Below are 364,826 nucleotides of genomic sequence, written 5' to 3'. Positions count from 1 at the left end.
TTAGGTACCGTCAAGGTACCGCCCTATTTGAACGGTACTTGTTCTTCCCTAACAACAGAGCTTTACAATCCGAAGACCTTCTTCGCTCACGCGGCGTTGCTCCGTCAGACTTTCGTCCATTGCGGAAGATTCCCTACTGCTGCCTCCCGTAGGAGTCTGGGCCGTGTCTCAGTCCCAGTGTGGCCGATCACCCTCTCAGGTCGGCTACGCATCGTCGCCTTGGTGAGCCATTACCTCACCAACTAGCTAATGCGCCGCGGGCCCATCTATAAGTGATAGCTAAAAGCCATCTTTTAATATGAGATCATGTGGTCTCATATGTTATCCGGTATTAGCTCCGGTTTCCCGAAGTTATCCCAGTCTTATAGGCAGGTTGCCCACGTGTTACTCACCCGTCCGCCGCTAACTTTTGGGAGCAAGCTCCCAAAAGTTCGCTCGACTTGCATGTATTAGGCACGCCGCCAGCGTTCATCCTGAGCCAGGATCAAACTCTCCAATAAGAGTATTGATTGCTCAATAATTTGTTACTTTAGAATTAAACGTTGACGCTTGTATTGTGTTCAGTTTTCAAAGAACTTTTTACTGCCGCTCAAAAGCGACTTTGTTAATATATCATGCTTCTTCTTATTAAGTCAACACTTATTTTAAAGTGTTAATTTCATAGATTCGAAGAACATAAAAATTATATTAACATAACATATTTAAAAAATCAAGATTGCAATATGTCGTTTTATTTATTTGAATCGGAACGACAAAATTAATAATATCATTTTAAATAAATCTTATCAACAACCAATTTATTACAAATATTATCTCATTTAATTATTTGGATATAACACCTACAAATATTCACAAATACAGAAAAGTATAAAACAGACGGAAATACATTCCGTCTGTTTTAACACCTCAACCATTTCTTAGATAAATTTACTTAAATCAGGATATCCACTTACTGCCCACGCACCATCCACAATCAAGCTTGCGCCATTTATATAGGAAGCATCATCACTGACTAAGAATAAAGCAGGTCCTGCCATTTCATCTGGTGCACCAGCACGTCTCATTGGGATACGCTCCATATATGCATCATTAATAGCATCAACATCTGTTAATCCTTTAGTTAGTGGAGTCGAAACTAATCCTGGTAGAATGGCATTTACACGGATATTATGCTGTGCTAACTCTAAAGCTGCATTCTTCGTTAACATTTCTACTCCCGCTTTTGCAGATGAATAAGCTGCTCCATAGAACATTGGAACATGAGCATTCAATGAAGCAACGTTAACAATCGCTCCACCTCCATTATCCTTCATGAATTTCGCTTCATGTTTTACAGATAAAAATACACCTTTTAAACAGAGATCAACCGTGAAATCCCAATCTTCTTCACTTTGGTCTACAATTGCACCTGCCTTGGAGGCACCAGCTACATTAAAGGCGTAATCAAGTCCACCAAATGTTTCAACTGTTTGATTTACTAGAGCCTCGATATCACTCTCTTTTGTCACATTGGTAACGCAACCGATTAGATTCCCTTTATAAGTTTCTTCAAGTTCTTTAAGCTTATCTGCATTCAAATCTGCAACTGCTACTTTTACGTTGGATTCTATTAAACGTTGAACAATTGCATATCCAATTCCAGAAGCTCCCCCAGTTACAATTGCGACTTTTCCTGATAAGTTTGTCATCAAATACACTCTCCCTTATGTAAAATAATTTTATTATTTCCTTTACGGTCTTACTAAAATTTTAGCTTGCTTTTTATCATTGATTAATTGATTAAAGCCTTCTTCAACAATGTCTTTCAATTCAATTTTCTTGGTGATTACAGATTTTATGTCTAATCTACCAGTTGCAATCATCTCAATAACTTCTGGAAATACATGTCTGTATGCAAGTGTAGATGTAATATCAGCAGCCTTAAACATAACTTGTCCCATATCAATTGCAACAGGTTTTGAATACACAGCTATTGCCATAACTTGTCCACCTTGTTTTACAGAAGCAACAGCACTTGTCATCGTTGGTTGAGCTCCAGCACACTCAAAGGCAACACTAACTCCACCGTTTGATAATTCAAGAATTGTTTCAACAATATCATCACGCATTCCATCAATAACCGTAGTTGCACCTAGTTCTTTTGCTTTTTCTAAGCGTTCTGTTGACAAATCAACTACAATTATTTGTGTTGCACCAGCTGCTTTAACAGAAAGTAATGTTAATAATCCGATTGGTCCAGCACCAAAAATAGCGACAGCATCACCCGGTTTTAATTTACTTTCTCTTACTGCATAGAAAGAAACCGCCGTTGGTTCAACCAATGCTCCTTCCTCAAATGAAACATTTTCAGGAAGAACATGCACCATGTTTTCATTAACGATTACATATTCAGCAAAACCGCCATCTTGGTTTAATCCAACAAAGCCAACCTTGCTACATTGGTTATAGTAACCTCTTTTACACGCATAGCATTCTCCACAGTATAGGAGAGGCTCGATTGCAACTCTTTCCCCAACTTGATAATGTGTTACATCATCCGCAACCTCTACAATTGTTCCAGAAAATTCATGTCCTAGTGTGATCGGTGGCTTTTGACCACTAATTGGGTGCGCTTCCATTGATAAGCCATGTAAATACGCATGTAGATCGCTTCCGCAAATACCTGCCCACTCTACTCTCACCTTCATTTTCCCAGATGAAATGACTGGCTCTGTTATCTCTTCAACACGTAGGTCCTTCACATCATGCCAAACTGCTGCTTGCATGGTATCCCCTCCATATTCTATAAATCTAGTACTCTTTAAGTATAACTCTTTGATTACTTTCGCAAAAGTTAATATAATTTATCATGTGTTAAGTATTACTTAAGGAAGTGAAATTATGAATATAGAACAGTTATCTTATATTTCAGAAGTTGCAAAGGTAAAATCGTTGGCAGAAGCCTCGAGAACATTAAACATTAGTCAATCCGCACTAAGTCAAGCCATTACGAAATTAGAAGCAGAACTCAACCTTAAACTGTTTCATCGTAATCGAACTGGCGCTATCCCAACAAAAGAGGGTAGTTTCATTGTTGAAAGAGCACAAGAAGCATTACATGCTATTTACCAAGTTAAAGAGGAAGCGAGAAATCAACTTAACAATAGTAATGATTTACTAAGGATTTCCGTAATACCAGGTTTAACAGGCCCTATCGTTGACACTTATTTATCTTTAAAAAGGGGCGGTTCTACTTTAAAAATAGAAGTCAATGAGAGAGCGAGCTTTGAAATAGTAGATGATGTAAGGAAGAATAAAATTGATATTGGTTTCATTGCCATTAATAAATCAAATTTAGACTCGATAGCTGATCTTCATTTCAATCCGATAATCCGGGGAAAAATTTTAGCTTATGTTTCTAAACAATCTCCCTTGGCTAACACAGAAGTAACAACTCCCGAATTATTAAGACAACAAACATTTGTCATTTATAAGGATGAGTATGTAGAAAATTTTATTACAAACTTCCAAAGATTATATGGTCCAATTGATATTTTCTTTAAAACAACTAATCTAGATGTAATATATAAAGCTGTTATAGAATTAGGTGCAGTTACCATTGGACATGATATATCTACTAAATTTAATGTGAACCACCCTCCTGACCAAATTATAGCGATCAATATGGTTGATTCGATTGATACCTCCTTTCGATTTGGATGGATTACGAAAAATGATAATATCCTTTCAAAGGAAGCGAATCGGTATATTGATGAGGTTAATCATGTAATAAGATAACGTTAAATCGTTTTTCTAGTAATTTGTTATACACTGCCTCTCTATGTTTCAATATTGCTTTCGTACCCAATATCCCTTGAAGTACCTAGAAATACAAAGGACAGGTTTATTGAATATCTTTCCAATAGAACCTGTCCAATCAACTCATGTCAACTGTTGCTCTGCAAAACTTCTATAAAGTTCGTGCCCTTCAATTAATTCCTGATGTGTCCCTTTACCTGTGACTGTCCCTTTTTCAATAAATATGATTTGATCGGCGTCCACGATGGTTGACAATCGATGAGCAATGACAAAGGTGGTGCGACCTTCCATGAGTCGTGATAAAGCTTCCTGAACAATACTCTCGGATTGACTATCGAGGCTTGCCGTTGCCTCGTCCATCATTAGAATTTTTGGATCCCGTAAAAAGGCTCGGGCAATCGCGATTCGTTGCTTCTGTCCACCTGACAGTTTCACACCGCGCTCGCCTACTTCGGTATCTAATCCATGTGAGAAAGCACGAATGAATTCATCCGCATAAGCCATTTTTGCGACTTCCCATAAACGATCGTCTGATATCTGAACTGCATTTTTCAAACCATAGCATAAATTTTCACGGATGGTTCCTGCCATCATCGCACTTTCCTGTGAGACATAGCCGATTTGACTTCGCCAAGATTCTAGTGATAGTTCGTGAATCGGAATGTCACCTATTCGAATTTCACCAGTTGTTGGCTCATAATAACGTTCCAGCAAACCGAACATCGTCGTTTTACCGCCACCACTTGGTCCTGCAAATGCAATCATTTGGCCAGGCTTTGCTACAAAGGATACATCTTGAATAACTGGCTCCTCCTCACTATAGGCGAAGGATACATGTTCAACATGTATTGGTAAATTCGAAATATCAAGGTCTTTTCCTTGTTGACCTTCTTCCAATGGAAGGTCGATGATATCAATAATCCGTTCTGTTGCACCTTTTGCTTTTTGCAGTTGCGTGAAAAACATCGCAAATGATGTAATCGGAAAAATAATTTGAAACAGATAAAGAAGGAATGCAACAAGTGATCCTGTTGTCATTGATCCGTTAGCAACACGGATTCCTCCATACCCAATAATGATTACAATTACAATCATGACGATGGTGTACATAATCGGACCGATTAGAGCGAAAATCTTCGCCTCTCTTAATCCATATGTAAGTAAGTTTCGAACTCCGTTGACTCCTTTTTCCTCTTCAAAACCTTCCGCTGTCGAGGACTTCATTAATCGAATCTCACTGATTGTTTGTTGAATCTTACCAGAAAATGTGGCGGTTTCATCCTGCAACCCTCGTGAGATTTTCGCCATCTTACTTCCAAGTGGCATCATGATGACCATTGTAAGCGGAACGGAAACGAGCATCAGAAGTGTCATTTTCCAATCCATAATTAACAAAATGATGATGGCCCCAATAATTGAAATAACACCAGTGATAAATTGCGGGAAATGCTGTGAAATTAAGTCCTTTACTATTCCAGTGTCATTGACTACTCGACTAACCGACTCCCCACTTTGTTGCTTATCGAAATAGCTGACAGGTAATCGGATGAGCTTTTCCCACATTTTCTCGCGCAATCGTGCAACAATCCGTTGACCAACTGCAGCAAGCATATAAGTGGATACACCATCAATCACCGCTTGTAAAAGAAACACAGCTGCAATGATCGCGATCAGCGTACCATTAATCGATATCCCGGAAAATCCATCCACAAGCTCTCGCGTTAATAACGGAATCGACAGCCCCACAAATGTTGTAATAATACTCCCAACTAAACCAAGCGTCAGCGCTGCCTTCGGAATATTCGTCGACAAAATCAACCGAAAAAACGGCCGCAACCCATTATCCTCTTTCTTCATACCTATTTACTCCTTCCTGGAAAAATGCACACCCGTCCTGGGACAGAGGGACAGGTCCATCGTCCCCATCCTACATTAATCCAAACATAGCACTCCTTTACCTACGAATCAAACGAGATAAAGTTACAACTATTGGACAGATATTTTGTGTCGGTTCCACCAACTGGGACACGGGACCTGTCCCTGCGACCCACGTGAAACCCGCCCCCTCCCATAGCAAGATAATCCATGTAAGTTGATAGGGAAATCCATGTTACCTTTGTGAGTTATGCGGTAATCTTACTTTACGACATTTTTTAGAAGGTGATGGATTTGGATGTGAAACCTATTTTTCGTGAGCATTTGATTCAAAATAGATGGGGATATATTATTGGTAGCATTTTGGTTACGATTTCCCTCATATTGCAACTAGTTGTACCGATGTTGCTTGAAGTCTTCACAGATGGTCTACAAACCTTTTCTACAAATAGCGATGAACTGATCCGGATTGCCTTTTGGATGGTCATAGTGGGAATTGGAGTATTTGCCTTCAGGTCTACAGGTAGAATTTATATTTTTCGTTTATCAAGATTGTTAGAACGTAATATTCGTGAACGATTATTTTCTCATTGGGAGACTCTGCAAACAGAGTACTATCAAAAGCAACGGATCGGAAACTTAATGGCACATGCTGTTAATGATGTAAATGTCTTAAGACAAATCGGTATGCAAGGTGTGTTCCAAACATTAGAAGCAGCCGTACTTATAACCGTGACAGTCATCATGATGGCGACGACCATTGATTTGTATTTAACATTATTAGTCCTTTTACCACTCCCTGGTTTAACCTACTTGGCCTATCGATTTCGCATAAAAATTAGGATGCACTCAAATCTTGTCCAAGAAGCGATTGGCAGCTTAACGAGCCGAGTCCAAGAGTATTGCTCTGGTATAAGAATCATTAAAACGTATGTCCAAGAAAAATCCGAACTAAAAAAATTCGAGCAGGACAATCAAACCAATGTAGCGGCAAATCAACAATTAATTCGTTCTAACTCCCTTTTCAACTCACTTAGTCAAGGAATCGTTGGGCTTAGCTACCTTACCTCGATTGTGTTTGGTTCCATTTTAGTTATGCAAAACACCATTTCTCTTGGTGAATTTGTCGCCTTTAATACGTATTTATCACTTTTAGTTGGTCCTATTGAAAATTTAGGTAAGGTTATCAATTTACTTCAACAGGGATCCGCGGCCGATTTACGCTTACGAGATGTACTTTCTACAAAACCTTCTATAAAAGACGAAGACGGAGTTGTACACATGCCATCTATTCAAGGCGACATTATGATTAAAGGGCTAACTTTTTTGTATCAAAATAAACAAGATCATGCACTTTCTTCTATTGATTTACACATACCAAAAGGCTCAACCTTAGCTATTGTTGGAAAAATCGGTAGCGGTAAATCGAGCCTTGTTCATCTACTTCTACGAATCTACAATCCACCTCGAAAAACCATCTTTATCGACCATACAGACATTCGGGATATACCGCTTAAAACATTGCGACAATCGATTGGGTTTGTGCCACAAGATCATTTTCTTTTTTCTACATCCATCAAGGAAAATATCGGATTTGATCCAAAGGGATATGCTGATCATCAAGTGGAACTTGCTGCAAAACAAGCCCATATTTTCCAAGATATTAAAGAGTTGCCACAAGGGTTTGAAACGACTTTAGGGGAACGCGGCTTGTCATTATCAGGAGGCCAAAGACAACGGGTTAGCATTGCTCGCGCCTTGGTGAAAGAAGCACCCATCATGATTTTTGATGATAGCTTGTCTGCTGTTGATTCAAAAACAGAAAAAAATATTTTACACACACTCAAAACGAAAATGAAAGATACCACGACAATCCTAATCAGTCACCGAATTTCTACGATTCAGCATGCTGACCAGATCATTGTACTTGACCGAGGAAAAATTATTGAGAGAGGAACACATCAGACCCTTTTAAAAAGCGACGGGGTATATAAAAAAATGCATAACCAGCAGTTGACCGGACAAAATGTACATCCGCCCCACTCCCACGGGAAACCAATTGCGATTAAGAGGAGGAATCGATGATCGAAAAGAATGAAACAAACCAACTCAAAAAATATAGCGATCAACAATTATTACGGAACATTCTTGCTTTTGCTAAACCGTATTGGAAGCTCTTTGTATTCTCTCTCCTGTTGACAACCTTGATTGTTATCGCAAGTCTGGCCCAGCCCTATTTAATTAAAGTCGCGATTGACAATCATATTAATGGAATCTATGCACCCATGGTTTTTGTCGACCAATCCGACAAAGACCAAGCATTACATATACTCGAAGAACAAGGTATTAAAGGGAAAGAAGTTACTACTTTTGAGGATCATACGTATTTTCGTATAACAGAATCTAGTGGTGATCTACCTGCTGGTGTGCAAAAAGCTAGCATTGTTTCGATCGAGGGAACACACTACCTCATTCATGGTTGGAATACTGGATTAAAGAATCCAAATAACTATGAGATTACAAACAATCAGATTACCATTAACGAAAATGCCTACCCGGTTATTTCCTTGCAAGGAGAGGCGGAGCAATTATTTCGCGGCCAAGATTATTCCGGAATGATTTGGCTTGGAGTTCTTTATTTTGTGTTGATTATTGGTTCATCCGTGCTTACGTATTTTCAAAATAACTCCTTACAATTTACAGGTCAATCCGTCATTTACGATATCCGGCAAACGATTATGAAGCACTTATCTCGTATGCAGGTTTCATTTTATGATAAAAATCCAATTGGTCGACTTGTCACAAGAATTACACATGATGTCGAAGCATTGAACCAACTTTATTCGCAAGTCATTGTAAATCTCATACGTGAAATCTTATTGCTACTCGGGATTATCGTGATTATGTTACAAATGAGCGTTAAACTTACATTGATTAGTTTTACAGTGATTCCATTCATCGCCCTACTCACGTTTTATTTTAAAAAGGTCATTCGAAACGCTCAACGCTATGTCCGTTTTGTCTTGAGTAAATTGAACGCCTATTTAGCTGAAAATCTATCAGGAATGAGTATCATACAGATCTTTGTTCGTGAAGAAAAGCAATTAGAGCAATTTAATGAATTGAACCAAGAACATTACCGGGCCGGGATGCGCCAAACCGTTTTAAATTCGATTTTTAACCCTTCCATTGGCTTCTTTGGTAATATTTCGATGGCTTTACTAATTTGGTATGGAGGCAGAAATGTATTAGACGGTGCCATTACGTTTGGCGTTGTGTATGCGTTCACCCACTATGTACGGCAATTTTTCGAACCGTTACGAGGTCTTGCCGACAGGTTTAATCAAATTCAAGCTGCTCTTGCATCTGCAGAACGGATCTTTGATACATTGGAGACGAAGCCTACGATTGTGAATAAAGTAGACCCTATTAAGCTCCCAAACAAGGTGAACGGAAAAATTGAGTTTAAGAATGTATGGTTTGCCTATCAGTCAGAAGATTGGGTGTTAAAAGATGTCAGTTTCACCATCGCACCTGGAGAAACCATTGGGATTGTGGGCGCAACGGGTGCAGGGAAAAGCTCTATCATACAATTAATCAATCGTTTTTATGATATTCAAAAAGGAAGTATCACATTAGATGGGGTATCGATAAAGGATGTTGAAGTAAGTGAGTTGCGAAAGCATGTGGGGATTATCCAACAGGACAGTTTTGTATTTTCAGGAACGGTATTTGATAATATTCGCCTAAATAATAAAACAATCGGTGATGAAGAAATAAGAAGAGCAGCCAAATCTGTTGGGATTGACCCCTTCTTTAAAAACCTACCACAGCAATACGAAACTTTACTAGGAGAACAAGGAACGGTGTTATCAACCGGGCAACGACAGCTTCTGTCCTTTTTACGGGCGATGATGGCAAACCCTGATGTCTTAATTTTAGATGAAGCCACTGCCAATATTGATACAGAAACTGAAATCGTTGTACAGGATACCCTTAAACGAATTTCGAAAAACCGAACAACGATTATCATAGCGCATCGCCTCTCCACCATCCAGCATGCAGATAATATCATTGTGTTAGATAAAGGGAGAATTATAGAAATGGGTACCCACGCCCGCCTTCTTCAACAAAAAGGCGCTTATTATCGCTTATGTATGAGCCAAAACAAACAACAAATGACGAAAAAACAAAAAACGAGACTATATCACTAATAGGTAAATGACTACCATTATTTCTGTTTTTCATCAGAAATGTGGTAGTCATTATTTGTTGATCTTACAAATGTCTTGTGATTATCACTAAATTGAGTCGGTGAAACACCTACGATTCTTTTAAAAATGCGGCTAAAATATAATTCATCCTGATACCCTACACTTTGGCTGATCTCTTTAATTCGGAAATCGGAAATCGCCAATAGTTCTTTTGCGCGGTCTATCCGAACATGGGTTAAGTAATCGATCGGGCTATAGCCCACATATTCTTTGAATAGACGTGCATAATGACTCGTACTCAATCCAGCCATTTTGGCTAAATCCGATAGATTCATATGTTCATGGTAATGATTCACAATATAATCGATAGTGGTATCGATGGCCATTGTCGAGTTTCCTGTAATCTTTTGTGAGCGAAAATCCTGAATAATCATCAGCAATAATTCGTGAAAATGCAATTTTCGTTGCATCGCCACTGTCGGACCTCTTCGTTTGGAGAGTTGATGGATTTGATCTAACACATGAATCATATTTCCCGTATTTGTAATTGGAAACACTCCCTGTAAAGGAAAGGATGTTGCTTCGGGACGTTCAAAATTCCAATGCCCTTTTTCCTCAAAAGCGACTGCATATGTAAAACGAACGAAATAAAATTCAAGTGGGTTTGATGAGGATGTCTTTTTTTCACAGACCATCCCCGGCCTAAAAATAACAAGTTTACCAGGTTTCAACTTATACTTTGTGCCGTCGATTGTTACTTCACCACTTCCTTTTGTAATAAACCAAAGGGAGTGGTGTGGCTGCTCACGGAACGGCTTATACCAGTCAGGCTTACACCTTTTGTAACCGGACAGTAATAATGAAAAGACAAGCCGATTTAAATGCTTCGCTATTTTCCCCGTATTCACCCAAGCACCACCTCACAAAAGAATCCCCATATCCTATTCACCAACATTTATTAATATTCCAATGAGACAGTGCTCCCTCGTCTCAAACGGACACCAAACCTTGTCTCTCAAGACACCATTTCCAATAACCTCCCATACATTGTAGTAAATGGGGTGATAATGTGAAACGTTGGTTGAAGTTTTTTATTTTATTTTACCTCTCAGTTTTATTTTTTGGCAGTTTTTTAGCGATAGGTGTATTGTGGGTTGGTGCACTTGATGAAACACTCCACATCCAGGAAAACATTAAAATGTTCCTATATTATTTCTTCGCTGGAGCCATTGGCGGTTCACTTCGGCATCTGTATATGTTCTGTTCCCATTATATGAACGATAGTTTAATTGATCCCCGTCATTGGGTCATGTATATTTTCTTCCCACTATTTGCTACAGGAACAGCAGTCATCGCTGTCACACTCATTCAAAGTGGGATTTTAATGATTGATTTCACCGATAATATTGACGGTCCATTCGCACAGGTTAGTGTCGCCTTCTTTGTCGGATTTGGCTTTAACCGATTTCTCAATAAACTCAATGAGATTTCAACAGGTTTGTTTGATATGAGAAAACAAGATCAAAAAAAGGGCTGAGTTTCTCAGTCCCTTTCAGATAGGAAGTGGTCCGGAGTCGGACCACTTTTTTAAATTAGATTGGCAAATACATATAAAATCACGATACTCACCAAGATTGTGATATTAGTAACCGTTGCAATTAACCGTATACTTTCATTACTATACTTGAATTCAACCGCAAATGGGATGACCGATGAAGCAACCGGAAGCAGCAGACCAATTAATACGGTGTATCGAAACATATCCTCGTATGGAAGCAGAAAAAACAAGGTGACTCCAATCAGTAAGCCCACGCCATACCGGAACGTTAAAAATTTAAACATCGGCTTCAAAAATTGCTTTTCAAATTTAAAATTTAAATAAAGCCCCAAAAGTAATAAGCACAATGGCATATTGGCTTGTGAAATGGTACTTGCCACATTAATGAGTATTTCCGGTAATTTGATATGACTTAAATTTAAAGTACTTGCAATCAAATACGTCATTAAGGGAATAGATTTCGTAAGTTTTTTTACAATCGAAATCGGTTTGAGACTTAAACCTTCTTCAGAAAAATAGCTACCTAAAATATAGCTAATCCCAAAGACAATTAAGGATGTTCCCACATCAAATATACTAAAATACGTCAATCCATCGATTCCCCAAATTGCAAAAACAAGTGGAAACGCAAATAAACCAACATTAAAACCGGACGACATCATTAAAAACGAACCCTTAAGCTCTTTTTCCTCATTTTTATAAATAACCATGCCCAATACAGATATGATGATTCCATAAACAAGGACAATAATCGGAATTAAAATAAGGTTCAGCTCAATTTCAACCGTATCAAACGTCACAAGCACTAACGCAGGGAGCGTAATTTTAAAAATAATCTTGGAGATCGTCTCTCCATCCTTCTCCTGCAAAATACCAATGCGCTTCAACACATACCCCAGCGCAATAATCAAAACAATATACAAAAACTCCTCATTCATAAAAACACTACTCCTCTGTTAGACAAAGTTGCTTGCTGGGTCAGAGGGACAGGTCCCGTGTCCCACCAATAATTCACATTCACTATATCAATCTACCTTTCAATTCTAATCAAAAATTATTAGAATTGATAGGAAAAAAATATCGAGAGCCCGCAAATGTTATGCTAAGCTCTCGATATCCAAATTACAGGTTTTATTGTATTTATTGGGTCAAAGGCCCCGTCCCTTGTCCCATATTAATGGGGAGATAGATTTTAAGAATGAACCAATTCGCATTGAGTTCCGCTTCCATCTTGCCGTTCATTTTTTCAATTAACTTTTTAGATAGATAAAGCCCCAACCCGCTTGCCTCGGTATTTGTTCGACTCGTAACTTCTGTATAGAATCGGGTAAATACCTTTTCGATAGCAACTTTGCTGTCGGGTTTGATATCATTATTAACGCTTAAAATAAGATAATTTCCCTCGTTCCTATAGCTGATTATCACTTTACTTTTGGCATAACGAAGGATGTTTTGAACAATATTCTGGATAACTCGTATGAGCATTAATTTATCAGCAATAATTTGTCTATCATTTATCTGTTCAGGAAATTGGAGCTCAATGTTCTTTTCCTCGAGTTGTTCATAAAAGGACAAAAAAATTTCTTCAACTAAGTTAGAGAGAAGAATCGGTGATAACTCTATTTCTCTTTGGTTCGTTTCAATTCGCGCCAAATCATAAAATTGATCGGTCATATCTATCAGACGTTTAACAGATTGTTCGATAATCTTTAAATAGTGCGCCCTTTTTGTTTCATCTGTAGTCGTATGTAAGAGTTCAACATACCCCTTAATCGACGTAAGTGGTGTACGTAAATCATGAGAGAGCCCAGCAATTGATAACTTCACATTCTCTTCCATCTGCTTTGCCTTGCGATTTTTTTCTTCAAAAGTATCAATTAATTGATTCCATTCATCGATTACGTTCATCAATGTCTTCTCACGAAAATCAAGTGAAAGCCTACCCCCAAAGCCAGAACGGGTCGGTAGTTCCTTAATCTCTTGTTTTAATTTACGGAGTTCTCGTTTTAAGAAGTAAATATAAAGAAGAAGCGCCAATGCAAGTGTGACAAATATCCATCCCCACATATCACTCACGCTCCTTCCTTAATCAAATTTAAAGCCAATTCCCCAAACCGTTTTGATGTAGGCTGTGCCCTCAAGGTTGAGTTTGTTTCGTAAATTACTGATATGCATATTAATCGTTTTTTCACTATCAAAAAATGGTTCATTCCAAACACTTTCATAGATATTAGCACGACTGAACACCTTTTGGGGATTCTCTAAAAACAGGAGAAGAATTGCGTATTCGCGACCAGTCAAATGAAGCTGTTTGCCGTTGATTTCGACTTCACGCGTGTCTAAATTCACACTGATATTTTTATAATGAATTTCTTTCAATTGACTAACCGAAGTACTTGCTGCATGACGCAATTGAATGTGAATCCGTGCAAGAAGTTCCTTCACATCAAAAGGTTTTATGATGTAATCATCTGCCCCATTTGTTAAAAGTTGCAATTTCGAATCCTGATCATTTTTTGCCGAAATCACAATTACGGGAACAGTAGAGTTTTGCCGGATCTGCTGAAGAAATTCTTCACCATTCATTCCAGGAAGCATCAAATCTAAAAGAACTAAATCGACCTGATTTTGTTCAAATAACAATTTCCCTTCAGTCCCTGAGAATGCGCTGAGTGTTTGAAAATCCTGTAACTCCAATGCTTCTTTAATAAGCGAGTGAATCGCCATATCGTCCTCAATAATTAAAATTGTTCCCATTTTGATCGACCTACTTAATATCAGTTCGGTTAAAAAATAGAATTCCTAAACCTGATGTTAACACAATTGTAATGATACTTACCAATACCATCTCTGGATACCTCGCAATATCAACTGGACTAGCGAAATCTGAATAAAACAAGAATGATTCCGTAAACCAGAATGTGACCTGCTTAAAATGTTCGGTTTGTTGGAAAATACCCGCACCAAAACCCGTCCCAATCGTATATATAAAACTCCAAACAAGGGAGATAGCGCTATTCTTGGTTAAAAAGCTAATCGCTACATAGATTGAAACATTCGCTAAAATTAATAAATAGAGGGTGCTAAAGGCTTTGAAAGTGAAGTTAAAATAATCACCTATCTCTGCAAATTCTCCAAAACCAAATACCACTGTGTAACTGATCATACCAATTGCAGTCAGTATAATGACACTAAATAAAGTTAGGAGTGCGGCTGTCACAAATTTCGAGAGATAATAATGTGTACGGCTACGCCCTAATGAAAGTGCATTTCGAATCGTTCCATTTTGAAATTCTTCTCCAACAAAAAAACTGACAAAAGCGCTTATGACAAGTAAAATGGTTAATGCATTTTTCTCCATCATTAAAATACCTGTTGCTCCATTAATAACTGTATCAACGGCTTGAACGAGTTTTGTTCCATAATGCACGGCTATTCTGCTATTAATTGCTTGATAAATAGGAAGTAACGAAAAAATACTTAAAACAATCCATAGTTTTTTACTTCGAAATAATTTAATTCTCTCTGCTGTTAAAAGATTAAGCATGAGTGTTTCCCCCTGTTAATTGTAAGAAATAATCTTCGAGTTTTTGTCTAGTTGTTCCAATTCGCGAAACGTCCACATCAGCTAACACTAACGAACGATTGATTGCAGCAACATTATCTAATTTTTCGTATATATTAATTTCAGAGCTATTTACGACCGCGTAATCCTTTATTCCTAATTCATCTAGTACGACAACTGCTTTTTGAACCTCAGTTGTTTCTATTTCAATGTATTGACGAGTTTCACGAGCCAGTTCTTCCTTTGAAAGTTCACTAATGATTTTTCCATTATGAAGAATACCGTAATGTGTAGCGATTTGCGAAAGTTCATCAAGTATGTGACTTGATAGTAAAACGGTAATTCCCCGTTCTGTAACCAATCGTTGAATAATTTCACGCATTTCTACTATTCCCGATGGATCTAGACCATTTATCGGCTCATCTAAAATTAAGAACTCAGGGTTTGTAATAAGTGTTGAGGCAATCGCTAAACGTTGGCGCATCCCTAACGAGAAGTTTTTCGTTTTCTTCTTACCAGTATGACTAAGGTTCATTAAGCGAAGTAAATCATCAATCTCTCGGTTGCTCACACCACCGTTTGCTGCTTGTACTTTTAGATTCTCTCGGGCCGTTAATTCCGGATAAAGGGCTGGCGTTTCAATCGATTGACCCATTTTTCGACGCGCCTGTTGCAATCCCCTCGAACTTGTTTCCCCAAACAACTCGATGTTACCTTCATCGATTTTGATTAATCCCATAACGATGCGCATGAAGGTTGATTTTCCAGCACCGTTCTCTCCGATTAAGCCGTAAATCATACCTCGTTTGATTTCGATCGATACCTTATCCAGTGCTTTATGTTTACCATATATTTTTGAAACATTGGTTGCTTTAAGAATCGTTTCTGACATAGCTATCATCCTTTCGATGTTGTACATTTAGAATAAGTTGTATGTATAAATAAATAGACTAGAAAAGTATAAAGAAAGTGTAAAGAATGGTTTATCCATTTAGCGTTTTAGTCGTATATGGTGTTTTCTTCCAGGATATTTTCCAATGATATCCAAAAGTCCTAGTATACCTGGTGTTTATGTTATTACATTTTCCATATATGTCCAACACCCTTGCTATATATGGTGTTTATGTTACGTCTTTTTCCACGATTATCCAAAAATCCTAGCATATACGATGTTTTCGTTGCATTTTTTCCGTTTTTAACCAAAATTTCTGTCATATTTAGTGTTTTAATTACAAAAAAAGAGCATCGATCCATTTGTGGATCGACACCCTCTTTATCAACCTAAAATTTTCATATCTCATCTGGGACACTGGACCTGTCCCTCTGTCCCATTTTCGTTAATGCCATTTATGATGTCGTTTAGGGTTACGTTTGCTAAAATTTTTTCCATGGCAAATTGGGCCTGTGTAAATAAGGGTTCAATTGCATTTTGAATATTTCTACCGACGGGGCATTCTGGATTTGGGTTGTCATGAACGCTAAAAAGCTCTCCTTCTCTTACCACATCAACGGCCTTATACACATCTAGCATTGTAATTTCTGCTGGCTTTCTGATTAGTTTTGCACCAGCAACTCCTGGGTGTACTTCAATTAAATTTGCTTTTTTAAGCATTCCCATAATTTTTCTAATAACTACTGGGTTTGTATTCACACTTGATGCTAAAAATCCTGATGAACATTCCCCCTCTTTCGTTATCTCTATGAGGGAAAGTATATGAATTCCAACAGAAAATCTGCTACTGATGGACATCGATTGTCACCTTTCTTTCATTCCTAGTCATACGTTTATTATACCTTAAAAGTTGAATGTATTGACATTTACAACACATGTAACTATAATCATTACATGTAATCAATTAAATTACAAGTTAAATCACATAGGAGGAATAGATCATGAAAGTTGGAATTATTGGTGCAAGCGGTAAAGCAGGAAGCCTTATTTTAAAAGAGGCTGTTGAAAGAGGACATGAAGTTACAGCAATCGTTAGGGATGCATCTAAAGTGCAAAACGATCAGGTGTCTGTCATAGAAAAAAATGTATTAGAGTTAAAATCAGCCGATGTTGAACATCTCGATGTAGTGGTCAACGCATTTGGTGCGCCACTTGGTGAAGAACAAGCCCATGTTGATGCTGGCCATGCATTAATTGAGGCTGTTAAAGGAACAGATACAAGAATCATTGTTGTTGGTGGTGCAGGAAGTCTTTATGTTGATGAGGCTAAAACTCTACAACTCATCGACACACCAGAATTTCCAGACTTTGTTAAACCAACTGCGAAAGGTCAGGCAAGAAACTTTCAAGAATTAATAGAAACAGCAGATATCACTTGGACATTCATCAGTCCTTCTGCAGTATTCAATCCAGAGGGAAAAAGAACTGGTGCTTATCAAACTGGTAAAGACAATTTACTAGTCAACTCTAAAGGAGAAAGCTACATTAGCTACGCTGACTTCGCTATTGCAGTAGTCGACGAAATCGAAAACCCAAAACACCTTAACCAAAGATTCACAGTCGTCGGCGAAGCTTAATGGGACACAGGGACAGATCCCTTGTCCCAGAACAGATGAATTATTACAGGCATACGGTTCACTATACCATCGTATGCCTGTTATTCTATTATTTTTATGAGGTCAACATATGAAAAACATAAAGAACTTGATTTGGCTAACTACTATTTTATTGATTGTCTTAGCTATCCCACTTCTAGTATTCAAACCTTGGGAAAAAAATCATGAAAAATTATTAAATTATACCGGTGAAATGGAGCCAAGACTTGGCTACGTTGAACTACAAGTTTCTAACTTAGATAACTCACTAAAATTTTATCAAGATATCATAGGTTTAAAATTATTAGAAAAGAACGGAAATACCGCGAAATTAGCAACTGATGGAGAAACTCCTCTTTTAACATTAATTGAGGAAAGCTCATTTGTTGAAAGACCAATGAGAACCACAGGTTTGTTTCATTTCGCCATATTAGTGCCAAACAGAGAAGAACTGGCCTTAACGTTACAACATTTAATAGATTCAGAGTACCCGCTCCAGGGTGTGTCTGATCATCAGTATAGTGAAGCAATTTACCTTGCGGACCCTGATCTTAACGGAATTGAAATCTATGTAGACAGAAATCCAGACCTTTGGCTTGAGGATAACGAAGGCGGATATGTAGGCGGAACGTACGAGTTAGATGTCAAAGGTTTACTTTCTGAAATTAACGGTAAAGAATGGAAAGGTTTATCCAGTAATACGAGATTAGGACATATGCACTTACAAGTGTCCAGTATCGAGGAATCACATAAATTCTATGTGGATGCTTTAGGATTCAATGTCGTATCTCAAGATTCCCAAATGTTATTCGTGTCAAAAGATGATTATCACCATCACATCGGAATGAACACTTGGGCTGGCGAGGGTTTACCTACACCTCCTAATAACGCTCTAGGATTGCGTTATTAGGAGGTTCATTTTACGAAAGAAGAATATATGCAAGCAAAATCAGATTTAACACGGTTTGGGTTTACATTCACAGAAGAAAATGAGGTCATTGCGACAGAGGACCCTTCTGGTAATCAACTAAAAATCATATTATGGGATTGAGAGACATGGTTCATTAGCCTAGTAAGGTTATGAACCATGTCTCTTTTTTCCATTTAATAGTGATTTTATATTAATAGTTATTACCATCGTTTTTATTACGGATTCATTACATTTTGCACTCCACTTTAAATACAAGTAGACACATATGAATAATAAGTTTAAACTGTATATAAGGTGTTTCAATTGTAAAAATTAATAAAACTTATCAAGAGAGGTGGAGGGGCTGGCCCTGAGAAACCTCAGCAACAGATTCGTTGAATACTGTGCTAAATCCTGCAAGCTAACAAGCTTGAAAGATAAGTGAGGTTATCCTAATCATAAAAAAGCCTCTTCTTATCTTGTTATTGGGTCTTCTAAAAAGCCAATTACGAAAGGAGAGTTATGATGATGGCCTTATTAAAAGATGCTGATGAGAAACGTAAAAATGAGATCATTCGGAAACTAATTGAGTGTAATCAATATAAAAAGGATGGAAAACATCTATTTGAATTATCCCTGCCCGAATTAGAACATGAATATTTTAAAGTACAATCTAAAGGACACCCACATACTGGTTATGGTTCGATACGTTGGAAAAACTTTTAAATCTTATCTATTTTCTCCAGGACCTAATCTTGAGTTAAATTATTAAATATGCAAAAAAGCTTGGATCACCATATGTGGCCCAAGCTTTTTGCATTTCTTAATACGCGGTCCAACCTGCATCTCCGGTGATAACTGTTCCGTTGACAAAACTTGCGTCATCTGAAGCAAGGAATAGTGCGATACTAGCGATTTCTTCTGGTTTTCCTGTACGTGGATTGAGGGCCAATCCTGGCATGATACGGCCCATTCCAAAATCACTTCTGCCAGTCATTGAGGCACTGATGTTTGTCTCAACACCTCCTGGTGCGATCGCGTTACAACGAATCCCACTTTGCGCATACATGAATCCTGTGTTTTTCGTGAATCCAACAACCGCATGCTTAGAAGCTGTATAGGCAGCACCCGCTCTTGCCCCTTGAAGTCCGCCTGCAGAAGCAACGTTGATAATAACCCCAGCCTTTTTCTCTAAAAAGATTGGCAGTACTTTACGTGTTGCACGCATCACGCTCGTTGTATTGACTGCAAAAATTCTTTCCCATTTCTCGTCTTCAATTTCCCCAGCTGGTTCAAAGTTGTCCATAATTCCTGCATTATTTACTAAAATATCTACTGTTCCATACTTCGTTACAGCAGAATTAATTAAGTGTTGAATGTCTTCTTCTTTTGCAACATTGGTCATAACAGCGATAGCTTCTCCGCCAATTGCCTTAATTTCATCAACAGTTGCTTTAGCAGCTTCAATATTAATATCAGAAACCACTACTTTTGCCCCTTCATTTGCGTACAGGATTGCAATCGATTTTCCCATACCAGAAGCGGCACCAGTAACAACAGCTACTTTATTCTCTAGTCTCATGTTCATTCCTCCACATATGATAGAATGCATTTTAATAAACAGTTGTTCACTAATCAACAACTACCTATAGTATAATAAGATGAATAATACGCTTACAATCAGCAAAACCATGACTAAGTGTTCACTAATGAACAAAAATATATGATTTTGTCTAGTATTTTTGTTTTATAAAACATGGGAGGATGTTTATGTCTAGTAATAATGACTATCTTGACCGAAGAATTGTGAAGTCAAAACGAGCAATGAAAGATGCTTTACTATCTTTAATGAATGAAAAAGATTTAAAGGAGATCTCGATATCAGATATTGTACGAGTTGCGGATCTAAATCGGGGTACATTTTATAAGCATTTTCAATATAAGGAAGATATTCTGCATGAGATTATGGATGAAGTGATCACCGATTTGATTGAATCTTATCGTGAACCATATAAAGGCGTTGAAGTTTTAGAAATTAAAAAACTATCTACGTCCGCGGTAAAAATATTTGACCATGTCTATAAATACGCAAAGTTTTATTCGCATATCGTCAAGACAAACACTTTAACAGGCTTTCAAAATAAGTTCTGTACTGTCTTAAAGGATCTCGTCTTAACTGACTTGCATGACGCACTCACCAATTCTAAAATTGATAGAGAGATTCACGCAAATTACCAAGCATATGCAATATTAGGGATGGTCGTTGAATGGATTAATGGCGGGTTTAAATACAGTCCGCAATTCATGGCAGAACAACTCCTCGAAATAATCAAATACAATCGGGCTGATTCTGTTGTGAAACCAGTGATAAAAAAATAGATGGGACAGAGGGTCCCACCTATTTACTTAATAAGTTCTTCCTTCCCTCTTCGCTTAACGAATTTATAAAATTGCTCCCGCTTTTTACCCTGTTCTGCATATGTAGAAATGATTTTTTCGATAGAATCATAGAGCTCGTCTGGTGTGAGGTTCTCCTGCAATAAGGTACCTACCTCAGCATCCTTTCCTTTTGCTTTCCCACCAACATATAAATCATAGTGGTCTTTCATTTTCATAATCCCGATATCGTTAACCAACGGCTCACCGCAACCAACCGGGCACCCCGTATATGCCACCTTAAGAGTAAATGGGACAGGCTTCCCAGCAATACGACGATTGATCTCTTTTGCAACCGGCATGCCTTCTTCCTCTTCCCCCTTGCAAAAATTGCACGTTCTTAAACTCTTAACGAAATTTCCGACTGGAAAACAAGTTAACCCCACCCGCTCGAATTCTTCCATGATTTCTTCCTTTTGATCTTCAGGGATTTCGATGTAGAGCTGTTGAAATGTCGTCAATTCAAGCTCCTCATCTTCATTCATATATTTAGAAATGGCCACAAGTTGCTTCGTTTTCAGTTTTGCACCAAAGCCAATGCCTCCATTTATGGCAATCTTAATTTTTTTCACATCGTCTCCCATCATAAACACACCCCTATTTAATACACCCGGCAGGTATATATCACTTTATATTTATAGACTATTTGTATCCCTAGTTTACTATACCCCCCTAATGTATGTAAACTGATTTTAACACCTGAACAAACCAAAAAAGCAACCACTAGGGGCTGCTTTACAAAAATCACCTAATAAAAGTGGCGTCACCAACATCCACATACATCGCTTTCCCACTGGTTGCGTCAATGGCACGGACGTGACCAACTGTATCTGGAAAATCTGCTACATAAGCAAGAGTATAAATGGACTGCCCGTCTTCATCATACTCACGGATAAACATTCGTTCCATTTTCAAATGCCTTTTATAGATTTCTTTTGCCTCATCAACTGAAATATCGGGTTTGATCGGTAGATTGTTATATAGTTCGAGGGATGGTACGTCCAAGTTGAAATGAGTTATATTTCCTGTATATCTACCAACCTGGATTATTGTCACATGGTTAGTAACTCGCAGACCTTGATGGAATAAATGAACATAGAAGGTGTAGGTTTCTTCAACTTCAATGTATACCTCATCCCAATCATGTAACTCCTCATCAAAAATTCCATCCTCATCAACATCTTCTTCAAGCTCAAATGCTTCTTCTCCCTCAATCTCTTCAATATCATCCTCAAACACATCATCGAATTTATCATTTTCCGTTTCAAAGACCTCCAGTCTAAATCGTTCATGAGCATCAGGAAACTGTTTAAACAACAAACTCATTGCCCGCTCTTGCGCATTCTCTAAGCCAATTTCTTCCCCACTATTATCATGTTCTTCTCCATTTTTAACGTGTAAAAGGCACCCTGTTTTCTCATCAAAACAAAGCCTGACCACATGATTGGACTCTTCTTCCATATCAAAAGAATACGAATCTACAGAGACTTGCTTGGACCAGACTTCAATCCGTTTCCCATCCACTACCTGCTTATCTAAAAGTGTATAATCAGATGTTAGACCGACTAGTTCATATACATCCTGATCAGGTGACTCTCGTTTTACTATGGTCAAATCCGTTGGATACTCTTCTCTTATACTTGGTGACACAGACCCGTCAACAGGGATTTCCATAACCTGCTCAATCACACTGTAAGATAGGTGGTAATTGTTATCTCCATTTTTATAAACTTCATGATCAAATTGTTGAATATTCAACTCGAAGTCTAGACCTTCGATGTATGTTTCCAAAGCTTCCTCTTCAGAGACAACGATATCAGCATAACGAATCTCATAGTCTTCATCTGTACTGTAAAAACTCATGATTTGACCTGAAGTCGAAATAGTTATTGTAAAACCAGTGCTATGTATAAACAAACCATACTTCTCATCTCTTTTTTCATACGTCACCATGTAGGGATTATCTAAATCTAGGATTCCCGAAAACTCGTATTCTTGCTGCCCTGGGAAAAAGGTGTCAACGAATTTTTTCGCAATCTCCGTTAATTCTTCTTTCTTGAGTGTTCCCTCAGGTGCATCATCCACTAACGAATAGCTCACTAACTCTCCCTTTTCATTCAGTGAATAGCTTCCGATAACTTCATCTGTACTTGTATCATAAATATCAAAAATTTCGTCTTCATACTCCGAAACTTGATCATACGCTCTTACAGGCAAAAATCCCTGCAACTTCTCCATCAATTTGTTCATTATATTCCTCCTTTCGTACAGTAGGACAGGTACATTGTTCCAAGCTGGGACGATGTACCTGTCCCCTTGTCCCAAAAAGGGAGTTCATGTCTAACCACGAACTCCCTTACTGTGTAATGTAATTTTATGCTACAACATCATAGCCTTCTTCTTCAATTGCTTCTTTCATAGCATCTACGCTTACTTTAGATTCATCGTAAGTAACATCTACTTTACCTGTTTCTAAGTGAACTTCAGCAACTGATACGCCATCTAAGTTTTTCAATGCGCCCTCGACTGCTGCTTTGCAGTGACCGCATGACATGCCTTGTACGTCTAATGTTTTCTTTTCCATGATGTTTTCACCTCCTTTAAATGGAAGAGTGTCTAGTACTATCTCAATCGGCTCGAGACAAAAATCGTCTGCTGAAGCCAAGCACTATTCTTATAATTTCACTCGTTTTAAACGAAGTGAGTTTGAAACAACACTTACTGAGCTCAATGCCATTGCAGCACCGGCAATCCATGGTGCAAGTAATCCAATCGCAGCGACCGGAATACCAGCTACATTGTATCCGAAAGCCCAGAATAGGTTTTGACGGATATTTTTAATTGTTTCGTGACTAATTTTAATGGCTTTCGGAATCAGCAATAGCTCCCCACCAAGAATTGTTAAGTCAGCAGCTTCGATTGCAACTTCTGTACCTGTGCCAATGGCAATCCCGATATCTGCTGTGACAAGAGCAGGTGCATCATTTACACCATCCCCAACCATGGCAACCTTTTTGCCTTTAGCCTGAAGCTCTTTCACTTTGTCAGCTTTTTCTTCAGGTAACACTTGTGCGATTACCTGATCGATTCCAACTTGTTTCGCAATCGCTTGTGCAGTTCTTTCGTTATCACCCGTTAGCATAATGACTTCAATACCCATCTCTTTTAATTGCTTAATCGCATCTGGCGCTGTTTCCTTGATCGTATCAGCCACGGCAATCATTCCGCGATATTCGCCATCAATTGCAATCAACATGGCTGTTTTTCCCTGTGTTTCATATTGAACTAGTTGCTCTTCAGAACCAGTAGTAATAATGAGATGATCCATCATTAATTTTCGATTTCCCACCAGAATGTGTTTTCCAGAAATTCTTGCTTCGATACCATGGCCGGGTATGGCTCTAAAATCGTCAACCTCTAAAAATTCGATATCATTCTCTGTTGCATAGGCAACAATTGCCTCTGCAAGTGGATGCTCTGAACCTTTTTCTGCACTAGCTAATAATTGCAATGCTTCATCGTCACCCGTAAAATCAGTAACTTCTGGTTTACCTTTTGTGATTGTTCCGGTTTTATCTAAAACAATTGCTTCAATTTGATGTGTACGTTCTAAGTGTTCTCCACCTTTGAATAAGATCCCGCTCTCAGCCGCTCTACCTGTTCCAACCATAATGGATGTTGGAGTGGCAAGACCTAAGGCACACGGACATGCAATCACAAGTACGGCAATCGCTGCGACTAATGCAGGCTCAAATTGACCTGGCTCCACAAAAGCAATCCAAATCACAAAGGTTAAAATTGCTATACCGATAACAATTGGAACGAAATAACCTGAAATCACATCAGCTAGACGTTGAATTGGCGCCTTTGAGCCCTGCGCTTCCTCCACTACTTTAATGATAGATGCAAGAGCTGTATCTTTCCCAACTTTTGTTGCTTCCATTTCAATAGCGCCGTTTTTATTAATTGTAGATCCAATTAGTTTTGCACCTGGATCTTTTTCAATTGGAATCGATTCACCTGTAAGCATTGATTCATCAACTGACGTTCTTCCTTTTACAACGATACCGTCTACAGGTATTTTTTCACCTGGTTTTACAAGGACACGATCTCCAACAACAACATCCTCAACAGGAATCATGACTTCTTTTCCATCTCGTATCACACGTGCTTCTTTCGCTTGCAGATTCAACAATTCGGAAATCGCATTTGTTGTATGGCTCTTTGCTCTTGCCTCTAAAAACTTACCGAATAAAATCAATGTAATTAAAACTGCACTCGTTTCAAAGTATAAATGTGGCATATAATGCGGATGTCCAATTGTTTTTATTGCTTCATATAAACTGTAGAAATACGCTGCACTCGTACCTAATGCGACAAGCACATCCATATTGGCTCCACCATTTCGAAGGTTCTTATAGGCACCCTCATAAAATTGCCAGCCGATAATAAATTGAACCGGTGTTGCTAATGCAAATTGAAACCATGGGTTCATAAAAATAGCCGGTACGTTCATTCCAAATAAATGAACAAGCATCGTTACTAATAACGGCGCTGAAAGCAGGGCCGATATAATTAATTTCGTTTTTTTAGATTGAAGCTCTTTTTCTTTGTAGGTTTGTTTTTCCTCAGCTTCTGCCTTTGGTTTCGCGTCATAGCCTAACTTCTGTATTTTCTCAATCAGGTCTTTGACATCAATCATCCCTGGGTTGTATTCAATTGCAGCACTTTCAGTTGTTAAGTTGACCGTTGCCAGCTTTACACCCTGTTGTTTATTTAAAACCTTCTCAATCCGATTAGAACAGGCAGCACATGTCATCCCAAAAACATCGAGTTCTGTTTTTTCCATGACAACGCCATATCCGATATTTTCAATTTTCTTAGTAATATCCTCGAGCGAAATCTTTCCTGGGTCAAAATTAACGGTTGCTTTTTCCGTTGTTAAATTAACCTGCGCTTCCACCCCGTCCATTTTATTTAACTGTTTTTCAATACGGTTGGAACAGGCAGCACACGTCATTCCCGTTACACCAAGTGTTGTATGTTGCATTGCACGCTGTGCCTCACTCATCATCAATACCCCCTTATTTCGAGAACTGTTTTAAAACAGTCATTAACTCGTCAATCGCTTCTTGGCCTTCCCCATTCTTAATTGAATCACTGACACAATGTTTCATATGGCGTTCTGTGATTGTAAACCCAGTTTGCTTTAATGCAGATTGGATGGCACTTATTTGTACTAAAATATCTACACAATAACGATCTTCTTCAACCATTTTCTGAATGCCGCGAACCTGACCTTCGATTCGTTTTAAACGGTTAACAATAGCTTGCTTTTCGTCTTTTGTTCTTGGTTGACTCGGGTGCTCATGTAAAAATTTATCCAAATCAATCACTTCCTTTACTTTATATCCTTACTATACCCCCCTATAGTATTCAAGTCAATAAAAAAGATTTATAAAAATTAGCAAATTAACTTTTTATTTACGTGAATAGACATAGTAGGTTTTAATTTTTGAAAAAAGCAGGTTAAGTAAGCCCATTATTAATATTGTCATGAATTTATCAATTTCGTTTTTTCTTTATAAGTAGAGTGTACGATACCCCCCTATTGTATGCAAATGTATATTTTGTGACTTTTTAAAAAGGTCATTCCTATCTTGTTCGGTAAATTCAACCCTTGAAATTTTCGTGATCCTACATATGATTTATTAGTAATATAGATAAGTTAGCAAAGGGAGAAACAATGAAGAATTTAGTAAAAACATTATTAGTATTAATTAGTATATCGATCCTATCCGCTTGTTCAGATACCGTTGATATAAAAGGAATCCAAGAACTAGCCGACAAGGTTGAGCAAGCTAACGAAATTGTCGGTTCAAAGGAATTAGATGAGTTGAGCGATGCAGTTGGTAATGCCGCTGAGTTCGCTGGAGAAATCAAAAATCTAACTGAAGTCCTTACGAAGCTACCCGCTGAAGTTAACAAAGACAAAGTTGTAACAGCTCATGTAGAATCTTGTTATGACGGAGATACTTGTAAGGCGATGGTTAATGGTAAAAAAGAATCGCTCAGATTTTTACTTGTAGATTCTAGCGAAATTAAAGGCGGACCAATGCCATACGCAGAAGAAGCGCGTGACTATTTAAATGATTTAGTGGAAGGAAAAGAAATTGTTCTTGAGTTAGGTAAAGGTGATAGTCGCGATAAATACGATCGCCTTCTCGTCTATGGGTTCTTGCCAACAGGAGAAAATATTCAAGAGACAATGTTAAAAGAAGGTCTTCATACAGTAAGATATATTTATGAAGACAAAAAGTATCTCGATGATTATATTGCCGCGATGGAGCAAGCGAAAAATGCAAAAATCGGCGTATGGTCCATTCCTGGATATGCAGGTTATGATCAGCCGTACAATTTAGACGCTGTAACACATTAAAGAAAATAAAGCAAAAAGCCTATCCTAAGACAACTATTATTTCGTATATTCTTTAGCAAAGATGATAAATCTACCATTAGAGGTGATTTAATGAACATACTTTGGGGGATATTTGGAATCTTGGTTGTACTTGGGATAGGCTTTTTAATATCACGTAACAGGCGTAGTATTAATCCTCGAACAATCCTGATTGGTTTACTAATCCAATTGAGTTTTGCTTTTATTGTTTTAAAATGGGAGACAGGAAGAGCCGCGCTTAAATGGATATCAATGAGAGTTCAAGATATTGTTAACTACGCTAATGAAGGAATTTCTTTTCTATTTGGATCGCTTTCAAATACAGATGAATTTGGTGTTATTTTTGCAATACACGTGTTAACGATTATTATCTTCTTTTCTTCTTTAATCTCAATCCTCTATTATCTTGGGATTATGCAATGGTTCATCAAGATCATCGGAGGGGCATTATCTAAGTTATTAGGAACTTCCATGACTGAATCTATGTCTGCAGCTGCAAATATCTTCGTTGGCCAGACAGAAGCACCTTTGGTCATTCGTCCTTACTTAGCAAAAATGACCAACTCGGAACTCTTTGCTGTTATGACAGGTGGACTTGCTTCAGTTGCAGGTTCTGTCCTTGTAGGGTATGCCCTCTTAGGTGTCCCCTTAGAATACCTTTTAGCTGCAAGTTTCATGGCTGCACCAGCAGGCCTGATATTAGCAAAGATTATTATGCCTGAGACCGAGCATTCCAACATAAAGGATTATGAAATGCAAAAAGATTCTGAATCTACTAACGTAATTGATGCTGCAGCCCGAGGGGCAAGTGATGGTTTACAACTAGCTTTGAATGTAGGGGCCATGTTACTCGCCTTTATTGCACTCATTGCGTTAATAAACGGGATTTTAAGTGGACTTGGGGGTATATTTGGTTATAATGCTTTGAGTCTTGAAAGCATCTTAGGAATCATTTTTTCACCGATTGCATTTGCCGTGGGTGTACCATGGGCAGAAGCAATCACAGCCGGAAGCTTTATAGGTCAGAAGCTTGTACTAAATGAATTTGTGGCTTATTCTTATTTCGCCCCTCAAATTCCGGAACTTTCTGAAAAAACAGTCATCGTTGTCAGTTTTGCATTATGCGGTTTTGCAAATTTAAGTTCGATGGCCATTCTGCTTGGTGGATTAGGTGGACTAGCACCCTCACGACGATCGGATATTGCAAAATTGGGATTACGATCAGTTGCTGCTGGAATGCTTGCTTCCTTACTAAGCGCTGCTATTGCAGGGATGTTTATATAAAATATTAGGAAAAGGATAAGGGGTTACCTTATCCTTTTTGCGTTAATCATATGTCTAAAATGCATCAAGTTTTACTTCATCTGCTATGATCAATTCAGCTTCAGTAGTTTCAACTATCTCTTGAACACTATAGCCTTTCGCTACCTCAACCAATTTTAAGCCATTCTCTGTGACATCCATAACGGCTTGATCTGTGATAATACGATCTACTACTTTTTGACCAGTAAGTGGTAGGCTGCATTTCTTCAATATTTTTGGCTGACCATGCTTATTCACATGCTCCATAATGACAATCGTCTTTTTGGCACCGTGAACTAAGTCCATGGCACCACCCATGCCTTTAATCATCTTGCCAGGAATCATCCAGTTGGCTAAATCTCCATTCTCAGCCACTTCCATTCCGCCCAAAATTGCAATATCAATATGTCCACCGCGAATCATCGCAAAAGATTCGGCACTGCTAAAAAAGCTAGCACCCTTCATCGCCGTGACTGTTTCTTTTCCTGCGTTGATAAGGTCAGGATCAACCCCTTCCTCTGAAGGATAAGGCCCAATTCCTAATAATCCGTTTTCTGATTGTAAAACCACATGTTTATTGTCCGCAATATAATTTGCCACCATTGTTGGCATACCAATTCCCAGATTCACATAATTGCCGTCCTGAATTTCCTGCTCAGCCCTTTGCGCAATCTTCACTCTCACGTAATTCGACATCGTTCTACCTCCCCTAATCTCTTACTGTTAAACGTTCAATTCGTTTTTCATGCTTACCTACAATAAGTCCTTGAACATAAATGCTCGGTGTGTGAATTTCGTTAGGATCGAGTTCGCCAACCTCTACGATCTCCTCTACCTCTGCAATCGTGTATTTCCCAGCTGCAGCCATGATTGGATTAAAGTTCTGTGCTGTTTGTCGATAGACTAGATTTCCTAATTTATCTGCTTTCCATGCTTTAACTAAACTAAAATCAGCGGTTAATCCTTCTTCTAATAAGTATTCTTTTCCATTAAACTCTCTTGTTTCGCGTCCCTCAGCAATTGGCGTACCAACTCCTGCTGGGGTATAAAATGCTGGAATCCCCGCACCACCAGCCCGAATTTTCTCTGCTAATGATCCTTGTGGCACTAGCTGAACCTCCAATTCGCCACTTAACACCTGTCTTTCAAACTCCTTGTTTTCCCCCACATAAGAGGAAATCATCTTTTTGATTTGTTTATTTTGCAAAAGGATTCCAAGTCCCCAATCATCTACTCCACAGTTATTCGAAATCACTGTTAAATCCTTTACATTCGCCTGCCGTAGGCCAATGATTAGATTTTCAGGAATTCCAACAAGGCCAAATCCACCTACCATTAAGGTCATCCCATCCTTGATAGCGCTTACAGCATCTTCAAAACTATTAAATATAGTTTTCATTTATTTACCCTCCTAAAATACGAAATTTGAGCTGCATCCTTTATTTCTTAATTTTCAATATCTTCTTAATAAAATTTTACAACAATCCAATTTATCCGTAAAATGAATAATAAGAATAAACTTTATTCCAAAACGAAATAAAAGGAGGCATCTATGGAGCTAAAAGATTTACGCTATTTTATGGAAGTTGTTGATTACGGTAGTTTTACAAAAGCAGCAGTTAACACCTACATTTCTCAACCAACCTTAAGTAAATCCATCAAAAAATTAGAAACAGATCTTAACGTTGAACTATTCGAACGCTCCACTCGAAAATTAGTATTGACTGATGCTGGTAAACTTGTCTATAAGCAAGCGACTAAAATTCTAGGTGCCACAAATGAACTTCATACCTTATTAGACGACCTTATTAATCTACCTACCGGAAATATTAAAATTGGGATCCCCCCCTTAATTGGGACACTCTTCTTTCCAACCATTGCGCAGAAATTTGGAAAGCAGCATTCGCAAGTGTCGTTAGAATTAATCGAACTTGGTGCTAAACGTATTGAACATTTGGTAGATGAGGGGCAAGTTGACGTGGGAATTGTAGTAAATCCAACTGACCACAGTAAATTTTTGGTTGACCCCTTTATCAAAGAAGAATTTATGCTTTTCACTCATCCCACACACCAATTAGCTAATGAGAATTCTGTAAAACTAGAACAACTAGAAAATGAATCTTTTATTCTTTTTAATCAAGAATTTGCTTTACATAATTTGATTATTCAACAATGTCAAAATGCTGGTTTCACTCCTAAAATTGCTTATGTGAGTTCACAATGGGACTTGATAACGGAACTTGTGATTGCGCAACTGGGGGTTACTCTTTTACCGAAATCCATATATTCAAAAATGGATGAAACTCAAATAAACAGGATTCCACTCAAATCACCACCAATGTGGGAGCTTGTTGTCATTACAAAAAAAGACAGGTACCAATCTTTCGCAGTAAGGGCTCTGCTCAAGTTTCTTGTTGATGAGTTTCATAATCATTAATTAGGCATCCTTTTAACCCAAACAAAAAAACCTACAAACATTTATATTTCAGTGTTTGTAGGTTTCTTTTTTTCACTACTTCGTTACCTCTGTCCCGAACGTTTCAGCCTTCAATAAAATAGCATCCTTCTTCACTTCATAAAGCCCATATGGTACCAAGCGTAATCCTGGAAGGAAGTCGCAGGTTAAGAACAATAAAGTATAAAGTATATCATGGAATGGGAATCCTCGTTCCTGCAAGGTTTGAAGCAACTCATCATGGTATTGGACTGCTTTATCGAATGACGGGCTCGTAGTCATCATACCTGTAAGTGGTAAAGGAATTTCAAGGATAATGTCATCACCATCTACGATGACAATACCCCCTCCAATTTCATGAGCCCTTGATGCTGCTTTTGCCATCGCTTGAGGGTTTCTTCCAACAACAAGTAATTCCGTTGTCGTATTGTACGTTGAAGCCATCCCATCAAGGGTAACAGCAAATCTTTCTAGGACTGCTCTACTGACCCAATTTCCTCTACGATCAATCAATGCTGAATACATTAGACCTTCATGACCTGAAAGATCCACAAAACCATTCACAGATGGAAGGATGGTATCCTTCCTAGTGGTAATGACATTACTTTTAAAATATGAAACAGGTAATGGTTCATTTTCATCTGGATGTGGATATTGATAGAGTTCTAGATTTTCAAGAACAGATTTCGGAAATTCAAATGCTTCTCTTACCACATATTTTGTCCAGTCTACTTCCGGCATCGGTGCCAATAATTGGCCATTTTCTGCAACAACCTCACCGCTCGCAACGACTAAGTCAGGGCGGAAGTCAACTAGGTCAGGAAGTAGGAGTATGTCTGCTTTTCTTCCCGGAGCAATGCCCCCAATGTAATCTTCCAGGCGAAGGTAGGTCGCTGCATTGATTGTCACCATTTGAATCGCATCCATCACTGGAACACCAAGTTCAACTGCTTGACGAACAAGTCCATCAACAAATCCTTCTCTTTCAATAAAGCCAGGATGAGGCCCATCTGTTGTCATCACAATTCTACTTGTATTAACCTTACTTTCCGTTATCATTTTAATCACTTCTTCTAAATCTGGCCGAAGCGAACTGTTTCGTAATGTCGTCCACATGCCTAATCGAAGACGGTCTAATGCCTCTTTCGCCGTGATTGCTTCATGGCATGCTGTCACACCTGACGCGACAATCGCATTTAATTTTTCATATGAACAACCAGACGTATGTCCGTCAGATACTTTTCCGATTTCTTTCACATATTCCATTGTTTCTAGTAAAAACGGATCGCCATTATAAAGGAGCGGCCAGCGTGTTACTTCAGCTGAACCTACCACTTCGTCCAATGCAAGTAACTCTTGAATATCTCGATGGTTATACCACTCACGTTCCCCCGGATAGTCCGCCTGTGAAACAAGTCTTACAAGCCAAAGGAAATTTCCTGGCAAGGATTTTAAGTCATAAACCATGTCCTTAAAGCCTTTCGCTCCCATATGTAAATAGAAAAATAGATTATCATTGACCGATGTGGTTGTACCAAGTGGCAACACCTTGCTTGTTATGCTAATAGGGTTATAGACGACCCATGGATGAGAATGTGCTTCAATGAACCCAGGAGCCACATACTTTCCTTCAGCATCAATGACCTTCGTATGTTCTCCAACCATCGCTTCACTTTCTCCAACATACGCGATACTATCCTTATATACAGCCACGTTTAGCTTTAAAAATTCACCAGAATACACATTAATGACTGTCCCGCCTTTTATATACAAATCAGCAGGTATATTCCCCTTTGCTATTTCCACTAGCTCACTTCTTTTTGCCCTAAGCTTCAAACTCCCCACTCCTCTACACAATATCAATTCCATTACGTTTTATCTACTATCGTCTATATAACATAATATTAATAAGAGTAGAGCGGAACTGTCAATCCTATTGCTCGAATTTATCAAAAATTTAGATTTTGAGACACAGGGACAGGTCCCTTGTCCCAAAACTAATACAAAAAGCAGCCGCATAGGACTGCTTTTTAACGTTCACCAACCATCGCTTATTTATCAAATCGTTTAATCGAAAAAGGACGAATATCAAACTTGGTTTTACGGTCTCCAGTTACTAATTCACTTAAAATTTCTCCTACTACACTACTAAATTTAAAGCCATGCCCTGAGAATCCACAAGCAATCGCTACATGATCATAACTTGGATGTTTATCAATAACGAAATCTTCATCTGATGTGTTCGTGTATGTACATACCTTCCCCATCTTGTGATGTTCAACCTTATGTAAAAAGTGTTCAGCAAAACGACTTACATCCTGTGTATCATCTTCATAAGTTCCAAATTCTTCAATAGGTTTCCCCATGTTTCTAGGATGACCCCCATCGTGTCGCCCAATTTTAACACCTGCTTCTTTTATACTAGGAAAACCATAGAACGTTTCTGTAGGTAATTCGAACGCGAAGGCTGGAAACATGTCAGAATGATAGATACCCTCATCTGTATCAAACCACGAAAAGGTTTTTCTTACTTCTTGTAACGGCAATTCTAATCCAATAAGTTTAAGAACTTTTCTAGCACCCGCTCCCGGAGTGACAATGAGTGACTCAGCTGTAAAACTGTCATCTTCTGTTTTTACCTCAACACGATTCTCAAATATGTTTATGGATGTAACAGGTGAACTAGGCTTAAGTACTGCTCCATGTTTTAACGCCTCTGTTTTATAAGCGCTAATGCAGTTCTCACTCATTAAAACACCTGAATCCAATTCATAACAGCCTATATACCCCTCAGGCACACTAAAACCATTCCATCTTTTATTAATTTCCGCAGCGGATAGCTGTTCCACTTTTAATGAGAATTTTTTCGCACTACTCATTACATTTTGAATAAATGGAGAATCGGGTAGACCAACATTAATAACCCCTGTATTTACAAAAATTTCTTGTTCTGACATCTCTTGAAGCTCATTCCATAACGTCTGTGCTCTAAGCGCCATCTCTACATAACTCTCCCCTTCTCCATAGGCATGGCGAATAATTCTTGTTTCCCCATGATGTGATCCTTCTGTATGAGGAGGATTATGAGAATCTATTAATAATACACGTTTCCCTTGCTTCGCTAAGTAGTAACCAGCTGCCATTCCCATCGACCCGGCACCAACTATAATAACTTCAAATTCCATATGATAGATACCCCCCACTCGTTTACTGCCTAAAATCCTTATTGTTGAAATCAGATACACATAGCTTTATTTCTCATTCAAATCCATCGCAGCCTTAATGAATTCATTAAAAACATCTGGCTGGATCTCTTCTATTTTTTTAAGCCTAATATGCCTCATCCCTTTGCCTGACCCTTGTAATAATTGATTTGTATCCTTTTCTTGTAGCTCAACACCCCTATGGAATCCAAGATTCACATGTTTTTTAGAGGCCTGTAGATAGCATACCAATCCATTGTAGGAGTAATTCGGCATCGACCACTTATATTCCTCAACCAAGTTTTGAGATGCATCTAGTATGATTTTTCTTAAGGCAGTTGTGATGTTCTGAATATCCTCTGGTAGATCCGAAATATATTGGTCTACCTCTTCAATTGTTCTTACCTGTCCCATCTTTGACACCTTCAATCATGTAATATTGTAATTAACAAATACAAGTCTTCCGCTTCAGACCGACTCTATTTTTCTCTTCTAATTTCTTAATATAATCAGACGCAAGAGGGACTTTACATGCTGTATTCCCCACATCCACATGTACCTTTCCGATATGTACTGCGACTTGCTTCGCTTCATCATTTAGTTCCGCTACATAGGTTCCGACAGACAAAACAAAGCTATTCATCACATAGCGAACCCGATTTCGCTCTTCATGAATCGTACTTTTCACTTGATTTAATAGCTTTCTTACTTCTTCGATATCTAGTTTTTCATCGGGTGTGATTGATAAATAGTTTGAGTATGTACTCCATCCACAAACCGCAATCATTTCTTCCTCAGAGTTCATCCATTCTCTTGCCAATTCGAGTGCAAACTCACTTTCAGCAGCCACTTGTGCAACTGTATATTCTGCAGCCATATACCAATATGCTTTAGTTGCCCAATCTTGCAACGTTTCCTTCGTAATTAGCTTTGGATTCACCGAGAGACCCGCTAAATACATAGCGTCATGATTACCAGAATTATATAATTTTAGCGCCAATTCATGGTCCTTCTTTACAAACTTGACAAGCTTTTTTAAATCCCCTATTTTAACTCCAAAATGCGGCTCTTTTACCCCATGATTCTTATAAATTTGCTTTATTTGCTCGGAACCTAATTCCTCAAGTTTTTCCATAATTTCTTCATACGTCACTTTGTTCATCCTTTCATTAAGTCCTAGAACTATCTTCCAAAATCGACAAATAGATGCCCTTGTCTATTAATTTAGTTTGTAACCCACTGTGAATCTTGTGAATTTTAATTTACTGCTTTATAGTTAAATTAAACCATAATTAGGAGGAAAAAAATGAAACTTGGTGCATTTTCTGTCAGTTTAAATGTAAAAGACATTCACAAATCAAAGGAATTTTACGAAAATCTAGGTTTTCAGACTTTAGGTGGGGACATCAATCAAAATTGGCTTATCTTGAAAAATGGAGATACTGTAATCGGTTTATTCCAAGGGATGTTTGATAAGAACATTCTCACCTTTAATCCTGGATGGGATCAAAACGCACAAAATCTCGATTCTTTTACAGACGTTCGTGATATCCAAAAGCAGCTAAAAGAAAAAGGAATGACAATGCTGACTGAAGCAGATGAATCAAGTGAAGGACCAGCTCATTTTGTCATAGAAGATCCCGACGGCAATCAAATTCTATTCGATCAGCATCGCTAAACACATACATATTACACTAATAAGCCTTTCACCCATTACTATTACTGGGCAAAAGGCTTTATTAATTGAGGGACTTGTTAAAATCTACTTTGCATTTTCATCAGGTTGATGAATCCCAAATATATTTCCTTCTGTGTCAATATAGTATCCCTGCCAAGCCATACCTGGAAGTGCATATTTAGGCAATGCAACCTTCCCACCACTAGCTATAATTTTCTGTTCAGTAGAATCATAATCAGCCACACCCATTGTACAGGCATAGCCATTCAAAGGCTGGTTTGCTCCAGGAGGAGGACCTTGTCTTTGCATCAGAGCACCATTAATACCAAGTTCATTAGCATCCCCTGTTACAGCCCCAAAATATGGCATCCCCGCATATTCCGTCCAATCTTCAAATTTCCAATCAAATACTTCACCATAAAACTTTTTTGCTCGATCCATGTCATCCACATGTACTTCAAAATGAACGATTCTTCCCATGTTATTCACCCACATTTTCATTATTTTCCCAACATTATGTACTTCTATCTAAGATGCAGTTACACCTTCATCATTATCGGAAAAAATAAAAAATGTTATTCAGGTTATTTCCGACTTATCTCTCTAAGTAGTTTTTTAATGCATCTAAATCTTTGGCGCTTGCTTTTTTAAAGACTCCTGCCATTAACTTACCAAAAAACTTTGCAAAACCCGTCAATCCCTTGATTTCTCCATGCAATGTAACGATTGTCTGATTTTCAGATGATTCAAGTAGGTATGTAAAAATATATTCTCCTTTTCCAGTTGTTCCTTTTGTTCCATCACAGCAGAGCACTATTTTAGTTGGTTCTTTAAGCTCAACCACTTCAAAATGTTCAGTAGCTTCGCTTCCAAACATTCTTCTTGTTTCCCTCCACTGACTTCCCTCACGCATTTGCCCCTCATCTATACGCTCTATTTTCACTAACCCTTGCATCCAATGTTGAGCTGCATCAAGATCCAGTAATCCTCTGTATGTAACTGGTCGAGGTACATGGATGGTTCTTATCACTTCAAAAGATATACCCAAGCGACTATCTCTCCTTATCGAGCTTTTTTAAAAGTATATCATTTGAGTTCCAATAATTGACACCGTTTTATTCAAAACATATAATTTTTAAAAAAGGATGATTAACATGAGTGCTGAACAGGAAATTACAACAACTTCCACCCTGAAGGAAAAAGCATTGTCCTTTCTAAATTTAATAGTATCTGGGAATGTTCGGGAAGCATACGAACGATACATCGGCCCTGATTTTTGTCACCACAATCCCTATTTTCGTGGCGATGCAGAAAGTCTCATGCTCGCTATGAAAGAAAATGCGGTCCAGAACCCTCAGAAAATTTTCGAGGTGAAACTTGCCATAGAAGAAGGAGATAAGGTTTCTGTCTACTCCCACATCAGGCAAAAACCTGACGATCCTGGTGCAGCAGTTGTACATATCTTTCGTTTCGAAAATGACAAGGTCGTTGAATTATGGGATATCGGACAACCTCTACCAGAAAACTCCCCAAATGAAAATGGTATGTTTTAAACAAAAATAGCAGTCCTTAAAGGACTGCTATTTTTAGTACACATACTGAATCACAAAATTACTTATAAACAATATCGCAATCATATAAAGTGCCGGATGGATTTCTTTTCCTTTCCCCATCAATAGCTTCATGACTGGGTACATAATAAAACCGATTGCCATTCCATCCGCGATGCTATACGTTAATGGAATTAACACGATAATTAAAAGTGCTGGAAAGCTCTCAGTAAAATCATCCATTGAAATGTTCACAATGTTTTGCAGCATCAGAACCCCGATTAAGATTAGAATTGGCGAAACCGCGCTTGCTGGAACTATTTTTATCACTGGAATAAATAAAATCGAAACTAAAAACATAACCCCTGTTACAATACTTGTTAGTCCTGTTCTTCCTCCAGCTGTAATTCCAGCAGCTGATTCCACTGAAGCAACCGTTGGGCTCGTTCCAAAAACTCCAGAAGATAATACAGAAACGGCTGTAGCCTGAAGTGATTTTTTACTACTCTCAGGACGTTTTAACATGTTCGTATGTCCATGTATTAATCCAATATTTTCAAATACTAGCACCATTGCAAGTGAAATTGAAGTTAGCCAAAAAATGATATTCCCTGCTTGGGCCCAAGATAATTGACCAAACACACCAAAGTATTCACTGAAATCTGGTGTGGATAAGGATATCCCCTCTACTTTTGATCCTCCAAACAAAATCGCTAACACCGATGTAATCAAAATACTTAATAATAGATTACCAGGTACATTTTTAACAAATAATAAGACCGTGATGATCAAACCAATAAAAGTTATAATCACTGTTGGGCTACTTAAATCACCGATAGCAAGCAGAGTGTGTTCTGAGCTCGTAATTATCCCTGCATTGTCAAACCCAATTAATATCAACAGAATACCGATCCCAATCGTAATTGCTTCTTTCAAGGAAGCCGGGATCGAGGAAGTAATTACTTTCGCTAATGGTGTAAAAGCAATAACCACAAAAATGAGTCCCGCTACAAATACCATAGCTAATGCTTCCTGCCATGTAAATCCGCCGGATTGCACAATGGTATAGGTAAACATCGCGTTAAGTCCCATTCCAGGAATGAGGAGAATTGGTGTATTACTCCATAACCCAATCACTACACATCCTATGAAACTAGTTAAAATGGTAGCAATGATTCCCGCTTCCATCGGAATTCCCGCCACAGCGAGGATTGTTGCATTGACAATAATAATGTAGACAACTGTTATATATGAAATGAATCCTGCAGAAAATTCCTTTCCAATTGTCGTACCATGCTGTTTTAATTTAAAAAACCGTTCCATTTTAATCACCTTCCTAACGTCCACTAAAAACGATATTCATCATAACATAGACTTCTACCATTCGGAAAATATATAATATATATAGAAACTATATATTTTTTATATAGAAGGAGAAATTTGATGGATATTAAGCAATTACGTTATTTTATTGCAATCGCTGAAGAAAAAAATATTACAGCAGCTGCCAATCGGCTTCATATGTCTCAACCACCTCTAAGCATGCTACTAAAGCAGATGGAAGAAGAACTTGGAGTTAAATTATTTGAGCGCAATGGCAAAAGTATGGCGTTAACGGATAAAGGTGAAGTTCTCTATCAACGTGCACTACATCTTGTGAACAGTGTTGAGGAAATTAAAAATGAAATCAAAGAAACAGAAGAAGGTACTAAGGGTGTGCTAGCATTGGGTTTAAACACGTTGTCTGTCTCTGGGTTTTCAGAGATGCTTCGCGCCTTCCACCAAAAATACCCACTCGTCTCGATAAAAGTTGTTCAAAACGACTCTTTTTATTTAGCAGAAATGGTCAAATCGCGCGCGATTGAAATGGCATTTGTACGACTACCGCTTGAACATCGTGGTTTTATATATGAACACCTTCTTAGTGAGCCCTTTGTTTTTGTGAGTAAGCAGAAAACGGATATGGTTTCGCTAGAAATGATCTCAAAATTGCCACTCATTATTCCAAGTACTGAAGGTTTGGGGAGTTATAATATCATTCATGAAGCCTTCTCAAAACAAAAACTTCAATTTACGAGTATTGCGGAGTGCTCAGATATGCATGTATTAATGGAAATGGTGAAAGGAGGAATGGGTGCAACGATCGTGCCAAAATCCGTATTGGATGTGTACGGCGACAACACTCTTTACTCCGCACCGATTAAAGATGCTAACCTGATTTCTTCCTTAGGAGTCATCTGGCTTGAGCACCACTATGTCTCAACTCCTGCTAAAAATTTCATTGAGTTGGTTAAAGAGGAATTATCTTAATAATTACACCAGGATCAGGAAGATTAACCATTATTCATACCCTCAGGCGTTTGCATAGCTTCTAGTGAGGGTACGATTAGGCGTTATTCGTACCCTCAGGCATTTACATAAGTTCCAGTGAGGGTACGATTCGCTCTTATTCGTACCCTCAGATGTTTGCATAACTTCCAATGAGGGCACGATTAGCCATTATTCGTACCCTCAGGTGTTTGCATAACTTCCAGTGAGGGTACGATTCGCTCTTATTCGTACCATCAGGCGTTTGCATAACTTCCAGTGAGGGTACGATAAAGCTTAATTCCGAGGAAAGACTTTATCATATATGCTAAATACTTTTCTAGCACACTAGCATGTTTCGCTATACCTGTCTCACAGATTATCATCTTTCTCCACCTAGCTTGTACCTCTAAACCTCTCTTGCGGTACACGCTCAACTCTTTTTCAACCTAGCTTGTACCGCGAAACCCTTCTTACGGCACACGCTCATAACTTTTTCAACCCAGCATATACCGCTAAGCCCGTTTTGCAGTACTCCCTCAAATCCTCCATCCAACCACGAACCCAAGTGGGACAAGTGACCTGTCCCCCTGACCCACATCCGGCAAAATCAAACCATAAAAAAAACAGCCCTACATCAGTAGGACTGTTTTTGAAATCTTATTTATAGGTTAGATTATAATTTAACTACGTTAGATGCTTGAGGTCCACGGTTACCTTCAACGATTTCGAAAGAAACTTCTTGACCTTCTTCTAAAGTTTTGAAACCATCGCCTTGGATTGCTGAGAAGTGTACGAAAACATCGTCTCCACCTTGTACTTCGATGAATCCGAATCCTTTTTCGCTGTTAAACCATTTTACTTTACCATTTTGCATGAAATATGCCTCCTAAAATGAACACACAAACCATTTGTGCATTGAAAAATTAACCATTGTACACTTACATAAATCTAAAACAAATTGACATATAACTTCAGAAGAATATCCTGATTCTAAAATGAAATTATCGTTCTTTCTTTCTTTAAACTTATATAACGCAACAAAATGGTCTATTTCATCATATCATCGCAGATTACCAGAGTCAACCAGCAAATATGAAAATAGTCATTTTCTCACATATGCTGTATAGACATGCATTCTCTCGATTTAGTTAAAGAGTTTCGCGTACTCCCCATAGCCTTCTTTTTCAAGATCTTCCTTCGCAATGAAACGAAGTGCTGCGGAGTTTATACAATAACGCATACGAGTTGGACCTGGTCCATCATAGAATAAATGGCCAAGATGGGAATCAGCTGTATTGCTTCTAACTTCAGTACGGATCATACCATGTGATGTATCAAGCTCCTCAACGATTTCTTTCGCATCAATCGCCTTTGTAAAGCTTGGCCAGCCGCAACCTGCATCATATTGATCCAATGAACTGAACAATGGCTTACCAGACACAATATCAACATAAATGCCTTCTTTTGTGTTATTCCAGAATTCATTTCGAAACGGCGGCTCTGTCCCTTGTTCCTGTGTCACGTAATGCTGCATATCGGTCAGACTTTTCTTAGCTTCTTCAAATTCCTTCGCAGACCAATGGGTTCTAATAAATTTGTCCCTGCCCGAACCTTTGCGATATCGATTATAGTGCTCAGGCTTCTTTTTATAATAATCCTGATGATATTCTTCTGCTCTGTAGAATTCCTTTGCAGGAAGAATTGGTGTCACGATTGGTTTTGTGAAAATTCCACTATCAGCAAGTTTTTGTTTTGATGCTTCTGCAATCATTTTCTGTTCGTCCGTATGGTAAAAAATTGCTGTGCGGTAGGAATCACCCCGATCAAAAAATTGACCACCTGCATCTGTTGGATCAATTTGCTGCCAAAAGAGCTCGACTATTTTCTCATAAGGAAAAATGTCTGGGTTAAATGTAATTTGAACGGCCTCATAATGTCCTGTCGTATCCGAACAAACCTCTTCATAGGTAGGATTTTCTTTCGTTCCACCTGTATAGCCTGAGACAACTTCAATGATTCCTGGCTGTGTATCAAATGGCTTAACCATACACCAGAAGCAGCCACCGGCAAATGTTGCTTTTTCCACTTTTTCATGTGTATTTTCCATGTACCCTCTTCCTTTCTCCTTTTGCTTTATTTCATTATATCATTTCTACCGTCTGTTCAAAAAAATACGCTCATAGTATTTCCTTAATTGGAAACAGTAAAAAATAGGAGGTGTAAGAATGAGTAGTCCTTATTTATGTCCTAATTGTAAAACCAATCGTTCAAGATTCAATATTATTGAACAAGTACCTAAATCCATTAAAATGGATCCACAAAGTGGTGAAGTAATGGAAGAATACACAGAAAACCTGGACCCCTTCCATGTCCCATACCGTGGACCAGAAATCAGGGTACAATGTGGAGTCTGTGGCCTGATCGAAGACGAACAATCCTTTATTAAAAGAGCCGAAAATTACAAAGGGTAAAAAAACATCAAACGGGACCACGGGGACGGTTCTAGTGGTTCTCCATTTATGTCCAAACAAAAAGGGACTGCTCTCAAACTCCGGTATCTACCGGACCAAGAGAACCGTCCCTATGGTTCAATGAATTAGTAGCCTTCTTGTTTGACATTAAAGAACCTTTTGATGATGGAGATTCGAAGTTCAATTAACGGCTGAGTAATCGCTCGAATTGTTTTCGTTGATAACAACAATGTTAAGATGAGTGAGGCGATTACTAATATTGCAATATTTCCGGTATCGTTGATTACGTCAAGCCAATCGCTACTTCTGAAATATTTAATGACAAAGCCATGCAACAAATAAACATATAATGTATGTGTGCCCCAGCTTGTGAAGAAAAATTGTTTTTTCGGTAAAAGTGAGAAAAAGGCAACCGTCATAACAATTGAAACCAAGTAGACTGCTAATCGAATGAGTCCGCCAAGATTCTCCTGAGATAACGTTTCGTACGACTTCGAGCCAAGCAACCAACCGGTGTTGAAATCTGGCACGAAATAATAGCCGATTAAAATAGCTAAAAGCACAATTCCTGATCCCACTTGCACTGCCGGGCTTTTCAAAGCTGTGAAATGCTCTCTTTTACAATAAAAACCCAATAAAAATAATGGGAAAAAGACGAATGTCCTTGATAAACTTAGGTAATTTTCCACAAAAGGAATATAGCCTACACCTATCCCCACTAAAACTGCGATAGCCACCGACCATTTCATCGGTAGTTTCGTGTACCCATACAGCATCACATTCCAGCAAAATAAACTAATTAAAAACCAAAGCGACCACTGTGGATTAAATGGCTCAAATAATAGTGATTGACCATTATATAGGTAGTAATAATAGATCGTATAGATTAGCTGAAAAATCAAATAGGGAATCAACAGTTTTTTTGCCGTCTTTTTAATATATCCTTCCTTCTTAAATCCCTTTGCAAAATACCCCGAAACTAATATAAAAGCAGGCATATGAAATGAATATACGAAGTGATAAATTGTCATGATGATTTTATGATCATCAATAAAGGGCTGAATAAAATGCCCAAAGACAACAAGGAATATTAGGATGAACTTTGCGTTATCAAAATAATACTCTCGCTTACTTGCCATCATAAAACCTCCAAACTATTGTTATCGTATTATAGCATCGTAAGGAGGGTGTTTATGCAAATGTCTTTGATTTGTAAATGTCTTTTTACTATTAATGGCCAGTTTGTAATTATACTGAAAAATCTTAATCAAAATGAAACAAACCTTCTGGGCCTTTTTTCATGTGAAAAATATCATCCTCTCGTTTATTTACAGGCTCTATAATAAAGTTGAGGTGATCGTAGATATGTTTTTCGCGTCTAAAAAAAATAATGAAGTGCTACATAAACTCATGGAGTACACAAATCAACAGGTAGTTATGAATTGGTATGAGGATGAACAATTAATTGAACGTAATGGGTTCTTTTTTTCTTACTTACAAGTCGAGGATAATACTCTCCATTTCATAAAAGACAATGAAGTGAAACAAACGATATCATTAAAAAACTATCAAACAATTGAGATCCTCCGCGATTTTCGTGACTTTTTTCAATTAACAAATGGAGCACACATCTTACAAATTTATTTTCCTCACTAAAAAATACTCAGGGGCTCTGGGTATTTTTTTAGCTATAAAATTATTTCACAAACCGAAAGTTTCGTTAATGAAAATATTCTACAGTTGTGGTACTATAAATCTATTAAAAAAACAAGTTATTTTTAGGAGATGGAAAAAATCATGCCGAATTGGCAACGAAATTTGTGGGTTCTTTGGATTGGTGTCTTTTTTACCGCTTCAGGGTTTTCAATGGTTATCCCGTTTTTACCTATCTTTTTATTAGAAATCGGGGTACACGACCACACTGAATTATGGTCAGGACTAATCTATGGGGCTGCCTTTTTTGCAGGTGCATTTGCGACACCGTTTTGGGGAAGAGTTGCCGACAAATACGGACGTAAACCAATGATTGTAAGGGCTGGCTTTGCCCTTTTTCTCGTTTATACGTTAATGGCATTTGTTACAAATCCTTATCAAATCTTAGGCCTACGTATCATGCAAGGTTTATTAAGTGGATTTATCCCAGGCTCGATTGCACTCGTCGGGACAAACACTCCAACAAAAAATGTTGGGTATGCGCTCTCCATGATTTCATCTGCGGCTGCAACCGGGATGATTATAGGGCCTCTCTTAGGTGGCGGTTTAGCTGAACTCTGGGGTAATCGCTGGGCCTTTGCAAGCGCGGGAATCATTGTCTTATTGGCAACCATGTTAATTATCTTTTTCGTAAAAGAAGAGAACTTCAAAGCGAACAAAGAAAAAGGTTCCGTTATCAAGGATTTTAAAATCGCAATTGACAATCGTCCATTCTTCCTTGTATTGATTCTGACCTTGATGGTCAGTTGCTCTACAATGATTATTGACCCGATTCTTCCACTATACATTGCTGATATCGCAAGTCACTCAAGTTATACAACATTACTAACCGGTTTTATAATCGCATTACCTGGTCTTGCGAGTGCATTATTTGCACCTGTGTGGGGAAAATGGGCGGATAAAGTAGGTTTCAATAGAATATTATTTATTGGGCTACTAGGAGCTGGAATTGGCACATTAGCTCAGATTGTCTTTACTCAAATTTGGGGCTTCTCAATTATTCGTTTCATCTATGGAGTCTTCTTCTGTGCGATCTTCCCTGCTTTAAATGGGCTTATTGTCAAAGTTACACCAGACGATTTCCGCGGCCGAGCGTTCAGCCTAAGTCAAACTGCAAATCAAATTGGAGGTATGATTGGCCCGCTTATCGGAGGGGTTTTAGGTGGTCTATTTCCTACACAAATGCTTTTTACAGTGACAGGAATTTTGCTCTTAATTGCACTGGCTACAGCTTACTTAAATGGCGATCAACGGAAAAGTGTCTTGAAACGAGGGGTACTGGCTAAGAAATAAAATAGATTTATATAGACAAACGCTCAGAAGTCTCTGAGCGTTTCTTTTACCTTTATTGCTCGTGTAGCAACAAATGTTTTAATATACTTATCTAATATTCTTTTTCCACCAAAATCATCTTCATAAAAACCTGAAATAACAAACCCAGCATCAATTTGCCCTTGAATTTGCTCTTCCAACGTGTGGGCGAATTCGATTGTTTGATTTGAATTGATATAATCTTGTACATCATCCTTAGGTAAATAATCCAGGGTTGAAGATGGTATAGGATGCTTTACATCTAAAATCCCTTTATTTTCTTGATTTTCATCAAAAATCCAGAGTAAAGGATTCGTAAACCCAGCAATCAAAATACCATTGTTTTTTAAAACTCTAGATGCTTCATTCCAGACAGGGCGTACATCTTTAACAAATAAATTAGAAACAGGGTGAACGATTAAATCAAAGTATTCATCTTCAAATTCACTAAGGTCAGACATGTCACCTTGTACTGTTTTTAACGTTAATCCTTCACGTTTTGCTACCTTTTCATCTTGTTCTAATTGTTTTTTAGACAGATCAAAAACGGTTACATCTGCTCCAGCTGCGGCTAAGACTGGGCCTTGTTGTCCCCCACCTGAAGCTAAGCAAAGAATTTTCAAACCATCTAACGATTTCGGAAACCAGTGTCTAGGGACTGATTTTTCAGTTGTAACAATGATTTCCCACTCGCCCGTTTTACTCTTTTTGATGACTTCACTATCCACAGATTGAGTATATCTAGAACCCTCTTCTACTTTCTTATCCCAAGCATGTTTGTTATGCCGAGTAATGTCCATTGTAATTCCTCCTTCCCTCCAACAAATATGAAGTAAAAAGTGCTTACTCCTACGAAAAAATCAAACTAGGAATAAGCACTACAATAAATTTATCTCACTAAGCAAATACTTGGCTTGCCTTCAATAATTTTTCTCTTGCCTCTATATATTCCTGATGGAGTTTATCAACAAATTTTCCTGCACTTGTCACTTCATTAATCACTCCGATGCCTTGTCCGCTTCCCCAAATATCCTTCCAAGCCTTTGATTTACCATCACCACCAAAATTCATTGTTGATGGATCACTTTCAGGAAGATTTTCAGGATCTAAGCCTGCTGCACGAATGGATGGTGCTAGATAGTTTCCATGAACTCCCGTAAATAAATTACTGTACACAACGTCATCCGAATTACAATCAACGATGGCTTGCTTATAGTCTTCTGCTGCTCGTGCCTCATGTGTTGCAATAAATGGTGAACCGATATAGGCAAAATCTGCTCCCATAGCTTGAACCGCTAATATGGATTTCCCAGTGGCAATGGATCCTGCTAAAGCTAATGGACCATCAAACCACTCTCGTATTTCCTGAACTAAAGCAAATGGACTCTTGCTTCCTGCATGCCCGCCAGCACCTGAAGCGACGGCAATTAGGCCATCTGCCCCCTTATCAATTGCCTTATGGGCAAACTTATTATTGATGATGTCATGTAAAACAACTCCCCCATAGCTGTGAGCTGCTACATTCACCTCTTCACGGGCCCCTAAAGAAGTGATTATAATTGGAACCTTGTATTTCACACATAGCTCCATGTCCTGTTCAAGCCGATTGTTTGACCTATGTACGATTTGATTAATAGCAAATGGAGCTGCCGGGCGGTCAGGATTTTTCGCATTGTAATCAGCTAGTGTCTCAGTTATCTCTGCCAACCATTCATCCAGTTGTGAGGCTGGTCTAGCGTTAAGTGCAGGCATCGACCCTACAATCCCTGCCTTACACTGTTCAATCACAAGCTTCGGATTACTAATGATGAACATTGGTGAACCGATAACAGGTATCCTTAAGGATTTCAGGATAGATGGAATATTCGACATATTTACTTCCTCCAATTTCAAAACATATTTACTTGCATTGAAAATAAATCATTCTGAATAAGAGAAGGACAGGCTGTCTGTATTTAAATTTTGGAAATCGCTTTCAATCATCCTTCTATTTAGTAATACTATATTGATAGGGTTATAGTCAAATAATTCTCTAAAAATTTAAAATATCCTTTTCACACTAACCAATACCTTCGTTTTGGAATAATTTATCCTAAAAGGGATTTGATATGTTGAAGGTGAAAAAATGGATCTCAATTTAAAATTTTATATCCGGCAAGATGCGTTTATTTTAATACCTGTTCTTTATTTCATTGGGCTTATCCTTAAAGATACTCCTTTCATTCCACAGTGGACCCACAGGTGGATTCAATTAGGCTTCGCCACCATCGCCTGTCTACTTTACTATGGCTTCATTATTCAATCCGTTGTGCAAGCTATCCTTGTCACAGGCGCTACTATGATCTCTGAAGACCTCATCAAAAACACACTCCACGGGATCTCCTCTGTTAAGGATAAAAAGGATGAGTAATTAGCCAACCAAGGGGACTTTTTTGGGTCCCCAAAGGACGATTTCCCTTGACATCTTCCTATTTTATCCAAAACCTATGCCTTATTTAGTCTTTATGCTATAACTTTTTCCAGTTCCATCCAATACTCATACCATATTTCATCTTTACGCTATAGCTTCTTTCATTTTTATCCAAAACCTATACCTTATTTAGTCTTTATGCTACAACTTTTTCCAGATTCATCCAATACTCAAACCATATTTCATCTTTATGACACGACCTCTTCCAGTTTCATCCAAAACACACATCTTATCCGCCCATTATACTATAACTTTTTCCTGTTTTATCCATAACCCTTTCCATAAACACGTTCTCCATTCTACATAAAAAAGCGCTGATCCATGACCAACGCTCCATAACTATTTTACTTCACATAATGCTTTTTGAAATCCGGGTGGATTGAAAATTTATGACGTAGGTCAATCAGGTTTTTGCCGAAGCTTTCTTCTAGAATATCACGATGCTTGTTTAACAGCTCCATCAAATATAAATCATGAATGATGACCTCCGTTATTGGCATGACTAGTCCAACATGCATCGTCCACGCTGCGCGACTATCTTTACCTAGAGACACGATTCCAGCTACGACTTCTGAATCATCACCACTGTATACGAGCCATCTACCCCCATATTCGTCCGTAATATCAAGGCTCATATCATATAAGTACACATTGGCAAAATCAGATTCAACCTCCCCGTATGCAATAATCGTTACATTTACACCCCTTTGGGCAGCTGTTCTTAAATCATCTGCTAATAACTCATACTCCTCTTTCCACACTTCTAACAAAATTCGTTTGTTAGCCGATTCGATACATGTCCGCACTTTATCCAGAATTTCTGTATCCCCTGTGATATTCCAAATATTTTCACGGTCATGAACCGAGCGCTCAAAGTTTTCGAAAAACTTCTCTGCCCTATCAAAATTTTCCTCTGCCTTCGTACGTCGGTGTCGAATCAGTTCCTTCGCAGGTACCGGTGTGTATTGCGGAGTATTACCTGGACTAACCAATATATCCCCACGCATAACTAGATTGTCCAATACCTCATAAATTTTCGAACGAGGTACACCAGAATTTTTTGCAACCGCATAGCCTGTTAATGGTGATTCTTCCAATAAGCTCAAATATGCCTTCGCCTCATACTCGGTAAAATGCAAATTTTTTAATGTATCAAAAATATTATTCAATTTCGTTCCTCCAAAATAGTCGCTACCTTTGTAACTAATATATTAACAAAAAGTATTGATGCATTCCAATCATATCTGCTACAATATTTTTGAAAGTAGTTACTGTAGTAGTCACTAAAACCAACATGGAGGTCTACAGATAATGGATAACCTAATTGCCTACTTACCAATCGCAGCTATGATGGTTATAATTCCCGGAGTGGACACGATGTTAATCATCAAAAACACACTTACATACGGTCCAAAAGCTGGTCGCTATACCCTCCTTGGAACGTCTATGGGACTTGCATTTTGGACACTTATTGCCGTTCTTGGGTTATCCGTTGTAATTGCGAAGTCAGTGTTTTTGTTTAGTTTTATTAAATATGCAGGTGCTGCCTTCTTAATCTATCTAGGAATCAAAAGCTTCTTCACAAAAAGCTCCTTGTCATTGAATGAGCTTCAAGAACAAGCAAAGAATCAAGTTACACCTACCAAAAAACATCATAAGGACTCATTTTTGCAAGGGTTGCTTAGTAACATACTTAATCCAAAGACCGTTCTCGTATACATCACAATCATGCCCCAGTTTATTGATTTGAACGAGAACATCAACCAACAATTAATCATAATGGGCCTTATTATGTCCATCCTTGCCATTGTCTGGTTTTTACTCCTCGTATCAATCCTTGATTACGCAAAAAAATGGTTCAACAATCCCAAATTCAATAAAGTATTCCAAAAGTCAACCGGTTTAATCCTTGTCGGCTTTGGCATTAAAACCGGAATCTAATACCCAACTTAAATCCGTTCATCCATTGAACGGATTTTTTTCCTACTCAGGCATAACATGGTAACATAGATTAGTAATTAATTAGATTTAAAAGGTGATTATATTGATTTTATTATGGATACTGCTCATATTAGTCGGATTTATCTACATAAAATACACCAATCTTTTAGTTAAAACTTCAACTTTAGCCGCGGTAATGGCGATTGGGATTATGACACGTGGGGTTTTATCCAACTATTTCACAACAGGCTTTGATGTTTATGGTGGGATTATAGTGATGATCAATATTACACTATGGTTGTCATTTCTTTTTTCTTTAGGAATGACCATTTGGAAGGGAAAATTCAGGGAGCTCCATCTCAAAAATCCTATCAATCGATTTGGGATTGGAACATGGGTGGCCGCTTCCTCCATTTGTGGAATTTTACTTTACATTTATAACGATTGGTTTATTCCCGCGATGCTCATCTCACTTGTGAACTTCGGATTCTGGCTATTTTATATAATTATATCGATAGTATCCTTTTTCGAAATCCATAAAACCAGTTCCTACCATAAGGTTCACGGGATTGTATTATTAACCACTGTTAGTACACAGTCTATAATACTTTTATTAAACACCATATATCCTGAGGTTCCAACCTACTTGAACACAAGCTTGCTTATGATCGGGTTCCTTTTCTATTGTGTTGGGGTTTATTTTATCGGTAAAAGATACATCCGAAAAAGCTGGTCCATCAAGAATGACTGGAATAACACAAACTGTATTCTCCACGGGGCCTTGTCCATTTCTGGAATTGCCTGCATTGTATCCGGAAATGTCGATCCTACTATCATCGTCATGGTCTGGATGATCGTCTTTGCTATTTACTTACTTGTTGAGACAATTGAGATCATTAGGCTTTATTCACGACTTAAACATTTTGGAATTAAAAAAGGAATTTTTATTTACGATGTCACCCAGTGGAGCCGGATATTTACCTTTGCCATGTTTGATACATTTACATTCCGCCTCCAAACAGATATCACGATTATTTTACATATCCGGCATTTTGTCCTATCTTTTGGGATTTGGCTCATTTTAACGCTAATCGTGTTTGAGGTTTTTCTAAGTATGAGGTATATAATGCAGCTTCACCAAGCTACGTATAAGAGCTCCGTATCGGACATCTCGATTTAAGTTCCAACATTCCAAGCCCACACCGCACACTGTCACCTGACATATATATAAAAGGTGACAAAGGTGAGGTGATAAAATGACAGAGAAAGGATTTAATATACTCATATCCGTAATCATCGGGTTCCTTTTAAGCTGTGCGGTGTTTTTCTATGTAACTGAGGATAAAGCAAAGCCCGTAACATCGAACCCAACGACCGAAACACCGATAACTCCCCCTCCTTCCAATACAGATAAGAAAAAACCACCACCGGCTGATAACCAGGAACAACAAAATCAAGAAAAGAATAATGAACCTGAAAAGAAAACAGATTCAGAAAAACAAAGTGAAAAAGATAAGCAAAAAGAAGATGAAAAACAAAATAAAGAAGAACAAAACAACAATGATAAAGCAAAACCAAGTGATGAACTCCCAGAGATTGTTTGGGGAATTGATTCTGCAAGTGAAACGACAAAAGATTTTTATGCTTGCGTAAAAGAGAATTTTGGTGACCTAGTTGTATTTGGTCGTTATCTTGGCGATCGCGAAGGAATCTCAGTAGGTCTTTCAGCTGAACAAGTGGAGATTATCCATGCTGAAGGCGATTTTATTCTACCAATCTACAATCATTTTAATGAGGCAACAGGTTATGACAATGGGGTTGCACATGCTAAGGAAGCACTTAAACTAGCTGGTGAAATTGGTATCCCAGAGAGAGTTGCTATATTTGCTGATATAGAACCAACCTACCCAGTTGATTCAGAGTTTATTAAAGGATGGTTTGAAACCATTGAAGGCTCACCGTATAAATCTGGGATTTATGGCGTATTTGACCCTGAACAAGCTTTGTTTAAAGCCTATCAAGAGGCCGGAAAAAGCAACGCCGCCATCCTTGAACAGAACTATATTTGGACAGCTGCCCCTAGTGTAGGAATAACAGCAGAAACCAAAGCACCAAAATATAATCCGAGTGCTCCAGAAGGCTCACTTGCATGGGGCTGGCAATATGGCTTAGACTCCGAAACTTGTAACATCGACACAAACCTTTTCAAACGTGAACTCGTCGATGTCTTGTGGAGACCTTAAGAAAATGGGAAACATGAAAAAGAAGCATGAGTTTACCTCTTATGCTTCTTTTCAATTATCAGCTATTCGATTGCTGCATATAAACCTCTTCATACGGCTGAACGATGACAAAGCCATCACCTTCAAATCTCATTTGAATCGATTCTCCACTTCCACGGCCTACAAATGTTTTAAACGAAATATCCGTTTGGAACTCAGGGTGGAGATTTCCAGACCAAGCAACTGTTGCATTCGGATCTGTGATAACTGGTTTTCCTGGCGTTACCCGCAATGTAAGTGGCTCATAATGAGTCGTAATCGCAAGCATTCCACTCCCCTCACATCGAACATTGAATAATCCACCAGCCATCATACCCGCAACCCGCTTCATAAGCTTTATTTCATGCTTCAAGGATGGTTCAAAGGCAAGAAGATCATTCCCATTTACATAGATTGATTCGTTCTGTAGTTGCAGAATGATAATTTTTTTCCCGCTGTCGGCCAAGTACAGTTTCCCTTGCCCATTTGCTTTCATTAACGATGCCCCTTCTCCTGTTAACGCTTTCTTAAACATGCTCCCAAGGCCATGCTCCAGGATTCCTTCTCTTTCATACTTGATTTTTCCATTATAGGCCACCATTGACCCTGCTTTTGCCCAAATCATCCCATTCAAATTGACTTCAAGCATTCTAGGAGTCTCTAATTCAAACAATCCCTCACCTTTGTCTTCTTGCTCTGTGTTTTTTATAAATTCCGAAATTGAATATTTACTCATATCCCCCACATCCTTTCGTTAGTTTGTTATACGTATAGCCTAGTAAAAAGGTTTCAGATTGTTAAGGTTTTGTAAATTTCCATTTTTGACTTTAGGTATCCTCTTTTACATGCTATAATTTCGATATCGATTTCCGATATTGGTTTTCTATATCAACGTGATTGGTGGTAACTATAGTGGAAGATAAAATATTGAGGAAGCTTTTTCTTGGGTTCATCCAGATTCATATTTTACACCATGCAAAAGAACACCCTATTTTTGGGGCATGGATGCTCGAAGAACTTAGAGAGCATGGATATGTCATAAGTTCAGGTACACTCTACCCGATCCTCCACAGCATGGAGTCAGATGGTCTATTAGAAAAAGAAGAAAAAAATGTAGAAGGAAAAATTAGAAAATATTATACCACAACCGATAAAGGAAATTCCGTTCTTATCGAAGCTCGAAACAAGGCTTATGAGCTTTTCAAAGAAATTAAGGATTAGTTGAAGGGGGAAAACATGAAAAATTTACTTGAAATTCTTGTTGTATCAACAAGACTCGGTTTGACATCTTTTGGGGGACCTGTGGCACACTTAGGTTATTTTCACGAAGAATATATCCGTCGGCGTAAATGGATGGATGAAAAGACCTATGCAGACCTAGTTGCTTTGTGTCAGTTTTTGCCTGGCCCTGCTAGTAGCCAAGTCGGAATTGGTATTGGTGTGATGCGTGCAGGAGTACTCGGTGGAATTGTTTCATTCCTAGGGTTCACTCTCCCGTCTGTCATTGCACTCATTCTATTTGCGGTAATCCTACAAGGGTTGGATATCGGAACTGCTGGCTGGATTCATGGATTAAAATTGGTGGCCGTAGCCGTTGTGGCACATGCAATTCTTGGAATGGCACAAAAACTCACGCCAGATTTAAAGAGAAAATCACTTGCACTTTTTGCTTTAGTTGGAACTTTACTATGGCAGACTGCCTTTACACAGGTAGGCGTTATTCTCATAGCAGCCATTTTAGGATTTATCTTATTTAAAAATCAAACAGATAGCGAGACTACCAATTTACAGTTCCCAATATCTCGTAAATTCGCAGCTTTCTGTTTGATATTGTTTTTCGGTTTGCTCATTGTTTTACCGATTTTAAGAGAAGTTACTTCTTTGGAATGGATTGCAATGTTTGATAGCTTTTACCGATCAGGTTCGCTTGTTTTCGGTGGCGGGCATGTTGTATTACCATTGTTAGAACGTGAATTTGTTCCAACAGGATGGTTAAGTGAAGAAGCGTTCCTTGCTGGGTATGGAGCAGCACAAGCCGTTCCCGGACCACTGTTTACATTTGCTGCCTATCTTGGTGCTGTGATAAATGGATGGCAAGGTGGACTACTTGCAACGGTGGCTATTTTTCTACCTGCGTTTCTACTCATTTTAGGAACATTACCGTTCTGGGATTCTTTACGCCGCAACCCTAAAATTAAAGGAGCACTTATGGGGGTTAACGCAGCTGTGGTTGGAATATTGATTTCTGCTTTCTATCACCCAATTTGGACCAGCACTGTGTTTGCACACATCGATTTTGCATTCGCAGCCATTTTGTTCAGCATGCTTGTCTATTGGAAACTACCACCTTGGATTGTAGTGGTGACAGGTGCAATTGGCGGTGCGATTATTAGTTTGTTTTAGACTACCAATTGGGTAGTCTTTTTTTAATCTCATTCGGCTTGTAACGTGAACAGGTTGATTATCCTATTCCTCCTCATCTTCTCTAAACAACTCGTCCAAGTATCGTTCTCTCCGATTTAAAAAACCCATCGTGATCTGATAATGCTCAGTTTCTTCATATTCGATCTGCTCAATTGGTGATGCATCAAAATTATAAATCTGAGCCCCCGGATATCCCAGTAATATCGGTGAATGGGTTGCAATTATGAATTGTGCATTTCCCCCTTTAGCTAGGTCACGTATCACACGTAAAAAGGCAAGCTGCCGCGCTGGAGATAACGCCGCCTCAGGCTCGTCCAAAAGATAAATACTTTGATCACCAAATCGATTCAAAAATAGAGACAAAAACGACTCACCATGGGATTGCTCATGCAAGGACTTTCCCCCATACCCTTCATAGTTAAAAGTTGGATCCTCCTCGGCCAATTGATCCAAATAAGAGGCAAAGTGGAAAAAGCTTTCTGCTCGTAAAAAGAAGCCTTGATTGATCTTTGGCATCCATGAGAGTCGAATTGACTTACTTAAGGCTGGGGGCGCCTCTTCAAAATTGTAGGAATTGTTTCTACCCCCTCCCCCACTATTAAACCCACACTGGTGGGCAATTGCCTCAAGCAAAGTGGACTTTCCCGACCCATTTTCACCTACAAAAAACGTAACAGGTTCATAAAAATCAAGTTGTTCGAGACCTCTAATACTTGGTATCGAATAAGGATATTCCCGCTCATTATGTATTTTTTCCGATATTAATTTTACACTCCTTAAAAACAAAACAAATCACCACACTCACGTAATACAACCATTTTAACACTTTCGCTTTGCTCTTCCACCCATTACGAATCAAATTGGATGTTTCTCTCTTGATAATATCTTTCATACATGATAAGATTCAAAAAATTTATCTTTTTTGGGAGGCCTGAAAATGAGATATGTTACGTTAACGGAAGTTTATAATCATAGGATTGCACAAAAATACCTGTCTCGTTCTGGTAAGGCTCACGCGATTGCTTGTGCTTACCATGCATTCAAAATGGCCAAGCAGCAAGATGTTTCTGTCGATCTTGCTACAAAGGCAGCTTTGCTACATGATATGGGGCATTATACATGGTATAAGAATGGAAAATGGGATTATAGCATGTACAAGGAAAATGACATTCATGCCATTAAAGGGGCAGAACGTGCTCATAAATTATTGATTCGATTAGGAGAAAATCCTAAGTATGCCAAAGAAATTGCGTATGCGATACTATTCCACACGGACTCCTATATCGAAGAAGGTTTCATCAAGCGTACGCCACTCCAAGCCATAACAAAGCTTGCAGATGAACTGGATGAAGAAGAAGGTGGTCTTCACCACTATCGTGAAATTGATGAGGACAAAGCGAAGAAAATGATTGAGAGATTAGATGCCTTAGTAGAAGAAGAAATGGACAAACACCAATAAATTCAAGCCAAATTAAAAAGCCCAAGAGAAAATGCTTTTTTCAACTTTCTCCTGGACTTCGTTACATTCTTATATAGCCCAATCACCTTTTCGGAAAATCGGAACGACTGTACCATCTTGTTTAATGCCATCTATATCCATATCACTTGAACCAATCATAAAATCGACGTGCACAGTTGACACGTTTAAGCCACTTTCTTTTAGTTCGTCTTCATTCATTTTCGTGCCACCTTGAAGATTTGTAGGGTATGCTGCACCAATCGCAAGGTGATTTGACGCGTTTTCATCGAATAACGTATTAAAGAAAGTAATACCTGATTGAGAAATTGGTGATGGATCTGGTACTAATGCAATCTCCCCCAGACCTGTTCCACCCTCATTATCAAATACAAGTTTCTTCATAATTTCATCTCCCGTTTCTGCGGAGATGTCGACGATTTTACCATCTTTAAAATGAACCACAATACCTTCAATTAAAGTGCCTGCATAGCTTAATGGCTTTGTGCTTCGAACTACACCGTCCATACGGCGTGTATCTGGAGCCGTGTACACCTCTTCAGTCGGCATATTTGCGATAAATTCTTCTTCTTTTGGATTATAGCTCCTAGCGCTTTCCCAAATATGGTTCTTTGGCAAACCAAGTTTTAAATCCGTACCTGGTGCTCGATAGTGCAACGAATCAAATTGGATTTCATTTAACTTGGCTGCCTTTTCATTCAAGACTTTTGTATGCTCATCCCATGCAGCAACAGGGTCTTCCTCATACACTCGGCATGTTTTGAAAATTTGATCCCAAAGTGCATCCACCTGCTCTTCAGTTGTTGCAAGGTCCGGGAATACTTTAGCCGCCCAACCTGCTCCAGCAGCAGCTGCAACTGTCCATTTTAAATCATTGTTTTGGGTCGCAACCCGTTGTACTTTGAAAGCCTTTGCAGCTTTGTTTTGATAAGCAGAGATTTTTGCAGGATCAACCCCACTTAGAAAGCCTGGATCACTTGATACGATCGAAAGTCGGCATACCTTATGATTGAGAACATGATCATCTGATTCTTGAATTTCGTATTCAGGAATATCAGTCAAAACCTCTTGTGGCTGATATAGATAGTGTTCTTTTGTAATTTCATCGTCAGACCACTTTACAATAACCTTTTCAGCCCCTAATGTGTATGCCTCTTTTGTCACAAGGCGAGCAAGTGGAGCCTGATCAACCGTAATAGTCATCTTAACCCAATCACCTTTTTGTACATTAAGTCCGTTAGCTACTAAAAGCTTCGCATACTTTTTTAAATTCTCCTCAAAATGTGGAAGAGCCATCTCATTACCCCCAATAAATTATGTATATCATTATACTAGCATAACACAAATTGAATTTCCTAATGAATCAAAGAACCTCTAAGCGTAGAAATACCATTTTCCAAATATCCCTTCAAACAGGTGAGCATATACATCCACCCCTCTTTTTGACCTAATAGAATGTTTACGATTTCAGGGTCGTTGGCGTTAAAACCTGATTCTGTTACCTCTAACACTGTGCTTCCATTTTGCTCTTTTCGCAAGTAAAAAGTTACTGTCGTTTCATGCTCACCTTCTCCCCATTTGTACACAATTCTTTTATCCTGTTCTACCTCTACTACTTTAATTGTTAATTCTGCATTATATTCCTGATAAAGCCACGTAATTTTCTTTCCTTCTTCCAATCGACCCGAACTATTTGAAAACCAATAGTTTCCGATTTTTTCTGGGTCTACTAAAGCTTCAAATACTTCACTTGTCGACTTATCAATTCGCATTTTTGATGTTATCTCAGAAATCATGTTACAACTCACCCTTCAGAAGAATAATAATCAGCCTATTGAATCTTCAAAATATATCTTTACGCTTTTTCACTTCCCAACCAAAGAACGATGCTCCATTAAAAGCCGTAGCCATTGTGCTGGTCTTGCTGCAAATTCAGTTTTATTTTTGCAATATGGTGTCAAATATAAATGCCAACTGAGTGCACGCTGTACACATGCCAACTCATCTGACACTCGTAATGCTCTGTCTAATTCATTCATGGATGCAAATTTTGTCCATGGCTCTAGATAGTATGGGCGAAATTCCTCAACAACTCCAAGCCAATCGGTTTCTTCCTTGACGAAATCATCAAGCGCATGCCAGAAAATACGAGTACTAAAAAATGGATGGGAAACAGATGCATCGCCCCAATCAAAAAACACGATATTCTCGTTAACTAGTCTAATATTATTTGAATGAAGGTCCCCATGCTCTATTGAAGCTGACAATATCGACCCCAAATAATCACACATCTCGAGAAATTCTGGTTGGAGGGACATGACTTTTTTCGTTTCTTCCTCTGAGAGTCCTGTTCCACACATCTCCAATAAATGTTGTTCAATTTCTTGTTTTAGTATAGGGATTCTACGATCGGGTACACCCATTGAAATAAGGCTTTCTACATGATCCATTTGGGCAACCTGTAACTCTGCATACTCTTGTATGGCTCGCTGCCAAAGCTGTTTATCCTTTAAATTCCGTAGTGGTTGCCCCTTAATATCCTTCATCAGGAACCACCCCTCTGATTCATTAGATGCTACGATACGGGCAGTTTTACCTTGTAATGTCCCATCTAAATACTTAGACAATGATGCTTCATGCTTGGTGGCGGACCCATTTTCTTTCAAAAAAAGATCTCCATTCATCGTTGGAATTCGTACAATCAAACAAAAATCAGACTCTTTAACCTTTTCTATATGCCCATTGATTTTATATCCAACTCTTTCAGCTACAGTAAGGAACCATTTTTCCGAGTGCATTTCCATGAATATACCCCTCTTACGATTATTATATCCATACTATTTCCACAACAAAATGCTCCACTCCTTTATTAAAGTAAAAAAAGAGCAAATCAACATCGATTTGCTCTTACCTGTTACAACGTTATTTACTTCTTTAGTAAACTCGATTCAAATAAATCAATGATTTCTAAAAACCTTTCCGCTTCTCTAAATGTGTGATCAGCCAACAAAGGATGAATATTACTTTTTATGCGACAAGCCTCAATTAGCTCCCTCGCTGTTTTCTTAAAATCTCTTAATGAGGCAACTGATACCCTATTTTGATCTAAAAACTGAGTTAAAATTGGTTTTGTTTCCGACTGTGGTCGCATTGAATCTAAATCAGTTGCTTGAAATAACAATTGATCGAAGTCATGGCTGAACTCTCTAGCCTGGTCAACAAGCTTTCTTTCCGAAGGATCCAACAAATGTCCAATAAATTTTGCATGATCAGCCATGATTCGAAGGAAGAAAACATTTTCCTGAATAATGGCTTCTGGTTTTGGTGCGAGAATTCCTTGATTAAGTTCCTTTAATCGATTAGCAAAATAGGCTGCTTCCCTACTAATATGGTCAACTAGCAAAGGGTAATTGTTTGATCTAATCTCACAACGTAAAGTTAACCCTAATACCTTTCTTTTATATGCCCATATTGACGCAGCAGCTTGATACACTTCATTATTAAACGCTTGGACTTGACGTAATTCCGAATTAACCGAAAACCGAGCTAGCTTTTCCTCAATTCTTTCAAACACTGTAATAAAATTCTTTGCTTCATTAATTAATTGTTGTTGTTCATACGTAAAACCCAAACTCAAAAACAAAGCGTGTTCCTTCATGATTCTAGACCAAAAGCGTATTTCATCTAATGACCTCGTAACAATTGGATCGGCCATCTCCCACCCTCCCTTGTTCATACCCTTCCTTTTACATAGATATGAAGTTACGGATTGTACTCATTCATAGATTAAAATATATAAAAAAAAGCAAACCAATCATTGGTTTGCTCACTAGTCTATTGGAACTTGCAACTTGAATCGTAACTCGTCCTTGCTTAGATCAAACGTTTCGACTGCTACCTTCATATCGCTCTTCATTTTCATTTCGGACAAATAGACATAAATATCTTGTTTTTTCGAATCAATTTGAACCCACTCTGGAAGATTATAATAGTCGTTAATATACCTAAGCACAAAGGAAACAGGTAAACTCACTTGACCCACGGTAAAGGCCTCCTGTTGTAGTAGTAAATCCCCATTTTCAATGACCTCAGGCTTAAATGTCATAACCATATCAATTTCTTTCCCGAATACAGTAATCGTTCCAAGGAGCATCACCCGCTCCGTTAACAAAACCTTATAATTTAGAGGATTATCCTTTGCTTCTTTTTTCAAAAAGTTATTGATTACTCTCGTTAAGTCCTCTTTATTCGTTTCGACTGACAGATTTACATGATCCGTGGATACGACATTTTCCTTCGGGGCCACTTCTTTATTCGGTGCGAAAAGCAACCCGAAAAAGATAAGCACACACACGAGATTAAGCGCAAGCAGTGTGAGAAAAAGAAACTTCCATATATTTTTTACCTTCATCAAAGACCCCCTCTACGAAGGAAATCACTCATTTATGATTGCTTCAAAAATCCTCTCACTCATTATTTCATACCCTTTTGCGTTTGGATGAAACTCATCTTCTGATAAAAGATTGTCACTCGTTTGACTGAAAACATCGTCTACGACTACAAATTTAGTATGGTCAAATGTTGAAAGAATTCTTTCACTACCTTCGTTCCAATTGTCTACAATTGTATTAATTTCCGTAGAAAGGTCAATAAACCAACCAAACGGATTGTACAGCCCAACCAGTACGATTTCGGCTTCATTATTATGGTTTCTAATATTTTCGAGGACTTTTTGTAAACGTACCTCATATTTAGCCTGTTCTTTTTCAAACACATGTAATGATAAATCAAAAAGGTTCTCTTTCACAATTTTCATTATATCATTTCCACCTATGGTAATGATAATGATGTCAGCATCCGCAATTCCTTCTTGTACTTCCTCATTCTGCAATCGATTTAGAAGGTCAGTTGTTTTATGACCTTTCACACCAAAATTCTGAAGAGTAACCGATTTTACATCTTTTTCATTAAGAAGCTTCTCCTCCAGCAACGAAGTATAGCCCCCCTGCTTCGTTTCATCACCAACACCCTTTGTTAATGAATCGCCAATTGATGCAATACGAAGTTCTCTAGGGATAAAATCATCCGGTACTTCACTCTTTGGAGTTAGACCTGTATCATGTTCGCTGGTGGCTGTACCTGTCGTTGTTGCAGCTATTCCACCTGAACAACCACTTAATAATAAACTAGTGATAATAATGGATAATATCGGATTATTCAACTTGCTCACCACATTTCTTTCCAGACTGTTGTCTACAAGTTTAGTATTATAGCATACGTAAAAAAACCTTTAAGGATTCATATTTCGTAGAAATAACTTCGATTCAAGTAATAATTCCAATCTTCATAAAAGTTTGGCCAATTCATTAAAAGATGATGAAAAAAGACGTCTATTTGGACGTCTTTGCTTTATATTGCTTGTTGTTCCGCTACATCTTTTGTTCCAAGCGTTAGCGAGTGAATGGTAATTTCAGGGTTACTTCGAACGCGTATATTAACCCCTGTTTGTCCTAATCCCTCGTTTATATAAAACGGTTTTCCATCATGTGTATGAAAACCTTTTATCATTTTCATTCTAACAAGTTTCCCCATTTTCACCAAGTGATACGGCTTCGGGTAACAAATTTGTCCACCATGAAAATGGCCAGATAAGAGATAATCAAAATGATAATCCTGCATCTTCAAAACAAGGTTTGGGTCGTGAGTTAACACAAGATTATACCCCGCTTTTAATGATGAATAAGACTCTACTAGATTGCTCCGTTTCGAACTAAAATCATCGATCCCAATCAAATTCAATCGATGACCATGAATCAGTAGTGACTCATTTTCATTTTGAAACGTTCTCACCCCTTGTTCCTCTAACAACTGTTTTAGATTTTCGAAGTTTTTCTTTCGTAAAAAATAATCATGATTTCCAAACACAGCATAAATACCATGTGAAGGTGCAATCTTATTTAGTATGTCTAGATACGGGATGAGTTTTGGAATACTTCGTTGACGATCCAAGAAGTCACCAGTTATGGCTATTAGGTCAATTTTTTCATGTTTCACTTGTCGGTATAATTCATTAGGAGTAATCGATAGATTTTCAAGATGTAAGTCTGATAGGTGGAGAACATTTACTTGTGTCGGGTTGACATATTGTTGTTCTGGGTTTACAGAAATTTTGTTAACAATCACTTTATACGTATTTTTATTAGCTTTTCTAAGAAAATAGAAAACTACTATGATAGCGATAAGAGCGATAAAAATTTTCACAAAAAACACCACCTTTTCTCCTTCCATTATAGATAATAGAATTCGAAAAAAGCAGTGGTAATGAATGGATAACTATTGATACATCTTCAATAATGTATTTTTTGACATAAATAAATACATCGGGTGTCTACGGATACTTTGCGCTGACATATTTGAAACTGCCATACCATACATGGGAAGAAATACAATTAATTTAAACCACAGATAGACTTTATTTGATATCGCTACGGTTTCAAAGCCAAGTCGTTTACTACCTTTGTTTAGTGCTGTAATACCAATGAGTCCTTTTATTTCATCCCTTTTTGGGTGGTTTTGTAAATACCCGGCAACTCCAGGCAGTGCTTGCTTCACTTGCTTGTATATCATTCTAGCCTTTGAAGTTTCTCCCTGAAGTCCAATCAACTCTCTGAGTAAAATCACATTATGCAAATGAATCTTGATTAATAAATCATTTTTCTTTATCTCGGTTCCATCAGCAAGAACGCATGAACGTCCTTTATATTTTGTTACTTTAACCCGCAAAATCTCCCTATCCTCTACATATGTAAGTCTTGTAAGTCCATAATAAATCGGATCAAGAATTGTCCAAATGGTAATCACACACAACTTCATTTTTGCGAGCATGGATGCATCCCCTTAACAATCATTTACAGTTTCATTTTCTCTATTTTCTTTAAAAATTATTTTGGAAAAGTAAGGCAAGATAAAAGTAGGCCATTTAAAAAAAACTATGTACATTCAAATATATTTGAAAGGAAGTCTTTTAGATGGAAAAAGATAATGAAAAACAACAAGATTCAATACAAGAATTCCCTGAACACATCTCAAGTGGCTGTATGACCTTCACTAGTCACGAACTGTTCTGGAAAGAGCTAGAAACCATCGTTGTTGACGGGGTCGAATCTGCAGAGGATTGAGGGGGTAAGCAAAAAGGACTCCGAGTCAGGAGTCCTTGTTCAATCAAACTATTGTACTTTTTTGATGTCTGCAATAATTTCTTCATATGGTGTATCTGAAACTCCATCGTAATCCTTTAACACTGTTCCATTTTGGTCTACTAAATAGAACTTAGTCATATGCACCACCTGGTCTTCACCTTCTGGTTTTGCAACTAAGGCTGCAAAGCTGTCTTTTGCAAATACTGTGATTTCATTCAACGTATATCCAGTTAACAAATGCCAGTTTGATAAATCATCTGAATAGCCTTCTGCATATTCCTTCAGCATTTCAGGCGTATCAACTTCTGGGTCAACTGAAAAAGAAACAAATTCAACATCTAGCCCTTCTTCTTTAACCATTCCTTGAAGTTTTGCCATATGTGCAGTCATTGGTGGACAAACCGTGTCACACTGTGTAAAGATCATATCCGCTATCCATACTTTTCCTTCTAAATCTTTTAGGCTAAAATCTTCGCCGTTCTGATTTACATAGGAGAAATCGGAAACCTCATAATTCAAGGGATTTGCGATACCACTATTTCCACACGCAGCTAAAATAAAAATAAGGGCGATCATAACAAAAAATTTTATTCTTTTCACGTTTTCACCTACATTCGTCATTTTTCCATTCAATATCTCATTTTAAAGAATATGTGACAAACTTACAACAAAATAGCTGTGAACAATTTTCGAACATATCAAACAGCTTGTCATCATAAAATGGACAAGGAGAGTGAGTTTTGGGAGGTTAACGGGTATGAGGTTCTATTTTACTGGTTGGAGAGGTTTTTATTCAAATGCCTAAAATCATTATTACCTATATATGTATTGTAATCGGCGCATTTCTACAAGGGCTCGGTATGTCCTTATTTTTATTTCCTCATAATATTCCTTCCGGTGGTGCTGCGGGGCTTGCGATACTAATGAATCATTGGGTCGATTTGCCTCTTGGCATATCCCTTTGGATTGTAAATTTTTCCTTTTTAATTCTTGCTTTAAAATACTTTGGGTTTTCATGGACGGTAAAAACGATGATTGCCGTGACGATTACTTCGGTGACAGTGAGTTATGTATCTACTCTTGGGTCATTCTTAACCCCTTTCTTCTGGCTTGACCTATTAAGTGGGGCAGTGATTTTTGGTATTGGTGTCGGACTTTTAATCCGAAGTGGTTCATCCAGTGGCGGAATGGTGATCCCAACATTAATGATTGCACAATACAATGATTGGTCTCCTGGTAAAGTCATGCTTTGGTTAAATTTTTTCATTTTCTTATTAACAGCAACAGTAATCGATATCCCAATCGTTTTTTATGCGATTATTTGCCAAACAGTATCAACAAATATCATTGACGTAATCTATCATCTTAGAGCACCTTCTTTTATCCATACACCATCACTGGGTTGGCGAAAAAAATGAAGTAAGAAAGCCAAATGTACTTTCTTACTTCAACAGTATTTCCCTATCTTTTAAATAGTTAATAATCGTTCCAACTGATTGTGAAATGGTTAATTTATCTGTCTCTATAATCAACTCTGGATGATTGGGTTCTTCGTATGGAGAGCTTATTCCGGTAAATTCGGATATCTCTCCATTCCTTGCTTTTTGATATAAACCCTTTGGATCACGATTTTCACAAATAGTAATTGGACATTTCACATAAACCTCGATAAATTCCCCGTCAGGAAACAAGGCTCTCACCTGATCGCGATCCTCTCGAAACGGTGAAATGAACGCTGTAGAAACGATTTGCCCACTATCAACAAATAGCTTTGATACCTCACCTATCCTGCGTATATTTTCTTTTCTATCCTCTTTGCTAAATCCCAGTCCGGCATTTAATCCATGACGAATATTGTCACCATCAAGGACGTAGCTTTGTACATTTAGTGAGAAAAGCTCTTTGTCAAGGGCATTTGCTAATGATGATTTACCAGAACCTGATAGACCAGTAAACCAAATTACACAGCTTTTATGTTGATTTTGTTGTTGTCGCTCATTCTTCGTGATCGTTGATTGATGCCATATAATATATTGTTCTTCGCCCATATTCCCCACCTTATATCTTTGTGTATTGTTCTACCAATCCTCGAATGAGGACCTCGACTACTTCTGGTCTACTAAATTCCTTTGGTGGTTTTTTACCCGCTTTTAGCATTTCACGTACCTTTGTGCCCGATAAAATGACATGGTCTTCTTTACTATGAGGACATGTTTTTGCGGAGGCCATATTCCCACATTTTCTACAGAAAAAACTATGCTCAAAAAACAATGGCAAAATTCCTAATTCATCTTCTGTAAAATGACTAAAAATAGTTTGTGAATCATATGTTCCGTAGTAATTTCCAACTCCTGCATGATCCCGACCGACTATAAAGTGAGTGCAGCCATAATTTTTCCGAACTAAAGCATGGAAAATCGCTTCTCTTGGACCTGCATAACGCATCGCAGCCGGAAACACTGATAAAAACACTCTGTTTTTCGGATAATATTTTTCTAGGAGAACCATATAACTTTCCATTCTGATATCACTTGGAATATCGTCCGACTTCGTTTCCCCTACTAAGGGATTTAAGAATAATCCGTCTACAACTTCTAATGCGGATTTTTGAATATATTCATGTGCCCGGTGTACTGGATTACGTGTTTGAAATCCGACTACTTTCTTCCAACCAAGATGTTCAAACACCGCTCTTGTTTCGATTGGGTCCAAGTAAAATGTTTCAAACTTTTCCTTTTTTGGACGCTTAATCATATGAATCGGACCGGCAATATATACACTTGGTCTTTCATACAAACGTTTAACACCCGGATGCGCATTTTCCGTCGTTCGATACACCTTAAAAGCTTCAACTTCTTTATTTGCCACATATTTTTCGGTCACTTCTATGACCCCATAAACCTCATCATTTTGTACTAATCGAACCTTTTCTCCGATTGATATCTTTTTTGCCGTTGCCTTATCAACCGCCAATGTGATAGGAATTGACCAAGGCAAACCGTTTGCAAGTCTCATTGAGTGTAGAATCGATTCATAGTCTTCTTTACCTACAAATCCCTCAAGCGGACTATATGCCCCAACCGCTATTAATTCCAAATCACTTAACTCCATGTTACTCAGTTCAATTTGTTTATCGATTTCTTCAACGTTTAAAGTTGGATTGAAACGATTTACCAGCGAACCGCCATGCGGCGTACTTAATGACACGTTAAAAACCTCCATTACCTATATCGTTATTTCACATGTAAACCGCATTCTGTTTTATCAGAATTGGCCCATCTTCCTGAACGCAAATCTCCATTCAATGCTTGATTTGTACAAGGTGCACACCCAATACTTGGATAATCTTTGTCATGTAACTCATTGTAGGGAAGATTGTTCAGCTTGATATAAGTCCAAACATCGTCCCAAGTCCAATAAATAAGCGGACAGATTTTTATGTTCTTAAATTTTTCATCCTTGTTCAGGTATTCCGTATTTTTGCGGGTTGGCCCCTGCTCCCTCCGCAGTCCTGAAATCCAAGCCTTTGTAGATGTTAAAACCTCATGTAGAGGTTCAATTTTTCGAATCTGACAGCATAAATTAGGATTCGTTTTCCATAGCTCATCCCCGTGCTTTTTTGCCTGCTCCGCTAAATTTAAGGCCGTTTTTTTTAGTTCAATAGTGAGAGTTGGATACTTTTCTTTGATCTTATCAATGAGTTCGTAGGTTTCTTTAAAATGAAGTCCTGTATCTAAAAAGACAATTCTTGCCTCCTTGTTAACCTTAGAAATCAAGTCAATGAGGACCATACCCTCAGCTCCAAAGCTACATGCATAGACAATGTCTTCTGCTGAATATGTTCGATACGCCCATTTTAAAATGTCGTAATAATCTTTGTTGTTGTTTACAACGTCCTTTACACTTTCCTCATTCCAATTTTCATATGTGATGTCGCCCAATCTTGTGTTCCTCCTCCCGGACCTTGATCGTTAGCAACTGATTGTTTTTTATCTCTAGCTGATTCATATTATTGATGGTTCCGAATTTTTGATAAGAAACACATGCTCGTATCCAGGAACCATGACCAAATACTAAAATCGACTCAAAATCCTTGTATTTTTGTAAAAATGAGTGCACCCTTTTCTCCAAGTTCGAAATCTTTTCCCCAAGCATAATTTCACCTGGACGTGTAAACCACTCATTTTTATGCGTTTCGATGAGAAGCTTCTTTTCTTTCCCTTCGAATTCTCCAAAATGAAGCTCATTTAATAGTGGCTCTATTTCAAAACTCTCATACCCATAGCCCTTTGCTGTTTGTTGGGTGCGAGTTAATTCACTCGTTAAAATCAATGAGTATGTTGGTTTTAACAATTCTTTATTGGTTTCAATTGCCTTTTTTGTTGCGTCAGTTAGCTCTAAAATAGGAATATCCTTGCTCCCTTGGAGAACTCCTTTTTCGTTCCATTCAGTTGGAAGATGCCTGATTAAGGTAAGTTCCATGTCTTCTCCCCCAGGAAAAAGGTTTCGCTTCGTAGTCCGAGTCTTTGTGATTCTAAAACGAGTACATCTTGTAATTTCACATTTCCGAGGTTGACATTCGCTCCAAACTGATTAATAAAAAACATTTGTTGCTTAGGAGTCGGCGCTTCAAATATCACCTTATTTACGTCAATATTTTGGGAAATTTGATTAATTAAATCCATGTTGACGTTGCCTGAACGATTGTAAATACCTGCTGTCCCTGAGTCTCTCCCCTCAGTTATGACATATTTACAACCTGTTGCCAGCAGTAAATTAATCTCATGTTCCCACTCAGATAAAGGCATTTCTTTATCTTGATCTTTTGAACCAACCTCTGCAATGACATTAAAATGTTGTTTTAGTTTTTTGATTAATGAAATTCTCTTATGAAGTGGGATGTCAATTGTTCCATTTGAGATCTCAATCCATTCAATCCCTAGCGTTTGTAGGCTTTTTGCATATTCGTCAAGTTTCTCTTGTACAAAGCATTTTTCAAAAAGGGTTCCGCCACAATAAGGAATGACATTGTATTTTTTATAGAGGTTGATTTTTTCTTGTAGGTTTGGGGTCACATAAGCGGAGCCAATCCCAATTTTCGCGATATCGATATAGGCATGATAATCCTGTAAATAAGCCTCTAATTGACCTAATGGCGTACCAAAATCAGCGATTGACGTAAGTCCATAGCTTCGTTCTCCCTGTGTTCGTAAAGGAACATCTAAAAAATTCATAGGAATAACTCCTCCTTAGTCCAGCGTAAGGATAAAATCCTCACTACATTTGCCCAATTCTTCTTAGGCTTCTGTTCTATTTTTGTTACATATACCCATCTTCTTACAGTTGATATGTTATTCAAAAATAGGTAAAGGGTGTATAGATTGGGCTTTTCTGGGCACTATTCATTTGGAAACTACTTACAGAATAGGTTTCGTGAGATATTGAAAAAATAGTAAGGCAATAATTGATTTTAACGACAATGACAAGAGAGGAACGGATGAAGTTCATCCAGCCTTTTACATACCGTAAAAGAAGGAGATGCAAAAACTTGTCAAATCAAAAAAATTCAGCAATGACAATTGTTGCGATTAGTTCTATTCCACTAATCCTGGTACTTGGTAATTCGATGCTCATCCCTGTTTTACCACAAATGCAAAAAGAGCTAGATATCAGCCAATTTCAGGTGAGTCTTGTAATCACAACATTCTCAGTTGCAGCGGCGATTTCAATCCCATTACTTGGCTATTTCTCGGATCGTTTTTCTAGGAAAGCGGTCATTATACCTGCATTAATTCTTTACGGTACAGGTGGATTGCTTGCTGGTGCAGCAGCCGCATGGTTTTCTAGTCCTTATTTTTGGATCATGGCTGGTAGACTTATGCAGGGTGTCGGTGCGGCAGGAACAGCACCTATCGCAATGGCGCTTACTGGAGATTTATTTAAAGGGGGAAAACAAAGCCGAGTTCTAGGACTCGTGGAGGCATCAAATGGCTTTGGGAAGGTTATCTCACCCATTATCGGTTCCCTTCTAGCGTTACTATTTTGGTATGCTGCCTTTTTTGCTTTCCCAATTTTTTGCTTAATTTCCGTACTTCTCACGATATTCTTTGTTAAAGAGAAAAAGCAAAAGAAAGAACCACCCCCACTTAAAAAATATGTGCGCGGATTGTTTTCGGTGTTTAAACATGAAGGTAGATGGTTATTCACAGCATATTTAGCTGGAGCAACCTGCTTATTCACCCTTTTTGGGATTCTCTTTTACTTATCTGATGTATTAGAAAAAACGTATGATACAGACGGTGTACTTAAAGGGGCTATATTAGCAATTCCATTATTATGTATGACAACAACATCGTATATAACAGGTAGTAAAATCGGAAAAAAGATGCCTTTGATGAAAAAGCTTATCATCATTGGCCTTATACTCATGACTGTTTCGTTTGCCTTATTAGTCTTTTTTGAGAGCTTGATTCCGTTTATTGCCGTTTTGGCAATCAGCAGTATTGGAACTGGGCTTGTATTACCTTGTATAAACAGCTTTATAACAGGCTCTGTATCATCCGAAAAGCGCGGATTTGTTACTTCTCTTTATGGCTCTGTTCGCTTCTTGGGAGTGGCCATTGGTCCACCTATATATGGTTGGTTAATGAATTGGTCAAGAGCCGGTATGTTTTTAACAACTGCATCACTAACACTTGTAGTTGGGCTTTTATGTATGCTCCTAATTCATGTTAAAAAGAAAAATCCTAATAAAGAAACAAATGATTCTCTGTTCAAAAAACTTCAGTTTACCTAATATGATAAAGGAGAGGTTGAGCTTTGCAAATTTTTGTTTCTCCAGAGGTTATCAAGGAAGAATGTCAGATACTAAACATAGTCAATCAAGATAAAAAAGCACTTGGCTATATCTCGTTTTTCTTTGATGATAAAAAAATGTATGTCTATGGACACTGTGAGGAATTGGGTGTAAGTAAGGATTTTAAAGACACGATCACGCCGTACATTCAAGGTATGGCAAAAGCAAAGCCAGATTTAGATATTTTCTCTTACATCTCGATTGGTGGAGAAAAATTAGACTTATCAGAAGAAGAATCAGAAGAAAAGTAAGGATATCAATTTCGATATCCTTTTTTCTTTGTCTAGCTCCAGACGCCATCGGCTCGAGGTCACAAGCCAATCGCTTCTGAAGGCAAAAAGCGCCTTCTGTCAGCGCTTTTCTTGTGCTTGTCGCCGATATTCGGGCGTCTTGCGCATTTCGTATTTTGACAAAACGGTGAACAGATATTTTAAGGACATGGATTATGTTAAAATGGGCTTACATAGACATTGGAAAGGTTGTTTGTAATGAAAAAATTATCTGTCCTTCTCATGCTTATCCTCATGTTTGGAATGGTTGGTTGCTCCCAAAATGGAGATAGTCATGAGTCCCAAGGTGAAGACCATGTAATCGGTGATATCCGTGAGGAAACAGCCTCAATTGATGTAATGCCATCCTTTTTAGATGATAAGTCAGAGGAATTAGTGACAATATATAAAGCTGCAGCAATGCACAAAGATTTACTTGAAACAATGCCTTGCTATTGTGGTTGTGCTGATTCTGTTGGACATCGTGATAATTACGATTGCTTTGTCCATGAGAATAAAGGCGATGCAGTTGTTTGGGATGACCACGGTACAAAATGTAACGTTTGCCTAGAAATCGCCGCTACTGCCGTGCTTGAATATTCAAACGGAAAATCACCAAGTGAAATTCGAGCTATGATTGATGAAACATATAAAGAAGGCTATGCTAACCCAACACCAACTCCACAGCCCGAAATCTAAAAAAGACGTGTGAAATTCACACGTCTTCTTTGTACTATTCCGCGTAATACATAAACCCAATTGCACCAGGGCCAGTGTGAGTGCTGATCACTGGAGTGGTTTCGACGATATCAACATTTTCATACCCAGTCAGCTTCTTAATGGCCTCTTTTAAATTGGTTGCAAGTTCTATTGCATCAACTTGAGCAATCGCTACACCTTTTATCGTTTTATTACTTACATCTTCAGCGAATTTTTTACTTAAGTATTTCACGATTTGAGCATGGCTTCTTACCTTTGAAACTGGAGTATAGACCCCGTCCTGTAAAGACGCAATTGGTTTAATGTTCAGTAAAGAACCAATAAATGCCTTGCCTTTTCCAATCCGGCCACCTTTTACAAGGTTTTCTAACGTATCAACGGTTACAAACAAAGTTGAGTTTTCCCTAATTTCATTGATTCGTTTCACGATCTGCTCTTTCGTTTCTCCCGCTTTTGCCATTTTTGCAGCTTCAATAACTTGAAATGCTAAAGCCCTAGAAATGTACATGGAATCAATCACGGTTACATTCGATTCACTTATATTAGCAGCATTCTCAGCAGAAGTAACTGTACCGCTCATCCCACCAGTCATGTGGATGGAGATAATTTCGCTGCCATCACTTCCTAATTGATCATAAAGCTCGACGAAATGCCCCACTGCCGGCTGAGAGCTCTTTGGCAATTCGACAGAGTGCTTCATTTTCGCTAAAAATTCTTGTTGAGTGATGTCCACCTTGTCTAGAAACGTTTCTCCATCAATCGTGATTGATAAGGGAACAACTTCGATTCCTAGTTCTTTTACTAGTTCCTCTGATAAATCTGCTGTAGAATCTGTTACGATTTTTACCTTTGTCATACGTTCACTTCCTACGTCTGGTACAGCTATTTTAAAAATAGTTTATCCAAATTTTAACGGGGAGTTGCTTACAAATTATTCCTAACCAGAAAAAAAGAGCCGATTTTATTCAACTTTATTCAAAAGAAGACCCCACTTTGAAAGTGGGGACGTATGCATGTTTAATATTCAATTTTGTAAGTAATCATTGAATAAAGTTGAGCCTCCGGCGGATGCCACAGATTTTCAAAGGAAGCTTTTCGAGCATGCTCGAAAAAATCTGGGCGCAAATACGCCAAGGCGTATTTGATCTTTAATCAGCTCATTCTAAAACTATGCATTATGTTTTAAAATATCTAGTTTAAAAATCCGTTCATAATCAGTCCATTTTAGCACTGTCTTCAAATATTCCCGAAACGAATAGATTTGACTTGGACCTGATTTCGTCATGATTTTCGACAAAAATGCTTGTAAGCGAAAATCGAGCATAAAGCGATATGTGTTGCCTTCCTCTAATACTGGAATTTCAATTACTTTTACCTTATGTCCATAACTATTTTTGAACTCTAGGCTTTTGAATAGCAAACTATCAGTCCTTTTTCACCCGTTTCTTATATTATACATGAAAACAAGCATTTCGTCTTTGTCTAAAAATGTAGAATTATTGAATTTAAATCAACAAATTAAATAATGTATTTTCTTTATTTAACTCACGGAATGGGAACCCTTTTTTCTCCATTCGGTTTACTAGTGCTTGGTAGTCATCCTTAGCTTTTAATTCAATCCCAACTAATGCAGGTCCATTATCCTTGTTATTTTTCTTGGTGTATTCAAAACGAGTAATGTCATCAGTTGGTCCAAGTACATCAAGCAAGAACTCCCGCAATGCACCTGCTCTTTGTGGAAAGTTCACAATGAAATAGCATTGTAGGCCTTCATAGAGCATCGAACGTTCTTTAATTTCCTGCATTCTGCTGATATCATTGTTACCACCACTTAGTACACAGACTACTGTTTTTCCTTTAATCTGATCCTTGTACATATCAAGTGCTGCAATTGATAATGCTCCTGCTGGTTCAGCGACGATGGCATTTTCATTGTATAGGTCCAAAATAGTTGTACATACCTTTCCTTCAGGCACAGGAATGATATCGTCAACAAGCTTTTTACTGATTTCGAATGTATTTTCACCCACCGTTTTAACGGCGGCACCATCAACAAATTTATCAATTTTAGGCAAAGTGGTAACCGCCCCGTTGGCAATTGATGTCTTCATACTTGTTGCACCTTCAGGCTCAACACCAATAATCTTTGTTTCAGGAGAGATGCTCTTCATATAGGTTGAAATTCCTGAAATAAGTCCGCCCCCACCAATCGCAGCAAATACATAATCAACTGGTTCTGCACAATCATTTAGAATTTCTACAGCTACTGTTCCTTGACCTGCCATGACATCAGCATCATTAAATGGATGGATAAATGTACGGTTTTCTCTTTCACAGCATGCTACGGCTTCTTCATAAGAATCGTCGAATGTATCACCTGTTAAAATAATCTCTACATAATCCCGACCAAAAGCCTCTACTTGAGAAACTTTTTGTCTTGGTGTCGTGGAAGGCATAAAGATTTTACCTTGAATCTTTAACGCAAAGCATGAAAAAGCCACGCCTTGTGCATGGTTTCCAGCACTCGCACAAACAACTCCATTTTTCAACTCCAGCTCGGTAAGATTTTTAATCCGATTATAGGCTCCTCTAATTTTAAAAGAACGGACAATTTGTAAATCCTCTCGTTTTATCAATAAGTTACATTCGTAACGTTCAGATAGCAATTCATTTCTTTGTAAAGGTGTATGGATTATTACATCCTTCAATGTTTGATTCGCTTTTATGATATCCTCTACATGGATCCCATCTAGTTTTTGTTTTACCTCGTGTGCCACGTGTCCCATATCCCCTTTCACTTCGCTATTTCTACAACAACACTGTACAGTAATGCAGATTTAATTTGTTCATTATAACATGAATTAGCCTATCTGGAGTAAAATTTTCTAAATATTGTATTACTTTTTAAAATGAAACCGCCACCATTGGTTTTCAATAATTTTTTTCTAAAATAACGGGGTAATATATTACGAATGTCATTTGTATTCTTTTTTTATTAGCAGTATGATTGGAGAAAGAAATGTAACAAGAGGTGATAAATATGACATTTCGACAAGAAACATTAAAAGAAGAAATTGCAAATGCCATCACACATGGTCTCGGGGTTTTATTAAGTATTCCTGCCCTCGTCATGCTAATCATATTTGCGGTGAAGTATGGGGACGTCTGGCATGTTGTTAGCTTCTCTATTTTCGGAGCATCCATGATACTGCTGTATTTATTCTCAACGCTTTTACACAGCATCACACACCCGAAAGCGAAAAAGGTGTTCGCGATACTAGATCACTCAGCGATTTATTTATTAATAGCTGGAACATATACCCCCTTCGTTCTTGTTTCGATTGGAGGCTGGTTAGGCTGGACCCTTTTCGGAATTGTATGGGGACTAGCGATTGTTGGGGTCGTGTTTAAAGTCTTCTTTGTTGAAAAGTTTATGATCCTCTCAACGGTTTTTTATGTTCTGATGGGGTGGTTGATCATCGTTGGAATTAAGCCTTTATATGAAAGCATCGGTTTTAACGGCTTTATGTTGTTATTAACTGGTGGAATCCTGTATACAGTTGGAGCTGTCTTCTATGTCTGGAGAAAGCTACCATTTAACCATGCAATTTGGCATTTGTTTGTGTTAGCAGGAAGTGCCGCGATGTTTTTTAGCATACTATTTTATGTCGTAGATGTACCGTTTATCTCATAAAAAAATCCCGCAAATTTAATTCTGCGGGATTTTTTCATATACTAAAAACGTATAATCATATGGATTTTTCTCGTTCTTAATGCCTTTTTCTTCTGAAATAACCTTCCATTCTACTTTATCAAACGCTGAGAAATAGGTATCTCCTTTAAATTCCTCATTGATTTCAGTTATGTACAGACGGTCTGAATGTGGTAGGATTTCTTTGAAAATTTCCGCCCCGCCGATAACGAATAGCTCCTGGTCAGTTTGTTCATTCATTTTAACAATTTCCTCGATGGAATGAATCACTTTACAGCCTTCAGCCTCGTACGAAGTGTCACGTGTAACGATGATATTTTCACGTCCTGGCAGGGGTCGTCCGATTGAATCGTATGTTTTACGTCCCATGATAATGGGGTGCCCCATCGTTACTCTTTTAAAATAAGCTAAATCTGCAGGTAAACGCCATGGTAGATCATTGTCCTTACCGATTAATTGGTTTTTATCCATTGCAACTAGTAATGAAATCATATTAATTCTCCTTACTAAAAAGTCCTAGGATAAATTATACCCTAGGAACTTTAAAATAGAAATGCTTTATAGCCTTATACGGCAACAGGTGCCTTAATGGATGGAAGTGGTTCATATCCCACGATTTCGATGTCATCCATTTCAAAGTCAAAGACAGATTTAACTGCAGGATTTAATTTTACTGTCGGAAACGGACGTGGGTCACGACTTAACTGTAAGTTTACCTGCTCGATATGGTTTGTGTAAATATGGGCATCCCCAATCGTATGGATGAAATCCCCTACCTCTAATCCACATTCAAATGCAATTAGATGCGTTAATAGTGCATAACTTGCGATATTGAAGGGAATTCCGAGAAAAAGGTCGCCTGACATGATCTTCAACTAGGTTCGCTACACCTAGCCCGTTCACTTATGAACTGCTGTATGTCGCCATACAGATGAGACTATATCACGATCCAATGATGGACCCCTACCATTTCCACCTGCTTAGGTGTACTCCCAATTGGGATAGTCGTTCGGCATTTATGTTTCAACAAAGAAACAATTTAGCACGGGATTGTCTTTTGCAAGAGTTTCCCCGTTTAGGTAGGTTTTCTATAGAGATTTCTCCCTAAAGGCGCTCATTTACAAACGCTGATACAACTGACAACTCAATTTCCCATCGGCCACATAAAATTGAAACAGACTGTGACAAGGCGGTAATGCCATGAATTCAACATCACCCGGATTATATCCGACGACAAGATGACGTCTGCTATCTGGGTTATTTTTAATTTGGTTGATGACATTTTTCAACTGGTCAATGGTTTCACCACGTGATGATTCCCATGCTCTCCATTGTTTCCCATAAACTGGACCAAGTTCGCCATATTTAGCAGCAAACTCATCATCCTCTAAAATACGAGTTTTAAACTTGTCCATTTCAGCTTGATACAACTCATTAAACTCAGGGTCTACCAGACTTCTGTTACCGAAATCCGTCATATCTGGACCTGTGTATTCATCGCTCTCAATCCAATTTTTAAACGCCCACTCATTCCAGATATTATTGTTATTTTTTAATAGATATCTGATATTCGTGTCACCTTTAATAAACCAAAGCAGTTCACTCGCGATTAAGCGAAATGGAACTCTCTTCGTTGTAAGCAAAGGAAAGCCCTCACTTAAATTAAAACGCATTTGATAGCCAAACACAGATACCGTTCCTGTCCCTGTTCGGTCCATTTTTTTCGTACCTTTTTCAAGAACATGCTTTAATAGATCTAGGTACGCATTTTCACCATGTTTCAATACATTCACTCCTTGCATGAACTTCATTCTACTATATTACTACAAATAGCAGTCAAATTCATTGCTGAGTTTTGCTTAATTCATTAAAAAGCTGGTGCGTCATTGGTGCTGCTAGTTTTAATTGTTCTCTTGTCTGATCGGAAAAATAGTACATCGCAAAGCTTTCCGCGAAATATTCTTCAGGATAGTTACTAAAATAGGGACGATCCGGGAATAATTGATTAACTTCATTTTTCCAAACGGATAAAAAAGAAGGATCTTCGCTAACCGAACCAAATACAAATTTGTCAATCGAATGGGCCAATTCATGCAACTCTAAATTAATGGACCCGTGCCCCTTTCCTTTTTCACTCGATCCGATTTTGGCTAGTACAACTTCTGAGCCACCAATTCCCGGCACATCGTCCCAAGTCGGTCCATTTTCACTATAACCACGCGGCTTTTCCCCTTTCAAATAGGCTGCCGTAGGCTCGTCCGTTAAATTCCCTGTAAACAGCTTTAGCACAACACCTTTGTCAACCAATCCTTGCAAAATAAGTTCGTCAATTTGGTTTACACGCTCAATCATTTTTGCTGCAGCAGACTCATTAAATCTAGTTTCAGGTAATAAGATAATATTTTTTAATGTTTCATAGTTATTAAGATTCGATGTTTCAATATATAGTGTGAGAGATTGATAATCTTTTAGTGGGACCCCATGAGGAGACGCTTCACCAGGATGATAGGTAAAGCCTACTAGGACAAATAGAAGCGTAAGAATAAGCGTTTTTTGCATAAGAATGCTCTCCTTAATCTATGAATAAAATCGTGATGCTAAAGCGCACTCTTCTTTTAGATGGTAATAATAGTATATCAGATTTGGAAATATGAGTCTGCTAGACTAGGAGTGGTAAGTTTTTCAAGAAGAAAAAATACGGACAAAAAAAGCAATCCATAAGAGCGAATCGTCACTCTTGGATTGCCTTTCCTCTTTTATTAACTTAGCCATTTTGGCGGAGTATTTTTATTCCAATAAATATCACCTAATGCATGATGTGTTTGGAATCCATCATGATGTGTATGATAGTGGAAGTTAAACCAATAGCCATCCTGTGGTGGATGATCCTTTCTTACATGGAAACGGATAATATCCTTTCCTGACGTTTTATCGAAAATATGGAAAATCTTTTCCCCATTTCCTCCAGACGGTTGCTCTGAAATCTCAAGATGGTCAAGTTGTTCAGTTGGATATTGCTCGGCTAATAATTCAATTACACTTTCAATTTTAGGCAAAATTGCACTACGGAATTCATCTTCAATAACAGGCCCTATTTTACTCCCAAATTTCTCGAAGGATTTTGTTTCAGCCTGTGACATCGCATATGTAACAAAGTTTCTACTGTCATATCCATAATCAGATTCAAAATTGGAATATAGCTTCGACTCAGCATTTAGATCATTAATTGAATTTAACTTACTTGGCTTATCGGCATCCGCCTGCTGCATAGTGAGAGCCGGTGGTGGCGCTACCAAACCAAGAGTTAAAACGGAAAATGAAACGACTAATGCTTTTCGCAACCATTTTTTCATAACGAAAACGCCCTTTCAACACATTTACCCTTAACGCCATTTTAACACAATCTAGCAAAAATTTTTACTATGAAATTAAGAAAATGCAAAAAAATAAGGATAAATGCCCAGTAAGGAAATTCATCAAAATCACCACATTTTAAGAAGTTAAAATCCTTCGTAAAATTAAAGTTCATAAAATCCTCAATATTTGATAAAATAGGGATAACTTTATTCAGCAGAAGTTCTCACTTCTGTAATTAGGGATGAATGCAAAAGAGTATATTAAATTCAACAAGGTTAATACTTGGCTGAATAAAGTTAAGCCTCTGGCGGATGCCACGATTTTTCGAAGGAAATTTTTCGAGCGGGCTCGAAAAAAATCGGGCAGAAATACGCCAAGGCGTATTTGATTATACATAATTGAAAGGTGGATTCGTTAGGATGGACTGGATTTTTGGTATTGCAAGTGTTGTTACATTACTATATTTTATAACTTGTTGTGTGACTGAATAGTGAAACCCGCTTTTTAAGCGGGCTTTATTTTTGCAGTAATATGTAATACAACGTTTTGGTTACATTTTCTTTTTCTTACGTCTAGACGAATCCATTTCCATTCGTCCCGTTTCTTTATTGGTAGTACCTTGTCCCTCTACATCTGCAGAACCTAATCCGATTGTTGAAGGGTCCTTTTTACGTTTTGCCATGTTCATCACCTCCGTACGTTATTTAAAGTATCCAAAGGTGTGGCAAAATATCCTGCAACCACGGGCAGTAACTCTTTCTTAAACCTCAATCACTCCGAAATGGAATTTTGCTGTTTTTCGTTTATATACGGTAAATCCATTCTTTTCAAATTGTTCACTTTTCCAATGATCCTTTAGTACTACTTTTTTCTTTGCAACTCGTTTTGCTGCTTCAATCGCTTCAGTACTTAATGAAGAGTATATCGCAAAATGGCGGAGGCCCTTAATCCCTTCTGATTCTTCAATTGTCTCCTCAAACATTGGGTCAAAATAAACGATATCAAAGCTATTCGGGGGACATGCAGATAAAAAGCTTTCATAAGTATCGTGCATCACATCAATTCGAGTCATCGCTTCGTTCATTTTAGGATTTCCGGTGTCCCAGCTCTTTAACCCGCCCTTTAAAAGATAATACAAATACTTGTTTCCTTCTATGGAGGTTACTTTTCCTGTTTCACCTACAACGAAACTCGCTACAATGCTGTCCGACCCCAAGCCTAGTGTACAGTCCAAAATTGAGTTACCTTGAGAAAGACCAGATGCTTGGATAAATGGATCATGCTCACCCTTCATTATTCTTTTCATTCGAAACATAGCAGAGTTGGGATGGAAGAAAAGTGGCTCTTCACCATGTAAAGGATAGATTTCAATCCGATTTTTTCCTACAACAAGAACATCTTCGTTGGTTTGTTCTTGTAACTTTGAGATAGAACGCTTTTTCCTCTCGATAAAAGTAACGTTGAGTTCCAGTGCAGTTTTTTTAGCCAACTCAACCATCTCATCATTTGTTCTCCCTGCTGTCGTTACAATCATATAATCACCTATTTGAACAAAAAAGGATGTCGTAGTGACATCCTTTTTGTACTCCTATTTTAGCAATGCTTATTTAATGCGGAAGTAATGTTTTCCATGATTGCTTCCATTGAATTTGATTCAATTTCATGTCTTGGAATGAAGTGAACAACTTCCTTGCCTTTTAATACAGCCATGGATGGAGATGATGGCTCGATGCCTTCGAAATACTCTCTCATCTTTGCTGTTGCGTCTTTATCTTGACCTGCAAATACTGTAACAAGATGGTCTGGTTTCTTCTCGTTATTAAGAACTGCTTGAGTAACAGCAGGTCTTGCAAGTCCAGCAGCACAACCACATACAGAATTTACGACCACTAGTGTGGTGCCTTCTGTTTTTTCCATGAAGTTTTCTACTTCTTCTTCTGTTTGAAGCTCTTGAAAGCCTGCAACAACAAGTTCTTGACGCATCGGCTTCACAATTTGCTTCATATATTCATCATATGCCATTGACATAAAAATCCCTCCCAATTCAAATTCGATAAACTTAGCATACTATAGATGACCAAGCAAAATCAATTTTCAAACATCCAATCTATACCAAAGTTTTTTTATATTCAGGAGTTAAACCCCCACAATATTTGATAAAAAGCGGATGTAACTCCGATTAGTTATTACGGCTTTCAGTCATTTGCTTCCATACAGAGCCTTTTGCCTCTTCTCCACCTTCAATTCGTTCGATGGCTAAATTGATTTGCATTTTCACTTCGAATTCCGGATCGTTTTCAGCGGCTTTTAGAGCATCTAATGCAGACTCGTCTCCAACCTCGAATAAAAACATCGCTGCGCGCCATCTTACAAGCTTACTCGAATCCTTCAATGCCTCGCACATCGCTTCCATTGCAGCTGGGTCACCGATATCTGACAAACAATCTCCTGCTGTTCTTCTAACAGTAACCGACTTATCCTTTAAAGCCTCATACAAATAAGGTAACACTGAAGGCTTTTCAATCATGCCTAAATACACAGTCGCTAAACGACGAATAGATGGTTTTTCATCTTTCAATGCTTTAGCAAGGACAGGAATATCCTCCTCTTCTGGATCAATTTGTTCGAGACTTGCATAGCGTTTTGTCCATTCAGGGTCATCCAACATCTCCAAAGTAACTTTATAGGATTGTCTTTTTTGGACAGTTGGAGCAGAAGTTTGCTCTGAAATTTGTTTAACAATGCGGTCAAATCTTTCTTTGGGATAAGCCGCAGATAGTTCATCGACAACTTCTTTCCCTATTTCTTCATGATTGCCATATCGAACACCTTGTTCCTTCCATTCTCTTTCTAACACAACATTACCTGAAATCTCTTGTGCACGCAGCAATGCTTCCCGAAACACATCAGGTAATCCAAATCGGAATTCCTGTTCACCGTCATGAAGCTTAACCTGCATCGGTAGACCTTTGTACATTTGAACAAAAACCTTTACTTCTCCAAAATGCTCATCCAGCTTTGGAGCTTCGTTTTCGCCTTCTGTGACAACTTCCCCAAATACCTTTCGAACCTTTGGTAGTAGTTCCTGCCAGTCATACCTCGCATTTCGTTCAACCGCTAGAAAATCTGCTACATGATAGACTCCTTTAATACCTTCAATTGTTAAGATTTCTTTAATAAGTGGTGGTGCTTGATCTATGTTTTCTTTCTTATAATTATTGCTTTTCCCCTTTGGTAGTTCCTCGTCTAAAATAATTTTCATTGTATTCGGACTAGGTGTTGGTTCAATTGATTTAATTTTCACATCTACCGCTCCTTCTCCTACTAAGTATACTAACGTAATTGTAGCACACGAATTAACCATATATCCATTGTGAGAACTTATACTTCTACTGATTAGTCCTTGTCTTATTTTAGCGCTTAAGTACTAATTATCCGAACTTTTGTCATAATGGCTTATTTCACTCAATATCATAAATGTGTGTTCATTAAGAGTTGTTTTCGCTTTTGTTGTACTAAGGATTGGAAACAGGAATACATTTTTTACGTGAGTTATAGTACTACATCAAATCCATAGCCTTTCTCTACAACAAACCTTTCGAAAACTATACTACTTTGCTTTTGCAAACAACAAGGAGGTCTTCAATGAAAAAACGCTATGGAACACGCGAAGCTATTGTCGTGACATCTTTAGCTGCTGGATTTTTTTTCGGCGCCCCACTTGCAGCTGATGCAACTGAAAAGCAGAATTTGGATCCATTACTAGACAAAAACTATCAATTCGATACAAAACAGGAATTACGCTATGGTCATACCGGATACCCAGTCCGTTTTCTTCAATTCGAATTACATAAGTTAAATTTTTATTATGAAACAATCGATGGTCACTATGGAGAAACTACTCAAGAAGCTGTAAAGAGGTTCCAAGAATTATATGATTTGAAGGTTGATGGAATTGCTGGTGAAACAACATTAGAAAAATTAAATGAAGTCATCATACAGCCAAGGCCCCCCTTTTACTCAGTCGGGGACGAGGGACCAGAGGTCAAACAGCTACAATCCAAATTAAACAAATTAAACTATTATAGTGGTTTAATAGACGGGAAGTTTGAATCCGTCACGGAGGCAAGTGTGAAGGCATATCAAAAGAAGTTCAACCTTGAAGAAAATGGGCTTGCCACCGACGAAACAATTGATCACATCATGAAAAACAAAAATGTCAGGGGGCTAACCATTAAAAAAGTAACTGTGGTTACAGCTCGGACACAGACACAGACAAATTCAACTACCGAAACGGAAGAAAGCACAGTTGAACCAATCGAAACTCCACCTGTTGATGGCAGTGTGATATCGATCGCAATGAATTACATGGGGGTTCCTTATGTCTGGGGTGGAACGTCACCAAGTGGATTTGATTGTAGTGGTTTTTTACAATATGTGTTTGCGGAAAAAGGAGTTAACGTCCCGCGAACTGTTTCTGGCATATGGAATCAAGGTGCGAGCGTATCGGCACCAAGTGTTGGGGACTTGGTCTTTTTCCAAACCTATAAACCTGGTCCATCCCATGCTGGGATTTATCTTGGCGACAATAAATTTATCCATGCCGATTCCACTGACGGTGTGAGTATTGATGATATGACGATCAACTACTGGCAATCACGATATTTAGGCGCAAAAAGATTATAGATTTATCAGTTGGGGTTAACCCCCAGCTGATAAATCTATAGCCTCCGGCGGATGCCACGATTTTTCAAAGGGAGTTTTTCGAGCAAGCTCGAAAAAAATCGGGCACAAATACGCCAATGGGCGCATTTGATTATGTGCCCGGCATTAAGCCGAGCCTTTTTTTAGTCATTCACTAGTTCAGATAGTTCTGCCCATCTTTCAAGTAAGTGGTCTAGTACTTCTGATTCCTTCGCATGATCATCCATTGCCTGCTGTGCCTTTTGATAATCACTTCCGGCTGCTTCAATTTCTTTAACAAGAGCTGCAACCTTCTCCTCTTGGGCTTCAATTTTCCCCTCAATTTCATCCCATTCAAGCTGATCCTTGTAGGAAAGCTTTTTTTTCTTTGGTTTTTGCGCCTCTTGTGCAGGTGTTTTTTCGATTTTTTCTTTTTGTACCGACTTCGCAGCCTCAACTGAATTTTTCTCGAGGTAATCTGTGTAATCTCCAAAATACGTTGAAATTTTGTGCCCCTCTTCAAAAATTAACAATTGGTCTGTTACTTTATCTAAGAAGTATCGGTCATGCGAAACAGTAATTACAACGCCTGGGAAGTCCTCTAAATAATCCTCTAATACTGTTAACGTATGGGTATCCAAATCATTCGTAGGCTCATCCAGTAACAACACATTCGGCTCACCCATGATAATCTTCAACAAATACAAACGTCTTCGTTCCCCACCAGAAAGCTTGCGAATCGGTGTACCATGGGTATGCATTGGGAATAAAAACCGCTCTAGCATTTGCGCTGCTGATATCATTTTACCGTCAAGGGTATGAATCATTTCCGCCGTTTCTTTAATATACTCAATCATTCGTTTGTTAAGGTCCATATCTATGCTTTCCTGAGTATAATAGCTGAGCTTAACTGTTTGTCCAATCTCGATTTCGCCCGTATCTACAGGAACTTGACCTGCAATGATATTTAATAATGTGGATTTCCCGCTTCCATTACGTCCAACAATTCCGATTCGGTCACCTGGTTTTACAAGTACATTTACATCCTCTAGAATCTTCGTTCCACCAAAACTCTTTGAAACATTTTTCAATTCTATTACTTTTTTACCTAGTCGGCTACCACCAACTGAAATATCAAGCGAATCCGTATTTACTGTCTTCTTTGCATTCTCAATTTCTTCAAAACGTTGAATACGTGCTTTTTGCTTTGTCGTTCTCGCCTTAGCACCACGACGAATCCAAGCAAGTTCACGTCGGTATAGGTTTTGTCGCTTAAGTTCAGATGCTTGCTCCTGTTCCATTCGAAGCGCTTTTGCCTCTAAGAAGCTACTATAGTTTCCGGTATAGGTGTAAAGCCGTCCTTCATCAAGCTCAATAATTCGGTTCGTAACACGATCTAAGAAATAACGATCATGCGTGACAACTAGTAGTGCTCCATTGTATTTTGCAAGGTAGTCTTCCAGCCACTTAATCGTATCGTAGTCTAAATGGTTAGTAGGCTCATCCAAAATCAGTAGGTCCGGAACTTCAATTAAGCTTTGGGCCAATGCCACGCGCTTCTTCTGTCCACCTGATAGTTCCATCACGTCCTGAGAAAAGTCATTAATTCCGAGCTTTGATAACACAGCTTTTGCGTTTGAGTTTGCCTCCCACGCATTTGCAGCATCCATTTTTTGTTGCAGGTCATATAATTTCTCCTGATTCACTGTGTTCATCGAATCTTTTTCAATCTGAATCATCGCTTCTTCATATTCCTTTAATAACCGGAGGAGTGGTGTACTTCCTTGGAATACTTGGTCAAGAACCGTATTCCCTTCAGTAAATTCAGGTTGTTGCGGTAAATAGCTAATTGTATATCCCTTTGAATGAGTAATCTCACCGCGGTCCGCTTCTTCTACACCAGCAATGATTTTTAATAACGTCGATTTTCCAGTTCCATTCACACCGATTATACCGATTCGCTCATTATCTGTAATGCTGAATGAGATATCCTCAAACAATGTTTTTTCGGCATAGCTTTTTGCTAAATCTTCAACCGTTAAAAGCCTCATAACTGTCCATTCCATTCTTTATATAATTGATCAAGGAACGCTGTCATGAAATCATGACGTTCCTGGGCTGCTTTTTTTGCTGCATTTGTATTAAGTGTGTCTTTTAATTTTAATAATTTTTCATAAAAGTGATTGACTGCCGTTGATTTACCATTTCGGTACTCATGCTTTGTCATGCTTTCACGAAAAGGAAGTTCTGGGTCATAGATTAAATCACCGTGTGCCCCCGCATAAGCAAAGGTTCTTGCAATACCGATTGCACCAATCGCATCTAACCGGTCAGCATCTTGAACGACCTGTCCTTCAATTGTTTTCATAGGTGGTCGACTGCCGCCCTTAAAGGACATTGTTGAGATGATTTCAATGACTTCCTCTTGTTCAGATTCCGTTATTTGTAAAGATGAAAGCCAGCTCCGTACTTTCATAAGGCCTTCCTCTTCTGATTTATTTAATTTCTCGTCTGCCACGTCATGCAACAATGCGGCCATTTCTACGACAAATAAATTGGCATTTTCTTTTTCACCAATTTGCAACGCTGCTTTTCTAACGCGTTCTATATGCCACCAGTCATGACCACTGCTATCATGTTGCAAAATATTTTTCACAAAAGTAGTTGTTGCTTCAATTATTTTTTGCTGCTCCATCGTATCCTCCACTACCATCAATATCGTAACCATTGTATCATATTCTAGCTCCAACTAAACTGTCGCGCACTACAAAACACATGCATAAACTAAAAAAACCAGAGTAAACTCTGGCAAAGTGAAAGGTGGTAAAAATATATGTATCATCCAAAAGGGTTAAATCGGGAAATTGGAACTGCATGGTATGGACGTCATGTTGTATTGATTACGTGTAATCCCACTACAAATCAATTTTTACAACTCCATAAGAGCCTTCATGCTCCCACTGAACCGCCACATCCAAATTGTGCGGAAACAATCTCCCAATTTTTAAGTATTGGGTACAATATCGCAGCTATTGCCCCCCTATCTCATAACAAAGTACAATACATCCTACTTAAATAGATTATTTATTCATCCAACTAACCCCAATTGTATTTTCACCAGCATGTACCCCAATCGCAACACCAAGAGGGTACGCATTAATCGTAATATGGTCTGGTGCAAATTCTCGAATAAGTTGCTCCCATTCCTTCGTCTTAGAATCGTCCAAGCCATATAAAATATAGACCTCTTCCACATGATTTTTCGCGATGGCATCCTTCAGATAACCTAGTATTTTACTTGTTGCTTTATTTTCAGAGCGTACTTTTTCTTTTACTGAAAGCGCACCATCGTTTATTTGGATGACTGGCTTTATTTGAAGCATGCTCCCAAGGAAATATTGGGCCGTGTTCATTCGTCCACTTCGGTGCAATTGCTCTAAACTGCCGATAATAACGTAGGTTTCAAATCTCTCAGCTAAATCTACGATATGTTTTTCAACGTCTGCTACTGCCCCACCATCCTGTATAAGCTTCATCCCTTCCTTCATTAATTTTGTCATCGGATAGGTAAGGATTTTTGAATCAATGACTGTTACTGGAATATCCACTAATTCTGCAGCTTGTCTTGCTGACGAAACGGTTCCACTTAATTTTTCCGAGATATGCAACGAGATAATCTCATCATATTTTTCTTCGAGACTATTATATAATTCTACAAAGCTTCCAATGGAAGGCTGTGATGTTTTTGGGATGGTCTTTGCCGTTTTCAATCGTTCAAAAAATTGTGCTGGTGTAATTGTAACTCCATCAAGATATTCTTCCTCATCAAAAAAGACTGTCATTGGAATCACATAAATATCCTCATGGTTCAAAAGTTCCTCATCTAAAAATCCTGTACTATCTGTAACCCATGCAATTTTCCCCATAAAATCGCCCCCTTAACAAATAACCATTATCACTATATTACTATATATGCTCTTACTATATCATAATAAACATTAAATTATCAGAAAATTTAATCCTTTAGTCGTAAAAAAAAGAGGCGAGATTGCCCCTAAGTTATAGCAGTATGTAGTTGATGAATCGTCTCAATGATATAATCAATCATTTCAAGTAAATCATCAATATGGTCTTCTTGTATTAATCGATGAAAAGTAATTTTACTATTATTCATATATTGATTTCTCGTACCATATTGAAAAGAAATTTCCTGTTGGATTTCCCTTTCGTCACCCCAGATGGTGGTTAATACTCGTTCAATACTAGGGCATACATCCAGAGATTCGAGTTTAAAGTTAAACCCTATTTCCAGATGACACCCTGGTTTATTCTCATCAAGGCTTCGTAGTTCAGTAACAAGATTATCAAGGTCAACTTTCAAGTTAATATAGGCTTGAATTTCATCAATAGCTTTATCCCTAAAGGTAATGCGATATTGCCTACCCATTTTCGCCATTTCCACTTGATCCTGACGATCTGTAATCAAGAGCTGTCCTTCTAGATCTAAATCATAAAGAGCTCCCTCAATTACAACCTTTAAGTTATCAAATACGGTTGGATCAAACATAAAATATACCTTCCTTTTTGGTAAAAAGGGGGAGATCCCCCTATCACTGTCTAAAATAATCCTACAGCTTTTCCGTCTTCAGTCACATCCATATTTAGTGCCGATGGCTTCTTCGGTAGCCCGGGCATCGTCATGACATCACCCGTTAGAGCTACGATGAATCCAGCGCCTATAGATGGACGGAACTCACGTATTGTAATTGTAAAATCCGTTGGTCTTCCGAGCAATGTTGGATCATCTGAAAGTGAGTATTGAGTTTTCGCCATACAAACTGGAAGATTGCTCCACCCGAATTTTTCAAAATCAATCATTTGTTTTTTCGCTTTACTCGAGAACTCAACATCTTTTGCACCATAAACAGTTTTAGCAATTGCCCTTACTTTCTCGTCAATAGTGGCTGATAATTCGTAAATAGGTGCATAGTGATTCTCACTATTTTCAATCGTCTCGAGTACCTTCTTAGCAAGCTCCACTCCACCTTCGCCGCCTTTTTCCCATACTTCTGTAAGAGCAACAGGATAAGAATGTTCCGCACACCAAGATTCAATTTTTTCAACTTCTTTTTCTGTATCTGTAACAAATCGGTTAATCGCCACTACAAATGGCAGTCCGAATGCTTGAATGGTTTCAATATGTTTTTGAAGGTTCTCTAAACCTTTCGCTAAAGCTTCCACATTCTCTTCAGTTAAATTTTCCTTTTTAACGCCACCATGCATTTTTAAAGCTCGGTTAGTTGCAACAATGACAACTGCTTCTGGCTTAATATCTGCATATCTTGCTTTAATGTCGAGGAATTTCTCAGCTCCAAGATCAGCACCAAAACCACCCTCTGTTAACACATAATCAGCTAATTTTGCTGCCATTTTTGTGGCAATTACACTATTACAGCCATGAGCTATATTAGCAAATGGTCCACCGTGAATAAGAGCTGGTGTGTGTTCAAGTGTTTGAACTAAGTTCGGTTTAAGAGCATCCTTTAATAAAAGGGTAAGCGCGCCCTCTGCTCCTAGGTCTGCTGCTGTGACCGGTTGTTTATGTATATTATAAGCTACTACTATTTTTGATAGTCTTCGCTTCAAGTCCTGTATGTCGGTCGCAAGACAGAAAATCGCCATAATTTCTGATGCAACGGTAATATCAAAACCGTCCTCACGAGGTACGCCTTGAGTCGGTCCTCCCAACCCAACGACAACATTTCGTAGCGCACGGTCATTTAAATCAACAACCCGCTTCCATGTGACACGTCTGACATCAATTTGAAGTTCATTTCCTTGATGGATATGGTTATCAAGTAATGCAGATAGTGTATTATTTGCTGTTGTTATCGCATGAAAATCTCCTGTAAAATGCAGGTTTATGTCCTCCATTGGGATCACCTGTGAATATCCGCCACCCGTTGCACCGCCTTTGATTCCCATAGTTGGTCCTAGGGATGGTTCTCTCATCGCAACCATTGCTCTTTTTCCAAGCTTAGCAAGTCCTTGTCCAAGTCCAACAGTGACTGTCGATTTCCCTTCCCCCGCCGGCGTAGGGTTAATGGACGTTACAAGGATGACTTTACCGTCCTTTTTTTGTTCTAGACGCTTCATCACGTCTAAGGAAATTTTCGCTTTGTAATGACCATAGGGTTCTAGTTCTTCTTCAAGTAAATCTAACTGTTCTGCAATCTCCTTGATCGGCTTTAACTCAGCCTCTTGAGCAATTTCAATATCAGACTTATACTTTGTTGATAAACCCATGCACAATACCCCCAAGACTATTTTAATGAACAAACTTCCTTTACCTCTTTATCTTACCTTATTTGACACATAGGTATAAAGTGAAACTTCTATTTATTCCCTTCCTTCACCACATAAAACAAGTAAAGATTTTTTATTTGATATTCCTGTGTGAATTGTTGTAAAATTTCAATTATAAGAAACTAGGAGATGATAGGATTGCCAATTAATATCCCTCATGATTTACCGGCAAAAGAAGTATTAGAATCTGAAAATATATTTGTAATGGATGAAGAGCGCGCGTATAGTCAGGACATTCGTCCACTTAATATAGTAATCTTAAACATTATGCCAGAAAAAGAACGAACTGAAACTCAGCTCCTTAGACTACTTGGAAACTCCCCATTGCAGCTGAATATTACACTACTATTCCCAGAAACGCATGTCGCAAAAAACACGGGAAAGAATCATCTTGATAAATTTTACACTTCCTTTTCTGCCATTAAGCACAGAAGGTTTGATGGAATGATCATTACAGGTGCACCGATTGAGCATCTTTCATTTGAGGATGTAAACTATTGGGAAGAACTAAAAGAAATTATGGATTGGACGAAAACCAACGTAACCTCGACCTTACATATTTGCTGGGGTGCACAAGCCGGACTTTATTATCATTATGGGGTTAAAAAATACCCTCTACCTGAAAAATGTACGGGTGTGTTTCACCACCATTTAGTCAATAAGGATGTGAATTTGGTTCGCGGCTTTGATGATTTGTATTTTGTACCTCATTCCCGGTTTACTGAGGTAAAACTTGAGGAAATTAAAAATACTGAAGAATTAACACTTTTATCTTTTTCAGATGATGCAGGTGTGTGCCTAGTAGCTTCAAACGACGGAAAGCAAATTTTTCTTACTGGCCATCCTGAATATGATGTTAATACGTTAAAAGAGGAATATGAACGTGACCTCGCTAAAGGAAAGGTCATTATTCCTGTTAATTATTTTCCAAACAATGACCCAGCCAATCCACCGGTTCACAGCTGGAGATCACACTCTTATCTATTGTTTGCAAATTGGCTTAATTATTATGTTTATCAAGAAACTCCATATGACTGGGAATGATAGAAGGTATCTCGGGTTCGAGATACCTTTTTTTCTTACGCCTTTTTTAAAATAAACACCCACATAAACGATAATGCTTGTTTTAGTTCCTTGGGTAATCCCTTCGTTGCTTCTACTTTCACAGCATCCTTATAAACAGGATGACCATCAACTACTCGCCAGCCATTTTCCGATACCAATTGCTCAAATTCCCAGGGCATCATCGTATTTTGGATGACGGTCTCCCCATACAAGCGTCGATATGCATGTTGCCTTGGTCCTGCCGTAGGACCTAATAACCCAACACAAAAGATACCTCCTGGTTTCGTCACACGCCTAATTTCATTGACTGCTTGGAGCGGTATCTCAGTCCACTCAATTGAGTTAATCGCCATGATACCTGAAAACGTTTCATCCTCAAAAGGAAGACCTGTCAAATCGCCTTGTGTAAATGAAAGGTTTTCTGATTGACTCCTTTTATTGGCTTTTTCAATCATTTCAGCTGAAATGTCGACCCCAACTACTTGAAACCCACGCTCAGAAAGTATAAATGAGCCATAACCGTCACCACAGCCTGCATCCAAAATATGAGCTTTATCCTCTAAGTGCTTTGAAAAAAACGGAATGATGGTGGATCGGCTTCCGGAATTCCACATTGCTTGGCTTTGCATACTCCAAAAGTCAGCACGACCATCCCATTGCTTCTCAGCTTCTTTATGCCAACTGAAATCGGACATCCTAATCACCTCTCTATCTTATAGATGTTCTTTTAGATTATATTCGCGTAATAGTCCTTCTAATTTAATTGCTTTGCCAATATCACCTTTCATTTTTAATTTCCCTGTCATAAAAGCAGCTGTTCCACCTAGCTTTCCAACTAAAAACTGCCTAAAGTTTGCAAGTGAAAGAATTAATATACAATTTGCTCCTTCAGAAACCTCTAATACCTTTGCCTGACCATCCGCAAGCTGAAGTTGATAATTTGCTTCTTCATCTCCTGTAATGTTGAATTGATAGATGACATTAAAGCCTTCAATTGGTCCTGGGTTCTGGTTAATCACTTCTTCAATTCTTTGCATCATTTCAGATAACGTGTAATTCTCGATACCATTTGTCATGTTAGCATCCTCCCAATTATTAAATGTATTTGCAAAACAATGAGTACGAAATCGTATTCTTCATACAGAAAAAGATTATTCCTGCATTCCAAGATTCACAAAGGCAGAAATAACGATTCGGTTTAATAATCTAGAGATTCCCTCAAAATCAAATGTCTCGTCTTCATTGTTAAAAAAATTTTGCATAATAACTTCATTAATTGCACCAACCATTGCTTGAGCCACGATTCGCATTTCCGTCTTTGAAACAGTTTTGGGTAACTCTGTCTGAACTGTTTGCAGAATAATAGATGCAAACACTTGGTGAGACCTTTGGCGTACCAATTCAACATTACGCGACACCCCAACTGATTCAACCAATAATATTTGAGCAACATTTTTATTTTCAAAACAAATTTGGATATACCGATTGATCCCAGCAAACGCTTTATATGACATGCTTTCTTCTAGTGAGATTGCTAGTTTAACTTCCTCAGACATTTCGTTGCCGAGCTGTTCAAACAAGGCAACCATGATATCTTCCTTGCTTTTAAAATGCTGATAGAAGGTTGTCTTTGAAACTCTCGCCATTTCGACAATTTCAAGCACAGATGTCTTTTGATACCCCAGTTCTGTAAACAACTTAAGTCCAGCAAATAAAAGTTTTTCTCTTGCCTCTATCGGCATCTCTGTTACAAATAACAAGTCAATCCATCCATTCTCTTAGTACGTGTACGTATCAGTAATCTTTTTCTATTATACAACCTGGTTTTATTTGGTTCAATGTAGTTTTTCGAAAATTTTAAAATGAGAGAAAAGACTTTTCGTCTTTTCTCTTACATTTTAATTATTATTTAGTACTTTTGCCGGAAACTCAAATTCTATTTTCCCTGTTTGGTCATTCCATTTAAGGTAAGCATCAAACATTTTACTGTCTTTTTTGAAGCCTTTTATTAAGTTTGTCTTATTTGCTGAAAGTAACTTTTGAACATTTGTTTTTGTAATTGTTTTTCCTAAGATCTTCCCTGAGATAGTGAATTGGCAGCCTTTTGTTTTATAGTTTGCACAACCATAAAATTTGCCTTTATTGATGACCTCTCCACCACATTTTTTACAGGTTCCTACGACTGTACCGATTTCTTTTTTATTATAAGAGCTTTTTTGAGAACTAACATTTTCAATATTGATACTTGAAATATCCCAAGTATCACTTTGTACCTTAGCATCATCCACAATTTTTTGGGAAAGCTTTTTCGTCTGAATCATAAATGAGGCTGGTGAAGCTTTGCCTTGTCCTATTTCATGAAGACGCTGTTCCCATTTCGCTGTCATTTCAGGAGATGCAAGAATTTTTTCACCAATCACATCGATTAATAGAATTCCTTTTTCTGTTGCAAATACTTGGTTTTTCTCGACGTTTATATAGTTCCGTTGTTTTAACATTGTGATAATACCTGCGCGTGTTGCTTCGGTGCCAAGTCCTTCCGTTTTGGCAAGTATTTTCTCTAGCTCATCATTGTCAATATGCTTACCTGCCGTCTTCATTAAGGTAATCAACTGTCCTTCAGTGTAGCGTTTCGGTGGCTGTGTTTTTCCCTCTTTTGTGTAACTGTTTTCGACAACTCCAGCTTCCCCCTTTTCAAGGGCAGGCAGGATTACATCCTCATCCTTTGAATTCTCCTCGAAGAGCACTTTTCTCCACCCTTCCTGAAGCTTTACCTTGCCCTTTGTTACAAATTCAGCGCGCTTATCTACTAATGTTTTTACGGTTGTATAGTTAAAAATAGCAGGCTTGTAGTGCGCGGCAATCAAGCGTTTTACGATTAGATCATAAATCTTCTTCTCATCACCAGATAGCTTTGCAGGATGTGGAACCTGCTCAGTTGGAATAATTGCATAGTGATCAGTCACTTTTTTCTCATTGACGTAACGAGAATTATTCATGATCGACACATTAGGCGTTGGAAAATAAGCCTTATAGTCTTCCAGTTTTTCAAGCTTTGAAAAAACTTCTGGGATTGTCTGTGCTTCCCCTTTTGTTATATAGCTTGAATCTGAACGGGGATAGGAAATAATCCCCTTCGTATATAGGCTTTGTGCGACATCCAATGTCTTTTTTGGTGAGAATTTAAATGCTTTGTTTGCCGTTGCTTGTAGACTCGACAAATTAAATAGTAAAGGTGGCTGATATTCTTTCTTCTCCGTTTCCACTTCAGCAATTTCCGCAGGCTTATCTTGACAAAATGCCGCGATCCTTTCCGCCATGTCTTGTGAAGAAAGCCGTGATTCATTATCCTTCATCCATTTCCCTTCATACTGTTTACCATTTATTTGGAAGTTGGCAAAAACCTCCCAAAATGGCTCAGATTTGAAATTCGCAATTTCTTTTTCACGTTTTACAATCAAGGCCAAAGTAGGCGTTTGAACTCTTCCTGCTGAAAATACATCAGATACTCCTTTTTGCTTAAGTAGTAATGTGTAGACTCTAGACGCATTCATCCCAACGATCCAATCGGCACAAGCCCGTGCCTTCGCTTCAAAGTATAGGTTTCTAGTATCCTCCTCCATTAATAGATTTTGAAATCCATCCTTGACTGCTTTTTCCGTTAAAGATGAAATCCATAATCGTTTTAACGGTTTACTGACCTTGGCCATTTCAATAATATTACGAATGATTAGTTCTCCCTCACGACCAGCATCACCTGCATGAATGATTTCTGTTACCTCTGGTTTACGAAGGAGATTTTTTATAATGGTAAACTGTTTCCATTTTGATTTCATGACCCGATATGAGAAATGATCGGGAATGAGAGGGAGTGTTTCGATTCGCCACTTTTTCCAGGCAGGATTATATTCTTCGGGGGGAAGCAACTCACAAATATGGCCGACTGCCCATGTAAAGTAAGCACCCTTCGGAAATAATGGATTGGGCGAAACCTCGATAAACCCTTGAGATTTCTTACTCCTAAATGGAGCCGCAAGCTTCATCGCTTGGTCTGGTTTTTCCGCGATAATAACCTTCATCTTATTCCTCTTTTCAATTACACTACTAAGATTATTCTATCAAAACTTTATGATTCATAGAAATACAGATTTTGGTGGGAGAATGAGAGGACAGATAGGAGAGATAGGAGAGATAATAAAAGTTAAAAAACCATTCAAGATGGTTTTTTAACTTCATGTCTTTGGAGATACATATGGGATTGTTCGACAATATGATGGATAGAGATGACAGTTAAATCACCATGTTGCACCGTGCCAACGGCTAGACGCCCTTGATCATCCTCAACTATGAATGGCGTTTCATGATCTGCAGTCATTATACTCTCACATATGGAAACTATTTTTTTATACAAATAATCCTTACTAACCTTGGTGCTTCTTAAATTCGAGGTAAACCTAATGATGATTTCTTTCCCGTTGTAATTATGTCTATACATAATAGTAGCCTCCATCCAACAGTAATAGTAAAGCGCTTTCAACTTCATATTTTTTGAAAGATGAATCGATAATCGTATTGGACACCTCAAACTTCTCTTTTTATCATTATATCAAATATTGGAATTTCTTCAATAATTATTCGAATATATAAAAATATTTAACAATTTTCACATTTATCCTCTTCTTTGTCACAAATATTTTCCAATAATACGTAAAAAACCCTTTATTCCCTTGACTTAACACGATTTAGGTTGTATATTAAAATCATCATTTAGCTAGTAGTTTAGTATTTTTTTTACAATATTATTATTTTTAAAGATACATAATTAGGTAGCTAATTGATAAAAATTTTTACGATGCACGGTTGTGCCGAAGGTTTAGGAGGAAAAGCATAATGCAAAACGGTAAAGTAAAATGGTTTAACAATGAAAAAGGATTTGGCTTCATCGAAGTTGAAGGCGGAGACGATGTATTCGTACACTTCACAGCTATCCAAGGTGATGGCTACAAATCTTTAGAAGAAGGCCAAGAAGTTTCTTTCGAAGTTGTTGAAGGAAATCGTGGACCTCAAGCTGCAAACGTTGTAAAGCTATAATTCTTACATTTTAACTTAACAATGTGAAACCAAGGCTGATTTTTTTATCAGCCTTTTCTTTGAGCTCTTTCTACCCGAAAAGAGCCCTTTTTACATATATTAAGATAGCTTCTCTCCATACTCTTTCAGCTTTTGACCAACGGTGCAATTTTTAATACAAAAGTTTTGGGCATAGCGTTTGCCATGTTCTTTGCGAAAATATTCTTTTACAAAACAATCTTGGCAATAGGTGTCAAGTATTTCACCAACTTCCAAAATAAGTTCCTTGCGTTTCATGAAAAAAATCAGCTCCTATTTTCATCGGTATCACCCACTCGAACGAACAATGATCCATCCTCATCAAATTCACCTACTTTATGAGTATGATGAGTAGGCTTAATTACTTACCCTTTTATTTCAATTTTACTGGAAACATTTGTTCCTTCGAGCGCCTGAGTAGCAAGTCTATCTGCTTCTGCGTTCTGTTTCCTGCCAATCGGATCATAGATTGGATGAATCCCTAACTTTTTAATTCTCTCCTCTATCCTGTCCAGCCACCTATTCAGGTTCTCCTCAAAACACGGCCACTCCCCTGACAATTGTTTTAATACAACATGGGAATCCCCTTTAAATGTGACAGTTGCATGCTGTACACCTATTTCCTCTAGTGTATTTAAAAGCAACCAGAATGCTGCGTATTCTGCCTCGTTATTTGATTCCATTTCTTCAAATACTTCATTTACTCTTACCCGATAAGGCTTTTTATTTTGGGAATAGTATATAGCAACACCTAAGCCGGCCTTACCTGATTGTATATCAAACCCACCATCAAAATAAGCAATAATATCCTGAGGTTCAGTTTCGACTACTTTAATCAATTTAATGATTTCTTTTTTTGTCCATTTTGTATGACGCTCATCATAAAATACAAGGTCCTTTGTGCGTCCAGTTCGTTCAAAGTCATCTGCTAAGAGCAATGCCTCTTCCACAGATACTTCATCTGACATTAAGGTGATCACTTGGTTTTTTGGCGTTTTATAAGTCCATTCCAGCTTAAGTTTCATCATGCTCATCCTCTCTAGTGGAACGTATCTTCATTTTTCCTAATTTTTTACTCATTATACACTTTTTCCATTAGGTTATGTACTTCCACTTTTATTCATATCGTACTATAATTAATCTTTGACAATTAAATGAGGTCCTTTCGCGGTTCGTAAACTCCCGCGTTATCAAAACTACAGGAGGTAATAGTATGTATAACGAAATTCTTTGGTTCGTTTTTGCAATTGTCAATTTTATTTTAGTCTTAACGATTTACCGCATCTTCGGAAAATCCGGGTTATTTGTTTGGATTGGTTTTTCAACGGTTATAGCAAATCTTCAGGTAGTAAAAACGGTTGAGCTATTTGGATTAACCGCTACCCTCGGAAATATTATGTATGGAACAACCTTCTTAATCACTGATATTCTGAATGAAAAGTATGGAAAAGAGGAAGCGAAAAAAGGTGTTTGGCTTGGCTTTTTCACACTGCTTTCAATGATTATAATCATGCAGTTTGTTCTTGCGTTTAAACCTCATGAGGTGGACTTTGCTCAGGGCTCATTGGAAACAATTTTTGGACTTCTTCCACGGATTGCCTTAGGAAGCCTACTTGCGTTTTTGATTAGTCAGTATGCAGACGTGATTATTTATTCGAAAATTAAAGCACGCTTTCCTAAGGATAACCAGCTATGGTTACGGAATAATGGTAGCACAATGATAAGCCAGCTACTTGATACATTAATCTTTACCAGTGTTGCATTCTTAGGCGCATATCCGTTTGACGTATGGATTGAAATTTTCATAACGACATACTTTATTAAATGGTTGGTTGCATTAATCGATACACCATTTATTTATATGGCTAGAAGATTTCATAAAAATGCATAACCAACGGGATGGAAAAGGATGTCTGTGAACAGACATCCTTTTCTTATTATCTTCACAACTTTACATGATTAATGATAAAATAGGCATTATTTAGTATATTTTGGAGGCAATAGATGATCGAAGTGTATATAGATGGTGCAAGCGCTGGTGACCCTGGTCCTTCTGGTGCTGGGGTTTTTATTAAAGGAAATGGTGTCGTGGAAAAACATTCGATTCCTCTTGGGATTATGACGAACCACGAAGCTGAATACTATGCTCTTCTAAAAGGTCTTGAAATTTGCATCAAGAATGACTACAGAGTCGTATCGTTTCGAACGGATTCACAACTGGTTGACCGAGCGATAGCAAAGGAATACGTTAAAAATAAAAAATTCGCTCCTTTGCTTGAAAAAGCATTGCAGCTCTCCAATGAACTTGACCTCTTTTTTCTTAAATGGATCCCAAGCACACAAAATAAAGTGGCTGATGAATTAGCAAGACAAGCCATTCGAAAAAATGAAGCTTGAAGAAACCCTTGGACTAACTTGTCCAAGGGTTTTATGCCATTATATTTCGTTCTTCTACAAAACGATACGCTTGTTTTCGACTTTGTATTTGATTTTCCTTAAGCATCTCTAATAAAGATATGAAGAAGCTTCCATCAAATTCCTTTTGGGCCTTTAAAGTGATTTCAATTGCAACATTGACAATTTCGTCTGTTGCATTGGTATATTGCTGACCAAATGTAATGAAACCAACTGCGTCCTCTCCAAAATTAAAACCCTTTTGCGCCAAGAATTGTAAATATTCATTTACTTTATTTTCTAATTTAAACAATAGACCCCAACCCCAACAAAAAATTCTACCCTAATAATATCGCATTTTTTGTCGAAATACTACGATTTTTTTGTTAAAAAATGGGCTATTGTACCTGCAATCATTCCAAATATTGCTCCACCAAGCACTTCTTCTGGCTGATGGCCAAGTCTTTCTTTTAATTTCTGTTCCTTGTTATCATGGTAGTGATGGTCCTTTTGTCCTGCTAATCGCTCTATTTCTTCATCAAGCTCGTTCACCTTAATGGTGAGTTCCCCTGATTGGCGACGGATCCCTTGTGCATCATACATAACGATTAAACCGAATACGGTGGATAGTGCAAAATCTATCGTGGGAACGCCTCTTCTTAACGCAATAAAAGTAGCAAGTGAGGATACGCCAGCTGAGTGCGAGCTTGGCATCCCACCCGTTTCAAAGAAAGTGCCCCAATCCCATTTTCCTGTTTTGACTTTTTTGATTGGAATTTTTAAAAATTGAGCAAGCCCAATTGTAAGTAGCGCAGTATAGATTCCTTTGTTCACGATTCTCACCTCATGGTTAGTTTCATGTATCACCTCATTTTCTATTCAAGACATATTCCAAATTAGGATGGAAATAATACGAAATGGAGGTGACATATCATGGCACAAAAAGGAAACAACCGCGGAAAAGCACCAAAAGGCGTAAACCCACAAGGACATAATGAAGATACAGAATTTTCAATGGAACCAAAAAGTGAGCTTGAGAACAGAGCAAAGAAATCAAATACAAAAAGATAAGATTTTTATGAGATGCCCTGTGGTTGGTTGAATCGCGGGGCATCCAAAAAAAGAGCACTCAAATTGAGTACTCCATTAACTAATAAATTGATCCAAGCCTTTAAATTCAAGCTCTGAGAACTTTTCATGCACTTTTTCACGGTTAATTTGGATTAATGCATCATCAAGTGAGCAATTAATCGGAACTTCGCAATGAATTCTCGCCAATTTCCGTGATAAATGCAGCATGTCTAAATCTTCTTTGATTTTAGTCTTTTGTCCTTTTGTAAGAGTTTCTACATTTTCAAGAATACCTTCAATTGACCCGAACTGTTGGAGTAGTTTAAGTGCTGTTTTCTCACCGATCCCTCTAACACCTGGATAATTGTCACTTGTATCACCCATTAACGCTTTTAGGTCTACCATTTGCTGAGGAGTAATTCCTTTTTCTTCAAGAAAACTTTCACTCGTATACTCCGCGTAATTACCTATTCCTTTTTTCATAATTAGAACCGTAATACTTTCATCAAGCAATTGCAAAATATCTTGGTCACCAGTCAGAATGATCACATCAGAGTCTTGGCTATATAGTTTTGCAAGCGTACCTATACAGTCATCTGCCTCATATCCAGAAAGTCCAACATTCGGGATATCAAAGGATTCAACTACATCCTTAACTAAATCAAATTGTGGAATTAACTCTTCAGGTGGTGCGCCACGATTTGCTTTATAACCATCATACATTTCTGTACGAAATGTGGAGCTCCCCATATCCCAACAGCAAATGACATGTGAAGGCTTGTACTTATTGACGGCAGTCATCATATGTTTTATAAATCCGTGAATCCCATTTGTTGGAACCCCTTTACTATTTACCATAAAATATCCACTCATTGCTGTTGCATAAAAAGAGCGAAACAATAATGCCATCCCATCTATTAACATAATCTGATTTTTCATCAGCATATCCTCCCCTTTTAGCAAAATCTTCATAAATAGAATTATAACATATATCTACAGTGCATTTGTTTGTATCTTCCTTCCAAGCGCACAAAAAGGCCCTCTTACACAAGAGGGCTCACATTTATTTACTCTTCATTTTTTCTGCTTCAATTTCTGCATAGGAAGCAAAATGATAAGGGGTAGTCCTTTTTCCTTCTTGCTTTTTCTCCTTTTTCGAAACAGATTGTTTTTCTTTTTTCACATGCATGTCTCCTTTACGAGAGATTGTAGTTAGTATTAACCCAACATGCATGTATTATTTATTTGCGGAATGCGTACTCATTCACCATTTCAACTGTTACAAGCTTTCTCAAAGGAACAATTCCTTTTTTTGCTAGTTTGTTCATTTCGTTTGTCACTTTATTAATTTTATCAACGGTGAATTCTTTGTTTTGTTTGGCTAAAGAAACTGCCTCATCAATAAAAAGTTCCCTCTGTTGCTCAAGTCCCACGAATGTTTTTACAATTTCGTGCTGTGATTTTGAATGTTTTGTGATTGCTTCATGGACGTTTGTCATTATTTCTCCTCCGTTGTTTCAGTCTTCATTAGTTTAACAATATGGGGTTTAGGCGTCCAACAATTGAATTTGTAAGCTGGCTTTGTATCATAGCCTAAACGTGCACAACTGTAAATCATCTTGCCACCTTTTCGTTCTGCTACGAAATGAACACAAGTGGCACATGCATGATACTTTGATTTCGAGTAAGCCAAAATCAATTCACCCCATATGCTCCATATAGTATCCGCTTAGCTTTTCGTGTACCTGTTCTAGGTTGTCGATATCGATATCCTCAGATAGAATTTTGGTTACACCATCGAAATACTCATGGATTTCTTGCAATGCATCTTTTTGAAGTACTTGTAGCCCTTTATTAAATTCCTGTTTGTAGAAATTAACAAGGTATGCTTGGTTTTCTTCAAGGTATGAGCTAACTGGAGCATCTAGCAATACTTCTATTTCATCCTGCATTTGTTTTTTCTCATTTTTCTCGAAAAATGATTTAGGATTTTTGAACAGAGCTAGTGCCTTTTTGTAACGTGTGTGCTCTTCCTGCTCAAGCCCATTCTTAAATTCAATCGCTTCAAAATCTAGTTCAAAGGACTCTGATATACTCATATTTGAATTGATCGACTTAATTTGCTCATTAAAAGTTCCGATTTGTCCATGTAGTCGCTTTGAAATAAATGTTTCGATCCGCAATGAAGTGGCGCGCAATTCCTGGGCTAAATCAAAGCCGACTGACTCTAAAAATTCAGCTAAACATGATTGTAACGCTTTTTTCAAATCTCGGCCATCATCTCTCAGTGATGATGGGTTGAATGCTTCCTTAAACATATCTGATATACGTAGGAAAACCCTTTGCTTAATGTAGTAACTAAGCTCCTTGATTTCTTGCTCAACCACTCCAAACGCTTCCTGTTGATCAACAGTTTCAATAACAGACTTCATCTTCTCATGCTGGTCTTTAGCATCTTGAAGTTTAGCACGCTTAATATCCTTATCTTCCTTTGCAGATTGAATATACGAGTCAATGATTGACGCAGCACGCTGAATATCAACGTATCCTTCATTAACTGCTACTTCTGTCAACTCATCAATAACAAATGAATGAAAATCAGCTTCAAAACATTCTATACCAGAAGTTGCAAGGATTCCACGATCTTTCTGACTGTCTTCGTTAAGCTTCTCAAGTAAGGCAGCACGACTTGATACGGGATAGAGTCGTGGAAAACGAATTCCATAGCTTATAAGCTGTGACTCGACATAATCTTTTACATCTGATAACTCTTCAGTTGAGTTTGCCAAATCTGCCGCATTAATGATGAAGAACATCTTATCCATACTGAAGGTGTCTTTAACACGGCCAAGTTGAATTAAAAACTCACGGTCTGCTTTTGAGAAAGCATGATTATAATACGTTACAAATAGAATGGCATCGGCATTTTTAATATATTCAAAGGCAACCCCTGTATGGCGAGCATTGATTGAATCTGCTCCTGGCGTATCTACCAATGTAATCCCTTGCTTTGTTAATGGACAATCATAATAAAGCTCAATCCATTCTACAAAACATGCCTTTTCTTCCTTCGCGACATACTCATTAAAACCATCCATATCAGTTGTTAAAACGTGATCTAAATCTGAAGCGATGCTCTCAAACCCTGCCAACACTGCTTTTAAGAATGAAAAATGAGGCTTTTCTTTCGCTTCGATTTTTTCGATATTGCTAATTTTCGATTTTATGATTTCTATACTGGCATCAAGACTTCCCGCTTTTTCGCCAAATATGTGTAATGAATGGTTGATATCGTCTACTAATTGATTGGTTGATTTTATTTTTACCAGTACTGTTCCATGTTGATGTTCATCCGTTGGAAATGTAATTTTATTTATTGTTGCTGTTGTTGGATTTGGTGAAACTGGTAGTGCATGTTTCCCCATTAATGCATTAGCAAAGGAAGATTTCCCTGCACTAAACGCTCCAAATAATGCAACCGTAAAATGTTTATGTTTTAAGCGATAAGCTTTTTCCTGTATATCTTTAGAAAGCGTAGAAAGACCTGTAATCGGCTTAATTAATTCATGCGCTTTTTCTAATCGATCGATCGCTTGCTCAGATGATCCTTTGTTTTCTTTTTGCTGTTGTGTTGGTTTTTCATCAGATTTTTGAGTGGATATCTTTTGATTCTTCAAATCCTGCAGTATTTCTTCAGTGGAAGATATTTCAACATTTTCAGCAAATCTTGATAGTAGGTCTTCAGAAGATTCCACACGATTTATTTCAGAATTTCCATTCATGATGTCGTCAAGCTTCGAACGAATTTCAGTTCGTTTCAATTCAAATTTCTTCAAACTGGCAAACGCTTCTTGATAAACCTCATATTTGTCTAATTCCGCTTTTATCCCTTGCTCTTCTTTTACAGTACTTGACTTAACCTGCTCAAGAATGTCATTTAATAACGCTACTGCTTTTTGTTTATATTTTCTCTTAATATAATTTCCTACATCATCTGTATAAGTTAAAATGTATTCCCCAGTAACACCCGCACCAGGCTTAACTAAATCTTGTAACTCATTAGCACTCAATTCCGTTGCAAGCTCGTTTCCAGTCGGTTGTTTCGACAGACGTAAGTTCCCTGCAAATTTCCCGACAAAGTCCTTTAAATGCCATTCCAATTGAGTGGACATTCTTTCTTTCACATCTGCTAGGAAAGCTTGCTTTCGATCTTCACGTTCTTTTTCTGTTTTATTTTTGGAGAATAACAATCCAACCTTAAAATCAGGCTGCATACATTCAACAAAATTTTTCGCTAAATCACGTGTTTGGAACGGCATCAGAATTGCATTTGATAAAATCGTGTCAATTTCATCCATAAATTCTACTTCGATTTTTTCCCTGTTTTTTGCAAAGCTAGTTAATTGATTGTTCAATTTTTCAATTTGAGTGGGAATTGTCTCCCGCTCCGCTTCTGATAATGACCTGAGCTTTTCTTTTGTATCTTCGAGCTCTACAGCATTTTTATCGTCTAAAAATGCAATATGCTCTAAAATAATTTGTTTTGCAGAATGGAATACACCTTCTAATAAAAGCTGTTCCTTGTTCGCAATTTTATCATGGAGCAGCTGCTGAACCTGCTTAAACTGATTATGCTCGTGATCGGGTTCCTTTAATGTCGTGAAAAAAATATCTGAATAAGCTACATTCCAATTCTGAAACGCTTCTTCGACACCTTGTTTAAAGGAAGCAAAACTTAGCTCTGATTCTTTATGTTTATCAACTTGGTTTACGATTAAATAAACCGTCTTGTTTCGATCCGTAAGTTCCTTTGTAAATTGGAAATTCAGCTCTGAAAGGACATGGTTGTAGTCCATCACATAAAACAGCAAATCTGCTAAATGGAGAGCAGATTCAGTTGATACACGATGGGCGTCATCAGTAGAATCAATCCCTGGCGTATCCATCACAATTACTTGCTCAGGGAGTTTCATATGATCATGACTAATTTCAATGGACTCAATTGCTTCCCCGTCTTTAGCATATGATTTGATTACATCATAATCATAGGGTGCTGGGTATTCAATGATTTTTCCGTCACGGTAATAGACACGTGCGTATTCTCGTCCTGACTTTACTTTTACTAAATTTGCACTTGTTGGAATCGGGCTTGATGGTAGAAGACTCTCCCCTATGAGTTCATTAATCATGCTCGACTTTCCAGCTGAAAAGTGTCCAGAAAAACCAATCATATATTCAGAGTTATATAGCTTTTTTAGCAACTGAATAGTTTTGGAACTGCTTTCTTTATCATTGTTTTTTTCAAAAATGTCATACAGATAAGAAAGTCTTTTTTCTAAATCTCCCTTTGTGATGTGTTTAATTTGATCTGTTTGTATCATGTCTAATCCCCTTATTGTACATTGCATAAAAATTCAATATATATGTATTTTACTCTACACCTATGCTTTTGACAAAGCAGAATATTAGGAATCCATTTTTTCATAAAAAAAACCAGGTATTTACCTGGTTACATGGATGGCATTATGATGTTTTTTCTGGTTTTGTTTTGAGTTTAGAACGTTATGTAGGACGTGATACATGATAAAGCTGTATATTCCAATTGTTAGAGTTATAAATAAAGTTAGCAATCTAATCACCAGCTTTCAAATGATAGTGATAATTATTTTCATCTATAAATAGTGTATCAGCAGTTTTCGCCCTTTTCAATCTTTTTTTAACGTTTTCATTCTATTTGGAATGAATCGATTGCGGACCAAGCCGACATTCTGATATTCAACATGAACTGCTAAAGCTCGTTCTTCGATTGGAATCCGAACAGCCATTACCATCAGGTTCAATAATGTGAAAATAATAGCCGTTATATACGCCTGGAATAACACCGGGATTAGGATTAACTCTAACGCTACAACAAGGTAATTAGGGTGCTTTAGATATTTATATGGACCTTTTGCCTGCACTTGTTTTGTCGGGAGGATCATAATTTTCGTATTCCAAAACATCCCCAATGATTGAAGTGCCCACAATCTCCCTAACTGTGTTAACGCAAATAAGAAAAAAAGAACAGGATAAAATATTGATAACTCTTTGCTAAAATAGACAACTTCAACCATGAGCGACACAAAAAACAGGATATGCATGAGTACAATGTATTTGTAATGCCCATGCCCTACCTCGTAGCCACCTTGAGTCAGAATCCACTTTTCATTTCTTTTTGCAATTCGCATTTCAATTAATCTTTGGGCGATTACCAACGTAATAAATATCCAAAATATCATCCTATTTCCTCCATTGTAAAAGGACTAACTCTGAACTAAACCCAGGTCCTAAGGCTGTAACAAGTCCATAGTCGCCCTCATTACTTAGCTGCTTTTCCATAAATTCCTTCAGTACATAAAGCACCGTTACAGATGACATATTCCCCTGCTTTCGTAAAACGTCTCTAGCGATTTCTGTCATCGAGCGTGGTATTTCAAGCGCTACCTCATATGCGTCCAATACCTTTTTTCCACCTGGATGTGCGATAAAATGCTTTATTTTGTTCATATCCAGCTGATTTGCATGTAAATATTCATCTACATTTCCTTTTAACCACGATTTCACGATACTTGGGATATCCTTTGAAAAGATGACGTGGAGACCTGTATTTCTTATATCCCAGCCCATGACATCCTCTGAATCTGCCATTAAGGTCGATTGCGCTGAAATAAATTCGGGTAAAACATCCGATACTGACCATTCCTGATACTCTACTTCATCTCCCACAATACACGCACAGGCTGTTCCATCCGCAAATAACGAAGTGCCTATTAAATTGCTTTTAGTAAAATCATTTTTTTGAAATGTTAAGCTACAAAGCTCAACTGCAACTACAAGCACCTTTGCATCAGGGTATGCTTTACAGTAATCAAATGCCCTCGCCAATCCAGATGCCCCTCCCGCACAACCAAGTCCCCAGATTGGTATCCGCTTTGTATGTGTTCCGAAATCCATTTGATTCATGATCCTTGCTTCAATACTTGGCGTAGAAATTCCAGAACTCGATATAAAAATGATGGCATCAATTTCTTTCGGCGTGATCTTTTTTTTAAGCAGGTTGGTATTATGTAAGCAGTTCTGAATGGATTTCACTCCAAATGAAATTGCTTTTTCAATATATGTATTATTTTTTTCTTCAAAGCTATGGTCTTTGCTATACCACTCTAATGATTCGCTGAAATAGCGTTCCTCGATTTCACTATTAGCGAATACTCGGATGAGACGGTCAATGTCTGGAAAATGTTCTTGGAATAAGTCCTTGATAAATTCAGTTGTTTTGGATTGATTAATCTTATGTGGTGGATTACAAATACCAACTGAAATGATTTTAGGCATGGGAGCCCCCCTCACTTTAAAGGCAATCTCTTAAGGTTACTTTTTCCAGTTTTAAAATTAGTATGCAAACAATTAAAAAAGGGCACAAAAAAAAGCCTTCCCAACACGGGAAAGCTCACGTTTCAAAGGAGTTGTTTTGTTGTTGTGCATTTATAGTATAACTCAAACTTTTCAAACATTCACTAGTTAAATTTTGGATTCATAGGAGAGAAAATTCTTTTCTTTCTATAGTAATGTCTTTACGATTTCTTCTCGCTTTTTGTCGATTGCATTAAAGTCCATAGCAGCCTTATAGTAATCTTCAAGTTTGTCATGAAGTCTTTTTGCTTCGCTTAAATAGTTCGTACCAATCGCCATTTTATTCTTGTATTCTAGGTTAAGCTCTTCAATTTCTTTTTTAAACGTGTTTTCAATTTTGGCGTCCATGCATAAAGCAAACATATCTACGATTTCATCACCCTCACGGAATGGGTCGACAACATGTGGTGCCGTTCCATCTACAATCGAGACACCCAACTTTGGAATGATGATCATATCTATGCTTTTCGGGTCAAAGGCACAATGGAAATATTCAACTGATAATCCCTGTTGTTCAGCATGCTTGGCGACCTTCTTCATCAACGTCGACTTTCCACTCCCTGGTCTACCCTTTATAATATAGCGCTTCTCATAATCTTCTGTAAGATTATCAATGAAATTAACTGCACCCTTCGGTGTAGCCGCTCCAAAGAAACGCCTTCTTTTTGTTGGATGTTCCTCGGCTGTAAATGGTTTATTAAATATTGCATCGATCAAGTTTTGAAGGACAGCATCTGCCTTTTTAAAGCTCATGGATGAAACATAAATATCCTCGCGCTTTAGATGTACCTTCTTAGCTTCCGCAAAGGTTTTATAAGCATCTTCAAAGTTCTTTGAAATATCATCTGTTAGTTCGATGATTTCATCCTTAAATTGAGCTAAGTATTGATCATTGCGGTATTGACCGAGATCAATCACCTTTTCAATGACTCCAGGGTATTTAGGCTCGATCACATGTGGTGCTGTTCCGTCTACAAATCCTAATTTTCGTTCAGGAATAATGATTCCATCTATAGAGTGATTATCTGAAGAACAGTGTAAGTATTCGAGATCGAAGCCTTTCTCCATAAACACAAGACCGATTTTCCTCATGAAGGTGGACTTCCCTGTTCCAGGTCCCCCTTTTAAAATATAGAGAGTTTCTAGCCCTTTTAATGCCTCATCATAAAACGAGTAAAAACCTACACTTGAATTTGTACCTGCATAATAATTTTTTACTTTTGCCATATAAACTACATACCTCCTTGTAGACATTCGCCTACATTAGAGTATGGCAGGTATAGGTTGTGTGTGAATAAAAATAATATTGTTTTCGAACTGTAACATTTTATTTTTTCTATTTTAATAAACCTTTTACTTTCATATTCACAAAAAGATCACTATAAAAAATAGTGATTAAGAGGACTTTTGATCGTTCTTTTGTACATTAATATCAATTTGACTAATTGTACCATTCCCACATTTAAAACATCTTTCTTTATTATTTAACAAGAGCGTATGACATCTAGAACAATAATACCTAATCATTTACACACCACTCCCTTTTTTATTATCTTATGTTGAAGTTTGAATTGCTGTTATAACGTATGTCACAAATTAGTCAAATGTTTTCTTTTCCAAATGTGATAAAAATCACTGTTTTATTAAGTTTTCACTATTAATATAGTGATTAGATTAGGAATGAACAATTTGTGAAATAGTCAAAACCGACTAGTTTTTATCAAATTGTTTTGTATGATGATTATGTAAAAACCTTTGAATTTACGCTTGAAGGGGGTCGTGAGGAATGGCGAAGACACAGCTTACAAAAACAAACCAAAAGACAAAAATTGAAGATGAAAGAACTTCCTTAAAAGGAACATTAGCATCTGTATTTTTACTTGGACTTTTCTTAATTTTATCTTGGCTTGGTGTCTATTTCTTGTTCTTAGACAGATTGTAAAAGTACTCTCTACTTAAGAAAACAAGGGGAACTCATAAAAAATGGCTTATAATATTTTATGAGAAAACAAACAGAAAAAGAATGTGAAAATTTGAAAGGGGAAAAAGCCATGCATCTGCATAAATTTGAAAAAATATGGCTCACTTTTGGTATCGGAATACTTTTCGTATTTCTAGCAGTTGTTGGTGTTGGCGCATTTGCGATGGGTCATCAGCCAGCAAGTAGTATTAAAACAATAGATCCAGAAAAGGTTGCTGAAACAGCACCATTTGATAATCCTGGACTTGTTCATATTGAGGGTAACAAATATGAATTAAACCTTGTTGCAGAAGCCTTTGCGTATACACCAAGTACGATCCAAATTCCAAAGGACGCTGAGGTAACAATTAACGTAGCAACAAAAGACGTTGTTCACGGATTTTCGATTGCCGGTACGAACGTCAATATGATGGTTGAACCTGGATATGTTAGCACTTATACTCAAACATTTTCTAAAACAGGCGAATTTTTAGTATTATGTAATGAATATTGTGGAGCTGGACACCACTTAATGATGGCAAAAGTTGAGGTGACCGAATAATGACAAATTCAAATTTTAAAGTAGACAGAAACGATGGGAAATTAGCAATGGCACACTTTTATGTTGCCTTCGCTGCTTTACTTCTTGGAGGAACTGCAGGTTTACTCCAAACTCTAGTTCGTTCAGGGAAATTTACATTACCAGCTGGAATCGGTTACTATCAACTATTAACCGTTCACGGAGTATTATTGGGACTTGTACTTACTACATTTTTTATCATAGGATTTTTATTTGCAAGTTTAAGTAAAACAGCAGGAACCCTTTCACCGAAAATTCGTTTAACGGGTTGGATTGGTTTCTGGACAATGACAATTGGAACTGCTTCTACAGCAACTACAATTCTTTTAGGTGAAGCATCTGTTCTATACACGTTTTACGCACCTCTACAAGCACACCCGTTCTTTTATATTGGGTTAGCACTAGTTGTGGTTGGTAGCTGGATCAGTGGCTTTGCAATGTTCACTCATTTTGGCAAGTGGAAGAAAGCAAACCCTGGTCAAGTAACACCATTATTAAGTTTTATGGCTGTAATGACAATGATTTTATGGTTAGTTGCAACACTGGGTGTAGCTGCATCTGTTCTTATTCAATTTATTCCATGGTCTTTTGGTTGGGTTGAAACAATTGATGTTCTCATCAGTCGAACCTTATTCTGGTATTTTGGTCACCCACTTGTGTATTTCTGGTTATTACCTGCATACATGGCATGGTATGTTGTGATTCCAAAGGTAATCGGAGCAAAGATCTTCTCAGATGCCCTTGCAAGATTATCATTTATTTTGTTCTTGTTATTCTCAATTCCAGTAGGATTCCACCATCAGTTAACAGAACCAGGTATTGATCCAAACTGGAAATATTTACAAGTTGTTTTGACATTTATGGTTGTAATTCCATCTTTAATGACGGCATTCTCATTGTTTGCGTCTTTCGAGTCATACGGAAGATCAAAGGGAGCGACAGGCCTGTTCGGCTGGTTTAAAAAGCTTCCATGGGGAGATGCTCGTTTCTTCGCACCATTCATTGGTATGTTATTCTTTATTCCAGCAGGTGCGGGCGGAATTATCAATGCAAGTCACCAAATGAACCAAGTTATTCATAATACAATTTGGGTAACCGGACACTTTCACTTAACCGTAGCAACAACTGTTTTACTAACATTCTTTGGTATCGCCTACTGGTTAATCCCGCATTTAACTGGTCGGGTCATGACAAAAGCGATGAACAAACTTGCCATTATTCAAACAATCGTATGGACAATTGGTATGACGTTTATGTCAACTTCCATGCACTTTGCTGGCTTATTAGGAGCACCAAGACGTTCTGCTTTCTCCACATACGGAGATTCAGCACAAGCAATGGATTGGATACCTTATCAAATTGCTCAAGCGATTGGCGGCTCTATTCTATTTATTGGGATCATCTTAGTTCTAGTCATTTTTGTTAATCTTGCCTTCTTTGCTCCAAAAGGTGAAACAGAGTTCCCTGTAGGTGAAGTTTCTGAGGAAGCAGAAAAAACACCTATGATTCTAGAAAACTGGAAGCTTTGGGTCGGTGTACTAGCAGTATTAATCTTAATTGCTTATACAATTCCGTTTGTCGATATGATTCAAAACGCACCACCAGGGGCAAAACCATTTAAACATTTACTATAGAATCATAAAAGCTACGCAATGTCTGGATTGCGTAGCTTTCTTTTTTATAACTTATAAATAGCACTATATTTAGTTTCTAAATATTGGATTAAATAGTTAGCATTTAACCCCTCACCTGTTACATCTTTGATGATTTCTAAAGGCTTTTTCATTTTTCCATGCTTATGGATATGTTCAGTTAGCCATTCTTTTATTGGGAGTAAGTTCCCCTCTTCAAGCAACTCGTCAAAGTTAGGAATATCCTTTACCATTGCATTCTTGAATTGAGCCGCATACATATATCCAAGCGCGTAGGAAGGGAAATATCCAAAGCTACCGCCTGCCCAATGGACATCCTGTAGGACTCCTTTTGCATCATTTTCAGGACGAATACCTAGATACTCTTCATACTTAGCATTCCATATTTCAGGTAGGTCTTTTACTTCAATCTCATCATTAAACAAACCTTTTTCAATTTCATAACGCACCATGATATGCAATGGATATGTTAATTCATCTGCTTCGATTCGAATGAATGATGGCTTTGATTCATTTATTGCTCGATAATAGTCTTCTATTGATACCCCATCAAATTGACCACTTGCATATTCTTTTAATAGCTCAAAATTATTTTTCCAAAATGACAGGCTGCGCCCGAGTATATTTTCATAAAAAAGTGATTGTGATTCATGTATCCCCATTGAAGTTCCTTGTGCAAGGTTCGTTCCAACTAAATCTGCAGAAATGTTTTGCTCATAGAGAGCATGTCCACCTTCATGGATCGTTCCAAAAACCGCAGTTCTAAAGTCATTTTCAACATAATTTGTTGTAACACGTACGTCCCCTGGATTTAAGCCAGTAGCAAATGGGTGAACAGTTTCATCAAGACGTCCTGCTTCAAAGTCATACCCCATTTTTCTTAGAATCTCTAAACTTAATGCACGCTGTTTTTCCTTAGGAAATTCATTAAATAAAAATGAAGTTTCTGGTTTGTTTTGTGATTCTGTTACTGCTTTTACAAGTGGTACGATTTTATTACGTAATTGAGCAAACACTTGATCAACTACCTCAACCGTAACACCTGGCTCGTACATATCTAGTAATGTGTTATACTTGTTCCCTTCATAGCCCCAATAGTTTATAAATTTCTTCGTGAAATCGACAAGCTTTTCCAAATAGGGGCGGAACAATTCAAAATCAGATTTTTCTTTTGCATCCTCCCATACAGATTCAGCTTTTGATTGAAGAATCACAAACTCACGAAATTCATCTGCAGGAATTTTTTTGTTACGTTCAAAATCCTTTTGACATTCCTCAACTACTTTTTTTGTGATTTCACTAAGTTGTTGTTGAGCTTCAGGACTCGTTAATTCTTTTAAATAGGTTTCCATTTGGACGGAAGTAGATATCGCAAATACTTCAGAAGACAGCATTCCAATAACTTCTGAGCGCTGTTCTACTCCTTTTTTAGGAGCTCCAGTTCGCAAGTCCCAATACATAACTCCAATTGCTTCATTGTAGCTTGTCATTTTCTTTACTAATTCAAAAAACGCTCGTTCAGTTTTTGTTAGTTGCTCTGACATCATTAGTCCCCCCATTAATTTGTTTCTGTTGGCAGTACATTTTTTACTTTATTTAAAACCTCGTTAGAAACTTTGTCATCAACAAAAATACTAACCGTACCTGTATCTTCACTTGACCGAATGAGTCGACCAATTCCTTGTCTTAATCTTAGAAGCATATATGGTAAATCAACTTGCTCAAAGGAATGTTCTGTTCCTTTTCGTTTTGCCTGAAAAACCGGATCATTTGGTGGAAATGGTAATGACCAAATGATGACATTGGATAACGAAGGACCTGGAATATCGAGACCTTCCCATAAGGAAACTGAGCAAAGGATACTTTGTTCACTATTTTGGAACCTAGAAACCAACCCACTGATTTCTTGATCTCCTTCAAAAAGAAACTCATATTTTTCATTCTTACAGCTCTCTTTAAATCTCTGGAGCTCTTCCTTTGAATTAAATAAGAGCAAAGCCCTACCCGCTGATTTTTCGATTTCATTCCATGCAAAATCCAGTTTCGATTGGAAAACATCCTCGTCAGTATTGAACATAGGTATTTGGATCTTCATCTGAGTGTCGTAGTCAAATGGTGATTCTACCGAAAATGATTGATAGTTATTGATTCCCAGACTGTTAGCAATATAGTCAAAGGATTTATTTTCAGATAATGTTGCAGAAGAAAAGATAAATGGAACTTGTTTCGAAAATACGTTCTCTGCTAAGATGGTTTCAACTGCTTGGGGCATTATGACAAGCGTGTAACTCTCACTGTCTGCTTCAACCCACGTAATCGCATCATTTTCTTCACCAAAAAGCTTTAATGAATATTCCAATTGGTCCAAGTATTCATCTACAATATGTAATTCGTATTGGTCAATTGTATAAGTTTCTGCCTCAAAAACAAGGTTATTGCCTATCTCAACAATCATTTGATGCAGTTTCTTAGCGGTGGCAACTAGTTGTACTGTCCGCTCAATATCCATTCGCTCAGAGCCCTCAACTGCTTGACTATTTTTCTGGAGACTTCTGTAAAACTGCTCATTTTGATCGATTGTATCCTCAATTAATTGTGCAAATTCTTCACGAATATCATTTCCTAACAACCTTGTTAACAGTGATTCCAAAGTTGATTCTTGGATACGATAAGTTAATGCTTTTTGTGCAGAGTATTCAAGTAAGTGGCCCTCATCAAAAACCACACAGCTGCTATCCGGTAAAAACGGAAGCTGTCCTTCTCTTTTCCGTGCTTCCATTGTCCACACATGCTCCATATAAAAGTCATGTGAGCAGACGATTAAATCAACGGCCTTTCGGTAATGTTCTCTAGAAAGTGTAAGCCCACATCGGTGTCTTAACTCGCAAGAAAAGCAGTCCTGAAAACTATCCCATGCAACACTTTTCCATTCTTCATCTGCAAGATCAGGGTATGTTTTTCTGTCTCCATAATGATGGAATGCTTGCATGGTAGTATGATTATGAACAAAATCCGGTAGTTCGTTATAAATTCTTGCAATTTTTTCATTGGTTGTCCTACGAGTAGCATGATCTAATTTTCGAATGCATAGATACTGATCCTGTGCCTTTGCAAGTCGAACATCAATATTCAAATCTAATGCGTCAGCTATTTTCGCAATATCCCCTTCAGGCTTAACAAGCTGTTCAATTAAGGACTCATCTGCACATGAGATAATCGCTGGCTTTCTCGTATATCGGGCATAACAAATAGCGTATAACAGATAAACAATTGTTTTTCCAGTGCCTACACCGGCTTCTGCAAACACAATAGATTTATCCTTAAACGCCCTCTCTAGTTGAAATGCCATAAAAATTTGCTCATCACGGAGCTCAAAACCTTTTTCAGGAAGGATGTCATAAAAAACATCGCCAATCCACTCATTTAATTTATCAAAGAAATTTTCATTTCTGGAAATTTGAAAGGGTAACCCTTCTCCAATCATATGTAAAAACCCCCAATACCAAGGTACGCGCCAATTTTTAATTATCTACTAGTAAATGTGGGAAGTCAATATTTTAAATAGTACATGACGTCTAGAACTAGCAAAATTAACAAAATAAAAACCCGCCGTAGCGAGTTTATTTTAGTTCTTTATTCATTCTTATATCGTAAATAATCAACGTCAATGGAAGTTGAATGAGACATGGCATGAAGAAGGTCGTTTTTTGCTTTGGCAATGGATTTAAGTGGATCCATCTCTTCACCGACTTCATTCTGAAGTGCCCGATATGTATCATTCAGCGCATCTTGAATTTTCTTAAAGTCTATATAATTCATCTTTCATTCACTCCTGGTAATTTTGTAGACACCAATAGAGTATATGTCCTTCAGAATAGAACTATTCATGAATTACTAGAAAAAAACGAAAATTTTTATTGATTTCTTGGTGGTCTTTTACCCCAATACTGATAATAATCTGTGCGTATAAACCCGTTAAACAATTTACGTTTTTTGGTAGCAGGCTTACCATATAATTGCTCAAACTCTGGATGCGACGTTAACATATAGACTGACCATGTATCATAAGTGCGAAGTACTTCTCCCATACTGCGATACATTTCTTCAACAGCTTTCTTTTCACCAAGTCTTTCTCCATATGGTGGATTACCGACAATCACACCGTATTCTTTAGTTGTTGTAAAATCCTTAACCTGCATTTGTTTAAAGTTGATGATATCTCCGAAACCAGCCTCATCTGAGTTATCCTTAGCAATCTGAATCATTCGATGGTCGATATCAAATCCACTAATATCCAGAGGCTGATCATATTTTGCTAAGTCCTCAACCTCTTGTCGTGCTTCATCCCATTTCTTTTTTCCAATCCAATCCCACTTCTCAGATACAAAATCTCGGTTAAAACCAGGGGCAATGTTTTGGCCGATTAAGGCAGCCTCAATCGGAATCGTTCCTGAGCCGCAAAATGGATCAACAAAAGGCTTATCTGGTGTCCAATTTGTTAGCTTGACTAATGTCGCTGCGAGCGTTTCTTTTAATGGCGCTTCCCCTTGTCCAGCTCGGTAACCGCGTTTATGGAGTCCGACTCCACTACAATCGATTGTTAAAGTCGCAACATCTTTCAGTAAAGCGACTTCAATCCGAAATAATGGTCCAGTTTCCTCAAACCAGCCAGATGTTTTGCGATAATGCTTTTTAAGACTGTCAACAACTGCTTTTTTAACAATGCTTTGGCAATCAGAGACACTAAAGAGTTTTGACTTTACTGATTTTCCTATAACAGGAAACTCTGCATTTTCTGGAATAATGTCCCCCCAATTAAGGGCTTTTGTCTTTTCAAATAATTCATCAAAGGTTGTGGCTTTAAATTCTCCAACCTTTAGCTTAATACGGTCTGCTGTTCTAAGCCATAAATTACTTCGACATATGGCTTGTTCATCTGCGACGAATGTAATTTTGCCGTTTTCAACGGTACATTCATAGCCTAAATCCCGCACTTCATTGGCAACAATTGATTCAATTCCCATTGCCGCCGTAGCAATAAGTGTTACTTTTCCCATTACGTTCACCCTAACTATGTACATTATGTATAGTAAAAGAATAAAGAAACTCACAGAGTAAAGCAAGAAATGCTATTAAATATCCTCAAAAAAACGTAAGCATACAAAAAGCTCTTCAATTATGAAGAGCTTTGCTTCTTTATTCATATTGGTCGTTTAATTAATAACGTTCTGTAAGCCATGTTTTGTTCCTTCGTACTTCAGTCGGCAAAACGAATGCCTCGTACTCCGGTGGTAATCATCTATCTACAGACGTTAGGACGCCTGTCCTTCTCCTCGTTCATTTCCAAAAGAGAAAGTGCCCCTACCATAATTTGGGTTTCTCGCTCGTGGGGTTTACCTCGTTCCACTCCTGTAATTTCTTACAGGACTTCGTCACTGTGGCACTTTAAAGGTAGTCAAACCATATCCTAATGGACTTAGGTTTTTTCCCTGCCGTTAGCAAAGTTCAACACTTTAGCTACCCTAGCTTATTTTTTCGCTAGGCACGAACACTACGGACATCTCAGTCCGTGCGAGCATGGACTTTCCTCTGCAGGTTACCCTGCAGCGATTACCCGAACGTTATTAATGTGTGTAAAAAATAGTATAGTGGAAAAACATTAAGATTGCAAGTAATTACGCACTAGTAAATTTTTCCTCGTTTATCTGGTCAGAAAACTTTCATCAGTCGTATAACTTACTACCAAAAACATGTTTTTCAAGGTTAGATAACCGTTTTAAAATATCAAAATTAGTTGTTCCTGTTTGTGCTTGTGGCTGTTTCTTATAAGAATCCTCTAACTGACGTTTTAAGCGGAGATTCTCTTGTTGAAGTTCCTCAATTTCTTGGTAAAACATTTCATAGTCCTTAATAATTACATCTAAAAATTTATCAACTTCTTCTTGTTTATAGCCTTTCATGCCTGTTTTAAATTCTTTTTCAAGTATTTGTGTGGCACTTAGTTTTATTTTATCTGATATCATATCATTCACCTCGATACACTTTCCCCATTATTCCTACACCTATTTTTTCAAATAATTCGTGTATTGTCAATTTAAATGGTGAAACCATTAGTAATCATTATTCGCGAATTGTTCTTCTTCAACGATTGCCTGAAGGTCATACGCATTTATTGTAATAAGCTGATAGTCTTCATTTTCAGCTTTCTTTTTTGCATCTGCATAGATATAACGAGGACTTCCATCCTTTTCCTCGTCATAGAAAATTAATAACGCATCACTTTTATCAAGGAAAAAAGCATTCTTCAAGCGGAATTGTGATGGATTATCATATTTTCGATTTGTGATGCTGTTTACATAGTCGGCTTGCGACAAAATAAGCTGATAGAATTCTTTGTTTGTTTCATTCCATTTTTCTTCTTGTTCTAGAAATGGAGTAATGACAGCAAGCCTTAGTTCAGGATATTCCTCTTGAAGTTCGAATGTAATTTCTGCTGCCCAAAGCTCAACACCAAGTTGTCCGCTTATAATGACCCATTCTAATCCGTCTTCAATTAAAGAGATCAGTTGCTTCTTAAGGGCTAGTTTAATATATTTGATTCCCGGATGATCCTGTCCAAAAATTCCAAGTTCAAATGGTTTATAGCCTGTAATTGCAACAACCTTTACCATGTCAACACTCCTTTACATCGAATAAAATTTCTCCTTAAAGTATGTAAAACAGGAACCATGACAGTTCCTGTTAGATCGTCTTATTATACGTTACATTTTTAGATTACGTTTTATTATTGAATTATCTTCCCATAAATGGTCTTGGTGGTCTTGGTCCACAATTAAAGTGTTGATTCGTTACCTCATTCGCAACAGATTCTGTGTGTGGGTAATAATGCATATGTTGATACATATGATGATTTACATGTTGCGTATGTGAAGGATGAATATGTGGAACAATTGTTTTACAGCAATGATGTTGGACACAACATTTAGTTGGGTGAACAATAGGTTGCATTACGTTTGTTGGACAATACATTTTATTTATCTCCTTTCCTTCATCTGTCTTACATTAATAGCCTATGAAGGAATGGGTAGTCATGTACTAATCAAAACACCTATTTTATTGTAAAAGTTTAGAAAAAGGCATAGGAGCCTTCTTTTATTCCAGTTAATACAATTACAGTTATTAAAAGTACAAAAAAGTACAGAAATAAAATTTTCTTATACATACATTTCTCTCTCCATCTAAAATAATATTTCCTTTACACAAAACACTATTTTACATGGTATTACAAAGTTCTACAATGACAAATGAAGGAAGTTTGCAAATCTTCATAAAATCGACAAACAAAGCGCGAAAAACCACTAATTATGCGCTTGCCTGGGTAATATTTTCTAACTTTTTTGAAGTTTCCTGGTTATTCTTGCAAGTCGCTTTTGAAACTCACTTTCAATCTTTTCATTTTTTGTCTTATTGCCTGGATCCTTGATTTCTTTCCATTTCACATATCCACTCTTTGCAATATCCAATGCGATATTATAATCCTTTGTGTAATGTTCATAATATTTCGCCAACTCCACACTTGCTAGAACAGCATCATGGTCTGCCCCATTTTCATGTACCTCACCAAATAGCTTTATTGCTTCCTCATGCTTTTTATCCTTCTTAGATAAAAACGCTAATGCAAGCTTTGCCTTCATTTCTTTGTCTGAGTCCACAGCAACAACCTGCTCATATAGTTCCTGAGCCTTTGAGGTTTCCCCAAGTGCCTCTAACCATCTCGCAATTTCGTATTTATCAGTCGTATATTTATTCTTTTCGTCAAGAATAACTGCACCTGATAAGTGAATATAAAGGGTTAGGAGCGATAGAATATCGATTTCATTATGGCGCATCACACCAAAAATCCCATCTGGCACCTGATTTTCGACATAATCAAAATAAAGAATCGGTGCTAAATAACCTGGTACGTCCCCATCACGCTGGATTTCAAGAATTTCTTTTTCAACATTTGAAAGTCTTACAGAATCGAGTTTGTTCTTCCATAATCTTCTTGCGGCATGGTATAAATCGAAATGCCTAAATTCTGGAAGTTTAGGTAACTCATCTCGAATTAATGTATGCCTTGTTTTCACTTGTGGCCAATCGAATGACTTTCCGTTATAAGTCACAAGGGTCGTGTAGTCAACACTTGAAAGAAAACTTTGGTAAAGGGCAACCTCGCTGCCGGGGTTAGGTAAAAAATGTTGCGTGAGAACAACGCGATCTTCTTGAACTCTTGCGTGTCCTAATAAAAAGATAGTGTTGCCAGTCCCCCCGCCTAATCCCGTTGTTTCAGTGTCAAAGAAAAACAAATCAGAAACTTGATGTCCTTTTGCAGACAGAGGATGGTTCAATACAGAATTATTCCACAGCTTAATTACATCATTTAATTTAGAAAAAGAATACAAGCCATGCTGAAAATCCAGTGGATACTCTACTTTACGAACCATACAATAGGTACCATCAAAATAAAAAGGTTCCGCTCCAAACTCTTTCCACTTATCTAAATAAGGAATTTCCTCCAAATGAACAGACTGCTCTAATGGCTTTTGCTTTACCTCTTCTTCATTCACAATATGATTTTTTAATCGATTTAATTTCCCTCTAATCGACATAACGGTGTCCCCTTTTAATATTTTGAAGGTTGTTTCAACTTTGTAATTAACGTAAGTGCATCACCTTTTGCTCGTTCATTTAGCACATCCGTACCAATACAAGAAGGACAGCCTGATTCACATGAACATCTACCAATTAATTCTTCAGATTCATTGAGGAGGTTTTCCATAACCTCATAAACTTTTTCACTCAAGCCTATTCCGCCTGGATATCTGTCATATAAAAAGATTGTCGGCTGCTCATTGTGAACAGCTTTCACCTGAGGAACAACATGTAAGTCTGATGGGTCACACATGGTCATTAATGGGGCAACATGTCTTAAGACATTGGCGACACCAACTAATCCTTCTTCGATCCTTTGATCACTTATCCCCTCAAGCTCTGATTTTTTCAAGCTAATCCATGCTGAAGACGTATGCAGTTCCTCTTCGGGTAAATGAATCGGTCCAGAACCGATATTTTCATGCGTTTCAAATTTTATTTTCTTAAAAATCGTCGCCATAGCCTGGACAGAAACATCCCCATAGCCGATTTCTACAGATTCCTCTGAGCGTTCCTTATCAACCTCAAGAACGCGAAGACTTACCGCTAGGTTGGCATCTGTAAAATAATCAACATCTACTTCTCTTACAAATGCTTTCTTTTCTTCCCAATCCAGCTTTTCAACTTGATATTGAATACCTTGATGTAAATAAATCGCTTCATCATGAAGTAATGTCATTGCACTAAACCGGTCCATTTCACCAATGACCTTGACAGCAGCAATATCCGTTTGATCAATAATGACAACATTCTCTTGAGAAGCAGAACGAAGGCTAATATTGTGGGCAGGAAACGAATCGTTCATCCAATACCATTTCTCACCATTCTGATGAAGAACTCTTTCTTCGGTTAAAAATTCTAGGATATCTTCCAGATCAAGTTCACCGAATGTATCGCCTGCTTTAAACGGCAATTCATAAGCAGCGCACTTAATATGATCAATTAAAATAACAAGGTTATTAGGATTAATTCGGGCTGTTTCAGGATTTCTACTAAAAAAGTATTCTGGGTTTTGAATCATGTATTGGTCCAGTGGATTGGAGCTAGCCACCATAAATATCACTGCTTCCCCTTGTCGACGACCAGCACGACCTGCTTGTTGCCACGCACTTGCGATTGTTCCAGGGTAGCCTGTCATAATACAAACTTGAAGCTGTCCAATATCCACACCTAATTCGAGCGCATTTGTACTGATAACTCCATAAATATCTCCATTACGTAGACCTTGTTCAATTTCACGCCGTTGCTTCGGTAAATAGCCACCACGATAGCCACGGATTGATTTCGGTCCAAGCTTATGTTTAACGAGTTCCTGTAAATACGTTAGGATGATTTCTACCCTTACCCTACTTCGTGCAAAAACGATGGTTTGAATTTTATTTTGTAAAAATTCACTGGCTAATTTTCGTACCTCAAGTGTCGCACTTCTCCGGATATTGAGTGGCTTATTGACAATTGGTGGGTTGTAAAAAACAAAATGCTTTCTTCCAGTTGGGGCACCATTGTTTTCTATTAACTCCATCTGGGTACCAGTTAAATCTTCGGCGAGTTCTTTTGGATTGGCAATAGTCGCTGAAGTACACATAAAGATTGGATTGCTGCCGTAAAATTCACAGATTCTCTTTAACCGTCTGATTACATTTGCAACATGGCTTCCGAAAACTCCCCGGTATGTATGTAGTTCATCAATAACGACATATTTCAGGTTTTCAAACAATGAAACCCATTTTGTGTGATGTGGGAGAATCGCAGAATGCAGCATATCCGGATTTGTGATGACAATATGACCGGCTTTTCTTACCTTTTGGCGGATGTTTGCCGGTGTGTCACCATCATATGTATAACTGTTAATTGCAACTCCCATTTCCTCAATGATTTCATTTAATTCGCTTTTTTGATCCTGTGCTAAAGCTTTAGTAGGAAATAAATAAAGTGCACGTGCCTGATCGTTTTCAATGATCGTTTGTAATACGGGAAGATTATAGCAAAGTGTTTTTCCTGATGCTGTTGGAGTTACAGCGACAAAATTTTCACCTCTTCGTGTTGTTTCGAAGGCGGAATGTTGATGGGTATATAGCTGATGTATGCCTCTTTTGTCCAATGCTTCTCGTAATCTATTATCTATGGATTTCGGCATGTCCATTGTTTTAGCAGATGTAGCCTCAATGGTATGCCAGTGTACAATATTTTTCGCGTATTGCGGGTTTTCTTTTATTATATCGATTATTTCATGGATATTTTTTCGAAACTTCATAATCAATCACCTCAGGATTCCTATCTCCTATTGTACAGAATAAACGTTCGTTTTTGAAGTTATTCCTACTGGTATATTTAAGCATACAAAAAAGCACACCTAAATAGGGGTGCTTTTTATTTCAGGTTCCACAAAATGTTTGATATGGCCTGTTTGTTGGCTCAGCTGGTTTTGCGTATTCAGCCTGGTCCGGGGAGTGCGTAAATGGATTTTTTAATACCTTTAACAGTTTACCCATGACATGATAATCACCTTCTGCAGCTGCTTCCAACGCTTCTTCAACACGGTGGTTTCTTGGTATGACAGCAGGATTCGATGTTTTCATTAATTCTTTTATCTCAACCTCTGATTTCCCTTGTCTAGATTGTCTTTCCTTCCATTTTTGCTGCCAGCTTTTAAATTTCTCTGTGTTACATATCTCAATGCTATCAAGTTTATCGAAGGTTAAAGCTACAAATGTATTCGTGTAATCTAGTTGGTTTGAATTCATCAGTTCCAATAGGTTTTCAATAAGACCCTTATCTTCGACTTCTTCATTGAACAAGCCAAGCTTTGCTCTCATCCCATTCAACCAATTTCCTTCATAAATCCCGATGTATTTTGACATTTCATCTTGTGCTAATTGAAGTGCCTTTTCTTCATTTTCATCTAATATAGGTAATAAGCTTTCCGCAAATCTGGCTAAATTCCAACCACCGATATATGGCTGTTTACCAAATGCATAACGACCACCCGTGTCGATTGAACTAAAAACAGTGGCTGGATCATAGGTGTCCATAAATGCACATGGTCCATAATCGATGCTTTCCCCACTTATCGTCATATTATCAGTGTTCATAACCCCATGAATAAAACCGACCAATTGCCATTTTGAAATCAAGGCAGCTTGGCGATTAATCATCTCTCGTAATAAAGCAAGGTACCGGTTTTCCTCATCTTTAATCTCAGGATAGTGTCGTTCTATCGTATAATCTGCTAACAATCGCAGTTCTTCGATTTTTCCAAGTCCTGCAATAAATTGAAACGTACCAACACGTATATGGCTTGCGGCCACGCGTGTAAGAATCGCACCAGGTAGAACTGTCTCTCGATAAACCGGTTCACCTGTCGTAACTACAGCTAAGCTTCGGGTAGTGGGGATCCCTAATCCATGCATCGCTTCACTTATAATATATTCACGAAGCATTGGACCAATTGCAGCACGACCATCACCACCGCGTGAATAAGGTGTACGACCTGCACCTTTTAACTGAATATCAAATCGTTTCCCATCTGGAGTCATCTGTTCACCGAGCAACACAGCACGGCCATCTCCAAGCATTGTAAAATGACCAAATTGATGACCAGCATAGCCTTGCGCAATAGGTTCAGCCCCCTCGGGAATCTTATTCCCAGCAAAGACCTCAACCCCATCTTTCTGCAAAGCCTCTACATCTAACCCAAGGAAGTCGGCTAAATACTTGTTTAAGATAACTAGTTCTGGTTCATTTACAGGAATAGGATCTGTTTTTGAATACAAATCCTTTGGTAAATGTACATAACTATTGTCAAAATTCCAGCCCATTTTATTTTTTGTAATCTCGAACACCCCTTTGTGTTTTTATTAATGCATCCTTAAGTAATACCAAAGAAAATTTGTAAAAGTATTTACTTCATGTTCAATTTCCGTTTGTAGAAAAGACAATTGAAATGGTTTTATCAATGGCTGAAGCACACTTTTTCGAATCCGCTCCCGCTGTAATTCTGACACAATCGTATCATATAAATCTCGCTGGTCGGTTGTAAAAGTTGCGTCCTTCTCTATATTCTTTGCTAAATCTAAAAGTTCCTGTAAGTTTAGTACCTTTCGATCAATTCTCGCTTGCAAAAAATGAAGTGACGACGAGTCAAGCAAAGTACTACCATTTTTGACCATAATTGGGATGATTGCCTCCAAATAGGTTAACAGCACCTCTACCGTCGTGTGCATTGGTTGTGTACTATTCGTCATCTTCATTGTAAATGAGATATAATGCATCATCCCATAAAAAAGAATCGAAAGTTCAAACCCATATGGCCTTATTTCATACCCATATACTTCTACAAATCGTCCTGCTAGCCATTCCAATTCATGAATCCGGTGATGCATCACAAGTTTTTTTAGTTCTACTTCATTTGAATTTAAAATCGCCTCAAAAATGGTATTGAGGTTACGCTCTCTATTTAATTTGGTTAGGATTGATATTTGTTCAACTAAAACAATGCGGTCCGTTTCATCTTTGCCAACCTGTAATTCCATACGAATTTGGCTAGCGTCGTAACGCAACCCTTCTAATATTTCTGCAATACAGTCATTTTTATTCGAGAAATAATTATAAAATGTACCTTTTGAAATATTGGCTTGTTCAATGATATCTTGTATCGAGGTTTGTTGAAATCCTTTCTCTACAAATAATTTCAAAGCAACGTCAGCCACTTTTCTCCTACGTTTATTCATACATCCTCCAACCGTTTCCTGTATATTCCAAGTAAACATTTTATTTACTATTACTAACATATTATACCTTAAGTATAAATATATTGCACAAATTGAACTGATGGTATAAAATCATCAAGTAAATATTTTACGAACGAATCGAGGGGAAGATGAATGGAGTCTACTTTACAACAAAAAAAACCACCATATTTAATGTTAGCTGTATTATTTATTGGGGCGTTTGTTTCTTTTTTAAATAATTCATTATTAAATGTTGCATTACCATCCATTATGATTGATTTAAATATCGAAAATTATTCTACTGTACAATGGCTTGCAACTGGATATATGTTGGTTAGCGGTGTTTTAATTCCTGCATCAGCATATCTAATCACACGTTTTTCAAATCGCAGCTTATTTATTACATCAATGGTCATTTTCGCACTTGGTACGGCTATGGCAGCATTTGCACCTAATTTTGGAGTATTACTTGCTGGTCGTATGGTTCAAGCAGCTGGATCTTCAGTTATGGGACCATTGTTAATGAACATCATGCTTGTTAGTTTTCCAGTAGAAAAGCGCGGTACGGCAATGGGCGTTTTTGGATTGGTTATGATAACTGCACCTGCAATCGGACCTACATTATCAGGATATATTGTAGAGCATTACGATTGGCGCGTATTGTTTGAAATGATTTTACCTCTTGCAGTAATCAGCTTAGTGCTTGCTGTTTGGAAATCAAAGAACGTGATGGAAGTAAACAAAAATGCAACAATCGACTATCTCTCCGTTATTCTTTCAACAATTGGTTTTGGTGGCTTACTATATGGATTCAGCTCTGCAAGCAGTGACGGATGGAGCGATACCCTTGTTGTTGCATCATTAGTTATTGGCGGGATTGCACTTATTGTCTTTATCTTACGCCAACTAAAAATAGATGAACCTATTCTTGATTTACGAGCATATAAATATCCAATGTTCGCACTAGCTTCAATCATCTCCATTGTAAACGCGGTAGCGATGTTCTCTGGAATGATTTTAACACCGGCATATGTACAAAGTGTTCGTGGAATTTCTCCATTTGAATCTGGTTTAATGATGTTACCCGGAGCAATTGTTATGGGAATTATGTCCCCGATTACAGGAAAATTATTTGACAAGTTCGGCCCACGTCTTCTTTCAATATGTGGGTTAGTAGTTACAGCAGTATCAACCTATTTATTATCACAACTGCAAATTGATTCTTCATACACCTATATCATAACAACATACACTCTTCGTATGTTTGGAATGTCAATGGTCATGATGCCGATTATGACAAATGGATTAAATCAATTACCTGCACGTTTTTATCCACACGGAACAGCTATCAATAATACAGCACAACAAGTATCTGGTTCAATTGGTACAGCCGTACTGGTAACTATAATGAATAGCGTGGCCAAATCAGAAGGCGAGAGTCTCATAGCTAATGTCGATCCAACCACATTAACTGAAAGCACTCAAGCTCTAATTGGTCAACAAGCTTTACTTGCAGGAATTAATTATTCCTTCCTAGTAGCGTTGGGTATTAATATAGTTGCTTTAATCTTAGCCATGTTTATCAAACGAGTAGATGTTAGTGACAAGGCTGTTCATGGGGCTGAAACTGCAAAACCAGTTAAAGCCGCTACAAATTAATTTTTCTCCCCTAACATTAGTTAGGGGTTTTTTCAATTCAACAAAAAAAAACAGATTCTATAATAGAATCTGTTTTGAACGGTTTATGATTGGTTCATTATGCTTTTTGAACATTAGCAGCTTGTGGTCCACGGCTACCTTCTTCGATATCGAACGTAACATCTTGACCTTCTTCTAACGTTTTGAACCCGTCACCTTGGATTGCTGAAAAATGTACGAATACATCGTCTCCACCTTCAACTTCGATAAATCCAAAGCCTTTTTCACTGTTAAACCATTTTACTTTTCCTTGTGCCATTATTGTTTCCTCCTATGTAATGCAACAAAAGTTGTTGCAAGGTAATGCATGAATTATTATGTCCATAGAAAAAACATTTTATAACTAAAAAATTATTTTCTATTTTTTGGTGGAGGAAATAGATAAAATTTTTATGCTAAAAAGCTTTTATTATGGTTGTTGACAACCTGTAATAATCTTGTATTGGTCTCCATCTCTGCTCCACATAATGGACAAGTTGGCTCTTGTGTGCTCTTAAAATTATCTCGTACCCATCCATTACATTCCTCAGCTGTGCATTCCCACACCTTTGTTTCCTCAGTAACAATTTCTTCGACTGGTCTTCTTCCAAAAGCCATTCAAATCATCTCCTTTGTTTTGGTTGGCACGAAACTTATTGCAAAGTATTGTTAAAAAAAGAAAAGCACATGGCGCCCGCCTATCGGTGACAAGCATAAGACTAGCGCTGACAGAAGGCGTTTTTTGCCTTCCGAAGCGATTGGCTTAGACCAGAGAGCCGATGGCGCCAGGAGCTAGACAATAAAAAAACTTATTATAAAAAGTGTTCTTTGTGCGCTTTTAAACTGGATAGCGCCACTACGGCTAACTTTGGCTTTAGGGCTTTTTGTTAACGCGAAGCTTCCTTGAGAAACTCCTTATAATAAGCATTACTATTAATTTAACTTAGTTAGTAAATATTATACCACTTTCTACCTATATTTGTAAAACGTACGTATTAATCATAAAGATGACAGGCTGTGAAATGAGATGGCTTTACTTCCTTCCACTGTGGAACCTCAATTGAACATCTTTCCATTGCATATTGACATCTTGTTCGAAACACACAACCAGATGGTGGAGATAATGGACTGGGTACTTCTCCTTCAAGCACAATTCGTTCACGTTTCACTACCGGATCAGGAATCGGCACAGCGGATAACAAAGCTTTTGTGTATGGATGGAGTGGTTCGTCATAAAGGGACTCACTATCCGTAAACTCAACCATATTTCCTAAATACATCACAAGAATGCGATCTGAAATATATTTAACCATTGATAAATCATGGGCAATAAATAAATAGGTTAAATCCATTTTTTCCTGTAAACTCTTTAACAGATTAACTATTTGCGCCTGAATTGATACATCTAATGCTGAAATTGGTTCATCACACACAATAAATTTTGGATTTAGAGCCAGGGCCCTGGCAATTCCAATTCGCTGTCTTTGTCCCCCGCTAAACTCATGGGGAAATCGATTAGCATGCTCTGGACGAAGACCTACCAATTCTAAAAGTTCCTTCACACGTTCTTTTCTTTTTTTACCTCTAGCAAGACCGTGGATATCAAGTGGTTCCGCAATAATATCCTCAATTTTCATTCTTGGATTTAAGGAAGCATAGGGGTCCTGAAAAATAATTTGAACATCTTTGCGAAACTCCTTCATTTGTCTTGGATTAAACTGATAAATGTTTTTTCCTTCAAACAGGACTTCACCTGCTGTTGGTTCAAATAATCGAATAATCGTTTTTCCTGCTGTTGATTTTCCACAGCCACTTTCCCCTACTAGTCCAACTGTTTCCCCTTTATTTATGATTAAATTCAAATCATTAACCGCCATTAACGGCTTCTTTTGGATAGAAAAGTATTTCTTTACATTTTTTATTTCTAGTAATGCTTCTAATTTCTCTACCACTTTCTTACCTCCCCCCTAAACGTGATTTAGACGATTTTTAGCCATCGGATGATTTAACCAGCATGAACTGTACTGTGTTCGGCTAACGCCTTCGAAAACTGGTTTATGTTCAGCACAAACTTTCATTGCCATTTCACACCTTGGATAAAATGAGCAGCCCTTTGGTGGGTCGAGTAAATCTGGAGGAGTTCCAGTTATGGTCGATAGTTTTTCATGCTTATCCATATCGAGACGAGGTACTGATTTTAACAATCCTTTCGTATAAGGATGAGTCGGATTTGAAAAGATTTCCTCGACACTACCTGTTTCAACAATTTCCCCTGCATACATCACAACGACCTTACTGCACATTTCCGCTACAACACCAAGGTCATGGGTAATTAAAATAATCGAAGTATTGGTTTGCTCTTGCAATTTCTTCATTAGCCTTAAAATTTGTGCTTGTATGGTCACATCCAATGCAGTTGTAGGTTCATCAGCAATTAGAAGTTTGGGCTGGCAGGCAAGGGCAATGGCAATCATCACCCGCTGTCTCATCCCACCTGAAAATTCATGTGGATATTGATGAATGCGCTTTTCAGGTTGAGGAATGCCCACCACCTCAAGCATGTTTACGGCATACTCAAGTGCTTCCTTTTTTGAAACCTTTCTATGACGAATGATACCCTCCGCAATTTGAACCCCAATCCTAGTCGTAGGGTTTAACGATGTCATAGGATCCTGAAAAATCATCCCTACTTCATTTCCTCTAATTTTCTCCATTGCTTTTTCTGATTTTCGTACTAAATTATCTCCATTTAAAAGAATAGAGCCCTTTTCGATTTTTGCTTGTGGGCTTGGAAGAAGCTTCATGATTGATTTAGCCGTCACACTTTTACCACAGCCCGATTCACCAACAATGGCAATTGCTTCCCCTTTTTCTACTGAAAATGAAACTCCTCTAACTGCCTTTACTTTTCCTGCACTTGTATCAAACGAAACATGCAAATCATTGATTTCTAGTATGTTTTCCATCTACTTTCCCCCTCTTCTAATCAATGCAGATAATCTATTTCCGCAATTTTGGATCGAGTGCATCTCTTAATCCATCTCCGAACACATTAAACGCGAACATTGTCAGTGAGATGAGAAAAGCTGGGAAAAATAATTGATAGAAATTCCCGATTAAAATACTACCTAATGCATCATTCGCCATCGTACCCCAACTAGCCTTCGGAGCAGGAATCCCAAGTCCTAAAAAGCTAAGTGTTGCTTCAGCAAATATTGCAGTTGGGACGGTCAATGTCACATTTACTAATATTGGCCCCATCGTATTTGGAATCATATGTCTTCTTAATATCCATGAGGTTTTTGCTCCCATCGCATTTGCTGCTTGGACATATTCATATTCCTTGAGTTGAAGCACTTGCCCACGGACCAGCCTTGCCATCGGTATCCAACCCGTTATGGACATTGCAATAATAATTGCCCATAAGCCTCTTTCAAGGACAATCATGACTAAAATAACCATTAGGAGATAGGGAATGGCATAAAGCACTTCCGCGATTCTCATCATCATATTATCGACTCTGCCACCGCGAATACCTGAGATACCTCCGTAAATAATCCCCGCTACAAAATCAATTAGAGCAGCCATTAGTCCGATAAATAAAGATATTCGCGCGCCATACCATGCTCGTGTAAACAAATCACGTCCAGATGCATCTGTTCCGAACCAATGCTCAGCATTCGGACGTAGGTTCTTTTTGGTAAAATCCTGCTCATAATACGTATATCCGTTTAAATGGGGTCCGATGATGGCCATGACTCCGATGATGATAATGATTATGAGCCCTATCATCGCTAATTTATTTTCCTTTAGACGATTCCAAACATCTCCCCAATAGGAAATACTGGGCCTTGCGATTTTCTCTGCTTCCGCATATTTCTGTTCAACTGGTGTAAACATATCTTCTGTTAGATTTGGTTGATTTTTCATTTACTCTCCCCCGTTACCTTAATTCTCGGATCAATCCACGTATAGGCAATGTCAACAATCAGAATGAAAAGAATCAGGATGGCTGAATAAAAAATCGTCGAGCCAAGAATAACAGGGTAATCTCGATTAAAAATACTTGTTACAAACATTTCTCCCATGCCCGGGATACCAAATATTTTTTCAATAATAAAACTTCCAGTTACAATATTGGCAATCAAGATTCCAACAATTGTAACGACTGGCAAAATCGCATTTCGAATCGCATGCTTTAAAATGATCGACCCTTTTTTAAGTCCTTTTGCTTTAGCTGTTAAAATGAAGTCCTGACTCATTACTTCGAGCATGCTTGACCTCATTAACCGTGCAATAAAAGCCATTGGCATCATCGCAAGTGACAGGGACGGCAAAACGGTATGTGACCATGATTTCCAGGTTGCAACAGGGAACCATCTTAATTCAACCGCCAAATAATTGATGAGAAAGGTTGCAAGAATAAAGTTTGGTACAGAAATTCCAATGATTGCGAGAATCATAGAGGAGTAATCAGGCCACCTATTCCGATAAAGGGCAGCAATGATTCCGAAAAGCAAGCCAAGTGGAATCGCAATTAGCAAGGCCTGAATTCCTAAATGTAAGGAAACTGGGAAGCCATTCACGATTAAGTCATTCACTGTTAAGGTTGAAGATTTATAAGAAGGTCCGAAATCAAACTGCAAGATAGAAAGTAAATAAAGACCATATTGAACATGTAAAGGTTTGTCCAAATTATAATAGCTTTGTAGATTATTATAGACTGCCTCAGGCATGGTTCCCTCTTGGGCAAATGGATTTCCTGGAATACTGTGCATGAGAATAAAAGTTAGTGTGACAATCACCCAAAGGGTTACAACCGCTAGGACAATTCGTTTTCCAATATACTTAAGCATGTTATCCCCCTCTAAAACCTTGATTGCTAGCGTTTTAAGTAGAACTTCTTCTACTATAGAAAAATCGGGGTATGCTACATTTCTAGCATACCTCGATTTTACCTGTTACCTAGTTTTTAATATCCGCATAGATGAACTGAGGATAACTATTAATTGGTGTATAGATACCAGTTACATGTGGCTTCACAGTAAATGGCTTTGTATAGAAATAAATTGGGATAATCGGCATTTCATCCATTAGGATTTTTTCAGCATCATGCATTGCCTTCATCCGTTCTTCTTGATCCATCGTTGTTTTCGCAAGATTGACAAACTTGTCATACTCAGAATTACTCCAGTTTGCGTCATTATATGGTCCATCTGTCACCCAAAGATCCATAAATGTCATTGGGTCTACATAGTCACCAACCCAACCCGCTCTAGAAATTTCATAGTCTCCTGCTTTTTCACGGTCAAGCTTAACCTGGAATTCAACATTCTCTAATGTAATCTCTACACCAAGATTTTTACGCCACATTTCTTGAACAGCTTCAGCTATCATCTTATGCCCTTCAGACGTGTTGTAAGTTAATGTTACGGCCGGGAACTTATCTAGCCCCTCTTCAGCTAATCCCTCTTCCATTAACTTTTTCGCCTCTTCAATATTTGCTTCAAATAGCTTACCTGTATTCTCTTGGAAATCCCCTGAAACATCAGGAATTCCTGGTGGCACTACTGAATATGCTGGTGATTGACCACCTTGAGCAACGTGCTCCACGATTGTTTCACGATCTACTGCCATAGATAAAGCTTTTCTAATCTTTGCATTATTAAACGGCTTCTTCTCTGTATTTAAATTGTAATAATACACAGCGAGGTCAGAGCCAATTTCGAATTCAGGATTATTTTCAGCTTTTAACTGACCAATTACATCCTGTGGAAGTGGGTAGACTAAATCCAATTCGCCTGATTGATACATTTGCCAAGACGTGTTTTCATCATCAATAATGACAAAATGAACTTCATCTAAATTGATTTTATCTTTCTCATAATAATTTTCGTTTTTCGCAAGCTTCATGCTTTCTTTATGCTTCCACTCTGTTAATTTGAATGCACCATTTGAAACATAGGATTCTGCTTCCTGGTACCAGTTTGGATTTGCTTCTTGAACAGCTTTATTAATCGGATAATACGTATAGAAAGAAGTTAAGTCTAAGAAATATGGTGTTGGTTGTGCAAGCTTGACTTCTAATGTCGTATCGTCCACTGCTTTTACACCAACTGCAGCTTCAAGCGCCGCTAAATCAGCACCGTCCTCTGCTGAGTTATATGCTTCTCCACCCTCTAAATAATAGAGTTGATATGCATATGTAGACGCTGTTTCTGGGTTTAAAGCATATTTCCACGCATATTCAAAATCATGAGCAGTAACAGGGTCACCATTTGACCATTTTGCATCACTTCTAAGTTTGAAAGTCCAAGTTAATCCATCCTCACTTGGTTCCCAGGATTCTGCCATACCGGCTACAATTTCACCTTCTGGCGTTTTCTTTGTCAACCCTTCAAATGCATGCTCAAGAATCCATGAATCATGAGTTCCTTGTGCAGTACCTGGATGCAATGAACCAGGCTCCTCATTATTATTTAGGCGAAGGATCTTTGGTCCAGATGATTCCTGTTCGTTTTCTTTACCTTCCTCACTAGGAGTTGATGGCTTTTCTGGTTCATTTGTCGTCGTTTCACCACTAAAGCAACCAGACAAAGCTAAAAAGATAGAAAGCAATAATACCAATCCAACTGAAAGCTTCCTTTTCAAAAAATTGACCCCCTATACTATTTTTTGAAATCATATGATTTCTACATTAAATCTATAAAAAAAATCATCAAAATATGACACTAGCGATGAATTTCTTTTCATTTTAAGTGATAAGTACTAGTTTTCCTTTCATACTTTAATACAACGACCTTTTAAGCCGATAAATAAATCGCAAGTGCTTTACCTGTAATCTAGTAGTTTGGTACACTTAAAGTAACAGTAGAGACTTGGAGTGATACAAATGAATCGAATCGAGATAACTGAGGTGTTACAAACCGTACCACTTTTTAAAGAACTAACAAGTAATGAATTAAATGAAATCGTGAACATTGCCCAATACCGTCAGTATAAAAAGGGCTCCCATGTCTTTATGCAGGACGACCCTTTAGAAAATGTTTATTTTATCTACCAAGGAAAAGTAAAAATATATAAAAATGATGTGAATGGGAAAGAACAAATTGTGACTGTCCAAAAGGATGGAGATATGTTCCCACATGTTGGTTTTTTCAGAAAAGGAAACTATCCTGCTTATGCTTTGGTGCTAGAGAATACAAAGGCTGTGGTTATTTCTATTTCTCATTTTGAAAACGTATTGCTACAGCAGCCGCAAGTTAGCATCAAGCTGTTTAGGGTGATGGGTGAGAAAATAGTAGACCTTCAAAATCGATTAGAAGCTCAAATTTTAAATAATACATACGAACAAATCATTAAATTAATCATGCGCCTTTGTAATACAGATGGCCAGGAGATATCTAATGGCAAAATCATGATTACAACTCAATTTACAAATAAGGATTTAGCCAATATGATTGGTACTACCCGTGAAACCGTTAGTAGAACTTTAACAAAACTAAAGAAAAAAGAAATCGTTGAGGTTGATGAAAAAGGAAACATCATGGTTGATTTTGAAAGCCTAGAGGAAGAACTATTCATTTAGAACTGAGGCCATTGCACTCAGTTCTTTTTTCATGCCCAAAATAAAAACATTTTGATATGAAATGAATATAGTGACAATAGATAATACGTCTAGGGAGGAGTATACGTATGAAAGATGAAAAGTCAGATAAACCAAACCCAAAAGATGAAAATGATGCATTCGGTCCACTTATGAAATCAATGAATGAGTTCTTTACCCAGCAACCTGTCAAACGACTATTAGATACAATAGACGAATTCTTCGAAAAACCATTCCCGTTTTCAACTATTCCCATTGATATGTATGAAACAGACACAGAGCTTATTGTTTCAGCAGACTTACCAGGAGTCAAAAAAGAACAAATTGATATCGAATACTCGGAAAGGTATATTACGATCACCGTTAACCATGTTGAAGAAGTGGAAGAAACCAATGAGAAAAAACATTATTATGTAAAAAAGAATTCTTTCAACAAAGCCAGTCGGACAATTTCGTTACCATACCCCATACACACAAACCACATTAAAGCATCTTATGTAAATGGTGTCTTAAAAATTCGGATACCTAAACCAAGAAAACGAAAAATCTCGATCGATGAGAGCATGTGAAATTACATGCTCTTTTTTACATACTTTCTTTCGAAGATTAGCATGATATGGCTAGGAGGTGTAATTATGGACAAAAAGGCAGGCAACCAAAATTTACCCGATTTTAAGGAATTAAATGATCGAATCATTGCAGATGCCAGTGATGAACCGATGCTTGTGATTAAAACGAATCTTGATCCTAAAGATGCAACTGAGGAAAACCCGTATTATAAAGAAATTGAATCAGATAATAGAGAGGAATTTACCTCTTTTTTTGAGGAATCCTAATAGAGGATGTTCAAATAATGATGAAATGGTGATCAATCGTGGATAAAACGCTAGGCTATTTAATAGAATCAATCTCAAATTATGGTGATGAGAATAAGACAAGCCGTGCTATTCTGACTAAGATGATAAATAATCAATACGCTTCAGAAGAAGCATTTGTAAGGGATTTAGATGAGGAAGAAATCGAATTTCTAAACAAAGTTTTACCTGAAGAAATTAATTATGCAATGGATGAAAAAGATTTTACACGTGTTCATCAACTTAATGAAGTATATGAATTGCTTTAGAAAAGGTGGATAAAATGGCAAACGGATTTAGTACGAAGCAGTATTCGAATACAAATGTCGAAGAAGTAAAACGATTGAATGCAAATTCTGGATTATCCTATAATGAAGCATTACAGCTTTTGGCAAAGCAGTACAATGAACAGAAGAAACCTAAATAAACCTATGTAAAAAGAAAGCTGAATATGTGACAGCTTTCTTTTATTTGTTCGGTGCTACACTTTAAACGTTTTTGTTAAGCCTTTCACAATTGAATTAACTTGGTTTACTGCCCCTACCATTTGCCCTGCTGTGTCCATCATTTTATTGATATCATAGGTCCCATCCTTTTTCTTAAATTGATTAAGGATGCCCCCCGCCCCTTTTGCTTTCATTTGATCCGAACCAATTGGGTTAGGGGTTGGATAAGGATTTGAATATGGAGTCTGATGTCCATATGGAGCATAACCAGGATAACTGTTCATGTTATAGTGCATATAGGTTGGAGGATTGTATTGATTCCAATTCGATTGGTACCCTCCTCCGTAAAATTGCTGATAAGTAGGTTGCCCATAATATGGCCAAGAATTACCATAAGGTCTAGCAGCATATTTGTTCCTGCGAAAATTTTGATACATGTGGAACAAACCTCCCGTGATGTTCTTTTACTATAGATTATGTAAAAGTTGGGTTAGGTGTTCAAAAAAAAGATACCCTTCTATCAAGGTATCTTTTACGGAGGGTTTATTGTGTTGGTTTTGTAGCCCTTTCAAGGATGTTATCAAGTACATATTGAACAGATTCATACATATTTTTAAAACGTTTGACTTTTGTATCTTGATAAAAACCTTGGATGGAGATGTGTTGGATATTTTCATGTGTAGCATCAATCTGATTAGGATGAAGATTTTTAGGAAACTCTTTTTTAATCCAATTAATCGCCAAATCTCTCCAACTATCTGCTATTTTCATTGTAGAATCTACAAAAGGTTTTACTTCTTTATAAAAATCCACTTCATAGGATTCACTCGTTTTAACATCCTCTAATCGTTTAAGGGATTGGTCACAGAGATCCTTTAAAATATTCGTCTTCGCCAATAGTTCGGTATACATTTTCTCACCTCAACATCTATCTTACCGCTTTAATAGCTTAATGTTAAGTGATAAGAATGCTCCTTATCGGTTTGCGATGATTGTCCAGGTTTTTGACTATGATATGTTTTTTGTAAAGAAATGAGATCATTTTCAAGCTTCTTAATATGAATCATTTTCTTTTCTTCCCCTTCATTAATACACAAATCTACTTCGGTCTGGATTTGCCTATCAATCGTGTTTAATGAATTAAGCAATTGATCAATATCCCCAAGAACATGTACTTTCGTCGTAAGTTCACCCTTCAACATATCCATCCTCCTATTCGGTCTTTTTTAGTTAATTCGATGCCGAAATTTTTCCTCCTGCACGCTTGACAAAACTAGTTTTTATTCGTCAAAGAAAGTGGTATTCCTCCAACAACTTTTCCTATTTTCGACAATGGTTTCCCGCATTTTAAGAATGTTATCTATGAAAGATGCTCACACTACTGGTAGGAGGTGAAGATTCCATGGCAAAGCAAAATAAGAAGAAAAATAAGCAAGAACGTAATGAAGAGAAAGCACCTGGTTATGGAGATAAAAAACTTGAAGGACCAGATAGACCATCAACATAATATACATACAAAGGCTGACTCTCAGCCTTTGTTTTTTAATAGCAGTTCTTCTAGTAGGATGCCTGCTTGTACTTGCTTTTGTTTTTTCAGGAACCATTTTGTAAGATCAAATTGGTCTCCTAGCTCCACTTCTTCAAACCATTTATCTTTTCTCTCCCCTTTATACCAATCTAATGTCTTGCCTTTATGGTGTTGGATAATCGGATAGGTAGTTCGTAAAAATGGTGTATTGCGAAATCTTCGTTCATCTATATACCTTTCATAATCATATCTTGAGCCAGTATGCTCTACGACGTTGGAAAATTGAATAAAAAATTTATAATAGTCCTTATGAAATAAAAGGGATGCAAGCTTTTTACCAAGTTCAATTCTATTATCTAGTTTTGTAAATTTATGAACGGAAAATCCAAATAATCTGCCATCCAATGTTGGAAAAAGGACTGAACTAAAGTGCAGAGTGTCCTGAAGATTATAGAAGAAACTTTGAAAGACCTTCCTATTTAATAATGGATGTTCGATTACAGGCATTTGAATGAGATTCTGTTCATTAATGATTTGGGCTGTTACCAAACGACCCCCATTCCCATATCGCCAAAAAAGCTCCCATTCTGCCTCGATAAATTGAGATACCGAAAACATTTTTAGCATGTAAAACAAAGGCTTCCCTATTTTTTTCGAGTACTCGTAAATCAAGAGTTGTGGAAATGCATCTGAAAAAATGAGCCAGTTTGCGCGTTCATATGTGTCGAATAAAATTTTTCTCTCTTTTTTTGTTAGAATTTTCGGGAACCATTCTCCTTCTAAATCCGTCATATTCCAACCTGCATTCCGTGAAACTTGACTTGCTAAAAATGACCATCGTATCTCTTTATTTCTTTTATAGTAAGTTGCATAACGCTTCGTACGCGAAATATTATCAATATTTCCTTTGGCTGTTTTTGATTGAATATCCAAAAGTAATTCTCTTTCTTCTATTGTTAGATGCAGTTCCTGGTTTCTACGAATATCTACCATTGTCTCTATTTGTAAAATATCGGTTTGTTTTTTTCTCATTCTTGGCACACCTCTTACCCATAGTGTGTCCATCCTTTAGAGCAACACGCCCCCAAAAGTATATTTTCAGCCGAATAGTATGTTATAGTGAAAAGTAATCCTTCTAGACCTGACCCTAATTGTTACAATTTCTTTAAACTAATTCTAAGAAATTTTTGGTATAATAGGTGTCTTAAGGGGGATGAGAGTATGGAGTTTCGTTATCCAAATGGGAAAGTATATAAGCCCCAACAGGTAAAAAATATACCACACCTCAAGCAAAGAATTTATGGGAATCGTGGGATGACACTTGAAGAAGATCTCAACGAAACAAATCAATTTTATTTGGAACAGGAAATTGCAGTTATTCATAAAAAACCAACACCTGTACAAATCGTAAATGTCGATTATCCGAAAAGAAGTGCAGCAGTCATAAAAGAAGCCTATTTTAAGCAAGCATCAACCACGGACTATAATGGTATTTACAAAGGTCGTTATATTGATTTTGAAGCAAAGGAAACGAAAAATAAAACCTCTTTTCCGCTTCAAAACTTTCACGAGCACCAAATAAAGCATATGTCTGATTGTGTAAAGCAAAACGGGATTTGCTTTGTAATTCTTCGTTTTACAACATTAGATGAAATGTATTTCCTTGAGGCCAAACACCTATTAACCTTCTGGAATCGAAAAATGGCTGATGGAAGAAAATCAATTACAAAAAAAGAAGTTGAAACATACGGACATCCATTATCTATTGGATTTAGGCCAAGAATTGATTATATTAAAGTTATTAATCAACTCTATTTTGAATCGTAAAAGGCTAGGAATGAAACATTTTGTTATTCAAAAACGTCAATAGGTATGAATGCAATTGAAAGGCAGGAAATAGTATGTCTGAAAAATATAAAACACGTGAAGAACGCCGACATGCGAATCAAAAGAAAAAGAAACCAAAAAAAGCGAAGGGATCGTTATTTAAACGAATCATACTCATTATCCTACTAATAGGAATAATAGGAATGGTAGCTGGGGCTACCACATTCTTCGTAATGGCAAGTGGAGCACCACCATTAGATGAATCCTTACTAAAGGATCCACTTTCGTCAAAAGTTTATGATATGGATGGCAACAAAATTTATGAATTTGGCGCAGAAAAACGGACCTACGTCCCTCTGGATCAAATACCTGAGGATTTAAAGAATGCGGTAATAGCGGTCGAAGATGCTCGTTTCTATGAGCACCATGGATTAGATGTTATTCGTCTTGGTGGCGCCGTTGTTGCAAATATTACTGATGGATTTGGTTCTGAAGGAGCGAGTACCATTTCACAACAGGTAATAAAAAATTCCTTCTTCGAAGAAGGACAAAAAAAGCTTACGAGAAAATCACAGGAGTTATGGCTTGCATTTCAATTAGAACGTAAGTACTCAAAAGACGAAATTCTTGAAATGTACCTTAACAAAATCTACTACGGGGTCGGTAACACATATGGTGTATCCAAGGCTGCCGAAATATATTTTAATAAGCCACTTGACGAACTAGAGCTTCATGAATCTGCTTTTATTGCTGGATTAGGGCAAAATCCAGGGATTTATAACCCTTTTGTTCATCCAGAAGCAGCAGAAAAGCGTCGTAATATTGTATTAAACCTAATGGTTAGACATGAATTTATTTCGAAAGAAGAAGCAGAAGCTGCTAAAAAGGTTCCGATTGAATCTTCTATAGTAGAATCAAAACAACAATCATCACCAATAGATTCTTTCATGGACCAAGTAAAACTCGAACTTAAAGAATATGATGATATCGATGTTTATAATGCAGGTGTGAAAATCTATACAACCTTTGACCCTAAAGCACAAGCACACATAGATTCATTATTAGCAAATGAAAATCCTGATGTTCAATTTCCAAATGACGAGTTCCAAGCTGGAATCGCGGTAGTGGATACGAAAACAGGTGAAATTAGAGCATTAGGTGGCGGAAGAAACCAGGCCCAAAATAACCGCAGAAACTTTGCGCTTGAATCCGAAAACCAACCTGGTTCAACGATTAAACCAATTTTAGACTATGGCCCTGCTATTGAATATTTAAAATGGTCAACCTACCATCAAATTAAAGATGAACCATACACTTATTCAAATGGCGTGCCCATTAATAACTTTGACCGAAAGCATATGGGGCAAATAACTGCAAGAGTTGCATTAGCCCACTCAAGAAATATTCCAGCACTAAAGGCATTCCAGGAAGTTGGCGTAACCAAAGTAACGGAATTTGCTGAACGTCTCGGAATTACATTTGATGAAAGAATTAATGAGGCCTATTCAATCGGTGGAATGTCAGGAGGTATCTCTCCTCTTGAAATGGCTGGTGCCTATGCAGCATTCGGAAACCAAGGAAACTTTATTAAACCACATGCGGTCGACAAGATTGTTTTCCCGGATGGAAGAGAAGTAACTCTTGCTCCAGAGCCTGAAGAAGCAATGTCTGAAGCAACAGCATTTATGATTACAGACATGCTAAAATCTGTAATGGATTTTGGTTCTGGGAGAAAATATGATGTTTCTGGTTTACAAATTGCTGGAAAAACAGGAACAACAAACTATTCCGCAGAGGATATAAAGAAATATAATATATCTTCTGGTGTACCAGATGTTTGGTTCAGTGGCTACACACCTAGCCATACTGTCGCAATTTGGACGGGATATAAAAATAATCGAGAACCTATTAAGCCTGCTGAACAGAACCTAGCATTAAAATTGTTTAGGAACATCATTACGAATCTTTCTGAAGGAAAAGAATCAGAGGATTTCGTTATGCCTAAGACTGTCGTTAAAGTTGGTGTAGAAAAAGGATCAAATCCTGCAAAACTTCCAAGTGATTTTACGCCGAAAGATGAAATTGTTTACGAATATTTCATTAAAGGCACAGAACCAACGCAAGTATCAGATAAATATGACAAACTCACCCCACCATCAAACCTTGATGTGCAGTATGATCAAGTGACAAATCAAATCAATCTATCTTGGGCATATACTGAAGGTGAGCTCGATGGTAATAGCTTTGAGATTGGTGTTTCAATTGATGAAGGACCGGCTAAAGTTCTTACAACTACGAAGGAATTAACCTATACAATTCCAGATGCTATTCCTGGAGCTATCTACAAATTTACAGTTACAGTTGTAAATGATGATAATCCTGAAAAACGCAGTGATCCTGCGTCAAACACAATCAATGTTCCGGAACCGGAGGAAGAAGAAATTGAAATTCCACTCCCTCCTGTAACTCCACCAGGTAATGGAAATGGTGGAAACGATGGTGACAATGGTGGTGGCGATGGCAATGGAGAAGGTAACGGTGAAGGCGAAGGTACTGGTGAAGGAGCGATCTTCCCACCTCTCCCACCTGTTAACGAAGACCGTGAATAAGAAAAAAAATAACGCACAAATTGTGCGTTATTTTTTTTGAGTTCTAATTTTCATGATTGCATGAAGCTTTAGAAGTTCGTGATAAAGTTCATTTAATTGTACAAATGAATGGTATTGATGAGGCTTTTTCAAAATAAAAGAAATACGCTCCTCAAAATTAATCGGCTTATAATCGAATTCCTGAGAGCTTTCAAGTATGGTTTCGGTTTCTGCACTCGAAAATTGCTTTTCATTTATTAAACATAAAAAGGTTAAAAAATCATCTATTGCTTCATTCATCGGCTCAACAACTGCTACTTTTTCTCTATTTCGATAGCAGCGAGTTAGATGTTCTTTTCTTATATCCCATTTTTCAATAATATCAGATATACCCTTTTCATTATCCAACCTTTTCTTTCCCCTTCATTCGCTTTTTCCCTTCCCTACAAACCTCTAAAAGCGGACATATTTCACATTGTGGATTTTGAGCCTTGCAATGGTATCTTCCGAAAAAAATCATCCGATGATGGGTCACAGACCATTCTTCTTTAGGAACCTTTTTCATTAATGTTTTTTCAACTTCTAATACAGAGTCTTTCCATCTGCAAAATCCTAGTCGCTTACTTACTCTTTCTACATGAGTATCAACCGCAATTGCTGGAATATCAAAGGCTACAGACACAACAACATTAGCGGTTTTTCTACCTACCCCAGGTAATTTTATTAATTCATCGCGGTCTTGTGGAAGGATGCCTCCATATTCTTCAATTAACATCTGGCATAATTTACGAATGTTTTTTGCCTTGTTTCGAAAAAGACCAATGGAACGAATATCATTTTGAAGCTCTTCAAGAGAAACAGCTAAGTAATCCTCTGGTGTTTTATATTTTTCAAAAAGAGAAGCTGTTACTTTATTCACCAATGCATCTGTACATTGAGCAGATAATGAAACAGCAATCACCAGTTCAAATGGATTCTTATGATTCAACTCACAATGAGCCTCCGGGAACATCTCTCCCATTGTGTCTAGACAAAATTGAATTTGTTGTTTGTTTAGCATTTTTTATCACCTATTTTTTATCTTTAGCTCTCTAACCAATTATAAAAAGGAATGGTTCGTTTGTAATCTCCCTGCTGAGGTTGCTCAGATTGTTTTTGTTTATGTTGGTGTTGCCGGAATTTTTGAGAATGGTTTTGAGCCTGTGCAATCGTACGGATACCGTTCTTTTTCCATTCAAAGAGGATTCGATCAATATATCGGAAATTGAGCTTTCCTGACATAACTGCTTCTCGTAATGCTGCTTTTATAATGGATGGATCATGATGGTCTTGATCTAGCCACATTGCTAAGGATTCACACTCAAATGGTGAGAGAGGTCGTCCGAATTCTTGTTCAAAAATACTATATAAATCCTTTTCGTGTTGTTGTTCGATTTCTTTCTCTTCGTGTATATTTTGTTGAACAAGATATTGGAGCATTTTCTCCCATAATGGTCGTAAAGAGTATTTTTCGTAGATGATACGATTTTCATCATTTCCTTCATTTATTTCTAAATAACCACGTTGAATGAGCTGGCGTAGAATTTCCATACATTTTTCTTCTGTAATTGTCATGCGATTTGAGATTTCAATTGGTGTAGGAAAGAAATTTCCACCATCCATAAAAGTTAAGATATGGAATAGGACCATCATTTCCTCTTCATTAAGCTGTAGATGTCGATACGAGGACATTAACATTTTCGGAATTGAAATACTGCCTTGTTCGAATAAATCAACTAATTTATCCATTTTCATGTATAAACACCTCTTCATACCCTAGTATAACATGAGATTACGGTTAGCAATAAGAAAGAAATATTTGGCTTCAAATTGTTGAAAAAATAAAAAAGAAACCTTCTCCTTCAAGAAGGTCTCTACTATTGTTAATTATGGATATAGACGGTTTAATAAGCGTGGGAATGGTATTGTTTCACGTACATGTTCAACGCCACTAATCCATGCTACAGTTCGCTCTAAGCCTAATCCGAAGCCTGAGTGTGGTACTGAACCATATTTACGTAATTCAAGATACCATTGGTACGCATCACTTGTTAATCCATGTTTTTCAAGCTGTTGTTTCATAAGGTCATAATCGTGAATTCTCTCTGATCCACCAATGATTTCACCATAGCCTTCAGGAGCAATTAAGTCCGCACATAACACCACATCATCACGATCAGGTGCTGGCTGCATGTAAAAAGGTTTAATTCCCTTTGGATAATTTGTAATAAATACTGGTTTTTCATAACTTTCAGCAATTGCAGTTTCATGTGGAGCACCAAAGTCATCGCCCCACTGTATGTCATTAAAACCTTTTTCATGTAAAAACTCAATCGCCTCATCATAAGAGATACGTGGGAATGGTGCTTGAATTTTTTCAAGCTTTGAAACATCACGACCTAATGTTTTCAGCTCTAATTGACAGTTTTTCAAGACAGACTGAACAATATGCGCAACATATTCTTCTTGTACTTTTAAGCTATCTTCATGTTCATAGAAGGCCATTTCTGGCTCAATCATCCAAAATTCGATTAAATGGCGTCGTGTCTTCGATTTTTCCGCACGGAATGTCGGTCCGAAGGAGAATACTTTTCCTAAAGCCATCGCTGCAGCTTCCATATATAATTGTCCACTTTGTGATAAATATGCATCTTCATCAAAGTATTTTGTTTGGAAGAGTTCAGTTGTACCTTCAGGTGCACTTCCAGTTAGTATCGGTGGATCAACCTTTGAGAATCCATTGTCATTGAAAAATTCGTAAGTTGCACGAATAATTTCATTACGGATTTTCATGACAGAATGCTGTCTCTTTGAACGAAGCCACAAGTGACGATTATCCATTAAGAATTCTGTTCCATGTTCCTTTGGTGTAATTGGGTAATCGACTGCTTCATGTATAACTTGAATATTTGTAACCGTAAGTTCATAACCAAAAGTTGATCTTTCATCTTCCCTAACAACACCGGTTACATATAAAGAAGATTCTTGTGTAATTGATTTCGCCGTTTTAAAAACGTCCTCATCCACTTCCGCCTTCACAACGACACCTTGTATAAAGCCTGTCCCATCACGAAGTTGTAAAAAGGCAATCTTTCCACTTGAGCGTTTATTCGCTAACCAAGCACCGATTGTTACCTCTTCTCCAACAAATTTATTAACTTCTGAAATAGTTGTTTTCACAATTGTCCCTCCAAAAATCAATCAAATGCGCATTGGCGTTATTTGCGCCACTTATGTATAAATTCCTACTTTATTATACATATCTTGTCATAATGAAGCAAGAAATACCATGGGGATGGTTCATGAGTGAATAAAACCCAAACGAACCATCCCCATATGAATCCATTAATTACATCTTTTCCTCGACAAATTTTCGAATACGATCAATCGCAATTTCAAGCTGTTCTAATGATGTAGCATAAGATAGACGAATGTTGTTTGGTGCACCAAAGCCCGACCCAGGTACAACAGCAACAAGTGCTTCTTCTAATAGAGCTTTAACAAAGTCATCTACATTTTCATATCCTGTCAATTCCGCACACTTTTTAGCATTCGGAAATAGATAGAAAGCCCCTTGTGGCTTTTTGCATGAAATACCAGGAATGCTTACTAATTTATCATATATAACATCTAATCTTTGTTCAAACGCCTGTCTCATTGTTTCAACAGGTTCTTGTGGCCCTTCATAAGCAGCAATCGATGCATATTGTGCGATCGATGTTGGGTTAGAAACACTATGGCTTGAGAGGTCTGTCATGCTTTTAATGATATCAACAGGACCGGCCGCATAACCGATTCTCCAACCTGTCATTGAATGTGATTTAGAAAGTCCATTGATAAGAACGGTTTTTGATTTCACTTCTTCACTTACCTGAGCAATTGAATAGTGAGTAGCACCAAAATACACAAGTTTTTCATAAATTTCATCAGAAACAATCAAAATATTATGCTTCACACATAGTTCACCAATTGCTTTTAATTCTTCTTTTGAATAAAGCATACCCGTTGGATTACTTGGTGAATTTAATACTAAAGCAACTGTTTTATTTGTAATGGCTGCTTCCAGCTGTTCTACTGAAACTTTAAAATTATTTTCTTCTTTTCCTTCAACATACACTGGTACACCTTCTGCAAGCTTCACTTGCTCAGGATAGCTAACCCAGTATGGAGTAGGAATAATAACTTCATCATCTTTATTTAAGAGTACTTGGAATAAAGCATATAATACAAATTTTGCGCCAGTTCCAACAATCACTTCATTTGGCTTATATTCTAATTGTTGGTCTTTTAAAAGCTTATTACAAATCGCTTGTTTTAACGAAGGTAATCCAGCAGAAGGTGTATATTTTGTATGTCCCTCTTTCATTGCTTTTATTGCGGCCTCGATTATGTGATCAGGTGTATTAAAATCCGGTTCACCTGCACCAAGTCCAATTACATCATGCCCCGCTGCCTTCAATTCTTTTGCTTTTGCGGTAATAGCAAGTGTAGATGAAGGTGTTAATGCTGCTACTCTGTTTGCTAATTTCATGGTTTTCCCCCCACGTATTATGGTTTGATTGAATTGCGGTATTTGCCAGTTTCAAAATACAATTTATGGTAGGTTAATCGATTATCACTACCTATATAAATAATTTCCCAAATGGGGATATTATCTTCAATTCCAAGTTTGACGGAACGAATTTCTTGTGGATCCCGTTCCCTCTTTAGTATAGCAATTGCTTCTTTTTCTGTGATTCCATCACGTTCACTGCGCGTTACTATTTCACCATCTTTTTCTGGAATCCAAGCCATCATTTTTTCACCCTTATCATTTTTACCGATGACGACTTGATACGCTTTCGTTCCAAAATATGTATAACTTTCTTCAATTGTTTCAATTGCTGTCTTCTCGAGCGCAATTTCATTTCCTTTTGATTGAGCATTATTAAATGGCTTTAATGCCGATTGATAAATGCTGATTCCTGTCCAAATGATTATAATAAGGAGAAGGACGAGTATCCATATGATCCATTTTTTCATTTTAATCAACTTCTTTACGTACGATAAATTGTAAAAACTGCATTATTTTGATCATCTTTATCGAGTGCCAATCCAAACATAAGATCTTCATGCTTTAAACTTCGATTTAACAAATCAACAATTTTATATAAATCAGGAGTATTTTGAATCTTAACAGTCGATAGAACTTCTATCTTACTTTCCAAGCAAGAGCTCTCCCTTCATTCATCACAAATTTTACTACTCATACGATATCTTACTAACGGCAACAATAGAAGTACTACAACATTACAGTTGAAGTTGTCTTCACTAAGTTGCCTTACATCATTATAACAGTTGTATAACCATTCACAATATACTTTTGAATAAAAAAATCAACTCCTAATCCCATGCCTTTACCTGTCTTTTGACAGGTCTTTTTTATTCTTGGTCACTCTTTGGTTTGTCACTTTTTAACGAAATCGGAAAGACTTCATAATCTGTTTGTGAACATTTGATGGTGACACTGCCAAATTGTTTCGTATAGTAAATGTCAATCCAACTACTATTTAGTCTTTCTAACACATCTGAACTAGGAAGTGATCCTTTTTTATGAAAAATAATCGCAATTTGAGGATTTACATGATTCACAAATTTTTCTCCTGAACCCTTTGCATGGCCAAACTCTGCGACCTTTAATATATTTGTTATGGGCAGCTCTTTATTTGAAAGCATTTGGTGCTCTAATTTTGAATTAGCACTGGTCATAAAAAGAACCTGATGATTACCAAATCGCAATAATATATCCATGCCGAGAGACTTCTCGTTATCATGTTCTTCATGAATGACTTCAGCAGCTAGTAAAGAGCTTAATTGATAGGTCTTTTGGTGTTCCCACTTAACGATATTGATATTGGAATATTCCTGCTTATTTTGCGCTCCTTGGATGATTTGTACATCGGAGAATTGCTGTATTAGCCAGTCTATATTAGAAGTATATAATGTATCTTGTTTTGTGATAATAATGCCTTTTAATTTTTTCACTTCATAGACTTCAAGGTACTCCTTAAGTTCCTTTTGGGTTCCGTTCCCACCGGTATTCACAAGGTAAAATTCTCCATTTGGTAAATGAATCAAACTTGCTTCACCGTTTGAGAGGTCCAAAAATGTAATTGCAATCTCATCCTCGGATAATTTAACATTTATTTTCTCTATATTAGTCCGCACATTTTCACTTGTCCAGTCTGAATTAAATAATGTTAAAAAAATTAATAAGATCAGATTAAAATGCTTCACAAATCAGCCTCCAGAATTTAAAAATCTATAGCCATTCTTCTACGTGTTCCAATAGCTCATTAAGAGGTTTTTGAATAAATTTCATTTGTGGAATTGATGAAATGAACTTCTTTCCATACCATGTTGTTATAATTCGACGATCTAAAATAAAGATTACCCCTTTATCTTTTTCTGATCGAATTAACCTTCCAATTCCTTGTTTAAATCGAAGGATTGCTTCAGGTAAAGAAAGGTCCTTAAAGGAATCTCCGCCCTTTCCTTCAATTTCCTTCGAACGTACAGCGAAAATTGGATCGTTTGGAGGAGTAAACGGCAACCTGACGATAACAAGTGCGGTTAAATCTTCGCCTGGGATATCTACACCCTCCCAAAAACTGCTCGTACCTAAAAGAATTGACTTATTAAACGCCTGAAAATTCTTTGTTAATTTTGCCCGACTGCCACCACTTATACTCTGAGCAATTAACACAAATTCTTCTAGTTGCTGCATATTTTTTAAATTCATATAAGTTTTTTGCAGCATATCATAAGAAGTAAAAAGAACAAGCATACGTCCATTCGTTTTTTTTGCAATTTCAGCAATATGAACTGAAATCGAATCAACAAATTCATCCTGTGATACAGAATTGATGAGTGGAACAGTTGATGGTACCATCATCGCTGCTTGACGTTCATAATCAAAAGGTGACGGTATTGACAATGTAATTGGTTGAAAATCTGTCAAGCCAAGCTTCTTAATCATATAGGAAAATGAATCATCCACTGTTAATGTTGCAGAAGTCATAATCACACTTTTCTTAAATGTAAAAAAGTGATCAGCTAAATAATCAGAAACATCTGTGGGCTCCACAAATAAAGTTGCTGAATTTACAGGCCCTTTTGGATCGATTTCAATCCAAACCATTTGATTTTCCAACACACCATAAAAACTTTCAATAATAGCACATTTCTCAAATAACAAATTGAAACATAATACATAATCATTAAATAAGCCTAATTGCAAAGGTGTTAGTAATGATTTATTTTGTATAATAAGCTCGTTCTGGTATTGAACCATTGTAGAAAGCTCTTTTTTTGAAATACTAAGCTTTGTCATTTGTTCAATCGCTTCTTGCCAATGCTCACCAGATTCATTTTTTCGATCTACTACATATTGAATCCGATTAGTTTGGTTTTCGAATGATTGTTTTGATAATGCATGACTACGTATCATCCGGAAAAATTCATTAACAGATGCCCTCATATCCTTTAAGAGTTGATTCACACGTTCAAATGAATCTGAATTGTATCCAATCCGCTCCATTATTTTTGATGATTTCCTAAGTAAATCATTTGTTTCGAGTTGACCAATCCTCGTTAGAACAGAGTGAATCATTAAGTAATGAATATGTAATCCTACCTGACGCTTCGCTAGTGCTTCAAAATGATGTGCTTCATCCATAATTAAATAGTCATAAGAAGGGAGAATTTCAAAATCATGTCTCAAATCCTGTAATAACAAAGCATGATTTGTAATTAATATATCCGCTTTTTCTGCTGCTTCCCTTGCTTTTTTATAAAAACTTCTTGACTCCCAGATCGTATCTTCAAATCCGGGATTTTCATATGTGCTTTTCACACGATCCCATAAAAGCTTACCACCTGAAGGTAAATTAATTTCGTCAATGTCTCCTGTTTCTGTCTCAGTTAACCATACTAGTATTTGAGCCTTCGTTAAAACCTCATCATAATTGTCACTGTCCTCATAAAGAATTTGTTCAAACCTTCTTAACGAGAGATAATTTCCTCTTCCTTTTAAAAGAGCAACGTCAAAATCAAACGAAAGGATTTCTCGTAATTTCGCGATATCCCGCTCTACTAATTGTTGCTGAAGTTGAAGGGTATTTGTACTGATCATACAACGTCCCTTCTTTTTTGAGATATAGATTCCTGGAAGCAAGTAGGCTAATGATTTCCCAATACCTGTACCCGCTTCGACGATTGCATGTTGGTTTGTTTCAAGCGCATGGTGAATGGTTTGCACCATTTCTAACTGTCCCTGCCGAAAAGGAAAATCGTGAATCACTGAGTGAAAAACCTCAGTATATGTATTACTTTTTGGGGTTGGTTTAGCTTTTCGCTTCTTCTTTTTACGCAGAGCGAGTCCACGATAGATATCAAATTTCGATTCGCGTTGTGCATGATTAGATTTATCATCCATAATCTCTCGCAAAATTTCACGGATATCGCTTTTAAAATGATTTGAAAGGGTATATAGCTTTTGAATCGTTACTAACGGCAGTTTCTCTATTTTACGTACTATTTTTAAGAGTATTTCTGCTGTTACTTCAGCATCACTATCTGCTTGATGTGGATTTTCATGTGTTAATGAAAGAGATTCAGCAAGCTGTCCAAGTTTATAGCTATCTGCCAATGGAATCATCACTCTTGAAAGTTCAACCGTATCAATAGTAAGACATTGAAAATTCGTAAAACCGCACTGGGCTAGCTCCTCCTGTAAAAAGGAATAGTCAAAAGGAACATTATGAGCAACAAAATAGGAATCCTTAAACATTGAAATAATCTCGGGAGCCACAATTGAAAAATCAGGAGCATTCGCAACGACTTCATTTGAAATACCCGTAAATTGCTCGATAAAAACAGGAATGTCTTGTTTCGGGTTTACAAAAGTTGCAAATCTTTCAATGATTTCTCCATCTTCAATGACTACAGCTGCAAACTGAATAATCTTATCACCCTTATTTGGAGAATTCCCTGTTGTTTCCAAGTCTACAACGACAAAGCGTTTATTCATTTAGTGCCACCTCCTAACACAAACGCCCCCAATGTGGGGGCGTTGTTCTTATTAAATTTTTCTTATAAAACAGTTGCAGCTGGTTCTTGAAAAAGTAATTCTTTAATTTGATTGTCTTCGTTCATGATCGCTACCCTAGGCTTATGTTCAGCCAGTTTTTCTTCAGGTACAATCGCATATGAAATCACAATAATGACATCTCCCTCTTGTACAAGACGAGCAGCAGCTCCATTTAAACAAAAAACTCCGCTTCCTCTTTCACCAGGGATAATATATGTTTCAAGTCGAGCCCCATTGTTATTATTTACAATTTGAACTTTTTCATTAGCAACCATTCCGACTGCATCTAATATATCTTCATCAATAGTAATACTACCTACATAGTTTAAGTTTGCTTCTGTGACACGTGCTCTGTGTATTTTTGCGTTCATCATTGTACGGAACATGATGCTCCCCCTTGAATCAAAAAATTTCTTTCACATCAAAAGTTATATTATCAATAAGTCTGACTTTTGTAAACTTGACAGCTATGGCAATAATGATTTTACCAGTTAGCTCAGAAAGTTCGTCAAGCGCAGGGTAACTGTATATTTCTACATAATCGATTGCACCGGATGTATGTTTTGTAATATGGTTCATGATTAGTTCTTCAACCACTCTTGGGTTTCGTTGTCCATCCTCGATGGCCGTTTTAGCCATTTGAAGGCTTTCATATAATCTTGGAGCTTCTGCTCTCTCTTTGTCAGTTAAATTTACATTACGCGAGCTTTTCGCTAGCCCATCCTCTTCTCGGACAATTTCCACCGGAACAAGCTTGATTGGGAAATTAAAATCAGAAATTAAACCATCCACCACCGCTACCTGTTGAGCATCCTTTAACCCAAAGTACGCTCGGTCTGGCTGTACAATATTAAATAATTTGATTAATACTGTAGCCACTCCGTCAAAATGTCCATTCCGTTGTCTACCACATAACACATCTATTCTTGAATGAACATTTGCAGTCAGTGACATTTTGGTCGGGTACATGTCTTCGGTACTTGGGTGAAATAGAATATCAACCCCATTGTTTTCTGCGAGTTTGCTATCTCTTTCAAAATCACGCGGATAGGAATCAAAATCTTCATTTGGACCAAATTGTAGCGGGTTTACAAATATACTTACTGCTAATACATCATTTTCGCTTCTTGCCTTATTCATTAATGTTAAATGACCTTCATGAAGAAACCCCATTGTTGGTACAAACCCAACCGTTTTTCCTTCTAGCTTTAAAGTCTTGATATGTTGCTGCATTTCCTTGATCGATGTTACAACTTTCATGTTCATTTTCCCCCATAAAGGCTTGCAAGCTCTTCTTCTTTCATTGTGTACGAATGTTTTTCATTAGGGAATGACTTTGCTTTAACCTCAGTAATGTAATCTTGGATTCCTTGTTTAATCGGTTCATTTACAGAAGCATATTGTTTCACGAACTTTGGAACACGATCGACTCCATATGAAACCACATCATGGAAAACAAGAACTTGACCATCTGTACCGTTTCCAGCCCCAATCCCAATAGTCGGAATTGAAATGCTATTTGTAATTTCTTCCCCTAATTGCTTCGGAACACATTCTAATACTAAAGCGATCGCACCTGCTTTTTCCACTTTTTTGGCATCCTCAATGAGCTGCCTAGCACTTTCTGCATCTTTTCCTTGTACCTTATATCCACCTAATACACCCACTGCCTGTGGTGTTAATCCTAAATGCGCGACTACAGGAATTCCTGCTTCAGTTAAAGCTGAAATCGTATAAATGACATCCTTTGACCCTTCGATTTTAACTGCATGTGCACCCGATTCTTGAATAATTCGTGCGGCATTTTTCAAGGCATCAGATCGTGAGACATGATAGGACATGAATGGCATATCCGTTACAATATACGTATCTTTTGCACCACGTTTTACGGCCTTCGTATGATGAATCATATCATCTACTGTTACTGGAATAGTAGAATCATAGCCTAATACAACCATACCCAATGAATCACCGACAAGGATCATATCGACCCCTGCTTCTTCTGCAAGCTTTGCAGATGGATAATCATAAGCTGTTAACATGACAATTGGCTCTTTCTTCTGCTTCATTTTCAAAAATTCTGTTGTTTGTTTCATCATTTTTCCTCCTTTTGGCTTTTAAAGCTCGCCTTGCTTAAGGCTGTCCTCGAGTCCTTAAAAGAGGAGATGAATAACCGATTCGTGGACGTTTTTTGTAAATTCAGTAAAAAATCCTTCTTTCTAAAAAGAGAAAGAAGGATTAAACATTAATGTGTTCGGTAAATTTCATCCCTCTGTCCCAGTCCAATGGATCAAGGCAGAATATAATTGTAAATGACATTGGTAAAACGTAAGTGACTGGTGTAGTTCCGAAAGGATACCACCCATTACTTTGAATTATATAAAAGATTCAATATTATTTCTACACTTTATTTATCAGGAAACTCAATATCTGCTGAATAGATATGGTGCAATTTACCAGATGCATCCTCAAGAAGTAATACACCTTCGTCATTGATTCCAATTGCTTTACCTTCAATTGAACCTGAAAGTGTTCTTGCAACGATTCTCTTGCCGATACTTGTTGCATAGCTCTCCCATAATAACTTCACAACCTTGAAGCCATGTTGTAAATATTCCTTATATAGTTTTTCAACTTTAAATAAAATTACTTGAACTAGCTTCGAGCGATCAATTTTTTCTCCTTTTTCGATTGCAAGTGAGCTTGCAATTGAATGTAAGCTTTCAGGGAAATGGTTCAATTCTTGATTCACATTAATACCAATTCCAATGATAACTGAATTAATCCGGTCAGTTTCTGCCTGAAGTTCTGTTAGAATACCAACAATCTTTTTTTGATTGATTAAAATGTCATTTGGCCATTTTATATCAGGCTCTAACCCTGTCACTTCTTGTATTGCTTGGACTACACCTACTGCCGCCAAAAGTGTTAATTGCGGAGCTTGTGAAGGTGGAATTTGCGGTCTTAATATCATGCTCATCCAGATTCCTGTATGCTTGGGTGAATACCAGGCCCTGTCTAGTCTTCCACGACCTGTTGTTTGTTCTTCAGCCACAACAAGTGTGCCCTCAACAACACCATCATACGATAGACGGTGTGCTATTTTTTGGGTTGAGGTGAGTGATTCTTCAAAATGAATATTTCTTCCGAGAAATTCGGTTTCAAGACCCAATTGAATTTCGTTGCCGCTAATTTTATCTGGCTTCGTGATTATTCGATAACCAAGTTTTCTAACTGCCTCCAACTCATACCCTTCGTTTCGCAAATCTTCAATATGCTTCCAAACGGCAGTACGTGAGCACCCAAGTTGCTCACTAATTTTTTGACCAGAAATAAATTCTCCGTTAGCATTAGAGAAGACCTCTAACAATCTTTTTCTTATTTCTGATTGCACGATAGAAGCCACTCCTTTATTTTTCCCTTGTTATTTTCCACTTCGTTTTCAAGTATTCCATCTTCAACTTTATTATAGAGATCTGAAACCCATTTTCCTGGTTTTTGATTAAACCAATTTAATAAATCCTCACCCGAAATATCTAAATCTGATCGATGCTTAATGGGCAATTTTTCATATTCTTCATATGGTGATATTTCTTGTTTAAATCCAAGCACACATAAAATTCTCTCAACCTGTTGGACACAATTAGCTCCACAATCATATAACAGTCGATTGTTCCAACCACTTTGAATAACATTTTGTATACACGCTATATTTTGCACAACTTGTTCTACAACTTTATTCGGGAGCTTCCATTGCCTTAAAAAAGACTTGATATCCTCTTTAGACAACAAATAACAAACAAGTGTCCAATATTCAGCTCTGTCTTGCAATTGATTCCATTTATATGTAGGGAAGTTTTCCAACCCTTTTATTTCATTTTCTAATCCAGGTATGTACTGATATAATTTTGTCTCAATTAAGATTGGAAAAGCCGCCTGGCAACTCGGACCCGAAAGTAACTTTTCAAATTCGATTGTAATCCGTTCAACTGAAATCTTATTTAATAAATACGCATTTTCCATGATAGCAGATTGCGTTTTTTCACAAAGTAAAAAGGACAATTGACTTAAAAATCGAACAGCCCTCATCATCCTGAGCGCATCTTCACGAAAACGTTCAGTTGGATTACCAACTGTTTGGATTACTTTCTTTTCAATCGCTTTCCTTCCATCAAAAGGGTCAATAATATCGCCATTAATCGTCATCGCAATCGCGTTCATCGTAAAGTCTCTTCTTTTTAAATCTTCATGAAGGGAAGTAACAAACTCCACATGTGATGGTCGACGGTAATCCTCATAACCTTCTTCCGTTCTAAAGGTTGTCACCTCAAATTGTTCACCCTCATGTAAAACGATTACGGTTCCATGAACGGCTCCGACATCAATCGTTTTAGGAAATAAATCGATGATCTGCTTTGGTAATGCCGAGGTAGCAATATCGATATCACCGATTGAACGATTAAGGAGATAATCACGAACAGAACCACCAACAAAATAAGCTTCGTAGCCATTATTATGTAATGTTGTAAGAATTGCTTTTGCATTTACAAAAGATTCATCCATCGTCGTGATCCCCTATCAACGTTTTTTCGAAAGTATTGAATAATATAAATCCTCATAGTTATTGACAATTCGTTCAGAATTAAATTTCTGTTGGACAGATTTAATTGCCTGATTTGACATCTTTTGATGTAACTCAATATCAGATAGCAGGTTAATTGCCTTATTTGCAATATCTTTAATATCACCTAGTTCACAAATATAGCCATCTATACCATCTTCAATGACCTCTGGAATTCCACCAACATTTGTACCGATTGTCGGAACTCCACATGCCATAGCTTCAATGAGAACGAGACCAAAGCTTTCTTTTTCAGATAATAAAAGCTTTAAGTCACTGATCGAATACAGTTCAGCAAGGTTCTCCTGCTTTCCTAAAAGAAGGACTTTATCATCTAGGCCTAATTCATTCATTAATTTACAGGCAGTTGTTAACTCCGGCCCATCACCAACTAATAACAACTTTGATTTCACTTCTTTTTGAACGAGGTCAAATGCGCGGATAACATCGGGTACACGTTTTACCTTACGGAAGTTGGAAACGTGGATAATCACTCGCTCATCCTCTTCAATCCCATATTGACTTCGCAAATCATTTACATTTCGTTTGTAATAAATTTTCTCGTCTACAAAATTATAAATCGTCTTAATCTCTTTTTTGGGCTCGATTAACTCATACGTTTGTTCCACAAGTGATTGTGAAACAGCCGTCACCGCATCAGATTGTTCAATTCCAAAGCGTATAAGTTCTGTTAAAGAGGGATCATACCCGAGAACTGTAATATCTGTTCCGTGAAGGGTCGTTACAATCTTCACATCACCGCCCACCATTTGCTTTGCTAAAAATGCACATGCTGCATGTGGAATCGCATAGTGCACATGAAGAAGGTCTAGATTTTCCCTCTTTGTCACTTCTGCCATTTTACTAGCTAATGCAAGGTCATAAGGTGGATATTTAAAAACTGAATATTGATTGACTTCCACCTCATGAAAGTATATGTTTGTATAAATTTTGTTGAGACGAAATGGAAGACTTGAAGAAATAAAATGAATTTCATGTCCTTTTTCTGCAAGTAGCTTCCCTAACTCTGTTGCTACAATACCTGAACCGCCAACAGATGGGTAACAGGTAATCCCAATTTTAAGTTTCATTTACGAATCTCCCACTTCTTCGTCAAATACACGTATGCGTATCTAATAACTTACAAATTATTTCCTTCTTGTCTATCACGGATTATTTCACGCCAGGAGAAAAATCCTTGTTCAAGTCCATGAATAAGCACCTCAGCCGTTCCCATGTTTGTCGCTAAAGGTACAGCATATACATCGCATAATCTTATAAGTGCTGTTACATCTGGCTCATGTGGCTGTGCAGTAAGTGGGTCTCTAAAAAAGATCACCATATCCATTTGATTGTTTGCGATCATCGCACCAATCTCCTGATCGCCACCTAATGGTCCGGATTGGAATCTGTGGATTTTTAACCCTGTAGCTTCAGAAACACGTGAACCTGTTGTACCTGTCGCAAACAATTCATGATCTTCTAAAATAGATTTATAAGCTGTAGAAAATTGAACGAGATCTGTTTTCTTTTTATCGTGAGCAATTAATGCAATTTTCATAGTTATGTATCCCCTTATTCGATAATATTTTCCAATCCATACACTAATACATCAAGGTTCATTACAGTGTCAACGGATAATTTAACACCTGACATGAAAGAAGCCCGGTTGAAAGAATCATGGCGAATGGAAAGCATTTGTCCATTTCCACCGAACAGTACCTCTTGATGTGCGACAAGTCCAGGTAAGCGGACACTATGTATACGAATTCCGTCATATTCAGCACCTCGAGCACCTTGAATGGTTTCTTTTTCATCAGGGTGTCCTTGTTTCTTTGATTCTCTAACAGTTGTTAATAGTTCTGCTGTTTTCGCAGCTGTTCCAGATGGAGCATCGAGTTTTTGGTCATGGTGAAGCTCGATAATTTCCACATCCTGAAAATACTTGGCTGCCATTTGTGAAAATTTCATCATTAAAACCGCACCAACCGCAAAATTTGGAGCAATAATTGCACCTACTTTACGTTCCTCTGCTAGCACTGACAATCTTTCTAATTCATCTTTTGTGAACCCTGTAGTGCCAACGACTGGTCGTACTCCATGTTCAATAGCAATCTCTGTATGATATTTACCCGTTTCAGGTGTTGTTAAATCAATCAACACATCGGGGTTTGTTTCTTCAAACGCTTCTTTAATATCAGTAAAGATAGGTACGTTAACATTTGAAAATCCATCAATCTCACTTAAGGACAGCCCGTTGTATTTATGATCGATTACCCCGACTAGAGAAAAATTCTCAGTGTCCTGTACTAGTGCTACCGCTTCTTTTCCCATTCTGCCTCTTGGTCCAGCAATTACGATTTTAATTGTTTCCATTCTTTTATCTCCCTTATTCGTTAGTGTCAATACGAGTCCATCTATCTTTATCTCTTGAATTAAATTTATTCATAACAGTATTATGTGCGTCTTCAAGGTCAATGTTCAAGGAATTTGCAAGACAAATCAAAACAAACAACATGTCGCCTGTTTCTTCTGCCATGCTTTTTTCAGTTTCTGTATCCTTTTTAGGTTTTTCACCGTAATAGTGATTAACTTCTCTAGCAAGTTCACCTAATTCCTCTGTCAATCTTGCTAGTAATGCAAGAGGGCTGAAATATCCTTCTTTAAATTGGCTTATGTACTCATCTACTTCTTCTTGTAGCTGTTTCATTGTTTTATCTGCCATCTCTATCACCTCATGAAGTTTCTCTTCTTATGTTAGCTTAAAATATAGAGTTTTGACAAACTTTTCTTTTATATAACATGATTTGTCAGATATTTACCCATACTTTATAATAAAGTGGCAAAATATTACTATCTCGGGGGTAAATCATTTTGAAGTTATCGTTCAAAAGTATCTTTTTTATATTATTAGGCTCTGCCATCTTTTCGTTTGGAATTGTACATTTCAATATGCAAAATAATCTTGCGGAAGGTGGTTTTACTGGAATCACACTTTTGCTCTATTTTCTATTTGAATTCGACCCATCTTATACGAATCTAATATTAAATATTCCACTGTTTATACTCGGGTGGAAGCTGCTAGGCCGTGTTGCATTTTACTATACAATGATCGGTACTATTAGTGTTTCAATATTTTTGTGGTTATTTCAACGCTACCAGCTTGATATTCCACTTGATGGGGATTTAATGCTTGCAGCCCTATTTGCGGGTGTTTTTATTGGGGTTGGACTCGGGATTATATTCCGCTATGGAGGAACCACTGGCGGGGTAGATATCATTGCAAGGCTAGTTCGCAAATACGTGGGTTGGCCCATGGGACGGACAATGTTTTTATTTGATGCTGTTGTTATCACGATTTCGCTTATTTTCTATCTATCTCCTCGAGAGGCAATGTATACGTTACTAGCTGTGTTTATTGGGGCAAGAGTGATTGATTTTATGCAGGAAGGTGCGTATGCCGCTAGAGGTGCGATGATTATTTCAGAACAGAACGAGAAAATTGCAGAAAAGATTTTAAATGAGATGGAACGTGGTGTTACGATTTTGAAGGGAATGGGGTCGTATACGAAACAAGAGAAACATATCTTATATTGTGTTGTGGGTAGAAGTGAGGTTGGTCGCTTAAAACAAGTCATTATCTCTGTTGATCCACATGCTTTTGTTTCAGTTAGTGATGTTCATGATGTACTAGGTGAAGGTTTTACGCTAGATGAGAATAAAAAGCCAATAGAGCGATGAATAAGAAAGCCAGTTATCAGCTTGATAACCGGCTTTTACCTTTTATTATTCTTCTGAACGAGTCATCCCTGTGTACATTAAAATCAATCTCAATAGTTCGAGTACCGCTACTGCAGCTGCTGCAACGTAAGTTAATGCCGCTGCATTCAGAACCTTTTTAGTTTCACGCTCTTCATCATTTCGGATAACGCCTGCTGATACGATTTCATTCATCGCTCTTGATGAAGCATTGAATTCAACTGGTAGAGTTACAAGCTGGAATAATACGGCTGCTGCCATAAAGATAATTCCATATAGCATTAAGCTTGGTATTGTAAAAATCATACCTGCAATAATTAAAATCCATGAAAAGTTTGAGCCAATGTTCGCTACCGGTACTAGTGCATGGCGGAAGCGAAGGAAAGCGTAATTTTGTTGATCTTGAATCGCGTGTCCAACCTCATGGGCTGCAACTGCAGCACCTGCGATTGAATTCCCGTAGTAATTGTTTGTTGATAGTCGAACGACTTTTGACCTTGGGTCATAATGGTCTGATAGTACACCAGGTGTTTCTTCAATTCTCACATCATATAGTCCATTTTGATCGAGTATTCTTCTCGCTACGTCCGCACCTGTCATACCAGATGAAGATGGGATTTGTGAATACTTCTTATATGCGCTCTTTACTTTAATTTGCGCATAAATTGGAATGATAATGATTAAAGCAAAATAAACAAAAATCATTTTTTTTCCTCCATACTTATAGTATAGTTTAATTTTAATTTGAGTAGGACACAAAGTCAATTGACTTGCTTACAAAATTTAATCGCCTAAAAAACAAACAGTGGGTTAAATCCCACTGTTATCGTTGATCATAATCTCTTTGTTTTTGTCGCTTTTGTTTATCACCTTTATATTTTCTCCATCCGACATAAATTAATGTGAGAATAATGGCACCACCTGTTGATATCATCACCCAGATAAGTGATGGATCGGCTTCATCCTCTTTCATGCGTTCAAATAAGTTCTTCAGATCCATTTCCATTTGTTCAAGTTGCTGGATTCTTGTAGTCGACTTTAGGTCTTCATTTCGGTACGTATCTAAAAATGCGATATGAGAATCAATTTTTTGAACATCCTCTGGTGTAATATCAACCGCAATACTCGGATGGATCATATCATATTTTGATAGAAAGACTGTTAGTTGATGATTAAAGCTTTCAGTATCTCCCTCTTCAACAGTATCCTTCATTTGCCCAAATGTCGTCATAATGGAATCTTCCATTTCAGTCCACATCGGCTGATGCTCTGATCTCATCGCATCCATTACCAAACGGAATTTTGTAACACGATTGATCCTTTCTTCAAAACTGAGTGAAGTGGAATTTACAGCTTCAAATGCTGAATTATGGGTCATTGTAATAATTCGAAGGTCATCCATTGAAAATGATTGTTCTCGCTGATTCATACGTAAAAATTCATTTGAAAAATGTGTTAATAATTGCTTGGCATCCTTGTATCTTTCTTGCTTCACCATTTGTAGTGCCTGATCAGAGATTTGATCGAGCTTTTCCCAATTTTCTTCGTTGGAGGTGGCGTTTATGGATATAGGATGAATCATAACTATAAAGCAAATAATACATATAATTCTAGAAATTTTCATACTTGTCCCTCCTCAAACATCTAGTAAAATGTATGATAGATTGGACAAGAGTAGACCACTAATTTTACCTTAACTCTAATTTAAATCGATCTTTTTTTATACAAAGAAGATAGGTAATTAACATTGACACCATACTTAACCAAAATGTGAAGTAGCCGATCTGAGGGATATATTGATCCAGCACACTATACCTTGGCATCATAAAGAAAACGTAATCAATTACATCATTATGTAGGGTCCAAATAGCTGCAATTACTAAATGGATCGACTTTATTCGATAATATGGAGCATATAATAGACCTTGAATTGCCATTCCTAGATGAGAAAAAATAAGCATATACCCGTATATATTTAGGCCGTCCACAAAATAAGTAAGAATATTCATAACTACTGCCCAGATCCCGTATTTAAATAGGGTAACAATCGCCAGCGCTTCAATAAGCGGCCAATTCTTTCTCAGTAAAAAAGCGATTAACACAAAACAAAAAAATAAACTTGCCGTTGGGCTATCTGGAACAAAAATTAAAAATTTAGGAGGTGTGATGTTTAGTTGACTCTCATACCAAATATACCCATATATCGTACCAGGTATGTTAATGAGTAAGAGAATCCAAAGCACCCAGCGTTGCCCCATTAAATATGTAATCCACTTCATCTATGTACCAACTTTCCTTTTTTCTTACCTCAAGATTCTCTTATAAATAGTCTCTTTGTCAAGTTAAAAAAGGGTATATTCCTAATAAAAAAAGCTGACTGTATAAGTCAGCTTTTTGTTTGATTATTTAGAAGTTACACCTGAAATAAATTCAGCTAGCTTCTGCAATTCTTCATCAGTACCCTCGAACATACCTGGAGGCATTGCACCTTGACCATTTTTCGCAATGTTAGAGATTTCTTCAGGAGATAATCCGTTATCAACTAACGCCTTACCTGCTGGTCCACCTTCAAGGTTACCACCGTGACATCCGATACAACCCTTGTCTTGGTATAGTAAGTATCCTTCAGATTCTTTATCTACCTCAACTTCTGCTACGATTTTCGCAGATTCTGCTCTTGCTTCCCAGTCTACTTGAGAAGCTGATTCCCATGTTAAGTAAGCAGTAGCAGCAAATGCTAAAAGCATCATACCTGTAGCAATTGGGCGTTTAGAAGGTCTACGTTCAGGACCACGATCTAAGAATGGTGCTAGTAGAAGTGCTCCAAACGCAAGTCCCGGAATAATAAGTGTACCAATTATGTTATAATCACCTGATGCATACGTGTACTTAATCAATTGATACATGAATAAGAAATACCAGTCTGGCAATGGAATATATCCCGCCGCAGTTGGATCAGCGACTTTTTCCAATGGTGATGGGTGTGCTGCTGTTAAGCATAAAAAAGCTACTAAGAAAACAGAACCAACTAACCATTCTTTTAAGAGGAAGTTTGGCCAGAATGCTTCTGTTTTCCCTGGATACTCGGAGTAATCCTTAGGAATATGCTTTTTATTACTTACAGGAACACGTGAGTCCCCAACAAATTTCATTCCTTTTCCGCGATGCATAATCAGTCCCCCTCCTTTTTAGAGAATTTACATTACACTCAAAAGAGTTTGTACATATTTTTCATTATACAATCGAGCAAGCTCGAAAATTATTAGTCCATATCAATCCATTGTGAATAGTGCACACTTTACACTTCATAAAATGAAGGTGAATTCCATCCTACAATGGACCAGAAATACCTTGACGACGAATCATGATAAAGTGAGCAGCTAGTAATCCAAATAATGCTGCTGGTAAGAAGAATACATGAATAGCAAAGAAACGTGTCAAAGTCTGTGCCCCAACAATTTCAGGGTGTCCTGCAATTAGAGTCTTTAAGTAAGGCCCTATGAGTGGAACAGATTCAACAATTTGGATTGTAACTTTTGTTGCGAATAACGCTTTCATATCCCAAGGTAATAGGTAACCTGTTAAACCAAGCGCTAACATGACAAAGAAAATTAAAACTCCCACTATCCAGTTAAGCTCACGAGGTTTTTTATAAGCACCTTGGAAGAAAACACGTAGGGTATGTAGGAACATCATGACGATAACCAAACTAGCTCCCCAGTGATGCATTCCGCGAACAATCTGTCCAAATGCTACTTCATTTTGTAAGTAATAAACAGAATTCCATGCATTAATGATATCTGGTACATAGTACATTGTTAAAAACATACCAGATAGTACTTGGATGACGACGATAAAGAATGTTAGTCCTCCAAAGCAATAAACAAACGCACTAAAATGATGCGCTGGGTTTACATGCTCAGGAACTTCATGGTCTGCAATATCTGCCCAGAGAGGAGTAATATCAAGACGTTCGTCAACCCAATCAAAAATCTTATTTAACATTGATTACTTGCCTCCTCTAGGATTAGGTTTTGCTTTTCCTAAATATAAATAACCATCTTTTACTTCACTTTCAAATACATCTAATGGGCCCATTGGTGGTGTGCCTGGCACGTTCATACCATCCTTTTCATATAAACCATAATGACAAGGACAGAAGAAACGATCTGGGTTAGCTGGATCTTCACCCCAAGAAACTGCACAGCCAAGGTGCTTACATACCGGTGACAATGCAATGATGTCGCCGTTATCGTTTTTATAAACCCATGCTGAATTTGGAACCTCTGATTCATACCATCCATCAACTTGATTTATTTTAAAATCAAATTTTTGAGGATCATTTGAAATCTTATCAACACTTACCACTTGTACCATGTCTTGTTCAGCATCATGCTGAAGTAATGGGTCAATTGCAAAGCGAACCATTGGCATTAACATCCCAGCTGCCATGAATCCACCTACACCTGTTAGAGTATAGTTTAAAAATTGACGTCTTGAAACCCGTTGTTTATTCTCGCTCATTTTTTTCCCCCCTCTATGCTAAGCTAAGTCCACTCCGGACATAATTGTACACATTTAAAACTAGGACATTCTCATGATATATCAATATTTGGTACAGGTCAATAATAGGATTTACCGAAACAATGGCAACTATGTGACTTTCTTAGGAAAAGTAAGGAATTTTTCAATATTATTGCTAAATAATGATGGATTATCTTTGCCAGATGTTCGTAAATAATGTGACAAGTTGTTTCATTTGATCTTGAAGCATCGTTTGCTTATATTTTTCCTCAACATATTCAAGTGGTAAAGTAGGAAGCCAGATTAGGGATCCATTTAAATCGGATTCCACCTGTTTCCAGCTGCTATCAGACGTGATAAATATCGTATGTTTCATACCACCACTATTTAGATCGCTTGTCCACTGATTTAATCGAACTTTCGCCATTTCAAGTTCTTCACCATTTGAATACGTGAACGCAGGAAATAAGATAATTCTTCCTTTAAATTGACGTTCCACTTCATTGGAAAGTATGGCAATGAACTCCCCCATCGAAACCGTGTTTTTTAAGTTTCCTTCAAGCGAAACTGGAATGAGTGGAATAACAGCTGTATCAACATATTCCTTAGCTTGAATATACACATCCATATCCTTGGTTACCCATTTCATTATGTATGCTTCCTTTCTCAATCGCGTTATGTAGTAATGGTAAACTCCTAAACTACCATACCATATTCTGGACAAATAAAAAAGACTGACACACTTTGTCAGCCCCAATGTTTACACAACCCTCTATAATTGTTTAAGTTGTTCAGTTAGCCTTTTAAACGCTGTCTCATCCTGTTTGTCAAGCGCCTCATCAATCCTCTTCAACAGGTGTTCTTTTTGAAACATATGAATGGATTCCTCAAGAAACTTTTTCGCCAGCTCTTTATCCTGTTCGTTCACTTGAAGGTGTTTTGGCATATATGGATTCTCTTCAAGTACAGCCACATAATTCGGAGAATGGAAGGAGGATCTGAAATTTAGTTGAATATAAATTTCTTCTTCCCTATTTAGTCGAATATCATGAAATGACTTTTCAGCATCAGTGGTCATGACATTTTCCTTATAAAAACGGAAAGGTACATCATCAACACAATGAGTCGACATAATGATTCCTCGAGGGCAGTATTGGGCTTGCTCGACAAAGTGGACATTTTTCATGAGTTGGTCATGGCTCATTAAGTAGTTTAAAATCCAAACACACTCTCTTCTCTTTAGCTGATAATTATTCAGAAACCAGCGAATGAAGTCTTTTTTCTCGTTGACAGATACAGGGGTAGTCATCGCATGCTTCCCTCCTCTGCTAGTATGGAGTAATTTAATGTTATACTTCAACATTGACATCAAAATATCCTTCAAAAGGATGTTAAAAACAACAGAACTTTAAGCTTATTCCAGTTCAGATATTAATTCTTCAATCTCGTACTTCATCGGGTCAAGCTTAAGAAGTTCCTTAAATACTTCGATTGCCTCTTCCCGCTTACCGTCCTCCAATAGGAAATATCCAAACTCTTCTAAAAACTCTGGAGTTTCTTTAAAAGAAGTATATGCATGACGGTAATGGTTTAATGCATCCGAATATTGTTCTAGTTTATTTTTTGCAAACCCCAGGTCCCACTCAAATTGTTCATCATATTCGCCGTAACTCATGACATTATCGAGGCATTCCACAACATCCTCGAATCTTTCTTCTTGCAATAGAAACTTTGAAAGTTGTAAAGTTGCTTCCACATATCCTGGATCAATTCCAACTGCAGCCCGAAGGAACTTCTCAGCATTTTCCTTATCGCCAAGCAGCATTGATATTTTGCCTGCATAAAATGTGAGTTCTTTATTTAATGACTCCACTTCAAGGCCCTCTATGAGAACCTGAAGGCTTTCCGTGAGACTTCCTTCTTCTTCATATGCTTTAGCAAGGTATAAATAAAGTGAACCATAATCCGGGTCTAGCTCTTTTAGTCTAGAAAGAATCTGGATTGCCTTTTTATAGTATTTTGCCTGAAAAGCAGTAACGCCGAAACCAAACAATGTATTACTATCTTCTTGTTTTTTGATTGCTTCTTCATAATACGGAAGAGCCTCTTCAAATTTACCTGTTGTACTAAAGCTTTCCGCGATTCTGGCATTAACATTTACTCCTGCAATTTCGTCATTATCCTGTAAAACCTTCACATAATAAGGAATACTTTTGCTGTATTCGCCGTGAGTTGAATACAATTCGGCTAAAGCAAAATCAATGATTGGCTCATCCCCTGATTTTTCCTTAGCTAACAAAAGCTTTTGCTCACTCACTTCGTGTAAACCCTGCATCTGAAATAAGTCAGCTTGCAAAACAAGGGATTCCAAATAGACTGGGTCATCTTCTGAAATTTGCTCGAGAATATCAATTGATTCCTCTTCCATATCTAGATCGATCATGATTTCTGCCAGAAATACAAAGAGCTCACCTTCATCAGGGTATCTCGCGATTAATTCCTCAACGATTTCTTTGGCTTCTTCGACAAAGCCCCATTTATAGTAACTTTCTGCAATGGTGTATTTTTCATCATCATTGGAGTATTCTCTTAGCTTCTTTAAAGCCTTGAGGCCTTCTTCAACATTACCATCTTCAACTAATTGAATTGCATTCTCTAATCTATTCATAAAATCATTAACTCCTCTTACCTATCTCTCTTTCACCAATACGTCCGTATCATACGAAGATGCAAAAAAGCCAGGTTTTTTTACTATACATTCATTACCATAGCCGGAACGAAAGTATACATTAGCATCTACTTTTGTAAAATTACCTTTATGCATGGTGATTGTGGGTATAAGATTATGATAATCGAGAGTTGGCTTTTCATCAACTGAATAGCCTATAGAATTATGCTCATATAAATTATAATCCAGTTCTCCACCTACGCGTATATCCCCTTTGTCTGGGTAAATCCCAATCTTTTTTAACATATCAAAGGACAATGGTTCATTCTCAGTCGGACAAACCGGTATCGTTGGGATTCGATTCTGTTCAGTCATCACTCTCCACATCTCGTCTTTTCGATTATTATTAAAAATCGCCTTCTCCTTCATTTTCCACTCGGGAATGATTGGAATTTGAAAGGAATGGTAGGATTCCCTAATCCAACCCCATGGCACCTTGTATAGATCGTCCAGTTTTTCAATTGTAACAATAATGACCGGGATTTTTTTTCGCCTGCAGGCTACAATGATAGATGGCGTTAAGGATTCAAGGGGAATACGAATGCCTAAATAATAATCAATTGGACTATTTAATAGGTAATGCCTAGTATTCTTTAGAGAATCGGCCAGTTCGCGTTCGCTCTTTACGTCACTTATGACTAGTAAGGTTGTACACCCTTTTTTTAAGTATTTTTCGGTCACTTCCATTTTAAAGGATTGAAATGAATGCCCTTTCGAAAAGGAGTAGTTAATCATAACATGACCGGGTGTTAATAAGTATTGTGATAGGTTTGTCTTCATAAAAGAGAGTCTTTTGAGGTTTTCTTTCATATAATCAACTCGTTGATTTTTTATAAGAATGGAGCATGTTATGACCCTATTATCCTTTAACACATTCGCTTTTTCTAATATATATGGCATCAAACCTCCCCTTTCGCAAAACTTAGTCTTAAGACAAGCTATGCAAAAAGTGGTGGATATATGTTAGTTTTTGTTCTTTATAAAACAGAAAACCCATGGAAATTCAGTTTTCCACGGGTTTTCATTCTTAATCTTCCTTTATTAATAAATCAAGATGTTCAAAAAAGCTTGGGTACGAAACTTTAATGGAATCATAATCTTCAAGAGAAACATCATCACCCGCAATACATGCTGCAACAGCTAGCATCATGCCAATTCTGTGGTCTCCATGACTATGAACATGTCCACCCGTTAATTGTTTCTTCTCACCTGATATAATCATTCCATCTTCTGTCGGTTCAATTGAAGCTCCAAGTTTAGATAGTTCGCCGACAACTGTGTCAATTCGGTTTGTTTCCTTTACCTTAAGCTCCTCGGCATCTTTAATAATTGTTTTACCTTCAGCCTGTGTTGCCAAAAGCGCGATGACGGGAATCTCATCAATTAAACGCGGAATGAGGTCACCACCAATTTCAATCCCTCTTAATTCAGATGTTTGGATTGTTAAATCAGCAATAGGTTCGTTATTTTCCACTCTCTCGTTCTCGATTTCTAGACGTGCTCCCATACTAACCAGCACATCAATAATTCCTGTCCTTGTTGGATTCATTCCAACGTTTTTCAGTGTAATTCGACTGTTTGGTACAATCGCCCCTGCAACAAGGAAAAACGCTGCAGACGAAATATCTCCAGGAACCTGAATATTTGTCCCTATGAGCTTCTGACCGCCTTTTACTTTAACAGTCAGTCCTTCCTCTTCAACATCACAGCCATAGGCACGCAGCATGCGTTCAGTATGGTCTCTTGATTTATGCGGCTCTGTAACAGATGTTGTCCCTTTCGCATTTAAACCCGCTAAAAGAATAGACGATTTTACTTGTGCACTTGCTACAGGAGAAACATAGTCAATTCCCTGTAATTCGCCACCTCGAATTGAGAGCGGAGTAAAATTTCCATCTTCTCTTCCATCAATTTTTGCTCCCATTTGACGCAATGGTGCTGTTACCCTCTTCATTGGCCTCTTTGCAATTGACTCGTCACCAATCATGCAAGTATGAATTGGTATACCAGAGAGAAGTCCGACCATTAGTCTTGTGGTTGTTCCAGAATTACCTGTATCTAATACTACATCTGGTTCACGTAGTCCTTCAAAACCTACTCCTTCAATTACAACATGGTCCTTATCCTGTGTAATTTTCACACCAAGTTTTTGAAAACAGCTAATCGTACTTAAGCAGTCATCCCCAGGTAGAAAATTGTCCACAACTGTTTTCCCTTCTGCAATCGCCCCAAGCATAATAGAGCGATGGGAGATGGATTTATCACCAGGAATATCAATCGAACCATTGAGGCCTGTAATATTTGTACGTAACTTTATTGAATCCATATTACCACTCCTAATCAAATACCCCTTTGTGTATTTTACAAGCTATCCATTAAATGTTTCATAATTTGTCTTGCTTTCAATACATAACTTAGCTTTGGCTCGATCCTCGTCACTTTGGAAGCTGATACGTAACGCACCGTAGATTTCTTCTCTTGTCTCAATAATTCTGATATTCGTAATACTAATTCTTTCTTGGGCGAGAAGACCAGTGATTTCCGAAACGACACCAGGATAATCCGGAATATCAACATATAAATCATAGAATGAAGGTATAGCACCTTTTGTACGAGTAGGAAGTCCATCGCGAAAATTTTTGGCATCCATAAAATAATTATAAATATCATCGCCATTTCCACTTGCTACAAAGTTTCGGATTTGTTCCATTTCGTCAATCCAATTTTCAAAAAGATCTAGTAATACATTTCGATTATGTAATAATATATCACGCCACATGGACGGATTACTAGATGCGATTCTAGTAATATCGCGAAAACCTCCTGCTGCTAATGGACGAACCAGTTCATTTTTCTGATCATATTTTAGCGCTTGATGAACTAGACTAGCTGCAACAATATGTGGAAAATGACTAATTACACCAGCAACACGGTCATGCTCCTCAGGAGTCATACTAACAAAATTTGCTTTTGTTCCCTTTAATAGTGTTTTAAGTTGCTCTACACCAAGCTTACTAGAAGGAGATTCATTATGGGGTGTAAAAATATAAAAAGCATTCTCAAACAAATGTTCCTTCGCAGCAACAACACCACTTTTATGAGAACCAGCCATTGGATGGCCGCCGATAAAGGTTACACCAATTTCCCCAAGAATCGAATTTGCTGTATGAACAATTTCCTGTTTAGTACTCCCTACATCAGAAACGATGACGTCTTCTTTTAGCTCATATAAGCTGAGCTCCTGAATAATGTCAATGGTCTGCTTTACTGGAACCGATATAAAAATATAGTCACAAGTATGTACGACATCCTCTAGCTTAAATACCACTTCATCAATCACTTGTAACGTTTTTGCCAACAGTGATGATTCTGTATGGCTATCAAAACCATAAATTGTAGCATGAGGATGTTCCTTCTTTATCGCAAGTGCAATTGAACCCCCTATTAAACCAAGTCCAATTACTAATATGTTTTTTCCCATCTCATCACCACCGATAATAGAAACACTAATGGGGGTTACATTGAACCCCCACAGTTTTACTTCTGTTGATTTTCTAGCATCTCTGAAAGTATCGCTATAAGTTCACTATTTTGTTCTTCTGTTCCAACAGTAATTCGAAGGCTAGTTGGAAAGCCTAGAGCATTTCCTGAGCGAACAATGAAGCCACGCTCCAATAAATAGTGGAACACATCATCACCTGGTTGTTTAAAATCAATCAAAATAAAATTTCCAAACGATGGATAATAAGATAATTGATTTTCCTCACAGAAACTATAATACTGCTGCAAGCCTTGTTTGTTTTTCTTAACATAAGAAGCGATGAATTCTTGATCATCTATTGCAGCTGCTGCTGCTATTTGACCCACTCGATTTGAATTGAACGGCTGACGGACAGGTTCAATTTTATTAATGAAATCACTATTTCCAATTGCATAGCCAACGCGAAGCCCACCTAGGCCATAAGCCTTTGAAAAAGTCCTTAATACAAGTAGGTTAGGATAGTCATTTAGAAGTGCAACTGTATTGGGATAATCCTTTTCATTTGCCGCAAATTCATAATAAGCTTCATCCATTACAATTAGGACATGTTTTGGAACTTGCTTCAAGAAATGATGAAGTTTTTCCGAGTTCACATACACTCCTGATGGGTTGTTTGGAGAACAAACCCAAACAATTTCCGTATTCTCATCGATTTGCTTGAGCATACCATCAAGGTCATGATGACCATCAATTAGCTCAACCTCACGCACTTCTGCCCCTTCAATAATGGCATTATGCTTATACTGCGAAAATGATGGATTAGCCATAACTGTATTTTTGTCGGGTGCAAGCAATGCAGCCGTAATAATGTGAATGACATCGTCAGACCCATTCCCAAAAAGAAGTTGTGAACCATCTACACCTAAGTGCTTTGCAAGCTTTTCTCTAAGCTCTGTTGCATAGCCATCAGGGTAAATCGCAAATGAGTCCAAGCTATTTTTAACTGCTTCTTTTACTTTTTCTGAGCAACCATATGGATTTTCATTTGAAGCTAATTTCACAATCTTTTCTAAACCGTATTCTCTTTTTACCTCTTCAATTGGTTTTCCTGGTTGATATGGTTTTAAATCTAATAACTGTTCCTTGATATTCATCTGAAGCTACACCTCTTATCATATTCAAATGCGCCCTTGACGTATTTGCGCCCGATTTTTAGGCCCACAGGAAGTGGGTCATAAAGACGTTGCCACATGAAGTGGCGTTTTTAGTCTTTAATCTTACTGCTCGAAAAATTTCCTTTGAAAAATCGTGGCATCCGCCGGAGGCTTTAACTTTATTCAGTCTTCTGCTGAATAAAGTTAATTGGATGCAATACATCATCTACAAAATTTTTAAAATGGGATAAGGCGGTAGCTCTTGTTTCTTCATTTACTAATTCTGGTAGATACTCTTCGATCTTTTGGATAAGGGCACTTCCCATGATCACCCCATCACAATGGTCTTTAAGTGCTTCTACTTGAGAAGAATTAGAAATACCAAACCCAACCGCTACAGGAATAGTACTATAGCGTTTTACCTCTTGTAAAAATGAGTATACCTCATTATTAAGCGAATTTCGAACACCCGTTACACCAAGGGATGAAACACAATATAAAAACCCTTGTGCATTCGAAGCGATCTTTTCAATTCGATTTGAAGAAGTTGGTGCAACTAGAGAGATAAATTTTAATCCCTCATTTTCACATTTTTTTCTGAGGTCTTCACTTTCTTCAAAAGGAAGGTCGGGAACAAGTAGCCCGTCAATACCATTTTGTCGCGCTAAAGCGAAAAAGTTTTCTTCTCCTAATTGTAGCACAGGATTGTAATAGGTAAAGATAATTACTGGAATTTTTAGACCTTTTTTTCTCATTACCGAAACAAGTTTCATTGAGTTTTCTAGTGTAACCCCATTTTTTAGCGCACGCCCAGAAGCTCTTTGAATAGTAGGACCATCTGCTAATGGATCTGAATATGGAATCCCTAATTCTATGATTGAAGCACCAGACTCCTGTAATGTTAGTGCGATTTCAACTGTCACATCAGGATGAGGATCCCCTGCCACGATAAATGGGATAAATAATTTTTCAGCCTTGGGTAATCGGTTCGTAAAGGTTGTGTTCATTTTTAGCTCCCCCTTCTTCTAGATATGTCATTAGTGAGTGAACGTCTTTGTCTCCTCGTCCGGATAAACAAACTAAGATTGATTCTTCTGGTGACATTTCTTTTGCCAACTGGATTGCTTTAGCCATCGCATGTGCGGATTCGATAGCTGGGATAATTCCTTCAACACGAGTAAGTAATTGCAATGCATCGAGAGCTTCCTGATCGGTTACACTTTCATATTTCACTCTTCCACTGCTTGCAAGATATGCATGTTCAGGGCCGACACCAGGGTAATCCAATCCAGCAGAAATGGAATATGGCTCTGTAATTTGGCCGTGCTCGTCTTGAAGAAGATACGTAAGCGAACCGTGAATAATACCTTTTGTACCTTTTGTAATTGTTGCTGCGTGTAACATTGTATCGACACCTTTTCCCGCTGCTTCAGCACCGACCAAACGCACGTCATCATTTAAAAACGGATAGAACATACCAATCGCATTACTTCCGCCACCTACACAGGCAACTACTGTTGAAGGCAATTGATTTTCGCGTTTTAAAAACTGTTCTCTTGCTTCATCACCGATAATTCGTTGGAAATCACGGACCATTTTCGGATAAGGATGTGGACCTACTACCGAGCCAATCATATAGTAGTGATCGTCACAATTTTGTACCCAGTAACGGATTGCTTCATTCGTTGCATCCTTTAATGTTTGATTTCCACTGGTGGCTGGAATTACTTCAGCACCTAAAAGTCTCATTCGAAACACATTTAGCTTTTGTCTCTCAATATCCTCTACACCCATAAAAACCTTACATTCCAATCCAAATTTAGCGGCCACTGTAGCAGCTGCAACACCATGTTGACCCGCTCCTGTTTCAGCAATTATTTTTTTCTTACCCATTCTTTTTGCTAAGAGAGCTTGACCAATCGCATTGTTGATTTTGTGTGCGCCAGTATGATTTAAATCCTCACGCTTTAAATAGATCTTCGCCCCACCTAATACTTTCGTTAATTGATCAGCATATGTAAGTGCTGTAGGTCGACCTGAATATTCTTTTAAAATACGAGTATATTCGTTACGGAACTCTTCATCTTGATATGCTTCGTCTAATGCCTTTTCGATTTCCTCTAATGGCATCATCAGTGTTTCCGGTACAAATTTTCCACCAAAATCTCCGAATCTACCATTTTCATTTGGTACGTTCTTCAAATTTATCCACCCATTTCTCAATAGTTTGTATGATATTGTGATCTTTCTTTCCTTCATATTCAATCCCGCTTGAGATATCAAACCCGTCGATCTTATAGCTTAGTAGGTTTTCAATATTTTCAGGGCCTATTCCGCCTGCAATGAAACAAGGAACCCCTTGTCGATTTGCTTCTTGTTGATAGACTGGAATTGACTTCCAATCAAATGTAATACCAGAGCCACCCCAAACATTTGTAATCTTTGTATCAACAACATAACCATCTGCTACATCAGCAAACTCCTCCATCGTTCTTAGAGCTTGTTCATCATGATGGATAACCTTCCAAACAATAGTCCCGGTTTTCTTTTTTAGTTGTTTAATAAAATCAACTGACTCTGATCCATGACATTGGATAACAGATAATGGGACATTGGCTAATACAGTTTCTATCTCTTCCAGGTTTGCATTAACAAAGATCCCAACAGTTTGTTTATCCTGCAGGTCAATTTCTTGTAACCATCGTTTCACATCAACAGGATTTACTTTTCGCTTACTGGTTGCAAAAATAAATCCGATATAATCCGCATTGCTTTCTGCAACCACTTGTAAGTCCTCGTATGTTTTATTTCCACAATATTTAATGAGAGGACGTTGCATGAGGCACCTCTCCAAACATTTGCTTAATTCCAATTCCTGGAGACTCAGCTCGCATAAATGCTTCGCCGATAAGCGCTGCCTTTGCTCCATATTTAATGATGGACTTAATATCCTGTGAAGTGTGAATTCCACTTTCACTCACGACCAGACTATCTACTGGAGCATCTTTTGCAATTTCTTCTGTATGTGTTATCGAAGTTTCAAACACTTTCAAATTCCGATTATTAATACCAAGGATTTTAGGTGTAAAAATGCTACACACCTGTTCTAGCGTTTCCCTAGAATGGACTTCAACAAGACACTCTAAGCCTTTTTCATACGCCTCGCAATAGTATTCATGTAATTGGTTGGGCTCCAGTGCTTCTCCAATTAATAAAATCGCATCTGCACCGATTTTTTCGCTTTGTTTAATCTGCTTTGCATCAACGATAAAATCCTTCCGAAGAACAGGGATGTTTACATTTTTCTTAATATCCATTAAATATTCAATTGACCCCTGAAAAAACGGTTCATCTGTTAAAACTGAAATAGCATCCGCTTTTGCTTCTTCATATTCTGTTGCAACCTCGACTGGATGAAAATCCTCTCGTATTACACCCTTAGAAGGTGATGCCTTTTTCACCTCAGCAATGATACCAAGGGAACGATTAGGATTAGATAGTGCTTCATATAAAGAGATTCGCTTTACAACACTGTCAATCTCAGGATACTTAATGTTTGTAACTTCAATTTTCTTCTGTTCAAGAATTTTGTTTAGCATAATACTCCACCTCACGATTTCTTAGTTGTTCAAATTGGTTTCTTGCTATCCCCATTACAAGTGCCTCTCTTGCCATTTCAACACCTTCACGAATACTGTTCGCTTTTCCCGAGATGTAAATAGCAGCTCCAGCATTTAATAGTACAATATTCGTTGCACTTTGATTGGCACTTCCATATAAAACATCCCGCAACAGGTTTGCGCTCTCAACCACGGAAGATACTTGAATGTCCTTCATATTTCCACGGGGTAGGTCGACATCTTCAGGTGAGAGGACAAATCTTGTAATCTCTCCATCTTTTAATTCCACAATATCTGTTTCAGTTGTGATACTGCATTCATCTAGCCCATCACGTCCTGAAACAAATAAAATATGCTCAGAACCGAGTTTTTGAAGGGCATATGCCATCTTTTCAGCGTACTCAGTTGAGTACACACCTAAAACTTGCCTTTTACATCTAGCTGGGTTTGCCATTGGCCCTAATAGGTTAAAAATGGTTCGAAATCCAATTTCCTGTCTCGGCGTGACTGCATGCTTCATCGCAGCATGGTAGATAGGGGCAAATAAAAAGCTCATATTTCGTTTATTTAATGCAGCTTTCGCTTCTTCTTTGGTTGATTGAATTTCAACACCTAAATATTCTAAGACATCCGCACTACCACTTTTTGATGACACAGCCCGATTACCATGCTTTGCAACTTTTATTCCTAAGGAAGAGACAATAATTGCAGATGCAGTTGAAATATTAAAGGTAGAAGCACCATCCCCACCTGTCCCACATGTATCAATTACGTGATCACTTTCATAATCTAGCTGCATCATATGCTCCCTCATCGCTCTTGCAAAGCCAGTAATTTCGTCAACTGTTTCCCCACGAAAACGAAGGATAGAAAGTAAACTTGCAATCTGGCTTGCCGTTGCATGACCAGACATAATCACGTCCATCACTCGATAGCTTTCTTCTTCAGTTAGTACCTCACCAGTGATACATTTATTTAAAAGTTGTTTAAACATGAATATCCTCCTTATCGAATGCTTCTTCTGCTAACTGGATTGTTTGAATTAAGGCACTTGCTTTATTTACGGTTTCCATCCACTCATGTTCAGGAACTGAATCGGCAACGATACCTGCTCCCGCCTGGACGTAAGCAACGCCATCTTTTATAATCGCCGTCCGAATTGTAATACAGGAATCGATATTTCCATCAAAGCCTATATAAGCAATGGTGCCAGCATATAAGTTTCGAGCGGTTGGTTCCAGCTCTGAGATAATTTGCATTGCTCGAATTTTAGGTGCTCCGGATACAGTTCCTGCTGGGAAAGCTGCTTGTAACGCATCTAATGGATCAATTTTTTCATCTAATTCACCAGTGACCTTCGAGATAATGTGCATCACATGTGAAAATCGACCAATTTCCATTAATACAGGCGTTTTAACGGAGCCAAATGTAGATACCCTGCCAATATCATTACGAGCTAAATCGACTAGCATATAATGCTCCGCCATCTCTTTTTCATCCTGAAGCAATTCCGATGCAAGTGCATCATCTTCTTCTTTCGTCTTCCCTCTCCGTCTTGTACCTGCAATCGGGTGAATCTCAAGATGTTTGTTATGAACTTTGATTAAGCGCTCTGGTGAGCTACCTACGATTTCGATATCATTGATCTTGATATAAAACAAATAAGGTGAAGGATTTACCATCCGTAAGACACGGTAAAGCTGAAATCCACTTACTGAGACCGGAATTTCAAAGCGTTGTGATAAGACCGCCTGAAAAATATCCCCATCCGTGATATAGTCCTTTATTTTACTAACAGCATCTAAGAAATCTTGTTTTTCGAAGTTCGTTTTTATATCTTTTACATTCGGTATTTCATGTAATTTTGGAAGTAGTAACATTTCACTTTGTTCTTTATTTTGAATGATTCGGGACAAATACATATTGATTTTTGAGTGGGCATGATCGAAAACAGCCTTTTGAATCCGATCATCTTCACCGCCGTTTAATCGAACAAAATGAACGACAATCAACTCGCGTGAATGATGGTCTAACGCTAAAATGGTTTCACAAAAGAAAAATTGATAGCGTTCCATGTTTAAATCATTGTTTGAGTGCTCATCTACCTTTTCAAATGTTGAGATTGCATCATACCCAATATATCCAACTGCCCCTCCATAAAAAGGGATTTCAATATCAAGGGGCTTTAAGGCAAGGTAATCCTTAATCCAGTTAAATGCATCCTTCATTGTTGGCTTCTTTACCAAGCTTTGCTGGTTTTCATTTTTCACGTAGTAGTGACCTTTATTTTCATCCATAAACAGGAATGGCTTTAAGCCAATAAATGAATACCGAGACCACTCGGATTCATGATCCTTACTTTCAAGCAGAAAGGATGCTTCATTTTCTAGGTTTTGAAAAATTTGAATGGGTGTCAACGTATCAACTAAGAAACGTTTGACAATCGGAATTGTCCGATATTGTTTTGCATCGGACGCAAACGAGGAAAAATCATACGTATTCATTTAGCTCACTCCTCCATATAATATGGAGAATGAGGATTTAGGAGGTATTTGAAGATAGGAATCGCTTTTTGAAATAAAAAACGATAAAAATAAACAACCCAAAGACACATTCGTATCTTTGGGTAGAAGTAACATAACTAAACTCTGCTAACCTCGGCTAAACTCTCTCATTCTCATCTACCCTAAACTCAACTCTAAACTTCACAGAAAACTTACTAAACTCTAACTTTATCAAATATTGTAACTAAATTTATCATATACATCTTCCATTTGTCAATGTATAGTTTATTTACCTTGAACGGTTGAAAGGTCCGGTCTTAGGACGATCGCTCCATTTTGATAAACATGATTGATTTCTTCTTGTTTTACCGTAGTATTCACAGTCATCAATATACGAATACACATTGGCAATGAACCTGGTACAGGAATTTCTCTCATACTCATTACTGGAACAAATGTCCACCCATCAATTTGTCTTGCTGCTGCAGCAGGAAAAGCTGCATCAATATCATCGGTAACTGAAAATACAACTTGTGCAACATCAGCAGCTTCAATGTGATTTTCAGTGATCATGTCACGCAATAGCTGCTCAGTAGCTGTTAATATTTCTTGTCTATTATTATCTTTAATAGTTGTAGCGCCACGTATTCCCCTTATCATTTACACTCCTCCTTTTTTAGCATGAAGACATCTTATCTTAAATAAAATCCTTTAAGAAACGGAGTAGATGCTCATCTTCTATATCTTGAATAACAGTTTCCCCAATATTTTTTAATAAGACCATTTTTACTTTACCAGAGGTAGCTTTTTTATCATGCTTCATTCGTTCAAGTAATTTTTCAGCTTCTAATTGTTCTGGTATGCTTGTTGGGAACCCAAACAAGCTGAACCATTCTTTAATATTTTCAGATGATAGATTATGATTAAAGATTTTTTCACTCAGCTTTAATGCAAAAATCATCCCAATCGCAACGCCATCTCCATGGGTAATCTTTCCATAACCAGATTCAGCTTCAATAGCATGACCTAAGGTATGCCCAAAGTTTAAGATAGCACGTAGTCCTTTTTCTTGTTCGTCCTCGGAAACAACCTTTGCCTTTACGGCTACACCTTTTAATACAGCATATTGAAGCTTTTCACCTTTTAAATCGTCCAAAGACGTAATGTTTTCAGTTAACCACTCATAAAACTCCGGATCCCAAATTAATCCATGCTTTATGACCTCGGCAAAGCCCGAACGAAGCTCGATTTTTGGCAATGTCTTCATTAAATCAATATCATATAACACCGCATTCGGTTGATGAAAAGCACCAATCATATTTTTTCCAAGTTCATGATTAATGGCGACCTTCCCTCCAACTGCACTGTCATGAGCAAGTAATGTAGTTGGAATTTGGATAAATGGGATGCCACGCATGAATGTTGCCGCGACAAAACCGGCTAAATCGCCAACAACACCCCCACCTAATGCAAGAATCACCGAAGAACGGTCTAACCCTTTTTCCAGCGCAAAGGTCTGACATTGATAATACATTTCAAAAGATTTTGCACTTTCCCCAGCAGGAATAACGAATGATAACAGCTCATCAAATTGGGCGTTAAGGATATCTTTTACTTTCTCTAAATAAAGTGACGCAACAGATTCATCACTTATAATAAGTACCTTTGATACCGATTTACAAGTATCCTTTATAACCTGTGGCAATTGATCGATAATTTCAGTTCCAATGTACATTGGATAGGTTTTCGATTTTGTTGCTATGGTTAACTGGTCCATTAGAATTCCCTCGAATACTCACGCATTTTCGCTACATTTTCTTGAATTAAATCGATTCTATCTTGTCCGAATTGTTCAACAATTGCGTTTGCAACTTCCCAAGCCACAACTGCCTCAGCGACAACTGATGCGGCAGGTACTGCACAGCTATCAGATCTTTCTATACTTGCTTCAAATACTTCTTTTGTTTCAATATCTACGCTTTTTAATGGCTTATAAAGAGTTGGGATTGGCTTCATAACACCTCGAACAACAATAGGCATTCCGTTTGTCATACCGCCTTCAAAGCCGCCTAAATTATTGGTTCTACGCTTATATCCATCTTCTTTATCCCAAATGATTTCATCATGAACTTGACTTCCAGGAATTCTTGCCGCATCAAATCCAATACCAAACTCAACACCTTTAAAGGCATTGATACTTACCATTGCTGCTGCAATTTTCGAATCTAGTTTACGGTCATAATGAACATAGCTTCCTACACCTGCAGGTACACCTTCAACGATGACTTCTACAATCCCGCCGATGGAGTCACCATTTTTCTTTGCTTCGTCAATAGCATTCATCATTTGAATGCCTGCTTCCTCATCCAAACATCTGACTGAAGATTCTTCGGTCTTTGTTTTCAGTTCTTCTAGGGTTGAGTATGTAGTATTTTTCGCACGTACTCCACCAATTTCTAATACATGTCCAGCAACCTGAATCCCTAGAGATGCCAAGAATTTTTTAGCTACTGCTCCAGCTGCAACTCGTACTGTCGTTTCACGTGCTGAAGATCTTTCAAGAACATTTCTCATATCGCGATGTCCGTATTTGATAGCTCCATTAAGATCTGCATGTCCAGGTCGTGGACGTGTAATTTTACGCTTAATATCATCAGCTTCTTCATCAGTAATTGGATCGATACCCATTATTTTCGTCCAGTGTTTCCAGTCGTTGTTTTCAACGACTAATGCAATTGGAGACCCCAATGTTTTACCATGCCTAACACCACTTGCAATCTGCACTTGGTCCTTTTCAATTTGCATTCTTCTGCCTCGTCCATGTCCTTTTTGACGTCTAGCAAGTTCAAAGTTTATATCTTCTGCAGTAATTTCAAGACCAGCAGGTACACCTTCAAGTATGGTTGTAAGCTGTGGCCCGTGTGATTCACCAGCTGTTAAGTATCTCATGTATGTTTCCCCCTTATATGCAATAGTGAAAAAGAATTTCACTTTCGTAATTTAAAGCGATTATGTACCAATATATCATAATCTCTGTAATTCCGGATAGATTTTTTCAAAAATTTCTATGATTATATACATTGTGATAAAGAAAAAGAATTCACCCATAGGCAAATTCGATTACTATATCGTAGCAAACATTATTAGATTTGTCATTTTTCTGACGTTTTATTTTGAATGCTTTATTTTTTTCGATAAAAAAATGTATCTTCGGTTTCTAAATTATACGAACCTGGATTGAAAATTTGTTCAGTACTACCGACAAACAAAATTCCATTACTTTTTAAGGCGTTACTAAACTTTTTGTATACCATATCTTTAGCCTCTTCTGTAAAATAGATCAATACATTACGACAGACAATAAGATCAAAATCAGCATCGAATGGGTCTGCTAATAAATTTTGCTTTCTAAAGGTCACCGTCTTTTTAATCTCAGGTTTGATATGATAATAAGTATCCTTTTGCGAAAAAAAATGATTCTTCATGTCATTCGGGAGCTCTTGAAGTGCGCGCTCAGAGTACACACCAAGCTTTGCTCTAGCTAGTATATTTTCATCAATATCTGTAGCTAAAATCGTTATTTTTTGTAAAGGCAAAAATTTCGATAGAATCATTGCTAGAGTATAAGGTTCCTCACCCGCAGAACACGCAGCACTCCATACTTTTAGATTTCGATTCTTTTCTATAAGTTTTGGGAGAATCTTCTTTTCTAGTATTTCCCACCTTTTCGCATTTCGATAAAATTCGGAAACATTTATCGTCATCCGATCCAAAAATTCGTGAAATAGTTCATTGTCCTTTTCAAGGCCCTTATAGTAATCAACAAAACTCACGAATCCCCTTTTTTCATATAACGATGTAAGCCTTCTTAGCATTTGAGCTTCCTTATATAAACGTAAATCAATACCTGTTTTCCTTTTTATTTGTTGGATAAAAGTTATGTAATCTGTGTTCATCGCGATCTCCTAAACTAAAAACTAAACATAATTTTGGCGCTGATAATGGAAGGTTCCTTAAGAAAAACCAGCCCTAATAGAGCTGGTTTTTGATGGATTAATAAATCCAGTTATTAATAACCTTTTCGTATGCCGCTACTTCTTCTTCTTTGAAGAAAAGTGCAATTTCACGCTCAGCACTTGCTGGTGAATCAGAACCGTGAATAACGTTCTTTCCAACGGTTAATCCAAAATCACCACGAATTGTTCCTGGAAGGGCATCCTTCGGATTTGTTGCGCCCATCATTTGACGTGCAGTTGCAATTACATTCTCACCTTGCCAAACCATTGCAAATACTGGACCAGAAGTGATGAAATCTACAAGCTCTCCAAAGAATGGACGCTCTTTATGCTCACCATAATGTTCTCCAGCAAGCTCTTCAGAAATTACCATTAATTTTGCCCCGACTAATTGAAAGCCCTTTCTTTCAAAGCGTGAAACAATCTCACCGATTAATTGACGTTGAACTCCATCAGGCTTAACCATTAAAAACGTTTTTTCCATAATTCTCTCCACCCCACCAAAATATGTATAATAGTCATTTTTTAGCGACCAATCAAAATAGTAACACTATTTTGATTGGTTTGCAACTTTATTCATCAAAACACTTTTTACATTTTTGCGTTTTTGCGTTCAGTTTTTCAATGACAACACGGGGTAGGTTACAAAGGGGTCAAATATAGTTAAAATTTTCTTTTTCCGATATATTTTGCAATATTATAAAGCGTATTTCTAGCACGACCAGAAGGTAATTCTTCTAATACTTTATACGCTTTATCTAAATAACGGTTACTTATAGCCTCGGACTGCTTGATCGCATCTGATTGTTTAATCAACGTGATTAAAGGTTTAATTTCAGCAGATGTTGTATGTTCTGAAACTTGAGTAATAAGGGCTTTTAGTTTCTCATCCTTCATTGCATATAGAACAGGCAATGTAATATTCCCTTGCATCAAATCACTACCAGCAGGTTTTCCTAGTTGTTGATCAGTGCCTGTAAAATCTAGAATATCATCTGTAATTTGAAAGGCCATTCCAACATAATAACCAAATAAATACAGTTTTTTATGGACATCAGAAGGAACACCTGCAGCAATTGCACCTAGTTGGCAGCTACTTGCGATTAATAGGGCCGTTTTCCGCTTAATACGACGCAAATAACACCGTAGGTCTTGATCAAACCGATATTTATCCTTAATTTGCTCAATTTCACCTAAACATACCTCGACGATTGTATGAGCAAGAAGTTTATGTAATAAAGGATTATCAAGCTTCGTGATGATTTCTAATGAACTTCCAAGTATATAATCTCCAGCATACATCGCAATCTTATTGTCCCATTTAGCTTTAATGGTAGGCTTGCCACGACGTAGGTCCGCGTCATCAATCACATCATCATGGACAAGCGATGCTGTATGAATAAGCTCAAGTGTTACGGCTACGTTTTTAATCACATTAATATCATACTTACCGAATTTGCCACCTAATAGGACAAAAACAGGTCGTAATCGTTTTCCACCTGATTGCAATAAATGCAAACCAGCTTGCTGAAGAACAGGATGCTCCCCTTTAATGGAAGCCTCCAGTTCCTTTTCTATAATGGCTAAATCTGTATTCAAATACGAATACATCAAAGATAATTTCATGAGTTTCACCTTAGTTTACAAAAATATGACGCGAAAACATTATTTCTTATACCCTAAATGCATAGCAGCTACACCTAAAGTGTACGGTTTAACTTCAATGTCTCTTAAGCCTGCTTCTCGAAACATATTTGCTAATTCTTTCATGCCTGGAAAATCACGGGCAGATTCTTGCAACCATGAATATTCCTGATAACTTTTTGCAAAAAGCTTTCCGAAAACTGGCATAATAAAACGAAAATAGAAAAAGTATAATTGACGAAATCCAATTATTGTTGGTTGTGAAGTTTCTAAACAAACAACCTTACCACCAGGTTTTACTACCCTTTGCATTTCTTTTAAAACAGTCATATAATCGGGAACATTTCGTAAGCCAAAGCCAATTGTTACATAGTCAAAGGAATTATCCTCAAACGGCAATTCCATGGCGTTTCCATGTACCAATTTAACCTGATTTAATTGCAGCTTGTCTACCTTCTCTTGGCCAATTTTCAGCATATTTTTACTAAAGTCTAGACCAACCACTTTCCCCGTAACACCCACTGCATCTGCAAGCGCAATCGTCCAATCTGCAGTTCCACAACAAAGATCTAACGCGGAGGAACCTTTTTGGACATCCATTCGTTTCATTGTATCTTTACGCCAAGCTTTATGTTGTTGGAAGCTAATCACAGAATTCATTTGGTCATAATTCTTATATATTTTTTCAAACACATGGTGTACACGCTGTTCTTTAGATTGCTCCATAATTACCCTTCTTCCACAATCTTATTCATTGAAATTGAAGCACCTTCAAATCGTAACTCATTAACTCGATTTAATAGCATACTGTTCATTTTCGGGTTCGTTGCTAAAAACTGCTCCAGCTTTTTTGTTACATAAGAAAGCTGCCTGTTAAAAACGATCATTACTTCTGCTTCCTGAACTTGTTTTTCTTGATGAAAAACGATTTTCTTTAGAGTCTTGAAGAGAATTGAATTCCCATTCTCTAAATACTGTTCTCTTTCATGCAGTAGTCGTTTTAATAACAAAAAATTTAAAATGAGCTCTTCCCACTTTTTTATTTGAAAGCTTTTTACGATTTTTTGAAAAATGGCCGATTCAACTGTTGTCACACAAGTAAAAAGCTTGTCTATATCTTCATTGTCCATTTGATACAAATAAATTTTTGCTTCATTAACTTCTTTAATTCCTTCTGCAAGTACTCGTATGAAGTTAATATCAGAGACTTGAGCCAGAAGTTTATAATATAATCCGCTAAAATAATCTCCCGCCAATACAGCCAACTGCTGACTGCGCATGCGTTCATCTGAATAGGAAAGTCGATTGGGGACTGATTCATGGGTATCCAATGCCTGTTGAACAAGCATAGTTGTTACTATATAGTTTTCCAATTGCTCTTTTGGCAAAAGTAAATCCTCGCATATCGAATTTAATAATAATATCTTATCTTCATCTATGCTAGGTGTTTCCATATATCTTTGAAGGTATGAGTGTCTTGTTTCAACCTCAATACGCTCCTTAAGATTGGCAACTATTTCCTTGATGTCATGCAAATCAATCACCCTTGTTTCCCCAATTTAAATAAAAAAATATCTATTTTGAAGGTCTTTATATTAGTCTCTTTAAAACAACGTTAATTATAACATATATCCCATAGTTTTTCCCTTAGTTTTATGCAATCCAAAAGAAAAAGCAGGAATTACCTGCTTCATCTTTTGGAATCTGATTCAGTTTCTCCATGACTCGTTTGAATAATTGCATGACCACGAACTTTTATTGCTGAAGTATGTTCAGTAAATTGAGCAATCATTACTTCGCCTCTGTCTAATTTCTCCGAATGATGAAAGCGAGTATCCGATCCTCTCGTTAAACCGATTACATTCACTCCATCTTCTACTGCTTTAATTACAATAAACTCTGAGTTTGAATTATTACTCATCCTTCTTCACTCCTATGAATGCTATGTAAAGGAAATTTTTTCAACTCATCCAACACTTAATGGAAAATGAGTGAAACTCACATCTTTTTTACTATCTCGTACTTCATTACGTATGTCAATTCTTAATTAAAGATAATACCTCACTGCGAGCAGCTGGGTCTTTTTGTAATATTCCACGAACAGCAGAAGTAACTGTTTTTGCTCCTGGTTTTTTCACTCCCCGCATCGTCATACACATATGTTCTGCTTCAATTACTACCATTACCCCATGAGGTTGTAAGGTTTCAACGATGGAATCGGCAATTGTTGAGGTGATTCTTTCTTGCAATTGAGGTCGTTTAGCGACTGCTTCTACGGCGCGCGCAAGCTTGCTTAAGCCAGTTACCTTACCGCCTTTAGGAATATAAGCAACGTGTGCGTGACCAAAAAATGGGACAAGATGGTGCTCACACATTGAGAAAAATGGGATGTCTTTAACAAGCACTAACTCTTCATGTTCCTCACCGAAAATCGTTTGAAAATATTCTTTTGGGTCATCTTGGAGACCAGAGAACACTTCCGCATACATTTTAGAGACTCTTTTTGGCGTATCGACTAGTCCTTCTCTCTGTGGATCTTCGCCGATTGCTTCTAAAATCATGGTTACTGCCTGCTCTATTTTTTTATAATCTATGGAAGTCATTTTAGCCAACCCCTCTTCTTATTACGTACTACCAGTCCATTGATTCTAGCATAATTATGTACAGAAAACAAAAATAAAAAAGAGTCGTTAAAAACGACCCTCTTTAGAGGAAGTTCAAAAAATGCGGTGAATATGACACATCGAATTTCTGCGTTGACTTGCTTCTCCGTTCCTCACGTATTTACTGCATACGCTCCGGTACTCAAAGCTGCGTCGCCTTGAAATTCTTGGTCCTCTTCATCCTCTTTTTTGAACATTCATTTTGTATCTTTCACATAGTTTCTATGTAAAATTATTTTACTGCATCCTTAAGCGCCTTTCCTGGTTTAAATGCAGGAACTTTGCTAGCAGCAATTTCGATTTCTTCACCAGTTTGAGGATTACGACCTTTACGAGCAGCACGCTCACGTACCTCAAAGTTACCAAATCCGATTAACTGAACTTTGTCTCCACCTTTAAGGGCTTCAAGAATTGAATCAAAAACTGCATCAACAGCTTTTGTAGCATCCTTCTTAGATAGTTCAGCACTTTCAGCCACCGCGTTTACTAAATCTGTTTTGTTCATGACATTCACCTCCTCCCAAATATGCTATTCATTCAATATGAGTGATTATTCATTGCTCTGCGAGTCTTGTGTCATCAAGTGTCTACAACGTTAGTCTGATACTAACATGCCTTATAATAAACGATTATTAGACATAATTCAATATATTTCAACAGAAATTTTACCTTTTTATGTATATTTCACCAATTCGTCTATGTTTTTTTGTAAAAAGCTTATCACATTAGTGTTTCGTAAGCAAATTCGCATCTTTTTGTGCAATTATTGCATAGAAAAAAGACTCCCTTGTGAGGAGCCCTTATCCTATAATATGATGGCAATTAATCCGCCCGAACCTTCGTTAATGATTCTTTCAAGCGTTTCTTTAAGCTTGTAGCGCGCATTTTCAGGCATTAAAGATAATTTCGCCTGGATACCTTCACGTACGATGGAGCTTAATGATCTACCAAATATATCTGAATTCCAGATAGAAAGCGGATCATCTTCAAAGTCTTGCATCAAGTATCGGACCAATTCTTCACTTTGTTTTTCTGTACCAATAATCGGCGCAAATTCAGATTCTACATCTACCTTAATCATATGAATAGATGGCGCAACAGCCTTTAAGCGAACTCCAAATCTTGAACCTTGGCGAATAATTTCAGGCTCATCAAGACTCATGTCAGATAACGCTGGTGCTGCAATTCCATAACCCGTTTGTTTCACCATTTTTAGTGCATCTGCCACTTGATCATACTCTGCTTTTGCATGTGCAAAGTCTTGCATTAACTGTAAGAGATGATCTTTTCCGCGGATTTCAACACCCACTACTTCCTTAAGGATTTGATCATACAAATCATCTGGAGCATATAAATCAATTTCAGCTACACCCTGCCCCATTTCGATACCAGCCAAGCTTGCTTGGTCAATAAAGTCATATTCACTAAATTGCCCAACAACGCGATCAACATCTCGTAACCGCTTGATATCTTGGACTGTATCTTTCACAGCATCTTGATAGCTTTCTCTTAACCAATGATCCTCTCTTAAGACCATTACCCAGCTTGGTAGATTTACATTTACCTCTAGTACTGGGAACTCATAAAGCGCTTCACGTAGAACATTGAATACATCTGCTTCACGCATGCTTTCAACGCTCATCGCTAATACCGGAATATCGTATTTTTCATTTAACTCTTGACGAAGTGCATCTGTCTCTGGGTGATGAGGATGAACAGTGTTTATAACCATAATAAATGGTTTTCCTACCTCTTTAAGTTCCTCAATCACACGTTCTTCTGCTTCAATATAATCTCTTCTTGGAATCTCCCCAATTGAGCCGTCTGTTGTTACCACAACCCCAATTGTTGAATGCTCCTGAATTACTTTTCTTGTGCCAATTTCAGCTGCTTCATGGAAAGGAATAGGCTCTTCATACCAAGGTGTGTTTATCATACGTGGCCCATTTTCATCCTCATAGCCCTTTGCACCTGGAACCGTGTATCCCACACAATCCACAAGGCGAATGTTAACATCTAGCCCATCCTCAACATGTACAGATACAGCTTGATTTGGAACAAACTTTGGTTCTGTTGTCATAATTGTTCTTCCTGCAGCACTTTGTGGTAGCTCATCCTGTGCACGTGCCTTATCTGCCTCACTACCAATATTCGGTAAGACTACTAATTCCATGAACTTCTTTATGAAAGTAGATTTGCCAGTTCTAACTGCACCAACGACTCCTAAATATATATCGCCACCGGTGCGCTCAGCGATATCTTTAAAAATATCTACCTTTTCCAAGTGTGATCCCTCCCGATTTTACAGTTCTTGGGATAATTTTATCCGTTTACTACATATTCTAGGACATTATATTTGTATGACGTTGTCCTAATTAAATATGACTATTTCTAGAAAAAAATTCCCCCCATAATATGTAGCAGCAAAGTTGAGTTCAAAAAGAAGAATGAAAACTACCCTAGCAAGCTATATTTCTTACACTTTTTGAACATAATTTACAAATTAAAAACCCTTCTCTTAGAGTTTATGTCTAAAAGAAGGGTTCATGACTTATTTCTTTAAAAATATTGGTTCATTTTTATCATCAATCGTAGTGGGGAGGGAATTGATTGGAACAAACATTGAATGTTCAACTAAAATATCCCGAATATCATCACCTGTTTGATAGGTATGCTCATACTTTGTTAAATACTCAAATAAATCCATACGATAGTCTACAAATATCTCATTTGTGTTTGTTATCAAGAGTGGTAAATTTTTTCCTGTAAAAGGACTAACCACAAAAGGTTCTTCTTTCAAACCTAGCTTGCTATAATCCAAAGTAAATACATTTGTTTGCAGTTGGTCTTTAAATGGCGCATATCCATTTGATGACCGATACATTTCCACTCGTAAATTTAATTCACTAATTTCCTCTGAAATTCGTACATCTAAAAGTTTAACAGTTGGATTTGTCTCTACATTAACTAAAACATATAAATAAACTCCACCAGTTTCATATGCATTACCAGGAGGTTCGGCTATGTACTTGGGTGAAAGTCGAGTAAAATCAATCGGATATTTTTGATATAGAGGAGTCTCCATGTCTCTTGTTTTGATCGGCAAGAGCCCGCCATTATCCTCTTTAAATTGGTCAACCGCCCTCTGAACATCTGCGATTTGGTCTTCATATGGAATTTGGTTTTGAGTAAGCTTTTCTTTTGGATACAAGCATCCTGTAAGTAATGATAAAGAAAAAACAATTACTATCAGTTGTAACGTAACTCTCATAATAATACCATCCTTATGTTTGTATCTTTATTCACTAACAGGTCCGCTGAATACGACGAAGAAGATAATGATTCCTGCTAGAATCATAAAAATATATGCAATCGTGGCTACTAATCCTTTTAAGAAGCCCTTCAGTTTAAAACGACTAAGATAAATGGATATAACAGCGATAAACATAAATGCAATGCCCGCAAATGATATCCACATTTTTAGTAATCCTGGTGTCACCTTTTTCACTCCCTTGTCCAACATCTAAGTGTATTCAAAAAGGAGGATGAAAAGGACCAAGAAGTTCAAGGCGGCGAAGCTTTGAGCACCGGAACGTATGTAATTAATACGTGAGGAGCGGAAAAGCAAGCCAACAAAGAAATTCGAAGTGTCATTTTCACCGGACTTTTTGAACATCATCTTAACATTCCGTCAAATATTATATCATAATACGCATCTATAAACTAAGGCAATGTTGTTAACTGTGAACATGTAAACTTTTTTATTCTTAAATAAACAAAAAAACTGAAGTAAAGAGGGGCGCCTTTACCTCAGCAAAACTTGAACAACTAAATATTCCCTTAATCCAATCGCTCAACCCACACAGTATACTACGTTGCATTTTATGCGAAAAAGGCATGAAATGTATCGTCTAATGCCTATTTTTAGCAAGAAAAGTGCAAACGTTTTACTCAGTAGAAAATCCTTGCTATGCGAAATTATTAGAAATCCCGCTAATATGGTATTCTCCTTGCCATCATATGCACGCTAAAAGCGGTAGGTGTGCTAAATCTTGCTACATTGACCCTTTTTCTTCTAAATAGTTGAAAAGATCGGCCATTTCGTTTGTCCTTCCTCTGGACATGAGTTTATCTACAGCTTCTTTTGGTGACTGACCGTTGAAAAGAACATCATATAGGGCAAATGTTATAGGCATGGAAACGTCCATTTTTTGGGCTAACTGATAGGCTGCTTTTGTTGTCCTAACACCTTCGACAACCATTCCCATATTATCTAGAACTTCCTGCAGACTTTGACCTTTTCCAAGCAGATTTCCTGCACGCCAGTTCCTTGAGTGGACACTTGTACAGGTTACGATCAAATCACCAATCCCGGTTAATCCAGCGAAAGTTAGGGGATTTGCCCCCATTTTGCTACCCAACCGTGAAATTTCGGCTAAACCGCGTGTGATTAACGCAGCTTTGGCATTATCACCATACCCAAGTCCGTCCGTAATACCTGCAGCCAAAGCAATAATATTTTTTAATGCCCCACCAATTTCTACACCCACAATATCAGGGTTTGTGTAGACACGGAAATGCTGATTAATAAATAAGTCTTGCACATATTCAGCACTTTCCATATTTTGGGATGACACTGTAACAGTTGTTGGATGGCGAAGTACCACTTCCTCGGCATGACTAGGCCCAGAAAGAACAACAACATCTTTGAGTAAGTTTGACGGCATTTCGTCCTCAATCATTTCAGATATCCGCTTTAATGTATCCGGTTCAATTCCTTTACTAACATGAATAATCGTTAAAGGAATTGAAATGACCTGAGTTATTTTCTGAAGTACTTCACGAATCGCTTTTGTCGGAACAGCAAGTACAATTGTTTTGACGTCCTCTAAGGATTTGTCTAAATCCGAATACCCAATAATGGTTTCTGGAAGCTCAATTGAAGGCACGTATTTTGAGTTAGTGTGTTTCGAATTGATCTCATCCACCTGTTCCTTACGATGTGACCAAAGCCTTACCTCATGATCATTGTCCGCAAGAACGAGCGCTAGTGCAGTACCCCAACTACCAGCTCCAACAACCGTTATCTTCTCCATTACTTCCTCTCCTTTCTATTTTCGAGCTCTCGCGATTATCTTAATTGGCGTACCTTCAAAACCAAAAGCATCTCTAATTCGATTCTGTAAGAAACGTTCATAAGAAAAATGCATCAATTCAGGTTCATTTACAAATACAACGAAAGTCGGTGGCTTAACAGCAACCTGTGATACATAGAAAATTTTTAATCGTTTTCCCTTGTCTGTTGGTGTCGGGTTCATAGCAACAGCATCCATGATGACATCATTTAACACATTCGTTTGAACACGCATTGTATGATTTTCACTGGCCATATCAATCATCGGTAGCAACGTATGGACCCTTCTTTTTGTTTTTGCAGACAAAAATACAATCGGTGCGTAATCAAGAAAAAGAAAATGATCACGTACTTTTTGTTCAAATTCCTTCATGGTTTTATCATCTTTTTCTATGGCATCCCATTTATTAACAACAATCACCACTGCTCTACCCGCTTCATGAGCATAGCCGGCAATTTTTTTATCTTGTTCAATAATACCTTCTTCAGCATTTAAGACAACAAGGACGACGTCAGAGCGTTCAATAGCTTTCAGCGCTCTTAACACACTGTACTTCTCAGTGCTTTCATAGACCTTTCCTTTTTTCCTCATACCAGCTGTATCGATGATGACATATTCCTTACCATCAACTGTGTATTTTGTATCTATAGCGTCCCTTGTGGTTCCCGCTATGTCACTTACGATGACTCTTTCTTCACCTAACAAAGAATTTACAAGCGATGACTTTCCTACATTAGGACGACCAATTAGAGAGAACCTAATGACGTCTTCATCATATTCTTCATCTCCACCCTTTGGAAAATGGCCTATAACTTCATCTAGCAAATCTCCAAGGCCAATTCCGTGGGAGCCTGAAATTGGCACAGGTTCACCAAATCCCAATGCATAAAAATCATAAATATCTGTTCTCATTTCGGGGTTGTCTACTTTGTTAACAGCTAAAACAACTGGCGTTTCGGAGCGGTATAATATTTTAGCAACCTCTTCGTCCGCACTTGTCACGCCTTCGCGACCACTTGTCATAAAAATAATTACATCTGCTTCATCGATTGCGATTTCAGCTTGATGTCTAATTTGGGCAAGAAAAGGTTCATCACCAATATCAATACCACCTGTATCAATAATACTAAATTCTTGATTCAACCATTCACCTGAACTATAGATTCGATCCCTTGTCACTCCAGGTACATCTTCTACAATTGATACTCTTTCTCCTACTATACGATTAAAAATTGTTGACTTCCCAACGTTCGGACGACCAACAATAGCCACTACTGGTTTTGCCACATGCGTTCTTCCCTTCTAAACTATCTGATACTACATATATCACATAAAATATGATTAAAATCAACGTTATGTATAAAATAAACCCTTCTACGTTAGAAGGGTCATGCTTTTACATTCTATCAAAAATAAATGGTAACAACAATCAATTGTTTAGTGTTTTACGATTATGTACAAATTCTCACTGATTTCGTGAGCAATTCCATCTAAGATTGCCTCCAAATTTGCAGCTACTGTCTCCATTTCCTCTTTGGTAGGACATGAAAACACGGGTGTTCCCCCAGAAACATTAACCTTTGATGTGTCCATCTTAATCGCCGCTAACACAAATTTTTCGATATTCATTTAAGTGGACGCCCCTTTTCGTTTGCGTTCCTCTCTGTTGGCATTCGGATTGCATTTTCTAATGTTGGTACACGACCTATTATTTCAATTGCTTTCTCAACATCTTTTTCTTGTGGCAAAACAAAAATTCCGACTCGTCCATCATTCAAGTCTCGTTTTGCCAACGGCGTGAGAGCAGGGGTCCCCGAATCTCTGAATATCCCCAAAGCGGTAGATACATCATGTAGGATGGCTTGTCTTTGTCCTAAATTTGCAATGGTAGCTCTTGCATTAAACGTTTTCGGCTTTAAAATAAACCCCATCCCATATTCTAATATTTCCTGTTGTCTCGCAGGTAGTCCAATATTCATGATATAAATATTATCAACATACAAGCCCGCATCTTTAAAATATGGCTTAACAAACTCGATTTCAACAATATCCTTTAGTCTACTTCCAGCCATTAGCTTTTTGCAAATTAACAGACAAATGATACCCACAAGTATTCCAACCCACATATTGATCGCTAAATAGGCAAAGGTAGATAAAAAGGAAGTAAAAATAACTAAGTAATTTCGACTTTCGAAGGCAACCGCGATCCCTTCGATATATGTCTTTCCTCTTGGAACAAGTTCGTATGAATCAAGTTCAGTAAGTGTGTTTCGCTCCATATTTCGCACATCCCGAAATTGCGAAGCCGCAATCGTTAAAAAGGTGATTGCGGTAAAATCCTCTTCCATAATGGAAGGTACTGCTACAGTTCCTAATCCTGCTGCAATAAAACCTAACGCAATATGAATGATTTTACCATGTAAATAGGTTGGATACTGACGATAATCTGTACGCAGCATGTAAAGGCGTACAGCAACTCCAAATATGACCCCAAATAAAATAGGGTATGTATATTCATTCATGCTAGCCGTGTTTCTCCTTTGTGTTTTTTTGGACCAGAACATCCACATGATGTAGAAGAAGTTCTAAGGATGACCAAACAAAAATAAAACAAAAACTAATTGCAATAACATCTAAGAAGACAAATGAACCAATTTCATATGAAAAATTAACATTATTTATAATAATTCCATAAAGAATATCCCCTTGTATGGCACCAACTAAAAGCCCAACCAAACGTAATCGGAAATCCTTTAATAACATTAATGTTACATATATTAATGCAGCTCCGAGCATCAAATTACGGTTAAAAAAAAGCCAGACCGGGTCATATAATTCGAACATTAAGAAACTACAATATGCTAATGAAATGGTAAGAATACAAATTAGCATATAAAACACTTGTTTTTTCGGTCGTTTTGAAATTTCCTTTACGCAAAAAAACAAGATTGGAAAGATACTGTTATTTATTTTGATATCACCCACTTCAATGTAGTACGGTGATAATATGATAGTTACTAGAAACAAAATAGATAGGAAAAGCCTTTCTTTGTTTTTCTTCATTAAAAAAGTACTACACACCCAGGCCATCCAAGAAATCCAATAAAATAAGACACCCTCCATATCTCCACCTCCCATTATTCCCATTATGGCTAGAAATTATGAATTTTAACCTTATTTGAATACCAAAATTCCTTTTATGAAACAATAAAATGAAATCAGAAATTGCCAATACCCCTATATACAATCCCCCAAAAAAGGATAGTTATGTAGGAAGAAAGAGGTGGAAATGAAGTGGGTAAAGATAGACAGGAAAAAAAGCATAAAGAGGCGCGATTAACGGAGTCTGACCGTGATCAATCCCTTGACTATCCCGGCGCAACAAGATTAGATACTCCTGATGAAGCTAGGGAAATGAACCGTATGAATCCAAAATAAAAAAGCCCTCACCCTTATGGGTGAGAGCTTTTTTCGATACTGCCTACTTTAATTTATTTAATTGGTCACCGATTACTTCTCCAAGCTGAAAACCTGTTGTTTCTTCTTGTTGTTGGTATTTGCTGTAATCTTCTTCAACGTTTTCTTCTAGTTCTTTCATGCTTAATGAAATACGTTTTTCAGATTGATTCAGTTCAAGGACCTTCACTTTTACTTCTTGGCCTTCTTTTAATACCTCATGAGGAGTACCGATATGCTTAGAAGAAATTTGTGAAATATGAACAAGCCCTTCAACTCCAGGTAACACTTCAACAAAAGCTCCAAAGGAAACAAGTCTTCTTACTGTTCCTTCAACTACATCGCCGATCGATAATTTTTCAGTGATGCTTTCCCAAGGTCCAGGTAATGTCTCCTTCACTGATAACGAAATTCTTTCATTATCACGGTCGACAGATAATACCTTAACCTTAATCACTTGACCTTCTGAAACAACATCGGAAGGCTTTGAAACATGCTCATGCGAAAGCTGGGAAATGTGCACAAGTCCATCAATGCCACCGATATCAACAAATGCGCCGAAATCTGTCAATCGTTGAACAGTACCTTCAAGAACAGCTCCAACTTGTAAAGAATCTAAAACCTGTTGTTTTTTATTCTTTTGCTCTGCTTCAACTACAGCACGATGTGATAAGATTACTCTATTTTTCTCACGGTCAAGCTCAACAACTTTAACAGTTAATGAGTTGTCCTTGTAATCAGAGAAATCCTCCACATAATAATTTTCAACTAAAGATGCTGGAATAAATCCTCTTACACCAAGGTCAACAACAAGTCCACCTTTTACAACATCTTTAACAACCGCTTCGAATACTTCACCCGAATTATATTTTTGCTCTAAATCATCCCATGCTTTAGAAGCAAGTACAGCTTTTTTGGATAAAATTAAAGCTTCTTCCTCTACTTTTGTAACAGAAAGCTCTAATTCTTCTCCTTCTGAAACAACATCACTAGCTTTTTCAACATGTAGGCTGGATAGCTCGCTAATTGGGATAATGCCATCTAACTTACTGTTCTCAACTGAAACAAAAACTTGCTTCTCTTCAACCTTTGTAATCTTGCCAGTGATTACATCACCAACTTGTAACTCTTTGTACTCAACTTGGTTCATATCCTCTGCCATTCCAATTACCTCCTTCAAAGTCAAACACGAAAAACAATGTATGTATAAATAATATTATCAAATGCGCCTTGGCGTATTTGCGCCCGATTTTTTTCGAACAAGCTCGAAAAATTTCCTTTGAAAAATCGTGGCATCCGCCGGAGGCTAACTTTATTAAGTAGAGGTATACCTCTACTTAATAAAGTTAAAAATATTCTTTTAATTAACTTCTAATAAATAGAGATATTTGTCAAGTATAAACTCTTAATCTATTGATATTTTTCCTGTATTTCTCTTATAGAATCCATAATTTTATTGGTTACTTCTTCAGGTGATGCTTTTTCAGTTCTGAACTTTTCCATCTGAACTGGCTCACCGTATACCACTCTTAATTTACCAAACAGTTTATAAGGCCCTAAAATTGCGCACGGGATAACAACACAATCAGTTCGTAGTGCAAAAAAGCCAACTCCCGCTAAACCTTTTCCAAGCTTTCCATCCTTACTCCTTGTTCCTTCAGGGAAAATGCCCAACACACTCCCTTCTTTTAGCACCTTTAATGCTGTTCTTAGTGCTTCACGATCACTCATCCCACGTTTTACTGGGAATGCATTTATTTTTGGTAAAATCGCACCTAATACTGGTACGTTAAACAATTCCTCTTTTGCCATAAAATGAATATGCCTTGGAGAAGTTACTCCAACTACTGGTGGGTCTAAATTGTCGATATGATTCGAACAAATCAAGACCCCACCTTCCTTAGGTATATTCTCCTTACCTATAACTTCAATACGGTAAAGAGGCTTGATGATTGCTCCAACTAATCCTCTTGCAAAGGGGTAAAGATTCATTCCATTCAAATCCTTTCCTTTACAACATCCATAATCTTCGCAACAACTTCTTCGATGCCTAATGATGTTGTATCAATTTCGATCGCATCTTCTGCTTTTCGTAATGGAGCAACCTCACGTTCTGAATCTAATTTGTCTCTTTGAGCAATTTCCAACTTTAGTTGTTCTAGATCCGACTGATATCCTTTTGAAAGGTTTTCTTGGTGGCGGCGTTCTGCTCTTTCATCAACAGAAGCAAGAAGGAATATTTTCACTTCTGCATCTGGCAGTACATGCGTCCCGATGTCCCTTCCATCCATCACAACTCCACCGGACTTACCGAAGCTTTGTTGGCGTCTTACCATATCTTCCCGAACCTTACGATGTTTAGAAACAATTGAAACTGAATTTGTTACATCATGCTCACGAATTTTTTCGGTTACATCCTTGTTATCAATAAAAACAAGCTGACCATTTTCGCCAGGTCTTAATTCTATATTTGCGTTTTGAAGAGCATCAAGTAGCTGTTCTTCACTTTCTAGATCTAAGGATAATTGCAATGCTTTGTAAGTTAATGCACGGTACATGGCACCTGTATCAACATATATGTAAGATAATTCTTTTGCAATAATTTTTGCAACAGTACTTTTTCCAGCAGCCGCTGGTCCGTCTATTGCGATTGAAATCTTCTTGTCCATAAACTAAGTATGCCTCCTGTTAGTAACGCTCTAAAAAGGTCCTTTACCTCGATAAACAAATAAGCTTGATCTCTAAAGCTTATTATATTTATTCATTAGAACAGTATTCCTACTTACGAAAAAATGCAGGGAATCCCTGCATTTATATTTTAATTGTTATTTAATAATGTTTCAATGGTTTTAGTCGTGTCTGATTTGTCGACACCCTCATATTCAATCATTCTCGTGATGTACGGAGTCAACGGGCTATATAAAATAATAGCCTGTGCAACAAGTAGAAAGATAAATTGAATAATAGCAAGCTTAATTAAAATACGTTCAAAATTTTTCATTCCATACCAGCCCTAAACCAAGTTTTTACTACTAGTATGCTAATGTAACTCTTTTTTTATTCTAGAAAAGGATGCTATTCTTTCAATTCGCTAGAATGTAGGCCTTTTTTCTTTAACAATAATTGTCTTTGAAAACAAAACTTAATTAACTGTTGCCTAGCAGACTCTGTAACGTCCACAAATTTAATTGACGCTTTTTTTCTTTCTCCGTTTTTCCCTTCAACAATACGGATTACTTTACTTTTAAAGGATACATATTGATATTCATCAGAAAGAGATGGGAAGACAAAGTATGTGTTTATATCTACTCCAGGATTAAGGCTATTCGAAGAAGGTAGAATGATTGAGGCGCCACCAGCACTAATATCATGTGTAATTGTAACAAATGGCTGAAACTCCCCGTTCATGCTGTGGATTGCGACATCTACCGGTGTCTCTATTCGTACATATTCTCGTCGTTGAATCTTAAACATATGATCGTCACCTGGAAAGGAAAGAACAATCATAGGGATATTTTGTTTTACTCTGCCTAGTACTGAAGTATCAAATAAATAAGCCGAAGTACTATCTCCCGCTACAAAAGCCTTTAACATTGTTCCATTTAATAAATAAACTGTTTTCCCTGTTTTCGTATTAACAGGATAGTCAATATAGAGCTTGTGTTCTCTTCTTTCAACAACCCTGCATCTATATTTTTCACCATTTGGATTAGTGGTTGGTTCAAGGTTTATCATATCCCCAATTTTCAACACGGACGTTCACTCTTTCTAAAACATTCTGTATATATTAATTAAACCATGAAAAAATAAAAAAAGGAAAGCAAATTTGCTTTCCTTTTTTGTATGCCTATGATTTGTTTAACCCTTTATAGACTGGCTCAGCATTTTTAAGCTTTTCAACCTTTTCTTCAAATCCATTTTCAGCATTGATAAAGATTCGGTACGTATCATTATTAATTGTTCCTAAGAACTCATAACAAAGGACATCTTGGTCTAGGTCATTTGTTATGATAGCTAGACGATCTTCCATTATTTCAAGATTCGGGTTAATATGTTTCTTCGCTTCTTCTATTGAAATTTTTGGTTTACCAGTTGTTTTAATCTTGCCAGCCATTAAATAATCTCTTGCGGTAAAACCGATAATGTTTCCATCATCAAGTGCTACTTTCATTTTAATGGAATCTGAATACACTCTGACTCCATTAGTAGAGGAAACGAAATTAAATACTCCTATGTTATCATATTGAGCACTTTCAAATAGCTCTAAGTTTTCGAATTTATTCTCTTTTAAAAATTTCTGAGCTCGGTTAAATGCATCATTAAGACTAATTGTACTTTTTGCAACTTCACGGTTACGAATGATCCAAATCGGAATTCCACCCTTTTTCGTAATATCCATGAACGTATTTACTTTTGATTTTGGATCATTTATTTCTAGACTATAAAATCCATTTTGTGATCCCTCACCGTTTTCGGTAACCTTCATTTCAATGTTCCCTTTTAACCCTAGGAACTTTTTTGCGACTTCTTTTGCTTGTTCTTCATTTATTTCTGGTCCTTCTAAGTTAGGAAATTTATTACCATCTTTTTTCGTCGTTGTAAGCGTGACACCAAACTCACTCTCAGAATAAGCAGCCACATTTTTTTCAACGGTTTTAAGACCATCGATGATGGTGTTATCAGCCTGTTTATCACCTGAAGCTAGCGCTAATTCAACATCCATCCAGCGAAGATTATTCTCCATAACTAGATGTTGGACAGTCCGAAGCTCCTTTTGGATATCTTCTGCATTTTTATAGAGCTGTTGAAGCGTATTGTATTCTTTATCAGACAATGGTTCTTTTGATAGGTCACGTACTGCTGTACGATAACTAAAATCCCCGATATTACTTAGAAACTCTTCCGTTTTATTAAAAGGCATAAGAGACAATGGTAATTGTCCTACATCTGAATGTGCCTCGGACGTAAGTCTCCACACATCTGCAAGTGTTGGAGATAGTGAACTTTGTGAATTCATTGCAAGTGTCGTTCCGATTTTGTCATGTAAAAGGTCAATATGATAGGTTAAATTATGAAACGCTCGTTGGTAGTTATTTTCTGCTTGTATTAGAATGGCATTTTTCTCTTGGTGCTCTTTATAGCCCCAATAGCCTGTTCCAATAATCCCTATCGTAAGTACTGTAATTAATATTCCTCTTAGCAACTTGTCTCACCTTCCATTCTAATTACAGAATATGTGCTTTCCGATTCTCTTAATTTGTGGTCTACCCCAAATCCACTTACTTGTTGCTGTATCTGGATTAAAGTAATAGGTTGCACCACCTGTCGGATCCCAACCATTTATCGCATCAATTACTGCTTTTTTTGCCTGCTCGTTTGGCGTCAACCAAATTTGTCCATCGGCAACTGCCGTAAACGCAAGTGGTTCAAAAATAACACCAGATACTGTATCCGGGAAGGTCGGGCTATCCAAACGATTTAAAATCACTGCCGCAATTGCTACTTGTCCAACATATGACTCTCCACGTGCTTCTCCATAAACAGCATTTGCAAGAAGTTGAATATCATTTTGCGAAAATCCACCCGGCATATTTACTGCTGTAGGTCCTTGTGATTGTACCTCTTCCTGCTGTTGAACCTTAGCTTGTTGTTTAGCTGGTTGTTTCGGTTGAGCTTTAGGCTGTTGAGCCTGACCAGCTTGGCCCTGCTGCCCTTGTGGTTGTTTCGGCTGAGCTTGAGGCTGCTGTTGCGCTGGTTGCTTCGCTTGCGGTTGCTGTTGTGCTGGCGCTTTAGGCTTCGGTTGTTGAGCTTGGCCCTTTCCAGCCTGTGGTTGCTTTTGCTCCGCCGTAAATTGCTTTTCTATATCAGTTCGCCTTGCCTCTGCCGCTGTTTTTGCTTTTTGGATATTTGCTTCAGATGGAGCGGACTGGATGCTCCACGGAACGCCTCCATAGTGGGTAAAACGATTTCCTTTACGCAAATTATCATATACGAATTGCTTATTATATTTTGTAAAGCGGTTTATCATGGCTTTCGTTTTGTCTCCAACGAGACCATCTACTTCTTCTAGCCCGAAAGCCTTTTGGAAGTTACGAACAGCCCAATACGTACTCCATCCATACACTCCATCAATCGTTCCGTGGTAATAACCGTTATACTGAAGTCTTGATTGCAGTTCAATTACATCGTCACCTGTTGCACCACGTTGAATAATCTGTTCTGAAAAAGCATGAACATTATAATTAGTTCCGCCGATGAACACACTGACAAACATGATAAGGACGATGGGGAACATCAAATATTTTTTGAAGCTCATGATCAATTACCTCCCTAACCATTTTCTATATATACTTACAAGTATTTTCTGTAGAGATTGGTATTTTATTCAGATTTTATATTTGATTAAAAATGAACATAAAAAATAACCTGCCTAAGCGACAGGTTATCTAAACATTTGGTTTTGCTATTTTTACTTTTCGTAATCCAAACCACCATAAAAACAACATAAATGGGATCATCATATAAATCCACTTTTTTAAAGATAAAAGTATGTAATCGTACATCCCATGTAAGAGGAATGGAAATAAGAAGGATATCAAAATCCATTTTCGCTTTTCATTCGGAGAAAATTTAGCTTTTCCAAGATAAAACCCCATAATCACACCGAACAGAGCGTGACTTGATACTGGCAATAAGGCACGACCTACAGCTAAATGAACCCCATTCGCCAATAGATAAAGAATATTTTCTAAAGTTGCAAATCCTAACGACAGCGCTGCACCGTAGACTATTCCGTCATATTGTTCATCAAATTCAATATGCTGATAAACGGTATAAAAAAGGATAAACCATTTAAAAAACTCTTCTAATAGAGCTACCTTTAAGAACGCCTGTGAAAAGCTGTGCTTAAATACCTCTTCAACCCCTAAGACATATTGGATAAACATGATTGGAAATACCAATAAAGCACCAAAAATGAAGATTCGAAAAACCATGAAAATGGGTTCTGCTTCATATTTATCTTTTAAATAAAAATAACTTAATAACGCAAGTCCAGGTGCAAGTCCTGCGGTTATGACCGCCACCATATAATTCCTCTTCTCCCTAATAATCAATTAATGTTTGAGTAACAGATACTTTTATCGTAACATGTAAATTGGTAAATGAAAATATGAACTATCCTGTTTATGGATAATTTTCCTATATAGAATTGAGGGAGAAACATTGAAAAAAATACTTATTATACACACAGGCGGAACAATCGCAATGATGGAGGATAAAGACACCGGGGCGGTACAGCAAAACCAACAAAATCCATTGCTTCTTCACACTGATGCTTTATCATCCATTGCTGATGTTAAGGTAGAGGATTTATTCCAGTTGCCTTCTCCACATATTACTGAAAAGATCATGTTGATACTAAAGGAAAAAATAGAAACAAGTATCAAGGAAGATATGATCGAAGGTGTAGTTATTACTCATGGGACTGACACACTTGAGGAAACGGCTTATTTCCTTGATTTAACCGTCCAATCTGATATACCAATTGTTGTTACTGGAGCGATGAGATCAAGCAATGAGATTGGGGCAGATGGTCCTTATAATTTGATCTCAGCTGTACGGGTAGCTGCTTCCGATAGTGCAGTTGGGAAAGGGGTTTTAGTTGTCCTTAACGATGAAATACATTCAGCAAAGAACGTAACAAAAACTCACACAAGTAATATTGCTACATTCCAAAGCCCACAGTATGGTCCATTAGGAATTGTGAGTAAACGAGAGATTACCTTTCACCATGTACCAAATGTTCGAGAAACATATGAAATAGAAAAGATCACAAAAAATGTTGTCCTACTAAAAGCATACGCGGGTATGGATGGGTCCATCATTCAAGCGATTCGCTCATTACATCCTGATGGCTTAGTTATCGAAGCCCTTGGACAAGGTAATCTCCCCCCAACAATGGTACCAGAGTTAAAGAAGCTTACAAATAGTGGAATACCGGTTGTTTTAGTTTCCCGCTGTTTCAATGGATATGTACAGGAAGTGTACAATTATGAAGGCGGAGGACGCCAATTAAAAGATTTTGGTGTGATTTTTTCAAATGGTTTGAATGGTCAAAAGGCAAGACTCAAGCTACTTGTCACGTTAGAAATCACAAATGACCATGATGAACTCCAAGAAATGTTTTATAAATAAGAAAAGGGCGCCTTCAAGGGCGCCCTATTTTCGTTCAATTATTGTTTTTGCAATTAAGTCTCCATGGAAACGTCCATTTTCGATGAATATTTCATTGGCATTATTTCCTGCTGCAATAACACCGGAAATAAAAATACCCTCTACATTCGTTTCCATTGAATCAGGATTAAATAATGGTCTGCCTGTTTCTTTATCGATTTCAACATTCATTTTTTGTAAAAAACTGTGATCCGGATGGTAACCCGTCATTGCAAATACATAATCATTCTTCACTTGTTTTTTCTCATTCCCAACCTGATAACTAACGGCTTCTGGGGTGATTTCAAGGACATTTGCATTAAACTCCATGGTAATAATCCCATTTCGTACTAATGCTTCAAATTCCGGTAAAATCCATGGTTTAATGCTAGGCGAATACTCGGAACCACGATATAAGACTGTTACTCTTGCATCAGCATTTGCAAGTTCTAATGCTGCGTCCACGCTCGAGTTTTTTCCTCCGATAACAACGACATCCTTATCAAAGTAAGGGTGTGGCTCTTTAAAATAATGAAACACTTTAGGTAGATCCTCACCAGGAACACTCATATAGTTTGGATTGTCATAATATCCAGTCGCAATAATGACGTATTTTGTTTGATATTTACCCTTTGAACTAGTGATCTGGAACTCTCCATTTTCTTGCTTCAAGACTTCTGCCACTTTTTCAAACGCATTGACTCTAATTTTCTTTCGTTTTGCTACTTCACGATAATAGGCCAATGCCTGGTTTCTTTTTGGCTTTCGACCTTCAATAATAAATGGTACATCCCCTATTTCTAATTTCTCACTTGAACTAAAAAATGTTTGATGAGTTGGATAGTGGTATATTGCATTTACAATATTCCCCTTTTCAATCACTAATGGATCGATTCCAATATTTTGCAGTGCGATTGCTGCTGCCAGTCCACAGGGACCCCCACCAACAATGATGACTTCTTCCAATTGCATGCTTGTCACTCCTACTAGTCAAAAAAAAATCTCCTACCAAAATGATAGGAGTTTTTTCTTGTCTTTGCAAATAAAATGATAAATCAAATACGACATACTTATTTCCTGCCCAGACTTTTGAAACCCACATGAAAATAAAGTTAAATCCAGCCTCTAAAGCGTGAAGCTTCTGCCATTTTTCTTACGCCTACCATGTAGGCTGCAAGTCTCATGTCAACACGTCTATTTTGCGCAGTTGTATAAATATTTTCAAAGGATTTGACCATTACTTTTTCAAGTTTTTCTTCCACTTCTTCTTCTGACCAGTAATAGCCTTGGTTATTTTGAACCCATTCAAAATAAGAAACGGTAACACCACCAGCACTCGCTAAAACGTCCGGTACTAGTAGAATTCCTCTTTCAGTTAAGATTTGTGTTGCTTCAAGTGTAGTAGGTCCGTTTGCAGCCTCCACTACTATGCTTGCTTTTATATTATGGGCATTCTCTTCAGTAATCTGGTTTTCGATTGCAGCAGGAACAAGAATATCACAATCAAGCTCCAATAATTCCTTGTTGCTTATTGTATCGTTAAATAACTTCGTAACTGTTCCGAAACTGTCTCGACGATCTAATAGATAATCAATATCTAAACCATTCGGATCATATAAACCACCATATGCATCTGAAATTCCAATTACTTTAGCACCGGCATCATGCATAAATTTAGATAAAAAGCTTCCTGCATTTCCAAAGCCTTGTACAACAACACGGGCACCTTCTAAATCAATGCCACGCTTTTTCGCCGCTTCACGAATACAAATTGTAACTCCCTTTGCAGTTGCAGACTCACGACCATGTGATCCACCTAGCACAAGCGGTTTACCCGTAATAAATCCTGGTGAGTTAAATTCGTCTATGCGACTATACTCGTCCATCATCCAGGCCATGATTTGTGAATTGGTAAATACATCTGGCGCCGGGATATCCTTTGTAGGACCTACGATTTGACTGATTGCACGAACATATCCACGACTTAATCGTTCAAGCTCGCGGAATGACATATCTCTAGGATCACAAATGATTCCACCTTTTCCTCCACCATATGGTAAATCAACGATACCACATTTTAAACTCATCCAAATCGAAAGCGCTTTAACTTCCTTTTCGGTCACATTAGGATGAAAGCGAATTCCACCTTTTGTAGGACCTACCGCATCGTTATGCTGTGCGCGATAGCCTGTAAAGATTTTAACAGATCCATCATCCATTCTTACAGGAATTTTTACGGTCATCATTCGAATCGGTTCTTTTAATAGTTCATAAACTTCCTCAGGGTACCCTAGTTTTTCTAATGCTTTATGTATAACTGTTTGTGTAGATTTGAGGACATCCATCTTCTCTTCCTTATTCTGTCCTGAAATGTCCTTTTTGTTTTCGGCTACCATTTGTAAACCTCCCAAGATTTTTCACAATTCCATTAGAGGATGTTCAAAAAGTGCGGTGAACATGGCGAATCGAATTTCCCTTATTGTCCACCTTTCCAGTCACTAGTATACACCTTCCATATGTTTATGCAAGATGAAAAATGAAGAATCTTCATTTTTCTTTCTAAATTGTAAATCAGTTTACAATTTGAGATTTTAGAGCGAACAACATAAAAGAAAAACCCCTAATCAAGGTTAGAGGTCTCCCCTATTTTTTAATAAAATACTTGTAAATATCTCTCATTGCATTTTCTTTGAAAAGTATTTTCCCATATTCATGGACCCTATATTTTGTAATAGTTGCAGGATTGCCGAACTCAGCTAAAATGGCAATGACGTTTTCAGTTTGGAGTGTCAAATTATCTTCAAGTAGTAGATAAAAATGGTCTTTAAATGAATATAGCCTTCCACCATCTATTGATAAACTTATTAATCTAGTTGAAAGTTGGATCACATCTTCAAATGAGCGAAATTCATAAAAGATATCTTTACTTTCATCAAGCGTAACCTGCATTTCAATATAATCTTCATCCATAAATTCTTCGTCTTCAAGGTCCCCAACTGAATTGGTTACGATGATCACCATACCTTGCGCCTGTAAGGAATACACTTCAACAGCAATAGGACCATCGGCTTCAAAGCCTAATTCGATACTTGCTTCTTCGATCATATCTCGGAATAACTGGTGGACCTTAAGCGAATCCGACAAAAGATCATCTTTAGTGAGGCCACGATCAACCAGATCATCGAATGTTAGAAAAATCTTGATTTTATTATAAGTTAAGCGTTCGAGACGCATTAAAAACCCTCCCTCACCATCACACCTACAGCAACCGTTTCTTTATTTTATGAAGGAATATAAATTATGTTCTTGGAATTAGCGTTGTTGGGACTTTTTTTGCGACGTCTATTCACTTTGTGATGATTGTAGGATAAGTAAATGTGTTTCAGGTGGTGCACCAAGCCTGAGTGGAATACCGGATGTTCCATAACCATTACTCACGAAAATGGTCGTTCCATTCTTGTGCTCTACCCCGCCTTTAGGATAAAGCCCAAATTTCCAAAACCGGATTTGTCCACCATGGGTATGTCCAGATAGTAGGAGACTTATCCCTTGTTCTGGTTGAAGTTCACTTTTAATTTCCGGATTATGGCTAACCAAAATTTTAAAATCTACCTCATCCCCTGCGTCTAGAAGAGCAAGGTCCAAACGACTTCGGCCTTCCCTCAAATCATCTATTCCTAAGAGAGCGAGTTTTTCTCCCTCACCAGTTTCAAAAAACATAGCTGTGTTATCAAGAATTTTAATTCCCATACTTAAAAGAAGAGAATCGAGTTCATGGTAATCAACTTCATAGTCATTATTTCCCCATACAAAGTAAGTCGGTCCAACCATTTTTATTAATTGAAGGTTTCTCTCCACTCTTTCAAACGGTACTCCCTTTTCGGTTAAATCCCCTCCAATTATAACAATGTCTGCTTTTCCTTTTACCTCATTGATAATATTTTCTGAAACCTCTCTTCTGTGAATATCTGAAATGAAGAAAATGGTAATTTTCCCAAAGCTTTTTGGAAAATTTGAAAACGTAAGTGTATTCGTTATAACACGGTCCATTCTTGCTTCACGCCACATATAGAGAAAGAGTATTATTCCAATTAAAAGTATACCGTAAAAAATGAGCATGGTCATGGTCTTGCCCTACCTATCTAATCAGCTTTTTACTTTAATTCATTCGGAGTTTGAACTTTGACTATATGAAGGTAAATCTACAGTAATGATACCATAAATAATGGAAAAGGCTATCAATAAAAAGGTTTGCCAAGGACCATACATAAATAAAATGAAATAGCCACCTATTAAACTTACAGGGATGATTAATTGCATAATTGAAAAACGATTACCTTTAGCCATGTGATAAAAGGTTTCAATGGCACCCTTAATTAGCACAGAATGGGCTAAAAACCCAATAAAAAAACAAATCATTAAAATAAAAAACAGGAACGGATTTATGATAAAACTTGTCAACAACTGTGGTATTTCAATAATGGAAGTTCCTGATGTTAAAAAAATGAGCATGAACCCGCAAAAAAATCCAATCACTTCATATATAAATTTATCCATACCCCCATCTCCTTCTTATTTCAGATTATGAAGAGAGGATAAAATAGATACAAATTTTCCTTTTACGTATTAAAAATAATTTCCTAGTCATTTTTTTATTTCTAAAGCCATAAAGTAAACTGACATCGTTTTGTATTTTGACATCGAGGAGGTTGCTTCATGTTTACTACTAGGAAGGCCTATTATCCCTATGTAAGCCCTTTTGATCCATGCAAACCAATCACATGTAAAACCTACGTTACTCCTCCAAATCTTTATATAACATTTCAACCAGCAAACCTACCACAATTCACACCAAAGCAAGCATTATACACAGGCACACTTTGGAAAATCTTTTATGATCCGTATTACGGTCCATATGAACCTAAAAGGGAGGCTGAAAATGAATGAATCCTAAACAGATGCCCCCAGAGTATTATGCGTTATTAGAAGATTTACAGGCTTTGGATTTTGTCTTAGTAGATCTCACCCTGTATCTTGATACCCATCCTAATGATTATGAGGCGATTCAACAGTTCAACTCAGTTTCACAGCAACGAAGAAAAGTAGCAAAGCTATATGAGGAAAGGTTTGGGCCATTAACTCAATATGGTCGTTATAGCTATTCCGCTTATCCTTGGAACTGGGATGACGAACCTTGGCCATGGCAGGTTTAACAAAATAATCATTTTTGTTCATCAAGGGGAGGAATTAATATAAATGTGGATATATGAAAAAAAACTACAGTATCCTGTAAAAGTAAGTACGTGTAATCCTGCTTTAGCTAAATTATTGATTGAACAATATGGTGGTGCTGACGGTGAGCTTGCCGCTGCATTACGGTATTTAAATCAACGTTACACAATACCTGGCAAAGTAATTGGATTGTTAAATGATATCGGAACTGAAGAATTTGCTCATTTAGAAATGATTGCGACAATGGTATATAAACTAACGAAAGACGCAACACCAGAACAACTAAAAGCCGCTGGTCTAGCGGCACACTATGTGAACCATGATTCTGCATTATTTTACGAAAATGCTGGCGGTGTACCATTTACTGCGACATACATCCAGGCAAAAGGCGACCCGATTGCTGATTTATATGAAGATATTGCAGCTGAAGAAAAAGCAAGAGCCACCTATCAATGGATTATTAATATGAGTGATGACCCAGATTTAAATGACAGTCTTCGATTTCTTCGTGAAAGGGAAATAATACATGCTCAACGATTTAGAGAAGCTGTTGAAATTCTTAAGGAAGAAAGAGATAAAAAGAAGTTTTTCTAAATGAGTAAATAGCTGAATGCTATATTCAGCTATTTACTTTCATGATATAAATTCACGTCAAACTCTTTTTTCATCATTTCAAATACCCGCTGGCGCTCACGCCACTGTACTGGTTCCTTCCATAAGTCCTTACTCTTATCAACAATTTCACATCGGATCGCATGATATTTATCCTCAGCTTCGTCTTTCTTTTTATCTACATAGCGAATTCCACCATAAAGTCCACCGATTATAAATACAAACATAAAATAAATGGATCCGTCGAGGAAAATACTAATCATTAATTCCGTGGATTGGCTATATGGAAGGACGATTGTTTTATACACATACACTAAAAAAATCGATAATAAAAAAAGTGCACAAAGCTTCATATAATAGGCTCTTGCCTTTAACTTTTCAAATTTTCTCTTTTTATCAACCGAATGTTGAAGCATTTGCTTTGTTACATCATCCGTATATTCATTTAACTCCTTAATTTTTTCTTCTATTTTTAATCCCTCCAAACCTTATACTCCTAGAATGACCTATTATAAAATATGTGCTTGTACATCTGTATATGTCTAATCAAAAAAAATAACGCGAAAACCTCGCGTTATTCATTCGTTTATTTTTATCGGTATTTCTAAAACTTGACCTTCCATAACGGTATCACCATTTAGATTATTCCATCTTTTAATTAACTCTTCACCAGAGCGACTATTATAATATTTCATAGATATCCGATATAATGTTTCATCGGCTTTTACCTGATGATATTTCACTTCATAACGGTCCTCTGGCTGTGCCTGAACTGGTTGCTTTGCCTCTTCATTACTCGATATATTTTCATTAACCTGTTGACCTGCTTCTTCTTTAGGTTCCTCTTGTTTTTTGACTTCTGGCTGTTTTGCTTCCTCTTGCTCAACAGTTTTTACTTCTTGTTCAGTTGTTTCCGGTACTCGTTCAGTCTCTGTTTCTTCAGTTGGTGTTTCTTCCTCATCAGTTTCAGGATAACGAACAGCCTCGTCTTTATTTTCATAGCTAATGCTTTCAAAATTCGTACTCTTTTTTACCGGACTTGCCTCCAGTTTTTCAGGATTCGTATTAAATTTAAAGCTAAGAATTGCAACAGGAAGTAAAATAAATAAAAGAGCCAACAAACGAATAATCGGGTATTTTATCTTAAATCGTGTTTTCTTTTTCTTTTGTCTATGGATTTCACTTCGAGATGGTAAAGTCGAAGTGCGTTTTTTTATATCAACTGACTTTTCTTCCCCTTCAGGATGCTTCAAGACGATACCCCCTCATTTTGATCACGCAAATAATCAATTCTAAGCTTTACTGCCAAAATAAAATCTATCAAAAAATGAGCATATACAGTAATCCAAAGATTTTGATAGACCTCATAAATAAATCCTAATAAAAAGCTTAAAAGAACAACAGACGTTAGTAGAACCCACTTATATAAATAGCGTACATGTAATAATGCAAAAATAATACTTGCTATAATCAGTCCAAAATGGGTTTGAATAACACCTCTAAATAAAATCTCTTCCGCAAAGGAAATCAATAGGCATAAAATAAAAATATGCGGAATACTTCTTTTTCGGAAAATTCTTTCGTTAATACCACCATCATCATACATTGCTTCTGGAAGCCATTTTACAAGCAATAAATCAATAATAACAACAGCTATTGCAAATCCAGAACCAATAAGAAGAATATTCCAATCTTTCCAATTCCAGAGCTCCATAAATGATGACCAATGATCAAACAGGAAAAAACCAAGCCCTAAAGACAAAATTAATAAGATTCCTTGTGTTAGATAAAGGTGAAAAACGATTTCTTTATCTGTTAAATTTTTGATAATATCAGCTTGGCGCCTACCCATAATTTTCACCCATTTCTATGAAAGATACGATGCAATTCTTGTCTCCAAGACGGTAGCTCCCATTCATTTACGTCCTTACCGTTTCGTTTGTACAAATTGAAGTCAATTCCACATAAGTCACAGCAAGATGAAGGTCTCACTTTTAGGCTTTCGTCGAAGTATGATAATACAGCTTCCCTACGACATCCGTGAGTCTCTAACCATCTCTCCATCTGTTTAAGTTTGCTGTACTTGTATGAATATCGTTTATTTGCAGCATCCTCTATGATCTCAACTTTCTGCCGTGTGTTGAGTTCGTGCTCGATACACTCATCTATTTCCAGGTAAAATTGAATAAATCGCCATTGAACTTCAGATACACCGAATGCTGAATAAAAATACTCTTCAACCGATTTTGTATTTGTAAATTTTCCGTTCGTTTGTATTTCTTTATTCATGTATTCAATTATTTGATGGGTTTGTTCTTTCGATGGAAACTCATATTTAAGCAAAACTTCAGGTATTTCTCGGTCAAATTCACTATGAAGTAAAATAGCAATACTTGATTGACCGTCCCTGCCAGCACGCCCCATCTCCTGTAAATATGCCTCTATTTGTGAAGGGTAATGGAAGTGAATGACATATCGGATATCTGACTTATTCACACCCATCCCAAATGCATTTGTACAACAAATAATGGATAGTTGATTATTGATGAATTGCTCCTGGATCAACATTCTTTTTTCCTGTTCCATTCCACCATGGTAATAAGCAACTCGGTCAAAGCCTTCCTCTTTTAAAAATTGCGCAATATTTTCGGCCCATAATCGACTTGAAAAATAAATAATTCCTGGCCCTTGCAAATTTTTTATATAATTTAAAAGCACATCTTTCTTTTCTTCCAGCGAATCAACTTTTTTCACCATTATGGCTATATTGGGTCGATCAATTGAGTGGATGTGCATTTTCGGATCATTTAATTGTAATGTCCTGCTAATATCCCCTAAAACCTCTTTTGTAGCTGTTGCGGTTAATGCTAAACAAGGTGGGGATCCGATTTCACGACGAATATCACCCAAACGGGAATAGTCTGGACGAAAATCATGCCCCCATTGTGAGATACAATGTGCTTCATCTACCACAAACATAGAAAAACGAATTCCTTTTAATCGATTTAAAATAAATTTTGACTGGAGAATTTCAGGGGAGGCAAAAATATATTTATATTTGTGCAAGCTGGGTAGAACCTTACGTTTTCTCTCATTTGATAAAAAACTATTAAGGGCAACTACCCTTTTTTCACCCATTTTTCTTATCTGAAGGACCTGATCTTCCATAAGTGCAACAAGTGGTGAAATGATAAGTACACTACCTTCGAGAATTTGAGCTGGAAGTTGATAGCATAGCGATTTCCCTCCACCTGTGGGTAAGAGTGCCATGACATCTTGTCCAGCTAAAATATCATCTATAATTTCCTTTTGCCCTTCTCGGAACGTAGAATGATTAAATTTTTCTTTTAAAATTACATTAAGATCCATGTTTACCACCAAATCTTGCAAGAACTAGTCTAATTTCAAAATACGAGATGTCATTCGTCAATTTTTCCTTTAAAGGTCGTAATTGCTTTATTTGTAATGTCTTATAAACAGATAGTATCTGCTGCAGATGTTCGTGTGGAACGAATCGATCAATTGAAAAATTAGGTTTTTGATGCGTTACTTCAACAATATGATCTTCAATTGTATTCCGTTTTAGATTTCGAATGATACCTATTTCATCAATTGTTTTACCCTGCAGTAGCAATTGATACGTTTTCTTTGTTGAAGCTGTTAGTAATACTTCCTCTTGATGATGAGCCTCAATCATAGAACCAAGCAGAGGGAAACTGTGCCTATTCATTTCAAGATGATGAATCATCGTATGTAAGGTATGTAAAAAGAGAACCTGGCACCATACTTCATCCTCACCTAGTAAAGAACTAATCTGATCGATTGTATATCCAATTCTCGCTGAACTGGTCAGCCTCATGACAAATATAGTTGATTCTAGTTCTGAAACCATTTCAAGGAGCGACAAAATCTCTTTGTAAAGGGCTTCTGATAATGTAAATCGAGTATGTCCATCTTTAATCAAGAAACCTTTTACCCAGTCAGCAATTGAATCTTCTTGTTGGATTGGAGTATATTGTTTTTTTTCATTTACCAAATTCGACAAAACCTGCGTTAACAATGAAAGCCTTCGCCATAGCAAGATGGACTGTTCATTATGTTTCCAGCCATTTAATTGGGGAGGAATCGGTTTCTTTTCAAATTCCTTTTTTAGTACCCTTATACCAAGAGATGTAATTGTAAATTTATTACTTGAACCAGTTATTTCTTGAATTAGAGCATGTTCATGAAGTATTTGGATCTCCTTCTCAACCTGTTCTCTTGCAATCGGCCTTAGAATACCGAATAGAGGAGTGAGGCCAAATAGATTTGCATCCCCAATCGTTTGAGAGGACTTTTTACCGTTCAACAAATGATGAATCCCATAAACAGTCCGTTCACCATCTAGTTTATGCAAGCAATATAAGATTAATATTGAGCGATAGGTTATGTTCACGGCTTCTCCCCCCTCAAACGACGAAATAGATGGAAAATTGTCGAACGAATGTTACTTTTATTTTATCAAATAATAACGAAAAGTGGGATGTTTTCGTGTGGAATTATGAACATGCTTGTCAAACGGGAAAAACCCTTTTAGATTAAGCAATCTCACTATATATTTTTATTGAAAAGTTTTGTGAACAGCTTTACAATGAATATGAGGAAGCTGTTTCCATGCTATGAGGAAGTAGGATGGGGAACTACTATAAATATACATTTTATACATGTAACGATTTTTCGGGAGGTAAAGTACACATGGCAAAGTATACCATTGTTGACAAAGAAACTTGTATCGCATGTGGTGCATGTGGTGCAGCTGCACCTGACATCTACGATTACGATGATGACGGAATTGCATTTGTAACACTTGATGATAACCAAGGAATTGTAGAAATTCCAGAAATATTAGAGGAAGACATGATCGATGCTTTTGAAGGTTGCCCAACGGATTCCATTAAGGTAGCAGACGAGCCATTCGACGGTGATCCACTAAAATTTGAATAGTCCTTATATTCAAGGAAGAACCCTTTCGTTTAAGGGTTCTTTTTTTAAATGATAAAAAGCAGGCATTGCCTGCTTTTTGTCGTTTGATTATCCAATTGGAACTTCTTTACGTTCCCCTTTTTCAAATGTCATTAAGGTTTTGTAGCCTACACTTTTAGCTAGTTCAATTGCTTGATCAAAATCAGCACCTACATCCTGTGGGCGGTGTGCGTCCGATGACAAGACGATTGGAATGTTTTTGTCAAAGCACATTTGCAGTAGTCGAGGATCCGGATAAAGCTTGCCAATAGGCTTTCGTAATCCAGCAGTACTAATTTCAACGCAGGTTTTTGAGTTCGCTAATGCTGTCGTTGCACGATCAAATTGATGCAAAAGGAACTCCTCATCTTCAGGAATATATTTAAAAATCTTGACTAGATCAATATGACCCATAATATCAAATAAGTTTGATTCGGCCAATGTAATCACCTGATCATAATACTTTGTATATGTATCATGTAGGTCCCTTTTATCCCATTCTTCACGGAACTCCGCAAGGTCGATTCCAAAATCGTCAACCCAATGAATGGAGCCAATTACATAATCAAAATCATAAGTAGAAATGAATTTTTCCATTTCTGCATGCTTTCCAGGTGTATAATCCATTTCAATGGACATTTTTACATCAATATTATTTTTCCAGGCAAGCTTAAATAAATCTACATAATCCTTCATGTCATAATATCTTCTTGCATCAACCCACGGATTACTCAGAATATCTTTTGTCTGATAAAAATGATAAGCGTGTTCAGAAATCCCAAAATGATCAATTTTTTTTGCCTTTGCTTCATCAATAAACTTCATTAAATAGTCTAATTCAAGCGTTCCAAGCTCTAAATGATTGTGATAATCAGTTCGCATACCGAATCCCCCCAAAGTTTTTCTTATTATACATGAACTTGTCTCTCTAGGGGAATAAAAAAGCTCAAAATTATTTAGGATTTTTCGACAATTAAGATTTGATTTGGAAAAATTAAATCATCGGTTAACTGATTTAACATTTTAATTTCCTCAACAGATATACCTACCCTATGCGCAATGACTGATAAAGAATCCCCAGCCTTCACTGTATAGGTTTCAAGCTTTTTTAAAACTTCAGTGTCCTCTTTCTCCAATTCCATTAATGTAGGAACTAAAATTTGTTCATCGGTTAGCATATAAAGAGGGTCAATCGCATTGTTTCTAGAAGAATTCCATTCTCCATTATGTACTTCAAAATGTAAATGTGGACCAGTTGAATTACCTGTACTACCGATATGACCAATTAACTGACCTTTTACAACCTTTTCTCCTTCTTGAACATTGCGTTTACTTAAGTGTGCATAAACTGTCTCATATCCATTTGGATGCTCAATAAAAACGACATGACCATATGAACCCTTGAAATACGACTTTTTTACGATTCCTTCCTCAACCGCATATATGTGATCTCCAAGTGGAGCAGCGATATCTAAGCCTTTGTGATTGCCTTGTCTCGTTCCAAATGTATCAGTGATTCTCCCTGTGACTGGCCACGCCCATTCCTCTGTTGCTTTGTTACCTGGAAGTTCATGTGCGTTGACATTACATTCTCCTATAAAGAGTAATCCTGTACAAACTGCCAAAATGGCAACAATTGCAAATCGTTTACCAAACATTTTGATCCTCCTCAAAATATTGAACAATGATGCTATGAAAATGTGAACCCGTTATGTTTAGATTCAAGGACACCCCCTATCTAACATTATCTCTATTTACTAAGCAAATAAGGGACACCCTTACATTATTTGAAAAATTTTCTTAAAATATGTAAATAAAGTAATACTTTTCGTAACTGGTAAGGTGATACTTCCCAGAAATTATATTTAAAAGCAAAAAAAAGAGACATCTTAGTGTCTCTTATTGCAATTGAATTAGATTTGGTGCGAGCGGTACTGGTACCGGTTCCCCTATTCGTACATCACCAATTTGATCTATATTTCCGTAAAATGTAACTGTATCAAAGTTAAACTCTTTAGCGGTTAGCATAATTGCGTCCAACATAAGAATATAATTATCTGTATTCTCTAAAACCGCATCATCACTAAAATGAATTTCTAAATTCGTACCATTTGCTTTAATTTGTTTAATTTCAGATATGATTGGTGGATGCAGGGTATAATCCCCTTGATTAGCCTCCGCTTTCATTGCTTCCAGCGCTTGTTCAATCGTATTAAAATCTTCATAAGTTAAAGCTAAAATTTTGCGGTCTGAATGATCATTTACATAATAAAGGTATGCCTTTTTTGTATCTTTCTCAACATCAATATTATTTTCAATGATACCAGATTGCCCTATAGTAATTCCTTGTTGATTATTTTGGAAAAGTTCAACATGTTGATAGTCTTCTAACAGATAACGGAACGAACTAATCGTATGTGAAAATTCTGCAGCTTCAGCAGTAGCAAATGACTCAGTATTAATCGAGTTATTTACGTCCACCCTTACTGCCTTTGAATTGTCTTTCGTTACAACTTCTGAAAAATCTTCAAAATATGAATTCGAAATTTCATCAATGCCCCATTCTTTGTTTTTGCGAATAGCCTCATTTACTCTTGGAACTGTCTTTTGCCATTGTTCAACAACATTTTCCCCATTAGATTCGACGATTACTGAAACTACAGAAGGAAACATTACACCGCCCAAATACACACCATATGTGAGAAGGACTTCGTTTTCCCCTACACTATTTACAGTGTAACTATTGCTTGGTTGTTCCTCAAATGAAAATATTCCAGCCTCTTCATTTTGTTGTGGTTCCTCTGCTTTTTCTAGTGTGTTAAATGATGCATCCTTTGATGCTGCTTCTCTGTTTTCAGAATCCATAGCAATATTCGTATTTTCCCTTGCCATTTCAGCTGAGTCTGAGCTTGAACTATTCATATTATTAATGAAAGAAGGAGCTAAGATGAATAATAGAAGCACTGCTGCTGCAGATGCAAGGGTAGGAACAAGCCACATTTTTCTCTTTTTCTTATTCATCTTAAGGGTTATATTTTGATAAATCTCTTGTGGTTTCCGTTTGTCTTTTATTCCTGGCATTTGCGATAGCATCTGCTCGAGTTGTTCATCACTCCACTTTGAATTTTTCATCATCTATACCCTCCTTTACGCCTGATTCCTCCATATACTTCTTTAAGACCTTTAGACCTCTATGCTGAGTTGTCTTTACCTTACTCTCCGTCCATCCTAGAGTTTCAGCAGTCTCTGCAATTGAAAGTGATTGGATATATCGTAAAATAAGCACGATACGCTGGTCGGTCGTACAGTTTTCCAAGCAACGGTACATCATTTGTACCTGCTCATTTTGCAACGCTATTTCTTCCGGAAGTGGAGCAAAGTCTCTTACCTCTTGGCGACTCCAATCAAAGGAATCCATTATTCGCTGTTTCCACCCTTTTTGTTTCCGGAACGAGTCAATCGCAACATGCCTTGCAATTGAAAATAACCATGTTTTTTCACTACTTTTCCCTTCGAATCTATCATATGATTTTAAAACTCTTATATAAACTTCCTGAACGAGATCTTCAGCTTGTTCACGATTTTTTACCATATAAAATAAGAAGGAGAAGACATCGTGATGATACTTTTCATATAGTTCCTCAAACAAGGAATCCATTTGCAAATCCTCCCGTTCATTTCATTAGTCGAATGATTAATAAAAAAAGTTACACTCCCAATATAGTATGAATTAATAAAAAAAGGAAGAATATTTTGGTAATATTCTTCCTTACTTTGCAATTGTTACATTTTTTAAGAATAGTAGTCTCAGGATTGGATACAGAATGAGAAAAAATACTCCATTCCCAATTGCGTGACTCATATCGAATGGTAATCCAGCTAGGTAATAGGCTAGGAACTTACCCGAGAATAAATAAAGAGGGATTGAGATAACAAATCCATATAAGAAACCACAAAATACTGCATAGATGGCTAATAAAATGACAGGAATTCGATCACGATACTTCCGTAAAGCCCCACTAATTAACCCAATTATCCCCCATGCAACGATTTGTCCAATGGTCCATAAACCCATACCCATTACAAGATTCGATAATACAGAACCGAAAACAGCAACAACCATACCATAGATTGGACCCAAAAATAAGCTAGTTATCACGATAATCGCAGTCATAGGCTGGACATTCGGAAGGAATGTAAATGTAATTCGACCCACAACAGACAAGGCGATTAGCATCGATAAGAGCGTTAAGTTTTTAACAGATAAATTCATTATTCCCACTTATGGAGATCGAATTCGACCTTATCTTCAGGCTCTAATTGGTATTCATTAGCTCCTACCATGGCTTCTTCACCATTAACAGAATAAAACCATGATGTCTTTTCTTCTTCGCTTCCTGCAACGCCATTAATGCTGGCAACAAAAGCACCATCGAATTGTGTTTCGACGTCAAAGTTTGCTTGCATGACGTCCATAACGGTAACTTCTTTTCCAGATTCAATTTCAATTTCTTTTTCTTCAATGATTTCTTCACCATTGTTTTTGGAGATAACAACTGTTACAATCTCTGCTGTTTCTTCTTTATCTACAGTTTCTGATGTGTTGTTGTTGGAAGATTCATTTGTAGATGGGTCATTGCTGCATCCAAATAAAATTCCCAATGATAGTAAAGCAACTAATAGTTTTTTCATGTTTCTAGCTCCCCTTTTGTTAAAATATGTGTATGAATAAGTGTTTTATGCACCTAACATCGAATCAAATGCGCCTTGGCGTATTTGCGCCCAATTTTTAGGCCCACAGGAAGTGGGTCATAAAGACGTTGCCACAGGATGTGGCGTTCTTAGTCTTTGATCTTACAGATCGAAAAATTTCCTTTGAAAAATCGTGGCATCTGCCGGAGGCTATTATTTTATTTCGTAGAAGTGTCCTTCTTCTGCGGAATAAAATAATAAAAGCTCACCCTTGGGGTGAGCTTTAAAGATATAACAGGAAAACAACAAAAAAGCATGGTGTTTTAATGCTAATTCTCGCACCCCGGAGAATTAAAAAAGAAATGAATTAGGCAGGTCTACTGACTTAAGCTTCGTCCTACTTTGAGTCCTTCCCATATGTTGAACAGCATTCGCCATCCAGTCATACAGTGGTTCTTCTCATTTCGTCCACTTTTACAGTTGCGGGGGCAGTTCTGGATTCACACCAGATTCCCTTTTAAGTCTTAGAGAGGATGTTTAAAAAGTGCGGTGAATATGACGCTTCGAATTTCTGTGTTGGCTTGCTTTTCCGTTCCTCACGTATTAACTGCATACGCTCCGGTACTCAAAGCTGCGCCGCCTTGAAATTCTCGGTCCTCTTCATCCTCCTTTTTAATCCTTTATTTAAAGAATCAAATACAACATTCTCTGACACCTAAAATTCAATAAATTATTTAATTTTCTATTTAACAATCCCTATATTACAAGAAGAATTTTTCTTTTACAAGGAAATTGTTTCTTATGGAACAAGAATCTTCGCCACGTTTTTTCAAATTACTCACTTTTTCGAGGGATTACGAAAGTAAATGTCGTTCCTTCACCAAGCTTACTATGGACCGAGATATTCCCGTTATGTGCACTAATAATGTTTTTTACAATCGCAAGCCCTAAACCAGTACCAGATTTCCCTCTTGTTCTGGCCTTATCCGCCTTATAGAACCGTTCAAATACAAAAGGTAAATCTTCTTCTGGAATTCCAGAACCCGTATCCTTAATATCAACTTTTATTGAAGTTTCTTGACCAGTAACATGTACGTCAACCTGACCATTTTCATCGGTATGTCTAATTGCATTATCAATTAAGTTTGTAAAAACTTGCTCAATACGATCAGAGTCTATATAAATCTCACCAATGTCGTCTACCTTTGTAGCAGTTAACGTTATTTGGTTATCCTTAGCTAAACCTTGGAATTTCCGAATCACCCGACTAATAAGGGTATCGAAGTCAACTTTTTCTTTATTTAAGGTAATATTCCCTGATTGCATTCTAGCCAAATCTAATAACTCGTTAACAAGTCTACCCATTCGTAATGACTCATCATAGATGACTTTGGTAATTTCCTTTCGCTCTTCCTCGGAACTCGCTATGTCATCCATAATTGCTTCACTATAGCCCTGGAGCATTGCGATCGGAGTTCGCAGTTCGTGAGAAACATTAGCAATAAAATCTTCACGTAGCTTGTCCAAACGTCTTTCCTCCGTCATATCGCGAAGGACCGCAACGGCACCCCTAATATACGTCTGATTGTAAAGTGGACTCATTAAAATAACCCATGTTCTACCTTGAAGACTAATTTCAATAAATTGCTCCTTTTCAAATGAAACGGAACGTTGAAATAAATCCTTGACTTCTGGTGGAAGCTCTTGACCAACGTCCTGATACATACCTTGTTGGTAATACCAAGCTTGCAAAAAGCGTTCCGCAGGTGGGTTTGTTATCAATATCGTTCCATCACGATTTAAAGTGATAACTCCGTCGGCCATACTGTTTAATATGCTTGCAAGCTGCTCTTTCTCTTGATTAAGGGCATTTATATTATACTTTAACTGCCTTCCCATTTGGTTTAGCGCCATTCCTAAAGCGCCAATTTCGTCATGAGTAAGTATAGGAACCTTCGTATCAAATTTCCCTTTAGCTACTTCGGTAGCAGCTTCCCTCATTTTACGCAATGGAGCTGTAATACGCGTTAATAGAAAGAAGGCAAATACTGTTGTAAGGACAATTCCGATACCTGCAGCCAATATTATGAATTGAGTAGTATCCTTGGTAGTCTTTTGAACTACATCTAAGGATTGATAAAGAAAAACAGCACCCATCTGATCATTTTCGATGTGAAGAGGGGCCCCAACCACAAATAGTTCTTGTCTTTGCTCTTGAGGAGTTTTTCCACTTTCTGTTAGTTTTATCTTTTTGCTTGCGTTTTGGTCGTTTGTAATAACACGTCTAAGATCTGGGTCTTCTGTAATAACTGTAACAGGAATGGTTGGTACAGCCGTTCGATCAGGAGATACCCATAACGTGTTTTCGTCTGCCGCAATAATAACCTTTGTTTCATCATTCACAAGCTCCCAAGCAAGGTTCCTTGCTACATCTTTATCCTCATGCTGCTCCATAATAACAGCAATATTTGCAGCAAGTTGAGTTAAGCTTCTTTCAGCTTCTTGAATATGGTAATTCTCAAAGTACTCCATGAATAGTACCGTTAAAACAAATAACACAAAGGAAAACAGTAAAAGAATGGTTGCCCATAGTTTTCCTACTACACTTCTCCAAAATTTCATTCTTGGCCAACCTCAAATTTATACCCAACGCCCCATACAGTTACTATCATTTTCGCCGCATCCTGAGACACTTTATTTAACTTTTCACGTAAGCGTTTAACATGTGTATCTACAGTACGAAGATCACCAAAGAATTCGTAATGCCATACTTCTTTTAACAATTGTTCACGATCAAATACTTTGTCAGGTGATTTTGCTAAAAAGCATAAGAGTTCATATTCCTTCGGTGTTAAGCCCACTTCCTTGCCATCTGCAAGCACACGGTGTGCATCATTATCAATTGTTAGATGTGGAAACACGATAACATCCTTAGCCGTTGTTTCAGTTTGAAGATAGGTTGTAAGTGATGCCCTTCTTAGTAAAGCTTTTACTCGAAGAACAACTTCTCTTGGACTAAATGGCTTTACTATATAATCATCAGTACCGACTTCAAAGCCTTGCACGCGGTTTACTTCTTCTCCTTTAGCAGTAAGCATAATAATCGGAGTTGATTTCTTCTCACGCAATTCGCGACATACCTCAATTCCATCTTTTTCTGGCATCATGAGGTCTAGTAAAATGAGATCATAATCATTTTTCATAGCCTTTTCTAAGGCAATATTTCCATTTTCCGCTTCTTCAATTGCATAATTTTCTCTTTCTAAATACATTTTAAGTAAACGACGAATTCTTTCTTCATCATCGACAACTAAAATTTTCGCTTCATTTTCCATTTTCTTATTCCTCCATTTTCTTTCCGAAAGAATATTTCTCTACATCACTATCGTACATAAAAATTTCATAATTTGCTATAACATATATCACACTAGTTTATCCAATGAGGGAAAAGTCGATAATTCGACACAAAAAATGTTAGATAAAAAAGCCTTCATCAAATGATGAAGGCTTTTTTTCTTATGCATATGAGTGTAAACCAGCAATAACTAAATTTACAAATATAGTATTAAACATAATAATGAAGAATCCAACGACCGCAAGCCACGCAGATTTTTTACCATGCCAGCCTTTTGAAAGCCTCAAGTGTAAAAATGCTGCATAGAAGAGCCAAGTAATAAGTGCCCATACCTCTTTAGGGTCCCAGCCCCAGAAGCGAGTCCATGCAATTTGCGCCCAAATCATAGCAAAAATTAACGCGCCTAACGTGAATACTGGGAATCCTATTGCTACAGAACGATAACCAATTTCATCAGTTAAGTCTAAATTTAATCTTCTTGTTAAAGGCTGTAAAGCGGCACCTACACGTTTACGTAAAATTAAACGAAGTAATCCATATAGAATAGATCCTGAAATAATTGACCAAAGTAATGTATTTACTTTTCTAGCACTTAATAAGGCAGGTAATTCAATCCCGCTAGAAAACTTACCATCTGTCAGTAATTCGCCTTCATTAGGTACTACCAAAGCAGGTAATTTGTATACCATCTCAGCTTCAACGTTGTCTTTATCCACCCATGAAAACACTGATTCATATTTCATCGCACCAAATGCGGTCGAAATGGCTACGAATCCAACAACAACCACTAATATATACATAACAAATTCTAACCAAAATGTTTCCTTGCTCTTGATAGACTGATCCACACTTTTTAAAAGATAAAGGATACCTGCGACAAAACTTATTGAAAGAATTGCTTGCCCTAATGCAGCAGTCGTTACGTGAATGTGGAGCCAATCACTTTGTAAAGCTGGAATTAATGGAGAGATCTCTCTTGAAAACATACTTCCATAAGCAATAACTAATAATGCAATCGGTAAAGTAAACAGTCCTAAAATACTTGTTTTATATATAAAGTAAATAATAATAAACGCTAGGACTAGCATCATTCCGAAAAATGTAATAAATTCAAATAGGTTACTAACTGGTGCATGTCCAGCTGCAATCCATCGGGTAAAAAAATAGCCTAACTGTGCAGCAAATCCAATGATTGTAATAGAAATCCCGATATGGGACCAGCGGTTATACCCATTTGAACTTTTTTTATCTCGAATCGCTCCACCAAAGACAAACGTTGCCACAAGATAGAGAAAAAAAGCAGCATATAGCAAATTTGAACTTAATTCAGCCATTTTTATCCCTCCTTATTTTCCTTATTTTCCTTATTTTTCGCATCAACTTGATCGATAGGTTCGGCGATTCCCGTATCAGCCAAAACATAACGAATTTCATTTTTCAAACCAAACCAGTTTTTATTTGTATGTCCAGCAACAATAACTTCATTATTCTTTCGCTGAATCCAAATCCGACGATGGTGCCAGTATGATCCTTGAATAACACCAATCATAAATATTGCACCACCCAAAGCAAGTAACCATAATGTAAAGTCTCTTCTGACAGTTAATCCAGATACATTCTTCATATCAATACCAGAAAACGCCATTTTATACTTATTCTCACCCACAGGCTCGATATTTTGCTGAATAGCTACGAAACTGATTTCTCCTTCTGGTTTATCTGGAGCATACATTTTAAATACAAATGCTGGGTTATTCGGTATTTTTGTTTTTGTGGCAGGTTCCCCTTCATCATTAAAAAAGAAATCAGGGAAATAGCTTGCCAACTCGATTGAATATCCGTTACCTAAATCATATTTATCTTGCGGATCTCTTAAGTTAATGGTAATTGAACCAAATTCCTGATTCGTCTCTTTGTCTACCATTGTAAAGGACATCGTGCTAAATTCATTTAATTTATAGTCAACTTGATAGACTGCATAATGATCATGCTTTAATGGTTCATTTACTCGGATTTCGTGAGATTTAACTTCTTTTAATTCTGGTTCCACTCCCGGAATAATTTCATCTGTACGTTCGAATAAAGTAACATCTGTTTGATAGTTTTTTACTACCATCGCATTTCCGGCAAGTTCAATCGCTTTATCAAATACTTCTTTTTCCTTGCCCTTCTCGTAAACTTCTACAAGAAATTGTTCGCTCTTTAAATAATACTTTCCATCTGTTCCTGGAACACTTGCTGTTTCTCCCTCACGAAGCCAGAGTACTTCATCAATATACATTCCAGGTACAAAACGAAGCATCGCACCAATAAGAAAAAGAATAAGTCCACAATGGTTTACATATGGGCCCCATCGAGAAAAACGACCCTTTTCGGCTAAAATATTCCCATTTTCTTCACGGACAGAATAATGTTTCTTCCTTAGTTTATCCTTAACATTTTCAAAGTCCTTCTCGATATTTTCGACAGTGTTTTTACCATATACACGCTGTCTTTTTAGGAAACTTTCGTGACGTGTAACACCTTGTTTTTTTAATGCTTTATACAGAGGTACTACACGGTCTATGCTACAAATAATTAAGGAAATACCAAGCATTGCTATTAGAATCATATACCACCAAGAACCATATAGGTTGTGGAAACCTAACTGATAATATAATCTTCCTGTGATGCCATATTCTTGTTCATAGAAATCAGCTGGATTCATCGCTGGAGGTATGTATAATTCTTGCGGATAAATTGTCCCCAATGCTGAAGCAATTAGAAGGACAACGATGATCCAAATCCCCACTTTTACAGAGGAAAAGAAATTCCATATCTTATCAACTATTGATTTATTATAGGTTTGAGAGCGCCTTGCACTACCCTCATACCTCATATCTAGCAATGGCTTTTTCTCTTTTCCACCCTGATTTTCTTCTTCGTTTTGGACAGGTTTACCACAAGCCTCACAAAAAATTGTACCATGTGGATTTACATGCCCACATTCGCATTTAACGTTTTCCATAAAAATAACTCCCTATGGCTTAATTTGCTCCATATAATCTCGTACCATCTTATTTGTCATCTCGCCCGTGATTATTTTAACAACTTCTCCATCTTTATCAATTAATAAAGTTGTTGGCAACGGGTCAATTCCATAGGCATTTAACAACTGGTTTCCTTTATCGATTACAACTGGAAATGATAAGTCATACTTTTCAATAAAATTATTAACACTGAATTTCGGCTCACCGACATTGATTGCGATGACTTCAATCCCTTGATCCTTATATTCCTGATAGTATGTATCAATATATGGGAATTCACGTTGACAAGGCTCACACCATGTCCCCCAGAAGTTTAAGAATACACCTTTTTCCCCTCTATACTCCGACAAATGGTGTTCTTTCCCGTTCAAGTCAGTTACGACAAAATCTGGTGCCTTATCCCCTACTGCAACCTTTTCCTTACTAGTAAAGAAATTGATATACAATGTATAAACGAGTGCAGCGGCGAGAAGTAATAATATGACGGTCCGCATAACTAATCGTCGCTTTTTCTTGTCCATTGAAATCTCCCTTTATTTTTTATTTGATTTGATGTTTACTTTCTTTGCCATTATAGCACTTATTAATATAGCAACATTGCATACATTTTGAAGGTTATGTGACAATTGAGAACCATTATCGCCAGACTAGATTAGACTAAATTTCATGAGACTTAGGAGAAAGCTTCTTTTCCGAAAAGATTTCATGTAATTTAGTCACACCCTAGCTTACTTAATAGAGCGAGTAAAGCTTGTTGACTGAACAAACCTATTCCCTACAATCGATTATTTTTCGTACTTGCTAAAGCTCTTAATTGCTTAACTTCATGTGGAAGTAGTTCTCTGAATTCACCTGTACTTAAGCCGTTTAACGTAAGGAAGCCAAACTTTTCTCTCTTAAGTTTCATTACTTGATGTCCAATCGCCTCAAACATTCTTTTTACCTGTCTGTTTCTTCCTTCATGAATGCTAATTTCGACAATTGAAGTTTGTTTTCGCTTATCCATTGAAATAAGCTTTACTCTAGCAGGAGCCGTCTTACCATCTTCTAGCTTTATTCCTCGTTCTAATTGACGAAGCTTTTCTTTAGGCGGAATACCTTTAAGTTTCGCCACATAAACCTTCTCAATCTCATACTTTGGATGCATTAAAAGATTTGCAAACTCACCGTCATTCGTTAGTAAAAGTAACCCGGACGTATCATAATCCAGTCTTCCAACTGGGTAAATACGTTCTTTTGTTTCTGGGAAAAAGTCGGTTACAACTTTTCTACCCTTATCATCACTTACACTAGAAATCACAGAACGTGGTTTATAAAATAAAAAATAAACAGGCTCTTCCCTTTCAAGTGGAATGCCGCTTACCTCAATTTTATCGTTTGAGCCTACTTTAATACCTAGCTCCTTTACAACTTTTCCATTCACCTTAACATGTCCAGCAACAATAAGCTCCTCAGCTTTTCTCCTTGATGCTACACCTGCATGTGCTATTACTTTCTGTAAACGTTCCATCTATGCTCACCCCTTAAACATCTTACTTGTTTCTTTGTATTTTCACAAGATAAAAACATTCTCTAGTATGCCCAACCCAGAACTTTCCTATATAAAAAAAGAAAACACGTTTTCACGTGTTTTCAACTTAACCAAATAATAAAGTTACGACAATTATACTCGCCACGACGCCAACTAAATCAGCCAAAAGACCGACCTTTAGTGCATCTCCCATTTTCTTAATTCCAACAGCTCCGAAATAGACAGTTAATATATACAAAGTTGTATCTGTACTTCCTTGCATGGTCGAAGCAAGTATACCAATAAAAGAATCAGGGCCATATGTAGCGATTAAATCTGTCGTCATTCCTAACGCTGCTGTTCCAGATATTGGCCTAATCAGCGCTAATGGAGCAACTTCTGCAGGAAACCCAACAAATTCAAGCGCAGGGCGAATTAAATTAATGAAAAACTCCATTGCACCTGATGCTCGAAAGATTGAAATGGAAACTAACATCCCAACCAAAAACGGGATGATGGAAAAGGATATCTTAATTCCTTCCTTTCCTCCCTCTACAAACGTTTCATAGGTTGGAATTCTTTTAAATGTCCCATAAAGAAGGATAAATCCTATAATCGCAGGTATTAGCCAAAGTGATATGGAATTGATTATACTCATTTTTCCAAGCCACCCTTCTTCATCCGTCGATAATAAAAATATCGATCTATTAGTATGGCTCCTAGGGTCGAACAAATCGTTGCTATGAGGGTTGTTCCCACAATTTCAGTTGGATTTGTAGATTCGTAGGTCATCCTAATCGCAATTACAGTAGTTGGGATAAGCGTCAAACTCGAAGTATTAATCGCTAGAAACGTAATCATTGATCGACTAGCCGAGGTTTTGCCTCCATTCAGTTCTCTTAATTGCTCCATCGCTTTAATTCCCATGGGTGTTGCCGCATTTCCAAGTCCAAACATATTCGCAATCATATTTGATAGGATATATCCCATAGCTGGATGCTCTACCGGAACTTCTGGGAATAACCGTCTTACCACTGGACGAAATAATTTTGAGAGTTTTTCTAATAAGCCAGCCTCTTGTGCAATTCTCATAAGGCCTAACCAAAAAACAAGGACACTAATTAAACCAATGCAAATAGTAACTGCTTCTGATGCTCCCTTAAAAATCGCTTCATTTACCTCGCTGATTGTTCCATTCACTACGGCAAAGATAATCCCAATAATTGTCATCGCAACCCATATGATATTAACCATCGTCATCTAACCCCTAAAATTACTAGAAAGATACTTTTTATTGTCTCCCAGAATGTTTCCTTAGACCTTTTCACATTGCCGTTATCAAAATAGATAGGCATCTCCTCAATCGTCTCATCACCAAGGTTCACAGTAATCGTTCCTACTATGTCCGGAACAGCCTCTGGTTTGCGCCACTCTTTTTCAGGTTCTAATAAAGAAATATCGAGCTTAATATTCTTTTTCTCTTCTTCACTTAGTGGGTACATGAAGTCATGATCCACAAATACCTTCCCTTTATAAAAACGATTGTCTGTTTGAAGATCGCCTTCTTTAATGACCTGCACTAAATCATACGTTTCAAATGCTCTGTTAAACATATTCATATGGTCATTCCAGTCATCAGAGGCATTTATCGTTACAGCAATTAAATCAATTCCATCCTTTGTTGCAGTTGAAACTAAGGTCCGTTTGGCCCGCTTGGTATAGCCTGTTTTTCCACCTGTGCTATACGGGTAAAGCTTTGTCAGTAACTTATTTTTATTTCTCCAAACACGATCCCATTTTTCAGTCGGGTTAGGGGCACGATGCACTTTTGTACCGGCAATCTCCCGATATTTTTCATTCATCATCGCATAACGCGTTAAAATGGCCATATCATAAGCAGATGAATAGTGATTTTCATGGTCATCCAACCCGTGTGGATTTGCAAACTCTGTATTTTGCATACCAATTTCAGCAGCTTTTTGGTTCATCATAAAAACAAAGCCTTCCAAACTACCACCCACATGCTCTGCGATAGCAACTGCAGAGTCATTACCAGATCGTAACATCAATCCATAAACTAGATCCTCGAGCTTTACTTGTTCATTAGGCTTTAAATATAAGGACGAGCCTTCTGTTCGTACAGCTTTATTACTCACCTTAACCATCTCGTTTAGTTTTCCTGATTCAATGGCGAGAATAGCCGTCATGATTTTTGTAATACTTGCGATTCTCATTCGTTGATGTGCATTTTTTTCAAACAAAATTCTACCAGACTCTTGCTCTATTAAGATCGCACCTTTTGCACTAACAGAAAGCGCGCTCGTTTTTTGAGGAACTAAGCCTAAGAGAACCATAACAGTGATGATAAGTATAAAAATTCTTCTGCGAATAAATGTCATTCGATCCCCGTCCCTTTTGCTGTTTTGTAAAAGTGTATGCAGAACATGTCCACCTATATGAATAAAATATGTACAAACATCGAAAAGTTCCAGCGCCTTGTTCAGCCCCGACAAGCATAAGAAAAGCCGGCGAGAAGGATGCACTTTATCCTTCTTGACGGATTGGCTTATGACCTCGAGGGGCTAGGCGCTGGAACTAGACAGCAACATTAGACACAAAAAAACTGACCAACACAAGGTCAGCATAGAAAATATTGGATTAATACTGTTTCCACTGAAGTTTTGATGCTTCCTTAAACCGACGTTCAACTTGATCCCAATTGACGATATTCCACCAATTTTTCACATAATCTGCACGAACATTTTTATATTGAAGATAATAAGCGTGTTCCCAAACATCTAAAACAAGTAAAGGAATCGTATCCCATTGTGTCATGAGTTGATGACGTTCTGATTGAAGAATTTCTAAGCGCCCTGCCCTTGGCGCCCATACCAGAATCGCCCAACCGACTCCTTCGACCTTATTTGCCGCTTCACTGAAATGTCTCTTAAACACCTCAAAACTTCCAAAATCCCTATTAATCTGCCGAAGCAATTCGCGTCCTGGCATTCCTCCACCTTTTGGCTTCATAACTTCCCAAAAAATCGTATGCAAATAGTGACCAGAACCATTGAAAGCAGCTTCTCTTTCCCAATGCTTTAATAGTTCGTAATCCCCTGTGTCACGTGCTTTTTCCATCATTTTCTCAGCCTTGTTTAAACCGTCAACATAGCTTTTATGGTGTTTATCATGATGCAGTCTCATGATTTCTCTTGAAATATATGGTTCGAGTGCATCATAGTCATATGGGAGAGGTGGTAATGTATGCTGCCCAATCCCTATCCTTCTGACCTCTCTAAACTCTTCATTTTCTTCAGAGTGTTCAGCAAATCTTAATCCAGCATTATATAGTATCTCAACTTGCTCCTGCAATTCAAGCAAGCTAGTCGGTGTTAGATTCCCTTCTATTGAATCTAAGAAAGATGAAAAATTCGATAAACAAGATTGCAGGTCTTCATTCCGTTCATTTTCAAATTGACTTTTCAGTTTCAAAAACCATTGTTTCACATCTTCTATATACTTTTCAGGGGTGTTCATCTTTATCCTCCCTAAGGTTTAATCGTCACTATCGTATGCGTATAACCCTTTTTCGTGACTATAAGGGATGAAAATGCCTGTTTATGATTCACCTCTTTAATCCTTTCAACATACAGATACATATAGAATTCATGACAAACGCCTAATTGATAAAAAAGGCCCTTCGTTTAATTACGTATGTATATAATATAAGGAGGTATAGAGAATTGAATCATTCTTTTCAAGAGCAAGCTTTATTTGAAACCCAGTTTTGGATGCAAGTTCTAGGTGACCATAGCCGATTTTTACACGATTCATTAGCACCTAGTGAAGAAGCAAAAATTTCCAAAACCAAACAATTTAAAAGCACATTTGACTATTTATTAGATGCTGCACGTCAGCCTCTCCAAACAGATCAACTAATTGCTATTAGTAAAGAAGGTAGAAGCGCAGGAGAACAGCTTCGCATTTTAAAATTAGATATTATTAAAGAACAATTAGTTGGAAATGTAAAAATTAGCCTTTCTCCTTCTTTTATCAATCATATGGTCAACGAATTAGATGAATGGCTTCGGATATCCAGCTTTCTAGTAGAAGGAAAAAGTGTACCAACAACTCACGCGCTTCATCACCACCTCATTTGGCTTTTAGATGCTGCAGGACATGCAGGTGGAATTTCTTCAAATGTTGACCGAGTGGAAAAAGAGTTACTCAAAAAAAGCGAGAAATTTGTTAAGGAGTGGGAGGATTTTTACTTAAAAGCAGTAGAAATGGTTGGATTCTTACGTACCAGTCAATATGAATTCCCTGCCCTTACCCGATTTAACAATGATGTAGAATTAGAGATGAAATTTTTTAAAGGTTTTCTTGAAGAGTTAGAGGAGATGCAATTAAATAAAGAAATCCTAGGAGTCCTTACTCCACTAATGGCTGACCATATGGCAAGAGAAGAATGTTATTACTTAATTAAATTAGCGCAATCCACAAAGGAAATCAATCAACCAAATTGTGATCCAACAAAGCCGCGCGTTCAAGAATGAAAGAAAACCCCGATTGCTCGAAAGACCTGCAATTGGGGTTCGTTTGTTATGGTTGTATAAATTCCAGTGGTGATTTTACTTCATAGCTGTTTTTATGATGGAGATGTGTAAAAATTTCTTTCAATCTCTCAAATTGTATATCTTTAAAATGCATTTCAAATTGTTTTTGTTCATTGAGATATACCCGTTTACGATGACGGTACCCAGGATTTTTAAGTAAACAAACTAATGCTACGAGATCCTTGAAATAAACTTCCTTCGAATCAAATGTAAAAACTGGGTCTTCAGTAAAAGGAGTAAATGATGTAAATTGTTCATCAAAATAACGTAAATATAGGACTTGTAATGTTTTTTCTTCTCCATCTTCAACAAAAGTGACTTCAGATTGATTAAAGAAATCTTCAAAAGTATTTTTTAACGTTTTCTCAAGCTCAAATCCACTACATTTTTTAATTAACACAATTTCACCTCATCAGCCATCGTTTTCCACTCAGATATATCTTCATATTACCATAGTTTGCCTATTTAAGGGTGAATTAATTTGAATCTTCTATCGTTTCTTGGAACCTTTCAAAAAACAAATCTGCTTCCTCTTGGACATATTCTTCTTCTACTTTTTCAGGGAGTGGAGGTAGTTCTTTTAAAGTTTTTAATCCAAAATACTCTAAAAACTCCTTCGTTGTGCCATATAAAATAGCCCTTCCTGTCCCTTCAACACGGCCAACTTCTTTGATCAATGCCTTTGCTATTAAGGTTTGAATCGGTCTTTCCGTCTTCACTCCACGAATTTCTTCGACCTCTGCACGTGTAATCGGCTGACGATACGCAATAATTGCGAGTGTCTCTAATGCAGCCTGTGATAATGAAGAGGATGAAGGTGATTCTACTAATTTTTTCAGATAAACGGCATGTTCCTTTTTTGTTGTGAGTTGGTAGGTTCCAGCTACTTCAACTAGATTAATACCTCTGCCAGCTTGCTTGTAATCATTTATTAACTCATTAATGATATCTAAAGCCGTACTCTCATTAATCTCCAAAACAAGTGCCATTTGTTTTAATGTCAAACCCTCATCACCAGCAGCAAAAAGAAGCCCTTCAATAACGGCTTTCCAATCTATTAATTTCATTACATTAAATCCCTTTCCATACTCGATATATAAATCTCTGAAAAATTGTTCTGTTGTTCAATTAACACAGCATTCTTTTTCATTAATTCAAGAAGCGCAAGGAATGTGACAACCATATGATTTTTATCATGGTATGGAAAAAGCTCTGTGAATTTCTTTTTTCCACGATACCCTTTTAATTCATGAATAATCTCTTCCATCCTTTTCTCGATGGGTATTTCTTGCCTTGTGATTCTTGTCGCTAATGGTTTCTGCAATTTTTTACGTCGCATTAGCTTTTGAAAAGCTCCTAGCATGTCATAGATATTGACATCTAATGAATGATCGACTGTAACATCCTTTGTAAATTCACTTAAATCACTTGGAGGTTTCGTAAATAACTGAGATCGTTCTTCTTCCAGATGTTTTAGATCATCTGCAGCATTCTTATATTTGCGGTATTCAATCAAGCGATTCATTAAGTCTTCACGTGGGTCTTCTTCAAATTCAAATTCGGAATTTTCGTCAATAAGCTCTTCTTCCTGCTTTGGAAGGAGCATTTTGCTTTTAATCGCTAAAAGCGTAGCAGCCATGACAAGATATTCGCTTGCTATATCTAATTGTAATACTTTCATAGCATGTATATAAATTAAGTATTGTTCAGTAATTTCCGCTACTGGTATATCATAAATATCAATTTCTAATCGATTGATTAAATGTAAAAGAAGGTCTAATGGACCTTCAAAAGAGTCTATTTTTACGCTGTAATGTAATTCCTCGCTCATCTCACCAAAAATACCCTTCATCGCAATTTCATATTGTTAATTTTAACACAATAATTAGTATAGAACATAATTTGCATTCAAGCCATATCAGGTTTTTGGATATTTGCCCCAAAAATTTTCAAAAAATGATGTCAATATGGACAATCGCCCACACATGAAGGACTAAAAGTCATACTATAACTGTGTAACCAAGAAAATTAAGGAGGTATTTTAAATGGGTGACGGATATAACTTCGGAGGCGGATTTGCCTTAATCGTAGTATTGTTTATTCTTTTAATTATTGTTGGTGCAGCTTGGTTCTAAGAATAACGAAAATTTGACAACAAGGTGTTCGGCATTTTGCTGAACACCTTGTTTATTCCATGTTATGGATATGAAAATATGATAAACTACATATACATATTGTTAAAGGAGTGTTAAGCCACTTGTACCCTCAAGCTTATATTGAATATCTAATTCACTTCCATTGTGACCGGGACTATTTTGAATGCCATGAAATATTAGAGGATCATTGGAAAGAAGACCCTGTTGCAGAAAGAAAGCAATATTGGGTCGGTTTAATTCAAATTGCAGTTTCCCTTTATCATCACCGACGTGGAAATCATGCAGGTGCTTTACGAATGATGAAAAGTGCATTAACGATATGTAAGGCCCAAAAAACTGCCTTAGCTCAGTTAGGCCTACAAGTTGATAAGTTAATTAAACTATTACAAACGAAACATCATGATATTGAAATCGGCGCACCCTATGAAAGTATTAACTTACCACTTAATGATCAAGTCCTTTTAGAAACGTGTGTTTCCCAAGCTATACAATTTGGGCAACCTTGGGGAGCTCCAAGTGACTTATCAAAAAAAGGATTAATTCATAAACATAAATTACGTGACCGAAGTGATGTCATCGCTGAACGACAAAAACAATTCCTCATAAAGCAAGAATTACGGAACGAAAAATAAGAAGGACAGTCTTAGGACTGTCCTTCTTCGCATTCTTCATTCTCTGAGAAATCACATTTCTCAAAAAAGGCTGCGGTATGTTCATTTGGTCGTAACTCACGTTCTGGAAAATGCTCTTTAAGTGCCTTCACCATCTTTTTCCCAATGCCTTGGTATCGATGGGATGGATTGACACAGATATGTTGAATTTCTACAAGATTCCCGTCATGGATTGTTGTTCCGATAATTCCTACAATATCTTCTTCTTTCCATAAGAATAACTGCTGAGTATCGTCTTCATCATATTGCTTCATCGTTGCTTGCAGGTTCTTTAAGTCCTTTTCAGTCGGCATAAATGAAAGAAGCCCCATTGCGATTTTCTCATAATTCTTTTTATAACGAATTAACATATAAATCCCTCATTATCGAAAAACTTTCCGAGTAGTATATTTTTCAAACTTTCTACTACTTTTGGACTAACCTCATTACATTAATTAAGAGTACCATTTTCTATTCTTTTTTTCCATAGTCTTTTTGGAATACCCTTAAATTTAAATTATTACCAAAATCTTATAATTTTATACAAATCCTTATTTATTATTCAAAAGAACGGGATAGATTCGCCATTTCAATTGCAGTTACCGCAGAATCCCATCCTTTATTTCCTGCTTTTGTTCCTGCTCTTTCGATTGCTTGTTCAATTGTATCTGTTGTTAAAACACCAAACATAACAGGTTTTCCAGTCGATAGTGCAGTAGCTGCCAATCCTTTTGCTACTTCGTTACAAACATAATCATAGTGAGAAGTTGAACCTCTAATAACAGTACCTAACGCAATAACTGCATCATATTTGTTCGACTCAGCCATCTTTTTAGCAATTAGCGGAAGTTCAAACGCACCTGGAACCCAAGCAATTTCAACATCTTCATCTGCAACACCATGTCTTTTAAGTGCATCAAGTGAACCGCTTAGTAGCTTTGCTGTTATAAATTCATTAAAACGTGCAACTACTATCCCTACTCTTAAACCTGTACCAACTAAATGTCCTTCATAAATTTTATTCATAATGATCCTCCTATGTTATAAGTTATTTGTTCTATTTTATTAAAAATGAAGTATATGCCCTACATTTTCAGTACTTTTAGTTTCATCTAATTGAATGGGAATTCGATCTACTATCTCTAAATTATATCCCTCAAGGCCGGCAATTTTTCTTGGGTTATTCGTTAGAAGTTTCATTTTCTTAATGCCTAAGTCTCTAAGGATTTGAGCACCAATCCCATAATCCCTTAATTCCGGTAATCCCCCAAGTTTTTTAGTGATTTCAGCAGAGTTATGACCTTCTTCTTGGAGTTTATAGGCACGCATTTTATTAATTAAACCAGGACCTCTACCATCTTGACGCATATACAAGAGGATTCCCGACCCTACTTGCTCGATTTGGCGTAATGCAGCATGAAGCTGTGGTCCACATGCGCATTGCTTTGAACCGAATACATCCCCAGCTAAGCATTCTGAATGGACTCTAACTAACATTGGTTCTGTTTCACTAATCTCACCTTTTACAAGTGCAACATGTTCCTTATTATCAATAAGACTAGTGTATCCAATCGCTTTAAAATCTCCATATTCTGTTGGTATAGATACTTCAATCTCTCTTTTAACCAATTTTTCTTTTTGATTTCGATATCGTATTAAGTCTTCAATCGTAATCATTTTTAAGTTAAATTCATCTGCAATCTTTCGTAAATCATGAACTCTTGCCATTGTTCCGTCTTCTTTGACAATTTCACAAATCACTCCTGCAGGCTCTGCGCCTGAAAGCGCGGCTAAGTCAACAGCTGCTTCGGTATGACCGGCTCTTCGGAGAACGCCACCTTCCTTAGCAATCAAAGGAAAGACGTGTCCGGGTCTTTTGAAGTCGGATGCTTTTGATTCCGGATTAAGTAACTCCATTATTGTTGTTGAACGTTCGATTGCACTAATACCAGTTGTAGTTGTTTTATGGTCGATACTCACTGTAAAAGCAGTTCCATGTGGATCCGTATTATGCGCCACCATTGGCTCTAGATTTAGTTTTTTCGCTAGAGACTCTGTAATGGGAGTACATACGAGTCCACGTCCATGTGTGATCATAAAATTAATGACATCTGGGGTTGCTTTATCAGCAATCGCGATAAAATCTCCTTCATTTTCACGATCTTCATCATCACATACAATGATTACTTTTCCTTGTTTTAGTTCTGCAAGTGCTTCTTCAATCGGGTCAAACATTGTAGTCCCCCCTTTATTTTTATTTAAAACCATTTTCTTCTAAAAAACTCGCTGTAATCCTTGATTCAGTTGATTTTTCATTTCCAAAAGACCTTCGCATAAACTGACTGACATATTTGCCAAGCATGTCACACTCGATGTTTACAATGTCTCCTACTCCTTTTTTTCGCAAAATTGTTTCTGTTAGCGTATGAGGTATTAGCGAGAGAGTTAATGTATTTTTCGTTAGCCCAAAGATTGTTAAGCTCGTTCCATCAACTGTTACTGATCCTTTATAAATCATGAACTGGATAAGTTCTTCAGGAATTTCGATTTCATAATACACCGCATTCCCTTTAGGTTCTTTGCGAACAATTTTTCCGATACCATCTACATGTCCTGAAACGATATGTCCTCCAAAACGCCCATTTGCAGACATCGCTCTTTCGAGGTTGACATCATCATTCCGTTGTAACTCACGTAACGAGGTTGATTTAACCGTTTCTGGCATCACATCAACTGTGAATCCGTCTGATGTAAATTCGGTCACCGTTAGACAAACTCCATTAACAGAAATACTATCTCCCAGATTCACATCATCAAGAATTTTTCTAGCTTTAATGACCATTTCAACCGAATCCTGTGATCCATTTATCGCCTTAATTTTCCCGATTTCTTCAACAATTCCTGTAAACATTTTTTCACCTACAATTCCGGTTCGGCTATGATTTTCACATCTTCTCCAAGCTGTTCTACCGATTTAATTGTTAATTGTAATGAATCATCAATTGATTCAATTCCAGAGCCACCAATTGCAGTTGGTGCTTGCTTTCCACCAAATAGTTTAGGTGCTAAATAAACGATAACCTGGTTGATTGCTTTTTCCTTTAAAAAGCTGCCGTTCACTTCAGCTCCACCTTCAACAAAAATAGAGGAAATGCCTTCTTCACCTAAGCGTGTTAACATGGTGCTGATAGATAAATTAGCCTCTTGTAATTGAATAATTCGAACGCCTTTTTTTTCGGAGAACTCGTTAATTTTCTCCTGGTTTACTTGATTAGAAACAATAATCCATGTCTCTGCTTTGCCGTCATTTACTATTTGCGAATCCAGTGGTGTTCGTAATTTCGAATCCAAAATAACACGAATAGGATTTTTCCCAGTACCATTCGGTAATCTTGTTGTTAAGCTTGGGTTGTCCATAAGTACCGTGTTAACACCAACAAGAATGGCATCATGTATACTACGATATAAATGAACGTCTTGTCTTGCAGCCTCACCCGTTATCCATTTGCTCTCACCAGTAACGGTCGCTATCTTTCCATCAAGAGTGGTAGCAGATTTTAGGGTTACGTATGGACGTTTTTTATCTAAATAGTGAAAAAAGACTGCGTTTAATGCATCTGCTTGTTCCTTGCAAACCCCAACCTCTACTTCAATCCCTGCTGCTTTTAGTTTGGCAATGCCTTTTCCAGCGACGAGTGGATTAGGGTCAGTGGTTGCAACTACAACTCTTTTCACCTTACTAGTTATTAACAAATCCGCACAAGGTGGGGTTTTTCCATGGTGACTGCATGGCTCCAAAGTGACATACGCAGTTGAATTTTGTGCCTTTTCTCCTGCCATCCTAATGGCATGCACCTCTGCATGAGGTTCTCCCGCTTTCAGGTGCGCTCCGATTCCTACAACACGACCGTCATTTACAATAACTGCACCCACCACAGGGTTTGGAGTGGTTTGACCAACGCCCGCTTTTGCTACATTAATCGCTAAATTCATATAATCCTGATCTCTCATTTTAACTACGCTCCTTTCTTTTATCTTTTACTTAATAGGGAGTTTCTATCTGATTTACCAAAATAAAAAAGACCTCGGAATACTATCCGGGGTCTGGTAGATGTAATCAAGTCACACAATATGTATTTTTGCCCAACACAAATAAGGGTATATTGAGCAAATTTTTTCACATACCTGTACGTACCTAACATCCTTCTCCCATCCAGACTTTAACTGTCGGCCTTGGATTCTCACCAAGTCCACCATTTTAAATAAGAAACCAAAACCTTGAATTCTTATGGCAAAAGTGCCTACCAACATAAAATGTGGCATTAAAATGGGTCACGGGCTTAGAACAAATTGTTCATCACCGTCGGTAAGGAATTTCACCTAACCCCGAAGGAAAATATTAAATTATCAAATTCGCCTTGGCGTATTTGCCGCCCGATTTTTTTAGGCCCACACGAGGTGGGTCACAAAGACGTTGCCACAGGACGTGGCGTTCTTAGTCTTTGATCCTATGCTCGAAAAATTTCCGCTGAAAAATCGTGGCATCTGCCGGAGGCTTTAATTTTATTCAGTCGGGAATAACGACTGAATAAAGTTAATAGCGATTTAAAACAGTATAACATAAAGTATTATTATTTTGTCGAATTTTACACTTTTGCATTCAAATTAGACAATAAACAACCAATAAATGACTCCCCATGCCAAAGATAATAATAGCAGAACAAAAAACACTGTCCATTTTCCTTTTCCCATCTAGTCTCACCTCAAGAATTATTATAGGACAATAAAAGAAAAAGACACAACAAGAATCACCTGCTGTGTCTAAAATCTACTATTATTCTTCCCAAACTTTAACTTCTTTCATGACATCGCCTTGTTTAATGCGGTAAACAGACTCTAATCCTTCAATCACCTGACCGAATACAGTATGTACCCCATCTAAATGCGGTTGTGGCTCATGTACGATGAAAAATTGGCTTCCACCAGTGTCTTTACCAGCGTGTGCCATTGATAACGATCCAGCCACATGCTTATGTGGATTTCCTTCCGTTTCACACTTAATAGAATAACCTGGTCCACCAGTTCCGTTTCCACGTGGGCAACCACCTTGTGCAACAAAGCCTGGGATTACACGATGAAATGTAAGTCCATTATAGAAACCTTCGTTAGCAAGTTTTTCAAAATTTGCTACAGTTCCAGGTGCTTCATTTGGATATAACTCAATTACGATTTTTTCTCCATTTTCGAATTCAATGCTTGCTTTTTTCATTTGAAACCTCCGCTCATTTTCTTTCGTCCATATGTATTGAACGAGTTCATTTTACTATAAATGGTTGTAATAATCCAATACGAAAGGGGGGAGTTTTTCCTAAATACCGTCAAAAAGATATTTCCGGGAAAGAATAATGTATAATATGTACGATGGATACCTTGTTTTTCGAAAAATAAAGGAGGAACTAGTTTGAGAAATAAAATAACACTCTCATTATTACTTGTATTTTCACTCATTTTTCCATCACTAAGCTTCGCAGACGCGGCACCTGGAGATGTGATTATTACACTTGGTCAAGACCTGACAGAAACTCAAAAAGAAACGATTTTAAACGAAATGAACGCACCTGAGAATCCACAAATTGTGGTTGTTACAAACGAAGAAGAACACCAATACCTTGGTCAATATATTCCAAAGGCTAGAATTGGGAACAAGGCCTTATCCTCTGCTTCAATCACCATCGGTGAAAAAGGGTCTGGATTAGATGTAACGATAACGGAGCATATCACCTTAATTACAGAGGAAATGTATGCAAATGCTTTAATTACCGCTGGTGTAAAAGATGCAAAAATCTTTGTAACCGGACCTGGTAATGTTTCTGGAACTGCTGCACTAACTGGAATTATTAAAGCCTATGAAGTTTCTTCAGATAAAGCTATTCCTGAAGAAGTGAAGCAGATTGCTAATGAAGAGATGGTAGAAACAACAAAGTTAAGTGAAAAAATCGGAGCCGAAGATGCTGCGGCATTAATGGCAAAAATAAAAGATGAAATTGCAAAAAATGCTCCCAAAAATGATGAGGAACTTAGGACTATTATCGTTAATGCTGCCAATGACTTAGGAATCACACTAACTGATGCTGACATAACTAGACTAATGGAGCTGTTCAATAAATTATTGGAACTCAATATTGACTGGAATCAAGTTGGAGAACAACTAAATCTAGCCAAGGAAAAGCTAACAAATTTCCTTGAGTCTGAAGAAGGGCAAAGTTTTCTTGATAAACTGAAAGAATTCTTTGTCAATCTGATAGACGCTATTAAAGGTCTGTTTAAATAATTGGCTATAATAAAAACCCACGAATAATCGTGGGTTTTTTGCACTCAATTTATTCAACTACTTTTGATTTTAATGGAATGTCTAATCTTACAAGATCCTCATAGCTTTCACGTTGAACCACTAACTGTGCTTCTCCATTCTCTACAAACACAACTGCAGGTCTTGGAATACGATTATAATTATTAGCCATTGCGTATCCGTATGCTCCTGTACAGAACACTGCTAACATATCATCTGAACTTGCTTTTGGTAATGGTAAATCCCAAATTAGCATATCCCCAGACTCACAGCATTTTCCAGCTATTGATACAGTTTCCTCTACCGGATCCTGTACACGATTAGCTAAAACAGCCTCATATTTCGCCTGATATAATGCAGGTCTAATATTATCTGTCATGCCTCCGTCAACAGCAAGGTATTGTCGAATATTGGGAACTTCTTTTCGAGAGCCTACAGAATAGATGGTTGTCCCTGCGTCCCCTACAATCGATCTACCTGGCTCAATCCAAATTTCTGGTATATCAATGGAAAGGTCATCTGCATGTTTCTTTACTTCTCCAATGATTGCTTCTACATACTGTGAAGGTGGTAGTGGTTTATCTTCTTCAGTGTAGCGAATCCCAAATCCGCCGCCTAAATTTAATACTTTAGGTGTAAAACCGAAACGATCTTTCCATTCCTTGAGTTTACCGAACATTTTGCCTGCAGCAACCAAAAACCCTGTTGTCTCGAAAATTTGTGAACCAATGTGAGAATGAATTCCTAATAAGTTGATAGATTCTGACTGAAGAGCCAACTCAACAGCTTTGTCTGCCTGTCCATTTTCTAATCCAAATCCAAATTTTGAATCATCTTGACCAGTCGTAATATAATCATGAGTGTGTGCTTCCACTCCAGGCGTTACGCGTAATAAAATCTTTACCGTTGTTTTATTTTCGATACAAACCTGCTCTAATAGTGAAAGTTCATAATAGTTGTCAACAACAATACAACCAATCTTATTTTTTATCGCCATATCTAGTTCTTCATAGCTTTTATTATTCCCGTGGAAGTGGATTCTTTCTACTGGGAATCCTGCTTGTAACGCAGTAAATAATTCTCCGCCAGAAACGACATCTAGGGAAAGCCCTTCTTCCTCAGCGAGCTGAAACATTGCAATTGTTGAAAAGGCTTTACTTGCATACGCAACCTGTGCTGGAATACCTAATCGGTTGAATGTTTCAAAAAAACCTCTTGCGCGCTCTCTGATAAGTGCCACGTCATACACATATAAAGGTGTTCCGTATTGTTTTGCTAATTCTACTGTATCAACCCCACCAATTTCTAAGTGGTTTTTATCATTTACCTTGCTTGTTCCGTGTAGATACATCTAATTCCCCTCGTTTCTGTAAAGTACTCATCAGAGCCATTTTCGTTAAGCACACTTTCGTGCCACACCATCATTAAAGAAGAAAAGACAGCTGATATAGTCATCAGCTGTCTATCCTTCTTTAACGCTGTGCTATATGAAAAATAGATTAACACAACGTATACTATGGTGCAACTATTGTTTGAAAGGTTTTTGAGGATGTACAATACTTGGTCGTAGTTTTGCCCCAGGAACCGATGTTCGAATGAAGATTTGTAATAAAGCTTTCGCATTAAATGGTAAAAATGGCCATAAATAAGGTGTGTTAAGAGAACGAATATTAGCTAGGAACAAGACATAGATCGTACAACCTATGACGAAACCAGGTGTTTTAAAAATGGCCACAAGTATCAATAAAAACAATCTTGCTATCTTATTAGCAGCACTTAATTCATAGCTTGGTGTTGCAAATGTTCCAATCGCAGCAATCGCTACATATAGAATTACCTCTGGAACAAACAAGCCAACATCAATTGCAATTTGACCAATTAATGCAGCTGCAATTAAACCCATCGCTGTTGATAATGGGGTTGGCGTATGTATGGCCGCCATTCTTAAGAATTCAATTCCCATATCAGCAAGAAAGATTTGAACTACAATCGGTATATTTGATTTTTCATTTGGACCAATATAATCAATAGCTTTTGGAATCATGTCAGGTTCTAATACTAATAAAAACCAAAGCGGCAAAAGAAAGATTGATGCTAAAATTCCAATAAATCTTGTCCACCTTAATAATGTACCAACGGCGGGAGCTTGACGATATTCCTCAGCATGTTGCACATGATGAAACATTGTAGTTGGAGTAATAATGACACTTGGAGATGTGTCAACCATAATCACAACATGCCCTTCAAGTAAGTGAGTTGCCGCAACATCTGGACGTTCCGTATATCGAACTAATGGATATGGATTAAACCCTTGATTTACGATGAATTCTTCAATCGTCTTATCTGCCATTGTTAAACCATCGACGTTAATGCTCTTTAGTTCTTTTCGAATAATGTCCACTAAATCTGGGTCCGCTACATCTTTTATATAAGAGATACATATATCCGTTTTCGACCTTTCTCCAACTTGCATAATCTCATGGCGAAGTCTCTCATCTCTTATCCTTCTTCTCGTTAATGCACAATTGACAATAATGTTTTCCACGTAGCCATCACGTGAACCGCGAATTACTTTTTCAGTATCGGGCTCCTGTGGCGTTCTTCCTGGGTAACTTCTTACATCTACTGCTAATCCAGAGTCTTCCCCTTCGACTAAAATAAGGATGAGCCCTGAAAGTAATTGGTCTACTCCTTCATCTAAGTTCTTAATTGTACTTACCTGTTGATGTACAAGCCGGTTTTCAATTACTTGGAATGCCTGATTTACGTTCGTTTCTTTATCATTTACATTGACTAATTCCTTTAAAAGTTGAACAATAAAACTGGTATCGCAAAGTCCATTTAGATAATAGAGATGAACATCTTTCTTTAAAATTTTTATCTTTCTAACTCCGATATCAAAACTTCCCGTACCCATACCTATATGTGTTTTAAAAAAATGATCATTTTTTACAATGTCAGGAGAGATTGGAGTCTTAGTTGTGTGTGTTTCCTTTCCGATCGTAACCACTCCTTTCAAGTATTAGATCCACTGCTTTTCTTGTAATAGGGGCACCCATTTTAATATCATCCTTACGTGCCATTTTTCCAATATCTCCAATACCTACAATTATTGGAACATCCAGTTCGTCTAAACAATAAACGGTATCTCCGTTTATTCGACCAATGTCATATTCCCTTAATCCACTCTTGTCGACACCGTATTCCGTTAGATTACCGTCCCGGTCAATACTAATATCAACCTTTGCCCATTCTGTTTGATGAGTTTTCGATGCCACTGCAATAATGCCTAACACTTCAATATTCGGATGAGTTGCGACAAACTTTAATGCATGCTCGCCAGCCCCTTCACCTAAATATCCACTATCATCAAACATTACAAAAACAGGGTCATGGGAGGATTGAAGGATGTATTCCACCATTTCTTTTCCCGTTAAAGTAGTTGGGTTTCCTTGTGACTTAGAAATACACCGTCCTCCCACCTCTTTTGCAATATATTCTAATGTTTTTTGTGCATATTCATCACCATCTGTTACTAGAATTACTCTTCTTCTAGTTTCATCCATATATGCTATCCTTTCGCTCTGAAGATCAGTGCAACTAAGAAAGAGAACAAGATTGCTGAGGATATACCAGCAGAGGTCAATTCAAAAATCCCCATGGCGATTCCGATAAAACCATGCTCCTCTGCACTTTGCATGGCACCATGTAAAAGGGAATGACCAAAGCTAGTAATTGGAACAGTTGCACCAGCTCCTGCAAATCTGATTAGATTGTCGTATAAATCAAATCCATCTAAAATTGACCCAAGTACGACAAAAATACTCATTACATGAGCAGGTGTTAATTTTGCAAAATCAAGTAAGAGTTGTCCAACAATACATATTGCTCCACCGACTAAAAATGCGTATAAGTATTCCATATCTTACTCACCACCCTGTACTCGTTCCAAAACAACACCATGTGCGATTGTAGGAATTGTTTCTTTTTGCTGTATCATAGTTGGGCTAAGGAGTGCACCCGTTGCAACAATGAAAACTTTATTTAAATTTCCACTAATTAATTCTTTTACAATATGTCCATAGGTTACAATTGCAGAACAAGCACAACCACTTCCACCCGCAAAAACTTCCTGGTCTGAATGATACAACATAAGCCCACAATCATTATATTTATTACCTAAATCATAGCCTTCTTCTTTTACCATTTCCTTCAAAATAGGGCTTCCTACACCTGATAAGTCACCAGTGACAATCAAATCATATTCATCTTGAGTGATATTTAAATCCTTAAAATGTCGAGTGATGGTATCTGCAGCAGCTGGTGCCATTGCAGAACCCATATCAAATGGATTTGTTATTCCTAAATCCATGACTCTTCCAATCGTTGCAGATGTAATTCGGATTGGACCTTTCTCTTTACTTACAAGAGCAGTTCCCCCGCCGGTAGCTGTAAATGTTGCAGAATCAGGCTTTTGTCCACCATATTCGGTTGGATATCGGAATTGCCTTTCTGCTGTTGCATTATGACTGCTAGTAGATGCTAGTATACGGTTTGCAAACCCAGCATCAACTAATGCTGATCCAACAGCCAATGTCTCCATAGAAGTTGAACAAGCACCAAACATACAAATTAGAGGGATTTGGTGGTGTCTCGCTGTATAGTTTGTCGTCACGTTTTGATTTAACAAATCACCTGCTAAAAAGAAATCTATATCATCATTCGTTAAGTTCACTTTTTGCAGACAAGAATCAACAGATTCAACCATTAGTCTTCTTTCAGCTAATTCCCAGGAATCTTCACCACAATGCAATTCATCATACTTTATATCGAAACTTGTGCCTAAAGGACCTTGACCTTCCTTTGGTCCCACCGCCGTACCTGTTGAATTTAAATAGATTTGATTTTTATATACCCATGTTTGTTTTCCAACTAGCCTCATTAAAGTCCACTCCTTGCAATCATTCAAGAAATTGTGAGTTTAAAGAAGTATCGAATGATCCCCACAACATACGCAGAAACTGCTCCAAATACGATAACACTTCCTGCTAGCTTAAACATATTTGTAGCGATCCCTAATACGATACCTTCACTTTTATATTCCATTGCGGCACTCGTCATAGAATTGGCAAATCCCGTTACAGGAACTGCAGACCCCGCTCCTGCAAACTGACCAAGTTTATCATATAGACCTAAACCGGTTAGCAAGGAAGAAATTAAAATAAGGGTTGCTACAGTTGGATTTCCAACATCTTTTTCTGAAAAATGAAAGACCGTCATATAGAAATTTTGGATTCCTTGTCCGACACAGCATATCGCTCCACCTACAAGAAATGCTTTAACACAATTAATAAAATATCGTGGCTTTGGCTGGTATTTCTTAATACTATTTTTATAATCGTCTTTAATCTTTTTCTTAGTAGCCACTTATGTTCACTCCTCGCGTGCAAAAATAAGAATATGTTATTTTACATAGTAAATCCATTGGAACAAGGACCCTACAATTTTTCCGAAAACAATCGCCATCACCAATATAACGATTTTATTTTCAATCCCAATTCTCTTAGCTAATATCGGAAAAACATTTAGTACCTCCGTAAGAGCAGCTGCTAACATTCCAACGAATATCCCACTCGCTAACCCTACTGGAAGTACTATGAAATCCCATAAATGAAAGATTTGATCATTCAGAGTAAACCAGCTACCAAATACAGCACCGAACACTACACCCCATTCATAAAAACGAATGAATTTCATCGTTTTCGTTAATTGTGTAAGCCTTGGGATGATTCCTAATACTGCCAAAAAGGCAACAAAACCGCCACCAACCGCTAGTCCACTTCCTAATCCTAGAAAAATAATAAGAAGGACCTTAATTGTCATCGATGTGTTTCATGCTTTCTTTATTTTCTGTAATAATGAGATAATTATCTAAATCCTGTTGGTAATTAAACATTTCTACTTCAAGTGGACTTGGTTCTTCGTTAAGACGTTTGCGGAAGAAGTGATTAAAAAATAAAATCATCCCTAGACCTAAACCTATAGAATACGGAATTTGGAAAAGCAATGGTTTTAGATCCTCATCACCTGTAATCATGGTATAGATGCGAATATGAACCTCCCTCATTGATACATCTTCATGGAAATTCATCATGGTAAGTGCAGCCCCCACAAATAATAAAAACCAAACGGCCACAAATAGGGCAGGTGTAAACCTTCTTTTCTTTATGGCAATTTCAACGATCGTTTGTGCAGGTCCTACCGTTTGAACGTCAATTTGAGGAAATTGTCTTCTAATTTGATCGATTACCTTCATTACATCAATCACAACAATGTTTTTGTCTTTTTTACTTACTTGATGAATGACGATATTTTTAATTTCTTGCGATACTTTTTCTTCCGCACTAATCTGTACGATTTGTCCTATTCTGACTGTTGCATTGGGTTGTACCAGTACGCGATGGCGCATTCGGAGATAAATTGATTTTTCCATCACTCTCACACCCTACACATTGTTTTCCTTATATAAGTAGTATGTTAAATCTTTATCTTCTAATGCGATGAGACAGCAAACTCCAAGAATTACCACGACTTTATTGAATGAGCAAAAACAAAAAACCGAATGGATCAAACGTCCATTCGGTCTTTCATTTGCTGTAATATTTTTTTCTCTAGCCGCGATACTTGAACTTGAGATATGCCAAGCCTAGTCGCGACTTCGGATTGGGTTTGATCCTTATAATAGCGAAGGAAAACGATTAGTCTCTCACGCTCGTCTAACTCGCGAATTGCTTCTTTTAAAGCAATTTTATCAAACCATTTTGTTTCATTATTATCCGCTATTTGATCAAGTAATGTAATCGGATCACCATCATTTTCATATACAGTTTCATGAATCGATGAAGGTGCTCGACTTGCCTCTTGTGCTAAAACAACATCCTCGGGAGTAATTTCCAAGTACTCGGCTATCTCTGCAATCGTAGGAACCCTACCAAACTGCTTTGACAATTCATCCTTGGCTTTTCGGATTTTATTTCCGGTCTCCTTTAATGAACGACTCACCTTTACCGTTCCATCATCTCGTATAAAACGTTGGATTTCACCGATAATCATTGGTACAGCGTAGGTTGAAAATTTCACATCATATGATAAATCAAATTTATCAACTGACTTTAAAAGTCCAATGCAGCCTATTTGAAACAAATCATCTGGTTCATAGCCTCGATTTAAAAACCTTTGTACAACAGACCAAACTAACCTCATATTCTTCTGGACGATTAAATCACGAGCTTCCTGTCGTCCTTCTTGACTGAGTTTGATTAAATTCTTAACTTCATTATCTTTTAAATACGTTTCACTTTTGGTGTTCTTGACCTCCACATCCATTGGCAAGTCTCCTTAATTGCATAACGCTTTACTCTTTGATAAATGCTTTGTTAGCCGTAATGTTGTACCTCTAGCTGAACCTGTTTCCACATCAAACTCATCCATGAAATTTTCCATGATTGTAAAGCCCATACCCGAGCGTTCAAGTTCCGGCTTTGTTGTAAACAATGGCTGCCTTGCTTCCTCAAGATCATTAATTCCAATTCCTTCATCTCTTATGGTGATATACACAGTACTGTCTTCAATTTTGCATGAAATATAAACAATTCCGCTTGGGTCACTTTCATATCCATGAATAATTGAGTTTGTTACGGCCTCAGACACAACTGTCTTAATTTCTGTGAGTTCGTCTAAGGTTGGATCGAGTTGTGTAATAAATGCTGCTACTGCAACACGAGCAAATGATTCGTTTTGGCTTAGTGCAGAAAACTGAAGGTGCATTTCGTTTTTCATTACGCCACCCCCAATGACTGAAGCGCAAACGACTCACTACGCTCTAATCGAATGATTTTGAATAGTCCCGACATTTCAAATAAACGTTCGACCTGCGGAGAAATTGAACAAACAACCATTTCTCCACCTAAATTTTTGATTTGTTTGTATCTTCCTAAAATAACACCTAATCCTGAGCTATCCATAAAAGTAAGCTTTTCAAGATTTAATAGGATGTGATTAATTTGATTACTTTCAATCGTATCTGTTACCTTTAACCTTAATTCTTCAGCTGTATGATGGTCTAGCTCACCTGTAAGCCGAATACATAACACATTGTGTTTTACCTCAAGTTCAATACCAAGACTCACTTTACAATGCCTCCTTAAAATCGTATAGTGAGTCTTTTCGCTATTTACATGGTAGAATCCTTCTAGATGACAAAACTAGTGTTCATTCGGCAAAAAAAACGAAAAGCGCAAGCGCCTTGATCAGAAACGAGAAAACTGGAGACTCCGACTAAGAGGCGTTCTTTGCCTCTGCCGGAGGAGTTGAAGTTTCTCGAGTTTCTAGGCGCTGGAGCTAGCCATTAAGAACAAGGTAAGATTAAGGAGTTTTATTAAACGATCCCATCGTACGCTTAAATAATTTCCACCAACTAGCAGCATCAATATCTTTGTCAGCAACAAGTGGGCTTTCGCTTAGTACTTTTCCATCTTTTTTAATAACCAGTTTTCCTATTTCGTCACCTTTTTTAATCGGCGCATTCAGCTTGTCAGCTACAACCACTTCTTTTTGTACATCATCAACTTTTTCACCTTTTCTCGTTAAAAGGGAAATTGGTTCTGATGTAACAAGCTTTATCCTCTTTTCACTACCCTTACTTACCTTTGCTTCAGCAACTTCCTGATTGCGTTCATATAAAGGGTGTGTCTTGTACTGACTAAAGCCAAAGTCAAGCATTTTTGTTACTTGAGCATTACGATCCTTTGGTGTCGGAGCTCCAAAGATAACAGAGATAAGACGCATATTTTCCTTTTCAGCAGTAGCTGTTAAGCAATATTTTGCCTCTGTTGTAAAACCCGTTTTCAAGCCATCTACACCTGGATAAAATCGGACAAGGCGATTAGTATTAACAAGCCAAAATTTATTTTCAGTGTTTTGACGTAAATAATCCTCGTATTGACCCGTAAATTTGGTAATATCCTCGTATTTTAATAATTCCTTTGCCATGATTGCCATGTCGTGGGCAGAGCTATAATGATTTTCCGCAGGAAGGCCAGTTGGATTTTGAAATAATGTATTTTTAAGGCCTAATTCCTCCACCTTATTGTTCATCATTTCAACGAAAGCTTCTTCAGAACCTGCTATCTTTTCTGCCATGGCTACTGATGCATCATTTCCAGAACCGATTGCAATCCCTTTTAACATTTCTTCAACCGTCATCTCTTCGCCTGGCTCAAGGAAGATTTGTGACCCCCCCATAGATGCGGCGTGTTCACTTGTTCTAACTTTCTCAGAATAGGTGATACTACCTTTATCAAGTGCTTCCATGATTAACAGCATTGTCATGATTTTTGTCATGCTTGCAGGGGAAAGCTTTTCGTCACTATTTTTCTCGTAAAGAATCTTCCCTGTATCACGTTCAATAAGAATTGCAGATTTTGCATTATTCGCTAAATCAACAGATGATTCCTGTGCGGAAGCGAAAGGGCTAAAAGTAAAAATTATCAGTGTTGAAATTAACAGACTAAAAAATACGCGTTTCATCTCCAAACCCTCCATTCTTTATACCTTCCCATTTTTTCCAAGAAATTAAAAAATATACAAAAAATAAAAAAACCGAGGATTTTTATCCTCGGCATGCATGTGAATTCATGAAATTTTATCAATGATTAATGTTGGTGCTGTTACTGGATTTTGTGAGATCAAGATACTTTCCGAGAGTTTCTTTTTAATCTCAGCAATATCTTCAAAATTACTATGAATGGTTACCAAGCTTTCGCCTTTTGAAACTTTGTCGCCAATTTTCTTTCGGAGTACAAGCCCAACAGCCAAATCGATCGATGATTCCTTCGTTGCTCTTCCCGCACCTAAAAGCATCGCCGCTGTTCCGATAGAATCAGCAATAATCTCTGAAACATATCCTTCTGATTCAGCTTCGAATTCAAATTGGTATTTTGCTTTTGGAAGTTTATCCGGTGAATCTACGACAGATGGATCTCCCCCTTGGGAAGATAAAAAAGTTTTGAAGGATTCAAGTGCTTTCCCATTTTTAATGGATTCCTCAAGCAAACCTCTAGCTTCTTCCAGAGAGTTCGCTTTTTTTGCTAGTAACACCATCTGGCTTCCTAAAACGAGGCAAAGCTCTTGTAAATCATCAGGACCTTCCCCTTTTAGCGTATCAATCGCCTCTTTAACCTCAAGTGCATTACCAATCGCAAACCCAAGCGGTTGACTCATATCTGAAATAATCGCCATCGTATTCCGGCCAACATTATTCCCGATATCAACCATTGTTTTTGCTAATTCCTTTGCATCATCCAAATCCTTCATAAATGCGCCTGCTCCTGTTTTAACATCTAAAACAATAGCATCTGCTCCCGCTGCAATTTTCTTACTCATGATTGAGCTCGCAATCAACGGAATGCTGTTTACAGTGGCTGTAACATCCCTTAACGCATATAGCTTTTTATCTGCAGGTGTTAAATTTCCACTTTGCCCGATAACAGCTACCTTATTTTGATTGACAAGACGAATAAATTCATCATTATTAATTTCTACATGAAAGCCCGAAACTGATTCTAGTTTATCGATCGTTCCACCAGTATGTCCTAGTCCTCTTCCTGACATTTTTGCAACTGGTACCCCTACTGACGCAACGAGTGGAGCAAGCACCAACGTGGTCGTATCACCTACACCACCCGTGCTATGCTTGTCAACTTTGATCCCTTCAATTCCTGAAAGGTCAATCGTATCACCAGACTGAACCATTGCCATGGTAAAGTCAGCTTGTTCCTGCTTTGTCATTCCCTTAAAAAATACAGCCATCGTAAAAGCACTCATTTGATAATCAGGAATTTCACCATTTGTATATCCGGCAACAACAAATGAAATTTCTTCTGATTTTAATTCCTTACCATCACGTTTTTTTTCGATTAAATCCACCATTCTCATTGTTTTCACCTTTTTCTATTCTCTTCTTTAGTAGTTGAGCTAGATTTTTTTAACAATCTGTTTAACAAGTGATAAAAAGTCAGTTTTTACTTTTTCCGTTGTTTCAATTACTTCATCATGGGTTAGGGGCTGATCTAAAATGCCTGCTGCCATATTTGATATACAGGAAATCCCTAGTACCTTTAAATTTGCGTGGCGTGCAACAATCACCTCAGGAACTGTTGACATCCCAACCGCATCGCCTCCAAGTGTACGCAGCATTTTAATTTCTGCAGGCGTTTCATAAGATGGTCCCGTCATCCCAACATAGACGCCTTCCTTGATTGAGATATTCAGTTCATTAGCCACTTCTTTGGCAATTGTTCTGAGTTCTTTTGTATATGCTTCTGACATATCCGGAAATCTTGCTCCAAATCTTGAATCGTTTGGTCCAATTAATGGGTTTTGACCGAAATTCAAATGATCTGAGATAATCATTAAATCTCCTGGTTGAAACGATTCATTCACTCCACCCGCAGCATTCGTAACAACTAGAGTTGTGACACCTAGCTCTTTCATAACGCGAACAGGGAATGTGACTTTATCTAGACTATAGCCTTCGTAAAAGTGAAAACGTCCCTGCATGGTAACAACTGATTTTCCTTGTAATGTACCAAATACGAGTTGACCGGCATGACCCTCAACAGTAGACACTGGAAACTCTGGAATTTGGTCATATGGCACTTTTATTGGATTTTCAATTTCATCCGCCAAAACACCAAGTCCTGAACCTAGTATCAACCCAATTTCAGGTGTAGTAGGGCTTTTCTCTTTTAAAAATTGTACTGATTTATCAATAAAAACATTCTTATCCATTCTTAGTTTCCTCCATTAATTTCTGCTAGAAAGCTTTTTCCATGTTTAGGTGGTGTTACATTAAAATTATCTGCTACAGTTGCTCCAACATCCGCAAACGTTGAACGTAATGGTAATTCCTCTCCGCGATCCATTTTTTTGTTGTACACCAATAATGGCACATATTCTCGTGTATGATCTGTTCCAGAATGAACCGGGTCGTTTCCATGGTCTGCTGTGATAATCAATAAATCATCATCCGTAAGTTTTTCAAATACTTCAGGTAAACGAGCATCATACTCCTCCAAGGCTTTTCCATAGCCTATAGGATCCCTGCGATGTCCAAACAATGCATCAAAATCAACCAAATTTAAAAAGCTCAAGCCTGTAAAATCCATATCAAGTGTTTCGACTAATTTATCCATTCCATCCATATTTGACTTTGTTCGCAGTGATTGAGTAACTCCTTCACCATCATAAATATCTGATATTTTTCCGATTGCAATCACATCTAGCCCACTATCACTTAACTCATTCATTACAGTTCGTTCAAATGGCTTTAAGGCATAATCATGACGGTTTGATGTTCTCGTGAAATTACCAGGTTCCCCGACGAATGGACGAGCAATAATACGTCCCACCATATATTTTTCATCTAGGGTTAATTCACGTGCAATTTCACAAATTTTATAAAGCTCATCTATAGGTACAATTTCTTCATGTGCTGCAATTTGTAAAACTGAATCTGCGGAAGTATAGATAATTAATTTCCCTGTCTTCATATGTTCTTCACCAAGCTCATCAAGAATTTCAGTACCTGATGCTGGTTTATTCCCTAAAATTCCTCGTCCAGTACGTTTTTCAATTTCATCTAATAATTCTTTCGGAAACCCTTCAGGGAAAACCTTAAATGGTGTTTCGATATGTAAACCCATGATTTCCCAATGTCCAGTCATTGTATCTTTTCCATTTGATGCCTCTTGCATTTTCGTATAGTAAGCAAGTGGCTTGTCTTGTACAGGTATTCCCTTTATTTCTCTGATATTACTTAGGCCAAGCTTCGCCATGTTCGGCATATGTAAACCATCCATTTTTTCCGCAATATGTCCAAATGTATCTGAACCTTCATCACCAAATTTTTTTGCATCCGGCGCTTCTCCAATTCCAACAGAGTCCATGACAATTAGAAAAATTCGCTTATATGTATAACCAGACATGTAAATCCCTCCCAAATATATTCTATACTTATGCTGTATTTTCCCCTTCTAGCTTCAAGTTACTCATTATTTCATACATATACACTCGTCAGAAGTCTGACATCTCAAAGTATACGTGTGAGAGTATGTATTTTCAAGTAGATTATGAGTGTAATTGTCAAATTGATAACATTATTATAACAAAAAAAGCTAGACAATTTGTCTAGCAATCTACTAAGCACGTGGATGATACGTTTTATAAACATCTTTAAGACGCGTTTTAGTAACATGTGTATATATTTGCGTAGTTGAAATATCTGCATGTCCGAGCATTTCTTGCACAGCACGTAGGTCTGCTCCATTTTCCAAAAGATGAGTCGCAAATGAGTGGCGAAGGGTATGTGGTGTAAGTTCTTTTTCAATTTGAGCCTCTTTAGCAATTTTCTTTAAATTTTTCCAGAAGCCTTGTCTTGTCAAGCGATTACCATGATGATTTACAAAAAAAGCGTCGTTTTTTTTTCGTTTCACTAGTTGAGCGCGACCATTATCTAAATAAGCTTGTAATGCCTTTGTTGCAACACTTCCAAGTGGGACAATTCGCTCCTTATTCCCTTTCCCAAGACATCTAATGAAACCCATCGATAAGTGGATATCGGCTAGATTTAAGTTTATGAGTTCACTAACCCGAAGGCCTGTTGCGTATAAGAGCTCGAGCATCGCCTTATCACGGATACCAAGTGGGTTGTCCAATTTGGGTGCATCCAACAATGCCTCTACTTCAGAGATATTTAATACCTTTGGCAATTTGCGTTCTGCTTGTGGGGTTTCAATCTGTTCAGTAGGATCATGGTCGGTTATTTTATCACGAAATAAAAACTTATGAAATGACCGAATCGACGCAATATGTCTAGCCAATGTTCTTGATGAATTCCCTTGTTCCTTTAAATGCTTCAAAAAATGAATAACGTGAAGACGGTTTACATCATTAAAGGCAGTAATATTTTCAACTTTGGTTACATACTGATAGTACTTTTTTAAATCTCGCTCATAGGATTTTACTGTATTTGTTGCAAGTCTTCTTTCGACAACTAAATAATGCAAATAATCCTTTAGTTGATCTTCCACTGGTCTCTACTCCCCATTTCGGTAAAAAAACAGTAATCTGTCTAATAGGCCTTCCTCTTTTTCTTCAATCATTGAGGTTGCCTTCACTGAGGAACCTTCTGGCTCATCATATTTGTGATAATTTTGATATTCCTCATTAACCCATATAATACCATAATAAAAAAGAATTGTGCATCCAGTAAACAATACAAAAACCTTTAACGTATCATATACAACACGAAACCATTGTCTCATCTAGTAATCCTCCAATAATACATTTGTTAATACATTTGTCTATTAGAAGATATGCCAATTTTACCTGGTTTTATACACGCTTATCCCATTTTTTCTAATTTCTTTTACATCCTAGTAAGTTATGAAAATAAAAAAACCCCTCTCCTCTAAAGGAAAAGGGTACTTTATTCGAGATTATCAGTTTCTTCTTTCGTTTCTTTATCATGACAACGATGACAAATTCCATGGAAAGTTAAACGATGGTCCTTAATGATAAAGTTCCAGTTCTTTTCAACAATTTCTTCTACGTTCTCTAGTAAATCCTCTTGAATTTCGTCAACAGCACCACATTCGATACATACGAGGTGATGATGGAAATGTGCTGCTCCTTCTTGGCGAAGGTCGTATCTAGATACACCATCTCCGAAATTTATTTTATCAACGATTTTTAATTCGGTAAGTAATTCGAGTGTGCGATAAACAGTTGCTAAGCCGATTTCTGGCGACTTTTCTTTTACAAGGAGGTAAACGTCTTCGGCACTTAAATGATCTTCTTCATGTTCAAGCAGTACCCGAACGGTCGCCTCACGCTGTGGTGTAAGCTTATAGCTAGACGAATGCAACTGTTTTTTAATTCGATCAATCCGATTTTCCATGTAAAACTGCCCCTCCCTCGCCGTTACTTCATTATTATACCAGAAGAAGGGTCACTGTCCAAATAAAATAATTACAAATAACAAAGAACAATTATTTTCATTTAATAATTATTCTTATTTATTTATCACATCTATTACCTCTTTCATGAGTACGGGTGAAGCAAATGCCTCAACAGCTGATGCAATTAGAATGACAAAACTGACGGCGACCATCAAGATGGAATATCGTGTAAGTAATTGTAAAATCGGTTCGTTCATTCGTTTCATAAATTGCTGGCGAATCATCTTTAATGAGAATGAGACGGCAATTGTTCCTACTATAATAAATGTTGGGATGATTAATAAGTTTTGTGGTAGTACGGCAACAAATGATAAGAGAAATCCGCTCCAATCCATTTGATTGACGAGAAAGCCTACTGTAAACCCAACGACTACCCCTTTTAAGAATAAAAGAATAAGGATAATTGGTAGCCCGATGATGGAGATTCCTAGTATCCACATAAGTCCCACATATTTCAGATTATGAAGGAAGCTTTGTTTGAACATATCACCTGAATTGGCATAGGTTCCTTCAGATACTTCTCCAAAAAATCGGCTTAAGTAGAAAAAGAGATCTTCTTTCTGACTGAAATTTAGGCTATTAACAACAATTGCTCCAAAGATGACACCCATTAGGAATAGTACAGAAATAAATAAATATATGGATGAATGTTCCCGAAAATGGCTAGCTACAATTTTTTTATAGGGCTGTTGCTTTCTCATCTATCGTTCCTCCTATCAATCTTCTACTAGATTCTATGAGGAAAAATAGACTTCTATGACAACTTGCCAAAAGTATTTCTAGTAAATCGAAAATTTATTATTGAAAAAAAGAGACTCCTTTTTAGGAGTCAACTTTTCCATATTTCCCGCCTCCGCCTGATTTTAGACGAAGTTTTCCTTCTCTAGCTTGAATGATAATATCAACAATCGGACCTTTGACGGCACGTCTAAGTTCTTCTTCGGGAACCTCGTGAAGGATCGCCATCTCTGTTTTAAAGTAATCTCTAAGTTTTTGTAAGGTTTTCGGTCCTAACCCAGGAATAAATTCGAGCGGAACCTGGTGTACATATGGAGGTCGATTTGGATTTGATTCATCAGTGTTTTTTAACTCCTGAAGCCTATCAAACACTCCTTTGACAAATCCTTTATGCCCACAGCTAGGACAAACCTCTGCTGTTACATCCTCAATTATGGTTAAACATTTATCACATGTTGTTTTATGGTATTTCCCTAATAAAGGATCTAACCCATAATTCGCCACAACTTCCCTTCCATCTTGTTGATGGAGTGCAAGCCTTAGTTCTTCAAAAGTAGGCTCCTTCATTTTCATAATCTGATATTCTCTAGCAATCTTCGGTAACGAATGAGCATCTGAATTAGAGACAAAAGTGAATTGATGCAATTCTTTTATTTGGTCAGCCATATCCGTATTCGAGCTCAATCCAAGTTCGATTCCATCAATTAAAGTCTCATCAAATACTTCAGTTAACGATTGTTTCACTCCTCGACCATACGTACTTTTATAAGGGGTGAATACATGTGCAGGAATAAATATTCCAGTTAACTCCTTAACCTTACTTTGCAGTTCTCTAGCTCCTACATATATTCTTTGCGAGCTTAAGGTTATGTTTTTCATTCGTTGGGATAGCCAAATCGAAAATTCTTTCATTTTTTCAATCGTTGGCATAAAAGCGAGAACATGGATGGGTCCTTTACAGTTCTCATCATAGATTTCAAGCTCACTTCCCAAAATGAGGGTAACATTCTTAAAGCGCAGTCCGCCTTCCTCATAGGGATATACTTCTCCACTATCAATTAAAGTTTCAAGCTCCCCAATGACCTCTGGAACATGGCAGTCAATTACACCTATCATGTCCATTCCTTTGATTTCGGTGGATTCATGAAGAATATTTCCAATTGTAAGTGATTTAGCACCCGTGATTTTTACGGGTCTACCCGAATTCGTTCTCCCAATATGGATATGGAGATCTACAAAATAATTGTTCATCTTTAGCTTATTCCCCTATTGCTTTCTGTAATTGGAGGTACTGTACTGCATAAGCTGTTTTAGCATCGTAGATTTTCTTCTCTCTTAAAAGTTCAAGTGCTTCATCCAATGAGACCTCAAGGACATCGACAAATTCATCTTCATCCAAGCTTGCTGGATTTTCAATTTTCTTTAAGTCTTTTGCAATAAAAAGATGGACCAATTCATCAGCAAACCCTGGTGAAGTATAGAAAGAAATCAGAGGTGTCAATGTTTCACAATCATAACCTGTTTCTTCTTCTAATTCTCTTTTTGCAGTAACTTCAGGTGCTTCGCCTTTTTCAAGCTTTCCAGCAGGAATTTCAACAATTACCTTATCGAGTGCTTTACGATACTGCTGTACCATCACAATCTTGTTTTCATCCGTTAATGCAAGAATCGCTACAGCACCAGGATGTTTGATTAGCTCTCTTCTACTTGTATGTCCATTAGGCAACTCTACCTCTTCTATATGTAAATCAATAACCTTTCCTTCAAATAGCACTTCCCTCTTTATTGTCTTTTCTAGTAAGTGATCCATTTCGCCAGCTCCTTGTTCTACTAAATCATACTACTTCATACATTTTAGCATAGTTCTTTTCTTAATTTAAAAGTTCATAGGGGGTTGCTATGAAAATTGTGATTGGTGAAAATCGGGTAGCTCTAGTAGGAAAGGCTTGGGAAATTCGGGAAAAACTTAAGGAATACAGCCGTTCCTACCGAACAGTTCAGGAGTGGATTGATCAAGGAAAAGGAAAGCAAGAAAAAAAATGATCCCACTATACCTCCCCTTCATATCATTTGTGGTTCTGTAATGAAAAGGATAAGATATGACTAGATGCTAGAAGGAAACTAAATGTTGGAGGGGAAAGTATGGAAAAAAGAAGAATTGGCGCTTCCGATTTATATGTGAGTAAAATCGGTCTAGGCTGTATGTCTGTTGGAACAGAGGAAAAAAAGGCACTACATATGATTGATTCCGCCTTAGATATGGGAATCAACTATTTGGACACCGCTGATTTATACGATCAAGGGCTAAATGAGGAATTTGTTGGCAAAGCCATAAAACAGAAAAGAAATGATATCATACTTGCCACTAAAGTGGGAAACCGATTTGAGAAGGGAAAAAAGGGATGGTCCTGGGACCCTTCAAAAAAATACATAAAATCTGCTGTAAAGGATAGCTTGCGACGCTTGCAAACAGATTATATCGATCTCTACCAGCTCCATGGGGGAACAATGGAAGATCCTATCGATGAGACCATTGAAGCGTTCGAAGAATTAACACAAGAAGGTGTCATACGTTATTATGGAATCTCTTCAATTCGTCCAAATGTGATACGAGAATTTGTAACGAAATCATCCATTGTAAGTGTAATGATGCAATATAGTATTCTTGACCGTCGGCCAGAAGAGCAAATACTTTCCTATCTAAATGATCATCAAATTAGTGTAGTAGCTCGTGGTCCAGTAGCTAAAGGGTTACTTACCAATCGTCCAGTGGATAATGCGAGTCAAAGTATGAAACAAAATGGATATCTTGATTATGCTTTTGAAGAGCTTGAAACTGCAATTTCAGGATTAAAGGGTGTAGCAGGTAATCGTTCCTTAACAGAAATTGCATTGCAATATTGCTTGTTTGACGATACTGTTGCTTCAGTTGTGACAGGTGCGAGCTCCCTTGAACAAATCAAAAATAATGTTGCAGCAGCTAATTCAACACCTCTTACAGATGATCAGGTTCAGAAAATTAAAGACCTTACAAAGGCATCCATTTACGAACAACATAGATAAATGAATACCCCCACAGGTCCGGTGGGGGTATTATTATTTATAATCTGACCATTTAAGGCTACTTTCTTCCAATAGTTCCTCAAATGATTTATTCTTTTCTCGCTGTCTGCGCTCTTCTCTTTGTCTTTCAAGCGCCTCTTCTTGTTTCTTTTTCTCTTCTTCCTTTAACTGCTGTTGAGTATTTTTTAGTTTAGAAACTATATCCTCATTGAGTAAATCTCCCAGACTTAGCTTTTCATCTTTTTGCTTTTTAGCAGATGGCTTTTGCTTCTTTTTAGCCATAATCTTCCCTCCATACGTCAACCATTTCTCAATTATTATACCATAAAAAGGCGAATAACCGCTCGGTGGTTATTCGCCAATATGTCTACATTAGTACGCGTTTAGGATAACATTATCACTAACAAGAAGATCAGGCTCTGTAGAAGACTTTATATCTTCAACAGAAAATCCTTTAGCTACCTCTACTAATTTTAAACCATTTTCAGTTACATCGAGTACGGCACGATCTGTAATAATCCGATTTACAACTCCTTTACCAGTTAAAGGAAGTGTACATGTTTTAAGGATTTTCGCTTCACCTTTTTTATTCACATGGTCCATGATACCAATGATTTTCTGAGCCCCATGAACGAGATCCATTGCTCCGCCCATTCCCTTAATCATTTTTCCCGGAATCATCCAATTTGCGAGGTCCCCTGTCTCTGAAACCTCCATTCCGCCGAGAATGGCAATATTAATATGCCCCCCGCGAATCATCGCAAATGATTCTGCACTGTCAAAGTAAGCTGCACCAGGAATAGCGGTGACGGTTTCTTTTCCGGCATTAATTAAATCAGGGTCTACATTTTCTTCGGTTGGATATGGACCAATTCCGAGTAACCCATTCTCTGATTGGAGAACGACCTGTTTATTTGAAGAAATATAGTTTGCAACAAGAGTTGGCATGCCGATTCCAAGATTTACATAAAAGCCATTTTCAATTTCCTTTTCAGCCCTCTTCGCAATCTTTTCTCGAGTATTTGTCATCGCCTTCTCCCCCCTTATTTAGATAATGTCAATCGTTCAATTCGCTTCTTTTGTTCACCAACAATAATTCCCTGGACATAGATACTTGGTGTATGAATTCTATTTGGGTCAAGCTCACCAATCTCATAGAGCTCTTCAACCTCAGCGATTGTAACCTTACCTGCAGCAGCCATCATTGGGTTAAAATTTCGAGCTGTCTTGTTATAAATCAAATTCCCCATTTTATCTGCCTTTTCTGCACGGACCAGGCTGAAGTCAGCTATGAATGCCTCTTCTAATACATATTCTTTTCCATTAAATACTCGGGTTTCCTTTCCATCAGCAATAGGTGTTCCTACTCCTGCAGGTGTATAAAATGCAGGAATCCCCGCTCCACCAGCTCGTATCTTTTCAGCCAGTGTTCCCTGTGGGACAAGTTCAACCGCAAGTTCTCCCGATAATGCCTGTCGTTCGAATTCTTTGTTTTCACCAACATATGAACCTATCATTTTTGAAATCTGTTTGTTTTGTAAAAGCAGACCAAGACCCCAATCATCAACGCCGCAGTTATTTGAAATTACAGTTAAGTCCTTAACCCCTGACTCGGCCAATGCTAAAATTAAATTTTCTGGGATCCCACATAAGCCAAATCCGCCAACCATAATCGTGGAACCGTCCTTGATTTGCTCTACAGCTTCCTGAAACGAGGAATATATTGGTTTCATTTGTACACCCCACTATTCGATATTTTCAACAATTGTTGCAACACCTTGACCGCCGCCAATACATAGGGTCGCTAATCCGTAGCGCTCATTACGACGCTTTAGTTCATGAATTAGAGTGACAAGAATTCTCGCACCACTAGCACCGATTGGATGCCCAAGAGCAATCGCTCCCCCATTTACATTTAAAATATCATGGTTAAAATGAAGTTCGCGGTCAACTGCAATTGACTGAGCAGCAAACGCTTCATTTGCCTCAATTAAATTCATATCACTAACACTTAATCTAGCTTTTGCCATCGCCTTTTTCACCGCAGCAACTGGACCGATCCCCATTATACTTGGGTCAACACCAGCATTTCCGTTTGCTTTAATGGTGACTAATCCTTTAATGCCAAGCTCCATCGCTTTCTTCTTACTCATGATAACGAATGCGGCCGCTCCGTCGTTTATTCCTGATGCATTCCCAGCTGTTACAGAACCGTCCTTTTTGAATGCTGGACGTAAGTTCCCTAATTTTTCAACAGTAGTACCTGCTTTAGGGTATTCATCTGTATCAAAGACAATGCTTTCTTTTTTACGTTGTGGAATTTCTAAAGGCACAATTTCGTCTTTAAATTTCCCTGCCTCAATTGCCGCAACTGCTCTTTCCTGGCTCCTTGCTGAGAAACGATCCTGTTCTTCTCTTGTAATCTCATATTTATCGCATAAATTTTCTGCCGTAATTCCCATATGATAATCATTAAACGCGCACCATAACCCATCAGAAACCATGCTATCAATCATTTTTTGGTCGCCCATTTTAAATCCATTTCGTGCTCCCTTTAAAAGATAAGGAGCCTGACTCATATTCTCCATTCCACCAGCCACAATCACATCCGCATCACCCGCTATGATCGCCTGTGTCGCTAAGTGCACAGCTTTTAATCCCGAACCACAAACCTTGTTAATTGTCATGGCAGGTGTTTCCTGTAGTAATCCAGCTTTTATAGCAGCCTGCCTTGCTGGATTTTGTCCTACTCCAGCCTGCAGAACATTCCCCATAATGACTTCATCTACAAGCTTTGAATCCACACCTACCTTTTCCAATGCTCCTTTAATCACGACAGCACCTAGGTCTGGGGCTGAAACAGATTGCAAACTCCCTCCAAAACTACCAATCGCCGTTCTGACAGCGCTTACAATCACAACTTCATTATTCATTTCAACATCTCCCTTTACTATTACGTATTATGTATTCATTACCATATATATTTCTTGATTTTTTTCGAAATACCTCTTATTTTGTCTAATTTCCTATAATTCTTGCTTTTCACGAAATGCCTCTAATAGAATAAGAGTAAAAGTAATAACAAGGCATTTTGCTGGAGGGTTGTAGATGCAATTACCTGAGCAAGTCACGATTATTGAAGTAGGACCAAGAGATGGGCTGCAAAACGAAAAAAGCTTAATACCAACCGAAGTAAAAATTGATTTTATTCATAAACTAAAACTTGCTGGCCTGCAAGAAATGGAGCTTACCTCATTTGTCTCACCAAAATGGGTTCCACAAATGAAGGATGCAAAAGAAATTATTACATCATGCTTAGACAGTACTCGAAATATTGTGCTCGCGCCAAATCGCAAAGGTATTGAAAGACTATACGATACAAAGTGTAAAGCAGTAGCTGTTTTTGTTGGTGTTAGCGAAAGCTTCAATAAGAAAAATATCAATAAAACAACATCTGAGAGTATGGAGGAACTAAAACCTCTAATTCAGGAATTAAAATCAAAGGGTTATTTTGTTCGTGCCTGTATATCGACCGCCTTTTATTGTCCGTATGAAGGAAAGGTGGATGAAGAAGCCGTTTTAAAGCTATGCTCTACCTTTGTTCAATATGGGGTTGATGAATTAAGTGTTGCTGACACGATAGGAAAAGCAACTCCAAAAGATGTTTTTTCTCTTTTTTCAAAGCTAAAAAAAGAGCTATCAAATACACTTTTAACTGCTCATTTCCATGATACCCGCGGGATGGCACTTGCAAATGTGTTAGCTGCTCTCCAAGCCGGAGTGAATCGGTTTGACACATCAGCAGGTGGATTAGGTGGATGCCCGTTTGCACCCGGGGCGACTGGCAATGTTGCTACTGAAGATGTTGTGTATATGCTTGAAGAGATGGGGATACAAACTGGCATTGAACTTTCAAAACTTGTAAAGGCTGTTGGTGTCATTAAACCCTATCTTACCCGACCTATTGAAAGTAAATATTACAGGTTACAATCTGCTAACCAGGAATAATTTATTTGAAAACTCCACAACCTATCCATGAATTTTCAGGAATGGAGTGTTTAGGATTGGCAAAACGAGACAAAGGTCGTTCTCAAAAAGGAAAACCGAATGCTGATACGACAAACAATACAATGGCTGCTGAGGAAATGGAAAAAGCCATTCACCCTACAAACCGTCAAAATTCGGAGCAATAGCAAAATCCCCTGGTCTCGTTTACATGAACTGACCAGGGGTTTTTTTTAGATTTTAGGTACTATTTCTGCCTTTACCTTAGCTTTCGATCGTGCTTCACTTCTTTCTTTACGAGTTTCAGTTGATTTTGAAAATGAAAACAATCGGTAAACAGCAGGAATTAAAAACAATGTAATTAAAGTTGCAAATGAAAGCCCAGAGATTATGACAGTTGCCATTGGAGCCTGATAATTCCCAGAAGCTCCGGATTCAAGGGCAAGTGGCAGCATACCACCAACTGTTGTCAAGGTCGTCATAAAAATCGGTCGAATCCGATCATTGCCGGCTCCTATCAGTGCTTCTTGAATCGAATTGCCTTCCTTCCGCAGTTGGTTTGTTCTGTCGATGAGCAATATGGCATTATTCAAAACAATACCAATTAGCATTATAATTCCCATTCCCGAGATAAGGTTTAATTCCATTTGTGTTATAAACAATCCTAAAATCACACCAATGATTGTAATCGGAATAACCGACATGACAAGCAATGGATGCCCAAAGTGGTTAAATTGAACAGCCATGACCAAATATACGAGAAAAATGGAAATCGCAAATACAAAAATCATATCGGTCATTAATTCTTGTTGTTGCTCTAAATCACCACCAGCGGTAAGTGTATACCCAGTAGGCGTTTCGAAACTTTCAATTATTTTTTGAATGTCTCGATTTACAGCACCGAGATCACGGTTCTTAATATCTGCTGATATCGTAACAAGTCTTTCCCCATCTGAATGAATAATCTCATTTGGTGTATGAACACTTCTAAGTTCAATATATGAGGAAAGTGGTTCTTCCCCACCATTAATAGACATCTTCATATCCAATAAATCCGCTTTTGTAGCAGGTGTTTTTGCCCAACTAAGAGATAAAGGCATTGTTTCATCCTGGTTTTGCAAAGTGCCAACCGGCATTTGAATAAAGGATTCTTCAATAAATTGTTTGATTTGTGAAGGAAATAAACCTGCCTTCTCAATTTCTTTTTCTTTTAAAACGATAACTTGCTCTTCAGAGGTTCTTTCAATTGAATTTGTAATTGCCGAAACCCCATCTACTTTCTGAAGCTCATCAGTGAAATTGTTTGAAATGGTTTGAAGTTGCTCAAAACTATCACCTTTAATATTTATTTGGACAGGAAACCCTCCACCGCCTACCATTGCACTTTGAACACCCGAAATTGGATGATCTTCCTGCATATCTCGTAACGCCTCAAGCATATTTTCATTTACTTCCTTTTGCTCAACCGTTATTTGATTGCCCTTTGTCATATTAATAATGGTGTATAGCATGGTTCCATTATCCATTACATAATTCGTTTCTACATCTTCCACTTCCTGTAGTCTCTGATTTATTTCATTAACTACACTTTGTTTTTCCTCCAAAGATAAACCTGGTTCTAAGTCTACAGCAAGCTCTGAATAACGATTTAACATATCAGGCATGATTGTCATCGGGATTTTCGTTACAAGAAATAGGGAACCGATAAGCATCAAGAGAAACAGTGTGATTACCGCAAAGCTATTTCTTTTCTTTCTAATCACCCAAGACACAACGTTACGGTAGCCCTTCATCATAATGGAGTCTTTTTTCAATTTAGATGGTCTTCTAAGCTTTAAAAATGTTTCTGATAGAGACGGAATCAATGTAAAAGATATCACCACAGAACTTATTAAGGTTATTGCCACTACAGCTGACAGCATAATGACAAACTCCCCCATCTCCCCACCGATTAAACCAATTGGCAGGAAAACAACGATAGTTGTCAGCATAGATGCAATAACCGCCGAGGCTACCTCCCTTGTCCCCTCAATAACCGCTTCGAACCTACCCAAGCCAAGTTCCTTCTTCTTATAAATAGCTTCTAGGATTACAATAGAGGAATCCACCATCATCCCTATTCCTAGTCCAAGTCCAAGTAGTGTTAGCATATTAAAGCTATAATCAAACAACCACATCGCTGTAAAGGTTAAAAGAACAGAAGAAGGAATCGATAAACCGATTATTAGGGTTGCCCTAATATTACGTAGGAATAGTAATAAAATGACAATGGCAATGACTCCACCAATCAATATATTATCCTTTACTCCATCTATTGAATCACTGACATAATCTGCTTGGGCCACAACTTCGTTTAATTCAAAATTCTTCACAAGATTTTCGTTTTGAATTTTCTTTACTTCTGCACGTATTGCATTGGCCATCTCGATTTGTGTGACATTGGAAACGCGTCCTATTTGTACAAAAAGGAAATCTTGAGAACCATTTTTCCATACATACGAGTTATTATCGAGCGACTGAATGGTTATGTTTGCAACATCCTTTAGATGAATATAACCATTTTGCGTTGGGATCGAAATATTTTCAATATCCCTCACATTTTCCACCTCAGAACTCCATCTTAAGGAAGGTGAATCCTTGTCATTTTGTAATTCTCCTAAAGTTGCTTCACTGTTGGAATGTTGAACTGCCGCGATTACCTGGTTTACATCAATCTGATGCTCTTGTAATTTTTCACGGTCCATTTTAATTGCGACCTCTTGCTCCTCTATCCCCGTAAGTAAAACGTCTCTCACCTCAGGCAAGGCTTCTAATCTTGGTTCTAAAATGTCCTTTGCAAATGCAGACATTTCCTCCATGTTTCCACCAGAAACATCCATAAAAAATTCATAGCTTTGACTTCCGCCATATTGACCCGATGTAACATCGGTAATACCAGGATACTCTGACTTAGCAGATGCAATGGCTGATTCTACCTCTTTATAAATCTCTTCGCCACGCCCAGCTTCAAAGCTTAGATTGAGAGTAGTCCTACCGATATTTGTCGTTGACTGAACACCCTCAACTCCTTCTATTGCTAAGATCCTTTGTTCAATGGGGGTTGTTATGGTTCTTTCCACTTCAATTGCTGCCATTTCACCTGCGTAAATCTCAACAAAGGCTCCATCTAGCTTCACGGGTGGCATTAGCTCTTTGTCTACTTTTAATAATGAATAGCTGCCCACTACAGTTACTAAAAAAATCATTAGCGTAATCAGAATTTTTCGTTGTACAATAAATTTCAATAGCTTCACAATCCATCTCCTCTTTCCTTAATAGGTAAAATTTAGTACTTTTGTATAAATTAATCATATCGTCATAAGGAAAATGGCATAATGATCCGGAGATTTATCTTGATGTAAGACTTAAGACTTAGGAAAATTATGGAGAATCATTAGAAAAAGGATATAATTAAGAAGGCTTACATTTTTAATCGGACTTTTAGAAGGAGCGTTTTTCATGAAAAGAATGAAGAAGATATTCATTTTACTTGGTATTCTCATCGGCTATATGGCCACAATTGGAATGATTTTTACTAACATTGTAATGTTCATGAAGAAGAAAACCGATGATGAAATTCTTGAACGTGAAACGAGGGAAGGTCGTTTAACCTTGGATGAGGTCCATTCTCTTCAAAAGGAGGACATCTCCATCCAATCGAAATTCGGATACCCGATTAAAGGCTGGCTTGTTAAAGGTACGGATAAAAAAAGATTTATTATTATCTCTCACGGTGTGACTCAAAACAAACTAAATTCAATTAAATACATGAAGCTTTTCTTGGAGCGTGATTGGAATGTCCTTTTATACGATCATCGACGCCATGGAGAAACTGGTGGAAAAACAACGAGCTATGGACACTATGAAAAATACGATCTAGAATCGGTTGTTGCTTGGGTTAAGGAAAAGTATGGGGAAAATAGTACCATTGGTATTCATGGGGAATCTATGGGGGCTGTTACGACTCTACTGTATGCTGGGATGATTGAGGATGGTGCTGATTTCTATATTGTGGACTGCCCGTTTTCCGATTTTGAAGCACAATTGAAGTATCTTTTAAAGGTTGATTATAAAATTCCGGCTCCACTTGTTCTTCCTTTTGCCAATATATTTTTAAAGCTTCGGGACGGATATAGCATCAAGGATGTTTCCCCCGTTTCCGTGATTCAAAATATTAAAAATCCGGTATTGTTTATCCACAGTGCTAAGGATGATTATATTTTGCCTGAAATGACAATGGAGCTTTATAAAATGAAAGTAGGACCCAAGCAAATGTTAATTGCCGAAAAAGGAAAGCATGCATACTCCTTTGCTGATAACAAAGAAGCCTATGAAAAAGTAATTGATGATTTTTTTGCCAACTATGTAAGGGACTGATTTTTTTCAGTCCCCTAACCTAATATATCTGTTATATCTTTCAGGTTCTCATCAATCCAAGTTAATGCGAGTTCAATCGTTTCAAATTCCTGAACCTCAAAGGTAACTTCATCCTGAAGCAACCAAACATCCTTTTGATCATGATTCACTCCTGCAATTGACCAGTGCAAGAGACTATACGGGTGATTATCATGTAAAAAAGAGACCCATGTTTTATCTTCTGCAATATTTCGTATCGTTTTAAGCTTGGAACTCATGTACACCACTCATTTCTACTAACCGTAAACGCGGATTCAGAATCTCGTTTGGACTTTTTAACATAAAACAATTTGCTGTTTCAATAAAATCAACAGTCATATTCTCATCTAGGAACACCATTTTAGATTTTTCGACTAATAATGGTTGATAATTCGTTTCAAGGATTAGATCGTCTTCATCCCCAGAGTCTACAAGCCATAATGCGGTAACTCCGCTCATCACACAACCACAGCCCTCAGTTTCATATTTTAATTTTAACTTGTTATCTTTATTTTTTATTTGGGAATTTAGTTTTTCAATCGCACGTTCTGAAAAAGTTACATTCATTTCGTTCTCCTCTTTCTTTCATTTTATGACTATTCTAACATATCTTGTTTCCAACTACATATCATTACAATAACTCGACACTTCACCAACTATTTGAGTTTTGGTAAATGTTGAACTACTATCAATAGTAATACAATTAGATTAAGGAGGTATTCAAGAGATGTCAAAGGTTACGATTAAGGTAAATGATAATGGTTCATTAAGGATCACAGGTGACGTTGATTTAGTGGATAAGGAAGGGAATAAGTTCCCAACAAAACAAACCTTCTCATTATGCAGATGCGGTTTGTCTAAAAATAAACCTTTTTGCGACGGTTCACATAAGGGAAATTTCGAATCTGTCGTACGAGCTCCAAAAGAATAATCCTTATTAGACCGAGTGCACTACGCGTTCGGTTTTTTCGTTATTAGATTTCTAATTTATGATACAATACGGGTAAAAGCCTATCATGGAGGACGAAACATGCCTGATTGGTCGTATCATATACTATTTAAACCTATTTTATCTCGAATTTCTCCCTATCAATCTCGGGAATTTATCCACAGAGGTATGAATCTGGTTGCCTCCATCCCAGGAGGACATCGGTTGATTCATTTTCTAGGTAGAGAGGAATCTTCTGAACTTGTAAAAAAAGAAATCCAAGGTGTGAGTTATGCAAATCCAATTGGCCTTTCTGGAAAAGTCGATCCATTGTTAACTGGTTCTAGGGCCTTTTCAATTCTTGGGTTTGGTCTGATTGAAATTGGGCCTGTGACGAAAGAACCCACAACTGACCCTACTCTACCAATTGTTGATTGGCAAAAGCAGCAAATTGATTTTCCTGTAAATTATGAATCTATCGGAATTGAAAAAACAGTTCAAAAGCTTGAAAAGTGGAAACCAACACAACCCGTTTTGGCTAGATTGGATGGAACGGTTGAAGAAGTACACTCTTTAATAACGAGATTAGAGCCCTATGTTGCTGCGTTTGTCACTTCTTCAACGGAACTTCGTTGTTCAACAAATCGCCCTGTTTATCTGTCGATACCAGCAGATAAGATTAGAAACTTGGATCTCAATCGTGTTCAGACCTGTTTTTCTGGAATAGTAGTAGATGAACCACCGAATCTACCGAATGAGAAATATAGGAGTGAATTACTAGATTCCATCGATTATTTAAGTCAACAAGGTTTCTCCCTACCTATCATTGCAGTTGGTGGCATCCATGAACCTGCAGATGCACTTGCACTTTTCGAGGCGGGGGCCGATCTTGTTTTGCTTTCAGAAGGCTATGTCTTCTCTGGACCTGGCCTAACAAAACGAATTAATGAAGCTCTTACACACAAACTTCAGCCTAAGCCTTCGGTTCAACCCGGATGGATTTGGTATTGGCTTTTTGGGTTGTCCATTCTTATTGGTGGAATAATTGCTGTGCTTTTCAGTCTGACAACCATTATTCTCCCTTATGATGAACTGTTTCTTGGGATACAAAGAGAAGAAATCCTCTTGTTTAATGATCGGATTCTTTATTTTATGGCACACGACCGGATGACACTCGCTGGGACGATGATTTCCGGTGGTATCGTCTATATGGCATTGGCACGATTTGGAGTACGCAACCAAATTCTATGGGCGAAACAGGCCATTGATTTAGCAGCCATTCTTGGATTTTTAGGCATTTTCCTTTTTATCGGCTACGGCTATTTTGATTGGTTACATTTGATATTTTGGCTTATTTTACTGCCTATTTATCTAATAGGCTTTATGAAAACAAGATCCCTTAAAGGGACCCCAACTTCGCTTAATACCCGTAATCACCGCGTTTGGAAACATAGTATAATCGGGCAATTGGCTTTTGTCATTCTTGGTTTTTCATTCGTGTTAGGCGGTATCGTGATTTCTATTATTGGAATAACGAAGGTGTTTGTAGCAACCGACATTTTATATCTTTGTATGCCACCCGAAGTGCTTGATTTGTTTAATGATAAATTGATATCAGTGATTGCCCATGATCGTGCGGGGTTTGGAAGTGCACTACTCAGTGTTGGATTATTAGTCCTGACGATTTCCCTTTGGGGATTTCAGCAAGGGAATAAATGGGTTTGGTGGACCTTACTCATTGGCGGACTTCCAGCCTTTTTCGCTGGGATTTGGATTCATTTTGCGATTGGATATACAACGTTTGTTCATCTGCTTCCCGCTTATTTTGCTATTTGTTTGTTTTTCATTGGACTTATAATGACGTACCGATTTTTTCATATAGGGAAGGATATGTAAAAGGAGCCTCAGGGGCTCCTTTCCTATTTTTCTGGATTCCAGTCCTTTGCAATCATGCCATATACAACATGGTCTACATAGTGATCATATAGCCACTCACTTTGCCTTATTTTGCCTTCATTCACGAAGCCCAGTCTTTCCGGAATCGACCTACTTTTATGATTTTCGACCGCTGCACGGATTTCAACTCGATTTAGTTTTAAGTGGTCAAGAGCATATTCTGTCAATGCTTTTGCTACCCTTGTCATTATTCCTTTTCCTTGGTATTGTTGACCAAGCCAGTAGCCGATAAAGGCTATTTTATTGGTCCAGTCGATTTCGTTGAAGCTCGCTACCCCAACGATTTCATTTTTATAGACGATAACGGTATGCAGCCCTTTATTTTCTGCATAGCTTTTCCTGCATGATTCGACATATGCTTTTGTGTCCTCTACCTTCGTTGTCATATCGAGCCATGGTAGCCATTCTCGTAGGTATGCTCTTGACTGACCTGTTAATTCAAAAATTCGCTCGGCATCACTTAATTCTGTTAATTTTAAGGATAGTTCCTCGTCAATTTGGTAAACAAACATAGTTCCGCTTCCCCCCATTCTTGTATCCTATTATTCTTCTACCTCTACTCATTAATTTCCTTCAATAATCAAGAGACAAACATATGTAAAAAACCCTATTTCAACATCTCACTTATTAATTCCCGATTCTTCTGATTAAACACTTCATTATGGGACGAAACCATTGCCGCTTCATTCGCACTCGGTTCAATAAATTTTTTCGCTTTGTTTACAGCATTTGCTGCATCTTGAAAGGCACCTGCAATCAAGTTTACTTTACCATCATACTTAATGATATCCCCTGCTGCATATAGTCCCTCTATAGATGTTTCACATTGAGCGTTTCCGGCTATATAAAAATTTTCTAGCATTTCAATTTCAAGTTCACTGTTTTGCAATAATGATGTGTCTTGTTCAAAACCATGGTTTATCACCACATCATCAACTAATAAATAATCGGTTTCACCTGTTTCGTTGTTTGTTAATTCTACTCTCCTAATTTCATCACGGTTATCAGTCGCAATGAGCTTTGTAATAGTGGTATTGAGATAGCATTCGACTGTACTATTCTCTAGATTTGTAATTTGGGCTTCATGGCCAGAAAACTTCGATTTGCGATGAATCACATATACTTTCTTCGCAATTGGCTCCAACTCGTTTGCCCAATCAATTGCCGTATTCCCACCACCTGATATAATCACAATCTTATCTTTAAAATGCTGAAGAGATTTGACTGTGTAATGAAGATTTGAGACCTCAAACCGCTCCGCACCTTGAATATCTATCTTTTGATGTTTTAAGATTCCACTCCCTACGGCAACTATCACTGTTTTCGAATAATGTTCATTACCAGAAGCCGACTTCATTACAAACAATCCAGCTTCATTCTTGGTGATTGAAGTGATTCGTTCATTTAGCACAACGGTCGGATTGAATGTTAGACCTTGCTCCACTAACTGCTCAATTAACTTTGCTCCAGGAAGAGGAGTTAGTCCCCCTATATCCCAAATCATTTTCTCAGGATAAATATGTATTTTCCCGCCTAAATAGGGTTGAAAATCGATTATTTTTGTTTTCATTTGCCGTAATCCACTATAAAAAGCAGAGTAAAGACCCGCTGGTCCCCCGCCAATGATTGTCACATCATAGCAATCTTGTTTCCGCATTCAAAACACTCCTCGTATATATTTCTATAAAATTCATAACAAATTTTTTATTGTGAAAAACCTAGTTGACAATGATTATCAATAGAATTATAGTATCATTATAGCTGGAAATGATAATGATTATCAATATCAGTTTTCAAATTTTACAACTGGAGGAATATCATGGTTCGGCTTTTTACAAAGGATCTACATATTGGCTATGGCGACCGGTTAATCGTTAAGGACTTAAGTATTGAAATTCCTGATCAAAAGATTACAACGATTATTGGTTCAAATGGCTGCGGAAAATCTACTCTGTTAAAAGCGATGTCACGTGTAATCCCACATCAATCTGGTTCGATTATTTTGGATGGAGAAAGTATCTCAAGGGAAAATACGAAAAAACTTGCAAAAAAGCTAGCTATACTCCCTCAAAGTCCTGAAAGCGCTAGTGGCTTGACAGTAGGTGAAATCGTTTCTTACGGACGTTTTCCCTATCAAAAAGGATTTGGCCGCCTAACAAATAAGGACATTGAAGTAATAAACTGGGCGCTCGACGTTACGGGGACATCCTTTTTTAAATATCACCCTGTCGATGCACTTTCTGGCGGACAACGCCAACGTGTATGGATTGCCATGGCGTTGGCTCAAGAGACGGAGATGATTTTTCTAGATGAACCTACAACTTACCTTGATATGGCGCATCAACTTGAGATATTAGAGCTCCTACATAAGCTTAACCAAGAACAGAAGCGGACGATCGTAATGGTTCTACATGATTTAAATCATGCCGCACGTTTTGCTGATTACATAATTGCCCTAAAACATGGTCAAATCGTAAAGGCTGGTACTTCTGAAGATGTGATTACGAACGAAGTCCTAAGAGAAGTGTTTCATATTGATGCTCTCATTGGGAAAGATCCACGAACAAATAAACCTATGTGTCTAACTTATCATCTATTAAAAGGAGAAAAATCAAATGAAGAAACTATTAATCCCCTTTCTACTAATCTTGTTACTATTTAGTCTAGCTGCTTGTGGTGGCAGTACCAGTGAATCAACCGGTACCTCAAACGAAGAAAGTTCTTCTGATACAATTACATATCAATCTGAGAATGGACCTGTTGAAGTGCCCGCAAACCCACAACGTGTGGTTGTGCTTTCCACTTTTGCAGGAAATGTTCTGGCCTTGGATGTACCAGTCGTAGGTGTCGATTCTTGGTCTAAAGGAAATCCTCGATATAAATTAGACGGTGTCGAGGAAGTAACAGATGAAAACCTCGAGAAAATCATTGAACTAGAGCCGGACCTAATCATCGGTCTCTCTACAATGAAAAACGTGGATAAATTAAAAAAAATTGCACCTGTCGTAACGTTTACTTATGGAAAATTGGATTACTTGTCTCAACAGTTAGAAATCGGTAAGTTAGTAAACAAAGAAGCTGAAGCACAAAAGTGGATTGATGACTTTAAAAAGCGTGCCCATGAGGCCGGAGAAAAAATAAAGGCTAAAATTGGTGAAGATGCAACAGTTACAGTCATTGAAAACTTCGATAAGGAACTTTATGTTTTTGGTGACAACTGGGCACGCGGTACAGAGATTTTATATCAAGAAATGAAATTGAACATGCCAGAAAAGGTAAAAGAAATGGCACTAGAAGCAGGTTACTATTCGTTATCTTTAGAGGTACTTCCAGAGTTTGTAGGAGATTATCTAATTGTGAGTAAAGCAGAAGATACAGAAACTTCCTTTATGGATTCAGAAACATATAAAAATATTCCTGCTGTTAAAAACAACCAAGCTTATGTTGCAAATGCAAAGGAATTTTACTTTAACGACCCAATTACACTTGAATATCAACTAGAATTTTTCATTGAATCATTTCTTGGCAACTAAGTATATATGGGGGAGTTCTTCTAACGAGAATTCCTCTTCTTTTATTCTGAAAAGGAAAAGATGAGATACTATGACAAAATACACAAATTCAGTTCCGTTTATTCTGAAACTTACCTTGGGCATTCTGCTCTTCATCATCGTGTTTATTATTTCATTGGTATTTGGGGCTGCTGAGACGACTTTGAAAGAAGTATGGCTAGCTCTTTCAACTAACGTAAAGACCGACACCATCACCATGATTCGCGAAATCCGTGTTCCTAGAGAAATAGCAGCCGTATTTGTTGGAGCCGGTCTTTCGGTAGCAGGAGCTATTATGCAAGGTGTAACGAGAAATCCTTTGGCAGACCCTAGCATACTTGGATTAACGGCTGGTGCTAATGCAGCTCTTGCTTTAACCATTGCTTTGGTTCCTACTGCTAACTATTTTGCTATTATGATAGCCTGTTTTATTGGAGCTGGCATTGGAACCATTTTGGTCATAAGTATCAGCTCAGCTAAAAAAGGAGGATTTTCTCCCCTTCGAATTGTGTTAGCTGGGGCTGCTGTATCTGCTTTTCTCTATGCAGTTGCCGATGGGATTGCACTATATTTTAATATTTCTAAAGACGTTTCAATGTGGAGTGCTGGTGGTATTATAGGAACTACTTGGGCTCAACTTCAAGTCATCGTTCCTTTTATCATAATCGGCATTTTGATTTCTCTGTTTCTCTCGAGACAGCTGACAATTCTTAGTCTAAATGAGGAAATTGCGATAGGGTTAGGTCAAAAAATTTTACTGATTAAGGTTTTATTATTCGTAATCGTTATCATGCTTGCAGGTGCATCGGTTGCACTCGTTGGAAATCTTACCTTTCTTGGTTTGATGATTCCCCATTTTGTAAGAGCCATTGTTGGAACAGATTATCGCTATATTCTTCCGATGTCAGCTGTTGCTGGTGCTACCTTTATGGTATTTGCAGATACGCTTGGACGAAATTTAAATGCCCCCTTTGAAACACCAGTGCCTGCGATTGTAGCCATATTGGGGCTTCCCTTCTTCCTATTCATTGTCCATAAAGGAGGTAAGGCTTTTTCATGATCCATCCAAGTTTACGTAACAAACATCGCTTTTTACTCATTGGAATCTTTGTAATGATCATCATAACAACTATCGTTAGCATGGGACTAGGATACTCCTCCTTGTCTTACAATAGGTTAATTCCTACACTTTTAGGAGAAGGGTCTTTTAAAGAAGAATTTGTGTTATTCTCTGTACGTTTACCACGTATTGTTATTACAGTTCTTGCCGGAATGGCACTCGCCCTATCCGGGGCTATCCTACAAGGAATTACACGAAATGACCTCGCAGATCCTGGAATCATTGGAATTAATTCTGGGGCAGGTGTAGGCATTTCGGTCTTCTTTTTGTATGCTCCGATTGATGTCGGATCATTTATTTATTTGCTTCCTGTTGTAGCGTTTTTCGGTGCCCTCATAACAGCATGCTTAATATATCTATTCTCATATAGCAAAAGTGAAGGCCTCCAACCAGTAAGGCTAATCTTAATAGGAGTTGGTTTTTCAATGGCTTTATCAGGCACAATGGTCCTACTCATTTCCTCCTCTGAACGTGAAAAAGTAGACTTTATTGCCAGATGGTTAGCGGGGAATATATGGGGGACAGACTGGCCATTTATACTGGCACTCCTACCTTGGTTGCTTGTGCTAATTCCCTTTACTCTTTTTAAAGCGAATCGCTTAAATATCCTTAATTTAAGTGAGACGACCGCAATTGGGCTAGGTATCTCCATTGAAAAAGAAAGGCTGCTTTTACTATTAACAGCAGTTGCATTAGCCGCTGCCGCTGTTTCTGTTACTGGTGGCATTGCCTTTATTGGTTTAATGGCTCCACATATCGCAAAAACATTAGTAGGAGCATGTCATCAGCTTTTTATCCCACTTGCTGTGCTGATTGGTGGTTGGCTATTATTATTTGCTGATACAATCGGGCGCAATATTGTGGAACCAGAAGGTATTGCTGCTGGAATTATGACTGCTCTTATAGGAGCACCTTATTTTATTTATCTTTTGCTGAAGAAAGCGTGATTTTTAAATCACGCTTTTTTTAAAAGTATTAACCGAAAAAACGCAAATCGACTAACATGTTTGCTGGGATATAGTGAACTTCCCCAAATTTATCGATGACATGCAGTTTGTTTTGTAGAGCATCATAATGATGGATAGTGCCGAGAAGGAGTTTGTGGTGTTTCCCTTCATAATGCGTAATCACTAATTCTCTCCCCTCCTCCATTGCCTCACAAAGAATGCCATTCATCTCTTCAATTTGCTGTTCATCAAGTTCAGGTTTTTGCTCATACGTGTCTTCTTCCGTCCAATCTCTAAGTATTTTTACATGCTCTGGCAGCATCATTGCTGTCCATTTGATTTTTTTATCAAGACTTTTTTTAAAAAATCTTTTAAATTTCAAACGTTTATTCTTTGAAGATATGTCAATATAGATAGTTCTTTTCATTTAGTACTGCTCTTCCTTCTGCTCAATTTTTTCTGAATATTATTCATTGTAGTTTGATATCCCTATGATATTTTCTAATTTTAAAAAGTGCTTTTCAGCCCGTTGATCAATAATTCTTATCTCTTTTTTTAATACATCGATATAGTGAATATTGCCAATGTAATGCTTGACATCCCCTTGAAAATAATAAGTAACGTCCAAGGTATTATTCATTTCCATAGCCTCAGATACAATTTCATTAAACTGTTCATATTTTTGTTCATCAAGAGACGGTTTTGGAATCTTATTATAACTTGCGTTATATTCCCTCAACATCTTTACATGTTCAGGTAACATTAGTGAAACCCACTTTTTATTACCTCTATCGCGGATCATTTTGTCACCTCTTTTCTCCACAAATGATTCCTTTGCCAAAAAAGAACATACGTTCCCTTTATTATATTATATTTTTTTCCTTTGTTCAATCTTGCTATTCGAAAAGATTTTGGCATTTAATTGAACAATGCAATGGTTAATTAAAAAGAAGAAATGATAAATGAAAGAAAATACAGTTTACTGTTTGAAAATGTCCAACAGCTATTATATGTGTTTTTTGATAATATGGGATTTTTTCTCATTAAGTAAACGGACCATTTAATTGAATAACACTTATAAGAAAATTGTATATGTATGTTAGTGTTAGAAGAGATTGTGAGGCTTTGTACTTAAAGAAACGGGGCATTAATAGTTGAAGAAGTAATATGTAAATTTGTGTAAAAAGTGGTATTTAAACTGATAGAATCTCATATACCTAAATAAAGTCTAGTATTTTTTTAAGGGTGGAGAATTTAATGAAAAATATATCCCCATTGTTAGTACTAATTATAGTAATAAGTACTCTTATTTTAGCAATCCCATCTATAGTTGTTTCTTTTGGTTCCAAAGAAAAAAACATTACTGACATTCTAGCAAGTGACCTTGAATTACCGAGAAATAGTATAAAAGATAATATTTCCGATACTAATCCTTCTTCAATCGCGGTATCAGTATATAGGGATAATTCAAAGAAAATAGAGGAGTTTCCTTTAGAAGAATATGTTGCAGGTGTTGTTTCATCTGAAATGTCACCTTCATTTGAGTTTGAGGCATTGAAAGCTCAAGCTATTGCTGCACGAACGTACATATTAAGACTAATGTTGAGTGATACAAAGCCAGGTGTAGGTAAAGGTGCTGATGTTTCTGACACTCAGTTTCATCAAGTATTTAAAACAAAATCAGAACTACAAGGACAATGGGGAGATAGGTATCAGACTTATATTTCAAAAATCGAAGATGCAGTAAAAGCTACTGAAGGACAAATTTTAACGTACAATGGGCAACCCATTGAAGCTCAATATTTTTCAACTGGTAATGGTTTTACTGAGAACTCGGAACATTATTGGAAATATCCATACCCTTATCTTAAAAGTGTAGAAAGCCCTTGGGATAAAGAATCACCAAAGTATATACAACAGATGAAATTGAATGTAAAAGAATTTGAAACAAAATTGGGGGTTACTGTAAATAACTCAGCACCTTTAGTGAAAGTTGTTTCAACTACTCCAGGGAAGAGAGTTGGGGTAGTTGAAATCAGTGGTAAAGAATTTACAGGAAAGTATATAAGAGAAACACTAGGCTTAGCTTCTGCTGACTTTACTATTACTAAAGAAGGAAATCGTATAGTAATCCAAACTAAAGGAAATGGCCACGGTGTAGGTATGAGTCAATGGGGAGCAAATGGAATGGCTAAGGAAGGTTACTCTTATATAGAAATTATTAATCATTATTATCCAGGAGTTAACATTGATTCTTCTGAAAGCTTCGCGGATAAGCTCATTGTGCAAAGAGAATAGAAGAAATAATAAATATCTACTTCAACTAGAGGGTGCTTTAGTTGAATAAATGAGACAATGAAAAACGAAAGACAAGGAATTAACTATATCCTTGTCTTTTCGTTTTGTTAGTTACAACTTAATAATGTGTAAATTGATTTAAAGCGAGACTTTTTCTTTTTGACGTGCTGTGTCTCCAATGGTAAAAGCGTGGTGGAAACCACCCTTTTCATCATATAAGGAAAGCGGCAAATCTGCTTTAGGCATCCAAACTCGTCCTAATTCAACAGCTATTGAAACAGGAACAGCAGGAAATACATGAATAATCGTATCCTGACCATGCATCATTTTGATTTTATTCAGTAATTCCCTAAAAACTGTACGAATTTTACTTAATTGACCACTACTATTTAAGAAGTCATTGTTTGGATGAGAAATAGTTACATTCCAAATCGATGTGTCAGTTCCTAAAACATTCGTGATCCTCTGATTGTCAATCGTAGCACTTAGTGACAAATTAAGTGCTACTTTTTCATGAATGATATCAGGTTCTTCTACGATGTATTCAGAGCCTTCAGGATCATCTTGCCATTTCCAATCCGACGGTTCTCGGTGCAATTGATATACATCGGCTTGGCAAATATCTGAGATTAATACACCTAACTCAATGAGTAGTGGTTGTGGTGCTAAAGCAAAAACAGACAAATGTTGGATATCGCCAAGTACCAATCTTCGTTTTACTTTATCCGAAAAATGATTTCTTAAACTTTCTCTCTCCAATGTCCAATACATTTCCTGATGATCGTGAAATGGACTATTTTTTAAACTTAACTCAATGGCAGGTTTCTCAGCTGGATACCTATTAGGTAACATAGCTGGTGTTGTTCTTTCCCAATAGATGGGTGAACTGTGATCTCCGACATTTGCACCATATAATAAGACATGGCTTTTTCGGTCTTCACTCATTGAGGTTGCCATTTCAATTCGAATTTCATGTTTTTTCTTCATTTCCATTAATCTTTCGACTGGATGACCTTCAACATCTTCCTTATCTATTAATCTATGGTGTTTATCACACATCAACATTAAATTGGATATGTCTTTTGCCAGTTTTTCAGAAAGTGTTTCGTGCCCTCTTGGTCCATTTGGACTATCTGCGATGATATGAGCAATGTATGCTGTATTAAATTCAGATTGAGTTATCGAGTCTTTCCAAAGAGGATCATTACATCCTTCATATTGGCATCTTCCTGCTGCTTTTCCCCACAGTCTTATTTTCACTTTATCAGGGATGCTTGTTTTTGACATAGATTTTCTCCTCTACCCTACGAATTTTTTCTTTTTATTTCTAGTTACTGGATGTTCTCCTCCACCAAACCATTCTCCTGTTGCATGCCAAAGTTCATAGTAATATAACCAGAGGGATGTCCAAGGAACAATCGTTTCAGAAATAAACATATCCTTTGTCCATTCCTTCTTTTTTGGGCGAAAAAGACATAACTTGTTCCCTGGGTACACATGAGGAATTTTTGCCTCCCCTCTTTTTTCTAATGAAGGTGTAAGAACAATCACATCTGGTTGCAGCATGTCCAACGAATAAGTTATTTCAACCGTATAATTCTCGCTAAGTGCCGTTGGTTGTATATTTCCCGTCCAGACAACCGTGTTTTTTTTCCACTCCACATGAAATTCAGGAAAGGCAAGATTCATAAAAACAATCTGTTGTGAAATCGGAATGTGGTGTTTTTTAAATGGAATCTGTTTACTCGCCATAAAATGTATTTTTCCTTAGTGGTATCACATTTTCTTCTTTTGTTGCTGCAACCAATAGTCCTGCACCAACTACTCCAAGTTGATTGTTTTTTCTAGACTTTTCCATGTACTCAGCTTGTTCTTTTAGGGTTTCATTGATCACATTTTCTCCAAACATCGCCTTTAGTTCCTCTGCAATTTCATGAATACCGCGAAGTTCATTTAATCCATCCCATTTTTCTTTGAAGTCACGGATAAACTTCACGAATTCCATGTATAACTCTGGATGTCCATCCCATCGCTCACTTAAATCTTCCTTTTGGTTAGTCGGATTTAGCACAACAAGCCTTTCCCCACTATTCGGAAGGTGTATAAGAATTCCATCCAAAATATCAGAAATTGCTTCGTAAACAGAGGCTTGTCCTTCATAAATTTGACCAGCTAGTGTCGTTAACACGATACTAATAGGGGCAGAATCAGGAGTATCGTCAAAATATACATCCCGATATCGTTTGATTAATTGAACCGCTCGCTTCAATGGCGGCTTCCGTTCAATGTTTTCATCATGTGGAAGAGGTTTAATATCAGCTCGTTTTTCAAGCAGTATTCCATACTGATAAGACCTGTCATTAAACCAATCTGTATATCCTTTTGGATTGCTATCTTTCCAACCTTTTGCTTTTCGGTCAGGGACTTTAACACTTGTACTTGACGTATTGTCAGCAGGATGAGCTGGTAATATATCCATATGAAACTCATTTGCATAATTTAATCGAATACAACGGTTTTTCCGCTCGACCATATTTACATACATCTTGTTTTCTTTGAGGCGTTTTTCAATGGAGTCTAACAATTTTAGTGGATCTTTTCCTTGCCAAGTTTGATTAATTTGACAAACCAAATCAAGATCGTATTCTTGTTTTGAAAGCGGCTTAACAGTTGTACTAATGCTTAAAGAACCTTGAGGGTAGATTTCAACATCCGCCCCATTAAACAGGTCTTCGTCTTTAGAAAGCCATGTTCCAACTGCAAGATACCTTTCTTCGGCAAGTTTTCGTTGTGGTTTGCTAATTTGAAGTTTTGCACCAACACGATGAAGCAAATCGTCCAGTTGGTTTGAAGCAGAAAAAGTTTTATTCATATGGTCTCCTCTCTAGAGAAAAACGAATGTTTGTTCCTAGTTATTTATAACCATATTATATCCCCTTTGGTTAATATTGGTCAAGCATAAAAATCAATATATTGTATATAAAAAATAAAACACCATCTATATATTGTATAAAAGGGGTACCATCGGCTATTGGCTCGGAGAAGGTTTTCAAGGGAAGGTATAATGACAAAAACATTAAAATCGTATGTCGATTACGGATTCAGAGAACTTGGACTAAATAGAATTGAAGTTAGCATAGCAGCTGAAAACAAAAGAAGTCGAACACTAGTTGAACGAGTAGGTTTTGTAGAGGAAGGAAAGTTAAGACAAGCAGAATGGCTATATGACCATTATGTAGATCATATTATTTATTCAACACTAGCAAAGGTATGGAATGAAAATTAATTCTTCCTCAACTAAAAGTGCTTTCCTTCGAGAGGGGGAAGTGCCCTTTTTTGTCGAAGTTATTGTACTAACGATGCAGGTTAGTGAAATTGAATAAGACCACACATTAGACAAATCTAAAGAATACGTGGTCATATTCAACAAAAAATTAACGGGTTCACTTGTGAAGTGCAAAACAATAAATCACAATAGAATAACAAAGGAAATTAGGAGATTTTCGCACTATAATTCACACATTGATTCACAACAAAAAGGATCATATTGATTATGCTCCTTTAACATTTTAACGATTAAGTTCTTCAATTGTCTTAAAAATTCTTGAATAGACATCTTTAATGTGTTCATCAGTTTTTTTATCATTGTATAGACCAAATCCCCAAGTTTTTAACGACTCATCTTCTTGTGATGTAAGAACACCAACAGCATAACTACCATCCCAATAAGAAGTCTTGTCGTACTCCAAATCCTTTTCAGTAAAAGGAACAAAATTATCTGTTCCAATAAAGAAAAATGGAATTGTTGAATTTAAATAAACATCTGCATATTGGCTTTCAGCAGCTTTAGGAAGATTTTCTTCCGTAATAAAGACTGCATCATAAGTGCCTAATTCCTCGCTTGCTAGTTCATCGAAAGAAATTTCGTTGAACCTTACTTGTTCTTCCTCCACTTTTGGTAATTCCCCGACTACCGCAATACTTAATGCTTTTCCTTCATACAACTCTAATTCAGGATCCTGAGTACAAGCTGATAGTACAAATATTAGTATAAGCAACATAAAAGATAAAAAGTTCTTTCCTTTTTTTCTATTCATAAGCAACCCCCTTGTACTATATTTTAACATAATATTCCATTAACCTTTTAATAGATCAATCAAAAATTTGTTCTTTCTCTTTGAGAAATAAATTGATTTTATGATTATATTTCATAAAGGATTTTAAACAGTTATAACCAATTTCAGTAAAAATGTCCCGTATAATACGGGACATTTTACTTAAAGTACAATATATCATTTAAAGTAAATTGTTTGTCTACAAGTCCTAAATGTTGAGCTGGAGTCAATATGCAATTTGTGAAGTATTACACTTAAGCTAACGGGTGCGATGATCCAAGAAGGATTATCGCCTATTTTCGTTGAAGTTATTAAGCCAACGGTGCAGTTTAGTGTAAGAATTTTTTAATGAGAAATTTATTGCTCTAATGTAATATATTTAAATATCTTTGTAACGAAATGGAATTCTAGGAGTTATATCAGTGAAAGGGGTGAAAAGAGAGGATGAACTTTGAGGAAATCTATCAAGAATATTTTAGAGAAGTTTATTTGTTTATCAAATCATTAAGTCACGATGAGAGTATAGCCGAAGAAATTACGCAAGAAGCATTTTTTAAGGCGTTAAAAGCAATTGAAAAATTCGATGGTTCTAAAGATATTAGAGCGTGGCTTTTTACAATTGCAAAAAATACATATTTCTCTCACTATAAAAGAAATAAACGACAAATAGATTCAGATGTAGTAGAAGTATCAGGTTTGGGAGTGCAAATTGTAAATCATTTGATGAATGAAGAAGATGCCTTCGCAGTTCATCAGTTTCTTCACTCCATGAATGAGCCATATAAGGAGGTCTTTTCACTACGTACTTTTGGCGAATTACCGTTTGAGAAAATAGGTCGTATTTTTGGAAAAAGTGCAGGTTGGGCAAGGGTGACCTATTACAGAGCGAGGAAACAAATTATCGAGTATATGGAGGAGAAGAATTATGATAGAGATTAAATGTACAATTATTCAAGATGTTTTACCTCTTTATATTGATGAGGTAGTTAGTCAAGATACAAAAGAAATGGTAGACCAGCATTTACAGCATTGTGAAAAATGCCGAGAGGAATATGAAACAATGAAACGAAAACTGTATGTTCCATTAGAAAATAAAGCCCCTATTATTAAAAAGATTAATAAACAGTGGCGTAGGAAAAAGATGATAATTTCAATTGTTTCCGTTTTTGCTACGGCAATAATTTTATATGGAGCATTTGCATATGTTTTTTATTATGAAAGGGTTATTCCATACTCGAAAAGTCTAATTAAAATTGAAATGCAAAATGATAATCAATTGGTTTCTCATTATTACGGTAAAAGTTATTCTAGTGTTAGCGAGACCCTTCCTATGCCACTTGAAATTGACGGAGAGAGAAAGAATGTGAGTTTTATCTCTTATAAACAAACAATTGCTGATTCCCCTTCAAGAAACCTAATTAATAACGAGAAGAACCTTAATGAACAGAATTATATCTGGGAATTTTCTGAAAGTGAAAAAATTGATGCTGTTTATTATGTAGATTATGATGAAAAAAAAGTCGCTACTGGAAAGGATTCTTGGGATTCAATTTTAAAACGTGCTGTATTGATATGGGAGAAATAACAATTAATTATCTTTTTTAACGGGTGCGATTGTTCGATTACGAAAAACAATATGTTGTTTCTGTTAGGAAAAAAGACGCAGAGAATGCCAAATATTTTGTACATAGTGTTTTGCATTCATAAGGTTTATTTCACCAACGGGTAGCGTTACTCAAAGAAGGGATTAGCTATTTTTATAGAATTTAGTTGAAATAACGATACAGAATAGTTAAATAATGATGCAAAATTGAATGGGATTGAGATTAGGTGAATATATATGTAAAAAATCCCTTTGTGGGGAGGTAAGTATATTATTTGCTATTATCAATACTTAAAAAACCAGAGGAACCTTTATTCTGTGTCAAAATAGTAGGTTGTGCTAATGTGGAAAATTTGATTGTTACTTTTATTGCAATATTGATTATATATTTTGGGTATCGGTATCTTTATAAGAAGAAATGACTTAGTTTATTCAACTAATGGGTGCGTTGATCCAAGAAGGATTACGCACCTTTTTGTTGAAGTAATTAAGCTAACGGGGCAAGATTGTTTAATAAGCAAATAGAAGATTTATGAAACATTTATTCGATAAATCCGTATGATTATTAAGGGCTTATAAAGTGGGGGTGTCATTTTGGAAACCAATGTCCAAACGTCTCAAAACGTTGAAATTGTAACCAAAAAAGAAGTAAGTATGAGAAAACTACTAAATATTTTAGGTATATTCATTTTTTGTGGATTAGCATTAACTAATGTAACAAATCCACTCCCTTCAATTGACTACACCAAAGATTTTTTGTCATTTATTGGTGGAAGTGCCATTATCTACTTCTTATTAGTAAACATCTATTTCATAGGACAGATAGGGATAAAGATTGTTTTTACAATTCTCGTTTTTTTAGGTTGTTTTAGTATATTTATGGCTTTTTATCTTGCGACTAATTCAGTACCACATTAATAACTATATTCAAGTAACGGGTAGCGATGATCCAAGAAGGATTATCGCTTGTTTTAATAAAGGGTGTGTAGTTATTAAAGCGATTATATTTGATTTCGATGGTACTCTTGCTGATACTTTGCGCGTGAATATGAAGGTAAATGGCGATAACATTAGTCATGTCTAAATGTATCGCCCTTTATTTTTTAGGCTCTTTTCTAAAAGATTGTTGCTATTGAATAAGGTTTTTTTAATATAATAATAAATGGTATAATATTCTAAAAGAGGGGTGATATATATGTTGAATATTGGTGATATTATTTTTCAGTTATTTGCACTTTTAATACCTATCGCAATCATTGTAGCTATTATAATTTTTGTTCGTTCTTCAAAGAAGAGAAAAGAACAATTAGATAGAATTGAAGAAAAGTTAGATAGAGCGTCAGGACAATCGCCAAAAAAATAGATTATTAAGCTCGGCTCAAAAAGCCGAGCTTTTATGCAATTTCCCTAATTGTGTTTACAGTAGTAAAATTCACCTTTTGACAAGAGCTGAGAAGCATATTTAATACACGTTCTTGAGTAGGCATTTTCTTGTTAAGCTCAAGGAAACGATGCCAGAACAGATAATTATCAAGGTATTTCGTTGCTACACCTTGAAATCTATCCATCCATTTCTTCAACCGCTTGTGATAACCGTTGACGTGTTGAATATGGTATATCCCTTTCTTTTTGTATTCCTTTTTGCTTACGTTGATGGGTTCGTGCTGTAATCCTTTCATTACCGCAAATTTCTTGTAGTTAGTCGCCGTATCAGTGCATAACAAAGCAGAGGTGTCTATATGTCTTCCTAACACCTGGTCTAATTGAATAGCTGAAATTCGCCCTTTTCCTGCCTTTTGAGATAGGATTTGACCGTTTCTATCGTGTGCTACGACAACGCAAATTTGTTCTTTTGAAATACCACGTTTCCGAGCCTTTCTATGGATGATTGTTTTCTTGCCTTTATCACTTTCTAAGAAAAAAGTTTCATCACTTTCCACAATACCTTGTAAGGTTTGATGCCCAAGAGTACGAACAGCATACAATATTTTGTGTCTCCAATAAAAGGCAGTAGAAATATGAATATCAAGAGCCTTTGCAATTTTAGGTAGGCTCAACCCATCTATCATCATTTTGTAGTATTCAATCCACTTATGAGGGTATTTTGTCCCTGATAACGGGCTTCCTGTCATATCATTAAAGGTTTTTCCGCAATCTTTACAGAGATAGAGTTGGCGAGAGCGATATTTGCCATTACGTTTAACGGACATACTTCCGCAATGAATACAAGCTAATCCCTTTGAAAATCTTGTTTCTCGAACTTCCCCTATCATTTTTGATATGTCGGATTTCGGTTCAGGGAACAAGTCTTGTTGAACTGCTCTAAATAGCTCCAATTGCTCTTTTTTTGTAAGGGAATTAAAGTCTTTATAAACATCGTGCCAAGCCATCGCCATACGGAACACCCTTTCAACATTCTTCGACCATATTATACATTATGTTCTATATAGCAACAATCTATGCGAAAACAGCCATTTTTTATGACATATTGTTCAAATAATTTGAGTTGGAATGCTTAACTATATTTTGTCATAAATATTCCCTAGCTCAACTTTACGTGTTTCTTTTAATTGTTTGTTTTCTAGTTCCAATTCCCAATTTTTTTGATTTAACTCACTTATTTTATTCTTTAATGCCTCAATAATGACATCTTTCGATGTTTCCGAGACATTTTTCTTATAATGGCTTAGAAACTTAATTCCTTCCTGTTCTTTTCGAAATGATTCAATTTTATTGCGATACTCTAATTCTTTATAAAGAAATGCTTTTGATACTTTTGCCACTTTTGAAACTGAATTAAAGTTAATTTTCATGTTCTCTTTATACATTTTTTTAAGAGCTTCATCCACACGTTCCTTGGTATTTATTTTCTTCTGTAACGCATATGTTTTTAGTCCTTGAGTGTTTGGATTCACATTAGCCATGTGGCCCTCCTTTTTTACGTTCAGAGCCTATATATTCTCTTCTCTCTTTTGATAGTCCCAAAATTTGAGTGCCCTTAGATATTGAGTCACGTATCTCCTTGTATTTACTTACTTTCGGCTCTATTAATTCAATAGAGCGATGTCGTCCACTCTTTTTATATAATTCTATATCCGACTCCATTTTTATGATCTGACTATTGTAATAATCTAAAAATGTTTGATCTACATGAAAGCTTCGACAATTATTTTTTATACAAGGTGGTTCTAATGTTTGTTCTAGAAAATCACAATTAAGCTTCGGGCTTTTTATACAAAAACCATGGTCAAGTCTTACGGAATCCATATTATGACGTATCCATTCTAACTCAAGACCATTTTCTTCAGCCTGTTCACTTAAATTTGCCTGTATTACCTCTCCATTAGGGTTTAAACGAACCGCATTTTCGACTTTTTCCCACTCCTTACGAAGAGTGTTATCTAGTATTCTAGCGTATGTTAAAGTCATCTCAGGGCTTGTATGTGCCATTAATTTTTGTACGTGAAGAATATTCATTCCATTATTAATTAAGGTTACGCCATATCGGTGTCGAAAGGCATGGTTTTTAAAATGATAAATAGAGCCATCCTTGTCTAATATTTTCATCTTTTGTGACAACCGATTAAGGGCATTGCTTACGATTTTCTGTGATAGAGCTTTACCCTTATTTCTACCAGATAATACGGGGAACAAGAAATTGTTAGGATTATCTCCCTCTTTGGAACGCAATAGTACATACTCTTGCTGCATTTTTACAATAGTCACGATTTCTTCAGATATAGGGACAATATGTTTTTCATGCCTAACCTTGCGTTGATCACCCATTAACCACCAGCCATCACTTTTTCGTAATAAACAATCGAAATCCAATTGACACACATCTGAGACACGGAATCCACTAGCCTCTAAAATAATAACTAATCTTGCTATTTCCGGTTCAAGAAGGTGTAAGTATTGTTGTACTTGTTCCCAAATTTCATCGGGTACATGTTTGATATGGTCACTATAACGAATAAATTTTCTCTTAGGAATATCTTCAGAAAAAATTAATAGTTTGACCGGGATTGTTGGTGCTTCTTCCCATTCATATTGCTGCATATATTCAATTAATCTCTTAACATTAGAGATACATTCTAAAATATGTCTATTACTAGGTTTCCGATTTTTTGTATAGCTTCTACCGCCCATCTCGACATTTCTCACATACACGAGGAACCTTTCAATGTCTATTCGGGATAAATTGCGTAAATCATTCCAATTCGGATGTTCTTCAACAATAAAGTCAAAAAACAAGTACATTTTCTTCATAATATTTGTTGCTGTTGAATAAGTAATTAATTGCTGAACAAGAAGGGTCTGAAACATATACTTCTTGACCAATTCTCGAAATACCGAAGGTATATTCTCGAAGTTTATGTTCTTGTCTCTTCTGGACATGTTGAATTCAATGCCTAGCTTTTCAACATTCCAACAATCTTTTTTATATTCAGCTCGATCATCATAAAAATCTGACCAAAATTTATAAAACTCTTGATAAACACTTATATATCTTGAAATACAATTTCCTTTGTTTCTTTTTAAGGGTTTGTTGTTCTCAGCTAGAAATTGTTTATATTTCTGAAAGGATTCTTGATATGGCATTTCTGTTATCGATTTGATATTTTTATTGTATGAGGAGATGAATCTCCAAACCCAAAGTAAATAACTGTATATATTATAGTTGTAAGAGGAAAGTAGCCAATACTCATGTGACAAACCATAATACGAATAATATTTTATTTGGTGCCTAATATTTGGATTTTGAATTACCGTAAAATCAAATTTTTCTTTACCCACACGGTGTCCAAGTTTGTCTGGATATGGAAAATCTTTCACTTCCCATATGTCAGCTGCCCAATAATCCGTTAATTTAGGATCTATGATCCTATCAGAATTTAGTAATGCTACTACATTAGTTGTCATATAAATCTCCTGTTTGTTTTTTCATTGCACTTTCCCAATGTTTTCGAATAGTCTCATCTGAAGGATGAACATACATTTGCATAGTTGTTTGAACATAAGCATGTCCTAAAAATTTTTGAATTGATGAAGCATCCATTCCATGCTCATGTAAGTTAGTCGCACATGTATGACGAAGCATATGTGCTGAGAAATCAATACCAGTCTTTTTCCCTATTCTTCTCATCAAGGATTGAATTGTCCAATATTGTATTGGTTTTCCTTTATTTTTCCCAGATAAGTTAAAGAACATGAAATTTGTATCTACATCATCTGTATGATAATCAATGATATAATCTTGGAAAATATTCATCGTCTCTTTAGAAACATAAACCTTACGGTTTTCTCCGGCTACCGTTTTAGATTTTCTAACAAGAATACTATGATCATTAATATTAAAATCCTCTATCCATAAATTTATTACTTCGCTTGCTCTTAAACCGCCTTCGTACATTATTCTAATAATTAGTTGATCCCTAATGGTCTTACACGCATTTTGAATCTGTGTTGACTGTTCCTCGGTTACAGTTTTAATTTTTCTTCTAGGTTCTTTAATTTTTAATACGTTCATGGTTTGTAACTGCTTATCCGAAATGTGATTCAGAAAAGATTTATAAGAGCGCTTATGTACCTTTATTTCTTTCATTACTTTAGTTTTAAGGTCTTTATCAAAGCCATCTAATCTCATTAAATAATCATAGAAATTGATAACACAGTTAACAATTATATTTATAGATCGCTCACTTCTTTTCGCTTTTTCTCCGTAAAGGTATTTAACTTTCCCATTTTGTTGCGGCATCCTCAACCAACCTATGAAACTTGCTAATAAATTCAGATCAACTTCTTCATAGCTCTTATCGTAACTATGTAGAAATTCCCAATAAAGCTTTAAATGATAACAGTAGGATTTAAGTGTATTAGGAGCCTTTCCTAAACTATCAAGGTACTTTATATATTTCATTATTGGAATAACTGGCTCAACTTCATTAGCTAACACTATCCACCTTTTTTCCCCAGAAGATATAACAACCTCTCTAACAACAACCATATTTTCCTCCGTTTTATTAATCATTAATTACTATAAAAACTATACATAATACAATATTGATAATATATAAACAACGATAAAAAATAAAGGGGAAGTATATCGTTATAAACGTTATAGCCTCCCCTTTATTATAGTATTGTTTATATGGATCCGCGATCCCGTATCATTGCTAATTACCTTCTTTCTATTCCGCCTTATGTCCACCGACTAGCTTACTACGGTGTCTTGATGTTCCGGCGTTTGTGTAGGATACTGCACGCAGGATTGCATCGGAACCGTATTTCCCGCGAATACCATCCATCACATAGCCAAGCTTATGTTGCTTGACTCGGTTGAGATAAAACAAATCCAATTGCATTTGTGTGTCATCTTCAATATTAGAAAGTGCTATTGAGACTTTACGGACTGTCTTCTGTGCATAAAATTTCTCAAATAACTCAAGACATACGCGGTACATCTCCATTGTGATATTTGTCGGAGTATCAATGGTTTTCGAACGATAAAATCCTCCGCCAAACTCATCACGGCTATAATGAATACCAAGGCTAATTGTTCTCCCTGCTTTTTTATGTCTTCGCGCACGCCTCGCTACCTCTTCGCACATTTCAAGAATGACATGTTTGACTTCTTCCGGATCTGGATAATCACGCATAAGAATTTGGCTTTTCCCAAAACTGATCTGTCCCTGTATAATGGGTGCACCAATTTCTGATAAATCCACACCCCAAGCATGGTAATACAGCTGATTTCCCATGACTCCGAATTTTTTCTCAAGTAGTTCAAGTGGATAATGGGCAAGCTGGCCAACCGTTGTAATCCCCATCCCATTTAAGGTTCGCTCGACTCTACTCCCAATCCCCCACATCTCTCTTAGCGGCGAGACTGTCCATAGTTTTTCTGGGATATCATCATAGGTCCATTCTGCAATTCCCTTTTTCTTCGCCTCTAAATCTAAGCAGAGCTTTGACATCAACATATTGGGACCAATACCAATGGCACAAGCAAGCCCATATTCGGCCTCGATTTCCTGCTTGATTTTACGCGCAATCGTTGTTGCGTCTCCCCATAATTTTTCAGTCCCATCAATCTTTATAAAGCTTTCATCTACGCTATACACATGGATCGCACTTTTAGGTACATACCGGTTAAAAAGTCTCGTAATTTCCGTTGAAATTCGTAAATACATGGCCATTTTTGGATTTACAATTTTAATTCGTGGATCCTTAGGGATTTCAAAAAGTCTTGATCCTGTTTTTATCCCAAATTCCTTCTTTAGCTTTGGTGAAGCAGCAAGCACAATACTTCCCTGTCGCTCCGTATCTCCAACAACCGCTAAATAACACTCGAGCGGATCAAGACCTAATAAAACTGCAGCACAGCTTGCATAGAAGCTTTTTATATCCACGCACAAAATCTTTTGAACGGGCAACTGGCTGTAATCCACCATTTAATATCATCTCCAAAAAGAATATATGTTCGTATTGTATTCTTAATAATAGGAGAATATACGTTCGATTTCAATGGAAATTTTAAGAAGAATTTTAAATGGTGTTTACATCTAATACAGAAGAACATAAAAAAACCAACACGCTTAGAGTAGCGAATTGGTTTTTTTGTCTTATATGGTCAATCGAAACGCTTTGACGATAATCCCATCATTTGCAGGCTCAAAATCATATTGTGGTAATCGCTCGAAGCCGTGCTTTGTATATAGCTGAATCGCCTGTTTCATGAATTCACCGGTATGTAATCCAATATACTGGTACTTTTTTGCTTTGGAACGATTTATGCATTCATCAATCAAAGCTGAGGCCACACCCTTACCACGAGCCTCAGGATTTACTGCTAGCATTCGAATTTCAGGATAATCCAACTCCTCTAACTGACCTTCGTATGCGTCCGTTTTAGCAGGAAACAAGACTACACTCCCGACAATTTTTTCATCAAGCTCACATACAATAAGCTCAGATCCGTGAAGGCGGTCAGCCTCAGAAGAAATTGCCCGCTTAAGAGCTTGCCAATGAGGAGCTGGAATTGCCTTTGAATGCTCACGATAAGCAGCCACTCGCTGCTCTCGAATGAAATCCAATTCATCCTGTTCAGCATCACGAATTTTCATGTTCCTTTTCACCTACCCTTTTATCAAAAACTTTTCTTTTTTATTGCTCAATTTTTCACGGTTATGTTCGGAAAGCCATACCGATTCATCTGGTCCTTTAGGAAGGATATTAACTTCTCCTTTTGTAGGGTCAATGGTGATAGATAGGTGGTAATGACGCTTAATGGCATCAAAATCAGTCGTTTCACCGAAACCATGTGTCTGGAACAAATCGCGGGCATAGCCCCATAGATTAGGAAACTCAAGAATTAAATTACGGTTTGTGCGAAAAGCCGAATAATAAGCCGCATCAAAGCGAACCAAAGTGGTGTATAAACGGACATCCGAATCCGTGATAAAATCCCCAAATAAGAAACGTTGCTTGGACAAACGCTCCTCTAACTCATCTAATCTAGCAAACAATTGATCATAGGCTTGCTCATAAGCCTCCTGAGAATGAGCGAATCCACATTTGTACACGCCATTATTTACATCATGAAAAATGACATCGTTCAATGCATCAATTTCTTCACGTAATCCACTCGGATATAAATCTGGAGCATTTTCCTTGTGGAAAGGAGCCCAAACCGTTTCAAAATAGTTGGTAAGCTTAAAATAATCATTATTCACAGCCTGTTTGGTTTCAAGATCAACCATGACAGGTACAGTCGGTCTACCCGTATAATTAGAGTCCGCATTCTTATAGACCTCACTCACATACTGAACGCTAAGAACAGGATCAACTCCATTGTCATCTAAGGAAAATTCCCAATCTACAAGCTCGATTCTCGGTCTCATCGGACTTACTTTCCCTAAGGTAATCGCGTTTTCTAATCCAAGAATTTTACGCACAATCACAGAGCGATGTGCCCATGGACATGCTGCTGACCAAAGTAAGCGGTAGCGGCCAGATTCAACGGGTAATTCACCAAGCTGATTTCCGAAAGGTGTAGTAAAGCGATTCGTTTGACGATTGAAAGAGCCATCGGCTTTTATTTCTTCTGGTTTTTTTGATGTGTCATTGTTCGATTCAACAGGAATCGCACAGCTAAATGTCTGGTCATTTTGTGACATGTAATCCTCTCCCTCAAGATTTAAATTAAAACATAGTAACTCAATGTGTTTAATGTAATTTACTCATTATCTAAATTAAACGTCAAGGAATAAACTCCTAAAAATCAAGTGACCTTATGAACTCTTTTTATTTGCGGTATACCATTTATCGTTTTGCGATGTGATGGTATACCGATTAGCTCCTTTCCGGTATACCATTTATCGGGTTACAAATAGTACACATGGTCGAATTTAATAAACAGATAAAAAATACCCCTTAAAAAAGGAGTATTGATGGTACTATTATTTTTTAAAAAATGCCTTTCCCCCTACTTTTTCAACGAGTCGAGGAAACAAGGTATAAAACACACTTCCCGCATTCATCCAGCCTGGCAGATTAATTTCGCGTTTAGGGGTTAGCATAGCATTTACAATTTTAGAAGCGACGAAATCGGGATCAAGCATAAACCGATTTACATTTTTCGCATATGTACCAGACTCATCGGCAATGTCAAAAAAACGCGTGCGAATCGGTCCTGGATTTACAGCTGTTACATGGATATTTGTGCTTGAAAGCTCCATTCGAAGGCTATTCGTAAACCCGAGTACCGCATGTTTTGTAGCCGAATAAACACTTGACTTTGGTGTCGCGATTTTTCCGGCCTGTGATGCGATATTAATAATATGGCCTGAGTTTTGCTGGATCATTGCAGGTAGAACCATCTTTGTACATGAAATGAGTCCAAATACATTAACCTCAAACATTGCTTTCATCTGCTCTATTTGTGCATCCACAACATCTGCAAACACACCAAACCCAGCATTATTAACAAGCACATCAATCGTATTTACATTGCGTAATATGTCCTCAAATACATCTTTTACATTTTCTGTATCACGAACATCGAGCTTATAAAATAAGCAGTCGATACCGTATTTTTCTTGAATGTTTTGAGCAATTTTTTCTAACTGATCATAGCTTCGGGCTAAAAGGATTGGATATGCTCCTTGCTCTGCAACAAGGTAGGCAATTTTTTCGCCAATCCCGCTCGAAGCCCCCGTAATAACAATCTTCTTTCCTTTAAGTCTTGAATTCATTCGGCCTTTTTCACCTCAGGGATTTTTTAATTAGAATGATAGATATGTTGTCCGTTCACGACTTCTATCTTAACTTCACCTATTTCTTCAAGGAAGTCAAGCTGTCCAACTGTTTCAGATACAGTAAAGAGCGGTTGCTTTAAGTATACTTTTGGGAATAACTTAGTACACACCTCAAAGGCAGTCATTGGCTTTTTCTTAATCATTTGTAGAACGTGATATGCCCGCTCTTTCTGTGAGACAAATCTCTCTTGAATAAGCTCATGAGGGTTCATAATATCGGCTCCATGTCCCGTTACAACCTTCGACATGTCAAGTGTTAGAAGTTTTCGTAAAGAACTATTGTACTGGACTAATGGTCTCGGTCTAGCGGTTTCACCAAATTGCGGTGGTTCAAGCAATGGATTTGGTGAGATTTTAGCTAAGAGAGTATCTCCTGCAATAAGCATCCCATCCACTTCGCGGTATAAAACGATATGGCTTTGTGCGTGTCCAGGCGTTTCTAACACTTTAAATCCTGTCATACCATCGATGGTATCTCCCTCTCCTATCGTTTTTGTAAGTGATCTACGACAAGAATATTCAAGTTCTTCATCCATATCAATGAAGTTGATAAATGCGCGATCAAGACCTAATTGAAGAAAAAGCTCATTATAGAAAGTCTCATTCTCTACAAAGAATTGCTTATCCTGACTTATCCATGGTTGGTTTTTTTTGTGACCTAAAATGGGGATATCCTTATTAAAATAATCGAGAAGCCCTACATGGTCCGGGTGATGATGAGTGATCACAATTTGGTCAATGTCTGATGGTGTATAGCCTAACTGAGCAAGCTGCTCATTAAAGGATTGCCACGCTTCCTCCGTCTTTGCACCAGCATCTATTAAAGTTAAAGCTTCTCCCTTCACAACATACACATTTACATCTCCGACAGCAAAAGGTGTTGGCAGGGTTATTTTAAAAACATCCTTGGTCGTAGTAAGTTTATTCATAGATAAGAAATCTCCTTTGTACTATATCAATAAAGTATCGTTACATTTATCCTTTTTTAGTTTACCTTTTTCATCTTATTTTGTCATTATATTCGAATAACTTCTCTATTATGTAACTGAAATTGGGCTCGTTTTACAAAAAGAAGGTATTGACATCCAGAGAAAATCAGTGCATAATGACCATTAATATAAATTTCGTAAAGCAATGATTAGGACTAGTAAATCATGTAATGGCAATAAGAGAGTGAGATCCAGCGGCTGAAAGATCTCGTAGCCCACTTCTTGATTGAACCTACCTATGAGCTGTTAGGAAAACCTAACCGTCTCCCCCACGATACGGGTCCCGAGTGGAACATCGAAAAATTAGCTTTTTTCAAGATGTTAAGTAAGGTGGTACCGCGGATAGCAGACCTATTCCGTCCTTTAACAAGGATGGAGTAGGTCTTTTTATTTTATTACGGAGGGATAGTTATGGAAATGAGACAAAATATCGTGTTTGTTGGAGCCGGCTCAATGGCTGAGGCAATGATTTCTGGAATGCTACAAAAGGAGCTCTTCTTGCCCAATCAAATTTCTGTAATGAATCGCTCCAATTATGAACGATTAGAAGGTCTAAACAAAGAATATGGTGTAACCATAAGTCAAAACAAACAAGAAACAATTGAAAATGCTGGAGTCATCCTCCTAGCGATAAAGCCTAAGGACGTTGCAGAAGCTGTTTTAGCTATTAAGGATCACGTCAATGAGAACCAACTCATCATCTCTGTATTAGCAGGAGTATCGACTACAACCATCACCGACTTACTAAACAAAGAAGTTGCTGTAGTCCGTGCTATGCCAAATACATCTGCAACCATTGGAAAATCTGCTACTGCATTATCTGTAGGAATGTACGCAAACGAAGACCATTTACTCATTGCACGTCAATTATTTGAAACAATTGGGATTGTCACAACAGTCGCAGAAAAAGACCTTCATGCGGTCACAGGTCTTTCAGGAAGTGGTCCTGCATATGTATATTATTTAGTCGAAGCAATGGAAAAAGCAGCTGACGATATCGGTCTTGAAAAAGGAATTGCCAAGGAATTAATCCTTCAAACGATTATTGGTGCAGCGGAAATGCTAAAAAGTTCACCAAAGCCACCTGCTACTTTGCGAAAAGAAGTAACAAGTCCAGGCGGTACAACCGAAGCAGGTATAAAAGTATTGGAGCAATTTAACTACCAACAAGCAATGATGTCTTGCATAAAACGTGCTACCGCTCGCTCTGCCGAACTTGGTGAAGCTATGCTCCAATCAGTTTCAGAAAAGAATTAAATGTATGATATCAAAGTCAGTAGGATCTTACCAATCCAGAAAAAGTGATTTACTATTGGTAGGATTTTACTGACATTTTTGATATACTATTATTTAGAGTACCGAAATAAATCATGATGGGGAGATTCTATGAGTGCACCGCTTATTAAAGAAACACCACCACAACTAAGTACGACTACAGAAAAAATTTGGACCCGTGATTTTACCCTAATCTGCATATCAAACTTCTTTATTTTTCTCGGCTTTCAGATGACATTGCCGACAATCCCACTATTTGTAGAACATCTTGGAGGTAATGAACAACTCATTGGATTAGTCGTTGGAATTTTCACCTTTTCCGCACTGTTAATCAGACCCTTCGCTGGCCATCAACTAGAAATAAGAGGACGACGCTTCGTATATTTACTTGGGCTTGCCATTTTCGTCCTATCTGTTGGCACCTACGGAATCATTTCAAGTTTACTCTTTTTATTTTTGTTTCGAATGGTTCAAGGGATTGGCTGGGGCTTTTCAACAACGGCTTCTGGAACCATCGCAACAGACTTAATCCCTGCCAAAAGACGTGGTGAAGGAATGGGCTATTTTGGTCTGTTCGGAAATATCGCACTAGCTTTTGGTCCTTCGTTAGGCCTTACACTTGCTGGTACAATATCCTATACAAAACTCTTTTCCATTTGCGCCATTCTAGGTTTAGTCGCACTCATCCTATCATCTAGAATCCACTATAAAAAAATCGAACCAGTAAAAGAAAATCCTAGAAAATGGGACTTTTATGAAGAAACAGCGCTCCCTCCTTCGATTCTATTATTCTTTATAACTGTTTCATTTGGAGGTATTGCAGCCTTTTTACCTTTATATACTGTACAAAAGGGAATATCCGGGATTGAATGGTATTTTCTTTTATTTGCAGTCGCTTTAATGATTTCCCGAACCTTTGCCGGGCGCCTTTATGATCTGAAAGGACATCGAGCCGTGTTTGCACCAGGTGCTTTTTCGATTGTATTAGCTATGTTGCTATTAGCTTGGTTACCTAGTAGTCTTGTCCTTTACATAGCAGCTTTTATTTACGGTTTAGGTTTCGGTGCATTGCAGCCTGCCCTACAAGCATGGGCTGTACAAACGGCTCCAGACAATCGAAAAGGGATGGCGAACGCAACCTTTTTCTCTTCTTTTGATTTAGGAGTGGGGATTGGTGCGATTGCCTTTGGTCAAATCGCCTATCTATTAGGGTACCAGTCAATCTACATCGCCTCTGCAATATCTGTGCTAATATCCATTTTGCTTTATTTTACATGGATTGGAAAAAATAATACTTCATCCTAAGGGGCAATAGTCCCCTTTTTCCTTTTTCATCTAAAATCCCTTATCGTTTCGAAAAAAATTGGATAGAATATATATATCAAATACGCCTTGGCGTATTGCTGCCCGATTTTTTTCGAGCTTGCTTGAAAAATTTCCTTTGAAAAATCGTGGCATCCGCCGGAGGCTTTAACTGTATTCAGTAGAAGTTAAAGACTTCTACTGAACACAGTTAAAGGGATTGGAGGTTGACTTATGAGGAGAATCCTTCTATTTATATCTTTTTTATTTTTCCTATACGCCGGTTGGACAGTATTAGATAAACTAGCTGCAAAAACTGATAATCAATCAGTTTTAGATACTATTACAACTGAAATAGACAGAGTATCTGAATCTGAAGAACTCGCAAATATAAAAGTCAAACTTAATGAAGGCATACACTATATCGAAACATTACTGCAAACCTTTGAAGAAAAGGCACCAGAAAATTCGATTATCGACAAAAATGAAGTGGAGAAACCAGAATTAAATGCACCAAGTGAACAGGCCTTTTCCATTCACAATATCGAGCTCGGGGAAAGTAAACAGACAATAGAAGCGAAACTTGGGGAACCAAAACGGGTATCTTTAAATGAATATGGAACGAACTGGTATACGTATCATGAAGACTATCACAATTTTATGTTGGTCGCTTATAATTCGGAGAATAAAGTTATAGGTTTATATACGAATCAGGATCTCATCTCTTCAACAAAAGGAATCAAATATGGAACCCCCAAACAAGAAGCACTTAATCTACTGGGGGAACCCATGACGCGAATTCAAAAAGGATTTGTCTACTATGAATTTCAACAGGACCGGGACTATGATGTCTTCCATATAGATAACACCTATGTCACCCTTTTTTATGATAAACATCAGGATAACACGGTGACCTCGATTCAAATTGTTTCAGAAGCCCTAGAACAAAAAAGAGCTGATTTTTACACCGATGCAAGTGAGCAGTTGAAAGAAGGGTTTGAATATCAATTATTTGACCTTACAAATGCATCTAGAGTAAATCATGGACTAGGGGTTCTAACTTGGGATGATCATGTGAAGGAGACGGCTCGAAAGCATAGCTTAGATATGGCGCAAAACGATTATTTTAGCCACACTAATTTACAAGGAAAGTCTCCGTTTGATCGAATGATTGAGGATGAAATTTTATTTACCATTGCTGGTGAAAATCTCGCTTATGGACAATTTAGCAGTATTTTTGCCCATGAAGGTTTGATGAACTCAATGGGTCATCGAGAAAATATTTTAAAGGAAGAATATAAATACTTAGGTGTGGGAGTCGCCTTTAATACGGAGTCTCACCCCTATTACACAGAAAACTTTTACACAAAATAAGGCATTTCACCTATATCCCTCTCAATTTTTGGTTATCCTACCAAAGAGGTGATTTTGTGAAACTGATACGTTTTTTATTATTTTTAGGCCTTCTTACAGGCTTTCACAGTGTAACTCTTGCCGGCCAGAACGATGTTGAATATGGCCCTTTTACAATTGTTCAAAAAGAGTATGTTGATTTAGACGGTGATGGTAAAAAGGACATCATTGAGCTTTACGCGCGAAAAAATCAATATAACCTTGCGAATGAATGGTCTTTAAAAATCAATGGGGACCAATTAGGAACCTATCATAATAAACAGGATTTATATCAGTTGGCTGAAATGCAGTTTGCAGATGTCATTCAAAACGGGAAACAGGATATTCTCCTCTATTTTCGTTCTATCGGAAGTGGCGGTGTTACTGGTTTAACTGTCCTGAGCTATACAGGTGAAAAAGTGGAGGAAATCTATACTGACCCCAACTCTTCAGGATGGTTTGACGAAGCAAAAAAGCGTTTTTCAATGAAATACATTGGCGAATATCAAGTCGAATTTAATGATGAGCAAAATAGCTTGGAAGCAGTCATACCATTATCAGAAGAGCGCTACCGGGATTTTCCTGATAAAAAAGAACTACAGAATCGATTACAAGAATTGGAGACATGGGTCGATCCAGCTTCGGGATATCGTTTTGATAAATTAACCAAAATGAAGCCACAAGAAATTGTTGCAATTCAGGCTGTTTCTGGAATTGCCCACTATGACGTGATCGCTTATTTCGAAACAAGATATATGTTTGATAAGCAAAATCAAAAATACGTACCAACGAAAGTAGCACTCATAAGCAAAGAAACGGGAAAGAAATTAACTGAAGCCCCTGTTAAATAAGGAAAGGCATCGACGAGATAAAGTCGATGCTTATTTTTTTAAAATACACGACGGGAATGATATAATATTTAGCACCACGAAACAAATAGGAGGCTTTAATCTCATGGAATCAGCATTATTTTCACCATATACGATTAAAAATGTAACCCTAAAAAATAGAATTGTTATGGCACCGATGTGTATGTACTCAAGTCATGATGAGGATGGGAAGCTGCAGGATTGGCATTATACCCATTATGTTAGCCGTGCTGTTGGTCAGGTTGGGCTCATCATGGTAGAAGCAACCGCAGTAACCCCGCAAGGAAGAATCTCGCCACAGGATTTAGGAATTTGGAGCGACGATCATGTACCGGGTTTAAAAAAGCTTGTTGAGATGATTAAAGCAAATGGCTCCAAATCATCCATTCAAATTGCCCATGCCGGACGGAAAGCAACTGTTACAGGAGATATTGTTGCTCCTTCTGCAATTGCATTTAATGAAAGCTATAAAACACCAAAGGAATTAACAAATAATGAAATAAAGGAAACCATTGCTGCATTCAAGGCGGGAGCAAGACGTGCTAAAGAAGCTGGCTTTGATATTATTGAAATCCATGGGGCACATGGCTATCTAATAAATGAATTTTTGTCTCCACTTTCAAATAAACGGGAAGATGAATATGGCGGGAGTTCCGAAAACCGCTACCGCTTCTTAGAAGAGGTAATCGAAGCTATTAAAGAAGTATGGGATGGTCCACTATTTGTTCGTGTATCAGCAAATGATTATACGGAAGGTGGTTTGATTCCTGCCGATTATGTGCAATATGCAAAACGCATGAAAGACCAAGGTGTGGATCTAATCGATGTCAGTTCTGGTGCTGTTGTACCCGCAAAAATTGACGCATATCCAGGCTATCAGGTTAGTTTTGCAGATAAAATTCGCAATGAAGCCAATATCCCTACTGGTGCAGTGGGTTTGATTACCAAAGCTGTTCAAGCTGAAGAGATCTTAAAAAACAGCCGGGCTGATTTAATATTTATTGCTCGAGAATTATTACGGGACCCTTATTGGCCAAGAACCGCTGCTAAAGAGCTTGGTGTTTCAATTGATAGTCCAAAACAATACGAACGCGGTTGGCTTTAATAACCAACTAAAAAAATCGACAAGTACCTTTGCCTTGTCGATTTTTTATATCATGAGAAGTTCCCGGATATCTTCTTCAGTCAGTGTCGTTTTTTCCTCAGAATCAATAATATCCGAAATGAGGTCACGCTTTTTCTCCTGTAATTCATTCATCTTTTCCTCGATTGTGCCACGTGCAAAAAGCTTTATCACTTGGACTACCTTTTTCTGACCGATTCGGTGGGCACGGTCAGCAGCCTGTTCCTCGACAGCTGGATTCCACCAAAGGTCATATAAAATGACAGTATCCGCTCCTGTCAGATTTAAACCCGTACCTCCAGCTTTTAAAGAAATTAAAAAGAGTTCTCGTTCTCCAACATTAAAACGTTGGCATAATTCCACTCGCTCGTCTGTAGGTGTTTGTCCATCAAGATAGAAAAAAGTATGCCCTCTACTAGACAATTCCCTTCCAATCAGTCCAAGCATTTTCGTAAATTGTGAGAAAATCAAAACTCTCCTTCCAGAAAGTTTGGATTCCTCGATGATTTGTAAAAGTTGCTCAAATTTCGCAGAACTTCCCTTATAACCGTCAACAAATAAAGCAGGATGGCAACAAATCTGTCTTAGTCTTGTGATTCCAGCAAGGATTCGTATCCGGTTCTTTCGTATAGTGTCTTTATCAAGATGCTTTAATGTATCATGACGTAGCTTCGCTAAATAGGCAGCATAAAGTTTCTTCTGTTCTGGTAGAAGCTCTGATGATTCAAGGATTTCAACTTTCTCCGGCAGCTCTGCAAGAACGTCTTCTTTCATACGGCGAAGTAAAAATGGGCGAACCTTTCTTGCGATATCTTTCCTTGAAAGATGACTATATTCCTTTAACCCCTTAAAAAGCTGTGGAAAAACAACATAGTAAATGGACCAAAGCTCTTCAATTGAATTTTCAACCGGTGTTCCGGTTAATCCGAAACGATGATCTGCTTTTAATTTTTTTACAGCTCTGGCAGTTTGGGTAACTGGATTTTTAAAGGCTTGAGCCTCATCGAAGAAAACGGTATGGAAGTTAATAGACTCATACCATTTACTATCACGTCTCAATAACGGATAGGATGTGATAAGAACATCCATGCCTTCACTTTCTTGTTGCAGTGCTCTTCGCTCAGCTTTATTGCCATCAATTACAATTGCTTGAAGTTCAGGAGCAAATTTCAAGATTTCATGGAGCCAGTTGTATGTTAACGATGATGGGCAAACAATAAGTACAGGGCGCTTATTATCACGAATCGTTTGAAGCTCAGAAACAATAAATGCAATACTCTGTACTGTTTTACCAAGCCCCATATCATCAGCAAGTACACCACCAAATCCATAACTTGCGAGAGTCTTCAACCATTTAAAGCCTTGCTTTTGATAATCTCGTAAAATCGTATCTAAATGGTGTGGAACTTCTATGCTCAAATTACTAGGATTTCGAATTGAATCAAGAAATTGACGGAATGATTCCTCAGCTATATAGATTTCATTGTCATCGAACGAATCCAAAATGGGTAAAGCCTCAAGCATTGGCATGTTTAAGGTTGCTTCGAAATCATCGTCCTGAATTGGAACAGCCTTTAAAAACCGCTGAATTTCCTCCATCTCCCTCGTTTCAAGTGAGAGCAATGAACCATTTTTCAAGCGGTAATATTTTCGTTTTTCCTCAAGAGCACCTAAAATTTCGCGAATTTCCTGATCGGCAATGCCCTTCATCTCAAATTTAAACTCAAGCCAATTTGTACGTTCTTTTTTTATTTTTACCCTTATTTTCGGATGTTCACTTTTAGGTAAAATGCGATTTCGAATAGCTGTTGTAGCATAAATCTGACAGTGAGGTTGCAGCTTTGGAACAATATGATACAAAAACTCATACTCAAGTTCCTCATTATGCAAGTAGTACCCACCCTCCGTCTTCGAAAGACCGCTATCATCCATAATTCTTAGAATTTCATCCTCTTTTTCGATATCCCTAATTACCATTGGTCCTGTTGGAATATCCCGGTTCTCAAGTGGTTGGATGATGGTATTTTCATAGTGAAACTCAAGCCCTGCCAGCAGTTTGTTTCGAAGGCGATCCAAGTAAAGCTTAGCGACAAGTGGCGTTTTCATAAATTCTTTAGAAATGTCTTGAGACATGTGAACGACACCAATCTTTTTCAAGCTTGGTACGATTTTTTTTAGAAAAAATTGAGTTTGTTCCTTTGGAATTGGAATATGATTAGCACCTGGATTTACAAGCATATTCTTTAGTTCAAATAAGCGGTCACAATCTTGTTCCGATATTTGAAAGAGTCGTCCATCACTTAACACAATAGGATAGGATTTTAAAATAATCATTCTGTTAAACCCTTGAATGGTTAATTGATAGTCACTTTCTTCCCCTTCTTCAAATGAAAAATGAAGTGGTGGTGGTTCCTCTTCGATTTGAAGGCCTTCATACGTATAGCCATTGTTTTCAAGATAAACGGATGGGCATTTCGAGAATAAAGGTACGAGAACTTTCCAAGAAGATGGCGGAATTAACAGTATTTCACGAGTTTCCAGATCGTCTAATGAGTTAACTTCAATATAAACTTTTTCATCCTCAGTAACTTTAATCAATTGGTGTAGTAGAGTATCTACTTCATATAAAAAACAATGGAGATTTGGATCATATGAAAATTGTTCGGATATTATACTAGGCTTTCCTTGTTTTATATCCTCAAGAAACCTACGAATATCATGTACCCTCATCTGTTCAATTCCAATTTCCAATCCAATTAAGACTTGCTCATTCGAAACCTTAACGGGTTTACATGTGAATCGAACATTGAGTACTTCTCTTTTTTCAAAATGAAGCTGATGGCCACTTGAACGTAACGGCCGATTTGTAAATAATGTCATGAAATCATTCGTCAATTTTTCGTTAGTAGAAGTTTGAATTTCATCGAAGGCTAATGGCTCTTGATTTTGCTGTTCATGAATCGCAATTAAAACGGCAGCTACATGCTGACATTCCTTATCGAAATTGGCAAGGGATGGACAGCTGCAAGTAGTCTCTAATTTTCCTTGTCTACTTTTTTCAATTGTTACTTGAAAGTCTTCTGCTCCTTTAACAATGGCTTTACATTTATTTGATCCGTATTCAGTTAATAGAACCTTGTTTGTTCGATAAAAAGCGTCCCCTCTTTTAAAGGAGACGGTTCCACACATTTCTTTTATCAATTTATGTTTGATTTTGATATCCATGGATTCCGACTCCTTTCTATCCTAGGTTTACTTTTGATTGAACCCTTGTCCTTTAACAAAATCCTTCATATACATCCGCTTCGGATTTTCAAGCATGTTCGCCATCTGCCCCGTCCATGTATCTGAGCGTTTCCCATTTGTACGTGCTTGATAATAGTCGGAAATAGTTTGATTGTAGGTAGCTAACTCTTGTTTAAATAAGTCTTCATCCTGCTTATATTCATCTTCATGATAAATATGCTCAAATGGAAGACGTGGTTTTTTATCAGGCATTTGGGCTGGGTAGCCTACCGCAATTCCGAAAAGAGGTATCACAAATTTTGGGATATGTAGGAGCTTACAAACCTCATCAAGATTATTACGCAGTCCACCAATATAGCAAGCACCTAATCCCATTGATTCTGCTGCGAGTACTGCATTTTGAGCAGCCAAGGCAGCATCTATTGTAGCAACCATAAATTTCTCGGTACTCTCCAATGAAGTCGATAAGTCCTTTTCCTCCATTTGGCTAATAACCTGGTGACGATGAAGATCCCCACAAAACACAAAGAAATGTCCATTTTCGGCAACATAGGCTTGGTTACCGACGATTTCTGCGAGCTTCTTCTTTTTCTCTGAATCTTTCACGCCAATTATCGAATAGGCTTGGATAAAACTAGATGTTGAAGCCGCTTGGGCACTCTCAACAATCGTACGAATTTGTTCACCTGATAATAATTTTTCTTCAAATTTACGAATCGAACGGTGATTCATAATGGTTTCAATAACTGTATTCATTGTTATGTTCCTCCAAACTAGTTGTCTTTATTTTTCGTTTGGTTTGATTTCACATCGTATCTTGAGAAATCCTTTGCCAAATAAGTCGACTTAAACACTTGCTGTGCTTCCTCAAGTAGCCTCTGACTATCATCGCCTTGATATCTAGAGCTAATATGCGTAAGTATTAATTGTTTGACCCCCGCTTGTTTTGCAACATCGGCCGCTTGAGTTGTGGTAGAGTGAAAATAATCATGAGCTAAATCGGCTTCATTTGAGCTAAATGTTGCTTCATGGATGAGTATATCTGCATCCTTTGCGAGTTCAATACTCTCCTTAACATAACGGGTATCACCTAAAATGGTCACTATACGTCCCTTTTTAGGAGGACCAATATATTCCTCTCCATTAATCTGACGTCCATCTTCAAGGAAAACTGTTTGTCCTTCTTTAATTTTTTGATAAATAGGACCAGGTTTAATTCCTTCTTTTGATAACTTATCCACAAGCAATGTTCCTGGGAGGTCTTTTTCTACAATTCGATACCCAAAGGATTGAATCCCATGCTCTAATTCTTTTGCAGTTACACAAAATTGTTCATCCTCAAAGACGACACCTTCTTCAATTTCAACAATTTCAAGCGGATATCGAATATGTGTGGTACTTACCTTTATCGAAGTTTCAATAAAAGCTCTTATTCCCTTAGGACCATAGATGGTTAATAAGGTCTCTCCGCCTTGAAAGGAGCGACTTCCTAATAACCCAGGCAAACCAAATATATGATCACCATGCAAATGAGTGATGAAAATTTTTTCTATTTTCCCTGGCTTTATGGATGTATGTAATATTTGATGCTGTGTTGCCTCCCCACAATCAAACAACCAGGTGGCCCTACGTTCATCAAGCAATTGTAAAGCAATTGAAGTGACATTCCGCTCCTTTGCGGGTACCCCTGCACCTGTTCCTAAAAATACGACTTCCACTCAGAAATCCTCCAAATAATTTTAAAATTTTTATGCTTGTCTTTCGATTATATTCCATTACCTACTATATCATATTCTGCCATTTGTTCTCTAGACAAGCCACTCTACCCATTACATACAATCGTTTTCGAATATCCATTCCTTGTTAAGGCATACTTTTAAAAGGAGTTTGAAAAATTCATACGAATTAGTTGATTTACTAAACAAAAAAGTATACATTAAATAAATATCACTAAAGCCTTAAGAAGTGGGGGATTAATATGACAAATACAGCACCAAAATCAATCGTGGTTATTTTTGGAGCAACAGGTGATTTGGCAAATCGAAAGCTTTATCCTTCTATATATAACCTTTATACGAAAGGAAAACTCTCTGAAAATTTCGCGGTTATCGGGGTGGCAAGACGCCCTTTAGAAAATGAAGAATTCCAACAAAACGTAAGAAATTCTGTATCGGGAAGATTTGAGGAAAATCGTGAGGATATCGAGAAGTTCTCAAAACACTTTTACTACCTCCCGTTCAATGTGAATGATCGTGCTTCTTATAAAGAATTAAAGGAACTAGCTGAAAAACTAGATTCAACTTACAAAACAGAAGGTAATAGGATCTTTTATTTAGCAATGGCTCCAGAGTTTTTTGGAACAATAGCTGTCAACATTAAAGCTGAAGAATTAACGGAAACAGAAGGTTATACAAGACTTGTAATTGAAAAACCTTTCGGACATAACCTGCCATCTGCAAAGCAATTGAATGAAAAGCTTCGTCATGCATTCTCAGAGGATGAAATTTACCGAATCGACCATTATTTAGGAAAAGAAATGGTACAAAATATTGAAGTCATCCGCTTTGCAAACGCAATATTCGAACCACTTTGGAATAATCGTTACATATCAAATATCCAGGTCACATCAAGTGAAGTACTTGGAGTAGAAGATCGGGGCGGCTATTATGAAAAATCAGGCGCTCTCCGAGATATGGTACAAAACCATATGCTTCAAATGGTTGCATTATTAGCGATGGAACCGCCAATTAAATTAAATACCGATGAGATTCGTAGTGAAAAAATAAAAGTATTACGTGCCCTTCGCCCATTAGAAGAAGAGGATGTAAAAAAATACTTCGTTAGAGGGCAATATGATGCTGGTACGTTAAATGGTAAACAGGTTCCTGGTTACCGAGAAGAGGAGAAAGTAGACCCGGCATCAAATACTGCTACATTTGTTGCAGGTAAGCTTCTAATCGACAATTTCAGATGGGCAGGCGTTCCTTTCTATATCCGTACTGGTAAGAGAATGAAGGAAAAATCAACAAAAATTGTGGTTCAATTCAAAGACATTCCGATGGATTTATATTATAAAGAGGAAAATGAACAACAAAATCCTAACCTGCTTGTCATTAATATCCAACCCGATGAAGGTATTACACTTTATTTAAATGCGAAACGACCGGGTCAAAATACCATGACATTACCTGTTAAACTTGATTATTGTAATAACTGTATTGATGGTATAAACACACCAGAAGCTTATGAAAAGCTTATTTATGACTGTATGATGGGTGATACAACAAACTTTGCACACTGGGATGAAGTGGCCCTTTCATGGCGCTACGTCGACTCGATTTCAAAGGTTTGGGAAAACCAAATTGCAACTGAATTCCCAAATTATCCATCTGGTTCTAATGGACCTAAGGCGTCGGATGAATTATTAGCAGAAAACGGGTTCCACTGGTGGCCAGTTGAAGACTAAAATGAAAAGAGACCCCGACTCTATATGAGTTGGGGTCTTTTTGTATTTAGTCGCTTAAGAAGTCTTTCTCAAAACTTGTTCCATGTTCATTATCTCGGGGTTTTTTATCTTTAGGTATTTTAACCCCTTTTGATACAATCTCATCCCCATACTTCCCTTTTAATTCATCAATCACTTTAAGTAAGGGTTCTTTTTTCGCTTCCTTCTCATAAGAAAAAAGATCAAGTTGTTTATATGCCTCTTGTTTCTCCACAAGTTCCTGAGCTGTGACACCTAATAATCGAATTGGTTCCCCGTTCCAATGTTTTGTCCATAAGCGCTTGGCCGCTTTATAAATCTCTTCATCCTGATTAATCGGGTTATCAAGTTTTCGACTTCTTGTTACCGTTTTTCGATCAGCATATCGAATCATCAGCTGGACATTATTGGATAACATATCCTTCCTTCTTATACGTGCGCCAACAGAATTCGATAATCTTTTGATAACACCGAGAAGCTCTTCCTCATCTGTTGAATCATTTGGTAATGTTGTCGAATTACCAATGCTTTTGAATTCGGATATGGCTTCAGGGTCAACAAGTCGGTTGTCAATTCCATTTGCTCTTTGCTTAATCCGCTCACCATTAATTCCTAATAATTGCTTTAGTTGAATATCGTTTCCCTTAGCAAGGTCTCCAATTGTATGAATACTGATTGTAGCCAATTTTTCAGCCGTTTTCGAACCTACTCCATGCATTTCTCCAACTGGCATGGGCCAGAGAATGATCGGAACATCCCGCTTCCGCAATACAGTGATTCCTAATGGTTTTTTCATATCGGATGCCATTTTTGCTAGAAATTTATTTGGTGCAATTCCAATGCTACAAGGAAGTAGAAGCGTTTTCTGTAAGGTTTCTTGAATGGAAGTCGCAATTTCAATCGGGGACCCCTTTTCATAACAGCCCGTAATATCCATATAGCCTTCGTCAATTGAAACTGGTTCAACTAAATCCGTGTATGTGCGAAGGATATCAAACATGGCCAATGAAGCCCTACGGTAGCGTTCAAAGTTTGGTTTACGAACGATAAGGTTTGGGCATTTTCGTTTTGCCTCCCATAACGGCATCGTTGTTTTCACTCCAAAGGCCCGAGCCTCATAGCTACAGGTGACAATGATGCCTTTACGCTCTTCGACATTCCCTGCAATCGCTAAAGGCTTACCCTGTAAAGAAGGATCATAGGCAACCTCGACTGATGCGTAGAAGCTATTCATGTCCACATGTAAAATAACCTTCCCATTTTTCGGATACATTTCTTTCATGATTTGCACTTCCTACTAATAATCCATAAATATAGTTTATCATAGAAAAAGCCACCTATTCTATTGGTGACTTTGAATGTGATCCTCAATCTTATCAAATCCTTCAAGACTATCAAACAGTTTATCCACATTGAGTAAAGTAATTAATCGATTCTCAAGGGTCGCAACTCCTGTTATGTACGGGGAAAGCTGGTAGGTTAAACTCAATTGTTTCAATTGAGTTTGAGGGATATCCATTATTTCTATCGCATCATCGACAAGCAGTCCCACTGATAATGAATCGGTTTGAATAACGATAATCTTCGTTTTATCTGTATGAGTTGTTGGTTTATTAAATAAAATAATTCCCGCATCAACAATCGGAATGAGTTGATCACGAATCGTTAACATACCTAGCAAAAATGTTGGCATTTGCACAATAGCGTTTAACTTTTGGGCTCTTTCTATCGAAATAACTTTTAAAACAGGAATGCCAAATTCCTCATTCCCTGATGAAAATACAACGACTTTTTGATCTTCCATCTATCATTCACCTCAGGTCTAGTAACAACAATCTATGTTTATATCTATCATACTTTACGTATTTATGAAAGGAAATAAAAAAAGTGAAACTCCCTCAACCAAGAGAGAATTCCACTTTTTTAATACTCTATTTTGCAACTTCTTCAACAATCGCAACGATAAGTTCAGCGGTTTTGACTAGTTCTTCTACTGGCATTTTTTCATTTGTTGTGTGAATGTCTTCATATCCTACAGCAAGATTAACAGTAGGAATGCCATGTCCTGCGATGACGTTGGCATCACTGCCCCCACCGCTTTTTTGGAGCGCACTTTGGCGACCAATTTTCGCAACAGCTCGTTTTGCAACCTCAACAACATGGTCGCCATCTGCAAACTTGAATCCAGGATACATGACCGTAATTTCAACCTCAGCTCTACCACCCATCTCTGCTGCAACAGATTCAAAAGCTGCTTTCATTTTCTGAACTTGAGCTTCCATCTTTTCTGTCACTAAAGAACGTGCCTCAGCTAAAATTTCAACATGGTCACAAACAATATTTGTTTGTGTGCCCCCTTCAAAACGCCCAATATTAGCAGTTGTTTCTTCATCAATACGTCCTAGTGGCATTTTTGCAATGGCTTTTGCTGCCATCGTAATTGCTGAAACACCTTTTTCAGGTGCGACACCTGCATGAGCTGTTTTTCCGATGATTGTTGCTCTTACCTTAGCTTGTGTAGGTGCAGCAACAACAATATCTCCAACTTTTCCGTCACTATCGAGTGCATATCCATATTTGGCTGTAATCATCGAGCGATCTAATGCTTTAGCACCGACAAGACCAGATTCTTCGCCTACAGTAATAATAAATTCAATTGTACCGTGTGGGATTTGATTTTCCTTCAAAACACGGATTGCTTCAAACATAGCAGCAAGACCCGCTTTATCATCTGCGCCTAAAATCGTAGTTCCGTCTGAGACAATATAACCACCCTTGATTGAAGGTTTAATGCCCTTACCAGGGACAACTGTATCCATATGAGAAGTAAAGTAAATCGGATCTACATCACTTTTGGTGGCTTCAAGAGTACATATTAAATTCCCTGCCCCATGTCCTGTTTGACTAGTGGTGTCATCCTCTACAACGTGTACACCTAATGCAGTAAATTTTTCTTTTAGAACCTTTGCAATTTCTGTTTCGTATTTTGTTTCTGAGTCTACTTGTACGAGCTCTAAAAACTCATTAACAAGTCTGTCCTGATTAATCATACTATGTACCTCCAAGATGAATAGGTTAATGTTTTTAGCCTATCATATTATCATCAAAAATCAAATTGTTGAATTATAACGGAATGTTCCCATGCTTCTTATTAGGGCGTGTTTCTTTTTTGTTTCGTAGCATTTCTAAAGCTTGGATGATTTTAATTCTTGTTTCTCGAGGATCGATGACATCGTCAACCATTCCTTGGCTTGCTGCTACATATGGATTGGCAAATTTTTCACGATACTCTTCGATCTTTTGCGCACGTGTCTGTTCAGGATTATCACTTTCGTTGATTTCACGTGCAAAAATAATATTAGCTGCCCCCTGTGGACCCATTACTGCAATTTCAGCATTAGGCCATGCAAAAACTAAATCAGCACCAATTGATTTACTGTTTAGTGCGACATAGGCCCCTCCATATGCCTTTCTAAGAATGACAGTTAACTTAGGTACCGTTGCTTCTGAGTACGCATATAGAATCTTTGCTCCGTGGCGGATAATTCCTCCATGTTCTTGTTTTACCCCTGGGAAGAACCCTGTCACATCCTCAAATGTAATAAGTGGGATATTAAAGGAATCACAAAAACGAATGAATCGTGAGGCTTTATCAGATGAATCAATATCAAGTCCACCTGCCATGTATTTTGGTTGGTTACAAACTAACCCAACAACCTCTCCTTTTACTCTAGCAAACCCGACAACAATATTCTTCGCAAAATCTTTATGAACCTCCATGAATGTATCAGCATCGACTACTTGGTTGATAACTTTTCGAACATCATAGGGTCTGACTGCATCGAATGGAATGATTTCTGTTAAGTCAGGTCGGTAATCATCATTTTCCTCTACTGGCAGAATCGGGGCCTTTTCTTCATTATTTTGGGGAAGATAGCTTACTAAAGCTCTTACCTGCTGCAGCACCTCTTCTTCAGTTTCTCCTGAAAAATGTGCGTTCCCGCTTATTGAATTATGTACGTTTGCTCCACCTAAATCCTCTGAGCTAATTTTCTCACCCGTTACGGTTTCAATAACTTTCGGCCCTGTAATAAACATTTGAGACGTCTTTTCAACCATGAATACAAAATCAGTAATCGCAGGAGAATACACAGCACCACCAGCACATGGACCCATAATCACCGAAATTTGAGGGATAACTCCAGAGTAGATTGCATTCCTATAAAAAATGTGACCATATCCATCAAGAGAAACGACTCCCTCCTGGATTCTTGCGCCACCCGAATCATTTAGGCCAATGAAAGGTGCCCCATTCTTTGCAGCTAGATCCATCACATTCGCGATTTTCTTCGCATGCATTTCTCCGAGTGCTCCACCAAACACCGTGAAATCCTGTGAAAATAAATAGACCGGTCTGCCATTGATTTTACCGTAGCCTGTTACAACTCCATCACCAGGTCCTTTTTTATCAACTAAGCCAAAGTCTATGCTGCGGTGTTCAATAAAAGGATTTAACTCTACAAAAGTGCCTTTATCAAGTAATAAGTCAATTCGTTCTCGTGCAGTTAATTTTCCTTTTTCATGTTGTTTATCTATTTTTTCATCTCCGCCACCTAATTCAACTTCACGACGGCGATCATAAAGTTCATTAATTTTTTCATAAATATCTATCATTTGTTCATTTCCCCCTTGCTAGGTTTCTCACAAAGCTCATATAGGACACTCCCTGTTGATTTCGGATGCATAAATGCAATTTTTGCACCGCCTGCACCAAGCTTGGGCTCATCTGCAAGCATTCGGATACCATTTTCCTTCATATCTTTTATACGAGCTTCAATCGATGAGACGCCTATGGCAATGTGATGAATTCCTTCGCCACGTTTTTCTATAAATTTAGCAATTGGACTTTCTGGTGAAAGAGGCTCCAATAGTTCTAGCTTTGATTCCCCTATCTTAATGAAAGCAACTTTTACATTCTCTGATTCTACTTCTTCAATGCCTTCTAATTGGAGATTAAGAATATTTGTGTAAAATGGGAGGGAATTTTCAATCGATGAGACTGCAATTCCAATATGGTCTATTTTTTTTATCATGTTTTCACTCCTCAAGCGAGCGCTCGCTCAATAATTGTAAGCGTTTCATATAATAACTATATTGTAGCATGAACTCATAATAATTTGTGTATTTTCAGTTATAATGAATAATACATAATGGTTGTCCAAGTTGGTTTTTCAAGGTAAAATAGTAATAAATAAGTATGTAAGCAGAAGGGAGTAAGTGACATGTCCCGTAAAACTCAAAAGATTGTTGTATATTTAATGATTGGAGTAATGCTAATTACTACCCTCTTAGCAGGCGTAGGTATGTGGTTTTAATTCAAACATTTTAAATGATGCAGTTTTTTTAACAACGTTAGAGGTGACCATTTTGGTCTCCTCTAAACATTATACTATTAGGCTGGCAACCCCTTGAATAGTCTTTTTATAATTAAATACTCTTCCATTTCTTTTATAAATTGAAAGAGTGCAGCTCTTGTTTCAAACTCCTCTCGAGTTACTGGCAGTGGCATTTCTCTAAACTCTTTACGCATAGATTCTAGTTTCTTCAAAAATACAATAGCCGTATTTCCAGGATGAATGGACTGGCTCACCTCCATAATAAAATCGGCAACCATTTTCCCCTGTTCCACTGACTGGGTCATTGAAGTAATAGTAGGTAACATTCTTTGCAGAATCTCGAACTGCCTTTCTCGCATTTCAAAATACGTATAATATAAATTTCCATCCCTCATTAAGTTATTTTCAACATCTCTATAGGCAATGCTTTTCGCTTTTTTTAATAATTCCTCAATAGCTGTTATCTCGCGACCATCCCAAATACTATCGCCCGTCCGAAGATAATGGACCATTTCGTTTAATATATTTCCAAATAGGGTTTCAATTTCTTGTTGGTATGCCTTAAGTTGTTTGTCAACACTTGGCATATATAGATTTACAAGTAGCGCAACACCAATACCAATGATAATTAACCCTAGTTCATTAACAATTAAATTTAAGGTTACATTACCCGCTGAAAATATATGTAAAATAATAACGGTACTTGTTACGATTCCATCTTTAGCTTTTAGAATAACTACTGTAGGGATAAAAAATAGCAGTAATAACCCAATTGTTAATGGATGATAGCCAATACCCTCGAAGAATACAAACGAAAATATGATCCCAACTACACACGCAACAAATCGCTCCCATGAACTTTCCAGCGATTTTTTTCTTGTTACTTTAATACATAAAATCGTTAGAATTCCAGCAGATGCAAAACTATCTAATCCTATTAGTTTTGCGATGGATATAGATATCGTTGTACCTATAGCTGTTTTTAACGTTCGATAACCTATTTTAAACATAAATCGGCTCCTAAAAATCCATAATAAATTTATTATATTGTTATATATAGGAAAAACAAAACATATTTACTAATCTTACTATACTTAATGAACGAAAAAAAGAATGATCACGTTGATCATTCTTTTTATAGAACCTTTTCTAAGAAGTCCTGCGCACGTTTGCTATTTGGATTTGTGAAAAACTCATTTGGAGTTGTTTCTTCAACGATGACTCCATCATCCATAAAGAGTACCTTATCTGCTACTTCGCGAGCAAAGCCCATTTCGTGGGTTACAATTAACATTGTCATCCCTGTATGAGCCAATCCTTTCATAACATTAAGAACCTCTTTTACCATCTCAGGATCAAGTGCTGAAGTTGGTTCGTCGAATAACATAATTTCAGGTTCCATCGCTAAAGCTCTTGCGATTGCTACCCTTTGTTTTTGACCACCAGAAAGGCGATTTGGATATTCATTGGCCTTTTCTGATAAGCCAACCTGGTTTAACAATTCCAAAGCCTTACTTTCCGCATCATGCTTGGAAAGCCCTCTTACCTTCATAGGTGCATACGTGAGATTTTGAAGGACTGTCTTATGTGGAAACAGGTGAAAATGCTGGAACACCATTCCGATATGCTCACGAACCTTTGTAATATTCGTCTTAGCATTTGTGATCTCATCTTGACCAACCCAAATCTGTCCCTGTGTCGGTTTTTCAAGTAAATTTAAACATCTAAGAAATGTGGATTTTCCAGATCCAGAAGGACCAATAATCGCTACCACCTCTCCTTGTTTAAAGGTGGTCGTAATCCCTTTTAACACGTTTAACTTGCCAAAAGATTTATGAAGACCTTCTACTTTAATATGATCATTACTCACTACGACGCAACCTCCTCTCAAGTCTTCCGCCTAGGAATGTGAGGATTGTAACGATAATCCAATATACTAGACCAGCAATTAATAATGGTTCAAAATAGCGGAATGTGTTTGCTCCGACAACTTGAGCTCGTCTCATAATATCCAATAATCCAATTGTACTTACAATCGCAGATTCCTTCGTTAAGGTAATAAATTCATTTAAGAGTGCTGGTAAAATATTTTTGACTGCTTGAGGTAGGATAATATCTAACATCATTGGTCGGTATGAAATCCCAAGCGCTTCTGCCGCTTCTTGTTGGCCTTTATCAACTGCCTGAATACCTGCTCTAATGATTTCAGAAATATATGCACCTGAATTTAGTCCGAACGCCAAAACTCCTGCTACAAATTTATCAATATCATATTGAAAAAGCTGTGGAACTGCAAAATAGATTAGAACCAATTGAAGGATAAGTGGTGTACCTCTAAAAATAGAAGTGTAAATATCCGCAAACCACTTTAAAAATGAAACTTTGCTTATTTTAAAAACCGCTAAAATTGTCCCGAGAATTAAACCTAAAATTGCCGATACTAGTGCAAAGGAAACCGTAATACCGATTCCTTCTAGTATAAACGGAATTGAAGGCAGGATTCCGGAGAAGTCAATATCCAAACCCATGCCTTACACCTCATTTCTACCAAAAATTTTGACCTATTCTTCCATCCATTGTTTCTGTAATTTCTCTAATTCGCCGTTCTCTTTCATTTCTTCTAACACTTTATTAAATTCATCTACTAGTTCATCACCTTTTGCAAAAGCAATCGCCATACCTGGTGAAGCCTCTGTTGGATCATCGAATCCAGCTAGGTCTAGTTCTTCAATAAATCCAACTGCAACAGTTTTATCTAAATATACTGCATCAATTCTTCCTGCTTTTAACTCTTGAATTAGTTCTGGCGCTTTATTTAATGCTGAGATTTCAAGACTTTTTAATGTCTCTTCTTTAATTTTTTTAGCGCCTTCTTCTTGAATAGAACCTAATTGAACTCCGACTGTTTTTCCTTCTAAGTCTTCTAATGTTTTGATTCCAGAATCCTTTAATGTTACAAACATTTCACCTGATTTATGGTATTCCATTGAAAAATCAACGCTTTTCTTACGTTCTTCCGTTGCTGACATACCTGAAATGATAAAATCAAGACGTTCTGATTGTAATGCACTTATTAGTCCACCAAAATCCATATTTTCAATTTTAAGCTCATAACCTAGTTTATCCGCAATTGCATTTGCTAAATCAATATCAAACCCAACATATTCTCCTGATGCTGCATCAATTGTTTCAAATGGCGGGAAATCTGCTGACGTTCCCATTGTTAATACCTTTTTTTCTTCCGTTCCTTCTTCAGATCCTGTTGCATTGTCATCGCTTGTCCCACATGCTGCTAAAAATGCAATTGATAAAATAGTAAACAATGTTACTAGTAAAAACTTTTTCATTATGATTTCCCCCTATGTCATTACTTATAATTATTCGATAAAATGTATTTTAACACATCTGCATAAATATACAATATGTTTTTTAAAAATAATAATTGATTAATAATTCTATTATTTGCTTCGAACGTGTTATTATTCCGTATACAATGGTCTTTAGGGGATAAATTGCAGTGCAAAATCGTTCGAATAATTCACACTAATCACTTTACTAATATAAACAATTAAAGTAGAAAAGCGATAAAGAATCAACTATATTATGCATATTTTTATTATTTATCTCAAAAAAAAGAAGCCTCTAAGGCTTCTTATACTTCTTCACAATATTCCTCAAAGGAATCCTGTAATTTATTAATTACATCCATTGGTTCATGTCCTTCAATTTCGTGACGCTCAATCATTCTTACAACCTTACCATCTTTTAATAATGCAAATGATGGTGATGATGGCGGATAACCTTCAAAATAGGATCTCGCTTTTTCAGTTGCAGCTTTATCTTGACCAGCAAACACGGTCACTAATTGATCTGGTCGCTTATCATAATGGATTGAATGTGCTGCCGCTGGTCTTGCAATTCCACCTGCACAACCACAAACTGAGTTAACCATTACTAATGTTGTACCTTTTTTGCCAAGTGCTTCCTCAACCTCTTCAGGTGTTTTTAACTCTTGGTATCCAGCTTCCGCAATTTCTTTACGAGCTGTTGTTACTATATCATTCATAAACAGATTGAAATCTATTTCCATTTATAACACTCCTCCACTTAGATAATTATTTTGCCTCTTTAATAATATCAATTTACAACATGTTTTTACAAACGATAATGCTTTGATTTAATTACCAAAAGAATGTTTAAAATTACATTATTCGGGTATTCTATAAATACATCTAGATCATACCCCTAAACTCCCTAGATGGAAGGAAAGCAATATTTTGCTCTCCTTCTTTTTTTATGCTTCATATAGCTGAATTAATTCTTTCACAGCCGAGGTTACATTTAAGTCCCCCTGGACAACCTTATTTTCTAATATGGGAAGTTGTGTTTTAATTGACGGATGATTAAAGAAGCTTGTTTCAAGATAATCTTTTATCATTGCATTTATCCAATGCTTCGTTTGTGAGTTCCTCCGTTCTGTAAAAACACCGGATTCTTTCGTTGTCTCAACAAACCGTTGGATAATTTTCCACATTTCTTCCATACCTTCATGATAAAGTGCTGAAGCTGTATACGCCTTTGATGCCCAGCCCTTGGTGCTTGGCTGAAGATAGTGGAGAATCCGATTGTATTCTCCGCGTGCTACCTTTGCCTTCTGTCTATTGTCTCCATCCGCTTTATTTATCAATAATGCATCAGCTAGCTCCATGACCCCTTTTTTCATACCTTGCAATTCATCTCCTGCACCTGTCAAAACGAGAAGAAGGAAAAAATCGACCATGCTTCTTACCACAACTTCACTTTGACCTACACCAATTGTCTCTACTAAAATCACATCAAAACCCGCTGCTTCGCAAAGTAAAATCGTTTCTCTTGTTTTTCGATTAACCCCACCAAGGGTCCCGCCTGAAGATGATGGTCGAATAAAGGCATTCTTATTTCGGGCAAGTGTCTCCATTCGTGTCTTATCCCCAAGAATACTTCCACCTGTAATACTGCTACTTGGGTCAACAGCTAAAACAGCTACACGATGCCCCTGCTCACATAAATACGAACCGAAGCTTTCAATGAATGTACTTTTCCCTGCTCCAGGTACTCCTGTTATACCAATCCTGACGGAGTTACCTGTATGGGGTAGAATTTCATTAATAACATCCTGAGCCTGGTCTTGATGACGTTTTGCATTACTTTCAACAAGTGTAATCGCTTGTGCAAGAATGGCGCGATCACCGTTTCGAATTCCTTGCACAAACTCTTCTATTGAACGCTCTTTCTTTTTCACAAATTTACGTCTTTCAGAAGGGCTACTTTGTTCTTTTCCCTTCACGATTTCGGTTGTGAAACCATCAGAGGCGTTATCTGGCACCCAATCCGGACGATTTTTCTTGTCATTCATTGCTCTCTTCCTCATACCCTAAACGACGATAAATTTCCTCGATGACTGTTTGGGCAGCGACCGGTATAACTGTACCAGGTCCAAAAATGGCAGCAGCCCCTTGTTCTTTCAAGTACTCATAATCCTGTGCAGGGATGACACCGCCCACAATCACAATAATATCCTCTCGTCCTAGTTTTCTAAGCTCTTCTATAAGCTGTGGTAGTAATGTTTTGTGGCCCGCAGCAAGAGAGCTCATTCCAATTACATGTACATCATTCTCCACTGCTTGCAGGGCTGTTTCTGCAGGTGTCTGGAATAACGGGCCGATATCCACATCAAAGCCAAGGTCCGCGAAGGCAGTTGCAATTACCTTTGCTCCCCGGTCATGTCCATCCTGACCCATTTTTGCAATCAGGATTCTCGGACGTCTTCCCTCATTCTCCAAAAACTCATCCGTCATATTCTTAACGTTCATAATTTCTTCCTCATTTGAATATTCAGAGCTATAGATTCCACTAATTGAACGAATAACGGCTTTATGTCTTTGCGATGCTTTTTCAACTGCATTTGAAATTTCTCCTAAAGTCGCACGAACTCTAGCCGCATTCACCGCTAACTCCAACAAATTTCCTTCTCCTGTTGCAACTGCGTTTGTAATAGCAGCTAATGCCTCATCGACTTTTTTGTCATCACGAGAAGCTTTTAAATCATTTAGTCTCTCAATTTGTTTCAAGCGAACTGCCGTATTATCAATATCTAAAATATCAATGGGATCCTCTTTTTGTAATCGATATTTATTCACACCAATAATGGTCTCTTTGCCCGAATCAATTCTTGCCTGGCGTCTAGCGGACGCCTCCTCAATTCTCATTTTCGGTAGACCTGTTTCAATCGCTTTGGTCATTCCACCAAGCTCTTCAATCTCCTCAATATGCTTCCACGCTCTGTCCATAAGCTCCTTGGTTAAGGATTCTACATAATAGGAGCCACCCCACGGATCAATTACATTACAAATCCCCGTTTCATCTTGTAAATATAATTGAGTGTTTCGAGCGATACGGGCAGAAAAATCAGTTGGTAGTGCGATCGCCTCATCCAGTGCGTTTGTATGCAGGGATTGGGTATGACCAGAGACGGCAGCCAATGCTTCAATACATGTTCTTGTGACATTATTGTAAGGGTCTTGTTCGGTTAAGCTCCATCCTGAAGTTTGTGAATGTGTTCTTAAAGCAAGGGATTTTGGATTTTTCGGATTGAAGGCCTTCATCATTTGCGCCCAAATGAGTCGAGCCGCTCTCATCTTTGCTACCTCCATAAAATAATTCATGCCGATTGCCCAGAAAAAAGATAAGCGAGGTGCAAAGGAATCAATGTCTATCCCCTTTTTAATTCCTGTTCGTACATATTCCAACCCATCTGCAAGGGTATATGCTAACTCAAGGTCTGCTGGTGCACCTGCTTCTTGCATATGATATCCAGAAATACTAATGCTATTGAACTTCGGCATCTTGTTAGACGTGTACTCAAAAATATCAGAAATAATTCTCATCGAAGTTTCTGGTGGGTAAATATACGTGTTTCGAACCATATATTCTTTTAATATATCATTCTGAATCGTTCCCGATAATTTTTCAGGAGGAACCCCCTGCTCCTCTGCTGTCACGATATAGAAAGCCATGATTGGAAGGACGGCACCATTCATCGTCATCGAAACACTCATTTGATCGAGTGGGATTCCATCAAATAATGTTTTCATATCAAGAATCGAGTCAATCGCCACTCCAGCTTTACCAACATCACCAACAACACGAGGGTGGTCTGAATCATAACCACGATGAGTAGCTAAGTCAAATGCAACAGAAAGGCCTTTTTGCCCCATTGCAAGATTTCGGCGGTAAAAAGCATTACTTTCCTCTGCTGTGGAAAATCCAGCATACTGACGAACCGTCCATGGGCGATTGACGTACATCGTTGGATATGGCCCACGTAAGAATGGAGGAACACCAGGCATATAATCAAGATGAGTTAGCCCATCCAAATCTTTTTCTGTGTATAAAGGTTTTACTGCAATTTGTTCGTTTGTCTCAAATAGTAAATCCTCAATAGATTGCTTGATTTCTTTTTCTACTTTTTCAGTCCATTGTTCAGGAGTTGATGGTATATCCGACTTCTTTAACTTTATTTTGGAAAGATCAAGTCTTTTAGCCATGTTACTTCACCCCCATCTCTTGTTGTAATTGATGTAAAAACGCAAAACAATTTGTACCAATGTGGATAAAATCACTGATTCCCGCATTTAGAAATTGTGTCTCGTCTTCCGGTTTTCCTGCTATAAAGAAACGCAAGTCTTGGTTAAATTCCTTGAGTTCACCACATATTCTCATAGCCATTGCTTTGTATGATTCGTCCTTCCCACAGAATACAAAAGTTGTAAGATTCATAGCCTTTGCACCTGCAATAGCGTCTTCAACTTCCAGATACCCATCATTTTTAATGACTTGGAAACCTCCTGCTTCAAAAAAGCCAGTAATGAAGTCAGCTCTTGGCTTATGTTCGGGAATCGGACCTAAATTTACTAATCCAACTTTAGGACGTTCACCAGTAGCCCGTAGATAATCCTCTGAAGCTTTTCTCAATAGTTCAAAGCTTTCTGAAATTCTTACTGATGGAATTGGATTGATTAAAAAGGAAGACTCTGAGCTTTGCTTTTTGTCTTTTTGCTCTATTTGACCAATCGATGTTTCTTGAATATTAGCGTACATATTCGTGCCAACAATTCTATCTCTTCGAAGGTTCACATTTTTTTGTCTTTCCGATAGAACAGTTGAAATACTTTCCTGAACACTTCCAGATTTTAAAGCTTCAAGCATTCCACCCTGAGACTCAATTTCATTTAATAGGCCCCATGCGCTCTCTGCCAGTTCGTTTGTTAATGCTTCGACATACCAAGAGCCGCCTGCAGGGTCAATCACCCTATTTAAAAAGGATTCCTCGTGAAGAATCGCTTGTGTGTTTCTTGCAATTCTTCTCGAAAAAGAGTCCGAACTCTTGATTGGTTCATCAAATGAAGAAACGTGTAGGCTATCGATTCCACCAACAATTGCAGAAAAAGCTTCGGTAGTAGAACGTAGCATATTCACATATGGGTCGTGAATTGTTTTTGTAAATGCTGAGGTTCTTGCATGGATATGCATTACTGAGGAATCTTCATTTCCTCCGTACGCTTCAATAACTGTCGACCAAATCATCCTTGCAGCTCTTATTTTCGCAATTTCCATAAATACATTTGAACCAATTGAAAAAGTAAACGTCATACGTTGTGCTATTTCATCAATTGAATGCTTTCTATCTAGTAATTCGCATATATATTCAATCCCAGTGCCGATTGTATAAGCAAGTTCTTGTACCGCATTTGCTCCGCCATTATGATAAGGTGACCCTTTGACAAGTATCGTTCTTAAATTGGTTTTTTTCTCTGTGGCCCATTTTATAGACTCTGATAATTGTTCATAGGCAACTTCAAGTTTTGAAGGTAGCTGTCCATTTATGGCTAGTATCGCGAGTGGGTCCATCCCGATCGTTCCTTTGAGAGAATCTTCTTTTGCATAAGATTCAATAAGTGATAAAAAAGGTAATAAATCAATTTGTGCATCAATTAAGACTGGTGTATTTGACAATGAGATTCCATCAAAGGCTTTTTGAATATCGTTTTCGTTATGTAAGGCCAGTCCCTCTTTCGGGTTATTTTCCGTTTGCAATGTAAAATGGATCATCGTTTGCCCATTTTGAAGTGCATCCTTTAACGCATTGTTGAATTCTATAGGCGTTTGTATGTCTATTTCCTGACTCACATGCCATGGGTTGTTCACGTATCCAGTAGGTATTGAACCACGCACTTTTGAGCCCTCTCCAGGCATATCTTTTAGAAACGGTATATGCTCAACGTCTTCCTTTGTATAAATTGGTTTTAGTGTGATTTTTTCATATGTTTTTTTATGTAATTTTTCAAGAGGCTTTCCTTTTAATGATTTCTCTGCTTCCTGTTTCCATGTCTCATAATCTATGGATGGGAAGGTAATATCTTGGTATTTTTTCGATTTATTCGTCACAAGGATTCCCCCTACCTTCGTAATCGTTTTCAACTATAATTTTAGTATATAAAATGGGATGTCGCAATGAATAGATAAAAGTAAAAAGACACTGCCCAGGCAATGTCTTTAGTAAATAGATGTATTTTCTTTCGTAGTAGTTTCAATGATTTCCTTAACTCGTGCTAAGAATCGTCCTGCAATAAGTCCGTCTAACACACGATGGTCAAGAGACATACAGAGATTCACCATATCCCGAACGGCAATCATTCCATTAATGATTACTGGTCGTTGTACGATTGATTCAACCTGCAAAATGGCTGCTTGTGGATAATTGATAATCCCCATTGACTGGATTGAACCAAATGAACCTGTATTATTCACTGTGAAGGTACCGCCCTGCATATCGTCAGCAGAAAGCTTACCAGCTCGAACCTTTGTTGCAAGCTCAGTGATTTCCCTTGCAATCCCTTTAATTGATTTTTCGTCCGCATTCTTAATAACTGGAACAAATAGAGCATCTTCTGTGGCAACCGCAATTGAAATATTAATATCCTTTTTCTGAATAATTTTATCTCCTGCCCACATTGAATTTATTTGTGGGAATTCCTTGAGCGCTTGAGCGACAGCTTTTACGAAAAACGCAAAGAATGTAAGGTTAAACCCTTCTTTTTGTTTAAAATCATTTTTAATAGAATTTCTGTATGCCACCATATTGGTAGCATCCACTTCAATCATGGTCCAAGCATGTGGAGCTTCATGCTTACTACGTAGCATATTTGCCGCAATCGCTTTACGTACCCCTGTTACTGGTATTTCAACATCACCAACGGCAACCGGTATGTTAGATGGTGACGCAGGCCTACTAGTTTGTGGACTAGCAACAGGTTGGCTAGCAGGTTTAGACTCTACTGTTTCTAATTGCTGACCAGCTGTAGGTATCTGACCAGACTCAATCAACTTTTGGAGATCCTTACGTGTTATTCTACCGCTTGCTCCAGTTCCTTTTACCTGAGTTAAATCGATATTATGTTCCTGTGAAAGCTTTAGAACAGCAGGTGAATAGCGTAATTTTTGAGAAGTATCACTTTGCTCTGCCACTACATTTGTAGCTTTTTCAGAAGTGACCTCTTTATCAGTGCTTGAGGTTGACTTCTGATCAGTTTCACTTCCTGCCGTTTCAATCACACAGATTACTTCACCTACTGCTAAAGTTTCTCCTTCTTCTGCAATAAGCTCTTTTATCGTTCCTGAAAACGAGGAAGGTACCTCTGCATTCACTTTATCTGTCATTACCTCAGCTAATGGATCATATTTGTTTACTGTATCTCCAACTGCGACAAGCCATTTACTAATGGTGCCCTCTGTAACACTCTCACCGAGTTGGGGCATTGTTATTTTTTCAGTCGCCAATCATGAAACCTCCTCATTTAAAGCAGAATAAGATTTCTGCGTAAATAAAATTAGTATTCAGCAAGCTCTCTCATTGCTTTTTCGACTTTGTCTGGGTTCACCATGAAGTATTTTTCCATAGTTGGTGCGTATGGCATAGCAGGTACTTCTGGACCGGCAAGTCGCTTAATTGGTGCGTCTAAATCAAATAAACAATTCTCAGCAATGATTGCGGAAACTTCACTTATAATACTTCCTTCTTTATTGTCTTCTGTTAACAATAAGACTTTGCCCGTCTTTGAAGCTGCTTCAATAATCGCTTCTTTATCAAGCGGATATACGGTACGTAAATCAAGAATATGAGCTTGAATTCCATCCTTTGCAAGACGCTCTGCAGCCTGCAAAGCAAAATGCACACACAATCCATACGTAATTACCGTTATATCGTCACCCTCACGCTTCACATCTGCCTTACCAATTGGCAATACATAGTCATCATCTGGTACCTCGCCTTTAATTAAGCGATAAGCACGTTTATGCTCAAAGAATAAGACTGGGTCTTCATCACGAATAGCAGCCTTTAATAAGCCTTTTACATCATAAGGGGTAGATGGCATCACAATTTTCAAGCCCGGTTGGTTTGCAAAAACCGCTTCAACTGATTGTGAGTGATAAAGGGCACCATGGACTCCGCCACCATATGGAGCACGAATGGTAATTGGACAACTCCAATCATTGTTCGAACGGTAACGTATTTTAGCGGCTTCAGAAATAATTTGATTGACTGCAGGCATTATAAAATCTGCAAATTGCATTTCAGCAATAGGTCTCATTCCATACATAGCTGCACCAATCCCAACACCTGCAATGGCTGACTCAGCTAAAGGGGTGTCAATTACACGTTGCTCCCCAAATTTTTCATATAGTCCATTTGTCGCCTTAAACACTCCACCTTTTTTTCCTACATCCTCTCCCAATATAAAAACTTTAGGATCTCGTTCCATTTCTTCACGAATTGCCATTGTCACGGCATCAATATATGAAATTACAGCCATTCTTTTTCCCCCTTACTGTTCAGCGTAAACATATTTTAGAGCATGCTCTGGCTCCGCGTATGGAGCATTTTCTGCATAGTCTGTTGCTTCGTTAACAAGCTTCGCAATTCGGTCTATGATTTCCTGTTCTTTTGCCTTATCTAGTACTCCTACTTCCTTTAAATAAGCTGCAAAAGAGAGGATTGGATCATTTTTCTTTGCTTCTGCCACTTCTTCCTGCTCACGATATGCACGATCATCATCATCAGATGAGTGTGCAGTCAGACGATACGAGATTGTCTCAACTAAAGTTGGTCCCTCCCCTTGACGGCCTCTGTCTGCTGCTTCTTTCACTGCTTTATATACTTCAAGAGGATCATTTCCATCAACAGTTACACCAGGCATTCCATATCCAATGGCACGATCGGAAATCTTTTCACAGGCTACCTGCTTTTCATACGGAACAGAAATGGCGTATTTATTATTTTCACACATGAAGATAACGGGTAGTTTATGGACGGCTGCGAAATTCGCACCTTCATGAAAGTCGCCTTGGTTAGATGAACCTTCACCAAATGTAACAAAAGTAACTAAATCTTTTCCTTCCATCCTTCCCCCTAAGGCTACACCAACTGCATGAGGAACCTGTGTAGTAACTGGAGACGAACCCGTTACAATACGGTTTTTCTTTTGACCAAAATGACCAGGCATTTGACGTCCACCTGAATTTGGGTCTTCAGCCTTTGCAAATGCAGACAACATCAATTCCTTAGCAGTCATTCCAAATGTAAGAACCACTCCCATATCCCGGTAATATGGCAATACATAATCTTTTTCGCGTTCTAGGGCAAATGCCGCACCTACTTGTGCTGCTTCTTGACCTTGACAGGAAATAACAAATGGAATTTTACCTGCACGGTTTAATAACCACATTCTCTCATCTATTTTTCTAGCTAAAAGCATTGTTTCATACATTTCAAGAACTGTATCATCACTTAACCCCAATGCTTGATGACGATTTTCGGACATGAAAAGACCTCCTTAAAAAATCATAATTTGCGCAGGTTGGACAAGCCCGCTAATTAAAAAATATTAAAAACCGAACCAAATTATGCGTGTATGGCTTTACCATCAACAGCTAAAGCAGCTTCCCCAATCGCTTCAGACAAGGTTGGATGAGGGTGTATTGTGTGTGCAACCTCCCATGGAGTTGCGTCTAGGACTCTTGCCAATCCAGCCTCTGAAATCATATCCGTTACATGTGGCCCGATCATATGAACACCTAGTAAATCGTTTGTAGCTTCATCAACAACAAGTTTTACAAATCCATCAGATTCACCAAAAACAAGGGCTTTCCCAATTGCTCTGAATGAAAACTTCCCTACTTTCACTGTGTAGCCTTTATCTTTCGCTTCCTCTTCTGTGAAACCAACACTCGCTACTTCTGGATTACTGTATACACATTTAGATACGAGTGAATAATCAATTGGCATCGGATTCTCACCAGCAATATGCTCAACCGCCACTATTCCCTCATGGGATGCAACATGTGCAAGTTGAAGGCCTCCAATTACGTCTCCAATTGCGTAAATATGAGACTCTTTCGTTTGGAAAAATTCATTCGTTTTGATATACCCTTTTTCTACAACAATCTCCGTATTTTCTAGGCCAATATTTTCTACATTTGCTTGTCGACCGACAGATACAAGAACCTTTTCTGCTGAAAATGATTTTATTTCCCCTTTTTGCTCAGCTTGAATTGTAATTCCTTTTCCTTTTTCAAGGGTCTCTGGTAATACTTTTGCACCTGTAACAATTTTTACGCCTTTTTTCTTAAGCAAACGCTGCATTTCCTTTGAAACTTCATGATCCTCGGTTGGAAGAATTCGATTCGCATACTCAAGGACTGTTACTTCAACACCGAAATCGTGCAGCATCGACGCCCATTCAATCCCTATTACACCTCCGCCAACAATAACTATTGATTTTGGCAGACTCTCCATTTGAAGAGCTTCATCCGAAGTTAAAACGTATTCCCCATCAATTTCAAGTCCAGGTAAAGAACGTGGTCTAGACCCTGTTGCAATAATCACATTTTTAGGAATCAACATTTCATTTTCTTCGCCATTATTCATTTCAACTGAAATTGTTCCAGGCATTGGTGAAAATATAGAAGGGCCTAAGATGCGACCAAACCCATCAACGACATCAATCTTCCCTTGTTTCATTAAATGTTGAACACCTTTATATAGCTGCTCAGTAATTTTATTTTTTCGTTCCTGTACCTTTGAAAAATCAAGTGAAACATCTTTTGTGATAACACCAAATTCTTCACTTCTTTTCGTAGTCGCATACACTTCAGCACTTCTAAGTAGAGCTTTACTTGGGATACATCCTGCATGTAAACAGGTTCCTCCAAGCTTCCCTTTTTCTACTACTGCCACTTTCAGTCCCAGTTGTGAGGCACGTATGGCAGCTACATAGCCACCAGTCCCGCCTCCTAAAATCACTAAATCATATTCTTTTGACATAATAATTCACCTACTTGCTCCACTTATTTTAAGACCGGGGTTTGAAGTGGTTTCCCTGGATATTCTTTTTCCTTCTCTTCCCCTTGCAGTACACGTAATGCTCCCTCCGCCAGTGCCCTTAGTTCATTTTCTCCTGGCTGGACGATAACATCTGCAATCCAATTCACACGGTTAGAAATTTCGGATATAAACTCGTTTCCATAAGCTAATCCACCGGTTAAAATAATGGCATCAACACGTCCAGACAAGGCTGCACTTGCTGCTCCTATTTCTTTGGAGATTTGGTAGGACATTGCCTGGTAAACTAATTTCGCCTTTTCATCCCCATGTCTAATCATTTTTTCGACTTCGATTGCATTATTTGTACCGAGATATCCTACCAATCCACCATGACCTACAAGCTTTTTCATGATTTCTTCTCGAAAATATTGACCAGAAAAACAGAGGTCGATTAAATCCCCCGCAGGAACTGTCCCTGCACGTTCTGGGCTAAATGGTCCATCACCATGCAACCCATTATTAACGTCCACAACTTTCCCTTGTTTATGGACTCCGACTGTAATCCCACCGCCCATATGGGTGACAATTAAATTTAAATCCTCATATTTTTTTCCAAGATCCTTCGCAATTCTTCGTGCAACTGCCTTTTGATTTAAAGCATGAAAAATACTTCTTCTCTCAATCAAATCAAAGCCCGATATTCTAGCAATTGGCTCAAGCTCATCAACGACGACTGGATCGACAATATAGGGAGGAATGTTTAAGCCAGATGCAATTTCATATGCTAATATCCCCCCGAGGTTTGAGGCATGCTGACCCGCGTAACCAATACGCAAATCATGAAGCATCTCATCATTAACCTTGTAAGTCCCACCTTGAATGGGTTTTAACAACCCACCTCTTCCACAGACGGCATTTAATTTTGAAATATTTATGCCCTCATTAACTAACGTTTCGAGAATCGTTGTTTTTCGAAATTCATATTGATCAATGATATTTTCATATGCGTCTAATTCTGACACATCATGTCTAATCGTTTTCTCAAAAACCGAAAGTTCATTATCATATACACCAATTTTCGTTGATGTTGACCCTGGATTGATAACGAGAATTCGATATTCTTTGTCCTGCAATATTGAAACCTCCATCTGCTTAAAGCTATGCTCCGTTTGTTTTGCATTCATGTTTGCAACTTATGAAGGTAAAAAGGAGGAAAAGCTTTGCTTAAGCCTTCCCCCACTACAAGCCTTTACTTTCTGCGACTTAAAATGTGGTGCCCATTTTGTAAAAACTGGCTTCTAGAGTTTCTCATTCTTTCGATACGTTCCTCTGCCAATCGATCTGCCGCTTGGTAGGTTGGAATACCGTCTCTTTTAGCGATTTCAATTACCTTAGAAATTGTGTCATAAATGGATTCAACCTTTTTAAGAGCACGGTCTTGGTTGTAACCATATAATTCATCTGCAACATTGATGACTCCACCAGCATTAATAACATAGTCTGGAGCGTAAACGATTCCTAATTCATGAATCGTGTCACCATGACGAGGTTCTTTTAACTGATTATTTGCAGACCCAGCAATAACCTTTGCTTTTAATTGTGGAATTGTATCATCATTTACTGTAGCGCCGAGTGCACAAGGTGCATAAATATCGCAATCCACCCCATAAATGTCGTTAGGGTCCACTGCTTTGGCACCAAAATCTCTTACGGCACGATCAACTGCTTCTTTATTAATATCTGTTACGATTAAATTTGCCCCTTCTTCATGAAGGTATTTACAAAGTGTGTACGCCACATTTCCTACACCTTGAACCGCTATTATCTTTCCTTCAAGTGAATCCGAACCAAATGCTTCTTTTGCAGCTGCCTTCATGCCGCGGTATACACCAAATGCGGTTACCGGAGATGGGTTTCCTGATGATCCAAACGCTGGTGAGATACCTGTTACAAAATCTGTTTCTTCATGAATAAGATCCATATCTGCAACTGTAGTACCAACATCTTCAGCAGTAATATATCGGCCATTTAACCCTTGGATGTAGCGTCCAAATGCACGGAACAATTCTTCATTTTTATCCTTGCGTGGGTCACCAATTATAACTGTTTTACCTCCACCTAAATTTAATCCAGCAGCGGCATTTTTATATGTCATACCCTTCGCTAATCTGAGCGCATCCTCAATTGCATCTTCCTCGGAAGCATATGTCCACATACGAGTACCACCAAGCGCTGGCCCCAACGTTGTATCGTGAATAGCGATAATTGCCTTTAGTCCAGATTGTTTGTCCTGACAAAATACTAATTGCTCATAATCATATTTTTCCATGTAAGAAAAGATTTCCATTTGTATGTTCCTCCCAAGATTGACTAAAAGTTGATTACTTGCTGGCAGAGCAAACCGCCAATGCCAATGAATATAATTTACTTTTTGCAGAATCAGCTCTAGAAGTTAAGACAATTGGTGCACGAGCACCCGCAATAACAGCCCCAACTTCTGCTTTCGCAAAATAGACTAATGATTTATATAATGCATTCCCAACTTCTATCGTTGGAACTAGCAAAATATCAGCCTGTCCAGCCACTTCACTCGCGATTCCTTTATGCACTGCTGCTGAAATTGAGATGGCGTTATCGAGCGCTAACGGACCATCGACAATACAATTAGGAATTTGTCCGCGATGATTCATTTGGGTTAAAACGGCTGCATCTAATGTTGACTGCATCGAAGGATTAACCACTTCAACAGCAGCAATAGGTGCAACTTTTGGTACTGAGATACCGATTGAATTTGCCACTTTTACGGCATTAGTTAAAATCTGTATCTTTTCCTGAAGTTCCGGAGATATATTCATCGCCGCATCCGTAATGATGATAAGGCGGTCGTAATCTGGCACTTCAAATACAGCAACGTGTGATAGGATATTTCCTGACCGCAGTCCATATTCTTTATTCAAAACTTCCTTAAGAATAGTCGAGGTTGGAATATTACCTTTCATTAGCACATCTGCTTCACCTGAATGAACCGCTCTAACCGCAGCAACTGCCGCCTCTTCTTTTGATGAGACATTTACTACAACAAGCACCTCTGATCCTGCTTCATATCCCCCTTTTACAGAAAGGATTTGTTCAATTTTTTCTTGATTACCAAACAACAAAAAACGGGAAAGCTTGTTTTTTACGGCTTCTACTACAGCTTCAAGTACTTCTTCATCCTCGGCAGCTGCAACTGCAACGGTCACTTGTGATTGTTCGGCTGCAATACTGATAAGATCACTAAGTTTCATTTAGACGTTACCTTCTTTTCAATCGAAATTCCCCTTGTTACACCTTTTTATTATGCAATTATCGTGCCAACATATATTTTTGTAAGCGCTTTATATTGTTAACTTTCTCTGAATTTTTTGTGCAAATTCCTGCATACTTTGCAAATTATTGCGTGCTTTAATTTGCAAGATTATATTTTTCCAACTTATAATACAGACTTCTTAGGGATATCCCTAATGATTTAGCAGCTGCTGTTTTATTTCCACCATTTAGCCTTAATACTTCAGCAATTACTTCTGCTTCGTACTTTTCTACTAATTCCGTTAATGGAACATCCTTAATTTCAGTCTCAGCTAACAATTGTTTAGCAGGGGCTTTCTCACTCAAACTGTGTAATGGTTGTACATGTTTTATATCAATTAGTCTTTCCTGATAGTTCATAAAGATTACGGCCCTGCCTAGGACATTCTCTAGCTCCCTAACATTCCCTGGCCAGTCATATTCATACAAATAATTGATCGCGCCCTCAGTTAGCCCTTCCACTGTCCGACCATAATCCTGATTTATTTTATGCAGCAAATGTTCTGCTAGTGGTTTAATATCTTGTTTTCGCATTCGCAATGAAGGGATATATATCGGAATTTTATTTAAACGATAGTAGAGATCTTCTCTGAATGTTCCGTTGCCAATCCCTTTTTCCAAATTAACATTCGTAGCTGCAATGATTCTTACGTCAATTGGAATTGGTTTCGTTCCACCAACTCGAACGATCTCTCGTTCCTGCAATACCCGTAGTAATTTAGCCTGGGTATTTAATGACATTTCTCCAATTTCATCTAAGAAAATACTGCCATTATTCGCTTCTTCAAAAATACCTCGTTTGCCACCTCGTTTTGCTCCTGAAAACGCTCCTTCTTCATATCCAAAAAGCTCACTTTCTAACAGCGATTCTGAAATCGCAGCACAATTCACACGGACAAACTTATTAAATTTTCGTTTACTTTCGTTATGTATCGCATGTGCAAATAATTCCTTACCTGTTCCAGATTCACCTCTAAGTAAGACCGTAGCAGGAGTTTTCGCACCTAGTTTTGCTTGTTCTATAGCAAATTCCATTTCTTCTGATGAACCGATGATATCGTCAAACGTATATTTTGCTTCAAGTGACCGAATGATATGTCTAGCTCGATTTAATTCAGATGTTAATTGACTTATTTCAGATACATCATGAATGACACCAACACTACCCTTTAGCTTTCCATCCACAATGATCGGTGCAACGTTAACAATTACATCTTTTTCGTGAGGTCCTACCTTCATGCGGGCACCTCTTACAGCTCTTCTTGTTTTCAAAACTTGCATGTGCATACTTTCACCTTCAGATATATCTGCATTTGCAGGTTTTCCAATGACTTGTTCTTTTTCAAGTCCAGTGATCCGAGTGTACGCGCGATTAATTAATATGCCTCGCCCATCCTCATCAACAACCGAAATGGCTTCTTCAGAGGATTGAATAATTGCTTCTAGCAAAGTTTGTATTTCTTTTAAATTTGTAATTTCTTCAGCAAGATTTACAACTTCAGTAATATCTTTAAAAACAGCAAATGCCCCTAATAACATCCCCGATTCATTGACCATCGGAATTCGGGTTGTAATGATTTTACGGCCATTTTTCAAAACGAATTCCTGGTTGACCTCAATGGCTCTTGTCGTAAGAATGTCGGGTAATCGGCTATCAGGAATACACTCATATATATGTTTTCCAATTGCTTCTTCCTTCGTGACACCAATCATCCTTGATGCACTGTTGTTTAGTAAGATGACTTGGCTATCAATATTAATGACAATCATTCCATCATGGGTTGAATCTAAGATCAAATCGACCATAACTTTCTGCATAACCACAGCCACCTCCTAACAAAGATTTAAACCGTGCAATAATTTACACACTTTCATTATTTCTTTTTGCAAGAAAGTGCACACTTATATAATAACCTGAATTCTCCATCTTGACAAATTTTATTAATGACTTACATTTAATATATAGGTCGTTTTTATTGAAAGGATTTTTGATATGCAGCGTATACTGGCTCTAATTGTGCTACTAATACCAGGAGTTATTGCAGGGGTTGGAATTAAATTTATGAGGGATATGTTTTTTGGCGTTTTGCACAGCCCTATTCCATCCTTAATGCTACAATTTATTATTGGCTTTATTTTCTTTTTAGCAGGTCTCTCTTTTATAGGCGGATTCATTTTACACCGTGACCGGAAAAGAAATAAAGTTCAGGAAAAATTTCAAAACGAAAGCTCACCTGCTGGCGAGCAAAATAAATAATCCTGCTAATATAAGCAGGATTTTTTTACGTTTATACTGTTAAAGCTAATGCTTTCTTCGGATAATCTGTGATGATTGCAGAGCAACCAAATTCAATAAATTGTTTCATCTTTTTCTCATCATTTATTGTAAAAGGACGTACAGCAATCCCATTCAGCTTTGATTCTTCAACTATTTCCTTACTTATCGTCTGGTGATATGGATGAATTCCGTTCGTCTTAAGACGCTTTGCATAATCCCACGGCTCATAAAGACCTTCCATATACAAAATAGCGAGATCAATGGTACTTGAAATGCGTCTGCACTTAACTAAGCTATAATGATTAAAACTTGATATAACAATCCGATTTTCCAGACCATAGTCACTAATCATCTTCAAGGTCTTCTCTTCTATGTCCTTATACGACACTAACCCTGTCTTAAATTCGACATTTATTAGCAGCTGGTTTGATTTTGCCCAATCAAATACCTCTTCTAATGTCGGAATTTCACAAAAACCATACTTATCTTTAAACTTGTAGCTCACATCCATTTTTTTGATTTGTTTTAATGTATAATCTTTAACCCAGCCCTTATTTTTTCCATTCGTAGTACGTTTAACGGTTTCATCATGGATAACCACAATGACTCCATCCTTTGTCATTTGAATATCTAACTCAATTCCATCTGCGCCAACCCTGGCCGCTTCTTTAAAAGAAATCATTGTATTTTCCGGGTGTGTTCCGGCAGAACCTCTATGACCAAAAATTTTCGTTTTCATCATTGATATTCTCCTTTTTTTGGTATACTTCCATTATAGAGTAATTTTAGTAAAGGGAGAACCAAATATGAGACCATTGCAAATTTCTGCTGAAACAGCAATCCGCCTATCAAAAGCCCTAAATGTCCCGATTGAGCAAATCATGCATATGCCTCAACATATTCTTGTACAAAAGATGATAGAGCTGGAGAAAGCCGAAAAAGAAGAAAAATAAGAAAAACACCGTTCCCACTTGGAAACGGTGTTTTTCTATCATATAACAAATAATAAGTTCAATTGTAGTTACTCCTTACCCTCTCAAGACGCTTTGTGCTCAAGACGGAGCTTATCTGCCACCATTGCGATAAATTCTGAGTTTGTAGGCTTTGCTTTTGACATACTTACTGTATAACCAAAAAGATTAGAGATAGAATCGATATTGCCTCGACTCCATGCAACTTCAATTGCATGACGAATTGCCCGCTCAACACGGCTTGCAGTTGTATTGAATTTCTTTGCAATATCAGGATAAAGTACCTTTGTAATTGATCCTAATAATTCAATATCATTGTATACCATTGAGATTGCTTCTCTTAGGTAAAGATATCCTTTAATATGCGCAGGGACCCCAATTTCGTGAATAATACTTGTAATGCTCGCATCTAAATTTTTCGGACCATTTTCTGTACGAACAACATTATTTCCCGAATTTCGTTTAATAATCGGTGCAGTCTTTCCGCTTACTTGACGAATTCGACTTGCAAGGTTTTCCATATCGAATGGCTTGAGAATAAAATACGCAGCACCTAAATCGACAGCTTTTTTCGTCACATCCTCTTGACCAAATGCAGTTAACATGATGACATATGGCTGTTTTTCAAGATTTAATTCACGAAGTCTCTCTAATACTGCTAAGCCATCTAGATGAGGCATAATAATATCTAAAACGAGAACGTCTGGTTGTTTATCCTGAAGCATGTTTAGGCAATCTTGACCGTTATACGCAACACCTAATACTTCGATATCGTCTTGGCTCGATAAATATTCATCAAGTAAATTAACCAGTTCTCTATTATCATCAACCACACAAACTTTAATTTTTTTCACTCTATTTCCTCCTCAAGCTTAAATCCAGAAAATTTGTATATATTCTTATTCTAAAGAAAGAATTCGACAATGCAATAAGAATTCCTTTAATTTTTTAAAAAAATAGGAAAACTTTATTGAAAAATAAATTATTCTCCATTATACTGAAGTATTCGACTAAAAACGCCAATATTTATTGATGAAATTTGGGTTTTGTCGAAAAATCTTTAGACCCTTTTATTATATAAGCTCAATTAAAATTTGGCGATATCTTTTATAGAATTGAACAAAAAAAGGCAAGCATTAGCTCGCCTTTTTTTGTTCTTTTTTATAAATATCAATTCCCGCCTCACTTAGCATCCACTCGATATGGACACCATATCCGCTTGTTGGGTCATTTACAAATACATGTGTAACGGCTCCTATTAGTTTACCGTCTTGAATAATTGGACTACCGCTCATACCTTGAACGATACCACCTGTTTTTTCTAAAAGGCGTTTATCCGTTATTTTAACAACCATTCCTTTTGTTGCAGGAATTTTTTGAGGAACTGCACTCACAATTTCAATATCAAATTCCTCAACTTTATCATCTTCAACAACTGTTAAAATTTTCGCAGGTCCTGGTTTTACTTGGTGTGAAAGTGCGATTGGCAACGGCTTATCCATAATGCCGTTATTCACTTGTTTATTTAACTCACCAAAAATGCCAAATGGACTGTTACGTTTAATGTTCCCTATAATTTCTTTATCTGCTGAAAAACGTGCAAGCTTTTCACCTGGATCACCATTACTTCCTTTTTCAATTGAGGTAACAGTAGATCTAACAATTTGGCCATCCGATACGACAATCGGCTCTTTAGTATCCATATCTGAGATAACATGTCCTAATGCCCCGTACTTCTTCGTCTCCGGATGGTAGAAGGTCATAGTCCCTATACCCGCAGCAGAATCCCGTATATAAAGACCGATTCGATAAGCTTGATCGTTCTTATCCTTAAGTGGCATGAGCTTTGCCTTTATATCTTCATTGTCGCGAACAATTACCAGGTTTAACGGTTCTCCTGTCTTACCCGATTCTTGAACAAATGGTCCAACATCACTCATTTTTTCGATTTTCTTACCGTTAATTTCTTTAATAATGTCGCCAACCTCTACTCCAGCGATCTCGCCTGGGGACTTTTTCCCATCTTCTGTTTCGATTTGGTGATGTCCCACAACCAAAACACCTAGTGTATTTAGCTTCACACCAATTGACTGTCCTCCAGGAATAACCTTAAAATCAGATAAAACATTTACATTAACCTTTTTTACTGGAATACCAGCTAATTCAACCATCATCTCACCTTCACCGCTTTCATTTGCAGCAACTGAGATTTGTTTGTTCTCCACCGCTGATGAAAAGGCAAAATTGGCATCATGAGTAGTTGTTGTGACTGGTAGTGACGATTGGACTGTAAAATCTTGGCCTTCAAACAGAGTAAGTTGTAATGGAATTTCTAAATATTCTTTTACCGGCTTGTAAAACCCTAAAGCCATTATTGAAACAAGGAGAAATGTACCGATTATATATCTAATTTTATCTATTTTCATTTATTTTTCACTCTCCTCGCTCCTATCCCACGCCATAAATCAAACCACTACTAGAAGTGGTGACTTACTTACTAAAAAGTTTTTATGGCTACATTCTATAATTTGGCCTTTCAAGGCCACATTTATAACCACTATGAGATTAAAAAAGCTACCCAATTTGGATAGCATTACAAATAAAAATTGCTTCTCATTTTGTATATCATAAAGACATTAGTGTTTTACCATCTGTCTTGCATGTTTGCTTTCCTTCGCAAGATTCAATAATTCCTGTGCATGTTCCTTTGTTAAATCCGTTATTTCGACCCCGGAGATCATTCGGCTTATTTCTTTAACTTTAGCATCCTCATCCAATGATGTTACGGATGTGATAGTTCTACCTTGTACGGTCTCCTTGGAAATAAACAAATGAGTATCTGCCATGGCCGCAACCTGAGGGAGATGGGATATACAAAGGACTTGGGAGCCTATTGAGATACCATGGATTTTTTCAGCGATAGCTTGTGCAACACGACCACTAACTCCCGTATCAACCTCATCAAAAATAATGGATGTAACACCTTGATGCTTCGAAAAGATTCCTTTAATGGCAAGCATAATTCTTGATAACTCTCCACCTGAGGCAATCTTCGTTAAAGGTTTAAGTGGTTCACCTGGATTTGTCGAAATATAAAATTCAATATCATCTTTCCCATTTGGAGTGAATTTAATAGTCGAATTCTCAAAAAAGTTGATATCAAATTTTGCTTTTTCCATATATAGCTCTTTTAATTCCTGTGTAATTTTATGAATTAGTTCTTTTGCCAATTTTTTTCGAAGGTTTGAGATATTATCGGCTTCAAGCTTCACATCCTCTAGTACTGACTCGAGCTCTTCCTTAATCTTACCGATATGTTGCTCACGATTTTGAATCGTGTCGACTTCATCCTCTATTTTTGCTGCATATTCGAGGATTTCCTCAACAGTTTGTCCATATTTTCGCTTTAATTGAGCAATTTCATTTAAACGACCTTCAATAAAGTCAAGTCTTGCAGGATCATATTCTAATTCGTCTAATTGAGTTCTGATTTTATAGGAGATTTCCTCTAATAAATAGAAGCTATTGGAGATGGTCTCATGGATATTTTTTAATTCTTTATCAATATCCATAATATCTTCTGCATGATTCATGGCTAAGCCAACCCAGTCAAGGCCTTTTTGGTCACCATGAAGAGCATTATAACTATTTTGTAAGGCTTTGAAGATTTTTTCGTAATTTGAAATCTTTCTTCTTTCCTCGGTTAGTTCCACATCTTCATTCGGCTGCAAATTTGCATTGCCGATTTCATTTAATTGAAATTGAATTAAATCAAGTCGATGGGCCATTTCTTGTTCATTTTCATTAAAGCTTTTTAACCGTTGTTTTACCTGTAAATAGCTCTTATACACCTCTTGATAGGCCTTTAAGGCTTGTTCAAGCAATTTTCCACCGTATTGATCAAGCATATGAATATGTTGTTCCTGATTCATTAAATCTTGGTGTTCATGCTGACCATGGATGTCGATTAATGTTCTTCCAAATTCACGAAGAATCGAAATGGTGACGAGTTTTCCGTTTATTCTACAGACACTTTTCCCCGATTTAGATATATCTCTTCGTAAAACAATCATTCCCTCGCTTATTTCAATTCCAAACTCTTCAGCTTTCGCATAACAAGGATGATTGTTATTATCGATCAAAAATAGCCCCTCTATTTCTGCTCGGTCTTCGCCATATCGTACAAATTCTACAGAGCCTCTTCCTCCTACCAATAAATGGACAGCATCAATAATGATGGACTTACCCGCTCCTGTTTCACCCGTTAGAACTGTCAATCCTTTTTCTAATGAAACCGAAAGGGACTCGATAATAGCAAAGTTCTTTATTGATAATTCTGCTAACAATTTCTACACCTCCTAATTCCACTCTCTCCCTTAGAGCATGTCTAGGAATCGATTTGAAACTGTTTCTGTTTGTTCTGGTGTTTTACAGATAATTAAGATGGTGTCATCGCCACAAATTGTACCTAAAATTTCTTCCCAATCTAAATGGTCGATTAACGCACCGATCGCATTTGCATTCCCTGGAAGAGTTTTCATCACAAGCATATGCCCCGCTGAATCGATTTTCACAAAAGCATCCATTAACGAACGTTTTAATTTTTGAAGTGGATTAAAACGTTGATCAGCAGGTAGACTATATTTATAACGACCATCAATCATTGGTACCTTTACCAAATGAAGTTCTTTAATATCGCGGGATACGGTCGCTTGTGTGATGTTATATCCCTCACTTTTTAGAATATCGACAATTTCATCTTGTGTTTCTATATCGTTGCTCGTGATGATTTCACGAATTTTTATATGCCTTTGCCCCTTATTCATCGTGACATCCTCTCTCTCAAAACTTTGTTTTATTACCTCCTATGTTAGCCGATTCTGACAGAATTGTACATTTTTTTTAATGATTTATCGGGTTTTCAATATGTCTAGGGTAATATCCATTCTTCACGAAGAAAGAGGACAGCACTACGGCCATCCCCTCTATTATTTATCATTCTTTAAATTTGCATGTGCACTTTGTACGATCTCCTGCTCAGATACAGGCAATTTGTTTTCACCTTTTTCGGCAGGACCATTCCAGCGCAAATGGAGTAAAAATTCGATATTTCCTTCTCCACCTGTGATTGGCGAATAGGACAAATTAATGCAGTCATACCCTTCCTTTAAGGAAAACTCAATGATATGCGTAAGGACCGCCTCATGGGTTTTCGGCTCACGTACGATCCCTTTTTTACCAACCTGCTCTTTACCTGCCTCAAATTGCGGTTTTACAAGCGCCACAACGTCACTGTTCGGCACAAGAAGCGTTTTTAAAACAGGCAGAATTAAACGCAAAGAGATAAACGAAACATCGATTGTCGCGAACTCTGGTAGCCCGCTTTGTAGGTCTGCTGGCGTTACATAACGAAAATTAGTTCGTTCCATAACGACAACACGTTCATCCTGTCTGAGTTTCCACGCAAGCTGATTATAGCCAACATCAAGGGCATATGATTTTTTGACTCCATTTTGGAGTGCACAATCCGTAAAACCACCGGTTGAGGAGCCTACATCAATCATAATTTTATCCTTGATGTTTAAATCAAAATCTTTAATGGCTTTTTCAAGCTTTAAACCACCTCTACTGACATAAGGAATGACATTCCCCTTCACAACAAGTGGTATATCAATTTCTACTTTTTCTCCCGGCTTATCAAGTCGTTCTTCATTTGAATAAACAAGACCAGCCATAATGGATCGTTTTGCTTTTTCTCGTGTTTCGATTAGACCGCGTTCAACTAACAAAACATCGAGTCTTTCTTTTTTTGTACCCATATCTACACTCTTTTCTGTTTCTTAGGTACGAGATTGTGTATGCGCTCAACCACATTCTCAGTTGTCATGCCAATTTCATGCAACAGGTCATTTACATTTCCATGCTCAATAAATTGGTCTGGAATGCCCATTCGGTCGATTGATGCATGTTGATATCCATGTTCTTGTGCAAATTCGAGAACAGCACTTCCAAATCCACCCATTACTACTGACTCCTCAATAGTTAACACCGGGAGGCTTGACCCTAAGATTTGGTGCATCATATCATTATCGAGTGGTTTGATAAAACGGGCATTGACCACTCTTACAGATATATCTTCTTTTTCAAGTCGCTCTGCTGCTTCTAAGGCCATTGAAATCGTAGTACCAAAGGTTAGAATGACAGCATCTGTACCAGTTTTTATAATTTCCCATGTACCGATTGGAATAACCTTAAGCTCTTCATCCATTTCGACTCCAAGTCCATTTCCTCTTGCATACCTTAAAGCGATCGGACCATCATCATATTGAATCGCCGTATTCACCATGTGCTGACCTTCATTTTCATCCTTCGGCATCATTAGGACCATATTTGGAATATGTCTTAAGAAAGGAATATCGAACACACCTTGATGTGTTTCTCCATCTGCCCCTACTAAACCTGAGCGGTCAATTCCAATGAACACATTTAAATTTTGGCGACATATGTCATGCACAACCTGATCATAAGCTCTTTGCAAGAATGTCGAATAAATAGCTAAGAAAGGTTTCATATTTTGCGTGGCCAGGCCAGCAGCCATCGTAGTTGCATGCTGTTCTGCAATTCCCACGTCGAACATTCTGTCAGGGAATTCTTTTGCAAACTTTTCAAGTTTTGAACCTACTGGCATTGCAGGTGTTATTGCAACAATTCGATTATCATTTTTTGCTAGCTTTCGGACCGTTTCACTAATAACAGCACTCCATGCTGGAGGTGGATTTACAGGCTTAACGAAATCCCCTGTCTCGATTTTATAAGGACCTGTTCCATGCCATGTACCAATCTTATCTGTTTCCGCAGGGGTGTAACCCTTCCCTTTTTTGGTAATCACATGAACCAACACTGGCCCTTTTGTTTTCTTTGCATATTCAAGTGTCTCAAATAAATCCTCATAATTATGTCCATCAATTGGCCCTAGGTAGGTGAATCCTAGTTCCTCAAAGAAAACTCCAGACACAAGTAAATATTTAAGGCTGTCCTTGATACGCTCAGCAGTTGAAGCAAGCTTGCCACCTACAGCTGGAATCTTTTTGAGTAAATACTCAAGCTCATCTTTTACCCAGTTGTATTTACCCGCTGTACGTAGCCTTGCGAGAACATTATGAAGTGCACCAACATTTGGTGCAATCGACATCTCATTATCGTTTAATATGACAATCATATCTTTCTTTTCATGGCCGATATGATTTAATGCTTCTAATGCCATTCCACCTGTTAAGGCACCATCACCAATGATCGGAACGACAAATTCCTTAGTTCCTTTAATATCTCGTGCAGCAGCCATTCCCATAGCTGCGGAAAGACTGGTTGAGCTATGTCCAGTTTCCCAAACGTCGTGTTCACTTTCAATCCGTTTCGGAAACCCACATAGCCCTTTATATTGTCGCAATGTATCAAATTCACAAGCCCGACCTGTCAAAATTTTATGTACATAGGACTGATGCCCAACGTCCCAAATGAATTTATCCTTTGGGCTATCAAATTCCTTATGTAAAGCGATTGTTAATTCAACAACCCCAAGATTAGGTCCAATATGTCCACCTGTCTTGGAAAGCTTTTCGATTAAAAATTGACGGATATCCTGACTAAGATTATTTAATTCATCTATAGACATATTTTTTAGGAACTTAGGGTCTTTAATACTTAGAAGATCCAAAGGATTCACTCACTTTCATTTACTATGTAATACATTTTCAAGAATGTATTTTAATGATCTCTGGATGCGATTAGATTACACATATAGTCTAGTATATCATGTTTCATATCAACACTATATAAAAACCGCCTTGCTTCATCTACATGAAAGGTTAATTTCTCCTTTGCACCCTCAAGAGTTAATAATGCAGGATACGTATTCTTATGATTACCAGTATCACTGCCGACCGGTTTCCCTAGTTTAACTTCTGTACCTTCAATATCTAAAATATCATCTCGAATTTGAAAGGCTAAACCTAAATGATGCGCAAATTGCGTAAGCTTATCAAGCTGTTCACTAGTAGCATCTGCAAGAATCGCGCCTGCAATCACACTATATGCTAATAATTTTCCTGTTTTATGGCGGTGAATGTATTCTAATTCATCCAGGTTCAAGACTTTACCTTCTCCTTCCATATCCGCCACCTGTCCTCCAACCATACCTTCCGGACCAGAGGCCTTTGCTAATTCAGTAACAAGCAACAGCTTTTTTTCAGGGGATAATTCAGCACTAATGAATTCAGTAATTACCTGAAAGCTATATGTCAATAGTGCATCACCCGCTAAGATTGCTACTGCCTCTCCAAACACCTTATGATTGGTAGGTTTTCCCCTACGAAGATCATCATCATCCATACTTGGTAAGTCATCATGAATAAGGGAATACGTGTGAATCATTTCAATAGCACACGCAGTCGGTAATCCGATTGCTTCATCTTTTCCAAAAGAACGAAGTGTACCAAGGAGTAATAAAGGGCGGATCCGTTTCCCACCCGCTTCAAGAGAGTAGTGCATCGCTTCCTTTATTATTTTTGGGGCTGATAGGCTAGAAATATACTTTGGAAGCTGTTCTTCAATATTATTTTTTTGTACACCTAAAAATTGTGTTATCTCAGTTGGATTCATGTTCATTCTTCCTCCTGAATCGAAAACGGTTCAAGTTCACCGTCTTCACGTAAGATTTGCTCCATTTGCTTTTCAACATGTTGGAGCTTGTCATGACAAAGCTTTGAAAGCTTCATGCCTTCTTGGAAATAAGTGATTGCTTTTTCTAAAGGGACATCTCCTTCTTCAAGATGCCCGACAATTTGCTCGAGTTTCTCCATTGCTTCCTCAAAGGATAATACCTTTTCTTCACTCATCTATTGTCTCTCCTCTATTTCAATTACTTCACAGTCAAGATGACCATCCGACAGCTTAACCTTGATTTTATTCCCCTGTTCAACTTGCTGTACACTTTTGACTAATTGTTCTTCCTGATCATATACAAGGCTATACCCACGATCCATGATTTTTAACGGACTAAGTGCCTCTAGCTTCGATACTTGGGACGAAAAAGCAAATTGCTTTCGTTTCAAAATTTGTGTAAATTCTTTTAAAAGCATCTTTGTATTAAGTTCCTGCTTTTGTTTGGCACGAATTAGCTTTTCACTTGGATGGTTATGCTGCAATCGTAAGCTAAGCTTTTGAAATGCTTCTTGCTTACGAGATATTACCATAGCCCCTTCTCTTTCTAAACGGTCTACCAAACGGTCTAGTTGTTGTTGCTTTTGATCATAAAGATTTTTCGGAAATCGAAAAGCATAGGATTTTTTCAATGTATCTAAGCGTTTTGAATCACGTACGAGTTTTTCTTTCATAGCACGCAGTAGACGTGTATGTCTAACAAGTAAGCGTTCTGACAGCTCGGCCATATGTGGCACAGCTAATTCAGCAGCTCCTGTTGGTGTAGGTGCACGTAGATCTGCCACAAAATCAGCGATCGTAATATCTGTCTCATGTCCCACTGCAGAAATAATGGGCACCTTCGACTGAAAAATCGCTCTTGCCACGATTTCTTCATTAAATGCCCAAAGTTCTTCAATTGAGCCACCACCACGGCCAACAATTAACACATCAATTTTTCCAAATTCATTCGCTTTTTCGATGGCTTTAACGACTGATGGCCCCGCATTCACCCCTTGGACAAGCGCAGGAAAGACAATAATTTTTGCGATTGGATATCTACGTCTAATCGTTGTAATTATATCGCGAATCGCAGCTCCTGTTGGTGATGTAACAATCCCAATATAATGTGGTATCTTAGGTATTGGCTTTTTAAAGTTTTGCGAGAAAAGTCCTTCTGCTTCAAGTCGTTTTTTCATTTCCTCGTAGGCTAAGTATAAATTTCCTATCCCGTCTGGCTGCATTTCTTTTACATAGATCTGATAGTTTCCATTTGATTCAAATACTGTAACCTCGCCGCGAAGCAAAACTTTCATCCCATTTTCAGGAGTAAATTTTAAATCTCGGTTGTAGCCAGCAAACATCACAGCTTGAATTCGTGCTGATTGATCTTTTATTGTAAAATACATATGTCCGCGACTATGTGCCTTAAAATTCGAGATTTCTCCCTTCACCCAAATATCCTGAAGATGAGGGTCCGCATCAAATTTACGTTTAATATATTTTGTTAAAGCTGTTACGGTTAGATATCGATTCTGTTCCATTCCTACCAATCCCTACTTCCTAGAAAGAAGGGCGAAATTTTTTGCAGACTGAACCGTATTATGAAGAAGCATTGTAATGGTCATAGGACCTACTCCACCTGGTACCGGTGTAAGATAGCTTGCTTTCTCTTTTGCTTCGTCAAAAACAACGTCCCCTACAAGCTTACCAGTTGATTCAAGACGGTTTACACCAACATCAATCACAACTGCACCTTCTTTAATATAATCTCCAGGAATAAAGTTAGCCTTTCCGACAGCAGCAACTAAAATATCCGCCTGAAGGGTCATTTCTTTCAAATTTTTAGTCCTTGAATGACAATACGTTACTGTAGCATTCTCTTTAAGGAAGAGTTGTCCAACTGGTTTTCCGACAATATTACTTCTGCCAACAACCACAACATGCTTACCTTCGATTGATATTTGTTTAGATTTAACCATTTCAACAATTCCAAAAGGTGTACATGGTAAGAAAGCATCTTGTCCAGTCATCATGCGACCAATGTTAATCGGATGAAAACCGTCCACATCTTTTTCGGGTGAAATTCTTTCGATAACTGCCGTTTCATTAATCGTATTTGGTAATGGTAACTGAACAAGAATACCATGGATAGAAGGATCCTGGTTTAAGCGGTCAATTTCACTAAGTAAAAATTCTTCCGTAATGGTATCTGGATATTCTAGCATCAAGGAGTAAATGCCAGTTTCCTTACATGCTTTATCCTTTCCTTTTACATAGGATCTTGAAGCTGGGTCATTACCAACTAATAATACAGCTAATCCAGGAACAATACCGTCTTGTGATAAATTCTTTACCTCTTCTGCAATTTCATTACGCTTTGTTTGTGCTAATTCTTTCCCACTAATAATCTCTGCCGACATTTTTCCAACTCTCCCTTATGTACACATTGAATTCTTTTATGGACTACAGCGATATTCTACTTTACTAATGTATCTTTTATTTTCGATAGAATAGCATTAATAAAACGACTCGAGCTATCATCACCAAATTCTTTAGCAAGTTCAATTGCCTCGTCAATACTTACCTTAACAGGAATCTCCTCTATAAATTTCATTTCATAGACAGCGATGCGTAAAATCGAACGGTCTACATTTGCAAGTCTTTCAAGATTCCATTTTTCTAGATGCTCTCGCAATAAAGAATCAATTTCTTCTTTATGCTTGATAACTCCATGTACAATCTGTTCTAAGAAAGGATCTGAAGTCTCATCTTCAAGTACACTTTCAATCGCTTCATTTGGGTCACTCTGGCTTACATCAACTTGGAATAACGATTGCATAGCCTTTTGTCGTGCTGTACGTCTTTTCATACGATTTATTTCTCCTTTATATATAGTAAAACTTTTGTCCCACTATCAGTTGCATACTAATAACATGATAATATCATAAAATAATTTTAAAATAAAAACCAACTCTTTATTGTGAGGTAAAAATAAAAAAGTCTGATAGCGTTTGCCATCAGACTAACTATTGCTTACATCTCTTCTTCTACTTCGGCTTCAGGTTTTTGCGTTTCAAATAATACACCAACAACATGGATGTTTACCTCATTCGCATCTAAAGCTGTCATATTCAATAAAGCCTGGCGTACATTGTCTTGAATTTGACGAGCAACATTCGGAATAGAAACGCCAAAGTTCATTACACAGTACACATCCACAATAATTCCGGTTTCTGTTAGCTCAACTTTAACACCTTTTCCGTGGTTCTTCTTTCCAAGTTTCTCAACCACTCCAGAAGCAAAGTTCCCTCTCATTTGTGCGACTCCTTCAACTTCTGAAGAAGCAATACCTGCAATAACTTCAATTACTTCTGGTGCAATTTCAACCTTACCCAGACCGTTACTGCCTTGATCCATTTCTAAAATATTCGTTTCCGCTGCCATCAGCAAGCACCTCCTATTTAACTTTATTCAGCCCATCACTTCTATATGTGGTGGTTCAATACTGCATTAGTAATCAATTCAGATGGAGGTTCAAATCCCATCTGAATAAAGTTAAGCCTCCGGCGGATGCCACGATTTTTCAAAGGTAATTTTTCGAGCAAACTCGAAAAAAATCGGGCGCAAATACGCCGCCAAGGCGTATTTGATCGTACTACTTCATAACCTCATATAATTCAAGAAATTTTGTGTTGAAGTCTCCACCTACAAATTTTTCATGATTCATAAGCTTAAGGTGGAAAGGAATTGTAGTGTGTACACCCTCAATTACAAATTCACTTAGAGCACGCTTCATTCTTGCGACTGCTTCTTCCCGAGTTGCCCCATATGTAATGAGCTTCGCAATCATCGAATCATAATATGGAGGTATTGAATAACCAGGATATGCAGCAGAGTCTACCCTTACTCCTAGACCACCAGGTGGCAAATACATTTCAATTTTGCCTGGCGAAGGCATGAAATTCTTCTCTGGGTTCTCTGCATTGATTCGGCATTCAATGGCCCAACCATTAAATGTTACATCACTTTGAGTGAGTGAAAGCTCTTTTCCTGATGCAACACGAATTTGTTCTTTAATTAAGTCTACACCTGTCACCATTTCAGTAACGGGATGCTCAACTTGAATTCTTGTATTCATTTCCATGAAATAGAATTGATCATTGACATGGTCATAAATAAATTCAATTGTACCAGCACCTGAGTAGTCAACAGCTTTTGCTGCTTTAACGGCAGCATCACCCATTTTTTGTCTTGTAGCCTCACTTAGAGCAGGAGATGGAGTTTCCTCAACTAGCTTTTGTAAACGTCGTTGAATGGAGCAATCTCTCTCTCCTAAATGTATCACATTTCCGTGGTTGTCGGCCATTACTTGAATCTCAACGTGGCGGAAATCTTGAATATATTTTTCAATATAGACACCAGGATTTCCAAAAGCAGTAGCAGCTTCCTGTTGAGTGATGTTGATTCCCTTAATAAGTTCCTCTTCATCCTTCGCAACACGGATTCCTTTTCCGCCTCCACCAGCAGTCGCTTTAATAATGACTGGGTAACCCATATCATTTGCCAGCGCGATTGCTTCACCTGAATCTTTAATGATTCCTTGGGAACCAGGCACAATCGGTACACCTGCTTCTCTCATCGTTTCACGGGCAACATCCTTTGTACCCATTTTATTAATGGCTTCAGGGCTTGGACCAATGAAAGTTAGATTTACTTCGCGACAAAGCTCCGCAAAGTCTGCATTCTCAGCTAAGAACCCATAACCTGGGTGAATCCCTTCACTTTCAGTAAGCTTTGCAACGCTAATAATATTTGTAAAGTTTAAATAGCTATCCTTTGAAGATTTCGGACCAATACAATAGGCCTCATCTGCCAGTTGAACGTGAAGAGATTCCCGGTCCGCCTCAGAGAAAACAGCTACCGTTTCAATTCCGAGCTCTTTACAGGCACGAATTATACGAACCGCAATTTCACCACGGTTTGCTATTAGTATTTTTTTTAACATGAGGGTCGCTCCTTACTTATTTGAACAATCATACTATGCTTTTACTAGGAATAATGGTTGACCATACTCCACAAGCTGACCATTCTCAACCAATATTTCAACGATTTCTCCATTTACTTCTGCTTCGATTTCGTTAAATAACTTCATCGCTTCGACGATACAAACGACTGAATCTTCTTTAACTTTATCACCTTTTTGTACATATGCACCTGCATCTGGAGATGGAGATGCATAGAAAGTACCAACCATCGGTGAAACAATTTTATGTAGGTTTTCATCAACTGCAGGTGCTGCTGTAACAGGTTCAGCCGGCTGTGCCTGCGGTTGTACAGGTTGTGCTTGTGCTGCAGGCTGAGCTACTTCACTAACAACCGGAGCAACCGGCTGTGCTTGCACCTTGCTTTCTACAATGGTTTGTACAGTTGTTTCTTTACTTTTCTTCATTTTAATTTTTGAGCCTTCACTCTCAAAAGTAAACTCGTCAATATTTGAATGATCAACTAACTTAATAAGTTCACGTAATTCTTGAATTTTAAACATCCATTACACTCCTTGTGATTAAATCGAAATATAAAACTATAAATTGGTGTCAACATTTTATTGCTAGTATTAGTACCACATACTAACATGATACGATACTTAAAACCCTCTTTTCAATATATTGCGGAGATTTTTTCACGAAAACGTTTTTATTGATTTCCCATCTTCTCATCTATTTTACCAAAAAGAAAAGAAAGTACAGCATTTTAGCCGTACTTTCTTTTACCTTTTATTTTTCTTTTTCACCAGTTAATTCAAACTCTACTGCAACATTTTGGAGTTCGCCTAACTCGCTGCGAACAAGTCGTAGAATCTCATTAGCTTGTTGCTTTGAGCTTTCCTTAGATTTAACTGTAATCTTAATCTTGTCACCTTCTACGCGAACTAAAGCATCCTCGTAGTTATTTCCTTTGATAAGCATCTCGATAATCTTTTCTTTTGATTCAATATCTTCTAGCTTCTTTAACTCATCGTATGCTTTAAGCTTTTGATCTGCTGTTAGTTCTGTTGAAGCCGCTTGAGCTTCTAAATTACTTCTTATTTTACTGCGGTGCTCATCAATTTCTAAGCGTAATGCAGCAAACATATCATCACTAGAAACAGAAGAAATCACATTACCATCTTCATCTTCCTCGACAGTTACACTTGCACCGTCTTTATTTTCAGTAGATGTTTCCACATTTTCATTTTCTTTTTCATTATCCTTCTGTTCATCCTGCTCCATCGCAACATCGTTAGGATTGTTTTCAGGAGTCGTAATATAATAGACTGATAACACTACTACTAGACTTAACATTGTTAATAACCATACAGTTTGTTTTTTCAATAACATTTTATGAATCCCCCTTCGTTTTCCTTGGTACAACTGCTACCTTATGATTTGGTACATCAAAACCTTTTGTCACAGCCTCTACTACCATTTGTTTTATTTTTGCATTCTCAACACCTTTAGCAACGATTAAAACACTTCGTATTTCAGGCTTTTCAATCTTCAAGACGATTGGTGTTTCAGAATCCCCGCTGCGGATGATGACAACTTGTTCATCTTTTGTAATATCCTCAACTTGTCTTTTTCCACCGTCCCTATCTTCCTCATTTGTGATTTGACTTTGGGTAACGGTGTTTTTTTCAAGTATTTTTGATTCAGTAGCATCTACACTTACTGAGACAATGACATCCTCTACTCCAGCAATTGCTTCAAGTGCTTCTTTGAGCTCGTTTTCATAACGATCTTCATATTTTGCAATTGCTGTTGTTAGTTCATCTTTCTGTCCTCCAAATGTTGGCTCATCCTTTGCACTTACTTCTGAAGAAGTAGCTGGTAAAACAGAAGAAGATGTTGGTTTGTCATCTGAAAATAGATTACTAATTAACATAAAGGCTATCCCAACTGCTAATAAAAGTAAGAAATATTGGTTTTTCTTGTTTCCCTTTTTATCTGGTGGATCATCCTTGGACCCGGAGAACATTCCTTTGATTTTGTTCAAGATTCCTTTGTCCTTATCCATCTACGACTCTTTCCCCCCTTCCACAGTGACTACAATTTTTTCGGAGTCAATTTCCCATCTGGAAGCTAATGTTTTTGTGATTGCTTTAACATTGTTTTGATCTACTTTTTTATACACTGGCTCATTCTGTTTGGAGGTATCAATCTCAACTGCTTTTACTACTGCTACATCATCAGGTTCGGCTGTCTCATTTGATAGCACCACCTCAATTGACTGAATGTCATCCAACATTTCATCCAAAGTAACAATCTCTTTACTGTCTGCTGCACTTGAAAGGGATACATTTACTTTTTGAACAGTTAAATCATATTCGTTTTGCACCAACTCCTCTTCCACTTCAGATTCCAATTGGACAGCCATTGTTTCTAAAATATATGCACGTTGTGAGGCTTGTATTTCTTTTTTCTTCAAATCTATTAAATTTTCTAGATTTTTTTCACTTTGAACTGGTTTTAAATTCATATTTAACAAGGCCTGGTCCAAATCAGATTTAAAAAGTGAGAACAGAGGAGTTAAGATAATTAGGATTAACAAAAGCCCTGTTACCATTTTTACGTATTTTTGCATACTTGAACCCGGCAGAAGCATGTCCACAATTGTCGCGAGTAAAATGAATAAAATAATATTCGTAATCCATTCGGCAATAAAACTCAGTGTCCTCACCTCCTTGGCCTTTTGTCTAGCTCCAGGCGCCATCGTCTCGAGGTCATAAGCCAATTGCTTCGGAAGGTAAAATACACCTTCTGTCAGCCCTCGTCTTATGCTTGTCGCCGATAATCGGGCACCTTGCGCCTTTTTATCTAACCATCAATGTCAGGTTTCCAGCTGCAATAATAACCGTGATACTTAGGAAAAACATAAGTGACACGATCGCTAATGCTGCAAAGATATAAACGACACTTTTACTAATGATATCTAAACAAGCAATGACCGGTCCCCCGCCAAGTGGCTGCAGAAGTGCAGCTGCAAGCTTATAAATAATGGCTAAGGACAGCACCTTAATCGCAGGGAATGCTGCAATTAGCAGGAGAATAACGACCCCAAAAATACCAACTGTGTTTTTCAGAATGACCGAAGCACTAATCACAGTATCAGTGGCATCCGTAAACATCCGGCCAATGACCGGAATAAAATTTCCGGTAATAAATTTTGCCGTCCGAATTGTTATTCCGTCTGCAACCGCCGTTGTCGTTCCCTGCACTGAGATAACACCTAAGAAAATTGTCAGGAAAACCCCGATGATGCCAATACTCACATTTCGTAGTAACTGTGCAAGCTGCGTTACCTTGTAATGTTCACTTAACGTACTTACAATGCTTAGTAAGGCTGACATAAACAACAAAGGTAAAACGATATATTGAATCAAAAGCCCGCTGGTATTCATTAAAAATAAGATCAGTGGGTGGAAAAATGCTGCTGATGCAATTCCACCTGATGATGCCACTAACGCAAGCAATAATGGAACAAGTGCTAGTATAAAATTGATCATCGTCTCGATGGCTTCCTCTGTGTACATGATGGCAACCCTGAAGCTATTTAGTGCAATGATGATTAACACCATGTAAACAATTGCATAAGCCACTTTACTAACGGCACTCTTCTCAAATGAATTTTGCAATGTTTGTAAAAACATACTAAAGATCGTAAGCATGATTAGTGTGCTAAGAAGTTTTCCATTTGCTATCAATTCATGGAACACGAACTTGACGAGTCCAAGCATCCATTCCTTCAATGAAAGCTCCTTCTCGCCCTGAATGAATTCTAGTAAACTACCCTTTTGACTTTCAGGTAAATAACCTCCATAATCCGTAACAATTTCATCCCAAAATTGTTTTATTTCGTCGATGCCAAGGGTTTCTAGTTGTTCCTCAACCTGTTCATGAATTTGGTTTTCGATGATGTCTTGCTGCGAGGGTGAGGCTTGTACAATATGTGGTAAAGAAAAAAAGAAAAGAAATAGAGCTAGAATAGATAAGGTTTTACTACCGGTCAATGCCAACCACCCCCCTGAAAACCTTGGTTTCAATTTCAATCGTTTAACTAGGAATAAGTCCAATGATTGTTTCTATTAATACTGTTAAAATTGGTATAGCTAGTGCTAAAATTAGAATTTTCCCTCCGAGTTCAATCTTTGAGGCTAGTGACCCTTGGCCTGCATCTTTTGTAATCTGTGCGCCAAATTCAGCGATGTAGGCTATTCCAATGATTTTGAGAATGGTTTCCACATATACGGTGTTCACATTTGCGTTAATCGCAACTTTCTCAAGCATGCGAATGATATCTGCAATTTCCCCTACTAAAAATAGAAAAATTACACAGCCGATAAATACGACAAGCAAAAAGGCAAAGGTAGGTTTTTGTTCTTTTACAATGAGTGCCAGAAAGGTTCCAATTAAACCTAATCCAACGATTTGTATAATCTCAATCGCTCATCCCCTCCTTACCCCTGAAAGAGGAATACGGCTTTTATCTTTTTAAATAGATCCTCAACGATTGTTGCAACCATAAACAGGATATATATGAAGCCCAACAATGTAACCCACTGGGCATATTCCTTTTTACCCATCTGATCTAGGATTGTATGGAGAAAGGCAACCACAATTCCTACACCGGCTATTTGAAATATAATATTTACATCCACTCCCATTCGCTTCTTCTCCCCCTAAATCAATAAAATGACTACTAATAAACCAGACAAAAAGCCCAGGCTTTTCACCATTTTTTCGTAACGCATTTGTCTATCTTTCGCATCACTTTCTTCACGTTCAAGATGGGTTATAGCAAGTTTAATGTGCTTCTGTTGTGAGGTTCGATCATGCTGTCCAAGCGTTTCTCCAAACTGTTGAAGAATCTCAATTTCTCCTTGATGAAAGGCAGTCAATTTGGAAACCTCTTTTAGACTTTCATCCCAAGCTATCTTGACACTTACCTCTCCTGTTTGAAGTCGTTTAGCAAAGCCTTCAAAAAAGTAAGATACAGGCTTCGGAATTTGCCGCGAGAGATGGGTAGCAACATCAATTAAGGGTACATGTCCATACATAATTTCTGCTTCCAGTGATTGTAAGGCTGTTTTTAACATCCTTAACTGACGAGGTCGTTCACTTAAACGTCGTGCTGCTTCAAATCCTGCCCAAGTGGTTGCAAGAAGAATGAATATGGCTCCTAAAATTTTTATCATCTACGTCACGCTCACTTTTGGTAAAAGATGCTTTCCAGTAGGACCTAAGATGGATTTTATGGTTCCTGGCCCCTTTGTGCGTGATAACTCTACAAATCTCTCTATTACTCCTGCTTCAATAATCTTCTGTAATGATGGTCGCTTCGTGAGGTCCGAAATTTGATGTCCATGTGCAGTCACAATCAAACTTACCCCAGCATTAACTGCTTCCATAATCGCTTGACTGTCTTCCTCCCTACCAATTTCATCAACAATTAATACGTCAGGACTCATTGACCTGATCATCATCATCATCCCCTCAGCCTTTGGACAAGCATCTAGGACATCGACTCTAGGCCCAAATGAAGCTTGAGGAACTCCTTTAACACAGCCCGCGATCTCGGAACGCTCATCAACGATTCCGACCTTTAACGCTGGAATGAGTCTAGTTTCGATTCCTGTACTAATCATCCTTGCAAGATCCCTCAGTAAAGTGGTTTTGCCAGTTTGTGGTGGACCAATGATGATGGTATTTTTCCAATAAGAATCATAGAGATAAGGTGCAAGTGGAGCTGCAACTCCAATTTTTTGCTTTGCAATTCGAATGTTAAAGGAAGTCACATCTCGAATCGCTTTGACATTTCCATTCTCCGTGATCACTTTTCCAGCTAGTCCCACTCGATGTCCACCTTGGATGGTGACATAGCCCCGCTTTAGCTCTTCTTCAAGTGTATAAATCGAATATTGACCAAGTTTGTTCAGGAGCTGAACGGCATCTTCACCTGTAACGGAATAATTATGAAAAATAGGGATTCCATTTTCAATGATTTCAAGAGGTCGAGCCACTCTTATTCGGATTTCTTCCATTTTTTCTATGCGTTCTGGAGGATACTTGTTTATAAGGCTTGCAATTGATTTTGGTAGCACGTCAATTATTTCTTTCATCTAGTAAACTCCTCACATAATCTCTCATAATTCAATGTATGCAGGCTTGGACACATTATGCCTACTACTCAATCGATTTCTATTTGAAGATTCCATACAAAATAAAGGCAACCCCAATTCCTATAAAAAGCAGCTTCGAATACGATAACTGATCAGCCAAACCAATCAGTCCAATTGACATAGTCGCAATAAGAATTAGCGGCCCCACAACAGCTAGTGATGCATTAACCGCTAACGCTTTTTTCACATCATTAAAAACCAGCATTAATATCGCCGCCGTTATTTCTAAGCAACCGGATAAAATTCGCAGGCCTGCCATCGTTAAAACACTTGAATCAAACATCGAAAATATTCGTTTCATCGTTGTCCCCACCCAATAAAATTTCTTTTGTACAACCTATGCTTGTTCAATCATTTTCAGAAGAGAAATTTTTATGGGTAGGATTGGTGGTGGTGTTATTGTGGTTTATCTACTGCAGCCCCCGAACATAAAAAAAAGAACCCATCTAAAAAGATGGGTCCCCAATCAATCTCAATATTGATTATGCACGTGATACGTATGATCCTTCAGTAGTGTTAATGATTAACACATCGCCTTCATTAATGAAGAAAGGAACTTGAACGATTAAACCTGTTTCAAGAGTTGCTGGCTTTGTACCACCAGAAGCTGTATCCCCTTTGATGCCAGGTTCTGTTTCAGTAACCTTAAGCTCAACTGTGTTTGGCAGCTCAACACCTAATGTTTCGCTTTGGAACATCATGATGTGTACTTCCATGTTTTCTTTTAAATATTTTAATTCATACTCGATTGCAGATGCTGGTAGCTCAATTTGCTCGTAAGACTCATTGTCCATGAATACATGTGAATCACCGTTAGCATACAGATATTGCATTCTGCGGTTTTCGATTTGTGCTTTTGCTACTTTTTCGCCTGCACGGAATGTTTTCTCTTGAACGGCACCTGTACGAAGGTTACGTAACTTAGAGCGTACAAATGCAGCTCCTTTTCCTGGTTTAACGTGTTGGAAATCCATTACTCTCCAAATTCCACCGTCCACTTCAATTGTCAAACCTGTACGAAAATCGTTAACTGAAATCATATACTATTTCCTCCTAATTCAATTGCGACAAACCTTTGTCTATAAAATAATTAACTCTTTCTTAGAGAATGTTAGTGATTCATTGCCGTCTTTTTTGACAACTACATCGTCCTCAATTCTCACGCCACCTAGACCTGCTATGTAAATACCTGGTTCACAGGTTACAATCATTCCTGGTTCTAACACATTGTCAGATCGGAATGATAATGATGGCTGTTCATGAACCTCCATACCAAGACCATGTCCAGTTGAATGACCAAAATATTCACCATAGCCCTTTTCCGTAATATAATCACGAGTTAAGGCATCGGCTTCTATTCCTGTGATGCCGGCCTTAATGCCGGCCATACCACGAAGCTGAGCTTCTAAAACAACATCATAAATGTTTTTCAGTTCGTCGCTAGGATTCCCTACAGCGACGGTACGTGTGATATCTGAGCAATATCCTTTATAATATGCACCAAAATCAAGGGTTACAAAATCACCTTTTTCAATCACTTTATCACTCGCTACCCCATGCGGTAATGCTGAGCGATAACCTGATGCAACGATTGTGTCAAATGAAGATGAAGTCGCTCCTTGTTTTCTCATAAAAAATTCTAACTCAGTAGAAACTTCAATTTCAGTAATACCAGGACGAATCACATCTAAAATATAAGTAAAGGCGGCGTCAGCTATCTCCGCAGCTTCCTTTAATATCTTAATCTCTGAATCCGTCTTAATCAAGCGTAACTTTTCAATCACTCCTGAAACAGGAATAAGTTCTGCTTGAACACCTTTATCGTAGGCAGTAAAAGTTGCATAAGAAAGATCATCTTGTTCAAACCCAAGCTTTTTAATTCCCATTTTTTCAGCCTGTTTAGCAACCTCTTCGATGATAGGTCCTGAATGTTGAACAATTTCAAATTCCTTCACCTGTTCACTGGCCTGCTCAACATAACGAAAGTCTGTAATAAAAACTGCCTTCTTTTCTGAAATAAGGGCAACTCCTGCGGTACCTGTAAAATTAGTTATGTAACGTCTGTTATAACTATTCGTAACTAATAAGCCATCAATTCCAAAACCTGAAAAACTTTCACGTAGCTTTTCTAATTTACTCATCTAGCTTTCCCCCTAAATGGTCTATCATTGCTAATAACGCAAGTTTGTAGCCGTATACACCTACTCCGACAATTTGCCCAATTGTAACAGGAGCGATGACTGATGTGTGTCGAAATTCCTCGCGAGTATGAATATTCGAAATATGTATCTCCACCACAGGTACAGTAACGCCAGCAATTGCATCGCGAATCGCATAGCTATAATGCGTAAAAGCCGCTGGATTCATTACGATTCCATCGTATTCTCCTTCGGCATTATGGATAGCATCAATAATCGCACCCTCGTAATTCGATTGGAAGCAATCCAGCTCCACATTCTTGTTTTGTGCAAACTCAGTTAGGTCTTTCTCTACATCGGCTAGCGTGAGACTCCCATAAATATGCGGCTCCCTTTTTCCAAGTCGATTTAAATTAGGTCCATTAATAAGGAGTATTTTCTTCATATATAAATCTCCCTTTAAAAAATAGAATGTTCGAACAAGAACATTCTACCATATCTTACCCTAATTTACCTACTCATTTGTAGCGACGACACGCCTTTCAGCCCTCATTTCATTTTCTTCAAATGAAATCGAGTAACCAATAAAGACACCATATAGGATATAAAAGCATATTGTAGTAATAACTGTATTACGTTCTAATTCCCCAACGGTTTTAATATCAGGAAAGATCGGATTAAATACGTAAAACACAATAAGCCATAAGGCAATGCCAAATGCAGCACCAACCCAAATGGACTGAAACTTTTTTAATAATGCATAATATAAAAGTGCTACACCGATTGATATAATACCAATCATTAAAATCCCAATAAACTGACCTAACACACGGTTTTTCCAATCCCCAAGGATCCACGGCTTGAGGATAAGATTTGGGCTAAGTTCTGTAAAATTAAAAATATACGTTAAATACGACAATAGACTCCAAAATATCCCCCCAAACAAACCAATTACTACAACTTTAGCCATTAAAGACATGTCTCCGTCTTTTTTGTTTTGTTCAAGTTCTGGATTCTTTTTTTCAGCATCTACCATAGGTCAACACCTCCATTCGGTAGTATGTCCAGAACTTTAATCAAATACGCCCTGCGTATTTGCGTCCAGATTTTTTTCGAGCTTGATCGAAAAACTTCCTTTAAAAAATCTGTGACATCCACCGGAGGCATTAACTTTATTCAGCTAGCGTTTGACTTTGTCGAAAGCGTAAACTTCTTTTACATCCTTCAGTAAGTTTAGAAATAAGTACTTGTGCTGAAAAAAGTTAATATATTTGGAAAAGATTCGCGGAAAAATGTGTATCAGTGGTAATTACTGGGTAGAATAGTAAATGTTAGATTGAATAAAAAATAAAATTCAAATAATTGATGCTTTTAACATAGAGGTTTATTAGCTTATCTTGTAGAATATATATAAGAAGAAGTACTTAACATGTATCGATCAATTTACTGAAATATACGGGCAACAATGACATGGTTTCATAATACAATATAAGTATAGCTTTCAGGAGGTGTATCTCATGAATCGTCGTAAATCAAATATAGTCGTCATGATTTTACTAGGATTAGGAGCACTTGGATTTGTCTACACCCTTTTCACTCGTCCAGGTTCATTACTCGTGCAAGCAGGCATGATTTTCCTTTTCGTAGGTATAATCTATCTACTATATAAATTTGTGATTAGTCGACGAATGGGAGGAAAAGAAAATTCCGCTTATTTACGTGCAGCAAAACAATCTAGGAAACGTTTTAAAACAGGAAGTCAGAGGAAGTCTCGGACTATGGGAATGGGGAATAAAAAACCTACGACCACCGCGGCAAAACGATCGAATGTAGCGTCTATTCATAAAAAGCGAAAAACGAATACGACACACCTAACTGTTATTGAAGGTAAAAAGGGCAAAAAGAAGAATCGAGCATTATTCTAAACTTTATTCAGCACAAAAGCTGGATAAAGTTTTTTTATATTGTTGGATTCTTCTCTTGTTATATTTAATAACCCCAAGTTCGTAAAAAGGCTTCTGTTCGTTGTTTCCCTAGTTGAATCAGCTCTTGCTTTTTTTCACCTGTTACTCCAAATTCAGTTGTTAATCCACTTTCAACTGGGATAAAAATAATATTTTTTTCGTGTCTACGCGAGATATAACGGGCATCATGCGCATTCTTCATTGTCTCAAAGAGAGCTCCAAACATATCAATTGCATTATGAATTTTATTTTGCTTTTGCTGCTGATTATTCCCACTAAGCCTAATTCCAATGACTGGGCGTTTTTTCAGCTTCATTTCCTCATCAAAAAGCCATATTGGAAAATTAGAGAGGACTCCTCCATCGACAACGATAGTGTTTCCTTTATAATCTTTTAATCGGACGGGCTCAAAGAAGTATGGAAGACTACAACTCATCCGAACTGCTTTTGCCACCGGAAAAGTATGGGGGTGAATGCCATAGCGCTCTAAATCGTCGGGTAATACCATGATTCTTCCATTTGTTAAGTCTGACGCAATAATTCTTAATGATCCGGGAGGGAGGTTTTGAAAGGTAACTACACCCTTTGCACGAAGCTTTTGATATATCCATTTTTCCAACATATCGCCTTTGTATAAACCGAGGCGCCAATAGAGGAGTAGCCACTTTGTTAAAGCTGTGTTCAAAGGGGTCTTGCGTTCATCTAAAAAATCGCTGAGGTCTAACTCTTCCATGAGATTGATAATTTCATCACTTGTGTAGCCAGCAGCTATTAGAGCAGCAATTAAGGATCCTGCACTGGTTCCTGCCAATCTTTTAAATCTAAACCCTTTTGCCTCAATTGCTTGATAAGCCCCTATTAGCGCAAAGCCTTTAATGCCCCCACCTGAAAAAACACCATCAATAAACATCGTACCCCTCCCAATCAATCCCTTTATACATTTTTAATCGGATAGCTTGGGATTTAGTACGCGTGTTTTTTTGAATCTTAAAAAAGAGGGAATCCATACAGGATTCCCTCTTTAGCGTTTGATTACAATCCGCATTTAAGTTGTGCATTACAGTTTGTACATGTGTTACATCCACCAAGGTCTTCTACAGTACCTTGACGGCAAACTGGACAAGTGTCGCCTACTTCAGAACCGATTGTAACGTCAGTTTGACGTAAATCAATGACAGTGTCCATTAGGACTACACGATTTTTTGGCTTTTCTTCTTCAGTTGTAACTTCATCTTCTTCAAATGTGTTTTCTTCCGCCTTAAGCGTAAGAACTTGAGCATCACGGCTTCCATCCACGTATACTGTACCACCTTTTGCTCCACCTTTGTAGAGGCGCTCATATACTCCTTCTACTTGAGAAACAGTGTAGCCTTTTGGTGCGTTAACAGTTTTACTGATTGAGCTGTCAATCCAACGTTGGATGACACATTGTACATCTGCATGTGCTTCTGGTGAAAGTTCCATTGCAGAAACGAACCAGTTAGGCAGATTATTAGGATCTGCTTCTGGGTGTTTATCTAAATATTCTTGAACGATATCCGCTTTAACTTCAATAAATTTACCTAAACGTCCACTTCTAAAATAAGAGAATGAGAAGTATGGTTCTAAACCTGTTGAAACGCCAACCATTGTCCCTGTGCTCACGTTTGTTACTCTCTATGTTCAATAGAGGGTGGGGCTATCAGTACCCACTCCATATGTCGCCATATGGGTCAGACTATATCATCAACCAGTTAATTCTTTTTACTATGTCTTTTTCGATGACAAGGATATTCACATAAACTAACCAAATTTGAAAGCATGTTAGCAGATTTCCAATCTCCATTAAATTCACGAAACGGAATTATATGATGAATCGAAAGTTCGTGTCCAACTTGTTCCTCTGTTTTACCACAATCCTGACAAGTGTAATTGTCTCTTTTTCTAGCCTTTCTACGTTGTGATCTCCAGTTTGGACCGTAATAATCGATTTCGCCACCCTGCCAAGTGGCACTATTAGAACCAGAAAATGCTTTGGATTTTTCGTAATACTTTGCCATACAACTTTCGTTACAAAAATTCCATTTCTTTATAACTGAAGGTTTTTTCTCAATCCTATTCCCACAATTCGTACAGTAAACGATAATCCTTTTTCTGTACTGAACTTTGCCTCTTTCCCCATTTGCTTTACCTAAGCAATTTTTCGAACAAAACTTTGAAGTGTTTTCTCGTGATTTAATAACACTATAAGTTTTGCCACATCCCTTACAAGTTTTTTCTACTTTATTAATAAGATGCTGATTAATTTTATGCCCCATCTTTCTTTGATGCTCATGTTTACACTCTCTATTACAAAAGTTTTTAGCAAAAATGATAGATGGTTTTCTATGCAATTGATTGCCACAATTATCACAGTGTATTAATAGCTTTTTACTTAAATGGGCAAATGCTTTAGGGTTTTTAGATTGAAATTCAGCTTTGCATTTTCTAGAACAATACTTTTTTCTTTCAAATTGACTTGGTTTAACATTTATATCCTTTTTGCAATTAAGACATTTTTTAATCACCTATTACACCTTCTTAAAAATTTAATATTTCTAAAGATGTAATAGACACTGGTTGCTCGGCATGTAGTCGTTGAGGGGGCAGCCACGCCTTCCCTGCGGATTGTCCGCACCTTTTGCTTTTTACTCTTTATGTGTTGGCACACGAGTACAAAAGGATACTCGGAGTTTCCCGCATACAGCCAAGTTTACGCTACATTCTTGCGAATATAGGGGGCAAGTTGTTTACCCGTAGGAGCAACGGTTAGTAAGTGTGAGTTACGAATTCCGTTTTGTTTGATTCCTGCTTTAATATCTTCAGGCATCTTTTGCATGTATCCAGTATTAATTAAAGCTTCTCTGATACGATTGCCATCCTCTGGTGTATTGCCTTCTAAGAATGGGAAGCTGCCTTTTTCTTTTGCAAGTTCAATTGATGCACGATAAGCCGTTGTTGCAATTGTTTCGAACACTTCGTCAACTAACTTATTTCCTTCTTCTGAACCATATTCAGTTTCACAATAGATAAGTAAATCGTGTAATCCCATAACCCCAAGACCAACACGGCGCTCACCTAGTGCTTGCTTTTTATTAGCTTCTAAGAAGTATGGAGTTGCATCGATTACGTTATCTTGCATTCTTACTCCGACTTCTACAGTTTGCTTTAGTTTCTCAAAGTTAACTGTTTTTGTGTCTTTATCAACCATTTCAGCTAAGTTAACTGCTGCAAGGTTACATACTGAATATGGTGCTAGTGGCTGTTCCAATTATGTTATCGTAAAGGTTTTTTATCCTCTACTTCTTACAGTTGATTTCCTGTAAGGTCAGCATACCTTTTCACCAACTCGGTGCTGCGGCCTCGTGGAAGGATTATATTCTGCTTAGCAGTTTCACCTTCTATGCGTTGCCCCTGACTAACTTTTTAAATTAGCCTTCGGTTCGGATTAGCCTCTCAGCCTTCCCGCTTTATTCCGCAGTTTTTTACGTGAGGCAAACTAAGCCACTACTCTTTTACCACACGGATTTGTTGCAACAACTTTTTGGCCATAGCTTTGTGCATTTGTCATGTCGTTTGCATTATCGATGAAGAAAATTCCTGGTTCTGCAGCATACGTTGCGCAGATGTTGATTAGGTTCCAAAGATCTCTTGCATTGATCTTACGGTATACACGTACTTTATGTCCTAATTTCTCCCACTCACGTACGTCCCCAACCTTGTGCCATTCTTCATTATAAATTTTCATTTCTTCTTCGTTGTAGCTTTCAACATCTGGGAATTTAAGTTCATATAACCCGTCTTCTTCAACAGCTTGCATGAAATCCTTAGTAATACAAACTGAGATGTTCGCACCAGTTAAGAACTCTGGATTATGAACACTGTAAGTTCCACCAGTAACTATTTTTTGCTCCGCATCTTTAATGATTTTTTCACTAAAACCACCATAACCAGGAATTTGCTTATAATTTACAATTCCTTGATACATTTGGATTTCCTGTTCCGTAAATGGAGTGAATTTTAGCTTTTCTTGAGCATATTTTTTTATGGTTTCATCTTTTGTATTTTCGATTAGATATCGAAGTATTCTAGGGTTTTGCATCTTCGAAATGATGAATTCAATAATGTCGGGATGAAAATCGGCAAGCATGATCATCTGAGCTCCCCTGCGCGAACCCCCTTGCTCAACAAGATGTGTTAATTTCGCAATGTCATCAAGCCATGAAACAGAACCAGATGACTTGCCGTTTACACCGCGTGCTAGTGTGTTTCGTGGGCGTAGTGTAGTTCCGTTTGTTCCAACACCGCCACCACGACTCATGATTTCCATAACCTGTTTACGGTGCTCAGAGATACCTTCACGAGAATCCTGTACATACGGCATTACGTAACAGTTAAAGTACGTAACATCAGTATCCGCACCTGCTCCGTAAAGAACACGTCCAGCTGGAATGAAGTTTAGATTTACAAGCTCTTGATAGAACTTTTCAAACCATTCCTTGCGCTTCTCCTCCGTTTTCTCTACCGCTGCCAAACCAGTGGCATTTCTTTTTGCAATTTGCTCATAGAAAATTTCGAGCGGTTTTTCAATAACATCAAGTGAACGATTGACAATACCTGTCTCCATTTCTTCAGGCTTGTCCAATACACCCCGATACTCTTCGTCTACAAGCACCTGTGCTGTCTTCTGTTCCCAATCAATGTCAATGATGAAACCTAGACCACGAGCTGGAAACTTTGGATCCTCCTTGATCGTTAGAACAACAAAGTCACCTTCTGCAAGAGTAATCTTCTCGGTATCCTTAAACGTATACCGGTCAAGCATTACGAGCCTTGATACGCCCTTGTGGGTAATCTTCATATCCTCCGTAATTGGATGGACTTGAGGAAAAAGGCGTATATCCTGGTTCAGCCTTTCAACATTCATATTCATTTTTTCTAGCACAACAGTCATTCCCACATCTCCCTTTTAAATCTATTAATCTACATAATGTTTATTTTTTATATGATAAAATTAAAGTACCATATATCGATTTGAAAGACAATATAAAAATCAATATATAGTATCAAAATAATTTTCGACACCACTACATATTGATTTTTAGATGAATAAAATCTTTTTTGTCAAACTGAAAATAGTATAAGATATAAAGTAAAACAGAGGAAAAACTAGGTAAACTAAATTTTTTCATCTTTTTTGAGGAATTTTGTCGGTTGATTTTTCCCTTAAAAGAACAAACCTAATAATACCAAGGATAGGTCTTTTAGCCAAGTAAAAAACGACTAAAAAAAGTCGTTATCGTTTGAAATTCCAATCATCTGATTTATAGCGTTTTTCTGCAATTTCATGAACATAATCCAATTCTTCATCCGTCAATTGATAAGGTTCAAGTACTATATTTAGTCCTTCCTCAAATCCTTCTTTAAATGCCAGTTTTGCTTCATCAATCGTAACTGGTTTCTCCCTTAATGCATTGATAGCCACTGCTTTATTTTTAAAATTCCGCTGCATTCTTTCCTTTACACGCTCACTCGGATATTTAAATAGGTCAAATAATTTATCCTCATCTATATCTAGTAGGATTGATCCGTGCTGAAGTATTACGCCCTTCTGTCTCGTTTGAGCACTCCCAGCTACTTTTCTTCCTTCAACAACAAGCTCGTACCAAGAAGGTGCATCGAAACAAACTGCAGAACGTGGATTTTTTAAGCCTTCTCGTTCTTCGGCCGTTTTTGGAACTGCAAAATAAGCATCAAGACCCAACTTTCGAAACCCCTGTAAAATTCCTTCTGAAATGACACGATAAGCTTCCGTTACCGTGTGAGGCATTTCAGGATGCTCCTCCGATACAATTACACTATAAGTTAACTCTTGATCATGTAGTACCCCTCTACCACCAGTCGGTCGACGAACAAATCCTAAGCCATATTTTTTAACGGCTTCTAAATCGATTTCTCTTTCTACTTTTTGAAAGTAACCAATTGAAAGAGTCGGTGGATTCCAGCCATAAAAACGAATGGTTGGAGGAATTTTACCCTCACTGTTCCAATCAAGCAATGCTTCATCTAAAGCCATATTAAACTCAGGCGAACAATTGCCTGAATCAATAAATCTCCATACCTCTTTTCCCATACTAAACCCTCTTTAATCAAAAATTATGAACCTCCCTTAGTCTATCAGAACAAAATTGAAATTCAAAATCAAATACTCCAGAGAATTCCTTTGATTCTTTTAAGTCACACGAATATAATAGAAAATGAGAGATAGAAAAAGGAGTAGATTGATTTTGGAAATACTTTTAATTGTTTTAGGTGCAATCATCGCATACGGTATTTTTACATTCTTTTATCAGCGTAAAATAGTAACTGTTTTAACTGAAGAACAGTTCCGTGAAGGATATCGTAAAGCACAACTAATCGATGTACGTGAACCAAACGAATTTGACGGGGGTCATATTCTAGGCGCACGTAATATACCATTATCCCAAATGAAACAACGTTTAACAGAAATTAGACCTGATAAGCCAGTCTACTTGTACTGCCAAAACACGGTTCGTAGTGGTCGTGCAGCCCAATTGCTTCGTAGAAAAGGGTACAAAGAGCTTTACCAACTACAAGGTGGCTTTAAAAAGTGGTCAGGTAAAATAAAGAAAAAATAACCTATTCCATTTTGGAGTAGGTTTTTTCATGTCTTGTATATAATAAACTATGGAAAGATATAACTCGAGGTGATACTTTGAACATTTCGAAAGGGCTTTACCACACCATCTACCACCCAAGATTAGTCATCATCCCTCTTATCGTTAACGTGATTCAAACATTCATTGGAGCCTTAGGCATCTACTTTGGTTTTACTGCTTTTTCTTTTTATCATTTTGATACCCAATTCCCATATGGGATCCCACTAGTAAATAATGAAATTCTTTCTATATATGGACCCTACACAAATAACTGGCTACTAACTAGTATGGCCACATTAGTAATACTACTTATAAAAAGCTACGCACTCAGCATGTATCTTGGATCCATGAAATGCTTTTTAGAGGGACCTGATAATACATATTCAATATTAAAAATTGCACCCTATTATTTTAAAAGAATGATTCTATTTTCGATAATTGAGCACCTATTTAGTAGCATAATTTTTCTACTAACTCATACTTTTTGGCCATTAGCAATAATAGTTATTCTGGTTGTACTTTTATTCTCATTAACTCCATACATAATTGTATTAGAAGATACAACGGTTAGGGATGCGATTGTAAAATCACCCAAGCTATTGCTAAAAAATTTTGGTGCCTTGTTATGGATTGGAGTAGTGTCGCTGTTCTTGACAATTTTATTAACAAGACTTCCATTTGCAAATTTAATAGTCGAATATTATATAGTTTCACTTCTATATAGTATGATTGGCACCACTATGATATTTGCCGTAATGAATTGTTTATATAAAAGGATATATAAATTCAGTCTGCCTTCTAAGAAAGTTAAAAAATCGAGAAAGTTTTTTCCGCCACTCTGGATTGCGGCACTACTCTTACCATTGTTAGGGGCTTTGATGGTCTCTAATTAAGACAAAGAAGCGTTAAATGAGTCATTGGGAAGAATTATTAATGAGGTAACCTATCTAGAGAGTGTTTGTTACATATTGATCATGTTTCAAGGTGAAATGTTTTTACGATTAGGGACTTTTGGTATACCATTTATCGTTTTTCGATATGGTGCTATTCCGTTTAGACTGTTTGCGGTATAGCATTTATTGTTTCTCGATATGGCAATATACCGTTTAGGCCGTTTGCAGTATAGCATTTATCGTTCCTCGTTATGATGATATACCGTTTAGACCGTTTGCGGTATAGCACTTATCGTTTCTCGTTATGATGATATACCGTTTAGGCTCTTTGCGGTATAGCATTTATCGTTTCTCGTTATGATGATATACCGTTTAGGCCGTTTACGATATAACACTTATCGTTTCTCAATATGATGCTATATCGTTTAGGCCGGTTGCGGTATAGCATTTATCGTTCCTCAATATGGCAATATACTGTTTAGACCGTTTGCGGTATAGCATTTATCGTTTCTCAATATGGCAATATACTGTTTAGGCCGGTTGCGGTATAGCATTTATCGTTTCTCGTTATGATGATATACCGTTTAGACCGTTTGCGGTATAGCACTGATCGTTTCTCGTTATGATGATATACTGTTTAGGCACTTAATATTTTTTCAAATGCAACAAAAAAGACCAACCATAACGGTTGATCTTTCGTTTGCCTAGCGACGTCCTACTCTCACAGGGACAAAGTCCCAACTACCATCGGCGCT

387 protein-coding genes, 1 rRNA gene, 1 other RNA gene, 5 pseudogenes and 3 riboswitches are annotated in these 364,826 nt (G+C 37.5%); of the genes and pseudogenes, 89 read left to right on the top strand and 305 right to left on the bottom strand.

The annotated features are described in order from the left end of the window. The 3 genes from ACFSFW_RS02315 to ACFSFW_RS02305 form a co-directional block, all read right to left on the bottom strand. Positions 1-500: ribosomal RNA gene (locus ACFSFW_RS02315) — 16S ribosomal RNA — on the bottom strand; the annotation flags it as partial. Positions 501-917: 417 nt separating this feature from the next. After that, a complete protein-coding gene (locus ACFSFW_RS02310; RefSeq protein WP_304219774.1) occupies positions 918-1,688 on the bottom strand; it encodes an SDR family NAD(P)-dependent oxidoreductase in 771 nt (256 codons plus the stop codon). 42 nt (positions 1,689-1,730) lie between these two features. Then, positions 1,731-2,765, bottom strand: a complete 1,035-nt coding sequence (locus ACFSFW_RS02305; RefSeq protein WP_388034852.1) for a 2,3-butanediol dehydrogenase — start codon at positions 2,763-2,765, stop codon at positions 1,731-1,733. Positions 2,766-2,880: 115 nt separating this feature from the next. On the opposite strand from ACFSFW_RS02305, the gene ACFSFW_RS02300 reads away from it, so the two are divergent. After that, positions 2,881-3,777 (top strand): LysR family transcriptional regulator, encoded by an 897-nt coding sequence (locus tag ACFSFW_RS02300; protein ID WP_388034849.1) that lies wholly within the window; start codon positions 2,881-2,883, stop codon positions 3,775-3,777. Between the two features lie 144 nt (positions 3,778-3,921). Here ACFSFW_RS02300 and ACFSFW_RS02295 read toward each other — a convergent pair whose 3' ends face one another. Next, the gene (locus tag ACFSFW_RS02295; protein ID WP_304219777.1) at positions 3,922-5,655 is read right to left on the bottom strand and encodes an ABC transporter ATP-binding protein; all 1,734 of its coding nucleotides are present in this window, start codon (positions 5,653-5,655) and stop codon (positions 3,922-3,924) included. Positions 5,656-5,973: 318 nt separating this feature from the next. Here ACFSFW_RS02295 and ACFSFW_RS02290 point away from each other — a divergent pair, with 318 nt between their 5' ends. Then, positions 5,974-7,758 (top strand): ABC transporter ATP-binding protein, encoded by a 1,785-nt coding sequence (locus ACFSFW_RS02290; protein WP_388034880.1) that lies wholly within the window; start codon positions 5,974-5,976, stop codon positions 7,756-7,758. After that, entirely contained in the window at positions 7,755-9,887 is a 2,133-nt protein-coding gene (locus ACFSFW_RS02285; protein WP_388034845.1) for an ABC transporter ATP-binding protein, read from the top strand. Before ACFSFW_RS02290 ends, ACFSFW_RS02285 begins: the two co-directional genes overlap by 4 nt. 17 nt (positions 9,888-9,904) lie before the next feature. Here the strand turns inward: ACFSFW_RS02285 and ACFSFW_RS02280 are convergent, their stop codons facing one another. After that, positions 9,905-10,795 carry a helix-turn-helix domain-containing protein gene (locus ACFSFW_RS02280; protein WP_388034842.1) on the bottom strand — a complete coding sequence of 297 codons (891 nt, stop codon included), beginning with the start codon at positions 10,793-10,795 and terminating at the stop codon, positions 9,905-9,907. A gap of 161 nt (positions 10,796-10,956) precedes the next feature. Here ACFSFW_RS02280 and ACFSFW_RS02275 point away from each other — a divergent pair, with 161 nt between their 5' ends. After that, positions 10,957-11,424: a hypothetical protein gene (locus ACFSFW_RS02275; protein WP_304219781.1), complete on the top strand. Its 468-nt coding sequence runs from the start codon at positions 10,957-10,959 to the stop codon at positions 11,422-11,424. A gap of 50 nt (positions 11,425-11,474) precedes the next feature. Here ACFSFW_RS02275 and ACFSFW_RS02270 read toward each other — a convergent pair whose 3' ends face one another. From ACFSFW_RS02270 to ACFSFW_RS02245, 6 genes are all read right to left on the bottom strand, one after another. Beyond that, on the bottom strand, positions 11,475-12,383 hold the full coding sequence (locus tag ACFSFW_RS02270) for an AEC family transporter (RefSeq protein ID WP_388034839.1): 909 nt from the start codon (positions 12,381-12,383) through the stop codon (positions 11,475-11,477). A 202-nt stretch (positions 12,384-12,585) separates the two neighbouring features. Then, the gene (locus ACFSFW_RS02265; RefSeq protein WP_304219783.1) at positions 12,586-13,512 is read right to left on the bottom strand and encodes a sensor histidine kinase; all 927 of its coding nucleotides are present in this window, start codon (positions 13,510-13,512) and stop codon (positions 12,586-12,588) included. A gap of 18 nt (positions 13,513-13,530) precedes the next feature. Continuing rightward, entirely contained in the window at positions 13,531-14,202 is a 672-nt protein-coding gene (locus ACFSFW_RS02260; RefSeq protein ID WP_388034835.1) for a response regulator transcription factor, read from the bottom strand. A gap of 10 nt (positions 14,203-14,212) precedes the next feature. Then, on the bottom strand, positions 14,213-14,992 hold the full coding sequence (locus ACFSFW_RS02255; protein WP_388034832.1) for a DUF2705 family protein: 780 nt from the start codon (positions 14,990-14,992) through the stop codon (positions 14,213-14,215). Continuing rightward, on the bottom strand, positions 14,985-15,902 hold the full coding sequence (locus tag ACFSFW_RS02250; RefSeq protein ID WP_388034830.1) for an ATP-binding cassette domain-containing protein: 918 nt from the start codon (positions 15,900-15,902) through the stop codon (positions 14,985-14,987). The genes ACFSFW_RS02255 and ACFSFW_RS02250 overlap by 8 nt, the downstream gene beginning before the upstream one ends. A gap of 405 nt (positions 15,903-16,307) precedes the next feature. Beyond that, positions 16,308-16,760 (bottom strand): Rrf2 family transcriptional regulator, encoded by a 453-nt coding sequence (locus tag ACFSFW_RS02245; protein ID WP_304219787.1) that lies wholly within the window; start codon positions 16,758-16,760, stop codon positions 16,308-16,310. Positions 16,761-16,903: 143 nt separating this feature from the next. Between ACFSFW_RS02245 and ACFSFW_RS02240 the strand changes: the two genes are divergently transcribed. The 3 genes from ACFSFW_RS02240 to ACFSFW_RS02230 all read left to right on the top strand — a co-directional run bounded on the left by ACFSFW_RS02240 (position 16,904) and on the right by ACFSFW_RS02230 (position 19,193). Further along, a complete protein-coding gene (locus ACFSFW_RS02240) occupies positions 16,904-17,539 on the top strand; it encodes an NAD(P)-dependent oxidoreductase (RefSeq protein WP_304219788.1) in 636 nt (211 codons plus the stop codon). Between the two features lie 109 nt (positions 17,540-17,648). Further along, positions 17,649-18,467, top strand: coding sequence for a VOC family protein (locus tag ACFSFW_RS02235; RefSeq protein ID WP_388034826.1), 819 nt, complete (start codon positions 17,649-17,651; stop codon positions 18,465-18,467). Positions 18,468-18,807: 340 nt separating this feature from the next. After that, positions 18,808-18,911: riboswitch (SAM riboswitch) on the top strand. An 81-nt stretch (positions 18,912-18,992) separates the two neighbouring features. Next, the gene (locus ACFSFW_RS02230) at positions 18,993-19,193 is read left to right on the top strand and encodes a Fur-regulated basic protein FbpA (RefSeq protein ID WP_304219790.1); all 201 of its coding nucleotides are present in this window, start codon (positions 18,993-18,995) and stop codon (positions 19,191-19,193) included. 97 nt (positions 19,194-19,290) lie between these two features. Here the strand turns inward: ACFSFW_RS02230 and ACFSFW_RS02225 are convergent, their stop codons facing one another. After that, on the bottom strand, positions 19,291-20,049 hold the full coding sequence (locus tag ACFSFW_RS02225) for an SDR family oxidoreductase (RefSeq protein WP_388034822.1): 759 nt from the start codon (positions 20,047-20,049) through the stop codon (positions 19,291-19,293). 188 nt (positions 20,050-20,237) lie between these two features. On the opposite strand from ACFSFW_RS02225, the gene ACFSFW_RS02220 reads away from it, so the two are divergent. Next, positions 20,238-20,846: a TetR/AcrR family transcriptional regulator gene (locus ACFSFW_RS02220; protein WP_304219792.1), complete on the top strand. Its 609-nt coding sequence runs from the start codon at positions 20,238-20,240 to the stop codon at positions 20,844-20,846. Positions 20,847-20,869: 23 nt separating this feature from the next. Here the strand turns inward: ACFSFW_RS02220 and ACFSFW_RS02215 are convergent, their stop codons facing one another. The 5 genes from ACFSFW_RS02215 to ACFSFW_RS02195 form a co-directional block, all read right to left on the bottom strand. Next, complete coding sequence (locus tag ACFSFW_RS02215; protein WP_388034877.1) at positions 20,870-21,487, bottom strand: nitrite reductase; 618 nt, start codon at positions 21,485-21,487, stop codon at positions 20,870-20,872. 160 nt (positions 21,488-21,647) lie between these two features. Further along, the gene (locus ACFSFW_RS02210) at positions 21,648-23,153 is read right to left on the bottom strand and encodes a YcdB/YcdC domain-containing protein (protein ID WP_388034819.1); all 1,506 of its coding nucleotides are present in this window, start codon (positions 23,151-23,153) and stop codon (positions 21,648-21,650) included. Positions 23,154-23,277: 124 nt separating this feature from the next. Continuing rightward, the gene (gene copZ / locus ACFSFW_RS02205; RefSeq protein WP_388034874.1) at positions 23,278-23,487 is read right to left on the bottom strand and encodes a copper chaperone CopZ; all 210 of its coding nucleotides are present in this window, start codon (positions 23,485-23,487) and stop codon (positions 23,278-23,280) included. Between the two features lie 90 nt (positions 23,488-23,577). Next, a complete protein-coding gene (locus ACFSFW_RS02200; RefSeq protein WP_388034816.1) occupies positions 23,578-25,974 on the bottom strand; it encodes a heavy metal translocating P-type ATPase in 2,397 nt (798 codons plus the stop codon). A 13-nt stretch (positions 25,975-25,987) separates the two neighbouring features. Continuing rightward, complete coding sequence (locus ACFSFW_RS02195) at positions 25,988-26,290, bottom strand: metal-sensing transcriptional repressor (protein ID WP_099351538.1); 303 nt, start codon at positions 26,288-26,290, stop codon at positions 25,988-25,990. 359 nt (positions 26,291-26,649) lie between these two features. Here ACFSFW_RS02195 and ACFSFW_RS02190 point away from each other — a divergent pair, with 359 nt between their 5' ends. Beyond that, positions 26,650-27,342, top strand: a complete 693-nt coding sequence (locus tag ACFSFW_RS02190; RefSeq protein ID WP_388034813.1) for a thermonuclease family protein — start codon at positions 26,650-26,652, stop codon at positions 27,340-27,342. Positions 27,343-27,432: 90 nt separating this feature from the next. After that, positions 27,433-28,644: a NupC/NupG family nucleoside CNT transporter gene (locus ACFSFW_RS02185; RefSeq protein WP_304219797.1), complete on the top strand. Its 1,212-nt coding sequence runs from the start codon at positions 27,433-27,435 to the stop codon at positions 28,642-28,644. Between the two features lie 54 nt (positions 28,645-28,698). Here the strand turns inward: ACFSFW_RS02185 and ACFSFW_RS02180 are convergent, their stop codons facing one another. Then, entirely contained in the window at positions 28,699-29,358 is a 660-nt protein-coding gene (locus ACFSFW_RS02180; RefSeq protein ID WP_304219799.1) for a CoA transferase subunit B, read from the bottom strand. A gap of 13 nt (positions 29,359-29,371) precedes the next feature. After that, the gene (locus ACFSFW_RS02175) at positions 29,372-30,061 is read right to left on the bottom strand and encodes a CoA transferase subunit A (RefSeq protein ID WP_388034808.1); all 690 of its coding nucleotides are present in this window, start codon (positions 30,059-30,061) and stop codon (positions 29,372-29,374) included. A gap of 153 nt (positions 30,062-30,214) precedes the next feature. Between ACFSFW_RS02175 and ACFSFW_RS02170 the strand changes: the two genes are divergently transcribed. Further along, entirely contained in the window at positions 30,215-31,099 is an 885-nt protein-coding gene (locus ACFSFW_RS02170; RefSeq protein ID WP_388034805.1) for a LysR family transcriptional regulator, read from the top strand. A gap of 75 nt (positions 31,100-31,174) precedes the next feature. Here ACFSFW_RS02170 and ACFSFW_RS02165 read toward each other — a convergent pair whose 3' ends face one another. From ACFSFW_RS02165 to ACFSFW_RS02150, 4 genes are all read right to left on the bottom strand, one after another. Then, positions 31,175-32,986, bottom strand: coding sequence for an adenine deaminase C-terminal domain-containing protein (locus ACFSFW_RS02165; protein WP_388034802.1), 1,812 nt, complete (start codon positions 32,984-32,986; stop codon positions 31,175-31,177). Positions 32,987-33,168: 182 nt separating this feature from the next. Continuing rightward, positions 33,169-34,302: an N-methyl-L-tryptophan oxidase gene (solA, locus tag ACFSFW_RS02160; RefSeq protein WP_388034799.1), complete on the bottom strand. Its 1,134-nt coding sequence runs from the start codon at positions 34,300-34,302 to the stop codon at positions 33,169-33,171. A 66-nt stretch (positions 34,303-34,368) separates the two neighbouring features. Further along, positions 34,369-34,734: a DUF1801 domain-containing protein gene (locus ACFSFW_RS02155; RefSeq protein ID WP_388034797.1), complete on the bottom strand. Its 366-nt coding sequence runs from the start codon at positions 34,732-34,734 to the stop codon at positions 34,369-34,371. A gap of 31 nt (positions 34,735-34,765) precedes the next feature. After that, complete coding sequence (locus ACFSFW_RS02150; RefSeq protein WP_388034794.1) at positions 34,766-35,473, bottom strand: DNA alkylation repair protein; 708 nt, start codon at positions 35,471-35,473, stop codon at positions 34,766-34,768. A 153-nt stretch (positions 35,474-35,626) separates the two neighbouring features. Here ACFSFW_RS02150 and ACFSFW_RS02145 point away from each other — a divergent pair, with 153 nt between their 5' ends. Further along, positions 35,627-35,998: a VOC family protein gene (locus ACFSFW_RS02145; protein ID WP_388034792.1), complete on the top strand. Its 372-nt coding sequence runs from the start codon at positions 35,627-35,629 to the stop codon at positions 35,996-35,998. A gap of 84 nt (positions 35,999-36,082) precedes the next feature. Here the strand turns inward: ACFSFW_RS02145 and ACFSFW_RS02140 are convergent, their stop codons facing one another. Both ACFSFW_RS02140 and ACFSFW_RS02135 read right to left on the bottom strand, forming a co-directional pair. Continuing rightward, positions 36,083-36,478, bottom strand: coding sequence for a VOC family protein (locus tag ACFSFW_RS02140; protein WP_388034789.1), 396 nt, complete (start codon positions 36,476-36,478; stop codon positions 36,083-36,085). A 115-nt stretch (positions 36,479-36,593) separates the two neighbouring features. Next, the gene (locus ACFSFW_RS02135) at positions 36,594-37,046 is read right to left on the bottom strand and encodes an SRPBCC family protein (protein ID WP_388034786.1); all 453 of its coding nucleotides are present in this window, start codon (positions 37,044-37,046) and stop codon (positions 36,594-36,596) included. 106 nt (positions 37,047-37,152) lie between these two features. On the opposite strand from ACFSFW_RS02135, the gene ACFSFW_RS02130 reads away from it, so the two are divergent. Continuing rightward, positions 37,153-37,551, top strand: a complete 399-nt coding sequence (locus ACFSFW_RS02130) for a nuclear transport factor 2 family protein (RefSeq protein WP_388034783.1) — start codon at positions 37,153-37,155, stop codon at positions 37,549-37,551. 33 nt (positions 37,552-37,584) lie between these two features. Here the strand turns inward: ACFSFW_RS02130 and ACFSFW_RS02125 are convergent, their stop codons facing one another. After that, entirely contained in the window at positions 37,585-38,871 is a 1,287-nt protein-coding gene (locus ACFSFW_RS02125) for an NCS2 family permease (protein WP_304219809.1), read from the bottom strand. 120 nt (positions 38,872-38,991) lie between these two features. On the opposite strand from ACFSFW_RS02125, the gene ACFSFW_RS02120 reads away from it, so the two are divergent. Beyond that, complete coding sequence (locus tag ACFSFW_RS02120) at positions 38,992-39,858, top strand: LysR family transcriptional regulator (RefSeq protein WP_304219810.1); 867 nt, start codon at positions 38,992-38,994, stop codon at positions 39,856-39,858. Between the two features lie 673 nt (positions 39,859-40,531). Here ACFSFW_RS02120 and cspD (ACFSFW_RS02115) read toward each other — a convergent pair. Both cspD (ACFSFW_RS02115) and msrA read right to left on the bottom strand, forming a co-directional pair. Beyond that, on the bottom strand, positions 40,532-40,732 hold the full coding sequence (cspD, locus tag ACFSFW_RS02115) for a cold-shock protein CspD (RefSeq protein WP_077618477.1): 201 nt from the start codon (positions 40,730-40,732) through the stop codon (positions 40,532-40,534). Positions 40,733-41,002: 270 nt separating this feature from the next. Next, entirely contained in the window at positions 41,003-41,965 is a 963-nt protein-coding gene (msrA, locus tag ACFSFW_RS02110; RefSeq protein WP_388034778.1) for a peptide-methionine (S)-S-oxide reductase MsrA, read from the bottom strand. Between the two features lie 118 nt (positions 41,966-42,083). On the opposite strand from msrA, the gene ACFSFW_RS02105 reads away from it, so the two are divergent. Continuing rightward, entirely contained in the window at positions 42,084-42,329 is a 246-nt protein-coding gene (locus tag ACFSFW_RS02105; RefSeq protein WP_304219812.1) for a DNA alkylation repair protein, read from the top strand. Positions 42,330-42,454: 125 nt separating this feature from the next. Here ACFSFW_RS02105 and ACFSFW_RS02100 read toward each other — a convergent pair whose 3' ends face one another. Further along, positions 42,455-43,468 (bottom strand): acyltransferase family protein, encoded by a 1,014-nt coding sequence (locus tag ACFSFW_RS02100; protein ID WP_388034775.1) that lies wholly within the window; start codon positions 43,466-43,468, stop codon positions 42,455-42,457. A 226-nt stretch (positions 43,469-43,694) separates the two neighbouring features. Here ACFSFW_RS02100 and ACFSFW_RS02095 point away from each other — a divergent pair, with 226 nt between their 5' ends. Both ACFSFW_RS02095 and ACFSFW_RS02090 read left to right on the top strand, forming a co-directional pair. Further along, positions 43,695-43,985 (top strand): hypothetical protein, encoded by a 291-nt coding sequence (locus ACFSFW_RS02095; protein WP_388034773.1) that lies wholly within the window; start codon positions 43,695-43,697, stop codon positions 43,983-43,985. A gap of 141 nt (positions 43,986-44,126) precedes the next feature. Further along, positions 44,127-45,335, top strand: coding sequence for an MFS transporter (locus ACFSFW_RS02090; protein ID WP_388034770.1), 1,209 nt, complete (start codon positions 44,127-44,129; stop codon positions 45,333-45,335). Between the two features lie 23 nt (positions 45,336-45,358). On the opposite strand, the gene ACFSFW_RS02085 is transcribed toward ACFSFW_RS02090, so the two are convergent. Together ACFSFW_RS02085 and ACFSFW_RS02080 are read right to left on the bottom strand one after the other, a co-directional pair. Then, a complete protein-coding gene (locus tag ACFSFW_RS02085) occupies positions 45,359-46,153 on the bottom strand; it encodes a class I SAM-dependent methyltransferase (RefSeq protein ID WP_304219816.1) in 795 nt (264 codons plus the stop codon). A gap of 97 nt (positions 46,154-46,250) precedes the next feature. Continuing rightward, positions 46,251-47,225: an NAD(P)H-dependent flavin oxidoreductase gene (locus ACFSFW_RS02080; protein ID WP_388034766.1), complete on the bottom strand. Its 975-nt coding sequence runs from the start codon at positions 47,223-47,225 to the stop codon at positions 46,251-46,253. 253 nt (positions 47,226-47,478) lie between these two features. On the opposite strand from ACFSFW_RS02080, the gene ACFSFW_RS02075 reads away from it, so the two are divergent. Continuing rightward, on the top strand, positions 47,479-47,763 hold the full coding sequence (locus ACFSFW_RS02075) for a phage holin family protein (protein ID WP_304219818.1): 285 nt from the start codon (positions 47,479-47,481) through the stop codon (positions 47,761-47,763). 404 nt (positions 47,764-48,167) lie between these two features. Here the strand turns inward: ACFSFW_RS02075 and ACFSFW_RS02070 are convergent, their stop codons facing one another. Continuing rightward, a complete protein-coding gene (locus ACFSFW_RS02070) occupies positions 48,168-48,992 on the bottom strand; it encodes a TrmB family transcriptional regulator (protein WP_388034763.1) in 825 nt (274 codons plus the stop codon). Positions 48,993-49,134: 142 nt separating this feature from the next. On the opposite strand from ACFSFW_RS02070, the gene ACFSFW_RS02065 reads away from it, so the two are divergent. From ACFSFW_RS02065 to ACFSFW_RS02055, 3 genes are all read left to right on the top strand, one after another. Continuing rightward, positions 49,135-49,764, top strand: a complete 630-nt coding sequence (locus ACFSFW_RS02065; RefSeq protein ID WP_304219820.1) for a homoserine/threonine efflux transporter — start codon at positions 49,135-49,137, stop codon at positions 49,762-49,764. A 103-nt stretch (positions 49,765-49,867) separates the two neighbouring features. Then, positions 49,868-50,944: a TDT family transporter gene (locus ACFSFW_RS02060; RefSeq protein WP_388034760.1), complete on the top strand. Its 1,077-nt coding sequence runs from the start codon at positions 49,868-49,870 to the stop codon at positions 50,942-50,944. A gap of 76 nt (positions 50,945-51,020) precedes the next feature. Further along, complete coding sequence (locus ACFSFW_RS02055; protein WP_388034757.1) at positions 51,021-52,007, top strand: glycoside hydrolase domain-containing protein; 987 nt, start codon at positions 51,021-51,023, stop codon at positions 52,005-52,007. Positions 52,008-52,065: 58 nt separating this feature from the next. On the opposite strand, the gene ACFSFW_RS02050 is transcribed toward ACFSFW_RS02055, so the two are convergent. Continuing rightward, positions 52,066-52,761 (bottom strand): AIM24 family protein, encoded by a 696-nt coding sequence (locus ACFSFW_RS02050; RefSeq protein WP_099362845.1) that lies wholly within the window; start codon positions 52,759-52,761, stop codon positions 52,066-52,068. A 176-nt stretch (positions 52,762-52,937) separates the two neighbouring features. On the opposite strand from ACFSFW_RS02050, the gene ACFSFW_RS02045 reads away from it, so the two are divergent. Together ACFSFW_RS02045 and ACFSFW_RS02040 are read left to right on the top strand one after the other, a co-directional pair. After that, the gene (locus ACFSFW_RS02045) at positions 52,938-53,246 is read left to right on the top strand and encodes a PadR family transcriptional regulator (protein WP_099362844.1); all 309 of its coding nucleotides are present in this window, start codon (positions 52,938-52,940) and stop codon (positions 53,244-53,246) included. A 15-nt stretch (positions 53,247-53,261) separates the two neighbouring features. Continuing rightward, on the top strand, positions 53,262-54,428 hold the full coding sequence (locus ACFSFW_RS02040; RefSeq protein ID WP_388034752.1) for a chromate transporter: 1,167 nt from the start codon (positions 53,262-53,264) through the stop codon (positions 54,426-54,428). Positions 54,429-54,491: 63 nt separating this feature from the next. Here ACFSFW_RS02040 and ACFSFW_RS02035 read toward each other — a convergent pair whose 3' ends face one another. Beyond that, positions 54,492-55,235 carry an AAA family ATPase gene (locus tag ACFSFW_RS02035; protein WP_304219824.1) on the bottom strand — a complete coding sequence of 248 codons (744 nt, stop codon included), beginning with the start codon at positions 55,233-55,235 and terminating at the stop codon, positions 54,492-54,494. Positions 55,236-55,386: 151 nt separating this feature from the next. Here ACFSFW_RS02035 and ACFSFW_RS02030 point away from each other — a divergent pair, with 151 nt between their 5' ends. Beyond that, positions 55,387-55,908 carry an HD domain-containing protein gene (locus ACFSFW_RS02030; RefSeq protein ID WP_304219825.1) on the top strand — a complete coding sequence of 174 codons (522 nt, stop codon included), beginning with the start codon at positions 55,387-55,389 and terminating at the stop codon, positions 55,906-55,908. A gap of 69 nt (positions 55,909-55,977) precedes the next feature. Here ACFSFW_RS02030 and ACFSFW_RS02025 read toward each other — a convergent pair whose 3' ends face one another. From ACFSFW_RS02025 to ACFSFW_RS01990, 8 genes are all read right to left on the bottom strand, one after another. Beyond that, a complete protein-coding gene (locus ACFSFW_RS02025) occupies positions 55,978-57,222 on the bottom strand; it encodes an aminopeptidase (RefSeq protein WP_388034748.1) in 1,245 nt (414 codons plus the stop codon). A gap of 59 nt (positions 57,223-57,281) precedes the next feature. After that, positions 57,282-57,722 carry an SRPBCC family protein gene (locus tag ACFSFW_RS02020; RefSeq protein ID WP_304219827.1) on the bottom strand — a complete coding sequence of 147 codons (441 nt, stop codon included), beginning with the start codon at positions 57,720-57,722 and terminating at the stop codon, positions 57,282-57,284. Positions 57,723-57,791: 69 nt separating this feature from the next. Further along, positions 57,792-58,730 carry a phosphotransferase gene (locus ACFSFW_RS02015; protein ID WP_388034745.1) on the bottom strand — a complete coding sequence of 313 codons (939 nt, stop codon included), beginning with the start codon at positions 58,728-58,730 and terminating at the stop codon, positions 57,792-57,794. 122 nt (positions 58,731-58,852) lie between these two features. Beyond that, positions 58,853-59,641, bottom strand: a complete 789-nt coding sequence (locus ACFSFW_RS02010) for a DUF2935 domain-containing protein (protein WP_304219829.1) — start codon at positions 59,639-59,641, stop codon at positions 58,853-58,855. Between the two features lie 114 nt (positions 59,642-59,755). Then, positions 59,756-60,337, bottom strand: coding sequence for a YpmS family protein (locus ACFSFW_RS02005; protein WP_304219830.1), 582 nt, complete (start codon positions 60,335-60,337; stop codon positions 59,756-59,758). A gap of 24 nt (positions 60,338-60,361) precedes the next feature. Then, a complete protein-coding gene (locus ACFSFW_RS02000) occupies positions 60,362-61,147 on the bottom strand; it encodes a GDSL-type esterase/lipase family protein (protein ID WP_304219831.1) in 786 nt (261 codons plus the stop codon). Between the two features lie 188 nt (positions 61,148-61,335). Beyond that, positions 61,336-62,187: a metallophosphoesterase gene (locus ACFSFW_RS01995; RefSeq protein ID WP_388034740.1), complete on the bottom strand. Its 852-nt coding sequence runs from the start codon at positions 62,185-62,187 to the stop codon at positions 61,336-61,338. Positions 62,188-62,259: 72 nt separating this feature from the next. After that, positions 62,260-62,811 carry a YkoP family protein gene (locus ACFSFW_RS01990; protein WP_304219833.1) on the bottom strand — a complete coding sequence of 184 codons (552 nt, stop codon included), beginning with the start codon at positions 62,809-62,811 and terminating at the stop codon, positions 62,260-62,262. Positions 62,812-62,954: 143 nt separating this feature from the next. On the opposite strand from ACFSFW_RS01990, the gene ACFSFW_RS01985 reads away from it, so the two are divergent. Continuing rightward, positions 62,955-63,104 carry a hypothetical protein gene (locus tag ACFSFW_RS01985; RefSeq protein ID WP_304219834.1) on the top strand — a complete coding sequence of 50 codons (150 nt, stop codon included), beginning with the start codon at positions 62,955-62,957 and terminating at the stop codon, positions 63,102-63,104. Positions 63,105-63,152: 48 nt separating this feature from the next. Here ACFSFW_RS01985 and ACFSFW_RS01980 read toward each other — a convergent pair whose 3' ends face one another. Further along, positions 63,153-63,746: an SCO family protein gene (locus ACFSFW_RS01980; RefSeq protein WP_388034736.1), complete on the bottom strand. Its 594-nt coding sequence runs from the start codon at positions 63,744-63,746 to the stop codon at positions 63,153-63,155. A gap of 176 nt (positions 63,747-63,922) precedes the next feature. On the opposite strand from ACFSFW_RS01980, the gene ACFSFW_RS01975 reads away from it, so the two are divergent. Continuing rightward, positions 63,923-64,543, top strand: coding sequence for a YitT family protein (locus tag ACFSFW_RS01975; protein WP_304219836.1), 621 nt, complete (start codon positions 63,923-63,925; stop codon positions 64,541-64,543). 24 nt (positions 64,544-64,567) lie between these two features. On the opposite strand, the gene cysC is transcribed toward ACFSFW_RS01975, so the two are convergent. From cysC to ACFSFW_RS01950, 5 genes are read right to left on the bottom strand one after another with little or no spacing between them, the layout of a single operon-like run. Then, positions 64,568-65,173, bottom strand: a complete 606-nt coding sequence (cysC, locus tag ACFSFW_RS01970) for an adenylyl-sulfate kinase (protein ID WP_388034733.1) — start codon at positions 65,171-65,173, stop codon at positions 64,568-64,570. A gap of 10 nt (positions 65,174-65,183) precedes the next feature. Next, positions 65,184-66,332: a sulfate adenylyltransferase gene (gene sat / locus ACFSFW_RS01965; RefSeq protein WP_388034730.1), complete on the bottom strand. Its 1,149-nt coding sequence runs from the start codon at positions 66,330-66,332 to the stop codon at positions 65,184-65,186. Positions 66,333-66,358: 26 nt separating this feature from the next. Continuing rightward, a complete protein-coding gene (locus ACFSFW_RS01960; protein WP_388034728.1) occupies positions 66,359-67,066 on the bottom strand; it encodes a phosphoadenylyl-sulfate reductase in 708 nt (235 codons plus the stop codon). Then, positions 67,047-67,607 carry a histidine phosphatase family protein gene (locus ACFSFW_RS01955; RefSeq protein WP_388034725.1) on the bottom strand — a complete coding sequence of 187 codons (561 nt, stop codon included), beginning with the start codon at positions 67,605-67,607 and terminating at the stop codon, positions 67,047-67,049. The genes ACFSFW_RS01960 and ACFSFW_RS01955 overlap by 20 nt, the downstream gene beginning before the upstream one ends. Beyond that, entirely contained in the window at positions 67,592-68,359 is a 768-nt protein-coding gene (locus ACFSFW_RS01950) for a phosphosulfolactate synthase (protein WP_388034722.1), read from the bottom strand. The genes ACFSFW_RS01955 and ACFSFW_RS01950 overlap by 16 nt, the downstream gene beginning before the upstream one ends. Before the next feature lie 338 nt (positions 68,360-68,697). Between ACFSFW_RS01950 and ACFSFW_RS01945 the strand changes: the two genes are divergently transcribed. The 3 genes from ACFSFW_RS01945 to ACFSFW_RS01935 all read left to right on the top strand — a co-directional run bounded on the left by ACFSFW_RS01945 (position 68,698) and on the right by ACFSFW_RS01935 (position 70,949). Next, positions 68,698-69,921: an MFS transporter gene (locus ACFSFW_RS01945; protein ID WP_388034872.1), complete on the top strand. Its 1,224-nt coding sequence runs from the start codon at positions 68,698-68,700 to the stop codon at positions 69,919-69,921. Between the two features lie 23 nt (positions 69,922-69,944). Then, positions 69,945-70,232 carry a hypothetical protein gene (locus tag ACFSFW_RS01940; RefSeq protein ID WP_304219842.1) on the top strand — a complete coding sequence of 96 codons (288 nt, stop codon included), beginning with the start codon at positions 69,945-69,947 and terminating at the stop codon, positions 70,230-70,232. Positions 70,233-70,469: 237 nt separating this feature from the next. After that, positions 70,470-70,949 carry a PCYCGC motif-containing (lipo)protein gene (locus tag ACFSFW_RS01935; protein WP_304219843.1) on the top strand — a complete coding sequence of 160 codons (480 nt, stop codon included), beginning with the start codon at positions 70,470-70,472 and terminating at the stop codon, positions 70,947-70,949. 34 nt (positions 70,950-70,983) lie between these two features. On the opposite strand, the gene ACFSFW_RS01930 is transcribed toward ACFSFW_RS01935, so the two are convergent. The 3 genes from ACFSFW_RS01930 to ilvA form a co-directional block, all read right to left on the bottom strand. After that, positions 70,984-71,826 (bottom strand): DegV family protein, encoded by an 843-nt coding sequence (locus ACFSFW_RS01930; RefSeq protein ID WP_304219844.1) that lies wholly within the window; start codon positions 71,824-71,826, stop codon positions 70,984-70,986. A gap of 312 nt (positions 71,827-72,138) precedes the next feature. Next, a complete protein-coding gene (locus ACFSFW_RS01925) occupies positions 72,139-72,390 on the bottom strand; it encodes a DUF2535 family protein (protein WP_304219845.1) in 252 nt (83 codons plus the stop codon). Positions 72,391-72,475: 85 nt separating this feature from the next. Continuing rightward, positions 72,476-73,747: a threonine ammonia-lyase IlvA gene (gene ilvA / locus ACFSFW_RS01920; RefSeq protein WP_304219846.1), complete on the bottom strand. Its 1,272-nt coding sequence runs from the start codon at positions 73,745-73,747 to the stop codon at positions 72,476-72,478. Positions 73,748-74,010: 263 nt separating this feature from the next. On the opposite strand from ilvA, the gene trhA reads away from it, so the two are divergent. Continuing rightward, on the top strand, positions 74,011-74,664 hold the full coding sequence (trhA, locus tag ACFSFW_RS01915; protein WP_304219847.1) for a PAQR family membrane homeostasis protein TrhA: 654 nt from the start codon (positions 74,011-74,013) through the stop codon (positions 74,662-74,664). Positions 74,665-74,679: 15 nt separating this feature from the next. Here trhA and ACFSFW_RS01910 read toward each other — a convergent pair whose 3' ends face one another. From ACFSFW_RS01910 to ACFSFW_RS01870, 9 genes and pseudogenes are all read right to left on the bottom strand, one after another. Then, positions 74,680-75,174 carry a dihydrofolate reductase gene (locus tag ACFSFW_RS01910; RefSeq protein ID WP_388034716.1) on the bottom strand — a complete coding sequence of 165 codons (495 nt, stop codon included), beginning with the start codon at positions 75,172-75,174 and terminating at the stop codon, positions 74,680-74,682. A gap of 74 nt (positions 75,175-75,248) precedes the next feature. Next, positions 75,249-75,545, bottom strand: a pseudogene (gene thyA, locus ACFSFW_RS01905) (thymidylate synthase); the annotation flags it as partial. A gap of 261 nt (positions 75,546-75,806) precedes the next feature. After that, positions 75,807-76,466, bottom strand: a pseudogene (locus ACFSFW_RS01900) (thymidylate synthase); the annotation flags it as partial. A 58-nt stretch (positions 76,467-76,524) separates the two neighbouring features. Beyond that, positions 76,525-77,241: an anthrax toxin lethal factor-related metalloendopeptidase gene (locus ACFSFW_RS01895; protein WP_388034713.1), complete on the bottom strand. Its 717-nt coding sequence runs from the start codon at positions 77,239-77,241 to the stop codon at positions 76,525-76,527. 200 nt (positions 77,242-77,441) lie between these two features. Continuing rightward, on the bottom strand, positions 77,442-78,035 hold the full coding sequence (locus tag ACFSFW_RS01890; protein WP_099362816.1) for a YpjP family protein: 594 nt from the start codon (positions 78,033-78,035) through the stop codon (positions 77,442-77,444). Between the two features lie 554 nt (positions 78,036-78,589). After that, on the bottom strand, positions 78,590-78,721 hold the full coding sequence (locus ACFSFW_RS01885; RefSeq protein ID WP_099362815.1) for a YuzL family protein: 132 nt from the start codon (positions 78,719-78,721) through the stop codon (positions 78,590-78,592). A 78-nt stretch (positions 78,722-78,799) separates the two neighbouring features. After that, entirely contained in the window at positions 78,800-79,573 is a 774-nt protein-coding gene (locus ACFSFW_RS01880; RefSeq protein ID WP_304219851.1) for a class I SAM-dependent methyltransferase, read from the bottom strand. A 59-nt stretch (positions 79,574-79,632) separates the two neighbouring features. Beyond that, a complete protein-coding gene (locus tag ACFSFW_RS01875; protein WP_304219852.1) occupies positions 79,633-80,067 on the bottom strand; it encodes a BrxA/BrxB family bacilliredoxin in 435 nt (144 codons plus the stop codon). 151 nt (positions 80,068-80,218) lie between these two features. Then, positions 80,219-81,343, bottom strand: a complete 1,125-nt coding sequence (locus ACFSFW_RS01870; RefSeq protein WP_388034709.1) for a conserved virulence factor C family protein — start codon at positions 81,341-81,343, stop codon at positions 80,219-80,221. Between the two features lie 341 nt (positions 81,344-81,684). On the opposite strand from ACFSFW_RS01870, the gene ACFSFW_RS01865 reads away from it, so the two are divergent. Then, a complete protein-coding gene (locus ACFSFW_RS01865; protein ID WP_304219854.1) occupies positions 81,685-82,725 on the top strand; it encodes a C40 family peptidase in 1,041 nt (346 codons plus the stop codon). 161 nt (positions 82,726-82,886) lie between these two features. Here the strand turns inward: ACFSFW_RS01865 and ACFSFW_RS01860 are convergent, their stop codons facing one another. Then, positions 82,887-84,773, bottom strand: coding sequence for an ABC-F family ATP-binding cassette domain-containing protein (locus ACFSFW_RS01860; protein WP_304219860.1), 1,887 nt, complete (start codon positions 84,771-84,773; stop codon positions 82,887-82,889). Then, the gene (locus tag ACFSFW_RS01855; protein ID WP_304219855.1) at positions 84,770-85,417 is read right to left on the bottom strand and encodes an HD domain-containing protein; all 648 of its coding nucleotides are present in this window, start codon (positions 85,415-85,417) and stop codon (positions 84,770-84,772) included. Before ACFSFW_RS01855 ends, ACFSFW_RS01860 begins: the two co-directional genes overlap by 4 nt. 138 nt (positions 85,418-85,555) lie before the next feature. On the opposite strand from ACFSFW_RS01855, the gene ACFSFW_RS01850 reads away from it, so the two are divergent. Further along, positions 85,556-85,801 carry a hypothetical protein gene (locus tag ACFSFW_RS01850; RefSeq protein ID WP_304219856.1) on the top strand — a complete coding sequence of 82 codons (246 nt, stop codon included), beginning with the start codon at positions 85,556-85,558 and terminating at the stop codon, positions 85,799-85,801. A gap of 1 nt (position 85,802) precedes the next feature. Here the strand turns inward: ACFSFW_RS01850 and ACFSFW_RS01845 are convergent, their stop codons facing one another. From ACFSFW_RS01845 to ACFSFW_RS01835, 3 genes are all read right to left on the bottom strand, one after another. Continuing rightward, a complete protein-coding gene (locus ACFSFW_RS01845) occupies positions 85,803-86,648 on the bottom strand; it encodes a DegV family protein (RefSeq protein WP_388034704.1) in 846 nt (281 codons plus the stop codon). A 128-nt stretch (positions 86,649-86,776) separates the two neighbouring features. Further along, a complete protein-coding gene (locus tag ACFSFW_RS01840) occupies positions 86,777-87,289 on the bottom strand; it encodes a hypothetical protein (RefSeq protein WP_388034702.1) in 513 nt (170 codons plus the stop codon). 50 nt (positions 87,290-87,339) lie between these two features. Further along, on the bottom strand, positions 87,340-89,028 hold the full coding sequence (locus ACFSFW_RS01835) for a formate--tetrahydrofolate ligase (RefSeq protein ID WP_304219114.1): 1,689 nt from the start codon (positions 89,026-89,028) through the stop codon (positions 87,340-87,342). A 198-nt stretch (positions 89,029-89,226) separates the two neighbouring features. Here ACFSFW_RS01835 and metA point away from each other — a divergent pair, with 198 nt between their 5' ends. After that, on the top strand, positions 89,227-90,132 hold the full coding sequence (gene metA / locus ACFSFW_RS01830; RefSeq protein WP_304219112.1) for a homoserine O-acetyltransferase MetA: 906 nt from the start codon (positions 89,227-89,229) through the stop codon (positions 90,130-90,132). A 35-nt stretch (positions 90,133-90,167) separates the two neighbouring features. On the opposite strand, the gene ACFSFW_RS01825 is transcribed toward metA, so the two are convergent. From ACFSFW_RS01825 to ACFSFW_RS01805, 5 genes are all read right to left on the bottom strand, one after another. Then, positions 90,168-90,848: a class I SAM-dependent methyltransferase gene (locus ACFSFW_RS01825; RefSeq protein WP_304219111.1), complete on the bottom strand. Its 681-nt coding sequence runs from the start codon at positions 90,846-90,848 to the stop codon at positions 90,168-90,170. An 18-nt stretch (positions 90,849-90,866) separates the two neighbouring features. Continuing rightward, positions 90,867-91,229, bottom strand: a complete 363-nt coding sequence (locus ACFSFW_RS01820) for an SCP2 sterol-binding domain-containing protein (protein WP_304219109.1) — start codon at positions 91,227-91,229, stop codon at positions 90,867-90,869. Between the two features lie 75 nt (positions 91,230-91,304). After that, positions 91,305-91,913: a TetR/AcrR family transcriptional regulator gene (locus ACFSFW_RS01815; protein WP_099362802.1), complete on the bottom strand. Its 609-nt coding sequence runs from the start codon at positions 91,911-91,913 to the stop codon at positions 91,305-91,307. 138 nt (positions 91,914-92,051) lie between these two features. Then, a complete protein-coding gene (locus tag ACFSFW_RS01810; RefSeq protein ID WP_304219105.1) occupies positions 92,052-94,232 on the bottom strand; it encodes a DNA topoisomerase III in 2,181 nt (726 codons plus the stop codon). A gap of 134 nt (positions 94,233-94,366) precedes the next feature. After that, positions 94,367-94,648, bottom strand: a complete 282-nt coding sequence (locus ACFSFW_RS01805; RefSeq protein ID WP_304219103.1) for a hypothetical protein — start codon at positions 94,646-94,648, stop codon at positions 94,367-94,369. Positions 94,649-95,043: 395 nt separating this feature from the next. Between ACFSFW_RS01805 and cspD (ACFSFW_RS01800) the strand changes: the two genes are divergently transcribed. Then, the gene (gene cspD / locus ACFSFW_RS01800) at positions 95,044-95,244 is read left to right on the top strand and encodes a cold-shock protein CspD (RefSeq protein WP_099351608.1); all 201 of its coding nucleotides are present in this window, start codon (positions 95,044-95,046) and stop codon (positions 95,242-95,244) included. Between the two features lie 99 nt (positions 95,245-95,343). Here cspD (ACFSFW_RS01800) and ACFSFW_RS01795 read toward each other — a convergent pair whose 3' ends face one another. Together ACFSFW_RS01795 and ACFSFW_RS01790 are read right to left on the bottom strand one after the other, a co-directional pair. After that, complete coding sequence (locus tag ACFSFW_RS01795; protein WP_099351609.1) at positions 95,344-95,520, bottom strand: zinc-finger domain-containing protein; 177 nt, start codon at positions 95,518-95,520, stop codon at positions 95,344-95,346. Between the two features lie 107 nt (positions 95,521-95,627). Continuing rightward, positions 95,628-96,287 (bottom strand): ribonuclease H family protein, encoded by a 660-nt coding sequence (locus ACFSFW_RS01790; protein WP_304219098.1) that lies wholly within the window; start codon positions 96,285-96,287, stop codon positions 95,628-95,630. A gap of 188 nt (positions 96,288-96,475) precedes the next feature. Here ACFSFW_RS01790 and ACFSFW_RS01785 point away from each other — a divergent pair, with 188 nt between their 5' ends. Then, the gene (locus tag ACFSFW_RS01785) at positions 96,476-97,153 is read left to right on the top strand and encodes a queuosine precursor transporter (protein WP_304219096.1); all 678 of its coding nucleotides are present in this window, start codon (positions 96,476-96,478) and stop codon (positions 97,151-97,153) included. A gap of 113 nt (positions 97,154-97,266) precedes the next feature. Next, positions 97,267-97,659 (top strand): reverse transcriptase-like protein, encoded by a 393-nt coding sequence (locus ACFSFW_RS01780; RefSeq protein ID WP_099362797.1) that lies wholly within the window; start codon positions 97,267-97,269, stop codon positions 97,657-97,659. Positions 97,660-97,690: 31 nt separating this feature from the next. Here ACFSFW_RS01780 and ACFSFW_RS01775 read toward each other — a convergent pair whose 3' ends face one another. Together ACFSFW_RS01775 and ACFSFW_RS01770 are read right to left on the bottom strand one after the other, a co-directional pair. Next, a complete protein-coding gene (locus tag ACFSFW_RS01775; protein WP_099362796.1) occupies positions 97,691-97,969 on the bottom strand; it encodes a DUF6123 family protein in 279 nt (92 codons plus the stop codon). Between the two features lie 59 nt (positions 97,970-98,028). Beyond that, entirely contained in the window at positions 98,029-98,490 is a 462-nt protein-coding gene (locus ACFSFW_RS01770; RefSeq protein WP_388034693.1) for a divergent PAP2 family protein, read from the bottom strand. Positions 98,491-98,589: 99 nt separating this feature from the next. Here ACFSFW_RS01770 and sspL point away from each other — a divergent pair, with 99 nt between their 5' ends. Continuing rightward, positions 98,590-98,727 carry a small, acid-soluble spore protein L gene (gene sspL / locus ACFSFW_RS01765; protein WP_304219089.1) on the top strand — a complete coding sequence of 46 codons (138 nt, stop codon included), beginning with the start codon at positions 98,590-98,592 and terminating at the stop codon, positions 98,725-98,727. Between the two features lie 75 nt (positions 98,728-98,802). On the opposite strand, the gene ACFSFW_RS01760 is transcribed toward sspL, so the two are convergent. The 6 genes from ACFSFW_RS01760 to ACFSFW_RS01735 all read right to left on the bottom strand — a co-directional run bounded on the left by ACFSFW_RS01760 (position 98,803) and on the right by ACFSFW_RS01735 (position 107,406). Beyond that, positions 98,803-99,666 (bottom strand): 5'-3' exonuclease, encoded by an 864-nt coding sequence (locus tag ACFSFW_RS01760; protein WP_388034689.1) that lies wholly within the window; start codon positions 99,664-99,666, stop codon positions 98,803-98,805. Positions 99,667-99,968: 302 nt separating this feature from the next. Next, on the bottom strand, positions 99,969-100,226 hold the full coding sequence (locus ACFSFW_RS01755; RefSeq protein WP_388034686.1) for a YpbS family protein: 258 nt from the start codon (positions 100,224-100,226) through the stop codon (positions 99,969-99,971). A 201-nt stretch (positions 100,227-100,427) separates the two neighbouring features. Next, positions 100,428-104,108: a dynamin family protein gene (locus tag ACFSFW_RS01750; protein ID WP_388034683.1), complete on the bottom strand. Its 3,681-nt coding sequence runs from the start codon at positions 104,106-104,108 to the stop codon at positions 100,428-100,430. A 324-nt stretch (positions 104,109-104,432) separates the two neighbouring features. Next, positions 104,433-105,005: an isoprenylcysteine carboxyl methyltransferase family protein gene (locus tag ACFSFW_RS01745; RefSeq protein ID WP_388034680.1), complete on the bottom strand. Its 573-nt coding sequence runs from the start codon at positions 105,003-105,005 to the stop codon at positions 104,433-104,435. 1 nt (position 105,006) lies between these two features. After that, positions 105,007-106,101, bottom strand: coding sequence for a type III polyketide synthase (locus ACFSFW_RS01740; RefSeq protein WP_388034677.1), 1,095 nt, complete (start codon positions 106,099-106,101; stop codon positions 105,007-105,009). Between the two features lie 225 nt (positions 106,102-106,326). Next, positions 106,327-107,406: a PRK06851 family protein gene (locus ACFSFW_RS01735; protein ID WP_388034674.1), complete on the bottom strand. Its 1,080-nt coding sequence runs from the start codon at positions 107,404-107,406 to the stop codon at positions 106,327-106,329. A 559-nt stretch (positions 107,407-107,965) separates the two neighbouring features. Between ACFSFW_RS01735 and ACFSFW_RS01730 the strand changes: the two genes are divergently transcribed. From ACFSFW_RS01730 to ACFSFW_RS01720, 3 genes are all read left to right on the top strand, one after another. Next, entirely contained in the window at positions 107,966-108,121 is a 156-nt protein-coding gene (locus tag ACFSFW_RS01730) for a cytochrome c oxidase subunit 2A (RefSeq protein WP_099351623.1), read from the top strand. A gap of 109 nt (positions 108,122-108,230) precedes the next feature. Continuing rightward, positions 108,231-108,701: a cytochrome c oxidase subunit II gene (locus ACFSFW_RS01725; protein WP_099351624.1), complete on the top strand. Its 471-nt coding sequence runs from the start codon at positions 108,231-108,233 to the stop codon at positions 108,699-108,701. Next, complete coding sequence (locus ACFSFW_RS01720) at positions 108,701-110,353, top strand: b(o/a)3-type cytochrome-c oxidase subunit 1 (protein WP_304219075.1); 1,653 nt, start codon at positions 108,701-108,703, stop codon at positions 110,351-110,353. Before ACFSFW_RS01725 ends, ACFSFW_RS01720 begins: the two co-directional genes overlap by 1 nt. A gap of 44 nt (positions 110,354-110,397) precedes the next feature. Here the strand turns inward: ACFSFW_RS01720 and ACFSFW_RS01715 are convergent, their stop codons facing one another. The 12 genes from ACFSFW_RS01715 to ACFSFW_RS01660 form a co-directional block, all read right to left on the bottom strand. After that, on the bottom strand, positions 110,398-111,915 hold the full coding sequence (locus ACFSFW_RS01715) for a carboxypeptidase M32 (protein ID WP_388034670.1): 1,518 nt from the start codon (positions 111,913-111,915) through the stop codon (positions 110,398-110,400). Between the two features lie 14 nt (positions 111,916-111,929). Next, entirely contained in the window at positions 111,930-113,855 is a 1,926-nt protein-coding gene (locus ACFSFW_RS01710) for an ATP-dependent DNA helicase (protein ID WP_388034668.1), read from the bottom strand. A 149-nt stretch (positions 113,856-114,004) separates the two neighbouring features. Next, positions 114,005-114,190 (bottom strand): DUF3921 family protein, encoded by a 186-nt coding sequence (locus ACFSFW_RS01705; protein WP_388034666.1) that lies wholly within the window; start codon positions 114,188-114,190, stop codon positions 114,005-114,007. A 95-nt stretch (positions 114,191-114,285) separates the two neighbouring features. Continuing rightward, the gene (locus tag ACFSFW_RS01700; RefSeq protein WP_388034663.1) at positions 114,286-115,428 is read right to left on the bottom strand and encodes a THUMP domain-containing class I SAM-dependent RNA methyltransferase; all 1,143 of its coding nucleotides are present in this window, start codon (positions 115,426-115,428) and stop codon (positions 114,286-114,288) included. 169 nt (positions 115,429-115,597) lie between these two features. After that, positions 115,598-115,993: RNase P RNA component class B (gene rnpB, locus ACFSFW_RS01695), an RNA gene on the bottom strand. 101 nt (positions 115,994-116,094) lie between these two features. Further along, entirely contained in the window at positions 116,095-116,394 is a 300-nt protein-coding gene (gene gpsB / locus ACFSFW_RS01690) for a cell division regulator GpsB (RefSeq protein WP_099351630.1), read from the bottom strand. 87 nt (positions 116,395-116,481) lie between these two features. Next, positions 116,482-117,042 (bottom strand): SLOG family protein, encoded by a 561-nt coding sequence (locus ACFSFW_RS01685; RefSeq protein WP_099362779.1) that lies wholly within the window; start codon positions 117,040-117,042, stop codon positions 116,482-116,484. Positions 117,043-117,163: 121 nt separating this feature from the next. Next, positions 117,164-117,400 carry a spore coat protein gene (locus ACFSFW_RS01680; RefSeq protein WP_099362778.1) on the bottom strand — a complete coding sequence of 79 codons (237 nt, stop codon included), beginning with the start codon at positions 117,398-117,400 and terminating at the stop codon, positions 117,164-117,166. A gap of 359 nt (positions 117,401-117,759) precedes the next feature. Next, complete coding sequence (locus tag ACFSFW_RS01675) at positions 117,760-119,022, bottom strand: ribonuclease H-like domain-containing protein (RefSeq protein ID WP_388034658.1); 1,263 nt, start codon at positions 119,020-119,022, stop codon at positions 117,760-117,762. A gap of 14 nt (positions 119,023-119,036) precedes the next feature. Next, positions 119,037-121,319, bottom strand: coding sequence for a DEAD/DEAH box helicase (locus tag ACFSFW_RS01670; RefSeq protein ID WP_304219060.1), 2,283 nt, complete (start codon positions 121,317-121,319; stop codon positions 119,037-119,039). A gap of 121 nt (positions 121,320-121,440) precedes the next feature. Then, the gene (locus ACFSFW_RS01665; protein ID WP_304219122.1) at positions 121,441-122,883 is read right to left on the bottom strand and encodes a protein adenylyltransferase SelO; all 1,443 of its coding nucleotides are present in this window, start codon (positions 122,881-122,883) and stop codon (positions 121,441-121,443) included. 39 nt (positions 122,884-122,922) lie between these two features. Next, a complete protein-coding gene (locus tag ACFSFW_RS01660; protein ID WP_304219058.1) occupies positions 122,923-123,795 on the bottom strand; it encodes a TetR/AcrR family transcriptional regulator in 873 nt (290 codons plus the stop codon). Between the two features lie 153 nt (positions 123,796-123,948). Between ACFSFW_RS01660 and ACFSFW_RS01655 the strand changes: the two genes are divergently transcribed. Further along, a complete protein-coding gene (locus tag ACFSFW_RS01655; protein ID WP_304219055.1) occupies positions 123,949-125,454 on the top strand; it encodes an MDR family MFS transporter in 1,506 nt (501 codons plus the stop codon). A gap of 97 nt (positions 125,455-125,551) precedes the next feature. On the opposite strand, the gene ACFSFW_RS01650 is transcribed toward ACFSFW_RS01655, so the two are convergent. The 7 genes from ACFSFW_RS01650 to ACFSFW_RS01620 all read right to left on the bottom strand — a co-directional run bounded on the left by ACFSFW_RS01650 (position 125,552) and on the right by ACFSFW_RS01620 (position 132,123). After that, positions 125,552-125,752 carry a cold-shock protein gene (locus ACFSFW_RS01650; RefSeq protein WP_099351638.1) on the bottom strand — a complete coding sequence of 67 codons (201 nt, stop codon included), beginning with the start codon at positions 125,750-125,752 and terminating at the stop codon, positions 125,552-125,554. Positions 125,753-125,883: 131 nt separating this feature from the next. Further along, a complete protein-coding gene (locus tag ACFSFW_RS01645) occupies positions 125,884-126,090 on the bottom strand; it encodes a cold-shock protein (protein ID WP_099351639.1) in 207 nt (68 codons plus the stop codon). 377 nt (positions 126,091-126,467) lie between these two features. After that, positions 126,468-127,424, bottom strand: coding sequence for an ABC transporter ATP-binding protein (locus tag ACFSFW_RS01640; protein ID WP_388034652.1), 957 nt, complete (start codon positions 127,422-127,424; stop codon positions 126,468-126,470). 15 nt (positions 127,425-127,439) lie between these two features. Then, positions 127,440-128,438, bottom strand: coding sequence for an ABC transporter ATP-binding protein (locus tag ACFSFW_RS01635; RefSeq protein WP_388034649.1), 999 nt, complete (start codon positions 128,436-128,438; stop codon positions 127,440-127,442). A gap of 34 nt (positions 128,439-128,472) precedes the next feature. Further along, positions 128,473-129,402: an ABC transporter permease gene (locus tag ACFSFW_RS01630; protein ID WP_304219045.1), complete on the bottom strand. Its 930-nt coding sequence runs from the start codon at positions 129,400-129,402 to the stop codon at positions 128,473-128,475. After that, positions 129,399-130,328 carry an ABC transporter permease gene (locus tag ACFSFW_RS01625; RefSeq protein ID WP_388034647.1) on the bottom strand — a complete coding sequence of 310 codons (930 nt, stop codon included), beginning with the start codon at positions 130,326-130,328 and terminating at the stop codon, positions 129,399-129,401. The genes ACFSFW_RS01630 and ACFSFW_RS01625 overlap by 4 nt, the downstream gene beginning before the upstream one ends. 109 nt (positions 130,329-130,437) lie before the next feature. Beyond that, positions 130,438-132,123 carry a peptide ABC transporter substrate-binding protein gene (locus tag ACFSFW_RS01620; RefSeq protein ID WP_304219038.1) on the bottom strand — a complete coding sequence of 562 codons (1,686 nt, stop codon included), beginning with the start codon at positions 132,121-132,123 and terminating at the stop codon, positions 130,438-130,440. Positions 132,124-132,364: 241 nt separating this feature from the next. Between ACFSFW_RS01620 and ACFSFW_RS01615 the strand changes: the two genes are divergently transcribed. The 5 genes from ACFSFW_RS01615 (at position 132,365) to ACFSFW_RS01595 (ending at position 134,359) form a co-directional block, all read left to right on the top strand. Next, positions 132,365-133,060 carry a Crp/Fnr family transcriptional regulator gene (locus ACFSFW_RS01615; protein WP_304219035.1) on the top strand — a complete coding sequence of 232 codons (696 nt, stop codon included), beginning with the start codon at positions 132,365-132,367 and terminating at the stop codon, positions 133,058-133,060. Between the two features lie 107 nt (positions 133,061-133,167). Continuing rightward, positions 133,168-133,647 (top strand): Hsp20/alpha crystallin family protein, encoded by a 480-nt coding sequence (locus ACFSFW_RS01610; RefSeq protein WP_388034643.1) that lies wholly within the window; start codon positions 133,168-133,170, stop codon positions 133,645-133,647. A 66-nt stretch (positions 133,648-133,713) separates the two neighbouring features. Beyond that, positions 133,714-133,914, top strand: coding sequence for a hypothetical protein (locus ACFSFW_RS01605; protein ID WP_304219029.1), 201 nt, complete (start codon positions 133,714-133,716; stop codon positions 133,912-133,914). A 38-nt stretch (positions 133,915-133,952) separates the two neighbouring features. Continuing rightward, complete coding sequence (locus ACFSFW_RS01600) at positions 133,953-134,201, top strand: sigma-G-dependent sporulation-specific acid-soluble spore protein CsgA (protein ID WP_121449657.1); 249 nt, start codon at positions 133,953-133,955, stop codon at positions 134,199-134,201. A gap of 14 nt (positions 134,202-134,215) precedes the next feature. Beyond that, positions 134,216-134,359 (top strand): hypothetical protein, encoded by a 144-nt coding sequence (locus ACFSFW_RS01595; protein WP_304219024.1) that lies wholly within the window; start codon positions 134,216-134,218, stop codon positions 134,357-134,359. Positions 134,360-134,413: 54 nt separating this feature from the next. On the opposite strand, the gene ACFSFW_RS01590 is transcribed toward ACFSFW_RS01595, so the two are convergent. From ACFSFW_RS01590 to ACFSFW_RS01580, 3 genes are all read right to left on the bottom strand, one after another. Continuing rightward, positions 134,414-134,815: a YppG family protein gene (locus tag ACFSFW_RS01590; RefSeq protein WP_304219021.1), complete on the bottom strand. Its 402-nt coding sequence runs from the start codon at positions 134,813-134,815 to the stop codon at positions 134,414-134,416. Positions 134,816-134,921: 106 nt separating this feature from the next. After that, complete coding sequence (locus tag ACFSFW_RS01585) at positions 134,922-135,290, bottom strand: YppE family protein (RefSeq protein WP_388034639.1); 369 nt, start codon at positions 135,288-135,290, stop codon at positions 134,922-134,924. Positions 135,291-135,319: 29 nt separating this feature from the next. Then, positions 135,320-135,580 (bottom strand): hypothetical protein, encoded by a 261-nt coding sequence (locus ACFSFW_RS01580; RefSeq protein WP_388034637.1) that lies wholly within the window; start codon positions 135,578-135,580, stop codon positions 135,320-135,322. A 200-nt stretch (positions 135,581-135,780) separates the two neighbouring features. Between ACFSFW_RS01580 and ACFSFW_RS24275 the strand changes: the two genes are divergently transcribed. Further along, positions 135,781-135,885, top strand: a complete 105-nt coding sequence (locus ACFSFW_RS24275) for a hypothetical protein (RefSeq protein WP_502306326.1) — start codon at positions 135,781-135,783, stop codon at positions 135,883-135,885. A gap of 21 nt (positions 135,886-135,906) precedes the next feature. Here the strand turns inward: ACFSFW_RS24275 and ACFSFW_RS01575 are convergent, their stop codons facing one another. Next, the gene (locus tag ACFSFW_RS01575) at positions 135,907-136,938 is read right to left on the bottom strand and encodes a DUF2515 domain-containing protein (RefSeq protein ID WP_388034634.1); all 1,032 of its coding nucleotides are present in this window, start codon (positions 136,936-136,938) and stop codon (positions 135,907-135,909) included. Between the two features lie 189 nt (positions 136,939-137,127). Here ACFSFW_RS01575 and recU point away from each other — a divergent pair, with 189 nt between their 5' ends. Both recU and ACFSFW_RS01565 read left to right on the top strand, forming a co-directional pair. Further along, positions 137,128-137,733: a Holliday junction resolvase RecU gene (recU, locus tag ACFSFW_RS01570; protein ID WP_304219010.1), complete on the top strand. Its 606-nt coding sequence runs from the start codon at positions 137,128-137,130 to the stop codon at positions 137,731-137,733. Between the two features lie 74 nt (positions 137,734-137,807). Continuing rightward, the gene (locus ACFSFW_RS01565; protein ID WP_388034631.1) at positions 137,808-140,342 is read left to right on the top strand and encodes a PBP1A family penicillin-binding protein; all 2,535 of its coding nucleotides are present in this window, start codon (positions 137,808-137,810) and stop codon (positions 140,340-140,342) included. Positions 140,343-140,369: 27 nt separating this feature from the next. Here the strand turns inward: ACFSFW_RS01565 and ACFSFW_RS01560 are convergent, their stop codons facing one another. From ACFSFW_RS01560 to ACFSFW_RS01475, 18 genes are all read right to left on the bottom strand, one after another. Next, complete coding sequence (locus ACFSFW_RS01560) at positions 140,370-140,729, bottom strand: YpoC family protein (RefSeq protein ID WP_304219005.1); 360 nt, start codon at positions 140,727-140,729, stop codon at positions 140,370-140,372. After that, positions 140,722-141,381, bottom strand: coding sequence for an endonuclease III (gene nth, locus ACFSFW_RS01555; protein WP_388034627.1), 660 nt, complete (start codon positions 141,379-141,381; stop codon positions 140,722-140,724). Before nth ends, ACFSFW_RS01560 begins: the two co-directional genes overlap by 8 nt. A 23-nt stretch (positions 141,382-141,404) precedes the next feature. Further along, entirely contained in the window at positions 141,405-142,115 is a 711-nt protein-coding gene (locus tag ACFSFW_RS01550) for a DnaD domain-containing protein (RefSeq protein ID WP_304219001.1), read from the bottom strand. 132 nt (positions 142,116-142,247) lie between these two features. After that, positions 142,248-143,540 (bottom strand): asparagine--tRNA ligase, encoded by a 1,293-nt coding sequence (asnS, locus tag ACFSFW_RS01545; protein WP_388034624.1) that lies wholly within the window; start codon positions 143,538-143,540, stop codon positions 142,248-142,250. A gap of 169 nt (positions 143,541-143,709) precedes the next feature. Further along, positions 143,710-144,891 carry a pyridoxal phosphate-dependent aminotransferase gene (locus ACFSFW_RS01540; protein WP_304218995.1) on the bottom strand — a complete coding sequence of 394 codons (1,182 nt, stop codon included), beginning with the start codon at positions 144,889-144,891 and terminating at the stop codon, positions 143,710-143,712. Between the two features lie 17 nt (positions 144,892-144,908). Further along, positions 144,909-145,382, bottom strand: a complete 474-nt coding sequence (locus ACFSFW_RS01535) for a cell wall elongation regulator TseB-like domain-containing protein (RefSeq protein WP_388034621.1) — start codon at positions 145,380-145,382, stop codon at positions 144,909-144,911. Positions 145,383-145,396: 14 nt separating this feature from the next. After that, the gene (locus ACFSFW_RS01530; RefSeq protein WP_099362752.1) at positions 145,397-145,567 is read right to left on the bottom strand and encodes a YpmA family protein; all 171 of its coding nucleotides are present in this window, start codon (positions 145,565-145,567) and stop codon (positions 145,397-145,399) included. 214 nt (positions 145,568-145,781) lie between these two features. Further along, positions 145,782-146,636, bottom strand: a complete 855-nt coding sequence (locus ACFSFW_RS01525; RefSeq protein WP_388034617.1) for a ComEC/Rec2 family competence protein — start codon at positions 146,634-146,636, stop codon at positions 145,782-145,784. Between the two features lie 25 nt (positions 146,637-146,661). Then, positions 146,662-149,430, bottom strand: coding sequence for an ATP-dependent DNA helicase DinG (gene dinG / locus ACFSFW_RS01520; protein ID WP_388034614.1), 2,769 nt, complete (start codon positions 149,428-149,430; stop codon positions 146,662-146,664). A 62-nt stretch (positions 149,431-149,492) separates the two neighbouring features. Beyond that, on the bottom strand, positions 149,493-149,876 hold the full coding sequence (gene panD / locus ACFSFW_RS01515) for an aspartate 1-decarboxylase (RefSeq protein ID WP_099362749.1): 384 nt from the start codon (positions 149,874-149,876) through the stop codon (positions 149,493-149,495). Positions 149,877-149,892: 16 nt separating this feature from the next. Beyond that, positions 149,893-150,750 (bottom strand): pantoate--beta-alanine ligase, encoded by an 858-nt coding sequence (gene panC, locus ACFSFW_RS01510; RefSeq protein WP_388034612.1) that lies wholly within the window; start codon positions 150,748-150,750, stop codon positions 149,893-149,895. A 2-nt stretch (positions 150,751-150,752) separates the two neighbouring features. Then, positions 150,753-151,586 carry a 3-methyl-2-oxobutanoate hydroxymethyltransferase gene (panB, locus tag ACFSFW_RS01505; RefSeq protein ID WP_304218977.1) on the bottom strand — a complete coding sequence of 278 codons (834 nt, stop codon included), beginning with the start codon at positions 151,584-151,586 and terminating at the stop codon, positions 150,753-150,755. A gap of 311 nt (positions 151,587-151,897) precedes the next feature. Beyond that, a complete protein-coding gene (locus ACFSFW_RS01500) occupies positions 151,898-152,896 on the bottom strand; it encodes a biotin--[acetyl-CoA-carboxylase] ligase (protein ID WP_388034610.1) in 999 nt (332 codons plus the stop codon). After that, positions 152,869-154,053, bottom strand: a complete 1,185-nt coding sequence (locus ACFSFW_RS01495) for a CCA tRNA nucleotidyltransferase (RefSeq protein ID WP_388034608.1) — start codon at positions 154,051-154,053, stop codon at positions 152,869-152,871. Before ACFSFW_RS01495 ends, ACFSFW_RS01500 begins: the two co-directional genes overlap by 28 nt. A 15-nt stretch (positions 154,054-154,068) precedes the next feature. Continuing rightward, complete coding sequence (gene bshA, locus ACFSFW_RS01490; RefSeq protein ID WP_388034606.1) at positions 154,069-155,202, bottom strand: N-acetyl-alpha-D-glucosaminyl L-malate synthase BshA; 1,134 nt, start codon at positions 155,200-155,202, stop codon at positions 154,069-154,071. A 50-nt stretch (positions 155,203-155,252) separates the two neighbouring features. Continuing rightward, the gene (gene mgsA / locus ACFSFW_RS01485) at positions 155,253-155,672 is read right to left on the bottom strand and encodes a methylglyoxal synthase (protein WP_304218968.1); all 420 of its coding nucleotides are present in this window, start codon (positions 155,670-155,672) and stop codon (positions 155,253-155,255) included. 14 nt (positions 155,673-155,686) lie between these two features. Further along, complete coding sequence (gene dapB, locus ACFSFW_RS01480; RefSeq protein ID WP_388034603.1) at positions 155,687-156,487, bottom strand: 4-hydroxy-tetrahydrodipicolinate reductase; 801 nt, start codon at positions 156,485-156,487, stop codon at positions 155,687-155,689. A gap of 13 nt (positions 156,488-156,500) precedes the next feature. Next, positions 156,501-156,836: a nucleotide pyrophosphohydrolase gene (locus tag ACFSFW_RS01475; RefSeq protein WP_099362741.1), complete on the bottom strand. Its 336-nt coding sequence runs from the start codon at positions 156,834-156,836 to the stop codon at positions 156,501-156,503. A 149-nt stretch (positions 156,837-156,985) separates the two neighbouring features. Between ACFSFW_RS01475 and ACFSFW_RS01470 the strand changes: the two genes are divergently transcribed. Further along, a complete protein-coding gene (locus ACFSFW_RS01470; RefSeq protein WP_388034601.1) occupies positions 156,986-157,852 on the top strand; it encodes a YitT family protein in 867 nt (288 codons plus the stop codon). 45 nt (positions 157,853-157,897) lie between these two features. Here the strand turns inward: ACFSFW_RS01470 and ACFSFW_RS01465 are convergent, their stop codons facing one another. The 38 genes from ACFSFW_RS01465 to ACFSFW_RS01280 all read right to left on the bottom strand — a co-directional run bounded on the left by ACFSFW_RS01465 (position 157,898) and on the right by ACFSFW_RS01280 (position 192,462). Further along, positions 157,898-158,575 (bottom strand): zinc metallopeptidase, encoded by a 678-nt coding sequence (locus ACFSFW_RS01465; protein ID WP_121448966.1) that lies wholly within the window; start codon positions 158,573-158,575, stop codon positions 157,898-157,900. A gap of 118 nt (positions 158,576-158,693) precedes the next feature. Further along, positions 158,694-159,494: a sporulation protein YpjB gene (ypjB, locus tag ACFSFW_RS01460; RefSeq protein WP_388034599.1), complete on the bottom strand. Its 801-nt coding sequence runs from the start codon at positions 159,492-159,494 to the stop codon at positions 158,694-158,696. A gap of 64 nt (positions 159,495-159,558) precedes the next feature. Then, positions 159,559-160,149, bottom strand: a complete 591-nt coding sequence (gene lhaT / locus ACFSFW_RS01455; RefSeq protein ID WP_304218951.1) for a lipoprotein heptaprenylglyceryl N-acetyltransferase LhaT — start codon at positions 160,147-160,149, stop codon at positions 159,559-159,561. A 123-nt stretch (positions 160,150-160,272) separates the two neighbouring features. Next, positions 160,273-161,040: a menaquinol-cytochrome c reductase cytochrome b/c subunit gene (locus ACFSFW_RS01450; RefSeq protein ID WP_304218948.1), complete on the bottom strand. Its 768-nt coding sequence runs from the start codon at positions 161,038-161,040 to the stop codon at positions 160,273-160,275. Positions 161,041-161,200: 160 nt separating this feature from the next. After that, a complete protein-coding gene (gene qcrB, locus ACFSFW_RS01445) occupies positions 161,201-161,875 on the bottom strand; it encodes a menaquinol-cytochrome c reductase cytochrome b subunit (protein ID WP_099351676.1) in 675 nt (224 codons plus the stop codon). A gap of 3 nt (positions 161,876-161,878) precedes the next feature. Beyond that, positions 161,879-162,394 carry a Rieske (2Fe-2S) protein gene (locus ACFSFW_RS01440; protein WP_304218945.1) on the bottom strand — a complete coding sequence of 172 codons (516 nt, stop codon included), beginning with the start codon at positions 162,392-162,394 and terminating at the stop codon, positions 161,879-161,881. Positions 162,395-162,584: 190 nt separating this feature from the next. Beyond that, complete coding sequence (locus tag ACFSFW_RS01435) at positions 162,585-163,043, bottom strand: YpiF family protein (RefSeq protein ID WP_099362734.1); 459 nt, start codon at positions 163,041-163,043, stop codon at positions 162,585-162,587. Between the two features lie 123 nt (positions 163,044-163,166). Further along, positions 163,167-163,703, bottom strand: coding sequence for a ReoY family proteolytic degradation factor (locus ACFSFW_RS01430; RefSeq protein WP_099351679.1), 537 nt, complete (start codon positions 163,701-163,703; stop codon positions 163,167-163,169). 105 nt (positions 163,704-163,808) lie between these two features. Continuing rightward, positions 163,809-165,062, bottom strand: a complete 1,254-nt coding sequence (locus tag ACFSFW_RS01425; protein WP_304218942.1) for a tetratricopeptide repeat protein — start codon at positions 165,060-165,062, stop codon at positions 163,809-163,811. A gap of 21 nt (positions 165,063-165,083) precedes the next feature. Continuing rightward, entirely contained in the window at positions 165,084-166,022 is a 939-nt protein-coding gene (locus ACFSFW_RS01420) for a hypothetical protein (RefSeq protein WP_304218940.1), read from the bottom strand. 127 nt (positions 166,023-166,149) lie between these two features. Continuing rightward, positions 166,150-167,448 carry a 3-phosphoshikimate 1-carboxyvinyltransferase gene (aroA, locus tag ACFSFW_RS01415; protein ID WP_304218938.1) on the bottom strand — a complete coding sequence of 433 codons (1,299 nt, stop codon included), beginning with the start codon at positions 167,446-167,448 and terminating at the stop codon, positions 166,150-166,152. 42 nt (positions 167,449-167,490) lie between these two features. Beyond that, positions 167,491-168,603, bottom strand: coding sequence for a prephenate dehydrogenase (locus tag ACFSFW_RS01410; RefSeq protein WP_304218935.1), 1,113 nt, complete (start codon positions 168,601-168,603; stop codon positions 167,491-167,493). A gap of 56 nt (positions 168,604-168,659) precedes the next feature. Further along, positions 168,660-169,757 (bottom strand): histidinol-phosphate transaminase, encoded by a 1,098-nt coding sequence (gene hisC, locus ACFSFW_RS01405; RefSeq protein ID WP_388034594.1) that lies wholly within the window; start codon positions 169,755-169,757, stop codon positions 168,660-168,662. Between the two features lie 179 nt (positions 169,758-169,936). Then, positions 169,937-170,764 carry a tryptophan synthase subunit alpha gene (gene trpA, locus ACFSFW_RS01400; RefSeq protein ID WP_388034592.1) on the bottom strand — a complete coding sequence of 276 codons (828 nt, stop codon included), beginning with the start codon at positions 170,762-170,764 and terminating at the stop codon, positions 169,937-169,939. After that, positions 170,727-171,959 carry a tryptophan synthase subunit beta gene (trpB, locus tag ACFSFW_RS01395; protein ID WP_304218926.1) on the bottom strand — a complete coding sequence of 411 codons (1,233 nt, stop codon included), beginning with the start codon at positions 171,957-171,959 and terminating at the stop codon, positions 170,727-170,729. The genes trpA and trpB overlap by 38 nt, the downstream gene beginning before the upstream one ends. Continuing rightward, entirely contained in the window at positions 171,940-172,596 is a 657-nt protein-coding gene (locus ACFSFW_RS01390) for a phosphoribosylanthranilate isomerase (RefSeq protein ID WP_304218924.1), read from the bottom strand. Before ACFSFW_RS01390 ends, trpB begins: the two co-directional genes overlap by 20 nt. Further along, positions 172,577-173,356, bottom strand: a complete 780-nt coding sequence (gene trpC / locus ACFSFW_RS01385) for an indole-3-glycerol phosphate synthase TrpC (protein ID WP_304218922.1) — start codon at positions 173,354-173,356, stop codon at positions 172,577-172,579. Before trpC ends, ACFSFW_RS01390 begins: the two co-directional genes overlap by 20 nt. After that, positions 173,337-174,371, bottom strand: coding sequence for an anthranilate phosphoribosyltransferase (gene trpD / locus ACFSFW_RS01380; protein WP_304218919.1), 1,035 nt, complete (start codon positions 174,369-174,371; stop codon positions 173,337-173,339). The genes trpC and trpD overlap by 20 nt, the downstream gene beginning before the upstream one ends. After that, positions 174,364-175,881: an anthranilate synthase component I gene (trpE, locus tag ACFSFW_RS01375; RefSeq protein WP_304218916.1), complete on the bottom strand. Its 1,518-nt coding sequence runs from the start codon at positions 175,879-175,881 to the stop codon at positions 174,364-174,366. Before trpE ends, trpD begins: the two co-directional genes overlap by 8 nt. Positions 175,882-176,166: 285 nt before the next feature. Next, positions 176,167-176,541 (bottom strand): chorismate mutase, encoded by a 375-nt coding sequence (aroH, locus tag ACFSFW_RS01370; protein ID WP_304218913.1) that lies wholly within the window; start codon positions 176,539-176,541, stop codon positions 176,167-176,169. Between the two features lie 37 nt (positions 176,542-176,578). After that, positions 176,579-177,658, bottom strand: coding sequence for a 3-dehydroquinate synthase (gene aroB, locus ACFSFW_RS01365; RefSeq protein ID WP_304218911.1), 1,080 nt, complete (start codon positions 177,656-177,658; stop codon positions 176,579-176,581). Then, on the bottom strand, positions 177,658-178,830 hold the full coding sequence (aroC, locus tag ACFSFW_RS01360) for a chorismate synthase (protein ID WP_304218908.1): 1,173 nt from the start codon (positions 178,828-178,830) through the stop codon (positions 177,658-177,660). The genes aroB and aroC overlap by 1 nt, the downstream gene beginning before the upstream one ends. 233 nt (positions 178,831-179,063) lie before the next feature. Beyond that, positions 179,064-179,837, bottom strand: coding sequence for a CheR family methyltransferase (locus tag ACFSFW_RS01355; protein WP_304218906.1), 774 nt, complete (start codon positions 179,835-179,837; stop codon positions 179,064-179,066). Between the two features lie 97 nt (positions 179,838-179,934). Further along, positions 179,935-180,381 carry a nucleoside-diphosphate kinase gene (gene ndk / locus ACFSFW_RS01350; protein WP_099362718.1) on the bottom strand — a complete coding sequence of 149 codons (447 nt, stop codon included), beginning with the start codon at positions 180,379-180,381 and terminating at the stop codon, positions 179,935-179,937. Between the two features lie 179 nt (positions 180,382-180,560). Beyond that, positions 180,561-181,523, bottom strand: a complete 963-nt coding sequence (hepT, locus tag ACFSFW_RS01345) for a heptaprenyl diphosphate synthase component II (protein ID WP_099362717.1) — start codon at positions 181,521-181,523, stop codon at positions 180,561-180,563. A 39-nt stretch (positions 181,524-181,562) separates the two neighbouring features. Next, positions 181,563-182,267 (bottom strand): demethylmenaquinone methyltransferase, encoded by a 705-nt coding sequence (locus tag ACFSFW_RS01340; RefSeq protein ID WP_304218902.1) that lies wholly within the window; start codon positions 182,265-182,267, stop codon positions 181,563-181,565. 2 nt (positions 182,268-182,269) lie between these two features. Then, positions 182,270-183,085 (bottom strand): heptaprenyl diphosphate synthase component 1, encoded by an 816-nt coding sequence (locus ACFSFW_RS01335; RefSeq protein ID WP_304218899.1) that lies wholly within the window; start codon positions 183,083-183,085, stop codon positions 182,270-182,272. A gap of 146 nt (positions 183,086-183,231) precedes the next feature. Further along, positions 183,232-183,462, bottom strand: a complete 231-nt coding sequence (gene mtrB, locus ACFSFW_RS01330; protein ID WP_099362714.1) for a trp RNA-binding attenuation protein MtrB — start codon at positions 183,460-183,462, stop codon at positions 183,232-183,234. Between the two features lie 115 nt (positions 183,463-183,577). Then, positions 183,578-184,144, bottom strand: a complete 567-nt coding sequence (gene folE / locus ACFSFW_RS01325; RefSeq protein WP_099362713.1) for a GTP cyclohydrolase I FolE — start codon at positions 184,142-184,144, stop codon at positions 183,578-183,580. Positions 184,145-184,436: 292 nt separating this feature from the next. Next, the gene (gene hbs, locus ACFSFW_RS01320; RefSeq protein WP_077618610.1) at positions 184,437-184,709 is read right to left on the bottom strand and encodes a non-specific DNA-binding protein Hbs; all 273 of its coding nucleotides are present in this window, start codon (positions 184,707-184,709) and stop codon (positions 184,437-184,439) included. A gap of 300 nt (positions 184,710-185,009) precedes the next feature. After that, positions 185,010-186,488 carry a stage IV sporulation protein A gene (gene spoIVA, locus ACFSFW_RS01315; RefSeq protein WP_099351701.1) on the bottom strand — a complete coding sequence of 493 codons (1,479 nt, stop codon included), beginning with the start codon at positions 186,486-186,488 and terminating at the stop codon, positions 185,010-185,012. 267 nt (positions 186,489-186,755) lie between these two features. Next, entirely contained in the window at positions 186,756-187,475 is a 720-nt protein-coding gene (locus tag ACFSFW_RS01310) for a YphF family lipoprotein (RefSeq protein WP_304218891.1), read from the bottom strand. Between the two features lie 27 nt (positions 187,476-187,502). Next, complete coding sequence (locus tag ACFSFW_RS01305; protein ID WP_099351703.1) at positions 187,503-187,703, bottom strand: DUF2768 domain-containing protein; 201 nt, start codon at positions 187,701-187,703, stop codon at positions 187,503-187,505. A 556-nt stretch (positions 187,704-188,259) separates the two neighbouring features. Further along, positions 188,260-189,300 (bottom strand): NAD(P)H-dependent glycerol-3-phosphate dehydrogenase, encoded by a 1,041-nt coding sequence (locus ACFSFW_RS01300; RefSeq protein ID WP_388034584.1) that lies wholly within the window; start codon positions 189,298-189,300, stop codon positions 188,260-188,262. Between the two features lie 15 nt (positions 189,301-189,315). Continuing rightward, a complete protein-coding gene (gene der / locus ACFSFW_RS01295; protein ID WP_304218887.1) occupies positions 189,316-190,626 on the bottom strand; it encodes a ribosome biogenesis GTPase Der in 1,311 nt (436 codons plus the stop codon). A 150-nt stretch (positions 190,627-190,776) separates the two neighbouring features. Further along, positions 190,777-190,968: a capping complex subunit for YIEGIA gene (locus ACFSFW_RS01290; RefSeq protein WP_099362708.1), complete on the bottom strand. Its 192-nt coding sequence runs from the start codon at positions 190,966-190,968 to the stop codon at positions 190,777-190,779. Then, entirely contained in the window at positions 190,965-191,861 is an 897-nt protein-coding gene (locus ACFSFW_RS01285) for a YIEGIA family protein (RefSeq protein WP_304218885.1), read from the bottom strand. The genes ACFSFW_RS01290 and ACFSFW_RS01285 overlap by 4 nt, the downstream gene beginning before the upstream one ends. A gap of 1 nt (position 191,862) precedes the next feature. Further along, positions 191,863-192,462 carry a YphA family membrane protein gene (locus ACFSFW_RS01280; protein WP_388034581.1) on the bottom strand — a complete coding sequence of 200 codons (600 nt, stop codon included), beginning with the start codon at positions 192,460-192,462 and terminating at the stop codon, positions 191,863-191,865. 171 nt (positions 192,463-192,633) lie between these two features. Between ACFSFW_RS01280 and ACFSFW_RS01275 the strand changes: the two genes are divergently transcribed. Further along, on the top strand, positions 192,634-192,777 hold the full coding sequence (locus tag ACFSFW_RS01275) for a YpzI family protein (RefSeq protein ID WP_099351709.1): 144 nt from the start codon (positions 192,634-192,636) through the stop codon (positions 192,775-192,777). 43 nt (positions 192,778-192,820) lie between these two features. On the opposite strand, the gene rpsA is transcribed toward ACFSFW_RS01275, so the two are convergent. The 8 genes from rpsA to prsW all read right to left on the bottom strand — a co-directional run bounded on the left by rpsA (position 192,821) and on the right by prsW (position 199,883). Continuing rightward, the gene (gene rpsA / locus ACFSFW_RS01270; protein ID WP_304218881.1) at positions 192,821-193,957 is read right to left on the bottom strand and encodes a 30S ribosomal protein S1; all 1,137 of its coding nucleotides are present in this window, start codon (positions 193,955-193,957) and stop codon (positions 192,821-192,823) included. A 248-nt stretch (positions 193,958-194,205) separates the two neighbouring features. Continuing rightward, positions 194,206-194,787: a lysophospholipid acyltransferase family protein gene (locus tag ACFSFW_RS01265; RefSeq protein ID WP_388034578.1), complete on the bottom strand. Its 582-nt coding sequence runs from the start codon at positions 194,785-194,787 to the stop codon at positions 194,206-194,208. Between the two features lie 5 nt (positions 194,788-194,792). Then, a complete protein-coding gene (gene cmk, locus ACFSFW_RS01260; RefSeq protein ID WP_304218875.1) occupies positions 194,793-195,464 on the bottom strand; it encodes a (d)CMP kinase in 672 nt (223 codons plus the stop codon). Between the two features lie 149 nt (positions 195,465-195,613). Continuing rightward, complete coding sequence (locus tag ACFSFW_RS01255; RefSeq protein WP_099362699.1) at positions 195,614-195,796, bottom strand: YpfB family protein; 183 nt, start codon at positions 195,794-195,796, stop codon at positions 195,614-195,616. Between the two features lie 74 nt (positions 195,797-195,870). Continuing rightward, the gene (locus ACFSFW_RS01250) at positions 195,871-196,548 is read right to left on the bottom strand and encodes a flagellar brake protein (protein WP_388034576.1); all 678 of its coding nucleotides are present in this window, start codon (positions 196,546-196,548) and stop codon (positions 195,871-195,873) included. Between the two features lie 94 nt (positions 196,549-196,642). Next, a complete protein-coding gene (ypeB, locus tag ACFSFW_RS01245; RefSeq protein WP_388034574.1) occupies positions 196,643-197,998 on the bottom strand; it encodes a germination protein YpeB in 1,356 nt (451 codons plus the stop codon). Between the two features lie 18 nt (positions 197,999-198,016). Further along, complete coding sequence (gene sleB, locus ACFSFW_RS01240; RefSeq protein ID WP_388034870.1) at positions 198,017-199,069, bottom strand: spore cortex-lytic enzyme; 1,053 nt, start codon at positions 199,067-199,069, stop codon at positions 198,017-198,019. A 172-nt stretch (positions 199,070-199,241) separates the two neighbouring features. Beyond that, entirely contained in the window at positions 199,242-199,883 is a 642-nt protein-coding gene (prsW, locus tag ACFSFW_RS01235; RefSeq protein WP_099362695.1) for a glutamic-type intramembrane protease PrsW, read from the bottom strand. 136 nt (positions 199,884-200,019) lie between these two features. On the opposite strand from prsW, the gene ACFSFW_RS01230 reads away from it, so the two are divergent. After that, positions 200,020-200,991, top strand: coding sequence for an asparaginase (locus ACFSFW_RS01230; RefSeq protein WP_388034572.1), 972 nt, complete (start codon positions 200,020-200,022; stop codon positions 200,989-200,991). Positions 200,992-201,015: 24 nt separating this feature from the next. Here the strand turns inward: ACFSFW_RS01230 and ACFSFW_RS01225 are convergent, their stop codons facing one another. The 5 genes from ACFSFW_RS01225 to ACFSFW_RS01205 form a co-directional block, all read right to left on the bottom strand. Then, a complete protein-coding gene (locus ACFSFW_RS01225) occupies positions 201,016-201,981 on the bottom strand; it encodes a YpdA family putative bacillithiol disulfide reductase (RefSeq protein ID WP_388034570.1) in 966 nt (321 codons plus the stop codon). A 140-nt stretch (positions 201,982-202,121) separates the two neighbouring features. Then, a complete protein-coding gene (locus tag ACFSFW_RS01220; RefSeq protein WP_388034568.1) occupies positions 202,122-203,405 on the bottom strand; it encodes a Glu/Leu/Phe/Val family dehydrogenase in 1,284 nt (427 codons plus the stop codon). Positions 203,406-203,652: 247 nt separating this feature from the next. Further along, positions 203,653-204,243: a genetic competence negative regulator gene (locus ACFSFW_RS01215; RefSeq protein WP_304218857.1), complete on the bottom strand. Its 591-nt coding sequence runs from the start codon at positions 204,241-204,243 to the stop codon at positions 203,653-203,655. A 108-nt stretch (positions 204,244-204,351) separates the two neighbouring features. Further along, entirely contained in the window at positions 204,352-205,128 is a 777-nt protein-coding gene (locus ACFSFW_RS01210; protein ID WP_388034867.1) for a metallophosphoesterase, read from the bottom strand. Between the two features lie 45 nt (positions 205,129-205,173). Then, complete coding sequence (locus ACFSFW_RS01205) at positions 205,174-205,566, bottom strand: hypothetical protein (RefSeq protein ID WP_388034566.1); 393 nt, start codon at positions 205,564-205,566, stop codon at positions 205,174-205,176. A gap of 159 nt (positions 205,567-205,725) precedes the next feature. Here ACFSFW_RS01205 and ACFSFW_RS01200 point away from each other — a divergent pair, with 159 nt between their 5' ends. From ACFSFW_RS01200 to cotJC, 3 genes are read left to right on the top strand one after another with little or no spacing between them, the layout of a single operon-like run. Then, positions 205,726-205,956 (top strand): spore coat associated protein CotJA, encoded by a 231-nt coding sequence (locus ACFSFW_RS01200; protein ID WP_099351722.1) that lies wholly within the window; start codon positions 205,726-205,728, stop codon positions 205,954-205,956. Beyond that, a complete protein-coding gene (locus ACFSFW_RS01195) occupies positions 205,953-206,222 on the top strand; it encodes a spore coat protein CotJB (protein ID WP_099362690.1) in 270 nt (89 codons plus the stop codon). The genes ACFSFW_RS01200 and ACFSFW_RS01195 overlap by 4 nt, the downstream gene beginning before the upstream one ends. 43 nt (positions 206,223-206,265) lie before the next feature. Further along, positions 206,266-206,835 (top strand): spore coat protein CotJC, encoded by a 570-nt coding sequence (gene cotJC / locus ACFSFW_RS01190; protein WP_099362689.1) that lies wholly within the window; start codon positions 206,266-206,268, stop codon positions 206,833-206,835. Positions 206,836-206,864: 29 nt separating this feature from the next. Here cotJC and ACFSFW_RS01185 read toward each other — a convergent pair whose 3' ends face one another. From ACFSFW_RS01185 to ACFSFW_RS01165, 5 genes are all read right to left on the bottom strand, one after another. Then, positions 206,865-207,338 (bottom strand): YpbF family protein, encoded by a 474-nt coding sequence (locus ACFSFW_RS01185; RefSeq protein ID WP_304218206.1) that lies wholly within the window; start codon positions 207,336-207,338, stop codon positions 206,865-206,867. 93 nt (positions 207,339-207,431) lie between these two features. Further along, a complete protein-coding gene (locus ACFSFW_RS01180) occupies positions 207,432-208,106 on the bottom strand; it encodes a LysM peptidoglycan-binding domain-containing protein (RefSeq protein WP_388034563.1) in 675 nt (224 codons plus the stop codon). Next, on the bottom strand, positions 208,103-208,705 hold the full coding sequence (locus ACFSFW_RS01175) for a CPBP family intramembrane glutamic endopeptidase (RefSeq protein ID WP_304218211.1): 603 nt from the start codon (positions 208,703-208,705) through the stop codon (positions 208,103-208,105). Before ACFSFW_RS01175 ends, ACFSFW_RS01180 begins: the two co-directional genes overlap by 4 nt. Positions 208,706-208,710: 5 nt before the next feature. Continuing rightward, entirely contained in the window at positions 208,711-210,222 is a 1,512-nt protein-coding gene (locus tag ACFSFW_RS01170) for a RecQ family ATP-dependent DNA helicase (RefSeq protein WP_388034561.1), read from the bottom strand. Further along, positions 210,212-211,288, bottom strand: a complete 1,077-nt coding sequence (locus tag ACFSFW_RS01165) for a YpbB family protein (protein WP_388034559.1) — start codon at positions 211,286-211,288, stop codon at positions 210,212-210,214. Before ACFSFW_RS01165 ends, ACFSFW_RS01170 begins: the two co-directional genes overlap by 11 nt. Positions 211,289-211,587: 299 nt before the next feature. Here ACFSFW_RS01165 and ACFSFW_RS01160 point away from each other — a divergent pair, with 299 nt between their 5' ends. Then, positions 211,588-211,836: a 4Fe-4S domain-containing protein gene (locus ACFSFW_RS01160; protein ID WP_077618638.1), complete on the top strand. Its 249-nt coding sequence runs from the start codon at positions 211,588-211,590 to the stop codon at positions 211,834-211,836. 87 nt (positions 211,837-211,923) lie between these two features. Here ACFSFW_RS01160 and ACFSFW_RS01155 read toward each other — a convergent pair whose 3' ends face one another. From ACFSFW_RS01155 to ACFSFW_RS01080, 16 genes are all read right to left on the bottom strand, one after another. Next, a complete protein-coding gene (locus tag ACFSFW_RS01155) occupies positions 211,924-212,736 on the bottom strand; it encodes a histidinol-phosphatase (RefSeq protein ID WP_304218219.1) in 813 nt (270 codons plus the stop codon). Between the two features lie 74 nt (positions 212,737-212,810). Continuing rightward, a complete protein-coding gene (locus tag ACFSFW_RS01150) occupies positions 212,811-213,512 on the bottom strand; it encodes a peptidoglycan DD-metalloendopeptidase family protein (RefSeq protein WP_304218221.1) in 702 nt (233 codons plus the stop codon). A gap of 241 nt (positions 213,513-213,753) precedes the next feature. Next, positions 213,754-214,986 carry a hypothetical protein gene (locus ACFSFW_RS01145; RefSeq protein ID WP_304218222.1) on the bottom strand — a complete coding sequence of 411 codons (1,233 nt, stop codon included), beginning with the start codon at positions 214,984-214,986 and terminating at the stop codon, positions 213,754-213,756. Further along, positions 214,964-215,512 (bottom strand): RNA polymerase sigma factor SigX, encoded by a 549-nt coding sequence (gene sigX, locus ACFSFW_RS01140; protein ID WP_388034556.1) that lies wholly within the window; start codon positions 215,510-215,512, stop codon positions 214,964-214,966. Before sigX ends, ACFSFW_RS01145 begins: the two co-directional genes overlap by 23 nt. Before the next feature lie 111 nt (positions 215,513-215,623). Next, positions 215,624-216,127 carry an ECF transporter S component gene (locus tag ACFSFW_RS01135; RefSeq protein WP_304218227.1) on the bottom strand — a complete coding sequence of 168 codons (504 nt, stop codon included), beginning with the start codon at positions 216,125-216,127 and terminating at the stop codon, positions 215,624-215,626. Then, the gene (locus tag ACFSFW_RS01130) at positions 216,127-216,546 is read right to left on the bottom strand and encodes a DUF4430 domain-containing protein (protein WP_304218229.1); all 420 of its coding nucleotides are present in this window, start codon (positions 216,544-216,546) and stop codon (positions 216,127-216,129) included. The genes ACFSFW_RS01135 and ACFSFW_RS01130 overlap by 1 nt, the downstream gene beginning before the upstream one ends. A gap of 353 nt (positions 216,547-216,899) precedes the next feature. After that, positions 216,900-217,102, bottom strand: a riboswitch (cobalamin riboswitch). A 278-nt stretch (positions 217,103-217,380) separates the two neighbouring features. Continuing rightward, a complete protein-coding gene (locus ACFSFW_RS01125) occupies positions 217,381-219,168 on the bottom strand; it encodes an ATP-binding protein (RefSeq protein ID WP_304218231.1) in 1,788 nt (595 codons plus the stop codon). Beyond that, a complete protein-coding gene (locus tag ACFSFW_RS01120; protein WP_099362678.1) occupies positions 219,165-219,881 on the bottom strand; it encodes a response regulator transcription factor in 717 nt (238 codons plus the stop codon). The genes ACFSFW_RS01125 and ACFSFW_RS01120 overlap by 4 nt, the downstream gene beginning before the upstream one ends. 181 nt (positions 219,882-220,062) lie before the next feature. Next, entirely contained in the window at positions 220,063-221,235 is a 1,173-nt protein-coding gene (ccsB, locus tag ACFSFW_RS01115; protein WP_304218235.1) for a c-type cytochrome biogenesis protein CcsB, read from the bottom strand. Positions 221,236-221,237: 2 nt separating this feature from the next. Continuing rightward, positions 221,238-222,908, bottom strand: a complete 1,671-nt coding sequence (gene resB / locus ACFSFW_RS01110) for a cytochrome c biogenesis protein ResB (protein ID WP_304218237.1) — start codon at positions 222,906-222,908, stop codon at positions 221,238-221,240. 12 nt (positions 222,909-222,920) lie between these two features. Next, the gene (gene resA, locus ACFSFW_RS01105) at positions 222,921-223,451 is read right to left on the bottom strand and encodes a thiol-disulfide oxidoreductase ResA (RefSeq protein ID WP_388034552.1); all 531 of its coding nucleotides are present in this window, start codon (positions 223,449-223,451) and stop codon (positions 222,921-222,923) included. A 254-nt stretch (positions 223,452-223,705) separates the two neighbouring features. Further along, entirely contained in the window at positions 223,706-224,440 is a 735-nt protein-coding gene (gene rluB / locus ACFSFW_RS01100; RefSeq protein WP_304218241.1) for a 23S rRNA pseudouridine(2605) synthase RluB, read from the bottom strand. A 127-nt stretch (positions 224,441-224,567) separates the two neighbouring features. Beyond that, positions 224,568-225,098, bottom strand: a complete 531-nt coding sequence (locus tag ACFSFW_RS01095) for a spore maturation protein (RefSeq protein WP_304218243.1) — start codon at positions 225,096-225,098, stop codon at positions 224,568-224,570. Continuing rightward, a complete protein-coding gene (locus ACFSFW_RS01090) occupies positions 225,095-225,694 on the bottom strand; it encodes a nucleoside recognition domain-containing protein (protein WP_304218245.1) in 600 nt (199 codons plus the stop codon). The genes ACFSFW_RS01095 and ACFSFW_RS01090 overlap by 4 nt, the downstream gene beginning before the upstream one ends. A gap of 2 nt (positions 225,695-225,696) precedes the next feature. Then, entirely contained in the window at positions 225,697-226,839 is a 1,143-nt protein-coding gene (locus ACFSFW_RS01085) for a D-alanyl-D-alanine carboxypeptidase family protein (RefSeq protein WP_304218247.1), read from the bottom strand. 259 nt (positions 226,840-227,098) lie between these two features. After that, the gene (locus ACFSFW_RS01080; protein ID WP_388034549.1) at positions 227,099-227,977 is read right to left on the bottom strand and encodes a superoxide dismutase; all 879 of its coding nucleotides are present in this window, start codon (positions 227,975-227,977) and stop codon (positions 227,099-227,101) included. 206 nt (positions 227,978-228,183) lie between these two features. Between ACFSFW_RS01080 and ACFSFW_RS01075 the strand changes: the two genes are divergently transcribed. After that, a complete protein-coding gene (locus ACFSFW_RS01075; protein WP_388034547.1) occupies positions 228,184-228,996 on the top strand; it encodes a DUF2935 domain-containing protein in 813 nt (270 codons plus the stop codon). 46 nt (positions 228,997-229,042) lie between these two features. Here ACFSFW_RS01075 and ACFSFW_RS01070 read toward each other — a convergent pair whose 3' ends face one another. From ACFSFW_RS01070 to ACFSFW_RS01060, 3 genes are all read right to left on the bottom strand, one after another. Beyond that, positions 229,043-229,456, bottom strand: a complete 414-nt coding sequence (locus ACFSFW_RS01070; RefSeq protein ID WP_304218252.1) for a hypothetical protein — start codon at positions 229,454-229,456, stop codon at positions 229,043-229,045. A 76-nt stretch (positions 229,457-229,532) separates the two neighbouring features. After that, the gene (gene scpB, locus ACFSFW_RS01065; RefSeq protein ID WP_304218254.1) at positions 229,533-230,123 is read right to left on the bottom strand and encodes an SMC-Scp complex subunit ScpB; all 591 of its coding nucleotides are present in this window, start codon (positions 230,121-230,123) and stop codon (positions 229,533-229,535) included. Next, positions 230,123-230,887, bottom strand: a complete 765-nt coding sequence (locus tag ACFSFW_RS01060) for a segregation/condensation protein A (RefSeq protein ID WP_388034545.1) — start codon at positions 230,885-230,887, stop codon at positions 230,123-230,125. Before ACFSFW_RS01060 ends, scpB begins: the two co-directional genes overlap by 1 nt. A gap of 214 nt (positions 230,888-231,101) precedes the next feature. Here ACFSFW_RS01060 and ACFSFW_RS01055 point away from each other — a divergent pair, with 214 nt between their 5' ends. Together ACFSFW_RS01055 and ACFSFW_RS01050 are read left to right on the top strand one after the other, a co-directional pair. After that, positions 231,102-231,191, top strand: coding sequence for a YjcZ family sporulation protein (locus ACFSFW_RS01055; protein WP_077618657.1), 90 nt, complete (start codon positions 231,102-231,104; stop codon positions 231,189-231,191). Positions 231,192-231,313: 122 nt separating this feature from the next. Beyond that, complete coding sequence (locus tag ACFSFW_RS01050) at positions 231,314-231,844, top strand: DUF309 domain-containing protein (RefSeq protein ID WP_388034542.1); 531 nt, start codon at positions 231,314-231,316, stop codon at positions 231,842-231,844. Positions 231,845-231,855: 11 nt separating this feature from the next. Here the strand turns inward: ACFSFW_RS01050 and ACFSFW_RS01045 are convergent, their stop codons facing one another. The 6 genes from ACFSFW_RS01045 to ACFSFW_RS01020 form a co-directional block, all read right to left on the bottom strand. Then, on the bottom strand, positions 231,856-232,233 hold the full coding sequence (locus ACFSFW_RS01045) for a GNAT family N-acetyltransferase (RefSeq protein ID WP_388034540.1): 378 nt from the start codon (positions 232,231-232,233) through the stop codon (positions 231,856-231,858). Between the two features lie 187 nt (positions 232,234-232,420). Continuing rightward, positions 232,421-232,888: a 6,7-dimethyl-8-ribityllumazine synthase gene (ribH, locus tag ACFSFW_RS01040; protein ID WP_099351750.1), complete on the bottom strand. Its 468-nt coding sequence runs from the start codon at positions 232,886-232,888 to the stop codon at positions 232,421-232,423. Between the two features lie 39 nt (positions 232,889-232,927). Further along, on the bottom strand, positions 232,928-234,097 hold the full coding sequence (locus tag ACFSFW_RS01035; RefSeq protein WP_304218261.1) for a bifunctional 3,4-dihydroxy-2-butanone-4-phosphate synthase/GTP cyclohydrolase II: 1,170 nt from the start codon (positions 234,095-234,097) through the stop codon (positions 232,928-232,930). A gap of 19 nt (positions 234,098-234,116) precedes the next feature. Next, entirely contained in the window at positions 234,117-234,773 is a 657-nt protein-coding gene (gene ribE, locus ACFSFW_RS01030) for a riboflavin synthase (protein ID WP_388034538.1), read from the bottom strand. Between the two features lie 8 nt (positions 234,774-234,781). Beyond that, positions 234,782-235,873, bottom strand: a complete 1,092-nt coding sequence (gene ribD, locus ACFSFW_RS01025) for a bifunctional diaminohydroxyphosphoribosylaminopyrimidine deaminase/5-amino-6-(5-phosphoribosylamino)uracil reductase RibD (RefSeq protein WP_388034536.1) — start codon at positions 235,871-235,873, stop codon at positions 234,782-234,784. Positions 235,874-236,059: 186 nt separating this feature from the next. After that, positions 236,060-236,260: riboswitch (FMN riboswitch) on the bottom strand. 436 nt (positions 236,261-236,696) lie between these two features. Beyond that, the gene (locus ACFSFW_RS01020; RefSeq protein ID WP_304218267.1) at positions 236,697-237,131 is read right to left on the bottom strand and encodes a peptidylprolyl isomerase; all 435 of its coding nucleotides are present in this window, start codon (positions 237,129-237,131) and stop codon (positions 236,697-236,699) included. Between the two features lie 192 nt (positions 237,132-237,323). On the opposite strand from ACFSFW_RS01020, the gene ACFSFW_RS01015 reads away from it, so the two are divergent. After that, a complete protein-coding gene (locus ACFSFW_RS01015) occupies positions 237,324-238,193 on the top strand; it encodes a DUF1002 domain-containing protein (RefSeq protein ID WP_304218269.1) in 870 nt (289 codons plus the stop codon). A 49-nt stretch (positions 238,194-238,242) separates the two neighbouring features. Here the strand turns inward: ACFSFW_RS01015 and lysA are convergent, their stop codons facing one another. The 21 genes from lysA to ACFSFW_RS00910 form a co-directional block, all read right to left on the bottom strand. Further along, on the bottom strand, positions 238,243-239,562 hold the full coding sequence (gene lysA / locus ACFSFW_RS01010) for a diaminopimelate decarboxylase (RefSeq protein ID WP_304218271.1): 1,320 nt from the start codon (positions 239,560-239,562) through the stop codon (positions 238,243-238,245). A gap of 174 nt (positions 239,563-239,736) precedes the next feature. Then, positions 239,737-241,128, bottom strand: coding sequence for a spore germination protein (locus ACFSFW_RS01005; protein ID WP_304218273.1), 1,392 nt, complete (start codon positions 241,126-241,128; stop codon positions 239,737-239,739). A gap of 58 nt (positions 241,129-241,186) precedes the next feature. After that, positions 241,187-241,777 (bottom strand): stage V sporulation protein SpoVABEA, encoded by a 591-nt coding sequence (spoVAEA, locus tag ACFSFW_RS01000; protein WP_304218275.1) that lies wholly within the window; start codon positions 241,775-241,777, stop codon positions 241,187-241,189. A 5-nt stretch (positions 241,778-241,782) separates the two neighbouring features. Then, positions 241,783-242,133: a stage V sporulation protein AE gene (gene spoVAE / locus ACFSFW_RS00995; RefSeq protein WP_099351758.1), complete on the bottom strand. Its 351-nt coding sequence runs from the start codon at positions 242,131-242,133 to the stop codon at positions 241,783-241,785. 3 nt (positions 242,134-242,136) lie between these two features. Beyond that, a complete protein-coding gene (gene spoVAD, locus ACFSFW_RS00990; RefSeq protein WP_304218277.1) occupies positions 242,137-243,153 on the bottom strand; it encodes a stage V sporulation protein AD in 1,017 nt (338 codons plus the stop codon). Between the two features lie 23 nt (positions 243,154-243,176). Continuing rightward, entirely contained in the window at positions 243,177-243,638 is a 462-nt protein-coding gene (spoVAC, locus tag ACFSFW_RS00985) for a stage V sporulation protein AC (RefSeq protein ID WP_304218280.1), read from the bottom strand. A gap of 36 nt (positions 243,639-243,674) precedes the next feature. Beyond that, a complete protein-coding gene (locus tag ACFSFW_RS00980; protein ID WP_304218282.1) occupies positions 243,675-244,094 on the bottom strand; it encodes a stage V sporulation protein AB in 420 nt (139 codons plus the stop codon). Beyond that, positions 244,084-244,704 carry a stage V sporulation protein AA gene (locus ACFSFW_RS00975; protein WP_304218284.1) on the bottom strand — a complete coding sequence of 207 codons (621 nt, stop codon included), beginning with the start codon at positions 244,702-244,704 and terminating at the stop codon, positions 244,084-244,086. Before ACFSFW_RS00975 ends, ACFSFW_RS00980 begins: the two co-directional genes overlap by 11 nt. 134 nt (positions 244,705-244,838) lie before the next feature. After that, positions 244,839-245,597: an RNA polymerase sporulation sigma factor SigF gene (sigF, locus tag ACFSFW_RS00970; protein ID WP_099351763.1), complete on the bottom strand. Its 759-nt coding sequence runs from the start codon at positions 245,595-245,597 to the stop codon at positions 244,839-244,841. Positions 245,598-245,609: 12 nt separating this feature from the next. Continuing rightward, positions 245,610-246,050, bottom strand: a complete 441-nt coding sequence (gene spoIIAB, locus ACFSFW_RS00965; protein WP_099360594.1) for an anti-sigma F factor — start codon at positions 246,048-246,050, stop codon at positions 245,610-245,612. Then, positions 246,050-246,400, bottom strand: coding sequence for an anti-sigma F factor antagonist (gene spoIIAA, locus ACFSFW_RS00960; RefSeq protein WP_099360595.1), 351 nt, complete (start codon positions 246,398-246,400; stop codon positions 246,050-246,052). Before spoIIAA ends, spoIIAB begins: the two co-directional genes overlap by 1 nt. 235 nt (positions 246,401-246,635) lie before the next feature. Beyond that, positions 246,636-247,799: a D-alanyl-D-alanine carboxypeptidase family protein gene (locus ACFSFW_RS00955; RefSeq protein ID WP_304218288.1), complete on the bottom strand. Its 1,164-nt coding sequence runs from the start codon at positions 247,797-247,799 to the stop codon at positions 246,636-246,638. Between the two features lie 105 nt (positions 247,800-247,904). Further along, a complete protein-coding gene (locus ACFSFW_RS00950) occupies positions 247,905-249,206 on the bottom strand; it encodes a pyrimidine-nucleoside phosphorylase (RefSeq protein ID WP_304218291.1) in 1,302 nt (433 codons plus the stop codon). Between the two features lie 39 nt (positions 249,207-249,245). Continuing rightward, positions 249,246-250,061: a purine-nucleoside phosphorylase gene (locus tag ACFSFW_RS00945; RefSeq protein ID WP_388034530.1), complete on the bottom strand. Its 816-nt coding sequence runs from the start codon at positions 250,059-250,061 to the stop codon at positions 249,246-249,248. Positions 250,062-250,063: 2 nt separating this feature from the next. Further along, on the bottom strand, positions 250,064-251,257 hold the full coding sequence (gene deoB, locus ACFSFW_RS00940) for a phosphopentomutase (protein ID WP_304218296.1): 1,194 nt from the start codon (positions 251,255-251,257) through the stop codon (positions 250,064-250,066). 213 nt (positions 251,258-251,470) lie between these two features. Then, a complete protein-coding gene (gene xerD / locus ACFSFW_RS00935; RefSeq protein ID WP_304218299.1) occupies positions 251,471-252,361 on the bottom strand; it encodes a site-specific tyrosine recombinase XerD in 891 nt (296 codons plus the stop codon). A 6-nt stretch (positions 252,362-252,367) separates the two neighbouring features. Further along, positions 252,368-252,595 (bottom strand): YqzK family protein, encoded by a 228-nt coding sequence (locus ACFSFW_RS00930; protein ID WP_304218302.1) that lies wholly within the window; start codon positions 252,593-252,595, stop codon positions 252,368-252,370. A 164-nt stretch (positions 252,596-252,759) separates the two neighbouring features. Further along, the gene (gene fur, locus ACFSFW_RS00925) at positions 252,760-253,230 is read right to left on the bottom strand and encodes a ferric iron uptake transcriptional regulator (RefSeq protein ID WP_099360602.1); all 471 of its coding nucleotides are present in this window, start codon (positions 253,228-253,230) and stop codon (positions 252,760-252,762) included. Between the two features lie 114 nt (positions 253,231-253,344). Then, positions 253,345-253,992: a stage II sporulation protein M gene (spoIIM, locus tag ACFSFW_RS00920; RefSeq protein WP_099360603.1), complete on the bottom strand. Its 648-nt coding sequence runs from the start codon at positions 253,990-253,992 to the stop codon at positions 253,345-253,347. 121 nt (positions 253,993-254,113) lie between these two features. After that, positions 254,114-255,280, bottom strand: coding sequence for an endonuclease Q family protein (locus tag ACFSFW_RS00915; RefSeq protein WP_388034526.1), 1,167 nt, complete (start codon positions 255,278-255,280; stop codon positions 254,114-254,116). Between the two features lie 7 nt (positions 255,281-255,287). Continuing rightward, a complete protein-coding gene (locus tag ACFSFW_RS00910) occupies positions 255,288-255,839 on the bottom strand; it encodes an NUDIX hydrolase (protein WP_388034524.1) in 552 nt (183 codons plus the stop codon). 89 nt (positions 255,840-255,928) lie between these two features. On the opposite strand from ACFSFW_RS00910, the gene mciZ reads away from it, so the two are divergent. Together mciZ and ACFSFW_RS00900 are read left to right on the top strand one after the other, a co-directional pair. Then, entirely contained in the window at positions 255,929-256,072 is a 144-nt protein-coding gene (mciZ, locus tag ACFSFW_RS00905) for a Z-ring formation inhibitor MciZ (protein WP_388034522.1), read from the top strand. A gap of 99 nt (positions 256,073-256,171) precedes the next feature. Further along, positions 256,172-257,092 carry an aldo/keto reductase gene (locus ACFSFW_RS00900; protein ID WP_388034520.1) on the top strand — a complete coding sequence of 307 codons (921 nt, stop codon included), beginning with the start codon at positions 256,172-256,174 and terminating at the stop codon, positions 257,090-257,092. Between the two features lie 33 nt (positions 257,093-257,125). Here ACFSFW_RS00900 and ACFSFW_RS00895 read toward each other — a convergent pair whose 3' ends face one another. From ACFSFW_RS00895 to ACFSFW_RS00880, 4 genes are all read right to left on the bottom strand, one after another. Next, positions 257,126-257,374: a YqkE family protein gene (locus ACFSFW_RS00895; protein ID WP_304218318.1), complete on the bottom strand. Its 249-nt coding sequence runs from the start codon at positions 257,372-257,374 to the stop codon at positions 257,126-257,128. A gap of 90 nt (positions 257,375-257,464) precedes the next feature. Continuing rightward, a complete protein-coding gene (locus ACFSFW_RS00890) occupies positions 257,465-258,121 on the bottom strand; it encodes a 3-oxoacid CoA-transferase subunit B (RefSeq protein WP_388034518.1) in 657 nt (218 codons plus the stop codon). 14 nt (positions 258,122-258,135) lie between these two features. Further along, on the bottom strand, positions 258,136-258,825 hold the full coding sequence (locus tag ACFSFW_RS00885; RefSeq protein ID WP_388034516.1) for a CoA transferase subunit A: 690 nt from the start codon (positions 258,823-258,825) through the stop codon (positions 258,136-258,138). 12 nt (positions 258,826-258,837) lie between these two features. Continuing rightward, the gene (locus ACFSFW_RS00880; protein ID WP_388034514.1) at positions 258,838-260,025 is read right to left on the bottom strand and encodes an acetyl-CoA C-acetyltransferase; all 1,188 of its coding nucleotides are present in this window, start codon (positions 260,023-260,025) and stop codon (positions 258,838-258,840) included. 175 nt (positions 260,026-260,200) lie between these two features. On the opposite strand from ACFSFW_RS00880, the gene ACFSFW_RS00875 reads away from it, so the two are divergent. Beyond that, complete coding sequence (locus ACFSFW_RS00875) at positions 260,201-261,100, top strand: hydroxymethylglutaryl-CoA lyase (RefSeq protein ID WP_388034512.1); 900 nt, start codon at positions 260,201-260,203, stop codon at positions 261,098-261,100. Positions 261,101-261,156: 56 nt separating this feature from the next. Then, a complete protein-coding gene (locus tag ACFSFW_RS00870) occupies positions 261,157-261,285 on the top strand; it encodes a hypothetical protein (protein ID WP_257215705.1) in 129 nt (42 codons plus the stop codon). Between the two features lie 45 nt (positions 261,286-261,330). Here ACFSFW_RS00870 and ACFSFW_RS00865 read toward each other — a convergent pair whose 3' ends face one another. Continuing rightward, positions 261,331-264,390, bottom strand: coding sequence for an efflux RND transporter permease subunit (locus tag ACFSFW_RS00865; RefSeq protein WP_388034510.1), 3,060 nt, complete (start codon positions 264,388-264,390; stop codon positions 261,331-261,333). 214 nt (positions 264,391-264,604) lie between these two features. Between ACFSFW_RS00865 and ACFSFW_RS00860 the strand changes: the two genes are divergently transcribed. Continuing rightward, the gene (locus ACFSFW_RS00860; RefSeq protein WP_388034864.1) at positions 264,605-265,513 is read left to right on the top strand and encodes an alpha/beta hydrolase; all 909 of its coding nucleotides are present in this window, start codon (positions 264,605-264,607) and stop codon (positions 265,511-265,513) included. A gap of 14 nt (positions 265,514-265,527) precedes the next feature. Here ACFSFW_RS00860 and ACFSFW_RS00855 read toward each other — a convergent pair whose 3' ends face one another. Together ACFSFW_RS00855 and ACFSFW_RS00850 are read right to left on the bottom strand one after the other, a co-directional pair. Continuing rightward, the gene (locus ACFSFW_RS00855; RefSeq protein WP_099351785.1) at positions 265,528-265,770 is read right to left on the bottom strand and encodes a DUF2552 family protein; all 243 of its coding nucleotides are present in this window, start codon (positions 265,768-265,770) and stop codon (positions 265,528-265,530) included. Then, on the bottom strand, positions 265,754-266,098 hold the full coding sequence (locus ACFSFW_RS00850; RefSeq protein WP_099351786.1) for an iron-sulfur cluster biosynthesis family protein: 345 nt from the start codon (positions 266,096-266,098) through the stop codon (positions 265,754-265,756). The genes ACFSFW_RS00855 and ACFSFW_RS00850 overlap by 17 nt, the downstream gene beginning before the upstream one ends. 160 nt (positions 266,099-266,258) lie before the next feature. On the opposite strand from ACFSFW_RS00850, the gene ACFSFW_RS00845 reads away from it, so the two are divergent. Together ACFSFW_RS00845 and ACFSFW_RS00840 are read left to right on the top strand one after the other, a co-directional pair. Beyond that, positions 266,259-266,462: a CDGSH iron-sulfur domain-containing protein gene (locus tag ACFSFW_RS00845; protein WP_099360616.1), complete on the top strand. Its 204-nt coding sequence runs from the start codon at positions 266,259-266,261 to the stop codon at positions 266,460-266,462. A gap of 99 nt (positions 266,463-266,561) precedes the next feature. After that, positions 266,562-268,355 carry a dihydroorotate dehydrogenase gene (locus ACFSFW_RS00840; protein WP_388034507.1) on the top strand — a complete coding sequence of 598 codons (1,794 nt, stop codon included), beginning with the start codon at positions 266,562-266,564 and terminating at the stop codon, positions 268,353-268,355. A 23-nt stretch (positions 268,356-268,378) separates the two neighbouring features. On the opposite strand, the gene ACFSFW_RS00835 is transcribed toward ACFSFW_RS00840, so the two are convergent. Together ACFSFW_RS00835 and ACFSFW_RS00830 are read right to left on the bottom strand one after the other, a co-directional pair. After that, a complete protein-coding gene (locus ACFSFW_RS00835; protein WP_388034505.1) occupies positions 268,379-268,927 on the bottom strand; it encodes a GNAT family N-acetyltransferase in 549 nt (182 codons plus the stop codon). 95 nt (positions 268,928-269,022) lie between these two features. Then, positions 269,023-270,072: an NAD(P)/FAD-dependent oxidoreductase gene (locus tag ACFSFW_RS00830; RefSeq protein WP_388034503.1), complete on the bottom strand. Its 1,050-nt coding sequence runs from the start codon at positions 270,070-270,072 to the stop codon at positions 269,023-269,025. A gap of 162 nt (positions 270,073-270,234) precedes the next feature. Here ACFSFW_RS00830 and ACFSFW_RS00825 point away from each other — a divergent pair, with 162 nt between their 5' ends. From ACFSFW_RS00825 to ACFSFW_RS00810, 4 genes are all read left to right on the top strand, one after another. Then, positions 270,235-271,077 (top strand): ABC transporter ATP-binding protein, encoded by an 843-nt coding sequence (locus ACFSFW_RS00825; RefSeq protein WP_388034501.1) that lies wholly within the window; start codon positions 270,235-270,237, stop codon positions 271,075-271,077. Further along, the gene (locus tag ACFSFW_RS00820) at positions 271,031-271,948 is read left to right on the top strand and encodes an iron-hydroxamate ABC transporter substrate-binding protein (protein ID WP_388034499.1); all 918 of its coding nucleotides are present in this window, start codon (positions 271,031-271,033) and stop codon (positions 271,946-271,948) included. Before ACFSFW_RS00825 ends, ACFSFW_RS00820 begins: the two co-directional genes overlap by 47 nt. Before the next feature lie 70 nt (positions 271,949-272,018). Then, a complete protein-coding gene (locus ACFSFW_RS00815) occupies positions 272,019-273,026 on the top strand; it encodes a FecCD family ABC transporter permease (RefSeq protein ID WP_388034497.1) in 1,008 nt (335 codons plus the stop codon). Further along, entirely contained in the window at positions 273,023-274,033 is a 1,011-nt protein-coding gene (locus tag ACFSFW_RS00810) for a FecCD family ABC transporter permease (RefSeq protein ID WP_388034495.1), read from the top strand. The genes ACFSFW_RS00815 and ACFSFW_RS00810 overlap by 4 nt, the downstream gene beginning before the upstream one ends. 28 nt (positions 274,034-274,061) lie before the next feature. On the opposite strand, the gene ACFSFW_RS00805 is transcribed toward ACFSFW_RS00810, so the two are convergent. Continuing rightward, positions 274,062-274,358, bottom strand: coding sequence for a YolD-like family protein (locus ACFSFW_RS00805; protein WP_388034861.1), 297 nt, complete (start codon positions 274,356-274,358; stop codon positions 274,062-274,064). 141 nt (positions 274,359-274,499) lie between these two features. Then, complete coding sequence (locus tag ACFSFW_RS00800; protein ID WP_388034493.1) at positions 274,500-274,835, bottom strand: YolD-like family protein; 336 nt, start codon at positions 274,833-274,835, stop codon at positions 274,500-274,502. A gap of 455 nt (positions 274,836-275,290) precedes the next feature. Between ACFSFW_RS00800 and spoIID the strand changes: the two genes are divergently transcribed. After that, the gene (gene spoIID / locus ACFSFW_RS00795) at positions 275,291-276,331 is read left to right on the top strand and encodes a stage II sporulation protein D (RefSeq protein WP_388034491.1); all 1,041 of its coding nucleotides are present in this window, start codon (positions 275,291-275,293) and stop codon (positions 276,329-276,331) included. 138 nt (positions 276,332-276,469) lie between these two features. On the opposite strand, the gene ACFSFW_RS00790 is transcribed toward spoIID, so the two are convergent. Genes ACFSFW_RS00790 through ACFSFW_RS00780 form a run of 3 tightly spaced genes read right to left on the bottom strand, consistent with a single transcriptional unit; the run spans position 276,470 to position 279,203 of the window. After that, complete coding sequence (locus tag ACFSFW_RS00790; RefSeq protein WP_388034489.1) at positions 276,470-277,618, bottom strand: SAVED domain-containing protein; 1,149 nt, start codon at positions 277,616-277,618, stop codon at positions 276,470-276,472. A gap of 12 nt (positions 277,619-277,630) precedes the next feature. Next, a complete protein-coding gene (locus ACFSFW_RS00785) occupies positions 277,631-278,083 on the bottom strand; it encodes a type II CBASS E2 protein (protein WP_388034487.1) in 453 nt (150 codons plus the stop codon). Beyond that, positions 278,073-279,203: an SMODS domain-containing nucleotidyltransferase gene (locus tag ACFSFW_RS00780; RefSeq protein WP_388034485.1), complete on the bottom strand. Its 1,131-nt coding sequence runs from the start codon at positions 279,201-279,203 to the stop codon at positions 278,073-278,075. Before ACFSFW_RS00780 ends, ACFSFW_RS00785 begins: the two co-directional genes overlap by 11 nt. Positions 279,204-279,395: 192 nt before the next feature. Between ACFSFW_RS00780 and ACFSFW_RS00775 the strand changes: the two genes are divergently transcribed. Beyond that, complete coding sequence (locus tag ACFSFW_RS00775; RefSeq protein ID WP_388034483.1) at positions 279,396-279,617, top strand: GNAT family N-acetyltransferase; 222 nt, start codon at positions 279,396-279,398, stop codon at positions 279,615-279,617. Positions 279,618-279,900: 283 nt separating this feature from the next. On the opposite strand, the gene ACFSFW_RS00770 is transcribed toward ACFSFW_RS00775, so the two are convergent. Beyond that, complete coding sequence (locus tag ACFSFW_RS00770) at positions 279,901-280,428, bottom strand: hypothetical protein (protein ID WP_388034481.1); 528 nt, start codon at positions 280,426-280,428, stop codon at positions 279,901-279,903. Positions 280,429-280,890: 462 nt separating this feature from the next. Between ACFSFW_RS00770 and ACFSFW_RS00765 the strand changes: the two genes are divergently transcribed. The 4 genes from ACFSFW_RS00765 to ACFSFW_RS00750 all read left to right on the top strand — a co-directional run bounded on the left by ACFSFW_RS00765 (position 280,891) and on the right by ACFSFW_RS00750 (position 283,412). After that, positions 280,891-281,385, top strand: a complete 495-nt coding sequence (locus tag ACFSFW_RS00765) for an RNA polymerase sigma factor (protein ID WP_388034479.1) — start codon at positions 280,891-280,893, stop codon at positions 281,383-281,385. After that, on the top strand, positions 281,372-282,031 hold the full coding sequence (locus ACFSFW_RS00760; RefSeq protein WP_388034477.1) for a zf-HC2 domain-containing protein: 660 nt from the start codon (positions 281,372-281,374) through the stop codon (positions 282,029-282,031). Before ACFSFW_RS00765 ends, ACFSFW_RS00760 begins: the two co-directional genes overlap by 14 nt. Positions 282,032-282,643: 612 nt before the next feature. Continuing rightward, complete coding sequence (locus ACFSFW_RS00755) at positions 282,644-282,967, top strand: hypothetical protein (RefSeq protein ID WP_388034475.1); 324 nt, start codon at positions 282,644-282,646, stop codon at positions 282,965-282,967. Positions 282,968-283,244: 277 nt separating this feature from the next. Further along, complete coding sequence (locus ACFSFW_RS00750; RefSeq protein WP_388034473.1) at positions 283,245-283,412, top strand: DUF4083 family protein; 168 nt, start codon at positions 283,245-283,247, stop codon at positions 283,410-283,412. A 31-nt stretch (positions 283,413-283,443) separates the two neighbouring features. On the opposite strand, the gene ACFSFW_RS00745 is transcribed toward ACFSFW_RS00750, so the two are convergent. The 9 genes from ACFSFW_RS00745 to ACFSFW_RS00705 all read right to left on the bottom strand — a co-directional run bounded on the left by ACFSFW_RS00745 (position 283,444) and on the right by ACFSFW_RS00705 (position 293,297). Continuing rightward, the gene (locus tag ACFSFW_RS00745) at positions 283,444-284,445 is read right to left on the bottom strand and encodes an IS1595 family transposase (protein WP_388034471.1); all 1,002 of its coding nucleotides are present in this window, start codon (positions 284,443-284,445) and stop codon (positions 283,444-283,446) included. 123 nt (positions 284,446-284,568) lie between these two features. Next, the gene (locus ACFSFW_RS00740; protein ID WP_388034469.1) at positions 284,569-284,973 is read right to left on the bottom strand and encodes a DUF6262 family protein; all 405 of its coding nucleotides are present in this window, start codon (positions 284,971-284,973) and stop codon (positions 284,569-284,571) included. Continuing rightward, positions 284,966-286,972 carry a tyrosine-type recombinase/integrase gene (locus ACFSFW_RS00735; protein WP_388034467.1) on the bottom strand — a complete coding sequence of 669 codons (2,007 nt, stop codon included), beginning with the start codon at positions 286,970-286,972 and terminating at the stop codon, positions 284,966-284,968. The genes ACFSFW_RS00740 and ACFSFW_RS00735 overlap by 8 nt, the downstream gene beginning before the upstream one ends. Then, the gene (locus ACFSFW_RS00730; protein ID WP_388034465.1) at positions 286,962-288,056 is read right to left on the bottom strand and encodes a tyrosine-type recombinase/integrase; all 1,095 of its coding nucleotides are present in this window, start codon (positions 288,054-288,056) and stop codon (positions 286,962-286,964) included. The genes ACFSFW_RS00735 and ACFSFW_RS00730 overlap by 11 nt, the downstream gene beginning before the upstream one ends. A gap of 184 nt (positions 288,057-288,240) precedes the next feature. Further along, the gene (locus tag ACFSFW_RS00725) at positions 288,241-289,503 is read right to left on the bottom strand and encodes a Y-family DNA polymerase (RefSeq protein WP_304218351.1); all 1,263 of its coding nucleotides are present in this window, start codon (positions 289,501-289,503) and stop codon (positions 288,241-288,243) included. Between the two features lie 171 nt (positions 289,504-289,674). Continuing rightward, entirely contained in the window at positions 289,675-290,175 is a 501-nt protein-coding gene (locus tag ACFSFW_RS00720; RefSeq protein ID WP_388034463.1) for a GNAT family N-acetyltransferase, read from the bottom strand. 12 nt (positions 290,176-290,187) lie between these two features. Next, a complete protein-coding gene (locus ACFSFW_RS00715) occupies positions 290,188-291,228 on the bottom strand; it encodes a glutathione S-transferase family protein (protein WP_388034461.1) in 1,041 nt (346 codons plus the stop codon). A 282-nt stretch (positions 291,229-291,510) separates the two neighbouring features. Then, a complete protein-coding gene (locus tag ACFSFW_RS00710; RefSeq protein WP_304218362.1) occupies positions 291,511-292,305 on the bottom strand; it encodes an SDR family NAD(P)-dependent oxidoreductase in 795 nt (264 codons plus the stop codon). A gap of 26 nt (positions 292,306-292,331) precedes the next feature. Beyond that, positions 292,332-293,297, bottom strand: coding sequence for an MBL fold metallo-hydrolase (locus ACFSFW_RS00705; protein ID WP_388034459.1), 966 nt, complete (start codon positions 293,295-293,297; stop codon positions 292,332-292,334). Positions 293,298-293,768: 471 nt separating this feature from the next. Here ACFSFW_RS00705 and proI point away from each other — a divergent pair, with 471 nt between their 5' ends. The 5 genes from proI to namA all read left to right on the top strand — a co-directional run bounded on the left by proI (position 293,769) and on the right by namA (position 299,300). Continuing rightward, positions 293,769-294,614: a pyrroline-5-carboxylate reductase ProI gene (gene proI / locus ACFSFW_RS00700; protein ID WP_304218368.1), complete on the top strand. Its 846-nt coding sequence runs from the start codon at positions 293,769-293,771 to the stop codon at positions 294,612-294,614. A 129-nt stretch (positions 294,615-294,743) separates the two neighbouring features. Next, positions 294,744-295,937 (top strand): MFS transporter, encoded by a 1,194-nt coding sequence (locus ACFSFW_RS00695; protein WP_304218371.1) that lies wholly within the window; start codon positions 294,744-294,746, stop codon positions 295,935-295,937. Between the two features lie 231 nt (positions 295,938-296,168). Next, on the top strand, positions 296,169-297,308 hold the full coding sequence (locus ACFSFW_RS00690) for a CAP domain-containing protein (protein ID WP_304218374.1): 1,140 nt from the start codon (positions 296,169-296,171) through the stop codon (positions 297,306-297,308). A 56-nt stretch (positions 297,309-297,364) separates the two neighbouring features. Further along, positions 297,365-298,177: a YybI family spore inner coat protein gene (locus ACFSFW_RS00685; protein WP_304218375.1), complete on the top strand. Its 813-nt coding sequence runs from the start codon at positions 297,365-297,367 to the stop codon at positions 298,175-298,177. 103 nt (positions 298,178-298,280) lie between these two features. Then, complete coding sequence (gene namA / locus ACFSFW_RS00680; RefSeq protein WP_304218378.1) at positions 298,281-299,300, top strand: NADPH dehydrogenase NamA; 1,020 nt, start codon at positions 298,281-298,283, stop codon at positions 299,298-299,300. Positions 299,301-299,345: 45 nt separating this feature from the next. Here namA and ACFSFW_RS00675 read toward each other — a convergent pair whose 3' ends face one another. The 3 genes from ACFSFW_RS00675 to rnz are packed head-to-tail and all read right to left on the bottom strand — an operon-like array spanning position 299,346 to position 304,282. Beyond that, a complete protein-coding gene (locus ACFSFW_RS00675) occupies positions 299,346-302,543 on the bottom strand; it encodes an SNF2 helicase associated domain-containing protein (protein ID WP_388034456.1) in 3,198 nt (1,065 codons plus the stop codon). Between the two features lie 27 nt (positions 302,544-302,570). After that, on the bottom strand, positions 302,571-303,320 hold the full coding sequence (nfsA, locus tag ACFSFW_RS00670; protein ID WP_388034454.1) for an oxygen-insensitive NADPH nitroreductase: 750 nt from the start codon (positions 303,318-303,320) through the stop codon (positions 302,571-302,573). A 17-nt stretch (positions 303,321-303,337) separates the two neighbouring features. Further along, positions 303,338-304,282, bottom strand: coding sequence for a ribonuclease Z (gene rnz / locus ACFSFW_RS00665; RefSeq protein WP_388034452.1), 945 nt, complete (start codon positions 304,280-304,282; stop codon positions 303,338-303,340). 260 nt (positions 304,283-304,542) lie between these two features. Here rnz and zwf point away from each other — a divergent pair, with 260 nt between their 5' ends. After that, positions 304,543-306,030, top strand: coding sequence for a glucose-6-phosphate dehydrogenase (gene zwf, locus ACFSFW_RS00660; protein WP_388034450.1), 1,488 nt, complete (start codon positions 304,543-304,545; stop codon positions 306,028-306,030). Positions 306,031-306,076: 46 nt separating this feature from the next. Here zwf and ACFSFW_RS00655 read toward each other — a convergent pair whose 3' ends face one another. The 5 genes from ACFSFW_RS00655 to mce all read right to left on the bottom strand — a co-directional run bounded on the left by ACFSFW_RS00655 (position 306,077) and on the right by mce (position 311,141). Beyond that, positions 306,077-307,330 carry a DNA polymerase IV gene (locus tag ACFSFW_RS00655; protein WP_388034448.1) on the bottom strand — a complete coding sequence of 418 codons (1,254 nt, stop codon included), beginning with the start codon at positions 307,328-307,330 and terminating at the stop codon, positions 306,077-306,079. Positions 307,331-307,390: 60 nt separating this feature from the next. After that, positions 307,391-307,852, bottom strand: coding sequence for a chemotaxis protein CheW (locus ACFSFW_RS00650; protein WP_388034446.1), 462 nt, complete (start codon positions 307,850-307,852; stop codon positions 307,391-307,393). Positions 307,853-307,979: 127 nt separating this feature from the next. Then, a complete protein-coding gene (locus ACFSFW_RS00645) occupies positions 307,980-309,098 on the bottom strand; it encodes a tripeptidase T (RefSeq protein ID WP_388034444.1) in 1,119 nt (372 codons plus the stop codon). Positions 309,099-309,171: 73 nt separating this feature from the next. After that, positions 309,172-310,722 carry an acyl-CoA carboxylase subunit beta gene (locus ACFSFW_RS00640; RefSeq protein ID WP_388034443.1) on the bottom strand — a complete coding sequence of 517 codons (1,551 nt, stop codon included), beginning with the start codon at positions 310,720-310,722 and terminating at the stop codon, positions 309,172-309,174. Then, a complete protein-coding gene (gene mce, locus ACFSFW_RS00635; RefSeq protein ID WP_388034441.1) occupies positions 310,719-311,141 on the bottom strand; it encodes a methylmalonyl-CoA epimerase in 423 nt (140 codons plus the stop codon). Before mce ends, ACFSFW_RS00640 begins: the two co-directional genes overlap by 4 nt. Positions 311,142-311,330: 189 nt before the next feature. Between mce and prli42 the strand changes: the two genes are divergently transcribed. Then, positions 311,331-311,423, top strand: a complete 93-nt coding sequence (gene prli42, locus ACFSFW_RS00630) for a stressosome-associated protein Prli42 (protein ID WP_165918224.1) — start codon at positions 311,331-311,333, stop codon at positions 311,421-311,423. Positions 311,424-311,500: 77 nt separating this feature from the next. Here prli42 and ACFSFW_RS00625 read toward each other — a convergent pair whose 3' ends face one another. The 16 genes from ACFSFW_RS00625 to ACFSFW_RS00550 form a co-directional block, all read right to left on the bottom strand. Beyond that, a complete protein-coding gene (locus ACFSFW_RS00625; protein ID WP_304218423.1) occupies positions 311,501-312,454 on the bottom strand; it encodes an aromatic acid exporter family protein in 954 nt (317 codons plus the stop codon). Between the two features lie 125 nt (positions 312,455-312,579). Then, positions 312,580-313,314, bottom strand: a complete 735-nt coding sequence (locus tag ACFSFW_RS00620; protein ID WP_304218426.1) for an amino acid ABC transporter ATP-binding protein — start codon at positions 313,312-313,314, stop codon at positions 312,580-312,582. After that, on the bottom strand, positions 313,307-313,966 hold the full coding sequence (locus ACFSFW_RS00615; protein WP_121447982.1) for an amino acid ABC transporter permease: 660 nt from the start codon (positions 313,964-313,966) through the stop codon (positions 313,307-313,309). The genes ACFSFW_RS00620 and ACFSFW_RS00615 overlap by 8 nt, the downstream gene beginning before the upstream one ends. Before the next feature lie 39 nt (positions 313,967-314,005). Further along, positions 314,006-314,791, bottom strand: a complete 786-nt coding sequence (locus tag ACFSFW_RS00610; protein ID WP_388034438.1) for a basic amino acid ABC transporter substrate-binding protein — start codon at positions 314,789-314,791, stop codon at positions 314,006-314,008. A 305-nt stretch (positions 314,792-315,096) separates the two neighbouring features. Continuing rightward, on the bottom strand, positions 315,097-315,534 hold the full coding sequence (locus tag ACFSFW_RS00605; protein WP_099360646.1) for a BrxA/BrxB family bacilliredoxin: 438 nt from the start codon (positions 315,532-315,534) through the stop codon (positions 315,097-315,099). Between the two features lie 204 nt (positions 315,535-315,738). Then, a complete protein-coding gene (meaB, locus tag ACFSFW_RS00600) occupies positions 315,739-316,839 on the bottom strand; it encodes a methylmalonyl Co-A mutase-associated GTPase MeaB (protein ID WP_388034436.1) in 1,101 nt (366 codons plus the stop codon). Beyond that, positions 316,832-319,030 carry a methylmalonyl-CoA mutase gene (gene scpA, locus ACFSFW_RS00595; RefSeq protein WP_388034434.1) on the bottom strand — a complete coding sequence of 733 codons (2,199 nt, stop codon included), beginning with the start codon at positions 319,028-319,030 and terminating at the stop codon, positions 316,832-316,834. The genes meaB and scpA overlap by 8 nt, the downstream gene beginning before the upstream one ends. A 1-nt stretch (position 319,031) precedes the next feature. Then, complete coding sequence (locus tag ACFSFW_RS00590; protein WP_388034432.1) at positions 319,032-320,930, bottom strand: methylmalonyl-CoA mutase family protein; 1,899 nt, start codon at positions 320,928-320,930, stop codon at positions 319,032-319,034. Between the two features lie 108 nt (positions 320,931-321,038). Next, positions 321,039-322,322, bottom strand: a complete 1,284-nt coding sequence (locus ACFSFW_RS00585; RefSeq protein WP_388034430.1) for a dihydrolipoamide acetyltransferase family protein — start codon at positions 322,320-322,322, stop codon at positions 321,039-321,041. Positions 322,323-322,372: 50 nt separating this feature from the next. Further along, positions 322,373-323,356: an alpha-ketoacid dehydrogenase subunit beta gene (locus ACFSFW_RS00580; RefSeq protein WP_304218444.1), complete on the bottom strand. Its 984-nt coding sequence runs from the start codon at positions 323,354-323,356 to the stop codon at positions 322,373-322,375. A 12-nt stretch (positions 323,357-323,368) separates the two neighbouring features. Further along, complete coding sequence (locus ACFSFW_RS00575; RefSeq protein ID WP_099351833.1) at positions 323,369-324,364, bottom strand: thiamine pyrophosphate-dependent dehydrogenase E1 component subunit alpha; 996 nt, start codon at positions 324,362-324,364, stop codon at positions 323,369-323,371. 80 nt (positions 324,365-324,444) lie between these two features. Further along, positions 324,445-325,866 (bottom strand): dihydrolipoyl dehydrogenase, encoded by a 1,422-nt coding sequence (lpdA, locus tag ACFSFW_RS00570; RefSeq protein ID WP_388034428.1) that lies wholly within the window; start codon positions 325,864-325,866, stop codon positions 324,445-324,447. A gap of 23 nt (positions 325,867-325,889) precedes the next feature. Continuing rightward, positions 325,890-327,014: a butyrate kinase gene (buk, locus tag ACFSFW_RS00565; RefSeq protein WP_388034857.1), complete on the bottom strand. Its 1,125-nt coding sequence runs from the start codon at positions 327,012-327,014 to the stop codon at positions 325,890-325,892. A gap of 101 nt (positions 327,015-327,115) precedes the next feature. Continuing rightward, complete coding sequence (gene bcd, locus ACFSFW_RS00560; RefSeq protein ID WP_388034426.1) at positions 327,116-328,213, bottom strand: branched-chain amino acid dehydrogenase; 1,098 nt, start codon at positions 328,211-328,213, stop codon at positions 327,116-327,118. A gap of 34 nt (positions 328,214-328,247) precedes the next feature. Further along, complete coding sequence (yqiS, locus tag ACFSFW_RS00555; protein WP_388034424.1) at positions 328,248-329,153, bottom strand: phosphate butyryltransferase; 906 nt, start codon at positions 329,151-329,153, stop codon at positions 328,248-328,250. Positions 329,154-329,310: 157 nt separating this feature from the next. Then, entirely contained in the window at positions 329,311-331,032 is a 1,722-nt protein-coding gene (locus ACFSFW_RS00550; protein WP_099360657.1) for a sigma-54 interaction domain-containing protein, read from the bottom strand. A 175-nt stretch (positions 331,033-331,207) separates the two neighbouring features. Here ACFSFW_RS00550 and ACFSFW_RS00545 point away from each other — a divergent pair, with 175 nt between their 5' ends. Continuing rightward, the gene (locus ACFSFW_RS00545) at positions 331,208-331,471 is read left to right on the top strand and encodes a DUF2627 domain-containing protein (RefSeq protein ID WP_388034421.1); all 264 of its coding nucleotides are present in this window, start codon (positions 331,208-331,210) and stop codon (positions 331,469-331,471) included. A 31-nt stretch (positions 331,472-331,502) separates the two neighbouring features. Here ACFSFW_RS00545 and ACFSFW_RS00540 read toward each other — a convergent pair whose 3' ends face one another. Then, complete coding sequence (locus tag ACFSFW_RS00540) at positions 331,503-332,231, bottom strand: glycerophosphodiester phosphodiesterase (protein WP_388034419.1); 729 nt, start codon at positions 332,229-332,231, stop codon at positions 331,503-331,505. A 67-nt stretch (positions 332,232-332,298) separates the two neighbouring features. Between ACFSFW_RS00540 and ACFSFW_RS00535 the strand changes: the two genes are divergently transcribed. Next, positions 332,299-332,445: a YycC family protein gene (locus tag ACFSFW_RS00535; protein WP_388034417.1), complete on the top strand. Its 147-nt coding sequence runs from the start codon at positions 332,299-332,301 to the stop codon at positions 332,443-332,445. 83 nt (positions 332,446-332,528) lie between these two features. Here ACFSFW_RS00535 and spo0A read toward each other — a convergent pair whose 3' ends face one another. The 27 genes from spo0A to ACFSFW_RS00400 form a co-directional block, all read right to left on the bottom strand. Next, positions 332,529-333,317: a sporulation transcription factor Spo0A gene (spo0A, locus tag ACFSFW_RS00530; RefSeq protein WP_099360660.1), complete on the bottom strand. Its 789-nt coding sequence runs from the start codon at positions 333,315-333,317 to the stop codon at positions 332,529-332,531. Positions 333,318-333,599: 282 nt separating this feature from the next. Further along, positions 333,600-334,889: a SpoIVB peptidase gene (gene spoIVB / locus ACFSFW_RS00525; RefSeq protein WP_388034415.1), complete on the bottom strand. Its 1,290-nt coding sequence runs from the start codon at positions 334,887-334,889 to the stop codon at positions 333,600-333,602. Between the two features lie 210 nt (positions 334,890-335,099). Beyond that, the gene (gene recN / locus ACFSFW_RS00520; protein ID WP_388034413.1) at positions 335,100-336,809 is read right to left on the bottom strand and encodes a DNA repair protein RecN; all 1,710 of its coding nucleotides are present in this window, start codon (positions 336,807-336,809) and stop codon (positions 335,100-335,102) included. 30 nt (positions 336,810-336,839) lie between these two features. Further along, the gene (gene ahrC / locus ACFSFW_RS00515) at positions 336,840-337,289 is read right to left on the bottom strand and encodes a transcriptional regulator AhrC/ArgR (RefSeq protein ID WP_099351844.1); all 450 of its coding nucleotides are present in this window, start codon (positions 337,287-337,289) and stop codon (positions 336,840-336,842) included. A 162-nt stretch (positions 337,290-337,451) separates the two neighbouring features. Further along, the gene (locus ACFSFW_RS00510; RefSeq protein ID WP_099360663.1) at positions 337,452-338,282 is read right to left on the bottom strand and encodes a TlyA family RNA methyltransferase; all 831 of its coding nucleotides are present in this window, start codon (positions 338,280-338,282) and stop codon (positions 337,452-337,454) included. A gap of 2 nt (positions 338,283-338,284) precedes the next feature. Beyond that, complete coding sequence (dxs, locus tag ACFSFW_RS00505; protein ID WP_388034410.1) at positions 338,285-340,177, bottom strand: 1-deoxy-D-xylulose-5-phosphate synthase; 1,893 nt, start codon at positions 340,175-340,177, stop codon at positions 338,285-338,287. Positions 340,178-340,227: 50 nt separating this feature from the next. Then, positions 340,228-341,121 (bottom strand): polyprenyl synthetase family protein, encoded by an 894-nt coding sequence (locus ACFSFW_RS00500; protein ID WP_388034408.1) that lies wholly within the window; start codon positions 341,119-341,121, stop codon positions 340,228-340,230. A 2-nt stretch (positions 341,122-341,123) separates the two neighbouring features. Next, the gene (locus tag ACFSFW_RS00495) at positions 341,124-341,357 is read right to left on the bottom strand and encodes an exodeoxyribonuclease VII small subunit (RefSeq protein WP_099351847.1); all 234 of its coding nucleotides are present in this window, start codon (positions 341,355-341,357) and stop codon (positions 341,124-341,126) included. After that, the gene (gene xseA / locus ACFSFW_RS00490) at positions 341,358-342,704 is read right to left on the bottom strand and encodes an exodeoxyribonuclease VII large subunit (protein ID WP_304218477.1); all 1,347 of its coding nucleotides are present in this window, start codon (positions 342,702-342,704) and stop codon (positions 341,358-341,360) included. A gap of 12 nt (positions 342,705-342,716) precedes the next feature. Next, positions 342,717-343,583 carry a bifunctional methylenetetrahydrofolate dehydrogenase/methenyltetrahydrofolate cyclohydrolase FolD gene (gene folD, locus ACFSFW_RS00485; RefSeq protein ID WP_304218479.1) on the bottom strand — a complete coding sequence of 289 codons (867 nt, stop codon included), beginning with the start codon at positions 343,581-343,583 and terminating at the stop codon, positions 342,717-342,719. A gap of 56 nt (positions 343,584-343,639) precedes the next feature. Next, positions 343,640-344,032 carry a transcription antitermination factor NusB gene (nusB, locus tag ACFSFW_RS00480; protein ID WP_304218481.1) on the bottom strand — a complete coding sequence of 131 codons (393 nt, stop codon included), beginning with the start codon at positions 344,030-344,032 and terminating at the stop codon, positions 343,640-343,642. Positions 344,033-344,196: 164 nt separating this feature from the next. Beyond that, positions 344,197-344,607 (bottom strand): Asp23/Gls24 family envelope stress response protein, encoded by a 411-nt coding sequence (locus tag ACFSFW_RS00475; RefSeq protein ID WP_304218483.1) that lies wholly within the window; start codon positions 344,605-344,607, stop codon positions 344,197-344,199. Between the two features lie 211 nt (positions 344,608-344,818). Beyond that, the gene (accC, locus tag ACFSFW_RS00470; protein ID WP_304218485.1) at positions 344,819-346,168 is read right to left on the bottom strand and encodes an acetyl-CoA carboxylase biotin carboxylase subunit; all 1,350 of its coding nucleotides are present in this window, start codon (positions 346,166-346,168) and stop codon (positions 344,819-344,821) included. A gap of 33 nt (positions 346,169-346,201) precedes the next feature. Beyond that, entirely contained in the window at positions 346,202-346,708 is a 507-nt protein-coding gene (accB, locus tag ACFSFW_RS00465) for an acetyl-CoA carboxylase biotin carboxyl carrier protein (RefSeq protein WP_304218487.1), read from the bottom strand. A 229-nt stretch (positions 346,709-346,937) separates the two neighbouring features. Further along, positions 346,938-347,540, bottom strand: a complete 603-nt coding sequence (locus ACFSFW_RS00460) for a SpoIIIAH-like family protein (protein ID WP_099360673.1) — start codon at positions 347,538-347,540, stop codon at positions 346,938-346,940. Position 347,541: 1 nt separating this feature from the next. Continuing rightward, positions 347,542-348,216, bottom strand: a complete 675-nt coding sequence (gene spoIIIAG, locus ACFSFW_RS00455; protein ID WP_304218490.1) for a stage III sporulation protein AG — start codon at positions 348,214-348,216, stop codon at positions 347,542-347,544. After that, a complete protein-coding gene (gene spoIIIAF / locus ACFSFW_RS00450) occupies positions 348,217-348,879 on the bottom strand; it encodes a stage III sporulation protein AF (protein ID WP_388034403.1) in 663 nt (220 codons plus the stop codon). It lies immediately after the preceding gene. A gap of 133 nt (positions 348,880-349,012) precedes the next feature. Further along, positions 349,013-350,209 carry a stage III sporulation protein AE gene (gene spoIIIAE, locus ACFSFW_RS00445; protein WP_388034401.1) on the bottom strand — a complete coding sequence of 399 codons (1,197 nt, stop codon included), beginning with the start codon at positions 350,207-350,209 and terminating at the stop codon, positions 349,013-349,015. A 43-nt stretch (positions 350,210-350,252) separates the two neighbouring features. Next, positions 350,253-350,642, bottom strand: coding sequence for a stage III sporulation protein AD (gene spoIIIAD, locus ACFSFW_RS00440; RefSeq protein WP_099351856.1), 390 nt, complete (start codon positions 350,640-350,642; stop codon positions 350,253-350,255). Between the two features lie 14 nt (positions 350,643-350,656). Continuing rightward, positions 350,657-350,863 carry a stage III sporulation protein AC gene (gene spoIIIAC, locus ACFSFW_RS00435; protein WP_010284588.1) on the bottom strand — a complete coding sequence of 69 codons (207 nt, stop codon included), beginning with the start codon at positions 350,861-350,863 and terminating at the stop codon, positions 350,657-350,659. Positions 350,864-350,878: 15 nt separating this feature from the next. Continuing rightward, a complete protein-coding gene (spoIIIAB, locus tag ACFSFW_RS00430) occupies positions 350,879-351,394 on the bottom strand; it encodes a stage III sporulation protein SpoIIIAB (RefSeq protein ID WP_304218498.1) in 516 nt (171 codons plus the stop codon). Continuing rightward, positions 351,395-352,318 carry a stage III sporulation protein AA gene (spoIIIAA, locus tag ACFSFW_RS00425; protein ID WP_304218500.1) on the bottom strand — a complete coding sequence of 308 codons (924 nt, stop codon included), beginning with the start codon at positions 352,316-352,318 and terminating at the stop codon, positions 351,395-351,397. Between the two features lie 79 nt (positions 352,319-352,397). After that, positions 352,398-352,679: a YqhV family protein gene (locus tag ACFSFW_RS00420; RefSeq protein ID WP_304218502.1), complete on the bottom strand. Its 282-nt coding sequence runs from the start codon at positions 352,677-352,679 to the stop codon at positions 352,398-352,400. Between the two features lie 181 nt (positions 352,680-352,860). Further along, on the bottom strand, positions 352,861-353,418 hold the full coding sequence (efp, locus tag ACFSFW_RS00415; protein WP_099351860.1) for an elongation factor P: 558 nt from the start codon (positions 353,416-353,418) through the stop codon (positions 352,861-352,863). A gap of 39 nt (positions 353,419-353,457) precedes the next feature. Further along, positions 353,458-354,519: a M24 family metallopeptidase gene (locus ACFSFW_RS00410; RefSeq protein WP_304218505.1), complete on the bottom strand. Its 1,062-nt coding sequence runs from the start codon at positions 354,517-354,519 to the stop codon at positions 353,458-353,460. Beyond that, a complete protein-coding gene (gene aroQ, locus ACFSFW_RS00405) occupies positions 354,512-354,961 on the bottom strand; it encodes a type II 3-dehydroquinate dehydratase (RefSeq protein WP_099360679.1) in 450 nt (149 codons plus the stop codon). The genes ACFSFW_RS00410 and aroQ overlap by 8 nt, the downstream gene beginning before the upstream one ends. Before the next feature lie 69 nt (positions 354,962-355,030). Beyond that, positions 355,031-355,552: a YqhR family membrane protein gene (locus ACFSFW_RS00400; protein ID WP_304218509.1), complete on the bottom strand. Its 522-nt coding sequence runs from the start codon at positions 355,550-355,552 to the stop codon at positions 355,031-355,033. A 481-nt stretch (positions 355,553-356,033) separates the two neighbouring features. Here ACFSFW_RS00400 and ACFSFW_RS00395 point away from each other — a divergent pair, with 481 nt between their 5' ends. Beyond that, entirely contained in the window at positions 356,034-356,441 is a 408-nt protein-coding gene (locus ACFSFW_RS00395) for an SA1362 family protein (protein WP_388034396.1), read from the top strand. Positions 356,442-356,505: 64 nt separating this feature from the next. Here the strand turns inward: ACFSFW_RS00395 and ACFSFW_RS00390 are convergent, their stop codons facing one another. The 6 genes and pseudogenes from ACFSFW_RS00390 to lipM form a co-directional block, all read right to left on the bottom strand. Next, positions 356,506-357,390 (bottom strand): patatin-like phospholipase family protein, encoded by an 885-nt coding sequence (locus ACFSFW_RS00390; protein ID WP_388034394.1) that lies wholly within the window; start codon positions 357,388-357,390, stop codon positions 356,506-356,508. A 122-nt stretch (positions 357,391-357,512) separates the two neighbouring features. After that, a pseudogene (locus ACFSFW_RS00385) lies at positions 357,513-358,121 on the bottom strand (ribonucleotide reductase barrel domain-containing protein); the annotation flags it as partial. A 92-nt stretch (positions 358,122-358,213) separates the two neighbouring features. Beyond that, positions 358,214-359,026 carry an HNH endonuclease gene (locus ACFSFW_RS00380; protein WP_388034392.1) on the bottom strand — a complete coding sequence of 271 codons (813 nt, stop codon included), beginning with the start codon at positions 359,024-359,026 and terminating at the stop codon, positions 358,214-358,216. A 224-nt stretch (positions 359,027-359,250) separates the two neighbouring features. After that, a pseudogene (locus ACFSFW_RS00375) lies at positions 359,251-359,766 on the bottom strand (ribonucleotide reductase barrel domain-containing protein); the annotation flags it as partial. A gap of 249 nt (positions 359,767-360,015) precedes the next feature. After that, positions 360,016-361,452 (bottom strand): annotated as a pseudogene (locus ACFSFW_RS00370) (vitamin B12-dependent ribonucleotide reductase); the annotation flags it as partial. Positions 361,453-361,794: 342 nt separating this feature from the next. Then, positions 361,795-362,631, bottom strand: coding sequence for a lipoate--protein ligase family protein (gene lipM / locus ACFSFW_RS00365; RefSeq protein ID WP_388034390.1), 837 nt, complete (start codon positions 362,629-362,631; stop codon positions 361,795-361,797). Between the two features lie 124 nt (positions 362,632-362,755). On the opposite strand from lipM, the gene ACFSFW_RS00360 reads away from it, so the two are divergent. Together ACFSFW_RS00360 and ACFSFW_RS00355 are read left to right on the top strand one after the other, a co-directional pair. Beyond that, positions 362,756-363,157: a rhodanese-like domain-containing protein gene (locus ACFSFW_RS00360; RefSeq protein ID WP_099360685.1), complete on the top strand. Its 402-nt coding sequence runs from the start codon at positions 362,756-362,758 to the stop codon at positions 363,155-363,157. Between the two features lie 77 nt (positions 363,158-363,234). Next, positions 363,235-364,071: a hypothetical protein gene (locus ACFSFW_RS00355; protein ID WP_388034388.1), complete on the top strand. Its 837-nt coding sequence runs from the start codon at positions 363,235-363,237 to the stop codon at positions 364,069-364,071. The last annotated feature ends 755 nt before the right edge of the window (positions 364,072-364,826 follow it).

Origin of the sequence: Ferdinandcohnia salidurans (assembly GCF_042680725.1) — a bacterium.
Classification (GTDB): Bacteria; Bacillota; Bacilli; order Bacillales; family Bacillaceae_L; genus Ferdinandcohnia; species Ferdinandcohnia salidurans.
The sequence above is the reverse complement of the archived record's forward strand: the minus strand, read 5'-3'. Positions and strand labels throughout refer to the sequence as shown.

Bases quoted from the DNA above. Each gene is read 5' to 3' on its own strand.
- ACFSFW_RS01720 (WP_304219075.1), top strand. From the start codon at position 108,701: ATGACAAATTCAAATTTTAAAGTAGACAGAAACGATGGGAAATTAGCA.
- ACFSFW_RS02085 (WP_304219816.1), bottom strand. From the start codon at position 46,153: ATGGACATTACTCGGCATAACAAACATGCTTGGGATAAGAAAGTAGAA.
- deoB (WP_304218296.1), bottom strand. From the start codon at position 251,257: ATGTCTGGTTATACATATAAGCGAATTTTTCTAATTGTCATGGACTCT.
- ACFSFW_RS01340 (WP_304218902.1), bottom strand. From the start codon at position 182,267: ATGGAGCAATCTAAAGAACAGCGTGTACACCATGTGTTTGAAAAAATA.
- ACFSFW_RS00885 (WP_388034516.1), bottom strand. From the start codon at position 258,825: ATGAAACCAATATATTCCTCGTTTCAGGAAGCTGTAGAGCAAATCAAG.
- ACFSFW_RS00540 (WP_388034419.1), bottom strand. From the start codon at position 332,231: ATGAAAACGAAAATTTTTGGTCATAGAGGTTCTGCCGGAACACACCCG.
- ACFSFW_RS01880 (WP_304219851.1), bottom strand. From the start codon at position 79,573: ATGATTGTAACGACAGCAGGGAGAACAAATGATGAGATGGTTGAGTTG.
- trpE (WP_304218916.1), bottom strand. From the start codon at position 175,881: ATGAATACGTATGATTTTTCCTCGTTTGCGTCCGATGCAAAACAATAT.
- solA (WP_388034799.1), bottom strand. From the start codon at position 34,302: ATGGAATTTGAAGTTATTATAGTTGGTGCCGGGTCGATGGGAATGGCA.
- nth (WP_388034627.1), bottom strand. From the start codon at position 141,381: ATGCTAAACAAACAACAAATTCAATTTTGTCTAGACACAATGGGAGAG.
- cysC (WP_388034733.1), bottom strand. From the start codon at position 65,173: ATGGGCGAAGAACAATATATTATATGGCATCAATCAACGATCACGAAG.
- ACFSFW_RS00740 (WP_388034469.1), bottom strand. From the start codon at position 284,973: ATGGCTAATGTGAATCCAAACACTCAAGGACTAAAAACATATGCGTTA.
- ACFSFW_RS02005 (WP_304219830.1), bottom strand. From the start codon at position 60,337: ATGAAGGTAAAAAATATATGGAAGTTTCTTTTTCTCACACTGCTTGCG.
- ACFSFW_RS01835 (WP_304219114.1), bottom strand. From the start codon at position 89,028: ATGGGTTTATCAACAAAGTATAAGTCTGATATTGAAATTGCTCAAGAG.
- ACFSFW_RS01850 (WP_304219856.1), top strand. From the start codon at position 85,556: ATGTATCATCCAAAAGGGTTAAATCGGGAAATTGGAACTGCATGGTAT.
- ACFSFW_RS01795 (WP_099351609.1), bottom strand. From the start codon at position 95,520: ATGAAACGCAAGGAACTTATTTTGGAAGTTGGTGAAATACTTGACACC.
- ACFSFW_RS02310 (WP_304219774.1), bottom strand. From the start codon at position 1,688: ATGACAAACTTATCAGGAAAAGTCGCAATTGTAACTGGGGGAGCTTCT.
- ACFSFW_RS02270 (WP_388034839.1), bottom strand. From the start codon at position 12,383: ATGAATGAGGAGTTTTTGTATATTGTTTTGATTATTGCGCTGGGGTAT.
- ACFSFW_RS02140 (WP_388034789.1), bottom strand. From the start codon at position 36,478: ATGGGAAGAATCGTTCATTTTGAAGTACATGTGGATGACATGGATCGA.
- ACFSFW_RS01650 (WP_099351638.1), bottom strand. From the start codon at position 125,752: ATGGCACAAGGAAAAGTAAAATGGTTTAACAGTGAAAAAGGCTTTGGA.
- ribE (WP_388034538.1), bottom strand. From the start codon at position 234,773: ATGTTTACAGGAATTGTTGAAGAAATCGGGAAAATTAAGGCGATAAAT.
- ACFSFW_RS02050 (WP_099362845.1), bottom strand. From the start codon at position 52,761: ATGAGTAAATATTCAATTTCGGAATTTATAAAAAACACAGAGCAAGAA.
- ACFSFW_RS01935 (WP_304219843.1), top strand. From the start codon at position 70,470: ATGAAAAAATTATCTGTCCTTCTCATGCTTATCCTCATGTTTGGAATG.
- ACFSFW_RS02235 (WP_388034826.1), top strand. From the start codon at position 17,649: ATGAAAAACATAAAGAACTTGATTTGGCTAACTACTATTTTATTGATT.
- msrA (WP_388034778.1), bottom strand. From the start codon at position 41,965: ATGGAAAATACACATGAAAAAGTGGAAAAAGCAACATTTGCCGGTGGC.
- ACFSFW_RS00760 (WP_388034477.1), top strand. From the start codon at position 281,372: ATGATAGAGATTAAATGTACAATTATTCAAGATGTTTTACCTCTTTAT.
- ACFSFW_RS01825 (WP_304219111.1), bottom strand. From the start codon at position 90,848: ATGTCCGATTTCAGTTGGCATAAAGAAGCTGAGAAGCAATGGGATGGT.
- ACFSFW_RS01565 (WP_388034631.1), top strand. From the start codon at position 137,808: ATGTCTGAAAAATATAAAACACGTGAAGAACGCCGACATGCGAATCAA.
- ACFSFW_RS01980 (WP_388034736.1), bottom strand. From the start codon at position 63,746: ATGACGAATGTAGGTGAAAACGTGAAAAGAATAAAATTTTTTGTTATG.
- ACFSFW_RS00770 (WP_388034481.1), bottom strand. From the start codon at position 280,428: ATGAATAGAAAAAAAGGAAAGAACTTTTTATCTTTTATGTTGCTTATA.
- ACFSFW_RS02225 (WP_388034822.1), bottom strand. From the start codon at position 20,049: ATGAGACTAGAGAATAAAGTAGCTGTTGTTACTGGTGCCGCTTCTGGT.
- ACFSFW_RS01885 (WP_099362815.1), bottom strand. From the start codon at position 78,721: ATGGCAAAACGTAAAAAGGACCCTTCAACAATCGGATTAGGTTCTGCA.
- yqiS (WP_388034424.1), bottom strand. From the start codon at position 329,153: ATGAAACTTAGTGATCTTATCAGTATTGCAGCCGAACAATCACAAGTG.
- hisC (WP_388034594.1), bottom strand. From the start codon at position 169,757: ATGAATATCAAGGAACAGTTATTAGATTTAAAACCATATCAACCAGGA.
- ACFSFW_RS00825 (WP_388034501.1), top strand. From the start codon at position 270,235: ATGGTTCGGCTTTTTACAAAGGATCTACATATTGGCTATGGCGACCGG.
- ACFSFW_RS01420 (WP_304218940.1), bottom strand. From the start codon at position 166,022: ATGCCATATATATTAGAAAAAGCGAATGTGTTAAAGGATAATAGGGTC.
- ccsB (WP_304218235.1), bottom strand. From the start codon at position 221,235: ATGGCTGAATTAAGTTCAAATTTGCTATATGCTGCTTTTTTTCTCTAT.
- sleB (WP_388034870.1), bottom strand. From the start codon at position 199,069: ATGTTTGTCAGTGTGTTCATCGGCGGAACTAATTATAATGTTCATGCT.
- ACFSFW_RS01540 (WP_304218995.1), bottom strand. From the start codon at position 144,891: ATGAAATTAGCAAACAGAGTAGCAGCATTAACACCTTCATCTACACTT.
- lipM (WP_388034390.1), bottom strand. From the start codon at position 362,631: ATGGGAAAAGAGGTATGGAGATTTATTGATTCAGGCAATTGTTCGCCT.
- ACFSFW_RS00675 (WP_388034456.1), bottom strand. From the start codon at position 302,543: ATGGATATCAAAATCAAACATAAATTGATAAAAGAAATGTGTGGAACC.
- ACFSFW_RS00915 (WP_388034526.1), bottom strand. From the start codon at position 255,280: ATGAACAATTATTTTGTAGATCTCCATATCCATATTGGGAGAACGAAT.
- ACFSFW_RS01220 (WP_388034568.1), bottom strand. From the start codon at position 203,405: ATGGTAGCCGAAAACAAAAAGGACATTTCAGGACAGAATAAGGAAGAG.
- ACFSFW_RS01665 (WP_304219122.1), bottom strand. From the start codon at position 122,883: ATGGGCTGGAATTTTGACAATAGTTATGTACATTTACCAAAGGATTTG.
- ACFSFW_RS01195 (WP_099362690.1), top strand. From the start codon at position 205,953: ATGAATCCTAAACAGATGCCCCCAGAGTATTATGCGTTATTAGAAGAT.
- panD (WP_099362749.1), bottom strand. From the start codon at position 149,876: ATGTTCCGTACAATGATGAACGCAAAAATACACAGAGCACGTGTCACA.
- ACFSFW_RS00945 (WP_388034530.1), bottom strand. From the start codon at position 250,061: ATGGATAAGAATGTTTTTATTGATAAATCAGTACAATTTTTAAAAGAG.
- ACFSFW_RS00800 (WP_388034493.1), bottom strand. From the start codon at position 274,835: ATGATCCGCGATAGAGGTAATAAAAAGTGGGTTTCACTAATGTTACCT.
- ACFSFW_RS01890 (WP_099362816.1), bottom strand. From the start codon at position 78,035: ATGAAAAAATGGTTGCGAAAAGCATTAGTCGTTTCATTTTCCGTTTTA.
- ribH (WP_099351750.1), bottom strand. From the start codon at position 232,888: ATGAATAAAATTTATGAAGGACATTTAGTTGGTACAGGTTTAAGAGTA.
- ACFSFW_RS02305 (WP_388034852.1), bottom strand. From the start codon at position 2,765: ATGCAAGCAGCAGTTTGGCATGATGTGAAGGACCTACGTGTTGAAGAG.
- ACFSFW_RS02230 (WP_304219790.1), top strand. From the start codon at position 18,993: ATGATGGCCTTATTAAAAGATGCTGATGAGAAACGTAAAAATGAGATC.
- ACFSFW_RS00895 (WP_304218318.1), bottom strand. From the start codon at position 257,374: ATGGCTAAAAAGAAGCAAAAGCCATCTGCTAAAAAGCAAAAAGATGAA.
- ACFSFW_RS00495 (WP_099351847.1), bottom strand. From the start codon at position 341,357: ATGAGTGAAGAAAAGGTATTATCCTTTGAGGAAGCAATGGAGAAACTC.
- ACFSFW_RS02055 (WP_388034757.1), top strand. From the start codon at position 51,021: ATGACAGAGAAAGGATTTAATATACTCATATCCGTAATCATCGGGTTC.
- ACFSFW_RS01845 (WP_388034704.1), bottom strand. From the start codon at position 86,648: ATGGGGAAAATTGCATGGGTTACAGATAGTACAGGATTTTTAGATGAG.
- ACFSFW_RS02120 (WP_304219810.1), top strand. From the start codon at position 38,992: ATGGATATTAAGCAATTACGTTATTTTATTGCAATCGCTGAAGAAAAA.
- ACFSFW_RS02260 (WP_388034835.1), bottom strand. From the start codon at position 14,202: ATGGGAACAATTTTAATTATTGAGGACGATATGGCGATTCACTCGCTT.
- buk (WP_388034857.1), bottom strand. From the start codon at position 327,014: ATGGAGGTTTCAATATTGCAGGACAAAGAATATCGAATTCTCGTTATC.
- ACFSFW_RS00460 (WP_099360673.1), bottom strand. From the start codon at position 347,540: ATGTTATTGAAAAAACAAACTGTATGGTTATTAACAATGTTAAGTCTA.
- ACFSFW_RS01085 (WP_304218247.1), bottom strand. From the start codon at position 226,839: ATGACATTTATTCGCAGAAGAATTTTTATACTTATCATCACTGTTATG.
- prli42 (WP_165918224.1), top strand. From the start codon at position 311,331: ATGTCCCGTAAAACTCAAAAGATTGTTGTATATTTAATGATTGGAGTA.
- ACFSFW_RS01975 (WP_304219836.1), top strand. From the start codon at position 63,923: ATGCCTAAAATCATTATTACCTATATATGTATTGTAATCGGCGCATTT.
- ACFSFW_RS00910 (WP_388034524.1), bottom strand. From the start codon at position 255,839: ATGGATCACTTACTAGAAAAGACAATAAAGAGGGAAGTGCTATTTGAA.
- mce (WP_388034441.1), bottom strand. From the start codon at position 311,141: ATGATAAAAAAAATAGACCATATTGGAATTGCAGTCTCATCGATTGAA.
- ACFSFW_RS02105 (WP_304219812.1), top strand. From the start codon at position 42,084: ATGAGTAGTCCTTATTTATGTCCTAATTGTAAAACCAATCGTTCAAGA.
- spoIIIAA (WP_304218500.1), bottom strand. From the start codon at position 352,318: ATGAAAGAAATAATTGACGTGCTACCAAAATCAATTGCAAGCCTTATA.
- ACFSFW_RS01430 (WP_099351679.1), bottom strand. From the start codon at position 163,703: ATGACTACCCCTGTATCTGTCAACGAGAAAAAAGACTTCATTCGCTGG.
- ACFSFW_RS01860 (WP_304219860.1), bottom strand. From the start codon at position 84,773: ATGAGGCTTTTAACGGTTGAAGATTTAGCAAAAAGCTATGCCGAAAAA.
- ACFSFW_RS01605 (WP_304219029.1), top strand. From the start codon at position 133,714: ATGGACAAAAAGGCAGGCAACCAAAATTTACCCGATTTTAAGGAATTA.
- ACFSFW_RS00875 (WP_388034512.1), top strand. From the start codon at position 260,201: ATGCAATTACCTGAGCAAGTCACGATTATTGAAGTAGGACCAAGAGAT.
- ACFSFW_RS00850 (WP_099351786.1), bottom strand. From the start codon at position 266,098: ATGAATGTAACTTTTTCAGAACGTGCGATTGAAAAACTAAATTCCCAA.
- ACFSFW_RS01585 (WP_388034639.1), bottom strand. From the start codon at position 135,290: ATGTATACCGAACTATTGGCGAAGACGAATATTTTAAAGGATCTCTGT.
- ACFSFW_RS00580 (WP_304218444.1), bottom strand. From the start codon at position 323,356: ATGGCTGTAATTTCATATATTGATGCCGTGACAATGGCAATTCGTGAA.
- ACFSFW_RS02255 (WP_388034832.1), bottom strand. From the start codon at position 14,992: ATGCTTAATCTTTTAACAGCAGAGAGAATTAAATTATTTCGAAGTAAA.
- ACFSFW_RS01710 (WP_388034668.1), bottom strand. From the start codon at position 113,855: ATGATTGGAGAAGGGTTACCCTTTCAAATTTCCAGAAATGAAAATTTC.
- spoVAEA (WP_304218275.1), bottom strand. From the start codon at position 241,777: ATGGATGAAACTAGAAGAAGAGTAATTCTAGTAACAGATGGTGATGAA.
- ACFSFW_RS00650 (WP_388034446.1), bottom strand. From the start codon at position 307,852: ATGGAAGATCAAAAAGTCGTTGTATTTTCATCAGGGAATGAGGAATTT.
- ACFSFW_RS00725 (WP_304218351.1), bottom strand. From the start codon at position 289,503: ATGGTGGATTACAGCCAGTTGCCCGTTCAAAAGATTTTGTGCGTGGAT.
- recU (WP_304219010.1), top strand. From the start codon at position 137,128: ATGGAGTTTCGTTATCCAAATGGGAAAGTATATAAGCCCCAACAGGTA.
- ACFSFW_RS02165 (WP_388034802.1), bottom strand. From the start codon at position 32,986: ATGGAATTGATATTGTGTAGAGGAGTGGGGAGTTTGAAGCTTAGGGCA.
- ACFSFW_RS01410 (WP_304218935.1), bottom strand. From the start codon at position 168,603: ATGGGAAAAAACATATTAGTAATTGGACTTGGTTTAATAGGGGGTTCA.
- ACFSFW_RS02090 (WP_388034770.1), top strand. From the start codon at position 44,127: ATGCCGAATTGGCAACGAAATTTGTGGGTTCTTTGGATTGGTGTCTTT.
- ACFSFW_RS02185 (WP_304219797.1), top strand. From the start codon at position 27,433: ATGAACATACTTTGGGGGATATTTGGAATCTTGGTTGTACTTGGGATA.
- ACFSFW_RS00475 (WP_304218483.1), bottom strand. From the start codon at position 344,607: ATGGCAGCGGAAACGAATATTTTAGAAATGGATCAAGGCAGTAACGGT.
- spoIVB (WP_388034415.1), bottom strand. From the start codon at position 334,889: ATGAAAATAGATAAAATTAGATATATAATCGGTACATTTCTCCTTGTT.
- ACFSFW_RS00830 (WP_388034503.1), bottom strand. From the start codon at position 270,072: ATGCGGAAACAAGATTGCTATGATGTGACAATCATTGGCGGGGGACCA.
- ACFSFW_RS00730 (WP_388034465.1), bottom strand. From the start codon at position 288,056: ATGGTTGTTGTTAGAGAGGTTGTTATATCTTCTGGGGAAAAAAGGTGG.
- proI (WP_304218368.1), top strand. From the start codon at position 293,769: ATGGAAATGAGACAAAATATCGTGTTTGTTGGAGCCGGCTCAATGGCT.
- ACFSFW_RS00845 (WP_099360616.1), top strand. From the start codon at position 266,259: ATGTCAAAGGTTACGATTAAGGTAAATGATAATGGTTCATTAAGGATC.
- ACFSFW_RS01130 (WP_304218229.1), bottom strand. From the start codon at position 216,546: ATGAAAAAACTATTAGTTGCTTTACTATCATTGGGAATTTTATTTGGA.
- meaB (WP_388034436.1), bottom strand. From the start codon at position 316,839: ATGAATGACAAGAAAAATCGTCCGGATTGGGTGCCAGATAACGCCTCT.
- ACFSFW_RS02250 (WP_388034830.1), bottom strand. From the start codon at position 15,902: ATGTCAGAAACGATTCTTAAAGCAACCAATGTTTCAAAAATATATGGT.
- ACFSFW_RS02030 (WP_304219825.1), top strand. From the start codon at position 55,387: ATGAGATATGTTACGTTAACGGAAGTTTATAATCATAGGATTGCACAA.
- ACFSFW_RS01145 (WP_304218222.1), bottom strand. From the start codon at position 214,986: ATGAAAAATTCAAAGTGGAGTGATGAACAACTCGAGCAGATGCTATCG.
- ACFSFW_RS02095 (WP_388034773.1), top strand. From the start codon at position 43,695: ATGTTTTTCGCGTCTAAAAAAAATAATGAAGTGCTACATAAACTCATG.
- ACFSFW_RS01135 (WP_304218227.1), bottom strand. From the start codon at position 216,127: ATGAATTTATCTGTTAAAAACTTAACGCTCTTATCGATGCTAATCGCC.
- aroA (WP_304218938.1), bottom strand. From the start codon at position 167,448: ATGGATTCAATAAAGTTACGTACAAATATTACAGGCCTCAATGGTTCG.
- ACFSFW_RS01090 (WP_304218245.1), bottom strand. From the start codon at position 225,694: ATGGTTAATATCATATGGGTTGCGATGACAATTATTGGGATTATCTTT.
- ACFSFW_RS01840 (WP_388034702.1), bottom strand. From the start codon at position 87,289: ATGTTTGATCCAACCGTATTTGATAACTTAAAGGTTGTAATTGAGGGA.
- ACFSFW_RS02180 (WP_304219799.1), bottom strand. From the start codon at position 29,358: ATGTCGAATTACGTGAGAGTGAAGATTGCGCAAAGGGCTGAGCAGGAA.
- efp (WP_099351860.1), bottom strand. From the start codon at position 353,418: ATGATTTCAGTTAACGATTTTCGTACAGGTTTGACAATTGAAGTGGAC.
- ACFSFW_RS01805 (WP_304219103.1), bottom strand. From the start codon at position 94,648: ATGTATAGACATAATTACAACGGGAAAGAAATCATCATTAGGTTTACC.
- ACFSFW_RS00840 (WP_388034507.1), top strand. From the start codon at position 266,562: ATGCCTGATTGGTCGTATCATATACTATTTAAACCTATTTTATCTCGA.
- scpB (WP_304218254.1), bottom strand. From the start codon at position 230,123: ATGAAATTAATAGATTGGAAAGCCGTTATTGAAGGGCTTCTTTTTGCT.
- ACFSFW_RS00545 (WP_388034421.1), top strand. From the start codon at position 331,208: ATGCAGCGTATACTGGCTCTAATTGTGCTACTAATACCAGGAGTTATT.
- ACFSFW_RS00690 (WP_304218374.1), top strand. From the start codon at position 296,169: ATGAGGAGAATCCTTCTATTTATATCTTTTTTATTTTTCCTATACGCC.
- ACFSFW_RS01035 (WP_304218261.1), bottom strand. From the start codon at position 234,097: ATGTTTGACCCGATTGAAGAAGCACTTGCAGAACTAAAACAAGGAAAA.
- ACFSFW_RS00390 (WP_388034394.1), bottom strand. From the start codon at position 357,390: ATGTTTATTGATGGTGTTTTTTCAGGTGGGGGCATTAAAGGCTTTGCG.
- ACFSFW_RS00900 (WP_388034520.1), top strand. From the start codon at position 256,172: ATGGAAAAAAGAAGAATTGGCGCTTCCGATTTATATGTGAGTAAAATC.
- ACFSFW_RS01095 (WP_304218243.1), bottom strand. From the start codon at position 225,098: ATGAGTATAATCAATTCCATATCACTTTGGCTAATACCTGCGATTATA.
- ACFSFW_RS00605 (WP_099360646.1), bottom strand. From the start codon at position 315,534: ATGGAAATAGATTTCAATCTGTTTATGAATGATATAGTAACAACAGCT.
- ACFSFW_RS01280 (WP_388034581.1), bottom strand. From the start codon at position 192,462: ATGGAGGGTGTCTTATTTTATTGGATTTCTTGGATGGCCTGGGTGTGT.
- ahrC (WP_099351844.1), bottom strand. From the start codon at position 337,289: ATGAATAAGGGGCAAAGGCATATAAAAATTCGTGAAATCATCACGAGC.
- ACFSFW_RS01955 (WP_388034725.1), bottom strand. From the start codon at position 67,607: ATGGAACTTACCTTAATCAGGCATCTTCCAACTGAATGGAACGAAAAA.
- rpsA (WP_304218881.1), bottom strand. From the start codon at position 193,957: ATGGCAGAGGATATGAACCAAGTTGAGTACAAAGAGTTACAAGTTGGT.
- ACFSFW_RS01930 (WP_304219844.1), bottom strand. From the start codon at position 71,826: ATGACAAAGGTAAAAATCGTAACAGATTCTACAGCAGATTTATCAGAG.
- ACFSFW_RS00550 (WP_099360657.1), bottom strand. From the start codon at position 331,032: ATGCAGAAAGTTATGGTCGATTTGATCTTAGATTCAACCCATGATGGA.
- ACFSFW_RS01290 (WP_099362708.1), bottom strand. From the start codon at position 190,968: ATGAATATCGAAAAATTTGTGTTAGCGGCGATTAAGATGGACACATCA.
- ACFSFW_RS01285 (WP_304218885.1), bottom strand. From the start codon at position 191,861: ATGAATGAATATACATACCCTATTTTATTTGGGGTCATATTTGGAGTT.
- spoIIAB (WP_099360594.1), bottom strand. From the start codon at position 246,050: ATGAAAAACGAAATGCACCTTCAGTTTTCTGCACTAAGCCAAAACGAA.
- nusB (WP_304218481.1), bottom strand. From the start codon at position 344,032: ATGAAAAGACGTACAGCACGACAAAAGGCTATGCAATCGTTATTCCAA.
- ACFSFW_RS01155 (WP_304218219.1), bottom strand. From the start codon at position 212,736: ATGCGAACTGATTATCACAATCATTTAGAGCTTGGAACGCTTGAATTA.
- ACFSFW_RS01550 (WP_304219001.1), bottom strand. From the start codon at position 142,115: ATGAAAATGGATAAATTAGTTGATTTATTCGAACAAGGCAGTATTTCA.
- ACFSFW_RS00575 (WP_099351833.1), bottom strand. From the start codon at position 324,364: ATGTCCGAAAATCGTCATCAAGCATTGGGGTTAAGTGATGATACAGTT.
- ACFSFW_RS00815 (WP_388034497.1), top strand. From the start codon at position 272,019: ATGACAAAATACACAAATTCAGTTCCGTTTATTCTGAAACTTACCTTG.
- ACFSFW_RS00785 (WP_388034487.1), bottom strand. From the start codon at position 278,083: ATGGCGAGTAAACAGATTCCATTTAAAAAACACCACATTCCGATTTCA.
- rluB (WP_304218241.1), bottom strand. From the start codon at position 224,440: ATGGAACGTTTACAGAAAGTAATAGCACATGCAGGTGTAGCATCAAGG.
- ACFSFW_RS01810 (WP_304219105.1), bottom strand. From the start codon at position 94,232: ATGAAGGTTATTATCGCGGAAAAACCAGACCAAGCGATGAAGCTTGCG.
- ACFSFW_RS01125 (WP_304218231.1), bottom strand. From the start codon at position 219,168: ATGAAATTTTGGAGAAGTGTAGTAGGAAAACTATGGGCAACCATTCTT.
- ACFSFW_RS01450 (WP_304218948.1), bottom strand. From the start codon at position 161,040: ATGCATCGCGGAAAAGGAATGAAATTTGTTGGGGACTCACGTGTTCCT.
- ACFSFW_RS02220 (WP_304219792.1), top strand. From the start codon at position 20,238: ATGTCTAGTAATAATGACTATCTTGACCGAAGAATTGTGAAGTCAAAA.
- ACFSFW_RS00735 (WP_388034467.1), bottom strand. From the start codon at position 286,972: ATGACAACTAATGTAGTAGCATTACTAAATTCTGATAGGATCATAGAT.
- ACFSFW_RS01060 (WP_388034545.1), bottom strand. From the start codon at position 230,887: ATGAGCGAGGAATTACATTACAGCGTAAAAATAGACTCTTTTGAAGGT.
- mciZ (WP_388034522.1), top strand. From the start codon at position 255,929: ATGAAAATTGTGATTGGTGAAAATCGGGTAGCTCTAGTAGGAAAGGCT.
- ACFSFW_RS02175 (WP_388034808.1), bottom strand. From the start codon at position 30,061: ATGAAAACTATATTTAATAGTTTTGAAGATGCTGTAAGCGCTATCAAG.
- ACFSFW_RS01630 (WP_304219045.1), bottom strand. From the start codon at position 129,402: ATGAAAAATCAACCAAATCTAACAGAAGATATGTTTACACCAGTTGAA.
- nfsA (WP_388034454.1), bottom strand. From the start codon at position 303,320: ATGAATACAGTTATTGAAACCATTATGAATCACCGTTCGATTCGTAAA.
- ACFSFW_RS00955 (WP_304218288.1), bottom strand. From the start codon at position 247,799: ATGAAACGCGTATTTTTTAGTCTGTTAATTTCAACACTGATAATTTTT.
- ACFSFW_RS02010 (WP_304219829.1), bottom strand. From the start codon at position 59,641: ATGGCCGATCCAATTGTTACGAGGTCATTAGATGAAATACGCTTTTGG.
- folD (WP_304218479.1), bottom strand. From the start codon at position 343,583: ATGTCGGCAGAGATTATTAGTGGGAAAGAATTAGCACAAACAAAGCGT.
- ACFSFW_RS01790 (WP_304219098.1), bottom strand. From the start codon at position 96,287: ATGAAACTTAAGCTGGAATGGACTTATAAAACGCCAAAAAACCAAGTG.
- hepT (WP_099362717.1), bottom strand. From the start codon at position 181,523: ATGAAATTATCTTTGATGTATTCGTATTTGAATACAGATTTAGCCATT.
- ACFSFW_RS00535 (WP_388034417.1), top strand. From the start codon at position 332,299: ATGAGACCATTGCAAATTTCTGCTGAAACAGCAATCCGCCTATCAAAA.
- zwf (WP_388034450.1), top strand. From the start codon at position 304,543: ATGACAAATACAGCACCAAAATCAATCGTGGTTATTTTTGGAGCAACA.
- ACFSFW_RS01170 (WP_388034561.1), bottom strand. From the start codon at position 210,222: ATGGATCTTAATGTAATTTTAAAAGAAAAATTTAATCATTCTACGTTC.
- ACFSFW_RS02065 (WP_304219820.1), top strand. From the start codon at position 49,135: ATGGATAACCTAATTGCCTACTTACCAATCGCAGCTATGATGGTTATA.
- ACFSFW_RS01580 (WP_388034637.1), bottom strand. From the start codon at position 135,580: ATGTTGAAGGGTGAACTTACGACGAAAGTACATGTTCTTGGGGATATT.
- ACFSFW_RS02295 (WP_304219777.1), bottom strand. From the start codon at position 5,655: ATGAAGAAAGAGGATAATGGGTTGCGGCCGTTTTTTCGGTTGATTTTG.
- copZ (WP_388034874.1), bottom strand. From the start codon at position 23,487: ATGGAAAAGAAAACATTAGACGTACAAGGCATGTCATGCGGTCACTGC.
- cotJC (WP_099362689.1), top strand. From the start codon at position 206,266: ATGTGGATATATGAAAAAAAACTACAGTATCCTGTAAAAGTAAGTACG.
- ACFSFW_RS01300 (WP_388034584.1), bottom strand. From the start codon at position 189,300: ATGGAGAAGATAACGGTTGTTGGAGCTGGTAGTTGGGGTACTGCACTA.
- ACFSFW_RS02265 (WP_304219783.1), bottom strand. From the start codon at position 13,512: ATGTGGGGATGGATATTTGTCACACTTGCATTGGCGCTTCTTCTTTAT.
- fur (WP_099360602.1), bottom strand. From the start codon at position 253,230: ATGGAAAATCGGATTGATCGAATTAAAAAACAGTTGCATTCGTCTAGC.
- resB (WP_304218237.1), bottom strand. From the start codon at position 222,908: ATGGAAAACGTTAAATGCGAATGTGGGCATGTAAATCCACATGGTACA.
- ACFSFW_RS00780 (WP_388034485.1), bottom strand. From the start codon at position 279,203: ATGAATAAAACTTTTTCTGCTTCAAACCAACTGGACGATTTGCTTCAT.
- ACFSFW_RS00510 (WP_099360663.1), bottom strand. From the start codon at position 338,282: ATGGGTACAAAAAAAGAAAGACTCGATGTTTTGTTAGTTGAACGCGGT.
- ACFSFW_RS01785 (WP_304219096.1), top strand. From the start codon at position 96,476: ATGTATAACGAAATTCTTTGGTTCGTTTTTGCAATTGTCAATTTTATT.
- ACFSFW_RS02075 (WP_304219818.1), top strand. From the start codon at position 47,479: ATGGATCTCAATTTAAAATTTTATATCCGGCAAGATGCGTTTATTTTA.
- sspL (WP_304219089.1), top strand. From the start codon at position 98,590: ATGGCACAAAAAGGAAACAACCGCGGAAAAGCACCAAAAGGCGTAAAC.
- ACFSFW_RS02190 (WP_388034813.1), top strand. From the start codon at position 26,650: ATGAAGAATTTAGTAAAAACATTATTAGTATTAATTAGTATATCGATC.
- ACFSFW_RS02170 (WP_388034805.1), top strand. From the start codon at position 30,215: ATGGAGCTAAAAGATTTACGCTATTTTATGGAAGTTGTTGATTACGGT.
- ACFSFW_RS02015 (WP_388034745.1), bottom strand. From the start codon at position 58,730: ATGGAAATGCACTCGGAAAAATGGTTCCTTACTGTAGCTGAAAGAGTT.
- ACFSFW_RS01895 (WP_388034713.1), bottom strand. From the start codon at position 77,241: ATGCAAAAAACGCTTATTCTTACGCTTCTATTTGTCCTAGTAGGCTTT.
- ACFSFW_RS00835 (WP_388034505.1), bottom strand. From the start codon at position 268,927: ATGTTTGTTTACCAAATTGACGAGGAACTATCCTTAAAATTAACAGAA.
- ACFSFW_RS01725 (WP_099351624.1), top strand. From the start codon at position 108,231: ATGCATCTGCATAAATTTGAAAAAATATGGCTCACTTTTGGTATCGGA.
- ACFSFW_RS01685 (WP_099362779.1), bottom strand. From the start codon at position 117,042: ATGGTAAAGGTTGTTGCAATTACAGGCTATAAACCATTTGAACTTGGA.
- aroH (WP_304218913.1), bottom strand. From the start codon at position 176,541: ATGATAAGGGGAATACGTGGCGCTACAACTATTAAAGATAATAATAGA.
- ACFSFW_RS00745 (WP_388034471.1), bottom strand. From the start codon at position 284,445: ATGGCGATGGCTTGGCACGATGTTTATAAAGACTTTAATTCCCTTACA.
- ACFSFW_RS02040 (WP_388034752.1), top strand. From the start codon at position 53,262: ATGAAAAATTTACTTGAAATTCTTGTTGTATCAACAAGACTCGGTTTG.
- ACFSFW_RS01610 (WP_388034643.1), top strand. From the start codon at position 133,168: ATGAAAGATGAAAAGTCAGATAAACCAAACCCAAAAGATGAAAATGAT.
- ACFSFW_RS01175 (WP_304218211.1), bottom strand. From the start codon at position 208,705: ATGGGTAGGCGCCAAGCTGATATTATCAAAAATTTAACAGATAAAGAA.
- ACFSFW_RS00775 (WP_388034483.1), top strand. From the start codon at position 279,396: ATGACAAAAACATTAAAATCGTATGTCGATTACGGATTCAGAGAACTT.
- ACFSFW_RS01005 (WP_304218273.1), bottom strand. From the start codon at position 241,128: ATGGGTACGGGAAGTTTTGATATCGGAGTTAGAAAGATAAAAATTTTA.
- ACFSFW_RS00880 (WP_388034514.1), bottom strand. From the start codon at position 260,025: ATGAATAATGAAGTTGTGATTGTAAGCGCTGTCAGAACGGCGATTGGT.
- ACFSFW_RS01210 (WP_388034867.1), bottom strand. From the start codon at position 205,128: ATGCTCATTTTTTACGGTATACTTTTAATTGGAATAATACTCTTTCTC.
- ACFSFW_RS02155 (WP_388034797.1), bottom strand. From the start codon at position 34,734: ATGGGACAGGTAAGAACAATTGAAGAGGTAGACCAATATATTTCGGAT.
- ACFSFW_RS01735 (WP_388034674.1), bottom strand. From the start codon at position 107,406: ATGGCAAAAGTAAAAAATTATTATGCAGGTACAAATTCAAGTGTAGGT.
- ACFSFW_RS01680 (WP_099362778.1), bottom strand. From the start codon at position 117,400: ATGTATTGTCCAACAAACGTAATGCAACCTATTGTTCACCCAACTAAA.
- panC (WP_388034612.1), bottom strand. From the start codon at position 150,750: ATGAAAGTTGTAACATCGATCAAGGAAATGCAGCAACATATCAAGACT.
- ACFSFW_RS01820 (WP_304219109.1), bottom strand. From the start codon at position 91,229: ATGACAAATGGTATCGAGAATTACACGTTATCTGAAATGATGCAAAGA.
- ACFSFW_RS00610 (WP_388034438.1), bottom strand. From the start codon at position 314,791: ATGAAAAAGTTTTTACTAGTAACATTGTTTACTATTTTATCAATTGCA.
- ACFSFW_RS01660 (WP_304219058.1), bottom strand. From the start codon at position 123,795: ATGAATAAACGTAGGAGAAAAGTGGCTGACGTTGCTTTGAAATTATTT.
- ACFSFW_RS01265 (WP_388034578.1), bottom strand. From the start codon at position 194,787: ATGAATCTTTACCCCTTTGCAAGAGGATTAGTTGGAGCAATCATCAAG.
- ACFSFW_RS00855 (WP_099351785.1), bottom strand. From the start codon at position 265,770: ATGAGTTCCAAGCTTAAAACGATACGAAATATTGCAGAAGATAAAACA.
- ACFSFW_RS01670 (WP_304219060.1), bottom strand. From the start codon at position 121,319: ATGAAGTTTCGAAAAAATATCCATGAAATAATCGATATAATAAAAGAA.
- accC (WP_304218485.1), bottom strand. From the start codon at position 346,168: ATGTTAAAAAAAATACTAATAGCAAACCGTGGTGAAATTGCGGTTCGT.
- ndk (WP_099362718.1), bottom strand. From the start codon at position 180,381: ATGGAAAAAACGTTTTTAATGGTTAAGCCTGATGGAGTTCAACGTCAA.
- prsW (WP_099362695.1), bottom strand. From the start codon at position 199,883: ATGGTGGCGGTCATAACCGCAGGACTTGCACCTGGACTTGCGTTATTA.
- ypjB (WP_388034599.1), bottom strand. From the start codon at position 159,494: ATGAAAATTTCTAGAATTATATGTATTATTTGCTTTATAGTTATGATT.
- ACFSFW_RS00420 (WP_304218502.1), bottom strand. From the start codon at position 352,679: ATGAAACGAATATTTTCGATGTTTGATTCAAGTGTTTTAACGATGGCA.
- folE (WP_099362713.1), bottom strand. From the start codon at position 184,144: ATGACTTCCATAGATTATAAAAAAATAGAGCAGGCAGTAACCATGATT.
- ACFSFW_RS00715 (WP_388034461.1), bottom strand. From the start codon at position 291,228: ATGTCACAAAATGACCAGACATTTAGCTGTGCGATTCCTGTTGAATCG.
- spoVAD (WP_304218277.1), bottom strand. From the start codon at position 243,153: ATGAGGCTAGTTGGAAAACAAACATGGGTATATAAAAATCAAATCTAT.
- spoIIIAG (WP_304218490.1), bottom strand. From the start codon at position 348,216: ATGGATAAGGACAAAGGAATCTTGAACAAAATCAAAGGAATGTTCTCC.
- trhA (WP_304219847.1), top strand. From the start codon at position 74,011: ATGACATTTCGACAAGAAACATTAAAAGAAGAAATTGCAAATGCCATC.
- ACFSFW_RS01310 (WP_304218891.1), bottom strand. From the start codon at position 187,475: ATGAGAGTTACGTTACAACTGATAGTAATTGTTTTTTCTTTATCATTA.
- ACFSFW_RS01150 (WP_304218221.1), bottom strand. From the start codon at position 213,512: ATGTTTGGTAAACGATTTGCAATTGTTGCCATTTTGGCAGTTTGTACA.
- ACFSFW_RS01865 (WP_304219854.1), top strand. From the start codon at position 81,685: ATGAAAAAACGCTATGGAACACGCGAAGCTATTGTCGTGACATCTTTA.
- ACFSFW_RS02020 (WP_304219827.1), bottom strand. From the start codon at position 57,722: ATGATTTCTGAGATAACATCAAAAATGCGAATTGATAAGTCGACAAGT.
- ACFSFW_RS01440 (WP_304218945.1), bottom strand. From the start codon at position 162,394: ATGAGCGAGAATAAACAACGGGTTTCAAGACGTCAATTTTTAAACTAT.
- ACFSFW_RS01575 (WP_388034634.1), bottom strand. From the start codon at position 136,938: ATGAGAAAAAAACAAACCGATATTTTACAAATAGAGACAATGGTAGAT.
- panB (WP_304218977.1), bottom strand. From the start codon at position 151,586: ATGAAACAAACAACAGAATTTTTGAAAATGAAGCAGAAGAAAGAGCCA.
- ACFSFW_RS01740 (WP_388034677.1), bottom strand. From the start codon at position 106,101: ATGCCTAAAATCATTTCAGTTGGTATTTGTAATCCACCACATAAGATT.
- ACFSFW_RS01990 (WP_304219833.1), bottom strand. From the start codon at position 62,811: ATGCTCGCAAAAATGAAGTTGTGTGTGATTACCATTTGGACAATTCTT.
- ACFSFW_RS01705 (WP_388034666.1), bottom strand. From the start codon at position 114,190: ATGAATTATATAGACTTTAAGAAAATTCAAGATGCGCTGAATGATACA.
- ACFSFW_RS01200 (WP_099351722.1), top strand. From the start codon at position 205,726: ATGTTTACTACTAGGAAGGCCTATTATCCCTATGTAAGCCCTTTTGAT.
- spoIIM (WP_099360603.1), bottom strand. From the start codon at position 253,992: ATGAGAAAGCAACAGCCCTATAAAAAAATTGTAGCTAGCCATTTTCGG.
- ACFSFW_RS00500 (WP_388034408.1), bottom strand. From the start codon at position 341,121: ATGAATCCAACTGAGATAACACAATTTTTAGGTGTACAAAAAAATAAT.
- trpA (WP_388034592.1), bottom strand. From the start codon at position 170,764: ATGAACACAACCTTTACGAACCGATTACCCAAGGCTGAAAAATTATTT.
- ACFSFW_RS02210 (WP_388034819.1), bottom strand. From the start codon at position 23,153: ATGAACAAATTGATGGAGAAGTTGCAGGGATTTTTGCCTGTAAGAGCG.
- ACFSFW_RS02145 (WP_388034792.1), top strand. From the start codon at position 35,627: ATGAAACTTGGTGCATTTTCTGTCAGTTTAAATGTAAAAGACATTCAC.
- ACFSFW_RS00720 (WP_388034463.1), bottom strand. From the start codon at position 290,175: ATGAAAATTCGTGATGCTGAACAGGATGAATTGGATTTCATTCGAGAG.
- ACFSFW_RS01945 (WP_388034872.1), top strand. From the start codon at position 68,698: ATGACAATTGTTGCGATTAGTTCTATTCCACTAATCCTGGTACTTGGT.
- cmk (WP_304218875.1), bottom strand. From the start codon at position 195,464: ATGGACAAGAAGATTTCAATCGCAATAGACGGACCAGCGGCTGCTGGA.
- ACFSFW_RS01655 (WP_304219055.1), top strand. From the start codon at position 123,949: ATGGAGTCTACTTTACAACAAAAAAAACCACCATATTTAATGTTAGCT.
- ACFSFW_RS00410 (WP_304218505.1), bottom strand. From the start codon at position 354,519: ATGAGTAAATTAGAAAAGCTACGTGAAAGTTTTTCAGGTTTTGGAATT.
- ACFSFW_RS24275 (WP_502306326.1), top strand. From the start codon at position 135,781: ATGGCAAAGCAAAATAAGAAGAAAAATAAGCAAGAACGTAATGAAGAG.
- ACFSFW_RS00860 (WP_388034864.1), top strand. From the start codon at position 264,605: ATGAAGAAGATATTCATTTTACTTGGTATTCTCATCGGCTATATGGCC.
- ACFSFW_RS00980 (WP_304218282.1), bottom strand. From the start codon at position 244,094: ATGACAATTAAGGTCCTTCTTATTATTTTTCTAGGATTAGGAAGTGGA.
- bshA (WP_388034606.1), bottom strand. From the start codon at position 155,202: ATGAAACTTAAAATTGGGATTACCTGTTACCCATCTGTTGGCGGTTCA.
- ACFSFW_RS01020 (WP_304218267.1), bottom strand. From the start codon at position 237,131: ATGAAAAAAGCAAGCATTGAATTCGAAAATGGAGAAAAAATCGTAATT.
- ACFSFW_RS01615 (WP_304219035.1), top strand. From the start codon at position 132,365: ATGAATCGAATCGAGATAACTGAGGTGTTACAAACCGTACCACTTTTT.
- ACFSFW_RS02025 (WP_388034748.1), bottom strand. From the start codon at position 57,222: ATGGCTCTTCCACATTTTGAGGAGAATTTAAAAAAGTATGCGAAGCTT.
- ACFSFW_RS02300 (WP_388034849.1), top strand. From the start codon at position 2,881: ATGAATATAGAACAGTTATCTTATATTTCAGAAGTTGCAAAGGTAAAA.
- ACFSFW_RS00640 (WP_388034443.1), bottom strand. From the start codon at position 310,722: ATGATAGATATTTATGAAAAAATTAATGAACTTTATGATCGCCGTCGT.
- qcrB (WP_099351676.1), bottom strand. From the start codon at position 161,875: ATGTTAAATAAGATTTTTGATTGGGTTGACGAACGTCTTGATATTACT.
- namA (WP_304218378.1), top strand. From the start codon at position 298,281: ATGGAATCAGCATTATTTTCACCATATACGATTAAAAATGTAACCCTA.
- ACFSFW_RS01625 (WP_388034647.1), bottom strand. From the start codon at position 130,328: ATGCTTAAGTATATTGGAAAACGAATTGTCCTAGCGGTTGTAACCCTT.
- ACFSFW_RS01590 (WP_304219021.1), bottom strand. From the start codon at position 134,815: ATGTATCAAAATTTTCGCAGGAACAAATATGCTGCTAGACCTTATGGT.
- ACFSFW_RS01780 (WP_099362797.1), top strand. From the start codon at position 97,267: ATGATCGAAGTGTATATAGATGGTGCAAGCGCTGGTGACCCTGGTCCT.
- ACFSFW_RS01465 (WP_121448966.1), bottom strand. From the start codon at position 158,575: ATGATTTTTGTTTATTTTGCTTTAATCATTATCATTCCAATTTATGCG.
- ACFSFW_RS01160 (WP_077618638.1), top strand. From the start codon at position 211,588: ATGGCAAAGTATACCATTGTTGACAAAGAAACTTGTATCGCATGTGGT.
- ACFSFW_RS01875 (WP_304219852.1), bottom strand. From the start codon at position 80,067: ATGTCAATGGCATATGATGAATATATGAAGCAAATTGTGAAGCCGATG.
- ACFSFW_RS00890 (WP_388034518.1), bottom strand. From the start codon at position 258,121: ATGACAAATACTCGAGAAAAGATTGCGAAGAGGGCTGAAAAGGAAATT.
- ACFSFW_RS01645 (WP_099351639.1), bottom strand. From the start codon at position 126,090: ATGGCTTTTGGAAGAAGACCAGTCGAAGAAATTGTTACTGAGGAAACA.
- ACFSFW_RS01215 (WP_304218857.1), bottom strand. From the start codon at position 204,243: ATGCGTCTCGAACGCTTAACTTATAATAAAATCAAGATTTTTCTAACA.
- trpC (WP_304218922.1), bottom strand. From the start codon at position 173,356: ATGCTAAACAAAATTCTTGAACAGAAGAAAATTGAAGTTACAAACATT.
- ACFSFW_RS01745 (WP_388034680.1), bottom strand. From the start codon at position 105,005: ATGATATTTTGGATATTTATTACGTTGGTAATCGCCCAAAGATTAATT.
- sigX (WP_388034556.1), bottom strand. From the start codon at position 215,512: ATGGATTCCTTGTTTGAGGAACTATATGAAAAGTATCATCACGATGTC.
- ACFSFW_RS01910 (WP_388034716.1), bottom strand. From the start codon at position 75,174: ATGATTTCATTACTAGTTGCAATGGATAAAAACCAATTAATCGGTAAG.
- ACFSFW_RS00710 (WP_304218362.1), bottom strand. From the start codon at position 292,305: ATGAATTCAAGACTTAAAGGAAAGAAGATTGTTATTACGGGGGCTTCG.
- ACFSFW_RS00705 (WP_388034459.1), bottom strand. From the start codon at position 293,297: ATGAATAAACTTACTACGACCAAGGATGTTTTTAAAATAACCCTGCCA.
- ACFSFW_RS00750 (WP_388034473.1), top strand. From the start codon at position 283,245: ATGTTGAATATTGGTGATATTATTTTTCAGTTATTTGCACTTTTAATA.
- xseA (WP_304218477.1), bottom strand. From the start codon at position 342,704: ATGGAACAGAATCGATATCTAACCGTAACAGCTTTAACAAAATATATT.
- ACFSFW_RS02125 (WP_304219809.1), bottom strand. From the start codon at position 38,871: ATGGAACGGTTTTTTAAATTAAAACAGCATGGTACGACAATTGGAAAG.
- ACFSFW_RS01675 (WP_388034658.1), bottom strand. From the start codon at position 119,022: ATGTCGATTAGAGGGAAATTAAATCGATTAAAAAATCATATTGTGAAT.
- ACFSFW_RS01855 (WP_304219855.1), bottom strand. From the start codon at position 85,417: ATGGAGCAGCAAAAAATAATTGAAGCAACAACTACTTTTGTGAAAAAT.
- ACFSFW_RS02130 (WP_388034783.1), top strand. From the start codon at position 37,153: ATGAGTGCTGAACAGGAAATTACAACAACTTCCACCCTGAAGGAAAAA.
- ACFSFW_RS02215 (WP_388034877.1), bottom strand. From the start codon at position 21,487: ATGGGAGACGATGTGAAAAAAATTAAGATTGCCATAAATGGAGGCATT.
- mtrB (WP_099362714.1), bottom strand. From the start codon at position 183,462: ATGAGTAATAATTCAAACTCAGAGTTTATTGTAATTAAAGCAGTAGAA.
- dinG (WP_388034614.1), bottom strand. From the start codon at position 149,430: ATGAATAAACGCTTTGTCGTTGTAGACTTGGAAACAACAGGGAATTCT.
- lpdA (WP_388034428.1), bottom strand. From the start codon at position 325,866: ATGTCAAAAGAATATGATTTAGTGATTTTAGGAGGCGGGACTGGTGGC.
- ACFSFW_RS02200 (WP_388034816.1), bottom strand. From the start codon at position 25,974: ATGAGTGAGGCACAGCGTGCAATGCAACATACAACACTTGGTGTAACG.
- scpA (WP_388034434.1), bottom strand. From the start codon at position 319,030: ATGGCTAAAAGACTTGATCTTTCCAAAATAAAGTTAAAGAAGTCGGAT.
- ACFSFW_RS01390 (WP_304218924.1), bottom strand. From the start codon at position 172,596: ATGCAACGTCCTCTCATTAAATATTGTGGAAATAAAACATACGAGGAC.
- ACFSFW_RS00395 (WP_388034396.1), top strand. From the start codon at position 356,034: ATGAATCGTCGTAAATCAAATATAGTCGTCATGATTTTACTAGGATTA.
- ACFSFW_RS01750 (WP_388034683.1), bottom strand. From the start codon at position 104,108: ATGATACAAACAGATCAAATTAAACACATCACAAAGGGAGATTTAGAA.
- ACFSFW_RS01495 (WP_388034608.1), bottom strand. From the start codon at position 154,053: ATGGATGAATCTTTTGTAAATGCAAAAGCAATTCTTACAACATTACAT.
- ACFSFW_RS02285 (WP_388034845.1), top strand. From the start codon at position 7,755: ATGATCGAAAAGAATGAAACAAACCAACTCAAAAAATATAGCGATCAA.
- resA (WP_388034552.1), bottom strand. From the start codon at position 223,451: ATGGACAAGAAAAAGCGACGATTAGTTATGCGGACCGTCATATTATTA.
- dapB (WP_388034603.1), bottom strand. From the start codon at position 156,487: ATGGAAACAATTAAAATCGTAATTGCTGGACCAAGAGGCAGAATGGGA.
- mgsA (WP_304218968.1), bottom strand. From the start codon at position 155,672: ATGAAAATTGCATTAATTGCTCACGATAAAAAGAAAACAGATCTCGTT.
- spoIID (WP_388034491.1), top strand. From the start codon at position 275,291: ATGAAAAATATATCCCCATTGTTAGTACTAATTATAGTAATAAGTACT.
- ACFSFW_RS00695 (WP_304218371.1), top strand. From the start codon at position 294,744: ATGAGTGCACCGCTTATTAAAGAAACACCACCACAACTAAGTACGACT.
- ACFSFW_RS00810 (WP_388034495.1), top strand. From the start codon at position 273,023: ATGATCCATCCAAGTTTACGTAACAAACATCGCTTTTTACTCATTGGA.
- ribD (WP_388034536.1), bottom strand. From the start codon at position 235,873: ATGAGAGATCAGGATTATATGAATTTAGCGATTAATGTAGCAAAAGCG.
- ACFSFW_RS00645 (WP_388034444.1), bottom strand. From the start codon at position 309,098: ATGATTAATCAGGACAGACTTGTTAATGAGTTTTTAGAGCTCGTACAA.
- ACFSFW_RS00930 (WP_304218302.1), bottom strand. From the start codon at position 252,595: ATGAGACAATGGTTTCGTGTTGTATATGATACGTTAAAGGTTTTTGTA.
- ACFSFW_RS01595 (WP_304219024.1), top strand. From the start codon at position 134,216: ATGGCAAACGGATTTAGTACGAAGCAGTATTCGAATACAAATGTCGAA.
- ACFSFW_RS01225 (WP_388034570.1), bottom strand. From the start codon at position 201,981: ATGCAATTGGAAGAAGTCATCATTGTTGGTGGGGGTCCCTGTGGACTG.
- spoIIIAB (WP_304218498.1), bottom strand. From the start codon at position 351,394: ATGATAAAAATTTTAGGAGCCATATTCATTCTTCTTGCAACCACTTGG.
- ACFSFW_RS02240 (WP_304219788.1), top strand. From the start codon at position 16,904: ATGAAAGTTGGAATTATTGGTGCAAGCGGTAAAGCAGGAAGCCTTATT.
- ACFSFW_RS01055 (WP_077618657.1), top strand. From the start codon at position 231,102: ATGGGTGACGGATATAACTTCGGAGGCGGATTTGCCTTAATCGTAGTA.
- ACFSFW_RS00655 (WP_388034448.1), bottom strand. From the start codon at position 307,330: ATGAAAGAAATGTATCCGAAAAATGGGAAGGTTATTTTACATGTGGAC.
- ACFSFW_RS01355 (WP_304218906.1), bottom strand. From the start codon at position 179,837: ATGAACACAGATTACATAACTTTTATCCAACAAATAAAAAGGAAAACA.
- aroB (WP_304218911.1), bottom strand. From the start codon at position 177,658: ATGGACCAGTTAACCATAGCAACAAAATCGAAAACCTATCCAATGTAC.
- ACFSFW_RS01045 (WP_388034540.1), bottom strand. From the start codon at position 232,233: ATGTTAATTCGTTATAAAAAGAATTATGAGAAAATCGCAATGGGGCTT.
- ACFSFW_RS01635 (WP_388034649.1), bottom strand. From the start codon at position 128,438: ATGGAAAACATACTAGAAATCAATGATTTGCATGTTTCGTTTGATACA.
- lhaT (WP_304218951.1), bottom strand. From the start codon at position 160,149: ATGAAGTGGATTACATATTTAATGGGGCAACGCTGGGTGCTTTGGATT.
- hbs (WP_077618610.1), bottom strand. From the start codon at position 184,709: ATGAACAAAACAGATTTAGTAAACGCGGTGGCTGAAAGTGCTGAACTA.
- sigF (WP_099351763.1), bottom strand. From the start codon at position 245,597: ATGGATGTGGAGGTCAAGAACACCAAAAGTGAAACGTATTTAAAAGAT.
- ACFSFW_RS00360 (WP_099360685.1), top strand. From the start codon at position 362,756: ATGAGAGATAGAAAAAGGAGTAGATTGATTTTGGAAATACTTTTAATT.
- ACFSFW_RS01535 (WP_388034621.1), bottom strand. From the start codon at position 145,382: ATGAAAAAATGGATCATATGGATACTCGTCCTTCTCCTTATTATAATC.
- ACFSFW_RS01700 (WP_388034663.1), bottom strand. From the start codon at position 115,428: ATGGGAAAAGTAACACTTATTGCTACGGCGGCAATGGGAATTGAATCA.
- ACFSFW_RS02080 (WP_388034766.1), bottom strand. From the start codon at position 47,225: ATGTCGAATATTCCATCTATCCTGAAATCCTTAAGGATACCTGTTATC.
- ACFSFW_RS02100 (WP_388034775.1), bottom strand. From the start codon at position 43,468: ATGGCAAGTAAGCGAGAGTATTATTTTGATAACGCAAAGTTCATCCTA.
- ACFSFW_RS01985 (WP_304219834.1), top strand. From the start codon at position 62,955: ATGGAAAAAGATAATGAAAAACAACAAGATTCAATACAAGAATTCCCT.
- spoVAE (WP_099351758.1), bottom strand. From the start codon at position 242,133: ATGGAATACTTATACGCATTTTTAGTCGGTGGAGCAATATGTATTGTT.
- ACFSFW_RS01205 (WP_388034566.1), bottom strand. From the start codon at position 205,566: ATGGATAAATTTATATATGAAGTGATTGGATTTTTTTGCGGGTTCATG.
- ACFSFW_RS00805 (WP_388034861.1), bottom strand. From the start codon at position 274,358: ATGATGCTGCCAGAGCATGTAAAAATACTTAGAGATTGGACGGAAGAA.
- ACFSFW_RS01950 (WP_388034722.1), bottom strand. From the start codon at position 68,359: ATGAATTTTTTAGATGTTCCTTTACGAACACAGGGAGAACGAAGCTAT.
- bcd (WP_388034426.1), bottom strand. From the start codon at position 328,213: ATGGAAATCTTTTCTTACATGGAAAAATATGATTATGAGCAATTAGTA.
- spoIIIAC (WP_010284588.1), bottom strand. From the start codon at position 350,863: ATGGGAGTGGATGTAAATATTATATTTCAAATAGCCGGTGTAGGAATT.
- aroQ (WP_099360679.1), bottom strand. From the start codon at position 354,961: ATGAAGAAAATACTCCTTATTAATGGACCTAATTTAAATCGACTTGGA.
- aroC (WP_304218908.1), bottom strand. From the start codon at position 178,830: ATGAGATACTTAACAGCTGGTGAATCACACGGGCCACAGCTTACAACC.
- ACFSFW_RS00765 (WP_388034479.1), top strand. From the start codon at position 280,891: ATGAACTTTGAGGAAATCTATCAAGAATATTTTAGAGAAGTTTATTTG.
- ACFSFW_RS01755 (WP_388034686.1), bottom strand. From the start codon at position 100,226: ATGACAAACGTCCATGAAGCAATCACAAAACATTCAAAATCACAGCAC.
- ACFSFW_RS00625 (WP_304218423.1), bottom strand. From the start codon at position 312,454: ATGTTTAAAATAGGTTATCGAACGTTAAAAACAGCTATAGGTACAACG.
- ACFSFW_RS01435 (WP_099362734.1), bottom strand. From the start codon at position 163,043: ATGAAATGGGTAACCAAGGATATGGATGTGTATATTCAAGCTAAGGAA.
- ACFSFW_RS00975 (WP_304218284.1), bottom strand. From the start codon at position 244,704: ATGGAAAAATCAATTTATCTCCGAATGCGCCATCGCGTACTGGTACAA.
- ACFSFW_RS01475 (WP_099362741.1), bottom strand. From the start codon at position 156,836: ATGGCAGATAAAACAATGAAACAGCTACAAGAAGAAGTAGATGAGTAC.
- ACFSFW_RS01760 (WP_388034689.1), bottom strand. From the start codon at position 99,666: ATGAAAAATCAGATTATGTTAATAGATGGGATGGCATTATTGTTTCGC.
- ACFSFW_RS00790 (WP_388034489.1), bottom strand. From the start codon at position 277,618: ATGTCAAAAACAAGCATCCCTGATAAAGTGAAAATAAGACTGTGGGGA.
- cspD (WP_077618477.1), bottom strand. From the start codon at position 40,732: ATGCAAAATGGTAAAGTAAAATGGTTTAACAGCGAAAAAGGATTCGGA.
- ACFSFW_RS02245 (WP_304219787.1), bottom strand. From the start codon at position 16,760: ATGTCCATCAGTAGCAGATTTTCTGTTGGAATTCATATACTTTCCCTC.
- ACFSFW_RS00820 (WP_388034499.1), top strand. From the start codon at position 271,031: ATGAAGAAACTATTAATCCCCTTTCTACTAATCTTGTTACTATTTAGT.
- ACFSFW_RS01080 (WP_388034549.1), bottom strand. From the start codon at position 227,977: ATGAACACCCCTGAAAAGTATATAGAAGATGTGAAACAATGGTTTTTG.
- cspD (WP_099351608.1), top strand. From the start codon at position 95,044: ATGCAAAACGGTAAAGTAAAATGGTTTAACAATGAAAAAGGATTTGGC.
- gpsB (WP_099351630.1), bottom strand. From the start codon at position 116,394: ATGATATCAGATAAAATAAAACTAAGTGCCACACAAATACTTGAAAAA.
- ACFSFW_RS00950 (WP_304218291.1), bottom strand. From the start codon at position 249,206: ATGAGAATGGTGGATTTAATCGAAAAAAAACGTGATGGTAAGGAATTA.
- ACFSFW_RS01120 (WP_099362678.1), bottom strand. From the start codon at position 219,881: ATGGAAAATGAAGCGAAAATTTTAGTTGTCGATGATGAAGAAAGAATT.
- ACFSFW_RS01715 (WP_388034670.1), bottom strand. From the start codon at position 111,915: ATGTCAGAGCAACTAACAAAAACTGAACGAGCGTTTTTTGAATTAGTA.
- ACFSFW_RS01730 (WP_099351623.1), top strand. From the start codon at position 107,966: ATGGCGAAGACACAGCTTACAAAAACAAACCAAAAGACAAAAATTGAA.
- trpD (WP_304218919.1), bottom strand. From the start codon at position 174,371: ATGTTTAAACAACTTTTAAATAAATGTATCACTGGTGAGGTACTAACT.
- ACFSFW_RS01425 (WP_304218942.1), bottom strand. From the start codon at position 165,062: ATGAATAGATTAGAGAATGCAATTCAATTAGTTGAAGATGGTAATGTT.
- lysA (WP_304218271.1), bottom strand. From the start codon at position 239,562: ATGTATCTACACGGAACAAGCAAGGTAAATGATAAAAACCACTTAGAA.
- accB (WP_304218487.1), bottom strand. From the start codon at position 346,708: ATGTTTAAAATTCAAGAATTACGTGAACTTATTAAGTTAGTTGATCAT.
- ACFSFW_RS01255 (WP_099362699.1), bottom strand. From the start codon at position 195,796: ATGAAAAATTTTGAACGTATTTTAATTAAGCTTGCTATTATTCAATTT.
- ACFSFW_RS00400 (WP_304218509.1), bottom strand. From the start codon at position 355,552: ATGGTAGATGCTGAAAAAAAGAATCCAGAACTTGAACAAAACAAAAAA.